Origin of the sequence: Bacillus sp. BK450, assembly GCF_004364885.1 — a bacterium.
Lineage (GTDB): Bacteria > Bacillota > Bacilli > Bacillales > Bacillaceae > Bacillus > Bacillus safensis.
Genome location: NZ_SOBQ01000002.1, coordinates 173,015 through 634,387, shown reverse-complemented (window position 1 = coordinate 634,387; position 461,373 = coordinate 173,015). Strand labels below are relative to the sequence as shown.

510 protein-coding genes, 1 tRNA gene, 2 other RNA genes, 5 pseudogenes, 6 riboswitches and 5 other annotated features (1 of these 529 running past the window's edge) are annotated in these 461,373 nt (G+C 41.6%); of the genes and pseudogenes, 435 read left to right on the top strand and 83 right to left on the bottom strand.

Annotated features, from left to right (window positions below; all coding sequences use genetic code 11):
* From EV579_RS08500 to pheA, 21 genes are all read left to right on the top strand, one after another.
* A protein-coding gene (locus EV579_RS08500; protein ID WP_103131879.1) for a valine--tRNA ligase crosses the window boundary here: on the top strand, window positions 1-771 show its end. The gene continues 1,872 nt to the left of window position 1, outside the view; 771 of the gene's 2,643 nt are visible here — the last part of the coding sequence; its start codon lies beyond the left edge, outside the window; the stop codon is at window positions 769-771.
* Window positions 772-836: 65 nt separating this feature from the next.
* Complete coding sequence (locus EV579_RS08495; protein WP_133744259.1) at window positions 837-2,141, top strand: bifunctional folylpolyglutamate synthase/dihydrofolate synthase; 1,305 nt, start codon at window positions 837-839, stop codon at window positions 2,139-2,141.
* Between the two features lie 396 nt (window positions 2,142-2,537).
* Window positions 2,538-2,729, top strand: a complete 192-nt coding sequence (locus EV579_RS08490) for a DUF3951 domain-containing protein (protein WP_133744258.1) — start codon at window positions 2,538-2,540, stop codon at window positions 2,727-2,729.
* Between the two features lie 288 nt (window positions 2,730-3,017).
* Window positions 3,018-3,749 (top strand): prepilin peptidase, encoded by a 732-nt coding sequence (locus tag EV579_RS08485; protein WP_133744257.1) that lies wholly within the window; start codon window positions 3,018-3,020, stop codon window positions 3,747-3,749.
* 157 nt (window positions 3,750-3,906) lie between these two features.
* The gene (locus EV579_RS08480; RefSeq protein ID WP_243837398.1) at window positions 3,907-4,923 is read left to right on the top strand and encodes an SPOR domain-containing protein; all 1,017 of its coding nucleotides are present in this window, start codon (window positions 3,907-3,909) and stop codon (window positions 4,921-4,923) included.
* Window positions 4,924-5,100: 177 nt separating this feature from the next.
* Window positions 5,101-5,670 (top strand): Maf family protein, encoded by a 570-nt coding sequence (locus EV579_RS08475; RefSeq protein ID WP_024423165.1) that lies wholly within the window; start codon window positions 5,101-5,103, stop codon window positions 5,668-5,670.
* A gap of 47 nt (window positions 5,671-5,717) precedes the next feature.
* Window positions 5,718-6,392, top strand: a complete 675-nt coding sequence (gene radC, locus EV579_RS08470) for a RadC family protein (RefSeq protein ID WP_029706175.1) — start codon at window positions 5,718-5,720, stop codon at window positions 6,390-6,392.
* Between the two features lie 89 nt (window positions 6,393-6,481).
* The gene (locus EV579_RS08465; RefSeq protein ID WP_007501538.1) at window positions 6,482-7,501 is read left to right on the top strand and encodes a rod shape-determining protein; all 1,020 of its coding nucleotides are present in this window, start codon (window positions 6,482-6,484) and stop codon (window positions 7,499-7,501) included.
* A 27-nt stretch (window positions 7,502-7,528) separates the two neighbouring features.
* Window positions 7,529-8,428: a rod shape-determining protein MreC gene (gene mreC / locus EV579_RS08460; protein WP_024423163.1), complete on the top strand. Its 900-nt coding sequence runs from the start codon at window positions 7,529-7,531 to the stop codon at window positions 8,426-8,428.
* Window positions 8,425-8,943: a rod shape-determining protein MreD gene (gene mreD, locus EV579_RS08455; RefSeq protein WP_024423162.1), complete on the top strand. Its 519-nt coding sequence runs from the start codon at window positions 8,425-8,427 to the stop codon at window positions 8,941-8,943. The genes mreC and mreD overlap by 4 nt, the downstream gene beginning before the upstream one ends.
* Window positions 8,944-8,997: 54 nt before the next feature.
* A complete protein-coding gene (gene minC, locus EV579_RS08450) occupies window positions 8,998-9,681 on the top strand; it encodes a septum site-determining protein MinC (RefSeq protein WP_024423161.1) in 684 nt (227 codons plus the stop codon).
* 2 nt (window positions 9,682-9,683) lie between these two features.
* A complete protein-coding gene (minD, locus tag EV579_RS08445; protein ID WP_017358134.1) occupies window positions 9,684-10,487 on the top strand; it encodes a septum site-determining protein MinD in 804 nt (267 codons plus the stop codon).
* Between the two features lie 219 nt (window positions 10,488-10,706).
* Window positions 10,707-11,498: a M23 family metallopeptidase gene (locus tag EV579_RS08440; RefSeq protein ID WP_024423160.1), complete on the top strand. Its 792-nt coding sequence runs from the start codon at window positions 10,707-10,709 to the stop codon at window positions 11,496-11,498.
* Window positions 11,491-12,360: a M50 family metallopeptidase gene (locus EV579_RS08435; RefSeq protein ID WP_024423159.1), complete on the top strand. Its 870-nt coding sequence runs from the start codon at window positions 11,491-11,493 to the stop codon at window positions 12,358-12,360. Before EV579_RS08440 ends, EV579_RS08435 begins: the two co-directional genes overlap by 8 nt.
* 66 nt (window positions 12,361-12,426) lie before the next feature.
* Window positions 12,427-12,500, top strand: a sequence feature (ribosomal protein L21 leader region).
* Window positions 12,501-12,512: 12 nt separating this feature from the next.
* Window positions 12,513-12,821 (top strand): 50S ribosomal protein L21, encoded by a 309-nt coding sequence (gene rplU / locus EV579_RS08430; RefSeq protein WP_003216781.1) that lies wholly within the window; start codon window positions 12,513-12,515, stop codon window positions 12,819-12,821.
* 14 nt (window positions 12,822-12,835) lie between these two features.
* A complete protein-coding gene (locus EV579_RS08425) occupies window positions 12,836-13,174 on the top strand; it encodes a ribosomal-processing cysteine protease Prp (protein WP_024423158.1) in 339 nt (112 codons plus the stop codon).
* A gap of 12 nt (window positions 13,175-13,186) precedes the next feature.
* Window positions 13,187-13,471: a 50S ribosomal protein L27 gene (rpmA, locus tag EV579_RS08420; RefSeq protein WP_003216586.1), complete on the top strand. Its 285-nt coding sequence runs from the start codon at window positions 13,187-13,189 to the stop codon at window positions 13,469-13,471.
* Between the two features lie 258 nt (window positions 13,472-13,729).
* On the top strand, window positions 13,730-14,323 hold the full coding sequence (locus EV579_RS08415) for a sporulation initiation phosphotransferase B (protein WP_024423157.1): 594 nt from the start codon (window positions 13,730-13,732) through the stop codon (window positions 14,321-14,323).
* Window positions 14,324-14,344: 21 nt separating this feature from the next.
* Window positions 14,345-15,631, top strand: coding sequence for a GTPase ObgE (gene obgE, locus EV579_RS08410; protein ID WP_122631812.1), 1,287 nt, complete (start codon window positions 14,345-14,347; stop codon window positions 15,629-15,631).
* A gap of 55 nt (window positions 15,632-15,686) precedes the next feature.
* Window positions 15,687-16,130 carry an ACT domain-containing protein gene (locus tag EV579_RS08405; RefSeq protein ID WP_008342790.1) on the top strand — a complete coding sequence of 148 codons (444 nt, stop codon included), beginning with the start codon at window positions 15,687-15,689 and terminating at the stop codon, window positions 16,128-16,130.
* Window positions 16,131-16,148: 18 nt separating this feature from the next.
* Window positions 16,149-17,027, top strand: a complete 879-nt coding sequence (pheA, locus tag EV579_RS08400) for a prephenate dehydratase (protein ID WP_024423155.1) — start codon at window positions 16,149-16,151, stop codon at window positions 17,025-17,027.
* A 24-nt stretch (window positions 17,028-17,051) separates the two neighbouring features.
* Here the strand turns inward: pheA and EV579_RS08395 are convergent, their stop codons facing one another.
* Entirely contained in the window at window positions 17,052-17,594 is a 543-nt protein-coding gene (locus tag EV579_RS08395; RefSeq protein WP_024423154.1) for a transcription repressor NadR, read from the bottom strand.
* Window positions 17,595-17,597: 3 nt separating this feature from the next.
* On the bottom strand, window positions 17,598-18,740 hold the full coding sequence (locus EV579_RS08390; protein WP_208300733.1) for an IscS subfamily cysteine desulfurase: 1,143 nt from the start codon (window positions 18,738-18,740) through the stop codon (window positions 17,598-17,600).
* 97 nt (window positions 18,741-18,837) lie between these two features.
* Here EV579_RS08390 and nadB point away from each other — a divergent pair, with 97 nt between their 5' ends.
* From nadB to EV579_RS08365, 5 genes are all read left to right on the top strand, one after another.
* Entirely contained in the window at window positions 18,838-20,409 is a 1,572-nt protein-coding gene (nadB, locus tag EV579_RS08385) for an L-aspartate oxidase (protein WP_133744255.1), read from the top strand.
* Window positions 20,391-21,254: a carboxylating nicotinate-nucleotide diphosphorylase gene (gene nadC, locus EV579_RS08380; protein ID WP_133744254.1), complete on the top strand. Its 864-nt coding sequence runs from the start codon at window positions 20,391-20,393 to the stop codon at window positions 21,252-21,254. Before nadB ends, nadC begins: the two co-directional genes overlap by 19 nt.
* The gene (nadA, locus tag EV579_RS08375) at window positions 21,241-22,350 is read left to right on the top strand and encodes a quinolinate synthase NadA (protein WP_044331573.1); all 1,110 of its coding nucleotides are present in this window, start codon (window positions 21,241-21,243) and stop codon (window positions 22,348-22,350) included. The genes nadC and nadA overlap by 14 nt, the downstream gene beginning before the upstream one ends.
* A gap of 136 nt (window positions 22,351-22,486) precedes the next feature.
* A complete protein-coding gene (safA, locus tag EV579_RS19275; protein ID WP_024423150.1) occupies window positions 22,487-23,758 on the top strand; it encodes a SafA/ExsA family spore coat assembly protein in 1,272 nt (423 codons plus the stop codon).
* A 133-nt stretch (window positions 23,759-23,891) separates the two neighbouring features.
* Window positions 23,892-24,509: a YhcN/YlaJ family sporulation lipoprotein gene (locus tag EV579_RS08365; protein ID WP_133744253.1), complete on the top strand. Its 618-nt coding sequence runs from the start codon at window positions 23,892-23,894 to the stop codon at window positions 24,507-24,509.
* Window positions 24,510-24,554: 45 nt separating this feature from the next.
* On the opposite strand, the gene EV579_RS08360 is transcribed toward EV579_RS08365, so the two are convergent.
* A complete protein-coding gene (locus EV579_RS08360; protein ID WP_024423148.1) occupies window positions 24,555-25,187 on the bottom strand; it encodes a LysE family transporter in 633 nt (210 codons plus the stop codon).
* Between the two features lie 235 nt (window positions 25,188-25,422).
* Window positions 25,423-25,529, top strand: a riboswitch (TPP riboswitch).
* A gap of 126 nt (window positions 25,530-25,655) precedes the next feature.
* On the opposite strand from EV579_RS08360, the gene thiC reads away from it, so the two are divergent.
* Both thiC and EV579_RS08350 read left to right on the top strand, forming a co-directional pair.
* Complete coding sequence (thiC, locus tag EV579_RS08355) at window positions 25,656-27,416, top strand: phosphomethylpyrimidine synthase ThiC (RefSeq protein ID WP_044331579.1); 1,761 nt, start codon at window positions 25,656-25,658, stop codon at window positions 27,414-27,416.
* A 363-nt stretch (window positions 27,417-27,779) separates the two neighbouring features.
* Complete coding sequence (locus tag EV579_RS08350; protein ID WP_008342761.1) at window positions 27,780-27,962, top strand: hypothetical protein; 183 nt, start codon at window positions 27,780-27,782, stop codon at window positions 27,960-27,962.
* Window positions 27,963-27,994: 32 nt separating this feature from the next.
* Here EV579_RS08350 and EV579_RS08345 read toward each other — a convergent pair whose 3' ends face one another.
* On the bottom strand, window positions 27,995-28,639 hold the full coding sequence (locus EV579_RS08345; RefSeq protein ID WP_034279877.1) for a serine/threonine protein kinase: 645 nt from the start codon (window positions 28,637-28,639) through the stop codon (window positions 27,995-27,997).
* Window positions 28,640-28,878: 239 nt separating this feature from the next.
* On the opposite strand from EV579_RS08345, the gene EV579_RS08340 reads away from it, so the two are divergent.
* The 7 genes from EV579_RS08340 (at window position 28,879) to yajC (ending at window position 33,896) form a co-directional block, all read left to right on the top strand.
* On the top strand, window positions 28,879-29,379 hold the full coding sequence (locus EV579_RS08340; protein ID WP_073208378.1) for an intercompartmental signaling factor BofC: 501 nt from the start codon (window positions 28,879-28,881) through the stop codon (window positions 29,377-29,379).
* Window positions 29,380-29,527: 148 nt separating this feature from the next.
* Window positions 29,528-30,133 (top strand): Holliday junction branch migration protein RuvA, encoded by a 606-nt coding sequence (ruvA, locus tag EV579_RS08335; protein ID WP_024423144.1) that lies wholly within the window; start codon window positions 29,528-29,530, stop codon window positions 30,131-30,133.
* Window positions 30,134-30,144: 11 nt separating this feature from the next.
* Window positions 30,145-31,149, top strand: coding sequence for a Holliday junction branch migration DNA helicase RuvB (ruvB, locus tag EV579_RS08330; RefSeq protein WP_024423143.1), 1,005 nt, complete (start codon window positions 30,145-30,147; stop codon window positions 31,147-31,149).
* Window positions 31,142-31,342 carry a DUF2905 domain-containing protein gene (locus EV579_RS08325; RefSeq protein ID WP_012010741.1) on the top strand — a complete coding sequence of 67 codons (201 nt, stop codon included), beginning with the start codon at window positions 31,142-31,144 and terminating at the stop codon, window positions 31,340-31,342. Before ruvB ends, EV579_RS08325 begins: the two co-directional genes overlap by 8 nt.
* Before the next feature lie 34 nt (window positions 31,343-31,376).
* Complete coding sequence (gene queA, locus EV579_RS08320) at window positions 31,377-32,405, top strand: tRNA preQ1(34) S-adenosylmethionine ribosyltransferase-isomerase QueA (protein WP_024423142.1); 1,029 nt, start codon at window positions 31,377-31,379, stop codon at window positions 32,403-32,405.
* A gap of 31 nt (window positions 32,406-32,436) precedes the next feature.
* A complete protein-coding gene (tgt, locus tag EV579_RS08315; protein ID WP_025092430.1) occupies window positions 32,437-33,582 on the top strand; it encodes a tRNA guanosine(34) transglycosylase Tgt in 1,146 nt (381 codons plus the stop codon).
* A 47-nt stretch (window positions 33,583-33,629) separates the two neighbouring features.
* Window positions 33,630-33,896: a preprotein translocase subunit YajC gene (yajC, locus tag EV579_RS08310; RefSeq protein ID WP_008360993.1), complete on the top strand. Its 267-nt coding sequence runs from the start codon at window positions 33,630-33,632 to the stop codon at window positions 33,894-33,896.
* Between the two features lie 49 nt (window positions 33,897-33,945).
* On the opposite strand, the gene EV579_RS08305 is transcribed toward yajC, so the two are convergent.
* Window positions 33,946-34,323, bottom strand: coding sequence for a TIGR04086 family membrane protein (locus tag EV579_RS08305; RefSeq protein WP_044331606.1), 378 nt, complete (start codon window positions 34,321-34,323; stop codon window positions 33,946-33,948).
* A gap of 152 nt (window positions 34,324-34,475) precedes the next feature.
* Here EV579_RS08305 and EV579_RS08300 point away from each other — a divergent pair, with 152 nt between their 5' ends.
* Window positions 34,476-35,138 carry a DUF421 domain-containing protein gene (locus tag EV579_RS08300; protein WP_044331608.1) on the top strand — a complete coding sequence of 221 codons (663 nt, stop codon included), beginning with the start codon at window positions 34,476-34,478 and terminating at the stop codon, window positions 35,136-35,138.
* A gap of 1 nt (window position 35,139) precedes the next feature.
* On the opposite strand, the gene spoVB is transcribed toward EV579_RS08300, so the two are convergent.
* Window positions 35,140-36,690 carry a stage V sporulation protein B gene (gene spoVB / locus EV579_RS08295; RefSeq protein WP_044331610.1) on the bottom strand — a complete coding sequence of 517 codons (1,551 nt, stop codon included), beginning with the start codon at window positions 36,688-36,690 and terminating at the stop codon, window positions 35,140-35,142.
* A gap of 116 nt (window positions 36,691-36,806) precedes the next feature.
* Between spoVB and EV579_RS08290 the strand changes: the two genes are divergently transcribed.
* From EV579_RS08290 to dtd, 8 genes are all read left to right on the top strand, one after another.
* Window positions 36,807-37,103, top strand: coding sequence for a post-transcriptional regulator (locus tag EV579_RS08290; protein WP_003216788.1), 297 nt, complete (start codon window positions 36,807-36,809; stop codon window positions 37,101-37,103).
* A gap of 41 nt (window positions 37,104-37,144) precedes the next feature.
* Complete coding sequence (gene secDF, locus EV579_RS08285) at window positions 37,145-39,373, top strand: protein translocase subunit SecDF (protein WP_133744252.1); 2,229 nt, start codon at window positions 37,145-37,147, stop codon at window positions 39,371-39,373.
* Between the two features lie 187 nt (window positions 39,374-39,560).
* A complete protein-coding gene (locus tag EV579_RS08280) occupies window positions 39,561-40,049 on the top strand; it encodes a cation:proton antiporter regulatory subunit (protein ID WP_024423136.1) in 489 nt (162 codons plus the stop codon).
* Between the two features lie 101 nt (window positions 40,050-40,150).
* Window positions 40,151-40,501, top strand: a complete 351-nt coding sequence (locus EV579_RS08275) for a LapA family protein (RefSeq protein WP_103131890.1) — start codon at window positions 40,151-40,153, stop codon at window positions 40,499-40,501.
* An 81-nt stretch (window positions 40,502-40,582) separates the two neighbouring features.
* Complete coding sequence (recJ, locus tag EV579_RS08270; RefSeq protein ID WP_133744251.1) at window positions 40,583-42,907, top strand: single-stranded-DNA-specific exonuclease RecJ; 2,325 nt, start codon at window positions 40,583-40,585, stop codon at window positions 42,905-42,907.
* 23 nt (window positions 42,908-42,930) lie between these two features.
* Entirely contained in the window at window positions 42,931-43,443 is a 513-nt protein-coding gene (locus tag EV579_RS08265; RefSeq protein WP_024423133.1) for an adenine phosphoribosyltransferase, read from the top strand.
* A gap of 142 nt (window positions 43,444-43,585) precedes the next feature.
* The gene (locus EV579_RS08260; RefSeq protein WP_024427858.1) at window positions 43,586-45,796 is read left to right on the top strand and encodes a RelA/SpoT family protein; all 2,211 of its coding nucleotides are present in this window, start codon (window positions 43,586-43,588) and stop codon (window positions 45,794-45,796) included.
* Window positions 45,797-45,814: 18 nt separating this feature from the next.
* Window positions 45,815-46,258, top strand: coding sequence for a D-aminoacyl-tRNA deacylase (gene dtd, locus EV579_RS08255; RefSeq protein WP_024423131.1), 444 nt, complete (start codon window positions 45,815-45,817; stop codon window positions 46,256-46,258).
* Window positions 46,259-46,355: 97 nt separating this feature from the next.
* On the opposite strand, the gene EV579_RS08250 is transcribed toward dtd, so the two are convergent.
* A complete protein-coding gene (locus tag EV579_RS08250) occupies window positions 46,356-47,936 on the bottom strand; it encodes an N-acetylmuramoyl-L-alanine amidase family protein (protein WP_044331620.1) in 1,581 nt (526 codons plus the stop codon).
* Between the two features lie 137 nt (window positions 47,937-48,073).
* On the opposite strand from EV579_RS08250, the gene EV579_RS18980 reads away from it, so the two are divergent.
* The 5 genes from EV579_RS18980 to EV579_RS08230 all read left to right on the top strand — a co-directional run bounded on the left by EV579_RS18980 (window position 48,074) and on the right by EV579_RS08230 (window position 52,797).
* The gene (locus tag EV579_RS18980) at window positions 48,074-48,244 is read left to right on the top strand and encodes a YrzK family protein (protein ID WP_003216250.1); all 171 of its coding nucleotides are present in this window, start codon (window positions 48,074-48,076) and stop codon (window positions 48,242-48,244) included.
* Window positions 48,245-48,302: 58 nt separating this feature from the next.
* Window positions 48,303-48,541, top strand: a binding site (T-box leader).
* A 73-nt stretch (window positions 48,542-48,614) separates the two neighbouring features.
* Window positions 48,615-49,889, top strand: coding sequence for a histidine--tRNA ligase (gene hisS / locus EV579_RS08245; protein WP_044331622.1), 1,275 nt, complete (start codon window positions 48,615-48,617; stop codon window positions 49,887-49,889).
* Between the two features lie 18 nt (window positions 49,890-49,907).
* On the top strand, window positions 49,908-51,686 hold the full coding sequence (gene aspS / locus EV579_RS08240; RefSeq protein WP_133744250.1) for an aspartate--tRNA ligase: 1,779 nt from the start codon (window positions 49,908-49,910) through the stop codon (window positions 51,684-51,686).
* A 73-nt stretch (window positions 51,687-51,759) separates the two neighbouring features.
* Window positions 51,760-51,940: non-coding RNA, 6S RNA (ssrS, locus tag EV579_RS08235), on the top strand.
* 92 nt (window positions 51,941-52,032) lie between these two features.
* Window positions 52,033-52,797, top strand: coding sequence for a tRNA threonylcarbamoyladenosine dehydratase (locus tag EV579_RS08230; protein WP_024423127.1), 765 nt, complete (start codon window positions 52,033-52,035; stop codon window positions 52,795-52,797).
* 33 nt (window positions 52,798-52,830) lie between these two features.
* On the opposite strand, the gene EV579_RS08225 is transcribed toward EV579_RS08230, so the two are convergent.
* Window positions 52,831-54,096 carry a replication-associated recombination protein A gene (locus tag EV579_RS08225; RefSeq protein WP_044331684.1) on the bottom strand — a complete coding sequence of 422 codons (1,266 nt, stop codon included), beginning with the start codon at window positions 54,094-54,096 and terminating at the stop codon, window positions 52,831-52,833.
* 208 nt (window positions 54,097-54,304) lie between these two features.
* Here EV579_RS08225 and cymR point away from each other — a divergent pair, with 208 nt between their 5' ends.
* The 8 genes from cymR to EV579_RS08185 all read left to right on the top strand — a co-directional run bounded on the left by cymR (window position 54,305) and on the right by EV579_RS08185 (window position 61,165).
* On the top strand, window positions 54,305-54,724 hold the full coding sequence (gene cymR, locus EV579_RS08220; protein WP_024423125.1) for a cysteine metabolism transcriptional regulator CymR: 420 nt from the start codon (window positions 54,305-54,307) through the stop codon (window positions 54,722-54,724).
* An 18-nt stretch (window positions 54,725-54,742) separates the two neighbouring features.
* Window positions 54,743-55,885: a cysteine desulfurase family protein gene (locus EV579_RS08215; protein WP_041086402.1), complete on the top strand. Its 1,143-nt coding sequence runs from the start codon at window positions 54,743-54,745 to the stop codon at window positions 55,883-55,885.
* 94 nt (window positions 55,886-55,979) lie between these two features.
* Entirely contained in the window at window positions 55,980-57,098 is a 1,119-nt protein-coding gene (mnmA, locus tag EV579_RS08210; protein WP_073206480.1) for a tRNA 2-thiouridine(34) synthase MnmA, read from the top strand.
* A 60-nt stretch (window positions 57,099-57,158) separates the two neighbouring features.
* Window positions 57,159-57,812, top strand: a complete 654-nt coding sequence (locus EV579_RS08205; protein ID WP_025092425.1) for a tetratricopeptide repeat protein — start codon at window positions 57,159-57,161, stop codon at window positions 57,810-57,812.
* Window positions 57,813-57,831: 19 nt separating this feature from the next.
* Complete coding sequence (gene recD2, locus EV579_RS08200; RefSeq protein ID WP_133744249.1) at window positions 57,832-60,216, top strand: SF1B family DNA helicase RecD2; 2,385 nt, start codon at window positions 57,832-57,834, stop codon at window positions 60,214-60,216.
* A 73-nt stretch (window positions 60,217-60,289) separates the two neighbouring features.
* On the top strand, window positions 60,290-60,808 hold the full coding sequence (locus EV579_RS08195; protein ID WP_133744248.1) for a PRC-barrel domain-containing protein: 519 nt from the start codon (window positions 60,290-60,292) through the stop codon (window positions 60,806-60,808).
* Window positions 60,809-60,821: 13 nt separating this feature from the next.
* The gene (locus EV579_RS08190) at window positions 60,822-61,013 is read left to right on the top strand and encodes a hypothetical protein (RefSeq protein ID WP_003216308.1); all 192 of its coding nucleotides are present in this window, start codon (window positions 60,822-60,824) and stop codon (window positions 61,011-61,013) included.
* 20 nt (window positions 61,014-61,033) lie between these two features.
* A complete protein-coding gene (locus tag EV579_RS08185; protein ID WP_003216198.1) occupies window positions 61,034-61,165 on the top strand; it encodes a YrzQ family protein in 132 nt (43 codons plus the stop codon).
* 101 nt (window positions 61,166-61,266) lie between these two features.
* Here EV579_RS08185 and EV579_RS08180 read toward each other — a convergent pair whose 3' ends face one another.
* From EV579_RS08180 to EV579_RS08165, 4 genes are all read right to left on the bottom strand, one after another.
* Window positions 61,267-61,917: an amino acid ABC transporter permease gene (locus EV579_RS08180; RefSeq protein ID WP_024423119.1), complete on the bottom strand. Its 651-nt coding sequence runs from the start codon at window positions 61,915-61,917 to the stop codon at window positions 61,267-61,269.
* A gap of 15 nt (window positions 61,918-61,932) precedes the next feature.
* Window positions 61,933-62,586 carry an amino acid ABC transporter permease gene (locus tag EV579_RS08175; RefSeq protein WP_024423118.1) on the bottom strand — a complete coding sequence of 218 codons (654 nt, stop codon included), beginning with the start codon at window positions 62,584-62,586 and terminating at the stop codon, window positions 61,933-61,935.
* Window positions 62,587-62,663: 77 nt separating this feature from the next.
* The gene (locus EV579_RS08170) at window positions 62,664-63,473 is read right to left on the bottom strand and encodes a transporter substrate-binding domain-containing protein (protein ID WP_103131897.1); all 810 of its coding nucleotides are present in this window, start codon (window positions 63,471-63,473) and stop codon (window positions 62,664-62,666) included.
* Between the two features lie 13 nt (window positions 63,474-63,486).
* On the bottom strand, window positions 63,487-64,215 hold the full coding sequence (locus EV579_RS08165) for an amino acid ABC transporter ATP-binding protein (RefSeq protein WP_024423116.1): 729 nt from the start codon (window positions 64,213-64,215) through the stop codon (window positions 63,487-63,489).
* A gap of 230 nt (window positions 64,216-64,445) precedes the next feature.
* Between EV579_RS08165 and EV579_RS08160 the strand changes: the two genes are divergently transcribed.
* From EV579_RS08160 to udk, 13 genes are all read left to right on the top strand, one after another.
* The gene (locus tag EV579_RS08160; protein WP_044331701.1) at window positions 64,446-65,510 is read left to right on the top strand and encodes an AI-2E family transporter; all 1,065 of its coding nucleotides are present in this window, start codon (window positions 64,446-64,448) and stop codon (window positions 65,508-65,510) included.
* A gap of 44 nt (window positions 65,511-65,554) precedes the next feature.
* Window positions 65,555-65,762 (top strand) — a binding site (T-box leader).
* A gap of 81 nt (window positions 65,763-65,843) precedes the next feature.
* Window positions 65,844-68,480, top strand: a complete 2,637-nt coding sequence (gene alaS, locus EV579_RS08155; protein WP_025092421.1) for an alanine--tRNA ligase — start codon at window positions 65,844-65,846, stop codon at window positions 68,478-68,480.
* An 89-nt stretch (window positions 68,481-68,569) separates the two neighbouring features.
* Window positions 68,570-68,836, top strand: coding sequence for an IreB family regulatory phosphoprotein (locus EV579_RS08150; RefSeq protein ID WP_008358522.1), 267 nt, complete (start codon window positions 68,570-68,572; stop codon window positions 68,834-68,836).
* Between the two features lie 3 nt (window positions 68,837-68,839).
* Window positions 68,840-69,256 carry a Holliday junction resolvase RuvX gene (ruvX, locus tag EV579_RS08145; RefSeq protein WP_024423113.1) on the top strand — a complete coding sequence of 139 codons (417 nt, stop codon included), beginning with the start codon at window positions 68,840-68,842 and terminating at the stop codon, window positions 69,254-69,256.
* Window positions 69,257-69,271: 15 nt separating this feature from the next.
* Window positions 69,272-69,553: a DUF1292 domain-containing protein gene (locus tag EV579_RS08140; RefSeq protein WP_024423112.1), complete on the top strand. Its 282-nt coding sequence runs from the start codon at window positions 69,272-69,274 to the stop codon at window positions 69,551-69,553.
* Window positions 69,554-69,707: 154 nt separating this feature from the next.
* A complete protein-coding gene (locus EV579_RS08135; RefSeq protein WP_073206472.1) occupies window positions 69,708-70,274 on the top strand; it encodes a biotin transporter BioY in 567 nt (188 codons plus the stop codon).
* The gene (locus EV579_RS08130) at window positions 70,271-71,734 is read left to right on the top strand and encodes an acyl-CoA synthetase (RefSeq protein WP_133744247.1); all 1,464 of its coding nucleotides are present in this window, start codon (window positions 70,271-70,273) and stop codon (window positions 71,732-71,734) included. Before EV579_RS08135 ends, EV579_RS08130 begins: the two co-directional genes overlap by 4 nt.
* Window positions 71,722-72,810, top strand: a complete 1,089-nt coding sequence (locus tag EV579_RS08125; RefSeq protein ID WP_133744246.1) for an acetyl-CoA C-acyltransferase — start codon at window positions 71,722-71,724, stop codon at window positions 72,808-72,810. Before EV579_RS08130 ends, EV579_RS08125 begins: the two co-directional genes overlap by 13 nt.
* Window positions 72,811-72,883: 73 nt before the next feature.
* Window positions 72,884-73,966, top strand: coding sequence for an endolytic transglycosylase MltG (mltG, locus tag EV579_RS08120; protein ID WP_133744245.1), 1,083 nt, complete (start codon window positions 72,884-72,886; stop codon window positions 73,964-73,966).
* Window positions 73,967-74,177: 211 nt separating this feature from the next.
* Window positions 74,178-74,843 (top strand): O-methyltransferase, encoded by a 666-nt coding sequence (locus EV579_RS08115; protein ID WP_133744244.1) that lies wholly within the window; start codon window positions 74,178-74,180, stop codon window positions 74,841-74,843.
* On the top strand, window positions 74,840-75,769 hold the full coding sequence (locus tag EV579_RS08110; RefSeq protein ID WP_034622436.1) for a peptidase U32 family protein: 930 nt from the start codon (window positions 74,840-74,842) through the stop codon (window positions 75,767-75,769). Before EV579_RS08115 ends, EV579_RS08110 begins: the two co-directional genes overlap by 4 nt.
* A 20-nt stretch (window positions 75,770-75,789) precedes the next feature.
* Window positions 75,790-77,058: a peptidase U32 family protein gene (locus tag EV579_RS08105; RefSeq protein WP_133744243.1), complete on the top strand. Its 1,269-nt coding sequence runs from the start codon at window positions 75,790-75,792 to the stop codon at window positions 77,056-77,058.
* Window positions 77,059-77,065: 7 nt separating this feature from the next.
* Entirely contained in the window at window positions 77,066-77,698 is a 633-nt protein-coding gene (gene udk, locus EV579_RS08100) for a uridine kinase (protein WP_024423106.1), read from the top strand.
* 63 nt (window positions 77,699-77,761) lie between these two features.
* Here the strand turns inward: udk and EV579_RS19345 are convergent.
* Window positions 77,762-77,896, bottom strand: a pseudogene (locus EV579_RS19345) (Ig-like domain-containing protein); the annotation flags it as partial.
* Between the two features lie 525 nt (window positions 77,897-78,421).
* Here EV579_RS19345 and greA point away from each other — a divergent pair.
* The 3 genes from greA (at window position 78,422) to EV579_RS08080 (ending at window position 81,421) form a co-directional block, all read left to right on the top strand.
* Window positions 78,422-78,895 carry a transcription elongation factor GreA gene (gene greA, locus EV579_RS08090; protein ID WP_008358505.1) on the top strand — a complete coding sequence of 158 codons (474 nt, stop codon included), beginning with the start codon at window positions 78,422-78,424 and terminating at the stop codon, window positions 78,893-78,895.
* A 50-nt stretch (window positions 78,896-78,945) separates the two neighbouring features.
* Window positions 78,946-80,688 (top strand): peptidoglycan D,D-transpeptidase FtsI family protein, encoded by a 1,743-nt coding sequence (locus EV579_RS08085; protein ID WP_133744242.1) that lies wholly within the window; start codon window positions 78,946-78,948, stop codon window positions 80,686-80,688.
* A gap of 67 nt (window positions 80,689-80,755) precedes the next feature.
* Complete coding sequence (locus EV579_RS08080) at window positions 80,756-81,421, top strand: YrrS family protein (RefSeq protein ID WP_024423104.1); 666 nt, start codon at window positions 80,756-80,758, stop codon at window positions 81,419-81,421.
* Window positions 81,422-81,639: 218 nt separating this feature from the next.
* Here EV579_RS08080 and EV579_RS08075 read toward each other — a convergent pair whose 3' ends face one another.
* Window positions 81,640-81,843, bottom strand: coding sequence for a YrzA family protein (locus tag EV579_RS08075; protein ID WP_024423103.1), 204 nt, complete (start codon window positions 81,841-81,843; stop codon window positions 81,640-81,642).
* 186 nt (window positions 81,844-82,029) lie between these two features.
* Between EV579_RS08075 and EV579_RS08070 the strand changes: the two genes are divergently transcribed.
* The 7 genes from EV579_RS08070 (at window position 82,030) to EV579_RS18975 (ending at window position 86,708) form a co-directional block, all read left to right on the top strand.
* Window positions 82,030-82,671, top strand: coding sequence for a class I SAM-dependent DNA methyltransferase (locus EV579_RS08070; RefSeq protein WP_024427893.1), 642 nt, complete (start codon window positions 82,030-82,032; stop codon window positions 82,669-82,671).
* 15 nt (window positions 82,672-82,686) lie between these two features.
* On the top strand, window positions 82,687-83,382 hold the full coding sequence (mtnN, locus tag EV579_RS08065) for a 5'-methylthioadenosine/S-adenosylhomocysteine nucleosidase (RefSeq protein WP_024423101.1): 696 nt from the start codon (window positions 82,687-82,689) through the stop codon (window positions 83,380-83,382).
* 46 nt (window positions 83,383-83,428) lie between these two features.
* Window positions 83,429-84,352, top strand: a complete 924-nt coding sequence (locus tag EV579_RS08060) for a PLP-dependent cysteine synthase family protein (RefSeq protein WP_133744241.1) — start codon at window positions 83,429-83,431, stop codon at window positions 84,350-84,352.
* A gap of 1 nt (window position 84,353) precedes the next feature.
* Window positions 84,354-85,502, top strand: coding sequence for a bifunctional cystathionine gamma-lyase/homocysteine desulfhydrase (locus tag EV579_RS08055; RefSeq protein WP_024423100.1), 1,149 nt, complete (start codon window positions 84,354-84,356; stop codon window positions 85,500-85,502).
* 72 nt (window positions 85,503-85,574) lie between these two features.
* Window positions 85,575-85,805 (top strand): YrhC family protein, encoded by a 231-nt coding sequence (locus EV579_RS08050; RefSeq protein WP_073206443.1) that lies wholly within the window; start codon window positions 85,575-85,577, stop codon window positions 85,803-85,805.
* 447 nt (window positions 85,806-86,252) lie between these two features.
* Window positions 86,253-86,387 (top strand): YrzI family small protein, encoded by a 135-nt coding sequence (locus EV579_RS08045; protein ID WP_133744240.1) that lies wholly within the window; start codon window positions 86,253-86,255, stop codon window positions 86,385-86,387.
* Window positions 86,388-86,546: 159 nt separating this feature from the next.
* Window positions 86,547-86,708: a hypothetical protein gene (locus EV579_RS18975; RefSeq protein WP_155267112.1), complete on the top strand. Its 162-nt coding sequence runs from the start codon at window positions 86,547-86,549 to the stop codon at window positions 86,706-86,708.
* Window positions 86,709-86,751: 43 nt separating this feature from the next.
* Here the strand turns inward: EV579_RS18975 and EV579_RS19380 are convergent, their stop codons facing one another.
* Window positions 86,752-86,877 (bottom strand): YjcZ family sporulation protein, encoded by a 126-nt coding sequence (locus tag EV579_RS19380; RefSeq protein WP_008342643.1) that lies wholly within the window; start codon window positions 86,875-86,877, stop codon window positions 86,752-86,754.
* 270 nt (window positions 86,878-87,147) lie between these two features.
* Between EV579_RS19380 and EV579_RS08035 the strand changes: the two genes are divergently transcribed.
* From EV579_RS08035 to EV579_RS07995, 9 genes are all read left to right on the top strand, one after another.
* Window positions 87,148-87,750, top strand: coding sequence for a class I SAM-dependent methyltransferase (locus EV579_RS08035; RefSeq protein ID WP_133744348.1), 603 nt, complete (start codon window positions 87,148-87,150; stop codon window positions 87,748-87,750).
* A gap of 401 nt (window positions 87,751-88,151) precedes the next feature.
* Complete coding sequence (gene fdhA / locus EV579_RS08030) at window positions 88,152-89,366, top strand: formaldehyde dehydrogenase, glutathione-independent (protein ID WP_024423097.1); 1,215 nt, start codon at window positions 88,152-88,154, stop codon at window positions 89,364-89,366.
* 98 nt (window positions 89,367-89,464) lie between these two features.
* Window positions 89,465-90,238: a class I SAM-dependent methyltransferase gene (locus tag EV579_RS08025; RefSeq protein WP_133744239.1), complete on the top strand. Its 774-nt coding sequence runs from the start codon at window positions 89,465-89,467 to the stop codon at window positions 90,236-90,238.
* Window positions 90,239-90,963: 725 nt separating this feature from the next.
* On the top strand, window positions 90,964-91,527 hold the full coding sequence (locus EV579_RS08020; protein WP_103131911.1) for a GNAT family N-acetyltransferase: 564 nt from the start codon (window positions 90,964-90,966) through the stop codon (window positions 91,525-91,527).
* On the top strand, window positions 91,527-93,245 hold the full coding sequence (locus EV579_RS08015) for an ABC transporter ATP-binding protein (RefSeq protein ID WP_133744238.1): 1,719 nt from the start codon (window positions 91,527-91,529) through the stop codon (window positions 93,243-93,245). Before EV579_RS08020 ends, EV579_RS08015 begins: the two co-directional genes overlap by 1 nt.
* 290 nt (window positions 93,246-93,535) lie before the next feature.
* Window positions 93,536-94,285 (top strand): SDR family oxidoreductase, encoded by a 750-nt coding sequence (locus tag EV579_RS08010; protein WP_133744347.1) that lies wholly within the window; start codon window positions 93,536-93,538, stop codon window positions 94,283-94,285.
* Between the two features lie 371 nt (window positions 94,286-94,656).
* Window positions 94,657-95,877, top strand: coding sequence for an MFS transporter (locus EV579_RS08005; RefSeq protein WP_024423092.1), 1,221 nt, complete (start codon window positions 94,657-94,659; stop codon window positions 95,875-95,877).
* Window positions 95,878-95,947: 70 nt separating this feature from the next.
* Window positions 95,948-96,988 carry a 2,3-butanediol dehydrogenase gene (locus EV579_RS08000; protein ID WP_017358082.1) on the top strand — a complete coding sequence of 347 codons (1,041 nt, stop codon included), beginning with the start codon at window positions 95,948-95,950 and terminating at the stop codon, window positions 96,986-96,988.
* A gap of 125 nt (window positions 96,989-97,113) precedes the next feature.
* Entirely contained in the window at window positions 97,114-97,944 is an 831-nt protein-coding gene (locus EV579_RS07995) for a manganese catalase (protein WP_024423090.1), read from the top strand.
* A gap of 35 nt (window positions 97,945-97,979) precedes the next feature.
* On the opposite strand, the gene EV579_RS07990 is transcribed toward EV579_RS07995, so the two are convergent.
* The 4 genes from EV579_RS07990 to EV579_RS07975 are packed head-to-tail and all read right to left on the bottom strand — an operon-like array spanning window position 97,980 to window position 101,022.
* Window positions 97,980-98,693, bottom strand: coding sequence for an amino acid ABC transporter permease (locus tag EV579_RS07990; protein WP_034279995.1), 714 nt, complete (start codon window positions 98,691-98,693; stop codon window positions 97,980-97,982).
* Between the two features lie 12 nt (window positions 98,694-98,705).
* Entirely contained in the window at window positions 98,706-99,404 is a 699-nt protein-coding gene (locus EV579_RS07985) for an amino acid ABC transporter permease (RefSeq protein ID WP_044331738.1), read from the bottom strand.
* Complete coding sequence (locus EV579_RS07980) at window positions 99,401-100,261, bottom strand: amino acid ABC transporter substrate-binding protein (protein WP_133744237.1); 861 nt, start codon at window positions 100,259-100,261, stop codon at window positions 99,401-99,403. The genes EV579_RS07985 and EV579_RS07980 overlap by 4 nt, the downstream gene beginning before the upstream one ends.
* On the bottom strand, window positions 100,258-101,022 hold the full coding sequence (locus tag EV579_RS07975) for an amino acid ABC transporter ATP-binding protein (RefSeq protein WP_166644690.1): 765 nt from the start codon (window positions 101,020-101,022) through the stop codon (window positions 100,258-100,260). The genes EV579_RS07980 and EV579_RS07975 overlap by 4 nt, the downstream gene beginning before the upstream one ends.
* A gap of 144 nt (window positions 101,023-101,166) precedes the next feature.
* On the opposite strand from EV579_RS07975, the gene EV579_RS07970 reads away from it, so the two are divergent.
* The 9 genes from EV579_RS07970 (at window position 101,167) to EV579_RS07930 (ending at window position 108,232) form a co-directional block, all read left to right on the top strand.
* Window positions 101,167-102,330, top strand: a complete 1,164-nt coding sequence (locus EV579_RS07970) for an acyl-CoA dehydrogenase family protein (RefSeq protein ID WP_133744235.1) — start codon at window positions 101,167-101,169, stop codon at window positions 102,328-102,330.
* A gap of 125 nt (window positions 102,331-102,455) precedes the next feature.
* Complete coding sequence (gene blaBPU, locus EV579_RS07965; protein ID WP_133744234.1) at window positions 102,456-103,244, top strand: BPU family class D beta-lactamase; 789 nt, start codon at window positions 102,456-102,458, stop codon at window positions 103,242-103,244.
* Between the two features lie 110 nt (window positions 103,245-103,354).
* Window positions 103,355-103,969, top strand: a complete 615-nt coding sequence (locus tag EV579_RS07960; RefSeq protein WP_243837395.1) for a hypothetical protein — start codon at window positions 103,355-103,357, stop codon at window positions 103,967-103,969.
* A gap of 141 nt (window positions 103,970-104,110) precedes the next feature.
* Window positions 104,111-104,431 carry a YxiJ family protein gene (locus tag EV579_RS07955; protein WP_243837394.1) on the top strand — a complete coding sequence of 107 codons (321 nt, stop codon included), beginning with the start codon at window positions 104,111-104,113 and terminating at the stop codon, window positions 104,429-104,431.
* 213 nt (window positions 104,432-104,644) lie between these two features.
* The gene (locus EV579_RS07950) at window positions 104,645-105,514 is read left to right on the top strand and encodes an alpha/beta hydrolase (protein WP_133744232.1); all 870 of its coding nucleotides are present in this window, start codon (window positions 104,645-104,647) and stop codon (window positions 105,512-105,514) included.
* A gap of 72 nt (window positions 105,515-105,586) precedes the next feature.
* Window positions 105,587-105,943 (top strand): transcriptional activator HxlR, encoded by a 357-nt coding sequence (gene hxlR / locus EV579_RS07945; RefSeq protein WP_029708013.1) that lies wholly within the window; start codon window positions 105,587-105,589, stop codon window positions 105,941-105,943.
* 239 nt (window positions 105,944-106,182) lie between these two features.
* Complete coding sequence (hxlA, locus tag EV579_RS07940; RefSeq protein ID WP_133744231.1) at window positions 106,183-106,815, top strand: 3-hexulose-6-phosphate synthase; 633 nt, start codon at window positions 106,183-106,185, stop codon at window positions 106,813-106,815.
* Window positions 106,812-107,369 carry a 6-phospho-3-hexuloisomerase gene (gene hxlB / locus EV579_RS07935; RefSeq protein ID WP_133744230.1) on the top strand — a complete coding sequence of 186 codons (558 nt, stop codon included), beginning with the start codon at window positions 106,812-106,814 and terminating at the stop codon, window positions 107,367-107,369. The genes hxlA and hxlB overlap by 4 nt, the downstream gene beginning before the upstream one ends.
* Before the next feature lie 137 nt (window positions 107,370-107,506).
* Complete coding sequence (locus EV579_RS07930) at window positions 107,507-108,232, top strand: DsbA family oxidoreductase (protein ID WP_133744229.1); 726 nt, start codon at window positions 107,507-107,509, stop codon at window positions 108,230-108,232.
* Between the two features lie 146 nt (window positions 108,233-108,378).
* Here EV579_RS07930 and EV579_RS07925 read toward each other — a convergent pair whose 3' ends face one another.
* A complete protein-coding gene (locus EV579_RS07925) occupies window positions 108,379-109,467 on the bottom strand; it encodes a GntR family transcriptional regulator (RefSeq protein ID WP_133744228.1) in 1,089 nt (362 codons plus the stop codon).
* A 273-nt stretch (window positions 109,468-109,740) separates the two neighbouring features.
* Between EV579_RS07925 and EV579_RS07920 the strand changes: the two genes are divergently transcribed.
* From EV579_RS07920 to EV579_RS07905, 4 genes are all read left to right on the top strand, one after another.
* Window positions 109,741-111,366, top strand: coding sequence for a xylulokinase (locus tag EV579_RS07920; RefSeq protein WP_133744227.1), 1,626 nt, complete (start codon window positions 109,741-109,743; stop codon window positions 111,364-111,366).
* Window positions 111,360-112,064, top strand: a complete 705-nt coding sequence (locus tag EV579_RS07915; protein ID WP_133744226.1) for an L-ribulose-5-phosphate 4-epimerase — start codon at window positions 111,360-111,362, stop codon at window positions 112,062-112,064. Before EV579_RS07920 ends, EV579_RS07915 begins: the two co-directional genes overlap by 7 nt.
* A 17-nt stretch (window positions 112,065-112,081) precedes the next feature.
* Window positions 112,082-113,503 (top strand): L-arabinose isomerase, encoded by a 1,422-nt coding sequence (gene araA, locus EV579_RS07910; RefSeq protein WP_133744225.1) that lies wholly within the window; start codon window positions 112,082-112,084, stop codon window positions 113,501-113,503.
* Between the two features lie 81 nt (window positions 113,504-113,584).
* Window positions 113,585-114,925 carry a sugar porter family MFS transporter gene (locus EV579_RS07905; RefSeq protein ID WP_034622781.1) on the top strand — a complete coding sequence of 447 codons (1,341 nt, stop codon included), beginning with the start codon at window positions 113,585-113,587 and terminating at the stop codon, window positions 114,923-114,925.
* Between the two features lie 40 nt (window positions 114,926-114,965).
* Here the strand turns inward: EV579_RS07905 and EV579_RS07900 are convergent, their stop codons facing one another.
* Window positions 114,966-115,178, bottom strand: a complete 213-nt coding sequence (locus EV579_RS07900; protein ID WP_024427922.1) for a hypothetical protein — start codon at window positions 115,176-115,178, stop codon at window positions 114,966-114,968.
* A 247-nt stretch (window positions 115,179-115,425) separates the two neighbouring features.
* Here EV579_RS07900 and EV579_RS07895 point away from each other — a divergent pair, with 247 nt between their 5' ends.
* The 13 genes from EV579_RS07895 to EV579_RS07835 all read left to right on the top strand — a co-directional run bounded on the left by EV579_RS07895 (window position 115,426) and on the right by EV579_RS07835 (window position 124,648).
* Window positions 115,426-115,719 (top strand): spore coat protein, encoded by a 294-nt coding sequence (locus EV579_RS07895; protein ID WP_024423071.1) that lies wholly within the window; start codon window positions 115,426-115,428, stop codon window positions 115,717-115,719.
* A gap of 51 nt (window positions 115,720-115,770) precedes the next feature.
* On the top strand, window positions 115,771-116,337 hold the full coding sequence (locus EV579_RS07890) for a GNAT family N-acetyltransferase (protein WP_326494374.1): 567 nt from the start codon (window positions 115,771-115,773) through the stop codon (window positions 116,335-116,337).
* A 16-nt stretch (window positions 116,338-116,353) separates the two neighbouring features.
* The gene (locus tag EV579_RS07885; RefSeq protein ID WP_044332172.1) at window positions 116,354-116,908 is read left to right on the top strand and encodes a hypothetical protein; all 555 of its coding nucleotides are present in this window, start codon (window positions 116,354-116,356) and stop codon (window positions 116,906-116,908) included.
* 159 nt (window positions 116,909-117,067) lie between these two features.
* Window positions 117,068-118,471 carry a polysaccharide deacetylase family protein gene (locus tag EV579_RS07880; protein WP_133744224.1) on the top strand — a complete coding sequence of 468 codons (1,404 nt, stop codon included), beginning with the start codon at window positions 117,068-117,070 and terminating at the stop codon, window positions 118,469-118,471.
* Between the two features lie 106 nt (window positions 118,472-118,577).
* Window positions 118,578-118,763 (top strand): hypothetical protein, encoded by a 186-nt coding sequence (locus EV579_RS07875; protein WP_044332168.1) that lies wholly within the window; start codon window positions 118,578-118,580, stop codon window positions 118,761-118,763.
* A gap of 243 nt (window positions 118,764-119,006) precedes the next feature.
* Window positions 119,007-119,432 (top strand): NUDIX hydrolase, encoded by a 426-nt coding sequence (locus tag EV579_RS07870; protein WP_133744223.1) that lies wholly within the window; start codon window positions 119,007-119,009, stop codon window positions 119,430-119,432.
* 35 nt (window positions 119,433-119,467) lie between these two features.
* The gene (locus EV579_RS07865) at window positions 119,468-119,869 is read left to right on the top strand and encodes a hypothetical protein (protein WP_133744222.1); all 402 of its coding nucleotides are present in this window, start codon (window positions 119,468-119,470) and stop codon (window positions 119,867-119,869) included.
* Between the two features lie 29 nt (window positions 119,870-119,898).
* A complete protein-coding gene (locus EV579_RS07860) occupies window positions 119,899-120,192 on the top strand; it encodes a DUF3986 family protein (RefSeq protein ID WP_025092863.1) in 294 nt (97 codons plus the stop codon).
* A 216-nt stretch (window positions 120,193-120,408) separates the two neighbouring features.
* A complete protein-coding gene (locus EV579_RS07855) occupies window positions 120,409-121,245 on the top strand; it encodes a transketolase (protein WP_025092864.1) in 837 nt (278 codons plus the stop codon).
* Window positions 121,242-122,207, top strand: a complete 966-nt coding sequence (locus EV579_RS07850) for a transketolase family protein (protein WP_133744221.1) — start codon at window positions 121,242-121,244, stop codon at window positions 122,205-122,207. Before EV579_RS07855 ends, EV579_RS07850 begins: the two co-directional genes overlap by 4 nt.
* 9 nt (window positions 122,208-122,216) lie before the next feature.
* Window positions 122,217-122,975 carry an SDR family NAD(P)-dependent oxidoreductase gene (locus tag EV579_RS07845; RefSeq protein ID WP_044332162.1) on the top strand — a complete coding sequence of 253 codons (759 nt, stop codon included), beginning with the start codon at window positions 122,217-122,219 and terminating at the stop codon, window positions 122,973-122,975.
* 126 nt (window positions 122,976-123,101) lie between these two features.
* The gene (locus EV579_RS07840; protein ID WP_025092867.1) at window positions 123,102-124,469 is read left to right on the top strand and encodes an MFS transporter; all 1,368 of its coding nucleotides are present in this window, start codon (window positions 123,102-123,104) and stop codon (window positions 124,467-124,469) included.
* A gap of 38 nt (window positions 124,470-124,507) precedes the next feature.
* Window positions 124,508-124,648 carry a GapA-binding peptide SR1P gene (locus tag EV579_RS07835; protein ID WP_117590472.1) on the top strand — a complete coding sequence of 47 codons (141 nt, stop codon included), beginning with the start codon at window positions 124,508-124,510 and terminating at the stop codon, window positions 124,646-124,648.
* Window positions 124,649-124,748: 100 nt separating this feature from the next.
* Here the strand turns inward: EV579_RS07835 and EV579_RS07830 are convergent, their stop codons facing one another.
* Both EV579_RS07830 and sigK read right to left on the bottom strand, forming a co-directional pair.
* Window positions 124,749-125,450: a FadR/GntR family transcriptional regulator gene (locus tag EV579_RS07830; RefSeq protein WP_122631133.1), complete on the bottom strand. Its 702-nt coding sequence runs from the start codon at window positions 125,448-125,450 to the stop codon at window positions 124,749-124,751.
* A gap of 134 nt (window positions 125,451-125,584) precedes the next feature.
* Entirely contained in the window at window positions 125,585-126,319 is a 735-nt protein-coding gene (gene sigK, locus EV579_RS07825; RefSeq protein WP_122631132.1) for an RNA polymerase sporulation sigma factor SigK, read from the bottom strand.
* Window positions 126,320-126,537: 218 nt separating this feature from the next.
* Between sigK and EV579_RS07820 the strand changes: the two genes are divergently transcribed.
* The 4 genes from EV579_RS07820 (at window position 126,538) to EV579_RS18970 (ending at window position 129,609) form a co-directional block, all read left to right on the top strand.
* Window positions 126,538-127,659 (top strand): response regulator aspartate phosphatase, encoded by a 1,122-nt coding sequence (locus tag EV579_RS07820; protein ID WP_133744220.1) that lies wholly within the window; start codon window positions 126,538-126,540, stop codon window positions 127,657-127,659.
* A gap of 168 nt (window positions 127,660-127,827) precedes the next feature.
* On the top strand, window positions 127,828-128,568 hold the full coding sequence (locus EV579_RS07815; RefSeq protein WP_025092934.1) for a polysaccharide deacetylase family protein: 741 nt from the start codon (window positions 127,828-127,830) through the stop codon (window positions 128,566-128,568).
* A gap of 84 nt (window positions 128,569-128,652) precedes the next feature.
* Entirely contained in the window at window positions 128,653-129,381 is a 729-nt protein-coding gene (locus tag EV579_RS07810) for an SGNH/GDSL hydrolase family protein (protein ID WP_024423053.1), read from the top strand.
* A gap of 78 nt (window positions 129,382-129,459) precedes the next feature.
* Window positions 129,460-129,609: a hypothetical protein gene (locus tag EV579_RS18970; RefSeq protein WP_166644688.1), complete on the top strand. Its 150-nt coding sequence runs from the start codon at window positions 129,460-129,462 to the stop codon at window positions 129,607-129,609.
* Between the two features lie 135 nt (window positions 129,610-129,744).
* On the opposite strand, the gene EV579_RS07805 is transcribed toward EV579_RS18970, so the two are convergent.
* A complete protein-coding gene (locus EV579_RS07805) occupies window positions 129,745-129,885 on the bottom strand; it encodes a sporulation histidine kinase inhibitor Sda (protein ID WP_003217327.1) in 141 nt (46 codons plus the stop codon).
* A 361-nt stretch (window positions 129,886-130,246) separates the two neighbouring features.
* Here EV579_RS07805 and EV579_RS07800 point away from each other — a divergent pair, with 361 nt between their 5' ends.
* From EV579_RS07800 to EV579_RS07765, 8 genes are read left to right on the top strand one after another with little or no spacing between them, the layout of a single operon-like run.
* Entirely contained in the window at window positions 130,247-130,768 is a 522-nt protein-coding gene (locus EV579_RS07800; RefSeq protein WP_008356191.1) for a YqeG family HAD IIIA-type phosphatase, read from the top strand.
* Between the two features lie 2 nt (window positions 130,769-130,770).
* Window positions 130,771-131,871, top strand: a complete 1,101-nt coding sequence (gene yqeH / locus EV579_RS07795) for a ribosome biogenesis GTPase YqeH (protein ID WP_056767402.1) — start codon at window positions 130,771-130,773, stop codon at window positions 131,869-131,871.
* 21 nt (window positions 131,872-131,892) lie between these two features.
* Complete coding sequence (gene aroE, locus EV579_RS07790; protein ID WP_122631111.1) at window positions 131,893-132,735, top strand: shikimate dehydrogenase; 843 nt, start codon at window positions 131,893-131,895, stop codon at window positions 132,733-132,735.
* A complete protein-coding gene (gene yhbY / locus EV579_RS07785) occupies window positions 132,729-133,019 on the top strand; it encodes a ribosome assembly RNA-binding protein YhbY (RefSeq protein WP_044332155.1) in 291 nt (96 codons plus the stop codon). The genes aroE and yhbY overlap by 7 nt, the downstream gene beginning before the upstream one ends.
* A gap of 13 nt (window positions 133,020-133,032) precedes the next feature.
* On the top strand, window positions 133,033-133,602 hold the full coding sequence (locus tag EV579_RS07780) for a nicotinate-nucleotide adenylyltransferase (protein WP_034622820.1): 570 nt from the start codon (window positions 133,033-133,035) through the stop codon (window positions 133,600-133,602).
* A complete protein-coding gene (yqeK, locus tag EV579_RS07775; protein ID WP_122631110.1) occupies window positions 133,592-134,155 on the top strand; it encodes a bis(5'-nucleosyl)-tetraphosphatase (symmetrical) YqeK in 564 nt (187 codons plus the stop codon). Before EV579_RS07780 ends, yqeK begins: the two co-directional genes overlap by 11 nt.
* A 13-nt stretch (window positions 134,156-134,168) precedes the next feature.
* The gene (rsfS, locus tag EV579_RS07770; RefSeq protein WP_003217467.1) at window positions 134,169-134,525 is read left to right on the top strand and encodes a ribosome silencing factor; all 357 of its coding nucleotides are present in this window, start codon (window positions 134,169-134,171) and stop codon (window positions 134,523-134,525) included.
* Window positions 134,522-135,265: a class I SAM-dependent DNA methyltransferase gene (locus tag EV579_RS07765; protein ID WP_122631109.1), complete on the top strand. Its 744-nt coding sequence runs from the start codon at window positions 134,522-134,524 to the stop codon at window positions 135,263-135,265. Before rsfS ends, EV579_RS07765 begins: the two co-directional genes overlap by 4 nt.
* Window positions 135,266-135,313: 48 nt before the next feature.
* Here EV579_RS07765 and comER read toward each other — a convergent pair whose 3' ends face one another.
* Window positions 135,314-136,162 carry a late competence protein ComER gene (gene comER / locus EV579_RS07760; protein ID WP_024423047.1) on the bottom strand — a complete coding sequence of 283 codons (849 nt, stop codon included), beginning with the start codon at window positions 136,160-136,162 and terminating at the stop codon, window positions 135,314-135,316.
* Window positions 136,163-136,252: 90 nt separating this feature from the next.
* Here comER and EV579_RS07755 point away from each other — a divergent pair, with 90 nt between their 5' ends.
* The 3 genes from EV579_RS07755 (at window position 136,253) to EV579_RS07745 (ending at window position 139,837) form a co-directional block, all read left to right on the top strand.
* A complete protein-coding gene (locus EV579_RS07755) occupies window positions 136,253-136,882 on the top strand; it encodes a helix-hairpin-helix domain-containing protein (protein ID WP_024423046.1) in 630 nt (209 codons plus the stop codon).
* Window positions 136,883-136,947: 65 nt separating this feature from the next.
* Entirely contained in the window at window positions 136,948-137,517 is a 570-nt protein-coding gene (locus EV579_RS07750) for a ComE operon protein 2 (protein ID WP_133744219.1), read from the top strand.
* Entirely contained in the window at window positions 137,510-139,837 is a 2,328-nt protein-coding gene (locus tag EV579_RS07745) for a DNA internalization-related competence protein ComEC/Rec2 (protein WP_133744346.1), read from the top strand. The genes EV579_RS07750 and EV579_RS07745 overlap by 8 nt, the downstream gene beginning before the upstream one ends.
* Window positions 139,838-139,876: 39 nt before the next feature.
* On the opposite strand, the gene EV579_RS07740 is transcribed toward EV579_RS07745, so the two are convergent.
* Window positions 139,877-140,011 carry a YqzM family protein gene (locus EV579_RS07740; RefSeq protein WP_012010638.1) on the bottom strand — a complete coding sequence of 45 codons (135 nt, stop codon included), beginning with the start codon at window positions 140,009-140,011 and terminating at the stop codon, window positions 139,877-139,879.
* A 236-nt stretch (window positions 140,012-140,247) separates the two neighbouring features.
* Between EV579_RS07740 and holA the strand changes: the two genes are divergently transcribed.
* Window positions 140,248-141,267 (top strand): DNA polymerase III subunit delta, encoded by a 1,020-nt coding sequence (holA, locus tag EV579_RS07735; protein ID WP_024423043.1) that lies wholly within the window; start codon window positions 140,248-140,250, stop codon window positions 141,265-141,267.
* Window positions 141,268-141,401: 134 nt separating this feature from the next.
* Here holA and rpsT read toward each other — a convergent pair whose 3' ends face one another.
* Window positions 141,402-141,668, bottom strand: a complete 267-nt coding sequence (gene rpsT, locus EV579_RS07730; RefSeq protein WP_024423042.1) for a 30S ribosomal protein S20 — start codon at window positions 141,666-141,668, stop codon at window positions 141,402-141,404.
* A 198-nt stretch (window positions 141,669-141,866) separates the two neighbouring features.
* On the opposite strand from rpsT, the gene gpr reads away from it, so the two are divergent.
* From gpr to mtaB, 12 genes are all read left to right on the top strand, one after another.
* Window positions 141,867-142,982 carry a GPR endopeptidase gene (gpr, locus tag EV579_RS07725; protein WP_024423041.1) on the top strand — a complete coding sequence of 372 codons (1,116 nt, stop codon included), beginning with the start codon at window positions 141,867-141,869 and terminating at the stop codon, window positions 142,980-142,982.
* Between the two features lie 66 nt (window positions 142,983-143,048).
* On the top strand, window positions 143,049-144,257 hold the full coding sequence (locus EV579_RS07720; protein WP_133744218.1) for a stage II sporulation protein P: 1,209 nt from the start codon (window positions 143,049-143,051) through the stop codon (window positions 144,255-144,257).
* A 13-nt stretch (window positions 144,258-144,270) separates the two neighbouring features.
* Entirely contained in the window at window positions 144,271-144,603 is a 333-nt protein-coding gene (locus tag EV579_RS07715) for a YqxA family protein (protein WP_133744217.1), read from the top strand.
* 141 nt (window positions 144,604-144,744) lie between these two features.
* A complete protein-coding gene (lepA, locus tag EV579_RS07710; protein ID WP_024423038.1) occupies window positions 144,745-146,583 on the top strand; it encodes a translation elongation factor 4 in 1,839 nt (612 codons plus the stop codon).
* Between the two features lie 114 nt (window positions 146,584-146,697).
* Complete coding sequence (gene hemW, locus EV579_RS07705) at window positions 146,698-147,837, top strand: radical SAM family heme chaperone HemW (protein WP_024423037.1); 1,140 nt, start codon at window positions 146,698-146,700, stop codon at window positions 147,835-147,837.
* 81 nt (window positions 147,838-147,918) lie between these two features.
* A complete protein-coding gene (gene hrcA, locus EV579_RS07700; RefSeq protein ID WP_003217350.1) occupies window positions 147,919-148,950 on the top strand; it encodes a heat-inducible transcriptional repressor HrcA in 1,032 nt (343 codons plus the stop codon).
* 63 nt (window positions 148,951-149,013) lie between these two features.
* Entirely contained in the window at window positions 149,014-149,571 is a 558-nt protein-coding gene (gene grpE, locus EV579_RS07695) for a nucleotide exchange factor GrpE (protein WP_133744216.1), read from the top strand.
* 24 nt (window positions 149,572-149,595) lie between these two features.
* On the top strand, window positions 149,596-151,434 hold the full coding sequence (gene dnaK / locus EV579_RS07690) for a molecular chaperone DnaK (RefSeq protein WP_024423034.1): 1,839 nt from the start codon (window positions 149,596-149,598) through the stop codon (window positions 151,432-151,434).
* Window positions 151,435-151,599: 165 nt separating this feature from the next.
* On the top strand, window positions 151,600-152,733 hold the full coding sequence (gene dnaJ / locus EV579_RS07685) for a molecular chaperone DnaJ (protein ID WP_024427952.1): 1,134 nt from the start codon (window positions 151,600-151,602) through the stop codon (window positions 152,731-152,733).
* Between the two features lie 22 nt (window positions 152,734-152,755).
* On the top strand, window positions 152,756-153,691 hold the full coding sequence (prmA, locus tag EV579_RS07680) for a 50S ribosomal protein L11 methyltransferase (protein WP_024423032.1): 936 nt from the start codon (window positions 152,756-152,758) through the stop codon (window positions 153,689-153,691).
* Between the two features lie 23 nt (window positions 153,692-153,714).
* Window positions 153,715-154,485 (top strand): 16S rRNA (uracil(1498)-N(3))-methyltransferase, encoded by a 771-nt coding sequence (locus EV579_RS07675; protein ID WP_133744215.1) that lies wholly within the window; start codon window positions 153,715-153,717, stop codon window positions 154,483-154,485.
* On the top strand, window positions 154,485-155,843 hold the full coding sequence (gene mtaB / locus EV579_RS07670) for a tRNA (N(6)-L-threonylcarbamoyladenosine(37)-C(2))-methylthiotransferase MtaB (RefSeq protein ID WP_073206350.1): 1,359 nt from the start codon (window positions 154,485-154,487) through the stop codon (window positions 155,841-155,843). The genes EV579_RS07675 and mtaB overlap by 1 nt, the downstream gene beginning before the upstream one ends.
* A 41-nt stretch (window positions 155,844-155,884) precedes the next feature.
* On the opposite strand, the gene EV579_RS07665 is transcribed toward mtaB, so the two are convergent.
* Window positions 155,885-156,814, bottom strand: a complete 930-nt coding sequence (locus EV579_RS07665; protein ID WP_076840451.1) for a Na/Pi symporter — start codon at window positions 156,812-156,814, stop codon at window positions 155,885-155,887.
* A 182-nt stretch (window positions 156,815-156,996) separates the two neighbouring features.
* Here EV579_RS07665 and rpsU point away from each other — a divergent pair, with 182 nt between their 5' ends.
* The 25 genes from rpsU to EV579_RS07540 all read left to right on the top strand — a co-directional run bounded on the left by rpsU (window position 156,997) and on the right by EV579_RS07540 (window position 180,340).
* The gene (gene rpsU / locus EV579_RS07660) at window positions 156,997-157,170 is read left to right on the top strand and encodes a 30S ribosomal protein S21 (protein WP_003152957.1); all 174 of its coding nucleotides are present in this window, start codon (window positions 156,997-156,999) and stop codon (window positions 157,168-157,170) included.
* A 14-nt stretch (window positions 157,171-157,184) separates the two neighbouring features.
* Complete coding sequence (locus EV579_RS07655; RefSeq protein WP_024423028.1) at window positions 157,185-157,634, top strand: GatB/YqeY domain-containing protein; 450 nt, start codon at window positions 157,185-157,187, stop codon at window positions 157,632-157,634.
* Window positions 157,635-157,775: 141 nt separating this feature from the next.
* Window positions 157,776-159,089 (top strand): NfeD family protein, encoded by a 1,314-nt coding sequence (locus tag EV579_RS07650; RefSeq protein WP_039180060.1) that lies wholly within the window; start codon window positions 157,776-157,778, stop codon window positions 159,087-159,089.
* A 27-nt stretch (window positions 159,090-159,116) separates the two neighbouring features.
* The gene (gene floA / locus EV579_RS07645) at window positions 159,117-160,109 is read left to right on the top strand and encodes a flotillin-like protein FloA (protein ID WP_024423026.1); all 993 of its coding nucleotides are present in this window, start codon (window positions 159,117-159,119) and stop codon (window positions 160,107-160,109) included.
* Window positions 160,110-160,140: 31 nt separating this feature from the next.
* Window positions 160,141-160,629, top strand: a complete 489-nt coding sequence (locus EV579_RS07640) for a hypothetical protein (RefSeq protein WP_122631104.1) — start codon at window positions 160,141-160,143, stop codon at window positions 160,627-160,629.
* Between the two features lie 205 nt (window positions 160,630-160,834).
* Window positions 160,835-161,116, top strand: a complete 282-nt coding sequence (gene yqfC / locus EV579_RS07635) for a sporulation protein YqfC (RefSeq protein WP_012010618.1) — start codon at window positions 160,835-160,837, stop codon at window positions 161,114-161,116.
* Window positions 161,117-161,134: 18 nt separating this feature from the next.
* Window positions 161,135-162,325 (top strand): sporulation protein YqfD, encoded by a 1,191-nt coding sequence (gene yqfD / locus EV579_RS07630; protein WP_024427959.1) that lies wholly within the window; start codon window positions 161,135-161,137, stop codon window positions 162,323-162,325.
* A 3-nt stretch (window positions 162,326-162,328) separates the two neighbouring features.
* Entirely contained in the window at window positions 162,329-163,288 is a 960-nt protein-coding gene (locus tag EV579_RS07625) for a PhoH family protein (RefSeq protein ID WP_024423023.1), read from the top strand.
* A 114-nt stretch (window positions 163,289-163,402) separates the two neighbouring features.
* Complete coding sequence (locus EV579_RS07620) at window positions 163,403-165,514, top strand: HD family phosphohydrolase (RefSeq protein ID WP_370880885.1); 2,112 nt, start codon at window positions 163,403-163,405, stop codon at window positions 165,512-165,514.
* Entirely contained in the window at window positions 165,515-165,994 is a 480-nt protein-coding gene (gene ybeY, locus EV579_RS07615; protein WP_133744214.1) for an rRNA maturation RNase YbeY, read from the top strand. It abuts the gene before it with no gap.
* A complete protein-coding gene (locus EV579_RS07610; RefSeq protein WP_024423020.1) occupies window positions 165,972-166,358 on the top strand; it encodes a diacylglycerol kinase family protein in 387 nt (128 codons plus the stop codon). Before ybeY ends, EV579_RS07610 begins: the two co-directional genes overlap by 23 nt.
* A 113-nt stretch (window positions 166,359-166,471) precedes the next feature.
* Complete coding sequence (locus EV579_RS07605; protein ID WP_008356263.1) at window positions 166,472-166,870, top strand: cytidine deaminase; 399 nt, start codon at window positions 166,472-166,474, stop codon at window positions 166,868-166,870.
* A complete protein-coding gene (era, locus tag EV579_RS07600; RefSeq protein ID WP_007501305.1) occupies window positions 166,863-167,768 on the top strand; it encodes a GTPase Era in 906 nt (301 codons plus the stop codon). Before EV579_RS07605 ends, era begins: the two co-directional genes overlap by 8 nt.
* Before the next feature lie 148 nt (window positions 167,769-167,916).
* On the top strand, window positions 167,917-168,060 hold the full coding sequence (locus EV579_RS07595) for a YqzL family protein (protein WP_003217288.1): 144 nt from the start codon (window positions 167,917-167,919) through the stop codon (window positions 168,058-168,060).
* A 35-nt stretch (window positions 168,061-168,095) separates the two neighbouring features.
* A complete protein-coding gene (gene recO / locus EV579_RS07590; RefSeq protein WP_024423019.1) occupies window positions 168,096-168,866 on the top strand; it encodes a DNA repair protein RecO in 771 nt (256 codons plus the stop codon).
* Window positions 168,867-168,905: 39 nt separating this feature from the next.
* Window positions 168,906-169,085 (top strand) — a binding site (T-box leader).
* Between the two features lie 111 nt (window positions 169,086-169,196).
* Window positions 169,197-170,084, top strand: a complete 888-nt coding sequence (gene glyQ / locus EV579_RS07585; protein ID WP_012010611.1) for a glycine--tRNA ligase subunit alpha — start codon at window positions 169,197-169,199, stop codon at window positions 170,082-170,084.
* Window positions 170,077-172,122: a glycine--tRNA ligase subunit beta gene (glyS, locus tag EV579_RS07580; protein ID WP_133744213.1), complete on the top strand. Its 2,046-nt coding sequence runs from the start codon at window positions 170,077-170,079 to the stop codon at window positions 172,120-172,122. Before glyQ ends, glyS begins: the two co-directional genes overlap by 8 nt.
* 167 nt (window positions 172,123-172,289) lie before the next feature.
* Entirely contained in the window at window positions 172,290-172,928 is a 639-nt protein-coding gene (gene ccpN, locus EV579_RS07575) for a transcriptional regulator CcpN (RefSeq protein ID WP_024423017.1), read from the top strand.
* Between the two features lie 25 nt (window positions 172,929-172,953).
* Window positions 172,954-173,775, top strand: a complete 822-nt coding sequence (locus tag EV579_RS07570) for a pyruvate, water dikinase regulatory protein (protein ID WP_008342399.1) — start codon at window positions 172,954-172,956, stop codon at window positions 173,773-173,775.
* Window positions 173,776-174,036: 261 nt separating this feature from the next.
* The gene (locus EV579_RS07565; RefSeq protein WP_024423016.1) at window positions 174,037-174,537 is read left to right on the top strand and encodes a YaiI/YqxD family protein; all 501 of its coding nucleotides are present in this window, start codon (window positions 174,037-174,039) and stop codon (window positions 174,535-174,537) included.
* 33 nt (window positions 174,538-174,570) lie between these two features.
* Window positions 174,571-176,400 carry a DNA primase gene (gene dnaG, locus EV579_RS07560; RefSeq protein ID WP_024423015.1) on the top strand — a complete coding sequence of 610 codons (1,830 nt, stop codon included), beginning with the start codon at window positions 174,571-174,573 and terminating at the stop codon, window positions 176,398-176,400.
* A 206-nt stretch (window positions 176,401-176,606) separates the two neighbouring features.
* Window positions 176,607-177,728: an RNA polymerase sigma factor RpoD gene (gene rpoD / locus EV579_RS07555; protein ID WP_008342392.1), complete on the top strand. Its 1,122-nt coding sequence runs from the start codon at window positions 176,607-176,609 to the stop codon at window positions 177,726-177,728.
* A gap of 301 nt (window positions 177,729-178,029) precedes the next feature.
* Window positions 178,030-178,389: a cytochrome c550 gene (gene cccA / locus EV579_RS07550; protein WP_024423014.1), complete on the top strand. Its 360-nt coding sequence runs from the start codon at window positions 178,030-178,032 to the stop codon at window positions 178,387-178,389.
* Window positions 178,390-178,509: 120 nt separating this feature from the next.
* Entirely contained in the window at window positions 178,510-179,226 is a 717-nt protein-coding gene (locus tag EV579_RS07545) for a tRNA (adenine(22)-N(1))-methyltransferase (protein WP_133744212.1), read from the top strand.
* Window positions 179,219-180,340 (top strand): Nif3-like dinuclear metal center hexameric protein, encoded by a 1,122-nt coding sequence (locus tag EV579_RS07540; protein WP_133744211.1) that lies wholly within the window; start codon window positions 179,219-179,221, stop codon window positions 180,338-180,340. The genes EV579_RS07545 and EV579_RS07540 overlap by 8 nt, the downstream gene beginning before the upstream one ends.
* A 37-nt stretch (window positions 180,341-180,377) precedes the next feature.
* Here the strand turns inward: EV579_RS07540 and EV579_RS07535 are convergent, their stop codons facing one another.
* Together EV579_RS07535 and vrrA are read right to left on the bottom strand one after the other, a co-directional pair.
* Complete coding sequence (locus EV579_RS07535; RefSeq protein WP_024423011.1) at window positions 180,378-181,322, bottom strand: 4-hydroxy-3-methylbut-2-enyl diphosphate reductase; 945 nt, start codon at window positions 181,320-181,322, stop codon at window positions 180,378-180,380.
* Window positions 181,323-181,479: 157 nt separating this feature from the next.
* A complete protein-coding gene (vrrA, locus tag EV579_RS07530) occupies window positions 181,480-182,184 on the bottom strand; it encodes a VrrA/YqfQ family protein (RefSeq protein ID WP_133744210.1) in 705 nt (234 codons plus the stop codon).
* 155 nt (window positions 182,185-182,339) lie between these two features.
* On the opposite strand from vrrA, the gene EV579_RS07525 reads away from it, so the two are divergent.
* Both EV579_RS07525 and EV579_RS07520 read left to right on the top strand, forming a co-directional pair.
* Window positions 182,340-183,659 (top strand): DEAD/DEAH box helicase, encoded by a 1,320-nt coding sequence (locus EV579_RS07525; RefSeq protein WP_133744209.1) that lies wholly within the window; start codon window positions 182,340-182,342, stop codon window positions 183,657-183,659.
* 9 nt (window positions 183,660-183,668) lie between these two features.
* Complete coding sequence (locus EV579_RS07520) at window positions 183,669-184,562, top strand: deoxyribonuclease IV (RefSeq protein WP_024427965.1); 894 nt, start codon at window positions 183,669-183,671, stop codon at window positions 184,560-184,562.
* A gap of 48 nt (window positions 184,563-184,610) precedes the next feature.
* Here the strand turns inward: EV579_RS07520 and EV579_RS07515 are convergent, their stop codons facing one another.
* Entirely contained in the window at window positions 184,611-184,865 is a 255-nt protein-coding gene (locus EV579_RS07515) for a DUF2624 domain-containing protein (RefSeq protein ID WP_024423008.1), read from the bottom strand.
* Between the two features lie 140 nt (window positions 184,866-185,005).
* On the opposite strand from EV579_RS07515, the gene EV579_RS07510 reads away from it, so the two are divergent.
* From EV579_RS07510 to EV579_RS07490, 5 genes are all read left to right on the top strand, one after another.
* Entirely contained in the window at window positions 185,006-185,887 is an 882-nt protein-coding gene (locus EV579_RS07510; protein ID WP_024427967.1) for a YitT family protein, read from the top strand.
* A 135-nt stretch (window positions 185,888-186,022) separates the two neighbouring features.
* A complete protein-coding gene (locus EV579_RS07505) occupies window positions 186,023-186,799 on the top strand; it encodes a metal ABC transporter ATP-binding protein (protein WP_024423006.1) in 777 nt (258 codons plus the stop codon).
* Window positions 186,799-187,659: a metal ABC transporter permease gene (locus EV579_RS07500; RefSeq protein ID WP_024423005.1), complete on the top strand. Its 861-nt coding sequence runs from the start codon at window positions 186,799-186,801 to the stop codon at window positions 187,657-187,659. The genes EV579_RS07505 and EV579_RS07500 overlap by 1 nt, the downstream gene beginning before the upstream one ends.
* Window positions 187,637-188,065: a zinc uptake transcriptional repressor Zur gene (gene zur / locus EV579_RS07495; protein ID WP_003217433.1), complete on the top strand. Its 429-nt coding sequence runs from the start codon at window positions 187,637-187,639 to the stop codon at window positions 188,063-188,065. Before EV579_RS07500 ends, zur begins: the two co-directional genes overlap by 23 nt.
* A 119-nt stretch (window positions 188,066-188,184) precedes the next feature.
* Complete coding sequence (locus tag EV579_RS07490) at window positions 188,185-189,102, top strand: ROK family protein (RefSeq protein ID WP_133744208.1); 918 nt, start codon at window positions 188,185-188,187, stop codon at window positions 189,100-189,102.
* Window positions 189,103-189,162: 60 nt separating this feature from the next.
* Here EV579_RS07490 and EV579_RS07485 read toward each other — a convergent pair whose 3' ends face one another.
* On the bottom strand, window positions 189,163-189,741 hold the full coding sequence (locus EV579_RS07485; protein WP_133744207.1) for a 5' nucleotidase, NT5C type: 579 nt from the start codon (window positions 189,739-189,741) through the stop codon (window positions 189,163-189,165).
* A 139-nt stretch (window positions 189,742-189,880) separates the two neighbouring features.
* Between EV579_RS07485 and EV579_RS07480 the strand changes: the two genes are divergently transcribed.
* Window positions 189,881-190,243, top strand: a complete 363-nt coding sequence (locus tag EV579_RS07480; RefSeq protein WP_133744206.1) for a DUF308 domain-containing protein — start codon at window positions 189,881-189,883, stop codon at window positions 190,241-190,243.
* A gap of 43 nt (window positions 190,244-190,286) precedes the next feature.
* Here the strand turns inward: EV579_RS07480 and ispG are convergent, their stop codons facing one another.
* Window positions 190,287-191,402 (bottom strand): flavodoxin-dependent (E)-4-hydroxy-3-methylbut-2-enyl-diphosphate synthase, encoded by a 1,116-nt coding sequence (gene ispG, locus EV579_RS07475; protein ID WP_024423001.1) that lies wholly within the window; start codon window positions 191,400-191,402, stop codon window positions 190,287-190,289.
* 105 nt (window positions 191,403-191,507) lie between these two features.
* Entirely contained in the window at window positions 191,508-191,810 is a 303-nt protein-coding gene (locus tag EV579_RS07470) for a hypothetical protein (RefSeq protein ID WP_024423000.1), read from the bottom strand.
* Window positions 191,811-192,009: 199 nt separating this feature from the next.
* Between EV579_RS07470 and EV579_RS07465 the strand changes: the two genes are divergently transcribed.
* On the top strand, window positions 192,010-192,555 hold the full coding sequence (locus EV579_RS07465) for a GNAT family N-acetyltransferase (RefSeq protein WP_133744205.1): 546 nt from the start codon (window positions 192,010-192,012) through the stop codon (window positions 192,553-192,555).
* 72 nt (window positions 192,556-192,627) lie between these two features.
* On the opposite strand, the gene EV579_RS07460 is transcribed toward EV579_RS07465, so the two are convergent.
* A complete protein-coding gene (locus EV579_RS07460) occupies window positions 192,628-193,386 on the bottom strand; it encodes a DUF1189 domain-containing protein (protein ID WP_133744204.1) in 759 nt (252 codons plus the stop codon).
* A 145-nt stretch (window positions 193,387-193,531) separates the two neighbouring features.
* Here EV579_RS07460 and EV579_RS07455 point away from each other — a divergent pair, with 145 nt between their 5' ends.
* The 9 genes from EV579_RS07455 (at window position 193,532) to pstB (EV579_RS07415) (ending at window position 203,129) form a co-directional block, all read left to right on the top strand.
* Window positions 193,532-194,017, top strand: coding sequence for a DUF456 domain-containing protein (locus EV579_RS07455; RefSeq protein WP_024427974.1), 486 nt, complete (start codon window positions 193,532-193,534; stop codon window positions 194,015-194,017).
* 181 nt (window positions 194,018-194,198) lie between these two features.
* Entirely contained in the window at window positions 194,199-194,807 is a 609-nt protein-coding gene (gene sodA, locus EV579_RS07450; protein ID WP_007501264.1) for a superoxide dismutase SodA, read from the top strand.
* A gap of 121 nt (window positions 194,808-194,928) precedes the next feature.
* Window positions 194,929-196,215, top strand: coding sequence for an MFS transporter (locus tag EV579_RS07445; protein ID WP_024422996.1), 1,287 nt, complete (start codon window positions 194,929-194,931; stop codon window positions 196,213-196,215).
* Between the two features lie 122 nt (window positions 196,216-196,337).
* Window positions 196,338-198,473, top strand: a complete 2,136-nt coding sequence (locus EV579_RS07440; protein ID WP_041106887.1) for a peptidoglycan D,D-transpeptidase FtsI family protein — start codon at window positions 196,338-196,340, stop codon at window positions 198,471-198,473.
* A 214-nt stretch (window positions 198,474-198,687) separates the two neighbouring features.
* Window positions 198,688-199,605, top strand: a complete 918-nt coding sequence (locus EV579_RS07435) for a phosphate ABC transporter substrate-binding protein (RefSeq protein WP_039179996.1) — start codon at window positions 198,688-198,690, stop codon at window positions 199,603-199,605.
* A 79-nt stretch (window positions 199,606-199,684) separates the two neighbouring features.
* Window positions 199,685-200,611, top strand: a complete 927-nt coding sequence (pstC, locus tag EV579_RS07430; RefSeq protein WP_024422994.1) for a phosphate ABC transporter permease subunit PstC — start codon at window positions 199,685-199,687, stop codon at window positions 200,609-200,611.
* Complete coding sequence (gene pstA, locus EV579_RS07425) at window positions 200,611-201,495, top strand: phosphate ABC transporter permease PstA (RefSeq protein ID WP_024422993.1); 885 nt, start codon at window positions 200,611-200,613, stop codon at window positions 201,493-201,495. Before pstC ends, pstA begins: the two co-directional genes overlap by 1 nt.
* 23 nt (window positions 201,496-201,518) lie before the next feature.
* A complete protein-coding gene (gene pstB / locus EV579_RS07420) occupies window positions 201,519-202,331 on the top strand; it encodes a phosphate ABC transporter ATP-binding protein PstB (protein WP_024422992.1) in 813 nt (270 codons plus the stop codon).
* A 15-nt stretch (window positions 202,332-202,346) separates the two neighbouring features.
* Window positions 202,347-203,129 carry a phosphate ABC transporter ATP-binding protein PstB gene (gene pstB / locus EV579_RS07415; protein WP_024422991.1) on the top strand — a complete coding sequence of 261 codons (783 nt, stop codon included), beginning with the start codon at window positions 202,347-202,349 and terminating at the stop codon, window positions 203,127-203,129.
* A 41-nt stretch (window positions 203,130-203,170) separates the two neighbouring features.
* Here the strand turns inward: pstB (EV579_RS07415) and EV579_RS07410 are convergent, their stop codons facing one another.
* Both EV579_RS07410 and EV579_RS07405 read right to left on the bottom strand, forming a co-directional pair.
* Window positions 203,171-203,671: an endolytic transglycosylase MltG gene (locus EV579_RS07410; protein WP_024422990.1), complete on the bottom strand. Its 501-nt coding sequence runs from the start codon at window positions 203,669-203,671 to the stop codon at window positions 203,171-203,173.
* Complete coding sequence (locus tag EV579_RS07405; protein ID WP_024422989.1) at window positions 203,668-204,015, bottom strand: hypothetical protein; 348 nt, start codon at window positions 204,013-204,015, stop codon at window positions 203,668-203,670. Before EV579_RS07405 ends, EV579_RS07410 begins: the two co-directional genes overlap by 4 nt.
* Window positions 204,016-204,428: 413 nt before the next feature.
* Here EV579_RS07405 and rpmG point away from each other — a divergent pair, with 413 nt between their 5' ends.
* The 11 genes and pseudogenes from rpmG (at window position 204,429) to EV579_RS07355 (ending at window position 214,062) form a co-directional block, all read left to right on the top strand.
* Window positions 204,429-204,578 carry a 50S ribosomal protein L33 gene (gene rpmG / locus EV579_RS07400; RefSeq protein ID WP_008360061.1) on the top strand — a complete coding sequence of 50 codons (150 nt, stop codon included), beginning with the start codon at window positions 204,429-204,431 and terminating at the stop codon, window positions 204,576-204,578.
* Window positions 204,579-204,626: 48 nt separating this feature from the next.
* Window positions 204,627-205,187: a 5-formyltetrahydrofolate cyclo-ligase gene (locus EV579_RS07395; RefSeq protein WP_133744203.1), complete on the top strand. Its 561-nt coding sequence runs from the start codon at window positions 204,627-204,629 to the stop codon at window positions 205,185-205,187.
* A 131-nt stretch (window positions 205,188-205,318) separates the two neighbouring features.
* Window positions 205,319-205,782, top strand: a pseudogene (locus tag EV579_RS19375) (hypothetical protein).
* Between the two features lie 99 nt (window positions 205,783-205,881).
* Window positions 205,882-206,055 (top strand): hypothetical protein, encoded by a 174-nt coding sequence (locus EV579_RS18965; RefSeq protein ID WP_162176177.1) that lies wholly within the window; start codon window positions 205,882-205,884, stop codon window positions 206,053-206,055.
* A gap of 86 nt (window positions 206,056-206,141) precedes the next feature.
* Complete coding sequence (locus EV579_RS07385; protein WP_133744202.1) at window positions 206,142-207,680, top strand: rhomboid family intramembrane serine protease; 1,539 nt, start codon at window positions 206,142-206,144, stop codon at window positions 207,678-207,680.
* Between the two features lie 70 nt (window positions 207,681-207,750).
* Window positions 207,751-207,954, top strand: coding sequence for a YqgQ family protein (locus EV579_RS07380; protein WP_025092967.1), 204 nt, complete (start codon window positions 207,751-207,753; stop codon window positions 207,952-207,954).
* 13 nt (window positions 207,955-207,967) lie between these two features.
* Window positions 207,968-208,921 carry an ROK family glucokinase gene (locus EV579_RS07375; protein WP_025092968.1) on the top strand — a complete coding sequence of 318 codons (954 nt, stop codon included), beginning with the start codon at window positions 207,968-207,970 and terminating at the stop codon, window positions 208,919-208,921.
* A 213-nt stretch (window positions 208,922-209,134) separates the two neighbouring features.
* Window positions 209,135-211,054: an LTA synthase family protein gene (locus tag EV579_RS07370; protein WP_024427981.1), complete on the top strand. Its 1,920-nt coding sequence runs from the start codon at window positions 209,135-209,137 to the stop codon at window positions 211,052-211,054.
* An 84-nt stretch (window positions 211,055-211,138) separates the two neighbouring features.
* A complete protein-coding gene (locus EV579_RS07365) occupies window positions 211,139-212,263 on the top strand; it encodes a M14 family metallopeptidase (protein WP_133744201.1) in 1,125 nt (374 codons plus the stop codon).
* A gap of 154 nt (window positions 212,264-212,417) precedes the next feature.
* Window positions 212,418-213,671, top strand: a complete 1,254-nt coding sequence (locus EV579_RS07360; RefSeq protein WP_133744200.1) for an MFS transporter — start codon at window positions 212,418-212,420, stop codon at window positions 213,669-213,671.
* Window positions 213,672-213,747: 76 nt separating this feature from the next.
* Window positions 213,748-214,062: an MTH1187 family thiamine-binding protein gene (locus tag EV579_RS07355; RefSeq protein WP_024427984.1), complete on the top strand. Its 315-nt coding sequence runs from the start codon at window positions 213,748-213,750 to the stop codon at window positions 214,060-214,062.
* Window positions 214,063-214,253: 191 nt separating this feature from the next.
* Here EV579_RS07355 and EV579_RS07350 read toward each other — a convergent pair whose 3' ends face one another.
* Window positions 214,254-214,427: a DUF2759 domain-containing protein gene (locus tag EV579_RS07350; RefSeq protein WP_003217333.1), complete on the bottom strand. Its 174-nt coding sequence runs from the start codon at window positions 214,425-214,427 to the stop codon at window positions 214,254-214,256.
* A gap of 157 nt (window positions 214,428-214,584) precedes the next feature.
* On the opposite strand from EV579_RS07350, the gene EV579_RS07345 reads away from it, so the two are divergent.
* Complete coding sequence (locus tag EV579_RS07345; protein ID WP_024422981.1) at window positions 214,585-215,223, top strand: MBL fold metallo-hydrolase; 639 nt, start codon at window positions 214,585-214,587, stop codon at window positions 215,221-215,223.
* A gap of 47 nt (window positions 215,224-215,270) precedes the next feature.
* Here the strand turns inward: EV579_RS07345 and EV579_RS07340 are convergent, their stop codons facing one another.
* Entirely contained in the window at window positions 215,271-215,513 is a 243-nt protein-coding gene (locus tag EV579_RS07340; RefSeq protein WP_003217440.1) for a DUF2626 domain-containing protein, read from the bottom strand.
* A gap of 212 nt (window positions 215,514-215,725) precedes the next feature.
* On the opposite strand from EV579_RS07340, the gene EV579_RS07335 reads away from it, so the two are divergent.
* Window positions 215,726-216,106: a Spx/MgsR family RNA polymerase-binding regulatory protein gene (locus tag EV579_RS07335; RefSeq protein ID WP_007501232.1), complete on the top strand. Its 381-nt coding sequence runs from the start codon at window positions 215,726-215,728 to the stop codon at window positions 216,104-216,106.
* A gap of 55 nt (window positions 216,107-216,161) precedes the next feature.
* Here EV579_RS07335 and EV579_RS07330 read toward each other — a convergent pair.
* Window positions 216,162-216,232: transfer RNA gene (locus EV579_RS07330), tRNA-Gln, on the bottom strand.
* A 97-nt stretch (window positions 216,233-216,329) separates the two neighbouring features.
* Between EV579_RS07330 and EV579_RS07325 the strand changes: the two genes are divergently transcribed.
* The 9 genes from EV579_RS07325 (at window position 216,330) to EV579_RS07285 (ending at window position 221,594) form a co-directional block, all read left to right on the top strand.
* Window positions 216,330-217,205 carry an STAS domain-containing protein gene (locus EV579_RS07325; protein WP_056767330.1) on the top strand — a complete coding sequence of 292 codons (876 nt, stop codon included), beginning with the start codon at window positions 216,330-216,332 and terminating at the stop codon, window positions 217,203-217,205.
* A gap of 177 nt (window positions 217,206-217,382) precedes the next feature.
* Entirely contained in the window at window positions 217,383-218,453 is a 1,071-nt protein-coding gene (comGA, locus tag EV579_RS07320; RefSeq protein WP_041117979.1) for a competence type IV pilus ATPase ComGA, read from the top strand.
* Complete coding sequence (gene comGB, locus EV579_RS07315; RefSeq protein WP_133744199.1) at window positions 218,434-219,474, top strand: competence type IV pilus assembly protein ComGB; 1,041 nt, start codon at window positions 218,434-218,436, stop codon at window positions 219,472-219,474. Before comGA ends, comGB begins: the two co-directional genes overlap by 20 nt.
* A gap of 16 nt (window positions 219,475-219,490) precedes the next feature.
* On the top strand, window positions 219,491-219,784 hold the full coding sequence (gene comGC / locus EV579_RS07310) for a competence type IV pilus major pilin ComGC (RefSeq protein WP_024422977.1): 294 nt from the start codon (window positions 219,491-219,493) through the stop codon (window positions 219,782-219,784).
* Window positions 219,777-220,223 (top strand): competence type IV pilus minor pilin ComGD, encoded by a 447-nt coding sequence (gene comGD, locus EV579_RS07305; RefSeq protein WP_133744198.1) that lies wholly within the window; start codon window positions 219,777-219,779, stop codon window positions 220,221-220,223. The genes comGC and comGD overlap by 8 nt, the downstream gene beginning before the upstream one ends.
* Window positions 220,207-220,521 (top strand): competence type IV pilus minor pilin ComGE, encoded by a 315-nt coding sequence (gene comGE, locus EV579_RS19270; RefSeq protein ID WP_133744197.1) that lies wholly within the window; start codon window positions 220,207-220,209, stop codon window positions 220,519-220,521. The genes comGD and comGE overlap by 17 nt, the downstream gene beginning before the upstream one ends.
* Window positions 220,433-220,960 carry a competence type IV pilus minor pilin ComGF gene (gene comGF / locus EV579_RS07295; RefSeq protein ID WP_257802613.1) on the top strand — a complete coding sequence of 176 codons (528 nt, stop codon included), beginning with the start codon at window positions 220,433-220,435 and terminating at the stop codon, window positions 220,958-220,960. Before comGE ends, comGF begins: the two co-directional genes overlap by 89 nt.
* Complete coding sequence (locus tag EV579_RS07290; protein ID WP_133744195.1) at window positions 220,957-221,340, top strand: competence type IV pilus minor pilin ComGG; 384 nt, start codon at window positions 220,957-220,959, stop codon at window positions 221,338-221,340. Before comGF ends, EV579_RS07290 begins: the two co-directional genes overlap by 4 nt.
* A 59-nt stretch (window positions 221,341-221,399) precedes the next feature.
* On the top strand, window positions 221,400-221,594 hold the full coding sequence (locus EV579_RS07285) for a YqzE family protein (RefSeq protein ID WP_024422974.1): 195 nt from the start codon (window positions 221,400-221,402) through the stop codon (window positions 221,592-221,594).
* A gap of 34 nt (window positions 221,595-221,628) precedes the next feature.
* On the opposite strand, the gene EV579_RS07280 is transcribed toward EV579_RS07285, so the two are convergent.
* The gene (locus tag EV579_RS07280; protein WP_171464609.1) at window positions 221,629-221,907 is read right to left on the bottom strand and encodes a DUF3889 domain-containing protein; all 279 of its coding nucleotides are present in this window, start codon (window positions 221,905-221,907) and stop codon (window positions 221,629-221,631) included.
* A 299-nt stretch (window positions 221,908-222,206) separates the two neighbouring features.
* Here EV579_RS07280 and tapA point away from each other — a divergent pair, with 299 nt between their 5' ends.
* Genes tapA through tasA form a run of 3 tightly spaced genes read left to right on the top strand, consistent with a single transcriptional unit; the run spans window position 222,207 to window position 224,214 of the window.
* On the top strand, window positions 222,207-222,734 hold the full coding sequence (gene tapA / locus EV579_RS07275) for an amyloid fiber anchoring/assembly protein TapA (protein ID WP_133744194.1): 528 nt from the start codon (window positions 222,207-222,209) through the stop codon (window positions 222,732-222,734).
* A 52-nt stretch (window positions 222,735-222,786) separates the two neighbouring features.
* Window positions 222,787-223,359: a signal peptidase I SipW gene (gene sipW, locus EV579_RS07270; protein WP_024422971.1), complete on the top strand. Its 573-nt coding sequence runs from the start codon at window positions 222,787-222,789 to the stop codon at window positions 223,357-223,359.
* Window positions 223,360-223,413: 54 nt separating this feature from the next.
* Complete coding sequence (gene tasA, locus EV579_RS07265; protein ID WP_024422970.1) at window positions 223,414-224,214, top strand: biofilm matrix protein TasA; 801 nt, start codon at window positions 223,414-223,416, stop codon at window positions 224,212-224,214.
* 67 nt (window positions 224,215-224,281) lie between these two features.
* Here tasA and sinR read toward each other — a convergent pair whose 3' ends face one another.
* The 4 genes from sinR to EV579_RS07245 form a co-directional block, all read right to left on the bottom strand.
* A complete protein-coding gene (gene sinR, locus EV579_RS07260; RefSeq protein ID WP_024422969.1) occupies window positions 224,282-224,617 on the bottom strand; it encodes a transcriptional regulator SinR in 336 nt (111 codons plus the stop codon).
* 33 nt (window positions 224,618-224,650) lie between these two features.
* On the bottom strand, window positions 224,651-224,815 hold the full coding sequence (locus EV579_RS07255) for an anti-repressor SinI family protein (protein ID WP_073206269.1): 165 nt from the start codon (window positions 224,813-224,815) through the stop codon (window positions 224,651-224,653).
* A gap of 182 nt (window positions 224,816-224,997) precedes the next feature.
* Complete coding sequence (locus EV579_RS07250) at window positions 224,998-225,795, bottom strand: YqhG family protein (RefSeq protein ID WP_133744193.1); 798 nt, start codon at window positions 225,793-225,795, stop codon at window positions 224,998-225,000.
* Window positions 225,796-225,809: 14 nt separating this feature from the next.
* Window positions 225,810-227,480 carry a DEAD/DEAH box helicase gene (locus EV579_RS07245; RefSeq protein WP_133744192.1) on the bottom strand — a complete coding sequence of 557 codons (1,671 nt, stop codon included), beginning with the start codon at window positions 227,478-227,480 and terminating at the stop codon, window positions 225,810-225,812.
* Window positions 227,481-227,733: 253 nt separating this feature from the next.
* Window positions 227,734-227,840: riboswitch (glycine riboswitch) on the top strand.
* A gap of 3 nt (window positions 227,841-227,843) precedes the next feature.
* A riboswitch (glycine riboswitch) is annotated at window positions 227,844-227,938 on the top strand.
* 102 nt (window positions 227,939-228,040) lie between these two features.
* Here EV579_RS07245 and gcvT point away from each other — a divergent pair.
* From gcvT to gcvPB, 3 genes are read left to right on the top strand one after another with little or no spacing between them, the layout of a single operon-like run.
* A complete protein-coding gene (gene gcvT / locus EV579_RS07240) occupies window positions 228,041-229,138 on the top strand; it encodes a glycine cleavage system aminomethyltransferase GcvT (protein WP_024427995.1) in 1,098 nt (365 codons plus the stop codon).
* A 16-nt stretch (window positions 229,139-229,154) separates the two neighbouring features.
* Window positions 229,155-230,501, top strand: a complete 1,347-nt coding sequence (gcvPA, locus tag EV579_RS07235; protein WP_133744191.1) for an aminomethyl-transferring glycine dehydrogenase subunit GcvPA — start codon at window positions 229,155-229,157, stop codon at window positions 230,499-230,501.
* Window positions 230,494-231,954: an aminomethyl-transferring glycine dehydrogenase subunit GcvPB gene (gcvPB, locus tag EV579_RS07230; RefSeq protein ID WP_133744190.1), complete on the top strand. Its 1,461-nt coding sequence runs from the start codon at window positions 230,494-230,496 to the stop codon at window positions 231,952-231,954. The genes gcvPA and gcvPB overlap by 8 nt, the downstream gene beginning before the upstream one ends.
* Window positions 231,955-231,998: 44 nt before the next feature.
* Here the strand turns inward: gcvPB and EV579_RS07225 are convergent, their stop codons facing one another.
* Window positions 231,999-232,379, bottom strand: coding sequence for a rhodanese-like domain-containing protein (locus EV579_RS07225; RefSeq protein WP_024422963.1), 381 nt, complete (start codon window positions 232,377-232,379; stop codon window positions 231,999-232,001).
* A gap of 219 nt (window positions 232,380-232,598) precedes the next feature.
* Between EV579_RS07225 and EV579_RS07220 the strand changes: the two genes are divergently transcribed.
* The 3 genes from EV579_RS07220 to EV579_RS07210 all read left to right on the top strand — a co-directional run bounded on the left by EV579_RS07220 (window position 232,599) and on the right by EV579_RS07210 (window position 234,935).
* Window positions 232,599-233,435: a lipoate--protein ligase family protein gene (locus EV579_RS07220; RefSeq protein ID WP_024422962.1), complete on the top strand. Its 837-nt coding sequence runs from the start codon at window positions 232,599-232,601 to the stop codon at window positions 233,433-233,435.
* Window positions 233,436-233,520: 85 nt separating this feature from the next.
* Complete coding sequence (mntR, locus tag EV579_RS07215; protein ID WP_024422961.1) at window positions 233,521-233,955, top strand: transcriptional regulator MntR; 435 nt, start codon at window positions 233,521-233,523, stop codon at window positions 233,953-233,955.
* A gap of 104 nt (window positions 233,956-234,059) precedes the next feature.
* Window positions 234,060-234,935 carry a patatin-like phospholipase family protein gene (locus EV579_RS07210; RefSeq protein ID WP_133744189.1) on the top strand — a complete coding sequence of 292 codons (876 nt, stop codon included), beginning with the start codon at window positions 234,060-234,062 and terminating at the stop codon, window positions 234,933-234,935.
* Here the strand turns inward: EV579_RS07210 and EV579_RS07205 are convergent.
* Window positions 234,932-235,327, bottom strand: coding sequence for an SA1362 family protein (locus EV579_RS07205; RefSeq protein ID WP_024422959.1), 396 nt, complete (start codon window positions 235,325-235,327; stop codon window positions 234,932-234,934). The genes EV579_RS07210 and EV579_RS07205 overlap by 4 nt on opposite strands.
* Before the next feature lie 38 nt (window positions 235,328-235,365).
* Window positions 235,366-236,322: a DUF1385 domain-containing protein gene (locus tag EV579_RS07200; protein ID WP_024422958.1), complete on the bottom strand. Its 957-nt coding sequence runs from the start codon at window positions 236,320-236,322 to the stop codon at window positions 235,366-235,368.
* Window positions 236,323-236,544: 222 nt separating this feature from the next.
* On the opposite strand from EV579_RS07200, the gene EV579_RS07195 reads away from it, so the two are divergent.
* From EV579_RS07195 to EV579_RS07050, 30 genes are all read left to right on the top strand, one after another.
* Complete coding sequence (locus EV579_RS07195; RefSeq protein WP_073206260.1) at window positions 236,545-237,072, top strand: YqhR family membrane protein; 528 nt, start codon at window positions 236,545-236,547, stop codon at window positions 237,070-237,072.
* Window positions 237,073-237,180: 108 nt separating this feature from the next.
* The gene (gene aroQ, locus EV579_RS07190; protein ID WP_024422956.1) at window positions 237,181-237,624 is read left to right on the top strand and encodes a type II 3-dehydroquinate dehydratase; all 444 of its coding nucleotides are present in this window, start codon (window positions 237,181-237,183) and stop codon (window positions 237,622-237,624) included.
* Window positions 237,621-238,682, top strand: coding sequence for a M24 family metallopeptidase (locus EV579_RS07185; RefSeq protein ID WP_103131955.1), 1,062 nt, complete (start codon window positions 237,621-237,623; stop codon window positions 238,680-238,682). Before aroQ ends, EV579_RS07185 begins: the two co-directional genes overlap by 4 nt.
* Before the next feature lie 25 nt (window positions 238,683-238,707).
* The gene (efp, locus tag EV579_RS07180) at window positions 238,708-239,265 is read left to right on the top strand and encodes an elongation factor P (protein ID WP_024422954.1); all 558 of its coding nucleotides are present in this window, start codon (window positions 238,708-238,710) and stop codon (window positions 239,263-239,265) included.
* 170 nt (window positions 239,266-239,435) lie between these two features.
* Entirely contained in the window at window positions 239,436-239,717 is a 282-nt protein-coding gene (locus tag EV579_RS07175; protein WP_024422953.1) for a YqhV family protein, read from the top strand.
* Between the two features lie 66 nt (window positions 239,718-239,783).
* Window positions 239,784-240,707: a stage III sporulation protein AA gene (spoIIIAA, locus tag EV579_RS07170; protein WP_025092985.1), complete on the top strand. Its 924-nt coding sequence runs from the start codon at window positions 239,784-239,786 to the stop codon at window positions 240,705-240,707.
* The gene (spoIIIAB, locus tag EV579_RS07165; protein ID WP_024428003.1) at window positions 240,701-241,216 is read left to right on the top strand and encodes a stage III sporulation protein SpoIIIAB; all 516 of its coding nucleotides are present in this window, start codon (window positions 240,701-240,703) and stop codon (window positions 241,214-241,216) included. The genes spoIIIAA and spoIIIAB overlap by 7 nt, the downstream gene beginning before the upstream one ends.
* Window positions 241,217-241,235: 19 nt before the next feature.
* Window positions 241,236-241,442: a stage III sporulation protein AC gene (spoIIIAC, locus tag EV579_RS07160; RefSeq protein ID WP_003153142.1), complete on the top strand. Its 207-nt coding sequence runs from the start codon at window positions 241,236-241,238 to the stop codon at window positions 241,440-241,442.
* Window positions 241,439-241,852 (top strand): stage III sporulation protein AD, encoded by a 414-nt coding sequence (spoIIIAD, locus tag EV579_RS07155; protein ID WP_087978339.1) that lies wholly within the window; start codon window positions 241,439-241,441, stop codon window positions 241,850-241,852. The genes spoIIIAC and spoIIIAD overlap by 4 nt, the downstream gene beginning before the upstream one ends.
* A 19-nt stretch (window positions 241,853-241,871) precedes the next feature.
* On the top strand, window positions 241,872-243,065 hold the full coding sequence (gene spoIIIAE / locus EV579_RS07150; protein WP_024422950.1) for a stage III sporulation protein AE: 1,194 nt from the start codon (window positions 241,872-241,874) through the stop codon (window positions 243,063-243,065).
* A 14-nt stretch (window positions 243,066-243,079) separates the two neighbouring features.
* The gene (spoIIIAF, locus tag EV579_RS07145) at window positions 243,080-243,712 is read left to right on the top strand and encodes a stage III sporulation protein AF (protein ID WP_024422949.1); all 633 of its coding nucleotides are present in this window, start codon (window positions 243,080-243,082) and stop codon (window positions 243,710-243,712) included.
* Entirely contained in the window at window positions 243,705-244,376 is a 672-nt protein-coding gene (spoIIIAG, locus tag EV579_RS07140; RefSeq protein WP_024422948.1) for a stage III sporulation protein AG, read from the top strand. Before spoIIIAF ends, spoIIIAG begins: the two co-directional genes overlap by 8 nt.
* Window positions 244,376-245,008, top strand: a complete 633-nt coding sequence (locus tag EV579_RS07135; RefSeq protein ID WP_024428006.1) for a SpoIIIAH-like family protein — start codon at window positions 244,376-244,378, stop codon at window positions 245,006-245,008. Before spoIIIAG ends, EV579_RS07135 begins: the two co-directional genes overlap by 1 nt.
* A 195-nt stretch (window positions 245,009-245,203) precedes the next feature.
* Window positions 245,204-245,686: an acetyl-CoA carboxylase biotin carboxyl carrier protein gene (gene accB, locus EV579_RS07130; protein WP_061109343.1), complete on the top strand. Its 483-nt coding sequence runs from the start codon at window positions 245,204-245,206 to the stop codon at window positions 245,684-245,686.
* 11 nt (window positions 245,687-245,697) lie between these two features.
* Window positions 245,698-247,047, top strand: a complete 1,350-nt coding sequence (accC, locus tag EV579_RS07125) for an acetyl-CoA carboxylase biotin carboxylase subunit (RefSeq protein WP_024422945.1) — start codon at window positions 245,698-245,700, stop codon at window positions 247,045-247,047.
* A gap of 25 nt (window positions 247,048-247,072) precedes the next feature.
* A complete protein-coding gene (locus EV579_RS07120) occupies window positions 247,073-247,480 on the top strand; it encodes an Asp23/Gls24 family envelope stress response protein (RefSeq protein ID WP_024422944.1) in 408 nt (135 codons plus the stop codon).
* A 210-nt stretch (window positions 247,481-247,690) separates the two neighbouring features.
* Window positions 247,691-248,086 carry a transcription antitermination factor NusB gene (gene nusB, locus EV579_RS07115; RefSeq protein WP_012010530.1) on the top strand — a complete coding sequence of 132 codons (396 nt, stop codon included), beginning with the start codon at window positions 247,691-247,693 and terminating at the stop codon, window positions 248,084-248,086.
* An 11-nt stretch (window positions 248,087-248,097) separates the two neighbouring features.
* A complete protein-coding gene (folD, locus tag EV579_RS07110) occupies window positions 248,098-248,949 on the top strand; it encodes a bifunctional methylenetetrahydrofolate dehydrogenase/methenyltetrahydrofolate cyclohydrolase FolD (RefSeq protein WP_024422943.1) in 852 nt (283 codons plus the stop codon).
* 70 nt (window positions 248,950-249,019) lie between these two features.
* The gene (gene xseA, locus EV579_RS07105) at window positions 249,020-250,366 is read left to right on the top strand and encodes an exodeoxyribonuclease VII large subunit (protein ID WP_122631086.1); all 1,347 of its coding nucleotides are present in this window, start codon (window positions 249,020-249,022) and stop codon (window positions 250,364-250,366) included.
* Complete coding sequence (locus tag EV579_RS07100; protein WP_003215880.1) at window positions 250,363-250,623, top strand: exodeoxyribonuclease VII small subunit; 261 nt, start codon at window positions 250,363-250,365, stop codon at window positions 250,621-250,623. The genes xseA and EV579_RS07100 overlap by 4 nt, the downstream gene beginning before the upstream one ends.
* Window positions 250,607-251,503: a polyprenyl synthetase family protein gene (locus EV579_RS07095; protein ID WP_198422863.1), complete on the top strand. Its 897-nt coding sequence runs from the start codon at window positions 250,607-250,609 to the stop codon at window positions 251,501-251,503. Before EV579_RS07100 ends, EV579_RS07095 begins: the two co-directional genes overlap by 17 nt.
* Before the next feature lie 150 nt (window positions 251,504-251,653).
* Window positions 251,654-253,555: a 1-deoxy-D-xylulose-5-phosphate synthase gene (gene dxs / locus EV579_RS07090; protein ID WP_073206247.1), complete on the top strand. Its 1,902-nt coding sequence runs from the start codon at window positions 251,654-251,656 to the stop codon at window positions 253,553-253,555.
* Window positions 253,552-254,406, top strand: a complete 855-nt coding sequence (locus tag EV579_RS07085) for a TlyA family RNA methyltransferase (RefSeq protein WP_073206245.1) — start codon at window positions 253,552-253,554, stop codon at window positions 254,404-254,406. The genes dxs and EV579_RS07085 overlap by 4 nt, the downstream gene beginning before the upstream one ends.
* Window positions 254,407-254,569: 163 nt before the next feature.
* Window positions 254,570-255,019, top strand: coding sequence for a transcriptional regulator AhrC/ArgR (gene ahrC / locus EV579_RS07080; RefSeq protein WP_024422938.1), 450 nt, complete (start codon window positions 254,570-254,572; stop codon window positions 255,017-255,019).
* A 33-nt stretch (window positions 255,020-255,052) separates the two neighbouring features.
* Entirely contained in the window at window positions 255,053-256,786 is a 1,734-nt protein-coding gene (gene recN / locus EV579_RS07075; RefSeq protein WP_133744188.1) for a DNA repair protein RecN, read from the top strand.
* A gap of 198 nt (window positions 256,787-256,984) precedes the next feature.
* Entirely contained in the window at window positions 256,985-258,262 is a 1,278-nt protein-coding gene (gene spoIVB, locus EV579_RS07070; protein WP_025092993.1) for a SpoIVB peptidase, read from the top strand.
* Window positions 258,263-258,547: 285 nt separating this feature from the next.
* A complete protein-coding gene (spo0A, locus tag EV579_RS07065; RefSeq protein WP_024422935.1) occupies window positions 258,548-259,351 on the top strand; it encodes a sporulation transcription factor Spo0A in 804 nt (267 codons plus the stop codon).
* A gap of 271 nt (window positions 259,352-259,622) precedes the next feature.
* Window positions 259,623-259,820 (top strand): hypothetical protein, encoded by a 198-nt coding sequence (locus tag EV579_RS07060; protein WP_024422934.1) that lies wholly within the window; start codon window positions 259,623-259,625, stop codon window positions 259,818-259,820.
* Window positions 259,808-260,908: a Rap family tetratricopeptide repeat protein gene (locus EV579_RS07055; protein WP_073206243.1), complete on the top strand. Its 1,101-nt coding sequence runs from the start codon at window positions 259,808-259,810 to the stop codon at window positions 260,906-260,908. The genes EV579_RS07060 and EV579_RS07055 overlap by 13 nt, the downstream gene beginning before the upstream one ends.
* 227 nt (window positions 260,909-261,135) lie before the next feature.
* A complete protein-coding gene (locus tag EV579_RS07050) occupies window positions 261,136-261,873 on the top strand; it encodes a glycerophosphodiester phosphodiesterase (protein WP_133744187.1) in 738 nt (245 codons plus the stop codon).
* 36 nt (window positions 261,874-261,909) lie between these two features.
* On the opposite strand, the gene EV579_RS07045 is transcribed toward EV579_RS07050, so the two are convergent.
* Window positions 261,910-262,146, bottom strand: a complete 237-nt coding sequence (locus EV579_RS07045) for a DUF2627 domain-containing protein (RefSeq protein ID WP_024422931.1) — start codon at window positions 262,144-262,146, stop codon at window positions 261,910-261,912.
* 149 nt (window positions 262,147-262,295) lie between these two features.
* Between EV579_RS07045 and EV579_RS07040 the strand changes: the two genes are divergently transcribed.
* From EV579_RS07040 to EV579_RS07000, 9 genes are all read left to right on the top strand, one after another.
* A complete protein-coding gene (locus EV579_RS07040) occupies window positions 262,296-264,368 on the top strand; it encodes a sigma-54 interaction domain-containing protein (RefSeq protein WP_133744186.1) in 2,073 nt (690 codons plus the stop codon).
* 124 nt (window positions 264,369-264,492) lie between these two features.
* A complete protein-coding gene (gene yqiS, locus EV579_RS07035; RefSeq protein WP_024422929.1) occupies window positions 264,493-265,386 on the top strand; it encodes a phosphate butyryltransferase in 894 nt (297 codons plus the stop codon).
* Between the two features lie 26 nt (window positions 265,387-265,412).
* Window positions 265,413-266,507, top strand: a complete 1,095-nt coding sequence (bcd, locus tag EV579_RS07030) for a branched-chain amino acid dehydrogenase (RefSeq protein WP_003215658.1) — start codon at window positions 265,413-265,415, stop codon at window positions 266,505-266,507.
* 33 nt (window positions 266,508-266,540) lie between these two features.
* Window positions 266,541-267,662: a butyrate kinase gene (gene buk, locus EV579_RS07025; protein WP_024428016.1), complete on the top strand. Its 1,122-nt coding sequence runs from the start codon at window positions 266,541-266,543 to the stop codon at window positions 267,660-267,662.
* Window positions 267,652-269,076, top strand: coding sequence for a dihydrolipoyl dehydrogenase (gene lpdA, locus EV579_RS07020; protein WP_133744185.1), 1,425 nt, complete (start codon window positions 267,652-267,654; stop codon window positions 269,074-269,076). Before buk ends, lpdA begins: the two co-directional genes overlap by 11 nt.
* A 17-nt stretch (window positions 269,077-269,093) precedes the next feature.
* Window positions 269,094-270,086 (top strand): thiamine pyrophosphate-dependent dehydrogenase E1 component subunit alpha, encoded by a 993-nt coding sequence (locus tag EV579_RS07015; RefSeq protein WP_122631085.1) that lies wholly within the window; start codon window positions 269,094-269,096, stop codon window positions 270,084-270,086.
* Between the two features lie 12 nt (window positions 270,087-270,098).
* Window positions 270,099-271,082, top strand: a complete 984-nt coding sequence (locus tag EV579_RS07010) for an alpha-ketoacid dehydrogenase subunit beta (RefSeq protein ID WP_122631084.1) — start codon at window positions 270,099-270,101, stop codon at window positions 271,080-271,082.
* Between the two features lie 19 nt (window positions 271,083-271,101).
* Window positions 271,102-272,358, top strand: a complete 1,257-nt coding sequence (locus EV579_RS07005; RefSeq protein ID WP_133744184.1) for a dihydrolipoamide acetyltransferase family protein — start codon at window positions 271,102-271,104, stop codon at window positions 272,356-272,358.
* A 65-nt stretch (window positions 272,359-272,423) separates the two neighbouring features.
* The gene (locus EV579_RS07000) at window positions 272,424-272,717 is read left to right on the top strand and encodes a YesK family protein (RefSeq protein WP_024428019.1); all 294 of its coding nucleotides are present in this window, start codon (window positions 272,424-272,426) and stop codon (window positions 272,715-272,717) included.
* Window positions 272,718-272,731: 14 nt separating this feature from the next.
* Here the strand turns inward: EV579_RS07000 and EV579_RS06995 are convergent, their stop codons facing one another.
* Entirely contained in the window at window positions 272,732-273,625 is an 894-nt protein-coding gene (locus tag EV579_RS06995) for a YegS/Rv2252/BmrU family lipid kinase (RefSeq protein WP_133744183.1), read from the bottom strand.
* A gap of 170 nt (window positions 273,626-273,795) precedes the next feature.
* Between EV579_RS06995 and EV579_RS06990 the strand changes: the two genes are divergently transcribed.
* The 6 genes from EV579_RS06990 (at window position 273,796) to EV579_RS06965 (ending at window position 278,315) form a co-directional block, all read left to right on the top strand.
* On the top strand, window positions 273,796-274,233 hold the full coding sequence (locus tag EV579_RS06990; RefSeq protein ID WP_024428021.1) for a BrxA/BrxB family bacilliredoxin: 438 nt from the start codon (window positions 273,796-273,798) through the stop codon (window positions 274,231-274,233).
* 195 nt (window positions 274,234-274,428) lie between these two features.
* Window positions 274,429-275,193 (top strand): transporter substrate-binding domain-containing protein, encoded by a 765-nt coding sequence (locus EV579_RS06985; protein WP_024422920.1) that lies wholly within the window; start codon window positions 274,429-274,431, stop codon window positions 275,191-275,193.
* 114 nt (window positions 275,194-275,307) lie between these two features.
* Window positions 275,308-275,964 (top strand): arginine ABC transporter permease ArtQ, encoded by a 657-nt coding sequence (artQ, locus tag EV579_RS06980; RefSeq protein ID WP_133744182.1) that lies wholly within the window; start codon window positions 275,308-275,310, stop codon window positions 275,962-275,964.
* Complete coding sequence (gene artM, locus EV579_RS06975; RefSeq protein WP_024422918.1) at window positions 275,957-276,679, top strand: arginine ABC transporter ATP-binding protein ArtM; 723 nt, start codon at window positions 275,957-275,959, stop codon at window positions 276,677-276,679. Before artQ ends, artM begins: the two co-directional genes overlap by 8 nt.
* 120 nt (window positions 276,680-276,799) lie before the next feature.
* The gene (locus EV579_RS06970) at window positions 276,800-277,753 is read left to right on the top strand and encodes an aromatic acid exporter family protein (protein WP_024422917.1); all 954 of its coding nucleotides are present in this window, start codon (window positions 276,800-276,802) and stop codon (window positions 277,751-277,753) included.
* Window positions 277,754-277,805: 52 nt separating this feature from the next.
* Window positions 277,806-278,315, top strand: coding sequence for a L,D-transpeptidase (locus EV579_RS06965; RefSeq protein ID WP_133744181.1), 510 nt, complete (start codon window positions 277,806-277,808; stop codon window positions 278,313-278,315).
* 38 nt (window positions 278,316-278,353) lie between these two features.
* On the opposite strand, the gene prli42 is transcribed toward EV579_RS06965, so the two are convergent.
* Window positions 278,354-278,446 carry a stressosome-associated protein Prli42 gene (gene prli42 / locus EV579_RS19265; protein ID WP_149126490.1) on the bottom strand — a complete coding sequence of 31 codons (93 nt, stop codon included), beginning with the start codon at window positions 278,444-278,446 and terminating at the stop codon, window positions 278,354-278,356.
* A 101-nt stretch (window positions 278,447-278,547) separates the two neighbouring features.
* Between prli42 and mce the strand changes: the two genes are divergently transcribed.
* From mce to EV579_RS06945, 4 genes are read left to right on the top strand one after another with little or no spacing between them, the layout of a single operon-like run.
* Window positions 278,548-278,970: a methylmalonyl-CoA epimerase gene (gene mce, locus EV579_RS06960; RefSeq protein ID WP_122631081.1), complete on the top strand. Its 423-nt coding sequence runs from the start codon at window positions 278,548-278,550 to the stop codon at window positions 278,968-278,970.
* Complete coding sequence (locus EV579_RS06955; protein ID WP_122631080.1) at window positions 278,963-280,426, top strand: acyl-CoA carboxylase subunit beta; 1,464 nt, start codon at window positions 278,963-278,965, stop codon at window positions 280,424-280,426. The genes mce and EV579_RS06955 overlap by 8 nt, the downstream gene beginning before the upstream one ends.
* Before the next feature lie 16 nt (window positions 280,427-280,442).
* Complete coding sequence (locus EV579_RS06950) at window positions 280,443-281,564, top strand: tripeptidase T (RefSeq protein WP_111292258.1); 1,122 nt, start codon at window positions 280,443-280,445, stop codon at window positions 281,562-281,564.
* A gap of 14 nt (window positions 281,565-281,578) precedes the next feature.
* Window positions 281,579-282,043 (top strand): chemotaxis protein CheW, encoded by a 465-nt coding sequence (locus EV579_RS06945; protein WP_024422912.1) that lies wholly within the window; start codon window positions 281,579-281,581, stop codon window positions 282,041-282,043.
* A gap of 36 nt (window positions 282,044-282,079) precedes the next feature.
* Here EV579_RS06945 and EV579_RS06940 read toward each other — a convergent pair whose 3' ends face one another.
* Window positions 282,080-282,898 (bottom strand): membrane protein insertase YidC, encoded by an 819-nt coding sequence (locus EV579_RS06940; protein ID WP_024422911.1) that lies wholly within the window; start codon window positions 282,896-282,898, stop codon window positions 282,080-282,082.
* Window positions 282,899-282,926: 28 nt separating this feature from the next.
* Window positions 282,927-283,208 (bottom strand): hypothetical protein, encoded by a 282-nt coding sequence (locus EV579_RS06935; RefSeq protein WP_024422910.1) that lies wholly within the window; start codon window positions 283,206-283,208, stop codon window positions 282,927-282,929.
* Between the two features lie 180 nt (window positions 283,209-283,388).
* Between EV579_RS06935 and EV579_RS06930 the strand changes: the two genes are divergently transcribed.
* The 10 genes from EV579_RS06930 (at window position 283,389) to EV579_RS06885 (ending at window position 293,472) form a co-directional block, all read left to right on the top strand.
* Window positions 283,389-284,381 (top strand): carbon-nitrogen hydrolase family protein, encoded by a 993-nt coding sequence (locus tag EV579_RS06930; protein ID WP_024422909.1) that lies wholly within the window; start codon window positions 283,389-283,391, stop codon window positions 284,379-284,381.
* 113 nt (window positions 284,382-284,494) lie between these two features.
* A complete protein-coding gene (locus tag EV579_RS06925; RefSeq protein ID WP_034280775.1) occupies window positions 284,495-285,739 on the top strand; it encodes a DNA polymerase IV in 1,245 nt (414 codons plus the stop codon).
* 98 nt (window positions 285,740-285,837) lie between these two features.
* On the top strand, window positions 285,838-287,247 hold the full coding sequence (gene gndA / locus EV579_RS06920) for an NADP-dependent phosphogluconate dehydrogenase (RefSeq protein WP_024428028.1): 1,410 nt from the start codon (window positions 285,838-285,840) through the stop codon (window positions 287,245-287,247).
* A gap of 116 nt (window positions 287,248-287,363) precedes the next feature.
* Entirely contained in the window at window positions 287,364-288,212 is an 849-nt protein-coding gene (locus EV579_RS06915; RefSeq protein WP_025093008.1) for a GRP family sugar transporter, read from the top strand.
* 12 nt (window positions 288,213-288,224) lie between these two features.
* On the top strand, window positions 288,225-289,010 hold the full coding sequence (locus tag EV579_RS06910; protein ID WP_034622353.1) for a glucose 1-dehydrogenase: 786 nt from the start codon (window positions 288,225-288,227) through the stop codon (window positions 289,008-289,010).
* A gap of 140 nt (window positions 289,011-289,150) precedes the next feature.
* Window positions 289,151-289,462 carry a PTS sugar transporter subunit IIB gene (locus tag EV579_RS06905; RefSeq protein ID WP_024422905.1) on the top strand — a complete coding sequence of 104 codons (312 nt, stop codon included), beginning with the start codon at window positions 289,151-289,153 and terminating at the stop codon, window positions 289,460-289,462.
* Between the two features lie 3 nt (window positions 289,463-289,465).
* On the top strand, window positions 289,466-289,798 hold the full coding sequence (locus EV579_RS06900; RefSeq protein ID WP_024422904.1) for a PTS sugar transporter subunit IIA: 333 nt from the start codon (window positions 289,466-289,468) through the stop codon (window positions 289,796-289,798).
* A gap of 25 nt (window positions 289,799-289,823) precedes the next feature.
* On the top strand, window positions 289,824-291,170 hold the full coding sequence (gene celB / locus EV579_RS06895; RefSeq protein ID WP_087977120.1) for a PTS cellobiose transporter subunit IIC: 1,347 nt from the start codon (window positions 289,824-289,826) through the stop codon (window positions 291,168-291,170).
* A complete protein-coding gene (locus tag EV579_RS06890; protein WP_133744180.1) occupies window positions 291,154-292,560 on the top strand; it encodes a glycoside hydrolase family 1 protein in 1,407 nt (468 codons plus the stop codon). Before celB ends, EV579_RS06890 begins: the two co-directional genes overlap by 17 nt.
* Window positions 292,561-292,749: 189 nt before the next feature.
* On the top strand, window positions 292,750-293,472 hold the full coding sequence (locus EV579_RS06885) for a GntR family transcriptional regulator (RefSeq protein ID WP_024422902.1): 723 nt from the start codon (window positions 292,750-292,752) through the stop codon (window positions 293,470-293,472).
* 47 nt (window positions 293,473-293,519) lie between these two features.
* Here EV579_RS06885 and zwf read toward each other — a convergent pair whose 3' ends face one another.
* Window positions 293,520-294,995 (bottom strand): glucose-6-phosphate dehydrogenase, encoded by a 1,476-nt coding sequence (gene zwf, locus EV579_RS06880; RefSeq protein ID WP_095408951.1) that lies wholly within the window; start codon window positions 294,993-294,995, stop codon window positions 293,520-293,522.
* A gap of 221 nt (window positions 294,996-295,216) precedes the next feature.
* On the opposite strand from zwf, the gene rnz reads away from it, so the two are divergent.
* Entirely contained in the window at window positions 295,217-296,146 is a 930-nt protein-coding gene (gene rnz, locus EV579_RS06875) for a ribonuclease Z (protein WP_133744179.1), read from the top strand.
* Window positions 296,147-296,284: 138 nt separating this feature from the next.
* Complete coding sequence (locus EV579_RS06870) at window positions 296,285-297,592, top strand: aspartate aminotransferase type Ic (protein ID WP_133744178.1); 1,308 nt, start codon at window positions 296,285-296,287, stop codon at window positions 297,590-297,592.
* Between the two features lie 46 nt (window positions 297,593-297,638).
* Here EV579_RS06870 and EV579_RS06865 read toward each other — a convergent pair whose 3' ends face one another.
* Both EV579_RS06865 and namA read right to left on the bottom strand, forming a co-directional pair.
* On the bottom strand, window positions 297,639-298,403 hold the full coding sequence (locus EV579_RS06865) for an alpha/beta fold hydrolase (protein WP_024422899.1): 765 nt from the start codon (window positions 298,401-298,403) through the stop codon (window positions 297,639-297,641).
* A gap of 120 nt (window positions 298,404-298,523) precedes the next feature.
* Window positions 298,524-299,540: an NADPH dehydrogenase NamA gene (namA, locus tag EV579_RS06860; RefSeq protein ID WP_133744177.1), complete on the bottom strand. Its 1,017-nt coding sequence runs from the start codon at window positions 299,538-299,540 to the stop codon at window positions 298,524-298,526.
* Between the two features lie 140 nt (window positions 299,541-299,680).
* On the opposite strand from namA, the pseudogene EV579_RS06855 reads away from it, so the two are divergent.
* A pseudogene (locus EV579_RS06855) lies at window positions 299,681-301,294 on the top strand (M20/M25/M40 family metallo-hydrolase).
* A gap of 106 nt (window positions 301,295-301,400) precedes the next feature.
* Entirely contained in the window at window positions 301,401-301,880 is a 480-nt protein-coding gene (locus EV579_RS06850) for a DinB family protein (RefSeq protein ID WP_133744176.1), read from the top strand.
* A gap of 36 nt (window positions 301,881-301,916) precedes the next feature.
* On the opposite strand, the gene proC is transcribed toward EV579_RS06850, so the two are convergent.
* A complete protein-coding gene (gene proC, locus EV579_RS06845; protein ID WP_024428040.1) occupies window positions 301,917-302,744 on the bottom strand; it encodes a pyrroline-5-carboxylate reductase in 828 nt (275 codons plus the stop codon).
* Window positions 302,745-302,785: 41 nt separating this feature from the next.
* Window positions 302,786-302,997 (bottom strand) — a binding site (T-box leader).
* Between the two features lie 169 nt (window positions 302,998-303,166).
* Between proC and EV579_RS06840 the strand changes: the two genes are divergently transcribed.
* Both EV579_RS06840 and EV579_RS06835 read left to right on the top strand, forming a co-directional pair.
* A complete protein-coding gene (locus tag EV579_RS06840) occupies window positions 303,167-304,117 on the top strand; it encodes an MBL fold metallo-hydrolase (RefSeq protein WP_044332765.1) in 951 nt (316 codons plus the stop codon).
* A 12-nt stretch (window positions 304,118-304,129) separates the two neighbouring features.
* Complete coding sequence (locus tag EV579_RS06835) at window positions 304,130-304,906, top strand: SDR family NAD(P)-dependent oxidoreductase (protein ID WP_133744175.1); 777 nt, start codon at window positions 304,130-304,132, stop codon at window positions 304,904-304,906.
* Window positions 304,907-304,969: 63 nt separating this feature from the next.
* On the opposite strand, the gene EV579_RS06830 is transcribed toward EV579_RS06835, so the two are convergent.
* Window positions 304,970-306,298, bottom strand: coding sequence for a CoA-disulfide reductase (locus EV579_RS06830; RefSeq protein WP_133744174.1), 1,329 nt, complete (start codon window positions 306,296-306,298; stop codon window positions 304,970-304,972).
* A 188-nt stretch (window positions 306,299-306,486) separates the two neighbouring features.
* On the opposite strand from EV579_RS06830, the gene coaA reads away from it, so the two are divergent.
* Window positions 306,487-307,446: a type I pantothenate kinase gene (gene coaA / locus EV579_RS06825; protein ID WP_024428044.1), complete on the top strand. Its 960-nt coding sequence runs from the start codon at window positions 306,487-306,489 to the stop codon at window positions 307,444-307,446.
* A gap of 32 nt (window positions 307,447-307,478) precedes the next feature.
* On the opposite strand, the gene EV579_RS06820 is transcribed toward coaA, so the two are convergent.
* From EV579_RS06820 to EV579_RS06805, 4 genes are all read right to left on the bottom strand, one after another.
* Entirely contained in the window at window positions 307,479-308,714 is a 1,236-nt protein-coding gene (locus EV579_RS06820) for an MDR family MFS transporter (protein WP_133744173.1), read from the bottom strand.
* 198 nt (window positions 308,715-308,912) lie between these two features.
* The gene (locus tag EV579_RS06815) at window positions 308,913-309,257 is read right to left on the bottom strand and encodes a YolD-like family protein (RefSeq protein ID WP_024422890.1); all 345 of its coding nucleotides are present in this window, start codon (window positions 309,255-309,257) and stop codon (window positions 308,913-308,915) included.
* Between the two features lie 15 nt (window positions 309,258-309,272).
* Window positions 309,273-310,505, bottom strand: a complete 1,233-nt coding sequence (locus EV579_RS06810; RefSeq protein WP_073206206.1) for a DNA polymerase IV — start codon at window positions 310,503-310,505, stop codon at window positions 309,273-309,275.
* Between the two features lie 152 nt (window positions 310,506-310,657).
* Window positions 310,658-311,107 carry a YfmQ family protein gene (locus EV579_RS06805; protein WP_024422888.1) on the bottom strand — a complete coding sequence of 150 codons (450 nt, stop codon included), beginning with the start codon at window positions 311,105-311,107 and terminating at the stop codon, window positions 310,658-310,660.
* A gap of 279 nt (window positions 311,108-311,386) precedes the next feature.
* On the opposite strand from EV579_RS06805, the gene EV579_RS06800 reads away from it, so the two are divergent.
* The 6 genes from EV579_RS06800 to EV579_RS06780 all read left to right on the top strand — a co-directional run bounded on the left by EV579_RS06800 (window position 311,387) and on the right by EV579_RS06780 (window position 315,060).
* Entirely contained in the window at window positions 311,387-311,866 is a 480-nt protein-coding gene (locus EV579_RS06800; protein ID WP_024422887.1) for a GNAT family N-acetyltransferase, read from the top strand.
* Complete coding sequence (locus tag EV579_RS06795) at window positions 311,863-312,837, top strand: GNAT family N-acetyltransferase (protein WP_024422886.1); 975 nt, start codon at window positions 311,863-311,865, stop codon at window positions 312,835-312,837. Before EV579_RS06800 ends, EV579_RS06795 begins: the two co-directional genes overlap by 4 nt.
* Before the next feature lie 79 nt (window positions 312,838-312,916).
* Entirely contained in the window at window positions 312,917-313,243 is a 327-nt protein-coding gene (locus tag EV579_RS06790) for an iron-sulfur cluster biosynthesis family protein (RefSeq protein WP_024422885.1), read from the top strand.
* A gap of 12 nt (window positions 313,244-313,255) precedes the next feature.
* Window positions 313,256-313,495, top strand: a complete 240-nt coding sequence (locus EV579_RS06785) for a YqkC family protein (protein WP_024422884.1) — start codon at window positions 313,256-313,258, stop codon at window positions 313,493-313,495.
* A gap of 27 nt (window positions 313,496-313,522) precedes the next feature.
* Complete coding sequence (locus EV579_RS18955) at window positions 313,523-313,669, top strand: hypothetical protein (RefSeq protein ID WP_155762198.1); 147 nt, start codon at window positions 313,523-313,525, stop codon at window positions 313,667-313,669.
* A gap of 128 nt (window positions 313,670-313,797) precedes the next feature.
* The gene (locus tag EV579_RS06780; protein ID WP_024422883.1) at window positions 313,798-315,060 is read left to right on the top strand and encodes a response regulator aspartate phosphatase; all 1,263 of its coding nucleotides are present in this window, start codon (window positions 313,798-313,800) and stop codon (window positions 315,058-315,060) included.
* A 26-nt stretch (window positions 315,061-315,086) separates the two neighbouring features.
* Here EV579_RS06780 and EV579_RS06775 read toward each other — a convergent pair whose 3' ends face one another.
* Window positions 315,087-316,013: an alpha/beta hydrolase gene (locus EV579_RS06775; protein WP_133744172.1), complete on the bottom strand. Its 927-nt coding sequence runs from the start codon at window positions 316,011-316,013 to the stop codon at window positions 315,087-315,089.
* Window positions 316,014-316,136: 123 nt separating this feature from the next.
* Here EV579_RS06775 and EV579_RS06770 point away from each other — a divergent pair, with 123 nt between their 5' ends.
* Window positions 316,137-316,361: a YqkE family protein gene (locus EV579_RS06770; protein WP_025093024.1), complete on the top strand. Its 225-nt coding sequence runs from the start codon at window positions 316,137-316,139 to the stop codon at window positions 316,359-316,361.
* Between the two features lie 308 nt (window positions 316,362-316,669).
* On the opposite strand, the gene EV579_RS06765 is transcribed toward EV579_RS06770, so the two are convergent.
* Window positions 316,670-317,593, bottom strand: a complete 924-nt coding sequence (locus EV579_RS06765) for an aldo/keto reductase (RefSeq protein ID WP_133744345.1) — start codon at window positions 317,591-317,593, stop codon at window positions 316,670-316,672.
* 168 nt (window positions 317,594-317,761) lie between these two features.
* Between EV579_RS06765 and EV579_RS06760 the strand changes: the two genes are divergently transcribed.
* The 23 genes from EV579_RS06760 to lysA all read left to right on the top strand — a co-directional run bounded on the left by EV579_RS06760 (window position 317,762) and on the right by lysA (window position 335,716).
* The gene (locus tag EV579_RS06760) at window positions 317,762-318,319 is read left to right on the top strand and encodes an NUDIX hydrolase (protein ID WP_133744171.1); all 558 of its coding nucleotides are present in this window, start codon (window positions 317,762-317,764) and stop codon (window positions 318,317-318,319) included.
* The gene (locus EV579_RS06755; RefSeq protein ID WP_133744170.1) at window positions 318,316-319,497 is read left to right on the top strand and encodes a TIGR00375 family protein; all 1,182 of its coding nucleotides are present in this window, start codon (window positions 318,316-318,318) and stop codon (window positions 319,495-319,497) included. Before EV579_RS06760 ends, EV579_RS06755 begins: the two co-directional genes overlap by 4 nt.
* Complete coding sequence (locus EV579_RS06750) at window positions 319,484-319,936, top strand: GNAT family N-acetyltransferase (RefSeq protein WP_133744169.1); 453 nt, start codon at window positions 319,484-319,486, stop codon at window positions 319,934-319,936. The genes EV579_RS06755 and EV579_RS06750 overlap by 14 nt, the downstream gene beginning before the upstream one ends.
* Before the next feature lie 67 nt (window positions 319,937-320,003).
* Complete coding sequence (locus EV579_RS06745; RefSeq protein WP_024428056.1) at window positions 320,004-320,225, top strand: hypothetical protein; 222 nt, start codon at window positions 320,004-320,006, stop codon at window positions 320,223-320,225.
* Between the two features lie 110 nt (window positions 320,226-320,335).
* Window positions 320,336-321,466: a S8 family peptidase gene (locus EV579_RS06740; protein ID WP_133744168.1), complete on the top strand. Its 1,131-nt coding sequence runs from the start codon at window positions 320,336-320,338 to the stop codon at window positions 321,464-321,466.
* 116 nt (window positions 321,467-321,582) lie between these two features.
* Complete coding sequence (gene spoIIM, locus EV579_RS06735; RefSeq protein WP_024422873.1) at window positions 321,583-322,227, top strand: stage II sporulation protein M; 645 nt, start codon at window positions 321,583-321,585, stop codon at window positions 322,225-322,227.
* Window positions 322,228-322,337: 110 nt separating this feature from the next.
* Complete coding sequence (gene fur / locus EV579_RS06730) at window positions 322,338-322,790, top strand: ferric iron uptake transcriptional regulator (protein ID WP_024422872.1); 453 nt, start codon at window positions 322,338-322,340, stop codon at window positions 322,788-322,790.
* A gap of 117 nt (window positions 322,791-322,907) precedes the next feature.
* Window positions 322,908-323,135, top strand: coding sequence for a YqzK family protein (locus EV579_RS06725; protein ID WP_024428058.1), 228 nt, complete (start codon window positions 322,908-322,910; stop codon window positions 323,133-323,135).
* Between the two features lie 6 nt (window positions 323,136-323,141).
* Window positions 323,142-324,032, top strand: a complete 891-nt coding sequence (gene xerD / locus EV579_RS06720) for a site-specific tyrosine recombinase XerD (protein ID WP_056767212.1) — start codon at window positions 323,142-323,144, stop codon at window positions 324,030-324,032.
* A 153-nt stretch (window positions 324,033-324,185) separates the two neighbouring features.
* Window positions 324,186-325,370 carry a phosphopentomutase gene (deoB, locus tag EV579_RS06715; protein WP_058837987.1) on the top strand — a complete coding sequence of 395 codons (1,185 nt, stop codon included), beginning with the start codon at window positions 324,186-324,188 and terminating at the stop codon, window positions 325,368-325,370.
* 11 nt (window positions 325,371-325,381) lie between these two features.
* The gene (locus EV579_RS06710) at window positions 325,382-326,194 is read left to right on the top strand and encodes a purine-nucleoside phosphorylase (protein WP_056767204.1); all 813 of its coding nucleotides are present in this window, start codon (window positions 325,382-325,384) and stop codon (window positions 326,192-326,194) included.
* Between the two features lie 159 nt (window positions 326,195-326,353).
* The gene (locus tag EV579_RS06705) at window positions 326,354-327,508 is read left to right on the top strand and encodes a D-alanyl-D-alanine carboxypeptidase family protein (protein WP_481747242.1); all 1,155 of its coding nucleotides are present in this window, start codon (window positions 326,354-326,356) and stop codon (window positions 327,506-327,508) included.
* Window positions 327,509-327,669: 161 nt separating this feature from the next.
* A complete protein-coding gene (gene spoIIAA / locus EV579_RS06700; RefSeq protein ID WP_024422866.1) occupies window positions 327,670-328,023 on the top strand; it encodes an anti-sigma F factor antagonist in 354 nt (117 codons plus the stop codon).
* Entirely contained in the window at window positions 328,020-328,460 is a 441-nt protein-coding gene (gene spoIIAB, locus EV579_RS06695) for an anti-sigma F factor (RefSeq protein ID WP_024422865.1), read from the top strand. The genes spoIIAA and spoIIAB overlap by 4 nt, the downstream gene beginning before the upstream one ends.
* 13 nt (window positions 328,461-328,473) lie before the next feature.
* Entirely contained in the window at window positions 328,474-329,241 is a 768-nt protein-coding gene (gene sigF / locus EV579_RS06690; RefSeq protein WP_024422864.1) for an RNA polymerase sporulation sigma factor SigF, read from the top strand.
* A 114-nt stretch (window positions 329,242-329,355) separates the two neighbouring features.
* The gene (locus EV579_RS06685; protein WP_024422863.1) at window positions 329,356-329,976 is read left to right on the top strand and encodes a stage V sporulation protein AA; all 621 of its coding nucleotides are present in this window, start codon (window positions 329,356-329,358) and stop codon (window positions 329,974-329,976) included.
* Window positions 329,966-330,382: a stage V sporulation protein AB gene (locus EV579_RS06680; RefSeq protein WP_133744166.1), complete on the top strand. Its 417-nt coding sequence runs from the start codon at window positions 329,966-329,968 to the stop codon at window positions 330,380-330,382. The genes EV579_RS06685 and EV579_RS06680 overlap by 11 nt, the downstream gene beginning before the upstream one ends.
* Before the next feature lie 20 nt (window positions 330,383-330,402).
* Window positions 330,403-330,855 carry a stage V sporulation protein AC gene (gene spoVAC / locus EV579_RS06675; protein WP_024422861.1) on the top strand — a complete coding sequence of 151 codons (453 nt, stop codon included), beginning with the start codon at window positions 330,403-330,405 and terminating at the stop codon, window positions 330,853-330,855.
* 12 nt (window positions 330,856-330,867) lie between these two features.
* A complete protein-coding gene (gene spoVAD / locus EV579_RS06670) occupies window positions 330,868-331,884 on the top strand; it encodes a stage V sporulation protein AD (protein WP_024428061.1) in 1,017 nt (338 codons plus the stop codon).
* Complete coding sequence (gene spoVAE, locus EV579_RS06665; protein WP_007501045.1) at window positions 331,884-332,234, top strand: stage V sporulation protein AE; 351 nt, start codon at window positions 331,884-331,886, stop codon at window positions 332,232-332,234. Before spoVAD ends, spoVAE begins: the two co-directional genes overlap by 1 nt.
* Window positions 332,235-332,240: 6 nt before the next feature.
* Window positions 332,241-332,849 (top strand): stage V sporulation protein SpoVABEA, encoded by a 609-nt coding sequence (gene spoVAEA, locus EV579_RS06660; protein WP_044332804.1) that lies wholly within the window; start codon window positions 332,241-332,243, stop codon window positions 332,847-332,849.
* Entirely contained in the window at window positions 332,803-334,275 is a 1,473-nt protein-coding gene (locus tag EV579_RS06655; protein WP_029708045.1) for a spore germination protein, read from the top strand. Before spoVAEA ends, EV579_RS06655 begins: the two co-directional genes overlap by 47 nt.
* A gap of 115 nt (window positions 334,276-334,390) precedes the next feature.
* On the top strand, window positions 334,391-335,716 hold the full coding sequence (gene lysA, locus EV579_RS06650) for a diaminopimelate decarboxylase (RefSeq protein ID WP_103131984.1): 1,326 nt from the start codon (window positions 334,391-334,393) through the stop codon (window positions 335,714-335,716).
* Between the two features lie 39 nt (window positions 335,717-335,755).
* Here lysA and EV579_RS06645 read toward each other — a convergent pair whose 3' ends face one another.
* The gene (locus EV579_RS06645; RefSeq protein WP_024428065.1) at window positions 335,756-336,640 is read right to left on the bottom strand and encodes a DUF1002 domain-containing protein; all 885 of its coding nucleotides are present in this window, start codon (window positions 336,638-336,640) and stop codon (window positions 335,756-335,758) included.
* Window positions 336,641-336,962: 322 nt separating this feature from the next.
* Here EV579_RS06645 and EV579_RS06640 point away from each other — a divergent pair, with 322 nt between their 5' ends.
* Window positions 336,963-337,400, top strand: coding sequence for a peptidylprolyl isomerase (locus tag EV579_RS06640; RefSeq protein ID WP_008359679.1), 438 nt, complete (start codon window positions 336,963-336,965; stop codon window positions 337,398-337,400).
* Between the two features lie 30 nt (window positions 337,401-337,430).
* On the opposite strand, the gene EV579_RS06635 is transcribed toward EV579_RS06640, so the two are convergent.
* Window positions 337,431-338,654, bottom strand: a complete 1,224-nt coding sequence (locus EV579_RS06635) for an MFS transporter (protein ID WP_342674152.1) — start codon at window positions 338,652-338,654, stop codon at window positions 337,431-337,433.
* A gap of 311 nt (window positions 338,655-338,965) precedes the next feature.
* On the opposite strand from EV579_RS06635, the gene EV579_RS06630 reads away from it, so the two are divergent.
* The 7 genes and pseudogenes from EV579_RS06630 to EV579_RS06600 all read left to right on the top strand — a co-directional run bounded on the left by EV579_RS06630 (window position 338,966) and on the right by EV579_RS06600 (window position 343,317).
* Window positions 338,966-339,547 carry a TetR/AcrR family transcriptional regulator gene (locus tag EV579_RS06630; RefSeq protein ID WP_133744164.1) on the top strand — a complete coding sequence of 194 codons (582 nt, stop codon included), beginning with the start codon at window positions 338,966-338,968 and terminating at the stop codon, window positions 339,545-339,547.
* A 211-nt stretch (window positions 339,548-339,758) separates the two neighbouring features.
* Entirely contained in the window at window positions 339,759-339,998 is a 240-nt protein-coding gene (locus tag EV579_RS06625) for a DUF2164 domain-containing protein (protein ID WP_133744163.1), read from the top strand.
* Window positions 339,999-340,224: 226 nt separating this feature from the next.
* Window positions 340,225-340,569 (top strand): hypothetical protein, encoded by a 345-nt coding sequence (locus EV579_RS06620; protein WP_034623431.1) that lies wholly within the window; start codon window positions 340,225-340,227, stop codon window positions 340,567-340,569.
* 106 nt (window positions 340,570-340,675) lie between these two features.
* A riboswitch (FMN riboswitch) is annotated at window positions 340,676-340,817 on the top strand.
* 253 nt (window positions 340,818-341,070) lie between these two features.
* A complete protein-coding gene (gene ribE, locus EV579_RS06615) occupies window positions 341,071-341,721 on the top strand; it encodes a riboflavin synthase (RefSeq protein WP_133744162.1) in 651 nt (216 codons plus the stop codon).
* 11 nt (window positions 341,722-341,732) lie between these two features.
* Window positions 341,733-342,338, top strand: a pseudogene (gene ribB, locus EV579_RS06610) (3,4-dihydroxy-2-butanone-4-phosphate synthase); the annotation flags it as partial.
* 47 nt (window positions 342,339-342,385) lie between these two features.
* The gene (gene ribH / locus EV579_RS06605; RefSeq protein WP_029706184.1) at window positions 342,386-342,850 is read left to right on the top strand and encodes a 6,7-dimethyl-8-ribityllumazine synthase; all 465 of its coding nucleotides are present in this window, start codon (window positions 342,386-342,388) and stop codon (window positions 342,848-342,850) included.
* A 113-nt stretch (window positions 342,851-342,963) separates the two neighbouring features.
* Complete coding sequence (locus EV579_RS06600; protein ID WP_024422850.1) at window positions 342,964-343,317, top strand: GNAT family N-acetyltransferase; 354 nt, start codon at window positions 342,964-342,966, stop codon at window positions 343,315-343,317.
* Between the two features lie 24 nt (window positions 343,318-343,341).
* Here the strand turns inward: EV579_RS06600 and EV579_RS06595 are convergent, their stop codons facing one another.
* Both EV579_RS06595 and EV579_RS06590 read right to left on the bottom strand, forming a co-directional pair.
* The gene (locus tag EV579_RS06595; protein ID WP_133744160.1) at window positions 343,342-343,866 is read right to left on the bottom strand and encodes a DUF309 domain-containing protein; all 525 of its coding nucleotides are present in this window, start codon (window positions 343,864-343,866) and stop codon (window positions 343,342-343,344) included.
* A gap of 90 nt (window positions 343,867-343,956) precedes the next feature.
* The gene (locus tag EV579_RS06590; RefSeq protein WP_012010430.1) at window positions 343,957-344,049 is read right to left on the bottom strand and encodes a YjcZ family sporulation protein; all 93 of its coding nucleotides are present in this window, start codon (window positions 344,047-344,049) and stop codon (window positions 343,957-343,959) included.
* Between the two features lie 209 nt (window positions 344,050-344,258).
* Between EV579_RS06590 and EV579_RS06585 the strand changes: the two genes are divergently transcribed.
* From EV579_RS06585 to EV579_RS06515, 15 genes are all read left to right on the top strand, one after another.
* On the top strand, window positions 344,259-345,017 hold the full coding sequence (locus EV579_RS06585) for a segregation/condensation protein A (protein ID WP_024422848.1): 759 nt from the start codon (window positions 344,259-344,261) through the stop codon (window positions 345,015-345,017).
* Window positions 345,007-345,600 (top strand): SMC-Scp complex subunit ScpB, encoded by a 594-nt coding sequence (gene scpB / locus EV579_RS06580; protein ID WP_024422847.1) that lies wholly within the window; start codon window positions 345,007-345,009, stop codon window positions 345,598-345,600. Before EV579_RS06585 ends, scpB begins: the two co-directional genes overlap by 11 nt.
* Before the next feature lie 113 nt (window positions 345,601-345,713).
* The gene (locus tag EV579_RS06575; protein ID WP_073206152.1) at window positions 345,714-346,193 is read left to right on the top strand and encodes a YpuI family protein; all 480 of its coding nucleotides are present in this window, start codon (window positions 345,714-345,716) and stop codon (window positions 346,191-346,193) included.
* 112 nt (window positions 346,194-346,305) lie between these two features.
* Entirely contained in the window at window positions 346,306-347,457 is a 1,152-nt protein-coding gene (locus EV579_RS06570) for a D-alanyl-D-alanine carboxypeptidase family protein (RefSeq protein ID WP_041085973.1), read from the top strand.
* Entirely contained in the window at window positions 347,445-348,032 is a 588-nt protein-coding gene (locus EV579_RS06565) for a nucleoside recognition domain-containing protein (RefSeq protein ID WP_024422844.1), read from the top strand. The genes EV579_RS06570 and EV579_RS06565 overlap by 13 nt, the downstream gene beginning before the upstream one ends.
* Window positions 348,033-348,036: 4 nt before the next feature.
* Window positions 348,037-348,573 carry a spore maturation protein gene (locus tag EV579_RS06560; RefSeq protein WP_024422843.1) on the top strand — a complete coding sequence of 179 codons (537 nt, stop codon included), beginning with the start codon at window positions 348,037-348,039 and terminating at the stop codon, window positions 348,571-348,573.
* Window positions 348,574-348,708: 135 nt separating this feature from the next.
* On the top strand, window positions 348,709-349,443 hold the full coding sequence (gene rluB / locus EV579_RS06555) for a 23S rRNA pseudouridine(2605) synthase RluB (protein ID WP_024422842.1): 735 nt from the start codon (window positions 348,709-348,711) through the stop codon (window positions 349,441-349,443).
* Between the two features lie 90 nt (window positions 349,444-349,533).
* Complete coding sequence (gene resA, locus EV579_RS06550) at window positions 349,534-350,064, top strand: thiol-disulfide oxidoreductase ResA (protein WP_047204114.1); 531 nt, start codon at window positions 349,534-349,536, stop codon at window positions 350,062-350,064.
* Window position 350,065: 1 nt separating this feature from the next.
* Window positions 350,066-351,745 carry a cytochrome c biogenesis protein ResB gene (gene resB / locus EV579_RS06545; protein ID WP_133744159.1) on the top strand — a complete coding sequence of 560 codons (1,680 nt, stop codon included), beginning with the start codon at window positions 350,066-350,068 and terminating at the stop codon, window positions 351,743-351,745.
* Window positions 351,729-352,907 (top strand): c-type cytochrome biogenesis protein CcsB, encoded by a 1,179-nt coding sequence (gene ccsB / locus EV579_RS06540; RefSeq protein WP_087975846.1) that lies wholly within the window; start codon window positions 351,729-351,731, stop codon window positions 352,905-352,907. The genes resB and ccsB overlap by 17 nt, the downstream gene beginning before the upstream one ends.
* Window positions 352,908-352,991: 84 nt before the next feature.
* Entirely contained in the window at window positions 352,992-353,714 is a 723-nt protein-coding gene (locus EV579_RS06535) for a response regulator transcription factor (RefSeq protein WP_003215596.1), read from the top strand.
* Window positions 353,711-355,492 (top strand): ATP-binding protein, encoded by a 1,782-nt coding sequence (locus EV579_RS06530; RefSeq protein ID WP_034623436.1) that lies wholly within the window; start codon window positions 353,711-353,713, stop codon window positions 355,490-355,492. Before EV579_RS06535 ends, EV579_RS06530 begins: the two co-directional genes overlap by 4 nt.
* Before the next feature lie 203 nt (window positions 355,493-355,695).
* Window positions 355,696-356,304 (top strand): RNA polymerase sigma factor SigX, encoded by a 609-nt coding sequence (gene sigX / locus EV579_RS06525; protein WP_024422837.1) that lies wholly within the window; start codon window positions 355,696-355,698, stop codon window positions 356,302-356,304.
* Window positions 356,216-357,322, top strand: coding sequence for a sigma X negative regulator (locus tag EV579_RS06520; protein WP_122631055.1), 1,107 nt, complete (start codon window positions 356,216-356,218; stop codon window positions 357,320-357,322). The genes sigX and EV579_RS06520 overlap by 89 nt, the downstream gene beginning before the upstream one ends.
* Window positions 357,323-357,426: 104 nt before the next feature.
* The gene (locus tag EV579_RS06515) at window positions 357,427-358,074 is read left to right on the top strand and encodes a M23 family metallopeptidase (RefSeq protein ID WP_133744158.1); all 648 of its coding nucleotides are present in this window, start codon (window positions 357,427-357,429) and stop codon (window positions 358,072-358,074) included.
* A 34-nt stretch (window positions 358,075-358,108) separates the two neighbouring features.
* On the opposite strand, the gene serA is transcribed toward EV579_RS06515, so the two are convergent.
* The gene (serA, locus tag EV579_RS06510) at window positions 358,109-359,683 is read right to left on the bottom strand and encodes a phosphoglycerate dehydrogenase (protein WP_024422834.1); all 1,575 of its coding nucleotides are present in this window, start codon (window positions 359,681-359,683) and stop codon (window positions 358,109-358,111) included.
* A 287-nt stretch (window positions 359,684-359,970) separates the two neighbouring features.
* Window positions 359,971-360,101: riboswitch (FMN riboswitch) on the top strand.
* Between the two features lie 144 nt (window positions 360,102-360,245).
* Between serA and EV579_RS06505 the strand changes: the two genes are divergently transcribed.
* Window positions 360,246-360,827, top strand: a complete 582-nt coding sequence (locus EV579_RS06505; RefSeq protein WP_041109656.1) for an ECF transporter S component — start codon at window positions 360,246-360,248, stop codon at window positions 360,825-360,827.
* A 34-nt stretch (window positions 360,828-360,861) separates the two neighbouring features.
* On the opposite strand, the gene EV579_RS06500 is transcribed toward EV579_RS06505, so the two are convergent.
* Window positions 360,862-361,110 carry a ferredoxin gene (locus EV579_RS06500; protein WP_008361239.1) on the bottom strand — a complete coding sequence of 83 codons (249 nt, stop codon included), beginning with the start codon at window positions 361,108-361,110 and terminating at the stop codon, window positions 360,862-360,864.
* A 267-nt stretch (window positions 361,111-361,377) separates the two neighbouring features.
* Here EV579_RS06500 and EV579_RS06495 point away from each other — a divergent pair, with 267 nt between their 5' ends.
* The 17 genes from EV579_RS06495 to fni all read left to right on the top strand — a co-directional run bounded on the left by EV579_RS06495 (window position 361,378) and on the right by fni (window position 377,417).
* Entirely contained in the window at window positions 361,378-362,430 is a 1,053-nt protein-coding gene (locus EV579_RS06495; protein WP_044332843.1) for a YpbB family protein, read from the top strand.
* Window positions 362,423-363,931 carry a RecQ family ATP-dependent DNA helicase gene (locus EV579_RS06490; protein WP_133744157.1) on the top strand — a complete coding sequence of 503 codons (1,509 nt, stop codon included), beginning with the start codon at window positions 362,423-362,425 and terminating at the stop codon, window positions 363,929-363,931. Before EV579_RS06495 ends, EV579_RS06490 begins: the two co-directional genes overlap by 8 nt.
* Complete coding sequence (locus EV579_RS06485) at window positions 363,928-364,569, top strand: CPBP family intramembrane glutamic endopeptidase (RefSeq protein ID WP_024422830.1); 642 nt, start codon at window positions 363,928-363,930, stop codon at window positions 364,567-364,569. Before EV579_RS06490 ends, EV579_RS06485 begins: the two co-directional genes overlap by 4 nt.
* Entirely contained in the window at window positions 364,514-365,296 is a 783-nt protein-coding gene (locus EV579_RS06480) for a LysM peptidoglycan-binding domain-containing protein (protein ID WP_103131990.1), read from the top strand. Before EV579_RS06485 ends, EV579_RS06480 begins: the two co-directional genes overlap by 56 nt.
* Window positions 365,297-365,360: 64 nt before the next feature.
* Window positions 365,361-365,816, top strand: a complete 456-nt coding sequence (locus tag EV579_RS06475) for a DUF2663 family protein (protein WP_133744156.1) — start codon at window positions 365,361-365,363, stop codon at window positions 365,814-365,816.
* An 87-nt stretch (window positions 365,817-365,903) separates the two neighbouring features.
* Complete coding sequence (locus EV579_RS06470; protein ID WP_024422827.1) at window positions 365,904-366,692, top strand: metallophosphoesterase; 789 nt, start codon at window positions 365,904-365,906, stop codon at window positions 366,690-366,692.
* Window positions 366,693-366,857: 165 nt separating this feature from the next.
* Entirely contained in the window at window positions 366,858-367,436 is a 579-nt protein-coding gene (locus tag EV579_RS06465) for a genetic competence negative regulator (RefSeq protein WP_024422826.1), read from the top strand.
* A 196-nt stretch (window positions 367,437-367,632) separates the two neighbouring features.
* On the top strand, window positions 367,633-368,907 hold the full coding sequence (locus EV579_RS06460) for a Glu/Leu/Phe/Val family dehydrogenase (protein ID WP_007500982.1): 1,275 nt from the start codon (window positions 367,633-367,635) through the stop codon (window positions 368,905-368,907).
* A 124-nt stretch (window positions 368,908-369,031) separates the two neighbouring features.
* Window positions 369,032-370,003, top strand: a complete 972-nt coding sequence (locus tag EV579_RS06455; RefSeq protein WP_024422825.1) for a YpdA family putative bacillithiol disulfide reductase — start codon at window positions 369,032-369,034, stop codon at window positions 370,001-370,003.
* Window positions 370,004-370,158: 155 nt separating this feature from the next.
* Entirely contained in the window at window positions 370,159-370,815 is a 657-nt protein-coding gene (gene prsW / locus EV579_RS06450) for a glutamic-type intramembrane protease PrsW (protein ID WP_024422824.1), read from the top strand.
* A gap of 134 nt (window positions 370,816-370,949) precedes the next feature.
* Window positions 370,950-371,861 (top strand): spore cortex-lytic enzyme, encoded by a 912-nt coding sequence (gene sleB, locus EV579_RS06445; RefSeq protein WP_133744155.1) that lies wholly within the window; start codon window positions 370,950-370,952, stop codon window positions 371,859-371,861.
* Between the two features lie 16 nt (window positions 371,862-371,877).
* The gene (gene ypeB / locus EV579_RS06440) at window positions 371,878-373,227 is read left to right on the top strand and encodes a germination protein YpeB (protein WP_133744154.1); all 1,350 of its coding nucleotides are present in this window, start codon (window positions 371,878-371,880) and stop codon (window positions 373,225-373,227) included.
* Window positions 373,228-373,329: 102 nt separating this feature from the next.
* On the top strand, window positions 373,330-373,977 hold the full coding sequence (locus EV579_RS06435; RefSeq protein ID WP_133744153.1) for a flagellar brake protein: 648 nt from the start codon (window positions 373,330-373,332) through the stop codon (window positions 373,975-373,977).
* Between the two features lie 63 nt (window positions 373,978-374,040).
* Window positions 374,041-374,223, top strand: a complete 183-nt coding sequence (locus EV579_RS06430; protein WP_024422820.1) for a DUF5359 family protein — start codon at window positions 374,041-374,043, stop codon at window positions 374,221-374,223.
* A 71-nt stretch (window positions 374,224-374,294) separates the two neighbouring features.
* Window positions 374,295-374,972: a (d)CMP kinase gene (gene cmk / locus EV579_RS06425; RefSeq protein ID WP_095408896.1), complete on the top strand. Its 678-nt coding sequence runs from the start codon at window positions 374,295-374,297 to the stop codon at window positions 374,970-374,972.
* Between the two features lie 223 nt (window positions 374,973-375,195).
* Window positions 375,196-376,347 carry a 30S ribosomal protein S1 gene (gene rpsA, locus EV579_RS06420; RefSeq protein WP_041085926.1) on the top strand — a complete coding sequence of 384 codons (1,152 nt, stop codon included), beginning with the start codon at window positions 375,196-375,198 and terminating at the stop codon, window positions 376,345-376,347.
* A 14-nt stretch (window positions 376,348-376,361) separates the two neighbouring features.
* The gene (gene fni, locus EV579_RS06415; protein WP_064497541.1) at window positions 376,362-377,417 is read left to right on the top strand and encodes a type 2 isopentenyl-diphosphate Delta-isomerase; all 1,056 of its coding nucleotides are present in this window, start codon (window positions 376,362-376,364) and stop codon (window positions 377,415-377,417) included.
* A gap of 216 nt (window positions 377,418-377,633) precedes the next feature.
* On the opposite strand, the gene EV579_RS06405 is transcribed toward fni, so the two are convergent.
* Window positions 377,634-377,765: a YpzI family protein gene (locus EV579_RS06405; protein WP_073206119.1), complete on the bottom strand. Its 132-nt coding sequence runs from the start codon at window positions 377,763-377,765 to the stop codon at window positions 377,634-377,636.
* Between the two features lie 120 nt (window positions 377,766-377,885).
* Here EV579_RS06405 and EV579_RS06400 point away from each other — a divergent pair, with 120 nt between their 5' ends.
* The 36 genes from EV579_RS06400 (at window position 377,886) to ypjB (ending at window position 409,626) form a co-directional block, all read left to right on the top strand.
* A complete protein-coding gene (locus EV579_RS06400; RefSeq protein WP_422388278.1) occupies window positions 377,886-378,488 on the top strand; it encodes a YphA family membrane protein in 603 nt (200 codons plus the stop codon).
* Entirely contained in the window at window positions 378,485-379,369 is an 885-nt protein-coding gene (locus tag EV579_RS06395; RefSeq protein ID WP_024422816.1) for a YIEGIA family protein, read from the top strand. The genes EV579_RS06400 and EV579_RS06395 overlap by 4 nt, the downstream gene beginning before the upstream one ends.
* A gap of 6 nt (window positions 379,370-379,375) precedes the next feature.
* On the top strand, window positions 379,376-379,570 hold the full coding sequence (locus EV579_RS06390; protein WP_008344527.1) for a capping complex subunit for YIEGIA: 195 nt from the start codon (window positions 379,376-379,378) through the stop codon (window positions 379,568-379,570).
* Window positions 379,571-379,729: 159 nt separating this feature from the next.
* Window positions 379,730-381,040, top strand: a complete 1,311-nt coding sequence (gene der, locus EV579_RS06385) for a ribosome biogenesis GTPase Der (protein WP_024422815.1) — start codon at window positions 379,730-379,732, stop codon at window positions 381,038-381,040.
* Between the two features lie 14 nt (window positions 381,041-381,054).
* Window positions 381,055-382,092: an NAD(P)H-dependent glycerol-3-phosphate dehydrogenase gene (locus EV579_RS06380; protein WP_024428086.1), complete on the top strand. Its 1,038-nt coding sequence runs from the start codon at window positions 381,055-381,057 to the stop codon at window positions 382,090-382,092.
* A 266-nt stretch (window positions 382,093-382,358) separates the two neighbouring features.
* Complete coding sequence (locus EV579_RS06375; protein WP_024422813.1) at window positions 382,359-382,562, top strand: DUF2768 domain-containing protein; 204 nt, start codon at window positions 382,359-382,361, stop codon at window positions 382,560-382,562.
* Between the two features lie 18 nt (window positions 382,563-382,580).
* The gene (locus tag EV579_RS06370) at window positions 382,581-383,306 is read left to right on the top strand and encodes a hypothetical protein (protein WP_024428087.1); all 726 of its coding nucleotides are present in this window, start codon (window positions 382,581-382,583) and stop codon (window positions 383,304-383,306) included.
* A 204-nt stretch (window positions 383,307-383,510) separates the two neighbouring features.
* A complete protein-coding gene (gene spoIVA / locus EV579_RS06365; protein ID WP_008344534.1) occupies window positions 383,511-384,989 on the top strand; it encodes a stage IV sporulation protein A in 1,479 nt (492 codons plus the stop codon).
* A 374-nt stretch (window positions 384,990-385,363) separates the two neighbouring features.
* Entirely contained in the window at window positions 385,364-385,642 is a 279-nt protein-coding gene (hbs, locus tag EV579_RS06360; RefSeq protein WP_003215863.1) for a non-specific DNA-binding protein Hbs, read from the top strand.
* A gap of 190 nt (window positions 385,643-385,832) precedes the next feature.
* Window positions 385,833-386,402, top strand: a complete 570-nt coding sequence (gene folE, locus EV579_RS06355) for a GTP cyclohydrolase I FolE (RefSeq protein ID WP_003215789.1) — start codon at window positions 385,833-385,835, stop codon at window positions 386,400-386,402.
* 24 nt (window positions 386,403-386,426) lie between these two features.
* Window positions 386,427-386,657, top strand: a complete 231-nt coding sequence (gene mtrB / locus EV579_RS06350; RefSeq protein WP_008344541.1) for a trp RNA-binding attenuation protein MtrB — start codon at window positions 386,427-386,429, stop codon at window positions 386,655-386,657.
* Window positions 386,658-386,771: 114 nt separating this feature from the next.
* Complete coding sequence (locus EV579_RS06345; RefSeq protein WP_024422811.1) at window positions 386,772-387,539, top strand: heptaprenyl diphosphate synthase component 1; 768 nt, start codon at window positions 386,772-386,774, stop codon at window positions 387,537-387,539.
* Window positions 387,540-387,542: 3 nt separating this feature from the next.
* Window positions 387,543-388,247 carry a demethylmenaquinone methyltransferase gene (locus EV579_RS06340; protein WP_024422810.1) on the top strand — a complete coding sequence of 235 codons (705 nt, stop codon included), beginning with the start codon at window positions 387,543-387,545 and terminating at the stop codon, window positions 388,245-388,247.
* Window positions 388,248-388,271: 24 nt separating this feature from the next.
* Complete coding sequence (hepT, locus tag EV579_RS06335) at window positions 388,272-389,234, top strand: heptaprenyl diphosphate synthase component II (RefSeq protein ID WP_044333210.1); 963 nt, start codon at window positions 388,272-388,274, stop codon at window positions 389,232-389,234.
* Between the two features lie 129 nt (window positions 389,235-389,363).
* Window positions 389,364-389,810: a nucleoside-diphosphate kinase gene (ndk, locus tag EV579_RS06330; RefSeq protein ID WP_133744151.1), complete on the top strand. Its 447-nt coding sequence runs from the start codon at window positions 389,364-389,366 to the stop codon at window positions 389,808-389,810.
* A 145-nt stretch (window positions 389,811-389,955) separates the two neighbouring features.
* Entirely contained in the window at window positions 389,956-390,735 is a 780-nt protein-coding gene (locus EV579_RS06325; protein WP_024428089.1) for a CheR family methyltransferase, read from the top strand.
* Between the two features lie 73 nt (window positions 390,736-390,808).
* Window positions 390,809-391,981: a chorismate synthase gene (gene aroC / locus EV579_RS06320; protein WP_024422806.1), complete on the top strand. Its 1,173-nt coding sequence runs from the start codon at window positions 390,809-390,811 to the stop codon at window positions 391,979-391,981.
* On the top strand, window positions 391,981-393,072 hold the full coding sequence (gene aroB / locus EV579_RS06315) for a 3-dehydroquinate synthase (protein WP_133744150.1): 1,092 nt from the start codon (window positions 391,981-391,983) through the stop codon (window positions 393,070-393,072). Before aroC ends, aroB begins: the two co-directional genes overlap by 1 nt.
* Complete coding sequence (gene aroH / locus EV579_RS06310) at window positions 393,069-393,452, top strand: chorismate mutase (RefSeq protein WP_024422804.1); 384 nt, start codon at window positions 393,069-393,071, stop codon at window positions 393,450-393,452. Before aroB ends, aroH begins: the two co-directional genes overlap by 4 nt.
* 231 nt (window positions 393,453-393,683) lie before the next feature.
* Window positions 393,684-395,231 (top strand): anthranilate synthase component I, encoded by a 1,548-nt coding sequence (gene trpE / locus EV579_RS06305; protein ID WP_133744149.1) that lies wholly within the window; start codon window positions 393,684-393,686, stop codon window positions 395,229-395,231.
* The gene (gene trpD / locus EV579_RS06300; RefSeq protein ID WP_133744148.1) at window positions 395,203-396,225 is read left to right on the top strand and encodes an anthranilate phosphoribosyltransferase; all 1,023 of its coding nucleotides are present in this window, start codon (window positions 395,203-395,205) and stop codon (window positions 396,223-396,225) included. The genes trpE and trpD overlap by 29 nt, the downstream gene beginning before the upstream one ends.
* Complete coding sequence (gene trpC, locus EV579_RS06295) at window positions 396,218-396,970, top strand: indole-3-glycerol phosphate synthase TrpC (RefSeq protein WP_073206099.1); 753 nt, start codon at window positions 396,218-396,220, stop codon at window positions 396,968-396,970. Before trpD ends, trpC begins: the two co-directional genes overlap by 8 nt.
* Window positions 396,967-397,635: a phosphoribosylanthranilate isomerase gene (locus tag EV579_RS06290; RefSeq protein ID WP_133744147.1), complete on the top strand. Its 669-nt coding sequence runs from the start codon at window positions 396,967-396,969 to the stop codon at window positions 397,633-397,635. The genes trpC and EV579_RS06290 overlap by 4 nt, the downstream gene beginning before the upstream one ends.
* Window positions 397,616-398,815, top strand: a complete 1,200-nt coding sequence (gene trpB / locus EV579_RS06285) for a tryptophan synthase subunit beta (protein WP_122631040.1) — start codon at window positions 397,616-397,618, stop codon at window positions 398,813-398,815. Before EV579_RS06290 ends, trpB begins: the two co-directional genes overlap by 20 nt.
* Window positions 398,812-399,615 carry a tryptophan synthase subunit alpha gene (gene trpA, locus EV579_RS06280; protein ID WP_041109616.1) on the top strand — a complete coding sequence of 268 codons (804 nt, stop codon included), beginning with the start codon at window positions 398,812-398,814 and terminating at the stop codon, window positions 399,613-399,615. Before trpB ends, trpA begins: the two co-directional genes overlap by 4 nt.
* An 11-nt stretch (window positions 399,616-399,626) precedes the next feature.
* The gene (gene hisC, locus EV579_RS06275) at window positions 399,627-400,724 is read left to right on the top strand and encodes a histidinol-phosphate transaminase (RefSeq protein WP_024422797.1); all 1,098 of its coding nucleotides are present in this window, start codon (window positions 399,627-399,629) and stop codon (window positions 400,722-400,724) included.
* Between the two features lie 114 nt (window positions 400,725-400,838).
* Window positions 400,839-401,954, top strand: coding sequence for a prephenate dehydrogenase (locus tag EV579_RS06270; protein ID WP_024422796.1), 1,116 nt, complete (start codon window positions 400,839-400,841; stop codon window positions 401,952-401,954).
* A gap of 10 nt (window positions 401,955-401,964) precedes the next feature.
* Window positions 401,965-403,251 carry a 3-phosphoshikimate 1-carboxyvinyltransferase gene (gene aroA, locus EV579_RS06265; protein ID WP_073206090.1) on the top strand — a complete coding sequence of 429 codons (1,287 nt, stop codon included), beginning with the start codon at window positions 401,965-401,967 and terminating at the stop codon, window positions 403,249-403,251.
* 280 nt (window positions 403,252-403,531) lie between these two features.
* Window positions 403,532-404,803 (top strand): tetratricopeptide repeat protein, encoded by a 1,272-nt coding sequence (locus EV579_RS06260; protein ID WP_024422794.1) that lies wholly within the window; start codon window positions 403,532-403,534, stop codon window positions 404,801-404,803.
* A 75-nt stretch (window positions 404,804-404,878) separates the two neighbouring features.
* Complete coding sequence (locus tag EV579_RS06255) at window positions 404,879-405,418, top strand: ReoY family proteolytic degradation factor (RefSeq protein WP_008344562.1); 540 nt, start codon at window positions 404,879-404,881, stop codon at window positions 405,416-405,418.
* Window positions 405,419-405,479: 61 nt separating this feature from the next.
* On the top strand, window positions 405,480-405,926 hold the full coding sequence (locus EV579_RS06250; RefSeq protein WP_133744146.1) for a YpiF family protein: 447 nt from the start codon (window positions 405,480-405,482) through the stop codon (window positions 405,924-405,926).
* Window positions 405,927-406,070: 144 nt separating this feature from the next.
* Window positions 406,071-406,577, top strand: coding sequence for a ubiquinol-cytochrome c reductase iron-sulfur subunit (locus EV579_RS06245; protein ID WP_007500911.1), 507 nt, complete (start codon window positions 406,071-406,073; stop codon window positions 406,575-406,577).
* A gap of 2 nt (window positions 406,578-406,579) precedes the next feature.
* A complete protein-coding gene (gene qcrB, locus EV579_RS06240) occupies window positions 406,580-407,254 on the top strand; it encodes a menaquinol-cytochrome c reductase cytochrome b subunit (protein ID WP_003215804.1) in 675 nt (224 codons plus the stop codon).
* 41 nt (window positions 407,255-407,295) lie between these two features.
* A complete protein-coding gene (locus tag EV579_RS06235; RefSeq protein WP_073206084.1) occupies window positions 407,296-408,063 on the top strand; it encodes a menaquinol-cytochrome c reductase cytochrome b/c subunit in 768 nt (255 codons plus the stop codon).
* 100 nt (window positions 408,064-408,163) lie between these two features.
* Window positions 408,164-408,757, top strand: a complete 594-nt coding sequence (gene lhaT, locus EV579_RS06230) for a lipoprotein heptaprenylglyceryl N-acetyltransferase LhaT (RefSeq protein WP_133744145.1) — start codon at window positions 408,164-408,166, stop codon at window positions 408,755-408,757.
* A gap of 65 nt (window positions 408,758-408,822) precedes the next feature.
* On the top strand, window positions 408,823-409,626 hold the full coding sequence (gene ypjB, locus EV579_RS06225) for a sporulation protein YpjB (RefSeq protein ID WP_024422790.1): 804 nt from the start codon (window positions 408,823-408,825) through the stop codon (window positions 409,624-409,626).
* A 30-nt stretch (window positions 409,627-409,656) separates the two neighbouring features.
* Here the strand turns inward: ypjB and EV579_RS06220 are convergent, their stop codons facing one another.
* Entirely contained in the window at window positions 409,657-410,529 is an 873-nt protein-coding gene (locus EV579_RS06220; protein WP_024422789.1) for a YitT family protein, read from the bottom strand.
* Between the two features lie 137 nt (window positions 410,530-410,666).
* On the opposite strand from EV579_RS06220, the gene EV579_RS06215 reads away from it, so the two are divergent.
* From EV579_RS06215 to EV579_RS06135, 17 genes are all read left to right on the top strand, one after another.
* A complete protein-coding gene (locus EV579_RS06215; RefSeq protein WP_024422788.1) occupies window positions 410,667-411,002 on the top strand; it encodes a nucleotide pyrophosphohydrolase in 336 nt (111 codons plus the stop codon).
* A gap of 5 nt (window positions 411,003-411,007) precedes the next feature.
* The gene (gene dapB, locus EV579_RS06210; RefSeq protein WP_041109607.1) at window positions 411,008-411,811 is read left to right on the top strand and encodes a 4-hydroxy-tetrahydrodipicolinate reductase; all 804 of its coding nucleotides are present in this window, start codon (window positions 411,008-411,010) and stop codon (window positions 411,809-411,811) included.
* A 17-nt stretch (window positions 411,812-411,828) separates the two neighbouring features.
* Entirely contained in the window at window positions 411,829-412,248 is a 420-nt protein-coding gene (gene mgsA / locus EV579_RS06205) for a methylglyoxal synthase (RefSeq protein WP_024422786.1), read from the top strand.
* Window positions 412,235-412,939 carry a bacillithiol biosynthesis deacetylase BshB1 gene (gene bshB1 / locus EV579_RS06200; RefSeq protein ID WP_133744144.1) on the top strand — a complete coding sequence of 235 codons (705 nt, stop codon included), beginning with the start codon at window positions 412,235-412,237 and terminating at the stop codon, window positions 412,937-412,939. The genes mgsA and bshB1 overlap by 14 nt, the downstream gene beginning before the upstream one ends.
* 2 nt (window positions 412,940-412,941) lie before the next feature.
* The gene (bshA, locus tag EV579_RS06195) at window positions 412,942-414,087 is read left to right on the top strand and encodes an N-acetyl-alpha-D-glucosaminyl L-malate synthase BshA (RefSeq protein WP_133744143.1); all 1,146 of its coding nucleotides are present in this window, start codon (window positions 412,942-412,944) and stop codon (window positions 414,085-414,087) included.
* Entirely contained in the window at window positions 414,080-415,282 is a 1,203-nt protein-coding gene (locus EV579_RS06190) for a CCA tRNA nucleotidyltransferase (RefSeq protein ID WP_024428104.1), read from the top strand. Before bshA ends, EV579_RS06190 begins: the two co-directional genes overlap by 8 nt.
* Window positions 415,255-416,238, top strand: coding sequence for a biotin--[acetyl-CoA-carboxylase] ligase (locus EV579_RS06185; RefSeq protein ID WP_133744142.1), 984 nt, complete (start codon window positions 415,255-415,257; stop codon window positions 416,236-416,238). Before EV579_RS06190 ends, EV579_RS06185 begins: the two co-directional genes overlap by 28 nt.
* A gap of 197 nt (window positions 416,239-416,435) precedes the next feature.
* Complete coding sequence (gene panB, locus EV579_RS06180; RefSeq protein ID WP_024422781.1) at window positions 416,436-417,275, top strand: 3-methyl-2-oxobutanoate hydroxymethyltransferase; 840 nt, start codon at window positions 416,436-416,438, stop codon at window positions 417,273-417,275.
* The gene (gene panC, locus EV579_RS06175) at window positions 417,272-418,138 is read left to right on the top strand and encodes a pantoate--beta-alanine ligase (protein WP_133744141.1); all 867 of its coding nucleotides are present in this window, start codon (window positions 417,272-417,274) and stop codon (window positions 418,136-418,138) included. Before panB ends, panC begins: the two co-directional genes overlap by 4 nt.
* Window positions 418,131-418,514, top strand: coding sequence for an aspartate 1-decarboxylase (panD, locus tag EV579_RS06170; RefSeq protein ID WP_024422780.1), 384 nt, complete (start codon window positions 418,131-418,133; stop codon window positions 418,512-418,514). The genes panC and panD overlap by 8 nt, the downstream gene beginning before the upstream one ends.
* Window positions 418,515-418,627: 113 nt before the next feature.
* Window positions 418,628-421,420, top strand: coding sequence for an ATP-dependent DNA helicase DinG (gene dinG, locus EV579_RS06165; RefSeq protein ID WP_133744140.1), 2,793 nt, complete (start codon window positions 418,628-418,630; stop codon window positions 421,418-421,420).
* A 132-nt stretch (window positions 421,421-421,552) separates the two neighbouring features.
* Window positions 421,553-421,723 carry a YpmA family protein gene (locus tag EV579_RS06160; protein ID WP_065214698.1) on the top strand — a complete coding sequence of 57 codons (171 nt, stop codon included), beginning with the start codon at window positions 421,553-421,555 and terminating at the stop codon, window positions 421,721-421,723.
* A gap of 12 nt (window positions 421,724-421,735) precedes the next feature.
* On the top strand, window positions 421,736-422,221 hold the full coding sequence (gene tseB / locus EV579_RS06155) for a cell wall elongation/penicillin-binding protein regulator TseB (protein WP_024422779.1): 486 nt from the start codon (window positions 421,736-421,738) through the stop codon (window positions 422,219-422,221).
* A gap of 114 nt (window positions 422,222-422,335) precedes the next feature.
* Window positions 422,336-423,628 (top strand): asparagine--tRNA ligase, encoded by a 1,293-nt coding sequence (asnS, locus tag EV579_RS06150; RefSeq protein WP_024422778.1) that lies wholly within the window; start codon window positions 422,336-422,338, stop codon window positions 423,626-423,628.
* 99 nt (window positions 423,629-423,727) lie between these two features.
* Window positions 423,728-424,432: a DnaD domain-containing protein gene (locus EV579_RS06145; RefSeq protein WP_024422777.1), complete on the top strand. Its 705-nt coding sequence runs from the start codon at window positions 423,728-423,730 to the stop codon at window positions 424,430-424,432.
* A gap of 17 nt (window positions 424,433-424,449) precedes the next feature.
* Window positions 424,450-425,112, top strand: coding sequence for an endonuclease III (gene nth / locus EV579_RS06140; RefSeq protein ID WP_024422776.1), 663 nt, complete (start codon window positions 424,450-424,452; stop codon window positions 425,110-425,112).
* Entirely contained in the window at window positions 425,109-425,618 is a 510-nt protein-coding gene (locus tag EV579_RS06135; protein WP_133744139.1) for a YpoC family protein, read from the top strand. The genes nth and EV579_RS06135 overlap by 4 nt, the downstream gene beginning before the upstream one ends.
* A 240-nt stretch (window positions 425,619-425,858) precedes the next feature.
* On the opposite strand, the gene EV579_RS06130 is transcribed toward EV579_RS06135, so the two are convergent.
* Entirely contained in the window at window positions 425,859-428,573 is a 2,715-nt protein-coding gene (locus EV579_RS06130; RefSeq protein ID WP_133744138.1) for a PBP1A family penicillin-binding protein, read from the bottom strand.
* Window positions 428,574-428,592: 19 nt separating this feature from the next.
* Window positions 428,593-429,228, bottom strand: coding sequence for a Holliday junction resolvase RecU (gene recU / locus EV579_RS06125; protein WP_024428112.1), 636 nt, complete (start codon window positions 429,226-429,228; stop codon window positions 428,593-428,595).
* Window positions 429,229-429,274: 46 nt separating this feature from the next.
* On the opposite strand from recU, the gene EV579_RS06120 reads away from it, so the two are divergent.
* A complete protein-coding gene (locus tag EV579_RS06120; RefSeq protein ID WP_044333251.1) occupies window positions 429,275-430,231 on the top strand; it encodes a DUF2515 domain-containing protein in 957 nt (318 codons plus the stop codon).
* A gap of 23 nt (window positions 430,232-430,254) precedes the next feature.
* On the opposite strand, the gene sspM is transcribed toward EV579_RS06120, so the two are convergent.
* Entirely contained in the window at window positions 430,255-430,359 is a 105-nt protein-coding gene (gene sspM / locus EV579_RS06115) for an acid-soluble spore protein SspM (protein ID WP_024422772.1), read from the bottom strand.
* A gap of 197 nt (window positions 430,360-430,556) precedes the next feature.
* Between sspM and EV579_RS06110 the strand changes: the two genes are divergently transcribed.
* The 3 genes from EV579_RS06110 (at window position 430,557) to EV579_RS06100 (ending at window position 431,790) form a co-directional block, all read left to right on the top strand.
* Window positions 430,557-430,790, top strand: a complete 234-nt coding sequence (locus tag EV579_RS06110) for a DUF5446 family protein (RefSeq protein WP_224426684.1) — start codon at window positions 430,557-430,559, stop codon at window positions 430,788-430,790.
* Window positions 430,791-430,839: 49 nt separating this feature from the next.
* On the top strand, window positions 430,840-431,220 hold the full coding sequence (locus EV579_RS06105; protein WP_226340828.1) for a YppE family protein: 381 nt from the start codon (window positions 430,840-430,842) through the stop codon (window positions 431,218-431,220).
* A gap of 108 nt (window positions 431,221-431,328) precedes the next feature.
* Window positions 431,329-431,790 carry a YppG family protein gene (locus EV579_RS06100; protein ID WP_024422769.1) on the top strand — a complete coding sequence of 154 codons (462 nt, stop codon included), beginning with the start codon at window positions 431,329-431,331 and terminating at the stop codon, window positions 431,788-431,790.
* Between the two features lie 19 nt (window positions 431,791-431,809).
* Here the strand turns inward: EV579_RS06100 and EV579_RS06095 are convergent, their stop codons facing one another.
* Window positions 431,810-432,229 carry an Hsp20/alpha crystallin family protein gene (locus tag EV579_RS06095; RefSeq protein WP_024422768.1) on the bottom strand — a complete coding sequence of 140 codons (420 nt, stop codon included), beginning with the start codon at window positions 432,227-432,229 and terminating at the stop codon, window positions 431,810-431,812.
* 170 nt (window positions 432,230-432,399) lie between these two features.
* Between EV579_RS06095 and EV579_RS06090 the strand changes: the two genes are divergently transcribed.
* Entirely contained in the window at window positions 432,400-432,906 is a 507-nt protein-coding gene (locus EV579_RS06090; protein ID WP_024422767.1) for a PTS sugar transporter subunit IIA, read from the top strand.
* Between the two features lie 53 nt (window positions 432,907-432,959).
* On the opposite strand, the gene EV579_RS06085 is transcribed toward EV579_RS06090, so the two are convergent.
* Window positions 432,960-434,078, bottom strand: a complete 1,119-nt coding sequence (locus tag EV579_RS06085; protein WP_240503388.1) for an NADH-dependent flavin oxidoreductase — start codon at window positions 434,076-434,078, stop codon at window positions 432,960-432,962.
* A gap of 159 nt (window positions 434,079-434,237) precedes the next feature.
* Between EV579_RS06085 and EV579_RS06080 the strand changes: the two genes are divergently transcribed.
* From EV579_RS06080 to pbuX, 12 genes are all read left to right on the top strand, one after another.
* Window positions 434,238-436,484, top strand: a complete 2,247-nt coding sequence (locus tag EV579_RS06080; protein WP_073206055.1) for a DEAD/DEAH box helicase — start codon at window positions 434,238-434,240, stop codon at window positions 436,482-436,484.
* A 24-nt stretch (window positions 436,485-436,508) separates the two neighbouring features.
* Window positions 436,509-437,756 (top strand): ribonuclease H-like domain-containing protein, encoded by a 1,248-nt coding sequence (locus EV579_RS06075; RefSeq protein WP_133744137.1) that lies wholly within the window; start codon window positions 436,509-436,511, stop codon window positions 437,754-437,756.
* A 316-nt stretch (window positions 437,757-438,072) separates the two neighbouring features.
* Window positions 438,073-438,312 carry a CotD family spore coat protein gene (locus EV579_RS06070; RefSeq protein ID WP_073206049.1) on the top strand — a complete coding sequence of 80 codons (240 nt, stop codon included), beginning with the start codon at window positions 438,073-438,075 and terminating at the stop codon, window positions 438,310-438,312.
* 48 nt (window positions 438,313-438,360) lie between these two features.
* On the top strand, window positions 438,361-438,903 hold the full coding sequence (locus EV579_RS06065) for an SLOG family protein (RefSeq protein ID WP_166644687.1): 543 nt from the start codon (window positions 438,361-438,363) through the stop codon (window positions 438,901-438,903).
* Between the two features lie 75 nt (window positions 438,904-438,978).
* Window positions 438,979-439,284: a cell division regulator GpsB gene (gene gpsB / locus EV579_RS06060; RefSeq protein ID WP_012010336.1), complete on the top strand. Its 306-nt coding sequence runs from the start codon at window positions 438,979-438,981 to the stop codon at window positions 439,282-439,284.
* Window positions 439,285-439,344: 60 nt separating this feature from the next.
* An RNA gene (gene rnpB, locus EV579_RS06055) (RNase P RNA component class B) lies at window positions 439,345-439,731 on the top strand.
* Between the two features lie 108 nt (window positions 439,732-439,839).
* Window positions 439,840-440,994: a THUMP domain-containing class I SAM-dependent RNA methyltransferase gene (locus EV579_RS06050; RefSeq protein WP_133744136.1), complete on the top strand. Its 1,155-nt coding sequence runs from the start codon at window positions 439,840-439,842 to the stop codon at window positions 440,992-440,994.
* A gap of 105 nt (window positions 440,995-441,099) precedes the next feature.
* Entirely contained in the window at window positions 441,100-441,297 is a 198-nt protein-coding gene (locus EV579_RS06045) for a hypothetical protein (RefSeq protein ID WP_024422762.1), read from the top strand.
* Window positions 441,298-441,372: 75 nt separating this feature from the next.
* Entirely contained in the window at window positions 441,373-443,310 is a 1,938-nt protein-coding gene (locus tag EV579_RS06040; RefSeq protein WP_024422761.1) for an ATP-dependent DNA helicase, read from the top strand.
* Window positions 443,311-443,435: 125 nt separating this feature from the next.
* Window positions 443,436-444,941 carry a carboxypeptidase M32 gene (locus EV579_RS06035; protein ID WP_025093083.1) on the top strand — a complete coding sequence of 502 codons (1,506 nt, stop codon included), beginning with the start codon at window positions 443,436-443,438 and terminating at the stop codon, window positions 444,939-444,941.
* A gap of 136 nt (window positions 444,942-445,077) precedes the next feature.
* Window positions 445,078-445,177: riboswitch (purine riboswitch) on the top strand.
* Between the two features lie 117 nt (window positions 445,178-445,294).
* Window positions 445,295-445,879: a xanthine phosphoribosyltransferase gene (xpt, locus tag EV579_RS06030; protein ID WP_024422759.1), complete on the top strand. Its 585-nt coding sequence runs from the start codon at window positions 445,295-445,297 to the stop codon at window positions 445,877-445,879.
* A complete protein-coding gene (gene pbuX / locus EV579_RS06025; protein WP_133744135.1) occupies window positions 445,876-447,195 on the top strand; it encodes a xanthine permease PbuX in 1,320 nt (439 codons plus the stop codon). The genes xpt and pbuX overlap by 4 nt, the downstream gene beginning before the upstream one ends.
* A gap of 192 nt (window positions 447,196-447,387) precedes the next feature.
* Here pbuX and EV579_RS06020 read toward each other — a convergent pair whose 3' ends face one another.
* On the bottom strand, window positions 447,388-448,242 hold the full coding sequence (locus tag EV579_RS06020; protein WP_133744134.1) for a polysaccharide deacetylase family protein: 855 nt from the start codon (window positions 448,240-448,242) through the stop codon (window positions 447,388-447,390).
* Between the two features lie 266 nt (window positions 448,243-448,508).
* On the opposite strand from EV579_RS06020, the pseudogene EV579_RS19060 reads away from it, so the two are divergent.
* From EV579_RS19060 to EV579_RS05985, 7 genes and pseudogenes are all read left to right on the top strand, one after another.
* A pseudogene (locus EV579_RS19060) lies at window positions 448,509-448,851 on the top strand (hypothetical protein); the annotation flags it as partial.
* 371 nt (window positions 448,852-449,222) lie between these two features.
* Window positions 449,223-450,323 (top strand): type III polyketide synthase, encoded by a 1,101-nt coding sequence (locus tag EV579_RS06010; protein ID WP_133744132.1) that lies wholly within the window; start codon window positions 449,223-449,225, stop codon window positions 450,321-450,323.
* Window positions 450,320-450,829, top strand: coding sequence for an isoprenylcysteine carboxyl methyltransferase family protein (locus EV579_RS06005; protein WP_133744131.1), 510 nt, complete (start codon window positions 450,320-450,322; stop codon window positions 450,827-450,829). The genes EV579_RS06010 and EV579_RS06005 overlap by 4 nt, the downstream gene beginning before the upstream one ends.
* 64 nt (window positions 450,830-450,893) lie before the next feature.
* A complete protein-coding gene (gene fbpC, locus EV579_RS19260; protein ID WP_306299200.1) occupies window positions 450,894-451,001 on the top strand; it encodes a Fur-regulated basic protein FbpC in 108 nt (35 codons plus the stop codon).
* 133 nt (window positions 451,002-451,134) lie between these two features.
* On the top strand, window positions 451,135-454,731 hold the full coding sequence (dynA, locus tag EV579_RS05995) for a dynamin GTPase (protein WP_133744130.1): 3,597 nt from the start codon (window positions 451,135-451,137) through the stop codon (window positions 454,729-454,731).
* Window positions 454,732-454,772: 41 nt separating this feature from the next.
* Complete coding sequence (locus tag EV579_RS05990; protein ID WP_024422753.1) at window positions 454,773-455,036, top strand: YpbS family protein; 264 nt, start codon at window positions 454,773-454,775, stop codon at window positions 455,034-455,036.
* A 278-nt stretch (window positions 455,037-455,314) separates the two neighbouring features.
* Window positions 455,315-456,202, top strand: a complete 888-nt coding sequence (locus EV579_RS05985) for a 5'-3' exonuclease (protein ID WP_133744129.1) — start codon at window positions 455,315-455,317, stop codon at window positions 456,200-456,202.
* A gap of 194 nt (window positions 456,203-456,396) precedes the next feature.
* Here EV579_RS05985 and EV579_RS05980 read toward each other — a convergent pair whose 3' ends face one another.
* Genes EV579_RS05980 through EV579_RS05970 form a run of 3 tightly spaced genes read right to left on the bottom strand, consistent with a single transcriptional unit; the run spans window position 456,397 to window position 457,651 of the window.
* Window positions 456,397-456,522 carry a small, acid-soluble spore protein L gene (locus EV579_RS05980; RefSeq protein WP_122631021.1) on the bottom strand — a complete coding sequence of 42 codons (126 nt, stop codon included), beginning with the start codon at window positions 456,520-456,522 and terminating at the stop codon, window positions 456,397-456,399.
* 42 nt (window positions 456,523-456,564) lie between these two features.
* Window positions 456,565-456,960, bottom strand: a complete 396-nt coding sequence (locus EV579_RS05975) for a reverse transcriptase-like protein (protein ID WP_044333282.1) — start codon at window positions 456,958-456,960, stop codon at window positions 456,565-456,567.
* Window position 456,961: 1 nt separating this feature from the next.
* A complete protein-coding gene (locus EV579_RS05970; RefSeq protein ID WP_041085802.1) occupies window positions 456,962-457,651 on the bottom strand; it encodes a queuosine precursor transporter in 690 nt (229 codons plus the stop codon).
* A 94-nt stretch (window positions 457,652-457,745) separates the two neighbouring features.
* On the opposite strand from EV579_RS05970, the gene EV579_RS05965 reads away from it, so the two are divergent.
* From EV579_RS05965 to EV579_RS05955, 3 genes are all read left to right on the top strand, one after another.
* A complete protein-coding gene (locus tag EV579_RS05965; protein WP_073206013.1) occupies window positions 457,746-458,417 on the top strand; it encodes a ribonuclease H family protein in 672 nt (223 codons plus the stop codon).
* A gap of 1 nt (window position 458,418) precedes the next feature.
* On the top strand, window positions 458,419-458,601 hold the full coding sequence (locus EV579_RS05960; RefSeq protein WP_024422748.1) for a zinc-finger domain-containing protein: 183 nt from the start codon (window positions 458,419-458,421) through the stop codon (window positions 458,599-458,601).
* A 172-nt stretch (window positions 458,602-458,773) separates the two neighbouring features.
* Window positions 458,774-458,956 carry a hypothetical protein gene (locus EV579_RS05955; protein WP_008346368.1) on the top strand — a complete coding sequence of 61 codons (183 nt, stop codon included), beginning with the start codon at window positions 458,774-458,776 and terminating at the stop codon, window positions 458,954-458,956.
* 51 nt (window positions 458,957-459,007) lie between these two features.
* Here the strand turns inward: EV579_RS05955 and cspD are convergent, their stop codons facing one another.
* Window positions 459,008-459,208, bottom strand: coding sequence for a cold-shock protein CspD (cspD, locus tag EV579_RS05950; RefSeq protein WP_024422747.1), 201 nt, complete (start codon window positions 459,206-459,208; stop codon window positions 459,008-459,010).
* A gap of 262 nt (window positions 459,209-459,470) precedes the next feature.
* On the opposite strand from cspD, the gene EV579_RS05945 reads away from it, so the two are divergent.
* Window positions 459,471-460,172, top strand: a complete 702-nt coding sequence (locus EV579_RS05945; RefSeq protein WP_034280509.1) for an AIM24 family protein — start codon at window positions 459,471-459,473, stop codon at window positions 460,170-460,172.
* A gap of 32 nt (window positions 460,173-460,204) precedes the next feature.
* Here EV579_RS05945 and EV579_RS05940 read toward each other — a convergent pair whose 3' ends face one another.
* A complete protein-coding gene (locus EV579_RS05940; RefSeq protein WP_133744128.1) occupies window positions 460,205-461,356 on the bottom strand; it encodes a diglucosyl diacylglycerol synthase in 1,152 nt (383 codons plus the stop codon).
* Between the last annotated feature and the right edge of the window lie 17 nt (window positions 461,357-461,373).

The window sequence follows — 461,373 nt, the reverse complement described above, 5'->3', positions numbered from 1 at the left end:
CTTGCTGACAAGTATGAATTCGGTGAAGTGGGCAGACATTTATACAACTTCATTTGGGATGATTTCTGTGATTGGTACATTGAAATGGCGAAGCTTCCGCTTTATGGTGAAGACGAAGCAGCAAAGAAAACGACTCGTTCGATCCTTGCGTATGTATTAGATCAAACAATGAGACTTTTACATCCGTTTATGCCGTTCTTAACAGAAGAAATCTGGCAGCATCTACCGCATGAAGGTGAGTCTATTACTGTAGCGGCATGGCCTGAAGTGAAGCCGGAGCTTTCCAACGAACAAGCTTCTGCTGATATGAAGCTGCTTGTTGAACTCATTCGTTCTGTTCGTAACATTCGCAGTGAAGTGAACACGCCAATGAGCAAACAAGTTGAGCTTTACATTAAAGCATCTACGTCTGATGTTCAGGAACGTTTAGAGAAAAATCGTTCATATATTGAGCGATTCACGAACCCAAGTGTTCTTGAAATTGGCACAGATGTCCCAGCTAGTGATAAAGCGATGACGGCTGTTATTTCTGGAGCAGAACTCATTCTGCCGCTTGAAGGCTTAATCAACTTAGATGAAGAAATTGCTCGTCTGCAAAAAGAGCTTGATAAACTGACAAAAGAAGTGGAACGAGTTCAGAAAAAGCTTGGCAATGAAGGCTTTATGAAAAAAGCGCCTGAAAGTGTCGTAGAAGAAGAGCGTGCGAAAGAACGTGATTATGTCGCAAAACGCGAAGCTGTTCAAAAGCGTATTGAAGAGCTGAAAGCATAAGAGTGAAAAGACGGCTCCTAATGAAATGGAGTCGTCTTTTTTGAAAATTTCGTATGAAATGAGAGATGACATTGTTTACAACCTACCATGAAGCGATTGAGTGGATTCACAGCAGACTGGCCTTTGGCGTAAAACCGGGTCTTGAACGAATGAAATGGCTGATGAACAGACTAGGAAATCCGGAACAAAGCATAAAAGCAGTACATGTTGCAGGTACAAATGGCAAAGGATCAACCATTGCGTTTACGCGTTCTGTTTTACAGGCAGCCGGCTATTCAGTCGGAACTTTCACCTCCCCATTTATACTAACGTTCAATGAAAGAATCAGCGTGAACGGAGCGCCTATAGAGGATGAAGAATGGCTGAGTTTGGTGAATGAAATCAAGCCTCTTGTTGATGAATTAGATCAAACAGAGCTTGGCGCAGCAACAGAATTTGAAATCATTACAGCATGTGCATTTGCTTATTTTGCTCATGTGCACCAAGTAGACTTTGTCCTCTTGGAAACAGGGCTTGGCGGAAGGCTTGATTCTACAAATATTGCTGTGCCTATCTTAACAGCGATTACGTCGATTGGTCATGATCATATGGCCATTTTAGGTGACACACTTGAACAGATTGCAGCTGAAAAAGCGGGCATTATCAAAAAGGGTATTCCGATGATCACGGCAGTTCATCAGCCTGAAGCTCTTGCTGTCATTCAAAACACAGCAAAAGAAAAGAATGCCGAATGTATTTCCTTACATGATACTTGCAGCTTTGATGAGCAGCAGCCGACAGAAACAGGTGAACGTTTCACATTACGCACATCAAAAAGGCAGTATCCTCAGCTTGAAACAGGATTAATTGGAACGCATCAAAGGCAAAATGCTTCCCTTGCTGTTTTACTCATTGAATGGCTGGAGCAAGAAGGCTATATTAGCGTGACAGAAGAGCAAATATATGAAGGCATTCGGCAGGCAGTTTGGGCTGGGAGATTTGAAAAGATTAAAGATCAGCCTCCAGTGTATTTAGACGGCGCTCATAATGAAGAAGGGATCGACCGTTTAATTGAAACCGTACAAGCTCATTTTTCTAGTAAAGAGGTGCATATATGTTTTAGTGCTTTAAAAGATAAGCCGTACAAGCAAATGATTCAAAAGCTTGATGCTGTAAGTTCTTCTATTCATTTTGTTTCATTTGATTTTCCAAGAGCCGAATCAGCTGAAAAGCTTTATGTATGCAGTCAATTAGACGGAAAGTCGTATGATGATGACCCTCGTACAGTGCTTGAGTTCATTCAGAAAAAAAGTGATGATCCTTCAGTGGTGATTCTTGTGACTGGCTCTCTTTATTTTATTTCAGATATCCGAAATCGTATTTTAAGGTAAGCAAAAGACGCAATTGCTTTTATGCAATGTGCGTCTTTTTCTTTTGAAATGTAAAAGAGCGGGTTTACTAGGTACTCAAGTTGCAGCGTTGATGACGGGAATGAATTCTATATGGAGTGAACATATTTTATTCGATGCCCATCCTTTCTTATTCCCTCTATGATGATATATGAGATATTTTTAATCAAATTTCACTTCAAGTAATGACTGCTACTTTTTATGATGGATTATTTTGGGTTTAATGTAACTGTATAGTACAATGGATAAAAAGGTGCATCGCGTAGTATTAATTTATAAATTAACAGATTGTAATTTAATTTTTAAAACGCTTTCCCTCAATTTTCACCTGAAAGGAGGAATAACTTGTTTATTATCAGTTGAGTACTTCTTTCTTTTATGTTATTAATAGTTGTTTTAATAGTTGTCATCCTTTTTAAACGAATTATTTTAAGGAAAAGCATAGGTGTTTACTATACTCCCTTTGACAATATTACTGGAAACACCAGTATTGAATTTCATGAAGAGCAAAATGAAGAAGAGAATGAAGACGATCAAGGTAATGATAAAAATAATGGAAAAAAAATCTAGAAACTATTAAATAAATTATTATTTAATAGTGATGGAAGTGTTGTTGAGATAATATATGGTGTTAATTTTAGTGCTCTTCTTACAAAATGAGCGTAAAAATAATTGCTTATACAAGATATCCGAAATCGTATTTTAAGGTAAGCAAAAGACGCAATTTCTTCTATGCAATGTGCGTCTTTTTTCTTTTGAAATGTAAATGAGAGGGGAAATCACATTTTCATTAGGTGTTCAAGGTGAATCGCTATGGTAAAATCCGGTCTATCTTATTCTCGGAAGGGGTCACGATATATGATAGGCATTTTTGTGTTTCTTGCGGGCGTCACCATGGGGTCATTCTTTCATCTAGTCGGTGAAAGGCTGCCACTGAAGCGGTCTATTCTTTTTCCTCGTTCTCACTGCACAGCCTGTAAACAGCCGCTTTCCTTGCGCGAGATGATTCCGCTAGTTTCGTATGCATTATTGAGGGGAACTTGTAAACATTGCGGCACTCGGCTGCCAATGCTATCTCCACTGATTGAGCTGCTGTCAGGCAGTCTTTTTTTGCTCATGTATAGAATCGCTGGTATTTCGTTTGAAGGTCTTTTTCTTGTGATTCTTTGTAGTTTATTTGTGATTGCTGTCGTGAGCGATCTCCTTTATATGAGGGTGCCAAACGAGCTGTTTCTCTTCTTTTTCCCTCTTTTCGTCATATACCGCACGCTTGAACCTCTTCTTATTTGGTGGGAAGGAGCGGCTTCGCTTCTTTTTTGCTTTCTCTTGTTTTATAGTTTAGATCGTTTCAAGCCAAATAGCATGGGCGGAGCTGATATGAAGCTGTTCGGTGTGCTTGCATTTTGCTTTGGATTCAAGCCATTCCTTCTCATTCTTTTCCTCTCGTGTATCACTGGAATCGTCTATGCGAAGGTTTTTTCTTTTCGATTAGATGAGCCATTTCCCTTTGTTCCTGCGATCTCTTTTTCTTTTTGGCTGTATCTCTATGGAGTTCATGTCATGCTCCCGTTCGTCGGGTCGATCGGTTGAAAAAATTGGCGAACACTTTTTTTCCCTGCCGACAAAAGTCTTGTTCTTTTTTTTATCCGCTATGTTAAAGTGTGAAACAGAAAGAAGGACGGGTTACATTCGCGCTGATTCATTGGACAAAAAGGTCTTTCTTACAAACAATGTCAGAAAGCGGGGAATGACAGTGAAAAAAAGGCAGGCAAAAAAACAAGGATTAAAAGTCAATATTAATGGCAAAGAAGAAATGCTTCATGAAGATGACCACCAGCCGCCAAAACAGCAAGAGGATGATCAAGTGACGTTTTCGAATTGGGAGGAAAAAAGGCAGTCAGAACAGGAGACAGCTGCTTCCGAGGAAGAACCGGCTAAACCAAAAGAAGAAGACTTCCAGTGGGATGACGCAGCTGATCATATTTATCATTCTGACCCAAAGGTCGTCACACCTTATCAAAAGAAAAAAGGCTCCTTTGAACAGAAGTTCGGTAAAAACCGCGGCCCGTTTAAGAGAGTGATGACAACGATTGTGTTTGCAGTGGTTCTTGGGACAGGCCTTGGTGTGTTTGCACTTAGCTTAAGTCAAGATGGTACTGAGAATCCATCAGGGGGAGATATCAGCGTTTCAGCGTCCGGAAATCAATCATCAATGAAAGCGGGCGGGGATGCGCCGCCAGCAGATACTGCTGATGAATCAAAAGAGAATAAGGATGAAAAAAGCGCCTCTGGCAGTTTTTCAACTTATGTCGTACAGGCTGGAAAGTTTTCCTCTGAAAAAGGAGCAGATGAATTAGTTGGCAGTTTAAAAGAAGCAGGATATGCGGGGAAAAAGGTCTCGATGGATGATGGCTATTATGTCATTGCCGGGCTTGCGACAGAACAGGGCATGACAAGTGCTGTTGGGAAGAAGCTGATTGATCAGCACTTTGAGGCGTGGGGAGGCAAGGAGCTCTCATTTCAAGTACCGGAGGAGCTGACTAGTTTAATAGAAAAGGCATCTGTTTTATCCTCTAAGGTCATTGCAGGGGATGATGTGGATCAAAAGGACGTTGCGCAGCTAATCTCTGAGCTTGAAAGTGCTAAAACAACGGACGCACCAGCTAAAAGCAGTTTGCTAAAAGCGGTGCAGCTGTTAAATGAACCTACTGCTGAAAACGGGTGGAAATCTCAGCAGGCATTGCTTGATCAATTAAATACGTAAAATCATATTTTAAGAAACCAAACTAGTCAAAAAATGACTAGTTTTTTTCTTTTGCATCCAACATAATGATGAAGGAACATGAAAAATGAATTTTCGTAAATTGTCGGTAAGATGTACATTTGATAGGATGAATGGGTATCTTACTTCTTAGGCTAAACCCTGAAAGGATGAACAAACATGAACCAATTGATTCTCGCATCTCAATCCCCTAGAAGAAAAGAATTGCTTGATCTAGCAGGGTTTTCTTATGACATTCAAGCAAGTCAATTAAAAGAAGAAATAAATCGAAACTTTTCTCCTGCAGAGAACGTCCAATGGTTGGCAGAACAAAAAGCAAGTGATATTCAAAGATTATATCCCGAAGCTGTGATTATTGGTGCAGATACGATTGTTGCAATTGACGGCAAATGTCTTGGGAAACCAAAAGACAAGGAAGAAGCGGCCTCAATGCTTCAATTATTGTCAGGAAAGACACATCAAGTCTTGACGGGTGTCACGATTCAGTCAGAGAATAGAAAAGAAACATTTTATGAACAGACAGAAGTGACGTTTTGGACACTTACGCAAAATGAAATAGACCGCTATATCGAAACGGGAGAACCGCTTGATAAAGCGGGAAGCTATGGCATTCAAGGAAAAGGCGCACTGTTTGTTCAAAAAATAGATGGTGATTATTTTTCAGTTGTAGGTCTCCCTATTGCCAAAACAGTTAGAGTGCTCGAAACATTTGGAATCACCCCTTTTTGATGACAGGAAGGAATCTAAAAGGAGTGGGCATCATGAACGATTTCCCTATGTTGTTAAAGCATTTTCCTCAAGATGAAAAGCCGAGAGAACGATTGATCAAATATGGTCCCGGCAGTCTGTCAAACCATGAACTTGTTGCGATTCTTTTAAGGACAGGCACAAAAAAGGAATCAGTTCTTCAAATTTCTGCAAGACTTCTGCAAACATTTGGCGGTCTTCGCACTATAAGAGAAGCCTCAATTGAAGAAATGTCGAAGATTCGAGGAGTTGGAAAGGCGAAGGCGGTCTCTCTTTTAGCTGCTTTAGAACTCGGCACTAGATTACATCATCAAACGACGGACAACCGCTATGTGATCCGCACACCAGAGGATGGGGCAAACTTTGTGATGGAAGATATGAGGTTTTTACAACAGGAAAATTTCGTTTGTCTTTATCTCAATACTAAAAATCAAGTCCTTCATAAACATACCGTGTTTATTGGAAGTTTGAACTCATCCATCGTTCACCCGCGTGAAATTTTCAAAGAGGCCTTTAAACGGTCCGCTGCTTCATTTATATGTGTGCACAACCATCCATCTGGAGATCCGACGCCGAGCAGGGAAGATATTGAAGTCACACAGCGACTTTTTGAATGTGGAAAGCTGATTGGAATACAGCTGCTTGATCATCTTGTCATAGGTGATCAAAAATTTGTGAGTTTGAAGGAAAAAGGGTATTTGTAACACTTTTTTTTTCAATGTTTTACGATATAATAGAGTTTATGAGTTTTTCCCTAAGGGAATTTTGGTTTAAGAAAGGAAGATACATACATATGTTTGGAATTGGTACAAAAGACCTTGGAATAGATCTTGGCACAGCGAATACGCTTGTTTTTATTAAAGGAAAAGGCATTGTTGTAAGAGAACCTTCGGTCGTAGCCTTGGAAACTGATACGAAGTCTATAGTGGCAGTCGGAAATGATGCTAGAAACATGATTGGCCGTACACCTGGTAATGTTGTGGCACTACGCCCAATGAAAGACGGTGTCATTGCAGATTACGAGACGACAGCAACAATGATGAAATATTACATTAATCAAGCATTAAAAGGCAAAGGGCTTTTTGCTCGTAAACCTTACGTCATGGTATGTGTACCATCTGGTATTACAGCTGTAGAAGAGCGTGCAGTCATTGATGCAACAAGACAAGCTGGTGCACGTGACGCATACCCTATTGAAGAACCATTTGCTGCGGCAATCGGTGCTAACCTTCCTGTATGGGAACCAACAGGAAGTATGGTTGTGGATATTGGCGGCGGTACAACAGAAGTAGCGATTATTTCTCTTGGCGGCATTGTGACATCACAATCAATCCGTGTGGCAGGAGATGAGATGGATGATGCGATCAGCAGCTACATCCGTAAAACGTATAATCTAATGATCGGTGATCGTACATCAGAAGCGATTAAAATGGAAATCGGTTCTGCGCAGCCTGACGTACATGATGAGATGGACATTCGCGGACGTGACCTTTTAACAGGTCTGCCAAAAACAATCTCTATTACGGCAGAAGAGATTGCAAAAGCGCTTCGCGATACGGTGGAAACAATTGTCGATGCAGTGAAAATGACTCTTGAAAAAACCCCGCCTGAGCTCGCAGCAGATATTATGGACCGCGGAATTGTTTTAACAGGAGGCGGTGCACTGCTGCGTAATCTTGACAAAGTCATTAGCGATGAAACGAAAATGCCAGTCATTATTGCAGAAGACCCGCTTGACTGTGTGGCAATCGGGACAGGGAAAGCACTAGAACATATTCATTTGTTCAAAGGAAAATCAAAAGATAATCGATAATCGGGCGTAATTAAAGAGGTGTAAGACATGCCGCAGTTTTTTATGAATAAAAGATTAATGTTGCTCCTTGTCTGTGTCATCGTACTGGTGGCCATGATTGGTTTTTCAGTGAAAAGCGGCAGAGGTGCTTCATGGCCGGAAAAATTAGTGGGGGATACGACAGGCTTTTTTCAAGGTGTCTTTCATAAACCATCACAATTTATTGCCGGTATTTATGGGAACGTACAAGATTTAAAGAACACATATGATGAAAACGAGCGTCTTCGAAAAAAACTTGATGGACAAACTCAATATGAGGCGAAACTTCAAGAACTAGAAGATGAGAACAAAAAGCTTCGCAAACAGCTTGGCTATGTGAACTCTATTCGTGACTACACGCCAATTCTATCAACTGTTATCGCAAGAAACCCTTCTCTTTGGGATAGCTTTGTGATGATTGATAAAGGGAAAAAACAAGGCGTGGAAAAAGATATGGCAGTCACTAATGAGAGTGGCGCATTAATTGGGAAGATTGAAAGTGATAAGCTTAACAATTTTACTTCGACTGTAAGATTGCTAAGCTCTACTGACCAAAATAATAGAATTTCAACGAAAATTTTTGCGAAAAAGGGCAAAGAAGAACTCAATGGAATCATTAACGGTTATGACAGCAAGAAAAAAATGCTGACTATGAATATTCTGAAATCCGATGCAGATGGGGATGTCAAAAAAGGAGATCTTGTTGAAACATCTGGAGCAGGGGGCGTATTCCCGCAAGGCTTAACGATTGGTAAGGTAAGTGAAATCGAGCCAGACCATTACGGCCTGACAAAGATCATTTACGTAGAACCAGCGGCTGAACTCAACAATTTAGACCGTGTGATTGTGGTGAATCGCAGCACAAGTACAGCAGATGCATCTGAATTGACGAAGGAGGAAGGCTCGTGAAACGTGTCCTTCTTGCTTTCGTCATGTTGTTTATCTTCGTATTTGACAGCATTTTTGTTGATTTAGTGAAGCTCCCATTTGTTTCAGAGAATCAAATTTTAGCTCCTCATTTCATTTTACTCGCACTTGTATTTATGACTGCTTTTGTGAATCAAAAATATGGTGTGATTTACGGATTTATCTTTGGACTTTTATATGATATTTCATATACAGGCATACTTGGTGTTCATATGTTTGGCTTTGGGGCGCTTTGCTATTTGTTAGCAAAAGCCTTTAAAGTTCTGCAAACGAATATGTTAGTCGTTGTCTTTCTGTCGATTATTGCTGTTTCCGTGATGGAGTTTTATGTATACGGCGTTCAAGCGACAATTCAACCAGGGATTATGCCGTTTAATACGTATGTCATCGAACGCTTTATTCCAACGATTCTTTTAAATACTGCTGCGTCTCTCATACTTGTTGTGCCGTTTAGGCTCTTTTTCACCCACGTGAAACAAGGACTGATCGACGAATAAAAGCAGGAGTTTGTCCAATTACGGCGAAATGAGTATGTTGTTGAGGTGAGCATCTTGAAAACTCAAAAACAGCAATATGTGACGATAAAAGGTACAAAAAACGGATTAACATTACAGTTAAATGATGACTGTTCGTTTGATGACCTTCTTTCCGGCTTGCGAGAGGTTCTATTACTTGAGCAATATACAGATGGAAGAGAAGGACATAAGGTCAATGTGCATATTAAGCTTGGTTTTCGGTATTTAACAGAGGATCAGGAGACGCGTTTGACTGAAGCGGTGTCTGAAAATGAACATCTCGTCATCCACTCCATTGAAAGTGAAGTCATGTCAACTGAAGAGGCGAGACGATTAAAAGCAGAGGCTGAAATTACTTCTGTAGCAAAAATTGTGCGCTCTGGACAGGTGCTGCATGTCGAAGGAGATCTTTTATTAATAGGAGATGTCAATCCTGGCGGAACGATTCGCGCAGGAGGAAATATTTTTGTGCTTGGCGCATTAAAAGGTGTGGCGCATGCTGGATGTAATGGCAACAAACAGGCTGTTATTGCGGCATCTCATATGATTCCAACACAGCTTCGCATCGCACAAGTTTTTAACCGCGCGCCAGACCAAAAAGAAGATGGAAATGAAATGGAATGTGCTTATTTAGATATAGATGGCAATATGATCATTGAACGCCTGCAGCAATTGGCTCATATAAGACCTAATCTGACAAGGCTTGAGGGAGGAATGTGAAATTGGGCGAGGCTATTGTGATTACCTCAGGAAAAGGCGGCGTTGGCAAAACAACAACATCTGCAAACTTAGGCACAGCACTAGCAATTCAAGGGAAAAAAGTGTGTCTAGTTGATACCGATATCGGCCTTCGGAATCTGGATGTCGTGATGGGGCTAGAAAACCGCATTATTTATGATCTAGTCGATGTAGTAGAAGGAAGATGCAAAATTCATCAAGCGCTTGTAAAAGATAAGCGTTTCGAGGATCTTTTGTATCTTTTACCTGCTGCTCAAACAAGTGATAAAACGGCTGTAGAGCCGGAACAGATCAAAGAATTAATTCAATCATTGAAACAAGACTTTGATTATGTTGTCATTGACTGCCCTGCTGGAATTGAGCAAGGCTTTAAAAATGCTGTATCCGGTGCAGACAAGGCCATTGTCGTGACGACGCCTGAAATCTCAGCTGTAAGAGATGCGGACCGAATCATCGGTTTGTTAGAACAAGAAGATATCGAACCGCCTCGTTTGATTGTCAACCGTATTCGTACACACATGGCGAAAAATGGCGATTCAATGGATGTAGATGAAGTGGTACATCATTTATCAATTGATCTACTTGGCATCGTAGCAGATGATGATGATGTGATTAAGGCTTCAAACAATGGTGAACCGATTGTGATGGATGCTAAAAACAAAGTATCGATTGCCTATCGCAATATTGCCCGCCGCGTACTAGGCGAATCTGTTCCGCTTCAATCTTTTGAAGAAGAAAACAAGGGAATGTTTGCAAAGCTCAAAGCATTTTTTGGTGTAAGAGCATAATCACTTAAGCGTGATAGAAAACCTTTGCAGTCTAGGAAAGACGGCTGCCTTTGCGAAGCGAATTTGACATTCGTGAGTACCGGAGCGCAGACCTGACACTGAATGCAAGGGTTTGTCTGCACGCTGAGACCGATTCGATGAGAATCGGTCTTTTTGTTGCATATCAGATGGGGTTGTCACATAAAATGTACAAACTGTTTGTATGTAAAGGGTGATCTCATGAAAAGAGTGGACGAGTACCGAAAGAAAATCGCGCAGCGCCGCAAAATGATGCAGCCAGCCGCTCCTCCTAAGAAGACGGCTTTCAAGAAAAAAGAAGATATCCCGCCATGGGTTATGCTGACAGAGGAAGAAAAGCATTCTGGCTCGACCTCCTATGAACCGGCGACTCATCAGACAAAGAAATACCGTCATCCCTTATTTAACCCGAATACCTTTGTGCTTAAATGCTTATTATCAGCGTCCCTTGTTTTGATTGCAGCCATTTCATTTAAAGGTCAGACAGGTCCGTTTCAGCAGCTGAAGCCGATGATTACTCAGACTTTTGAGCAAGATTTTCAATTTGCTGCTGCTAACCGCTGGTTTGAAAAAACAGTTGGACATCCGCTGGCCTTTTTAACAGAGAAAAAAGATGCCCAAAAGGACGTGCAAGCGAATCAAGAACTAGCTGTTCCTGCCTCTGGTAAAGTGCAGGAATCCTTTACGCAAAATGGAGCAGGTGTCAAAGTGGAGACATCCGCTGAAGCCATTGATAGTATGAAGGAAGGCTACGTGGTCGAGGTGAAAAAGCAAAGCGATACAGGGCTTACTGTTGTAGTGCAGCATGCAGATAACAGCTATAGCTGGTACGGTCAATTAAAGAAAGCCGATGTGGCCTTATACGATTTTGTCGATAAGGGTGAAAAAATTGGCCAGATTTCGCTTGATGATCAAGGGAAGGGCACGTATTACTTTGCTATTAAGCAAAATGAACAATTTATCGATCCTATTCAGGTGATGACCTTTGAATAGATGGCTGCTCATGCTGACGAAAATTCACATCCATCCGCTGCTGTGGATTGTGATGGCGTTTGCGATTCTGTCAGGTCAAATCAAGCCGCTGCTTTGTCTGCTCGTGATCGTCTGTGTCCATGAACTTGGACATGCAGCGGCTGCCTGCTATTATCATTGGCGCATTCGGCGGATTTTTTTACTGCCATTTGGCGGAACGGTGGAAGTAGAGGAACATGGGAACCGTCCGTTAAAAGAAGAGCTGGCGGTCATTTTGTGCGGGCCGCTTCAGCATGTACCGCTCCAGCTTATGGCATGGCTTTTCATGGAGGCTTCTCTTATCTCGCACGACGTCTTTACGATGTTTACCTTTTATAATATGGCGATTTTCCTTGTGAATCTTTTGCCCGTTTGGCCGCTTGATGGCGGAAAATTATTCTTTTTGCTCTTATCTGTTTTTTACCCTTTCCAACGTGCACATGCCCTAGCAATAAAAGGCTCACTTGTCTTTTTCGGTCTATTGACAGGAGGGTTACTTTTGTTTGCACCACTGCAATTCAATGGCTGGGTGCTGCTCACTTTTTTAGCTTATTCACTCGTGATGGAGCACAGGCAGCGGCATTACGTCAGGGTGCGCTTTTTACTAGAACGGTATTACGGTAAAAAAGAGCAAAAGGTAGAAAAACTGATTCCGCTGAGAGCAAGTGCAGAGGAAAAAGTATACGAAGTAATGGCACGATTTCAAAGAGGCTGCAAGCATCCGATTATTATTGAAAGAGATGGCGTGAAGATGAGCCAGCTTGATGAAAATGAACTGCTCCATGCGTATTTTTCAGATCGCAGAACCACCTCCTCAATGGAAGAGCTTCTTTTACCGTACTAATGGTGAAAATACATTGACATTCTGCGTCTAGTTTGATATATTTTTTAATGTTATGGATATGTAGCACCCGTGCTACAACCGCGCGGAGCAGGTGCAAAGAGCCTATTGGCCCCCTGTATTCGGCGAGTCTGAGTTTATTAGGAGGTGCAGAGATGTACGCAATTATCGAAACTGGTGGTAAACAAGTAAAAGTTGAAGAAGGTCAAACTGTTTATGTTGAAAAACTAGCTGCTGAAGCAGGTGAAACAGTAACTTTCGAAAACGTATTGTTTGTCGGCGGAGACACTGTCAAAGTGGGTAACCCTTCAGTTGCTGGAGCAACAGTAACGGCTAAAGTTGAAAAACAAGGTCGCGGTAAGAAAATTACTGTGTTCAAGTACAAACCGAAGAAAAACAACCACAAGAAACAAGGTCATCGTCAACCTTACACTAAAGTTGTTATCGAAAAAATCAACGCTTAAGGCGTGTGAGTGATATGATCAAAGCAACCATTACTCGGTCTTCAGCAGATGAAAGCATTACGTCTTTTCAGATGACTGGACATGCCGAGTTTGCTGAAAAAGGTCAGGATCTCGTTTGTGCAGGTGTATCTGCTGTTGTTTTCGGCTCAGTCAATTCAATTATTGCACTGACAGGATTGGACCCACTGCTCGATATTGGTGAAGAAGGCGGCTATTTCTCTTTTGAGGTGCCAGCTGATACAGACCCAGTATCCTTTGAAAAAGCCCAGCTGCTTTTAGAAGGCATGGTCGTTTCCTTAGAGACAATTGAACGAGATTATCACGATTATGTGAGAATATCAACAAAAAAATAGGAGGTGAACTTCATGCTTAGATTAGATCTTCAATTTTTCGCATCTAAAAAAGGGGTAGGTTCTACAAAGAACGGACGTGACTCTGAGTCTAAACGTTTAGGCGCTAAACGTGCTGATGGTCAATTCGTAACTGGTGGTTCTATCCTTTATCGTCAACGTGGAACGAAAATCTATCCAGGTGAAAACGTTGGACGCGGAGGCGACGACACTCTTTTCGCTAAAATCGACGGAACAGTTAAATTCGAACGTTTCGGTCGTGACCGTAAAAAAGTGAGCGTATATCCTGCGGCACAATAATTGCTAAAAACTCCGGTCATTGACTGGAGTTTTTTTCACTTTTTACAAGCAGTACCCGAAGATGATAAAAGAAAATGCACTCCATAAATATCAAAGAACGTTTGCTGACTTTGCCTCATTTTCTCCTATACGATCAGAAAAAACAACCTTTCCTCACATAACTAGTGTTTTTCTATGCTGTCTTCTCTGTTATAATTCAGGGAGACATATTGATGATAAGACTCCTAAAAGAGAGACCAAACGATTGGGAGTGCGATAATGGAAGAGATACCAAGTAAAGAAAATGAAAAATTAACTCACGTTGCATTAACAAATGAATTGATCTATCTGCTCAGTCGTTCCAGACACGACTGGATGAATAAATTACAGCTGATCAAAGGCAACTTGACATTAGAAAAATATGACCGCGTGTTTGAAATTATAGAAGAAATGGTCATTGAAGCACAGCATGAATCCAAACTCTCAAATTTAAAAATTCCCCAATTGGCCTATTACTTTCTAACATTTAATTGGGAGTCGCATTTTATCACCTTAGAATATGAAGTGCTTGGTGAAACCCGAGACTTATCAGCATATGAATCGCAGCTGCTAACGGTATCACAGGAGTTGTTTTCGATATTCGATCAATCAGTTTGCCAAAAAACTGAAAATCATTTAACGGTCACTTTCCAAACAGATCATGAAGAAAATGATGTGATCTTATATTTTGATTTCAAAGGAAAATTAACAAGTTTGGATGCGTTAAATGCGTTTCATGACGCAAACTATCCATGTATGAGTATAACGCAATTTCATGTGACGCCTCATGAGTCCATGATTGAGCTTTGTTTGAGGCAAGAACGAGATATGTGATGCAGAGAAACGGAGGAAGTTATGTTTGTAGATCAGGTTAAAGTGTATGTTAAAGGCGGTGACGGCGGAAACGGTATGGTGGCGTTCCGTCGTGAAAAATATGTACCAAAGGGCGGCCCAGCAGGCGGCGACGGCGGAAATGGTGCAGATGTTGTATTTGAAGTAGACGAAGGACTTAGAACGTTAATGGACTTTCGTTATAAGCGCCATTTCAAGGCTGACCGCGGCGAGCACGGAATGAGTAAAAACCAGCATGGCCGAAATGCGGAAGAAATGATAGTCAAAGTTCCGCCGGGTACGGTTGTGACAGATGCAGAGACGGAACAAGTACTAGCTGACTTGACAGAGCATGGGCAGCGGGCTGTCATTGCCAAAGGCGGACGTGGCGGACGTGGGAATTCACGCTTCGCAACACCAGCAAACCCTGCACCACAGCTGTCTGAAAACGGTGAGCCAGGTAAAGAACGTGACGTCATCTTAGAATTAAAAGTACTTGCAGATGTTGGACTTGTTGGTTTCCCAAGTGTCGGGAAGTCAACGCTGCTCTCGATTGTCTCTTCTGCGAAACCAAAAATTGCGGATTATCATTTTACAACGCTTGTACCGAACCTCGGGGTTGTTGAAACAGACGATAACCGAAGCTTTGTTATGGCGGATCTGCCAGGACTGATCGAAGGAGCGCACGAAGGCGTTGGCTTAGGTCATCAATTTTTACGTCATATTGAGCGTACACGTGTCATTGTCCATGTCATTGATATGTCTGGACTTGAAGGGCGTGACCCATACGAAGACTACGTGACGATTAATGAAGAGCTTGAGCAGTACAATATGAGATTGACAGAGCGTCCGCAAATCATTGTTGCGAACAAAATGGACATGCCAGATGCAGCTGACAATCTAGAGGCATTTAAAGAAAAATTAACGGATGATCATAAAGTGTTCCCGATTAGTGCGATCACAAGAGAAGGGCTTCGTGAGCTCTTATTTGAAATCGCCAATCAGCTTGAAACAACACCGGAATTCCCGCTCTATAATGAAGAGGAGCTGTCGGATAACCGCGTGATGTACAGGTTTGATGAAGGCGATGCACCATTTGAGATCTCTAGAGATCCTGATGGCACATTTGTCTTAACGGGTAAAGCACTTGAGCGTCTGTTTAAGATGACAGACTTCTCAAGAGATGAATCTGTTAAACGATTCTCTAGACAGCTGCGCGGAATGGGTGTCGATGATGCCTTGCGTGAGCGCGGTGCAAAAGATGGCGACATCATTCGTCTGCTTGAATTTGAATTCGAATTTATTGATTGATCAAAAGGAGGGTCCAGACCATGGGCTCTCCCGTTTTTAAAAGGGGAGAAAACAGGTGAAAGAAGAAACGTTCTATTTAGTAAGAGAGGATGTACTTCCAGATGCGATGCGAAAAACGCTTGAAGTCAAAAAGCTTCTCGATCGCAAAAAAGCGGATTCAGTTGCCGATGCTGTTCAAAAAGCGGATTTAAGCCGCAGTGCTTTTTATAAATACCGAGATGCTGTTTTTCCATTTTATACAATGGTGAAAGAGCAGATCATCACATTGTTTTTCCACCTTGAAGACCGGTCTGGGGCTCTGTCAAGACTGCTTCAAATTGTGGCTGACTCTGGCTGTAATGTGTTATCCATTCACCAAACGATTCCACTGCAAGGAAGAGCGAATGTCACCTTATCAATTAGTACGGCAGGTATGGCAGATGATATCAACACCGTCATGAATCAATTAAGAAAGCTTGAATTTGTCGAAAAAGTCGAAATTCTCGGTTCTGGGGCGTAAAAGGAGAGATCATAGCAGATGAAGCAATTAACTGTAGGTTATTTTGGACCAGAGGCAACATTTACTCATTTGGCCGTATGCTCTTGTTTTCCAAAAGATGCGGTGCAGCGTGCCTATGCAACAATTCCACAATGTATGGATGCTGTGTCAAAGGGCGAAGTCGATTTGGCGGTCGTTCCACTTGAAAATGCACTCGAAGGATCTGTGAACTTAACGATTGATTATTTAATTCATGAAGAAGCGCTGTCCATTGTGGGGGAGATGACAGCACCAATTCGGCAGCATTTGCTTGTCCACCCATCAAGAGCGGAGAGCTGGGAGACGTTAGATGTCATTCAGTCGCATCCTCACGCGATTGCCCAGTGTCATCAATTTCTGAAAAAGCAGTACCCTCACATTCCTCATCGGCCAGTGGAGTCAACTGGCTATGCAGCAAAATACATCAGTGAGCATCCAGATGAAGCTGTCGGGGCTATTGCCAATGAAATTGCCGCAAAAACGTATGGTTTGACGATTGCAAAAAAAGACATTCATGATTATCCGCACAACCATACACGCTTTGTGATTTTACATAAAGATCCTAACGCATCGTTCCCAATGAATTCTGGTTTCTCATCAAAGCCAAAAACGACCATTGTGGTCAGTCTGCCAAAGGATGACCAATCAGGCGCATTGCACCGCGTGCTGTCTGCTTTTTCTTGGCGGAATCTCAACTTGTCAAAAATTGAATCTCGTCCGACAAAAACAGGTCTTGGACATTATTTATTTATTATTGACATTGAAAAAGAAATGGATGATGTCCTCGTCCCTGGTGCGATTCAAGAATTAGAAGCGATTGGCTGTGAGGTCAAACTGCTCGGCAGCTATCAAACATATGAATTAACGAATGAAAAATAGTGTCCCGTGCAGGACACTATTTTTTTAGTCTTTTATTAAAAACCCAGCATCATCCAGCGCTTGAATGGCTTGGTCAAGCTGCTTTTGGCTGTAAGAAGTGAGAGTATGCAGATGCACGCCGTCTGTTAGTTCTGACAAGTAGGACGCGCCGGTGTTAGAAATATGATGGACAAAATCAGCGACTTGTTTCCGTGTGCTGACGCGAATAGAGGCCGTCAGTTCACCATAAACAGGGTGCTCAATGATCACATCTTTCACCGTCACTCCAAAGTCTACAATCAAGGTCAGTTCCTCTTCTGTACGAGCAGGATCATGTTTGCAGGCGATGATTTGTTCAATTTCTCTTTCTGGCGCATGCTGCGCTGCCATATACACATAGCCTTGGCTTGTGGCAATAATGGGTTCGTTTTTTGCTTTTAATAATGAAATATCTTGTACAATGACTTGCCGAGAGACAGCCGCCTTTTTAGCTAAAAAGCTTCCAGTAAGCGGTGTGTCTGTTTCTTTCAGCCACTCTAAAATGGCGTTTCTTCTTTCTTCGCCAATGAGTTTCCTCTCTTGCTCCACGTCCTAAGCTCCCTTCTTCTCCTTTTGCAAATGCTCAAATGTATGCAAAAGCTGATCGATGTCATCTTTTGATGACTGATATCCAAATGATAGTCGAATAAATTGTAGGGCATCGCGATCTGATACACGCAATGCCTTCACAGCAGGGGAAGGATGGTGATAACCGGAAGCACATGCGCTTCCAGTAGATAGACAAATCCCATGCCGGTTACATGCTAACATTACATATTGTCCTTCAAACCCTTCAAAAAAACAACCAATAATATGAGGAAGCGTGCGGCGATTGTCATTGTCCTGAAGCGCACGAACTGGCAGCTGTCTTATTTTTAACTGCTGAAGAAAATAATCACGCAGCTGCTTATCTAATTTTTGCTGTTTATCCAGCCTAAGCATCGCTTGTTCACTTGCGGCAGCAAAAGCACCGATACATGGAACGTTTACTGTCCCTGGACGTAAGCCATTTTCCTGAACTGCACCTCTATATAAAGGTTTCCAAGGAACATGTGCGCCCATATAAACGGCACCAGCACCTTTAGGAGCATATACTTTATGACTTGAGATGGACACGGCATCGACTCCAAGTTCTTTGATGGACACACGAATCTTTCCAAATGTTTGCACAGCATCTGTATGAAAAAGAATGTTTCTTTCTTTTAAAAGAGGCGCTAATTCAGCAAGCGGCTGGATAATCCCTGTTTCTGAATTAGCGTGCTGAATAGATACTAGTCCTGTTTCAGGCAATAATGCTTCTTTAAGAATGTCCTGTGTAATGATTCCATCCTGATTCGGTTCAATGAACGTGACTTTTACGCCAAGACGCTCTAAGCTGCTAACTGCATGATGAACAGAAGGATGCTCAACTGAAGTTGTAATGACATGCTGTTGATGTGCTGGCAGTCCATTGATGATCGATTGAATCGCAAGGAGATTGGATTCAGTTCCACCGCTTGTAAAGTAGACCCCATCTGGTTCACCCTCGATTATGGCAGCGAGTGATTGTCTGCTGTAAGTCAATATGTCATTTGCTTTTCCCCCAGCATCATGAAGACTGCTTGCATTTCCGTAGAAATTTTTACTTAGCTGCTCAAAAACATGCAATGCTTCCTCTGAAACAGGTGTAGAAGCTGCGTAATCTAAATAAACCAACCCATCCATCTCCCGTGTAAAAATTTTTTCTTGTATTTATTTTAGTGTTGTGTAATGATATGTGTCAAGACAGGTGTAAATGACAGGAGGGGCGACGGTGTCATCAATCAAAAAAGTCATTGTGGTGGGATCAGGCATTGCAGCGCTTTCCTTTGCAAAAACCATTTCGAAAAGCTGCCAGGTCATCATGATGACAAAAAAACAATGTTCATCTAGTAATTCCATGCTGGCACAAGGAGGAATCGCTGCTGCCTTTTCAGTACATGATTCAGCTGAGCAGCATGTGCAAGATACACTAGCTGCCGGCTGTGATCACAATGATGAAAGAACCGTACAAGAAATCGTGAGACTTGGAAAACACCTTGTGGACCAGCTCGTAGCAGAAGGCTGTCCATTTGATCAAGATGAAGCGGGAGAGCCGCAATTAGGCAAAGAGGGAGCACATACCACTCATCGCATCTTGCATGCAGGAGGAGATCAAACAGGGAAAACCCTTGTACAGTATCTGAAAAGTCAGCTCGGCTCACATATTCATTTATACGAGTATCATCATGTCGTTGATCTATTGGTTCATGAAGGGGCATGCAAGGGTGTTGTATGGAAAGACGAGACAGGACACGTACAAACAATGACCGCAGATGCCGTTGTTATATCAACTGGCGGCTGCGGCTCCCTGTATGAGACAAATACAAATGATCCTTCTATCACAGGAGACGGACTGATGATGGCCTATCGAGCCGGGGCACAATTAGTGGATCTCGAATTTGTTCAATTCCATCCAACTCTTTTAACAATAGCTGGAAAAGCAGTTGGCCTCATTTCAGAGGCAGTACGGGGAGAGGGAGCTTATTTAGAAGATGAAACAGGCAGGCGGATCATGAAAGGTATTCACCCACAAGCTGATTTAGCACCTAGAGATGTGGTCGCTAGAGCTATTTTTCATGAGCAGCAATTAGGTCATCAATTGTATCTTAACATCCATGATATTCCGCATTTTTCAGCTCGTTTTCCAGCCATTGCTCAGATGTGCCAGCGTGCAGGCGTCGATATGGAAAGCGGCAGGCTGCCAATTTCCCCCGGTATGCACTTTTTAATGGGCGGCATCAGCGTCAATGAATATGGAGAAACGACTGTTCCAGCGCTATTTGCCATTGGAGAAGCGGCCTGTACTGGCTTACACGGTGCGAATCGATTGGCGAGTAATTCTCTTCTGGAAGGTCTCGTGTTAGGCAGCAAAGCGGCACAGAGAATTGAACAACTGCCTAAACAGAAAGAAACAAGTCCACCTTTTTCAATTCAAGAAATATGGATGGTTCCAATGATTTCAACAACTCAGCTGAGACAATGGATGACTACATTTGCGGCCATTGTGAGAGATGAAAAAGGCTTGCAGACTTTACTTAATTCGTTACAACGTGTCAATTTTCAGCAAATTAATGTGAAGGATATCACAAATGAACAGATCGAATTAAGCAATCAATGGGCATTAGCGGTTTGCCTTGCCAAATCTGCATTACTCCGTACAGAAAGCAGAGGCGGCCATTATCGAATGGATTATCCAGAGCGGAGCGATGCGTTGTGGCGGGGCAGGCAGATTGTTCATGAAAAAGGTCACATTCATATCATGAAAAATGAAAGGATCGGTGCCAAATGGAACGTTTACAGTTAAAACAAATGCTCACTCATTTTTTCACAGAAGATATTGGCTTTGGAGATGTATCAGCAGATGCCATCTTTGGAGACAAGAAGGGAACAGCTTTTATCATTGCGAAACAATCTGGTGTATTGGCAGGATCACAAGTGATTGATCTAGGGTACCGCCTGTTGAATGAACAGATTCAAACTGAGCTGTATTTTCAAGAAGGTGATTGGATTCATTCAGGCGCTGTACTGGCGAAAATAAAGGGCCCAGTCAACGACTTATTAAAGGGAGAGAGGGTCATTTTAAATCTTTTGCAGCGAATGACAGGTATCGCTACCTTAACACATGAGGCGGTCCGCAGATTAGCTGACCCGTCTATTACGATTTGTGATACGAGAAAAACGACACCCGGCCTGCGTATGTTAGAGAAATACGCAGTGAAAACAGGTGGTGGAAAGAATCATCGCTTTGGCTTATCGGATGGGGTGATGATTAAAGATAATCATATTGCGGCATGCGGTTCTATCCGTGAAGCTGTAGAGAAAGCAAGAGCATATGCCGGTCATATGGTGAAAATTGAAGTGGAAATTGAATCAGAAACGCAGCTTATAGAAGCCATTGATGCAAAAGCGGATGTCATCATGTTTGATAACTGCTCTCCGGACGAGGTAAAACGTTTTAAACAAATGACACCAGAGTCCATTCTGACAGAGGCTTCAGGAGGCATCACGCTAGAGACATTGCCAAGCTACAGGGGGACAGGAGTCGATTTTATTTCACTTGGCTTTCTGACACATTCTGCTCCAGCATTTGATTTTAGTATGAATATGGAATTCAGTCATAAAGGGGGAACAACTCATGTCCATGCTTAATGTATTAGCCAATCAACATGCAGTCATGATGCCAGATGAATATAAACACCGCTCTGTTGATGAGATGAAGCAGCGAGTGTTAGACATTAAGCGGGCTTTTGGCTCAAAGCTTTTTATACCAGGCCACCATTATCAAAAGGATGAGGTCATTGAATTTGCAGATACAACAGGAGATTCATTGCAGCTGGCACAAATAGCTGCTGACAATCATGAGGCTGAATACATTGTGTTCTGCGGTGTTCATTTTATGGCGGAAACGGCAGATATGCTGTCAAACAAGAATCAGAGCGTTGTATTGCCAGATATGAGGGCAGGCTGTTCCATGGCAGATATGGCAAATATGAAACAAACAGACAGAGCATGGGAGCAGCTCACTGATTTGTTTGGCGATACAATACTTCCGCTTACGTATGTCAATTCAACAGCAGACATTAAAGCATTTGTTGGCAAACATGGCGGGGCAACAGTTACTTCATCAAATGCTAAAAAAGTACTCGAGTGGGCGCTGACACAAAAAGAGCGGATTCTGTTTCTCCCTGATCAGCACCTAGGGCGTAATACAGCATTTGATTTAGGTATTCCGCTAGAAGAAATGGCTGTCTGGGATCAGATAGAAGAAAAGCTCATCACCGATCAGCCGCTTTCCCGTATTAAGATGATTTTATGGAAAGGCCATTGCTCCGTACATGAGAAGTTTACCGTTCGAAATATAGAAGACATGAGAAAAAAAGACCGTGACATTCAAATTCTTGTTCATCCTGAATGCACGCATGAGGTCGTAAGGGCTTCTGACCTAGCAGGTTCAACGAAATTTATTATTGATACGATTAAACAGGCGCCAGCAGGAAGCAAATGGGCGATTGGAACAGAGATGAATTTAGTCAAACGGATCATAGCGCAGCACCCAGATAAACAAATTGAATCCCTTAACCCAGATATGTGTCCATGTTTGACTATGAACCGGATTGATCTGCCTCATTTGCTATGGTCACTGGAAAGCATTGAGAAGGGTCAGCCGGTCGGGTTGATACAGGTCAATGAAGACATCACGAAAGACGCTTTGCTTGCACTCGAGAAAATGCTCGCCATTAAATAATGAATCAGCCCCTCCTATCAGAAAACAAGTTTTTATCATATCGGCTTGTAAATAGGCATAAATTTATGTTGAAACATATTGTACTTCTGACATAACCGTTACGTTACGTTCACGTTTTGCATAGGAGGGGAAAACGTTGAAAATTCATATTGTGCAAAAAGGAGACTCCCTTTGGAAAATTTCAAAGAAATACGGAGTCGACTTTCAAGAATTGAAAAAACTAAATTCACAGCTCAGTAATCCTGATTTAATCATGCCGGGTATGAAGATTAAAATTCCATCTAGTGGTGTTCCTGTAAAAACAGATCATCACAAAGCAAAAGAAATGCCAAAAACGAAAGAACATCCGTATGTGAAAGAAAAGCCAAAAGATGTCGTGCAAGTGCAAGATACGAAACCGAAGGAAAAGCCAAATGAACCGGTACCATATGTACCGCCAGTACCAAAAATCGAGCAGCCAGTGTTTCCGCAAGTGGATGTGAACTATTATCAGACCAATCTCTACCAGCCATTCACACCTCCTCCCAAAAAAGATCATCACGAGAAAAAAGATCACGTTCATGAGAAGAAAGATCATGTTCATGACAAAAAGGATCACAAGGATCATTTTCATCATGAAAATAAAGACCACAAAGATAACAAGGGTCATGTCCATCATGAAAATAAGGAACATAAAGATCACAAGGACCATTTTCATCATGAAAATAAAGGTCATCTAAAAGATGAAGTGGCAAAGGGGTATGATCCGTTTATTCATATTCCGCATCAAAAAGAGGAGGGAAAAGACATGGAGCATGGCAATTATCCGAACCTTCCTAACTTCCCGCAAATGCCAAATGTGGGAGGGGCAGCGGTAGGGGGAGTGGCTGAAAATAACGAGCATCATCACCAGCATCATCATCATGAACCATATGATCCTTATTTTGGTTATGGTCATGGTCATTACATGCCGGCGATGTATTCATATCCACAGCAAATGGTGCCGGCATCGCCAATTTTACCGGGATCAGGCTTATGTTATCCTATCCATCCATATTATCATCATCATATGATGCCATATCCATACCCGGCTCATCCGTATTATCCTGCGTATCAAGCGCCTGCTTACTACGGAGAAAATTATGAGCACCATGCAAACGACGGACATCACTGGCATCACCATACGCATCCAAACGCCAATGCAAATGCCAACGCAAATCAAGGCTTTTATCCAAACGTTCCAAATGCAGCATATGGCAAGGAAGATTGCGGATGCGATGATGGCATGAAGCATCATCAGCCTTGGCCAGGACATTATCCGAATCCTGTTCCTTATGGCCAAATGGGGGCTTATCCAGCTCAGCCTTACATGCAGCCATATCCAGGTCAATCCGTTTTTGCAAGGCCGGAGGAAGAAGAAGAAGATTAATGACAGAAGGAACGATCTCAATCGTTCCTTTTTTTGTTTATAACTGACAGCTTGATTTTTTTCCTAACTGTACATGCTAAAACAGAGCCTGTTTCGCGCTCATGAGATTGAATTTGTACAGGGGGTTTTTCGTTTGAGACAAAAATGGCAAAAAACAATCGTATTAGTGCTTCTTCCTATTGGTTTAACAGCATGTGGTGCAAATAATAACGCAGGTGTCGATACACGTCATAATCAATCAGGTCAGCCGGTTGGTTATCATTCGAATCAACGAGCGGAAGGCAACAACCAAGATCATCAAGGACCAGTTTCTGAACTCATGGAGGGAATGAACGGGAGAAATACAACAAATGTTGATTACCGTACACGTCCTCAAGCTGATGATCGAATGCCTCTCACAGGTGGAGATGGACGCTACAGTCATGGAGATATGAACTATCATAACCAAATGTCGTTCTCAGGCTACGATAAACAAGAGAACATCCAGCGTTCAAGAAAAATTGCCAACCGCATCAATAAAATGAATCACGTGGCAGACTCTCAAGTCATGGTGACGGATGAGAATGTGTATATTGCCATTAAATCAGATGGCCGCCTGACGTCAGAAGGTGTATCACAAGTAGAAGAAGCAGCGACTCGTTATGCGGATGGAAGAGCAGTCCAAGTCATAAAAGATGAAGGTGCATTCACACGCTTTAGAGATATGAGAAGAACGCAATTTGAAACAGGCCAAACAGGCATGACCCGATAGTTAGACACAAAAAGGCTAAAGTTCATTACGAACTTTAGCCTTTTTTTAAAAATAAACCTTGATGCCTATATAAAATTCGTAAAAGAAATAACAGCCAAACCCTAGTAATAAAATACCAGCAATAATGGATGTCCACTTGATCATCGTTCGATTCATCACTTTTCTTGTTAACGATACAAGTGTGAGAAGACCAATGTCATGAAGGAGAATCCCTGCCAAAATACCGCCGGCAGCCAGCATAAATTCAGATGAATCTGTTTTTGTATACGCATCCGCAAGTACAGCCCCAAAAACAGAAACCCAGAACACAAGATTTCCAGGAGATACCGCCACGAGCAAGCCGTTTCGATATGTTTTTGCGAATGATTTATTGACCTTTTCTCCTGCTAAATGGATATCTTGATCCGCATTTTTAATGGAATCGTATGCGAGAATCATTAAAAATACAGCTCCGATCAGCCAGAGCGGGATTTGAACAAACGGCAAAGATAAAAACTGAGCAAATCCAGCATATAAAGCCAAAATAAGTAATAAGTCTATGGTCATACCGCCTGCTCCGACAGTTAAACCATGAAAGAATCCGTTTTTGAGTCCCTGTTTTGTCATTTCAACCGTGATTGCTCCAACAGGCAGAGCAATTGAGAATCCTACGACGATAAATGTGAGAAATGTTTGCAATCGACTAGAACTTCCTTTGAACAAATTGTATAAAAATTCTCCGTTTAGATTAATTATACATAATAGGAGAAAAGGATCAATGTTTATTTCAGATTTTATTGAAATGATAGAGATAGATGATGTATAGAAGACTGTATATCAACATGATCCATAACGCTTGTAGGGGAAAGGAACTATTTTCCTGAATCTTCTTTTCTTCATGATGTCTCTATGCTACACTGATGTGGAAATCAATAAAAGTGACTAGGGGTGCCCGTAAATGGGCTGAGAGAGAAGCAAGCTTCTTAACCCTTTGGACCTGATCTGGCTCGTACCAGCGTGGGGAAGTTGAAGATGATGCATGTATCCTATCAATGATATGCATGTTTATTTCTGACGACGAAACCAGGTTCTTTAAATAGAGCCTGGTTTTTTGCTGGTGCTGATTCCATCCTGTCCGGTGACAAGAAGAAAAGGAGAGAACAGCAAATGAAGGAAAAGAAAAGTGTCCCATCCAACCAATCATTATTATCCAGCTTTGACGGCAGCCGAAAGGTGTATGAGAAAGGATCAAGGCCCGATATCTTAGTGCCGAAAAGAGAGATTGCACTCTCACATACTGTGACAGAGGCGGGCGACATAAAAAATGAACCAGTCCGTGTATACGATACGAGTGGACCGTACACTGATGAGAACGTTCATATTGACGTCACAAAAGGATTAAAGCGTCTTAGAGCAGCATGGATAGAAGAAAGAGGAGATACAGAAAGCTATGAAGGGCGTCATGTAAAACCGGAAGATAACGGATATCGGTCAAGGGAGAAGGAGTCCTTCCATTCTGTCCAAACTGATTTTCATCATAAGCCGCTCCGCGCGAAACAAGGAGCGTGCGTGACGCAAATGCATTATGCCAAAAAAGGCATCATTACGCCTGAAATGGAGTTTATCGCAATAAGAGAAGAGCTAAGCCCTGAGTTCGTTAGAGAGGAAGTAGCGAGCGGAAGAGCCGTTATTCCTTCGAATATTAACCATCCAGAAAGTGAACCAATGATTATCGGAAGGAATTTTCATGTCAAAATCAATGCGAATATTGGCAATTCAGCTGTCACGTCATCCATTAATGAAGAGGTAGAAAAGATGACGTGGGCGATCAGATGGGGGGCAGACACAATGATGGATCTGTCTACTGGAAAGGATATTCATACAACGAGAGAATGGATCATTCGGAATTGCCCAGTTCCAGTAGGAACCGTTCCTATCTATCAGGCCCTTGAAAAAGTGAATGGAGTCGCAGAAGATTTGACGTGGGACGTGTACAGGGACACATTAATTGAACAAGCAGAACAAGGAGTAGATTATTTTACAATTCATGCGGGCGTGCTGTTAAGATATATTCCGCTCACAGTTGATCGGGTGACCGGAATTGTTTCAAGAGGCGGTGCAATTATGGCAAGATGGTGTCTTGCTCATCATCAAGAGAATTTCCTCTACACGCACTTCGAAGACATTTGTGAAATTATGAAAACGTATGATATTGCCTTTTCACTTGGAGATGGACTTAGACCAGGTTCGATTGCTGATGCCAATGATGAGGCGCAGTTTGCAGAGCTGGAAACGTTAGGTGAGTTAACAGAGATCGCTTGGAAACATGATGTGCAGGTGATGATTGAAGGACCCGGCCATGTCCCAATGGATAAAATTAAAGAGAATGTGGACAAGCAAATGGACATTTGCAAGGAAGCCCCATTTTATACATTAGGGCCTCTTACAACAGATATTGCGCCGGGGTATGATCACATTACATCCGCCATCGGTGCGGCCATGATCGGCTGGTACGGAACAGCCATGCTATGCTATGTAACGCCAAAAGAGCATTTAGGTCTGCCGAATAAAGAAGATGTGAGAGAAGGCGTGATCGCCTATAAAATTGCCGCACATGCGGCTGATCTAGCAAAAGGACATCCTGCGGCTCAAAAGCGCGATGATGCTTTATCGAAAGCGAGATTTGAATTTAGGTGGCGGGACCAATTTAACCTGTCACTTGATCCAGAAAGAGCCTTGGCGTTCCATGATGAAACATTGCCTGCCGAAGGTGCTAAGACCGCTCACTTTTGCTCGATGTGCGGACCGAAGTTTTGCAGTATGAAAATTTCTCATGATATCCGCAATCAATCTGAAGAAGTGAAAAGAGAGATGGAAAAGAAGGCGAAGGAGTTTGTCAGCCAGGGAAGTCAAATTTATCAGCCCTAAAAAAAGAACCTCGCACGATGCTGTGCGGGGGTTTATCAAACAACTGAGAAGGCTTTTCTTAAAAGGTGAAAAAATGCCTTTACTGCATATACCATCATGTCCACACTCGGAATGAGGGCATCTGTTAAATGAAAAAAGACTGTTTTTCTTTCTGGAGATGTTCGTTTCTTTTTCTGCTTCATCAAGGACTTTAACTAATATACTTCTTTGCAGTCTAATAGATAGATGTGTTGTGTGAATTTAAACAAAATTTAAACTTCTTGGGTTTGAATGGAAACAAGGAGGGGAAACGAGTTGAATAGAGAATGAATGAAAAGAGCTGATCTATTTGATCAGCGAACAAGAAGAGTGGAAGGTGATCTTATGATGAAAGTATTTAAGGTAACATTTCATATGAACAATGGGGAAGTGCTTGATTTCGAGCTCAAACGTCCAGCTACCTATGATGTGTATAAAAAAATTGAAGAAGCCAATCATTGGTTTAAGCTGAATAATGAAATCATTAACCTATTAAACGTCAATAGTATCCATGTAGAAACAGAATAACGCAGAAAGCCGCTCAGATAGAGCGGCTTTCGTTATGCAGAAAAATCATTTCGATTATTAAGCTGCCCGCGGGACAGCCAGTTCTTTTTATACAAATAAGCAATGACTTCAAGCCACAGACGCGGTGCTTTTTTAGGGAAAAAAGGTTTTTGGTAATAGGCATAAGCGGCTTTTAAATCATCCCATTGATGACATGCTTTCGTTTGCGTGAATCTGGCAACGTCAATGACTCTGATCCGTCCTTCTTTTGTTAAGATCAGATTGCGCAGATGGATGTCAGAAGGATTCAATCCTTTCTCACGCGCTTCCTCCAGCGCATCATCGACTTGTTCAATCATTTGTTTTTTAATAGGAATTCCTTTTGTAAGGCATTCATAGAATGTGTAGCCTTTAATATATTCCATTAAAATATACTGATCCCCAGACTCATAAATCTCAGGGTAGTAAGACGAACCAGAAAGTTTTTCGTAAATGGCAGCCTCTTTGCGGGCAATATGCTGATAAGAAGGGAAAAAGACTTTTAGTGCCATTTTCTTGCCGTCTTTTTTGTATAAAAAGACATAGGCACTTCTTCCTTTGCCGCACAGTTCAAGCTCTGCCGGTTTATAGGCAAGCTTATGAAAACGTTTCTCTTCATGATACTGAATCGATTCGGCTAATCTTTTGACATCTGACATTGACTTCACCTTCTTTGGTTTCAGTTTATGCGGCTGAAAAACGAATGATGAAAAAACCGTGTCATTCGATAAAGCAATGGATTGTATAAAACATAACATTTACGAATGAAGGATACAACGAAAGACTCTTAACATACATTTGAATCATCGATTTGGTTAATGTTTAGAAAAATGGGTCAAACTACATATGTCATGCATCGATCTCATGTTCTAAAGAGGTGTAAATAGTGAAAGTGAAGATGAAATGTTTCGTTACAGGACTTATCATGACAAGTGTGCTTTTTTTTGCTGCGGATATGGAAGGGAAAGAACACTTGCAAAAGCAGTCAGACTCTATTACCATCCAGCTTGAAAAAGTCTATCTAGACGGCGATGTGAGTATTGAAAGGCACCGGGCATCATTAGAAGACAAAGACACATTCTGGGCGCAGTATAAAGGCTGGACGCTGGTAGAACAAAAAGAGGATTTTGCCCTTTTTAGAAAGCAAATTGATGATATCTCTCCATTAAGTAAAGCAAATGGATATATCGGATTATCAGAGGACGGTGTGATTTCTACGTTTCATGGAAGGCCTGACGGCTGGGCGGAGCCTATTCATCTCTTTTTTCAAATTGATACGTCCCGTTTAGAAAGTCATGTGGAGAAGCAACTTGAGCAAGGTATTCCTTTTCGAACAAAGGATGAATTTGAGCATGTGCTTGAAGTCATGAAGCCTTACCGAAATGAAATATCGTTTTAAAGTGTGTAACAGCTTGCTGGTGTGAAGACCGCAAGCTGTTTTTCGTGGTTTCATCATAAAAATGTACTGAGCGAACGTATGTTAACTTTTATTGCGGTTTTCTCTTCGATTTATGTTACAATGAAGAACAGTCAAAGAGGTGAAAACGGTGATAGAGTTTGTAAAAGGGACCATTGATTATGTGTGCCCGCAATATGTTGTCATTGAAAACGGCGGAGTGGGATATCAAGTCTATACCCCAAACCCGTTTATCTATCGAGTAAATAAACAAGAAACGATTTATACGTATCATTACATAAAGGAAGACGCCTTTTCGTTATACGGTTTTCAAACACGAGAAGAAAAAGCGCTGTTCACAAAACTGTTAAATGTCACAGGAATTGGGCCAAAGGGCGCACTCGCGATTCTTGCTTCCGGTGATCCTGGCGCTGTCATTTCAGCAATAGAGCGTGAAGATGAAGCGTTCCTGATTAAATTCCCTGGTGTGGGCAAAAAAACAGCACGTCAAATCATTCTGGATCTAAAAGGCAAACTTGCAGATGTAGTGCCAGAAATGATTGGCAACTTATTTAATCACGAGGACCACATTCAGGTCGAAACGCAGCAAACTGCATTAGATGAAGCGCTTGAAGCCTTAAGTGTCCTTGGATACGGTGATCGTGAAATCAAAAAGGTTCTTCCATTATTAAAAGAAGAAAAGAATCTCACAACCGATCAATATGTGAAAAAAGCATTACAAAAAATGTTGAAATAGGGTGATGTCTCATGGATGAACGGCTCGTCTCAACTGAAGCAGACAACCATGAATCAGCCATTGAGCAAAGTCTGCGGCCACAGACACTTAGCCAATATATCGGTCAGCAAAAAGTAAAGGATAACCTCAGCGTATTTATTGAAGCTGCCCGCATGCGGCAGGAAACGCTTGATCACGTCCTTTTATATGGACCTCCTGGACTTGGGAAAACAACGCTTGCGTCGATCATTGCCAATGAAATGAATGTTCAGCTGCGTACAACGTCAGGACCAGCGATTGAGCGTCCTGGTGATTTGGCGGCCATCTTAACATCTCTTGAGCCAGGTGATGTATTGTTTATTGATGAAATTCACCGCTTGCAGCGCTCAATAGAAGAAGTGCTGTACCCAGCAATGGAGGATTTTTGTTTAGATATTGTTATTGGAAAAGGAGATACAGCACGCTCTGTACGGCTTGATTTACCGCCATTTACGCTTGTAGGTGCAACGACCCGTGTCGGGCTATTAACAGCGCCGCTTCGTGATAGGTTTGGGGTACATGCAAGATTGGAATACTATGAGCAAAGAGATTTGGCTCACATTGTGGCAAGAACAGCCGAGCTGTTTGAGATTGGGATCGACATTCGCTCTGCCGAAGAGATTGCGAGACGTTCCCGCGGAACACCGAGGGTTGCCAATCGTTTGCTCAGAAGAGTAAGAGATTTTGCGCAGGTGCTTGGGAATCATGCCATTACGCAGGACATTGCGGAAGATGCTCTTGAGCGTCTTCAAGTCGACAGGCTAGGCCTCGATCATATAGACCATAAGCTCCTTTTAAGTATGATCGAAAAATTTAGAGGCGGTCCTGTTGGGCTTGATACGATCTCAGCGACAATAGGAGAAGAATCACATACGATTGAAGATGTGTACGAACCGTACTTACTGCAAATTGGTTTCCTGCAAAGAACGCCAAGAGGACGGGTCGTCACAAGAGAAGCGTATGAACATTTTCAAATGGAGGTTCCGATTCGTGACTGAATTCCCTAAAATATTAATGATTTTAGGTGGTGTCCTTTTTGCCGCAGGATTAGTGTTTCAATTGGTTGGTAAGCTTCCAGGTGATATTTTTGTGAAAAAAGGGAATGTAACGTTCTTTTTTCCTGTCATTACATGCATTGTCATTAGTATCGTACTGACCATATTACTGAATATCTTTGGACGGATGAAATAACGTTAACTAGTTAACTACAGAATAGGTGAAGGAAATGAAGCTAGAACTATTTGATTTTGATTTACCAGAAAGATTAATTGCACAAGTGCCGCTTGAAAAAAGAGATGCATCAAGACTGATGGTCTTAAACAAACAAACGGGTGCGATTACACATGATACATTCTCACAAATCATCGATTATTTTCAAAAGGGTGATTGTCTCGTTCTAAACAACACGCGCGTTCTGCCTGCACGTCTGTTTGGGATGAAAGAAGATACAGGTGCCAAAGTTGAACTTCTTCTATTGAAACAAGAAGAAGGAGATAACTGGGAAACACTTGTCAAACCAGCCAAACGGGTGAAAAAAGGGACGGTTATCACGTTTGGTGATGGACGGCTCCAAGCTGTATGTACAGAGGAAATGGAACATGGCGGAAGAAAAGTCGAGTTTCAATATACAGGCATTTTTTATGAAGTGCTTGAATCCCTTGGTGAAATGCCGCTGCCTCCATATATTAAAGAGCAGCTTGACGACCGTGAACGCTATCAAACCGTTTATTCAAAAGAGGTTGGCTCCGCTGCTGCGCCAACTGCCGGTCTCCACTTTACAACCGAGCTGCTGGATGCGCTGAAAGCGAAAGGTGTACACATTGCTTTCATTACGCTGCACGTAGGGCTTGGCACGTTTCGTCCGGTAAGTGCAGAACGTATTGAAGAACACGAAATGCATGCAGAGTTTTATGAAATGAATGAAGAAACAGCGGATGAGCTTAATCGCGTTCGCAAGGAAGGCGGACGGATTATTTCAGTCGGCACAACGTCAACTAGAACGCTTGAAACCATTGCAAGTGCACACGATGGTGAGTTCAAAGCCTCAAGCGGCTGGACGTCGATCTTTATTTACCCTGGCTACACATTCAAGGCAATTGATGGCATGATCACGAATTTCCATCTGCCAAAATCCTCGTTAATTATGCTTGTCAGCGCATTAGCTGGACGAGAGCACGTACTAAAAGCGTACAATGAGGCTGTGAAAGAGGAATACCGATTCTTCAGCTTTGGCGATGCCATGCTGATTCAATAACATTATACAACGAAGACAGGAGGGCTCATTTTTGTCGCAATCACCGATACGTTATGAGTTCATTAAATCATGCAAACAAACAGGTGCACGTCTTGGCCGCGTTCATACACCGCACGGCTCCTTTGAAACACCTGTATTTATGCCAGTAGGTACACTGGCTACAGTCAAGACAATGGCGCCTGAAGAATTAAAGGCTATGGATGCAGGCATCATCTTAAGCAATACGTACCACTTATGGCTCCGTCCAGGTCACGATATCGTAAAAGAAGCAGGCGGTCTGCACAAATTTATGAACTGGGACCGAGCCATTCTAACTGATTCAGGCGGATTCCAAGTTTTTTCATTGAGTGAATTTAGAAAAATTGAAGAAGAAGGCGTTCACTTCCGTAATCATTTAAACGGAGACAAGCTGTTCCTATCTCCTGAAAAAGCGATGGACATTCAAAATGCACTTGGCTCTGATATTATGATGGCATTTGATGAATGCCCGCCGTATCCTGCAGAGTACGATTACATGAAACGTTCTGTTGAGCGGACAAGCAGATGGGCAGAGCGCTGTCTAACAGCGCACCAGCGTCCAGAGGATCAAGGGCTGTTTGGGATTGTCCAAGGCGGAGAATACGAAGAGCTTCGAAAACAAAGTGCAAAAGACCTTGTTTCACTTGATTTCCCAGGTTACGCCATCGGAGGCTTATCTGTAGGGGAACCAAAAGATGTGATGAATCGTGTACTTGAATTTACAACACCATTCTTACCAGCAGACAAACCGAGGTACTTAATGGGTGTCGGCTCGCCAGATTCCTTAATTGACGGTGCCATTCGCGGAGTAGATATGTTTGATTGCGTACTGCCAACTCGAATTGCAAGAAACGGTACCTTGATGACAAGTGAAGGCCGTCTTGTTGTGAAAAATGCAAAATATGAGCGTGACTTTAGACCAATCGATGAAAACTGTGACTGCTATACATGTAAAAACTATACACGCGCCTATATTAGACATTTAATTCGAACAAATGAAACGTTCGGAATTCGATTAACAACTTATCATAATCTTCATTTTCTGTTAAAATTAATGGAGCAAGTGAGAGAAGCTATCCGTGAGGATCGTTTAGGTGATTTTAAAGAAGAGTTTTTTGAGCGTTACGGCTTTAACAAACCGAATGCGAAAAACTTTTAACGCATAAACGAAAGGCTTTACAATGCTTTAGAAAGGGGTGAAATAGAATGGATGGTGGTATGGGTTCAATCATTATGATTGTTGTCATGTTTGCTGTGCTTTACTTCTTGTTAATCCGTCCACAGCAAAAGCAACAGAAAGCTGTGCGTCAGATGCAGCAATCTTTATCAAAAGGCGATAAAATCGTCACAATCGGTGGTTTACACGGTGAAATCGACTCAATTGATGAATCAAAAGTGGTCATCAAAACAAGCGAAAACAACCGTTTAACTTTCGATCGTCGTGCTATTAGAGAATTAGCTGACAAAGGCTAATCCTCTGATACATAGCCATAAAAAAAGAGCGATATGAACCGCTCTTTTTTTATTTGCCTCGAAGATTGACGCCAATCATTCCCCCCAGCATACAAATGCCTAAAAATGCTCCATGATAGATAAACTGCTCTGGTGAGAACGTTTTTCCAAACCCCAAATATTGAAATAAAAAGACAGTGAGAGAAAAAATGATAGATGTGACCGCACCAATCAGCCAGCCGCGCTCCTTTGCTTTCCCGCCAGAAATGATGCCTCCTAATAAAAGGGCAGCAAAGGACAAAATCATAATCATCCATTTAAATGATGATTCCTGCATACTTGTGAATGTAAGCATGAGCGACACAAGTAAACTTGTGACAACCATCACGAAAAAAATGGCAATTAAGCCGGATAAAATGCCTTTTCCAATTTGTTTCGTTTCCTGCATGTAGATTCGTCTCCTCTCCAATTGAACGAAGCTTGTCTTTTACTAAAATGTATTCACAGTGAAGAAAAAATAGACATGTTTCGGACGTTTCTTTTCTACATAAATAAAGTGTTTTGACACAAGCTATGTTGGAGAAGGAGGGTTTACATCACATGCAGGACATCTTGATCATTTCCATGAGAACCATCATCTTATATTTTCTTATTTGGTTTATATTTCGCTTAATGGGCAAAAGGGAAATTGGCGAGCTGAGCATTTTAGATCTAGTCATTTTTATGATGATCGCAGAAATTGCGGTTCTCGCCATAGAAGAAGTAGAGGATAACATGTTACATACGGTATGGCCAATCCTGCTGTTAACCTTCATTCAAATCACACTTGCCTACCTCTCATTAAAATTTCAAGGTGTTCGGCGCTTTCTTGACGGAAAACCGGCCCTGCTTATCATCAATGGGAAAATAGACGAAGGTGCAATGAGAAAACAGCGATACAATTTTGATGACCTGCTCATTCAATTAAGAGAAAATAACATCGACAGCATTCAGGATGTCTCTTACGCCATTTTAGAGCCGTCTGGAAAGCTCGCCGTCGTCGAAAAAGAAAACAAGCGCAAACATGCAGCGCTTGAGCTTCCACTTGTTGCGGATGGTGTAGTGCAGCATGACAACCTAAAGCAAATCAATCAAAATGAACAGTGGCTGAAAGATGAGCTTGCTAAAAGAGGCTATCATGATATCGAACAAATCTCTTACTGCAGCTTTAATCAAAAAACATTTTATATTGATTTGAAGGATGAAGTGATCAAAAAGAGATGAGCTAAAACAGCTTCCCAATGAACGGGATGCGGCGCAGCTCTTCTCGTTTCACTAGACCTAGGCAGATTAATAGAATGACATACAGCGTGCACGTAACAAAGATGAGTGTTACAAGTTCAATAGGAGCAGAAAAGAGTTCATTTACTTGAGATTTCAGCCAAAGGCTGACAGCACCTGTACTGATAATCACAAGGACGCATAGTCCATATTCCTTTAATGGTAAATGAATAGGCAGCACCTTTCCAACAGTTGCCGCATGGAGCAGTGTGACAAGGATAATGCCGATTAATATCGCCAGTGCAGCGCCCATAATGCCAAAGCCTGGCTGAGAAGCAAGAACAAAAATCATCCCTGTTTTTACAATAGCGCCAATCAGGCTGTTGGTCATCGCCGCACCAGCTAAATTGAGTGCTTGAAGCACGGCTTGAAGGGGCCCCTGAAAATAATATAGAAGGAAAAATGGCGCCATGAATTTCACATAAATGGCCGCGTGTGATGAACCATACATAAAGAGCGTTAAATCTTCGGCGTAAACGAAAAGAATAATACATGAAATGCCTCCGCTGAGTAAACATAGGCGCATCGCCTGCTTCAGACGGTATTCGACCGTTTTACGTTTGTTCTGCTCCATTCCTTCACTGATCGCCGGAACTAATGCAGTGGAGAGTGAATACGTAATAAAACTAGGCAGTGTCAAAAGGGTCAGAGCAAGCCCAGTCAACTCCCCGTACTGTCTTGTCGCCTCTACAGCCGCATAACCAGCAATAGCAAGACTTTGCGCGACAACAATCGGTTCTAAAAACCACGAAATATTCCCGATAAAACGGCTGCCTGTTGTTGGCAGGGCAATGCTCATTAGCTGCTTAAATGTGTCCTTCCCGTCATGAATCGCCTTAAAAAATCGTTTTCGAATACGAATGGTCTTTTTATAGCGAAAGGCGATCAGTAAGTAAGCAAGGGAAATCATCTCTCCAATCACAGATGACACCATCGCACCTGCTGCCGCAAATTCAATCCCGTAAGGAAGGAAAGCCGTTGTACATACCGCCACTAGCGAAATTCTTGCGACCTGCTCCAGAACTTGAGACATCGCAAGCGGACTCATTTGCTGTCTGCCCTGGAAATAGCCTCTTAACACACTGGAAATGGCGATGACTGGTACGACAGGTGTAATGGCAAGCAGTGGATAGACCGTTCGAGGATCAGTCAGCATATTTTCTGCCATGATGGGCGCAAACCATAAAAAAAGCGGCGTGAATATCAGGCTGAGTGTTCCTGTTATCGCAAGGGACATGACCAGAATACGTTTTGTTTTCTGTTTGTCACCCCGGGCTTCTGCTTCTGCAACAAGCTTACTAATAGCGACAGGCAGTCCGAATTGCGTGAGCGTCACGGCGAGAAAAAAGGTAGGTGCAGCCATCATATAAAGCCCGACCCCTTCTTCGCCAATGAACCTCGCAATGACAATTCGATTGACAAAACCCAATATTCTCGTGATAAAACCTGCTAAAATTAAAATGATGGTCCCCTTTAAAAACGTTTGCTTCGTCAAATCACAGATCACCTGCCTTCTCAAACGACATAGAATCATATACAATAAGATATGCGTGTATATCGTCCAAGCATGACAAGTCTCTCGATAAAAAACTGAAAAGGGGGAGCTACGCAATGACACAACACCCAGCAGCTATATACAAAGACCATTTAAAGCCTTTTCTGTTCAGTAAGCTTGAAGAATTCATCGTTTTGGGCTATAAAGATGTAGATTTAGAGGAATTATGGTCATACTTAGAGAATAAGAAGTGGAAGAAAAAACAAGAGTATCCGATTCATGAAATGGTTGCAGATATTTTATCTGTGAAAATAGGCGAATTTATGAACTATGCAACCGTTCAGTCGTTTAAAACGTCTGCTTTTTTGGACAGTGAAGATGGCAAGAATATGCTTGATGAACTGTTGAAATAAGCCATCTTAATGGATTTAGGTGTTTAAGGAGGAAATACATAATGAAAAAAGGGCGCATTCTTGCGTTTTTCTTAGTGGTTCTGTTAATCGGAACTGGCGTAGGCTTACTGACAAAGCCTGTTGCGAAAGATATGACGCTAGGGCTGGATTTACAGGGTGGATTTGAAGTCCTGTATGATGTACATCCAGTGAAAAAAGAGGACAAGATCACAAATAGTGTTCTCGTTAGTACTGTGGAGGCTCTTAACCGAAGAGCGAACGTGCTTGGTGTAAGTGAGCCGAACATCTCGATTGAAGGCAACAACCGTATCCGCGTGCAGCTTGCGGGGGTAAAAGATCAAAACAGAGCTAGGGAGATTCTTTCCACTGAAGCCCAGCTATCCTTCAGAGATACGAATGATAAAGAACTCCTTAACGGGGCTGATCTAGTCGAAAACAGTGCAAAACAAACATTCAGTCAAACGAATGAGCCAATTGTGACGGTTAAACTAAAAGATGCGAAAAAATTTGGTGACGTCACAAGAAAAGTAGCAGCGATGGTACCAAATAATCAGCTTGTCATTTGGCTTGATTACCAAAAAGGAGATTCCTTCAAAAAAGAAGTCTCAAAATCAAACCACAAGTATGTATCTGCACCAAATGTGAATCAAGAGATTAACAGCAGTGACGTACAAATTGAAGGGAAATTTACTGTCCAAGAGGCAAAAGACCTTGCAAGTATTTTAAATGCTGGTGCATTGCCAGTGAAATTAACTGAAAAATATTCCACATCTGTAAGTGCACAGTTTGGTGAACAAGCACTGAATGAAACAGTGTTCGCAGGAATAGTAGGAATCGCATTTATCTTCTTATTCATGCTGTTTTATTACCGATTACCTGGTCTTATAGCTGTCATCACACTTTCAGCTTATATCTACATTACGCTGCAAGTGTTTGACTGGATGGGCGCGGTTATGACACTGCCTGGAATTGCCGCACTCATTTTAGGGGTAGGAATGGCTGTCGATGCCAACATTATTACTTATGAACGGATCAAAGAAGAACTGAAGCTCGGCAAATCTGTTCGTTCTGCTTTCAGATCAGGGAACCGCAGATCATTTGCAACCATCTTTGATGCAAACTTAACAAGTATTATTGCCGGCGGAGTGCTGTTCTTCTTCGGGACTAGCTCTGTAAAAGGATTTGCAACAATGCTCATCCTCTCGATTTTAACAAGCTTTATCACGGCTGTATTCCTATCGAGATTCCTTCTTGGACTGCTTGTAGAGAGCCGCGCGCTCGACCGCAAAAAAGGCTGGTTTGGTGTCCGCAAAAAAGACATCATGAGTATTCATGAAACTACAGAAAATACCGAACCGAAAACGCCATTTGATAAATGGGATTTCGTCAGCAAACGTAAAGGCTTTATGATTTTCTCCATAGCTGTTACTATTGCGGGAATCATCGTCCTTTCGATCTTCAAGCTCAATGCTGGTATTGACTTTGCTAGTGGAACGAGAATTGATGTTCAAAGCGATCACAAGCTGACCACTGCACAAGTAGAGCAAGACTTTAAAAAGCTTGGTCTTGAGACGGACAGTGTCGTGTTATCGGGTCAAAAAGAAAATCAGGCAGCCGCACGATTTGTCGGTGTGCCAAACAAAGAAAAGATTGCTGAAGTAAAAGATTACTTCAAAGATAAATATGGCACTGAGCCGAACGTAAGTACAGTGTCTCCGACTGTCGGAAAAGAGCTTGCCCGTAATGCATTATATGCCGTTATTATTGCTTCAATTGGGATCATTATATATGTATCCATCCGCTTTGAATATAAAATGGCGATTGCGGCGATTGCCTCATTGCTGTACGATGCATTCTTTATTGTCGCCTTCTTTAGTATTACGCGCTTAGAGGTGGATGTCACCTTCATTGCCGCGATCCTCACAGTCATTGGATACTCGATCAACGACACGATCGTTACCTTCGACAGGGTTCGTGAACAAATGAAGAAACGTAAACCGAAAACCATTGAAGATCTATCGTACATTGTGAACTTAAGCTTACAGCAAACCTTTACGCGATCTGTCAACACGGTGCTGACTGTAGTTGTCGTTGTGATCGCACTGCTTATCTTCGGATCAGCGTCGATTACAAACTTCTCCATCGCCTTACTTGTCGGCTTATTAACAGGGGTATACTCATCCCTTTACATCGCGGCACAAATTTGGCTGATGTGGAAAGGCCGTGAGCTGAAAAAACCAGCTAAGATAGATACAGATCAAGATATTTAATCTAGAAAGACTGCCTTTTTCGGCAGTCTTTTTCTATCGTTTTTCCCGAAAAGTAGACGCTTTGAAAAAACATTTTGGGTTTCATTGATCTTGAAATGGTCTTTTGCTATAATGACTTACGTTTAGACCAGTATAGAAAGCAAGTGTCTGTTTAGGGCATTTGGCTTTATTCATTGGAGGGGCTGTTATGAAGGTTCGGGAAACTGAACTGCCAGGTATCGGTCATAAAGCCGAAATGATCACAAGAAATAATGAGAAGCTTGCCATCATTACACATGATGACGGCAGAAGAGAAATGTATCATTTTCAGGAGGACGACCACGAAGAAACGATTTCTGGCATCCTGCTAAACGATGAAGAAGCAAGACAAATCGCGGCTATTTTAGGCGGCATGGTCTATAAGCCGAAAGCGCTTGAAACCGTAGAGGTAGCCATTGATGAACTGGTGATTGAATGGTTTAAAATTGAAAAGAATGCACCAGCTGTTCAGAAAAGCATCGGTGACCTCAATGTTCGCCAAAACTATCAAGTAACAGTCATCGCCATTGTGAGAAAATCACATGAGAAGATTTTAAATCCAGGACCAGATACCATCATCGAAGAAGGGGATACCCTTGTCATTTCTGGAGAAAGAAAAGAATTAAAGAATCTGATTAAAGAAAAACTCAGCAGCTGATCATGCCCATGCTGATAGGTTTTCTTCCACTGCTTTCTATCGGTGTTTAAAAAAGGCAGTGAAAAGGGAAGAATAAAAGAAAAAGCTTGGGGGATTTGTAGATGAACAAACAACAATGGACCATCATACTCGCATTTATTTTCGTATTAATTGTCTCAGTATTTGCCGTGATTAATGTACGGCCTGTCGAGGTACACTACTTATTTGGAACGGCTGAATGGCCGCTGATCCTTGTCATTATCGGTTCAGTTTTAATGGGCGGACTGATTGTGGCATTTGCAGGGATCTTCCAAATTGTGAAACTGAAACGTGAACTAAAAGCATTAAAATCTGAGCGTGCAGCCGCTGCACCTGCTGCTTCGACGAAAAAGGCAGACAAAGACCTTCAAAAAAAATCTCATGTCACGCCTTTAAAAGAACAGCCAGCATCATTTGACCGGAAGGAAAAATAATCTTCCAGCACAATTTCATAAAATAAAAATTGAAACCCCTCAGGCTACTCTAGTATAATAGTGTGGTTGAGGGGTGAATTTATGTTATTATCCAAAATGCGCTGGGAATATGAACATCCAAGCGAAGAAAAAGTGAAATCACTCTCTGAAAATCTGAATATTTCAGCGCTGACTGCATCGCTTCTCGTAAAAAGAGGACTTGAAGAAGTAGAAGAGGCGAGGTCTTTTTTATTTGATCAAAAAGCCGAATTTCATGATCCATTCCTATTAAAAGGAATGAAAGAAGCAGTAGAGCGCATCAACAAAGCGATCGAAGAGCAGGAATCGATTGTGATCTTCGGAGACTATGATGCAGATGGTGTGACAAGTACGTCTGTACTTTTACATACATTAAAAGAGCGGTCTGCGATAGTAGACTTTTATATTCCAGATCGATTTAAAGAAGGCTATGGGCCTAATGAACAGGCATTTCGATATATCAAGGAGCAAGGAGCATCGCTTGTCATCACGGTCGATACAGGCATTGCTGCTGTCAATGAAGCACGTATTGCAAAAGAAATAGGGTTAGACCTAATCATTACAGATCACCATGAACCAAGTGAGGAGCTTCCTGAGGCACTTGCCATTGTCCATCCTAAGCAGCCGGGCTGTGAGTATCCCTTTAAAGAACTTGCTGGTGTAGGTGTCGCGTTTAAAGTGGCGCATGCACTTCTTGGGAAGCTGCCAGTTCAGCTGTTAGATCTTGCAGCCATCGGGACAATCGCGGATCTCGTACCGCTTCACGATGAGAATAGATGGCTCGCCAAAAAAGGTCTTGTGCAGCTTCGGCAGTCGAATAGACCGGGACTGAAAGCGTTATTGAAAGAAGCGGGAGCCACTTTAGAAGAAGCGAACGAGGAAACGGTCGGCTTTCAAATTGCGCCAAGGCTGAATGCTGTTGGGCGAATTGAACAGGCAGATCCAGCCGTTCATCTTCTGATGACTGAGGATAAGGATGAAGCAGAAGAGCTCGCTCGTTTTGTCCAGGAACTGAATAAAGAACGACAAAAGATTGTCAGTACGATCACAGAAGAAGCCATTCAAATGGTGGAAGAGGCAGGTGATGACCAGTCTGCGATTGTTGTAGCGAAAGCTGGCTGGAATCCGGGCGTTGTCGGAATTGTTGCCTCTAAATTGTCGGATACTTTTTCTCGTCCGGCGATTGTGCTTGGAATAGATGAAGAGACGCAAATGGCAAAAGGATCAGCCCGGAGTATTCCTGGTTTCGATCTATTTTTTCATCTAAGCAAATGCCGCGACATCCTGCCGCATTTCGGCGGGCATCCGATGGCAGCAGGGATGACACTTCGGGCGGATGATGTATCTTTACTAAGGGAAAGATTAAATCAATATGCAAATGAAACATTGACGGAAGAAGATTTTATTCCAATTCAGCGGGTCGATGCCGTGTGCAAGGTAGACGAATTGACGGTTCAAGCGATTGAAGAAGCGGGGATGCTGTCACCATTTGGTATGTCAAACCCAAAACCGTTCATTATGATTGAAGATGCGAAGCTTGAAGATATCCGAACGATTGGGGCAAATCACAACCATATTAAAATGTCTCTGAAAGACGAAGACACGCTGCTTGACTGTGTCGGCTTTCACCAAGGGAAATTAAAAGAGGAAATTGTTCCAGGAAGCCGCATTTCTGTGATTGGAGAAATGTCTGTCAATGAATGGAATAACCGGAAGAAGCCCCAGCTGATGTTAAAAGATGCACGAGTTGATGAATGGCAGCTGTTTGATCTGCGCGGGAAAAAGGATTGGGAGAAGAAAGTTTCGACACTTGATTCAGAAAAATCATTGGTTGTCTGTTTTGATGAAGCAACAAAACAGGACGTCGATCTCCCCATTCATCATGTTCGTGCAGAAAATGTATCAACATTTGATGTACAAGGAAAGTATGTGGTCTTTGCAGATGTTCCCGCAGATGAGCAATTGCTGAAGCAGCTTTTAGAAAATCAAAAGCCTGCGAGAATTTATACGGTTTTTCAAAGAAAAGAAGATCATTTTATGTCCTCTTTCCCAAGCCGTGACCAATTCAAATGGTTTTATGGGTTCTTGTTTAAACGGGGAAGTTTTCCTATCAAAGAACAAGGAATGGAGCTTGCCAAACATAGAGGCTGGACAAAAGATACAATCATTTTTATGACAAAGGTGTTTTTTGAACTCGGTTTTGTTAAAATAGAGAATGGTGTGCTGTCAATAGTACTTGATGCCCCTAAAAAAGATTTAACGGCGTCTGCGTCCTATACAGCAAAACAACGATTGATGGAACTCGATCAAACACTAACATATTCCTCAGCTAAAGAGCTGAAGGAATGGCTGAATAGCATGATGAGCGAAGTCTCACCTGTGCTTTGACGTACGAGGAGGAAAAGGAAAAGATGGATTTAAAACAATATGTGACAGTTGTACCTGACTACCCAAAGGAAGGTGTACAATTTAAAGATATTACAACGTTAATGGATAAAGGCGAAGTGTACCGTTATGCAACGGATCAAATCGTTGAATACGCGAAGGAAAGAGACATTGATCTCATTGTTGGACCTGAAGCGCGTGGATTCATTATTGGCTGCCCTGTAGCATACGCACTTGGTGTAGGTTTTGCACCGGTTCGTAAAGAAGGAAAGCTTCCTCGTGAAGTCATTAAAGTCGATTACGGCTTGGAATATGGTAAAGATGTATTAACGATTCATAAAGATGCGATTCGTCCTGGTCAGCGTGTCCTGATTACAGATGACTTACTGGCAACTGGTGGAACAATTGAAGCGTCCATCAAGCTTGTAGAGGAATTAGGCGGCGTTGTGGCAGGGATTGCATTTTTGATTGAGCTGACGTATCTGGACGGCAGAAAGAAGCTTGACGGCTACGACATCATGACGTTAATGCAATACTAATGGAGTTTTTCGTAAAAAGCACTCAGTAAGAAGGGTGCTTTTTTCCTATCAAAAATCTTTTAGCGGACTTCTTCTCTTTACATCTATCGAATTTTTCTTGATAATAAACTACAATACAGTTTTCATTTAAAAAGGTGATTCCATGGCGAACGAACAAGTTTTAACGGCGCAGCAGGTCATTGACAAGGCAAGAGAATACCTGTCCGCTGAACATATTCAATTTATAGAGCGAGCATATGAATATGCTGAAAATGCACACAAGGAGCAATACCGGAAATCTGGTGAGCCCTATATTATCCATCCAATTCAAGTGGCGGGTATTCTTGTTGATCTTGAAATGGACCCATCAACCATTGCAGGCGGTTTCCTGCACGATGTAGTTGAGGATACAGATGTGACATTACAGGATTTAAAAGAGCATTTTAACGAGGAAGTAGCAATGCTTGTTGATGGTGTCACAAAGCTCGGGAAGATTAAATATAAATCACAAGAAGAACAGCAGGCCGAAAACCATCGAAAAATGTTTGTTGCAATGGCGCAGGATATTCGCGTGATCTTGATTAAGCTGGCAGACCGTCTTCATAATATGAGAACGCTCAAACACCTTCCGCAGGAAAAGCAGCGGAGAATTTCAAATGAAACACTTGAAATCTTTGCACCGCTTGCGCACAGATTAGGGATTTCAAAGATTAAGTGGGAGCTTGAAGATACAGCACTCCGCTATTTAAATCCGCAGCAATATTACCGGATTGTGAATCTGATGAAGCGCAAACGAGCGGAACGTGAGGAATACTTGGACGAGGTTGTCAATGAAGTAAAAGACCGCGTGTCTGAGGTGAACATCAAGGCTGAATTTTCTGGCAGACCAAAACATATTTATAGCATTTATCGCAAAATGGTCTTGCAAAATAAGCAATTTAATGAAATTTATGATTTGCTTGCCGTTCGTATTTTGGTCGACAGCATTAAAGACTGTTATGCGGTGCTCGGAATTATCCATACATGCTGGAAGCCGATGCCAGGCAGGTTTAAGGATTATATTGCGATGCCAAAGCCGAACATGTACCAGTCTCTTCATACAACGGTGATTGGGCCAAAAGGTGATCCGCTTGAAGTTCAAATCCGTACAGTGGAAATGCATGAAATTGCAGAATACGGAATTGCGGCACACTGGGCATACAAAGAAGGCAAAGAGTCAGCAGAATCAACGGAAGAAGCGGTCTTCCAGAAGAAGCTCTCTTGGTTTAGAGAAATTCTTGAATTCCAAAATGAATCCACAGATGCAGAAGAATTTATGGAGTCGTTAAAGATCGATCTCTTCTCTGATATGGTGTTTGTGTTTACGCCAAAAGGAGACGTCATTGAACTGCCGTCGGGCTCAGTTCCGATTGATTTCTCTTACCGGATTCACTCGGAAATTGGGAATAAAACGATCGGTGCCAAGGTCAATGGCAAGATGGTCACACTCGATCACAAACTAAAAACAGGTGACATTATTGAAATTCTGACATCAAAGCACAGCTACGGGCCAAGTCAGGATTGGGTCAAACTTGCCCAAACCTCCCAAGCGAAGCACAAGATCAGACAGTTTTTCAAAAAACAGCGCCGTGAAGAAAATGTCGAAAAAGGCCGAGAGCTCGTGGAAAAAGAAATCAAAAACCTTGAGTTTGATGTGAAAGACATTCTGACCGCTGAAAACCTGCAAAAAGTGGCTGACAAATTTAATTTTTCAAACGAAGAGGACATGTATGCAGCTGTTGGATATAACGGCATTACTGCACTGCAGGTCGCCAATCGTTTAACGGAAAAAGAAAGAAAACAAAGAGACCAAGAAGAGCAAGAGAAAACCGTTCAAGAAGTGACGGTGGAACCAAAGACGTATCACGGGAAAAAACGGGAAGCTGGCGTAAGGGTCAAAGGGATTGATAACCTGCTTGTCCGCTTATCTAAGTGCTGTAATCCTGTTCCTGGTGATAGCATTGTCGGTTTTATTACGAAGGGCCGAGGTGTATCTGTTCACCGCGAGGACTGTCCGAACGTAAAGACAGGAGAAGCGCAGGAGCGGTTAATTCCGGTCGAGTGGGAGCATGAGCAGCCTGCTCAAAACCGTAAAGAATACAATGTGGAAATTGAAATATTAGGATATGATAGACGCGGCTTACTCAATGAGGTGCTTCAAGCAGTCAACGAAACCAAAACGAACATCTCCTCTGTTTCTGGGAAGTCTGATCGTAACAAAGTGGCGACGATCCATATGGCGATCTTTATCCAAAATATTAACCATTTGCACAAAGTGGTCGAACGCATAAAACAAATCAAAGACATTTACTCTGTTCGCCGATTCATGAATTAGAAAGGAAGTATATCGTCTATGAGGCTTGTGGTGCAGCGTGTGACAAATGCATCTGTGAAGGTAGAAGAAGAGATCACAGGTGCCATAAGCGAAGGTTATATGGTGCTTGTTGGTGTCACACACGAAGATACAGAAGAAGATGTGCTTTACTTAGCTGAAAAGCTTGCACATTTACGTATTTTTGAAGATGAAAACGGGAAAATGAATCGTTCATTATTGGACATAAAAGGAAGCGTTCTGTCTGTATCTCAATTTACCCTTTATGGTGATACGAGAAAGGGCAGACGGCCGAATTTTATGAAAGCCGCCAAGCCGGATGCAGCCAATTCGCTTTACGAATGTTTCAATAAAACCCTTAGAGAAAAAGGCATCCATGTCGAAACTGGCCGTTTTGGTGCGATGATGGACGTGTCATTGACCAATTCAGGACCGGTCACGATCTTGATGGACAGCAAAGAATAGATTCTTTTTAGACTGTAGATGAACTCATGCGGGAGTTTGTTTAGAGTCTTTTTCTTTTGCGGTCAAACAAAAAAGAGGCGCAGAGGCCTCTTTCTTTTTAACGGAAATATTGTTTTAATCCTTCAGTCATTCCTTCTGTGACTCGTTCTTGGTAAGAGGCGCTATAAATGATCGCTTCCTCCTGAGGGTTGCTTAAGTACCCGAGTTCATATAAAAGGGAAGGGCGTTTGTTTTCTCTTAAAACAAAGTAATCTCCGAATTTGACACCCTTATCAGGGATTTGAGAGCGTTTTGCGACTTCGGAATGAACGCTTGACGCTAACTGCTGATCTTTTGCTGCGTGATAATAATACGCAGTACTTCCTCTAACACTTTGGTCCATAAAACTATCATAATGAAGACTAATAAATGCATCTGCATTTCGATAATGAGAGGTGGCCACCCTTGATTGAAGGCTGATAAAGGTATCATCACTTCTTGTTAAATATACATTTGCACCAGAAGCCCTTAATTTGCCTGCCAGTAAATTGGCGGTTTTGATGGTGATGTTCTTTTCAAATGCACCATCTGCGCCAATCGTGCCGCTGTCTTTTCCGCCATGACCAGGATCAAGAACAATCGTTTTTCCTTTTAAAGAACCAGTTCCAGACGATGAATCCTGCTGAGGTCTTGGCGCTTCGCTGCTATTTTTCTTCGTTTGAACGACCCAGCTCGCCACGTAGCCAGTTCCGCCGTTTGATAGTGTCACCTCGTACCAGTCACCTTGCGTCCGAACGATTTGATAGGCAGCTCCTTTGGTGGCTCTTTCTGCAATCCCAGCAGAGGTAGAAGCGCTTTTTCGAATGTTGGTGCCGTCATAGACAATGTACGCTTTTTGCTCAGAAGCCGAAGAGGATGAACTCTTTTCAGGTGCAGAGCCTGCTCCTTTGCCTGTGACAATGTAATAGCTTGCAACCCAGCCTTTTACGCCTTTCCCCTCAATTTCATACCAGCCGTTCTGCTCTCGCAAAATGGTGATCTGTGTGTTGCGGGCAAGTGAAGCGATGACTTGTGCATTTGGTGCGGCCGATTGCCTCACATTCAAGCTCGATACGCCAACTGTGCCTGTCTGGTTAGAGCGAGAGGACTCGCCGGAACTTGATTGAGAAGTTTTCTGCCCCCCTGAAACATAATCAGAGTGAACCCAGCCTTCTGCTTGTTTATACGAAATTTTCGTCCATTCGCCGCTTGTCTCGAGCTTTTTAGCGGTAGCGCCTTGCGGGAAAGTACCGATCACTTGATAGGAAGTCCCAGGGCCTGTCCGGATGCGAAGATCGGAAGCTGTTGATGTAATTGTACTGCCTCCAGCCGTGCTTTGACCTTGCGCCTTTGGCTTCGTGGATTTTTGAGCGCCGGATGATGTGGTAATCAGCCATGAGACGACCCAGCCTTTTTGTCCGTTTGATAATTGGATCTGCACCCATTCTCCTTGTTCAGTGAGAATAGGATAACTTTCGCCGCGTTTCACAACAGCTGCAATTCCATAGCTTAAACCAGGGCCCGTTCTCACATTGATTTCATCTGTTGCGACAATAGCTTGATCTGTTTGTGCTGTAGCATGTGTCATAGGCAAAGAACTCGCGATGAGAACAAAACAAGTAAGCAGCATCATCATTTGATTGTGTTTTTTCAGATTCAAAACGGTGTTTTCCCCTCCCTTGTAAAACCGATGAATGTTAATTCGTTATGTAGTGGATGAATTCCTTGCAGTTTCCCTAATAAAAATGAATCAATCTGTTTATACTAAATAAAAATGTGATAAAAGGATGTACAAACATGAGATTAAGCAGAAAATTAGGACGAGTGCAATATAATGGACATCGTGATATCGACCGCTGGCAGCACGACGAAATGGATCAGCCAGGCTTCCTTGAAGAGACCGCATCTGAATACGGATGTACGTCAAAAGAAGAGCTGGAAAAGAAAAAGAGGCACGGCAAGGGTTGACAGAGTGGCAGCACCGACCTTATTATAATATAAATCAACACACTTGAAAATTTAAAATGTGGAACTGATGATAGAGAATAGTAGGGTAAATTGCGTGAGCAGAGAGGACTCGCCTTAGGCTGAAAGCGAATCCGCATGGCATTTATCACGAAAGAACACTCTGTAGGTTTCCTGCTGAACGCTCTGAAAATGAGTCAATAGGCGGAGAACGTGAATCTGCGTTAAGGATTTGAGCGGGAACATGCTTATTCATGTTCCAACTAGGGTGGCACCACGGGTATAACTCTCGTCCCTACTATACACATAGTAGAGGCGGGGGTTTTTTATATGTCCACATAAAAAATGAATGATGGTCGTAGGAGGACGAAAAATGAGTTTTAATATTCCAAGAGGCACACAGGATATTTTACCTGGAGAGTCAGAACGCTGGCAGTATGTTGAACAAATTGCGAGAGATACATGTGCAGCCTTTCAATACAAAGAAATCCGCACACCGATTTTTGAGCATACTGAGCTGTTTGCACGGGGAGTAGGCGAATCAACTGATATCGTTCAAAAAGAGATGTACACATTTGAAGACAAAAAAGGACGCAGCATCACACTTCGTCCAGAGGGAACAGCTTCAACCGTCCGTTCTTATGTTGAAAATAAATTGTTTGCACAGCCGGCTCAGCCAACAAAGCTTTATTACATCGGACCAATGTTCCGCTATGAACGTCCGCAAACAGGAAGATATCGTCAATTTTATCAATTTGGGATTGAAGCGATTGGTTCCAAGGATCCTGCTATTGATGCAGAGGTCATTTCGCTTGCGATGAGTGTGTATGAGAAAGCAGGTCTTTCTAACTTAAAGCTCGTCATTAACAGCCTTGGTGACAAAGAGAGCCGTGCAGACTACCGCACAGCACTGGTCAAGCACTTTGAGCCAAGAATTGAGGAATTCTGTCACGACTGTCAAACGCGTTTACATCAAAATCCACTGCGCATTCTTGATTGTAAAAAGGATCGTGATCATGAACTGATGACAACAGCTCCATCCATTCAAGATTTCTTAAATGAAGAATCGCGGACGTATTTTGAAAAGGTCAAACAATACTTATCAGATATAGGCATTGAGTATGTCGTCGATCCAAATTTAGTACGCGGTCTTGATTACTACAATCACACAGCATTTGAGATCATGAGCAATGCAGAAGGCTTTGGTGCGATTACAACATTAGCTGGCGGCGGCCGTTATGATGGACTCGTTGAAGGAATTGGCGGTCCTGAATCCCCAGGGATCGGATTTGCGATGAGTATTGAGCGTTTCCTATCAGCGATCGATGCTGAAGGAATTGAGCTTCCTCTCCAGGATGGTATTGATCTATACATTGCTGCTCTCGGAGATGAAGCGAAGGATTATTCTGTTTCATTATTAAACCGTCTGAGAAAAGAAGGTATCTCAAGTGAAATGGACTATACAGGGAAGAAATTAAAAGGACAATTTAAAGCGGCTGATCGATTAAAAGCCAAATTTATTGCAGTTCTTGGTGAAGATGAGCTAGCGCAGCAAATTGTGAATGTGAAAGATACAACAACGGGTGAACAAATTGAAGTGAAGCTTGATGAGCTGATTCAAATGTTGAAGGCCCACCAGAAAGCGTAAAGAAGGAGTGGAATGTTTGTGTTTGGTAGAACTTTTTATTGTGGAGAAGTAACAGAAGACCAAATTGGTCAGTCAGTTGTATTAAAAGGATGGGTTCAAAAAAGGCGTGACCTAGGCGGATTAATCTTTATTGATTTGCGCGACCGTACAGGGATTGTACAAGTTGTCTTCAATCCAGACTTATCAAAAGAGGCGCTTGAGACAGCAGAATCAATTCGTAATGAATATGTCCTTGATATTAAAGGAACGGTTGTCGCAAGAGAAGAAGCAACGATCAATCCAAATTTAAAAACGGGCAAAATTGAAATTCACGTCGAAACGGTCACCGTTTTAAATGAAGCGAAGACTCCTCCATTTGTGATTTCAGATCAAGCAGACGAGGTATCAGAAGATGTTCGTTTAAAATATCGTTACCTGGATCTTCGCCGCCCTGCAATGTTTGAAACAATGAAAATGCGACATGAAGTCACAAAAGCATTCCGCCATTTCTTAGACGACAACGGCTTTCTAGACATTGAAACACCAATTTTAACAAAAAGTACGCCAGAAGGTGCGCGTGACTATCTTGTTCCAAGCCGTGTACACGAGGGAGAATTTTATGCACTGCCTCAGTCTCCGCAATTATTTAAACAATTGCTGATGGTTTCTGGGATGGACCGTTATTATCAAATTGCCCGCTGCTTTAGAGATGAAGACTTGCGTGCTGACCGTCAGCCGGAATTTACACAAGTCGATATTGAAATGTCCTTCATGAGTCAAGAGGACATCATGACGCTTGCTGAAGAGATGATGGCGAAGGTGATGAAAGATGTCAAAGGCGTAGACCTTACATTGCCATTACCTCGTATGACATATGATGAAGCGATGAATTCCTATGGATCTGATAAGCCGGATACACGTTTTGAGATGAAGCTAGTGAACATTTCAGACACAGTAAAAGACTCCGATTTCAAAGTGTTTAGCGGAGCTGTGAAAAATGGTGGAGCTGTGAAAGCCATCAATGTAAAAGGGGCTGCAGCGAACTACTCAAGAAAAGACATTGATGCACTTGGTGCATTTGCAGCGAACTACGGTGCAAAAGGTCTAGCTTGGCTAAAAGCAGAAGGAACTGAATTAAAAGGTCCGATCGCTAAATTCTTTGATGAAGCAAAGCAAGCTGAATTAAAGGAACAGCTGCAAGTTGAAGAAGGCGACCTTTTACTCTTTGTTGCAGATAAGACGTCTGTTGTCCATGATGCGCTTGGTGCACTTCGCTTAAAACTTGGTAAAGAGCTTGAACTGATTGATGAGTCTGTATTTAATTTCTTATGGGTTGTCGATTGGCCGCTGCTTGAAAAGGATGAAGAAGAAGGCCGCTTCTATGCTGCCCATCATCCATTCACAATGCCGGTTCGCGATGATCTTGAATTAATTGAAACAAGCCCAGAAGACATGAAGGCCCAGGCTTACGATCTTGTGCTGAATGGCTACGAGCTTGGCGGAGGTTCTATTCGTATTTTCGAAAAGGACATTCAAGAAAAGATGTTTGGCTTACTTGGTTTTTCAAAAGAAGAGGCTTACGAACAATTTGGCTTCCTGCTGGATGCGTTTGAGCATGGTGTTCCTCCGCATGGCGGAATCGCGCTTGGGCTTGACCGTTTAGTGATGCTGCTTGCAGGCCGCTCTAACTTAAGAGATACGATTGCATTCCCTAAAACGGCAAGTGCGAGCTGCGTTCTTACAGATGCCCCTGGCCATGTAAGCGAGGCGCAGCTTGATGAGCTGAGTTTAGCGATTAAAACAAAAGTAAAACAGTAAAATAGGCGCATGTTTATAGGTATGTAAACGCTTGAAAAAGAAATATGCCTATGATATGCTTTCATCAATAAATAAAGTCCTGATACGTACGGTGGTTACCTAGTTTTGACCGAACATTTTTTTATACGGGAGCTTGCCTTTCCTTTCTGCATAAATGCCTCTTTAGAGGACTTATAAAGTCAGGAAGAAAGCACCCACCTGCATGGTGCGGGGTTCAAAACGAAGGAAATGCTGGCGGCGTCATCGGGACTTTTTTGTGTTTTTTTCTTTTAGAGAAGGATGACGGAGAAGTCTGAATATGATATGATTCTTTCGATTCATTTTAAATAAAGGTGGAGTGAGGCACTTGTTACATCAGTTTTCAAGAAACGAGCTTGCCATTGGCAAGGAAGGCTTAAATATACTAAAAAACAGTACAGTTGCAGTGCTTGGTGTGGGCGGCGTTGGTTCATTCGCAGTAGAGGCACTCGCGCGTTCAGGCGTTGGCCGTATTGTTCTTGTTGATAAAGATGATATTGATATTACAAATGTAAACCGTCAGCTTCCAGCATTGCTATCAACAGTTGGCCAGCCAAAGGTTGACTTAATGCAGGCGAGAATCGCTGATATTAATCCAGAATGTGAAGTTGTTGCCCTGAAGATGTTTTATACAGAGGAAACATACGAGCAATTTTTTGAGTATCCGCTTGATTATGTCATTGATGCCTCAGATACCATTCACTATAAAATTCATTTAATGAAAGAGTGTCTGAAACGAGGTGTGAACATCATTTCAAGTATGGGAGCTGCGAACAAAACAGATCCGACACGCTTCAAAATTGATGATATTTCAAAAACACATACTGATCCTATTGCAAAAGTTGTGAGAACACGTTTGCGTAAGGAAGGGATTCGTAAAGGAATTGAAGTCATTTTCTCTGATGAAAGTCCAATTGTCATTCGCGAAGATGTCAGAAAAGAAGTTGGAAATGATGAAGCGAAGATTCGCAAGGCGCAAATGCCGCCATCATCTAATGCGTTCGTTCCGTCTGTTGCCGGACTGATCATGGGTGGTCATGTCATTATGAAGCTTTTAAAAGATATTCCGATTACACGTGTGAAGGATAAATAAACAGCCCGCCTGCTAACATGCAGGGGGCTTTTTTTATTTCTGGCGTTTTAAATTTTCATAGACCTGTTTCAATGCACCTTCAAATTTTCCGGTTTGTTTCGGTACATAGTATTGCTTGTTTTTCAGCGGATCAGGTAAATATTGCTGCTTCACCCAGCCGTTTTCGTAATCATGTGGGTATAAGTAATCGACGCCTCTTCCGAGTGCTGTGGCGCCTTTGTAGTGAGCATCTTTTAAATGAACTGGAACTTCTCCAATTTTCCCTGTACGAATGTCACCAAGTGCTGCATCAATCGCTTTATATGCCGAATTAGACTTAGGAGAAAGACACAGCTCAATCACTGCGTTCGCCAGCGGAATTCGTGCTTCTGGGAAACCGATTCTTTCTGCTGTTTGCACTGCGCTTAACACGCGGGGGCCTGCCTGCGGACTGGCTAAGCCAATGTCCTCGTAAGCCATCACGAGTAATCTTCTGGAAATGCTTTCAAGGTCTCCTGCTTCGATCAGTCTAGCAAGGTAATGCAGCGCCGCATCTGTATCAGATCCCCTAATGGATTTTTGAAAAGCCGAGAGGACATCATAATGAGCATCACCATTCTTGTCATGTGAGAAGCTCTTTTTTTGTAAGCATTCTTCTGCTGCGGCAAGAGTGATTGTGATATGCCCTGTCTCATCAGCTTTTGTCGATAAGACAGCGAGCTCGAGTGCATTTAAAGCAGAACGCACGTCTCCTCCGCACCCATTGGCAAAATGATTCATCGCTTCATCGTCCACTGTCACCTCATAGCCGCCAAGCCCGCGATGCTCATCCTGTAAGGCTCTTGTTAACGCAGCTTTGATTTGCTCTGTTTCAAGCGGCTTCAGCTCGAATATTTGTGTCCGGCTTCGAATGGCAGGATTGATCGCATGATAGGGATTAGCCGTCGTTGCCCCAATTAAAATGATCATGCCATTTTCTAAATAAGGAAGAAGAAAATCCTGCTTTCCTTTATCAAGCCGGTGGACTTCGTCTAAAATAAGGATCACCTGGCCGCTCATTTTCGCTTCAGCGGCAACAGCTTCCATATCCTTTTTGTTATGAATGACCGCATTCAGCGTTCGAAAAGCAATGCTTGTACTGCCAGCAATCGCGGTTGCAATCGATGTTTTGCCGATGCCCGGCGGTCCATATAAAATCATCGAGGATAAATGTTTTGCCTCGACCATTCGCCTAATAATTTGACCTTCTCCAACAAGATGCTCCTGCCCAATAATGTCTTCAATATGACTTGGGCGCATCCGGTACGCTAAAGGTTTCATAATTATCTCTCCTATAGCAATGTCTTGTTTGTATAGAGTACCGAAAATTCTTCAAATAGAAAAGGGATTCGTCTTTCTATCATGCTCAGAACCCGTAAATGAAAGTTGGCTGAAAGTATGATATAATTGCTTTTGGTCTATATATCAGCGTATATGAAATCAGAAAAATAATTGATGACATAGAATAGAAAACGCAGAGGTGTTTAACTTGAAAATATCAACTAAAGGCAGATATGGTCTGACGATCATGATCGAATTAGCCAAAAAACATGGCGAAGGCCCTACATCATTAAAATCAATCGCTCAAAACAATGATTTGTCTGAGCATTATTTAGAGCAGCTTGTATCACCACTCCGCAATGCCCGTCTTGTAAAAAGTATCCGAGGAGCGTATGGCGGCTATGTTCTTGCACATGAACCAAACGAGATCACAGCAGGTGATATTATTCGTGTATTAGAAGGACCCATTAGTCCTGTTGAAGTCATCGAAAACGAAGAACCAGCAAAGCGTGAACTATGGATTCGTATTCGTGATGCAGTAAAAGACGTACTAGACAATACAACTCTTGAAGACTTGGCAAGCTACACAGATGACGGGGATCAAGACTCGTATATGTTCTATATTTAGATCAGAGGTGTACCGGAAATGGAACGAATCTATTTAGATCATGCGGCCACAACGCCGATGGATCAGCGTATTGTGGACAAGATGATGCCGTACTTTACAGAGATATTTGGCAATCCCTCTAGTATTCATTCATATGGGCGCGAGGCAAGAAAGTGGCTCGATGAAGCAAGAGAAGTCATTGCAGGAGAATTACACTGTAAACCGCAGGAGATCATCCTCACAAGCGGTGGAACCGAGGCGGACAATCTTGCAATTACAGGTGTTGCCATGGCAAGACAGCATGAAGGAAAACATATCATCACAGTGAAAACAGAGCATCATGCGGTGCTGCATACATGTGAACGCCTAGAAAAACTAGGATTTGAAGTGACATATTTAGATGTGGACGAAACAGGATTGATTCATCTTGATCAATTAAAACAAGCATTGAGAGATGATACGATTCTTGTGACCGTCATGTACGGCAATAATGAAACAGGTGTGATTCAGCCAATCAAAGCCATTGGCGAACTTCTGCGTGATCACACGGCTCATTTTCATACAGACGCAGTGCAGGCGTTTGGCACAGTGCCCATTGATGCAGCAGATCTCCATATTGATCTTTTATCTGCTTCTGGCCATAAGCTGAATGGTCCGATGGGAACAGGTTTTTTATATGTAAACGAAGGCGTGAAACTTTCTCCGCAAATATTCGGAGGCGAACAAGAAAGAAAGCGCCGTGCTGGCACTGAAAATGTGGCAGGAATTGTTGGGCTTGCAGAAGCTGTTCAATTAACGAAGCAAAATAGAAGAGAAAAAGCGATGCATTATGGTAAGCTCAAAGAAACCATGCTGCAAGTATTTGAAGAGGAATCTCTCAATTTCTCTATCAATGGACATCCGAAAGAGACATTGCCGCACATTTTAAATGTTCATTTCCCGGGCGTCTCCATTGAATCGCTGCTTGTGAATTTAGATATGGAAGGGATTGCTGTTTCAAGCGGATCGGCATGTACGGCTGGATCTGTCCTTCCTTCGCACGTGTTAAGCGCCATGTATGGCGAAGAAGCAAAAGAGCTGACGTCCTCAGTCAGAATAAGCTTCGGTCTTGGGAATGAAGAGGATCATGTGAAGCAGGCGGCACGTAAGATAGCGGCTGTTGTCAAACGCCTAGCCAAATAAATGCTTCCTTTTGTTCGTGTGTGAAAAATGAAACAGCGAAGCACCTGAAGAACGAAACGCGCATGTTGTTTCATTGAAATTGGAGTTGATGAAGATGACAAAAAGACCAGAAGATACAAGAGTTGTGGTCGGTATGTCCGGAGGAGTCGATTCATCAGTTGCCGCTCTTATGTTAAAGGAGCAAGGCTATGATGTCATCGGCATATTTATGAAAAACTGGGATGACACTGATGAAAATGGTGTTTGCACAGCAACGGAAGACTATGAGGATGTCATCCGCGTATGTAACCAAATTGGAATCCCTTATTATGCAGTGAATTTCGAGAAGCAATATTGGGACAAAGTGTTTCAATATTTTCTTGATGAATATAAAGCGGGCAGAACGCCAAACCCAGATGTCATGTGTAACAAAGAAATTAAGTTCAAGGCATTCCTTGAGCATGCACTTTCACTTGGAGCGGATTACTTGGCAACAGGACACTATGCCCGTGTTGACAGAACAGGCGATGAAGTCAAAATGCTGCGAGGTCTTGATGCAAACAAAGACCAAACGTATTTCTTAAATCAGCTGACACAGGAACAACTTGATAAAGTCATGTTCCCAATCGGTGATTTAGAGAAAAAAAGGGTTCGTGAATTAGCTAAAGAAGCAGAGCTCGCAACAGCAGAGAAAAAAGATTCAACTGGTATCTGCTTTATCGGAGAAAGAAACTTTAAAACGTTCCTTAGTCAATATTTGCCTGCACAGCCTGGTGTGATGCAGACAATGGACGGAGAAGTAAAAGGGGAGCACGATGGACTGATGTATTACACGATCGGTCAGCGCCAAGGACTTGGCATTGGCGGCAGCGGTGATCCTTGGTTTGTCGTTGGAAAAGACTTGGAGAAAAACATCTTGTTTGTTGAACAAGGCTTCCACAATCCACTTTTATACTCTGAAAGCATTTCAGCCGTTAATATCAGCTGGACTCGTCCTCATATTGTCGGAGAAAACGGTGAATTAACGTGTACAGCAAAATTCAGATACCGTCAAGAAGATCACCATGTGAAGGTCAAAATGACAGGTGAGCAAGAAGCGATGGTTATTTTTGATGAGCCTGTTCGTGCTGTTACTCCGGGACAAGCGGTTGTTTTTTATGATGGTGACGAATGTCTTGGCGGCGGTACAATTGACGATGTCTTCAAAGATGGTCAAAAGCTGTCGTATGTGTAGCATGTTTTCAAAACCTCAACGTCGCTGTTGAGGTTTTTTAATGAAAGGATGAGAGAGCGAATGAATCATAACGAAATCGGCATAGAAGCCTTGAATCAAGGGAATATCGAAAAAGCAGCTGAAGCTTTTACAAAAGCGATCGAAGAAAGCCCGAAGGACCCGGTTCCATATATTAACTTTGCGAACTTACTTTCAAGTATCAATGAATTTGAACGTGCTTTAAACTTTTTTCAAAAAGCAATTGAACTTGATCATACCGCAGCTGCAGCCTATTACGGGGCAGGAAATGTGTATACATTAAAAGAAGACTTTATGAAAGCGAAAGACTACTTTGAACAAGCACTAAAAGCGGGCATGGAAAATAGTGATTTGTTTTATATGCTTGGGCAGACGCTCATCAAATTAGAGCAGCCAAAGCTTGCGATGCCATATCTTCAGCGTGCCGTTGAACTAAACGAAGAGGATAATGAAGCAAGATTCCAATTTGGCATGTGTTTAGCCAATGAACACATGCTGGAGGAAGCGGTGACAACTTTTACTGAAGTCATCACGCGTGATCCGCAGCATGCAGATGCCTTTTATAATTTAGGGGTTGCGTATGCGTACTTAGAGAAAAAAGACGAAGCACTTGAGATGCTGGGTAAAGCCATTGACGTGCAGCCTGACCATATGCTGGCACTACATGCGCAAAAGCTGATTCAAGAGGCAGAATAGATGGAAGGAGGGAAGACCTGTGCAGGAACATCCAGATCAAATGAAGCTTGAGGACGAACCATTTTTAAAGGGGACCATTCAAGCCGTTATTTTCCATAATGAAAGTAATTTATACTCGGTGTTAAAGGTAAAAGTCATTGAAACATCGGAAAACTTAGAGGAAAAAACAGCATCTGTCACAGGCTACTTCCCAGCACTTCATGAGGAGGAAACCTACACCTTTTATGGCAAAGTCACGAGCCATCCGAAATTTGGTGAACAGTTTCAGGCCACTCATTTTCAAAAGGAAGTACCGACAACGAAGCAAGGCATCATACATTATCTCTCAAGTGATTTATTTGAAGGGATAGGGAAAAAGACGGCGGAAGAAATCGTGGGGCAGCTTGGCAATCAGACGCTTCATAAAATTATGCGTGACCCAGCTGTTTTGTATGATGTACCGCGCTTATCAAAAAAGAAGGCGGATAAGCTGGCCGCAGCGCTTCAGGAGCATCAAGGGCTGGAACAAATCATGATCAGCCTGAATCAGTATGGCTTTGGTCCGCAGCTCAGCATGAAGATTTACCAAGTATACGAGAGTGAAACGCTGCAGAAAATCGAGGAAAATCCCTATCAGCTCGTTAAGGATGTTGAGGGGATCGGATTTATTAAGGCGGATGAGCTTGGCGCTAGAACAGGCATCTCAGGAAATGACCCAGAACGGATTCGCGCCGCCTTGCTATATACAGTGGAGACAGCCAGTCTACAGGACGGTCATACGTACATACAAACGAAAGATTTGATCGTCGAAACCCGCAAGCTGCTCAACCAAACCGGCAATGATTACAAAGTGACTGAAATGGATGTTGCCAATCAGATCATTGCACTTGGCGAAGGAAAAGAAATGATCATTGAAGATGACCGCTGCTATCATCCATCCTTATTTTATGCGGAGCAAAGTGTCGCCAAACGCATTCAAAAAATCGTCTCCCAAACAGAATATGCAGATCAATTTCCTGAATCAGAATTCCTGCTAGCACTTGGCGAGCTGGAGGAGCGGTTAGGCGTCCAATATGCACCGACGCAAAAGGAAGCGATTCAAAAGGCACTCATGTCCCCGATGCTGCTTTTAACAGGCGGGCCTGGAACAGGGAAGACGACGGTCATTAAAGGAATTGTCGAGCTTTACAGTGATCTTCACGGTGTTTCTCTTGATCCGAGTGATTATAAAAAAGATGAATCCTTCCCATTTGTGCTTGCGGCACCAACTGGACGGGCGGCTAAACGGATGACAGAATCAACAGGGCTTCCAGCTGTCACCATTCACCGGCTGCTAGGCTGGAATGGTTCGGAGGGCTTCTCTCATGATGAGGAACAGCCGATTGAAGGAAAGCTTGTCATCATTGATGAATCAAGTATGCTGGATATTTGGCTGGCGAATCATTTGTTTAAAGCGATTCCTGATCATATCCAAGTGATTATGGTAGGGGATGAACATCAGCTGCCATCTGTCGGACCAGGCCAAGTTTTACGGGATTTACTTGCCTCAAAAGCCGTGCCGGCTGTTACCTTGACAGATATTTACCGGCAGGCAGACGGCTCAACCATTGTTGAACTTGCACATGATATGAAAAATGGTGTGCTGCCAAAGGATATCACTGCACGCTCAAAGGATCGGTCCTTCATTCAGTGTTCAGCCGATCAAATGAAAGAAGTCATTGAGAAAGTTGTCAGCAATGCTGCTCAAAAAGGGTTTTCGGCAAAGGATATTCAAGTGCTGGCACCGATGTATAAAGGAAAAGCAGGCATCAATGAGCTCAACAAAATGCTGCAGCACATTTTGAATCCTAAAAAACCAAAGGGCAGGGAAATCCCGTTTGGTGATGTGGTGTACCGGACAGGTGATAAGGTGCTTCAGCTTGTGAATCAGCCGGAGAACAACATTTTTAACGGCGATATCGGTGAAATTGTCTCGATTTTTTATGCAAAAGAAAATACAGAAAAAGAAGACATGGCTGTGATCTCCTTTGATGGAAATGAAATCACCTTTACAAAAAAAGATTTTCATCAATTTACACATGCTTATTGCTGCTCCATTCACAAATCACAAGGAAGTGAATTCCCGATTGTTGTGCTGCCAGTCGTGAGGAGCTACTACCGAATGCTTCGGCGGAATCTGCTGTACACAGCCATTACACGCAGTAAAAAGTTTTTAATACTGTGCGGCGAGGAATCAGCGCTGGAGTGGGGCGTGAAAAACAATGAGGATTCCCTCAGACAAACGTCCTTAACGATGCGGCTAGTGCAAACCGAACAAATCATGGATGCAGAACTTGAAGCGCTCCAAAAACAGCTTCCGTTTAGCGTACATGACGCAAATATTGGCATGGAGGGAATCACTCCGTTCGATTTTATGCATGAGTAGAAGGCTTCCATATGGAAGCCTTTTAGCGTGAAAAGAGTTTCTCCCATTCCGTTCATGGAAGCCATTTCTTCGTATGAGTCATGAAGCAAACGCACACGCTAAGACTGTTCCGCAAAAGGTGGTTGAGCACATTTTGAGAACATGCCGAGAACTTGAAGGAATGACGATCTATACAGATGAGCTGTCCCAATCGCTTGGTTCCATAAAAGATATTTGCTTTTTAGCCGGAGGTAGCTGCGGAGGATATGTGTTAGAGGGGAAAAAGAAAGACTGTGCACTCGTTCCATTTTCTGCTTTTGATCAGCTGACAGACAAAGGTTTGTATGTGAGCTGCCAGGAGGGAGTGGGCATGGATTCCTCTGCTCCATTCTTGTTATTTTCGAAATTAAAAAAGAAAATGTTGCAGTCGCCTGATGGTGAAAATTTAGGCATTTTGGAAGATGTATACTTTTGCTCAAATTCGGGCACAATCGTAGCATATGAACTCTCGGACGGCTTCTTTACAGAGCTATCAGGGATTCGGAAACAGCTGCAGGCTGCCGGAACCTTGATGAACGTTCAAAAGGAAGCACTGGTTCTAAACCGAACGTAAAGAGGTGCTGATTATGCTCATTTGCCCAAATTGCAAATGTAAAGACATCGGAAAAATTGGGGTCAATCAATATTATTGCTGGGGCTGTTTTATTGAATTGACGCTGTCAAAAGGCAAAATATCTACACACCAAGTGGAGGAAGATGGGACACTAAGCAGCTTAGATGATCTGTTTAGTGACGATGAACGTTCAATTCAACTATAAGTGTTAAGGGGGAATTTCGAATGGGCAAAATGACTTCTTCACTATTAACGCTTGGTGCAGGTGCACTCGCATATCATTTTGCAAGCCGATATGATATGCCATCAAAGCGGGATATGAAAAAGCTAAGAAAACGTGTTATGAGAATGATGTAAACAAAAAGGGCTAAAATGATCTTCATTTTAGCCCTTTGTTTTTTTCAGCGTGATAGCCAACCGGTCTATACGCTGGCATTCGCCAAGAGCGGATGTTCTTTTTATGCCTGCCTGTATTCTAATCGTCTTGCAAGAATGGATAAGCTGAAATTGACGACAAAATACATCATAGCTGCCAATAGGAAAATCGGCAGTAAATAGGATTGGCTTTGACCGTTTAATATTTGAGCGTGATGCAATAATTCTGGAAGCGCAATGACAACGGCAAGCGACGTATCTTTTAAAAGAGATATGAATTGACTGACAATTGGCGGCACCATTCTGCGCAGGGCCTGCGGCATAATAATCATTTTCAATGTTTGAATATAGGTTAAACCAGAAGACCTGGCTGCTTCGATCTGGCCCTTATCAATTGATTTAAGGCCGCTCCGAATAATTTCTGACAGCATCGCGGATTCAAACACAGTTAAAGCCGCAATGGCAGAGGCTGTGATGCTTAGCTTGATGCCGATTTCAGGCAATGCAAAATACGTGAAAAAGATGATCAGTAAAAGTGGCAGGTTCCGAATGGTTTCTACAACTACCGCAAGCACCTTCGATAAAATCGGTATTTGAGCGAACCGTAATGTGCCAACGACTAATCCAATGATAAAGCTCAAAATGATGGAGATAAAAGCCACTTTTAAGGTGACAGCAAATCCTTCAAGTAAAAAGGCGAGATGATCAGGTTGGTAGGCACCTATAAAATCCATGATGTTTCCTCCTTTCTAGTGGCTTCTTGCTAATCTTCTTTCTAAATAACCAACACCTAAACTGAGCGGAATGGTTAATAGCAGATAGAACATCGCAACAAAGATGTAGACATCAAACGTCACAAATGTTCTAGACGCAATAAGGTCTCCTTGATACATGAGATCAAACCCTGCAATGACACCTAAAATCGAGGAGTTTTTGACAAGGTTAATAAATTGATTCCCAAGAGGGGGAATGACGATTTTAATCGCCTGCGGCAAAATGATATACCGCATCGTCCCGCCATATGACAGACCTGAGGCGCGGGCTGCTTCCATTTGTCCGAGCGGTACAGCTTGTATCCCTGCACGAATGGCTTCAGCAATAAAGGCAGACGTATAAATGGCAAGAGCAATCGTACCAGCAGTAAAGCCATCTGCTACAATACCCAGCACCGGTAAACCAAAGAAGAAAACAAAGGTGATCAATAATAACGGAATATTCCGAATAAATTCAACATAAGCCGTTCCGAACCAGTTGAGCGGCCTAAATGGCGCAATTCTCATAATGGCAATGAGTGTACCGATCAAAAAGCTTCCAATCAGAGCAATGACACTTGCACCAATGGTATATTTAAAGCCTTCTAAATAAAGATGAACATTTTCAGTGAGAATGGAAAACCGCAGCAATCAGTTCACTTCCTTCCTGATTAACAGGGGAGCCTTTGAGCGGCTCACCTGAGGCATTGATCTTGACGAAACAAATGTTATTCTTTGATCCATTTTTTAAGAATTTTGTCATACTCTCCATTGTCTTTTAACGTTTTTAAAGCTTTATTGATCGCATCTGTTAATTCTTGATCCCCTTTCTTCACAGCAATGCCATAAGGCTCATCTGTAAAGGTGCCGCCGACGACTTCGTAATTTGAATCCTCATCTGCCATACCAAATAAGATCGCATTATCAGTTGTCAGCACTTGCCCTTGATTTGATTTTAAAGCTGTAAAAGCCTCTTGATAGTTCTCAAATTCTAATACGGATACTTCAGGTGCTTTCTCACGGATATTTTGAGAAGAAGTAGATCCTTTCACGGCCAGCACCTTCGTTCCTTTTTTAAGATCATCAATGGATTGAATGTCGCTTCCTTTTTTCACAAGCAGTGATTGTCCTGCTTCAAAGTAAACATCTGAGAAATTGACTTCTTTTTTACGCTCTTCTGTAATTGTCATGGTCGCAACAATCGCATGGATATCCCCTTTTTGAAGCAAAGGAATTCTTGTTTTAGATGTCACTTCCTTAAATTCTGCTTTTCCTTCATCGCCGAGTATTTCCTTTGTGATGGCTTTTGCAATGTCAATATCAAATCCTTCAATATCACCGCTGCTCGGATTTTTTAGACCGAATAAACGTGTGTCATTTTTTACACCGAAAATGATTTTTTTGTCTTTCTTAATGGCTTCTAAAGAACTTCCTTGTTTCGCATCAGTTGAGCCTTTTTCAGTAGATCCACAAGCAGCCAAAGCGGCGATGCAGCAAGTCATAAAGAGCAGCAGGCCAAAGCGTTTCATTTTTTTCATCAAACCATTCCCCCTAGTGATTTAATATACGGCTTAAAAATAATTGAGCACGTTTCTCTTGCGGTTTTTCATAAAATGCAGCCGGTGTTGATTCTTCAAGAATTCTGCCTTCATCAATAAAGACAATGCGGTCAGCCACTTCGCGGGCAAAGCCCATTTCATGTGTGACGACAACCATGGTCATGCCTTCACGAGCCAGCTGCTTCATCACATCTAATACCTCGCCGATCATCTCTGGATCAAGTGCAGATGTCGGTTCGTCGAAAAGCATCACCTCCGGCTTCATCGCAAGCCCTCTTGCAATGGCAACGCGCTGCTGCTGTCCGCCCGAGAGTCGTGAAGGGTAGGTGTCTGCCTTTTCAGGAATGCCGACTTTATTTAAATAAAATTCAGCTGTTTCCTTTGCTTCTTCCTTGCTCACTTTTTTGACCTTCATCGGCGCAAGCATAATGTTTTCAAGCACCGTCTTATGCGGATAGAGGTGAAAATGCTGAAAGACCATTCCGATATTTTGCCTAACAAGATTGATGTTGGTCTTCGGATGCTGAACAGACACTTGGTTGACGAGAACTTTTCCCGCATCAATGCTTTCAAGACGATTGATACACCTGAGCATCGTGCTTTTACCAGACCCTGAAGGACCGATGATCACAACAACCTCCCCTTTTTGAATATGTAGGTTAATGTCCTTAAGTACATGGAACTGGCCATAATGCTTGTTGACTTCTTCGAATGTGATCATGAAGAACCTCCTCTTGTGTTTCATTGGCTAAAGCTAAAGTGGATTCTAGCACAACTTGTGTAAAAAGAAGTAAATGATGGAATATTTTCTGACGAGATTTTACAGCAAACAGTGACTTTGGATGGAGCTGTATGTTTCATGTGTATTCATTTTTAACAAAGTTAGGACAAATTTTATTTACGTGGATAATTGCAGAAAATGGTTAAACAATAAGAAAAGAGGTGAAAAAGGTGAAGAAACGTCCGATCCAATTTCTGATATATGCTGCAGGGGTTCTGCTTGTCCTTGCATCCTTGCTCATTTTACTGCAGCTCGACGAGTTATGGATGCCTGTTTTTTTATTGCTGAAGGCGGTTCTCATTCCGCTTCTCATCGCTATTTTTATTTCTTATCTGCTTTATCCGATTGTGGAAAGACTGCATGCACGAGGGCTGCCGAGAACAGTCAGTCTCTTACTCATCTATGTCCTGTTTTTTGGCGGGATTGGTTTTGCGGTATATAAAGGAGCGCCTGTTATGATCGCACAGTTAAATGAGCTGTCAGAACAAATTCCTGTCATCGCTGAAACGTATAATGGCGCTTTATCACATATTCATCATCATACGAGCCACTGGCCTGACGGACTTCATGACCGCTTGGACCGCTTCATTGTTCAATCGGAGACATATGCAGCCAATAGCGCTGAACGGATGATTCTTAGCTGTAAAGTTTTATTTGATTACGCATTAGTCGCTGCACTCATCCCTTTTCTTGTTTTTTATATGGTAAAAGACATGAGTACGATGAAACGGGCGGCATGGTATTTAACGCCGCCGTCATTTAGGAAGAGGGGGCATGCCTTTGTGAAAGCAGTGGATGAATCGCTTGGTGATTATATTCGAGGGCAGCTGCTTGTCTGTTCTTTAATCGGGGGTGCAGCAGCCATTGTGCTTTGGCTTTTTCATATCCCGTATCCGCTCGTTCTTGGCATGCTGATAGGAGCAACGAACGTGATTCCGTATTTTGGACCGATAATTGGCGCAGTTCCTGCCATCTTTATTGCGTTTACCATCTCAGTGAAATCGGTCATCATCGTATTGATCACAGTAGCGGTGCTGCAATTTTTAGAGAGCAATGTCCTCAGCCCGATCATTGTAGGACGAAGTCTTCATATGCATCCTGTCGTCATTATGCTTGTCTTGCTTGCAGGAGGGGAGCTGTTTGGCTTAATTGGGATGATTTTAGCCGTTCCAGCAGCTGCGATTATCAGGGTGATCATTGTGCAATATATCCTGATGAGACGAAGCGTTCATTGACAAGACGAGCCGAGTTGTCTATAATAATTTCGATTCATACATATTGAAATTCAATGACGGACCCGAGTACGTTAAAAAGCTGTTGCAGAGAGAGGCTTTATTTGCTGAGAAAAGCCTTATCAGACCTTTAACGGAAGCTAGTCCCGAGTGCAGATAAACACTGCCGCTCTCTTCCGGCGTTATCGGATGTGAAGGTGATAGACGAATGTGTCTATAATCAGGGTGGTACCGCGAGAACATCTCGTCCCTGTGTAAGTCGTTTTGTGCTTGCATAGGGCGGGATGTTTTTTTCGTTTGTGTGGAGATTGATGAATGATAAGGGAGGATTTTTGAATGAAAACTTTAACTTCAGCTCAAGTACGTCAAATGTTTTTAGACTTTTTTAAAGAAAAAGGACATGCTGTAGAACCGAGTGCGTCACTTGTACCGCATGACGATCCGACACTTTTATGGATCAACAGTGGGGTGGCAACATTAAAAAAATACTTTGATGGCCGCGTCGTACCTGACAATCCGCGTATTTGCAACGCACAAAAATCGATTCGTACGAATGATATTGAAAATGTAGGGAAGACAGCACGTCATCACACGTTCTTTGAAATGCTTGGCAACTTTTCTATTGGTGATTATTTTAAAGAAGAGGCCATTGAATGGGCGTGGGAATTCCTCACTAGTGAAGAGTGGATTGGCTTTGATCCGAATTTGTTATCTGTGACAGTCCACCCAGAGGACGAAGAAGCATATATCCTTTGGAGAGATAAAATTGGTGTGCCTGAAGAACGTATTATCCGTCTTGAAGGCAACTTCTGGGATATTGGCGAGGGCCCAAGCGGACCGAATACAGAAATTTTCTATGACCGCGGTGAATCATACGGTGACGACATGAACGATCCAGAATTATATCCAGGCGGAGAAAACGAGCGTTATCTAGAAGTATGGAATCTCGTGTTCTCTGAATTCAACCATAATCCAGATGGATCATACACCCCACTACCGAAGAAAAACATTGATACAGGGATGGGCCTTGAACGAATGGTATCTGTCATTCAAAATGTGCCAACGAACTTCGATACAGACCTTTTCATGCCGATTATTCGTGCAGTCGAAACCATTTCTGGAGAAAGCTATGGTTTGGCGAAGGAAAAAGATACAGCATTTAAAGTCATTGCTGACCATATCCGGACAGTTGCCTTTGCTGTAAGTGACGGTGCGCTTCCTTCCAATGAAGGCCGCGGATATGTATTAAGACGTTTGCTGCGCCGCGCTGTGCGTTATGCAAAAACGATCCATATCCACCGTCCGTTTATGTATGATCTAGTGCCAGTTGTTGCTGAGATCATGAAGGATTTCTACCCAGATGTACAAGCAAAAGAAGAATTTATTGCGAAAGTCATCAAAAACGAAGAAGAACGTTTCCACGAAACACTGAACGAAGGGTTAGCTATTTTGTCAGAAGTGATCAAAAAAGAAAGAGACAAAGGCAGCTCACAGATTTCAGGTGAAGATGTATTTAAGCTGTATGACACGTATGGATTCCCTGTCGAGCTGACAGAAGAATATGCAGAAGATGAGAACATGACAGTTGATCGAGAAGGCTTTCAAGCGGAAATGGAGAAGCAGCGTGAACGGGCAAGAAATGCGAGACAAGATGTCGGCAGTATGCAGGTTCAAGGCGGCGCATTAGGCGATATTAAAGTGGAAAGTACCTTTGTTGGCTACGAAAATTTAACTGCGGATACTCGCATTATCGAATTGCTTCAAAATGGTGAAATTGTCTCGGAAGCACATGAAGGAGACACGGTGCAAATCTTGTTAGATGAAACACCTTTCTATGCGGAAAGCGGCGGACAAGTAGCGGATAAAGGAACACTAAAAAGTGCAGAAGCCATCATTGAGATCAAAGATGTGAAAAAAGCGCCAAACGGTCAGCATGTCCATGAAGGAGTCGTTGTAAGCGGTACGGCTCAAAAAGGTCTCGAGGTCACTGCTGAAGTGGAATCAGCTCTTCGAAAAGGGATTGTCAAAAACCATACAGCGACACACCTTCTGCATCAGGCGCTCAAAGATGTATTAGGAAGCCACGTAAACCAAGCAGGTTCATTGGTAAATGAAAACAGACTTCGCTTTGATTTCTCTCACTTTGGACAAGTGACGAAAGAAGAATTGTCTCAAATTGAAAAAATCGTCAACGAAAAAATTTGGGAAGGCATCTCTGTTGCCATTGACCTGAAACCAATTGCTGAAGCAAAAGAAATGGGTGCAATGGCGCTCTTTGGCGAGAAGTATGGCGATATTGTCCGTGTTGTCCAAGTGGGCGATTACAGCATCGAGCTATGCGGCGGCTGTCACGTGCAAAACACTGCGGAAATCGGTTTGTTTAAAATTGCATCTGAGTCGGGTATTGGTGCTGGAACACGCCGTATTGAAGCTGTGACTGGTAAAGGCGCTTATGAAGAATTAAATGACCAGCTGGCGATTTTAGAACAGGCAGCAAGTGAGCTGAAGTCAAATACGAAGGATGTACCAAAACGGATTGCTTCATTACAGGCAGATTTAAAAGAGGCTCAAAGAGAAAACGAATCTCTCCTTGCGAAATTAAGCCAAGCAGAAGCAGGCTCTATTTTAGAGAAGGTGACAGAAGTTGGCGGAGTGAAAGTATTAACTGAAAAAGTAAATGCTAAAGACATGAACCATTTAAGAACAATGGTTGATGACTTAAAAGCTAAATTAGGATCAGCTGTCATCGTCCTGGGAGCCGTTCAAAACGGAAAAGTAAACATTTCAGCAGGAGTAACAAAAGACGTGATCGAAAAAGGTCTGCATGCAGGGAAGCTTGTGAAGCAGGCAGCTGAAATCTGCGGCGGAGGCGGAGGCGGACGTCCAGACATGGCACAAGCAGGCGGAAAACAACCAGAAAAGCTTGAAGAAGCACTGGCAACTGTCGAAGAATCTGTCAAATCCGTTTTATAATCAGGCAATGTAGTGTAGAATAATGGTATTAGATGAGCGGTTAGAAAAAAGCTTGCTAGTAGAATGTTGGAAGAGAGGTGCAAGAAGCAGTGAGTTCATTTGATAAGACAATGAAGTTTAACTTCTCTGATGATTCAGCTGAAACCAATGTGAATGAAGTGCTCATTACAGTTCATGACGCACTCCAAGAAAAAGGATACAACCCGATCAATCAAATTGTCGGATACTTGCTGTCAGGCGACCCTGCTTATATTCCAAGACATCAGGATGCACGCAACCTAATTCGTAAACTAGAACGAGACGAATTAATTGAGGAATTGGTTAAATCGTACTTAGAGACACATAAAGAGGCGTAAAACATGAGAATTTTGGGCTTAGATTTAGGCACGAAAACCCTTGGTGTTGCGATCAGTGATGAAATGGGATGGACAGCGCAAGGGATTGAAACAATTAAAATTGATGAAGCAGGCGGAGACTTTGGTCTCAGCCGCCTGTCTGAGATCATAGCGGAATACGGAGCGGATAAAATTGTACTTGGCTTTCCAAAAAATATGAACGGTACGGTCGGTCCTAGAGGCGAAGCCAGCCAATCATTTGCGAAAGTGCTAGAAAACACGTACAATGTTCCTGTTGTGCTTTGGGACGAGCGTCTGTCAACAATGGCAGCGGAAAAAATGCTCATCTCTGCAGATGTGAGCAGACAAAAGCGTAAAAAAGTCATTGATAAAATGGCGGCTGTCATGATCCTGCAAGGATATTTAGACAGCTTAAATTAAAATGAGGTGAATCAAATGGAACACGGAGAAAAGCAAATTACAATCGTTGATGATAATGGAAATGAACAGCTTTGCGAAGTACTATTTACTTTTGAAAGCGACCATTTTAACAAATCTTATGTTCTTTACTACCCAATTTCTGAACAAGACAATGAGGAAATTGAAATTCATGCATCAAGCTTTACACCGAACGAAGACGGTGAAGATGGCGAGCTAGAGCCGATTGAAACGGATGAAGAATGGGACATGATTGAAGAAACGTTAAATACGTTCTTAGATCAAGAAGACGAAGAATAGAACAAATAAAAGGCCTGTGAACAGATCTTCTTGATCTTTCTTCACAGGTCTTTTTTTACGATCACTATGTTAACTTAATTTTATTTTATGTTGACATAATGAATTGTACCTTTTACTCTGTTTTTAACAATAAATTGAGTGAGGGGCATTGAGATTGAAAATACAAGATATGATGCAAATAGCGTTAATGACAGCGGTCATCGGGATGTTAGGCTTGATCCCGCCGATTTTACTTACATTTACACCTGTACCGATTACATTGCAAACCGCAGGTCTTTTGCTTGCTGGGGGGCTGTTAAAGCCAAAACAAGCACTGATCAGTTTATGTCTTTTTCTTTTGGTTGTGGCAGCAGGCGCACCTCTTTTGTCAGGCGGGAGAGGCGGGATAGGGGTCTTCTTTGGGCCAAGCGGTGGTTTTCTTCTTGCTTATCCTGTTGCTGCCTTCATGATCAGCTTATGGGTGAACCGGCTGAAAAAAGTAACCGCACTGCGTCTTTTTGTGATCTATGCGGTTTGCAGTATTGTGATTTTGTATATATGCGGCATCCCCTTTCAAGCCATGATGATGCATATTAAGGTCTCGCAGGCCGCTTTCCTTAGTTTGATTTATCTTCCAGGTGATCTCATCAAAGCGGGAATGTGTGCTGTCTTTACGGTCAAAATCATACAGGCCATGTCATATCGAAAAAGGGATCTGCATAAAGGGAGGCGTGCAGTTTGAACAGAATAACGGAAAGCTATGCAGTACATGCAGAAATGAAACCAGATCAGATTGCCATCATAGATGAGCAAGAAAGCATTACATATCAAGATTGGTACGAACGTGTACAGAGATCAGCGCAGTGGTTACAAGAAACGGCTCATCAGCAAAAAAGAATCGCTTTTTTATTATCAAATGGTGCTTCTTTCTTGCAAATATTTGCGGGCGCTGCTTGTGCAGGGTGGACAGCCGTTCCGCTTGATCCGAGATGGAGTCATGAAGAATGTGTCGAAAAGCTCTTGTTAAGTGAGGCGGATCTCGCCATTATAGAGGATCGATTGATAAAGAGATTTGAACAGGGAAGCGTGGACATGCCGCTTCTTTCTTTATCTGAATGGAAGGAAAGAATGAGCCTTCTCACAGACAGTCCATATAACAGCTGCGATACCGAGAAGGATCCTGTCTTTTATATGGGATTTACGTCAGGATCAACAGGCTCACCGAAAGCCTTTATTAGGCGTCAGCAGTCATGGATCGAGAGCTTTCGAATGACCACCGCTTCATTTGGAATCACTCATCAAGATCATGCTCTTATATTAGGTACACTCTTATCCTCTCACTTTTTATATGGTGCCATCAGTACATTATACTTTGGCGGCACAGTGACGCTTTTAGAAAAATTTGTGCCAGTAAAAGCGAAGAAAGCCTTAGAGACAGGTGATATCACCGTGATGTATACTGTCCCAACAATGACAGAAACGTTACTGCAAATCGATGCTTTTAGAGGAGACAATCCGCTTCTTGTCATGTCATCGGGAGCAGATTGGAGCAGCTCTTCAAAAGAACAGCTCGTCACCAACTATCAATATGTCACTTTTTTTGATTTTTATGGCACATCAGAGTTAAGTTTTGTCTCTTATTTGTCTTCAAATGACTTTATGCAAAAACCTTCTTCTGTTGGACGGCCTTTCTCCTCCATTCAAGTAGAAGTAAGGCGGCCCGATCAATCTGTCTGTCAGCCAAATGAAACAGGGAGGATTTATGTAAAGAGCCCAATGACGTTTTCAGGTTACTTACATGAGCAGAAACCGCCGGAGGAGTGGCTGACAGTTTACGATATGGGATGGCTGGATGAAGACGGTTATCTGTATATGAGCGGTCGTGAGAATGGCATGATTGTCTATGGAGGACTGAATATTTTCCCAGAGGAAATTGAGCGTGTGCTAAATGAACAGCCAGAGGTGAAGCGGTCGCTTGTGGTTGGCGTTCCTGACCCATATTGGGGTGAAATCCCTGTTGCCATACTGGAGCAAGTGCCGCAAATAAAGGCGGTTCGACAAGCTGTTAAAGAAAAGCTGGCCGCCTACAAGGTACCAAAAAAATGGCTTGTGATTGATCAAATGATTGAAACATCCGGCGGAAAAATAGCCCGCGCGAGCATGAAAAAGTGGGCGGAGGAGCAATTGTCATGCAAGCAGTGATCGTAGAAGCAAAACGAACACCCTTCGGTGACAAAAATGGGATGCTGAAAAATTATCGCCCAGAGCAATTAGCCGCTCCACTTATTCGGCATTTGTCTCAGATCATGACACCGGATGACGTCATATTAGGCAATGTCGTCGGAGGCGGTGGAAATATGGCCCGTCTGTCCTCATTAGAAGCAGGTCTTCCTTTACACGTTCCTGGTATGACAATTGACAGGCAGTGTGCCTCTGGTCTTGAAGCGATCCGAACAGCTTGCGTCATGGTTCAATCGGGGGAGGGCACGATGTATATTGCTGGCGGGACTGAGAGCATTTCCAGCTCACCAATGAAAGAGAGAGCACGCTTTTCACCGGAGCGGATAGGAGATCCGCATATGGGAGAAGCAGCAGAGCTGACCGCGTCGGCATTTTCTGTCACGAGAAAAGAACAAGATGACTATGCCCTTTTAAGCTGGGAAAGAAGTTTAGCGGCATTCACACATGGTACATATTCAGAAGAAATCGTTTCGATTGACGGGATGAACATAGATGAAGCGGCTGCTAAAATAAGACCGATGGCAAAGCTGATCAAGCGGGCAAAGCCTGTATTTTTACCGGGAAAAGGAACTGTGACCGCCGCCAATAGCTGTAAGGAAGCAGACGGAGCAGCTGCTGTCGCTGTGATGGAAAGATCGCTAGCGGAAGCAAGTGGATATAAGGTGATGCTACGGTATGCCGGAAGTGCTGTGACAGCGATACATCCTCATTTTCCAGCTGCTTCACCAATTGATGCGATCAAGAAGCTTTTACATCAAGAGAACATCAAGGCAGAGGAAGTGGCGCTATTTGAAATCAATGAAGCGTTTGCGCTGAAAGCTGCACTTATTGCCCGGACGCTGGGTATACCATATGACCGGATCAATAGAAGAGGCGGTGCACTTTGCCTTGGGCATCCTTACAGCGCGTCAGGAGCTGCTATGATGGTGAGATTATTTTATGAAGGGCGCGCCTTACCGAATGGAAGCTATGTCATGGCTGCTATTGGAAGTGGTGGCGGCATTGGTTTAGCCGTGTTATGTCAAGTTCTGTCATGACATGCATAAGCAAGGAATTGCCGAACTCCGTCGAATCATGTACTATAAAAGCTAGATGTGAGGAGGGCCATGCATGTTTTCAGAACAAAAGAAACGACCATTCTTCAAGAGAAAAATGGGGATCGTCCTGTTATCTGTCCTTGCTGTCATCATCATTGCAGCATTATCAGGCTTTTTATATGTTAAATCAGCACTCGGACCGGTCGATCAAAAAAGCAAACAAACCATTAATATTCATATTCCAAATGGGACATCTGTCCGCGAAATTGCGGGCATTTTAAAAGAAAATGGGCTCATTTCGAATGACACGATTTTTACTTATTATGCTAAATACAAAAAGGCGTCCGGCTTTAAAGCGGGATATTTTCATTTGAAACAAACGATGGACGCAGACACGCTGATCAAAAAGCTGACATCTGGCGGGACAGATTTCGCCTTTCAGCTTGTGATTCCAGAGGGAAGACAGCTGTCTGATATTGCAGCCATTATTGCAAATCAGACGAATTTTTCAGCGAAGGAAGTTGAAGCGAAGCTGGATGATCCTGCTTTTATTCAAACGTTAATGAAAAAGTATCCGAAAACCGTGACATCACAGGTGAATGGGAAACAGGTGAAACATCCGTTGGAGGGTTATTTATTCCCTGCTACGTATCCATTTTATCGTGAGGATGAGTCACTCGAAACGATCATTGAAACGATGATTAAACAAACAGATCAATACGTGAAAACGTATGAAAAAGACATGAAAAAGAGAAACATGTCCATACATGATGTGTTAACGATGGCATCACTGATTGAAATGGAAGCAACAGAAAAGACAGATCGGGCAAAAATCTCAAGTGTATTCTATAACCGGTTGAAAAAGGACATGCCGCTTCAAACTGATCCAACCGTTCTTTATGCACTTGGTGAGCATAAATCCCGCGTGTATTACAAAGACCTAAAAGTGAAATCTCCTTATAACACGTATAACAACAAAGGGCTGCCGCCTGGACCTATTGCAAATGCGGGTGAATCCTCTTGGAAAGCCGCACTGCATCCAGAGAAAACGGATTACGTTTACTTCCTTGCGAAGAAAAATGGAGAAGTCGTATTTACGAAAACGTTAAATGAGCATAATAAAGCAAAAGCGAAATACATCACAGGCAGCAATTAATGGACAAGTGAATCGAAAAAGACTGTAGACAATACGAGATTGCCTGCAGTTTTTTTCGTTGGAATCTCCATTTTATAGGTTCGCAATTGCTACTTCTTTGTGGTAAAATATATCGGGTTGTTTTTACTTAGATGAACGAAAGATTGACGAGAAAGAGAGCTGCAATAGGCAGGACTCTTCTTTTTCAGGTCATGAAGGAGCTAGACAGATAATGACTATCGAAGATGATCGAATAAATGATTATATTGAACATTTAATTCACCCAAGTTCTGATGCAATCGCTCAATTAGAGATCTATGCAAAAGAGCATCATGTACCAATTATGGAAAAGGTGAGCATCGAGCTTTTATTGCAGCTGCTTTCGATGAAACAGCCGAAGAAAATTCTGGAGGTTGGGACAGCGATTGGCTATTCCGCTATTCGAATGGCAACAGCTCTTCCAGATGCTGAGATTTATACGATTGAGCGAAATGCAAAGCGCTATGAAGAAGCAACACGGAACATTGAGGAATTAAAGTTAAAAGAAAGAATACACGTGTTTTTTGGTGATGCGATGGAATCGGCTAAAACGGTCCAAACGATGGCGCCCTATGATGTGATCTTTATTGATGCCGCAAAAGGGCAGTACAAGCGTTTCTTTGAATTGTTTGAACCGATGCTCGCTCACGACGGAATGATTATCACAGACAATGTATTATTTAAAGGCTTAGTGGCAACGAATTATGAAGAAGAAATTGAAGATAAACGGAAAAAACAATTAATTGGAAAAATTGATCGATACAATCAATGGCTCATGTCAAACCCTGATTTCCAAACGTGCATTATTCCAGTTGGAGACGGGATCGCCATTAGTACAAAAAGAGGTGACCAATCATGAAGAAACCAGAATTGCTTGTGACGCCAAGCAGCGTGTCAGACGTACTGCCATTAATTGAGGCAGGAGCTGATGCATTCTTAATAGGCGAACAAACATACGGTATTCGTCTTGCAGGTGAGTTTTCAAGAGAAGATGTGAAACAAACGGCTCTGCTTGCACATGCCCATCACAAAAAAGTGTATGTAGCGATGAATGCGATTTTTCATAATGACCGCGTGCAGCTGCTTGGAGATTATTTAACCTTTCTCGATTCATTAAGCGTGGACGGCGTCGTCTTTGGAGACCCAGCCGTGATCATGGCAGCAAAGGAAACAGGAGTGAACCTGAATCTTCACTGGAGTACAGAAACGACTGGGACAAACTATTACACTTGTAACTACTGGGGCAGAAAAGGCGCATCGCGTGCTGTTCTTGCAAAAGAGCTGAATATGGACAGTGTGATCGACATCAAAGAAAATGCTGAAGTGGAGATTGAAATTCAAGTCCATGGCATGACATGTATGTTTCAATCGAAACGTACGCTCATCGGCAACTACTTTGAATACCAGGGCAAACAAATGGATGTCGTAGGCAGAAACATGGAGGAAGGGCTATTCCTGCATGACCAAGAGCGTCAAAACAAATATCCTATTTTCGAGGATGCAAACGGAACACATATTATGAGTCCAAATGATGTGTGTATGATTGACGAATTAGAAGAGTTTGTTGACGCAGGCATTGACTCATTTAAAATTGACGGAATTTTAAAGTCACTTTCTTATATGACAGAGGTGACATCACTTTATAGAAAAGCAATTGATTTACTAACGACTGACAAAGACGCGTATGAAGATCAGAAAGAGGACTGGGTGAAGCGGATTGAAGAGATTCAGCCAGTGAATCGTTCGATTGATACAGGGTTCTTCTTTAAAGAAACGGTTTATTAAGATAAGAGGAGGCAGAGGAAATGGCATTATTGAAAGATGGTATTTCTGAAATGATTGATGGGAAACGTGTCATTACAAAAAAACCAGAACTGCTTGCACCCGCAGGAAACTTGGAAAAACTGAAAATTGCTGTACATTACGGAGCTGACGCTGTTTTTATTGGCGGGAAAGAATTTGGACTTCGCTCAAATGCAGATAACTTTTCAATTGAAGAAATGGCAGAAGGTGTCGCATTTGCAAACAAATATGGCGCACGCACTTATGTGACAACAAATATCTTTGCCCACAATGAAAACATGGACGGGCTGGAGGAATACCTTCAAGGGATCGAGGGCGCTGGAGTAGCAGGCATTATCGTAGCTGATCCACTGATCATTGAAACATGTAAACGTGTTGCACCAAAACTTGAAGTCCATTTAAGCACACAGCAATCTCTTTCAAATTGGAAAGCTGTTCAGTTTTGGAAGGAAGAAGGGCTTGAGCGTGTGGTGCTTGCACGTGAAACAAGTGCGCTAGAAATTAGAGAAATGAAAGAAAAGGTCGATATTGAAATCGAAACATTCATTCACGGTGCGATGTGTATCGCATACTCTGGCCGCTGCGTGCTCAGTAACCATATGACGGCAAGAGATTCTAACCGCGGAGGCTGCTGCCAGTCCTGCCGCTGGGATTATGATCTTTATAAACTAGAAGGTTCTGAGGAAGCGCCTTTATTTGGTGAGGAAGATGCGCCATTTGCAATGAGTCCAAAAGATTTGAAGCTTGTTGAATCCATTCCTCAAATGATCGAAATGGGAATTGACAGCTTAAAAATCGAAGGACGGATGAAATCCATTCATTATGTTGCCACTGTTGTAAGTGTATATCGCAAAGTCATTGATGCGTATTGTGCTGACCCAGACAATTTTGTCATTCAGCAGGAATGGTTAGATGAATTAGATAAATGCGCAAACCGTGACACAGCACCAGCCTTTTTCGAAGGCGTACCAGGAACGGATGAACAAATGTTTGGCATCCATGGGAAGAAAACGACATTTGATTTCGCAGGTCTTGTTCTTCATTATGATGAAAAAGAACAAATCGTGACATTGCAGCAGCGTAACTTCTTTAAGCAAGGCGACGAAGTCGAATTCTTCGGACCAGAGATTGAGAATTTCACATGCAAAATTGAAACGATTTGGGATGAAAAAGGAAATGAACTAGATGCCGCTCGTCATCCGCTGCAAATCGTCAAATTCAAGCTTGATCAAAAAGTATACCCTAGCAACATGATGAGAAAGGGGAAATAACAGCCACATGAGGAGTAAACCAGTTGTCATTGGTATTGCTGGCGGCTCGGGTTCAGGTAAAACGAGCGTCACCAATTCAATCTATGAAAAATTTAAAGGACATTCCATCCTCATGCTTCAGCAAGACTTATATTACAAAAATCAAAGTCATATGCCATTTGAAGAGCGCCTGCTCACGAACTATGATCATCCGCTTGCATTCGACAATGACCTGATGTTTGAGCATTTGGAACAGCTCTTAAGGTACGAATCCATTGAAAAACCAATATATGATTTTAAACTAAACACACGTTCAGAAGAGACGGTTCATGTTGAGCCGAAGGATGTCATTATCGTTGAAGGTATCTTTGCGCTCGAAGACGAACGTTTGAGAGACTTAATGGATATTAAACTGTATGTCGATACAGATGCAGACCTTCGCATCATCCGCCGCATTTTACGCGATACGAAGGAAAGAGGCCGGTCGATCGATTCGGTGATTGAACAATATGTATCTGTGGTCAGACCGATGCATAATCAATTCATTGAACCGACGAAACGATACGCCGATATCATCATCCCAGAAGGCGGCCAAAACCATGTGGCGATCGACTTAATGGTCACAAAAATTCAAACCATTCTTCAAAATCGAGCAGAGTAAATGGTGGAGAAGAAAAAGACCTTTACATAGTAAAGGTCTTTTCAGCATCATCTTACCAAACTCTCACAAAAACTTGTTTTTATAAAGAGTGATAGTGGCATCGCCACGAGAATGAGCGGTCACTAGCCCATTAGAGCTAACAGAAGCAACACTCTGGTTATCTGTCCAATAACGTGTTGCTGCAGCATTATAGACTGTTATTAGAGCAGCATTCTCGGAAAAAATCTTAAGGGTTTGATATGATAAGAAAACAATGAAGAAAAGAAGAGATGGAGAAATCACTACCACATAGCGAAAGAATGAAATTGAAAAAGTATATTAAAAAAACGACAAACAAATCATCACAAATTTTCAAACAATTCTTGATCAAAATGCAATTTTGTAATAATATAGCATAGACATATCGTACACTGACCATATTATGTATTGGAAGATGGAGAATGGATAAGCTATTCTTCTACATATGATCGAAATGGCCGAACGAGGTACAGGAGCTTCCTGTGCCTTTCCACAGTTTGTGCGATTTTAGACCGCTGCGAGTGGTCCTGTCTAATAAAAGGCATAATAGTTGCATCTAAAAGGGACGCCATGTAAGATGGACTTTTACGAATATGGTACAGAAGGAATGAGGGCCTGAACATGTCCTCATTCTTGTATATTTCAGTCGTCACTCACGTGCAGAAAGTTTGTATGATGAGGATTAATAGAAGGAGTGAATGATTCATGGCACAAGAGAAAGTATTTCCAATGACAGAAGAAGGAAAACGTAAATTAGAAGAAGAGCTTGAATATTTGAAAACGGTTAAACGTAAAGAGGTTGTAGAGCGTATTAAAATCGCTAGAAGTTTTGGAGACCTCTCTGAAAACTCGGAGTATGATTCTGCTAAAGAAGAGCAGGCGTTTGTAGAAGGCCGTATTACAACGCTTGATAATATGATTCGTAATGCTAAAATTATCGAAGATGAAGGAAATTCAAATGTGGTTTCACTTGGTAAAACGGTGACATTCGTTGAATTACCAGACGGGGAAGAAGAGTCTTACACAATTGTTGGAAGTGCAGAAGCTGACCCGTTCGAAGGCAAGATTTCAAACGATTCACCTATTGCAAAAAGCCTTTTAGGTAAACAAGTAGACGACAAAGTAACCGTTCAAACACCTGGCGGAGAAATGTTCGTCCAAATTGTAAAAATTTCATAATCACGTTTATCAGGTAAACACCTCGTCCACAATAGGGACGAGGTGTTTTTATGCGCAAAAAAAGAAGAATTCAATGGACAGGTGCGATTATTTTTATACTAATGCTCGGTCTTCTGATGAGACTGGCAGAAATTCAGCTGTTTTTCACAGAATCGTTTTCAAAGCTTGATATCAATTTAATACAAGAAAGTGTCAAACAGCGAACAGAAGAAGTCGTTATTTCAGACGGGCGCGGTGAGTTTTTAGATCGAAACGGCCAAGCACTTCTTACAAAAGAACAGCCTGCGGTTATCTTATTTCCTTTCCTGCAATATGATCTTCCACGCTTACAGCAAACCGCCTCTATTCTTGAGATGGAAGAGGATGAACTCAAAAAACAGTTAACAGAAACGAAAAAACCTCTCATTTTAAAAGATGACATTACGAAAAAAAAGCTGAAAGACATCAATGATATGAAATATTCAGGTGTGTACGGCGTATATATGAAAGAGAAGGACAAAAAAAGACTTGCCCTCCACACATTAGGTTTCACAAGCGAGAATCCAGAACTATTGAGAAAGCGTTATCCTGACAAAAAAGAGCTTTCTATTCGTACTGAAATCGGCACATTTGGGCTGGAAAGCACCTTTGACGAATTTCTATTACCCGAGCAAGACACAAAATTGTTATATCATGTGGACGGAAGGGGAAACCCTTTGTTCGGTATGGACGTCAAATATACAGCAGAAGCTCATTCCTTTTATCCACTTCAGGTACAGACAACAATAGATGAAGACATGCAGGCTGAAATGGAGAAGGTGCTCAAAGAACAAGGCGTTGAAAAAGGCGGTGCCGTTCTGCTCGACATTGAAAGCAGCAGTGTACTCGCGATGGCGAGTACCCCAAATGTCACAAGTAAAAACCGGCATGAGGCAAGAAATTATATGCTGACAGCGATTGCTCCAGGCTCAGTCTTTAAAACGGCTGTGCTTGCCGCAGCAATCGAAAAAAACCTTGACCAGCCACAAACCATGTATGACTGTCGAAAGAATTTATATGGAGAGCCTGAAGGAAAACAGGCAGTGCTGAATCTGACGGACAGTTTCTCTGAGAGCTGCAATTATACCTTTGCGACACTTGCTGAAAGGCTCATTCAAACAGATGATCAAATCATCGAAAAGACGGCTGCAAAGCTTGGACTCTTAGATCGAGCTGGCTGGGAAGGGGATGTCTATCATAAGCAGCACTTCAAACAGTTTGATCGTGAAGAAACAGGCAGTGTGTGGGGAGATAAAAGAGACAAGCATGTCAAAAAAGCCATTGCACAAACCGCAATAGGACAAAAAAATGTGAAAACGACGCCTCTGCAAATCGCGAATATGATGGCTACGATCGCAAGAGGAGGAGAACGAAAAGAAGTGAAAATCGCAGAAAAAGTGCTGTATCAAAACGGAACAACGATGCTGTCCTTTCAAAACAAACGGCCTGAAGGGGGCAGCATAGACCGCTATACAGCCCAAAAGCTGCAAAAATTCTTAAGACAGGTGGTGACCTCTGACAAGGGAACGGGAAGAAGGTTTCAAGATTTGCCATACGATGTAGCGGGAAAATCAGGTACTGCCCAAACCGGCAGTCAAGACAAAAAGGGGAATCCGCTTTATCATAAGTGGTTTGCTGGATACTTTCCGGTAGAAAAACCAAAATACGCCCTTGTCGTTGTTCACCTAGATGAGACAAGTGGCCGGGCTAAGACAAATGATGCGTTTTATGATATTGTAAAAAAGGTCAATGAAATTGAAAAGAAACAGACATAGAACATCCCTTCATGACATGTTAGAATAGTAACGACTTAGGGAACAGAGGCAAAGGAGTGCAGAGATTTTGAGTAGAAATTCTCGATTTGAACATCGTGATAAGCGCAGAAAGGCAAATATGGTGCTTAACATATTAATTGGTATCGTTGTGGTGCTTATTTTGGTTGTCGCATCGAGTTTGTTAATTTTTAATAAGCCGAAAGAAACAGATGTAGCAAAAGAGCCATCAAAAACGGCACCTGCAACGAGTGAAAATAAACAAAACTCACAAGAAGATGTGAAAGATCCAAAGAAAGACACATCCGATGATTCAGATGCAAAAAAAGATGATTCATCTGATCAAGACGACGAAACGAAGAAGACAGATGATGAAGAAAAACCTAATAAAGATGCGTTAAAAGACGCCAAAGAAACAGATGGCGGCAAAACGAGTGATGTAGACAAAACATACGAAAATGATGACTGGGAGCCTGTAGGAACAGAGCAATCCGGTTCACATACAGCAACCTATGATTCCAGCTCAAAAGACTGGAAAGAAATGATCAAAGCCATGTCCTATGCGACAGGAATTTCAGAAGATCAAATGACCGTTCTTTGGTTAGGAAATAACGGAGGTCCTCAAGATGCAAAAGGAACCATCCGTGATAAATCAACAGGTGAACGCTACCGCGTGGAAATTACGTGGGTAGATGAAAAAGGCTGGAAACCTGTGAAGGTTGAAAAATTAAGATAAACACGAAAAAAGATAGCAGATTGTTGACAAAGGGCTAAAATGATGTTTATTTTAGCCCTTTGTCTTCTTTTCAGCGTGATAGAAAACCTTTGCAGTCTAGGAAGGACGAGTACCGGAGCGGAGCGAATTTGACATTCGTGAGCACCGGCACGCAGAACTGACAACGAATGCGAGGGTTTGTCTACACGCTGAGATAGCAGATATGCTATCTTTTTTGTTTAAACATTTGCTTTAAAATGAACAACTGCTGTATACAAAATCCGCTCATCGATCACAGTCGTTTGATGACTGACAGAATGAACAGTCAGCAGAATCGCCTGATTATGTTCAATTTGTTTTTGGATCTTTTGTTCAAGTTCTTTTAAAGATGTTGCTTCAAAAAATTCTATTTTATCCTTTAAAAAATCCAGTTGAAAATCCATTTGATTCACCTCTCTATACTCTTCATTCATCTTAATCTCTCTCCCTCAGAAGGGCAAATGTTTTTCTGTCTCTCCCAGTATTTTTTAGTAGGAAAGAAACAGAAGTTGTGGTAGGATAGGAACTGTTCGACGGAATAAAACATACTATACGCATAGGAATAAATAGATAAAGTGGAGGGAAAGAAAATGGGACGTGAATTTCTTTCTTTATTTGATCATTGGGCTGACTCTTATGACGACACGGTAAGTGGTCATGACGAGCAGTATAAGGAAGTGTTTCGCCGGTATCCGGCTATTTTAAAAGAGATTGTCCGTCTTTCAGGCCAAGATGTTCTTGAGTTTGGAAGCGGTACGGGGAATCTAACAGCGCTGCTTCTTGCAGCTGATAAAAACGTGTTTGGTGTTGAACCATCAGATGCCATGAAGAAAGCGGCTCTTCAAAAAGGACTGCCAGATCTATTTCATGATGGGGATTTTTTATCATTTCCAGCGCCGCCTTTTGAGCCAGATACGATCGTCAGCTCATATGCATTCCACCATTTAACGGATGAAGAAAAAAAACAAGCCATTCACACCTATAGCAACATCCTTCACTCAGATGGTAAAATAGTTTTTGCTGATACAATGTTTCAAAATCAAGCAGCACATCAAGCTCAGATCGACAAAGCGAGAGCCGCAGGGTTCGATCAGCTTGCAGAGGATTTAGAAACGGAATATTATCCATCCATTGATGTGCTAAAGCAAATCTTTGAAGAAGAAGGTTTTAGCACGTCCTTTCATCAAATGAATGATTTTGTTTGGATCGTAGAAGCGAAGAAAAGGGAATGAAAGGATGTTTTTGATTTGAAAATCGCAGTTATAGGTGCAATGGAAGAAGAAGTGACGATTTTAAGAGATCAACTAAAAAATGCTACACAAGAAAACATCGCTGGGTGTGAATTTACAACAGGTGTTTATGAAGATAAAGAAGTGATTTTATTAAAATCAGGGATTGGAAAAGTAAATGCAGCGGTCAGCACGACATTACTGCTTGACCGCTTTCAGCCAGATTATGTGATCAATACAGGATCTGCTGGCGGTTTCCATCACTCATTAAATGTAGGTGATATTGTCATCTCTACTGATGTGAGACATCATGATGTAGATGTGACCATCTTTGATTACGAATATGGACAAGTGCCGGGACTTCCAGCTGCTTTCATTGCAGATGAAAAGCTTGTGAAGCTGGCAGAAGAATCTGCTTTAGAAATTGATCATATTCAAGTGGCAAAAGGAACGATTGCAACAGGAGATTCGTTTATGAATGATCCGGATCGTGTAGCGTTTGTGAGAGAGAAGTTTCCAGAGCTATATGCGGTGGAAATGGAAGCCGCAGCCGTTGCACAGGTCTGCCAGCTCTTTGGTACGCCATTTGTTGTCGTTCGAGCGCTATCAGATATTGCAGGGAAAGAATCCAATATCTCCTTTGATCAATTCCTTGAGCAAGCAGCGATTCACTCAACCGACCTTGTCTTGCGTATGATAAAGCAAACACAATAAAAGAAGGGGTTCCCCCCTTCTTTTCCATACAAAGGAAGGGAATCATATGGCTGTCATAAAGGATATTACTGAATTAATTGGCCGCACACCGCTTTTAAAGCTGTCAGGGATTGGCGTCCCAGAAGGCGTTGAGGTGTATGCAAAGCTTGAGATGATGAATCCAGGTGGAAGTATTAAGGATCGTTTAGGTGACATGCTCATCAGAGAAGCATTAGCATCTGGCAAACTGCGTCCAGGCGGAACTATTATTGAAGCAACTGCTGGAAACACAGGAATTGGGCTTGCCCTAAGTGCAAGAAAGCATCAATTGCAAACCATTTTTTGTGTACCAGAACATTTTAGTCAAGAAAAACAACAACTGATGAAGGCGCTCGGTGCAGAGATTATTCATACGCCGAGAAAAGAAGGCATGAAGGGTGCGATTGATCGAGCCATTGAATTAGAGGAAAGCCTTGACAATGCCTATTGTGTTTTACAATTTAAAAACCAAGTAAATCCATTGACTTACTACAGAACGCTCGGTCCCGAATTATGGTCCGACTTAAAAGGGAATATCGATGTATTCGTGGCGGGAGCAGGATCTGGCGGAACTTTTCAAGGTTGTGCCGCCTATTTAAAAGAGCAGAATCAGTCGTTAAAAACAGTGGTTGTGGAGCCTGAAGGATCAATTTTAAATGGAGGGGACCCGGGTCCGCATAGAACGGAAGGAATTGGCCTTGAATTTATCCCAGATTATATGGAGCAGGCTTTATTTGATGAGATTTACACTGTCAGTGATGATGATGCGTTTCAAATGGTGAAAGAAGCAGCTGAAAAAGAAGGTATTCTCATCGGCAGCTCTTCTGGTTCCGCTTTATATGCCGCTTTAGAGGAAGCAAAGAAAGCAGCACCTGGGACAGTCATTGTCACCATTTTTCCTGACAGCAGTGAGCGATATTTAAGTAAAGGAATTTATGAGGGAGGAAAATAGCATGAAACCAAAAACAATGATGATTCACAGCGGAACAACGGGTGATGAAAGAACAGGCGCCGTGTCTGTGCCGATTTACCAAGTAAGTACTTATAAGCAGCCGAAAGCAGGCGAACATACGGGGTATGAATACTCCAGAACAGCAAATCCAACAAGAACTGCCCTGGAAACAGTCATTCGTGATCTTGAAGGAGGAGCAAGCGGCTACGCATTTGGTTCAGGGATGGCAGCCATTACGGCTGTGATGATGCTGTTTAACAGCGGAGATCATATTGTGCTGACAGATGACGTGTACGGCGGAACCTACCGCGTCATCACAAAGGTGCTAAACCGCATTGGCATTACTGCAACCTTTGTTGACACAAGTGATCCTGAAGCAGTGAAAAAAGCCATTTTACCTGAAACAAAAGCCGTTTACATTGAATCGCCAACCAATCCTTTACTCAAAATGACAGATCTAAAAGCCATCGGCGAATTGACAAAGGAAGCCAACATCTTGATGATTGTCGACAATACATTTTTCACACCGTATTTCCAAAAGCCGATTGAATATGGCGCAGACATTGTCTTGCACAGTGCGACTAAGTATTTAGGCGGCCATAGTGATGTTGTAGGCGGGCTTGTCGTCACAGCGACGAAAGAGCTTGGAGAAGAACTGCACTTTGTTCAAAACTCGACAGGCGGAATTCTTGGACCGCAGGATTCATGGCTTCTCATGAGAGGGATGAAAACGCTTGGACTACGAATGGAAGCACATCAACAAAATGCACAGAAAATCGCTGAGTTTTTAAAGCAACATGCAGCCGTCACACGTGTTTATTATCCAGGTCTCGATACTCACCCTGGACATGAACTTGCGAAAACACAAGCATCCGGCTTCGGCGGCATGATCTCTTTTGATATTGGAAAAGAAGAACATGTCGATGTATTTTTAAGCCAGCTTAAGCTGTTTACAATCGCAGAAAGCCTTGGAGCGGTTGAAAGCTTAATTTCTGTCCCTGCCCGGATGACCCATGCGTCCATTCCAAAAGACCGCCGGGAGGAGCTTGGCATCACAGATGGTTTAATTCGTATTTCCGTCGGAATTGAAGATGTGGATGATTTACTACATGATATCAAGCAAGGACTAAGCGCACTGGCGAATGGATAGATTTACATGCTCCTCGCTTTCTCTCACTATGTTAAGCTATGAATAGACATTGATAACTGGAAGGTGAAACAAGTGAAGAAAAAGTGGAGTGATTTAGTGACAGATTACAAGCAGTACGCTTTTATTTTGCTTGCTGTCAGCACCTTTTTATATATTGGTACGATCTTACCGAACCAGCACATCGAAGCATCTCCAAAAATGCTGATGATCGGAATAGATTGTGTTTTCTTATTAGCAGCTTTTGTTTGTGTTAAACGAGCGATTTTCTTTCAAAAGAAACTGCAAGAATTAGATGAAGATTAATTCGAAAGCCTCCTCATTTGCCTGAGGAGGCTTTTTTATTGTATTGGATAATCGGACAAGAATAACTGTAGAAATTTAGTCAAAAACACAAAATTCATCTATATTACTAAAAACAGGTTTACAAAATGGTGCTTGCTGGATATACTTACAAAGTAATTAAAAAAACGTAAAGGAGGCTGAAGAATATGTTATTCGTATCTACTTGTGATCAATTCAACCAACAATTTCATCATGTCATCAGCCTGTGGAAGAGTTCGTGTCCTTCCTTTGCCTTATACGGTGCACGCTTCAAAACTGTTTAAGTAAACGAGGATTTCACACGTATCATCCATTGCAGGTTGGAAGACACTGTCTTTTGATCTGCATTTTTGTGTGCCCGCAGGTCAACTGATAAAGAAGATCTGCGGGCTATTTCGCGTGCTGCGAACTGAAGGGAGGTGAGCGTATATGACAATCCATTTATTTTTTATTACTTTGACAATTAAGCGGAAATACAAGGACATTGAGACCGTTCTTTACGAACATGAAGTCGAAACAATTTATGAAGAAATGAAACAGAAACAACTAAAGTATATGAACTAGAACAGGAAATGAAAAATGTGAAAAGGAGGAGATTGACATGTTTATGATGCTTGCCATGCTTGATTGTTATACGATGGAGAAGGACCAGGTTTAGACACGCTCCACATTGATCACCTGCACATATGATACCGTAAAAGGTGATTGTGAGGTGATCAATGAATGTCGATGTCACCATATATGAGATTTCCGTCTGTGGGGCACGGGTATGCATCTATTCCGCATTCCTTAAAGCACGGATACGGCAATCCATACCGCATGCAAAGAGAGCAAGAGGAAATGCTCAGACGTTATATGTATCAGTACCGGACTTATTGGTATTAAAGAAAAGGAGCAGGAAACCATGACGTTTCCTGCTCCTTTTACGTTAGCAAATCCAGCTTGCACCAATGATGATCAACAAAATGAACAGTACAACAAGCAATGCGAATCCGCCTGCAAAACCGCCACCGTAGCCACCGCAGTAGCCTCCAGAATAACCGCCAAAGCCCATAATCTAGCACCACCTTTATCTAATCAAGATACATTTATAAATTATGCAGCTCATGCAGAAAACGAAATCAATCTGAGCACAAATAATGAAAACGCCTATTCAGGTTAAAAAAATATTTTCACTTTCTGCGAAACATTTTCTGAAAAGGAGCGTCTTATAAAAGACAAATAAATTAGGACTAGGTCTTAATTTTTGTTAGGTGAGAGCCGATATGAAAAGTAAGAAAATTTGTAAATAGTTTTATTTACTGGTGAAAAGCAGGTGTTAACATTGATTCAAAGCTGGATTGGAAAACAAATGAGGGAACCAAAAGGCTTGTTCTCAAAATGGGTTGCCCGCTATATGGAAAAAAATCATCATAATATCAATGAATGGACGATTCAACTCTTAAATATACAAGAAAATGACCGAATTTTAGAAATTGGAACTGGAAGAGGCATCACCTTATCAAAGGTAGCTGAAAAACTTGACCGCGGAAAAGTATATGGAGTGGATGCCTCTCGCCATATGATTAAATATGCAAAAAGAAAACATAAGAAGCTTACGGAACAGGACAAAGCCGTCATTACGCTTGGTAAGGCTGAGCAATTACCTTTTGAAGACAGATCATTCAATAAATTATTTACGGTGCAGACGATCTATTACTTGAAGGATATTGAGCAAGTCATGAAGGAAGTGTACCGCGTCCTTCAAGTGGATGGAGAAGTATTTTTATCTTTCCAAAAGCAGGAGCTGATCAACGAACAAAAACGGTCAACATCTTTTTCATCGTACAGTGAAGAAGAGATCAGCCGCCTGTTTTCAGCATATCACTTTAGAGAAGTTTCGGTTTATCACTATGATACATACATCTGTATCAAAGCCTTAAAATGATGAAAATATTTCCCAGGTAATGAACAAGCACTCAAAAAAGAGGCTCTTTGTCAGAGGAGCCTCTTTGCCTGCAATAAAAAAAGGCTCTTCATCAGAAGAGCCTTTTGTATGTGATATAGGCGCCAGCCAGGTGTGTAAGGAATGATAGTATATATAAGGAATTTGTTTGTCGATTAAGGATACCTGTCTGGCTTATTTCTTATATCGACACCGTTCTGCAAAAGTTTAGCTTTTTTTTCAATATTTTCTTTTTTATTTCGCTGAAAGACACATTTTTCTTTCTCACATAGACATGTGCCTCCCTCTTTTTCACATAATGTGCTGTTTGAAGAAGGAAATTGCTTAAGAAATAGAGAAAATTGTAGAGACTTCATTTTTAAACAAAAGGGAGGAATGAAATCATGTCGGGAAACAAAGGTGTCGTTTATAAAGGAGCAGGAAAAGTAGCAGTTGAGGATATTGGATACCCTGATTTGGTCTTAAAAGACGGCCCGGGTGTACCTAAAGCCAATGTGGGGCGCAAATGTGAGCATGGCGTCATTTTAAAAGTAGTGACGACGAATATTTGCGGAAGTGATCAGCACATGGTGAGAGGGCGTACGACTGCACCTGAAGGACTTGTCCTTGGTCATGAAATTACAGGTGAAGTCGTGGAAGTTGGGCGAGATGTAGAGTTTATTCAAAAAGGAGATCTCGTGTCCGTTCCGTTTAATATTGCATGCGGACGCTGCGTCATGTGTAAGGAACAAAAAACCCATGTGTGCTTAAATGTAAACCCGGACCGCCCAGGCTCTGCCTATGGATATGTAGATATGGGCGGATGGGTTGGCGGCCAATCCGAGTATGTCATGGTTCCATATGCAGATTTTCAACTGCTCAAATTTCCAGACAAAGATCAAGCGATGGAAAAAATACTTGATCTCACGATGCTTTCCGATATTTTCCCGACAGGTTTTCATGGTGCTTATACGGCTGGAGTAAAGCCTGGTTCGACCGTATATATTGCAGGTGCTGGGCCAGTAGGTCTTGCAGCAGCACATTCGGCTCAACTTCTTGGCGCATCTGCTGTGATTGTTGGAGATCTGAATGAGCAAAGACTGGAACAGGCAAGAAGCTTCGGCTGTGAGACGATCAATCTACGAAAACATGATCGAATCGGCGAACAAATTACGAATATTTTAGGGGAGCCAGAAGTTGATTGTGCCGTCGATTGTGTCGGCTTTGAAGCTTCGGGTCATGGAGACCAGGGAGAAGCACCAGCAACTGTTTTAAATACGATTATGGATATTACCAAAGTTGGCGGCAAGCTTGGAATTCCAGGGCTTTATGTCACAGAAGATCCAGGAGCAGTGGATGCCGATGCAAAAGTCGGTTCTCTGAAAGTGCGAATTGGACTTGGCTGGGCGAAAGCTCATACCTTTGTGACAGGTCAAACCCCTGTTATGCAATATCATCGCAGTCTAATGAAATCCATTTTAAGCGGCAGAGCACAGATCGCTAAAGCCGTCAATGCGACCGTCATTGACCTTGATCAAGCCCCTAAAGGATATAGTGACTTTGATTCGGGTGTGGCGAAGAAATTTGTCATTGACCCGCACGGGATGCTTTCTCGATAATTTTTAACATGAAAGGAGCCGCTCAATAAAATGGGACGGCTCTTTATTGTGGAAAATCACATAGAATATACAAATCCATTTCAAGGGGGAGGAATGAGATGAATTCAGATCAAGCCAAAAGAAGGGTTGTAGAACAATTTGGGAGAAATGCAGAAAAGTATGTGACGAGTCAAACTCATGCAAAGGGAGCAGACCTGGATATAATCGTTGAATGGACAGCTCCAAAAGAAAGCTGGATCGTCCTCGATATAGCAACTGGTGGCGGGCATACCACAAAAGCATTGGCTCCATATGTGAATCAAGTATTTGCGACGGATTTAACGAAAGAGATGCTTTCACATACATCACTTCATTTAAAAGCGTATCCACAAATTTTTTATGTAGTAGCGGATGCAGAAAGCCTTCCTTTTTTAGATGGCACATTTGATATGGTCACATGCCGAATTGCAGCACACCATTTCCCGCACCCTGAACAGTTTGCCAAAGAGGCATCTCGCGTATTAAAGTCAAATGGTCTGTTTTTCTTTATTGATAATGTTTCACCAAATGATGAAGAGCTTGCACTATTTATCAATGAGCTGGAAAGATTGAGAGACCCAAGTCATGTGTCCTGTCTATCTACAGAACAATGGCGGGAATTGTTTTATAAAGAGGGAATAAAAGAAGTAAGATCAATGGAACGAAAAAAACGTTACCCTTTTCAAGAATGGGTCAAGCGAACAACGAAAACTTTAAAGGAAGAAGAGATCGTTACAAAATACATGTTAGATGCTAACGAGAAAATAAAGCAATATTATAGATTGAACATGACAGAGGATCAAATAGAATCAATAGAGGTGGATGACTGGATTGCTCTTTTCAGGAAAGGGTAAAAGTAAATCATTCATACGAGTCATTGAAAGGAATTAATCATATGCTACATTTTAAAGGGAAAACCGTCATCATCATAGGCGCAGCCAATGGTATTGGTTTCTCGATAAATGTTTAACAATAAAGAGCCGCTCCATAAATGGGACGGCTCTTTATTGTGGAATTCACATTGAATATACAATACATATCAACGAAAAAGATATCTTCTAAGGTTTCTTCATAAAATCCTTGATGATAAATAATCTCATAGAACCCAGCTGGTTTCATTCTTGCTGACGGTCATATAGGCGACAAATAGGCAGCTCACATCTCCAGACTCCTCATTTAAGTCATCTCTTTTTGCATACACAATACCGTATTTTAATCCCAAGTTTTTTAAAAAAATGGCGTAGATTGCTCGTAAAGTTTCTCCGTTGGTACCGACCAACCTATCTTCTCGTCGCTTTACATAAGAGGTTTAGCTGATAATGATTTCTTCGAATATATTTTTCATTTCTTTCTTTACTCTAGAGTTACTCCATACTTTACACTATTTCTTGTGAACTTAACATGACCTAACATTCGACCACTACGAACTTGGCTTGGTAAATGGTTGGGTTTCTCAATGAAATGGAGTAATAAGGCGGAAGGTTGGATTCGAAAATACGGAGTCTAGGCCATTATAGTCAGCTATTTTTAACAGTCGGTCGAATATTTTAATCAGTTTAAAAGAAAGGGTTTTTTAGAAATGACAAAACTAAATCAACAAATGACATTAGCACCTGTACCGCAGGACGAGCTAGCAGCATTTAAGGCAGAATTACAAGAGGCATTTATGAAAGGGTTACAAGATCGTTTTACAGATGCGGAAGATCCGGCAGAAATGGGACCAATCCCGTCTGAGGAAGATTTCAATCATTCACTTACTGCTAAAGAATCGGTTGTACGTCAACTTTTACTAAACGCCGAAAGAATTGGTGGTGTCGTATTGAAAATGAATAACGAAACCCAGCGAAACGAAGTGGATTTCCTGTATACAAGGGCAAATGCACATGGCAAAGGTCTTGGCACTAAAATGTGGAAAGCGATAGAAGCAGCGTTCCCAGAGACGAAGGTTTGGGAGCTGCACACACCATATTTTGAAAAGCGTAATATTCATTTTTACGTGAATAAATGCGGCTTTAAAATTGTTGAGTTTTATCACCAAGGCAACCCAGGACCTAATGTTGAAGGCAAAGAGCCGGAATCGGATGAAGAGTATGAGTTTTTCCGTTTTGAAAAGGTCATGACGAAAGTGAGCAGTGAATCATAATGCAAGGGAAAATCTCACAGCTTTGGATTTTGATGAAGCGCAGTCAAATGGCGAATAGTCAATTAGTTCTTTTATTTTTTATAAGTATCGTAGAGGTGGCAGCTGGACTTGCTGTGCCACTACTCACAATGAAGCTTATTAACCAAATTTCAGATACTGGTTTTGCATTAACGTCACTCTTACCAGTCATTGGCGTTTTAATTGTACAGGCGATGCTTAGTGCCGTTACATTTTATATGATGCGTCGTTTAGGTGAAGGGGTTGTCGCGAATTTACGAACAGAAGTATGGGAGCATATGCTGCATTTACGATTAACATATTACGATGCACATGAATCTGGCGAAACGATGAGTCGAATTACACAGGATACAAACGTCGTAAAGGAGTTTGTAACGGAAAAGCTCGTATCGTTTGTATCAGGGCTTTTTGCGATACTTGGTGCAATCGTTGTTTTATTGTGGATTGACTGGAAAATGACGCTGCTGCTACTGATCGCCGTACCACTCACAATTTTTGTGACGTATCCGCTAGGGGAAAAAATGTACGCGATTTCGAAAGCCAATCAAGATGAGTTGGCAGGATTTGGCGGACGATTAGGGAGAATTTTAACAAACATTCGCCTTGTGAAAGCTTCACAAACAGAGCAGCAAGAGCTAGCAGGCGGAGAAAAGCAAATTCAGCAGCTGTACAAGTATGGATTAAAAGAAGCAAAAATTGTTGCGATTCTTTCACCACTTATGACGCTGCTCATGATGGTTGTGATCATTGCGATTTTTGGGTATGGCGGTTCACAGGTTGCTTCAGGTGCCATTAGTTCTGGCGAGCTTGTGGCAATCATGATTTATTTAGTACAAATTATTATGCCATTTACACAAATGGCGACATTCTTTACTGATTTACAAAAAACACTTGGCGCAACAGAGCGTATTGTCGAGGCTTTAGATGAGAAGCGTGAAGTCCAAGACGGTAAACCGGTAACTGCTGCGTCACAGCCGATTCATTTTGAAAATGTGTCGTTTAAGTACAACGAAAAGTACGTGTTAAAAGGTATGACGTTTACGTTAAAGCCAAATGAAACAACGGCCTTTGTCAGCCGAAGTGGTGGCGGGAAAACGACCATGTTCTCCCTTATTGAACGTTTTTATGACGTGTCATCAGGTGCGATACTGTATGGCAAAGAAAACATTGAGCATTTTAATTTAACAGAGTGGCGTGGGCTGTTTGGCTATGTAAGTCAAAATGCACCATTATTAAACGGAACGATTCGTGACAACGTCATGTACGGGACGAATGGAGCAAGTGAACAAGAGGTACTTGCCGCATTAAAAGCAGCCTATGCCTATGATTTTGTCATGCAGCTGGATAAACGCCTCGATACAGAGGTTGGTGAAGGAGGTATTAAGCTTTCAGGTGGTCAAAAACAGCGTATTGCGATTGCTCGTGCGATTTTACGAAATCCGAGAATCTTATTACTTGATGAGGCGACATCGAACTTAGATAACGAATCAGAGCGTGAAGTGCAGCTTGCTCTTCAAGCGTTAACGAAAAACCGGATGACGATCATCATCGCCCATCGGTTATCCACGATTACAAGTGCAGACCAAATCCTTGTCTTTGAAGATGGACGCTTGTCAGGTCAAGGCACACATGAAGAATTACAAAAAACACATCCGTATTATCAACAGCTTTGGCAAAATGGTCGTTTAACTGAAGATTAGACGATGAAATACAAAAATGTTTCGAGTCAGTTGCTTTCATGTATTCTTTATAAGTAAAGACGTTAAAAAAACGAATGAAATGGAAATGGGACAGAACAACATCCTACTTCCTAAATCTTAATTATTTTATATATTCAATGATAAATGAAAAATCAATTACTGCTCAATTTTACGAAACAGGTGATCCTCTTTGACCAGTTGATCTAGTCATACAAATTCCCTTTGTGCCGAGATTCCTCAAAATGATATGATAGACGACAACATCTCATGGAGAAAGGATTGGATGAATGATGAATTTTCAACATAAAACTGTCATTATCACAGGCGCAGCCAATGGTATTGGTGAAGCGGTCGCCTGCGGTTATGCAAAAGAAGGGGCGCGTGTGGTGCTTGCGGATATAGATGAAGAGAAGGGGAAGCGTTTGGAGGAGCAGCTGAGAAAGGAGTCCTTTGAAGTTTATTTCATTAAAACAGATGTGAAACAGGAGAAGGATATTCAGCGCTTAATGTCGTTTGCGGTGGAGCACTGCAAAACAATTGATATTCTCATTAATAATGCCGGCGTCATGTGCACTGCATCGCCTTATGAGTTAACGGTCGATGAGTGGGATCATGTGCTGCATACAAATGTAAGAGGGACTTTTTTATGCGCTAGAGAAGCAGCACGTTATATCAAAGAGAATCCAAACGGCGGTTCCATTGTGAATATTTCATCTACCCGTGCGGCCATGTCAGAGCCCTATACAGAAGCATATGCTGCATCAAAAGGCGGCATTTCCGCGCTTACTCATGCCTTGGCAGTTTCTTTTAGTCAGGATCACATTACGGTAAATAGCATTTCCCCTGGATGGATTGAAACGAAAGATGAGACAAGTCTTCGAGAAATTGACCATCAGCAGCATCCTTCCAATCGAGTCGGCACGCCAAAGGATATTGTGAAAGCCTGTTTTTATTTAACAGATGAAGACAATCAATTTGTGAACGGCACAGATTTGGTTATTGATGGCGGTATGACTAGGAAAATGATTTATGCGGATTAACATGAAAAAAACATTGACGCTTTGATCGAGGCGCAGTACAATATGTAACAATTCCGCTGAAGATCGTGATGAAAAAAAGACAAAGCGCAAATAGAGAAGAGTACATCATAGCTGCCCCACACAGAGAACTCCGTGAAGCTGAGAAGGAGCTGGGAAGCATGATGGAACCAAGCCTCTTAGCTCTGCACCGGATTCCCTCGGATGGTGGTGCAGCGAACTTCTCCCGTTACAGAGAAGGGTGAATGATCACCCGCTAAGGTTCATCTGGCAACAGATGAATGAACTGAGGTGGCAACGCGGAGTAAATCCCGTCCTCAAGACAGACATGTCTTGGGGGCGGGATTTTTTTATGACAAATAGGGGGGACAATGATGAAAAAACATTGGCGGGATATGAGTATTTTACTTGGAGCCATCGGGATTGCGAACATAGGAGAATGGATTTATATGATTGCCCTCCATCTGCTTATTTTTCAAGAAACGGGCTCTGTACTTGCTGTAACAGCAGTTTATTTGCTAAGACCGGCTGCTGCTCTTTTGACCAATAGCTGGTCCGGCAGTTTGATTGACAGGCTGAATCAGCGGAAAGTGATGATCAGTTTAGATATTACCCGTGCTCTGCTCATTGCATGCATCCCTTTTGCCTTATTTTCAGGACATCTGCTCATTCTGTATGTCATGGTGTTTTTCATACAGATGGCACAAGCGATGTTTCATCCAGCGTCGATGGTGTATATGACAGGACTCATCCCGGCGGATAACCGAAAACGGTTTAATGCCATTCGCTCTTTATTACAATCCGGTGGATTTTTACTTGGGCCCGCAGCAGCAGGTGTGCTCTTTCTCATTGGGACTCCTGTTCTTTCAATTTATGTAAATGCCATCTGCCTGTTGATATCTGCACTGTTAACGATGTGTTTACCGAATTTGCTCAAAACAGATGCTGCTCAAAAGCGGTTTTCCCTTTCAATGTTAAAAGAGGATGCAAAGCTTGTTCTGCGATTTAGTCTGACGTCACGCCAGATCATGACGGTATATTTATTATTTAGTGCGGCGATAACGGTCCTTCCTACGGCCATAGACTCACTTGAAACAGCCTTTGCAAAAGAAGTATTGATGCTGACTGATACACAATATGGCCTTCTTGTCAGTATAGCTGGAGCGGGTATCATTGCAGGGGCAAGTCTTAATTCGGTCATTGTTGAAAGGCTGTCAGTTTCGCTGATGCTTGGAATCGGCAGTTTGTTTGTGGCGTTTGGCTATCTTATTTATGCATTTTCCAGCAGCCTAGTTGCAGCTGCCGGTGGATTTTTTATATTAGCCTTCTTTTTAGCATTTGCGAACACAGGATTTATGACGTACTATCAAACGAATATTCCTGTGGAGGTGATGGGGAGGGTAGCCAGTTTTTATGCTTTGGTTGAAGCTATTCTAACGATGACCATGACAGGAATATTTGGCGGACTCGCTCATATTTTATCGATCAGAATCTCCGTCATCATTGGGTGTATATGTATGCTTCTTATCTGTCTATTGTTATGTTTTGTCATCTTTCGTCCATTGACTGTCAAAAAAATAGTGCATCCTACTTAGAAAATTAAAAAAATTATGTTATCATTATTTAAGTAAGTTAATTAAATTGATGAGAAAAGGAGTCTTACAAATGAAAGCACTACGCTGGCACGATCAAAAGGACATTCGACTAGAGGAAATTGATGAACCAACAGTTGCTCCAGGAAAAGTGAAACTGAAAGTAAAATGGTGCGGCATTTGCGGTAGTGATTTACATGAATATTTAGGCGGACCGATCTTCATTCCTGTGAATGAACCTCATCCACTTACAAAAGAAAAAGCACCAATTACACTGGGACACGAGTTCTCTGGTGAAGTTGTTGAAGTAGGAGAAGGCGTGAGCAATTATAAAGTAGGCGACCGAGTGGTTGTTGAACCTATTTTTGCAACTCACGGACATCAAGGTGCTTATAACTTAGATGAAAACATGGGCTTTTTAGGACTTGCCGGAGGCGGCGGTGGATTCTCTGAATATGTATCAGTCGATGAAGAATTACTTCATTTATTACCAGACGAAATCTCATATGAGCAAGGCGCGCTTGTCGAGCCTTCTGCGGTTGCTTTATATGCGGTTCGTTCTAGTAAAGTACAAGCTGGGGATACAGCGGCTGTGTTTGGCTGCGGACCAATTGGTTTACTTGTCATTGAAGCATTAAAAGCAGCTGGTGCTACTGATATTTATGCAGTTGAATTATCAAAAGAACGTCAAGAGAAAGCAAAAGAGCTTGGAGCGATCATTGTTGATCCTTCTCAGTATGAAGATGTTGTTCAAGAAATTGCACGCCGCACAAACGGTGGCGTCGATGTTTCTTTTGAAGTGACAGGTGTACCTGTTGTATTGAAGCAAGCAATCCAATCAACTAGAATTTCAGGCGAAACAGTCATTGTAAGCATTTGGGAAAAAGGCGCTGAAATTATGCCGAATGACATTGTCATTAAAGAACGTACAGTAAAAGGAATTATCGGCTACAGAGACGTATTCCCATCTGTATTAAACTTAATGAGAAAAGGCTATTTCTCTGCAGACACACTCGTCACGAAAAAAATCAAGTTGGACGATGTGATTGAGGATGGCTTCCATGCATTAATCAATGAAAAAGATCAAGTGAAAATTTTAGTCAGTGCTGAATAAGTAAGATAACAAAGAGGATGGCATAAGCCATTCTCTTTTTTTATGTGATCAGGTCATTTTCATAATGAGAGCTGCGGTTGAATAGTGATAAGTGAAAAGATGTTTTTGATAAGGGAGATGACATCATGTTTTATCACATCAAAGAATTGCAATATGAAGCAAAGCCCTCAAAACCTGATCCGCTTTACGCGAAAAAGCTGCAAGAAGTATTAGGCGGTCAATATGGTGAAATCAGTGTGATGATGCAATATTTATTTCAAGGGTTTAATTGCCGGGCAGACCAAAAATATAGGGATTTATTATTTGATATTGGGACAGAGGAAATTGGTCATGTCGAAATGCTGGCGACAATGATCGCACGTCTACTTGATAAAGCACCGGTAAAAGAACAGGAACAGGCGTATCAAAGTGATCCAGCACTTGCAGCTGTTATGGGCGGAATGAATCCGCAGCATGCAATTGTTGCCGGTTTAGGGGCGATGGCAGCGGATAGTCAAGGGTATCCTTGGAATGCCAAGTATATCATTGCAAGCGGAAATTTAATGGCTGATTTCAGGGCCAATTTAAATGCAGAATCACAGGGCCGTCTTCAGGTGACAAGACTTTACGAAATGACAGATGACCGCGGCGTCAAAGATATGCTCTCCTTCCTCATTGCTCGTGATACATATCATCAAAATATGTGGCTTGCTGCAATTAAAGAATTAGAAGAGCGAGAAGGGGATGTCGTCGTACCAACCACCTTCCCTCGTTCATTAGAAAAACAGCAAGTATCCTATGACTTGTTTAACTTCTCAAGAGGGGAAGAAAGTAAGCAAGGCAGATGGGCACATGGCCGCAGCATGGATGGAAAAGGAGAGTTCAGATATATTTCTGCTCCTGTCGTTTTCGGCTCTGCACCAAAGCTCAAACCCGCACCAAAAGAACTGTTTAACACACCAAAAAAGGGTGAATAAAAAAGTCGATCAGGTTTTTGTGCCTGATCGACTTTTTAACGTCCGAGAGTTCTTCCGTATACGCTGACACGTTTCTCTAATAATGCAAAGGCTAATTCAAAGACAATGCTCAGCAGCCAATAGATCAAAGCAGAGACGAGATAAGTTTCTAAAAACTGATAGCCGTCATTTGCAATGATCCGGGAAATACCCATGATTTCGAGTACCCCAATTGTAAACGCAAGAGATGTCGCTTTTAATAACTGAACGAGCTGATTGCCTAGGTTTGGTAAGGCCACAACAAATGCCTGCGGTAAAATAATGCGTATCATCGCCTGACGTGTGGTCATGCCTACAATTTTTGCCGCTTCAAGCTGCCCTTTGTCTACTGCCAGAAGTGCACTTCGGACCACCTCTGTTAAATGAGCGGCTGAATGCAGGCTGAAGGTAATGAGGGCAACGGCTAATGGGGAGACCATATCCGGATGAAAGGTCAGTCCGAATGTGCCGCTCATACTGGTTAGAAGAAAAGGGAGCCCATAAAAGAAAGCGAACAGTTGAACAATAAGCGGCGTTCCTCTAAAAAAGGAGACGTAGAGCGTAACGAGCTGTCTGAGTACAGGGATGCGAAAGAGACGAATGAAAGCAAAAACAGATCCGATCACAAGACTCACAGCCATGGAAACTAGTGCAATTAATAAGGTGAAAGGAACACCTTTTAAAATATGTGGTACTTGGTCAATCGCAAATGGAATATCAATGGTTTGCATCAAATCGCCTCCTTAACGTGACAGGCTGGTGCGGCCTTTTACAAATTTCTTTTCAAGCAACATGGTGACTAGTTCAATGCTCATACAAATGAGCCAGTACACAATCGCGATGATCACATACACTTCAAACATGCCGATTCCATAGTTATTTCCTAAGATGATCTTCACCTGTCCCATCATATCGATGAGCCCAATCGTAAAGGCAACCGCCGTGTCTTTCACAAGATCAATGGTGTAATTTCCGAGGTTTGGCAGGGCAATGAGAAAGGCCTGCGGGATAATGATCCTGATCAAGGCCTGTGTATCTGTCATCCCAACAATGTAGGCGGCTTCCAGCTGATCTTTTCCAACTGATGAATACGCACTGCGAAAGACTTCAGATAAATAAGCGCCCGTATGTAAAGAGAACGTCATCATCACAAATAACACGCGATCCCAATGATTGATTTGAATTCCTGCCACAAGTAAAAGCTGAGGAAGTCCAAAATAAATTAAGAATAACTGAACAATTAATGGCGTACTTCGTGTAAAAGATAAATAGACAACAGCCAATTGCTTCAGTACTGGGATTTGCTTAATACGAATGCATGCAAATAAGAGCCCTATGATGATGGCGAAAAACAATGACACCGCAATAATGAGAAAAGTGAGTGGCAGGCGTTCAAGCACCTGTAAAAAGATCCGCAGCCAATCTCCAGCTGTAAACGTCATGACGCTTCCTTCCTTTCTTCATATTGATAGCCTTGCTCTGAGATGTAGTCAATATCTTGAAAGAAATCAACTCCAAACCACTTTTTGGCAAGCTTAGGCAATGTTCCATCATCAATCATCTCTTGTGTAACCCGGTCCAAATCTGCTGCAAGCTGCTTCTCACTTGGCTGTAAGACAAGATAGATCGGCTCCTTTGACACGATTCCGCCCACTTTGACCTTCAGGTTCAGATGCTTTTGAATGGTATCAAAGGTCGAAATATTCATAAAGGCCGCATCGGACCGTCCGCTTTCAACACGCTTTAAGTTGAGTTCATTTGAAGGGCTTTCAATGGTTGTCAGCGGAATATCTGGATCATGTTCTTCATTATATTGATTTAAAATGGAACGTAATCCACCGCTAGGACTGACAGGAGCGAGCTTTTTAGATGTCATATCGTCAAGCGATTGAATATCCCGGTTTGATTCATTCACAATTAATCCTGTCATCGAATAGCCATACGGAACTTTAGGGTAAAGAAACCGTTTTTCACGTTCAGGGTTACTGAAAAACCAATTAGCTGCCATTTCAAATTTCCCAGCGCCAACACCAATAAGGTTGGATTCTTCTTCGCCAAAGATGTAATCAAAATGTATGTGCGGAAGTCTTTTTTCCACTTCATTTAAATAATCAATGTTATAGCCAATCGGTTCGTTTCGGTCATTTGTGGCTAAAAAGGGTGGATTGACCTCTGCACTCAGTGCGACTTTTACAATTTGTTTTCCATCATCTGTTGTTGTTTTCACACTGCTGCAGCCAATCAGAGAGAGGAGAATCAGAAGGACACCAGCTGTCATGAATGCTGTCTTTTGCTTCATATGTCTTCCTCCGATCCTTGCCACATTCCGCGATGAATCCTGGATAAAAATTGTTTTGTTCGTTCATGCTGAGGCTTCAAGAGGACGTCTTCTGGTGAGCCTTTTTCAACAATTTCTCCATCTGCCATAAAGATCACCGTATCCGCTACGTCTTTTGCAAACGAAATTTCATGCGTCACAATGACCATCGTCATCCCTTGGCTCGCAATATCTTTGATCATTTCAAGTATTTCTCCGACCATCTCTGGGTCCAGTGCGGACGTTGGTTCATCAAACAAAAGCACCGCAGGATTCATCGCAAGAGCGCGGGCAATTCCAATCCGCTGCTGCTGACCGCCAGATAATTCACTCGGAAATGCATCCTTTTTATGTAGCAGTCCAATCCGCGATAAAAATTGCTCTCCAACCTTTTCTGCTTCTTTCTTAGACATGTTTTGGGACACAATCAATCCCTCTGTAATATTTTCAAGTGCGCGTTTATTTTGAAACAAGTGATAATGCTGAAATACCATGGAAGATTGCTGCCTTAGTTTTAAAAGATCTTTTTTATGATATCGTTCAAATTGAATCGTGGCTTCTCCAACAGTCAGCTCTCCTTTGTCTGGAATATCGAGGCTGTTTAAACTGCGGAGAAGTGTTGTTTTTCCTGATCCGCTCGGTCCAATAATTGCGACCACTTCACCTTCTTGTACGGTGATATCAATGCCTTTTAACACATGGGTCTGCCCATAAGATTTATGTAGATTAGTAGCTGAGATCATAAAAGCATCACGTTCCTTTGACAGATGTACTTAATATTGATAAAATTTAACACATTAAATCCTATAAGTAAAGTGTGTTTTATTTATTCCGATTGGAAAAATGAGATATCATAGATTGTGAGAAACAGAGGAGTTGGATACGTTTTGTCTAAAGCATTATTTGTCGATACCGATTTTCAAAAAACATGGCTCAATCAGCTGGAATCTCTTCGTGAAACGATCGAACAAAACGCAAAAAAACATGATGAAGGCGCTTATTTTCCTAAACAGAATATCGAATCATTAGTAAACATGGGATATACAACCCTGTCTCTTCCCGCTGAATATGGAGGCGGGGGTCAATCTGTAACGGATATGGTTCTATTTCAAGAAACGCTTGGCAGCATGGACGGAGCGACTGCCTTATCAATTGGCTGGCACCAAGGAGTTGTTGGTGAAATTTATGAAAAGAAACTATGGAATGAGAAGCAGCTGCAATTCTTTGCGGAAGAAGTGAGGAAGGGTGCCCTTGTCAACCGCGCTGTAAGTGAGGCGCAGACAGGCAGTCCAACAAGAGGCGGCAAGCCTGGGACAACAGCGATGAAATCAGGTGATCGCTGGGTGATCAATGGACGTAAAATTTTCACTACGATGTCACCAGCTCTCACATACTTTTTAGTCGGCGTATGGATTGAAGAAAAAGAGGCGATGGGATTTTTCTTAATTCACCGTGATACAGAAGGTGTTTCTATAGAAGAAACATGGGATGTTGTTGGCATGAGAGGAACAGAAAGCCATGATTTAATCTTAGATCAAGTTGTGGTTTCAGATGACATGCTTGTTGAAGTGCAAAAAGGACCTCGGGGCGGTACGTTAAACCCTTGGATCGCACATATTCCTTCCTGCTATTTGGGGATTGCGCAAGCGGCAAGAGATTATGCAGTTCAGTATGCCATCACCCATTCACCAAACAGTATCAGCGGAACGATTAGTGACCTGCCGAATGTCCAAACATTGATTGGCGAAATTGATTTACTATTAAAGCAAGCACGCCACGTCATGTATTCAACGACAACATTGTATGAAAAGCCTGAGAAAAGAGAGCTGTTACTCAATGAATTCGGTGCTGTGAAGTATACAGTCGTAAATCATAGTCTGCAAGTGGTTGATAAAGCCATGCGTTTAGTCGGTGCAAAAAGCTTGAGCCTAGACTGTCCGCTGCAGCGTTACTATCGAGATATTCGTGCTGGGCTCCATAACCCGCCAATGGATGATATGACGATTTCAAAAATCGCGAGGCAGGCCATAGAAGAGAAAAAAGAAAGCTAATATGATCAGAAAGCCGGATGAAACCGGCTTTTTTTATTTGGCAGAAAAGAGGACAAGCGTACCTTATGTCTCATCACTCAGGCATGCTACAATCGATACAAATCATAGGAAAAGGAGCGGTTTTTTTGAAGAAAAAGCATATGAAATGGCTGTTTTCAGGCTTCATGCTGATGGCACTTTGTATCGGCCAGCCTTCATCAAGTGAGGGAACATCACCAGCGTGGTCAGTAGATGAATTCATGAAAGACCGGGAAGGCACATTTGTCATCCAAGAAGTAAAAGAAAAATCGCCATGGGTGTATAACAAAAAAAGAGCGAACAAACGCTTTGCCCCACAATCAACATTCAAAGTGGCAAATGCCCTCATCGGACTCCAAACAGGCGCAGTGAGAGATGAATATGACATCAAATATTGGGACGGAGTAAAAAGAGAAATTGATAACTGGAATAAGGATCATACACTGGGCTCAGGCATGAGAGATTCAGTTGTCTGGTACTATCAAGCCATGGCGCGTGACATCGGAGAAGAACGCATGAGTCATTGGGTGAAAGCCATTCATTATGGGAATGAAGACATATCAGGCGGAATCGATCAATTTTGGTTAAGCAGTTCGTTGCGCATTTCTCCAGTAGAACAAGTCCATTTTCTTAAACAACTATATGAAGAAAGTCTTCCATTTGACCTGTCTGTCATGAGAACCGTCAAACGAATGATGATCCAAGAAGAAGAGAAACATGCCACCCTATACGGAAAAACAGGCTCCGGCTCAGGCATCGGCTGGTACGCAGGCTTCATCAAACATGAAAACAAAACCTACATCTTCGCCACAAATATCGAAGGCACCGGGCTAGAAGCAAAAGAAATCACCTATCGTATTTTGAAAAAATATCATTTGATTGAAGCATCCGTTTAGGATGCTTTTTATATATAAAAGGTGATATTTTGATAAGATGATGATATATGGGTTAGTTTTAGGAAAATAATAGTGAAGTCACTTGAGTGTTGTAGAAAGGGGGCTTTTGCTTGAACCAGCCTGAGCACTTATTTGTTCGTTCAGAAAAAGAATTCAGGTTCTATCAGAATCTAGTGGATCATGTATTTGATCAAAATAAAAGGCTGCCGCAACAAGTCTTCCGTAAGAATTTTGATTGTTTTTTGTTTCAAGAGTTTGAGTGGGCATTAAGTGATGATATATTACCTACAATCAAGGATTTATTAAATTCAACAAGTGATAGAGAATTTTTGACCGCAGTCCTTAAGCCAGATCCAGTTGATTATTATTTTAAGGAGTTTGGTTATTACAATTGGCTGAAAGCGAGTGTGAACATTTCCGGTGAGGATTATGTAAATGCACTATGGACGCACCCAAAAGGTTCTATAGCGGATAATATAATTACGAACTCAAACATAGTGGTTTGGTTATCCCGTTCTTTGCAGTGGGCGATTCTAGCAGATAGGGATTTGGAAATTTGTATAATTAGGTATGGTATCAAAAAAAGATTGTCCCCAAAATATTTTATTAGAAAAAGGATGGAAACCCAGGATCATTCCGTTTTAGCAAATTGGTTAGAACTGTTATTGAAGGATCAAAAAACATTCAATGAATATTTCAGTCAATTGCTATCAAATTATTCGTAATGTTACTTGTGGTTTAAATTGGGAAGTATCAATTACTAATGATAGACAAAGAAATGATTATCAGTAATGTCTATATATATAAGGAGCATAAGGCCATGAACATCAGCCAAGAGCCAAGATAAAACAGCATTAATCAATGATTTGAAGCAGCGCTATCAATATTGTTTTCATTCAGATTCCCCTGAAGAGATCCTATCTTTTGAGGAGGAAGCTGGTCTGTGGTCCGATGATTTTTATGAATTTTTCACCCTTGTGACAGGCAGCTTAAGTTATGTGATCGATCATAAACGAATTCCAAAAAAACAGTTAAACGTGCTGCGTCAGTCATTTGAAGAGCAATATCCTCAAATCAAATCGTTTCAACACATCCTTGAATCGTATTCTTTATTACATTCCTATATTCAGTACCATGAAGAAACAAGAAAAATCATTGCATTTATAAGCTATGACATTGATTTTTAGATGGAAAAATCCAGAATCTAATTCCCGATTTCGATGTCAACCCTCTAGAGCAAATCAATGAATTTCACCACTTTAAGGAGTATAATAAATATTACGACTTGACCAATTGTTTTGCACGTGCACATCCCATATGAATTTAGTATTGATTGAATCGTGCTAGTTTCTCTACATATCTGCTACTCATGCTTCCCCATCCCAACACAGAAAGGTGCAATGACATTGAATCGAATCATGAAATGGCTCTTATTTGCGGCGGTCATCGCTGGTTTATTGGTATGCGCATTCTTTGTGTTCCGTTTCAACCAGCCTAAGCCCACAACCAATATCCATTATGCAGACACACAAAATAAACAGCAAACACTCGATATGTATATGCCAAAGGGCAAAGATGAAGACAAAAAGAAGAAGCATCCTGTGATGATCTATCTCCATGGCGGAGGCTGGACAGGCGGCGATAAGAATAGAGTCGCTTCAAAGGCTGATTATTTTACAGGTCAAGGGTATGTGTTTGTTTCGATGAATTATAGGCTTCACCCTGATGCTAATTACGAGCAGATGGCAGATGATACAGCAAACGCCATTAAATGGGTGAAGGATCATGCGGATGAATATCAAATTGATTCATCAAAAATCAATGTCATGGGTCACTCAGCGGGCGGTCATTTGACGGCGCTGGTTGCCACAGATTCGACCTACTTAAAACGTGTGGGGCTGTCGCCAAAAGCGATCAATTCCATCGTGATTTTAGATGGACCGTTAAACCTCAATCAATTTATACAAGCTATCCCATCGTACAAAAAAGTCTTTGGCAAACAAGAGAAGAACTGGACAAAGGCATCACCTGTCACTTATATGAATGAAAAGAATGTACCGCCTGTCTATTTGGTGACGGGCTGGGAAAATCCTGAGGTGTACCGATTTGCAGAAAAACTAAATCATGATAAAGGCTCTCGGTTTGTTTTTCGGGTGCATACGCTGAGCCACAGTGACTTGAACAAATGGTTTGGATCAGACAGAGCGCCAAAAGAAGCACAAAAAATGACAGAGGCTGTGATGGCTTTTGTCAAAAAACAAAATCAATAACGAAGACCGTATGCTCGGGCAATTCTTTTTGCCGCAGTATAATGATAAAGTGGTTTGAAATTAAAGGAGTGTATGTTGTTGTCATCACGAATGGAAAATAAAGTGTTCAACTGCGAAAAAGAGCTGACGCTGAATATTATCGGCGGTAAGTGGAAAATGCTGATTTTATGGCATCTAGGCAGAGAAGGGACAAAACGTTTTGGTGAGTTAAAGTCGTTAATGCCTGGGATTACGCAAAGAATGCTTGTCAATCAGCTAAGAGAATTAGAGGAAGATCACATTGTGCACCGGGAGGTTTATCCTGTCGTCCCGCCAAAGGTTGAGTATTCTCTCACAGAACTAGGAGAAAGCTTAATGCCGATTTTAGAGGCGATGTATGATTGGGGAAAACAATATCTCGACAGCAATTTCTTAAAAGATGATAAATAGAAAGATGACCGATTGTAGACAAAGGGCTAAAATAACTTTATTGTAGCCCTTTGTCTTTACTCTGAGATACTGGCCAAAAGACAGTATCTTTTTTGTAACCATATGCGGAAAAGTATAGTATGTAAAAAAAAAGTGCGTACTTGGATTGCGTTATTCCTGTTGTTATACTCATTTCATCGTTCAAGATGCATCATCCGCGGAGCTCTTGAAGATGAGATGAAAAACGGGAGTGAAAGTTGATGAAATTACAATTAGCATTAGATTTAGTGAATATACCAGAGGCGATTGAGCTGATCAAAGAAGTAGAGGCATCCATTGATGTGGTCGAAATTGGGACACCTGTTGTGATTAACGAAGGGCTTCGTGCTGTAAAAGAAGTCAAGCAGGCTTTTCCGAATTTACGTGTACTCGCTGATCTGAAAATTATGGATGCTGCCGGCTATGAAGTGCAGCAGGCCTCCGAAGCAGGAGCAGATATCGTCACCATTCTTGCAGCGGCAGAAGATATGTCTATTCAAGGAGCGGTGAAAGAAGCAAAAGCAAGAGGAAAACAAATTTTAGTTGATATGATTGGCATCAAAGATATCGCAGGCCGTGCAAAAGAGCTGGATGCGCTTGGAGTCGATTATATTTGTGTGCATACAGGCTATGACCTGCAAGCAGTTGGTCAAAATTCATTTGCTGATCTTATGACGATTAAACAAGTTGTCAAGCAGGCGAAAACAGCGGTTGCAGGTGGAATTAAGCTTGATACGTTACCTGAAGTCGTGAAATTAAACCCTGATTTAATCATTGTCGGCGGCGGTATCGCAAGTCAGGACAATAAAGCAGAAGTAGCGGCACAAATGAAGCAGCTGATCGCACAATCATGAAGACCAGCGACTATGTGAAAGTCATTTTAAATGAACTTTCTGAGCATTTGTCAGCCATTCAAGATGAACAAGCAGAGCACCTGGTTACAAGTATTTTATCCGCACAAAAAGTCTTTGTGGCAGGTGCGGGCAGGTCTGGCTTGATGGGAAAATCGTTTGCGATGAGACTTACGCATATTGGCGTCAAGGCTTATGTGATTGGTGAAACGAATACGCCTTCCTTTACAGAAGAGGATCTTTTGATTGTGGGGAGCGGATCTGGCCGTACAGAGTCTTTGCTTGTCCTTGCAAAAAAGGCAAAAGCAATTGGCGGAAAAGTGGCAGCGTTCACGCTTTCTGCTGAGTCACCTTTAGCTGATCTATCGGATGAAGTCATCTTATTGCCAGGTGCACCGAAGGATCAACAGGATGGAAACCATCATACCATTCAGCCAATGGGCTCACTATTTGAGCAGTCGCTTCTTCTGATATACGATGCGGTCATTTTAAGGTTAATGGAAATAAAAGAGCTCGACACACATACAATGTACGGTCACCATGCAAATTTAGAGTAGATATTTTCAAAGCCTTTCCTTTCATAAAAGGAAAGGTTTTTTCATTTATCAAGAACAGAATCTTGACATCATCTATTTGATGTAACTATAATTGTTACATCGTTAAAGAAAAAGTGCAGCACGGAAGGAAGATGAACATGAAAGTACAAATTTGGTCAGATATCGCCTGTCCTTTTTGTTATATAGGAAAAAAACAGCTGGAAACAGCGCTAGAACAATTCCCAGAGAAGGATCAGGTAGAGATAGAGTTTAAAAGCTTTGAGCTTGATCCCCACGCACCTGTTGATGTCGATCATGACGTTCATGATATGCTCGTCAAAAAATATGGCATGAGCCGCAGCCAGGCCATGGCGATGAATGAGCAGGTGAAGCAGGCCGGCAAAGAGAAAGGGATCGATTTTCAATTTGATCCGCTCGTGTTGACCAACACCTTTGATGCCCATCGATTGGCGCAATATGCTGGTCAAATGGGGAAAGGCGATTTCGTTATGGGAGAGCTGTTTCAAGCATATTTTACAGATGGAAAGCATGTTGGTGATCGTCAAACCCTTTTACAAATTGCAGAAAAAGCAGGTCTTGATGAGAAGGAAGTACAGCAAGTTTTGGGCAGCGAAGCATTTGCCGATCATGTCCGAAAAGATGAACAAGAAGCGAGACAGCTTGGGATCAATGCTGTTCCGTTTTTCTTGATCAATGACAAGTATTCAGTTGCAGGTGCGCAGCCAGCCGATACGTTCCTGGGTGCACTTAAAACAGCTTGGAAAGAGGAAGCAGCTCAGGCAGAGAAAGCTGCTGACAATGCGTTTGAAGCGGCATGTGCAGATGGCGTATGTGCGGTGCCTTCCCCTAAAGAAGAGGCGTAATAGATATGTTCCCTATCTTTTTATAAGATGGGGATTTTTTATTGTTAAAGGATGAGGGGAAACCCATGTCTTTCATTTCAGGGATCCGACCTATTCACGCCTTATGCTGGAATTCTAAAATAAAATGAGCCACTTGGAGTAAGGGCTCATTTTATTCGTTTGATCGTTTCACCTGGAACCAATTCAGGCTCGTAAAACGTTTGATCAGGGAGATTCTTTTTTCCTTGTACTTTTTTAATCATCCAGTCTGCTGCATCACGGCCCATTTGCTCCTGAGGATGGGTCAGTGTTGTCAGCTTCACATGGGCATTTTTCTGAGCGATATACGAATTATCCTGTCCAATAATCGAGAGATCATCTGGAATGGACAGCCCGATTTCGCTGCATACATTGACTACTTCTAAACCCACCTCATCGTTATAGCAAACAAGGGCAGTCAGCTCATGCTGGTGCGCCATCAGGAATGTGTTAATTTGCTCCCCCAAATGCTGCTTCGATTCTGTATCGAAAAAGAGCACATGCTCAGGCAGGAAATTAAGCTTAGCTTCACCTAGCGCTTGAATATAGCCCTTCATCCGATATTTTCCTTGTAAATCATCTGTTTTTGAAATAAGCCCAATTTGCTGATGGCCTGAGGTGATCAGCTCTTTTGTGGCTAAATAGCTGGATTTTACATCATCTAAACAAAGAAAAGGAACCTCTAGCTGCTCATAATAGGCATTGATCATAATGAGCGGTACATCCTGTTCTTTAAAGGATAAGTAGTACGAAATGTTTGGGTTATATAAATTGCTTTTCGTCGGCTCGACAATAAGTCCGTCCACCCCAAACGACAGCATCATTTCCAGCGCTTTTTTCTCCTGCTCAACATCGTTATTTGTACTTGCCAGTAACAAGGAATAGTTCTCTTCGTTTAAACGGCTTTCAATGCCTCGAATGATAGAAGGGAAAATGTAATCGGATATGTATGTTGTAATCACCCCAATCGTTTTCATATGTGCATGTCCCGCAGGTTTTGTTTGATATTGATTGGTCACAAATGTGCCTGAACCTTTTTCGCTGCGCAAAAATCCTTCGCTGGACAATTCCAAGATGGCTTTTCGAACTGTATGTCTGCTTACTTGATACATGTCTTGCAGGCTTGATTCGGTTGGAATACGCTCCCCGATCCGATAATCCCCTGTGAGTATTTTGCTTTTTATATCATCAATAATGATCTGGTACTTCTTTTTCATCGTTTCACTTCTTTCTCAGTTGATCATCTACTCGGATTGAGAAGAAATTGTATGGACATATTTTAACATGGTTGTCGGATCAAAAACAGGCGCTTCCCTTTTCTGTTATGACCCCTTCAGAAAAAATGAAAGTTTTTGTCGCATTATGTATGTACAACTATATTTATTATTGACATATGTACGTACAAATATTATATTGTGATTGTACCAGAGAATCAATGAATCTCGAAAAAGAAAATTGAAACCGCTATCAAAAATGGGGGTGAACGTAGAGTGGATCACAAAGAGACGGCCAAAGCCTTGAAAGAAGGACGGACATCTTTAGGCATTGAATTTGGTTCAACACGAATTAAAGCAATTTTAATAGATGAGGAATTTCAGCCAATTGCACAAGGTGCATATGAATGGGAAAGTTTTCTCCAGGATGGAATATGGACGTATAACTTAATTGATATCATTACAGGTCTGCAAGTGGCGTATCGAGAGATGAAAGAACAGGCCGAGCAAAAGTATGGTGTGACCATTCAAACCATTGGCTCAATCGGGGTATCAGCGATGATGCATGGCTATGTGGCATGTGATCATACAGGAGAGGTTCTCGTTCCGTTCCGAACATGGCGGAATGCAACGACCATCGAGGCGAGTCAAAAGCTGACAGACGTATTTCAATTTCATATTCCAGAAAGATGGAGCATTGCCCATTTGTATCAAGCGGTATTAGAAGATGAAAAACATCTATCCCGATTAGAATATATGACCACTTTGTCAGGATATATTCACTGGCTGTTAACCGGAAAGCAGGCCATTGGTATTGGCGATGCGTCAGGGATGTTTCCGATTGATGAACAAACGAAGGACTACAATGAAGAAATGCTCCAGCAATTTGAAGCATTGATTGCAGAAAAAGGCTATCCGTGGAAGCTTCGCCACCTTCTGCCGCGTGTCTATTTGGCAGGCGAAGAGGCTGGCGTGTTAACGGCAGCAGGGGCAGCCATTTTGGATCAAGGAAAACATTTGCAGCCAGGCATTCCATTTTGCCCGCCGGAAGGTGACGCTGGAACGGGCATGGTGGCGACAAACAGTGTAGAAAGACGGACCGGGAATATTTCTGTTGGGACGTCGGTTTTTGCCATGATTGTGCTGGATCAGGATCTAAAAGGTGTGTATCCAGAAGTAGACATGGTTACGACGCCGGATGGACTGCCAGTTGCGATGGTTCATGCGAATAACTGTACAAGTGACCTAAACGCTTGGATGAATTTATTCAAAGAGGCATTTGAAGCACTTGGCCTGCAAGTGGAGTCAGAAAGGTTATACGAATCCTTATTGCAGCAAGCTTTAGAAGCAGATCGAGATGGCGGCGGACTCTTAAGCTATGGCTATTACTCTGGTGAAAATATTACGAGACTGCCAGAAGGAAGACCTCTTTTTGTCAGGTCTCCTGAAAGCCGCTTTAACCTTGCTAATTTCATGCGTACCCATTTGTTCTCTGCTTTTGGTGCTATGAAAATAGGCATGGACCGATTAAAGGAACAGGAACATGTAGTGATTGACCGCTTACTAGGGCATGGGGGATTATTTAAAACACCGCTCGTTGGACAAAAAATGGTTGCCGCAGCGCTGAATACACCTGTATCAGTTGTTTCAACAGCTGGAGAAGGCGGTGCGTTTGGGATGGCTGTCCTTGCTTCATATATGGTCCATCATCAGCAGCAAACATTGGCTGAATTTCTCACCCATCGCGTATTTGCCCATACATCAGAAGAGCTCATGGAGCCCGATCCACTCGATGTCAAAGGCTTTGACGAATTTTTAAAGCGCTATCAAAATGGGCTTGCGATTGAAGAAGCGGCGGTAGCACATCTGATGCCAACGAAAGGAGTGACGACGGTATGCTAGATCGCTTAAAAGAAGAAGTGTATCAAGCAAATTTAGATTTGCCAAAATACGGACTTGTGAAATTTACATGGGGTAATGTCAGTGCATGTGATCGTGACAGTGGTTTGTTTGTAATTAAGCCGAGCGGCATAGCGTATGACCAACTATCAGCAAAAGATATGGTCGTGGTGAATTTTGATGGTGAAGTGGTGGAAGGAGAATTGAGTCCTTCGTCAGATACAGCTACACATGCAGTTCTTTACAAACACTTTGAGGAAATTGGCGGCATTTCACATAGCCATTCCATGTGGGCAACCATTTGGGCGCAGGCAGGACTTGATTTACCAGCAATGGGCACAACACATGCCGATACATTTTACGGCGCCGTTCCGTGCGCTCGTTTTCTAACAGAAGAAGAAGTCAATCGCGGCTATGAGGTAGAAACGGGCAAGCTGATCATCGAAACGTTTGAGAAAAGAAACCTAGATGTGATGGCGGTGCCGGGTGTATTGCTTCAAGGTCATGGTCCATTTACATGGGGGAAGGATGCAAAAAGTGCGGTCACAAACAGTGTGATTTTAGATGAAGTCGCCAAGATGAATCTTTTTGCCAAGCAATTGAACGAATTTGCTGAGCCATTGCCGCAGCGAATTTTAGATAAACATTACTTAAGAAAACATGGAAAGCATGCGTATTACGGACAAAAACCTTCAACATAAAGAAACGAGGGATATCTATGTTAACAAGCCTGAAAAAAGAGTTTTGGTTTATTGTTGGGTCACAACATTTATATGGTGATCAAGCACTGCAAAAAGTAAAAGCAGATGCACAAAAGATGACGGATGCTTTAAATGAGAGCGGTTTACTTCCTTATCCAGTGATCTTGCAGGAACTGGCTGTCAGTGCCGATCAAATCACAAAGCTTATGAAAGAGGTCAATTATCGCGATGAAGTTGTCGGTGTGATGACGTGGATGCATACATTTTCTCCAGCAAAAATGTGGATACGCGGCACTAGTCTTTTGCAAAAGCCTCTTTTGCATCTTGTTACACAATATTATGAAAAGATTCCGTGGGACACGATCGACATGGACTATATGAATCTCCATCAATCCGCACATGGAGACAGAGAATATGGCTATATCAATGCACGTTTAAATAAACAAAACCAAATTGTGACCGGTCATTGGTCTAAGCCGGAAGTGCAGCAGCAAATTGCTGATTGGATGGACGTTGCGGCAGCCTATCATGAGAGCTTTCACATCAAAGTAGCCCGGTTTGGTGACAACATGCGGCATGTGGCTGTGACAGAAGGCGATAAAATCGAAGCGCAGATTCAATTAGGATGGACCGTTGACTACTTTGGAATAGGCGATCTCGTCGAATATGTAAATGCAGTAGAAGACGAAGAGGTAGATGCATTATTTGCTGAGTATTTAACGCAATATGATGTGAATTATGGAACGTATTCAGTTGAAGAATGGGAAAAAAGTGTCAAGGTGCAGGCGCGATATGAGATCGCCATCAAACGTTTCTTAGACGAAGGCGGCTATAATGCCTTTACAACAAACTTTGAAGACTTACATGGGATGAAGCAGCTGCCTGGACTTGCGGTACAGCGGCTGATGGCAAAGGGATACGGCTTTGCTGGGGAAGGTGATTGGAAAACAGCCGCACTGGACCGCTTATTAAAGGTGATGAGTCATCATCAATCCACTGGATTTATGGAGGACTACACGTATGAAATGACGTCTGGAGAGGAAGCAGTGCTGCAATCTCATATGCTGGAAGTAGATCCAGCGCTCGCTCATACAAAACCTGTCATTGTCGTGTCTCCACTTGGGATCGGAAACCGGGAAGATCCAGCACGTCTTGTGTTTGATGGAAAAGCAGGCGATGGTGTCGTTGTCTCCATTGCGGATTTTGGAACACATTTTAAATGGCTCATACAAGAAGTCGAAGCCTTTGAGCCAGAGGAAGCAGCACCTCATTTACCAGTTGCGCGTGTATTGTGGAAAATCAAACCGAATTTTCAGGATGGCGTCAAAGCATGGATTAAAGAAGGCGGAGGCCACCATACAGTCGTGTCTCTCAATTTAACGGTTGATCAAATTGTTCATTTTGCAAAGCTTGTCGATGCAGAATATGTGGTTTTATAGAAGGGGGAAAGGTCTTCTGCTGGTTACAGTAGAAGCACTGGGTGAAATGAAAGCGGTTAATTAAGTGAGGGGGTCATCCACTTGGAGAAAAAAGTGTCAAGCAAATTTATCTTCTTTTTCGGGTCCTTTGCAGGCATCTTATTTGGATATGATATTGGTATTATTGCAGGGGCGGAAGGACATATTCAGCAAGAATTTCAGCTCAGCCCATTATGGCTTGGAATCGTTGTCTCTTCATTAATGGGCGGGGCCATCATTGGCTCCATCTTAAGCGGTCTTTTAGGGGATAAATTTGGCCGCAGAAAACTCATTTTGGTCTCATCCGTGATCTTTTTTGTCGGGGCGATCGGATCAGCTGTCGCACCAGAAGAGATTTCACTCACCATCGCTCGAATCTTTTTAGGGACAGCAGTAGGAACAGCTTCATCTTTGGTTCCGGCTTACATGTCTGAAATCGCTCCTGCTAAAATCCGCGGGAAATTATCTGGGCTCAATCAGCTCATGATTGTAACTGGACTATTACTCAGCTATATTGTTGCATTTGTGTTTGAGCCCATCCCAGACAGCTGGCGCTGGATGCTGGGAAGTGCCGCTTTATTTGCGATCGTGCTTTATATTGGTATGCTGAAGCTTCCTGAATCTCCGAGATATTTGATTAAACACGGAATGGCTCATAAAGCACGGGAAGTATTAGGATCACTGCGTTCTTCTCGTGAAGAAATCGAATCAGAAATGCAGGAAATTTTAGAAGTCGCAAAAGAAGAACGCTCGGGGATTCGTGAATTGTTTCAAAAGAAATTCAGAATGGCTCTTTTCATTGGGGTTGGAATGGCAACCCTTCAGCAAATTCAAGGCGCGAACTCCATTGTCTATTATGCAACGAGTATCGCTCGGAATGTAGGGCTTGCACCTCAAGTTGCCGCAGGTTTTACAGTCATTGTCGGTGTTATTTTTGTCGTCACGACCGTGATCTTTTTACAATTTGTTGACCGCTTCGACCGCCGAACGATTCTCACCGTAGGAGGGTCGGGCATGGCTCTTTCTTTCTTTGCTCCAGCCGCATTAGGGGCACTTGGCGTTAGTGAAGGAATTTTAAACTGGGTAACATTGATTTCACTTTGCTGCTTTATTTTGTGCTATGCCTTCTCGTGGGCACCGATCACCTGGATCATCATCGGCGAAATCTTCCCGCTTTCTGTCAGAGGCATCGGAGCAGGTATCTCTTCTGCCTTTAACTGGACCGGATCGTTAGCAGTTGGACTCGTTTTCCCTATTCTGGCTGATCAATTCAGCTTTGGGGTCATTTTCTCCTCATTCGGGGTCATCTGCTTAATCGGGCTGTTATTCACCCGATTTGTGCTAGTCGAGACAAAGGGAAGAAGCTTAGAGCAAATCGAAACCGATATGGCTGCACGTGTATAAATAAAGAAAACCATCTATCCCATGTGGGTAGATGGTTTTTTTACTCAAGCGTCTGTTTGAGCTCATTTGGCAGTAAATCAATCAATTGATCATAGGAAGACAAATCCAGCACTTCAAGCAGCGCGTAATATTTCGCATAGATTTCACTCAGCTGATCAGGATGGTTTGTTTGATATTGATTCAGATGTAATTGAGTTAGTTCAAGTGCAATGTCTAGCTTGTTTCGTTCGAATGGCTGTGTCGTGTTGATCATATCGTTCACCTCTTATTTGATAATGAGTGGAAAAAATGCATTGAATAAAAAGAGCTGATATTTTGTTTTCATGGATGACCTGTCTTCGTAAGATATCATTTGTATAATATGTTAAAATTGTCCTTTTGTAAAGAAAGAGAAAACTAGATAGAAAGTTTTTTTAAAAAATAGACATGCATCTAATCACGAAAGGTGCCTCTGACATACGATAGAGTGTAAGTGAAAGACAACTTGAAGGGGTGTTAAGATGAGCCGAAATCGATTAGATGATTTCTTCTTTGGACCTCGCAGAGGAAACCAAGGAGGAGACGAAACGGTTGTTTTCCCCACACGTCAAATTGTCAACACAAGAACGAATGAACAAACGATCAGAAAAATTCACCCAACGCATATCACAAACGTCAATAAAAACATCAAAAGAATCGAAAACTACTATCCGGTCACTGAATCGACTCACAACGAGTATATTGTAGAAGAATACGATTGCGGCAGTGATATCAAAAACCCTTGCTGCCGTCCGGTGAAGCGCTGTAAGTGGTAATGAAGGGGGCATCCTTTTATGGGATGCCTTTTTATATTTAGGAATAAAATTTTGATCCAAAGTTCTTTTCAAGATAAAATTAGAAGTATCCATCATTCTTTTGGAGGCGATTTTCTGAATATTCGATTGTTAACACCAGATGATGCTGAAGAATATGCAGCACTCAGACTAGAAGCACTGCGATTAAATCCAGAGGGCTTTGCGATGAGCTATGAGGAAGAGCAAATCAATACAAAGGATAAATATAAAGCGCGTTTTGCTTCGGCGAAATCTATGTGGTCTTTTGGTGCTTTTCATCAAGGGCAGCTTGTGGGGGCAGTCACGCTCATCCAAGAAACCTTGCAGAAGTTAAAGCACCGAGCGAATCTGACAGCGATGTATGTAACACCTAGTGCCCGCGGAGAAGGGGCAGGCCAAGCCTTGATGACAAAAGCGCTTTCCTTTGCGCGAGAACAGGGGGATATCGAGCAAATGTATTTATCAGTGGTGACTACTAATCACTCAGCCAAGCGCCTCTATCGCTCTGTTGGATTTGAGTCGTACGCTGTCGAAGAAAAAGCGCTAAAATGGACTGATACATATGCAGATGAGGAAAAAATGGTTTTATTTTTATCATAGTCTGGAGGAGATAGAAGTGGATCAACAGGCCATGCGTATCATATTAGCAGCAGGACCCAATAGTGAACTGGAATCTTTTGCCCTGCGTGCAGCACTTGAAAACTTCGGCGTGAAAGTCGATATGCATTGGATTGGAAGACCGAATGATCTGATTCATGTGTTATCTGGTAGAGTTAGAGGAGAAATAGATTACCTTCTTTTATCGTTTCACGGTGAAGAAGGAGCATTTATCATGCCTGAATTAGGGGAAGATGTATACGAAGATGAGGAGCCTAGAGATACTGCCTTTGGAGCGGAAGAAATCAAGCGGTATGCCTCATTAGAAGGAGTTCATGTCATCTCTACAGGCTGCACACTAGGAGAGAAAAATCTAGCAGATGCTTTCTTAGAGGCAGGGGCTGCATCTTATTCGGCACCGGACGATTACATCGATGGGAATGCAGCATTTATCTTTGTACTGACCATGCTGTACGAGCTTATTAACAATACAAAGACAGTCAGAGCGGCATTTGATCGAGCGCGTTCCATTGATGAAGAAACGAAATTATTTCAACTATATATGCAAAAGTAATTAAAGGACTGAGAAATCAAGTCCTTTTTTTATTCCTCTCCAAAAATGTGTCGAAAATGTGACAATTGTGTGATTTGCAAACTAAAAAGAGGGCATGCAAAGTCTATCCTACAAACACACGTCATTCAGGCATGACGGCATCACGAGAGGAGAATCATTGTGTCAATTAAATGGAAAGTCAGTCTCGTCCTATGCGGACTTGCGATGATCATCGGAATCGCTGCGTTTTATCATAATCAGCAGGCAAGCGGGACAGAGAAGAAGAAGGTAGAACCAGATGCGAGCTATAAAGAAGTTGAAATTGTGACCCTCGTGAATGACGGGAGATACTTGAGATATGCTGTGAACTATCCTGTGTTTCATCAAAAAAAGCTAGATCAAGAGATGAAAAGATTTGCAGAAACAGCGCTGGACAAATTCAAAACATCGTTTAGTGAAGCAAGCGATGTCGATGAAGATCATCGATACGAATTAAACATAGATTATGAGATTACTCATTATGCAAAACAAACTGCTGCGATCAAATTCAATACATATGAATGGAAAGGCGGAGTAAAAGGCGCACATGAAACGAAGATATTCAATTTTGATTTCAAGAAACAGCAGTTTTTATCAATAGATGATCTATTTTTATCAAAGAAAAAAAGTCTGCAAAAACTGTCTCAAATGACATTTGAGGAGTTAAAAAAAGATCGCTCTCTTGCGGAAAACGAGCATTTGCTTAAACAAGGAACATCTCCTGAGGCAGAGCATTATCAGTATTTTGCCATCAAAGATCGTTTTATTGAATTCTACTTCCCAGCAGGGCAAATTGCACCAGACAAGAAAGGTCCTCAAGTGCTGGCGATTAAGAAAACACTGCTTAAAGGAATGTTAAAGCCAGAATACATCAATAAAGAAAAGAACAAAAACGAGAAAAAAGAACCGATCGCAAAAAGAAAGATCGTAAAACTGCCAAAACAGGGAGTATTCAACCCAAATCAAAAAGCCATTGCCCTTACATTTGATGATGGACCAAATCCATCAACAACTTCAAAAATCTTAACAGCTTTAAAAGAAAACAAAGGCCACGCGACATTTTTTGTATTAGGAAGCAGGGTTCAATATTATCCCGATATGCTAGGTGAAATCAGAAAAGGTGGAAATGAAATCGGAAATCATTCCTATAACCACCCTTTACTCACAAGACTGCCATTAAAACAAGCCATCAAACAAGTAGAAGATACGCAGCAAATCATTGAAAAAGCAGGCGGGTTCACACCGACTCACTTTAGACCGCCATATGGTGGAACAAACGGGCAGATTAACGCGGCTGTCAACATGAAAGTCACACTTTGGGATGTAGATCCCGAAGACTGGAAATATCGCAACAGCCAATACGTTGCCAACTACATTCTTACCCATGCGTCTAGCGGAGAAACCGTCTTAATGCACGACATCTATGACACCTCTGCCAACGCGGCTGTCACGATCATTAAGGAATTGACCAAACAAGGATATCAATTACTAACAGTCTCGGAGCTTGAGCAGTGGAAGGAAGCACGGGCGAAAAAGGTGAATTGAATACGTAAAAAGATGCGAGTCTTAATGGATTCGCATCTTTTTTAAAGCCAATTATGAGAATGAAGGGAAAATATGTTAAAGTGATTGTAGAAAGGGAGGGCTTCGAATGGTATTGATGAGGTTGATCAGCATATATATGCTGACAGCGTTTAGTTTGGGATTTGTCGTAAACTATGTACCTGGTTTGATGCTGCCCATCTATATTCTTGCGATGATTGGGCTCATTTTATGTCTTGCTCATATTGCGCTTCATTATATTCGGCGAATCAGAAATATGTTATTTGATGAGTAACGGGAAAATTTCTCCTATGGCAAAAACCTCCTGCTAGATGCGTGAGGTTTTATTTTTTCGGTTTTTGCTGTTCTAACAGTTGGATGATTTTCTCGTTGGACGCTTTGATTTGTCTCAAAAGAGAAACGATATTTCCTGTAAATCCCACGAGCACAACCAGTATAATAAGAATGATAAAATGAACAGTTCGTGTCATATATAGAGGGCAATTGATGTGAATGGAGAATGTTGAGGGGGATTTATTTGAAACGAGTAGACGTAGTTTCAGCTATTATTTATGACGAGGAAGAAAATCTTTTAACGGTCAAGAATGTAAAGGGATATTGGGAACTTCCAGGCGGTGCTGTGGAAAAAGGTGAACACCTGCAGCAGGCTGTCATCCGCGAAGTGAAAGAAGAGACAGGGTATGTTGTCAAAGTAAATGAACTTCATTCGGTTCGAGAAGCGTTCTTTCAAGATAAAAAACATCATGCGCTTATCATTACGTTCTTTGCGGAAATGATCGGGGGAGAGATGAACATTCTAGATCCGGATCATGATATTGATGAAGTAAAATGGGTCAGCACTCAAACCTTTCAAAAGCTAAACCCAAAGCTATATCACATGCTAAAATTAAACCAACAAACACAAGCTTTTTATGATTTTGAGGGAAATAGAACAATTGGTTAAATCCAAATTGATAGAGGCATGAGGGAGCGATATTGATGTTTTTATACTACGGGCTTACAGGAGCTCCAGTAGAAAATCCGGGAGAAGAATTCATGAAAAGGATCTTCTTTCAGGAGGGTGAAGAGTATTGGAAACAAGGAAACGGAGAATCTTCCATTGAGATAGAGGAAGAGTGGGAAAGTGAAAGTCTAGTTTTCTTTTATACTGAACCGTATGGATTCTTTATCATCAGATATCCAGATTTTTTAGTCCCTTTTCAAAAGGTAGAAAAGATCGAAACGATCGAGCATTTGATCGCAGGATCACCATTGTATGTGCCATCATGTAGCTATGTTGATCGTAATCAGGCGTATGAAATCGTTCAACATTTTGTGACGACAAAAAAGGTACCGGACTCTGTTGAATGGGTCGAGTTGAGGAATATTGATTATCAGTAAGATATGAGAAGCTAAGGGAGCAAGATAAAGTGTGTACATATGAAAGAATACATAGTTTAGATGAGAGTATGCATTTACATGTAGGATATTATGAGCAAGGTTTTGATTATGAAGGCGTGTTTTTTAAGAGTTTAGAAACAGGAAGATGGTTATTGTTTTTTGATCAAAAAAGTTACGGGATAACGCTTTTAAAAGAATATGAGAAGTGGAAGGATCTTGGGTTATTGATTGGAGAATATTTGATTGAAGATGAACTGATTGAAGAGGAAGGCCATAAGCTTTTTGAGCGTTTTCTAAAAGAGAATAGCATAGTTGAAATGTAAAACATCACCAGATGATAGGGTGGTGTTTTTATTTCATTTAAAATAGAGTGCTGAATCTAAGTATCGAGAAAAGCAATATTTTATTTAAAAATTCAAAAAATAGATAGACAAACGCTTTCAAGAATTGTATAGTGATCTCATAAACCGCTTGTCATACAAGTGAACAAGTAACTAAGAATTCAAGTTATAACTTAAAAAATAATCGAGGTGATCGGAATGAAAGACAGAAGTGTGGCAGAACTCAAAGCAAAAGCCATCGAGCTCAGAAAAACGGCGATAACGATGATTTACGAAGCGCAATCGGGTCATCCAGGAGGTTCCTTATCAGCTGCTGATATCATTACCGCCCTTTATTTTAAAGAAATGAATATCAATCCCCAAAAACCAAATTGGGAAGATCGAGATCGCTTTGTTTTATCGAAAGGACATGTGGCACCTATTCAATATGCAGCTCTAGCTATAAAAGGTTATGTCTCTTTTGAAAACGTATACAAATTACGGCGGTACGGTTCACCTTTTCAAGGTCATCCTGATATGAAGAAATGTCCGGGAATTGATATCTCCACAGGCTCATTAGGTCAAGGACTTTCTTGCGGCGTTGGTATGGCACTTGCAGGCAAAAGGGATGAAAAAGATTACCGGGTATTTGTCATGGTGGGAGATGGAGAATGTCAGGAAGGGCAAATATGGGAAGCCGTCCAAACCGCAGTAAAATATCACTTGGATAACTTAATTGTGTTTGTAGACAATAACCGCCTGCAAATTGATGGCTTCTGCGAAGAAATTATGCCGCTTCAAGACATCGAAAAGAAGTTTGAAGTATTCGGATTTGAAACAAAACGAATTGACGGACACTCAATGGAAGACATTGTAGAAACACTGAATGAAGTAACAAAAACGAAAAATGGAAAGCCAAAATGTATTGTTGCCGATACCATTAAGGGCAAAGGCGTTTCCTATATGGAAGATATCTGCTCATGGCACGGTGTTGCGCCAAATGAAGAAGAATATGAGCAGGCATTAGAGGAACTAGCAGGAGGTTTAAAATCATGAGTCAAACTGAAAAAGCAGTAACTAAGAAAAAAGCGACACGTGAAGCTTTCGGTGATGAAATAGTTACATTAGGAAAAGAGAATCAACAAATTTATGTCATAGATATTGATATCGGCAAGTCATGCAAAACAGGAGAATTTATAAAGCAGCTTCCTAATCAGCATGTGAACGTCGGAATTGCTGAACAAAATGGTGCCGGCCTGGCAGCTGGTCTTGCAACAACTGGCAAAATCCCATTTGTCAGCACCTATGCAGTTTTCGGGTCGCTGCGTATGGCAGAACAAATTCGGCAAGAAGTATGTTATCCCAATTTGAATGTAAAGATCGCCTGCTCCCACGGTGGATTAACACCAGGAAATGATGGAGGGAGTCATCAAGCGATAGAAGATATGGGCGTTTTAAGATCATTTCCCAATATGACAGTGATCATGGGAGCTGACTACTACTCAACAAGAAAATTGATCAAACAGGCAGCAGAAACATATGGTCCAATGTATTTGCGTTTCACCCGAGATGCTGTGCCGATGATATATGATGAAAATGAAGAATTTATCATCGGCAAAGCAAAGAAAGTAAAGTCTGGTAAAGATATCGCGATTATAGCGAATGGAGATACAGTACATCTTGCCTTAGAAGCAGTCAAGGAATTAGAAAAACAAGGTATTTATGCAACCCTCTTAGATATGCATACGATCAAGCCTTTAGATCGAGAAGCTGTCATGGAGTGTCTGAATATTGGACCTATTATTACTATAGAGGATCACAATATTCTAAACGGATTAGGCAGTGCTGTATGTGAGATAGTGGCAGAGGAAGGCCGGGGGAGAGTCAAACGAATCGGTGTGCAAGATCGTTTTGGAGAATCCGCACCTTATGAAAAGCTTTTGGAGATCAATGGCATTACCATCGAAAATATAATCAAAACAGCTAAAGAAATGCTGAATAATTTCATAGGAAAGTAGGAATTAGCCATGTTTACCCTAAAAAATCAAGTTGCGATCGTAACAGGCAGCGGTTCTGAAAAGGGAATTGGGAGAACCATCGCATTCACTCTAGCCGAGCAGGGCGCTTCAGTCGTTGTAGCAGATATCAATCAAGAGGGAATTCAGTGTACTGTAGAAGCGATTAAAAATGCCGGTGGTAAAGCAATCGGTATAGAAGTAAATGTCACAAATAAAGAATCGATTGACCAGATGGTGAAAGAAACACTTGTGTCATTCGGCAGAATTGACATATTAGTGAATAACGCAGGTATTTCTCAAAAAGTAACAGTTCAGGACATGACACTAGAGGATATGACAAGAATATTCAGTGTGAATATGTTCGGTTTGTTCTTGTGTACACAAGCAGTTCTAGAAACGATGAAAAAACAAAGATATGGCCGTATTATCAACCTGTCTTCTGTATCAGCCAAAAGAGGAGGCGGTGTATTTGGCGGTGCGCATTACTCTGCTTCCAAAGCCGCCGTCCTAGGCTTTTCCAAAAACCTTGCCCGTGAAGTAGGAAAGGATGGAATCACTGTCAATTGTGTAGCTCCAGGTCTAGTGAATACTGATATCTGGAAGTCGCTTTCTAATGGCGAAGCAAAAAAGGTGATTGACAGTATACCGATTGGCCGCCCAGGTGAAACGAAAGAAATTGCGGCTGCTATTGCGTTCCTAGCGGCGAAAGAAGCCTCCTATATCACAGGGGAAGAGATAGATATTAATGGTGGTTCGCATATGGACTAGTGATATGAATGGAGTTGGGCATAGACTATGCCTCACTCTTTTCTATCAGTTGCATATTTGTAAGCGCTTTATAACGTGAGAGCTCACAAGTATAGTCAGACAAAGCTATGTTAAGGGGGAATCAGCTTGAATCAACAAGCATTGGAGAGATCTACGACTCGTAAGGTTACACTTCGACTAATCCCGTTTTTGTCATTATGTTTTGTTATCGCCATTTTAGATCGTGTGAACATCGGATTTGCTGCTCTGCAAATGAATGAAGATTTAGGATTTTCAAATGCTGTATTTGGACTCGGGGCGGGAATTTTCTTTTTAGGTTATTTTTTACTAGAGGTTCCGGGCAGTGCGATTATGTCGAAGATAGGTGCTAGAAAATGGATCAGCAGAATTATGGTGACTTGGGCAATTATTGCGATTTTAATGGCTTTTGTACAAGAACCATGGCAGTTCTACACGGCGCGTTTCTTATTAGGCGCAGCAGAGGCCAGTTTTTATCCATGTATGGTGTTTTATTTGAGCGGTTTCTATCAAACAAAACACCACGCCAAAGCCATCGCTGGATTTATGCTGGCAATCCCAGGGGCAAATGCAGTTGGCGCTCCGCTCTCAACCTTCCTCTTAGGGGTGAATTGGCTGGATATGTCCGGCTGGCAGTGGTTATTTATTTTAGAAGCCATCCCAGCTCTTATTCTTGGTGTCATTGCCTTTTTTTATCTAGATGACAAAATTGAAGAAGTAAAGTGGTTGAATAATGATGAGAAAGAGTGGCTTATTCATGTCACAACAAAAGAAAGACTTGAAAAAGAACAAGTCAAGCGGTATACCTTCGTTCAAGCTTTAAAAGATCGAGATGTACTCATTTTATCGGCAGGCTATTTCTGCTGGATGGTTGGGTTCTACGGTATTAACATGTTCTTACCGACGATCTCAAAGGGGTTATCTGACACAATTTCTTTGAGTACTCAAGGGATGGGGTGGCTTTTGGGTCTTATGTACACCTTTGCCATTTTGGTCATGGTGCTAGTTGGGAATCATTCTGACAAGAAAAATGAAAGACGCTGGCATGTATCTGCCTGTTTAACTGTTAGTGCGATTGCTATGATCATAAGTAGTTTTATTGCTAGCACAAGTGTGATCTTGTCATTTGTATTTTTAACAATCGCATTGTGTGGAGCTTTTGGCGCTTATTCTCCATTTTGGGCAATCCCCCCATCTTTTTTAACAGGCGCAGCAGCGGGTGGGGCCATCGCATTGATTAATAGTATTGGAAATCTTGGTGGATTTTTTGGACCTTATATAGTCGGATATATTAAAGATGTAACAGGTTCTTTTCACATAAGTATGATTTTCTTAGGTATCAGCATGATATTTGCTTCTCTTATTATTGTACTCTTAGTGAAACAGTCAGGAAAAGCACTGGTCGTCAAAGCAAACAACAAATCCAGCATCGAAGAGTCCATTTCATTCACAAAGAACAATGGTAAAAGTGTTTAAGCGAAAAACAATATCAAAACGAAGGAGCTGATATGAGGATGGAAAAGAAATCAAATGTGCCGCAAAACACGATTGTGTGCAAAGAATGTGAGGAAATGATTGATACAGCTCATGGATGTGAAGGTGTTAAGGTTTTATACGGAATATGCGAAAAATGCTTAGAATCAAAAAAACGTTGAAATGAAAAACAAAGGCGCATAACTCACAAGTTCGACTTGCGGTTAGACGCCTTTATTTGTTTTAAAAGAACTTTTTTTAAAATGTGTATAAGCGGAGAGATTAGCTTTTCCAGTAGCGATCATATAAATTTTGCATATGGTCAGTCATCCGTGTTACGGCTTCTGATGCGTTCCGCTCTTCTAGTGCTTTTATAATCATTTTGTGCTCTTGAAAGTTGATCTCTCGATAATCTGAACGAGTAACAGTCCGATCACGAATAAATCTCCACATTTCCTGTTGTTTCATAGCATTCGTAATAGAAGACATAAAGGTAATAAATAAATCGTTATGTGACGCTCTTGCAATGCCCATATGTAGTTGTTCGTCGGTTTCAGGAACATATACACCCGACCGTGTTTCTTCTTCCATTTTTTTTATCGTCTGTTTAAGCTCCTCAATCTCTTGATCGGTCGCTCTCAAAGCCGCAAAATGGATAATTAAAGGTTCAATGTGCATTCGGGCTTCCACAATATCTTCAGGAGATGCTGATTTCATAGAAAGAGTCCCTTCAGTGGTGATGGTCGTATTTTTAACGAACACACCTTCTCCTTGACGGGAGTAAATGACACCATTCATTTCTAATGCACTAAGAGCTTGCCTGACGGGTGCACGGCTGACGCCAAATTGTTCACATAGTTCTCTTTCAGAAGGAAGTTTATCTCCTACTTTAAAAGAGCCTAACTGTATTTCTGAAAGGATTTGATTATAAATCTGTATATATAATTTTTTATTAGAAACAGGATTGAATTTCATAAAAATCACTCCTTTCAATAGGTATTGTTATTTGTCATACAAGTATATTAATTATATACTTTTCAGATTTGAAGGGCAAAATAAAAACAGACCTTATGAGGGCCTGTTTTTATTGAAAAGTAGTCCTCTTTGAAGTTTTCCGCTCACTTCCCCTTCCCCTTCTCCCGCTTCCGTTTCTCCTTCTCCGCCCGGTAAAACTCATGAAACATTTTCATCAGCGCGCGCTTCTCAATACGTGACACATAGCTCCGCGATATCCCGAGCTCTTTGGCTATTTCCCGCTGCGTTTTTTCTTTCTTTAAATCAAGTCCGAACCGGCCGACGATCACTTCTTTTTCTCGGCCGTCGAGAATGTCGATATACTCCTTTACTTTTTCAAGCTCCATGTTGAGCTGAATGGTATCAATTACATCTTCATTTTCAGATTTTAAGACATCAATTAATGATATTTCGTTGCCTTCTTTATCCTGACCGATGGGGTCATGTAAGGAGACGTCTTTTTTTGTTTTTTTGAGTGCGCGTAAGTGCATGAGAATTTCATTCTCAATACACCGCGCCGCATACGTTGCCAGCTTTGTTCCTTTTCCAGAGGAATAGCTTTCGATGGCTTTAATGAGTCCGATCGTCCCGATGGAGATGAGGTCTTCAGCGTCTTCCCCGGTATTTTCAAATTTCTTTACAATATGGGCGACGAGCCGAAGGTTATGTTCAATCAGCATGTTTCTTGCGTGTTCATCGCCCTGTGCCATGAGGGCTAAGTATTTTTTTTCATCATCTCCCGAAAGGGGCTGTGGAAAGGCATTGTTTTTGACATAGGACACTAAAAACACCAATTCTTTGACCATCAATCCCATCGCTGTAAATACTCCTGCCACGATTTTCACCTCCACCATGTTTAGGCCGCTGCCTATATCCTCAAATGTATGTGAAGGAGGGATTGTCTGTGTCTGTACGATGAAAAATTCATCTTTATCAAAAAAATCGTGCTTCTGTTCGTCTCTTTTTTATGTTTGCGGTTTCTTTGCGGTGCTTGGCGGTCAAGAAGCGTGCTAAAATATGTAATATTAGACCGAAAAGGAAGGGGTAATTTCGGAACATGGGGAAGGTTCTATCTTCACATGTAGGTATGAAAATTAATGAATGGTATCGAATGATACGGCAGTTCAGTGTTCCAGATGCGGAAATCTTGAAAGCGGAAGTTGAAGTGGAAATTGAACAGATGGAAGAGGACCAGCATTTACTGATTTATTATCAGCTCATGTGTTTTCGGCACCAAATCATGCTTGACTATATACACCCTTCAAAATATCAACCTTTCTCAGTATCTAATCTAGTCGATAAAATCGAAAACTCCAATCATGAGTTATCTGATATGCTGCATTATTACCATGCATTTTTTCGTGGCATGCATGAATTTAGTCAAAAAGAATATTTAGAAGCCGTCAAATATTATCGAGTCGCAGAAAAGCAGCTGTCCATGGTATTTGATGATATTGAGCAGGCAGAGTTTCATTTTAAAGTGGCAGAAGCCTACTATATAATGAAACAAACACATGTCTCCATGCACCATATTTTAAAGGCGCTGGAAATATACGATCAGCATGATGCGTATACGATTCGCATCATTCAATGTCTCTTTGTCATTTCGGGAAACTATCAAGATTTAAAACGAAAAGACCGGGCACTGCCTCATTTAAAAAAGGCAAAACAGCTCGCATCTCAAATTGATCACCCGCGCATATACAGTTCAGCACTCTATAATTTAGGAAAATGTTATGGCGAGCTGGGCTATAGAGAGGAAGCGGAACGATACTTAACGGAATCTGCTGATCTTGCCCGCAAAGAGCTGCTCCCAACGCTTCCGCATACGCTCTATACGCTGGCGAAGCTGCTTTTTAGACAGAATGAACAGGCGGATGCTCTGCGCATATTAGAAGATGGGAAATTAGCTGCAAAGAAGCATGAAGACCAGCTGTTCTGTCATATGTTTGAGTATCTGGATGCTTTATATGTTCAGGAAATCAATGAAGACCAACTGCAAAAAACCATTGATTATTTGGAAAAACTTAGCCTATACTCTTATATAGAGGATATCTCACTAGAAATTGCGACAGCCTTAGAAGCCTCTCAACAATACAAAAAGTCCAACCAGTATTATCAGAAATTATTATGGGCTCAAAATCAAATCCAAGAAGGAGAGTGTCTGTATGAATTCTAAGCAACGTTCGACAGTTGAAGAGAGAAACCAAACGTGAAACAAAGAGCGGGCCAATATGGCCGGCTTTTTTTGTTTGAAAAAGAAGCAGATATCACCATGAAGCTTGCATGAATTGATGCGAAAGCGGGCAATTTATCGGTAATGATGTTCGGTGGAGGAGGCGGTCGAATGAGAGGGCTGCATATCTTGATGTGTATATGGCTGCTATGTGCTTTTGTTCCTAATGAAGTAGAGGCACATACATTAAAACGAGTCGATCTTGAAAAAACGGGACGTGCCTTTTGGGACATGAGAGCGGAACGGAAAAAGATTGCGATCACCTTTGATGATGGACCTCATCCAGTGTATACAAATCAAATATTGGATGTGCTGAAGGAGCATCAAGTGAATGCAAGCTTTTTTGTGATAGGGAGCAGAATCCATGCTTATCCAATGATCGCAGAACGGATTGTGGACGAAGGGAATGAACTCGGCAATCATACGATGAATCATACGTATTTTGACCTTTTGTCGTCAAAGGAGATCAAGCGGGAATTAAAAGAATCAGCGGCTCATATCGCTTCACTCCAGCCTGGCGGTCCCTTATTATTTCGCCCTCCTGGTGGACGCTTAACAATGAAATCATTCCGCATTCTGTCAAAGCAAGGGTACGATGTGGTCATGTGGTCCTTTACGCAAGATCCGAAGGACTGGTCAAGACCAGGCGCACGTAAAATTGCAAGCCGAATTATTGATCATATTCAAGGCGGCGATATTATCCTTTTACATGATGGCGGGGGAAATCGCAAGCAAACGGTAGAAGCATTGAAACAAGTGATTCCTGAGTTGAAGAAGAGGGGCTATGAATTTGTAAAAGTAAGTGAACTGCTGCACCACGACAAAGCATATATGCCTGTTCAGATGCAATAGGCAGCATTCGTCAAAAACATTCATTCATTGAAACCAAAAGTCTTGTCGTTTACTATATGAAGAGGGCTTTTGGAGGTGAATGTTGTGAAGAAATATGTTTTCCTTTTCATCCTATTATGTGTTGCTGCTGGATGCTCTAAGCCAGTACAAGAAAGCGTCATTGCATTTGGTGACAGCAATACAAGAGGATCAAACTGGGACTTTCGAGATTATCCAACATCTGAAAAATGGGTGAATCTCATGAAAAACGTCGAGCGCGGCCAAATTCAAGTGAAGAATGCAGGCATTGGCGGGCAGACGACTGAAGACGCGAAACTGCGCTTTGAGCAGGATATTTTAAAACAGAAACCAACTTACGTCCTCATCATGTTCGGTACGAATGATGCGGCGATTTTAGACGGGAAACATCCCCGAGTGACGAAAAAACGGTTTAAAGAAAATTTAACCTACTTCATTTCTGAAAGTAGAAAAGAAGGCATTACCCCGATTCTCATGACCTGTGTGCCTGTTGTAGAAGGCGGGAAAAAGGGCTTGTATTATTACTCCAGATATAAGTCATCTTATTTTGCCGGGAGAGGCGGGGCAAGAGCTTGGCAAAACTCTTATAATGACATCACAAGAGAAGTAGCGAAGGATGAGCAGGTACCGCTTGTCGACAACTGGAAAGCTTTCATCCGAGAAGCTGGAGAAGATAGTGATCATGCCCTGATTCAGTCAGGATTGATCGACCCTTCTGGCAATCATATGACACCAAAAGGGGCGAGAATTATTTATAACGAAATCAAAGAGCGTGATGTCATCAAACATTTTTAAATGATGGCCATCTGCCTAAACAAGACCATCCATCCAGCATAGTCTAACAGTATATCTTCCTAGAAGGAGGTAACTGATATGTGGGGATGTCCTTATCCTTACCCTGCGTGTTCGCCTTATCCAGCACAAGGAGCAGGAGTCGGTTACGCTTTTCTTGTTGTGTTCCTTGTGGTCATTTTAGTCGTAGGCGGAGGGTTATGGTTTTGGAATGAACAGCCTTGCAATTAAGACACCTCTTCTTTCATCAGAAGGGGTGTTTTTTACGGAAAATAGTAGTAAGCCTATAGCGCAAGTGATATAATATCAGTCACCTGAGTTTAAAAAAGGAGAGTGCTCGGGAGGCATGGTTCCTGTGATATGGAATTAAGAGGAAACAGAGAGCATATGCCCGAGCGAACGTCTTTTCATTTCTGTCTCAATTAATTCAATGAAGTCGCGATTTAAGTTCATTTCATTTGCTTTATAATACGATTCTATAAGTAAATCATCTGACAGCTTTTTCATACTAGAAACCCATATGATGGGAAAAACACCTCCCCTGAAAAAGTTGGCATAAAATTTGAGAAAAAGACATATCATCATAGGTTGATCGACTGTCTTTGAAGTACCTTTAATCTACCATGAATGGGAAACAAGAACAATCGTTCTGTTATCCACATGGTTAAGTGGATAACTTGTGGGTAGAGTGTTTATAATTGAATGAAAGCATGATGAAATATAGGTGGATAATGTGTGTAAAATTATCCACACCTGTTGAAGGTCCTCATCATATGTCGAAAACTTTTTCATTGTATTCGATAGACAGACAAATTGTGATTTGATTCGACACAATCGCTGAAAACCAATGGAAGAAAGGGTGCAAATTGTGCTAAAGAAGTATTTCTTACCGGATGAATTTGTGAAAAGTATTTTCCACATTTCGCCGCAAAAATTAAAAGAACGAAATGTAAAAGGAATTATTACCGATCTAGATAACACACTAGTAGAATGGGACCGTCCAAGTGCGACACCGCGCTTAATTGAATGGTTTCAAGAAATGAAAGATCACGGGATACAAGTGACGATTGTATCGAACAATAATGAAAAAAGGGTCAAGCTTTTTTCTGAACCGGTTCATATCCCGTTTATTTATAAAGCGCGAAAGCCTATGGGAAGAGCCTTTAATAAGGCAGTCGCTGATATGCAGTTGAAAAAAGAAGATGTGGTTGTCATTGGGGATCAGCTCATGACAGATGTTCTTGGCGGGAATCGTCATGGCTTCCATACGATTTTGGTCGTTCCTGTTGCTGCCTCGGACGGATTTTTCACAAAGTTTAACAGGCAGATTGAACGCAGAATTTTAGGAGCCTTAAAGCGTAAGGGCCACATTCAGTGGGAGGAAGAGTAATAATGGAAAAGGTTGTTTGTATTGGCTGCGGTGTAGCCATTCAGACGGAAGATAAAGATCAATTAGGATATGCGCCGGCAGCATCTCTATTGAAAGAAGATGTGATCTGTCAGCGCTGTTTTAGGTTAAAGAACTACAATGAGATTCAAGATGTTTCTTTAACAGAAGACGACTTTTTAAATATATTGCACAGCATTGGAGAGACAGATTCTCTCATTGTGAAGGTCGTTGATATTTTTGACTTTAACGGAAGCTGGATCAATGGGCTGAACCGTATTGTCGGCGGTAATCCGATTTTACTTGTCGGCAACAAAGTGGATATTTTACCGAAATCCGTGAAAAAAGATCGTCTGATTCATTGGATGAAACGGGAAGCAAAGGAAAACGGATTAAACCCTATCGATGTTTTCTTGATCAGTGCAAGCAGAGGCCAGGGTGTGCCTGAGGTGATGGAAGCGATCGATCATTACCGCGAGGGAAGAAATGTCTATGTCGTCGGCTGTACGAATGTTGGGAAATCAACATTTATCAATCGAATCATCAAAGAAGTATCTGGCGAAGAGAACGTCATTACTACATCCCAATATCCAGGTACTACACTTGATGCGATTGAAATCCCGCTTGATGACGGGTCTGCTTTATTCGATACGCCGGGCATCATCAACCGCCATCAAATGGCGCACTATGTCAGCAAAAATGACTTAAAGATTTTAACGCCGAAAAAAGAATTGAAACCGAGAACGTTCCAATTAAACGAAGCACAAACGCTTTATTTTGGCGGACTGGCTCGATTTGATTATGTAAAAGGCGGCAGAACATCATTTGTCTGCTATATGCCAAATGAGCTGAACATTCACCGGACAAAGCTCGAGAACGCAGATGATTTATATGAAAAACATGCAGGGGAACTGCTGTCACCGCCATCAAAAGAGGGAATGGAAGATTTCCCGCCGCTCGTTCCGCATAACTTTACCATTGATCAGCCAAAAATGGACATCGTCTTTTCAGGTTTAGGCTGGGTTACTGCAAATGATGCGGGCAAGCAAATCAAAGTTTATGCGCCAAAAGGCGTTCATGTGTTTATGAGACGTTCGTTAATTTAAATGTTCAAAGGGGGAGAGACCTTGAAACCTTTATACGGAGTAATCGGTAACCCTGTTGGCCACTCAATGTCTCCGGATATTCATAATGCAGCACTAAAGGACGCTGGAATTGATGGACATTATCATGGCTTTCAAGTAGAAAATGATGACCTGAAAGATGCGATTAGCGGCATGAAGGCGTTAGGAATCAGCGGCATTAACGTCACTGTTCCGCACAAGGTAGAAATCATGAAGTACCTTGACAAAATTGATGTGACAGCTGAACGGCTCGGTGCCGTCAATACGGTGCGGCTCGAAGGGGATCAGCTCGTTGGGTATAATACAGATGGAGAAGGCTTTCTTCATTCATTGCTTGAAGCCTTGGATCAGCCGTTATCAGAGCTGTCATTTCTCTTGATTGGTGCTGGCGGAGCCGCAAGAGCGATTTATACGACAATTGCTCAGTATGCACCGAAGAGCTTTGATATTACGAACCGCACCATTGAAAAAGCTGAAGCTTTAATTGAAAGTGCAGAGGGAAAAATCACATCTCAAGCAATCACATTAAATGCAGCAGAAGAGCGGCTTGGGGAATATGATGTCATCATCCATACGACCTCGATCGGCATGTATCCGAATGTTGAAGAAACCCCGATTTCTTTAGCGAACGCAAAAAAAACAGCGGTCGTTTGTGATATTGTGTATAATCCAATAGAAACAAAACTGCTTAGGGAAGCAGCAGGTTTAGGCTTGAAAACAGTGGATGGGGTTGGCATGTTTGTCGGACAAGCAGTAAGAGCCTTTGAACTGTGGACAGGCATTACGCCTGACGCCGGAAAAATGAAGTCAATTGTCATAGAGAAATTAGGAGGAACACCATGTTAAAAGGTAAGCAAAAACGTTTTTTACGTGCACAAGCACATCATTTATCACCTATTTTTCAAGTTGGAAAAGGCGGGGTAAATGAAAATATGGTCAAGCAAATTTCCGAGGCGCTTGAAGCAAGAGAACTGTTAAAGGTCAGCGTATTGCAAAATTGTGACGAGGACAAAACGGAAGTTGCGAAAGCACTTGTAAAAGGTGCAAAGGCTGAGCTCGTTCAAACGATCGGAAATGTGATTGTCCTTTACAAAGAATCTAAGGAAAATAAACAAATTAAGCTGCCGTAAAGGTGGATGCGATATGAAAAAAATAGGGTTGTTCGGCGGTACGTTTGATCCTCCCCATAACGGGCATTTGCTGATGGCAAGTGAGGTGCGGATTCAAGTTGGGCTTGATGAAATTTGGTTTATCCCAAACCATATGCCTCCTCATAAAACAGGACGGAAACGAGCAGATAGTCATCACCGCATAAAAATGGTGGAGGCGGCGATTCAATCAAATCCATATTTTCGGCTCGAGCTTATTGAAATGGAGCGGGAGGGTCCGTCTTATACGGTAGATACAGTGAATCTGTTAAAGAAGCGTCATCCAGAAGATCAGTTCTTTTTTATGATAGGAGCGGACATGGTCGAGTATTTGCCAAAATGGCATCGGATCGATGATTTGCTTCAAATGATCACCTTTATTGGGATGAAAAGGCCGGGTTACGTTGGAAGTACGGCATATCCTCTTTTATTTGCAGATGTTCCAGCTTTTGATGTATCATCGACATTGATTAGGCAGCGAATAGAGCAGGGGAACCCTGTCGATTATTTGATTCCGAAAGCTGTTGAGCGTTATATAAAGGAGCATCATTTATATGAATCGTGAAGAAGCATTGAACTGTGTCAAAGAGCAGTTAACAGAGCATAGATATACACATACACTTGGAGTCATGGAGACAGCCATTTCATTAGCGGAACGGTTCGGTGCAGATGTGAAAAAAGCAGAGATCGCCGCTATTTTTCATGATTATGCGAAATTTAGACCAAAAGAAGAAATGAAGGGGATTATCCAAAAAGAACAGATGAACCCTTTATTGCTTGAATATTCGCCCGAGCTTTGGCACGCCCCGGTTGGTGCGTATTTGGTCAAAAAAGAAGCTGGAATTGACGATCAAGATGTGTTAACAGCTATTGAATTTCATACTTCCGGCAGACCAGGCATGACCTTACTTGAAAAAGTCATTTATGTCGCAGATTATATTGAACCAGGACGTCATTTCCCTGGTGTCGAAGAAGTAAGGAAATTAGCAGAAAATGATCTAGATCGTGCACTGATCCAATCATTAAAAAACACCATCAGTTTTCTAATGAAAAAGAATCAGCCAGTCTTTCCAGATACGCTTGCTACTTACAACTCGCTTGTGCATAAGAACAACTAAGGAGGAATTTTGGATGGATTCATCATCAATTTTAAACGTCGCAGCAGGAGCATGCGATGATAAACGGGCTGAGGATATTATTGCCCTTAATATGCAAGGAATCTCACTTGTTGCAGATTATTTTCTCATTTGTCACGGGAATTCTGATAAACAAGTGCAAGCCATTGCAAGAGAAGTAAAACATCTTGCAGAGGAAAGCGGAATCGAAGTGAAAAAGATGGAAGGCTTTGATGAAGCAAGATGGGTATTGATTGACCTAGGTGATGTCATTGCCCATGTGTTCCACAAAGAAGAAAGAGGATACTACAATCTAGAAAAGCTATGGGGAGATGCGCCGAGAGAAACGCTTTCACTTGGCATTAACTCATGATTTATCAAGGGTTTGCAGGTGTGTATGACGAGCTCATGACACATGCACCTTATGATGAATGGGTTCAGTGGATCCAGCAGTATATGAAGCCGAATGCTGCCATCATCGATGTAGGCTGTGGAACTGGAGAGATTTCTCTTCGGTTAGCTGAAAAGGGACACAAGGTCACAGGAATTGACCTCAGTGAAGAAATGCTGGCTTTTGCGCAGCAAAAAGCGCAGGCGAAAAAGCAGTCGATTCAATTTTTACATCAAGATATGAGAGAGGTTACGGGCTTTGAGCAAGCCTTCCAAGCAGCCGTTATTTGCTGTGATTCCTTGAATTACTTAAAAAACGAAAATGACGTCAAAAAAACCTTTAAAAACATGTTTCAGCTTTTAGAGGCAGATGGGGTTTTACTTTTTGATGTTCATACGCCTTATAAAATGGAAGAGGTATTCCCAGGTTCGACTTATGCAGATCAAGATGAAGAGATCAGCTATATTTGGCAGAGTGATAAAGGGGATGACATGTATTCGATCATACATGATTTAAGCTTTTTTGTAAAAGACGGAGACATGTATCAGCGTTATGATGAGACACATGAACAGCGCACATTTCCATTTGAAACATATGCAGCGTTCCTTGAGTCCGCTGGCTTTGAACAAATAGAGGTGACTGCTGATTTTACAAATGAAGCCCCCGGTGAATTCGCCGAAAGATATTTCATCTCAGCTAAGAAACCAAAAACCATCGTTTAATAGAACGATGGTTTTTTAAAACCCTTTTTTCGCTTGTTGCAAAGATGATTAATTTCTGCGATCATCAGTGAACACACTTGGCGGATATTGATGCGCAACTGCTTCTAGATCTTCATCGAATTTTTCATGGGTGTTTTGAAAGAGACGGTGAAACATATCTTGCACACCTGCTTCAAGTGCTTTAATGCCTTCACCAGTGACGCCGCCTTTCACACATACTTTGTCTTGCAGTGTCGGGAGGGTATAGACTCTTTTTTCAATCAAACGGCCAAGTCCAACAAGCATATCCTCTGATAAGGTGGTGGCTTCTTCTTTAGAGATATCCGTTTCTTCTACGGCCGCTTCAATCATTTTCTGAACGAGAAAACTGATAAAAGCAGGTCCGCAGCTGACAATATCGGAAGCCGCTCTTGTAATTGAATGATGGATCTCAATTGGTGTTGAAATGCACGAAGCTAACTGTCTTAATGCTGTTTTTGTCGCGGCATTGCATGATGAACCAAAAGTTAAAAGTGATGCGCCTGATAAAGCGCGGTTTGTAATGCTTGGAATCAACCTGGCTGTTTGACAAGGAACGATATCCTGAAGCTGTTCAGGATGAACCGGACTTGTAATGATGACAATGGTTTGCTGCTCCGTTAAAAGAGGGCTCAGCTCTTTTAAAAGTGGATAAATATCAAGTGGTTTGACACAAACAAAAATGAAATCTTTATTCGTGACAGCCCCTGAAAGCTGTTTCGTTACTTCAAGCTCTGGATGGTTCTTTTTTATATTGAACGCTTTTTCAATGGTTCGGTTTGTAATGGTAATCGATGAGGGATTGACTGCCTTTGATTCAATAAATGCCTCAGTAAGTATGGTACCCATGTTTCCTGTACCGATTAACCCTATATTCAAACGTTCTCCCTCCTTAGACGCATAGGATCTGTTATCTTCTAAACAGTATGTTGAGCAGTAGAAAAATATGATTGAAAGAAGCGTGAATAAGTGAAACGACTCATTTCATTAAAAAAATACAGTCTTTATATCGCCGCTGGACTCATAGTCGTGATCATCTTCAGTTTCTTCTTTTTCACTGGAAAAGGAGAGGGCAGCAGAGAGCCAAGTGTATTGAAGGAAAATAAAGACATACAAGTCACATTAGAAGACAAACAAGAAAAGACAGAAAAAGAGCCATCGACGATTTTTGTAGAGGTCAAAGGAGCTGTAAGGAAGCCAGGTGTTTATACGTTTCAATCTGATGCTCGGGTAGAGGAAGCGATTCAAAGGGCAGGAGGCTTTACCAGCAAAGCAGACTCGATTGAAATCAACCAAGCAGCTAAATTAGAGGATAGTATGATGATTTATGTTCGGAAGCAGGGGGAAGCGGAAAGAGAGACGCAAACAGCATCAGCTGACGCATCAACAGGCGTTGAAAAGAGTGAGGGTGTGAATGTCAATCAGGCCGATGCAGCCGAATTACAAACCATTAACGGCATAGGACCAGCTAAAGCCGAAGCCATCATTTCGTATAGAGAGGAACACGGAGAATTTCAACAAATTGAAGACTTGCGAAACATTTCAGGTTTTGGGGAAAAGACGATTGAACGACTGAAAAGTCAATTGACCGTGAAGTAGAATTGACGGTAGAGAAGAAAGGCATGTACACTTAATATCAACCATCATTCTGGAGGGATCAGCTCGTGGAAAGAATTTCATGGAATCAATATTTTATGGCACAAAGCCATTTGCTTGCTTTACGAAGCACCTGTGAGCGGTTAGCTGTTGGGGCGACCATCGTAAGGGACAAGCGCATCATTGCAGGGGGGTATAATGGCTCCATTGCCGGTGATGTTCATTGTGCGGATGTAGGGTGCTATGTCATTGATCATCACTGTGTTCGCACCATCCATGCGGAAATGAATGCTATTTTACAATGTGCCAAATTTGGTGCACCTACAGCTGATGCTGAAATATATGTCACACATTTTCCTTGTTTACAGTGCTGTAAAGCCATCATTCAAGCGGGCATACGAACAGTGTACTATGCAAAGGATTATAAAAATCATCCATATGCGATTGATTTATTCGAGCAGGCGGGTGTTCAAACAGAGCAAGTTGAATTAGATGAAATGATCATCGACTTAAAAAATCAAGAAAAATTGGCCTTTGTTGCAGATTTAATTGGGAAGCTGAGTAAATCAGGACTTAGCGAAACAGAAATTCGCGATATGCATGAGAAGGCGAATCAATTATTTACTTCCTATGTTTAAATATTTGCCGTTTGGGGCAATTTCAGCAGCTGTTGGAATTGCTCTGGCTGCATATCATCTTCATATGTATTTCCTTCTCTTTCTTCTCATCATATTACTTCTCAGCCTACTGAAAAAAATGCCTCAGCTCTTTTTAATGGTCAGCCTATGCGGTGCTGTCTATATACTCATTTTTATGATTCATGAGTCTCTTGAAACGGATCAACCCGTACTAGAAAAATTCCTATCTGGTTCCGTTGTGATTGAAAGTATTCCGAAAACAGATGGCAATCGTTTTTCAGCGACTGTTTCAACAGACCATGAACAACTAGCCACTTTTTATACAATTCAAACAGAGAGTGAAAAAGAGGCATTAAAAGGGGTAGAACCTGGTATGAGCTGTCACATGACAGGTGATGTTCGTCCAGCAAAGCACGCAACCATTCCTAACGGGTTTCAATATGATCAATTTTTAAAATCAAAAGGCATTGACGCCATTTTTCTGCCACAGTCGATCAAAAACTGTACAAAAACAGACAGTTCTTCCTATTATCTTCAAGTGATAAGGCAAAAGGGGTTGAAATTTTTAGAAGATCATGTGCCTAAACACTCTGTTGGCATTGTACAGGCACTTATTTTTGGCGATCGTGAGTTGATAGACCCTGACACATTAAGAGATTATCAAATGCTTGGGATTATTCATTTACTAGCGATCTCAGGTTTGCATGTACAAACGCTTCTTGCATGTTTATTTTGGTGTCTCCTTCGTGCGGGCGTGACAAGAGAGACAGCACGTATTCTTCTATTATGCTTTCTTCCTATTTATGCTTGTTTGACAGGTGCTGCACCATCTGTTTTAAGAGCTTGCCTCATGGCAGGAATCTATTTAGTGATGACTAGTCTGCCAAAAGAAATGAAACAGCCTTCTGCTGTAGTATTAAGTGCAACGTTTTTACTCTTATTAGCAATTCATCCTCTTTATTTATTTGATATTGGATTTCAGCTTTCATTCGCGGTCACGTTTTTTATTTTGTTATCGACTAGGATTTTATCAAAAGCAAAAAGTTCAGTCATGCAATTATTCCTGATTTCCTTTATTGCACAGCTTGCTTCACTTCCTGTTCTTTTATATCATTTTCACCAATTTTCTTTACTGAGCGTACCTTTGAACATGATATTTGTTCCTTTATATACGACGGTCGTTATGCCGCTATCCTTACTCTTTTTTATTCTCACTACCATTTATCTTCCGCTTGGACAAACATTGTTTCAGCTGCTTGATTCGGTGATTCAGCTTAGTCATCAATTATCAGCCTATATGGCTGTTTTTGATGAATTCAACTTGATTTTTATGAAGTCTGCTTGGTGGCATATCCTTCTTGAGGTGAGCGCGTTAATTGTTCTGTTATTTGTGATGGAGTGCAAAACTTCTGTGAAATCCTATGCACTGCCGATCCTTTTTCTTATTGGTGTCTTGAGTGCACACTATTTCACCCCGAATTTTTTCGAAAAAGGGGAAGTGACGATGCTGGATGTAGGACAGGGGGATAGTTTGTTTATTCAGCTGCCCTATCGAAAGGGGCACCTGCTTGTGGATACAGGAGGCAGACTTTCTTTTGAAGAAGAATCGTGGAAAAAAAGGCGTAAAGTGTCTTCGATCGGTGATCAAACGCTGATCCCATTTCTGCATTCTAAAGGTATAGCAAAACTTGATGTTCTTATTCTTACACATGCGGATCAAGACCATATGGGAGAAGCAGCTCGTTTAATCAAACGAAATAAAGTAAAGCGGCTGGCTATTCCGAAAGGCTTTGCACGGAGTCCAGAGGATGCGGAGCTGTTAAAAGAAGCAGCTGATCAAGGGATCATGATTGATGAATTAGAGAGAGGAGATCAGCTTCAGATTGGAGAGCAAATATTTGAAGTTCTTCATCCATCGCGTGATCGGGTAACAACTAAGAATAATGATTCACTCGTTTTGACATTTACTCTAGGCGGGAAGCGGTTTATGCTCACTGGAGATCTTGAACAAGAAGGGGAGCGAGACATTATAGAAGCCTTTCCTCATCTGCGGGCAGATATCTTAAAGGTTGGACATCACGGGAGTAAAGGGTCAACAAGCGAAGAATGGCTTCAACATCTCAAGCCCTCACATGCACTCATTTCAGCAGGTGAACGCAATCGTTATCAGCATCCACATCAGGAAGTTTTGAAGAAATTAAAGGACCAGCAAATGAAAGTGTATCGTACAGATACCGACGGAAGCGTGACGTATGAATTTCTCGATGAGGAAGGAACGTTTTACACACATCCTCCATATGATATCTTACAAACTCAATAAAAAAACTGCCAAAACGGCAGTCATGTAACCTTCATGAAGTTAAGATCCAACGAGGTGTATAATGGTTGCCAAAATAAACATTGAGGCGAAAAATCCGAATGTGACGATAAAACCAACGGCTGAGTCGGTCACATCATTCCGCTTGCTTTGAACATTTTTTTCAAATTCATTCATTTTCATCCCTCCTGGCTAATTTTAGTATACTTGAACTCATTTGGAATTGCTAGAAGGTAAAGTAACCGTTTTCCATTTTATGATCATTTTATGAATATCGTCTGACAGCAGGCTGACCCGGGAGCTTGCGCCGGACGTTTACTATAAATGAGGAGGCGGCACTTTCAGCTTCCTCTTTACTAATGTCTTCACACACTTTAGGATAGAGGAGGAAGTGAAAGAGAGGGATTCAATTGATGGTCTTTGATGTATGGAACAATTTAAAACGAGGGGATATCCATCCCGTTTATTGCTTATATGGGAAAGAAACATATTTACTGCAAGAAACCGCTGCTAAATTGAGACAAGCTGTAGTAGACGAAGAAACGAAGGATTTTAATTACTCCGTCTTCGATATGGAAGAAGTGCCGCTTGAACAGGCTGTGACGGATGCAGAAACATTTCCGTTTATGGGAGAAAGACGTCTCGTCGTGATCAAGAATCCTTATTTTCTTACAGCTGAAAAGAAAAAGGAAAAGATTGAGCATGAGCTTTCTGTATTAGAAGCTTATTTAGAAAAGCCAGCGCCCTATACCATTCTCGTGTTATTGGCACCATATGAAAAGCTGGATGAGCGTAAAAAAATCACCAAATTGCTAAAAAAGAAAGCTGCTGTCGTTGAGGCGAAAGAGTTAAACCCAAAAGAAACAACTGATTTCACCATCACACTGGTGAAGACAGAAGGAAAGGCGATTACATCTGAAGCGGCTGAGCAGCTTGTGATGCTATGCGGCGGGAGTCTCTCCTCTCTATTCCAAGAGGTTCGGAAGCTAAGTACATATATTGGAGAGCGGGAAGAAATTGAGTTAGCGGATGTCAATCAGCTCGTTGCAAGAAGCTTAGAGCAAAATATTTTCGAGCTGATTAATCAAATTGTAAACAGACGCCGCTCTGAGGCCATGCAGATGTTTTATGACCTGCTGAAGCAAAATGAGGAACCCATTAAAATATTAGCACTCATTTCAACTCAATTTCGATTGATTTTGCAGACGAAGTACTTCGCTCAGCAAGGCTATGGACAAAAACAAATTGCTTCAAATCTAAAAGTCCATCCATTCCGGGTCAAACTTGCGATGGATCAGGCAAGACTGTTTTCAGAAGAAGAACTCAAGCAGATCGTCAAAGAGCTTTCAACGATTGATTACGAAATGAAAACGGGTAAAAAGGACAAGCAGCTGCTGTTAGAATTGTTCCTGCTTCGTTTGTTAGGCGCATGAATATAAAAAAACGACCTTCTAAAAAGAGGGTCGTTTTTGTTTAGATGTATAATTGCCAGTCTGTCCTTAAGGCTCGGCCGGTCAGGACGGACGTACAGTTAAACAGGTGCCTCATCACTGAGGCGTTGCGAGCATTATGCAGAAAGTCCGTTTACTTGTTTAGCAAGTCTTGATTTGTAACGCGCAGCTGCGTTTTTGTGTACAAGACCAGTTTTAACGGCTTTGTCAATGCGTTTTGCAGCAGAAGCAAGAGCAGCTTTTGCTTGCTCAGCATCGTTGTTAGCTACAGAAACTTCAACTTGTTTAATCGCAGTACGCATCGCAGACTTGATTGTTACGTTATGTGCACGGCGTTCGTTATTCGTTTTTGTACGTTTGATCGCTGATTTAATATTTGGCATGTGTTTCACCTCCTAAGATACAACCTAAACACAATTGTCTTAAGGTTAAATCTTCACAATAGAACAAATTGTATTCTATCAAACACACCTTTAGAATGCAATATAAATGTAAAGTATTTTTCATTGATGACGTGCTCGAATGTTTCTTTCAAGAGATGGAAAGACTACTGTTAATTACTTGTTGGAAGGAGTCTTTTTATGGAGAAACAGAAACTCGATTTAAGCGTTTATCAAATCCGGACAGACCTCGCTGTTGAAACAAAAGAGATACTAGAACAAGAGAACGATCCGAATGTCGTCAAAAAGGACGGGATCCAAGGGATTGTCGAAAAGGAAAAAGAAGAGCAAGGCATCCGCATACGTACTGTGGAAATCACGAAAGAAGGGGAGGAGCTGACAGGCAAAAAGGCAGGGACATACTTGACGTTTGAGGCACAAGGCATTCGGGAGAAAGACTCTGAGATGCAAGAAAAAGTCGTTGAAGTCTTTGCCCATCATTTTGCTCAGTTTCTAAAAGACAGAGGCATTCAGGCTGATGCAAGCTGCCTTGTAGTAGGGCTGGGAAATTGGAATGTTACGCCAGATGCACTAGGTCCTCTCACGGTTGAAAATCTGCTTGTGACCCGCCATCTCTTTGAATTGCAGCCGGAAAATGTTCAGGAAGGCTATCGCCCGGTTTCCTCTTTGTCACCAGGGGTGATGGGACTGACCGGTATTGAAACAAGTGACATTATCCAAGGCGTGATTGAGCGGTCTAAGCCTGATTTTGTCATTGCGGTCGATGCCCTTGCTGCTCGAGCGGTAGAACGAGTGAATACAACCATTCAAATTTCTGATACAGGTATCCATCCCGGCTCTGGTGTAGGGAATAAGCGCAAAGAATTAAGCAAAGAAACATTGGGCATTCCAGTGATTGCGATTGGCGTTCCGACAGTGGTGGATGCAGTAACGATTGCTAGTGACACAATTGATTATGTCTTAAAGCATTTTGGTAGAGAACTAAAAGATGATAGACCATCCCGCTCTCTTGTGCCGGCTGGTTTGACTTTCGGGAAGAAAAAAGTACTTAACGAAGAAGACTTGCCAGATGAAGAAACGCGTCAGTCATTCTTAGGCATTGTAGGAACCCTTCCTGAAGAAGAAAAAAGGCAGCTGATCCACGAAGTGCTTGCGCCCCTGGGGCAAAATTTAATGGTCACGCCTAAGGAAGTCGATACATTCATTGATGACATGGCAAACGTACTTGCCAACGGATTAAACACAGCGCTTCATCAAAAAATCACGCAAGATAATATGGGTTCATATAATCATTAATCTGTTCTACTTTCTCTAGCTCGCTCATAGTGTAATTACTAGAAAGCGTGCTGGAGGGAGTAAATCATGAAAAAAAGACCCCGCCGTCCTCGACAGTTGGTCGTTGCGATTAATGGAACGAAAGTAGTCAAAAGCATCTTCTTATTTATTGCCTCTCTTGTTGTGGTGTTTGTGATGTCAGGGGCTTTGACCTCTTTAAAACCCGAGCTGAGGCCGCAAGCCTCGTTATATGGTGTAGCAGATGAGCTCTCTGGCGCATTTTTTGCCACATTAATGGGCATGGAAAACCAATATTTCGCCTCAGCAGTTCCAGAAGCTCAAAAAGGATTTCATTTCTCTGGGCTGTCACTGAAGCTTGCAACCAGTATTAATTTAGAAGACCCGCGCAGTTTCCTAGGAAGAGAGCTCCCAGGCTTTGAACATTTTGATACAAAAATCATCTTAGCGGGTGAAGGAACAGACTATACCAATATGCCAATGGAATCGCCGCCGCCTAGTGAAGTGATCCAAGATGAAAAAGAAGCAAATTTGGCTGAGCTGGACAAGCTCGATGATGATGCGCCGAAAAAGCCTACCAAAGAACCGGACCGGTCAACAGGAAAACGAAAAGCTGTGTACATTTATCACACACATAATACGGAATCATATTTACCATTTTTAAAAGGAGAAACGAATCCAAATAATGCACGGCACTCAAAAGTGAATGTCACCCTTGTCGGCGACATGTTTGGAAAGGCGCTTGATCAGCAAGGAATCGGCAATACAGTCGACAAAACGGAAATTGAAAAAAGACTGGTGAAAAAAGGATTAAAATATCCGCAGTCTTATAATGAATCAAGATTGGTCGTGAAAGAAGCCTTAGCGAAAAATGATGACCTCGATTATTTAATTGATATTCACCGGGACTCAAGAAGAAAGAAAGATACGACTGTCGAAATCAAAGGGAAGAAATATGCGAGAATTGCGTTTGTTGTTGGGAAGAAGAATCAAAGCTATGAGAAAAACTTAAAGCTTGCGACAGAGTTCCACCATTTGATGGAGAAAAAATATAAAGGTCTTAGTGTCGGTGTGTTTGCCAAAGGAGAAATTGGCGATAATGGAATCTATAATCAAGATTTATCCGACAAAGCCCTTCTTTTAGAATTTGGTGGAGTAGATAATAATATGGAAGAATTAAGAAATGCATCCAATGCGGCAGCTGATGTATTCAGCGACATTTTCTGGGACGCGGAAAAGGTGGACGGCAAAGCAAAGGATGAGAAAAAACGCTCTTAAGGTGGTGACGGGGATGGGCTCATTTATTGGAAAAACCATTATTTTAGGATTGGTCTTGCTGTTTGGTGTCTTTTTAGGAATGCAGCAAGCGAATAATGGCATGCTGCAAATGAAGGGCTACCATGATCCGCAATTAAAAGGAGCTTTCTCCATTCAAATGAACGACAATGAAGAGAAGGAAGCTTCTATCTTAGGAACGGCTGTTACAGAAAAGGATCTTGCCGAAAAACAAAAACAGCTGGAGGAAATAGAGGGCTTTAATGCCTTTTCCAAGGCAGGAAAAGTCCTGTCTGATGGCATGACACATGCAGCCCGTTCTCTTTATGATTGGGTGAATGGGAAATAAACGAATTTCATGAGATATCACCCTTTTGATCAAAGCCGCTGACCAATAAGCGGCTTTTCTTGATTTCGATTGAATCTTTACAGCCCTATTGATATAATCTAACCTAGCGCAACCCGCGTTTTATAGTAGGAGTGATAGATTGTGACAGATAAAGAAAAACGATTAGAGCGGCAATCAAGAATTCGAAATTTCTCCATTATCGCCCATATTGATCATGGGAAATCCACATTGGCAGACCGTATTTTGGAAAAAACAGCGGCGATTACTCAACGGGAAATGAAAGAACAATTGCTTGATTCCATGGATTTAGAGCGTGAACGCGGCATAACGATTAAATTAAACTCTGTCCAGCTGAAGTATAAGGCGAAGGATGGGGAAGAATATATCATGCACCTGATTGATACACCAGGGCATGTCGACTTCACCTATGAGGTATCTCGAAGCCTAGCTGCCTGTGAGGGTGCGATTCTTGTAGTAGATGCAGCACAAGGAATTGAAGCACAGACACTTGCGAACGTTTATTTAGCTCTTGATAACAACTTAGAAATTCTTCCGATTATCAACAAAATCGATCTGCCAAGTGCAGAGCCTGAGCGTGTAAGAGAAGAAATTGAAGATGTCATCGGGTTGGATGCGTCTGAAGCTGTTCTCACCTCTGCTAAGGCGGGTATTGGAATCGAGGATATTTTAGAACAAATCGTTGAAAAGGTGCCGGCTCCCGCTGGAGATCCAGAAGCACCACTTCAAGCCCTTATTTTTGATTCTCTTTACGATGCGTATCGCGGCGTTATTGCGTACATACGAATTGTCGAAGGAACCGTCAGACCTGGTCAGAAAATTAAAATGATGGCGACGGGGAAAGAATTTGAAGTACTTGAAGTTGGCGTTTTCACACCAAAAGCCATGCCAACAGACGAACTCACCGTTGGAGATGTTGGCTACTTAACCGCTGCGATTAAAAATGTCGGTGATACACGTGTAGGGGATACGATCACAAGCGCGGAAAACCCTGCGAAAGAAGCACTTCCAGGATACAGAAAGCTAAACCCAATGGTATACTGCGGACTTTATCCAATTGATACAGCGAAATACAACGACTTACGTGAAGCGTTAGAAAAGCTTGAATTAAATGATTCTTCACTTCAATATGAGGCAGAGACATCCCAAGCACTTGGCTTCGGTTTCCGCTGCGGCTTCCTTGGAATGCTTCATATGGAAATCATCCAGGAACGGATTGAACGTGAATTTAAAATTGATCTGATTACAACAGCGCCAAGTGTTATTTATGATGTATATATGACAGATGGAGAAAAAATCGTCGTAGATAACCCGTCCAATCTGCCTGATCCGCAAAAGATTGAGCGAATTGAAGAACCGTATGTAAAAGCAACAATGATGGTGCCGAATGACTATGTAGGCTCTGTGATGGAGCTTTGCCAAGGAAAGCGCGGGAATTTCATTGATATGCAGTATCTTGATGCGAACCGGGTGAGCATTGTGTACGAAATTCCTTTGGCAGAGATCGTATACGAATTCTTTGATCAGCTAAAGTCCAACACAAAAGGCTATGCGTCCTTTGATTATGAGCTGATTGGCTATCGTCCTTCGACGCTGGTGAAGATGGATATCATGCTGAATGGCGAAAAAATCGATGCCCTTTCCTTTATTGTTCACCGCGATTATGCATATGAACGAGGCAAGATCATCGTAGAAAAGCTAAAAGAATTGATTCCACGCCAGCACTTTGAAGTGCCGGTTCAAGCAGCGATCGGTCAAAAAATCGTTGCTCGTTCCACCATTAAGGCGATGCGTAAAAACGTACTTGCTAAATGTTATGGTGGAGACATTTCCCGGAAAAGAAAGCTTCTTGAGAAGCAAAAAGAAGGGAAAAAGCGCATGAAGCAAGTGGGCTCTGTTGAAGTCCCGCAAGAAGCATTTATGGCTGTGCTGAAGATGGACGACAGCACACCAAAAAAATAACATCCTCAAGGCTACCTGCTTTACAATGTCTGCCTTGACGTTTATAGTCGATAACAAACAAAGACGCCGCAGCGACAAACTGCGGCTCTTTACCTGTAAAGAAGGTGTCATCAAATGAAAGCAGCATACATTCACATTCCATTTTGTGAGCATATTTGCCACTATTGTGATTTCAATAAATTCTTCATCAAAACGCAGCCAGTCGACGAATACTTAGCGGCTCTTGAGAAAGAGATGCAGCACACGATCGAGCAAAAAGGCGAGCAGGAACTAAAGACAATTTTTATTGGCGGGGGAACCCCGACATCACTGACTGTCAGTCAGCTAGACAAGCTCATGAACAGCATTCACAGCGTATTAAAGCCGACAAAAAATCTGATTGAATTTGCAGTAGAAGCAAACCCAGATGAATTATCACTTGAGAAGTTGCATGTGCTTAAAGCAGCCGGCGTGAATCGGCTGAGCTTTGGCGTTCAAACTTTTGAAGACGATTTGCTCAAGAAAATTGGACGAGTTCATCAAAAGAAGGATGTCCTTACCTCCTTTGAGCGAGCTAGAGCGGTTGGATTTGACAATATTAGCCTCGATCTCATGTTTGGCTTGCCGCATCAAGAAAAGCATCATGTGATGAATTCACTTGAGACGGCTTTCTCGCTAGGGGCAGAGCATTATTCGGTTTACTCACTCATCGTCGAGCCGAAAACCGTTTTTTACAACTTAATGCAAAAAGGAAAACTTCATTTACCGCCGCAAGAACGTGAGGCTGAAATGTATGAGCTTGTGATGGATGAAATGGAGCGCCATGGGTTAAAGCAGTACGAAATTAGCAACTACGCCAAACCTGGCTTTGAAAGCCAGCATAACCTGACCTATTGGAGCAATGAAGATTACTTCGGTTTTGGTGCAGGCGCACACGGGTATGTAGATGGCATCCGAAATGTGAACGCAGGGCCGGTGAAACATTATTTGGAGCTGATTGACCAAACAGGTTTCCCGTATAAGGAAACACATCAGGTCACAAAAGCAGAGCAAATAGAAGAAGAAATGTTTTTAGGTCTTCGAAAAATCGAAGGGGTGAAAAGCGCTGATTTCCAAGCAAAATATGGTGCTGCACCAGAAGCACTTTTTTCCACTGTTCTTGAAGATTTAGAAGAAAAAGGCCTCATTGTAAAAGATGACAAGGGGATACGTTTAACAAGAAAAGGCAAATTGTTAGGCAATGAAGTATTTCAAGCGTTTCTCGGTGAGTTATAATTGACATTTTAATTTGAGTTTGGTAATTTTGTTTATACAATTAGCACTCGTTGAAAGAGAGTGCTAACAGGGGTGATGATGATGTTAACAAATCGTCAGCTTTTGATTCTGCAAGTCATCATTAATGACTTTATTCGTTCGGCGCAGCCAGTTGGATCAAGGACTCTTTCTAAAAAAGAAGACATTACATTCAGCTCTGCGACGATTAGAAACGAAATGGCTGATTTGGAGGAACTTGGTTTTATTGAAAAGACCCATTCTTCATCAGGAAGAATTCCTTCCGAAAAAGGATATCGTTATTATGTAGATCATTTGCTCTCTCCGCGAAAACTGTCGTCTAAAGAGCTTGTGCTCATCCAGTCGGCCTTTCAGGAGAAAATTTTTGAGCTGGAAAAGACAGTTCAAAAATCGGCGGAAATTTTATCAGATCTCACAAACTATACATCGATTGTGCTTGGTCCGAAGCTAAGTGAAAATCGATTAAAGCAAATTCAACTTGTCCCTGTTCAGCCAAACAAAGCAGTGGCGATCATGATTACAGACAGCGGACATGTTGAAAACAAAACCATTACCTTCTCTGAGCATCTCGATGTCTCCGATATTGAGAAGCTGATGAATATTTTAAACAGCCGCCTAGCCGGAGTCCCGATGGATCAGCTGAAGGACAGAATGTATAAAGAAGTTGTGATGCTTCTTCGTACGCATTTAAAAGATTATGATCATATTTTAGATGCGCTCGGCAATACATTTACATCGACTCAAAATGAATCAAAACTTTTCTTTGGCGGGAAGATTAATATGTTGAATCAGCCGGAGTTTCATGACATTGACCGCATCCGTTCACTCATGATGCTTATTGAGCAAAAGAATGATGTCATGCAGCTGTTTCATCCAAATCAGCAAGGAATCACCATTAAAATCGGTTCAGAAAACAATTTGGAAGCGATGGAGAACTGCAGCTTAATCACAGCTACTTATTCGATTGATCAAAAATCACTCGGCTCCATTGCCGTCATTGGTCCAACCCGTATGGATTATGGCAGGGTTGTCAGTCTCTTGCATCATGTATCAAAAGACTTGTCAAACGCACTTTCCAATTTGTATGATGAGTAGGGTGATAAAAGATAGGGGCACAGCCCCTTCGTATTTTTGAATCTTTTGAGGGAGGTGAACACAATGTCAGAAGAAAAACAGACACCTGAGCAAGAAGCAGAGGTTGAAGCACAAGAAGAAGCAGTTCAAGCAGATACTGAGGAAGTAACACATGATGAACAGTCTGCCTTCCAAGAAAAAATCGATGAATTGCAGCAGCTTCTAGATGAAAAAGAAAACAAAATTCTGCGTGTTCAAGCAGATTTTGAAAACTATAAACGCCGTGCTCGAACTGAAGTGGAGACCGTGCAAAAATATCGTTCTCAACATGTTGTCAGTGATCTTCTCCCAGCTCTTGATAACTTTGAAAGAGCGCTTGGAATTGATCCAGACAATGAGCAGACGAAAAGTTTGTTAGAAGGAATGCAAATGGTTTACCGCCAGCTGATAGAAGCGTTGAAAAATGAAGGCGTTGAACCAATTGAAGCTGTCGGCAAAGAGTTCGATCCAAACCTTCATCAAGCCGTCATGCAAGTTGAAGATGAAAACTACGATTCAAATATCGTTGTAGAAGAATTGCAAAAGGGCTATAAACTCAAAGACCGAGTTATTCGTCCATCAATGGTAAAAGTAAATCAATAACTACATAATGGGAGGTCATCGAATATGAGTAAAATCATTGGGATTGACTTAGGAACAACAAACTCATGTGTTGCAGTACTTGAAGGCGGCGAGCCAAAAGTCATTGCTAACGCTGAAGGAGCACGTACAACACCATCTGTTGTCGCTTTTAAAAACGGAGAGCGCCAAGTGGGTGAAGTAGCAAAACGTCAATCAATTACAAACCCGAACACGATCATGTCTGTTAAAAGACATATGGGTACTGATTATAAAGTAGAAGTTGAAGGCAAGAACTATACACCGCAGGAAATCTCTGCGATTATTCTTCAGCACCTTAAATCTTACGCTGAAGGCTATCTTGGCGAAGAAGTAACAAAAGCTGTTATCACAGTTCCTGCTTACTTCAACGATGCAGAACGTCAAGCAACGAAAGATGCTGGTAAAATTGCTGGTCTTGAAGTAGAACGTATCATCAACGAACCAACAGCAGCTGCACTTGCGTATGGTTTAGATAAAACAGAAGAAGATCAAACGATTCTTGTATACGACCTTGGCGGCGGTACATTTGACGTATCGATCCTTGAGCTTGGAGACGGCGTCTTTGAAGTGCGCTCAACTGCTGGGGACAACCGTCTAGGTGGAGACGATTTTGACCAAGTCATTATTGATCACCTAGTGGCTGAATTCAAAAAAGAAAATGGCATTGATCTTTCTAAAGATAAAATGGCGCTTCAGCGTTTAAAAGATGCTGCTGAAAAAGCGAAAAAAGATCTTTCTGGTGTATCTTCTACACAAATCTCACTGCCATTTATCACAGCTGGAGAAGCAGGACCTCTTCACCTTGAATTAACGTTAACGCGTGCTAAATTCGAAGAGCTTTCTGCAGATCTTGTAGAGCGTACAATGACACCTGTACGTCAAGCACTGAAAGATGCTGGTTTATCTGCTAGCGAGATTGATAAAGTCATCCTTGTAGGTGGATCAACTCGTATTCCTGCAGTACAAGAAGCAATCAAAAAAGAAACAGGCAAAGAGCCTCATAAAGGTGTAAACCCTGATGAAGTAGTTGCACTTGGTGCAGCGATCCAAGGTGGAGTGATCACAGGGGATGTCAAAGACGTTGTTCTTCTTGACGTAACACCACTTTCTTTAGGAATTGAAACAATGGGCGGCGTATTCACGAAGCTGATTGAACGCAATACAACAATTCCAACAAGTAAATCTCAAGTATTCTCAACAGCTGCTGACAACCAAACAGCTGTAGATATCCATGTCCTGCAAGGTGAGCGCCCAATGGCTGCAGATAACAAAACATTAGGCCGCTTCCAATTGACTGATATCCCGCCAGCACCACGCGGCGTACCGCAAATCGAAGTATCTTTTGATATCGATAAAAACGGTATTGTCAACGTACGTGCGAAAGATATGGGTACAGGCAAAGAGCAAAACATCACAATCAAATCTTCTTCAGGTCTTTCTGATGATGAGATCGAAAAAATGGTCAAAGAAGCAGAAGAAAATGCTGAAGCAGATGCGAAGAAAAAAGAAGAAATCGAAGTGCGCAACGAAGCAGATCAATTAGTGTTTACAACTGAAAAAACATTAAAAGATCTAGAAGGCAAAATCGATGAAGAGCAAGTGAAAAAAGCAAACGACGCGAAAGATGCGCTAAAAGCTGCGATCGAAAAAGGCGAGTTTGAAGACATCAAAGCGAAAAAAGATGAGCTGCAAACAATCGTTCAAGAATTAACGACAAAGCTCTATGAAGAAGCTGCAAAACAAGCACAAGCTCAGCAAGAAGGCGCTGAAGGTGCTCAAAAAGCAGATGACAATGTAGTGGATGCAGAATACGAAGAAGTAAACGACGATCAAGAGAAAAAATAATCACCTTTACTTTTGAAAAAGACTGCTGAAACGTACTCGTCAGAAAGTCAAAGTCAGGATCTCTTGGCTTTGACTTTTTTTCTTTTCAACGATGAAAGGAATTGAAAAAGGTTAAATCAAAATGATACAATCGTATTTATGTGAGAAAATCGGGAGTGTGAAGAGATGAGTAAGCGTGATTACTATGAAGTGCTTGGCGTAAGTAAGAGCGCCTCAAAGGACGAAATCAAAAAGGCATACCGCAAGCTTTCAAAAAAGTATCACCCTGATATTAATAAAGAAGCTGGCTCAGATGAGAAATTCAAAGAAGTAAAAGAAGCCTATGAAACCCTTTCTGATGATCAAAAACGTTCGCATTATGACCAGTTCGGTCATACCGATCCAAACCAAGGCTTTGGCGGCGGCGGTTTTGGCGGAGGAGGAGACTTTGGCGGCTTCGGCGGCTTTGATGACATCTTCTCTAGTATTTTTGGCGGCGGAGCCAGAAGAAGAGATCCAAATGCACCGCGCCAAGGAGCGGACCTGCAATATACAATGACGCTTTCGTTTGAAGAAGCGGCATTTGGAAAAGAAGCAACCATTGAAATCCCTCGTGAAGAATCTTGTGAAACATGTCATGGATCAGGTGCAAAGCCTGGTACGCAGGCAAAAACCTGTTCACATTGCGGCGGTTCTGGTCAATTAAATGTTGAGCAATCCACTCCGTTTGGTAAAGTGGTCAACCGCAGAGTATGTAACTACTGCAGCGGAACAGGGAAACAAATTGACCATAAATGTTCAACATGCGGCGGATCTGGCAAAGTGCGTAAGCGTAAGAAAATTAACGTGACGATCCCTGCAGGTGTTGATGATGGCCAGCAGCTCAGAGTGTCTGGTCAAGGAGAACCAGGTGTAAATGGAGGCCCTCCAGGCGATCTATTCGTTGTGTTCCATGTGCGTGCGCATGAATTCTTCGAACGTGATGGAGATGACATTTACTGCGAGATGCCGCTCACTTTTGCCCAAGCTGCATTAGGTGACGAAATTGAAGTGCCGACATTACACGGAAAAGTAAAATTAAAAGTTCCTGCTGGCACTCAAACTGGCACGAAGTTTAGACTTAAAGGTAAAGGCGTGAAAAATGTACGCGGCTACGGCCAAGGCGATCAGCATATCGTTGTACGTGTTGTCACACCGACAAATTTAACAGACAATCAAAAAGATATCATTAGAAAATTTGCTGAAGTGAGCGGAAATAAACCAGACGAACAAGAAATGAGCTTTTTCGATAAGGTAAAACGCGCATTTAAAGGCGAGTAAGACGGATAAGGAGTTGGTAGTATTGAAGTGGTCAGAAATTAGCGTCCATACAACAAATGAAGCGGTGGAACCGATCACCAATATTTTGCATGAAGCAGGTGCAAGTGGTGTCGTGATTGAGGACCCGCTTGATTTAGTCAAGGAACGTGAAAATGTATACGGTGAGATCTACCAGCTCGATCCGAATGACTATCCGGATGAAGGTGTCATTGTGAAAGCCTATCTTCCAATGAACAGCTTTTTGATGGAAACGGTAGATGAGATCAAAGAAGCCATCAACAATCTTCTTCTATACGATATTGACCTTGGACGCAATACACTGTCAATTTGTGAAGTAAATGAAGAAGAATGGGCCACCGCCTGGAAGAAATACTATCATCCTGTGAAAATCTCTGAAAAATTCACCATCGTTCCAACGTGGGAAGAATATACACCGGTTCATTCTGATGAACTGATTATTGAAATGGATCCTGGAATGGCATTTGGAACAGGTACGCATCCAACAACCGTCCTTTGCATTCAGGCGCTTGAGCGCTACGTGAAGGAAAACGATACGGTGATTGATGTTGGAACAGGCTCTGGAATTTTAAGTGTGGCAGCAGCGATGCTTGGTGCAAAGGACATTCAAGCCTTTGATCTCGACACCGTTGCGGTAGAAAGTGCGAAGCAAAACATCGAACTAAATGGTGTAAGTGACCAAGTGACGGTCAAACAAAACAATTTGCTTGATGGAATTTCAGGTGAGCGTGATGTGATTGTCGCCAACATTCTGGCAGAAGTGATTTTGCGCTTTACAGATCAAGCCTATGACCTATTGAAGAAAGATGGCTATTTCATTACATCAGGCATCATTGGACAAAAGAAATTACAGGTCAAAACAGCATTAGAAGAAGCAGGTTTTGACATTGTTGAAGTGCTGTCAATGGAAGATTGGGTCAGCATTATAGCGAAAAAATAAAGCGAGTAGGTGTCAGGACACGTATGCAACGATATTTTATCGACCTCACGAAAGAAGAAGTGACGTTAAAGGGAGCCATCGTTATAAAAGGTGAAGATGTACATCATCTTTCCAATGTCATGCGGATGAAAGTAGGGCAGGAAATCCTTTGTTTAACGACAGACGGCTTTGAAGCGCTCAGTAAAATTGATACAATAACAAAGGAAGAAGTGATTTGTCACCTTGAAAGCTGGACAAATCAGGACAGAGAACTTCCGATTAAGGTGACGATTGCAAGCGGTCTTCCAAAAGGAGATAAGCTTGAGCTCATTATCCAAAAAGGCACAGAGCTTGGCGCAAGTGCTTTTATCCCGTTTCAAGCGGCTCGTTCTATTACAAAGCTTGACCAAAAAAAGTCACATAAAAAACGAGAGCGCTGGGAGAAAATCGCGAAAGAAGCAGCCGAGCAGTCCTACCGGAATATCATTCCCCGTGTTTATTCAGTATCAACGTTTAAAGAGCTGACGCAATTAGCTGGTGAATTCGATAAATGTGTCGTTGCATACGAAGAATCATCGAAAGAAGGAGAGCAAAGCCGCTTTCAAACTGTGCTTCAACAGATGAAAGGCGGACAAACCTTGCTAGTGGTTTTTGGCCCTGAAGGCGGTTTGGCAGAAAAGGAGATTGAAGAGCTTGAAACGCTTGGTGCAGTCATTTGCGGGCTTGGACCACGCATTTTAAGAACAGAAACTGCTCCTTTATATGCGCTTTCTGCTATATCTTATCAAACAGAGTTATTAAGAGGTGAATCATGATGGGAACAGTAGCGTTCCATACACTTGGCTGTAAGGTCAACCACTATGAAACAGAGGCGATCTGGCAGCTGTTTAAAGAAGCTGGCTATGAAAGAAAAGAGTATGAATCAAAAGCAGACGTATATGTCATTAATACATGTACGGTCACGAATACAGGCGATAAGAAAAGCCGTCAAGTCATTAGAAGAGCCATTCGTCATAACCCGGATGGTGTCATTTGTGTAACAGGCTGCTATGCGCAAACATCACCAGCAGAAATCATGGCGATTCCTGGTGTTGATATTGTGGTTGGAACACAGGACAGACATAAATTACTAGGCTATATTGAAGAATACCGCAGAGAAAGACAGCCGATCAACGGGGTTGGCAATATCATGAAAGCACGTGTGTTTGAAGAACTTGATGTTCCTGCCTTCACAGACAGAACGCGCGCTTCATTAAAAATCCAAGAAGGCTGTAACAATTTCTGTACATTCTGCATTATTCCTTGGGCGCGCGGCCTTCTTCGTTCTCGTGATCCAGAAGAGGTCATCAATCAAGCGCAGCAGCTTGTTGATGCGGGCTATAAAGAAATTGTGCTTACAGGTATTCACACAGGCGGATACGGAGAAGACTTAAAGGATTATAACTTTGCAAAGCTTTTAAAAGAATTAGATAAACGTGTTATTGGCTTGAAACGAATCCGTATTTCATCTATTGAAGCAAGTCAAATTACAGATGAAGTGATTGAAGTGCTTGATCAGTCAGATAAAATCGTCAGACACTTACACATCCCGCTTCAATCTGGCTCAAATACTGTGCTAAAAAGAATGCGCCGTAAATATACGATGGAATTCTTTGCAGAGCGTTTAACAAAGCTGAAAAAAGCATTGCCAGGACTTGCTGTCACCTCTGATGTAATCGTTGGATTCCCTGGGGAAACAGAAGAAGAGTTCTTGGAAACGTACAATTTTGTCAAAGACCATCAATTCTCTGAGCTGCACGTATTCCCTTACAGCAAACGTACAGGTACCCCGGCTGCAAGAATGGAAGATCAAGTGGATGAGAATGTGAAAAACGAACGTGTCCACCGTTTGATCGCTCTTTCTGACCAGCTTGCGAAAGAGTATGCATCAGCATACGAAGGTGATGTGCTAGAGATTATTCCGGAAGAATCCTTCAAAGAACAAGAAGGAAACCACAATCTTTATGTTGGTTATACAGATAACTACATGAAAGTTGTTTTTGAAGGGACAGAGGACATGATCGGCCGTCTGGTCAAAGTGAAAATTACGAAAGCGGGCTATCCTTATAACGAAGGACAATTCGTTCGCATCAGCGATGATGTGCAGCCAGACAAAGTGAGAATGACCTCATAATAGATAAAAAACCGGCAGCCAAAAGGGCAAGCCGGTTTCTTTTATTTTGACTGATTCGGCATGAGACACAAGATCAATGCGTGAAAAGGGCGAATGAACGGAAAGAAGAGGAGAGAGCTTGCCACATTAAACAGCAGGCTGAAATGCGCAATCTGCTGGGCGGGAGAGCTTGCGAGAAGGGCGACAACCTCTGTGATCAGGGCGAGAAACGGCAGGCATAAAAGAACCCCAAGCACATTAAACACGACGTGTGCATAAGCCGTTTGACGTGCTGCGTAGCCGCCAGATATCGCAGCCATCACAGCCGTAATACATGTCCCAATATTGGACCCCAACACAAAGCTGATACCTTCCTGAAGTGCCACAGTTCCCTCATTCATAAATCCCATTAAAATACCGATACAGACGGAGCTCGAATGAACAATTGCTGTGAAAATGGTACCCGAAAGCAGCGCTGTCCAGTCTGAATGCTGCATCATTTCAAGAAAACGCAATGTCTCAGGCTGGCTTGTCATCATCCCTGCAATTTTTGAAAAGCCTTGTATGCAAAAAAAGATCATCCCGAGCCCAAATAAACTTTTTCCTGCATGTCTAAAAGATGTCCTGCCAAAAAGGATAAATACAAGACCGGCTATGATCAAAACCCACATGAACACGTCCATTTTAATGGCGATAAATTCTGTCGTAAACGTGGAGCCGATATTGGTTCCAAGGATCATTGGGATCGATTTTTTAAAAGAGAGAATGCCAGTACTGACAAAGCCAATGACGATAACCATAAAAGCAGAACTGCTTTGTAGAACCCCTGTAAACACAATGCTGACCAAGAATGCTTTGACCGGGTGATCTGTAAAGAGAAGAAGTGATTTCTCAATACGAGACGACGCAAGCGCCATTAATCCTTTTCTCAGCAAGCCCATTGACCATAAAAAAATGAAAATAAGTGCACAAAAATAAATGATCGCCATCATAGAAAAGTCCTCCTCTTACCAATGAATATATGGACTTGTCTACCTGCTCATGACGAAAATATATTTCCAAATCACTTAGTTGACCTCACACTGGGCTTATATTATAATGTCTAGGTACATGTTTTGCATGTATATCTTTTTTTAATGCAGTCGATTGGTGTATTCGGAGGGAGGGAAAGAGAATGTCAAAAACGGTCGTTAGAAAAAACGAATCGCTTGAAGATGCTCTTCGTCGCTTTAAACGCAGTGTATCCAAAACTGGAACATTGCAAGAAGCAAGAAAGCGTGAATTTTATGAAAAGCCTAGCGTAAAGCGCAAGAAAAAGTCTGAAGCTGCTAGAAAACGTAAATTCTAAAGAGGGTGGATTTTATGAGTCTTCTTGAGCAATTAAATTCTGATATGAAGCTTATGATGAAAAACCGTGAGAAAGACAAGCTTGTTGTCATTCGTATGGTAAAGGCTTCGCTGCAAAATGAAGCAATTAAGCTTAAGAAAGACAGTTTGACCGGCGATGAGGAACTAACCGTCCTTTCCCGCGAGATTAAGCAACGTAAAGACTCCCTCCATGAATTTTCGAAAGCTAATCGCTTAGATTTAGTAGATAAAGTTCAAAAAGAGATTGACATATTAGACGTTTATTTACCTGAACAGCTTTCTGAAGAAGAACTGCAAACGATCGTGAAAGAAACGATTACTGAAACAGGTGCTTCCTCGAAGGCTGATATGGGTAAAGTCATGAGCGCTATTATGCCAAAAGTAAAAGGTAAAGCTGATGGAGCTGTCATTAACAGACTTGTCAGCGAGCAGCTGTCTCAATAAAAAAGTATCCTTCTATTGTTAGAAGGGTACTTTTTTTATGCCCTCGTGATTCTGTCATATAAAAATGAAACCTATGATACATTTGTAACGTATGTAAAGGAACAGTAAAATGGAAGAAAGAGAGGAGGGATCACCAAATAGATGAAAAAAATAAAAATTTCTATTGCTCTCTTCAGTTGTTTTATAATATGCTTGTTATTAGGGGTTCAATTGACCGCGAAATCAGCAGATCAGAAAGTTCATGTTATCCCAATTGAAGATACAGTAGAAAAAGGACTTTCTAAATTCATTGAACGATCGTTTGAGCAGGCAAAGTCGGAGCGGGCGAAGCATATTATTCTCGACATCAATACACCGGGTGGTGCAGTCGATGCAGCGCTTGAGATCGCAGATACGATTCGTGCTTCCGATATCCCAGTGACAGCGTTTGTCAATCATAGAGCGCTTTCAGCCGGGGCCTTCATCGCGCTAAATGCCGATCAAATTTATATGACCCCGAATGGAAAGATGGGGGCTGCTGCGATCATCGATGGAGAAGGCAATGCTGCCGATCAAAAATCTGAATCTCTATGGCTTGCTGAAATGAGTGATGCTGCCGAAAAGCAGGGGCGTGATCCAAAGTATGCTCTTGCCATGGCGGATATAGATATAGACGCAAAAGAAGCCGGTGCACCAAAAGGAGAATTGCTCACCTTCAACACAGACCGGGCGCTTAAATTCGGTTATGCAGAAGGAGAAGCAAAAAATATGGATGACTTGCTTCAGAAGCTGAAATTAAAAGATGCTTCTGTTCAATACGATGAAGTGAGCTTTGCTGAAAAGGTTGCGCGTTTTCTTACGCACCCAATTGTCATTCCAATCCTTTTATCCATTGCAAGTTTAGGGTTAGTTGTTGAGCTCTATTCTCCTGGCTTTGGGGTCCCGGGCACCATGGGAGTGACAGCGCTTCTTCTATTCTTTTATGGTCATCTCGTGGCAGGTTTTGCAGGATATGAGACGTTATTCCTGTTTTTAGCAGGGATTGCACTCATTATTCTGGAATTGTTTTTGCCAGGGGGAATCGTAGGTGTCATTGGACTGATCTGTGTCGTTGTCAGCTTATTTTTAGCAGCTGGAAGCTTTACAGAAATGGCGATTTCCATCTTGATTGCCACTGCTGTTTCAATCATAGCAGTTATTTTATTGACAAAGGTGTTGGGGAAACGTATGAAATTCTTTAAAAAGTTCATTTTAACCGATTCAACCAATAAGGAAAGCGGTTATGTCTCAAATGAAACAAGAGAGGATCTTGTTGGGCAAATCGCAGTGACAGCCACTGCACTTCGTCCATCTGGTACGATCGTACTCGGAGATGAGCGCATTGATGTGGTGTCAGAAGGTGCATTTATCGATAAAGATGAACAAGTAAAAATTGTGAAAGCGGAAGGCTCACGCATTGTCGTGAGGAAAGTATAGATATACTGATTTTAGAGGAGGAATAAAATGGATCCATCTACTTTACTATTATTTGTGATTATCGCAGCAGGTTTGATTGTTCTATCGATCTTTTTCACCTTTGTACCGGTGATGCTGTGGATTTCTGCCCTAGCGGCTGGCGTAAAAGTGAGCATTTTTACACTTGTAGGAATGAGACTGCGCCGAGTGATTCCAAACCGAGTGGTCAACCCGCTCATCAAAGCACATAAAGCAGGTCTTGATGTGACGATTAACCAGCTGGAGAGCCACTATCTTGCAGGTGGTAACGTGGACCGAGTGGTGAACGCATTAATTGCAGCTCAACGCGCGAATATCGAATTGAACTTTGCCCGCTGTGCAGCCATCGACCTAGCAGGCCGTGACGTACTAGAAGCAGTTCAAATGAGTGTAAATCCTAAAGTCATTGAAACACCATTTATCTCTGGTGTTGCGATGGACGGGATTGAAGTCAAAGCAAAAGCACGTATTACCGTTCGTGCAAACATCGACCGACTTGTCGGTGGTGCAGGGGAAGAAACAATTATTGCCCGTGTAGGTGAAGGGATTGTCTCTACAATCGGTTCATCAGATAATCATAAAAAGGTTCTTGAGAATCCTGATATGATTTCTCAAACGGTTCTTGGTAAAGGATTAGATTCAGGTACTGCATTTGAAATTCTCTCGATTGATATCGCAGATGTTGATATCGGTAAGAACATCGGGGCAATTCTGCAAACAGACCAAGCAGAAGCAGACAAAAACATTGCACAGGCGAAAGCAGAAGAACGCCGCGCAATGGCTGTTGCACAAGAACAAGAGATGCGTGCGAAAGTTGAAGAAATGCGCGCGAAAGTCGTAGAAGCAGAGGCTGAAGTACCACTTGCAATGGCTGAAGCATTACGTGAAGGCAATATTGGTGTCATGGACTACATGAACATTAAGAATATCGATGCTGATACGGATATGAGAGATTCATTTGGCAAAATGACAAAAGGTCCATCTGATAATGAAAACAAATAAGCATCCTCTCACGCTTTAAGGAGGGAGCCCATTGGACATTCTATTTGAAAATCCGCTACTAATTGCGATTATCATCGGTATCATCTCTGCCGTCTTTGGGAAGATCGGTAAACAAGAGGAGAACGAAGAGCAGAATCAGCAAAAGAAGCCCGCTCCTCAGCGTAAGCAGGTGCCCCAAAAGCAAACAAGTCCAGATCCAGTCGTGACTGATCAGCTGGACGATTTCGGCGATGTACATGATCATGGCGGGATGAAGAAAAAAATTTCTCAGTCCTTACAAGATCGCTATACGGCTACACTTGCCGAAATGGAAGAAAGAAAAAACGAGCTGAACAAAGAGTTCCAATCGCTTGAAAGAGAGCTGACAAGGCCAAAGGCTGCATCTGCTGAAATGAGGCCAAAATTCATTGAGAAGGTGAACCAAGATACAATTGTTCAAGGAATGATCCTTGGAGAAGTATTTGGAGAGCCGCGCGCGAAAAAGCCGCACAGAACGATGAAACGGCCATATAAAAGATAAAGAAGAAAGCCCCCTTTTTCATAAAGGGGGCTTTTTTTGCCTGAGGACGATTTTACTTAAGGAAAATCCTTAAAAGGCTATTTTACGGGATTCATTAGCATGATATGAACCCCTGAGGAATAGGATGATACAGAGGCTTTCTCATCAGTCTCACCATCTTTCAGTTTGATCTCATACACATGAGGTGGGAAGGGGTTCTTATTGAATGGGAAAAAGAAAAAATCGACTTAAAGCATGGCTGACAAGAACACTTGAAATCCCTCCAGACGTGATGATGGATCTTCCCCGTATTACGATGGTTGGCAGACTCCACATTTACATAGAGAACCATAAAGGGCTTTTGCTTTTCAGTGATCAAGAGGTAAGGCTGATGCTCAAACAGGGACAATGCATTATTTCAGGGAAAGATTTTGTGATTAAAACGATTTTGCCAGAAGAGATTTTATTGGAAGGGAAAATCGATGAGGTCCGTTATATTGATTCTTAACTGACGGAGGGGAGAAGCGTGAAGAATAAATGGTTCGCCTATTTTATTGGCAGAGTGGAAGTGGAGATCAAAGGAAATGGCATTGAGCGGCTTATTAATGAGTGCACGAGGCAGGGGATCACAATGTTTCAAGTGAGCCGCCGTCAAGACAGCGTGCGCTTATTTATTCGCTTATCAGATGTACATGCCTTCAGAAAGGTACGTAGACATCATGACGTGACATGTTCATTTCATCAAAAAAAGGGCTTTCCATTTCTACTCCTATGGTCAAGGAAGAATATCGGATTTACCCTTGGGATTGTATGCTTTCTAGTGACGATATTGGCGCTTTCAAACATGGTATGGAAAATTGATATTAAAGGAGCCAATCCAGAAACTGAACATCAAATGAGAAAGCATTTAGACGACATCGGGGTGCAAAAAGGACGTTTTCAGTTTCTAATGGGAACACCTGAAAAAATTCAAAAATCCCTGACAACCAATATTCCAAGCATCACATGGGTCGGTGTAGAACTAAACGGCACAACCTTTCAAATGAAAGTTGTGGAAAAAAATGAACCCGAAAAAGAAAAATACACGAGTCCTCAGCATATCGTTGCCAAGAAAAAGGCTGTCATCACGAGAATGTATGTAGAAAAAGGAGAGCCGCTCGCCGCGGTTGATGAACATGTAAAGAAAGGACAGATGCTTGTCTCTGGACTTATTGGCAGCGAAGATCAGCAAAAAACGGTAGGAGCCAAAGCGAAAATCTATGGTGAAACGTGGTATCGGTCTGAAGTTTCTGTCCCTCTTCGAACATCTTTTGACGTCTTTACGGGTAAAATGAAGACAAAGCACAAGCTCTCCGCATTTGGAGGCTCACTGCCATTTTGGGGCTTTTCTTTTAAAAAGGATGATTTTAAGCAGCCAAAAACAGAAACAGAAGTTCATCCGCTTCATTTCTTAAACATGCAGCTCCCGTTCTCTTATGAAAAGGAAATCACACGCGAAAGTGAGAAAATAAATCGAGAATACACAAATAAAGAAGCGGTTCAAGCAGGGATTAAAATGGGTAAAAAAGAATTAGAAGAGAAGCTAGGTCAAACAGGAGAGGTGAAAAGTGAAAAAGTTTTGCACGAGACAACAGGGAATGGTAAAGTTAAGTTAATCATCCTTTACCAAGTAATAGAAGATATTGTTCAACCAACACCTATTGTTCAGGGAGACTAGAGAATGACAGAACATTTACTTGAGATTCAACAAAAATTGGATAGCCCAAACGAAGCGATTGCTTTATTTGGCAATCAAGATGCTTATCTGAAACTAATGGAAAACGAGCTGAACGTCTCCATTATTACGCGTGGAGAAAAAGTGTATGTTTCTGGTGAGGAAGCATCAAGAGATACAGTAAGCCGTTTGATCACATCTCTTTTACATCTCATCCGTAAAGGAATCGAGATATCTGAACGGGATGTCGTTTATGCCATTAAAATGGCGCAAAAAAACAAGCTGAATTATTTTGAAAATATGTATGAAGATGAAATTACGAAAAATGCCAAAGGAAAATCGATCAGGGTGAAAACAATCGGCCAGCGGGAATATGCTGCGGCGATGAAAAAAGATGACCTGGTCTTTGGAATTGGACCCGCTGGTACAGGGAAGACGTATTTGGCAGTTGTCAATGCGGTCCATTCACTGAAAAATGGACATGTAAAACGGATTATCCTGACAAGACCAGCTGTTGAAGCAGGAGAGAGTCTTGGTTTTTTACCAGGTGATCTAAAGGAAAAAGTAGATCCTTATTTAAGACCACTATATGATGCCCTGCATGATGTGCTTGGCAGTGATCATACGGAACGTTTAATCGAGCGCGGCGTGATTGAAATAGCGCCCCTTGCCTATATGAGAGGCCGGACGCTTGATGATGCATTTGTGATTTTAGATGAAGCGCAGAATACAACACCTGCCCAAATGAAAATGTTTTTGACGAGACTTGGGTTTGGCTCTAAAATGGTCATTACAGGAGATATTACACAGATCGATCTGCCAAAGGGCATGCAGTCAGGTCTTGCGGCTGCAAAGGACATGCTTGCAGAGATCAAGGGCATCTCATTTATTGAATTAGACCAGACAGATGTGGTCAGACACCCGCTTGTGGCGAAGATCATTGGCGCATACGAAAAGCAAAAATGAACTGAGTGACCCGATCGTCTTCATCGGGTCATTTTGTTTCGATCGTGGTTTAAAGTAAAAAAGGAGGTACTTTCCTTGAGAAAGAATCAAAAAGGCAGTAAGCGCAAAAGAATGCTGTCTAAAAAAGAACCTCAGAAAATGGAGCGCTCACGTTATTTAAATGTTTTGCTGTACGCTGGTTTAGCAGCCATTTTATTCGTGGTGCTCTTCTTCCATGTAAAGCCTGAATCGCTCGACTTAGATTTATTTTCAGTGAGCGAACAGACCATCTATTCTCCGTCAACCGTTGATGATCAAGAAGCGACAGAAGAAAAGAAACAAGAAGCAACAGATCAGGTAGAAGATCAATATACGCTCAAAAAAGCGTATTCTGATAATCGCGTAGACCTCATCTCATCCCTCTTTGAAGCCATTAAAGAAGAGAAGAAAGCAGCTGATGATAAAGAGAACGCGCCATCAGATCAAGAAATGGTCAAGCGTGTCAAAGAAAAGCTCACAACAGATATGCAGGAGGCTGTTTCGGATCAATCCATCAAAGCACTGCTCCAGGCAAGTGATGAAAATCTCTCATTTACTAAGGATTCCATCATCACAGTGGTGAATTCACTGATGAGTAAAGAAATCACAGCAGCGAAATTACAAGATGAGAAAAAACAAGTCAAAACAGAGCTTAAAAACAATTCAATTCCATCAAAATACTTAAATGCAGCGACAGAAATCGGTGAATTTGCGATCATTCCAAACTATGTATTTGACCCAGTGGCAACAGAAAAGAAAAGACAGGAAGCGGCTGACAATATTCAGCCTGTGCAAATTAAGCAGGGGCAAATCTTAGTTGAAGAAGGAGAGCTCATCGACCGGGAAGTTTATCGCAAATTAGAACTGACGGGTCTGTTAAACAGCTCAAATTTATTTAAGCCTGTAAGTGGTCTTCTCATATTAATTGGACTTTTCTTAGCAGCGATTATTCATTCCCTTGAATCGAGGAAAAAATCGCTTGTCCATAAGAATAAGTCATTACTGCTTTACTCGCTTATTTTCACGATTATATTAATTATCATGGAAGTGTTCAGCCTCTTCCAGGAAACGAAGTATACGACGATAGGCTATGTCGTGCCAGTGGCACTTGGCACGATGCTGATCAAGCTGCTCATTAATGAGCGGTTAGCGATCTTCTCCGGTCTTGTATTTGCTCTTTGCGGCAGTATGATGTTTAATCAAGGAGTAACCGGCGTCTTTAACTATGTGATCTGCGCTTATTATCTTGTGAGCGGGATGGCTGGTATTTTATTTTTAAGAAAACATAATGCAAGATCAAAAATATTGCAGGCCGGGCTTTTGGTGGCTTTGGTGAATGTACTTGTAGTTTTATCTATTACACTGATCCAAAACTCTTCACCATCAGGGCTTGAAATTGGTGTGAACCTCATGATGGCGATTGTGTCAGGGTTTGCATCATCTATCTTGGTCATTGGGTTAATGCCTGTTTTTGAGAGCATGTTTGGTATTCTTTCCACAATGAAACTGATTGAATTATCCAATCCAAATCATCCGCTGCTCAAAAAGATTTTAACCGAGACACCAGGTACATATCATCATAGTGTCATGGTGGCGAATTTAGCGGATGCCGCATGTGAAGCAGTCGGCGCAAATGGTCTTTTAGCAAGGGTCGGCGCTTATTATCATGACATTGGGAAAACGAAAAGACCGCAATACTTTATCGAAAACCAAATGAACATTGATAATCCGCATGACAAGCTTTCTCCTCAGCTGAGTAAAAATATTATTATTGCCCATACGACAGATGGCGCTGATATGCTGAGAGAAAAGAAGTTTCCTGAAGAACTTGTCGACATTGCCGAACAGCATCACGGGAAGTCTCTTTTAAAGTTCTTTTACTATAAGGCGAAAGAGCGTGATGATCAGGTGACAGAAGAAGAATTCCGTTACCCTGGTCCAAAGCCGCAGTCAAAAGAAGCAGCGATTATTTCTGTGGCTGACAGCGTTGAAGCGGCGGTTCGTTCCATGCATAATCCAAATCCAGAGCGGATTGAAAAGCTTGTCAAAGGCATTATTTCAGATAAAATGCAGGACGGGCAATTTAGTGAATGTGACCTCACATTTAAAGAATTAAATATTATCAGCCAAACGATTTGTACAACATTAAAGGGGATTTTCCATTCTCGGATTGAATATCCAGATGCCCCGAAGCAGAAGGTGAAGTAAATGACATTGTTAATCGATTTAATAGATGAAACAGGACAAGTATCGAAAGAGCAGCTTGAAGAAGTGGAAAAGTTTCTTCAGTTTGCTGCAGACGAACTTGAGGTCAAGGAGCAAGCGGAAGTGTCAGTGACGATCGTTTCGAATGAAGAGATTCATCAAATCAATAAAGAATACCGCGGAAAAGACGCACCAACGGATGTGATCTCCTTTGCACTTGAGGAAGAAGGAGAAGGGGAGATTGAAATCATAGGAGCGGATGATATCCCGCCTGTACTTGGTGACATTATCATTAGTGTGGATCGAACGAAAGAGCAGGCAGAGGAATATGGACATTCCTTTATGAGAGAGCTTGGATTCTTAACGATTCATGGCTTCCTCCATTTGCTCGGGTACGATCATATGACAGAGGAAGATGAAAAAGAAATGTTCGCCAAACAGACAAAAATTTTGGATGATTATGGCCTTTCGAGATCATCGTAAGAAAAGAAGGCCGCTCGCCCGTTTTTTTCGGAGTTTTTACTATGCATTTAGAGGAATATGGCGAACTTTCTTGAATGAACGGAATTTTCGATTTCACACAGTCGCAGCCATCATCGTGGTGATCTGCGGCTTTTGGTTCCGCATTGACCCATTTGAATGGCTGATCGTTCTTCTTCTTTGCGGGGGGATGTTTGCGCTTGAACTTGTCAATACAGCCATTGAACATACAGTGGATCTGATGACAGAAGAAAGACACCCGCTTGCAGAGAGAGCGAAGGACGCTGCGGCAGGCGCTGTTTGCGTTTACGCCGCGATTTCGGTTATGATTGGGTTGATCATCTTCTTACCGAAGATCATGCAATAGAACAATATTACTATTTATTAACATTTTTAGAAATGGGCGTGAAAATGTCACGTGAATTATGTAAAATATAAATGTGACAGTGGTACCATTTCTTCTGAAAGTGGGAACTAGGAATGAACAAACAAGAGTTGATTTCAGAAGCAATCAAAGCAAGAGATTTTGCATATGTACCCTATTCTAAATTCAAAGTCGGTGCAGCATTACTGTCGAATGATGGAAAAGTGTATGGCGGCTGCAACATTGAAAATGCAGCATATGGTATGTGTAATTGTGCGGAAAGAACAGCACTTTTTAAAGCCTATTCAGAAGGCATTACATCTTTTCAAATGTTAGCAGTGGTGGCTGATACAGACCGGCCTGTTTCGCCGTGCGGCGCATGCAGACAGGTCATTTCAGAGCTATGTGCACCTGATATGCCAGTGATTCTAACGAACTTAAAAGGACATATATACGAAACAACAGTAAACGAACTATTGCCAGGCGCATTTTCACCGGAGGATTTAAATGACTAACGAAAGCTTCAAATCAGGATTTGTATCAATTATTGGAAGACCAAATGTAGGGAAATCAACTTTTCTTAATCGTGTCATTGGACAAAAGATCGCCATCATGAGCGATAAGCCCCAAACGACGAGAAACAAAGTGCAAGGTGTTCTGACAACAAACACATCACAAACGATCTTTATCGATACACCGGGGATTCATAAACCTAAGCATAAGCTTGGTGATTTTATGATGAGGGTGGCTCAAAATACACTGAAGGAAGTCGACCTGATCTTGTTTATGATCAACGCACAGGAAGGCTATGGCAAAGGGGATGAATTCATCATTGAACGACTAAAGCAAACATCTACACCGGTGTTCCTAGTCGTCAATAAAATTGACCAAATTCATCCAGATGAACTGTTCCTTTTAATTGATGAATACCGCACACGTTATCCATTCAAGGAAATTGTGCCCATTTCAGCTCTTGAAGGAAACAATATCGACACGCTTCTTCAGCAGATTGAAGGTTATCTTCCAGAGGGCCCTCAATTTTATCCGGCAGATCAAGTAACAGATCATCCAGAACGGTTTATTATTTCTGAATTAATTCGTGAAAAAGTGCTGCATTTAACGAGAGAAGAGATTCCGCATAGTATTGCGGTTGCGATTGAATCGATTAAGCCAGATGAAAATGGCAAGATCCATGTCGCGGCGACCATTGTCGTAGAACGAGATTCGCAAAAAGGGATCGTCATTGGTAAACGAGGCAGCTTGTTAAAAGAAGTGGGACAAAAAGCGCGCAGAGATATTGAAGCACTTCTAGGCTCAAAAGTGTATTTAGAGCTTTGGGTCAAAGTTCAGAAGGACTGGCGTAATAAATCCACTCACCTGCGTGACTTCGGATTTAGAGAAGACGAATATTAAAAAATCGCTGCATTTGTCAGCAATTCTGACAATGGTGCGGTTCGATTAGTAAAAATTGTTTATCATGAAATGGAGGTAGCCTGGTCAAGATAAAATTAATATGTTGGATGTAGCGTTGCTGCTTCTAATAAAGAAAGGTGGGGTTTTTATGTTGAATTTTACATGGAACGTATTTTCACAAACAGGAAGCGTTGACACGTATCTGCTTTTCAAAGAGTTAGAAAAGGAGAACCTGGAAAGACCCGATGTACTTGAAGAAGAAATAGCACGATTTGATTTTCCAATCTTATAATTCTTGACCCCCTCCAGCGCTCGGAGTGTAGACAAATGCTCATTAAAAGTGAAGGAATCGTCCTTAGAACAACAGATTATGGCGAAACAAACAAAATTGTCACGCTGCTCACTAGAGAACATGGAAAAATTGGCGTGATGGCCAGAGGCGCTAAAAAATCAAACAGCCGCCTGTCAGCCATAAGCCAGCCGTTTTTATACGGCACCTTTCTCATCCAATCATCAACAGGACTTGGAACGCTCCAGCAAGGCGAAATGATTGAAAGTATGCGGGCCATTCGGGAAGACTTATTTCTGACCGCATATGCCGCATATATGACGGAATTAATGGATAAAGGGACAGAAGAAAAAAAGCCAAACCCTTATTTGTTTGAGCTTCTGCTTCAATCTCTGCGTCATCTCAACGAAGGCACAGATGCTGATATTATTTTATTTATCGTAGAGGTCAAAATGTTATCAGTGATGGGGATGAAGCCTGAACTTGATCAATGTGTCCACTGTGGTCAAAAAGAAGGGCAGTTCCATTTCTCGATAAGAGATAACGGCTTCATTTGCCAAAATTGTTTTTCGAAAGATCCATATAAACTGCCCTTATCCCCCGCAGCTGCAAGGCTGCTCCGTTTGTTTCATTATTTTGATTTATCAAGGCTTGGTCAGGTTGATGTGAAACAGCAGACGAAACAAGAAATTCGTCAAGTGCTTGATCACTACTATGACGAATATTCCGGCCTCTATTTAAAATCAAAAAAATTCATGAATCAGATGGAATCCATGAAAAAGCTAATGGGTGACGAAAACAAAAGTTGACATCTCCCATGACTTTTTGTAAGATCATCTAAGATAAAATATGTTGCATTGACAGAAAGAAGTACTTACGTAAAATCCATAAAAGCGACCTTAGGGCGGTGTGAGCTAAGGATGGAGGCGTAACGAAAGGCATTCTTGAGCAACGTAAAACAAAGCGGCTGGGTGCTAAGACACCAGCAAATAGGGTGGAACCGCGGGAAAAAAACTCTCGTCCCTATGTTTGCAAGAACCTTGCGAGCATAGAGACGGGAGTTTTTGTGTTCTCTTACAAGGTTCTAATCCCACCCGCCATACATAGCGGTTGGTCTAGAAAAGATGGAGGTGCGATCATTGAATATTCAAGACATGATTTTGACGCTGCAAAAGCATTGGTCAAACGAAGGCTGCGTATTAATGCAGGCGTATGACACAGAAAAAGGTGCCGGAACGATGAGTCCATACACGTTCCTCAGAAGCATTGGCCCAGAGCCGTGGAAGGTAGCATATGTAGAGCCTTCAAGACGCCCGGCTGATGGCAGATATGGAGAAAACCCAAATAGATTGTATCAGCATCACCAATTTCAAGTGATCATTAAGCCATCACCTGACAATATTCAAGAGCTATATCTTGAATCATTGAAGGCACTTGGCATTGACCCGCTGAAACATGATATTCGTTTTGTGGAAGACAACTGGGAAAATCCATCTCTTGGCTGTGCAGGACTTGGCTGGGAAGTATGGCTTGATGGGATGGAAATTACGCAGTTCACTTATTTCCAACAAGTCGGCGGCTTAGAATGTAAGCCCGTTTCTGTTGAAATCACATACGGTATTGAACGTCTTGCTTCTTACATCCAGGACAAAGAAAATGTCTTCGATCTTGAATGGACAGACGGATTTACGGTCAGAGATTTATTCTTAATGGCTGAATACGAGCACTCTGTTTATACATTTGAAACATCTAATACTGACATGCTGTTCGAGCTATTTACAACCTATGAGAAAGAAGCACATAGCCAAATGGACAAAGGGCTTGTTCACCCGGCATACGATTATGTCCTCAAATGCTCTCATACGTTTAACCTGCTCGATGCAAAGGGTGCTATTTCTGTGACTGAGCGAACTGGTTATATCGGAAGAGTGCGTCAGTTAGCAAGAAAAGTAGCCAAAACCTATTATGAAGAACGCGAAAAACTGGGATTCCCTATGCTAAAAGAGGAGGCGGCTTCTCATGAATAAACAAGATGTATTACTTGAAATCGGCTTAGAAGAGATGCCGGCTCGTTTCATGCCAGAGAGCACAAAACAGCTAGGTGAGAAAGTAAAAGCATGGTTTGAAACGCAAAATATTTCATTCGAAGAAACTGCTTTATTTAACTCACCTAGACGTCTTGCTGTACTTGTGAAAGGTGTCGCAGAAAAACAAGAAGACATCAAAGAAGAAGCAAAAGGCCCGGCTAAAAAAATTGCCCAAGATGCTGAAGGCAATTGGACAAAAGCAGCTGAGGGCTTTGCCAGAGGACAAGGTGCTTCAACAGATGATCTCTATTTCAAAGAGATTAAAGGAGTGGATTATGTCCATGTCCAAAAATTTCAAGAAGGAAAGCAAGTCAAAGACCTTCTGCCAGCGTTAGGTGAAATCGCTGCTTCATTAAGCTTTCCAAAGAACATGAGATGGGGAAGCGAGGATTTACGTTATATCCGCCCGATTAAATGGATTGTTTGTTTATTTGGAAAAGAGATTGTACCTGTTGAAATTGCTGGGGTGAAAAGCGGTCGTGAGACTAGAGGACACCGTTTTCTTGGAACGACAGCCAGCATTGACACACCCGCTTCCTATGAACAAACATTGCGCGATCAATTTGTGATTGCAGACTCAGAGAAAAGAAAACAAATCATTACTGAACAGCTAGATGCGCTATCTACAGAAAAAGGCTGGGTCATTCCTGTTGATCCTGAACTTTTAGAAGAAGTGAACGACCTTGTAGAATATCCAACTGTGCTGTCTGGTTCCTTTGAAGAAGAGTTTCTTGCATTACCGGAAGAAGTATTGGTGACGACAATGAAAGAGCATCAGCGCTACTTCCCTGTGAAAAATGAGCAAGGGGAATTATTGCCGCACTTTATTACAGTCAGAAATGGAAACAGTGAGGCGCTGGAAAATGTCGCAAGAGGGAATGAAAAAGTACTTCGTGCGCGTTTATCAGATGCTGCATTCTTCTATAAAGAAGACGAAAAACTAGTGATTGAAGACAATATTAAAAAGCTTGATAAAGTGGTATTCCATGAGAAACTTGGAACAATCGGCGACAAGCTGAAGAGAGTGACAGACATTGCAACTCGTCTAGCGGTGCATGTCGGAGCAGATGACGAAACCACTAAACGTGTGGCGAGAGCAGCAAGTATTTCGAAGTTTGACCTTGTGACTCAAATGGTCTATGAATTCCCAGAATTACAAGGAATCATGGGTGAGAAATATGCAAGAGCTCTTGGTGAACATGAAGAAGTAGCAAGAAGCATCAACGAGCACTATATGCCGCGCTTTGCTGGTGACGAGGCGCCATCCACTTTGATTGGTGCGATTGTGGCAGTAGCAGATAAGCTTGATTCTATTTGTTCATTCTTCTCAATTGATGTGATCCCAACGGGTTCTCAAGACCCTTATGGACTTAGAAGACAAGCGAGCGGTATCGTTCAAATCCTGCTCGACCGTCATTGGAATATTTCATTTAAAGAGCTGTTAGCACTTGCTCAAGTAAAGGCAGAACATGAAGCTGCTCTGATTGAATTTTTAACGCATCGTTTAAAATATGTTCTTCAAGCAGAGCATATCCGCCATGATGTTGTTGATGCAGTGCTGGATGTTGAAAATATTGAGCCATATGCAGTCGTCAAAAAAGCAGCTGTTCTTGAAGAGAGTGTGAAACAAGAAAGCTTCAAAGAAACGGCTGAAGCATTGGGTCGCGTCATTTCAATCAGTAAAAAAGGGGAAGACGCAGAGATTCAGCCTGAACTGTTTGAAAATGAACATGAGCAAAAGCTGTTTGAGGCGTATCAGCAAGTAGAGAAAGCTGTAAAGGAACATGTAGCAGCAGGACAATACAGCTTGGCTCTTGAGGCGCTGGATACGTTAAAAACACCGATTGTTCATTATTTCGATCATACAATGGTTCATGCGGATGATGAAAAACTGAAGCGAAATCGTTTGGCACAAATGGTCAAACTAGCCAAAGTCATTCAATCATTTGCGAATATGAACAATTTAATTGTAAAATAAATACCTAAGAACGGTTGCCTTTTCCGAAGGGCAATCGTTTTTTACTCATTTAATTCACGGTTTTTGAGTGGATTTTTGTTTCATTCGGACAAAGATGCGCTATAATATGATGAGTTATGAAAATGATATACATAAAATAAAGATTTCGCTCTCTCTATTTAAAGGTGGTGAGTACAATCGAGTTAAATAAACGGCAAGAGCAGATTTTACAGATTGTCAAAGAGAATGGTCCGATCACTGGAGAGCATATCGCCGATCGGCTGAACTTAACAAGGGCGACCCTCAGACCGGATTTAGCCATTTTAACAATGTCAGGCTTTTTAGAAGCAAGACCAAGGGTCGGCTACTTTTTCACAGGAAAAACAGGCACGCAGCTTCTCGCAGATAAGCTGAAAAAACTTCAAGTGAAAGACTTTCAATCCATTCCAGTGGTGATACATGAGAATGTTTCGGTTTATGATGCGATTTGTACAATGTTTTTAGAGGATGTGGGCACATTATTCGTTGTGGACGATCACTCTATTTTAACAGGCGTGTTATCAAGAAAAGACCTCCTTCGTGCAAGTATAGGGAAACAGGAGCTTCCATCTATCCCTGTCCATATTATTATGACAAGAATGCCGAACATCACCGTTTGCCGCAAGGAAGATTTCATTATGGATGTGGCGAAGCACTTGATTGAAAAGCAAATAGATGCACTTCCTGTGATAAAAGATACGGATAAAGGTTTTGAAGTGGTCGGAAGAATTACGAAAACAAACATGACGAAAATACTTGTCAGCTTATCGGAGAACGAAATAATCTAATGACAGAAGACTGCGAGGGGATGTTATGAGTAATCGCGTAATTTTTGTGGTATCAGATTCAGTTGGAGAAACGGCAGAGCTCGTGGTCAAAGCGGCACTTAGCCAATTTGATGGCGGCTCATCAGACCATTCAAATATTAGAAGAATCCCGTATGTAGAGGATGTTGGTACGATTAAAGAAGTCATTTCACTGGCGAAAGCAGATAATGGGATCGTCTGCTTTACTCTTGTTGTGCCAGAAATGCGCCAATTCTTAATCGAGGAAGCAGAAGCAAACGGTGTCGTTTATTATGACATCATCGGTCCGCTCATTGATAAAATGGAGACGGCATATGGAAATGAAGCGAAACATGAGCCGGGTCGTGTACGTCAATTAGATGAGGACTATTTTAAAAAGGTAGAAGCCATCGAGTTCGCTGTGAAATACGATGACGGCAGAGACCCTAGAGGTATTCTAAAGGCTGATATTGTACTCATTGGTGTATCGCGCACGTCTAAGACACCATTATCTCAATATTTGGCACATAAACGGCTGAAGGTAGCGAACGTGCCAATTGTACCTGAAGTTGATCCGCCAGAAGAGTTATTTTCAGTTGATCCGAAGAAATGTATCGGTTTGAAAATTAGTCCAGACAAACTAAATCATATTCGCAAAGAGCGTTTAAAATCTCTTGGTTTAAATGATCGCGCTATTTATGCGAACATTGAGCGGATTAAAGAGGAACTAGAGTATTTTGAAAAAGTGGTTGACCGCATTAACTGTCAAGTCGTTGATGTATCGAATAAAGCAGTTGAGGAAACGGCAAATGTCATTCATCAAATGCTGACCAAAAGAGGTTCCGAATAAACTCAGGATGCTCCTCCTGGGTTTTTCCTATGGTGGGAAACGGGTAAACAAAAACAATGGCATATTTGCTGCATTTGTATTATAATAAAAAATTGTGATAAAATGATTGATTTTAGGTTTAAGTTAAGTCAAGAACGAATAAACTAATATTGGCAGAAGTCAAGTGATTCTGAACATAACTTTTCGACAAAATGAGTTTTACTGTTGATTGCTTTATAGGGGAAAAGTATGGTCTTTTTGCTTCTCTAAAGCAGGAATAAGGTGGAGGGATGGAGAATTAGTCACCTGAATGAACGTAAAAAAGAGAGGACGATTTATGTCGATGCAGATGCTTGTCCTGTAAAAGACGAAATCCTTTCTGTCGCATCTCAATTTCAAGTACCAGTGACGTTCATTGCTTCATATGAGCATTTTCAAACCAAAAGATCTCCACTAGAAGATTGGCGGTTTGTAGATACACATAAGGAAGCAGCGGATTTAGTCATTGCAAACTCAGCTGCCGCACATGATATTGTCGTCACCCAAGATATTGGTCTTGCCTCCTTACTGCTTCCGAGACAGGTCATTGTTCTGTCTGAAAGAGGACGAATGTACACAAACGAAACAATTGATTTTGATTTGGAACGCAGGCATGTTTCCAGCAAACAGCGAAGAAAAGGTGTATACGGAAAAGGTCCCAAAAAGCTTTTAGAAGAGGATAAGAAGCGATTTATGGCGCAACTACAAAAAATCCTGTCGAATCATGAAGGATTTTTAAATTAAAAGGCGAATAATGTACGACGGAGTGTTATTAGGATGAGCAAACGTATACCAGATGAACTTTTGGAGCAGATCCAAAAAAACGCAGACATTGTCGAAGTGATTGGAGAATACGTACAGCTTAGAAAGCAAGGTCGAAATTACTTCGGTCTTTGTCCATTCCATGGTGAAAATACTCCTTCATTCTCTGTTTCAGCAGATAAGCAAATCTTCCATTGTTTTGGCTGTGGTGCAGGAGGCAATGTGTTTTCGTTCCTCAGACAAATGGAAGGCTACTCATTTATTGAAGCCGTTTCACATGTGGCTGATAAGTACCATATTGATCTGCCTGATCAGGTGGCGAATGCTCAGATGAGTTCCTCTCAGCAAGAGGACACTGCAGATCATAAAATGATTGAGGCCCATGAGCTTCTTAAGAAATTTTACCACCATTTGCTGGTAAATACAAAGGAAGGTCAAAACGCACTCGATTATTTACGGTCCAGGGGCTTTACGGATGAAACAATTGCCAAGTTTGAGATCGGGTATGCTCTTGATTCTTGGGATTTCGTGACCAAGTTTTTAGAAAAACGAGGATTTGATCCTGTGATGATGGAGAAGGCTGGTCTTTTGATTCAACGTGAAAACGGCACAGGCTTTTTTGACCGCTTTAGAGATCGTGTCATGTTTCCCATTCATGATCATCATGGAACGGTCATCGCTTTTTCCGGAAGATCGCTTGGTGATCAGCAGCCTAAATATATGAATAGTCCTGAAACGCCGCTTTTTCATAAAAGTAAGCTGCTTTATCACTTTCATGACGCACGTATGCATATTCGCAAACGCGAACGGGCGGTTCTTTTTGAAGGATTTGCAGACGTCATCTCAGCTGTTACATCAGGTGTCGGTGAAAGTGTTGCAACAATGGGTACGTCTCTTACAGAAGAGCACGTAAAGCTTCTCAGGCGGAACGTAGAAGAGATCATCCTTTGCTATGACTCTGATACGGCCGGATACGAAGCGACCATGAAAGCATCAGATTTGCTTGGAAAAAGAGGATGTAAAGTTCGCGTTGCCATGATACCAGATGGACTTGATCCAGATGATTACATTCGTAAATATGGCGGCGAGAAATTTAGGAATGACATCATAGATGCAAGTGTGACATTAATGACGTTTAAGATGAATTTTTTCCGAAGAGGAAAAAACTTATCAGACGAAGGAGACCGTCTTACTTATATGAAGCAGGTTCTCCGAGAAATCAGCCGGTTAAACGGCTCTTTGGAGCAAGAGATTTACATGAAACAGCTTGCTGGGGAGTTTTCGATCTCACTTGATTCATTAAAAGAACAACTGGAGCTGTTTGAAAAACAGCAGCGGCAAGAAACCAAAAGCACGCAGGAAGAAAACGGGCTTGAAAAACGTCGTGCACATCTGTCAACACAAGTGAGAAGAAAGCGTCTGCGGCCGGCATATGAAAATGCAGAGCGAATGCTGCTTGCTCATATGTTAAAAAGCGATGACGTGATCCGCAAAGTACTTGACAGAATCGGGATTGAATTTAATATAGATTCGCACAGGGCGCTGGCAACGTACATTTATGCCTTGTATGAAGAAGGCAAAGAACCAACGCCGCAGCACCTGATGAACCGGATAGAAGATGATGTCATGAATCAGCTGTTGACGGATATATTGATGATTCAAGTCGGAGACGAACTCAGTGAAGCTGAATTAAGTGATTATGTAAAAAAAGTGTTGAATCATCGGAATTTGTCAATGATAAAGGAAAAAGAACTAGAACGTGCAGAAGCGGAGAGGCAAAAAGATTTCTTCAAAGCGGCAACACTTGCAAAAGAAATTATTCAGTTGAACCGTTCGCTGAAGTAATACGTCTATTATTAATGACAGGACTTACGGCTGGCAATGAATCCTTTACGGGAGGAGCATAAGACCGCAAGCATCTTGCCTTCATCATTATTTATTTTATTTCCTATTTGCTTCGTCATCTGTTTGATAGAGAGAGAAAAGCAGGGCGGAAGTAAATCGCAAGTTACTTTAGAATTCGTTGCAAGCTTTGGAAGGAGGGATCCATAATGGCTGATAAACAAGCCCACGAAACCGAAACTGAATTAACCTTTGAACAGGTGAGAGATAAGCTCACTGAAACGGGTAAAAAACGGGGCGTTTTAACATACGAAGAAATTGCAGAGCGTATGTCTAGCTTTGAAATTGAATCAGACCAAATGGATGAATACTATGAATACTTAGGCGAACAGGGTGTAGAGCTCATTAGTGAAAACGAAGAGACAGAAGACCCAAATGTTCAGCAGCTGGCTAAAGCAGAAGAAGAATTTGACCTGAATGATTTAAGCGTACCACCAGGTGTCAAAATCAATGATCCTGTTCGTATGTACTTAAAAGAAATCGGACGCGTCAATTTGTTATCTGCTAAAGAAGAAATTACGTATGCTCAAAAGATCGAAGAGGGCGATGAGGAATCAAAAAGAAGATTAGCGGAAGCGAACCTTCGTCTCGTTGTCAGCATTGCGAAACGCTATGTCGGTCGTGGTATGCTGTTCCTTGACTTGATTCAAGAAGGAAACATGGGTCTGATGAAGGCGGTTGAGAAGTTTGATTACCGCAAAGGATATAAATTCTCAACATATGCGACTTGGTGGATTAGACAGGCGATCACACGTGCGATTGCCGATCAGGCGAGAACAATCCGGATCCCGGTTCATATGGTGGAAACGATTAATAAATTGATCCGTGTTCAAAGACAGCTTCTGCAAGACCTAGGCAGAGAACCAACGCCTGAGGAAATTGCTGAAGACATGGATTTAACTCCAGAAAAGGTAAGAGAGATTCTTAAAATTGCGCAAGAGCCTGTATCTTTAGAAACACCTATTGGTGAAGAAGATGACTCGCATCTTGGTGATTTTATCGAAGACCAAGAGGCGACATCTCCATCTGACCACGCTGCGTACGAACTCTTAAAAGAGCAGCTTGAAGATGTATTAGACACGCTGACGGACCGTGAAGAAAATGTGCTAAGACTACGTTTCGGACTAGACGACGGAAGAACTCGCACGTTAGAAGAGGTTGGAAAGGTGTTCGGCGTAACAAGAGAGCGTATCAGACAAATTGAAGCGAAAGCTCTTCGTAAATTAAGACACCCAAGCAGAAGTAAACGATTAAAAGACTTCTTAGAGTAGAAACCGGACGGATCTTGAAAGAGATCCGTTCTTTCTTATCAAAAATGAAAACGCTTTTTTCAATCTGATTATATTTTACTGAATAACAAATGAATTTGCAACGTTCTTAGAGAAAAGATGTATAAAAAATACATCTAAATGTGCTGAAGGCTTCATTTCTCATCTAGAATCATTTTTGTCTAATCTGTGAACTTGACCAAAGTTTTGTATCATAATTCGTTTACTTTTTGTAAAATTAAAGTAGAATTAGAATTGTTTGCATAGTCTCAAAGGGGTTTTCACAAAGGGGAGGATGAAAGAAATGAAACGGAATCCACTTATACCATTTTTATTGATTGCCATTTTAGGTATTGGACTCACTTTTTTCTTATCAATGAAGGGGCTGAAAGATGAAGAAAAAATTGCCTCTGGGGGCAAAGAGCAAAAGCAAGAAGAGACAGCAAATGCAACGCCGGAAGAATTGTATAAGCAGAACTGCATAAGCTGTCACGGGGAAAACTATGAAGGCGGCGCAGGTCCTGCATTAAAAGGTGTTGGAGACAAGCTTGAAGTAGCTGACATCAAGAAGAAAATTCAAGAAGGCGGCAACGGGATGCCAGGCGGGCTGATTCCAAATGAAAAGCTCGATGAAATGGCGGAATGGGTGTCTAAAATTAAATAATCTTATACAAAAAGCTCTTTTTCAAAAGAAGAGCTTTTTTCATTTGAAAACGACTTTTAAAAAGTCCATAATTTATATAAGATAGACAAGTATGAACATTAAAGAAAAGTAGTGATACGTATGAATGAAATGAATTTATCGAAACGATTAAAAAAAGTCGCGGACTTTTTACCAGATGAGGCAGTATTCGCTGATATCGGCTCAGACCATGCCTATTTGCCATGCTATGCGATTTTGCATCAAAAAGCAGTGAAAGCCATTGCTGGTGAAATTACTGATGGACCGCTTCAATCGGCGCAGCAGCAAGTACATAGACTTGAATTAGATGAACAGATATCGGTCAGAAAAGGAAATGGCCTTGAAGTCATTGAAAAAGGCGAAGTGAATGCAGTGACGATTGCAGGTATGGGCGGGGCACTCATCGCAAGCATTCTAAATGAAGGAAGGCATAAGCTCGCCGGCCATGAGCGGCTCATTCTTCAGCCGAATATCCATGCCCACCATATTCGTTTATGGCTTTATCAAGAGGGGTATGAATTGATAGATGAAGTCATTTTAGAAGAGGACGGCAAAATATACGAAATCATCATCGCAGAAAAAGGCGATAAAGATAAAGCCTATAAAGGAATGTCACTTGAAGCAGGCATGCTGGTTGGTCCGTTTCTTGCGAAAGAGCAAAATGACGTTTTCCAGCGCAAGTGGATGCAAGAGCTTCAGCATATGGAGAAGATAGAAAGTCAAATTCAGCAGGCGGCGCGGACAGAAGAAAATAAAGAACGCCTTGAAGAGCTGAATGAGAAAATAAAGATGCTAAAGGAGGTTTTGACTGTTGGCTAAAACAGTAAATGGGCATGAAATCATCCAATTGTTTGAACAATTTTCACCAAAGGTATACGCCATGGAAGGGGATAAAATTGGTCTTCAGATTGGGACTTTAAATAAAAAAGTAACCAATGTGATGATCACCTTGGATGTATTAGAGAATGTAGTAGATGAGGCGATCGAGCGAAAAGTGGATCTTATTATTGCTCACCATCCGCCGATTTTTCGACCATTAAAACATGTAGCGACGGATCAGCCGGCTGGACGGATCATTGAAAAATGCATCAAACATGATATTGCGGTATATGTGGCACATACGAATTTAGACGTAGCTGATGGCGGAGTCAACGACCTGCTTGCTGAGGCCTTAGAGCTTGAAGAAACAAGAGTGTTAGTGCCGACATACGAAGATCCAATCAAACAGCTTGCTCTGTATGTCCCAGAGGAATTTGAAGAGGCCATCCGGACAGCTTTAGGAAATGCGGGCGCCGGCCATATTGGCAACTACAGCCATTGTGCGTTTTCAAATGAAGGGACAGGCAGCTTTTTGCCATCAGAAGAAGCTGAGCCGTTTATTGGTGAATCGGGTCAATTAGAATTTGTGAAAGAAGTGCGGATTGAAACCATTTTCCCAGCAAGTATAGAAAAACAAGTGATTCGCGAAATGATCAAAGCACATCCTTATGAAGAAGTCGCCTATAGTGTACACACGACAGACCTTCCTCCTATTCAAAAAGGTCTTGGCCGTATTGGAGAGCTAAATGAGCCAATGACACTGATAGATTTCACACAATTTGTGAAAACGAAGCTAGATGTGAATGGTGCTCGTTTTGTAGGAGACCAAAACGCTGTTGTGAAAAAAGTGGCGGTGCTTGGCGGAGACGGAAATAAATATATCCATCAAGCGAAAAGAATGGGTGCAGATGTGTATGTGACAGGAGACCTTTATTTCCATGTGGCGCACGATGCCATGATGCTAGGGCTGAACGTTGTGGACCCAGGACATTATGCTGAAAAGATTATGAAAGAGGGCGTAAAGGCGAAGCTTCAATCGCTATGTGCGGATAAAAAATATGACGTACAGCTCTTTGTTTCTGAATCAAACACAAACCCATTTCAATTTATGTAAACAAAAAACGTCAGAGCATATCCGCTCTGACGTTTCTTTATTTCTTTGTTTTGACGCGAGGTAAAATTTTAGAAAGAGGAACGGTTCGTTCAATCTTCCAAGTTGTTTCATCATCTGGTTCATAGTTTTCTAAGAAACGAATGACTTCCTTTGTAATAGGTGTTGGTGTTGAAGCACCAGCAGTAACGGCAACGGTTTTGACGCCCTGCAGCCACTCCAGCTTGAGTTCACTTAAGTCGCCAATACGGTAAGCCTGCGTTCCGGCGATCTCCATTGACACTTGTGCGAGACGGTTAGAGTTATTACTTTTTGGATCGCCGACAACAATGGTTAAATCGGCTTGGCCAGCTTGCTGCGATACAGCTTCCTGACGCACCTGTGTCGCAAGGCAAATTTCTTGATGATACTCGACGTGAGGGTATTTCTCTTTAATCAGCTCCATCAGGTCGTGGACATCCCATTGAGACATCGTCGTTTGGTTCGTGATGAGCAGTTTTTCTGATGTTAAATCGAGTGCCTCAATGTCAGCTTCTGTTTCGACAAGATGTACCTTGTCAGGGGCTACTCCGACAGCTCCTTCTGGCTCAGGATGACCCTTTTTCCCAATATAAATAATGTCATAGCCATCGGCTGTTTTCTCTGAAATGAGTTCGTGTGTTTTCGTTACATCGGGACAGGTCGCATCAATGGCGACAAGGCCTTTTTCTTCTGCGATTTGACGAACCTCAGGAGAAACGCCGTGAGCTGTGAAAATGACTGTTCCACTTTCAACCTGCTTTAAAATGTCTAAGCGGTTTGGTCCGTCCAGTGTGTAAATGCCATCTTCTTCGAAGGCATCAGTGACATGTTTGTTGTGCACAATCATACCTAATATATAAATTGGGCGTGGCAAGTTCTTATCAAGTGCGGCATTTTTAGCAATGACCATTGCATCTACAACGCCATAGCAATAGCCACGCGGCGATATTTTAATTACATTCATTTATTCGTCCTCCTGTAGGGAAGTGCTGCTAGAGAAGAACAATATAAAAAGCCGTAAAAAACGGCTTTTTATCATTCTCTTGCTTCCATTATAGCCAAAGTAAGCGTATATATCAAAGATTGTTATACGCAGTGAACACTTCGCCGTTAAAAGATCACTAGACATATAGTTTTGGAACAGAGCTGCCAGATCTTTTTTTCGGTTTTGCTTCAGGAGCAGGTGATGTGTGAGGTGCTGTTTTTTTGACGAGGATGTCTTCTGGTTCTTTATTTTTTTCTATTTCGTCAGTTTGTGCTTCTTCCTCGTGCACTTCTGTTTCCGCGCTAGTCTCCGTTGATTCTGCATCAGCATCTTTTGCACTTTCTTCATCATCATCCGCACTGCCAAGCTGGCTGTACAGTTTAATCATCGCCGGCAAATTTCTCACTAAAGGACCGTATTGCTGAATCATTGGCGTAAATTGCTGCGCCATCCCGAGCACTTTTTGAACATTTCCTAACATGCTTGAGAGGGTCGCAGGATTTGTGAAGCTCTGGATTCCTTGTAATCCCGCACCACCTCCAGAGACTCCAGCTCCTCCTGCGCCAGGAAGAAATTTAGAGAGCATGCCTTTAATTCCTGCTCCGCCGCCTAGTGCACGGCTCTCACCTCCTGGAATTCCGCCCATCCCGGGTAAACCGCCTCCCTGTACAGATGGGGAGCGAGGCATCATTTGCTGAAATGGATTGCCTTGCCTTTGAAAAGGCTGTTGGATAGGAGGCTGCTGCCCTCTTTGAAATATTCCGGGCTGTCCGCCATTTCCAAGGTGCCGGCGTGAGGGACGGCGCGGCTGAAAATCGCCCATAGGCCTTTGCCCTAACATACTTGTACCTCCCTTACTGCATTCTCTTTCTCTTCATAGGTTATGCAAGGAAGCACCAATTGGTTTCCTGTAGGAAAAGCGGACATGGTTTTTTTACTGAAAATCAGCTATAATGAGGAGATGAGCAAAAAGGCATTGCCTTAAGGAGTGAAAACATGAAAGAAACGAAATTTACGACATATGAATTAAAGCCTTTTATTATAGATGCTATTCATGAACTAGGCTTTTATGAGCCGACTGATATTCAAAAAAGAATCATCCCTGCTGTTTTAAAAGGAGAAAGCGTGATTGGCCAGTCACAAACTGGAACAGGAAAAACTCATGCCTACTTACTGCCACTGATTCATTCAATTGATCCAAGCAAAGAGCAGGTACAAGTGGTGATTACTGCACCTACAAGAGAATTAGCCAATCAAATTTTCAAAGAAGCTCAAACGATTTTAAAGAATGCTTCTCCAGAAAAAGAGATCAAAGCAAAGCTTTACATTGGCGGAACGGACAAGCAGAAATCAATTCAAAAGCTAAAAAACCAGCCGCATTTGGTTGTCGGTACACCTGGACGTATTGCTGACCTCATTCATGAGCAGGCGCTGAATGTTTACAAAGCGACCTCTCTTGTTATTGATGAAGCTGATTTAATGTTGGATATGGGATTTTTAGAAGATGTGGACCGTATCGGTGCACAAATGCCAGAACAGCTGCAAATGCTTGTGTTCTCTGCAACCATCCCAGAAAAACTAAAGCCTTTCCTGAAAAAATATATGGACAATCCAAAGTATGCACATGTTGAACCAAGACGGATTACAGCTGAAAACATTCAGCATATTTTAGTTCCGTCTAAACAGCGTGATAAATTAAAATTGCTCCATGAAATGGTGACGAATGTACAGCCATATTTAGGGATCATTTTTGCCAATACAAAAACAACTGTTGATGAAATCGCATCGTTCCTACAAGAAAAAGGAATGAAAATCGGTGTGCTCCATGGCGGATTGACGCCGCGCGAACGTAAAAAAGTCATGAAACAAATTGAAGATTTGGAGTTCACTTATATTGTGGCATCTGATCTTGCAGCTCGCGGGATTGACATTAAAGGCGTCAGCCACGTGATTAACTATGAACTTCCATCTGATCTTGATTTTTATGTGCACCGCGTTGGAAGAACAGCTCGTGCGGGTTCATCTGGAATTGCCATGACCATTTATGAGCTGGCTGATGAGGATGCACTCATTCAAATTGAGAAAATGGGCGTTGTGTTTGAAAACAAAACCATTGTTCATGGTGAATGGCGAGATGCAGATGACCGTCTGAAGCGTCAAAGACGTAAAAAAGCCCCAAATGAAATTGAAGAAAAAGCAAAACGTCTTGTGAGAAAACCGAAAGCCGTCAAACCTGGATATAAAAAGAAAATGACACGTGAGATGGATAAAATCAAAAGACAGGAACGTAGAAAGTCAAAGCGTAATGGAAAGTAGGGGGAAACATTGTTAAAGATTGGTTCACATGTATCCATGAGCGGAAAACATATGCTTCTTGCAGCGAGTGAGGAAGCTGCCTCTTATGGTTCGAATACGTTTATGATTTATACAGGTGCACCGCAAAATACGCGCCGTAAAAAAATTGAAGACCTCAATATTGAAGCAGGACAAGCGCATATGAAAGAGCATGGCATGACGGATATCGTCGTGCATGCTCCGTATATTATCAATATTGGAAATACAGTGAATCCAGCGACATTTGAGCTTGGCGTAGACTTCCTTCGCTCTGAGATTGAGCGTACGGAAGCGCTGGGAGCAAGACAAATTGTTCTCCACCCGGGTGCGCATGTCGGAGCAGGGGCAGAGGCAGGGATTCAAAAAATCATTGAAGGTTTAAACGAAGTCATTGTGAAAGGTCAAGAGGTTCAAATTGCACTTGAAACAATGGCGGGAAAAGGATCAGAGTGCGGAAGAAGCTTTGAAGAGCTTGCCCAAATTATCGACGGAGTGACACATAACGAAGCTCTTTCTGTCTGCTTTGATACGTGTCACACGCACGATGCTGGTTATCCGATTGTGAGTGACTTTGATGGTGTATTAGAAGAATTTGATCGAATTGTTGGTATTGACCGAATCAAAGTTCTTCATATTAATGACAGTAAAAACGTGCAAGGCGCAAGAAAAGACCGACATGAAAATATCGGTTTTGGTGAAATTGGTTTCGATGCACTGAGCTATATTGTGCATCATCCGCAGCTTCAAGATGTGCCGAAAATTCTAGAAACGCCTTATGTAGGTGAAGATAAAAAGAACAAAAAACCACCTTACAAATTCGAAATTGCCATGCTGAAAGAAAAGCAATTTGATGAAGGCTTACTAGATAAAATTACGGGTCAGTAAAAAAGGATGCAACATGTTGAGGTGCCGCTAAATGCGGCCCTTTTTTGCTTAACTTGTAAACTGGTTAAACAAATCATTCACAGTCTGTGCTGTCTGTTTAGAAGTAATCGCTTCCACTTGCTTAAGAAGCCGGTTGCGCTCTGAGTCATTAAAAATATTGATGTTTTTCCCGTTCATGAGTTTGGCCACCTCAGCAGCTTGATGAGACGTTAAACTGACGCCATACTGTTTCGCATACCTTAACAGATCATTTGCTGTGATCTGATTGAGCCGCTGCAGGACAATTTTTTGAATTAAAATCAATTCCATTCCTCCCCTCTGTAACAATGTATGGGCGAAAACGGAAAATGTGCAAAAAATTTTATTTTATTCTGTGAAATGATAAAATAGTAAAGTGGATAAAATGTTCATTGAAAATTTAACTTGTGTAGAAGGGAGAACGTATGGCAAATAGTAAACAGCATAGAAAGGAATCAGTGCCTCATTTTATTTTGAGAATTTTTCTGATTCTAGTAGGAGCTGCATGTGCAGCAGTCAGCATTGAATTATTTTTAGTGCCAAACAATATTATTGATGGGGGCATCATCGGCATTTCGCTTATTTTGGATTATCTCTTTACAGATAACCCGTTTATTAATTTTGCGACGATTGTTGTCATTTTAAATATTCCATTTATGATATCAGGATACAAGCATATTGGGAAAACCTTTCTGATTTCCACTGTGATTGGGATTGTCAGCTTAGCCGTGATTGAATCTTCACTTCATCATGTGGAGGCATTTACAACACAGCCGATCTTAGCCACTGTATTTGGCGGACTATTACTTGGATTTGGTGTTGGACTTGTCATCCGTAATGGAGGTTCAATGGATGGAACAGAGATCTTGGGAATTCTTCTGACGAAAAAAATTCCTTTCTCCGTCGGTGAGTTTGTCATGATCGTCAATGTGTTCATTTTTATTTGGGCTGGCTTTGTTTTCGGACCAGAGCAGGCTATGTATTCTGTCATGACATATTATTTGGCAATGAAAACAATTGATGCTGTTATTCAAGGGCTTGATGAAACAAAAGCTGTCATTATCGTCTCAGACTATTATGATGAAATTTCAGATGCGATTCTGCATCGACTCGGCAGGGGAACGACAAAGCTGAGAGGAAAAGGCGGCTATACAGATGAAGAAAAAGATGTCATCTACGCCGTTGTCACAAGGCTTGAAATTACAAAGCTGAAATCTATTGTATTTGAAATTGATGACCAAGCATTTATCACGATTATGGATACGCATGAAACAAAAGGCGGTAAGTTCAAAACAGCCATTCATTAGCTTTTATTTTACTTTTTTATCTTTCTTTTATATAATGAAATGTATGTATGGACAGAGAAAATGGCAAAAGCCATTTTCTTTTTGTTGTATAAATCGTAATCATTCTTTTTATATTGATTAAAGGTGGAAAGATTCATGGCAAAGCCAATTATTGAAATGAAGGACATTTCGTACTCGTATGGACAGCGAAATGTCATTGATCACATTCATTTAACAGTAGAGGAAGGAAACTTTCTAGCACTTGTTGGACCGAATGGTTCTGGTAAAACAACTTTATTAAAATGCCTGCTTGGGCTCATTAAACCACAGCAGGGTGAATTAAAGCTATTTGGCACGCCTGTCTCAAAATTTAGAGACTGGGATCAAATTGGATTTGTTTCTCAAAAGGCGAATAGCTTTAATACAGGTTTCCCTGCTTCTGTATATGAGGTCGTCGCAAGCGGACTGACCGCAAAAATTGGTTTGTTTAAACGAATGAGCAAACAGGATAAATGGCAAGTGGAAGATGCCATTCGCTCAGTTGGCATACAAGATTTAAAGCATCAAAACATCGGTGAGCTTTCTGGCGGCCAGCAGCAGCGTGCATTTATTGCCCGTGCGCTTGTCAGTCAGCCGAAGCTGCTCATTTTGGATGAGCCCACGGTTGGAGTGGACCAGCGGACAGTAGAAGGCTTTTATCAGCTACTCGAAACATTGAACAAAGAAAAAGGAATGTCTTTAATTCTCGTCACACACGACGTTGGCACCGTTTCTGATAAAGTCACCCATGTGGCTTGTTTAAATCAGACACTGCATTTCCACGGGGATGCAGAAGCGTTTGATTCAATGGATGATCAGGCGCTATCCCAATTTTACGGGCATGACATTCAAGTGATTCATCACGACCATCACCATCATGGGGGACATGAATAATGCTATTTCCATTTTTTCATTATGAATTTTTGCAAAATGCGTTTATCGCAGGGTTACTGATTGGTTTTATTGCGCCCTTACTTGGTGTATTTATTGTCGTAAGAAGGCTTTCGCTTATTGCAGATGCCCTCAGTCACGTGTCCCTTGCCGGTATTGCCGCAAGTTTATTTCTTGATAAAAAGTTTGGCCTTTTGACAGGGGTAAGCCCGCTCTACTTAGGAATGGCTTTTTCTGTGGCAGGTTCATTGTTTATTGAACGCCTGCGCTCCGTGTATAAGCATTATCAGGAGCTTGCCATTCCCATCATCTTATCAGGTGGTATTGGGATTTCCGTCATCTTCATTTCACTAGCGAATGGCTTTAATACAGATTTGTTTAGTTATTTATTCGGAAGTGTCAGTGCGGTTTCAAGACTTGATCTTTGGATTATTGTAGGGATCTCACTCGTTGTTGTGTTAGTTGTTGTGCTTTTATATAAAGAATTGTTTCTGCTTTCTTTTGATGAAGAGCATGCAAAGGCTTCTGGTATTTCAGCAAAATGGATTCATTTTATTTTTATCTTAGTTGTTGCACTTGTCATTGCGGCATCGATGCGTATCGTCGGTACACTGCTTGTGTCGGCGCTCATGACGCTTCCTGTTGCAGCAAGTATCCGCATTGCCAAAGGATTCAAACAGGCGATTTTCCTTTCGATCTTGTTTGGTGAATTGTCTGTATTGGCCGGATTGATTTTAAGCTATTATCTTGATTTAGCGCCAGGCGGAACCATTGTGATGCTGTCTATCTTGATTTTAATCGGGTGTATTAGTATTGGGAAATTCAGAAGGGGGAATCAACATGAACGTACAAGAAGCGCTTGATTTATTAAAGGAAAAAGGCTACAAATATACAAGCAAACGTGAAGACATGCTTCAATTGTTTTCTGATTCTGATAAATACTTGACCGCTAAAAATGTGCTGACGGCACTAAGTGAAGACTACCCGGGTCTCAGCTTTGATACGATTTATCGAAACTTGTCACTATATGAAGACCTTGGAATATTAGAAACAACGGAATTGTCAGGGGAGAAACTTTTCCGTTTTAAATGTTCATTTTCCCATCATCACCATCACTTTATTTGTCTTACATGCGGGAAAACAAAAGAGATCGATGCCTGCCCTATGGACAAGCTCGACGCTGATTTAGAGGATTATCATATTAGTGGACATAAATTTGAAATATATGGAACATGTCCTTCTTGCGAACCGAAGGAAGTTCACTCATGAAAAAGCCAGCCATGGAGCTGGCTTTTTTGTTTTGTCTTTTGAAAACGTTTTACAAAGGGAGGCTGTTTCATTAAAATGAGATCAAGGTACTACTTTTTAAAGTAAAGGGAGGGGTAAAAGTGGCCTATTACGTCGTGTTTGATGTAGGCGGGACGAGAACAAAACATGGATTAATGGATCAGGATGGGGAGCTTGTCACAAGTGGTGACTATGAAACGAACTGCCGGCAGCTTGAACCGTTTTTAGAAGCCATGGCGGATGTGGTCAGGCAATATCAAAGGATGCAGGATGTCAGCGGTATCGCCATCAGTCTTCCAGGTTTTGTGGACAGTGAATCAGGTTATACAGAATTTGCAGGCGCCATCATCGCCTTAAATGGTCAAAATGTAAAAACACTTTTAGAAGAGAAAACGTCTCTTCGTGTAGAAGTGGAAAATGATGCGAACTGTGCAGCTCTCGCAGAAAAATACAGCGGTCATGCGAAGGATTGTGATAGCTTTATTTGTATGACAATTGGCACGGGTGTCGGCGGGGGTATTTTTGCTAATGGTCAGCTTGTGCGCGGTGCATCCTTCCGCGGTGGTGAATTTGGCATGATGCTGACAGAGACGGAAAATGGCCAGTTTACAACTCTTAACAGCAGCGCTTCAACGGCTGGATTAATTCGGAGCTATAAAGAAAAGCAAGGAATTCCGCAAAGTGCTCAAATAGACGGTCAAGAAATTTTTGAAAAGGCGAAGCATGATCCGGCCATTGAGAAGCTGTTGGATCAATGGTACAAGCGAATAGCCATTGGCGTTTACAATGTAGCGACTGTTCTTAACCCAGAGAAAATCCTCATTGGCGGAGGCGTAAGTACAAGAGCAGATTTATTACAAAACATTGAAAAACATTTACATACACTGCATGCGTGGAAGAACATTCAGGTGAAGCTGGAAACTTGCTACTACTTGAATCAGGCAGGCATGAAGGGGGCACTGTACCATTTTCTCATGAAAGAAGGGCAGCTTGCTCCATCAAAAAAGCCGATACATTAAATGTATCGGCTTCAGCGTGTAGACTCGCGAATAATCCGCTTCGGTGCTCGCTCAGTTACATTAATAAGCAGTTTGCAGACACTGTTCGTATTGTTTGATCCATTGAGACGCTTCCTGCCAGTTGTTCACGCGAATAATTCTGTCGTCAATTGGCATTTGATTATAAGGGGAGTTAAAAAGAATAACCGGAATGTCAGCTTCTTTTGCAATCATTGTGGCATTGCCATGATGGTCTTCAAAAAATACATCAATCTTGTGCTTTTGAACGGCTTCCAGCTTATGATGACCGCCAACCAGCTCAATAGCATCATAGTGCACATCATGTTCTTGAAACCACTTGTAGGTGATATCCGAATGCTGCTGCCTTCTTGCGGTAATATAAATCAGTCTGTGCTGCAGCTTCATTTCGTCGAGGATCTCTTTTGCACCCTCAGCAGGCTTTGCCTGTTTATAAATAAGAGGCTCGTGTTGATCCATCCAGCCCCAAAATTCTTCTTGAGAAATCTTTAAAAGCTTCGTCAAATCATACTCTGTCATATCATCTAGTGTCATGGCACATTGGAACGACTCATTTAAGTAGGGGACAAAGGTGTCCTGTGCCGTCACTGTACCATCAATATCAATTCCTAAACGTAACATGCCCACACTCCTCATTTTTATACTCTTAAAGTGTAACATAATCAATTCACAATTCCAGCAAGTTTTAGCAATCATGAAACAGACATTTTTGCTCATACTAAAAAAGCTCCTTTCTATTAACCAAAAGGGGGAATTGATCATGGAAAGAGACGAGGATTTCAGAAGAAATGATCGTGAAATCGACACACATTTTAGTAATGATGATGGCTATTTAGAGGAAACAGCTGCTGAAATTGCAGAGCCATATCAAGCTTCAAGAGATCGAGAAGATAGACGAGGACATGACCAAGCAGGTGACGATTCAGGCAGTAAAGGGATAGGCTATACAGCACTCGCGATTGCGATTATCTCATTATTTGTCTTGCCGGTGCTATTAGGGGTAGCGGCAATCGTCGTTGGTTATATTGCAAGAAGAAAAGGAGCACATGCGCTTGGCGCGTGGTCAATTGGGATCGGAATTGTTTCCGTTATCCTAGGCATATTTATCACCCCGTTCTTTTAACAAGAACAGAAAAACGCCTGACTATGACGTCAGGCGTTTTTTGTTAGGCATTCGCTTGTTTTTCTTTTTCAGCTTCCATTTTCGCATAATGTTCTTCAGCGATTTTATCGATTTCTTTTTTCAGTTCTTCGACCATTGTTTCTTCCGGTACTTTACGAACAATTTCACCTTTACGGAACAATAAGCCTTCGCCTCTAGCGCCTGCGATTCCGATGTCCGCTTCACGTGCTTCACCAGGACCGTTAACAGCGCAGCCGAGAACAGCTACTTTAATCGGTGCTTTGATTTTAGAAATATATTCTTCGACTTCATTTGCAATGCTGATGAGGTCAATTTCAATTCGTCCACAAGTTGGGCAGGAGATCAGTGTTGCTGCATTTGATGCAAGACCAAATGATTTCAACAATTCACGTGCTACTTTTACTTCCTCAACTGGGTCAGCACTTAATGAAATACGGAGGGTGTTCCCAATCCCCATATTCAAAATAGCGCCAAGTCCAGCTGCACTTTTGACTGTACCTGCAAATAGCGTACCTGATTCTGTAATCCCAAGGTGAAGAGGATAATCAAAGGCTTTAGCCGCTTTTTCGTATGCTTCAATTGCAAGGTTTACATCAGATGCTTTCATACTGACGATGATGTCATGAAAGTCTAGGTCTTCTAGAATTTTAATGTGATGCAGTGCACTTTCGACCATACCATCTGCTGTTGGATAGCCGTATTTATCAAGAATCTTTTTCTCTAATGAACCAGCGTTTACGCCAATACGGATTGGAATGCCTTTTTCTTTTGCTGCTTTGACAACCGCTTCGACTTTTTCTCTTCTTCCGATGTTTCCTGGATTGATTCGGATTTTGTCTGCGCCTGCTTCGATCGCTTTCAGTGCAAGCTTGTAGTCAAAATGAATATCCACAACAAGCGGGATGTTAATTTGTTTTTTAATGTCCGCAATTGCATTTGCTGCACGCTCATCCGGACATGCGACACGCACGATTTGACAGCCTGCCTCTTCTAAACGTTTAATTTCAGCGACTGTCGCTTCGACATCATGTGTTTTGGTTGTTGCCATACTTTGAATGACAACCTCATTATTTCCACCTATAGTTAAAGGTCCCACTTTGACGGGACGCGTTTTAGTACGATGTGTGACTTCACTCACTTGTCAATCGCTCCTTAGTGTACAAGCAATCCTTTGCCGTGTACGTCGTGTTTTACAGTTCATATTGTAACAGTCTCTTTGTATGAATGACAAGGAATTAACGTTTTATCTCTTATAGACAGGAAACTTATATGTGCTGCCTGCCCTGATTTCGTTCGCTTTCACACCTTGATTCAGCTCCTCGAAATCTTTAATGACGTCATCAAGCGGTTTGCTTGTATGTACGATGGAGAGGACCGTTTCACCTTGTTTTACAGTGACGTTCTTATATGTCTTTTTCTCAGCTGTTTGAAGGGCACTTGCTGGGACAGCTTGGTTTTCCTCAACAGGAATGGTTCCATTTTTCAAATCAAAAAAGATAATAAAGAGGACAAACAAACTGATTAGTAAAAAAAGAATTCGCCGCATTTTACTCACCGCTTTTAAGAGTTTACTTCAGTCTATGCATGTCCTGAAATGATAGAACCAAAAAGAGGAGAAAAGCGGAAAAGGGTGGTTCTAGTTCGTTCTAGTATGTCTCTTGTAATAAAACTGCTTGGGTCGTTGGTGTAAATAGGAGGGCAAGCTCATATGACGATTATGATAAAATAAGAAAGGGGGAGATTTAATGAAGAAGGTTAGTCAGCATATATATGTGAGAACACTAACAGAAAATGATGCCGAATCACTGTTAACATTAGAGCTTGAGAATCGCTCATATTTTCAGGAATTTACACCTTTGGTCAAAGATGATTTCTTCACGTTACCTCGTCAAATCGAACGGATTCAGCGCGGTGTGCAAAGAAGTGCACAAGATGAATCTTACATGCATGGTATTTTCTTAAATGAAACAGGTGCCTTAATTGGGACGATCTCATTAGGTTCTGTCGTAAGAGGTCCGATAGAAGGAGCTTGGCTCGGGTATGTACTCGATCAAAGGCAGGGCGGAAATGGATATATGACAGAAGCCATTCGTTTAATCATTGACTATGCCTTTTTTGAGTTGAATCTCCATCGTATTGAGGCTGGAGTAAAGCCGAGTAATAAGGGTTCCATTCGTGTACTTGAAAAGACAGGTTTTGAAAATGAGGGACTAAATCGTAAAAAAGTAAAGATTAATGGAGTGTGGGAGGATCACTATTTGTTTGCGATCATCCATCCAGATGAGTCCTAGCATGAATAGACATAAAAAGCTCCTCCGATCCGGGGGAGCTTTCATTGTGTAGACAAATCCTTGTTGGATGGATCATTTGCTTTTTTTTGCAGGAATTTCTTTCACAACAAGATATAAAAAGATAAAGTTAATGACCCAATTTAATAAAAATGAGTTTGCAACAGGCGTGTTTAATGCACTCATAATGGCGAAAAAGACCGTTGTTAATGTGAGTGAATAAGCGGAGAGCTTCCAAAGCATTTGGAAGGACAGCTCTTTTTGCTGCATTCGTTTAATAAATGTACCAAGCATCGCAAGGAATGTTGCGCTGATAAACATGAGAGCCGCAGTTGATAGATATAGCAGTACACAGATGACAGGGATGATAATCGCTTGGTTCTGATTTGTGACGCGGGCGAGTTCATCTTTTGTCAGCGTTCCACCAAGGAGCTGGTATGGAATATCTGTCATTTGTCCATCAATAGCAATCACTGCTTTTTCCTTTAACAAAGCGATGGCCGTTTGCTTTGATTCAAGCTCACTTGCTTTTATTTTTTCAGCAGGATCAAAGATAATCGTGATGCCGTTTTCTTCTTTTTCTATTGGTTCACTTTGATCCGCTTGAAGCTTTCCTTTTTCGATTGAAAAGTCGGGTAAATCTTTTTTGATCACATGCTGAAATCCTGACATCGCATTCGAGATTTCTTTGCTCATATGATACCCCTGAGGAACTGCTGCGATAATTGAGAGGATAAAAATGAATAAAATCGCTTTACCGATCCCTGTAAACCGTGCTTTAGCAATATCTTTTGGTGAATAAATTCCTTTTAACAATAGATTAAATACGTTCAATACCCATTCACTTCCTACATTCTTTTCTATTTCTCATATTGTATCAATGTCTATCCATCAAGTACAAGTATGGCCTTCACCACTGGTTAAGATAGAGGGAATGAGGCATAATGTATACAGCATATAAAAAGGAGGCGGCACGGTCTTGGACATTCTGTATTGGATACTGATTGGCTGTGCATTTATCATTGCGTTTGTTGGACTGGTTTATCCAATTATTCCGAGTGTGGTCTTTATGGTTCTCGGATTTATTCTATATGGCTTCTTCTTTAGCTTCGAGCCGCTTACCCTGACGTTCTGGCTCATTCAAGCCATGTTTACTGCCGTCTTATTTGCGGCAGATTATGTCTCAAACCTTATTGGGGTAAAGCGCTTTGGCGGCAGCAAGGCAGCTATTTGGGGAAGCACCATTGGGTTATTAGCTGGTCCTTTTGTGATACCCATTGCAGGAATTATTATTGGTCCATTTCTTGGGAGTGTCATTGCAGAGCTCCTTGTTCATCAAAAAGATCTGAAGACGAGTGTGAAAGTCGGATTAGGCTCATTAATTGGATTTGTATCAGGTGTTTTTGCAAAAGGATTGATTCAAGCGCTGATGCTAGGGATCTTTTTATTTTATGTCCTTCGCTAAGTAAAAAAGGGTGTTTAAAACTTTTTCAAAAGGGCTAAATACAAAATAAACACTGAAATGTTTCAGAACATGAGCAATAACGTTGAAACAAGCTGTTTCTTTTGATACTCTTTGAGTAGGGTGAATTGCTGACTTACAGAGGAAGCATTTCAGTACATATATTTTAAGGAGGAATTTAACCATGGCTTTTAAACTTCCAGAATTACCATATGCTTACGATGCATTAGAACCACATATCGACAAGGAAACAATGACGATTCACCACACAAAACACCACAACACATATGTAACAAACTTAAACAAAGCAATCGAAGGTGTATCAGCTCTTGAAGATCAATCAATTGAAGAGCTAGTGGCTAACTTAAACTCAGTGCCTGAAAACATTCGTACAGCTGTACGTAACAATGGCGGAGGACATGCGAACCACTCATTATTCTGGACGCTTCTTTCACCAAACGGTGGCGGCGCACCAACTGGTGAACTTGCAGATGCGATCGAAAAAGAACTAGGTGGATTTGAAAAATTCAAATCTGATTTCGCTGCAGCAGCTGCAGGACGCTTTGGTTCTGGTTGGGCATGGCTTGTTGTGAACAATGGAAAACTTGAAATCACAAGCACGCCAAACCAAGATTCTCCTTTAACTGAAGGAAAAACGCCAATTCTAGGACTAGACGTTTGGGAGCATGCTTACTACCTAAACTACCAAAACCGTCGTCCTGATTACATTTCAGCATTCTGGAATGTTGTGAACTGGGATGAAGTAGCTCGCCTTTACAGCGAAGCAAAATAATGATTTGATTTGAAAAGACCTGCTTTCAAGAGAAGCAGGTCTTTTTATATTTTCCCTCCTTTTTTTACATATCTGCCTTTTGATGAGACAGACTATTGTGTAGAAAAGGAGAATGAATGGTATGAGCAGATTAAAGAAAATGTTCGGGGACATGGATGTTACAAAAGATTTATTGCTCCTCCTCACGATTGGCGGGTTATACGCACTTGCCATTGCGCTTTCGAATACGTTTGTAAATGTGTACTTATGGAAACAGTCTGGGAAATTCACGGATCTTGCGATTTATAACTTGGCCATTGTGGTACTTCAGCCCATTACGTTTTTATTCGCTGGCCGGCTCGCAAAAAAAATAGACCGGGCGTTTGTCCTTCGTTTCGGTGTCATCTTTTTAGCCGCTTTTTATTTAATTGTCTTAATGGCAGGAGAACAAGCGGCCGCACGGCTAGTTTTATTGGGAAGTGTCCTTGGGATCGGCTATGGTTTTTACTGGCTTGCTTTTAATGTACTCACCTTTGAGATCACCGAGCCTGAAACAAGAGACTTCTTTAATGGATTTCTCGGGGTGCTTTCCTCAACTGCCGGCATGATCGGTCCTCTCATTGCGGGGATTGTCATTTCTCAGTTAACGGATGATACAGGCTACACAGTCATTTTCACATTATCGCTTTTTTTGTTTTCACTAGCGGTTGTGATGAGCTTTTTCCTCAAAAGAAGGCAGTCTAAAGGCAAATTTATGATCAAACAAATTTGGAAAGAACGTCATGCAGACGAGAATTGGCGTAGGATTACAACAGCTCATTTTTTTCAAGGGCTTCGTGAAGGGGTCTTTGTCTTCTTAATCAGTGTCTTTGTGTTTATTGCAACAAACAGTGAGCTTGCTCTAGGGACGTTTGGTTTAGTGAATTCAGGTGTTGCCTTTTTTGCTTATTTCTTCGCTACACGTTTGATTAAGAAAAAGTGGCGTAAGAAGGCCATCATGCTTGGCGGGCTGATTTTATACGGCGCCTTGTTTTTAATCGTTTTCCACTTGTCCTATGTATCACTTCTGATGTATGCGGTAGCCATTGCAATAGGATATCCGCTCCTGCTTGTTCCTTATGTATCCTTAACATATGATGTCATTGGCCATGCAAGGTACGCCAGAAAGGCCCGAATTGAATATATTGTGGTCAGAGAGCTATTTTTAAATGCCGGCCGTATTTGTTCGATTGTTTTGTTCCTGCTGTCTGTCACCTTACTAGGTGATGAGCTCGGAATCCCGGCATCACTTGTTGTGCTCGGAGCGGGGCACACCCTCATTTATTACTTTGTAAAAGATATTCATTTGAAAGAAAAAACAGCTGATATGAAAGAGGCTGACGGTCAAAAGCCAGTTTCTCAAACGAACCTTATTAAGGGAGAAAGGTAAAATTTCTTACCTATGGAACATCAAATTTCTAGATAAATGATAGAAAAACCGCTAAAATGATGATGGCACCTTTTATACACAAAAAGGGGTGCCATTTCTTTCTTGATAGAAAAGGTGATGTGATGAGAAACAAGAAAAACAAAAAAGACGCGAAGGAAGGGCGCAAAACACTTCCGATCCGGCTGAATTTATTATTTTTAGCTGCCTTTATTATTTTTACCGGCGTTGTCGTTAGACTCGGATTTGTGCAAATTGTCAATGGAGAAGATTATAAAAAGCAGGCAGAAAAACAAGAGGATGTGAATGTCAGCTCATCTGCTCCGCGCGGAAAAATTTATGATCGAAACTACAATACGATTGTCAGCAATAAAGCGCTGAATGCCATTACATATACGAGAACCTCGACGACTTCACAAGAAGAGCGGCTCAAAGTGGCATCAAAATTAGCGGATATGATTCATGTGAGTACGAAAAAAATCACAGATCGTGACAAAAAAGATTTCTGGATCTTAACGCATCCGAATGAAGCGAAAAAGCTTGTTCAAAAGGAATCAGAATTAAAGGGTGACGATAAGGTCTCTGATGATAAACTATATGAGCTTCAGCTAAAACGCATCACAGACAAGGAATTAAATCAACTGACGAAAAAAGATTTACAAGTGCTTGCCATTAAAAGGCAGATGGATGGAGGCTATGCACTTACGCCTCAATTTATTAAAAATGAAGATGTAAAGCCAAGCGAAATTGCTTACGTCTCTGAGCATTTGGACGAGCTGCCAGGTGTTGATGTGACGACAGACTGGTCACGCAGCTATCCGTATAAAGGACTGCTCCGCAGTATGCTCGGCAGTGTGTCTTCGAGTGATGAAGGTCTTCCGCAGTCACTTCTTGAGCATTATCTATCACTCGGCTACAGCCGAAATGACCGTGTAGGAAAAAGCTATCTCGAATATCAATATGAAGATGTCCTGCAGGGCCAAAAGGAAAAAGAACAGAGTACAACTGATAAACAGGGCAATGTCACAAGCTCTAAAGTGTTAACAGAAGGTAAGAGCGGGAAAGACCTTGTGCTTACCATTGATATTCAGCTGCAAAAAGCGGTTGAAAAAATTATTGAAAAGAACTTGAAAAGTGCGAAACAAAGAGGGGGAACTGAGCTTCTTGACCGCGCATTTGTTGTCATGATGGACCCGAGAAATGGAGAGGTTCTCTCTGTTGCGGGTAAGCAGATTTCAAACAAAAACGGAAAATACAAATTCGATGACTACGCATTAGGAACGATGACCTCCTCATATGCGATGGGATCAGCCGTAAAAGGGGCAACGGTACTGACTGGATATAAAACAGGCGCTATTCATATTGGAAGTACCCAATACGATGAACCTCTCTATATCGCCAATTCACCGCCGAAGAAATCCTATCAAAATATGGGACTTATTAATGATTTAACAGCACTAGAGCGTTCATCAAACGTATATATGTTCAAAACAGCGATCGCCATTGGGAAAAGCGAATATCGTAAAAAGCAGCCGCTCCCAATTGATCCGAAAGCATTTGATACGTTCCGCTACAATTTCAGTAAATTTGGCCTTGGCGTCAAAACCGGTATTGACCTGCCAAACGAAGCAACGGGCTACAGAGGAACGTCTACACAATCGGGTCTCTTACTTGACTATGCGATTGGACAGTATGATACGTTTACACCGCTGCAAATGGCGCAATACGTTTCAACCATTGCAAATGGCGGGTATCGTTTACGTCCGCAGCTTGTCAAAGAAGTGAGAGAGTCAGACCCGCAGCGAGGCATTGGAGCTGTGACGGAATCCGTCAAACCGGATGTATTGAATAAGCTAGACATGACAAGTGATGAGATCAAACGCGTTCAGCAAGGCTTCAAGCTTGTCATGCAGAACCCAAGAGGGACAGCCTATTCAAACTTTGGCAACAAAAAGTATAATCCAGCCGGCAAAACAGGAACCGCTCAATCATTCTATGACGGTCCAATTAAAAGCAAGCGCGGTACATCGACGTATAACACAACTCTTGTAGCGTATGCGCCAGCTGATAATCCAGAAGTGGCTATTTCCGTTGTCGTGCCATGGGTGTATCAAGACTACAACCAGCGCTATCCAATTACAAATGATATTGGTGAACAAGTATTAGATAAGTATTTTGAACTGAAATCAAAACAGGAAAGCAATGATACACAGGCGAAAAACAAAAACAAAATTGAAAATGAAGCAGAAACAAATAACTAGACCTTTCATAGGTAAAAACGCTCACTTTTTGTGGGCGTTTTTTTACGTTTTCTTCAAAAATTCCGATATAAATTGACAAAATTCATAAAAAACGCCGCAATTTCTCTACAAAACTTCGACATTTACAAAACCTTAACACTCCATTTAAACGAAATTAATAAAGAACCTTTAATGTATTACTCGTAGGACAAATTATTCAGGGGGTATTCTTGAAATGAAAAAGAACAAATTATGGCTGCTTACTTTCCTTACTATCGCATTGTTAGCATTCGTGACAGCATGCGGAAACAGCAGCTCAAGCGGAGATTCAAAAGACAGTAAAGGAAATGCTTCAAACAAAGATGAGGCATCAGGTTCCATTACCATCTCAGGATCATCTGCGATGCAGCCTTTAGTTCTTGCGGCAGCAGAAAAATTCATGGATAAACATCCAAAAGCCGATATTCAAGTACAAGCCGGCGGTTCAGGAACAGGACTTTCTCAAGTTTCAGAAGGATCTGTACAAATTGGTAACTCAGATGTATTCGCTGAAGAGAAAGACGGAGTCGACGCAAAAGCTTTAAAAGACCACAAAGTAGCAGTTGTTGGAATGGCCGCAGCTGTAAACCCTGAAGTGGGTGTCAAAGACATCACAAAGGACGAATTGAAAAAAATCTTCACTGGTAAAATCAAAAACTGGAAAGAGCTTGGCGGGAAAGACCAAAAAATCACGCTTGTTAACAGACCTGATTCTTCAGGAACACGTGCAACATTTGTGAAATATGCACTTGATGGTGCAACACCTGCAGAAGGAATCACAGAAGATTCTTCAAACACAGTGAAAAAGCTGATTGCAGAAACACCAGGTGCGATTGGATACCTAGCATTCTCTTATTTAACAGATGACAAAATTACACCGCTTAGCATTGATGGTGTGAAACCAGAAGAAAGCAATGTAGAAAGCGGTAAATATACAATTTGGGCATACGAGCACTCTTATACAAAAGGTGAGCCGGAAGGTCTAGCAAAACAATTCTTAGATTACCTTATGAGTGACGAAGTACAAAAAGAAATCGTCAAAGACCAAGGCTACATCTCAGTCTCTAATATGAAAGTAGAAAGAGACGCAGCAGGCAAACAATCGGATAAGTAAGAGGTCTTGAATTGCTGATGAAGGAAAAGTGGAGCATTTCACTTTTCCTTTTATGACATTCATAGGAGTGTAGAAAAAGATGAAGCAGATAGAACATACAGAAGCGAGCGATCGGCTGATCAGCTCGAAGAAAAATAGGCAAATGGATGAAGTAAGAGGAAGTATTTTGGTGAAATTCTGCGCATTCTTAATGATTGCAGTATCCATCGCCATCACCATCTTCCTTGGCATTAAGGGTTTACAATCTTTCATCGTAAATGGTGTAAGCCCAATTGAGTTCTTAACCAGTATCAATTGGAACCCAACAGCAGAAAACCCGGAGTACGGCGCATTTCCTTTTATCTTTGGATCGATCGCCGTCACGCTTCTATCGGCACTTATTGCAGCGCCGCTAGGCATCGCAGGAGCGATCTTTATGACAGAAATTGCACCTGCATGGGGCCGGAAAATTCTCCAGCCAGTCATTGAATTGCTTGTAGGGATTCCATCCGTTGTTTACGGATTCATAGGTCTTACAGTATTGGTGCCGTTTATCGGACATTTCAAGTCAAGCGGCTCAGGGCATAGCGTGTTAGCAGGAACGATTGTCCTGTCTATTATGATTCTGCCAACCGTTACATCTATTGCAACTGATGCAATGGCTTCCCTTCCAAAAAGCTTACGTGAGGGATCCTATGCACTTGGCGCTACAAGATGGCAAACGATTAGACGTGTGCTTGTACCGGCAGCTCTTCCAACATTAATGACAGCAGTCGTTCTTGGAATGGCAAGAGCATTTGGTGAAGCCCTTGCCGTTCAGATGGTCATTGGAAACACGCGTAATTTACCAGAGAGCATTATGGATACAGCTGGTACATTAACAACCATTATTACGTTAAACATGGGTCACACAACGTATGGAAGTGTTGAAAACAATACACTTTGGTCAATGGGTCTTGTCCTTCTAGTTGTATCGTTTATGTTCATACTCATTATCAGATACTTGTCGTCTAGGAGGAAGATTTAATGAATAGCAAAATGACCGATCGTTTTGCCACGTTTGTTTTTGGATTATGTGCCGCCATTATTACGGCGATCCTAATTGGTTTGTTTTCTTATATCATCTTCAACGGTGCAAAAGAATTAAATTTTGACTTTTTGACAACCCGCTCAAGTGCAATTGGCTCTGGCGGCGGTATTAGGGATCAGCTGTTTAACTCGTTTTACATTTTGTTTATAACAATGTTGATCACAGTACCACTTGGTGTCGGCGGTGGAGTGTACATGGCTGAATATGCGCCTCAAAACAAAGTCACTGATTTTATTCGCACATGTATTGAAGTGTTGTCTTCACTTCCTTCTATTGTCATTGGTATGTTTGGTTTACTCATGTTTGTCAATTTAACAGGCTGGGGCTATACGATCATCGGAGGAGCTCTTGCGCTCACGGTGTTTAACTTGCCAGTGATGGTCAGGGTGACAGAAGACGCGCTTCGCTCTGTACCGAAGGATCAAAAGGAAGCATCACTAGCGCTCGGTGTAACGAAATGGCATACAGTGAAGACGGTCCTGATTCCAGGTGCGATTCCTTCTATTATTACCGGTGCGATTTTAGCATCAGGAAGAGTTTTCGGGGAGGCAGCAGCGCTTCTTTTCACAGCAGGTCTCACCACACCGCGTCTAGATTTTACAAACTGGAGTCCATTTTCTGATACGTCACCGCTGAATATTTTTAGACCGGCAGAAACATTAGCCGTTCATATATGGAACGTCAATACACAAGGAATCATTCCAGATGCAGAGGCCATTGCAAATGGTGCATCAGCCGTACTTGTGCTTTCAGTTTTAGTATTCAACTTAGCAGCTAGATGGCTTGGTTCATTTATTCATAAGAAGCTTACGTCAAAATAATGTGAGAGAGGTGTGAAGGGGATATGGTTCAAATGCTAGCAGAAAAAAAAGAGATTGCAGCAAAAAAGGCTCCACTTCAAGCGGAACAGATTTTACAGGTGCAGGATTTAAGCATTTATTATGGTGAAAAAAGAGCGGTCAATCACATTTCATTTGAAATTGAGAAGAACGCAATTACCGCATTAATCGGCCCATCTGGCTGCGGGAAATCAACCTTTTTACGCAGCATTAACCGCATGAACGACTTGATCCCAGGTGCGAGAAGTGAAGGTGCGATCATGTACGAAGGACTCAATATTTTGGATGACCGCATTAATGTGGTGAATTTAAGAAGAGAAATCGGCATGGTTTTCCAAAAGCCAAACCCATTTCCTAAATCGATCTACAATAACATTACCCATGCATTAAAGTATGCGGGAGAAAAAAGAAAATCAGTGCTTGATGATGCGGTAGAGGAAAGCTTAACAAAAGCGGCGCTTTGGGATGAGGTCAAAGATCGTCTGCACCGCTCAGCTTTGTCATTATCCGGCGGTCAGCAGCAGCGCCTTTGTATTGCCCGTACACTTGCGATGAAGCCCAGCGTTCTTTTATTAGATGAACCTGCTTCTGCCCTAGACCCGATCTCAAATGCAAAAATTGAAGAGCTATTATCAGATTTGAAAAATGATTATTCGATCGTCATTGTGACTCACAACATGCAGCAAGCGTTACGTGTATCTGATCATACGGCCTTTTTCCTAAACGGTGATCTAGTAGAATATGATGCCACTGAACGTATCTTTACACGTCCTGCGCAGCAAAAAACAGAAGACTATATCAATGGTCGATTTGGATAAGGCGGGTGGATTTTGATGAATGCAGTAGCAACTGAAACAGCAAAAAAAGAAGTGTTTCGTGTGAATGATATGAACCTTTGGTACGGACAGCATCACGCACTGAAGCATATTGATTTAGACATTAAAGAGCATGAAGTCACAGCAATTATCGGTCCGTCAGGCTGCGGAAAGTCAACGTTTATCAAGACCTTAAATCTTATGGTCAAAACAGTGCCAGGTGTGAAAATCACCGGAGATATGATGTATAACGGCGACAATATTTTAAAAGGCCGCGTTGATCTAGTGGAACTGCGTAAAAACGTCGGGATGGTCTTTCAAAAAGGAAACCCATTCCCTCAGTCTATCTTTGATAATGTCGTCTACGGACCAAGAATTCATGGCGTGAAGAGCAAGCAGCAATTGAAAGAAATCGCTGAAAAAGCGCTTCGTGATGTTGCCCTTTGGGATGAAGTGAAAGATCGATTAAATGCACCAGCATTAGGTCTTTCCGGCGGTCAGCAGCAGCGTCTTTGTATCGCAAGAGCTATTGCTACGAGCCCAGACATTTTACTAATGGATGAACCAACATCAGCGCTTGATCCTGTCTCAACATTAAAGATTGAAGAATTAATTATGAAATTAAAAGAGAAATACACGATTGCCATTGTGACGCATAACATGCAGCAAGCGGCGAGGGTATCAGATAGAACAGCCTTCTTTTTAATGGGAGAGCTTGTTGAGGTCAATGATACGAATGTGATGTTCTCAGAGCCAAATGATCAAAGAACAAATGATTATATATCTGGTCGATTTGGATAATAAAACCCCCTGGAGGTCAGCGCCGCCAGGGGGTTTTGCTGTTATTTTGTTAAGGCTTTGACGATTTGTTTGAACGTCATCCCTGTTTTTAAATTGAACTTGCCTGCACGAATTTCTTTATGGTAGCCGGCGTCAATCACGTAATCATTAAAATCTTTAGACGAGTTGATAATTCCGTCTTTTTCAAGCATGTCTGAAACGTCACTTGTGCTCATCCCGTTTTTAATAACAAATTTGACCGATTTGCCTTTAGGCTTGTCCGATGTTTCTTTATCATTTTTAGAATCGCCGTCTTCATTTGCTTTCAGTGCTTTTTCTTTATAATCAAGAAGCTGCTGATATGTTTCACGGCTGACAGAGACTTCTTTTTTAGAGTCTAAATAGTTTTTCACATCGGTGTCTGTTACTTTCGCTGCGAGCGTTTCTTTTGTGGTTGTATCAGCCGCCGCTTCATCTTTTCCAGTGAGGAAAAAAACGATCGCCAGAACACCAGTTGCAAGAATCATACCTGCCGCAAACGTTTGGATGCTTTTTTTCGTCATACAAGCACCTTCTCATTGTCTTTAATGATCATGTTGACCTCATCTACAGATACATGCTCAGCGCGCGCAATGGCCTCAGGAGACATGCCATTTTGATGCTTTGAAATGATTTGTCTTGCGATAGATGGATCAATTTCTGAATGTTTGCGGACGACAATGTTTGTTTCAAGCAATTCTTCTTCAAGAACCTTCATTTTCTTTTTCAGTTTATAGATTTCTTGCATTGCAGATAGTTGAAGTGTTTCAAGTTCCTGCTCGACTTCTTTAATCGGCTCTCTTTGAAAATATGAGAATGCGATCAGTACGATACTGACAACAAGCAATCCGATAATTGCAATTTCCATGTTTCATCACCTTTTATTCATATTTTAATGCTGAAAGCCATAAAAGGCTTTCATGATTGTTTCAGACAGTTTTCGACCCTTCTTTTTTATACCATAAAAAAGCTAGTTTCAAAAGGAATTGCTGAAAAAATCACCTTTTTTTCATCTTTTTTCTTTTTATATGAAAAACGAGTATGAAAATCTTGCTCGCTGTCAAAATAAAAGAGGGTTTCTCATGTATACAGTACGACAAAGATTGAGGTTTTATAGGGGAGCAGGCTATTTTTCATGAATTGACCGTGCGATATGGATCAGAACATGGAGGGATTGCACTGAAATTCAAATTGGTGAAAAAACATTCTAGCATTCCTAAGCTAGAAGTGGTATTATAGTTAGGTCTGAATGTGAATTGATTTTAGTTTGGAGGGAAAAACATGCGCGTAAATATTACTCTAGCTTGCACTGAATGCGGTGAGCGTAACTATATTACTAAAAAGAATAAGCGAAACAATCCAGATCGCGTTGAATTCAAAAAGTATTGCTCACGTGATAAAAAACAAACTTTACATCGTGAAACAAAGTAAGCAGCAGGGAATTTTCCTGCTGTTTTTTTATGATGGGAGATGATCTGTGTGAAAAAGGAACTTCGCCTTCAAACATTAGCCAAGCTGGACCAGATGAGTGCCGAAGAATTCAAGCGAAGCACCGCTTTACTTCATGAGCGCTTGTTTCAACTGCCAGCATGGAAACAAGCGAATACGGTTGCACTTACCATGTCTAGAGGAAAAGAGGTACCGACAATGCCTCTCATTGAAAAAGCATGGCGGGAGGGGAAAACAGTATGTGTACCCACCTGTTTTCCGGAAACAAAAGAGATGACGTTTTATAAATATACACCAGAAACGAAAATGATCTCCCGCTACTTTGGGCTATTGGAGCCAGATCCTCTGACGTCGGCCACTGCATCTAAAGAATCAATCGATTTGATCATTGTGCCTGGTGTGTGCTTCGATCGAAAAGGCTACCGTATCGGATATGGGGGCGGCTATTATGACCGCTACTTAGCTGACTATCACGGCGAAACGCTTGCCCTTTGTTTAACAGTACAGCAAACCGAGCATATTCCGGCTGAAACGCACGACATCCCGGTCTCAATCATGGTCAGTGAGAAAGGTACCATATATCTAAAATAAAGTCCGCTGCATATACATATGAACGGGCTTTTTTTGTTGAGCGAAGGTGCTTGCTTATGATCAAAAGTCACATGCACGATAGCGATCAACATTCTTCATTAAAAGGCATTTTAGCTGACGGGGGATATGTTTTGAAAAAATTTCGTGGAAAGAAAAGATACTTCCGTAATATGTGGGAGGAAGTGAATACTTGTGACTTAAAACTTGATCGTGATTTATGGTTTTATTTTAGGCATACGCACCTTGATTTTTTTGGAGTCGGGGAAAATAGCTATAAAATAAGAAGAGAGCATATCAAAGCTCATATCGCTTTATATCATAGGCGTGTAAAACAGCTTGAAAGCTTTAAAAGCCATACCAAACTTGGATTTGTATTCACGAACATGACCCTGGTTTAGACGCTGTATATGTTCATACACCAAATCCATACGACAGTTACTTCCCGCACAAGGTGGAGGAGTTAGAGCAGAATTGTAAGCTGCCTCATACTTTCAAGGATTTAATCGAACTTCATCCATTTGATGTTTCTTATGATCAATCAGAGTGCGGAGAGGTCTATTATATTCAATCAAAAGAACAAGGGATTAGATTGTGAAGGCCTGCTTATGAAAGGAACCTTTTAAGCGATAAAAACGATGGTTCATGCATAAACAAATCCTATTTAAGCCACGATACGAACATAGGAGGGAATATGATGAATAAAATGATTTGGAGCATTGTGTTCACACTGTTTGCATTCGTTCTCGTGCAAAATCGTTATCGGCTCATGAATTTGGTTTTAGGGCAAAATCAAGTCCGGCACTTTTTGATTAAATGGCTGATGAAAATCCCATATTTTCGGACGAAATTTATTCGCCAAGCATTCTAATCCCGCAAAAGCCGGGATTTTTTTGTTTAGAAATGCGGATAAGAACGATTCTTGCTATAATAATGTAAAAAATGGAGCGCGAATGTATGAATGTCATAGATAGTTTATTTTGGCGAGTTGTTGATGAACTTAGACAAAAAGGATACGAGATGATTCAAAGTCCGTACCCAGAAGATGAAATATTTTTTGAAGCACCACGAAACTCAGGTTATGATCTCATCCGTCTATATAGAAAAGATGTGAATTTCAGGCAGGAGATCGTTCGAGATATCGAAGAGCAAACATATCGGATCAATCAGCTGAGAGAAGCTATGCGTAAACGATCTCTTCATCTCCTGCAGCTGCAATTTACAACTGATGTTCCAGTAGATGATTGGGAAGACCTAAACGGTCAGCCGCAAAAAGAGAATAAGGTGACAGTTACTCCTGTATTACTCAATGCAGACACGCTTCAAAACGATGTAAACGAACTGCAAAAATGGCTGAATACATCGCTTGCAGTTGATGTAGAAGAGGCGAAGAAAGATACAGCTGAGGATGCAATGCAGCTGAAAAGAAACGTGCTTCAGGCATTTGATGATCAGGAAAAGCAGCGTGAACGAGAATTGGCCGTTTTTCAAAATGGCAGACCCATTTTCACCTACTTGCTGATCGCTGTCCAAGTGGTGATGTTTCTTTTACTTGAGCTGTCAGGCGGAAGTACCAATACCGCAACTTTAACAGCATTTGGTGCTAAAAATAATGTGCTGATTTTAGAGGGTGAATGGTGGCGCCTGATGACACCAATGTTTTTACATATTGGCTTGACGCACTTACTCTTTAATACTTTTGCTCTTTGGTCCGTTGGAGCGGCTGTTGAGAGAATTTATGGGTCGGGAAGATTTTTGCTCATCTATTTGATTTCCGGCATTTTTGGCTCTATAGCGAGCTTTGTGTTTAATATGGCAATTGCTGCCGGCGCATCTGGCGCGATCTTTGGCTGCTTAGGCGCACTGTTATATTTAGCCATCTCAAACCGAAAGCTTTTCTTTCGGACGATGGGGACAAATATTATTGTCATTATCCTCATCAACCTAGGAATAGGCTTCACTGTATCAGGTATTGATAACGCAGGGCATCTTGGCGGCCTGGTTGGCGGTTTTTTCACGGCATTAGCTGTCCGTCTGCCTAAACAGATCCAGCCTGTCAAAATGCTTCTTGCGAGTGCTGCTTTGCTCTTTATTGGTGGTTTTGGATTGTATACAGGGTTTCATTCTGACAATCAAAAGGAAGCAGCGGCAACAAGTGAGGCAGCAAGTTTATTTGATGAGAAAAAGTATAGCGAAGCAAGTGAACGACTAGAGGAATATGTGCACGATAAAGATGCATCAGCTGAGGCACTTCATATCTATGCACTATCGGAAGCGCAGCAGGGCCAACTTGATAAGGCTATTCAATTTTTACAAAAGTCGCTTGAAAAAGATCCAGATGATCCAAATAAACTGTATCATTTATCGCTTTTATACGTAGAAAAAGGAGAGACAGCGAAAGCAGAGGATCTATTAGCGAAAGCGTTAAAACAAGATCCTCAAAATGATCAATTTTTAAAGCTGAAACAATATATCGAAAATAGTCAAACACGTTGAATGACTTGACTGAAAGCGCATTTATGAATACGCTTATCCTATCTGTTGATGAAAAGAAATGGTGGAAACAATGAAAACGTTATATGATGTACAGCAGCTGCTCATGAGATTTGGAAATTATGTGTATTTCGGAGATCGTGAAGTAGAATTAGAATTTATGGCAGACGAATTGAAGGAAATGTATACAGCGGGCATCATTGACCGGACCGAATGGTCAAACGCAATGACGATTCTTCAAATGGAGCTAGCCAAATTAAATCGAAAAACAATGTGAAGGTGGAGGGCATATGACAGGGGATTGGTTTGTAGGTATTGATCTTGGCGGTACGACAATTAAGCTTGCGTTCATTAATCTATATGGTGAAATTCAGCATAAGTGGGAGATTCCTACGGATAAATCCGGGCAGACGATCACAGTCGATATTGCCAAATCAATTGACCATAAACTGGTTGAGATCAGTATGCCGAAATCAGCACTTATTGGGATCGGAATGGGTGCACCTGGACCTGTAGATAAAGTATCTGGCATCGTCTATAAAACAACGAATCTGGGCTGGACAAACTACCCCTTGAAAGATCACCTAGAGGCAGAGACGGGACTTCCATCTGTCATTGAAAATGATGCGAATATTGCTGCACTCGGTGAAATGTGGAAGGGTGCAGGCGATGGCGCAAAAAATATCCTGATGGTCACACTTGGAACAGGGGTTGGCGGCGGCATCATCGTCAACGGTGAAGTTGTTCAAGGGGAGACAGGTGCTGGCGGAGAAATTGGCCATATTTGTGCCGTTCCATTTCAAGGAGCACCGTGTAACTGCGGAAGAACCGGCTGTATTGAAACGATCGCATCTGCAACTGGCATCGTCCGGATTGCAAAGGATAAATTAGAAACCGAGCAGCATACATCTTCACTTGGCAAGCTCGCTTCGCTATCGGCAAAGAATGTATTTGAAGCGGCAGAAAACGGAGATGATCTTGCAATGCGTGTCGTAGAAGAAGTGACGACACATCTTGGACTTGTCCTAGCGAATCTTGCTAGTGCTTTAAACCCAACAAAAATTGTAATTGGCGGCGGTGTTTCAAAAGCAGGTGAGCTTCTTCGCAGTAAAGTAGAGCGCATTGTGAAACAACATGCTTTCCCGCCTTGCGCTGACGATGTTGAAGTGGTAATTGCATCACTCGGAAACGATGCGGGTGTTATCGGCGGTGCATGGATGGCAAAAACCAAATGGCTGTCTTGAACAAAAAAGTCATAATGATGTCATTTTTATGAAAAAAAGCGATAGATAGGCATGAAATTGGATGTTTAGCATATTCATAAGTTTGTCATGAGGAAAAAGACATTGATTTTCCATCATATACAGGATAAGATATACTTTAGTTATTTTTCTAGAAGCACCAATAATTAGGGTATATCTAGAGCCTGGGTGCGCGCTTAGCATAAGGAGGTTACAATGCGAAAGAATAGATTAAAGGCGATTTCATTTTTACTGATTGCGACATTGCTGATGTGGGTCAAAACCTATGTTATCTATAAATCTAGCTTCAATATTAAAATTGAAAATTTCATGCAGGAGTTTATCCTGTTTATAAATCCGCTTAGCTTTCTCTTGTTTATCTTCGGTATCGGTTTATTTTTCAAAGAAAAAAATCGCAATCGATACATCATCGTGACAAGCTTTATCCTAACATTCGTTTTGTTAGCCAACATTGTGTTTTATCGATTCTATAGTGATTTTCTAACCATCCCCGTCCTATTTCAAACAAACAATATGGGTGACCTCGGGTCCAGTATTACCTCTTTAATTGAACCAGTCGATTTACTGATGTTTGTTGATATCATCATTTTAATTTGGCTCTATAAAAAACAGCCTTCCTTTAGAACAGATGTCACCGTTTCACGAAAAGAACGAGCAGCATATTACTTATTTGTGGCAGCTACATTTTTCTTTAACCTTGGTTTAGCTGAAACAGAAAGACCAGAACTGCTTACTCGCTCATTTGACCGTGAGATGCTGGTGAAAAATATCAGCTTATATAACTTCCATATTTATGATGGGGTATTGCAATCGAAGCAGTCCGCCCAACGAGCTCTTGCTGACAGCAATAGCTTAACTGAAATTGAAAACTATGTAAGCGCAAATCAAACGGACCGTAATGAAAAGACATTTGGTCAAGCAAAAGGACGAAATGTCATTCTTGTATCACTTGAATCTACACAGAGTTTCGTGATCAATGAAAAATTAAACGGGAAAGAAATTACTCCGTTTTTAAACAAATTGATCAAGAAGAGCTATAACTTTACTAATTTTTATCATCAAACAGGTCAAGGGAAAACATCTGATTCAGAGTTTATTGTAGATAATTCTCTTTATCCACTTGGAAGAGGGGCTGTGTTCTTCACAAATCCAAGTAATGAGTTTACAGCGACACCTGAGCTGTTAAAGGATGAGGGCTACCACTCTTCTGTTATTCATGCGAATAACAAAAGCTTCTGGAACCGTGACCTTATCTACGATAGCTTTGGCTACGATAAGTTCTTTGATATTAAATCATTTGATGTGAATGAAGAAAACTCAGTTGGCTGGGGACTGAAAGATGGTCCGTTTTTTGAGCAGTCCGCTGAATTAATGAAATCGATCCCGCAGCCTTTCTATACGAGATTGATTACATTAACGAACCATTTCCCTTTTGATTTAGATGAAGAAGATAAGCTCATTGATGAATATGATTCAAAGAGCAAAACACTGAACAAGTACTTCCCTACAGTGCGTTATCAAGATGAAGCCCTTAAGCTTTTCTTTAAAAAGATGAAGGAAGCTGGGTTATACGATAACTCCATTTTTGTTTTGTATGGGGATCACTACGGAATTTCTGAAAACCATAACGAAGCCATGGGACAATTCTTAAATAAAGAGATTACGCCATTTGAAGAAGTGCAGCTTCAAAAAGTCCCGTTTGTTGTACACATTCCAGGGGTAACGGATCAACATCCAAAAGAAATTGATACGGTAGGCGGTCAGGTCGATATCCGTCCAACTGTACTCAATCTTCTAGGGATTGATACAAGTAAACAAATTCAATTTGGTCATGACCTTTTATCAAAAGATACGAATGACTTTACAGTACTCCGTGATGGAAGCTTTATTACGAAGGACAGCATTTTTACAGATGGTGTTTGCTACAATAAAGAGACAGGCGAGCCAGCAGATGATAAAAATGTGTGTCAGTCTTATGAAGAGAAAGCGAAGCAGGAGCTTCAATTCTCTGATCAAATCATCTACGGAGATCTCCTTAGATTTTATGATCGAAACAGCCCGGACCATTCACCATCCAAAAAAGAAGGTGAAACGGAGCTGAAAAAGGCGTCCTAATAGATGAAAAACCTCTGCTATTTTAGAAGCAGAGGTTTTCTTTTTTTGTCTGACGGCTCATATAGTATGAGAGGAGGGATGTAAATGAAGACAACGTCGTTTGGAAAAATTGAATGGCAGCTGGATGAAGCAGGGAGGGATGCTGTGGCAAAGCAGCTTGGTATTGGTAAAGCTGCTTTTCATTTATCTAATCAATCAAGCACTGATAACCTTCTTTTACCGGGATATAGACTTCCAGAAGGAGTCCATGTATTTGATTCGATAGGTGATGTGCAGAGATTTATTGCACCTTACAGACTGCAGCAATCCGATGATTGGATTAATGGAACATTTGAATATGATAGCGCTCGATTAGAAGAAGAGCTGAGCCGCTTGAAAGCCGTATTTCCTTTTCTTCATATCAGCGTTATTGGCCATTCAGTGCTTGATACACCTATTTATGAGATCCGAACAGAGCCTGTTCAGCATTTACATTCTATTCATCTCAATGCCTCATTTCATGCAAATGAATGGATCACGACGTCTGTTTTATTAAAATGGTTGAAATCGCTTTGCTTAGCAGCGTCAGATCCGGTTCAGGCAAGACATTATGAAGCGGTTCATATCCTGCAGACCACCGCTTTATCCATCGTGCCAATGGTCAATCCAGATGGAGTGGATTTGGTTCGTAATGGACCGGAGTCACTAGGTCTTCATCATGAAGAATTCACACTGCTAAACGAGGGATATTCCGATTACCGGGAATGGAAAGCAAATATTCGAGGGGTGGATTTAAACAATCAATTCCCTGCTTATTGGGAGATCGAGTACTATCGTCATCAGTCGAAGGCACCGTCCTACCGGGATTATCCTGGGCGCGAGCCATTAACAGAACCAGAAGCGAAAGCGATGGCCAATCTTGCGTTGCGAAAACGATTTGACCGGCTGATCGCCCTTCATACACAAGGAGAAGAGATCTATTGGGGGTTTCTTGGCCATGAGCCAGCCATCTCAAAAGAAACGGTCAAACGATTCGAACGAGTGAGCGGCTACAAACCGATTCAATATCTCGACAGCTATGCAGGCTATCGCGATTGGTTTATTTATCAATTTCATAGTGAGGGCTATACAGTCGAGCTTGGTCTAGGGAAAAATCCTCTTTCCATGAATCAATTTGATTCAATCTATGAAAAAACAAAGCGGCTTTTGTGGGAAGCGTGTAAGTGTTAAAAGCACCTGTCTGGTGCTTTTTCATATTTTGAGAAAATCAATTGCTTATGGTCAATAAAAACAATGTTGAAGCAATTGACGAAGGCCTCCTAGTAAGCTATTGTGAAAGATATGGATGTAAAAAAAAGGATATGATTTAGGGAGATGTCGACTATTGAGTGCTCAAAGCCTGTGGAAAAGAAATTTTACTTATTTATTTGTTTCTAAAATGTGCAAAATTACGGCTGATAGTTTATCTTTCAACACCATCTTGTGGCTTTTAGTACTAGGAGGGAAAGGGGCCATAGGGACAGCTTTTTTTATTGCAGTCAGCTTTGTTCCTCAAGCGATTGTTGGACCATTTATTACGCCTATGATGAAGCCGCATCAATTGAAATTTTGGATGTGTTTTGCTGATTTAACACGAGGAGCGATTATCCTTGTGATCGTGGTTAGTTACTTTTATGGTTTCACACCATTAGTCCTCATCATTGGCTGTATGCTGCTGCATTCGGCGACAGGAGGCTCCTATGAACCGGCATCTGTATCGATTATCCCAAAGCTTGTTCATGAGGACCTCATACAAAAAGCGAATGCAACGATCCAATCAGCAAGTCATGTAGTAAGACTTGTGACGGTCACGATTTGTGGTGTCATGATTGCGTTTGTAGGCGTAGGTTATACAATGCTTGTGATCATTCCTCTTTACCTTTTGTCCGCTTTATTGGTGTTCATGATTTCATATCAAACAGAATTCATCATCGATAAAGCCAAAAAAGGGTTATCTTACGGCAAAAGATTAATTCGGGGTTTTTCACTTGTTAAAAGCCATCATATTTTGTTTCCATTAGCGATTTTTTGTGTCTGCTCAAACTTTGCTGCGGCACCATGGGAAGCATTGTCTGTTATTTATTTAACGGAAGACTTACATAGTGGACCGGTCGTCTATTCGTTCATCAAAGTCACTACCGCACTAGGGGCATTTTTGATGGGATTTGTTTTGACAAAGATAAAAGTGAATCGGTATGGATTGCTGTTTATAGGTGCTGGGATTGTTGATGGAATTGCCTTCTTTATCACAGGTATGAACGCATTGTTACCACTTGTGTTTATATCAGCTTTTGCTTTAGGAGCAGCCATTAGTGCAGTTAACGTACCCGAACATACGATGATTCAATTGTCAGTTAAGGCAGAGGATCAGCCGCAAGTGTATGCGATCATTAACATGATTTCCTACTTGATGATTCCGTTAGGCGCCCTCATTGGCGGTTATATGGCAACCCTATTTGGATCTGGGTATGTCATTGCGGCTGGCGGTATCATTGAAGCTGTTTCAGGTATATGCCTGCTTCTGTTTACAAAGATCGGGAAGGTAGAGAGAGCGGATTTGACGATAGAACGAGACAAACCTGCCGTAAACGCAACGTAAGCATGGCATGATTGAATGAGGATAGGTTACAATGAGGACGAGAAAACATGAGAATTTAATGGAAAGGGGAAAAATTATGGCTATAGCAGACGTCACCATCATTCCAATAGGCACTGAAACACCAAGTGTCAGTGCTTACGTAGCAGATGTACAAAGAATTTTAGAAGGCTTTCAACAAGAAGGAAAAATCAAATATCAATTAACACCGATGAATACGTTAATTGAAGGCGAATTATCCGTTTTATTTGAGGTCATTCAGCGCATTCATGAAGCCCCTTTTGAAAAGGGATTGCACCGAGTAGCGACCAATATTCGCATCGATGACAGACGGGATCAAACCACAACACTTACAAGCAAATTAGAAAGCGTGAATAAGCATTTAAATCAATAAAAAAAAGCCTGCTATAAGCAGGCTTTCAGCGTGTAGACAAACCCTCGCATTCTTTGTCAGGTCTGCGCTCCGGTGCTCGTCCTTCCTAGACTGCAAAGGTTTTCTATCACGCTGAAAAGAAGACAAAGGGCTAAAATCAAGACCATTTTAGCCCTTTGTCAACAATCTGAAGCCTGCTAAATGCAGGCTTTTTAATGTGCAGTTGGATAACCGCTATAGATGATGGTCATGACAGTGAACCATCCAAAAACCAAAAATGTAGCGCCTGCAAAAGCGATGGCAAGTACGTTCACTTTTTTTAGTGAGCGATAGATACCGAGCGCAGCTAAAATCGTGACTAGACCAAAAATAATGACGAGCATCATGTGAAAGTCCCCCTTTGTCATCAATCCCCTTGATTTCCTTTCTTTTCATTTTAACCGTTTTCATATAGCTTGTCGAGTAGATTCCAGTTGACGATTGTTTGAATTTTTATTGAATAGCCTTCATAATAAAAAAGAATGAATAAAGTAGGTGATGAAAATGAATTGGAGAAGAATGCCACTAGGCTATGTACAAGCGAACGCATATATTTGGAAAAATGAGCAGGGAGAGTGCTTAATTTTTGATCCAGGCGGTGAAGCGCAAAAGCTGATTTCCTATGTAAAAGAAAAACAGCTTACACCGCTTGCTGTCTTATTGACACATGCTCATTTTGATCATATTGGCGCGGCAGATGAGGTGCGCGAAGAGTGGGGAGTGCCGCTGTATGTACACGAAAATGAAAAAGAATGGCTCACGAACGCTGAATTAAACGGTTCAGCTCGATTGATTGGGAATGGAATTACGGTCAAAGAAGCTGAAAAATTGATTACGTCAGAAGGAACGCTTCAAATTGGATCGTTTACATTAGAAATGTTCCATACACCAGGGCATTCACCAGGCAGTGTGTCTTACTATTCGGCGGAAGAGGGCTTTGTTATTTCTGGTGACACGCTATTTGAAGGCGGCATCGGGAGAACAGATTTAGTAGGCGGCAGTCAGGAAGTGCTGCTACAATCAATCCATCAAAAATTATTGTCATTGCCAGAATCAACTCTTGTTTTAAGCGGACATGGCGGGGAAACGACTGTGCTGACAGAGCAGGAGCAAAATCCGTTTATTAATGGTTTTTCTCTTTAATTGCAGGCATGAAAAAAGCATCTCTTTAAAAGAGATGCTTTTTTCAATTAATGTCCGGTACCGGGAACCATGATGAAAATCGAATAATATGTAAATCCGGCAAAGAAAATCGTCAAATACGCTCCGAAAATGTAAATATACATTCTTTCGGATAAATTCAAGTAGGATAAAAATACAAAAAGAACGGTTTGACCGAAGAACAGCAGCGATGCATCTTTCATATGTCCTAAATAGAACATGACAGCAAAAATACCCGTCCAAAAGCCAAGCACGCGGAACATGCGATTCATTTCTTTCCCTCCCCTTAAAAACCCCTTTGATTCATATTATAGCTGATCATCACTTGTTATGTAAACATTTACATTTTTGACATCATGTGAACAATTTATTTTGAATGTAGAAAAAATTTTTTTGAAAAAATGATGAAAAAGTGTTTATGCTGAAAAACATGAGGGTACTTACTCCATAAGAGAAAAGGTTAACGACCTAAGGAGGAAGACTAATGAGTGACATTACTTTTTATTCATACCCGAGCTGCACGTCTTGCCGCAAAACAAAACATTGGTTAAAGGCGAATCAAATTGATTTTAAAGAGCGTCACCTTTTCAGAGAAACGCCAACACTAGATGAATTAAAAAAGATTCTTTCTTTAACAACTGAAGGAATGGATGAAATTTTAGCCACACGAAGTCAGGCTTTTAAAAGCTTAAATTTAAATATTAATGACTTAAAAGTAAACGAGGTCTTACAGCTTCTCATTGAAAAACCAAAGCTGCTACGGAGACCAATCATTATTGATGGAAATAAACTGGTAGTAGGTTATAATCCAGGAGAACTCATGAAAATATCAAAAAAGAAAGCGATTCATCAATCAGTTTCCTAATAAAAAACGAAGATCAGCTGAAACATGCTTCAGCCGTCTTCGTTTTTGTGCTGAACTGGGCTAGCTGGGTTCGAACCAACGATCACGGAGTCAAAGTCCATTGCCTTACCACTTGGCTATAGCCCAATATCAAACGTGTAATGATATTGTTCACCATCTGCGGTCATTTATACATAAAAGTTGTATGTCACGAGTTTTAGTGAAAAAGGAGCGAAAGAAGTAAATGAAAAATGAAAAATCTAAGCAATTATATGAATTTATCCTAAAAGAAGCCCCTGTCATGACCGAAGAATGGCTAAAAACAAGAACAGAAGAAGGCTCATTATATTCTAAACATGCTTCAGAGGAAACGGAAAAGAAGCTGAAGGAACAGAACACAGCGTTTATTCAAACCATTGCAGCCACGCTTGTGACACTGTCTGACAAAGTAGAAAACCATTTGAAAAAGTGGTCTGTTGATATTGCACGTGATCGAGCAGTGCACGAGGTGCCGCTATATGAAATCATTGGACAGTTTAAGATTTTCCGCCACATTTTCTGTTCGAGAATTGAGACATTCACCCAAGAAACAGAGCTTGAAGTGACGCTGCAAGATGTGTGTCAGTGGAATCAGCACTTTCACGCCACATTTGATGATATGATTGAGCGCTTATCAGAAGAATATGACCGCGTGACAATCAGTCAGTTGAATGCACAAAGAGAGATGATTCAAGAACTGAGTGCACCTGTTATTCCAGTATCAAAGGAAATCGGGATTTTGCCGCTGATCGGAGAAATCGATACGTACCGGGCCAAAATCATTCTGGAATCCGTACTAGAACAGGCTTCAAGATTGCGTCTAACGCACTTATTTATTGATATTTCTGGTGTTCCCGTTGTTGATACGATGGTGGCCTATCAGCTGTTTAAAGTGGTCGATAGTGCGAAGCTGCTAGGAATTGAGACGATTATTTCAGGCATCCGCCCAGAGATCGCTCAAACTGTAGTGAAACTGGGCATTGATTTCTCAAAAGTAAATACTGAGCATAGCCTTGCAAAAGCGTTAGAAAAAAGAGGATTTCGTATCTTTGAAGAGCAGCCGCAAGAAGCCACATCTTGACCAAAAAACCTGTACTTGTAAAAGTCAGGTTTTTTTATATGCTCTTTTCTAAAAAATGATGTACTGCATCGTGAGTTGAGGGTTTTCATCATTTGTTAGTCATGAAAATCATAAATTGCTCTTTTGTCATTCACGTTCCGCCATTCTACAATGTGATCAGAGAAAGGAGTGATCCACTTGTATGGGATTGAATATTTAAGGCAAGAGCTGCTAGAAGAAGCATGCCGCATGAGGGCTTCTGATGTGCATATTGTGCCAAAAGAAAAGGAAGCTTCTGTGTCATTTCGTGTTGACTCAGATTTAATCCAGCAGCGAACGATTGATAAAAAAAGCGGAGAGAGGCTTATTGCACATTTTAAATTTTTATCTTCTATGGATATCGGGGAAAAAAGGAGACCGCAAAATGGCTCACTAGCTGTGATGCTAAGAAACGGTCAAGTGTTTATTCGGATGTCTACTTTGCCGACAGTAAATGATGAGAGCTTAGTGATTAGAATATTGCCGCAGGATCATGTTCCGAAAATAAAACATCTATCATTATTTCCGAAAGCCTCAGCCAGATTATTATCCTTTTTAAACCACTCGCATGGACTCATTTTATTTACTGGGCCAACAAATTCAGGGAAAACGACAACACTATATTCATTGATCCAGTTTGCAAAAAAGAATTTTAACCGAAATATTATTACCCTTGAAGATCCTGTCGAAACAAGGAATGAAGAAGTGCTGCAGGTTCAAGTGAATGAAAAAGCCGGCATCACATATGCCGCAGGATTACGCGCTATTTTAAGACATGATCCAGATGTGATTGTGCTAGGAGAAATAAGAGATGCTGAAACGGCTAGAACGGCGATTAGAGCAGCACTGACAGGCCATTTAGTATTGAGTACGCTCCATGCAAAAAACGCAAAAGGAGCCCTTTATCGTATGCTTGAATTTGGTGTCACGATGAATGAACTTGAGCAAACGATGGTTGCGATTGCTGCGCAGCGATTAATCGAGCTCACCTGTCCTTTTTGCGGAGAAAGATGTCAGCTTTACTGTAAATTAAATCGACCGATCAGACGAACAAATGTATTTGAACTGCTGTTCGGAAAAGAGCTTGGTGAGTGTATCAAGGAGGCTAAAGGAGAATATGCTCACTCGTCATATGAAACACTGCAAAGATTAATTCGTAAAGGAGTGGCACTCGGCTATTTATCAAAAAACACTTACCATCGCTGGGTTTATGAAGAAGCGAGCCTCTAAAGTATGGTCTAAAAAGGATCAAGCTGAATGCCTATCAAAACTGGCTCAATTAATTCAGGCTGGATATACATTGATTGAGGCATTAGTGATGGTGAATATCCAGTTATCAAAACAACAGCGGAAGCAATTAAAACTAGGTATTCAGTGGCTTCACGAAGGCGAGCCTTTTTATGTAGTGCTGGAGAGACTCCATTTTCAGCGGGAAGTCATCGCTATACTATGTTTTTCTGAGAAGCATGGCAGTCTAGCCCGTGCTTTAGAACAAAGCGCCCGTTTTTTAGAGAAAAAAATCAAACAGTTAGACACGTTTAAACGTATGTTACGTTACCCGCTTTTCCTCATCTTCACGGTTTTGGTCGTGCTGGTACTCGTTCAGCAAATGATCATTCCTCAATTTTCTGTTTTGTACTCATCGATGGATACCCGCATGTCTTGGCTGATTCAAGGGATGTTTGGACTATTTCAATTCCTTCATGCTTTTCTGTTCATCACTAGTTGTCTGTGTATCGGTCTTATTGGATATTATGCTGTTTTTTTTAGGAAAAAGTCGACCCTTGAGAAATTGAGGGTGATGAGTAAGCTGCCTTTTTTATATAAAGGGATGCAGCTGATGCATACGTACCTTTTTTCTCTTCAGCTCAGCGGACTGCTTCAAGCTGGATTATCGATGTACGAAGGTTTGCAAGCTTTTAAACAGCAAAGCTACCTGCCTTTTCTTCAAGAAATAGGTGAACAAATGATGGAAGAGTTAAGAAAAGGAGAAAGCATGGCCCATCAAGTAAGCGTGTCTCCTTTTTTCGAAAAACATTTTGCAGCCATTATCAAGCATGGTGAAGCCAGCGGAATGCTTGCGAGAGAAATGTACACGTACAGCCAATTTCTATTAGAGAATGCAGAGCTAAAAATTGAAAAATGGATGTCTTGGCTGCAGCCAGTTATTTATGGGGTAACAGCACTTCTTATACTCATCGTGTATTTATCTATTCTTTTACCAATGTATCAACTAATGGAGCAAGTGTAAGAAGGAGGACAGAGACATGAATGATAAAGGATTTACCCTGTTAGAAATGTTAATAGTTATGCTCGTAATATCCATTCTTTTACTCATTACCATACCGAATATCACACGTCATCACCAAGCTATTCAGGCAAAGGGCTGTGAAGGGCTTAAATCAATGGTCAGCACACAAGTGATGGCATATGAATTGGAGCATGATGGGAAGACGCCATCTTTAGCTGAATTAGAAAAAGAAGGTTATGTCAAAAAGGGGTTAACTTGTCCTAATGGAAAAGCGATTGTCATTCAAAACGGCAACGTGAAGCATGAATAAATTATTTTTACATGAGAAGGGTTTTACCCTGATTGAACAGCTGATGATCTTACTTGTTTTATCGATTTTATTGTCGATCATGGGAGGGAAAATCCCAAATATAATAGAGAGCGCTGAAGCCAAAAGACAAGTAAACATCATGAAACAAGATCTTCAATTGGCATCATATACTGCATTTATCAAAAAAACACGTGTACATGTTGGGATCCATCCGCCGCATGTATCTTATCAGGTAATAGATCAAAAGAGTAACGAAGTCATTGCTTCTTATCAACATAAAAAGGGCAGCATCAAAACTTCTACATTCTCGCAAGGTATCTATTTTAATGCAAACGGACATCCAAGCAGCGGTGGATCTCTCATTGTCGAATTTGGTAGTCAAACGTATAAACTGACGATTTATTTAGGAAGCGGGCGAATCCATGTTCAAAAACAATAGAGGATTTAGTACGTTTGAGACACTTTTTGCCTGTCATCTCTTTCTATTTGCTGCCCTAGTGCTCATGCCAGCCTATGAAAAACTCATGATGGGGAAAGAGGAAGTGAGAGCCAAGCTTGAAGCTTATCAGGTTTTACATGAACAGATGAATGAAGCGTTCATAAATGGGACAACATCTTCCATTAAAAAGAAGAGAGGCGAGATCACGTATGTTTTCAATTGGCGTAAACAGAAGGGATGTGTTTCATACAAAGTACAAAAAAAAGAGACCATATGCTTTCAGCATGTGGAGCGATGACAAAGCTTTTGCCCTTTTACAAGCTTTGTGGCAGTTGCAGCTCTTTCTATTTCTTTCTTTTGGCTGTGGGCTGATTTTTTCAGCAGCGGAGAAAGCTCGTCCATTTGAAGACATCAACGGATTTTCCCAAATGGAGTGGAAACAGACTGTCCTGCAATTAGATGAGGAATTAAGTCGTGCCGATGCTGTGAAATCAGTGAAAGGTGGAAAAGCGTTAGAGTATATTTCTGATCAAGGGAGAGTGGTAACGATTGAGCCATATCAAGAGATGCTTCGAAAACGAACGGATCAAGCTGGACATCTTCCTTTATTGCATAAGGTGAAACAATTTCAAGTGAGAACGAGTCAGCATAGAGCCATCCTGAAAGTCACAGATGGATCTGGTAAGGTTCATGAAGCCGTTATTTTCACATATAAAGGGGTGGTTCCTAAATCGTGAAAAGAGAGGAAGGGTTTATCTATCCGCATGTGCTTGCGGCGATTTTATTTTTTCTCTTGATCCTAGGGGCGATAACGATGGGGTTTCAAAAAGAGCTGAGAAGTGCAGAGCTGACGATTTCTTTTTATAAAAAACAGCAGCTTTTTAGGGTGGGTGTGAGTGAAGCTGCCAGCACAGTAGAACGTATTTGTGCGAAACAGAAAACCCATATTGATACTGAAGAAGGCCGTGTGACACTGAAGCGGATGAAATGCGATCTTAAGAAAAAACTTGTCCTTGTTTTGGTGAAGGTGAAAACAAAGGATGGTTTATCTGATGAGCGGGAACTAATGCTGGATGGGCAGACCGGTGAAATCATGAGATGGGCAAATCCTGATTAGCCAGTGTATAAAATCATCCTCTTCCTGGTAAGACTTGAAGGAAGAAGAGGTGAAAGTGCTTGAAAACAAATGACTATGTAAAATATATGACGCAGGAAATCATTAAATATATGAATACACCACGTGACGAACGGAAGGAACACAAACAAGAAAAAATAGAAACGAAACCGCCGTTTTCACAGCGTTTATTTGGGGTTCTGCCGTTTGGCTTATCCATGATGCTTAAAAAACGTCAGCGCCATCGACGAAAGTAAAAAGCCGCCCAGCAGGCGGTTTTTTTATGCCACTTTAGCTGTATTCCTCCACAACAATCACTTTATTCACCTTGTTTGAGTAAGGGTTATAGGAAATGGTGACGAATACCCCAAATTCCTTTGTATGGTCTTTTAACGTAATATGATACTGTTTCACAGATTCCTTATCGCGGTGGCGGTCCCATACTTTTTGTTTAAATAATACTTGCGTTAGCGGGTATCTTTTTTTTGCTTCTTTGACTGCCCGCGTTTCCCATTGATCTGCGGCGGCAGTCAAACCTCTCGCATCAACGGGTTTGACCTCTAGAATCATAGAACTCAGCAGTAAACTGAGCATGATTATGATTTTTCCATATTTCACTTAACATCACCTCACCTCTTCATATCCTGACCAAATCCTACATTTTTATGTAAGTTTTAAGAAGTACAAATGTCACACAAAAAAATATTGAATATGGTGAAAAAATGAGAAAATGGGAGAATTTTCTCGTAATGGTTCTTGTTTAAGAACAAAATGGACTAATTTGACGTTTTGGGTTTTATAGGTATTTCCTTATACTGTATATAATCGTTCTTTTTAAAGAACAGTTGTTCAAGGAGTTGAAGGAATGAATGAAACAGTCGCTCTTTGTACTCTTTTGTGCCATTTGTTTGATTTTGACGTCTTCCATCATGACACCAACGAATGCTTCTTTTAACGATGTTGAGCACAAAAACTTTGTCATGAAAACATGTGAAAATTTTGAACAGACAGATCAGCATTGTCAGCCGAAAAAATGGGATGAAAGTCAATTGGAGCTTATCGATCAAACGATGATCGAAGGAACAGTCTGCGCACCTCAAAAGCTGAGCATGACACTAAAAAATAGTGGACAGCCTATTGCGTACTCTGAATGGAAGTGGGAATTACATAAAATAGGAAATGGTCAGAAGCCATTACAAGATGGTCATATTCTTGAAAAGGGCTCCATAAAGTCCCTGTTATCGCAAGAAACAGCGACTGTCACGACAGATAAAGCAAAAACAAATGGAAGCTATGCATTTAAAATCTATTATCCTAAAGGGTTTAGCGCATCTGATCAGGCGTACTTTTGGTCTAAACCGATGGTGCTCTCAAAGTGTCAAGAAAAGGCGTCCTAAATGGAGCTGTCGTTTAAAGTGAAAAAATGATAGGCGAAGGGGAGAAGGGGTTATGAAAAAATGGATGAAGATGTCTGGGAGTATTCTTTATGTGATGGTGTTCACGGTGATGATAGCCTCTATTATTGTCGTGTTGTCATCAAGAACAACAGGAGGAGAACCTCAGATCTTCGGTTATCAATTGAAGCAAGTATTATCAGGTTCGATGGAACCAGAATTTTCAGCTGGGTCACTGATTGTCGTAAAACAGGTTGCCTCACCTGAGACGCTCAAAAAAGGAGATATTATTACGTTTCAAACAAAGCAGGATCAGTCCTTTGTGACCCACCGAATTGTTGGGGTGAAGGGAAAGGGTGCAAATAAAGCGTTTGAGACGAAGGGTGACAATAATATGTATCAAGACGGTACGCTGGTAAAAGCGGATCAGGTAACTGCGCAGTATATGGGAGTGAACATTCCTTATGCAGGAAAGCTTCTTTCGTATGCAGGGACATCAGCTGGAACTGCTTTGCTCCTTATTATACCAGGTGTCATGCTGCTCGTTTATTCAACCATTCATTTTGTGGGCGCAGCAAAACATCGTAGACACACGGCTGATGTACATATCTCAGAGGAACAAGCTTAAATCGTTTGTAACCTAATCAGGTTTCAATAAAACAATATATTAGGGGGTTTATTCATGGCAATGAAGAAATCAATTCGTTTAGGTGTATTATCAGGGGCTTTAGGTCTTGCATTAATTGGCGGGGGAACATGGGCGGCGTTTAATGATATTGAAAAGGCAAACGCGGTCTACTCGACAGGAGAGCTGGATTTATCTGCTAAAGAGAACTCCGGCGCCATCAACCTTTCGAACTTAAAACCTGGTGATCGGATCAAGAAAGAATTTCATTTTGATAATAAGGGATCACTAGCAATTAACCAAGTGCTGATGAGTCTTGATTATAGCCAGTTTACAGATGGATCTTCCGCGAAGAATGGCGGTAAAAATACAGCTGAAGAATTTCTCAGCCAGTTTCAGGTGAGTGTTCTTACGGTTGGAGCCGAAGGTGGAAATGGTTATCCGAAAAATATTATTTTAGACCATGCAAACCTGCTTGACTTGCATCAATTAACGTCAAAACAGGATCAGACCGCATTTGAAAAGCTTCGTCATGCCGTCGATGAGAAGTTTTTACATGAAAGTGGGAAAATTAATGTAGCAACTGTTGATGGAACAGTGGCTCCAGAGTATGACGGCATTCCAAAGAATCCGTTTGATTACGATAAAATGGAAATGATCATTGAATTTATCAATGACCAGACGAAGGATAAAGCTGGTCACTATATCCAAAATAAATACCAAGGCGATGCGATTCAAATTGATCTTTCCTTCGAAGCGACTCAGTGGAATGGTTTAACGATCAATCCAAAAAAGCATACGGATGAAAAAGGCTACGTGAAAGAAAACGAAAAAGCACACAGCGAAGATAAAAAATAAAGCCAGTCTTTAGGCTGATATCAAGGTCTGCATAGCAATTGGAGGAGTATGCGCTAAAACGTGCGCTTTACTCCTCTTCTTGCTTTTTTCTCCAGATTTGATAATCTAAAAATTCACGAAATTGCTTTTTCGAAACCCCTGATGTCATTGCATCTCGAACTAGTTTTTCCCATTCACTATCTAATTGACCATCGTATTCGGTTTCATCTTTTTCGTTTAAAAGTGTATGAACCGAGACGTCCAGAACAGCGGAGACTTTTTCAAGAAATTGAATGGAGGGGTTTGTTTGCAAGTTTCTTTCTATTGAGCTTAAATAAGACTTCGCTACCCCAGCCTTTTCGGCCAGTTCTGATAGTGAGTAGCCTTTTTCATTGCGGTATTGTTTAATACGCTGGCCAATCAATGTCATCACCTTCCTTTCGATATTATAGCACATTCAGAAAGGTTTGATAGAATGACTTCTTACCAGAGGGGGAGACTCAGAGGACTTTTCATTTGATTTGAGGAAATGACGGACTTCTTCAACTGTTAGTCCTGCCTTGCGAGCTTCGCGTAATAATTGAACCCATTCACTGTCTAATTTGTTCGTTTTCTTTTCCATACAAATACCCTCCTAAAATACTGAATCATGTATTTCAGGCACTTAACGCATGAAATGGAAAGACATAGGTGGTAAGACCTCATAGTTTGCTTGCGTCATGTTTCCGCCCAATACAAACAGACAAACTTAGCTTTAGACTGATCGAAAATCGTATGTCACATAAAAGGGGAGGGGACCATGAGTCAACCTCCTCTTTTTTGCTGTAAGTAAAAAAGTCCGCCATTTTCAATCGTAAGACTGATTTTTGGTTCGTATAAAGTTTTGAGTGCTTGTCTTTCTATTTCATATTCTACAGATGTGTCTGAAGTCCCTTCATAAAATTGGTTTAAAAGTTCGAAGTCTTCCTTCCATTTTTGAACGGCGCGCACTGCCCAGTCGTCCGGCTCCTCATGGGCATAATGCTCCATAAGGCTGTAGAGCCGTTTGATTCCGCTCTCTGGCTTAATCATTGTGCTCATCGTAAAGCAATAATCGGGAATTTGAGACGACAGCTCACGAACTTCCAGCTTCTCTTGAAATTGTTCAATGACTTCTCCGCGAATGAGATGAAGGCCTAATGATAAAAGCTTATCCTTCTTCCGGTCTGCAAGGTAAGAAATTTTTACATTGAGACCAAGCCATGGCTCAAGGGCGATCTGGTTGTTCGTGAGCGGGCTGACTCGTTCATAAAGCCTGATAAAACGGCCCTGCTCTTTGACCGCCTCAAATATTTGAAATAACCGGGGGGAGCCGAAATGGATAAATTCACCACTGATCGTATCACCCGCTTTTTTTTGATCTGTGATCAAAGTCAATTGCCGCGGTTCAGGTACACCGCCAGTTTTTTCAAGCCAGTGCCAATAAAAAGGACGGTTCATAATCAATTTATCCATTTCAATTGTCAGCTGTACGGTCATATGTCCTGCACTTTCTTCTAATATGCTGCATTGATTCGTCTTGAAAAAACGGAGAAGAAAGGTGTGAATGTCATGCTGCTCCATTGATCAACTCTCCTTTATGAGCCTTGCTGTCTTTTTTCTAAAAGTGGTGTTTGTGCTTCAGTTAAATAAGAAGCAAACTGGGTTAATTTCTTTTTCATGTCTCCGCCTGGTTCATGCTGGAAGAGGATTTGATGCAATTCTGTTTCGACATCTTTAATATCAATTCTTGTTAAAATATCATCTAAATCGCCTATGACGTTTTCAAACAGCTGAATTTTTTCATATAAAAGCTTTAAAATATGCTCTTCAACTGTTCCGCTCGTTGCCATATTGTAAATGTGGACATCTCGCTCTTGGCCAAGGCGGTGGATACGTCCAATTCTCTGTTCTAAACGCATCGGGTTCCAAGGGAGGTCGTAGTTAATGATTTGGTTACAAAACTGAAGGTTGATCCCTTCGCCGCCAGCTTCTGTCGCAATTAACACTTGCGCCCGTTCTCTGAATAAATCTTTCATCCAATCTTTTTTGCCCCGCTTAAAGCCGCCCCGAAATGGCACAGAGCTGATACCATTTTGCTGTAGAAACCATTGTAAATAAATTTGTGTGGCGCGGTATTCGGTGAAAATAATGACCTTCTCATTTAACTGCTGAATGAGTTTAACCACTTCAAGCGCCTTTGAGTTTTGCTCCACTTGATTGATTTTCTCCATGATTTGCGCTATAGCAGAAGATCCGAGAATATGCTTTTCTTCTTCCTGCATTTTTTTAATCGTCATATAAACTGCTTCACGGCTTGAACAGCATTCTCGTTCCAAGGTCATAATGGAAAACATATGCTTTGTATAAGAAGGATTCTCTTTCAGCTTGCAGATTTCATCATACAATGCTTGTTCTGTCGGAGAGAAATCAATGGAAATCGTTTTGACATGCCGTTTTGTCCACTCGATGCCTGTGTCTTGTCTTCGGTTTCGAATCATCACTTTATTGACGAGCTGTTTTAATCGGTCATGGTCTTCAAGCTGCAAGTCCTTTTTGGCAAAGATATCTTTAAATTGATGTTCATTTCCTAGGTGGCCTGGCTTCAGAAGGGAAACAAGATTAAATATTTCTCCGATCCGGTTTTGAATAGGTGTGGCTGTCAGCAGCAGGCAGAACTTCTTATTCAGGTTTCTCACAAATTCATAGTTTTTCGTTTTATTGTTTTTCAGTTTGTGTGCTTCATCGATAATGACCATATCGTAGGCAATCGATAAAATCGTGTCTCGATGCGGCTGTCTTTTGGCTGTGTCAATAGAGGAAACGACTACGTCACACTGTTCCCACACATAGCTCTTTTTTTGTTCAACAGCATCAATATAAAATTTCGTCCGCAGCTCCTGTACCCACTGAGACACAAGGGAGGCGGGGACGAGAATGAGAATCTTTTTGGCAAGTCCACGAATCATGTATTCTTTGATAATGAGTCCTGCTTCTACGGTTTTTCCAAGTCCCACTTCATCTGCTAGAATGGCTTTCCCATTCATTTCTTCTACGACTCTTCTGGCTACTTCAAGCTGGTGCTTTAAAGGTGTGAATGCAGGCAGGTGCGCGGGAGCTTGCAGTCCCTCGAATGAATCAATGGCTGTGACTTTTTGAACCTGCGTCGCTAAACGATACATATCCCAGTTCGCCCAGGGGCCGTCTGCTGAAAGCCGCTGCTGAAATTCATTTGCCCATTCCTGATCAAAAATCGTTTGAATATTCAATGTGGTCGCCTGCCTTTCTTTCTAGTAGGATCTGATAAAATTGTTCTGTTTTTAAACGCTTCATTTTTTTGGAGGTCTCTAAAAGACTAGATATATGAATAAAAGCGAACGATATCGAAGGGTTATTTTAAAAATGTTAATGATTTTTCTGTTGCTCTTCATCCATTTCTAATGGTAGGATGTTGATAAGTGATCTAGAAAATAAGTCACCCATTTTGATAGTATGTCCAATAAATGTGAAAAATATGAGCGGATGATGGTATGGGGAGAGACTTGGCGGTTATTTTGCACTGGCAGGCGCCGAAGGAGCAAGCTGAATGATTCAGTGAATCTCTCAGGCAAAAGTACTCTTACCGGACGCAACTCTGGAGAGTGTTTGCTTAAGGGTTTTAGCAAACCACCAAAGGGGAAAACGCACAATGATATTGTGCTGTAAACTTTCAGGTGCAAGGACAGAGACTTCTTTTTGATAAAAGGGAGCGCTCTGTCCTTTTTTGCTGTGATTTTTTCTGAAAATTCAGCTTGCATTTGCACTGTGAGAAAAAAGGGGGAAACGATTGATGTTGAAACGAACACCGCTTTTTCATGCGTATGAAACGTTTGGCGCAAAAACCATTGACTTCGGGGGCTGGGAATTACCTGTCCAATTTTCTTCCATTAAAGAAGAACATGAAGCTGTTCGAACAAAAGCAGGGCTTTTTGATGTGTCTCACATGGGTGAGGTGGACGTCAAAGGTCAAGATGCCCTTCCATTTTTACAAAGGTTATTAACCAATGATGTGTCTAAGCTGACAGACGGTAAGGCACTATATACAGCCATGTGTTATGAAGATGGCGGAACGGTAGATGACCTGCTCGTCTACCAAAAAGAAAAGAATCACTATTTGCTTGTCATCAATGCATCAAATATCGATAAAGACGTGGATTGGCTTTTGAAGCACCAAGAGAAGGATGATGTATTGATCAAAAATATGTCTGATCAAACCGCCTTGCTAGCGCTTCAAGGACCTCTTGCAGCTGACATCATCAAAGAGGTGGCGGGTGAAGAGGTGACATCGCTTAAGCCATTTACGTTTTTATCAAAAGCTGAGGTCGCAAATAAAGAAGTGCTCGTTTCCAGAACAGGCTACACAGGGGAAGATGGCTTTGAAATTTACTGCCAGTCAGAAGATGCGGTCCACCTTTGGTCCGCTTTATTAGAAGCGGGGCAGCCAAAAGGACTCATTCCATGCGGACTCGGTGCACGTGACACCTTGAGATTTGAAGCGAGACTCCCGCTTTACGGCCAGGAGCTGACAAAGGATATCTCTCCATTAGAAGGCGGCATTGGTTTTGCTGTCAAAACGGATAAAGAAGCTGATTTTATCGGAAAAGCTGCACTTAAAAAACAAAAAGAAGAGGGACTGAAGCGAAAGCTTGTCGGCATTGAAATGATTGATAAAGGGATTCCGCGTACAGATTATCCAGTCTTTTCAGGAGAAAAGCAGGTTGGGATTGTCACAACGGGCACTCAATCCCCAACATTAAAGAAAAATGTCGGGCTTGCTTTGATCGAAACCTCAGAGGCGGAGCTTGGATCAGAGGTGGAAGTACAAGTTCGCAAAAAACGTCTAAAAGCCAAAATCGTCGCAACACCATTTTATAAAAGAGCCAAATAACGAGGGGGAATAGAGGATGAAGCACAGGTATTTGCCGCAAACAGAGCAAGATCAAAAAGAAATGCTGGATGTCATCGGCGTACAGTCGATTGATGAGCTTTTTTCAGATATCCCAGAGAAAGTTAGATTCAAAGGAGCATACAACATCAAAGAAGCCGCATCTGAAACAGCGCTTGTCAGGGAATTATCCCGACTAGCTGCAAAGAATAAGGATACAGTTTCCTATGCATCGTTTCTTGGTGCAGGTGTATATGATCATTACCAGCCTGTCATTGTCGATCATGTGATCTCACGCTCTGAATTTTATACAGCGTATACACCTTATCAGCCGGAGATTTCGCAAGGTGAATTGCAAGCGATCTTTGAATTTCAAACAATGATTGCTGAGCTGACTGGTATGGATCTTGCCAACTCCTCGATGTATGATGGCGGGACGGCACTGGCTGAAGCGGCAATGCTCGCTGCGGGACACACAAAGAAGAAAAAAGTGGTTGTTTCTGAAACGGTTCACCCTGAATCAAGAGCGGTGCTGAAAACATACGCCAAAGGACAAAACATTGAAGTTATTGAAGTGCCTGCGAAAAAAGGGCAGACAGATCTAGCTGCATTGGAAAAAGCAATCTGCGATGATACAGCAGCAGTTCTCGTGCAATATCCAAACTTTTTTGGTGTAGTCGAGCCGTTAAAAGACATTGAACCCATTGCACATAAAGGAAAAAGCCTGTTCACTGTCTCTAGCAATCCTCTCGCACTCGGACTATTGACGCCGCCTGGAAAACTCGGGGCAGATATTGTCGTTGGTGATGCGCAGCCGTTCGGCATCCCGGCTGCATTTGGCGGACCTCACTGCGGATATTTTGCTGTGACGAAAAAGTTGATGAGAAAAGTGCCAGGTCGTTTAGTCGGGCAGACAGAAGATGAAAATGGTGTTCGTGGATTTGTTCTGACCCTTCAAGCGCGTGAGCAGCACATTCGAAGAGATAAAGCGACGTCAAATATTTGCTCAAACCAAGCATTAAATGCATTAGCTGCTTCTGTTGCCATGACGGCACTAGGAAAAACAGGCATAAAAGATATCGCCTATCAAAACGTGCAAAAAGCCCATTATGCCAAGACGCAGGCAGAAAAATATGGACTGCAGGCGGATGTAGAAGGGGCGCATTTTAATGAATTTGTGATCAAGTTACAGGAGCCTGTGAAAGAAGCCAATAAACGATTGCTTGAAAAAGGAATCATCGGCGGCTACGACTTGGGGCTAGACTACCCAGAGCTTCAGCAGCACATGCTTGTAGCCGTGACAGAGCTAAGAACAAAAGAAGAAATTGATACGTTTATCAAGGAATTGGGGGATCGCCATGAATAAACAAGATCAGCCGCTTATTTTTGAATTATCTAAAGAAGGAAGAATAGGGTACAGTCTGCCTGATTTAGATGTACCTGAACAGGAGATCCCGTCTTTATTTGATGAGACGTATATCCGTGATGAAGATGCTGAGCTTCCTGAAGTATCTGAGCTTGATATTATGCGCCATTATACAGCATTATCAAGACGCAATCATGGGGTCGATTCTGGATTTTATCCTCTTGGCTCATGCACGATGAAATATAATCCAAAGATTAATGAAAAGGTTGCACGCCTTGCAGGGTTCTCGCAGGTTCATCCGCTACAAGAGGCAGAAACTGTGCAAGGTGCATTAGAATTACTATACGATCTAGGTGAACATCTTGAAGAAATTACGGGAATGGACGCTGTGACATTACAGCCTGCGGCAGGAGCACATGGCGAATGGACGGGACTTATGATGATCCGTGCGTATCATGAAGCAAGGGGAGATCATCAGCGTACAAAAGTCATTGTGCCTGATTCTGCTCATGGAACGAACCCGGCATCTGCGACAGTCGCTGGATTTGAAACCATTACCGTCGCATCTGACGAAAACGGGCTTGTTGATTTAGAAGATTTACGCCGCGTTGTTAATGAAGAAACAGCTGCTTTAATGCTTACAAACCCGAATACACTAGGCCTCTTTGAAGAAAACATTTTAGAAATGGCTGAAATCGTTCATGAAGCTGGCGGTAAGCTTTATTATGACGGAGCCAACTTGAACGCTGTTTTAAGCAGAGCAAGACCAGGAGATATGGGATTTGATGTTGTCCACTTAAATCTTCATAAAACCTTTACAGGCCCGCACGGAGGCGGAGGTCCTGGCTCAGGTCCTGTTGGCGTTAAAAAGGAATTAATTCCTTATTTGCCAAAGCCAGTGCTTGTGAAGAAGGAAGGCCGTTTTTACTTTGATCATGACCGTCCAGAATCAATTGGGCGCGTGAAGCCATTCTATGGCAACTTTGGCATTAACGTCAGAGCTTATGCGTACATCCGCTCTATGGGGCCAGACGGTTTAAAGGCTGTAACCGATAATGCCGTGTTAAATGCGAACTATATGATGCGCCGCTTAAGTGCTCATTATGATTTGCCGTTTGATCGTCACTGTAAGCATGAATTTGTCCTTTCAGGTAAACGTCAGAAAAAATTAGGTGTGCGGACACTGGATATTGCCAAACGATTACTTGATTTCGGCTACCATCCGCCAACGATCTACTTCCCGCTCAATGTAGAGGAATGTATCATGATTGAACCGACTGAAACAGAATCAAAAGAAACACTTGATGCATTCATCGAAGCAATGATTCAGATAGCGAAAGAAGCAGAAGAGAATCCTGAAGTGGTGCAGGAAGCGCCGCATACAACGGTTGTCAAACGTATGGATGAAACAAAGGCCGCACGGAATCCAGTTCTCGTTTTTGAAAGAAAATAAAGAAAAAAGACTCAGGGGGAATCATGCTCCCAGAGTCTTTTTAGTTAGTTCTTCGTTTTAATGCGGCCGCCCCATTTTTTAAAGCCGCCTTTTAAATTATAAATCTCACGGCAGCCGTTTTTACGTAAAGTTTGGGCTGCTTTTCCGCTTCTAAAATTATTTTGACAATAGAGATAAACAGGCTTGTCAGGACGTATTTCATTTTTGCGCTGCTTTAGTTGGGAAAGGGGGATATTTCTTGCCCCTAAAATATGTCCGCCTTCAAACTCATTTGGCTCTCTCACATCAATGAGCTGGGCTTTGCGGTAACCTTTAATAAATTCTTCTTCCGTCAGCGTTTTCATAATGCGCTGCTGATAAATGTAGCTGCCGATGGAATAAAGAACGAAAAGTCCACAAAGTGAGAGGACGATATAGTTGAATATTGACAATACAACTCGACTCCTTCTTGAGCATCAGCACAGTAGCCTGTCTGATGGTACGTTTTAGACAAATACTATTATAGTAAAGCATAAGAAACTTGTCATCATAAATGGTAAGAATTATTTTCAATTCCGTCCCTATTTGATAGACTGATGAAGAGAGAAAACCGGTGGTCACCACCATCATCTAACATTGACTACGTAAAAGAGAAGGGATTTTATATGCAAAAAGAGAAATGGTGTTTCATTGATTCAGGAAACCAAGACCCTGCCTTTAACATGGCAATGGACGAAGCCTTGCTTTATTGGCATAGCGAGAAGCTCATCCCGCCTGTTATCCGCTTTTATGGATGGAATCCGGCGACATTATCTGTTGGGTATTTTCAGAACGTTGAAAAAGAAATCAACCTAGAAGCCGTCAAGCGATATGGTCTTGGATTTGTCCGCAGACCAACCGGAGGACGGGGAGTACTTCATGACCAGGAGCTGACCTACAGCGTGATTGTGTCAGAGGAACATCCAGAAATGCCAGCGACGGTGACAGAGGCGTACCGCGTTATTTCAGAAGGCATTTTAGAGGGCTTTAAAGAGCTGGGACTCGATGCGTATTTTGCCATTCCTCGTACAGATAAAGAAAAGGAAAGCTTAAAGAACCCAAGATCATCTGTATGCTTTGATGCCCCTTCTTGGTACGAGCTTGTTGTAGAAGGCAGAAAGGTAGCGGGCAGTGCTCAGACGAGACAAAAAGGTGTCATTCTCCAGCATGGATCTATTTTAATTGACCTTGATGAGGACAAATTGTTCGATTTGTTCCTTTATCCAAACGACCGGGTGAGAGAGCGGATGCAGCGAAGCTTTAAAAACAAAGCGGTTGCCATCAATGAAATCTCAGACCGAACATGTACAATAGACGATGCGCGTGCTGCGTTTAAAAGAGGGTTTGAAAAAGGATTAAATATTGAGCTTGAACCTTATGAGCTGACAGATGAAGAATTAGCGTTTGTCCATCATCTCGCAAAAACGAAATATGCCTCAGATGATTGGAATTACAAGCGTTAAGCCGAAGGACACTCCTTGTTTTTTAATGAACGATGGTGTAGAATTGGGTTGATTATTAAGTAAAGGTGCATTATGGAGGGGTTTTATGACTACACCTAGTATGGAAGATTACATTGAACAAATTTATATGCTGATAGAAGATAAAGGATATGCCAGAGTCTCTGATATTGCAGAAGCACTCGCTGTCCATCCCTCCTCTGTAACAAAAATGGTTCAGAAGCTAGATAAAGATGAATACCTCATTTATGAGAAGTATCGTGGTCTAATTTTAACCCCGAAAGGCAAAAAAATTGGAAAACGTCTCGTATACAGACATGAACTGCTAGAGCAATTTTTAAGAATCATTGGTGTAGATGAAGAGAAAATTTATGATGATGTAGAAGGCATTGAACATCATCTCAGCTGGAACAGCATTGACCGCATCGGCGATCTCGTTCAATTTTTTGAAGAAAACGATGAGCGATCTGTTCAGCTGAAAGCGATTCAAAAGAAAAACGAACAAACAAATCAAGAATCTTAATCAAAAAGGACACCCTCAGCATGGGTGTCCTTTTTGATTAAAGTTCTAATTGAAAGCAAAAGCTCCTACACTATTATTAGCGTGAAATCAAAGGGGGCTCCTTGATGAAGATAGATGGTGTGTTCTCAGGTGGAGGCATTAAGGGGGCAGCGCTTGCAGGTGCCTATGAAGCGCTTGAAGCGAGAGGATTTCAATTTGTCCGTCTTGCTGGTACAAGTGCTGGAGCAATCATTGCTTCACTCATCGCAGCAGGTTTTACAAGCCAGGAAATTCGAACGCTTTTAGATGAAATGGATGAGCATCAATTGCTTGATAGGAGATGTCAATTCATCCCGTTTAAAATGCTCAGGTGGGTATCCATTTACTGGCGTCTCGGTCTTTATAAAGGAGACCGGCTGGAAAAATGGCTGACCGATGTGTTAAAACGAAAAGGGGTCACCGTGTTTGGAGACCTCAAAAAAGATTCACTGAAAATCGTTGCGTCCGATTTAACGAATGGAAAAATCCTTGTTCTGCCAGACGACCTTCCTTCATATGGCTTAAATCCAGAGCGGTTTTCCGTGGCGAGGGCTATTCGAATGAGCTGCAGCCTGCCGTATTTTTTCGAACCTGTCAAACTGAAGTCATCAAAAGGCATTTGTACCATTGTAGATGGAGGAGTGCTGAGCAATTTTCCAATTTGGCTGTTTGCTGAAGAGAAAAAAAGACCGTTCGTCGGTGTTACATTAACGCCAAACGAAAAAGAACGCCCTCAACACTCCATCCGCAATGCGTTTGAACTGTTTGGCGCTCTTTTTGAAACGATGCGTGGTGCTCATGACGAAAGACATATCGCCACAAAACACGAACATCATATTATTTTTATTCCTGTAGAACACGTCATTGCCACTGATTTTCAACTCATGACAGAAAAGAAAAAGGCGCTCGTCGATCTAGGCAGACAGAAGGCCGAGCAATTTTTAAAAAGCTGGACATTTTAAAATAAGGCGCGATTCTTCTTTTTGTTTTTCTTGCCTTCAATCACAGTCAAATGTGTTTGGCTTTTCTTTTTGAGAAGGACGGGCTTAGACTTGTGGTCAGTCGGCACGCTTCGCAAATGAGTGACCCGATTTTTCATCTGGCTTTTCGTTTTTGGTTTAGGCTGCTGGTAGCGACGTTTTGATTGTTTGACTGCTTTACGATAAAGATTGCCCTCTGTTCCAGTTCTTCGATTCATCAGCCATCTAAATAGGAAAAACAAAACCGCTCCAATGATCACAACAGACAGCAGCATGGTAAAAAGTCTGCCTGGGTTCGTTGTGAGTAAGTACACAAATCCCAAAACACCTAAAGCGAAAATAATGGTAAAAGCAGGATGTACTCGGCGATTCATAACTGTCCACCTCCGAAGGAATTTACCGGATTTATAAGTTAGATCACTTGATGAGCAGAATCTGACGCTTGTTTCAGAGATACTTCCTCTAAACGAAGAAGTTCATTAAAACTTGCAATGGCTACCTCGACTTGATCGTCAGAAGGTTCTTTTGTTGTGAGCAATTGCAGCCAAAGGCCAGGATAGCCAAGCGCTTTAAGCACAGGCACTTCTCGGAGTTTGTTCGTGAATTGAAGCACTTCAAATGAAATGCCCAGAACAACCGGAATAAGTGCCAAGCGGTTCAGAACTCTCACCCATAAAGGATCTGTCGGTACGAGTAAATAGACGAACATCCCGACAATGACAGTGAATAAAATAAAGCTGCTGCCGCATCGATAATGCAGACGGGATTGCTTTTGGACATTTTCCACTGTGATGTCAAGGTTCTGTTCATAGCAGTTTATGACTTTATGTTCTGCCCCATGATATTGAAATACTCTTTTAATTAAAGGGGTCATGGAAATAAAGTAAATATAGCCTAATAAAAGGACCAATTTGAAGAATGTTTCCACTGCGATTTGTGCAAAATTCCCTGAAAAGATGGGACGCACAAGCTCTGCTAAAAAGACAGGTACCAAGGTAAAGACAAATTTACTAAAGAGTAGAGAGAGAACTCCGATCACAGCAATGCCGAAGATCATGGATAATTTCGAGCCTTTTTGTTCCTTTTCAAGAGTATGATCTTCAGAAGGATCTAAGTCATATCGCTCACTGGAGAAGTTTAAGTGCTTACTGCCGTTTGCGCTTGCTTCAACAAGTGCAGCAACACCCCTGACAAAGGGGATTTTCTTGAGAAAGGCGGTTCGTTTATTGGAGGTCCGGGGAAGCTTCAAAAACTCAATGGACTGGTCCTTTCGCCGAATCGCTGTCACATAGTTCTTCTTACCTCCGAACATGACACCTTCGACAACTGCCTGTCCTCCATAAGCTGGAGGTTTTGTTTGATTGGACATATTTCATCAACCTGCCTGTTTCCTGTAATTTACATGCATTTCCTTATACCTTTATTGTACAGGAAATGAGGGGAAATCACTAGCTCACAGGTCGATTATCTACTAGAATTCTATCTACCTCTTTTTAGCCAGTATACCCTGTTTTAAAAATTTTACACTCATGCATGGAAATCCTTTTTTTTATGACATTTTGGACATACTACTTGCTGGAGGTGTTCACAAATGAAACGTGATGAAAAGAAAAACCAAGAAGAAAAAAATCAGTCCGTGCAAACGACATCACTTGTGGCAAGAGCAGCTGCTACAGGTTTTGTCGGCGGTGTTTTTTGGGGCTTTATCGGGTTTCTGGCCTATGTGTTTCATTTTTCAGAGGTGAGTCCCAATATGCTGCTTCAGCCATTTGTGCTTGGAGAATGGAAAAAGGGAGGACTTGGTACTTTTATCAGTATTGTGCTGTTAGGAGTTTTATCGATTGGAGCCGCCTTTATTTATTTTGGGCTTTTAAAAAGGATTAAAGGCTTTTGGATGGGTTTAGTATATGGCGGGCTTTTATGGCTGCTCGTTTTTTACGTATTTAATCCCATTTTCCCAGATGTAAAGCAAGTACAAGAGTTGCAGCAAAGCACCATTGTTACGACATTTTGCCTATATATTTTATATGGCATGTTTGTCGGGTACAGCATTTCGTTTGAATATAATGAATTGACGAGTCAGAAGCTTGCGAGGGCACTCGGGAAAAAGCCAGAATAAAGTGTAAATCACCTATTCATATGATAAAATATTTTTGGAAACGAAAGGTTTCTAAGGAAAAAGAAACAGATCTCGATATAGATTGAATTAGGGTGAAGGAGTGGTCATATGCCTCATTTTCTTGTACTGAATGGACCCAATTTAAATAGGCTTGGCAAAAGAGAGCCTGCTGTTTATGGAAGTAAGACGCTGACAGATTTAGAGACGGATTTGTTCCAGTTCGCAGAACGAGCAAACATCCAACTAACGTTCTTTCAATCAAATCACGAAGGGGATTTGATTGATGCGCTCCATGAAGCAGAAGATCAATACGATGGTGTCGTGTTTAACCCGGGTGCATTTACCCACTACAGCTATGCGCTGAGAGATGCCATTGCAAGTATTTCTTTATCAGTCATTGAAGTACATATCACAAATGTTCATAAGAGAGAGGAATTCCGCCATCATTCTGTACTTGCGCCAGTATGCCAAGGACAAATCGTTGGGCTTGGCTTAGAAGGGTATAAATTGGCGATTCGTTATTTAGTCAGTGAAGGGGGAGCAGTATCATGAAACTTGAAAAACTAAGAGCACTTTTAAGTGAATTAGAGATCGATGGTCTTGTCATTACGAGCAGTTTTAATTTACAGTATATGACCAGCTTTACCGGATCAGCCGGTCTTGCTGTCGTTTCAAAGGACCGGGCAGCTTTTATCACGGACTTCCGCTATACAGAGCAAGCGAAGGATCAAGTCAAAGGCTATGACATCATTGAACATAAAGGAAACATTGTGGAAACGGCTGCTCAAACGGCAAAGGAATTTGGAGTGAAACGCCTTGGGTTCGAACAAAACCATATGACATTTGCCACGTATCAGCAATACGCAGCCAAAGCAGACGGTATAGAGCTTGTTCCAGTCTCTGAATCAGTTGAAAAGTTGCGCTTGATTAAGTCTAGTGAAGAGATTAAGATATTAGAGGAAGCTGCGAAGATTGCAGATCACGCCTTTGATCATATTCTCACTTACATCAAGCCGGGCCTGACGGAAATTGCTGTCATGAACGAGCTTGAATTTTTCATGAGAAAAGAAGGGGCTGAAGGATCTTCATTCGATACGATTATTGCCTCAGGTGTTCGTTCAAGCCTGCCGCACGGAAGAGCGAGTGAAAAGGTGATCGAATCTGGAGATTTAGTGACACTCGATTTCGGTGCTTACTATAAAGGCTATTGTTCTGATATGACAAGAACGATTGCTGTCGGAACACCAAGCGACAAGCTAAAGGAAATTTATCATATCGTATTAGAAGCAGAGAACGCTGGTGTGGATAGAATCAAGCCAGGCTTAACAGGAAAAGAAGCTGATCGCATCACACGAGACATCATTGAAAAGTATGGCTATGGTCAATACTTTGGGCATTCAACCGGGCACGGGCTAGGTATGGAAGTACATGAAGCGCCAGGCCTTTCCTTACGATCAGAGGTCGTTTTAGAAGAGGGAATGGTCGTCACAGTTGAGCCGGGGATTTACTTGCCAGATGTCGGCGGCGTGAGAATTGAGGATGATCTTGTCCTGACAGCTGACGGCAATAAACGATTGACCCACTCACCGAAAGAACTTATCATATTATGATGGTGAAATGTAGGAGGATGACAAAATGATTTCAGTAAACGATTTTCGTACTGGCCTGACAATTGAAGTGGACGGCGGTATTTGGCGAGTAGTAGATTTCCAGCACGTAAAACCAGGGAAAGGCGCAGCGTTTGTTCGTTCGAAACTGCGTAACCTGCGTACAGGTGCCATTCAAGAAAAAACATTCCGCGCAGGCGAAAAAGTAGCGAAAGCACAAATCGAAACAAAAACAATGCAATACTTGTATGCAAATGGCGATCAGCATGTCTTCATGGATACAAGTTCTTATGAGCAGCTTGAACTAAGTGAAGCACAAATTAAAGATGAGCTGAAATATTTGCTTGAAAATATGTCTGTTCAAATCGTGATGTACGGTGCTGAAACTCTTGGAGTAGAACTTCCAAACACAGTAGAACTAGAAGTAGTAGAAACAGAGCCTGGTATTAAAGGTGACACAACATCAGGCGGCTCAAAACCTGCAAAAACTGAAACTGGTTTAATCGTCAACGTTCCTTTCTTTGTGAACCAAGGAGATAAACTAGTGATTAATACATCTGACGGCTCATACGTTTCAAGAGCGTAATGAACGAAAAAAGACTGTAAACCTCGTGTTTACAGTCTTTTTTTATTGGAAAAATGACTCCTCAAGGCAGGCCTTCTCTCAATTCTCTCATTCATCTCTCTTTCTTCTTGAAAAACAAGACTACTTCCAGCTGGTCAAGCATATAGTGTAAAAAAAGCTGGAGGTTCTATATGAAACAATTTCTCCCAGGTCTACACCCGTCAGTCGCTGCAATGGCAGGCATGAGGTTCTTATCTGCCGCCATTGAACTGACGGCAGCCATCCTTATTTTAATCACCAATGATGTACGGAAAGCGGTAGTCATCAATAGTATATTGGCAATCATCGGGCCGCTCATTTTTATTATCACGATGACGATTGGAATCTATCAAATTGCCGGGCAGCTATCCTATGCAAAGCTCGTGTTCATTTTCATTGGTGTCGTGTTTATTCTTGTTGGGATCTATAAGTGAAACGGCTTGGCATAATTAACGGCTCACATCATACATTTTAGAGAAGAAAAAAAGGAGGGGAATTCGTTGCGGAGTTTGCTGGATATTCTCCCGCACTCGATTGGACAAGAACTCAGGCTGCTAAAAGAGGCAGAATGGGCGCAAATAGAAGAAATCCGCATTCGCACGGATCGTCCTATTGAATTAATGCAGGGAGGAAAACCACGTTTCCTTTCTTATCGCACCACCTGGGAAGATGCGTCTCAGCTATTAGGCAGACTGAGCAATTACAGCATGTACACACTTGAGGAAGAGCTAAAACAGGGCTATATCACGATATCTGGCGGACACCGGGTAGGACTTGCTGGAAAGGTGATCGTTGAAAACGGATTTGTCAAAGGGTTAAGAGATATCTCTTCATTTAATATCCGCATTGCCAAAGAAAAAATCGGGATTGCGCTTCCTTTTCTTCCTTATTTATATGAAGAGCACTGGCACAATACACTCATCATCGGCCCCCCGCAAACGGGGAAAACCACATTGCTCCGGGATATAGCACGTCTTGCTAGTACAGGCACAAAAACCATTCCTCCTAGAAAAACAGGCATTATTGATGAGCGTTCTGAAATCGCCGGATGTATCAGAGGGGTGCCGCAGCATCATTTTGGCCACCGGATTGATGTACTCGATGCGTGTCCAAAGGCTGAAGGATTGATGATGATGATTCGGTCTATGAGCCCAGAAGTCATGATTGTCGATGAAATCGGAAAAAGTGAGGATGTCGAGGCACTTTTAGAAGCGATTCATGCCGGAGTCAACATCATCGTCTCAGCTCATGGCTATTCACTTGAAGATGTATATAAACGACCTTCTTTTAAACCGTTATGGGAGCTTCGTGTGTTTGAACGATATGTTGAATTAAATCGAAACAATGGGCCTGGCACGATCGGGCGAATGTACGGCGGGGACGGCCAAGAGATGAAATGGAGGCGGGGAGTGGACGTATGTTAAAGCTCATTGGCGCTATTTTCATTGTCGCGGCCACGACTTGGGGAGGCTTCGAGTTTGCCAAACGATATAGCGACAGACCTAAACAAATTCGGCAGCTGCGGTTTGCTCTCCAGTCTCTTGAAGCTGAAATTATGTATGGTCAAACCCCTTTAGCACGGGCGGCAGAGCAAATTGCAGCGCAGGTAGGTCCACCTGTGAATCAGCTGTTTGAACAATTTGCAGAAAAGCTGAAAGTGGGGACCTTTTCTGCACGCCATGCATGGAACGAAAGTCTTGAAGATGTTTGGAAAAAAACCGTATTGAAAAAAGGCGAATATGAGGCGTTGAAGCACTTTGGAGAAACACTTGGCCAGCATGATGTCACTTCTCAGCAAAAGTATATCAAGCTTGCTTTAGGCCATTTGGAATCAGAGGAGAAAGAAGCTGAAATCGCCCAAGCGAAAAATGAAAAAATGGTCAGAAGCCTCGGATTTTTAAGCGGATTACTACTGATTCTTTTATTGATGTGAGAGGAAGGGAGTCGAGAGCATGGGCGTTGATGTAAACGTCATTTTTCAAATTGCCGGAGTAGGCATCGTCGTGGCCTTTCTCCATACGATTTTAGACCAAATGGGGAAGAAAGAGTACGCTCAGTGGGTGACGCTGCTTGGGTTTATCTACATTTTGTTTATGGTGGCAACCATTGTAGACGATTTGTTTAAAAAGATTAAAGCCGTATTTCTATTTCAAGGATAGGGGAGGGCTTACAAATCGAAATCATACAAATTGTTGGACTTGGTTTAATCGCTACTTTTTTAGCATTAATTGTCAAAGAACAAAAGCCAACCTTCGCCTTTATGCTTGTTGTTTTTACCGGATGTGTCATTTTTCTTTATTTAATTGATCAAATCTATGCCATTATCTCGATGATTGAAAAAATTGCAGCAAGTGCCGGCGTCAATATGAAGTATGTTGAAACCATATTGAAGATTATTGGCATTGCCTATATTGCGGAATTTGGCGCTCAGCTGACGAAGGATGCTGGACAAGGCGCCATTGCATCCAAAATAGAGCTAGGCGGCAAGATTCTCATCTTGGTGATGGCAGTCCCGATTTTAACAGTCATCATTGAGACGATCTTAGGAATGATCCCGTCCATGACGTAAATGAAAAGAGGTGATGACAATGAAACGGGTGACCGCTGTAATGGGATTGATGCTTTTCTTTTGGCTGATTGCTCCGCATGCAGGGGCAGAAGAAAAAGAACCTTTATCTAATGAACAGCCAGCAGCACAGGAAGTGGCGAATGGACAGGCTGATGCACTTGAGCTTCATTCCATCAGTGACTTTTGGGAAACCATTTTGGACGAGTATGGCGGCTTTTTGCCAGAAAGCCAAAAGGGCACAGTGAAGGAAATGATTGACGGCGATAAAGAGCTGTCTCCCCAAACATGGCTGAAAGCCTTTGTACATTATCTGTTTCACGAGGTCATTGCAAACGGAAAGCTTCTAGGTACTCTGATTTTACTCACCATCTTTTGTTCGCTTTTGCAGCTTTTACAAAATGCCTTTGAACAAAGCACCGTCAGCAAAGTCGCATATGCTCTTGTTTATATGGTGCTGATTATTATTGCACTTAACAGCTTTCATGTGGCGATTTCCTATGCTACAGAAGCCATTCAAACGATGACCAGTTTTATTCTTGCTCTTATTCCTCTTTTACTAGCGCTTATTGCTTCATCAGGCGGGCTTGTCTCAGCCGGATTCTTTCATCCCGTTATTATATTTTTAATGAACACGAGCGGTGTTTTCATTCAGTATGTCGTTCTCCCGCTCATCTTTTTATCTGCAATATTGAGCATTATCAGTACGCTGACCGAACAATACAAGGTCACCCAGCTAGCCCAGCTGTTAAGAAATGTGGCAATTGGCGGGCTTGCCGTTTTTTTAACCGTTTTTCTCGGCGTCATTTCCGTTCAGGGTGCATCTGCGGCGGTTACTGATGGAATTGCCCTTCGTACAGCCAAATTCATTACCGGAAACTTCATCCCTGTCCTAGGCAGAATGTTTACAGATGCGACCGATACCGTGATCAGCGCCTCTGTTTTACTCAAAAATACAGTCGGACTAGTTGGGGTCGCCATTTTGATTTCAATTGCCGCTTTCCCGGCGATTAAAGTGCTTTCGTTAGCGCTTATCTATAAGCTTGCTGCTGCCATCCTTCAGCCGTTAGGGGGCGGACCCATCATCAGCTGTCTTGATGTCATTTCAAAAAGTGTGCTGTATATATTTGCCGCACTTGCTGTTGTGTCGCTCATGTTCTTTTTAAGCATTACCGTCATCATCACTGCGGGTAACCTGACCATGATGATGAAGTAAGGAGGGGACACCTTTTGAGTTTTCTCACGGAATGGATCACAAGTATTATTCTTTTTATCTTATTTGCGATTGTTATTGATCTTCTGCTTCCCAATTCGAGCATGCAAAAGTATGCAAAAATGGTCGTCAGCCTGCTGCTCATCGTGGTCATGCTCAATCCGATTTTTGCTTTATTTCGAGCAGATCCTGATCAAATTTTTTCAGAATTGATGAAAGGGAAGGAAGAAGCGCAGTCAGAAGAAATAAAAAATCAGATGAATTTAGAAAAAAAAGAAATACAAGCTTCTCAGCGTGCATATATTTTAAAGCAAATGGCTGTCCAACTAGAAAAAAGCGCAAAGGAGCCACTGGAGAAGGAGAGCTATGTAATGAAACACGTAGAAGTGCTGGCTGATGAGGAGCATCTGGATCAGAATATGGAGGCGGATCAATTTCGCATCAAAGCAGTTCTTTCCCCGCTCACAGGTGATGCTGTAGAAACGGTGGCGAAGGTGGACATTGATCTCTCCAAGCAAAAGGAGGAAAGCGCTGGATCTTCTAGCAAAGAGATCACGAGGGTAAAAGAGACACTTGCTGATGTTTGGAATACGAGTCCTGAGCACATCGCGCTGAACATTGAGGGAGGTGACGCAGCAGATCATGAATAACAAGGACTGGAAACAAAAGCTGAAATCATTCTTCCAGCCGCCTGAAAAAGGTGAAGGGAAACCCAAATTAACGAAGCACCATTACTTGCTGCTTGTATTCATTATCGGCGTATCTTTCATGTTAGTCAGTCAGATCTTGTCACCGCCATCAAGCAAACAACAAGCTGCGGTTCCTGCTTCTAAAAAAACATCCTCAGAAGAGCAGGAGGTATTCAAACCGGCATCCTCAGGTAAACCAAAAAATTCAATTGAGGACGTGGAGCAAGAATACGAAAATCAGCTGAAAGAAATTTTAGAGACCATCATCGGCGTTGAGGATGTATCAATTGTGGTCAATGTAGATGCAACGTCTTTAAAAGTGTTTGAAAAAAACAAATCCAATAAAAGTACAACGACCGAGGAAACAGATAAAGAAGGCGGCGTACGAAGTGTCACCGATCAAACAAAAGAAGAAGAAATCGTCATCATCAAAAATGGCAATGAAGAAACACCAGTCGTTGTTCAAACGAAAAAACCAGAAATCCGAGGTGTCCTCGTTGTTGCTCAAGGAGTAGACAACGTTCAAATAAAGAAAACCATCATTGAAGCGGTTACACGAGTGCTTGATGTACCGAGCCATAGAGTGGCTGTTGCCCCTAAAAAAATCAAGGAGGATTCGGAATGATGTTAAAAAAACAAACGGTTTGGCTATTAACGATGCTAAGTTTAGTTGTCGTATTAAGTGTGTACTATATCATGTCTCCACAGGGTGAAAATGCAGTGACAGTAGAAGATACGAAATCAAAAGGCACTGAAGAGAAAAAGGTTGAAACAGAAAAAGGGACGGACAAAGGCATGGAAAAAGGCGCTGATAAGAAATCCACTGACAAAGAAACAAACGGCAAACAAGAGGATATCGAAACAAGCGGTGAAGAAGGAAAGGCTGTGTCAGAGCAAACAGACGATGAGCTTTTTACAACATACAGACTAGAGCTTGAAGATAAACGAAGCAAGCAGCGCGAAGAATACAACGAAATTGTCTCCAGTGACGATGCAACAGCACAAGAAAAAAGTGAAGCATACGATCAAATGACAGCGCTCAGTGAAGCAGAAGGAACTGAGCGTCAGCTTGAGACCTTGATCAAAACAAAAGGCTATAAAGATGCGCTCGTAAGTGCTGAAGGGGATAAAGTGAGCATTACGGTTCGTTCTGATAAAAAATCAAAATCTCAAGCGGCCGATATTATTGATATGGTCACAAAAGAAATGAGAGGTCTTGATAACGTAGCTGTCACTTTTGAGCCCACTAATCAATAAAAAATGAACTGGCGCCCTTTGCGGAAAAGGGCGTTTTTTGATGCGGCTTGACGCCCTCTCCAAGGTGCTTACGCGAGGCGCTTCACCACAATAGTAGTTGAATTCATCGAAATCCTCCTGTAAGATGGTTATAGTATGTACTTTTAGTACTAGCCTATAATAAAAAGATAAATCCATACATAGGGGTGCAAATCCATGTTAAAAATCGAAGAAATTCATGAACTGATTAAATTAATTGACGACTCTACTATCGATGAGTTTACGTACGAAAACGAAGGTGCAAAAATCAAACTGAAGAAAAATAAAGAAGTCGTTCAGCAAGTTGCGGCACAAGCACCAGTGGCTCCAGTCCAAGCAGCTCCAGCTCAACAAGCTCCTACAGCACAAGCTCCAGCTCAGACCGAAGCCCCTGCACAAGAGGCAGCTGCGTCTGAAAATCTGCATAAAATCACATCCCCAATGGTTGGCACATTTTATGCTTCATCTTCACCAGAAGCAGATCCATACGTGACAACAGGCTCTAAGGTGAAGGAAAATTCAGTTGTATGTATCGTGGAAGCGATGAAACTGTTTAATGAAATCGAAGCAGAAGTAAAAGGTGAAATCGTCGAAGTATTAGCTGAAAACGGTCAGCTTGTAGAATTCGGACAACCCCTCTTTCTAGTGAAAGCAGAGTAAGGAGTACGATCATGATTAAAAAGCTATTAATTGCAAACAGAGGAGAAATCGCAGTTAGAATTATTCGCGCTTGTAAAGAGCTTGGAATTGAAACTGTTGCGGTATTTTCTGAAGCGGATCGCGATGCGCTGCATGTACAAATGGCTGATGAAGCATATTGCATCGGACCGACTGCTTCTAAAGATAGTTATTTAAATGTCACGAATATTGTCAGCGTAGCAAAATTAACAGGGACAGATGCCATCCATCCAGGATACGGCTTTTTAGCAGAAAATGCAGACTTTGCAGAGCTTTGCGAGGAATGTAATGTGATCTTTGTTGGACCAACTGCGTCAGCGATTTCCAAAATGGGAACGAAAGATGTCGCGCGAGAAACTATGAAGAATGCAGGCGTCCCGATCGTTCCTGGTTCTCAAGGAATTGTAAAAGATCTTGATGATGCTGTTTCAACAGCAGCTAGTATTGGGTATCCTGTGATTATTAAAGCAACTGCAGGCGGAGGCGGTAAAGGGATCCGTGTGGCTCGTACAGAAGAAGAGCTTATTAACGGAGTCACCATCACGCAGCAGGAAGCAGCGCAAAACTTTGGGAACCCTGGTGTCTATTTAGAAAAGTTCATTGAAGACTTTAGACATGTGGAAATTCAAGTGCTTGCAGATCAGCATGGCAATACGATTCATTTAGGAGAGCGTGATTGCTCGATCCAAAGAAGAATGCAAAAGCTTCTTGAAGAAACGCCATCACCAGCACTGAATGCAGACATTCGTGAGCAAATGGGTGAAGCAGCTGTAAAAGCAGCAGAAGCTGTTGAATACACAGGTGCTGGAACAGTCGAATTCATTTATGATTATAATGAAGAGAAGTTCTACTTCATGGAAATGAATACTCGTATTCAAGTAGAGCATCCTGTGACAGAAATGGTCACAGGTGTAGACCTGATCAAAGAACAGATCAAGGTTGCATCAGGTGAGAAGCTTTCTCTTACACAAGAGGATGTCGTATATGAAGGCTGGGCGATCGAATGCCGCATCAATGCAGAGAACCCAGAGAAAAACTTCATGCCTTCAGCTGGTGAAATTAAAATGTATCTTCCGCCAGGCGGTTTAGGTGTACGTGTTGATTCTGCCGCTTATCCGGGCTATGTGATTCCGCCATATTATGACAGCATGATTGCAAAAGTGATCACATATGGTAAGACGAGAGAAGAAGCGATTGCGAAAATGAAACGTGCGCTTCAAGAATTCGTCATTGAAGGAGTCTACACAACGATTCCATTCCACCTTAGATTGCTCGAGCATGAAACATTTGTGAGTGGTAACTTTAATACGAAGTTTTTAGAAACATACCAAATCATGAAATAATCACAGCTTTCGGAGGTGAATGATCGTGTCAGAAAACAATTTGCTTGAAATGAACCTTGATGAGGATCAATTGGGAAAAGTGCAAATTGCACCAGAAGTGATTGAAGTCATTGCTGGGATCGCCGCTTCAGAAGTCGAAGGCATTGCCGAAATGCGCGGCAATTTCGCTGCTGATGTAGCAGAACGCTTTGGTAAGAAAAATCACCGTAAAGGTGTAAAAGTAGATGTCTCTGATGAAGGCATCACAATCGATGTGTATTGTGTGGTTGAATTTGGCCTATCCATTCCAAAGGTATCCACTGCTGTACAAGAAAATATCCGTCAAACCCTTCTGAACATGACTGCCTTAACGATTAATGAAATTAACATTCATGTCGTTGGCATTCAATTTGAAACAAAAGCACCTGAGGCTGAAGTAGATCAAGAAATGTAAAAAAGGGTTCAAGTGAAACCAAGGAGGCATTGCCTCTTTGGTTTTTTAAAGCCCATTTTTGAGTAATTTCCGAATATTGATAACTTGACGCGTGGATTGATTCGTTTTTCGTCACAGCTCGCATGGATCTTGGTGCGACCACGGTCAAAATATGTTATGATCTCTGTATGGCTTAACGACAAGCGGATAAAGTGGTTAAAGGAGTAAATAATGAAAAGAAGAACTGCAAGAGAAAAGGCGCTACAAACATTATTTCAAATTGATGTGAGCAATATTGATCCGAAAGAGGCCATTACACATGCGCTGGATGAACAAGAATCAGATCCTTTTTTCGAGGAACTGGTTTTCGGTGTGCTTGAACAAAAGGACAAGCTTGATGACATGATCTCACAGCATCTAGTGAATTGGAAACTCGATCGTATTGCAAACGTAGACAGAGCCATTTTAAGGCTGTCTGTGTACGAGATGGTGTATCAAGAAGACATCCCAGTTAGTGTCTCAATGAATGAAGCGATTGAACTCGCCAAATTATTCGGCGATGATAAAGCACCGAAATTTGTAAATGGTGTACTTTCGAACATTAAAAACGACCTAAAGCAGCAATAGGAGGATTCGACATGACAGCAACAATCATCGATGGGAAAGAAACAGCAAAAGAAAAACGTGAACAATTAGCAAAAGAAGTAGAAGAGCTCAAACAAAAAGGAGTCACACCTGGTCTTGCCGTTATTCTAATCGGTGATGATCCGGCTTCACTTTCTTACGTACGCGGGAAGAAAAAAGCAGCAGAAGCAATGGGCATGCACTTTCAGCTTGATCATTTAGATGCTTCTTTAACAGAAGAAGAATTGCTTCAGCTGATTGATCAGTACAATGCGAACGATCAATTCCACGGGATTCTTGTTCAACTTCCACTGCCAAAACATATTTCTGAAAAAGCCGTCATTGAACGTATTTCACCTGAGAAAGATGTAGATGGTTTCCATCCATTAAATATCGGGAAAATGCTGCTTGGAGAGGATACATTCCTACCTTGTACACCAGCAGGCATTGTTGAATTACTGAATAAAACGGGTGTCAGTCTTTCTGGAAAAGAAGTGGTTGTTGTAGGGCGCAGCAATATTGTCGGCAAACCAGTGGGACAATTGCTGTTAAACGAAAACGCAACGGTTACTTACTGCCATTCAAGAACGGCGAATATTTCAGAACATACGTTAAAAGCGGACATTTTAGTTGTTGCCGTCGGTCGAGCAAACTTTATAAAAGCTGACCAAATCAAAGAAGGCGCAATTGTCATCGATGTAGGAGTCAATCGTTTGGATACTGGGAAGCTTGTTGGGGATGTTGATTTTGAAGAAGCGAAAGAAAAAGCTTCTTACATCACACCAGTCCCTGGCGGAGTCGGTCCAATGACGATTACGATGCTTGCACACAATACGGTTAAATCAGCAAAACGTACATTAGCATAAGCTTTATCCATTCATCCACCTGCATGCTGCCGGTGGATGAATGTGCGTTTTTGAAGAGGAGGAATACGTCATGAGTGAAAAAGCCTTTGTGACGGTCACAGCCCTTACAAAATACATAAAAAGAAAATTTGATGTTGATCCGCATTTAGAAGATATTTGGATCAAAGGTGAGTTATCCAATGTGAAGATTCATTCAAGAGGTCATGTGTACTTCACCTTAAAAGACGAAAACGCACGCATGCAAGCTGTCATGTTCCAGCGTTCCGCATCAAAGCTGCCTTTTTCACCAAAGAGCGGAATGAAAGTGTTTGTACGCGGCGGGATTCAAGTATATGAACCAAGCGGCAACTATCAATTATATGCAAAAGAAATGCAGCCTGATGGTGTTGGTGCTCTTCATCTCGCTTATGAAGAGCTGAAGAAAAAGCTGGCAAGTGAAGGCTTATTTGATGCGCGCTATAAAAAAACAATTCCTGAATACCCAGAGGTTGTTGGTGTCATTACATCTCCAACAGGAGCGGCTGTTCGAGATGTCATCACAACGATTAACCGGCGTTATCAGCAGGCGAAAATCATTGTGCTTCCGGCGCTTGTCCAAGGTGAAAATGCCATCCGTTCAATCGTAGAGCGGATCAAAGAAGCAAATGAAAAACAGCTCTGTGATGTCTTGATTGTCGGAAGAGGAGGCGGTTCGATCGAAGAACTTTGGGCCTTTAATGAAGAAGCTGTCGCAAGAGCGATCTTCGCATCAGACATTCCAATCATTTCTGCAGTGGGGCACGAAACGGACTTTACGATCAGTGATTTCACTGCAGACATGAGAGCACCCACACCAACAGGAGCAGCCGAGCTCGCTGTTCCAAGCACAGCCGATTTAATAGAACGAATCAAATCCATCGACATTCGGCTTACAAGGGCCGTGAAGAATCGAACATCACAAGCGAAAGACCGTCTTGTGGCGCTGCAATCCTCTTATGCCTTCCGTTTTCCAAAACGATTGCAGGAGCAAAAAGAGCAGCAATTCGATTTGGTATTTGACCGTTTTCAAAAACAGCTGACGAGACAAATAGAACAAAAACGCAGTCAACTAGACCGCCAGACATACAGGCTGAAGCCGCTTCATCCCAAAGAGCAGCTGCTTCAGGCGAAAAAACGCCATGCCAATGAAACAGAACAGCTCATCCGCAGCATGAATGTGCAAATGAAAACAATTCATTCGCAGTTCCAATCTGTTCTTGGTAAACTAAATGCATTAAATCCACTTCAAGTGATGGAAAGAGGCTACAGTTTAGCCTATAAAGACGATGAACTGATTAAAAGTGTGAACCAAGTCGATACGAAGGATCAATTGGCTATCACCATGAAGGATGGACGTCTGATTTGTGAGGTTATTGAGAAGGAGGGGCAATCATCATGACAGAATCAAATAAACAAAAAGAAGAACAAATGACATTTGAAGAAGCGATGAAAGGTCTTGAGGAGATCGTTGGGAAGCTCGAAGAAGGAGATGTACCACTTGAGCAAGCCATTCATTATTTCCAAGAAGGCATGACACTTTCAAAGCTTTGCCATGAAAAATTACAGCACGTTGAAAAGCAGATGGATTTCATTTTAAAAGAGGACGGTGAGCTGGCTCCTTTCTCAGTGAAGGAGGCAGATGCTGGTGACAAGTAATTTGCAGGATTTTTTAACAACACGAAAACAGGCCATTGAAGAGTATTTATTTACATATGTTCAGGAATTGAAGATTCCAGAAGAACTAAAATCTTCGATGCTTTACTCTCTTGAAGCTGGAGGGAAAAGACTTCGCCCTGTTCTCGTTCTTGCTTTATTACATGCTTACGGAAAAAACGAAGAAGATGGCATACCGGTTGGCTGTGCTGTAGAAATGATTCATACGTATTCATTGATACATGACGACCTTCCTTGTATGGACGATGATGACCTTCGCAGAGGAAAGCCGACCAACCATAAAGTATACGGGGAAGCAACAGCGGTTCTCGCTGGTGATGCACTTTTAACGGAAAGCTTTCGCCTGATTACATCGCAGCTATCTAGCAGCGTCTCTCCTGACCAAAAGCTTAGAATCGTAGATGAGCTTGTGCGGTCAGCAGGTGCACTAGGAATGGTTGGCGGTCAATTTGATGACATGGAAGCAGAGCAAAAACAAGTCCCGCTTGCTGAACTAGAATCCATTCATGCCCGGAAAACAGGAAAGCTTCTCACATTCAGCGTCACAGCAGGTGCAATGCTGGCAGGAGCATCAGATGACGATATCGAAAAACTAAGAGAATTCAGCTATCATATTGGCATTGCTTTTCAAATTCGTGATGACATTTTAGACCTCGAAGGAAGCGAAGAAAAAATAGGAAAACGGGTCGGCTCTGATACAGCGAATGAAAAGTCGACATATCCTTCTTTATTAACGCTTTCAGGAGCAAAAGAAAAGCTGCACGAGCACATCACACGTGCAAAAGAAATTGTCTCAAATCTTGAATTAGAGCAGCAATTGCTGCATGAGTTATGTGATCTGATCGCCTCAAGAGATCATTAAAAACAGCCTAGATTTGAGGGTCTTCGAGCAATTGTGGTAAACTGTAAACAGTTTATCATGATGAGACAACTCTTATTCCCGCTTGGTTTTCATAGGAATAAGGCATTATATATGTAGATAGAAATTTTGTTGAAAGCGAGTTGATCCTGATTGGATCTTTTATCAATAAAAAATCCAACGTTTCTAAAAGGAATGTCAAATGCAGAATTAGAGGAGCTTAGTGCTGACATTCGCATGTTTTTAATTGAGTCCTTGGCTAACTCTGGCGGGCATATCGGTCCGAACCTGGGTGTCGTTGAACTCACGGTTGCCCTTCATAAAGTATTTGACAGCCCGAAAGACAAATTCCTGTGGGATGTTGGACATCAGTCTTACGTTCACAAGCTGTTAACTGGAAGAGGGGCGGAGTTTGATACACTTCGTCAATATAAAGGACTTTGCGGTTTTCCTAAACGAAATGAAAGTGAGCATGATGTTTGGGAAACAGGCCACAGCTCAACGTCATTATCTGGCGCGATGGGTATGGCGGCCGCGCGGGATATTAAAGGGACAGATGAATATATCCTGCCGATTATCGGAGATGGTGCATTAACCGGAGGTATGGCGCTTGAAGCTCTGAATCATATCGGTGATGAAAAGAAAGACATGATCGTTATCTTAAACGATAATGAAATGAGTATTGCACCAAACGTCGGTGCAATTCACACCATGCTTGGCAGACTGCGCACAGCAGGCAAGTACCAATGGGTAAAGGACGAGCTCGAATATTTATTCAAGCGGATCCCAGCTGTAGGCGGAAAGCTTGCTGCCACAGCAGAGCGTATTAAAGACAGCCTCAAGTATTTACTAGTGTCTGGCATGTTCTTTGAGGAAATGGGATTCACTTACTTAGGTCCTGTTGATGGACATTCTTATGAAGATCTTTTTGAAAACCTTGAATATGCAAAGAAAACAAAAGGTCCTGTCCTGCTGCATGTCATCACGAAAAAAGGAAAAGGCTATCAGCCGGCAGAATCCGATAAAATCGGGACTTGGCACGGCACAGGTCCATACAAAATTGATACAGGTGATTTTGTAAAACCAGCAGCTGCTGCACCGTCATGGAGTGGTCTTGTCAGTGAAACAGTCAGAAAGCTTGCGCGGAAAGATGAGCGAATTGTGGCCATCACGCCTGCGATGCCTGTTGGCTCAAAACTTGAAGGCTTTGCAAAGGAATTTCCAGAGCGAATGTTTGATGTAGGAATTGCTGAGCAGCATGCAGCCACAATGGCAGCTGGGCTTGCGACGCAGGAAATGAAGCCATTTTTAGCGATCTATTCAACATTCCTGCAAAGAGCTTATGATCAAGTGCTGCATGATATTTGCCGCCAGAACCTCAATGTATTTATCGGAATTGACCGTGCGGGTCTTGTCGGTGCAGATGGAGAAACGCATCAAGGTGTGTTTGATATTGCCTTCATGCGTCATATGCCGAATATGGTGCTCATGATGCCGAAGGATGAAAATGAAGGCCAGCACATGGTCAATACAGCCATTCAGTATGATGACGGTCCTATTGCCATGCGTTTCCCGCGCGGAAATGGTCTTGGCGTGAAAATGGATGAACAGCTGAAAACAATTCCGATTGGGTCCTGGGAGGTTCTTCGTCCAGGGAAGGATGCCGTCATCTTAACATTCGGTACGACGATTAAAATGGCGCTGCAAGCAGCTGAGGAGCTTCAAAAAGAAGGGAAATCAATTCGTGTCGTCAACGCTCGGTTTATTAAGCCGCTTGATGAAGCGATGCTACATGATATTCTTTCTGAAGGGATTCCGATTTTAACGATTGAAGAAGCTGTGCTTCAAGGCGGGTTTGGCAGCAGCGTATTAGAATATCTACACGACAAGAAAGCATCACATATCAAAGTAGAACGTATGGGTATCCCAGATCAATTTATTGAGCATGGAAGTGTTGATGCCCTGCTTGAAGAAATTGGACTGACGAAAGCACAGGTTGCTGAGACTTTACGTGACCTGCTTCCAGCAGCACCAAGAAAAGGAATTGGATCATGACATCAAAGAAAGAAAGACTTGACGTTTTATTAGTCGAACAAGGACTAATGGAAACAAGAGAGAAAGCAAAGCGTGCCATCATGGCAGGGATCGTTTACTCAAATGAAACCCGTTTGGATAAACCAGGCGAGAAAATTGCTCGTGATACGCCGCTTACAGTGAAGGGGAACCCTCTCAAATACGTAAGCCGCGGCGGGTTAAAGCTTGAAAAAGCGCTTAAAGAATTTGATCTGACAGTTGAAGGGAAATTGCTGATTGATATTGGCTCATCAACAGGCGGATTTACAGATTGTGCTCTTCAAAATGGAGCAGTCAAATCATATGCTGTAGACGTTGGCTACAATCAGCTTGCGTGGAAATTAAGGCAGGATGACAGGGTCATCGTTATGGAGCGCACCAATTTCCGCCATTCCGTTCCAGCTGATTTTACTGAAGGATTACCAGAAGTGGCATCGATTGATGTATCTTTTATCTCACTCAAACTCATTCTGCCGGCTTTAAAGCATATTCTTGTTCCGGGTGGTGACTGTATTGCACTCGTCAAGCCTCAATTTGAAGCAGGCAGAGAGCTTGTTGGGAAAAAAGGCATCGTGCGTGAGCCGTCTGTCCACCTTGGTGTACTAGAAGAGATGAATCAATTTGCTGCAAAAGAAGGCTATGATGTAAAGGATGTATCATTTTCGCCTATCACTGGTGGAGATGGAAATATTGAATTTCTGCTTCATTTAGTGCTTCATCCTGATCAACAAGAAAATGCGGCACTTCCTGCTTCAGAACTTGAGAAGGTCGTGAAGGAAGCCCATTCCGTATTGAAAGAAAAGAAAAACAGCCCTGAGCCGGCTGACACATGAGATGATTGATACAAAAGGAATAATAGCTCGCTATTATTCCTTTTTACATGGTCAAAAGACAAGAATTGATCGTATCTCACGTAATGCTTGTTTTTTGAGATGTGCATCATATAACATAGAACGTAAAGACAAACTGAGAATGAAACGCCTAGGGGGGTCAAATATGAATAAAGGTCAAAGGCATATTAAAATAAGAGAAATCATTGCAAGCCAAGAAATTGAAACACAAGATGAATTGGTCGATATTTTGAAAGCCGATGGATATAACATCACACAAGCGACCGTTTCTAGGGATATTAAAGAATTACATTTAGTGAAAGTTCCGACGAACAATGGAACATATAAATACAGTCTTCCTGCAGATCAGCGGTTTAATCCGCTTTCAAAGCTGAAGCGGTCTCTAATGGATGCATTTATTAAAATGGATGCTGCCAGTCATTTAATTGTTCTTAAAACAATGCCGGGTAATGCTCAGGCGATTGGTGCTTTAATGGATAATTTAGATTGGGAAGAAATTATGGGAACGATTTGCGGGGATGATACGATTTTAATCATTTGCCGCACCCCAGATGATACAGAGACAGTTTCGAGCAAAATTTTAGAGCTTCTATAAAGAATCAGGTTTACTAAAAGAGGTGTCAAATGAGTGTTAGCAGAACTAACCATTAAAAACTTTGCAATCATTGAAGAGTTAACGGTTTCATTTGAAAAAGGACTCACGGTTCTAACGGGGGAAACAGGTGCCGGAAAATCCATCATGATTGACGCTGTCTCACTTCTCGTGGGAGGAAGAGGATCCTCTGAATTTGTCCGCTACGGTGAAAAAAAGGCAGAGCTGGAAGGGCTTTTTCTTGTACCAGCCGATCACCCTGTATTTGCTCTATGCGAAGAGCAGGGAATTGACGCATCAGATGAAATGATGATCCTCCGCCGTGATATTAATAACAGCGGGAAAAGCATTTGCCGGATTAATGGAAAGCTTGTCACCATCTCACTTTTACGGGAAGTAGGACGGCTTTTGCTTGATATACATGGACAGCACGATAACCAGCTGCTCATGGAAGATGAAAATCATCTGCATTTGCTCGATCAATTTGGAGCAGAAGACATTGCACCGGCTCTCATGCAGTATCAAGAAGCATATGATCAATATATGAAGACGGCTCAAAAGCTAAGGCAGCTGTCTGAGAATGAGCAGGAAATGGTGCACCGCTTAGATTTACTGCAATTTCAGATAGAGGAGATTGAGGCGGCACAATTAGAGCCGGGAGAAGATGAGAAGCTTCAGGAAGAGCGACATCAAATCAGTAACTACGAAAAAATCTATTCCTCACTCCAAAACGCGTATAACGCCTTGCGTAATGAGCAAGGAGGACTAGATTGGGTTGGTATGTCCTCAAGCGAGCTTGAGCAGGTGTCTGAGATCAACGATGATTTGAAAAAGCTATCTGAACAAGTGTCGAACTCTTACTACTTATTAGAGGATTCAACCTTCCAAATGCGAAGCATGCTGGATCAATTAGAATTCGATCCGGCTCGTCTTGATTTTATTGAATCTAGGCTGAATGAAATGAAGCAGCTAAAACGAAAATACGGCACAACCGTTGAGGAAATTTTGGAGTATGCGGCGAAGATTGAAGAAGAAATAGATCAAATCCAAAATCGAGACAGCCATCTGCAGACGCTCAAAAATAAATTAGATGCGATGAGCCGTGATGCCCTGCTCGAAGCACTTAACGTTTCGGAGCTGCGTAAAAAATGGGCTAAAAAGCTAGCGAAGCAAATTCAAACAGAGCTCAAGGATTTGTATATGGAGAAGTCATCATTTGACACAGCTTTTTCTGTTCGATATGCGCCATTTGGCAGCACCGATTGTCCGCTATTAGACGGAAAACCTGTGCAGCTCGGGAAAAATGGAATCGATCAAGCACAATTTGTCATTTCTACAAATACAGGCGAACCGATGAAATCTTTATCGAAAGTAGCCTCAGGTGGAGAAATTTCACGTGTCATGCTCGCTGTGAAGAGTATTTTCTCAGCTAAACAAGACGTCACATCCATTATTTTCGATGAAGTTGATACAGGCGTCAGCGGCAGAGTCGCACAAGCCATTGCTGAGAAAATTTACAAAGTTGCGTCTGGATCACAAGTGCTCTGTATTACACACCTGCCTCAAGTAGCCGCAATGGCTGACACACATCTCTTCATTTCGAAACGCTCGAAAGCGGGCAGAACACTGACGAGTGTCAAACCATTAAGTCATGAAGAAAAAGTAAGTGAAATTGGCCGGATGATTGCCGGTGTGGAAGTGACTGAGCTGACAAAACAGCATGCAAAAGAACTATTGCACCAAGCAAATGATGTCAAAACAACAGGGTAGCTGAATCATCAGCTGCCTTTTTTATGTTGTGTAAAAGTCGGCGTATATACCCGTAAAATCGTCTTTTTCTTTTATCAATTTATCCAATCATTTTCTAAAGCTGCCGGTTATAAATCCTCTCGAAGAAGGCAAAAGTAAAGATGTAGCCAAAACATGAGTGTTCTGGTGTGGGTAAGGAGCGAGGAGAGTGAAAAATGAATGCCCGAAAAGATGAGAAAAGCCATTGGTGTGATTCTCCTTGTTTCTTTAATAAGTACAGGGTTTATGAGCATAGTGAAGGAATACATCAGCATTCCAACAAATGTTGCTGTATTTGAAAAACAGAAGCACTCAATTGACACATCGATTGAAGCGTCAGCCAATGCTTCTTCACCAGCCTTTAGCCTTTCAGAGAAAAAGAATCAGCTGGATATTACAGGACAAAAGGCGGGAAAAGCCGAAATTGTTTATGATTTTAAAGGATTTCCTATTAAGAAAACAAAAGTTGACGTTCTCCCTGAATTAAAAGTCATTCCTGGAGGTCAATCCATTGGCGTCAAGCTCCACTCTGTAGGAGTTCTCGTTGTAGGTTTTCATCAAATCACAACAGCAGACGGCAAAAAATCACCAGGTGAAGCCGCAGGCATTCAATCAGGGGATATGATCATTGAAATCAATGGTCAAAAAATGGAGAAAATGAATGACCTCACCCCATTTATTCAGAAAGCAGGGAAAACGGGTGAAACGCTTCGTTTGCTCATAAAGAGAGATCATAAAACCTTTCAAACAACATTAACACCCGCAAAAGATGCAAGTGAAGGCATCTATCGAATTGGTCTTTACATTCGTGATTCTGCAGCAGGAATCGGCACGATGACCTTTTTTGAACCTTCATCTAAAAAATATGGTGCCCTTGGGCATGTCATTTCTGACATGGATACAAAAAAACCAATTGTTGTCGACAATGGTGAAATTGTTAGATCAACCGTGACATCGATTGAAAAAGGCACAGGAGGCAATCCTGGAGAAAAATTGGCGAGATTCTCTTCCGAAAGAAAAACAATAGGAGATATCTCCCGCAACAGCCCTTTTGGTATCTTTGGTACGTTAACCGAAAAGCTTGAAAATCATGTAGCAGATAAACCACTTCCAGTCGCTTTATCAAATGAAGTAAAAGAAGGCCCAGCAGAAATTTTAACCGTTGTGGATCATGATAAAGTGGAGAAGTTTGATATTAAAATCGTCAGCACAACACCGCAGAAATTCCCAGCAACTAAAGGAATGGTATTGAAGGTAACAGATGAGCGGCTCTTAAGCAAAACGGGCGGAATCGTCCAAGGAATGAGCGGAAGCCCCATCATCCAAAATGGCAAAGTCATTGGAGCTGTCACACACGTATTTGTCAATGATCCGACAAGTGGGTACGGTGTACACATTGAATGGATGCTGTCAGAAGCAGGAATCGACCTTTATCAAAAAAACAAAAAAGCAAGCTAATCATCAAACTGCCGTGAATCTTCCGGCAGTTTTTTTCTACCCTTTCTTTCTCTTCCATCATGTTATAAAATAAGGAAAAAGAGATTTTTCGACAAAATGGAAAAAAGCATGTTGTCAAATTGCAATAATCGTCGATTCGTTAAGAAAAACGTAGAAAAAGCTAGATAATGCTCTATTATTCGGAAAATTAAAGTTTTTTAAAGGGGATAGCATGGTTTTGTCGAATTGAACACTCAGAAGAGAAATGCAAAAGACTAAAGGAATCGACATTGGGGAGGAAAGAACGTGGAGAAAATTAAAGTGTGTGTAGCTGATGACAATCGAGAGCTTGTTGGCCTTTTGACAGAGTATATTGAGGGACAGGAAGATATGGAAGTACTTGGCGTGGCGTATAATGGTCAGGAATGCCTGACATTATTTAAAGATAAAGAGCCCGACGTTCTCCTCTTAGACATTATTATGCCTCATTTAGACGGTCTTGCTGTACTAGAACGCCTCCGTGAAAACAATGAAATGACAAAACAGCCAAGTGTGATTATGCTAACGGCATTTGGACAAGAAGATGTCACGAAAAAAGCAGTTGATTTGGGCGCATCCTATTTCATTTTAAAGCCATTTGATATGGAAAACCTAGTAGGTCATATTCGTCAAGTCAGTGGAAACGGCACACAAGTTACCCATCGCTCTTCATCAATCCAAAACAGTGTTCTTCGTAACAAACCTGAACCGAAACGTAAAAACTTAGATGCGAGCATTACGACCATTATTCATGAAATTGGCGTGCCCGCCCATATTAAAGGCTATTTATACTTAAGAGAAGCAATTTCTATGGTGTACAATGACATTGAGCTTCTGGGAAGCATCACTAAAGTGTTGTACCCAGACATTGCAAAGAAATTTAACACGACTGCCAGCAGGGTAGAACGAGCGATTCGTCATGCCATTGAAGTCGCTTGGAGCAGAGGAAACATTGATTCCATTTCCTCACTCTTTGGTTATACTGTCAGCATGTCAAAAGCGAAACCAACCAATTCAGAATTTATTGCCATGGTAGCTGATCGTTTGCGATTAGAGCATAGAGCAAGCTAGTATCTTTTTCATGAAAAAACGTTTCTTCATTGAGACGTTTTTTTATTTTGAAGCATGTTGTCAAAAATTGGTTAGGTTGATAAAATCATCTTAATGTTTAAATTGGACAAACGGGCTGCTTTATTTTCAGAATAAAATGAAAAATAAAGCATGAAAAAAATAAAAAAGACATAAAGTAGTGGTAATCAGCTGCGCCAATCGATCATGAAGTCTTCAAAATAGAAGAAGAAAACGCTCATTCGTAAGAAAAAGGATGAGAGGAAAAGGTCTCATGGATTTGGTAATTAAAGCAAACGAGATCGAAAGTTCTATTTCTATTGACCTGATTGGTTGGCGTTTTAAAGTCACTGGCTTCTTAGAGATTGTGCCATTTGAACTGAATATTCCCATTGTCGAATTTAATAATTTTCACATTCTTTTACTATGCTATAATAATGAAAAGAAGAGGGTGAGGTTATGGGAAAGCTGAAAATCCACTCTGCTGAGGTAGCGAACGAAATTAGCAAGTGGACGAGGGTCATTTCTCAGAATGACTTAGAAAAATCTGCTGTCTATAAAGAGAAAATTCAGAATTTGCTAAAAAATACAGATGAAGACCGTGAAGTTCTCCTTTATTATCAGCTTGTTGACGGCAGACATGAAATGTTACTTGGAAATATCGAAAAAGCCAATCAAATTATGAAAAGTGTCGGAACGCTCGATGAGAAGGCAGATGACATTATTAATTTTTATTTTTACTTTTACAAAGGCCAATATGCTGCATATGTGAAAAAGTATGATGAAGCCATTAGCTTTTACAAAATTGCAGAACAGCGGCTAAAACGTGTGAATGAAGACCTGGAAGTAGGAACTTTTCACCATAAGGTTGCTTCGATCTATTACGAACTGAAACAAAATTTCATATCCATTAATCATATTAAAAAAGCCATCGATACATTCAAAGCGCATGAAGAGTACACAGCGCAGGCGATTGACAGCTTAATTTTACATGCAAGTAATTGCATTGATTTGTTTCAATTCGATGAAGCAGAGAAAAAGTATAAAGAAGCACTTGAGAAAAGTAAGCGCATTAACAATGAAGTGCTGATTGGGAAATGCTATCACAATTTAGCGGTTCTTTATTATGCAAAGCATGATTATGAAAAAAGCGCACATTATGCCAAAAAAGGAATGGGCATTCAAATTCATCGTGACAATAGCCATTATTACATCCAATCTTTATATGTTCTGGCCAATGCCTTGGTTCATTTAGGAGATCAAGAGGCGAGGGAATATATTAAAGAGGGTATTTTGTATAGTTGCAATATCCAAAATAATGAATATATAGTAAAATTTGAAATTTTGGATTTGATGTGCGAGAATAGTGGGGCAGCAGACGTATTCTCAGAAAAATTAGACTACATAGAAAAAAATAGATTATATGTGGAGCTTGAGGATTTGTCTGAACAAATATCGAAATACTTCAAGGAACGAAATGATTATCAAAATGCCATTCGTTTTCTTGAAAAGAAATTCGATGCACAAATACTTCAAAAGAAAGTGGAGGTTATCTTATGAAAAAGTTGTTGTTAGGTGTAACCGTTGTTACAGCAGTCGCAGTTGTTTCTTCCCTTTTTGCTCTTGACGCAGAGACGACAGAGCAAGCCATCAGAGCGATTACGTGATCGAATTTATCTGTCAACCTCTTCGCATGAATCAGAAGAGGTTTTTTTATGCGCTCAAAACTGGAAAAACGAAAAAAGACACGTCATAATGTAAGGAAGCATCATATTTAGAGGTGACCTATGACGAAAATTTTTGCACACAGAGGCTTTAAAGGCATTTATCCTGAAAACACCATGATAGCCTTCGAGCATGCACTCCATTCGGGAGCTGACGGAATTGAGCTGGATGTTCAGCTGACGAAAGACGGCAGACTTGCTGTCATTCACGATGAGAAACTGAACAGAACAACGAACATGAAAGGTTTAGTGAAAGACCATACATATGAAGAATTAAAAGCGGGAGATGCGAGTCATTCTTTCTACGAAGAAACCGGTGCTGTATCCATTCCTCTTTTGGAGGAAGTATTAGAGCTAGTGACGCAGCAATCATCAATGATCATCAATATTGAACTAAAAAACTCCATTTATCGATATCCGGGGATCGAAGAGAAAGTAAAAAAACAAATCGAGCATTTTCAAATAGAAGACCGTGTACTTGTTTCATCGTTTCATCACGGCAGTTTAGCTCTTTTTCACAAACTGATGCCGCATGTTGAACTTGCGGTTCTCACAATGGATGTGATTCATCAGCCGGAGATGTATATAAAAACAGTACCAGCAAGGGGCTACCATCCAAATATCAAGGGTGCCGGCGTGACCAAAGAGGTTGTGGCAGCTCTTCATGCATCTCAGCAAGTGATCAGGCCGTTTACAGTAAATAGTGAAAAGCAAATGAAAAACATGTTTTCCTTAGGTGTCGATGGCATTTTTACTGATTTTCCTGACCGAGCCGTAAAAATAAGAGAAGAAATGAAATAAAGACCTGCTCTAAATCAGCGGGTCTTTTTTCACGTTTTATCTCTGCTTAAAGCGAGCAGTCACTTTATTTCGTTTACGGTCTCTATATAAAATAAAGCCAGCCACTACATAAAGACCTCCCCCTAAAAATAACAACCCTGCAATTCCTTGCAGCCATAAATATGGAAATGGTGCAATGATGATGCCGAAAACAGTGTCGCGCAGCAGCTTAATCCCAAGTGCTGCAAGCGCGCCAGGTATTAAAATAATCACTAGTGCAAGTATTCTCCCCATCAAATGTCCCCTTAAACGTCATTTACTTCCATTGTCTAATTCAAAAAATATTTTGTCAAGAAAGGAAAACGTGGTAATATAAGAGTTGTGCAATTTTTTGCAACGGAAAAATATGGTGTGCAAATTTTTTCATATAAAGGGGTAACGGGATGCAGAGAGTCTTGATTGTCGGTGCAGGACAGGGTGGATCAGCATTGCTTGAAACATTGCTGAAAACAAATACGATTCAAATCATTGCGATTGCCGACCTTGATCTTGAGGCACCGGGGATGGTAGAAGCGAAAAAAAATGGAATTGATACGACAACGGATTGGAAAGAATACATAAAAGATGACATTGATATCATCATCGAAACAACAGGCAGTTCAGCAGTGCTGAAAGAACTAATTGAAAAAAAGCCAGAGCACGCAGTCATTGTTCCAAGTTCAATGGCTTACGTGATATCAGAATTAATGTCAGAAAAACAGCAGCTAATCCAAATGTTAAAGGAACAAACCTATAAGCATGACCGCATTTTTAATGCAACGAACGACGGGATGATTTTTATAAACATGAATGAAGAAGTCGTCCTGTTTAATCGATCAGCGGCCAAAATGGTTGGATGTTCGCAAAAAGATGCGATTGGCCGTCATATACGAGAAGTGATCCCAAATACAAAGCTTCCCGACATTTTAAGATCGAGAGAGCCAGAATTTAATCAAAAACAATTTCTGAATCAGCAAATACAAATTGTTACAACGCGTTTGCCAATTATTGATGACGCGGGGAGAATGCTAGGTGCTTTATCCATCTTTAAAGATATTACAGATGCCGTTGAGCTTGCGGAGGAAGTAACCAATCTTAAAGAAGTGCGAACGATGCTGGAGGCGATCATTCAATCGTCGGATGAAGCCATATCAGTTGTTGATGAGCAGGGAAAAGGGATCTTAATCAACCGGGCTTATACGAAAATGACTGGATTAACAGATAAAGAAGTTGTGGGGAAGCCAGCAGGTGCAGATATTTCTGAAGGGGAAAGCATGCATTTGAAGGTACTTGAAACAAGAAGACCCGTTCGAGGCGTCAGAATGAAAGTCGGACCGAATAAAAAAGATGTGATTGTCAACGTAGCGCCAGTCATTGTTGATGGCATTTTAAAAGGCAGTGTCGGGGTCATTCATGACGTATCAGAAATTCAATCACTCACAAATGAATTAAATAAAGCAAGGCAGCTCATCCGTACACTTGAAGCAAAGTACACATTTGAAGACATCATTGGAGAGAGTGAGCAAATGCTTGTGGCGCTAGAGCAGGCGAAGCTAGGCGCGAAAACGCCAGCCACCATTTTACTCCGGGGAGAATCAGGCACTGGAAAAGAGCTGTTTGCGCACGCTATTCATAATGAAAGTGACCGGAAATATAATCGCTTTGTACGGGTCAACTGTGCAGCCTTATCTGAGACCCTTTTAGAGTCAGAGCTTTTTGGCTATGAAGAAGGAGCGTTTTCTGGTGCAAGGCGAGGCGGGAAAAAAGGGCTGTTTGAAGAGGCGAATCAAGGCAGCATTTTTTTAGATGAAATTGGCGAAATGACGCCAAGTACACAGGCGAAGCTGCTTCGTGTGATGCAGGAGAAAGAAATAGTAAGGGTAGGCGGAACAAAGGCTATACCGGTCGATGTTCGTGTGATCACGGCGACAAATGTCAATATTGAAAAAGCGATGGCGGAAGGAAAGTTCAGAGAAGATTTATATTATCGAATGAACAGATACCCGATCTCCATCCCGCCGCTAAGGCAGCGCCTTGAGGATATTGACTCGTTAAGCAAACGTCTCATCCAAAAGATCAATTTAGACTATGGACGGAACGTGAGCGGGTTAACGGAACAGGCACTTAATAGACTGCGATCATATAAGTGGCCAGGAAACGTAAGAGAGCTTGAAAATGTACTTGGACGAGCCATGATCTTTTTGAACCCGCAAGAAGAATGGATTGATGAAGGGCATATTTCTTTCATGGAGTCAGAAGATCAGGAAGAAAAAGAGCAGCAGGAACTGACTGTCAGTCAATTTGAGGGAGAGACGCTTTCGGATGCTGTTGAGGCATTTGAAGCGCAGCTGATTAAACAAACCCTTGAAAAGCATCAATTCAATCGCACGAAAACAGCGAAAACGTTAGGGATCAGTATTCGGAACCTTTACTATAAAATGGACAAATATCAACTTGCAAAAGATAGCATGCAATAAAATGCATGTAACCTGCAAAAGATTGCACGAATGTCATGCGAATTGCCTCATATTCACTGCATTTCAAACTGGCACGGAACTTGCATATAAAACATGAACCGAGCACAAGGAAAGGTGGGCATATATGAAGCTTGACGATCTGATTATGAAAGCCGCCCAGCTGCAGAACAAAACGGCGGCTGTGGCTCATGCAGAAGACGAAGAAGTGCTTCATGCCATCAAGATGGCAATTAAGCGAAAGGTCGCTCGCTTTCTCCTGGTTGGGAACAAACGCAACCTGAAGGAGCTAGTGAAGCAGCATGAAATCAATGAGGACTGGATCGATATTATTCATTCAGATTCTCCCGAAGAATCTGCCAAAATTGCCGTTCAGGCAGTGAGTGAGAAGCATGCAGATATTTTGATGAAGGGGCATGTCCCGACAGCCGTTCTTTTAAAAGCGGTACTGAATAAAGAATATGGGCTCAGGACGACAAGTGTCCTATCGCATGTTGCGGCATTTGAAGTACCGGGCTTTGACCGCTTTATTTATGTCACGGATTCTGCGATGAACATCGCGCCCGATTTAAATATGCTGAAAGAGATTACGATCAACTCTGTTCAAGTAGCACAAGCTGTCGGAAACGACATGCCAAAGGTTGCAGTGCTCTCTGCGGTGGAGGTCGTGAATCCGGCAATGGATTCAACTTTGACTGCGGCAAGTCTTGCGCAAATGAACCGGCGGGGGCAAATTTCTGGATGCCTGATTGATGGGCCTCTTGCTTTAGATAATGCCATTTCTCAAACGGCAGCTTCTCATAAAAATATTACAAGTGATGTAGCCGGCCATGCAGATATTTTGCTTGTGCCAACAATTGAGGCAGGAAACATTCTTTATAAATCTCTCATCTACTTTGCACATGCGAAGGTGGGAGCTGTGGTGGCAGGAGCGAAGGCGCCGATTGCTTTAACAAGCCGGTCTGATTCAGCTGAAAGTAAGCTTTATTCAATTGCGCTTGCCATCTGTACATCAAATTAAGCGGAAGCAATAGGAGGAATAACACAATGGAACTTTTTAAATATATGGAACGATACGATTATGAACAGCTTGTATTTTGTCAGGATGAGCAGTCTGGTTTAAAAGCCATTATTGCGATTCATGATACAACACTTGGGCCGGCACTAGGCGGAACGAGAATGTGGACGTATGAAAACGAAGAAGCAGCCATTGAGGATGCACTGCGTCTAGCAAGAGGAATGACTTATAAAAACGCAGCAGCAGGACTTAATCTTGGCGGCGGAAAAACGGTCATCATCGGTGATCCGAGAAAAGACAAAAATGAAGAAATGTTCCGTGCATTTGGACGTTATATTCAAGGGCTGAATGGCCGCTATATTACAGCAGAAGATGTCGGTACAACGGTAGAAGACATGGATCTCATTCATGAAGAAACCGATTTTGTCACAGGGATCTCTCCTGCATTTGGTTCTTCTGGAAATCCGTCTCCCGTCACTGCTTACGGTGTATACAAAGGGATGAAAGCCGCTGCCAAAGCTGCATTTGGGACCGATTCATTAGAAGGAAAAACAATTGCCGTCCAAGGCGTAGGAAATGTCGCTTACAACTTGTGTAAACATCTGCATGAAGAAGGCGCGCAACTCATTGTCACAGATATCAACAAAGACTCTGTCAAACGTGCTGTTGAAGACTTTGGCGCAAAAGCAGTCGACCCTGACGATATTTACGATCAAGCATGTGATATTTATGCACCGTGCGCACTTGGTGCAACCATTAACGATGTGACCATTCCTAAGTTAAAAGCAAAGGTGATTGCAGGTGCTGCAAATAACCAGCTAAGAGAAACGCATCACGGAGACCTTATCCATGAGATGGGTATTGTATATGCTCCTGACTATGTGATCAATGCAGGCGGTGTGATTAACGTGGCTGATGAGCTTTATGGCTATAATGCAGATCGTGCGATGAAAAAAGTCGAAGGCATTTATCAAAATATTGAACGTGTGATTGAAATTTCAAACCGTGATGCCATTCCAACTTATAAAGCGGCAGACCGATTGGCTGAAGAGCGAATTGAAAGAATGCGCAAATCAAGAAGTCAATTCTTGCAAAATGGTCAACATATTTTAAGCCGTCGCTAATTTGAAGAATGAGTTGAAACGGAGGTTTTGTTTTTGCTGACAAAAGAATGGCGTATTCTCACGATTAATCCTGGCTCTACTTCAACAAAAATCGGTGTGTTTCATAATGAACGGTCTATTTTTGAAACGACACTTAGACATACAGATGAGGAATTAAAGCAGTTTCCTCATATCATTGATCAATTTTCTTTCCGCAAAGAAACCATTTTGAAAACACTGCATGAACAGGGGATGAATATCTCAAAGTTTGATGCAGTCTGTGCGCGCGGCGGTCTCCTTCGTCCGATTGAAGGAGGCACATATGAAGTCAATGAGCAAATGGTGGAAGACCTAAAAGAAGGATATGCCGGCCAGCACGCATCCAATCTCGGTGGAATCATCGCGAGAGAAATTGCACTTGGCCTGAATATCCCAGCTTTTATTGTCGATCCAGTTGTAGTGGATGAACTAAAACCAATTGCTCGTATTTCAGGGCTGCCAACGATCGAAAGAAAAAGCATTTTTCATGCATTAAATCAAAAAGCGGTCGCAAGAAAAACAGCGGCTTCTTTTGGAAAAAGTTATGAAGATTTGAACATGATTATTACTCATATGGGCGGCGGTATTACCATTGGTGTTCATGAAAAAGGAAAAGTCATCGATGTGAATAACGGTCTGCATGGCGAAGGTCCTTTCAGCCCAGAGCGTGCGGGAACCCTGCCGACAGGTGATCTTGTGAATCTTTGTTTTTCGGGGGAGTATACCCAAGAAGAAATGCTCAAACGCATTATTGGTGAAGGCGGGCTTGCTGGCTATCTTGGCACGACAGACGCTGTGAAAGTGGAACGCATGATTGAAGCGGGTGATGAGCGGGCGGCGCTCATTTATGAAGCGATGTGCTATCAGATTGCCAAGGAAATTGGTGCGGCTAGCGCTGTCTTAAAAGGAGCAGTTGACGTCATTGTATTAACAGGCGGACTTGCGTATAGCAAACAAATTACGTCAAGTATTCGCGGCTATATTGACTGGATTTCAGATGTTGTTGTGTTTCCAGGTGAAAATGAGCTGCAATCGTTAGCAGAAGGTGCGCTTCGTATTTTAAAAGAAGAAGAATCACCGAAAGAATACCCAAATGATCAACAGGAAAAGAAAGGAGTGACAAGTCATGGCAACTGAATATGACCTCGTCATTCTTGGTGGAGGCACAGGCGGCTATGTAGCGGCCATCCGTGCCTCACAGCTTGGATTGAAAACAGCAGTTGTAGAAAAAGAAAAGCTCGGCGGAACATGTCTTCATAAAGGCTGCATCCCGTCTAAAGCGCTGCTCAGAAGTGCAGAAGTTTATCAAACCGTCAAACGCGCAGCTGATTTTGGTGTTGAGGCAGGAGGCGTTGCCTTGCAATTTGCCAATGTGCAGAAAAGAAAAACAGAGATGGTCGAAAAACTAGCAGGCGGCGTCAAACATTTAATGAAACAAGGAAAAATTGATGTATATGAAGGGATCGGCCGTATTCTTGGCCCATCTATCTTTTCGCCAATGCCAGGAACGATCTCCGTAGAAATGGCAAATGGAGAGGAAAATGAAATGCTCATTCCAAAGCAGGTCATCATCGCGACAGGATCAAGACCGCGTGTGCTGCCAGGGCTTGAAGCAGATGGAACACACATCCTCACTTCAGATGATGCACTTGAACTGCCAGAGCTTCCGCAGTCAATGCTGATTGTGGGGGGCGGAGTGATCGGAATCGAGTGGGCTTCCATGCTCAATGATTTTGGTGTGAACGTCACTGTGCTTGAGTTTGCAGACCGCATTTTGCCAACAGAGGATCATGACATTTCTAAAGAAATGGAAAAGCTATTATCTAAAAAAGGCATCACTTTTGTGACTAATGCGAAGGTACTGCCAGATAGCGTAGAAAAGCAGGAAAATCTCGTGACAATTCAAGCGGAAAAGGATGGAGACATTCAGACGTTTGAAGCGGAAAAACTCCTTCTTTCAGTCGGCAGAGTACCTAATATCGAAGGCATAGGTCTTGAAAACACGGACATCCAAACCGAAAAACAAGGCATTGTCGTGAATGAACATTATCAAACGAAAGAATCGCATATTTACGCAATAGGAGATGTCATTGGCGGGCTTCAGCTGGCACACGTCGCTTCACACGAAGGTATGATTGCTGTAGAACATATGGCTGGAAAAGATCCAAAGCCGCTCGATGAAACGCTCGTATCTAAATGTGTTTACTCTCACCCAGAAACTGCAAGTGTTGGACTCACTGAACAGGCCGCAAAAGAGCAGGGCTTTGAAGTCAAAATAGGGAAATTTCCATTTATGGCGATTGGAAAAGCGCTTGTGTACGGGGAGTCTGATGGATTCGTCAAAATCATTGCCGATCAAAAGACAGATGATATTTTAGGAATTCATATGATTGGTCCTCATGTAACAGATATGATATCTGAAGCTGGATTAGCCAAAGTACTTGATGCAACCCCGTGGGAAGTGGGGCAGACGATACACCCGCATCCGACCTTATCAGAGGCGATTGGTGAGGCAGCCCTTGCTGTTGACGGGAAGGCGATCCATTTTTAATCAAGGAGGGAAACATGATGAGTAACATGCGTCATCAGGAATTAGGATTATCAGATGAACAAGCAATTGATATATACAGAACAATGCTTCTAGCGAGAAAAATCGATGAACGGATGTGGCTTTTAAACCGTTCCGGGAAAATTCCATTCGTCATTTCTTGTCAAGGGCAGGAAGCGCAGCAAGTCGGCGCTGCATTTGCTCTTAATAGAGAAGAAGATTACGTCTTACCTTACTATCGTGATATGGGGGTTGTCCTTGCTTTTGGGATGACAGCAAAAGATTTAATGATGTCTGGTTTCGCAAAACAAGACGATCCAAACTCAGGCGGAAGACAAATGCCAGGGCATTTTGGGCAAAGAGCAAATCGAATTGTGACCGGATCTTCACCTGTAACAACGCAGGTTCCTCACGCGGTGGGAATTGCCCTTGCTGGACGATTAGAGCAGAAAAACTTTGTCAGCTTTGTCACGTTCGGTGAAGGCTCATCAAACCAAGGTGATTTCCATGAAGGCGCAAACTTTGCTGCTGTGCATAAACTGCCTGTTATTTTCATGTGTGAAAACAATAAGTATGCGATTTCCGTGCCATATGACAAACAAGTAGCCTGTGAACGCATTTCAGATCGTGCGATTGGATATGGGATGCCTGGTGTCACTGTAGATGGAAATGATCCGCTTGAAGTATATGCTGCTGTCAAAGAGGCGAGAGACCGTGCGGCTAGAGGCGAAGGCCCGACATTGATTGAAACAATCTCTTACCGTTTAACTGCGCATTCAAGTGATGACGATGATTCAAGCTATCGAGAAAAAGAAGAAGTGCTCGAAGCAAGAAAGAAAGATCCGCTCATCCAATATGAAACGTATTTAATCGAAGGAAACGTCATGACTTCTGAAATGAAAGAAGAGATGACAAAAGAAATCATGCAAATCGTAAACGAAGCTACTGATGAAGCGGAAAACGCGGCTTATGCTGAGGCAGAAAGCGCACTTCGTTACGTGTATGCGGAGTAAGGGGGAAGAAAAATGCCTGTTATATCATATATAGACGCTATTACACTGGCGATGAAAGAAGAAATGGAGCGAGATCCGAAAGTGTTTGTGCTCGGAGAGGATGTCGGGAAAAAAGGCGGCGTATTTAAAGCGACAGCGGGTCTTTACGAGCAATTTGGAGAAGCGCGCGTCATGGATACACCTCTTGCAGAATCAGCCATTGCAGGTGTAGGTATTGGGGCAGCGATGTATGGAATGCGCCCAATTGCAGAAATGCAATTTGCGGATTTCATTATGCCTGCAATCAACCAAATCATTTCAGAGGCTGCAAAAATTAGATACCGTTCAAATAATGATTGGAGCTGTCCAATGGTCATCCGCGCACCTTACGGGGGTGGAGTACACGGGGCACTTTATCATTCACAATCGGTCGAAGCTATTTTTGCTAACCAGCCTGGTTTGAAGATTGTGATGCCTTCTACACCTTATGATGTCAAAGGTCTTTTAAAGGCTGCAGTGCGTGATCCAGATCCTGTATTGTTCTTTGAACATAAACGTGCATACCGTCTGATTAAAGGAGAAGTGCCTGAAGAGGATTACACTCTTCCGATTGGAAAAGCAGATGTGAAGCGTGAAGGCGATGATATCACGGTCATTACATATGGCCTTTGTGTCCATTTTGCGCTGCAAGCAGCAGACCGCCTTGCAAAAGACGGCATTTCCGCTCATATTCTCGATTTGAGAACAGTGTACCCGCTTGATCAGGAAGCGATTATAGAAGCGGCTTCTAAAACAGGTAAAGTGCTTCTGTTAACAGAAGATACAAAAGAAGGCAGCATTATGAGTGAGGTTGCGGCGATCATTTCGGAGCATTGCTTATTTGATTTAGACGCACCAATCAAACGTCTTGCTGGACCAGATATTCCGGCAATGCCTTATGCGCCGACAATGGAGAAATTCTTCATGGTCAACCCGGATAAGGTAGAAGCTGAAATGAGAGAGCTGGCGGCGTTTTAAGAAAGAGGAGGGTTTCAAAGTGGCAATTGAACAAATGAAAATGCCTCAGCTAGGTGAAAGTGTAACAGAAGGAACCATTAGCAAATGGCTCGTTTCACCTGGCGATCATGTGAATAAATACGATCCGATTGCGGAAGTCATGACGGATAAAGTGAACGCAGAAGTCCCGTCATCTTTTACAGGAACGATTACAAAGCTATCGGCTGAGGAAGGCGAAACGCTGCAAGTAGGAGAAGTGTTCTGTGAAATTGAGATAGAAGGAAGCGAGCAGCAGAGTGTGAAAGAAGAAGCAGCACCTGAGCAAAGCGAAGCGCCTGAAGCAGATCAAACAAATGAGAATCAAAGTCAAAAGAAACGTTATTCTCCAGCCGTTCTTCGTTTAGCAGATGAGCATAGCATCGATTTAGCGGCTGTTCAAGGTACGGGAGCAGGCGGCCGAATCACTAGAAAAGATTTGCTGCAGCTCATTGAAAACGGCGGCGTTAAAGAGAAGACAGCACCTGTCAATGAACGTGCCGTTCAACCGGAGCCTGTGCAGTCTTCTCAAGCAAAAGCGGCACCTGCCGTCCCTTCTATGCCTGGTGATGTTGAGCTGCCAGTCACGCCGATCCGTCAGGCAATTGCGGCCAATATGCTGAGAAGCAAACATGAAATTCCGCATGCTTGGACGATGATGGAAGTCGATGTGACAAATCTAGTGACAAGAAGAAATCAGCTGAAGGATCAGTTTAAAGCAAAAGAAGGCTTTAACTTAACGTTCTTTGCGTTCTTTGTCAAAGCAGTGGCTCAGGCTTTAAAGGAATTCCCTGAAATGAACAGCATGTGGGCCGGAGATAAAATTGTGCAAAAGAAAGCAATCAATGTTTCGATTGCTGTCGCTACAGATGACGCGCTTTTTGTTCCAGTCATTAAGGATGCGGATGAAAAGACCATTAAGGGCATCGCCAAAGAAATTCATGAGCTGGCGTCTAAGGTGAGACAAGGAACGCTCAAGCAAAGTGATATGGAAGGCGGTACATTCACTGTCAACAACACAGGATCATTTGGTTCAGTACAATCTATGGGAATCATTAATTATCCGCAAGCGGCGATTTTACAAGTAGAATCGATCGTGAAGCGTCCAATGATAGTAAACGGAATGATTGCGGCAAGGGACATGGTCAATCTTTGTCTTTCATTAGATCACAGAGTACTAGATGGTCTTGTATGCGGCAGATTCCTTCAGCGAATTAAACAAATCCTTGAAGGCATCGACGAGCAGACATCTGTTTATTAAAACAATATTTTCCCCCTCCCGGCATGAGAGGGGGATTTCCACATCTAGGAGAAAGGAGCGATGATATGTCTGGACTAGATTTTTTTGCTTTTCTAACGATTGGTCTCATGTTTATCACAGCGATTGCCTTCGCTTTTCTGCGGTACATTTCTAAATCACGCAATCATCCTGAACGATTACTGCTTATCATATCGATCGTTTCAATCATTCAAATCGTGTACTGTCTGCTGATTGTCGGCGGATTTAAAGGAGCAGCCAATAGCTTTTTAGGAATATCACTTCTCGCCGGGACGCTTCTCGGATATGCACTTGAATATTTATACAGACGATATATCAAAAAAACGCCCGAATCAAAATGATGTCGGGCGTTTTTTTATTCCTCTGGAACAATAAAGGTCAAATGCTGTTTTAACACTTCTAAAGAAGAAGGGGCTGTCATATAAACCTCACCATCTGTATCAGCATCCATTTCCTCTTTTGTGTGGATATGAATACTGGACGCTTGAATGAGAGACAGATCGCCGGTGAAATCCTCCAGCTCCTCCCGGTTCATTGAGAAGATTTCTTTTAAAGCAGAGAAACTCGTATTTCTGCAAATTAAGATTTCTGCTTTTCCATCATCAATGGCTGAATGAGGCAAATCAATTTTATTTGTACCGATAAAATGTCCATTCATGACAAGAACGATGACGGCTTCCTCTTCCCAGCTTTCCTCTTCTGTCTCAATACGTACGTGAAAAGGATCTGTTTGCTGCAAGGTGCGCAGCGCACTTGTGAAGTAGCTGATTTTGCCGAGTACGGCTTTTTCCTTGTCGTTAATATTGTTGGACGTATCTGCGATCAGCCCAATTCCCCAAAAGTTTAACACGTATCGATCTTCTGCTTTGATTAAGTCGACCTTTTTCTCTTTGCCGTCTACAATCATTTGAGCGGCTTTCTGCATTTGTTGAGGAATACCTAGTGTTCTAGAAAAATCATTGCATGTCCCGCCTGGTAATATCGCTACAGTGGGCCTTTTTTCTAAACCGCCAATGCCGTTCATGCATTCATGCACGGTACCATCTCCGCCTAATATAATGAGCAATTCCACCGTCTCATCAATTTGACGGCAGAAATTATAAGCATCATTTGGCTGCTTTGTTGGTTTCAAAATGAGTTCATCAATATGTATAGAAAGAAGAGGCACTGTTTGACCGAGTGTTTTTTCCATGTTTTTTTGTCCAGCATTTCCATTATAAATGAGCATCGCTTTTTTGAATTGTGCCATCACGCAGTTCTCCCTTTCATCTCTTTATCATCACTTTTCCCCAATTTGACAGCTCATAAACGATGTTCGGAAAAAGAGGCGGGAGGAAAAGACAACACATTTGCCCGCAGGCGTTTTCCTTGATATGATGGAGTTAAAATGGTTATGGTACGCAAAAGGAGTGGACGGACATGAATATTGATTTTAATTTATTTATGAATGATATTGTGAAACAAGCGAGAGAAGAAATTAAGCAGGCAGGCTACACTGAGCTCACGTCAGCTGAAGAAGTAGACGAAGCACTGACTAAAAAAGGAACGGCACTTGTCATGGTGAATTCAGTATGCGGTTGTGCAGGTGGTATTGCAAGACCAGCTGCCGGCTATTCTGTTCATTACGATAAGCGTCCAGATCAATTGCTGACAGTGTTTGCTGGGCAGGACAAAGAGGCAACAGCAAGAGCCCGTGAATACTTTGAAGGCTTCCCGCCATCTTCACCATCTTTTGCCTTATTAAAAGATGGAAAAATCATCAAAATGGTCGAGCGTCATGAAATTGAAGGGCACGAGCCAATGGAAGTCGTGTCAAAACTACAAGCGGCTTTTGATGAGCATTGCGAAGAAATCTAACATATGACTTTTGGTTGAATAAATATAAAGCAGTCCGGTCTTTAGATCGGTCTGCTTTTTGTTTTATAAGACAATAGAATCAAAATAATTTTAGCAAAATACTATTGCATCTTAAAAAGAAAGTGTTTAAAATACATTATAGTGAATAAATATTCAAATCAATACATGATTTTAAATACTGGGAGGCATCATCATATGAAAAAGTGGTTATTATTACTTATGACAGCTGGTCTTGCAGCTGCACTCGCAGCATGCGGAACTTCTTCTAATAATTCAAACGCATCAGGAGATGACAAGACACTCGTTATGGCGACATCAGCAGATTATCCGCCATTTGAATCAAAAGACGGAGATAAAATTGTCGGTTTTGATGTAGATCTTGCAACAGCACTAGCGAAAAAGAACGGCTACAAGCTAGAAATTCAAGATATGGACTTTGCTAGCCTTGTATCAGCCCTCAAAACAAACAAAGCTGATATTGTCCTTGCAGGAATGACACCTACAGAAAAACGTAAAAAGCAAGTTGATTTCTCTGATGTTTATTACAATGCTAAAAACTTGGTTGTATCAAAGAAATCTAGCGGTATTAAGGCAGAGAAAGATTTAAAAGACAAAACAGTCGGCGTTCAATTAGGTTCTATTCAACAGGATGAAGCGAATGGACTGCAAAAGAAATATAACCTAACAGTTGAAGACCGTAATAAAATTTCTGATATCATTCAAGAGATTAAAGCAGGCCGTTTTGATGCAGCAATTATTGAAGATAAAGTAGCTGCTGGTTACTTAAAAAAGGAAAAAGACTTCCAAGCATTTGGATTGAACAGCTCAAACGAAGGTTCAGCCATTGCATTCAAGAAAAACAGCGACTTAACAGCGAAATTCAATAAATCATTAAAAGAAATGAAAGATAATGGCGAACTTGATAAATTAATTAAAAAATGGTTTGCTGATGAAAAGTAAGTCAGGAAAAGGATCAGCGTCATTCCAGAAAATCAAGTAGAAAAGCGCTGAAAAGTTCAACTCATGTTGAACTTTTTTCCTGTTTTGTATGAAGGCAGAAAAAAGGAGAATGTCATGTTTGATTTTAAAGATGTAATACCTCAGATGCCCTTTATTCTAGAAGGACTTAAGGTCACGCTTTCTATAGTAGTGGTATCCCTTTTACTTGGATTTATCTTAGGAATTTTATTAACGCTTTGTAAAATTAGTGTGTTTAAACCGCTCATTTGGCTTGCAGATTTTTATACGTCAATTTTCCGAGGCACACCGCTTGTGCTTCAATTGCTCATTATTTATTTTGGTCTGCCTCAGCTTCTTGGGTTTCAAATCGACCAATACTGGGCTGCTGTAGCGGCATTTTCACTCAACTCGGCGGCATACGTATCTGAAATTATTCGTGCGGGTATTAATGCCATTGATAAAGGTCAAAAAGAAGCAGCCGTTGCTTTAGGCATCCCTTATGCTAAAATGATGAAGGACTTATTGCTTCCGCAGGCGTTTAAAAATATTTCACCTGCACTTGTGAATGAGACGATTACACTGACAAAAGAATCAGCGATTGTAACAGTCATCGGACTGGGTGATGTCATGAGACGAGCCTATCAAGCAGGGGCCGTCACGTATAATTATCTTGAACCGCTTATTTTTGCGGGTCTTATCTATTATGTCATCGTGCTTATTCTCACCTTTGTCGGCAAATCGGTGGAAAGGAAGTTAAAATCAAATGATTAAAATAGAGAAACTCACAAAATCTTTTGGTAAAAACGAAGTTTTAAAGGGGATCGACACCACCATTAAAGAAGGGGAAGTTGTTGCGGTTATTGGACCATCTGGTTCAGGAAAATCGACGTTCCTCCGCTGCATGAATTTACTTGAAAAGCCGACTTCTGGTGTCATTACGATTAAGGACACCGAAATCACCAATCCAAAAACGAATGCACTAAAAGTGCGTGAGAACATCGGAATGGTGTTTCAGCATTTCCATCTGTTCCCGCATAAAACGGTGCTGGAAAATATCACGTATGCGCCAATGAATGTGAAGAATCAATCGAAGGAAGACAGCATCAAGCAAGCTGAAGACCTGCTCAAAAAGGTAGGGCTTTTAGAGAAGAAAGATGATTTCCCGAACCGTCTGTCAGGCGGTCAAAAGCAGCGTGTAGCGATTGCGCGTGCGCTTGCGATGACACCAGACATTATGCTGTTTGACGAACCAACGTCTGCTCTAGATCCAGAAATGGTCAAGGAAGTATTAGAAGTCATGAAAGAGCTGGCTCAATCTGGAATGACACTCGTCATCGTCACACATGAAATGGGCTTTGCAAAAGAAGTGGCTGACCGCGTGATCTTTATGGATGATGGGAAAATTGTAGAGGATGCAAACCCTGTGCAATTTTTTGAATCACCGTCTTCACAGCGCGCAAAAGACTTTTTACAAAAAATATTATAAAGAAATAAGAGAAGGAGACTTAACATCTCCTTCTTTTTTTGATTATAATGGGGAAAGTAAAAAAAGTTCATCATTTCACAAAAGTGAATGGAAACAAGACAGAAAAGAGTGAATCACATCATGTTTAAAATCGGCTACCGAACGCTGAAAACAGCATTAGGAACAGCGATCGCTATTTATATTGCACAATTGCTTGGCTTGCAAAATTATTCAGCTGCCGGGATTATTACGATCCTGTGTATTCAGGTGACAAAGAAAAGATCCCTCTTAGCATCGGGAGCCCGCTTTGCAGCATGCAGTCTTGCTATTTTATTTTCTTATTTATTTTTCGATCTGATTGGGTATCATCCTTTTGTGATCGGTTTGATGCTGCTTGTCTTTATTCCGACAACGGTTTTGCTTCGAATTAAAGAAGGGATTGTCACAAGTTCAGTCATCATTCTCCATTTATACATGTCTGGCGGGATTACCCTGCATCTCATCTGGAATGAACTGCTGCTGATTACCATTGGTGTTGGGGTAGCGCTGATTATGAACCTCTATATGCCAAGTGTTGATAAAAAACTTAAACGCTACAGCGAACAGATTGAAGCCAACTTTGCTAAAATCTTTGAGGAAATCGAGCAATACTTAATGACAGGGAAACAAGACTGGACAGGAAAAGAAATACCAGAGACACATCAATTGATCAAAGAAGCGAAAGCTCTTGCATATCGTGATGTTGAAAACCATGTATTAAGACATGAAAACCTGTATTACCATTATTTCAACATGAGACAAAAGCAATTTGAAATCATTGAGCGTGTGCTGCCCAAAATTACGTCGATCTCCGTCACAACGGAGCATGGACAAATCATTGCAGAATACATTAGAGACTTACGCGAACATATTCACCCGGGGAACACAGCGCATAAGTTTTTAAGACGTCTCATTGATATGAAAGAAGAGTTCGATGCACTTCCGCTACCGCAAACAAGAGAAGAATTTGAGGCAAGAGCGGCACTCTTTCATTTCCTCGGTGAAATGGAACAATATTTAGTACTGAAAAGCTATTTTAAAGGGATGAAAGAATAGAGACGCATGAGTTCCTCCTTCATTGGTCAATCTAATGAAAAAGGAGGAGCCTATGCGTCTTTTATTTTATACCGTACTGACCATGTCCCTTTCACCTATCTGGCCGCTTGGACAAAACCCGCTTCCAGGTGACCCGTATGTCATTATTAATAAACAAACGAATGAACTTGCCTTCATTGATCAAGGAAAAATCCAAAAAGTATATCCTGCTTCAACAGGAAAAACAGCGGATTTAACGCCAGAAGGTGAATTTACGATTATGATCAAAGCGAAAGATCCCTATTATAGAAGAAAGAATATTGAAGGGGGTGCAAAGAATAACCCTCTTGGGCGAAGATGGATTGGATTTGATGCACGAGGAACAGATGGCAGAACCTACGGAATTCATGGAACGAGTGACGAAACATCGATTGGGAAATTTATCACAGCAGGCTGTGTAAGGCTTCATAATCAAGATGTAGAGCTTTTGTTTGATCAGCTTCCAATTGGCACCAAGGTATGGATTACAACATCAAGCGATTCCTTTGAAAAGCTTGCCAAAGACAAACAGGCCATTCGTTGATATCGCGAATCACCTGCTTGTCTGCCTTTATTCAAACCTTATAAAAAGGCTGCTGCTCCTGCTAAAAGTGAAGAAACTAACAGCAGGCTAATCATAAGCAATACCATAAATTTCATGAATTTTTGAGACATATCGCACCCCTATAACCGAAGATTTTTGCGACAAGCGCACTTGCCTTTATTTTATCTGGTTTTTTCATATGCGACAAGTGATCAGCAAAGGAAGTGAACGGATGAACCAAATCGATCATATTGCCATTGCCGTCTTTTCTATTAAAGAAACATCTCAAACGCTTCATCAGCTATTTAACTGGCATTTTTCAGATATACAAGAGATTCCTGAGCAGGAGATTAAAGCGTCCTTCGCTTCACTTGATGATCTGCACATTGAATTAATTGAGCCCATCTCAGCCCGCAGTAAACTACATAATTTCTTAACAAAAAGAGGAGAGGGGCTACATCATATTGCGCTAAAGTCGGGTGACATTCAGGCTGATCTTAGCCGTCTCGATCACCTTGGCGTGCAGCTTCTCCAAAAAACAGCACAGATGGGCGCCAGCGGAAAGCAGATTGCCTTTATTTCACCTAAAGAAACGTCAGGTGTGTTATTTGAATTGTGCGGGTCCTTGAAAGGAGAGAAATATTGCGATGAATGAATCGTTCAATGACTTGTCTGAATGGCGGAAGAAAGCGTTAATGGGCGGCGGCGAAAAACGAGCAGCAGCTCACAGAAGCAAAGGAAAGCTGACGGTTCGAGAGCGGCTGCATGAACTTCTTGACGAGGGCAGCTTGATGGAAATTCAGTCATTTGCAACAGGCGGTCTGTCAGAGCATGTTGGTGACGGCGTCGTCATTGGAACGGGACTCATTCACGGTAAGCCTGTCTGTGTTTATGCACAAGATGCAACCGTATATGGGGGCTCATTAGGCGAAATGCATGCAAAAAAAATTGTCTCTTTAATGGATCTGGCAGCTAAAAATCAGATGCCGGTCATCGGTCTAAAAGACTCAGGTGGTGCGAGAATTCAAGAGGGTGTGGTATCATTAGAAGGATACGGACAGATTTTCAAACGGAATGTGCTGTACTCTGGTCGAATCCCGCAAATATCAGTTATTTTAGGTTCATGTGCTGGAGGTGCAGTTTATTCTCCTGCATTGACTGATTTTGTCTTTATGACAGAGCAAACAGCTCACATGTTTTTAACTGGTCCGAAAGTAATAGAAAAGGCAACAGGAGAAACGGTCTGTCCTGACCGTCTTGGCGGTGCAAGTGTTCAGCATCAGACGAGCGGGAATGTGCACTATACTGGGAAAGATGAGAAGGACGTGTTAGAAGCGGTTCGAACTCTTTTAACGTACATACAAACGAAACAGCAGGCTGTCACACGCGCTGGGGCACGAAAGCATGATACCGCCGATCCAGGCAGCATCTTGCCAAAGGATCCATCACGAACTTATGATGTCAAACAAGTGGTGACAGCGATAACCGATCCAGACTCATTCTTTGAAACGCAGCCTTGTTTCTCAAAAAATATTGTCACAGGTTTTGCCAGATTACAAGGAGCCTCCATCGGTGTTGTTGCCAATCAGCCAAAGGTGCTGGCAGGCAGCCTTGATCTTGACGCTGCCGATAAAGCGGCCAGGTTTATTCGATTTTGCGATGCGTTTCATATTCCGATCTTAACCCTTGTGGACGTTCCTGGTTTTTTACCAGGAGAAAAAGCCGAGCATGCCGGAATTATCCGCCATGGGGCAAAGCTTTTATATGCGTACGCTGAAGCAACCGTTCCAAAAATCACTGTGATTTTAAGAAAGGCGTTTGGCGGTGCATATGTCGCGATGAATAGCAAGGGCTTAGGAGCTGACTTTGTTTATGCATGGCCAGACGCCGAAATTGATGTCATGGGGAAAACGTTCGCAGACGAAATCGTTCATCCTGCTTCGCGCAAGTCTGAAAACAAACCAAGTGTATGGAAAGCGGCTCAGGCAGGTCTGATAGATGATATTTTCATGCCAGCTGAAACGAGAGAGCGATTGATCCGCTCATTTGATGTGCTTCGCAGTAAGGAAGAAGATAGACCGTTAAAAAAGCATGGCAACATGCCGCTATAAGAGGAGGAGCATCATCATGATCAATGAAAAACGCTTACTAGACGAATTTTTAGAATTAGTTCAGATTGATTCAGAAACAAAACACGAAGAGAAAATTGTTGAAGTATTAAAAGAAAAATTCTCGCAGCTTGGTCTAAAAGTGGTTGAAGACGATTCAAAAGCGGTAACAGGCCACGGTGCAGGCAATCTTGTCTGTACTTTAGAAGGGAATCAAGAGGCAGATACAATTTATTTCACTTCCCATATGGATACAGTTGTACCAGGGAATGGCGTAAAACCAGTCATTGAGGACGGCTATGTGAAAACAGATGGAACAACGATTCTTGGTGCTGACGATAAAACAGGACTTGCTGCTATGTTTGAAGCGGTCCGTGTGCTGAAAGAGAAAAATTTACCGCATGGAACAATTGAATTTGTGATCACAGCAGGCGAGGAATCAGGACTTGTTGGAGCAAAAGCGTTAGATCCGAATTTGATGACAGCGAAATACGGCTATGCCCTTGATTCAGATGGCAAGGTTGGCACGATTATTGTAGCTGCACCAACACAGGCAAAAGTACGCGCAACGATTTACGGAAAAACCGCTCACGCAGGTGTCGCGCCAGAAAAAGGTGTGTCTGCGATTACCATTGCATCAAAAGCAATTGCCAGCATGCCGCTTGGCCGGATTGATGAAGAAACAACGGCGAATATCGGCCGTTTTGAAGGCGGAACACAAACGAATATTGTGTGCGATCAAGTCGATATTTTGGCGGAAGCACGCTCTTTAGAACCAGCAAAAATGGAAGCTCAAGTAGCGAAGATGAAAGAAGCCTTTGAAAAAACCGCTAAAGAAATGGGCGGAAGTGCCGATGTACAAATTGACATCATGTATCCAGGCTTCAAATTCTCACACGGCGATCAAGTCGTAGAAGTGGCGAAAAAAGCGGCAGCAAAAATTGGCCGTCCTTCAGAACTGCAGACGAGCGGCGGAGGCAGTGATGCAAACGTCATTGCAGGCAACGGCGTCCCAACTGTCAACCTAGCTGTTGGATATGAAGATATTCATACGAAAAATGAGAAAATGCCGATTGAAGAATTAGTCAAAACAGCTGAAATGGTTCTCGCCATTATCGAAGAAACGACAAATCCATCGTAAAGGCAGGAGACTCTGTGAGCACGCAAAAGATTATTATTTTTCAGGTGGGGCAAGAGGAGTTTGGCATCAGTGTAGAGCATATTCGTTCGATAGAGAAGGTCCCTTACTTACAAGAAGTATCGAACCTTCCAAAAGAAATTAAAGGGCTGATGTCATTAAGAGGAGAGGTCATTCCTGTCAGTGACACAGGCGTGATGCTTCACGGAAAGCCTCTTGATGTGAACGAGCAGTCCAAGGTGCTGCTATTTGAAGTAAACGATCAAATGATTGGCTGTCTTGTCTCAGATGCAAAAGATATCATCGATATCGAGCAAAGCGAGATCAAGCCATTTCATATGAACACGAAGGCATCTGAATATTTCTTCGGCGTTGTGGAGAGAGAAAACAAAATGATTTTACAAGTGGACCCAAATAAGTTCCTTGGAAAAATTGAGGACCTCGATCAATTGCCAGACCGGTTGAAAGAAGAATTGGCATAATGAAAAACCCCTTATCTAAAGATAAGGGGTTTATTTTTATTCAGCAGCTGGTTTGGCTTGTTCGTTAGCCGCAGCTTTCGTTTTTGATTTTTGGTACATGACATTTAAAATAATCGTTTGAATCGTGAGTAATAGTCCGCTTGTCATCCAGTATAAAGGAAGAGCAGCGGGTGCATTGATTGAAAGAAACAGCATCATGATTGGGAAAATCATGCCCATTACTTTCGCTTGCTTCAGCGCAGCCTCTGTCTGGGTGCCCGATTGCTTCGCATATTTTTGAGTGACATAAAATTGCAAGAAATACATAGCCCCTGCAAAGACTGCCACCAATAAATCGGTTTGTCCCAAGTTAAACCATAAGAACGTATGAGTTGCGATCTCAGGTGTTGAGCGGATCGCCGAGTAAAAGCCAAGAACAATTGGAATTTGAATCAGCATAGGCAGACAGCCCATTGCCAGCGGGTTCACATTGTTCTCTTTATATACTTTCATCATTTCCATTTGCAGTTCTTTTTGTTTTTCAGGATCTTTTGTTTTCTTCAGTTTGCTTTGTATTTGGTCAATCTGAGGTTTCACCAGTGCCATTTTTTCCTGCATGACTCGTTGCTTCTTAAATTGGTTCGCAAAAAGCGGGAAAATCAGCAGGCGGACAATCAAGGTGACGAACATAATAGATAAACCATAATCATCATGGAAAAAGTTCGCAAGCCAAATGATCAGCTCAGAAAAAGGCTGAACAAAATAATGATGGAAAAACCCATCAGAGCTCGTATTCGTTTGCGCACTCGCTGCAAATGCAGGTGACGCAATCATCATCAAACAAAAAGTCGTAAAAACAGTCAATAAACGTTTCAATTCGTTTCCTCCTCATGATTAAAAAAATTTAATTAGTGAGAGGAAGCGAATGGTCTTCATCATCATTAGATGATCGTTTCATTCGAATGACTTTACTAATCCAAGTTGTAATGCGATCATATATGATAAACAGAAAGTCTGTTCGATTCAAGCAAGATGCGTCCAACTCTTCCAAACGATGTCCACCAAGATGTTCGTTCATACGGCAGTCTTTTAGCAAAAACGCAATGCCGATGGCCGTCAGCGCTGGAAGAATAATCGTAAAGAATTCAACAAGGAAAAAGACTTCATTGAATGTATCAATAATCATGATTATCACATCCATTTCATTACTCACAGTGTACTATACACATGGTTAAATGTCTAACAGAACCGTGTGTATTCTCCATTAAATAAAATTCCTTATTTTGTATAAAATAGTAATCGTCATCCAAACTTCATATTTCCTATCCTATAATGAGGGAGATGAAAAGAAATGGAGGTTTTGAATATGACAAGTATTTATCCAAAGTTTCGAGCAGCGGCGGTACAAGCAGCACCTGTCTACTTAAATTTGGAAGCAACCGTTGAGAAATCATGTGAACTGATCGACGAGGCAGCTTCAAATGGTGCAAAGCTTGTGGCATTCCCAGAAGCATTTTTACCTGGTTATCCTTGGTTTGCTTTTATTGGTCATCCAGAATATACGAGAAAGTTCTATCATGAATTATATAAAAATGCCGTTGAAATCCCTAGCTTAGCCATTCAAAAAATCAGTGAGGCTGCAAAAAGAAATGAAACGTACGTTTGTATATCATGCAGTGAAAAAGATGGCGGCTCCCTCTATTTAGCTCAGCTTTGGTTTAATCCAAATGGGGATTTAATAGGAAAACATCGGAAAATGAGAGCTTCTGTAGCAGAAAGACTCATTTGGGGGGATGGAAGTGGAAGTATGATGCCAGTCTTTCAAACTGACATTGGAAACCTTGGCGGATTGATGTGCTGGGAGCATCAAGTCCCGCTTGATCTTATGGCGATGAATGCTCAAAATGAGCAGGTACATGTAGCCTCTTGGCCAGGTTATTTTGACGATGAAATTTCAAGCAGATATTATGCCATCGCGACACAGACATTTGTGCTGATGACATCATCTATATATACGGAAGAAATGAAAGAGATGATTTGTTTAACGCAGGAGCAAAGAGATTACTTTGAAACATTTAAAAGCGGGCATACGTGCATTTACGGGCCGGACGGAGAACCGATCAGTGATATGGTTCCTGCTGAAACGGAAGGAATTGCTTACGCTGAAATTGATGTAGAAAGAGTCATTGATTACAAGTATTATATTGATCCGGCTGGACACTACTCCAATCAAAGTTTGAGTATGAATTTTCATCAGCAGCCCAATCCGGTTGTGAAACATTTACATCATCAAAAAAATGAAGTATTCACATATGAGGACATTCAATATCAACATGGTATACTTGAAGAAAAAGTGTAAATGAACGTGAAACCTTCTCTTTTTTAGAGAAGGTTTTTTGAGGAAAGATGAAATAAATCAATGTATAATCAAAAACAGCTGATCAAAATACAGGTAGACAAGAAAATGGGGTTATGCCAATGTCAAATATTATTTTTCATATAGACATGAATGCTTTTTATGCCAATGTAGAAATGGCGTATGATCCTTCTTTGCGAGGGAAACCTTTAGCCATCAGCGGAAATGCAAAAGAGCGTAAAGGGATTGTTGTGACGTGTAGCTACGAGGCAAGAGCACTAGGTGTGAAGCCCCCGATGCCCTTGTGGGAGGCGAAGCGGCTATGTCCGGGACTCATTGTCCGCACACCGAACTTTGACCGGTACCGCAGCTCCTCACAAGAGATGTTTACAATACTAAGAGAATACAGTGATTTAGTCGAACCTGTATCGATTGATGAGGGCTATATTGATTTAACGCATACGCCATATGCCGAGCATGCGGTAAAAACGGCTCATGATATTCAAACAAGGCTTGTAGAGGAACTGATGCTTCCTTCAAGTATCGGCATTGCACCGAATAAATTTTTAGCGAAAATGGCGTCAAATTGGAAAAAGCCAATGGGCATCACCATATTGCGTAAACGAGATGTTCCGAACATGCTCTGGCCGCTCCCTGCTGGTGACATGCACGGGGTTGGCCAAAAAACGGCAGATAAATTGAAAAAAATCGGAATTCATACCATTGAAGACTTAGCGAAAGCGAATGAGTATACGCTAAAAGAATTGCTTGGCATTAATGGACCGAGATTAAAGCAAAAGGCGAATGGTGAACATGACGGCATTGTGGATCCAGAAAGAATATACGAATTTAAATCCGTCGGCAATTCATCCACCCTGCCTCATGATTCTGATGATTCAGATGAACTTGTCACGTTAATTGATAAGCTATCACAATCTGTAAGTGCAAGGTTAAGGAGAAAAGAAGTAATGGCGAACCGGCTGCTCATCATGATTCGGTATGCAAGCTGGAAAAATATCACGCGAAGTGTCATGCTCACAAATCCAACGGATCGAAAGGAAGACATATTTGAAGCGGCAAAGCAGTTATTCCTTAAACATTGGAATGACCAGCCAGTGAGGCTCTTAGGTGTGACGGGGACAGACCTTGTCGAACGAAAAGCAGCTGTTAAACAGCTTGATTTATTTTCATATACAGAAGATGCAAAAGAAGAGCCTCTCCAAACCATTTTAGATGGACTGAAAGAAAAATATGGAAAGTCATTGGTGCAAAGAGGAATCACTATTAAGGAAAAAGAGAGCAAAACAAGCGGGACAAGTTTTAATAAAGATTTTTTTCAGGACGAAAGAGGAAATGACTAGCCTGAAAACTTGATAAAAGAGGTGATGTTGTGGTAATTTCAAAGGGTACATCATTTCAGCAGTAATCAATATAGTGTGTTAGAAGGGACGTCAGAATTATGTCAAAACAACAAATCGGTGTGGTTGGACTAGCCGTTATGGGGAAAAACCTTGCCCTCAATATTGAAAGCCGCGGTTTCTCCGTATCCGTTTATAACAGATCTAGCAGCAAAACAGAAGAGTTTCTTCAAGAAGCAGAAGGAAAAAACGTTGTTGGCACATACAGCATCGAAGAATTTGTTCAGTCGCTTGAAACACCGCGTAAAATTCTTTTAATGGTAAAAGCTGGTGCAGCAACAGATGCAACCATTCAATCATTACTTCCTCACCTAGAGAAAGGTGACATTTTAATTGATGGTGGAAATACATATTACAAGGATACACAAAGACGTAACCAAGAGCTTGCAGAAAGTGGTATCCACTTCATTGGTACAGGTGTTTCCGGCGGTGAAGAAGGCGCGCTAAAAGGTCCTTCCATCATGCCAGGCGGTCAAAAAGAAGCGCATGAGCTAGTGAAACCAATTTTAGAAGCAATCTCTGCGAAAGTAGACGGTGAGCCTTGTACAACGTATATCGGCCCAGATGGAGCAGGACATTATGTCAAAATGGTTCATAACGGTATCGAGTACGGAGATATGCAATTGATCTCTGAATCATACTTTATCTTGAAGCATGTTGCTGGATTGTCAGCAGGGGAGCTTCATGAAGTATTCTCAGAGTGGAATAAAGGCGAGCTTGACAGCTATTTAATCGAAATTACAGCTGACATTTTCACAAAAGTGGATGAGGAAACAAACCAGCCGCTTGTGGATGTGATCTTAGATAAAGCTGGTCAAAAAGGAACTGGAAAATGGACAAGCAAAAGCTCACTTGATCTAGGTGTCCCGCTTCCAATCATTACTGAGTCTGTTTTTGCGCGCTACATTTCAGCAATGAAAGATGAACGTGTGGAAGCAAGTCAATTGATCGAAGGTCCAGAGCCGGCGCAATCAGCTGAGAATAAACAAGAGCTGATCGAAGCAGTTAGAAAAGCCCTATTCATGAGTAAAATCTGCTCTTACGCACAAGGCTTTGCTCAAATGAAAGCAGCGTCTGATGAATATAACTGGGATTTGAAATACGGTGAAATTGCGATGATCTTCCGCGGCGGATGTATCATTCGTGCAGCCTTCTTACAACAAATTAAAGAAGCATATGACCGTAATCCTGAACTGAAAAACCTATTGCTTGATCCATACTTTAAGGATATTGCTCAAAACTATCAATCATCACTTCGTAAAGTCATTTCGCTTGCAGTGGAACAAGGAGTTCCTGTTCCTTCATTCTCAAGTGCACTTGCTTACTTTGATAGCTATCGCACAGCTGTCCTTCCAGCGAATTTAATTCAAGCACAGCGTGACTATTTCGGTGCACATACGTATGAGCGCACAGATAAAGAAGGCGTATTCCATACTGAATGGATGAAATAAATAGAGAACGACTGAAAAACCTTACCTTTGGTAAGGTTTTTTTGTTTGCATCTTTTCGGCTAAAAATGTGAAAAAGAGGGATGCTATGTAAAAAAGACAAGAAAGTAGGGATAGAAGTGGGCATCTTATATGCACTTCTCCCAGCGATATTTTGGGGAAGTATTGTTCTCATCAGTGTCAAACTAGGCGGGAATGCGTATCAGCAAACCCTTGGCATTACGCTCGGCGCGTTTTTATTTTCGATTGCTGCCTTTTTCATCAAAATGCCAGAGCTGACACCGCTTATTTTTGCGGTTTCCGTCATTTCAGGCATCTTCTGGAGTATTGGACAAATGAATCAGCTTTCAAGTGTTGCTTTTCTCGGTGTGTCTAAAGCGGTTCCTTTATCAACGGGCATGCAGCTAGTGAGCACAACGCTATTTGGCGTCATGGTCTTCAAAGAATGGCAGACGATGACGGTCATACTCATTGGTTCCTGCGCCATTTTACTGATCATTGCAGGGGTTGTCATGACATCGCTCGGTCAAAAAAAGAATGGCGGCGGGAATGGCAGAGGCAATTTTAAAAAAGGGATCATTATTCTGCTTATCTCAACCGTTGGCTACGTCGGATATGTCGTCATTTTAAGATGGTTTGATATTGATGGCTGGTCTGCACTTGTCCCGCAATCCGTCGGTATGCTGCTTTCATCCTTAGCGATTAGTTTAAAGCAGGACCCATTTAGTAAATATACGTTTAGAAATATCATTGCCGGTCTTGTTTGGTCAACAGGAAATCTTGGTCTGCTTTTGGCCATTCCATTAATCGGCGTAGCCGTAAGCTTTTCGATGTCACAAACAGGGATTGTCATCTCAACACTAGGCGGCATTTACTTATTAAAAGAGAAAGCATCTAGAACAAGCTTTGTCATTGCAGGCTGCTTGATGATTATTGCAGGCGGTGTGCTGCTAGGCTTTACAAAATAGGAGGTTACACGAATGTATCCAGATTTAGAAGGAAAAACAGTTCTGATTACAGGTGCAGGTACAGGGATTGGTCAAGCGATGGCCCGCCGATTTGGACAAGAAAAAGCCAATGTGGTGATTAATTACTTCTCTGATAAAGAAAATCCGGATGATACCATTGCAGAAATTCAAAAACATGGCGGACAGGCTGTGAAAATCAAGGGAGACGTATCAAAGGAAGAGGATATGCAGGCGATGATTGATAAAGCCGTTGATACATTCGGCAGTCTTGATGTGATGATCAATAACGCAGGCATTGAAAATGAAGTACCCTCTACAGAAATGACGCTGGATAATTGGAACAAAGTAATGTCTACCAATTTAACAGGCATGTTTCTAGGGTGCCGTGATGCACTGAAGTATATGACGGATCATGGAATAGAAGGCTCGATCATTAATATGTCGTCGGTTCATCAGCAAATTCCTTGGCCTCATTTCGTGCATTATGCAGCTAGTAAAGGAGGCGCAAAGCTTTTGACAGAAACATTGGCGCTTGAATATGCCCCTAAAAAAATCCGTGTAAACAGCATTGCACCAGGCGCTATTGATACCCCGATTAATGCGGAGAAATTCGATGATCCAGCATTGAAAAAAGGCGTGATTGAGCTGATTCCAATCGGCTATATTGGAAAGCCAGAAGAAGTGGCAGCATGCGCTGTCTGGCTGGCATCAAAAGAGGCGAGCTATGTCACAGGCCTGACGTTATATGTAGACGGCGGCATGACAAAGTATCCTGGGTTCCAGGCAGGAAAAGGATAAGATAATTAAGAAAAAGAGCGTATTGTACGCTCTTTTTTATATTAAATACAGACAAATAAAATTAAATGTCTAGACATTTAAAAATAAAAATATATAATATTAATTGGAAGCGCTTTTATTACAACAATGGGGTGAGAGAAATGAAACGTATTTTATTAGCATGCAGTTCGGGAATGTCTACGAGTTTACTAGTGACAAAGATGAAAGCACATGCCGATTCAATTGGGGACGAAGCAGAAATTTGGGCAGTTGGTCAAGATCAAGCAAAAAAAGAAATGGCGAATGCAGATGTTGTGTTAATCGGACCGCAAATGAGCTTTTTAAAAGGAGACCTTCAAAAAGAAGCAACAAAATACGGGATTGAGGTAGAGGTCATTGATATGCAGGCATACGGGCTTGCCGATGGACAAAAAGCATATGAACAGGCACTTACATTGATGGGGGAATCTTAAAGGATGGAAAAGAAAACACTCGAAGGGCTCACGGAGGAACAAGTGAGCTTTCAATTGATCTTACACAGCGGGAATGCACGCAGCAAATTGCTTCAGGCTCTGAAACAATATCGAGAAGGTCTAGAAGAAGAAGCTTTTAGTCATATGAAAGAAGCGGAAGAAGATTTACGGCTTGCACATGACATCCATTTTCAACTCGTGCAGAAAGAGGCAGGAGGAGAAACAACATCCTTTTCCTTATTGCTCATGCACGCTGAAGATCATTTAATGTCGACCATTACCATCAAGGAGCTTGTGGGAGAGCTTCTGCCGATATTCCAATCGCTTAAACAATAAAGGGTGTAAACAAGGGGGGAAACCAATGTTTGATAAAATAAGTGCCATTTTGGTTCCGATTGCTGGGAGATTGAACAACAACCGCTATTTAGGCGTATTACGTGATGCCTTTATGCTTGCGTTCCCGCTCACCATCTTTGGTTCCATTATGGTTGTGCTGATGAATTTGCCATTTTTAGATAAAATCATGAGTAAAAACGTACTGGAAGGCGTCCAGTCTGCACTGAATATCGCACCAAGTGCGACCATCAGCATTATGAGTGTGTTTGTTGTATTTGGGATTGGCTACTATTTATCAAAAAGCTATGATGTAGAAGCTGTCTTTGGCGGCGTGATTGCTTTAGCCTCTTTCTTGCTTCTAACTCCGTTTTTACTAGAACAAGAAGGCGGTGCAACGATTGCAGGCGTTATCCCAGTTGATCGTTTAGGTGCAAAGGGGATGTTCCTAGGAATGATCACAGGCTTTTTGTCTGCTGAAATTTATCGTTATTTTGTCCAAAAGAAATTTGTGATCAATATGCCGCAAGGGGTTCCGCCAGCTGTTTCCAAGTCTTTTGCTGCACTGATCCCGGCTACTTTGACACTTACAACCTTTTTGCTCATTAATATCATCATTACACAAGGCTTCAAAACAAATATGCATGATTTGATTTATCATGCCATTCAGGCGCCGCTTGTCGGTCTTGGAAGCGGTATTATTCCGACGTTGATCGCTGTTTTCTTTATACAAATTCTTTGGTTCTTTGGGCTTCATGGCCAAATTATTATCAACTCTGTCATGGATCCGATTTGGAATACATTGTCCATTCAAAACCTAGAGAGCTACACAAAAACAGGTGAGGTTCCTAATATCATCAGCAAGCAGTTTATTGAAATCTATACGGTTGGAATGGGTGGAACCGGTATGACGCTTGCTGTTGTGTTTACGATTTTAATTTTCCTGAAAAGTAAGCAATTAAAACAAGTAGCCAAGCTTGGCTTAGGACCAGGATTATTTAACGTCAATGAACCGATTATCTTCGGTTTACCGATTGTCATGAATCCGCTTATTCTCATTCCGTGGATTTTGGCGCCAATGGTCATTACATGTATTACTTATTTTGCGATGGCATCAGGCATTGTACCGCCGCCGACAGGCGTGAATATCCCATGGACAGTGCCGATCTTTATTAGCGGAATGATGGCAACAAATTCACTAGCGGGCGGTCTGCTTCAGTTGTTTAACCTGATGATTGTGTTTGTCATTTGGTTCCCGTTCCTGAAATTTATTGACCGTATGAATGTGAAAAATGAAAAAATAACGACAACAGAAAAAACGAAGGCAGCAAACATCAAAGGTGAAGGAGACTCAATACATGTCGATGGAAACTAATAAGCAATCATATACATTTCCAGAAGGTTTCTGGTGGGGATCTTCTGCTTCTGCGACGCAAACAGAAGGGAGCGTCCCCGGCGATGGAAAGGGACCGAACATTTGGGATCATTGGTTTGAACAAGAGCCGACTCGTTTTTTTGATGGCGTAGGGCCGGACGTGACATCTCAATTTTATCGAAAATATAAAGAGGATATCCGTCTCATGAAAGAAATTGGCCACAATTCATTTCGGCTGTCGATTTCATGGTCACGCCTTTTACCAGAAGGAACAGGTGCTGTGAATGAAGAAGCGGTGTCTTTTTATAATGATGTGATCAATGAACTGATTGCACATGATATCGAGCCATTTGTGAACCTGTACCATTTCGATATGCCAATGGCGCTGCAGGAGAAAGGCGGCTGGGTGAACAGACAGGTGGTTGAAGACTATGTGAGCTATGCAACATTATGCTTCCAACTATTTGGCGACCGGGTGAAAAAATGGTTTACCCATAACGAACCGATTGTTCCTGTAGAAGGCGGATATATGTATAGCTTTCATTATCCAAACGAAGTCGATTTCCAAAAGGCTGTACAGGTCGGTTTTCATGAACTTTTATCAAATGCGAAGGCGATTGCGGCTTATAAAAAGCTGCAGCAAGGCGGTAAGATTGGCATCATCCTAAACCTGACTCCTTCGTACCCGCGAAGCCAGCATCCGCGCGATGTAGAAGCAGCAGAGATGGCCGATGCTTTCTTTAACCGTTCCTTCTTAGATCCTGCGGTGAAGGGTCATTTCCCGGAAAAGCTAGTAGAAGTCTTAAAGAAAGAAGGCTTTATGCCAAGTATGGAAGAAGGGGACCTTGAGCTCATTCGAGAGAATACGATTGATCTTCTTGGCATCAACTATTATCAGCCAAGAAGAGTGAAAGCGAAAGAGCATATGCCGCATCCTCAAGCACCATTTATGCCGAATCATTATTTTGATTCTTTTGAGATGCCGGGAAGAAAAATGAATGTGTATCGAGGCTGGGAAATCTATGAAAAGGGCATTTACGATATATTGAAAAAAGTCCAAACAGACTATGATAATATTGAATGCTTTATTTCTGAAAATGGAATGGGCGTCGAAGGAGAAGAGCGGTTTAAGGATGAAGAAGGAATGATTCATGACGATTACCGCATTGACTTTATTTCTGAGCATCTCAAATGGGTGCATCAAGCCATTCAAGAAGGAAGCAATGTGAAAGGCTATCATCTATGGACCTTTATGGACAACTGGTCCTGGTCGAATGCATATAAAAATCGTTATGGATTTGTCTCAGTTGATCTTCAAAAAGACGGGAAACGAACGATTAAGAAAAGCGGATACTGGTTTCAATCCGTTTCAAAGAATAACGGTTTTTAATCAAAATACTTGCTCTTTCCTTGAAAAGAGCAAGTATTTTTCTTATGTGATGGTAAGTGGATGAAACAAAAATGGCTGGCACCTTTTAAGCTCACATCCCTTAGTGTAAAATGAGAGGAAGGCTAAAAAACGCCATATTTCCTTCTAGAATAAAGCGCTATGAAAAAACAAGTCAGTTGGTGGTGTGAGATGAAGAAGTACGAACTCATTTCAGAAGAAATCAGAAAACGAATAGGAACAGCCTATTATCCAGAAGATCAACCCATTCCAGATGAAAACTCGCTTGCCGCCGAATTTCAATGCAGCAGAATGACAATGAAACGTGCGCTTGATCTTCTCGTTGCAGAAGGTCTGCTCTTTAGAAAAAGAGGCCACGGTACATTTATTGTAAAAGCAGCGCTCAATCAAGGGGCAATCAATGTATCGGGCCATGAAAATAAAGGGTTCACAAAAGTCATGGCGGATAAAAACGTCACGACTCAAATCATTCATTTTGATGTCCATTTTCCAAGCGAAGAGGTGGCAGCCCATCTATCTATTGACTCAACCACACCTGTTTATGATATCATCCGGCTCCGTCTTGTGGATGAAGAGCCTTACGTATTAGAAAAAACGTTTATGCCTGTCAATCTCATTAAGGGCATAGATGAAGAAGTTCTACTGGGTTCTATCTATGGCTACATTTCAAATCAGCTTCATTTAAAAATAGCAGGTGCGCACAAAAAAATTAGAGCGGCTAAATCAGATCAGCTGGATCAGCAGTATTTAGGGTGTGACCCAACAGATCCTGTGCTTGAAGTCGAGCAGGTTGCTTATTTAAACGCAGGGCAGCCGTTTGAATACTCATTTAGCCATCATCGCTATGATAAATTTGACTTTTCAACGGTTGAAATCACGAAAACAGGACGTTAAAAAAAGAGCAGAACCCCCAAGGGAGACTGCTCTTTTTTCATATGATTTTATATATTCCACCAATGGTATCCATCTTTTTCTAGAAGCTCATCAGCTTCTTTCGGCCCCATAGAACCAGCAGGATAGTTTGGTTTTAATGTTTTGCTTTCTGCCCATTTCTCAGAAATCGGATCAACGAAGTTCCAAGAAAGTGCCACCTCGTCCCAGTGAGCAAAGTTTGTTGCATCGCCTAGCAGGCAGTCATGAATCAGCTTTTCATATGCTTCTGGTGTATTCATGATGTCGTTATAGTTTGTTTGGTAGTCAAGCTTAATCGGTTTCGCATACGTGCCGCCATCCAGCTTGCGGGCATTCAGGTGAAGGGTGATGCCTTCATCTGGCTGAATGTGAATGACAAGTAAGTTTGGATGCATGGCATTTCCGTTTCCATAGTACAGGTTCATTGGAATGTCTTTAAATTGAACTACGATTTGAGTAGATTTCTTTTCTAACCGTTTTCCTGTCCGAATGTAAAATGGCACCCCGGCCCATCTAAAGTTATCAATCAGCAGTTTCCCTGCCACAAACGTTTCTGTGTTTGAGTTCGGATCAACATTTTGCTCTTCCAGATAAGAAGGAACGACATTACCATCCATCGTACCAGCATCATACTGTCCGCGGACAAAGAATTGATCGACCTCATCTTTAGAAAAAGGACGAAGTGCGCGCAATGCTTTCCGTTTTTCGCTGCGGATTTCCTCTGTATTGAGTTTAATTGGCGGCTCCATTGCTAAAAGGGCAACCATTTGAAGCATATGGTTTTGGACCATATCTCTTAGTGCACCAGAATTTTCGTAATAACGAGCCCGGTCTTCAACCCCTAATGATTCACTGGATGTAATTTGAATGTTTGAGATATAGCGGTTTGTCCAAAGTGGTTCAAAGATAGCATTCGCAAAGCGGATGACCTCAATGTTTTGAACCATTTGTTTACCAAGATAGTGGTCAATACGATAAATTTGATCTTCTGTGAATGCATCACGAATTTCTTCATTTAATGTTTTGGCACTTGGCAGATCATGCCCAAATGGCTTTTCAATGACAAGTCGTGACCAGCCGGTTGTTTCTGATACGCCCTCACTCTTTAGGAACTTCGCAATCGTTCCGAAGAATTCCGGTGCCATGGCTAAATAGAACATGCGGTTATTTGGAATACTGTACGTATCTTCAAGGCCTGTTAAAAGCGTGTTAAGCGCTTGATAGGAAGCAGGGCTTGATACGTCAAAATCGTGATAATAGAAATGTGAAATGAATTCCTCTGTTTTCGCTTCTGCATCATCAGAAGAAACAGATTCCTTTACCACAGCTCTGAGGTCCTCATGAGACCACGGACGGCGTCCAACTCCGACAACAGCGAATTGATCACCTAGCTTACCGCTATGATAAAGTCTATGTATAGAAGGGTAGAGCTTGCGTTTGGCAAGGTCTCCTGTTGCGCCAAAAATGACAATGACTGCTTTAGGGTTGTTAGTTTCTGTATTCACGAGAAGTACCTCACTTTATTCGTAGCATTGTTGTAAAAACCGAGAATGTATGTACATTTTCTTTATTTTAAAGCTTCATTGTTCGTAAAGCAAACATTTGATTCGACTTTTTCTGCTCTCGTTTCACTTTTTTCAAAAATTCCGCTGAATTCACATTTACCTTGTCTTCATGTATTCTATATGAATGAAGATATTGTATACCGGCTTTAGGAGGAAAAGTAATGGAACTGCTCTTTTTAGGAACAGGTGCAGGCATACCTGCAAAAACAAGAAACGTCACTTGCACAGCGCTAAAGCTTTTAGAAGAAAGAAATGCAGTGTGGCTTTTTGATTGCGGAGAAGCAACGCAGCACCAAATCTTACATACAACGATTAAACCGAGAAAGATCGAGAAAATATTTATCACACATATGCACGGTGATCATGTATATGGCCTTCCGGGACTCCTTGGCAGTAGATCCTTTCAAGGCGGGGAGGATGAATTGACGATCTATGGACCAAAGGGCATTAAGGCCTTTGTGAACGCAGCACTTTCAGCCTCGCAAACGCATTTGACATATCCGCTGCATATCATAGAAATAGATGAAGGGGTCGTGTTTGAAGATGATACCTTTCAAGTAGAAGCAAGAAGAGTCTCTCACGGGATTCCAGCTTACGGTTATCGGGTTGTGGAAAAAGATATGCCTGGTTCATTAAAAGCTGAAGACCTAAAAGAAATCGGTGTAAAACCTGGACCTTTGTATCAGAAGTTGAAAAATGGGGAAACCGTGACACTCGAAGATGGAAGAATCATTGATGGAACCGATTATTTGGAACCCCCTAAAAAAGGGAGAATCGTTGCATTTTCAGGAGATACCCGTTTGTGCGAGAATATAACAAGGCTTGCCAAAAATGCGGATGTGTTAGTCCATGAAGCAACATTCGGTAAAGAAGATGCAGATTTAGCCTACAATTATTATCACAGTACAACAGAACAAGCAGCGAAAACAGCAGAGGAAGCAGGCGCAAAAAGGCTCATTTTGACCCATATAAGTGCACGGTACCAAGGAGAAGAGGCACTGAAACAACTGTTGAAAGAAGCCCGCGATATATTCCCGCTGACAGAAGCTGCACATGATTTCTCTTCTTTCCCCATTGAACGCACCCTGTAAAAATTGGATGAATCGTCAAAAAAAGTTGTGTGATTTTTTTGATATTTATGATGACGCTCTTTTTCAGGTAGTGGTAAAATGGTGAAGAAAAACAAATGACGAATTAAACTATGAAGAATACGGGAGGCACAATCAAAGATGAGCGGTTTTACAGCATTAAGTGAAGCAGAATTGAATGACCTATATGTGGCACTACAAAATGAGTATGAAACTTACAAAAGTAAAAACTTGCACTTAGACATGTCTAGAGGGAAGCCTTCACCAAAACAGCTCGACTTGTCTATGGGCATGCTCGATGTTGTGACATCAAAGGATGCAATGACAGCTGAAGATGGCACAGATGTGCGAAACTATGGCGGCTTGACAGGCCTTCCTGAAACGAAGAAATTTTTTGCAGAAGTACTCAATTTAAAACCAGAACAAATCATCATCGGCGGTAATTCAAGCCTGAATATGATGCATGATACCATTGCACGTGCGATGACTCACGGCGTATGTGACAGCAAAACACCTTGGGGAGAGCTGCCAAAGGTAAAATTCCTTGCACCAAGCCCAGGGTATGATCGTCATTTTGCCATTTGTGAGCTATTTAACATAGAGATGATCACTATCGATATGAAGGCTGATGGACCTGATATGGATCAGGTAGAAAAATTGGTCGCAGAAGATGAAGCGATTAAGGGCATTTGGTGTGTACCTAAATATAGCAATCCAGACGGCATTACGTATTCAGATGAAGTCGTTGACCGCCTAGCTTCAATGAAAACAAAAGCAGACGACTTCCGCATTTTTTGGGATGATGCATATGCAGTCCACCATCTAACGGATACACCTGATACGTTAAAAGATATTTTTCAAGCAATTGAAGAGGCAGGATACCCGAACCGTGTATTTATGTTTGCGTCTACGTCTAAAATTACATTCCCAGGCTCAGGTGTTGCACTGATGGCGTCTAGCCCTGACAATGTAAGCTTCACTCAAAAGCAATTATCGATTCAAACGATCGGACCAGACAAAATTAATCAGCTAAGACATCTTCGTTTCTTTAAGAATCCAGAAGGCTTGAAGGAACATATGAAAAAGCATGCAGCGATCATTAAGCCGAAATTTGACCTCGTTCTTTCCATTCTTGATGAAAAACTTGGCGGGAAAGACATTGCTGAATGGCACAAGCCAAATGGCGGATATTTCATTAGTTTAAATACACTTGATCATTGTGCAAAAGCTGTTGTGCAAAAAGCAAAAGAAGCAGGTGTCACAATGACAGGTGCAGGTGCAACATACCCATATGGAAAAGATCCGCTTGATCGTAACATTCGCATTGCACCAACATTTCCGGCTCTTGAAGAACTAGAGCAAGCGATCGACATCTTTACATTATGTGTTCAGCTTGTCAGCATTGAAAAGCTGCTTTCAGAAAAAAGTCAATCTGCTCCAACGGCATAAATAAAAGAAACTCCTTGACTCATAACGGGTCAAGGAGTTTTTTATTTTAATTAGCCGTTTGATAATAGGAGACAGGTTGTTTGGCTGCGCACCATACATCATAGATAGCAAGCTGTACAATATGCGGTTCATCATGATGAATATAGTGCGAGCTGTTTTGCGCCTGAATCCATCCGCTTTGGGATGACAAAGACAGCATGCGTTTATGAAGTCTGAGCCAAGCTTCATGAGCTGGGTGAAACAATCGGCTCTTACCTGATGAAATGACAAGAAGCGGCATCATTCCATAATGGGTTTGCTCCTCTTTGATTGTGCTTAGCATTTGCTGAAAGTCCTCATGCGTACATTCTGCTGTAAACTGCGCCATATATGAAGTGCGTTCTTCCTTTGATAAAAGCGGCAGGATCACCTGCTCTTGCTCCTCACTTGCCGGGTCTAACAGCACCATACCAATGACATCATCTCCTCTGCGGCTTGCCCATAACCGGCTGACAAGAGAGCCAAATGAGTGAGCGACAATAAGAAATGGCGGCTGAATATTGGCTTCTTTCAGCAGTGCATCTAAATCATCAGCGAGGTCATGCAAGGTTCTTCCTTCACCGCTCTCACTGCTCTTTCCATTTCCTAAACGGTCGTATAAGAAAACCCCAAGCTCTGGGTCAATATCACGTGCCATATTCGACCACGTATCACTAGAAATGCCATAGCCTGCTTCAAAGATAATCGTGGCTTGCCTTTTACCTTGACGATGTTTTGTATAAAAGTGGTGTCCATCTATATGATACATTTTTTCAATCATTGCCGAATTCATTCTTCCATCTCCTCTAAGTGGTTCTTTAGCTAAAAGACGGCACAAAAGGCAGATATGTTTCTCTTAAAAACAAAAAAGATGCCTATTTCGAAAAATAGACACCTTTTTTCCTAAGAGCTTTTACCAAGCGCGATCATATTGACGCGGGCTTTCGAGGGATGTACGGAGCTCTTGAGCAGCTGTTTTCGGGAAGTATGGATCCCGTAAAAATTCTCTGCCAATAAAGATCAAATCCGCACGCTGATTTTGTAAAATCTCCTCTGCCTGTACACCAGATGTAATCAGACCGACAGCTGCTGTTTGAATGCCGGCTCCTTCTTTTATTTTCTCTGCAAATGTTACTTGGTAGCCGGGGAATGCGTTGATTTTCGCCTGCACGACAGCACCTGAGCTGACATCAATTAAGTCGACACCTTGCTCTTTGAGCCAAGTGGCAATCCCAATATAATCTGCAATATCAAGTCCTTTTGTCGTGTAATCAGAAGCCGACACACGGACAAATAACGGTCCGTCCCATACGGCGTTGACTGCGTCTACGACTTCTCTTAAGAAACGGTAACGGTTCTCTGGTGAACCGCCATAATCGTCTGTTCGGTGGTTCGCCAGCGGTGAAAGAAATTCATTGATCAAATAGCCATGTGCACCATGAATTTCAATGATGTCAAAACCCGCTTTTTTTGCCCGTACAGCTGCATCCTGAAACGCCTGAACGGTATCTTTGATTTGATCAACAGACATCTCGACAGGGGTTTTAGATGTTTCATCAAATGGGATGCTTGATGGTGCAAGAATGTCTCCATCAAGTTCAGCTTTACGTCCTGCATGGGCTAGCTGGATGGCTGTCTTCGTTCCGTATGCTTTGATTTGTTCGTTTAATGAAGCGAATCCTTCAATGTGCTCATCGCTCCAAATACCGAGGTCTTGATCACTAATTCTTCCCTCAGGAGATACAGCACTTGCTTCCACCATGATGAGACCAGCCTGACCTTGTGCACGGGAAATATAATGTGTGAAGTGGAAAGGCTGTAATTTCCCATCACGGTCATAGGATGAATACATACACATCGGGGACATCACGATGCGGTTTTTCAGTGTAACACCTTTTAATGTCCAAGGTGAAAAGAGTTTTGTTTCCAAATACCTTCGCCTCCTCATGGAATTGTATAGCCGATTATAACAGCCATTCAAACTTTCGTCATAAAAGGTGCTCAAAGAATATAGCTTTTATACACGTTTTTGTATAATGGAGAGATAGAGACATCAAAGGGGGAGAACGGATGAAATGGCAAACAGAGAGTGAACTAAGGGAGCTCCTGACAGCTCTTATGCAGTATGAAAGCATATCAGGTACAACAGGAGAAGTCGCGTTAGCGGAATATTTATATTATTTGCTAAGGGAGCGGCCTTATTTTGAGCAGAACCCTCATCATTTGGCTTTGCATCCGATGAAAGATGGCCGGTATTATTTAACGGCACTTGTGAAGCGCAGTACGCTGCGGCGTACCGTGCTGCTTCTTAGTCACTTTGATGTAGTCGATACAGAAGATTACGGCGAATTTCAAAACATGGCATGCAAGCCTGAAGAGTTAATGGCTTCCTTTTCGCAAAAAAGTGAGCTTCTTCCAAAGAGGGCAAGAGAGGACCTTGCTTCAGGCGACTGGCTGTTTGGAAGAGGGGCCATGGATATGAAAGCAGGTCTCACCGTGCAGCTTTCTATGCTGGAAAGAGCGATGACAGGAACATTTGATGGAAATGTCCTGCTCGTCACAGTTCCTGATGAAGAAGTGAATTCACAAGGAATGCTTGAGGCTGTGCCGAAACTAAAGGAGCTCAAAGAAAAGCATGATCTTGACTATACCGCTTGTTTAAACAGTGAGCCCATGTTTGAAAAGTATCCAGGGGATGAACATCATTATATGTATACAGGCAGTATAGGAAAGGTATTAGCCGGATTTTTCTGTAAAGGGATTGAAACACATGTAGGAGAGCCTTTCTCAGGCTTAAATGCGAATTTTATGGTATCTGAACTAAACAGGCTGTTAGAGCTCAATAGTGATTATTGTGAGGAAGTAGATGGTGAAGTAACACCGCCTCCAACGAACTTAATGCAAAAGGACTTGAAAGAAGCCTATTCCGTTCAAACACCTCACACAGCCGTATCTTTATTTAATGTGCTCATGATGAAACGTTCAAGTGAAGAACTGCACGGACTTCTCTATGAAACTGCGAAACAAGCAGCAGACCAAATCGAGGCCAATCTTCAGCAAAAAACAGCGGACTTTCAGCGCTTTAAACACTTTACTCCAATTGACACTCAGGTGACGGTTCTTACGTATCACGAGCTGTATCAAAAAGCCGCAGAACGCTCTGGTGAACAGGAAGTCGAGCGCATTGTCAACTATGCATTCGCCAACCGAGGTGAACTTGGAGATCGTGATTTTTCAACGAAAATTGTCTCGGAGCTGACGACGCTATGTAAGGAAGAAGGACCGCTGATTGTTCTATTTTATAGTCCGCCATTTTACCCTTCGGTGTCCTCAACAGAAGATCCGCATATTCAGAAGACATTCAAGAAGATTCAAAAAGAGGCAAAAGAGGTATATGGTCTTGAAGTAGAGGAAGTGAAATATTTCCCGGGATTGTCTGATTTAAGTTACTTACAGCTCGAAAAGTAGGAGGTAGGTCATTATACAACCAATATGCCGCTTTACCAAAAAGGCTATTCTTTACCACAAGGAGAAAAGGAAGCCCTTTACGTTCCAGTCATCAACGTAGGTCCACTAGGAAAGGACCCGCACAAATGGACAGAACGGCTGCACGTCCCGTTCTCTTTTGGCATTTTGCCAGAATTGCTAGAATCAACGATTCATGCTTTATTAGAGAAAAAATAAGTAGATGTAATGAAGAGCTCTATCTTGATGATAGGGCTTCTATTTAATAAATAGAAGATGATATTAAAGAAGACTTACATTTATTTGAAGGGAGGGAGAAAATTAAATGGAAACTGGGAAATTAACAAAATCAGACATCATCACATCGCTTCAGGAAAGTATGCGTGAACTAGAGAAGCTAGTGGAGGCTTGTGATGATAACGCATTGGATCAATCTTTGGGGGAGGGGAAGTGGTCAATCAAGCAGCTTGCCGGGCATTTGTATGACACAGAAGAAGTCTGGTCAGAGCGGATAGAGCAGGCGATATCAGATCATTACACGCCCTTTCAATCATATGATCCTGAAATGTATGTGAAAGAAAGAGCTTATGAATGGTATAACGCAGAGGAGATCAAAGCATTGATCAAACGGATGAAAGAGAGAAGAAACAACACGCTTCGGCTATTAGAAAAAGATATATGGGAACAATCAGGTCTGCATCCGGAAGAAGGAGTGATGACCGTCAAAGTATTAGCTGAAACCATCGCTTTACATGAACAACATCATCTGGATCAAATCAAAGCCATCATGTCAATGAGGCAGTGAAAAAGCACCTGTCATCAAAACAGGTGCTTTTTAAATTCATTTATACGTGCTTGCTGAAAACATTTCGTTTAATTCTGCTGCGCGTTTAGTGGCTGTTTTGACACAATCGACAACGGCCTCTTCAAATTGATAGGCAGCCAGTGTGTTCAGGCCGGCTTCTGTTGTTCCGCCTTCACTTGTGATTTCTTTGCGCAGTTCGGCCGGCTCTTTTCCGCTGTCTTGAAGCATATTAGCGGCGCCCGCAATCATTTGGCAAATGAGTAATTTCGCAGTTGCTTGGTCCATTCCAAGTTCTGAAGCACCTCGCTCCATTCCTTCAATCAAATGATAAATGAAGGCAGGGCCGCTGCCTGCGATGGCTGTCACAGCATTTAGCTGCGATTCATCTAATACTGTGACATGCCCGATCGTTTCAAACAGCTCGACGGCCTTTTTCTTTTGCTCCTCTGTCACTTCATGACTTACGGCAATACCTGTTGCTGACTGCTGAATCGCCGCTGATGTATTTGGCATCGCACGAACGACTGCACTCTTTCCGCCAGCATAGTGTTGAATCGTTTCAATAGAAATACCCGCTAAAATAGAAATGATCAGCTGTCCATGTAAATGAGGACGGACTTCAGAAATTCCGCTTTCTGCATCCTTCGGTTTTAAGGCAAAAACGAGAATATCCGCTTCTTCATAAATAAAGGACCGAGCGAAATCCGTTTTGACCCCATAACGCGCCTGTAATTCCTCTAATCGTTTTTCATTCGTTTTGTTTGTCACAATGATATCTTCATTCGACATCATGCCGCTTTTTAATAAACCTTTGATCATAGACTCTGCCATTGAGCCTGCACCGATAAATCCAATTTTACTCATAAGCTGCTCCTCCTTGTAGAAAATAAAAAAACCTCTCGCCTGAAAAGGACGAAAGGTTTTTCGCGGTACCACCCTCAATTAGCATGCAAACATGCATACTCAGCTCTAGTCCCTTAACGCGGGAAACGTTTAGGTTTGCCTAACAGCTCAAAGGGCAGGTTCAGCAAATAAGAGGATGGTGAAGTCTTTCAGCCGGCGGACCTCACTCTCTTGCATCATTATTTTGCTTACTAATCCTTGTCATCGCGCATCATATATTTGTTGTTCATTATGCAACGATGGACAAGTTTATGTCAATAGGGGCAGTTAAAAAAATTGCCCGTCTAAACCGCATGACAGTCTGCCTTTTGCAAGATACAATGAAGTAAGAAGGCTTAAGTACCCACAATCATGAGTCAAAAAGCAGGAGATGACGTATAAAAGTGAAAGAAGAGATCATTCAATTATCCATCCCGACGCCGTTTGCTGTTGGGGATGTGTATGCATATGTATTAAAAGGAGAGGCCGTAACCTTAGTAGATTGCGGGCCGATGACAGAAGAGGCAGAGCATGCTTTTGTCACGCAATTAAAGGAACATCGTTTATCGATAGACGATATTGATCAGGTGGTGCTGACCCATCATCATGCAGATCATGTCGGTCTGTTAAATCTGATGAAACCTCATGTCCGTGTGATCGGACACCAGCTAAATGAGCCGTATATTAGTCAGGATCCAGTGTTTAAGCAGCGCCAAGTGGACTTTATGATTCCTTTTTTTCAGCAGTTAGGTGTCCCGCTTCGGCAAAATGAGTGTGAAAAAATGGTGAAGCAATCTTATACATATTCTTGTACTTCACATGTAGATGAGATCATAAAAGAAGGTGATCGTTTAAGCGGGCATGAACACTTCTTTGTGATGGAAACACCCGGACACGCACAGTCTCATCTTTCCTTTCTAGATGAAACAACGGGGAATTTTATTGGCGGCGACCTGCTTTTGACGACCATTTCTTCAAATCCGTTAATGGAAGCACCGTATGAGGGCGAGGAACGTCAAAAATCACTGCTTCAATATAAAGCATCACTCAATCGGTTATTGCGTCTGCCAATCAAGACGATTTATCCAGGACACGGTCAGCTCATCACGTCCCATCATGAATTGATTGAAGAAAGATTTAAAAAACAAGAGAAACGAGCAAATACGATGTATCAGCTGCTTAAACAAAAAGAAATGACGGCCTTTCATCTTTGCCGCAAGCTATTTCCTGTGATGTATGAAGAGGCCTTGTTTTTAACGATGTCTGAGACAGTCGGGCAGCTGGATGTGCTCTTAGAGGCTGGGCGAATTGAAGAAATGCAAAAAGACGGAATCGTCTATTACAGAGCAAACTAAGGAGTGAGACACATGGGGCGATTGACAGGAAAAAGGATTTGGATTACTGGCGCATCTGGGGGCATTGGTGAAAAAATGGCTTGCTTGGCAGCAGAAGAAGGCGCAGAGGTCATTATTTCAGCAAGACGAGTGGAAAGGCTTACTAGTGTGAAAGAAAAAATTATGAGTGCTGGCGGGGTGTGTCACATCGCTCAGCTTGATGTCAGCCAGCTTGAGGACATTGATCGGGCGTATGAAGAAGTGGGGCCGGTCGATATTTTGGTCAACAATGCCGGCTTTGGCGTATTCGATCTCGTCGAAGATGCCTCCATAGAGGAAATGGTGTCAATGTTTGAGGTGAATGTGTTTGGCTTAATTGCCTGCACGAAAAAGGTCATCCCTGAGATGAAGCAAAGAGGGCAGGGACATATTATCAATATCGCATCCCAGGCAGGAAAGATTGCGACTCCCAAATCAGCTATTTATTCCGCATCAAAGCATGCCGTTCTTGGATTTTCAAACAGCCTCAGAATGGAGCTGGCAGACTCAGGCATTCACGTGACGACGGTCAACCCAGGACCAATTGCCACAGACTTCTTTACCATTGCTGACCGCAGCGGTGAATATGTGAAGAACGTTGATTTTATGATGCTGAGTGCGGACAAGGTGGCAGGGAAGGTCGTATCTGCCATGATGACGAAAAAGAGAGAGATTAATCTGCCCGGCTGGATGAATGCTGGCAGCAAATTGTATCAGTTATTCCCATTTTTATTTGAAAAAGCAGCACGAAAAGCGATGATGAAAAAGTAACAAAAAAGAAACCGGTTTTGAACTGGTTTCTTTTTTTGAGGTGAGGCTTCATTGTGACACTTTCTATATCCGTCTTGCCGCTTGCTGAAGCGGGTCCCATACACTGTTAAACGGCGGTGCATAGCTAATATCTAAATCTTCAAGATCTGTTATGGTCAGCTCTTGGTAAAGGGCAGCCGCCACGATATCGATCCGTTTATCTACACCGTTTCTGCCGATGATTTGGGCACCAAGCAAGGTATGGTCATCGCTTCTGTAAATCAGTTTCACTTTCATTTTCTGCGCTTCTGGGTAATACTTCGCGTGATCTGTACTATCAATGGTGATGACGGAGAAAGGAATGTCCGCCTCTTTTGCTTCTTTTTCTGATAAGCCTGTTCGTCCCGCTGTCACGTCCATAAATTTCATGACGGCTGTTCCAGTCACGCCTTGAAACGCCCGGTTTGTCCCTGTCATATGAAAGCCTGCGATTCTCCCTTGTTTATTCGCAGTTGTGCCGAGCGGAATATAATCCAGTGATTTTTTGATGCGGTGATAGGTTGCCGCGCAATCACCGGCAGCATAAATGTCTTTTATATTGGTTTGCATGTATTCATTTACTGCAATAGCGCCATTTTGAAGACGCTTGATTCCGGTATGATGTAAAAAGGAGGTTTGCGGAGTGACACCGATGGCCATGATGACCATATCTGTTTGTATGGTTTGTTTGTCTGTGATAACAGCTGTGACATGTGACTTGCCTTCTAATTGCTGTACCGTTTCTCCAAGCGATACGTGAATGCCCTTGGCGTCAGCCTCTTCTTTAAGATATTTTGCCATATCGGAGTCAAAGCCCGGGCCGAGTGCTGCTCCCCGCTGAATGATATGTACGTTTTTTCCAAGCGCTTTTAAATTTTCAGCCATTTCAAGGCCGATATATCCACCGCCAATAATCGTGACATGTGTGATGTCCTTTTTTAAATGGTCTAAAATGGACAGCGCATGCGGGATGGTTTTTAATACGTGTACGCCTTCTAATGGCTGGCTGTCTAAATCCAGTGTGACAGGGCTTGCTCCTGTCGCAATTAAGAGGCGGTCGTAGCTTTCTGTAAAGGGTTCTTTTGTTTTCGTATGATGACCCGACACTGTTTTTTGCTCTGGGTCAATGGAGGTCACTTCGTGTAAGCATCTGGCGTCAATTCGATATTTCTCACGAAAGGTTTCAGCACTGCGTGCGATCAGCTTTCTGTGATCATCAATGAGACCGCCGATCAAGTAGGGGAGTCCGCACTGTCCATATGAGAAAATCTCTCCTTTTTCAAAAGCAACAATGTATGCATTTGGATCCTCTCTATATATTTGCATAGCGCAGCTCATTCCAGCTGCATCTCCGCCAATCATCACATATTTCATTTAGTGTGCTCCCTTCTATCTATCGTACTGAATACTCTTATTTACCCTCATATTCCTTTTTTTAATGCTTTTTTTCGCAAAACAAACAAACTTTCGTTGAAAAATAAAGACAGCGCCTTCATTTTAAGCTACAATCGGATTATCGTCTTTTTGGGTTACGAGTTTAGTGAAGATTGGTGGGAAAGACTTTGAGTGACACGCGACTAGATTTTAATACGCTATACACGCGCCATACGAGAGAGGCCTGGGCAGCTCTTGGAGAATATATGCCGGTATCTGTTTCTGAAGAAGAAGCGAGAGCGCTGCAAGGATTAAATGACTATTTATCGCTTGAAGAAGTTCGAGATATTTACATACCGCTTATTCGTTTTCTGACATTACATGTCTTTGCAGAAAAACAAAAAAACCAGCATGTGAATGCCTTTTTAAACTACCCGCATCATGCCAAAATTCCCTTTTTAATTGGGATTGCTGGAAGTGTAGCTGTTGGGAAAAGCACAACGGCTCGTATCATTGAAACGCTTTTATCGAGACTTGGAGATGGGCTGAAGGTGAGTCTTGTGACAACAGATGGCTTTTTATATCCTCAAAAAGAATTAAAGGATCGAGGGCTGATGGAAAAGAAAGGCTTCCCGGAAAGCTATGATGTCAAAGCCCTGCTGTCTTTTTTGAATGAATTAAAATCAGGTAAACAAACTGTGCATGCCCCGGTATATTCTCATCTGACCTATGACCGGCTAGAAGGGGTGTATGAAACAGTAGAGGATGCGGATATTGTCATTATTGAAGGAATCAATGTGCTCCAATCACCAGCGCTGGATGATTTGAAGGATGAACCGCGTGTGTTTGTATCAGATTTCTTTGATTTTTCGATTTATGTTGACGCCGCTGAAACGCAAATTCAATCATGGTATAAAGAACGGTTTCGTTTGCTCAGAGAAACAGCCTTCCAAGATCCTGAATCCTTTTTTCATCAATATAAAGATTTGACGGATGAAGAGGCAGATCAGATGGCAAGCACGATTTGGAATACCGTAAATCGCCCTAATTTATATCAAAATATTTTACCGACAAAATATCGAGCTGACCTCATTTTGAAAAAAGGGGATCAGCACAAGGTGGAAGAGATCGCCATCCGCCGGGTATAAAGAAAAACCGCTCAAACGAGAGAGCGGTTTTTTTAATGACCTCCACTTACTTTAACAGCTATGGCTGCTGCCGATCGCTTTTTTAGACGGTAATATCCAATGAGTAAGAATGGAACGCCTGCGATGGTGATCATTGACAAGACCGTAAAAATGGAGAGGGGATGGGCTGCGCCAAAATAGTCAATGCACAGTCCGCCGACAAATGGTCCGACCACGCTGCCGAGCTGAGAAAATCCCATCGCACCAAAGTACGATCCCTTCACTTCTGGCTTTGCAATATTGTCTATAAAAAGATCCATCATCGCAAACAGCAGAACTTCCCCAATTGTAAACACGACAATGATGAAAGCAAGCATGCCGAGACTTTGTGAAAAAGCAATGGCAAACAAACTGCCGGCAAGAAGAATATTCCCGGTGGTCAGCGACAAAATGGTGGAGTAGCGCTTTGCAATCATGATGAGCGGGTATTGTATGACAATGACAACCACTGCATTTAAAGATAAAAGATATCCAAACAGTTTAGGACCATCCTCAATCATAGGTGACGCTGATAAGTATTGAGGCAGCGTTGAGCTTAAATGTGAATACCCGAACGAACATAAGGTAACGCCGATGAGAATGATGCTAAAGACTGTATCTTTTTGGATAATGGAAAGGGCTTTTTTGACGCTGATTTGTTTCGTGTTTTCTGGAGCAGCAACTGGATGCTTCTGAAATTGCCAGGCCAGTGTTAATCCATATAACAAATAAATGAAGGCAGCGACAAGAAATGGAAATGTTGTTTTCGATGATCCTAGATATAAGCCAAGCAGCGGGCCGAAGATCACCCCGATATTAATGGCCGTATACCGTAAATTAAAAACAAACAACCGAATACTTGATGGGGTGACATCAGATAAGAGCGCCTTAGACGTTGGTTCAAACAGTGCCCGGCACAGTCCGTTTAAAGCGTTCATGAGAAAGAAGACCCAAATGGCATCTGCAAACGCAAAGCCAACAAAGACAAGTGTCCAGCCGAAGATGGATAGAAGCATGACCTTTTTCCTGCCGATTCGGTCAGAAACATAGCCGCCGTAAAAACTCGCTACGATCCCAATAAGGGAGCTGACGGCAATGATTAACCCAGCTGAAGAAGCTGAAGCCCCTTTGACTTGTGTCAAATAAACGGCCAAAAAAGGAATGCTCATGGACGTCGCCATTCGGCCGAATATGGTGCCGATGATGATCGTCCAACTAAGTGGATGTAAAGTACGTAAGTTATTTTTCATGATGTTTCTCCCCTGAGTGTTAAGATGTTCCAATCATACATGAAAAATTGTGCAAATTAAATACACAATTTGATGGAGGAGACATCCGTCATATGACAGAGGAGGCCCGAATAGCTCGCAAATTTGGAGAGCATGTTTTTTTCTGTCGATGCTTCTAGTCTTTTAGTATGCTGATTCGTACGGTCACTTAAAGACAATTTAATCAAGATCAATCGCGACAATTTGCTGCAAGGACAGGTGGAGAACATCTTCATCATTGACGATTTTTATGCGCTGCGTTTCATAATGAATGGCTTTCACCCAGCCCCAAAACTGCTGTTTCATACCTGCTGCAGCATATGTTACGCAAATCGCTTGGTCCTCTGTAATCGACTGTGTGATCAAAAAATTCATTTCCTCTAACTGATCAGTACTCAGCGAAGGAGGCGTGTATTCTTTTTTCTTCCGTTTTTGAGCAAGCAGCTGTTCACGGTGCTCTGGGAGCATCATTCGGCTTGATTCCCACATGATGTTGTATCCAGGTGTTAATTTATTGGGATTCATGGCTGTTCGCCTCCGTTATTTGTAATGTCCACCAATTTTTTCGGCGCGGTGATACGCCTGCCCTGCGCTTGTTAGTGACGAAGCGTGCAAGAGTGCAGCAGGTCCATACTTCATATGGATCGCATCAAATACTTTGCTGAGTCTGTCTTTTTTGAAATGGTGATCAAATAAACTCAGCTGATAGTGGCTGTCAGGCTGCAGCTGTGAGAGAGTAATACCTACACTGCGAATGGGCTGGCCGTCCCAGTGCTGCTGACATAGCTGAATAGCTGCGTCTGCAATATCTGTCCCGTATTGTGTGGGGGAATGGAGCTTGATTTGTCTATGAAATCCAGTCGGATGAGAAAAATCAGCGCCTCTTACGCCAACCGACACCGTTTGCCCAACATAATGCTTAAAGCGCGCACGTCTTGCGACTTCTTCACTCAATTCAAGAAGGGCGACTTTGATGTCCTCAAAGGACGCATAATCATGGGGAAGGGTCATATGATGCCCAACCGCTTTTTGCTGATCATGTGTGTGAAGAGTGACCGGGGAGGGATCGTGTCCTAAAGCTGTTCGCTGCAGAAGCTCTCCGTTGATTCCCCAGCGTTTTTTTAGCCGGTCTAACGGATAAGCAGCAAGCGTCCCGATGGTACTGATACCCATTCGTTTTAAATGGTGCTCCATCCGTTTGCCGACACCAAATAATTTTCCAATCGGAAGCGGCCATAAATCAGCCGCCACCCGGTCTGCACGAAGTTCATAGATGCCAGATTTGTTTTTTTTAGCAAAATGATCACAGGCCATTTTAGCAAGCACTTTATTAGGACCAATGCCAACACGTGCGTAAATGCCTGTCTGGTTCATAATGGTCGTTTGTATATTTTGAGCGATCTCGCGCGGCGAACCGAGTAGTGTCACACTTCCCGTAATATCGAGAAACTGTTCATCAATTGAATAGGGTTCGACAAGATCCGTGTATTGTTCAAGCAGTTCTGTCATCATGACAGAAACATCAAGGTAGCGCTGCATACGTGGACGTACGACGACGGCTTCAGGGCATTTCTCCTTTGCTTCCCATAATCTTGATGCATTTTGTACGCCCCGTTTTTTAGCGAGCGGGCAGGCCGCAAGTACGACCCCGCTCCGCCGCTCGGGATCTCCTGAGACGATGAGCGGCACATCCTTCAAATGGGGAGCCTCCACTTTTTCGACTGACGCATAAAACGACTGCATATCCACAAGCAGAATGGCTCGTTCATTCATGATTTTCACCTCTTAGAACGTATGTTCTGTATACATTTTAACCGCCAGAAGGTGAAATTGATACTGGTAAATCATTCAAAGAGAAGAGTGTAAATCCATACAAAAAAGACGAAGTGTCTCCACTTCGTCTCATCTGGGTAAAATGAGTCATTTTAAGCATGTGCTAAGTTATTGGATGTTTGGAGCGGCTCAGAACGCAAACGATAGGCCGTTAGTTTTTTCTTAGGCTTATGGGTAAACTGCCGCACCACATCCACGTGGTCATCGTAATGATACAGATAAAGGGTTACATCATGCTTGCCAAGCTTTGTTTGCATGGTAAGCGGCGCTGGCCCTTCCTGTGGATGAAGAAAACGCTCTTCGTCACCAGGATAAATATAATAGCGTTCAATAAAGATCGCATCATTAAAATGTTGAATAATTTCGGATGTTTGCTGATCATCGAGTGGACGTCCTTGAAACGTCATCGTTGTTTGATCACTTGTTACTTTTGCATGCACCGCATAACGACTAAAAAGGCGTTCAACAACACCCGAAGGCAGCGAAGTGACAAGCAGCTTTAAAAGACTAAACACAACAAGTGAAGTAACAATCCAAACCAATATCATCATCTCCAATAAACGTTTGTTCCATTTCCTATATGAACCATCTTAACATAACAAAAGAATGGATCTTTCGCATAAAAAGTGAACTTTTTGAAATAAGTGTGAAGATTTAAAAGGAGATGATAGCAAAAGAACGAAGAACCAACAAAGCTGAAAGGAAAAAAGGCTGATACATCACCTTTACAAACAATTGATCAGACAGGTAGACTATTGAAACAGTTGATTTTTTGTGAAAAAAGAGCGGTACAGCTAAAAATGAAAAGGGGCGAGGCCATCATGATACGTCAAGTGAAGCCGTCAGATTTTTATGCGGTCACATCCGTCATTCAAAGCTGGTGGGGAGGCAGAGATTTACGAGCGAAATTGCCAAAGCTATTTTTCGAACATTTTCAGCAAACAAGTTTTGTCGTTGTTGAAAAAGGTGAACTGATCGGCTTTTTAGTCGGTTTTTTATCGCAATCGCATTCAGATGAAGCGTATATTCACTTTGTTGGGGTACATCCAGACCACCGGAAATTGAAGATTGGCAAAATTCTCTATCAAGCGTTTTATGAAGCGGCTGAAAAGGAAGGAAGAACAACGATTAAGGCTATTACAGCTCCTGTCAATAAAGTCTCGATTGCTTACCATACAAAGCTCGGTTTTCAGATAGAAAAGGGAGATAAAACAGTGGATGGCATTTCAGTTTTTTCAGATTACGACGGCATTCATGAAGACCGGGTGCTATTTGTAAAAAAGCTGGAGGCGAAAACATGATCATCAGACTGGATCAAAAAAATGAAGAACAAGCGAAAGAGCTGTTACATATCCAATTGGCTGCATATCAGCGGGAGGCAGAACAAATTGGCTATCAAGATTTACCGCCCTTAAAAGAAACGGTTCAAGACATAATAGAAACAGATGAGATTTTCATAGGCTTTGAAAAAGAGGGGCATTTGTTAGGAATCGCTTCATATGAACTGCATGATGATCGGATCATCCTCAGCCGGTTAGCTGTGCACCCACAACATGTCAATCAAGGAATCGGGACAGCGCTCCTGCAATCCATTATCCAGTATCAAAAAACAATCGAGCTCACAACAGCAGAGGCAAATACACCAGCAATCAAGCTTTATGAAAAACTAGGGTTTAAACAGAAGGCCCGTTTGCAGGTGGAAAACAATCTGATGTTAACAAAGATGGAACGTTTGATGCTTCGAAAGGTGGAAGTGATTGAATACCAATCGAGCTGGCCAAAACAATTTCAAGATGAGCATGACAAGCTGAAAAAGATAGTTGGCGACAACTGGGTATATGGCCACCATATTGGCAGTACGTCAGTCATAGGAATGGCGGCTAAGCCAATTATTGATATCTTGCTAGAGGTGAAGCATATCAGCACGTTAGATGAGTGTAACCACCTGTTTCGCCAGCTTGGATATGAACCGCTCGGAGAAAATGGACTCAAGGGAAGACGTTTTTTTAGAAAAGGAGGCTTGAACCGAACACATCACGTTCACGCCTATGAAGCCGGACATGATGATGTAAAAAGGCATTTGGTGTTCCGAGATTATTTAAAAGCTGCACCTGATCGTGCCAAAGCCTATGCAGATAAAAAGCGTCAATTGGCAAAAGCCTATCCTGAAGATATGGCAAGTTATATCAAAGGAAAAGATGAGCTCATTAAAGAAATTGAACAAGAAGCGTACAATTGGTCAGACCAATTAAAGACAAATGATCAGACATAAGAGCTAACAGGGCGTGAACATGTTTAATTGATGACTGATATGTTACAATGTAACAATCAACGAAAAAAGGATGTTCGGCATGTATATTCATATAACAGAACAAGCAGCAGCGTTCCTTACAAAACAACAAGCAGGGCATGAATCAAAAGAACTGCTCCTTCGATATGATTCAGATGGGTGCGGCTGTGCGGTAAGCGGTGTCCCAATGATTTGGCTCACAGGTGAAAGAACAGGCGAATGGGAAGAACTCAAGCATAATCAGCTCTTTAAGCTGTACATACACACAGTACAAAAGGTCTTTTTTGACGAGGAAATGACGATTGATTTTAACGAAAAAGCCAACACACTCATGTTGAAAAGTCCTCAACAAATACTCAGCCCGAGAATGGGTATACTTGTAAAGTAAGGTGGAAATGTAGTGGATCAAAAGCTAAAAGTGATACAAAATACGGCACAAAATAAAACATGGGTGTCGTTTTTAAATAACAATCATCCCTATAGCCTTTTGCACTGGTCAATAGGTGGAATGGATTCGGTGAAAAAGGACGTTTGGCTTCTTCAAGATGAAGTCACATTTGAAACAGAAGAATTTCCAACGCTCGAATTAGCTGTCAATTGGATCAAAGAGAATATGGACCAAGTAACAGATGTATTATAAAAGCCCTTTTTCGAAAGGGTTTTTTTCGTGCGTTCATCATCTCATCAAACCGCATGGCTGTCTAATCCGGAAAATGATCTTTTGGGAACGGAAAAAGCCGTTTTTCAACAAACAATTCGACAAAATGAGCAAGCTGGAAATAAAAAAATAATGGCTGTAAATGCCGAAAAATAGGCATTTGCAGCGTTAATTGCGGGATACCGAAAACTTTGCGAAAAATGACATTTCATATTTCTTCCATTCGAGGAAATGTGATAGAATACAACATGTATCGTATATGAGAAGGGAGGTGCTAAAGTGAATTGAAGCTCAAGCTGTCATCGCCTCAGGTTGGAATCAAAATAAACGAATGGTATAGGCAGATTTGCGGATTTCATGTGATGAAAGCAGAGAAGCTGAAGGCGGAGATCGAGCAGGAAATCCTGGAGATGGAGCAGGATCAAAACTTGTTATTGTTTTACCAGCTGATGGATTTTCGTCACAAGGTGATGCTTGAATATTTTGAACCGGCAAAGAAAGCCTCGAATGATGAAGAGATTAAGAATTTGCTAGAAACGATTGAACATTCACAAACGAAATTAACGGATATGCTTGAATACTATGTTCATTTTTTCACAGGAATGTTTGAATTTGAACAGAGAAACTATTTAAGTGCCATTGCTTATTACCGCTCAGCAGAAAAAAAGCTCAATCTCATATCAGATGATATAGAAAGAGCAGAATTTTACTTTAAATTAGCAGAAATTTACTACCACATGAAACAAACCCACTTTTCGATGCACTATGCCTTGCAAGCGTTAGATACGTATTCTGCCTACAGAACGTACACGCTGAGAATCATCCACTGTGAATTTGTCATTGGTGCAAACTATGATGATTTGAAATGCTATGAACATGCATTGCCCTACTTTAAAAATGCTCTAAAGCGAGCACGCTCAATTGGAAACCCTCGAGTCATAGGTTCGGCCCTTTTCAACTTAGGTAACTGTTATTATCAAATGAACGATCTTGCGGAAGCAAGCCGTTATCTAAAAGACTCTATTGAAGTGTTTGAAAAGGAGAATTTAACCCATCTTAATCGCTCTCTAGACCCACTATTTATGCTGACACAAATCCTGTTTAAACAAAAACAAATAAAAGAGTCGTTAACCCTCTATCAACAAGGTATTATGAAGGCCTGTGAATTAGAAGATGAAATTTACATCTGCAAATTTCAGTTCTTAAAAGCATTATACGTTGATGCAGACATAACAATCATAGACGATACATTAGACCTGCTCGAGGACAAGCGCTTATACCCAGATATTGAGGAATTGGCACTTGATGCGGCTCATTATTACAATGAGCTTGGACTGTTTGAAGTATCTACCCGGTTTTACGAAAGGAAAATTCAAGCCATATCAAAAATCCAAAATGGGGGTCATTTATATGAAAACGAGTTTGATAGTTCTTTTATTGGCAGCAACTGCAGGATTATCGGTCATGAGTCAGCAGCAATCGGAAGAGAGCCATATGGAGCTTGCGGGCAGACACCATACAACAGTGGTGACTATCGTATAAGTTAGCTCAAAAAGAGGGGACGAACTGCTGTTCATTCTCCTCTTTTATTTTTATTCAATTCAAATCTTTGAAGAAATGCTTGAATTTCTTGCTCATAAGCTTCCTTATTTTCGCTAAAAGACATTGCATGCGCACCGTGTGGCGCAATAAATAACTGTTTGTCACCCTTTTTTCGTGTATATAACTGCTGACTTTGCTCACAGGGGATATAGTCGTCATGGCGGCTATGAATAAAAAGTACAGGTTCTTTCACCTGGCCGATCACATCAAGAGGGGAAACTTGCCGGATGCGGTATCCATCCCGCCATTTTAACACTTGATCACTTAGTGGAAGAATCCATTGCCCTGAAAGGCGAAAATCTGTTTTTAATCGATAAAGAAGCTGGTCCTCAAAAGAAGCAAAAGGGCAGTCTGCTATGTAAAAATTGGCGTTTGCTTCCGGCTTTGCAGCATATAACAAGGTCGTGACTGCACCCATTGATTCTCCGTGTATCCCAATGATGGCACTTTCTCCGAGTTTTTGTCTGAGCCACTTTACGATCTTTGCTAGATCTTCTTTTTCATAATATCCATAACTTGTGGTTTTCCCGCCGCTCATTCCATGTCTTCTATGATCATAAAGCATCACATTCCATCCGAGCTTTTGGAATAATTTCATATACTTAACGGAGTTAATCAAACTGACTGTAACACCGTGGCAAAGGACGATTGTGCGTGTTGTATGTGGATACGGCACAAAATAGCCATGGAGATCATAACCAAATGCTGAAGGAATACACACTTTCTCTTTTTTAAGCTGTTGAAATTCCTCATGATGATAATGGCCTCCATCTGATTCTCGTTTGATGAGCTCTTCATCCGTTAATTTTCGAATATACATCATTTTATTGGTGAAAAAAATGCCGATTGCAGCGAGTGGACATAATATGAGGGCAAATATAGCGATCCATTTCTTCATCTAGCCGATTCTTCCTTTCCGGAGTTTTTTCTATGACGATCATACCACATCTTGGGAGATTGGCGTGCCTCTTGCTCAGAAAATAAAACGGATGATACACTAAGTCAAAAGGAGAGAGGCACAATGAAAAAGACCAAACAAGATCAAGTGAAATTAAAGGACGGCATAAACGATGATGTCAAACAGCAGCTTCTTCAAATGAAGCAGAACCTTGCCGTCGAGACAGAAAAAAGAGAAGAACAAAAACGACAAGACCTCCTTCGGCAGCAGAAAGAAAAAGAAAAAAACAAAAGCTTTTCAGAGCTGCTAGATGAAAGCCATTTAGACTGGAGAAAGTATAAAAGCTAAAAAAGAGGGCGATGATGCTCTCTTTTTTTCATAACATCATTTTAAGATAGATCCACAGCAGGAACATAGAAGTGCTTAAAAGAAAAACACTTCTGCCCTCTTCTCTTTTTATGAGAGAAAAATCCACTTTATCAGATGAACTGATCAAATAAGCTACAATCAGCTCCAGAAAAAAGGTGCATAAACGGAGCTGTGCAATAGAGGCTTCTCCACAGCCTGTTGAGCATCATACATACGCTAAAATAAAAAAATGTAGAAAAACGTAAGTTTTTCTACAATCTCAGAGATCACAGATGTGATCTTTTTTCTTATTTGAACCGGTGCGTTTCATACACAGATGGTTTTGTATAGTATGTCAATGCTTTGAATTCTTGGTCACTTAATGAACGTGCATTTGCTGCTGCTATATTTTCTTTTAACTGATCCACTGAGCTTGCACCAAATACAACGGAACTGACCGCAGAATGTTTCAGTATATACTGAATGGACAATTCAGTGAGTGATAGGTCATAAGCGACTTTCTTTAAAGAAGGAATGATCTGCTGAAGCTCTTCAAATGAATATTGAAGATAGCCGTTTTTTTGAATCGCTGCACTTGCTTGAGAAAGTGGCTTTTCAGTTAATAATCCTTTCGCTAAAGGACCTCTTGCGACGACACTAATGCTTTGTTCTTCAAGTAGAGAGAACCATTCTTCTGGGCGGCGGTCGAGTAAACTATATTGCATCATCACGCTTACGATATTGGACTTTTTGGCATATTCTTTAATGACATTTGGACGGATAGATGAAATGCCATAATAGCGAATTACGCCTTCCTCTACTAATTCTTCAAAAGCCTCAATCGTTTCATCAATGGGGTCATCAATCGTGCCTCCGTGTAATTGATATAAATCAATATAATCTGTTTGAAGCCGCTTGAGGCTTTGTTTTACTGCTTCCTTTATGTACGCTTTTGAAGGATCCCAGTCCCAGCCTGGTTTGCCTTTTTCAAAGCGGTTGCCGCCTTTTGTCGCCAAAATCAAATCCTGCCGTCTGTTTTTAATGGCTTCCCCGACAATTTCCTCATTTGTCCCAAAATCATATAAATCGGCTGTATCCAAATAGTTAATTCCGAGATCAATGGCCTCATCTAATAAAGAGAGCGCTTTTTCTTTTTCCGTCCCAAGAGACATGCATCCTAGTGCCGCCTCGCTCACTAAGAGATCTGAGGTGCCAATTCGTCTTTTTTTCAATTCCATCACACTCCTATCCTTTCACATTAAGTGAAAAAAATCAGGAATTCAAGCTAGGTGATTTCAAATGGCGCATTGAAGCAAGCGTTTCGCTTTTCGCTTCTCTTAAATCATCTATGTTAAAATAAATGAAGTAAAAAGTGAAAGTAGAACGAGGAGCTGACAAAATTGAAGGACTTTGAAGAAAAAACATTATCGTCGAAAGAATTATACAACGGAAAAATCATTGATTTGGTTCTTGAAGATGTAGAATTGCCTAATGGAAAACAAGGCAAACGCGAAATCATTAAACATCCTGGTGCAGTAGCCGTCATTGCACGTACAGACGAAAATAAAATCATCTTGGTCAAACAATACCGTAAAGCACTAGAGAGAGCCATCGTTGAAATTCCGGCCGGAAAACTAGAAAAAGGGGAAGAGCCGGCACATACAGCATTAAGAGAATTAGAAGAAGAAACAGGATATACAACTCAGAAGCTTCAAAAGCTGACGGCCTTTTATACATCACCTGGTTTTGCAGATGAAATTGTTCACATCTATCTAGCAGATCAGCTAGTTCCGCTTGAAGAAAAAAGAGAGCTGGATGAAGATGAATTTGTCGAAGTAATGGAAGTTTCATTAGAAGAAGCCTTGCACCTCATTGAAGAGCAGCATATTTATGATGCAAAAACAGCCTATGCCATTCAGTACTTACAACTGCAAGAGGTACTTGAGTCAACAAAATGAAGGAATTTTTTGCAGACATCCATATCCATATTGGCAGAACAAGAACAGGCAGAGCTGTCAAAATTACAGGTGCAAGGTCACTGACAATTGATCAAATTCTTATTGAAGCAGCAGAAAGTAAAGGGATGGGGATGATTGGTGTGATTGATGCACAATCTCCAGAAGTCCTAGAAGAATTAATAGAAGGTGTAGAGGAAGGCAGGTACACTGAACTAAATGACGGCGGTCTATCATTTGGAGAGACAGTGTTGCTTTTGGGCAGTGAATTAGAAATCAATGATGACTATTCAAAGGGTCCAATTCATGTGCTGGCATTTATGCCCACACTACACAAAATGTCTGAGTTTTCCGCATGGCTTTCGCTTCATATGAAAAATGTGCATTTGAGTTCACAGCGCCTCTATGTTGATGGGAAAACACTTCAGCGCAAGGTTAAGGAGCTGGGAGGATTGTTTATTCCTGCTCATATTTTCACGCCGCATAAAAGTCTATACGGCAAAGGGGTCAACACTTCTTTAACGGAAGTATTTGATCCTGACCTTATTGATGCTGTTGAGCTTGGTCTTAGCTGTGATACGTCAATGGCGTCTCAGCTGAGTGAGCTGAACCGGTATCCCTTTTTAACGAATTCAGATGCTCATTCTTTAGGGAAAATCGCGCGAGAATATACAAAAATCAAAATGGATCATGCCTCTTTTGCCGAATTCAAGCTAGCCCTTGAAGAAAAAGATGGTAGAGCTGTCACAGGAAATTATGGGCTTGCTCCGCGGCTTGGGAAGTATTATCATACGACCTGCGAAAAATGCGGGGTTAGACCTCACGCACCAGATCAAAAAGAGTGCCATGTATGCGGACATACACGGATGACAAAAGGAGTAAGTGAACGTTTAGAAGAGCTTGCTGACCAAGAAAGTGAAAAAAGAACGAGACCTCCTTATGTTCATCAGCTTCCGCTTCAGTTTATTCCGGGAGTTGGACCTAAAACACTGGAGAAGCTAAAAGCCGTGTTTCACACAGAGATGAATATTTTACATCAAGCAACAGAACAAGAACTAAAAGCCGTTCTGCCAGAAAAGACAGCGGGCTACATCATCAAAGCAAGGAAGGGCGAAGTCGGACTCATCGCTGGTGGAGGCGGAGTGTACGGTAAGGTGGATATCAATCATGAGTCACATTAAATGGACATGTCACACATTTGAACAATTGTCAAAAGAGGATCTTTACTTGATTCTCATGGAAAGAGTCAACGTGTTTGTTGTAGAACAAACATGCCCTTACCCTGAAATTGATCACAGGGACAAAGAAGCGCTTCATCTCATCGCAAAAGAGAACGGCGTCATTGTGGCGTATTGCCGAATTTTCCAAAACGGGATCATGTACAAAGAGGCGTCCATCGGCCGCGTTCTTGTGACGCAGGCCGGCCGGAAAAAAGGCTATGGAAAGCTGCTGCTCATCAAGGCTTTAGAAAAGCTTAGTGAATTAGGTGAAACAAGTGTCAAAATACAGGCGCAAGCCTACCTGAAGTCATTTTACGAATCATTTGGTTTCAAGGCCGTCTCAGATGTTTATGATGAAGATGGGATTCCGCATCTTGATATGGTGAAAACAGAAAGATAGACGATATACGTCTATCTTTTTTATGGAACATCGTGTATCATAACGTCAACGAAAGGGGTTTTGCCAAATGGGAAAAAGCAAAGCAAAGAAAAAACGAGAGCATATCCAAAGGCAGCACAGCCGAAATCCAGAACTGTCGAGAGGAAACATGCCGCATTTTAGCACACACGAAAGGAAGACAAAAACAAAACAAGAAGCCTTGCAGCATATGATGAAAAAACATAAAGGACGAAATGCTTATGATCACTATCAAGAGGATCATAAGCATTTTTATTTTGCTTTTTTGTGACAACTAGATCAAATAAATGGAAAATTTTAAAAAATAGGACAAACGGTCGTTTCTTTTTGTCTAAAAATGTAGTTAAATGACAAAAAGAAACGAAAGGGAGAGTGAGTATCGTGAACGTCAAGTCATTTGGAGCAGGGCTTTGTATGACAAGTGTGCTTGTGGCATCGGTCATGTTTGGCGCGTCAGATATTTCTGCAAAGGAGCAAGCAAAAAAAGAGTACATGATCGGCTTTTCTTCTTCCGTTCAAGACAAAACACAAAAACAGCTTGTAGAAGAAGCTGGCGGGCATGTGAAAGAATCCATAGAGCAAATAGATATGATGAAAGTGTCAATGAATGAGACTTCGAAAAAGAAACTGAATGAAGCAAAAGAAGTGACCTTCATCGAGGAAGACCAAAAAGCAAAAACTAGCGGTCAAACTGTTCCATACGGCATCAAAAGCATCAAAGCACAAAAGGTACATAAACAAGGATACGCTGGACAGAATGTCAAAGTAGCCGTTCTTGACAGCGGCATCGACGGTAAACATGAGGATTTACATGTCACCGGCGGGGTGAGCTTTGTACCGGCAGAGTCTGATCCGCTTGTTGATCCGCATGAACATGGAACGCATGTGGCAGGCACAATTGCTGCATTAGATAATAAGGTAGGTGTCGTTGGTGTTGCGCCAAAAGCTTCTATCTATGCTGTCAAGGTGGCAGATGAAAATGGTGACGGCTACTATAGCTGGATCATAAAAGGGATTGAATGGGCCATTGAGAATGACATGGATGTCATCAATATTAGTATGGGGGGAGCAAGTGAATCTGAGGCGCTGAAAGAAGCGGTAGATCGAGCGTATGATAAAGGGATTCTCATTGTGGCTTCTGCAGGGAATGAAGGAAGCTATGGTTCTCTCAATACGATTGACTATCCGGCTAAATACAGCTCAGTGATGGCGGTTGCTTCTGTTGACCAAAAAAAGCAAAGAGCCTTTGATTCATCAGTTGGCGAGGAAATCGAAGTCTCAGCACCAGGCGTTTCAACGCTGAGCACCATTCCTCATAACGAATACGGCTACATGAGCGGAACGTCAATGGCATCACCGCATGTAGCGGGCGCTGCGGCTGTCATTCTATCAAAACATCCGAATCTGACAAACGATGAAGTACGCGAGAGATTGTCAAAAACGGCGACAAAGCTTGGAGAACCTTTTTATTATGGTGCCGGGCTTGTGAACGTACAAAAAGCCGCACGATAAATGAAAAAGAGAAAGCAGTGAGCAGGCTGCTTTCTCTTTTTTCTTTCAATAAAACTGTCATGTTTCGTAATCTCTCTCATAGAATCTAGTAACCTTACTATTTGGGAGGAAGACACATGCGGAAAAAGTCTTGGAAGGAGCATCTTCTTCAGCACGTAAAAGATCATCTCTCGATTTATTTATTTGTCTCTGTACTCTTTTTAATGGGTGTGATCTTCGGGGCCATCATTGTCAATAGCATGACATTCAGCCAGAAAGAGGATTTATTCTATTATTTAAATCAATTTTTTGGTCAGCTGACAAATGAGAAAGCGGCAGAATCAAAAGAAATGTTTTTACAAAGCTTCCTGCATCATATGAAATATTTAGGCCTTATGTGGATTCTGGGAATCTCCATCGTTGGTCTGCCGCTTATCTTTCTTATGATCTTTTTAAAAGGAATTGTTGTGGGGTTTACTGTTGGTTTTCTCGTGAATCAAATGGGGCTGAGTGGATTTTTTCTCTCGTTCGTATCGGTGCTTCCGCAAAACATTTTGCTCATTCCAGCCTATTTAGTAATTGGCACTTGTGCGATTGCGTTTTCCATCCGTCTCATTGGACAGCTCTTCATGAAAAAAACCATCAGTCAAGCACCCGTCCAGTGGTTTGGCCGGTATGCATCTGTTCTGCTGATGATTTTAGCGCTTGCTGCACTTTCGTCTTTTTTTGAATCGTACATATCATTCATGCTGATGAAAAAGCTGGCAGGTGTTCTTTTATAATTGTTCTTAATTAATAATCAATTTATTTATCAATTTAAAATGATTATAGTTGGCTCTCAGCACATCATTTGATATAATGATCAAGTAATGTGGCGTAGGAGGGAAAGTCAATGGAAAATAGGATTGATCGAATTAAGAAACAGCTTCATTCTTCCAGCTACAAGCTCACGCCACAGCGTGAAGCAACAGTAAGAGTACTGCTTGAGAATGAAGAAGACCATTTAAGTGCAGAAGATGTATACCTCCTCGTAAAAGAGAAGTCTCCTGAAATTGGTCTTGCTACTGTTTATCGGACGTTAGAATTGCTCACTGAACTGAAAGTTGTTGATAAAATTAACTTTGGAGACGGCGTTTCGCGATATGATCTTCGCAAAGAAGGAGCCGCTCACTTCCATCATCATCTTGTCTGCATGGAATGCGGAACAGTCGATGAGATAGAAGAAGATTTATTAGAAGATGTCGAAGAGATTATTGAACGTGACTGGAAATTTAAAATTAAGGATCATAGATTGACATTCCACGGCATTTGCCACCGGTGTCATGATGATGAATCCGGCAAATAATCCGAATTGGAACCTTTTCATTTAAGATGAAGAGGTTTTTTGCATTTTCGCTGTATATTCCTTGTCCCACCTGGCATATGCTGAAGTAATGAGAAGGTGAGAAAGGACTTGAAGATCATGCGAAAATGGCTCAAAACAACAGGTGAAGTGATCAAAGTATTTATCTTGTTCACTGGTTTTACCGTCCTGTTCTATTATGCTATGATATGGATAAATTCAGAATATGAAAGCTACCATCGTTATGATAAACCAGAGGGTGCAGCAATTAAAGTGATGGAAATGGATCAGCCGAATCAAGACAATTGGCAAGATCGATTGATTTATTTTTATCAAAACGGGGAGTAGAAATCATTGAACGATCAATTATCCGACTTTATTCATTTTATGACCGTAGAGAGAGGACTCTCTGAAAATACCATTGTTTCTTATAAAAGAGATTTACAAAACTACTTGTCTTTTTTAATGACACATGAACAGCTGACGGATATCAATGATGTCACGCGCCTGCATATCATTCATTATTTAAAGCAGCTAAAAGAGGAAGGGAAATCGAGTAAAACGTCTGTACGGCATCTATCATCGATCCGTTCCTTTCATCAATTTCTGCTTCGGGAAAAAGTGACAACGGATGACCCGTCCTGGAATATTGAAACGCAAAAAACAGAGCGGACTTTACCGAAAGTTTTATCATTAGGGGAGGTCGAAAAGCTGCTTGATACACCAAATCAGCACACTCCCTTTGACTACCGAGACAAAGCGATGCTTGAGCTCTTATATGCAACAGGCATTCGCGTCAGTGAAATGCTGGATCTGACCCTTGCCGATGTACACCTCACAATGGGCTTTGTCCGCTGTTTTGGAAAAGGAAGAAAAGAGCGTATTGTGCCAATCGGTGAAGCTGCTGCAAGCGCGATTGAAGAATATCTCGAAAAGGGAAGAAGCAAGCTGTTAAAAAAACAGCCGTCCGATGCCCTATTTCTCAATCATCACGGGAAAAAAATGTCGCGCCAGGGCTTCTGGAAGAACTTAAAAAAACGAGCCATCGAAGCAGGGATTCAAAAGGAACTGACGCCTCATACGCTCAGACATTCATTTGCTACACACCTGCTTGAAAACGGTGCGGACTTAAGAGCCGTACAAGAGATGCTCGGACATGCCGATATCTCAACAACACAAATTTACACACATGTGACGAAAACAAGACTGAAAGATGTGTATCACAAATTCCATCCAAGGGCATAAGTAAAGCATGACACAGTGAACGGGTGTCATGCTTTTTCATGTTTACACCGTTTATGGTTGTCAACTGGCTTGTAAACGGTTTATACTTGAGATGTCTGACCTCTCACTGTTTGTAAGGTCAAAAGACAAGAATATTGAAGGAGGCGCTTTTTAATGCCTGATTATCAGTATAAACGTATTTTCCTCGTCGTCATGGATTCAGTAGGAATTGGGGAAGCACCAGATGCTGCTGATTTTAATGATGTAGGTGCAGATACACTTGGACATATTGCTGAAAAAATGAACGGGCTTCATATGCCGAATATGGCGAAGCTTGGGCTGAGTCATATTAAAGAAATCAAAGGAATTCCAGCGGATGAAAAACCGCTTGCGTATTATGGAAAAATGCAAGAAGCATCAAATGGTAAAGACACAATGACAGGACACTGGGAAATCATGGGTCTTTACATAGACACACCGTTCAAAGTTTTTCCAGACGGATTCCCAGATGAACTATTAAATGAACTAAAAGAAAAAACAGGCCGAGGTATTATTGGAAATAAACCTGCGTCTGGTACGGAAATTTTAGATGAGCTTGGCGAAGAGCACATGAAAACAGGTGATTTAATCGTTTATACATCTGCGGATTCTGTGCTGCAAATTGCTGCGCACGAAGAAGTTGTGCCATTAGATGAGCTTTACCGTATTTGTGAAATTGCCCGTGAACTTACATTAGATGAAAAATATATGGTTGGACGGATTATCGCTCGTCCGTTTGTCGGAGAGCCTGGCGCATTTGTTAGAACGCCAAACCGTCATGACTATGCGTTAAAACCATTTGACCGTACAGTCATGAATGAACTGAAAGATGATGGACTCGATGTCATTGCGATCGGAAAAATCTCTGATATTTATGACGGCGAGGGGATCACATCATCTCTTAGAACAAAATCAAACATGGATGGAATGGACAAGCTGGTCGATACACTTAAAACAGACTTTACAGGACTCAGCTTTTTAAACCTTGTTGATTTTGACGCTCTTTACGGACATAGAAGAGATCCAGAGGGTTATGGAAAAGCACTAGAGGAATTTGACGCACGTCTTCCTGAAGTGTTTGACCTGTTGAAAGAGGATGATCTTCTTGTGATCACAGCAGATCATGGAAATGACCCTGTTCATCACGGAACAGATCATACAAGAGAATATGTTCCGCTCATTGCTTACAGCAAAAAGCATCAGGAAGCAAATGAACTGCCAACAGCAAAAACGTTTGCTGATCTTGGGGCAACCGTTGCAGATAATTTCAAGATAGCGATGCCAAAATACGGAACAAGCTTTTTATCTAAACTCAAATAGGGGGAAATCTCGTGGGAGCACAGTTTTCAGAAGCGGCGGCATACATTAAACAAGCATCGACATATGTACCAACAGTTGGATTGATTTTAGGATCAGGGCTTGGCATTTTAGCAGATGAGATTGAAAATCCAATCAAAATAAAATATGAAGATATTCCTGGATTCCCTGTTTCAACAGTAGAGGGACATGCAGGGCAGCTCGTGATCGGAACGCTGAAAGGCACTGTCGTTTGCGCGATGCAAGGACGTTTTCATTTCTATGAAGGATATGATATGAAGCAAGTGACGTTTCCTGTCCGTGTGATGAAAGAAATTGGCATTGACACATGCATTGTCACAAATGCAGCCGGCGGAGTGAATACGTCATTCCGTCCAGGAGATCTCATGCTGATCACAGATCATATCAATATGATGGGGACCAATCCATTAATTGGCCCAAATGACAGTCAAGGCGTTCGTTTCCCTGATATGTCTGCACCGTACGATAAAGAATTGCTGGCACTTGCAGAAGAAACAGCCCAGCGTTTAGGCATATCTGTACAGCAAGGGGTTTATGCAGGGATGACAGGTCCTTCTTATGAAACACCTGCTGAAGTTCGTTTCTTAAGAACACTTGGAGCAGATGCTGTTGGAATGTCGACTGTTCCAGAAGTTATTGTTGCGCGTCATGCAGGAATGAAAGTGCTTGGCATTTCATGCATTTCCAATGCGGCATCTGGTATTTTGGATCAGCCGCTGTCTCATGATGAAGTGATCGAAGTAACGGAAAAAGTGAAAGCAAGTTTTCTTGATTTAGTAAAAGACATTGTCAAACAACTTTCATAGCATGTGTCCAGAAGCCTTCTGCTACCCAAGCAGAAGGCTTTTTTTAATTGCAATCATACGATCTCTGAATAAAACAGCCTGTATGAGGAAAAAATAGAAAGGATTACGATAATGGAGGTCTGCCACTTGAAACGTCATATATGTGCATTGTTTATTTTAATGATCCTTATCTCAATGGTTTCACCATCAGCGATAGCAAAAGAAAAGATTGAAAAACCAGGAGAAAAGCAAACATCAGAATTGGCACACGAAGCCAAATCAGCGCTCTTAATAGAACGAGACACGGGAAAGGTGCTTTACAACAAAAACAGCGATGAAAAGCTTGCACCCGCAAGTATGACCAAAATCATGACGATGCTTCTCATCATGGAAGCCATTGATCAGGGTAAACTGAAAATGACAGACAAGGTCAGAACGAGCGACTATGCAGCGTCCATGGGAGGGTCACAAATTTTCCTTGAACCAGGAGAAGAAATGACCGTGAAAGAAATGCTGAAAGGCATTGCGATTGCTTCAGGAAATGATGCTTCAGTTGCCATGGCAGAGCATATTGCAGGATCTGAAGAACAGTTCGTAGAGCAGATGAACAAAAGAGCGAAAGAGCTTGGCCTCACCTCAACAGTCTTTCAAAACCCAACAGGACTTCCTGAAAAAGACCATTACAGCACAGCTCACGATATGGCAATAATGGCAAAAGAGCTGTTGAAATATGAACAAATCACCAAATTCACAGGTGTCTACGAAGACTATCTACGGCAAAACACAGATAAAAAATTCTGGCTTGTCAACACAAACCGTCTAATTAAATTTTATCCAGGGGTCGATGGGGTGAAAACAGGTTTTACAGGTGAAGCGAAATACTGTTTAACTGCATCTGCTAAAAAAGGTAACATGCGCGTCATTGCAGTTGTCTTCGGCGCAAGCACGCCGAAAGACAGAAACGCTCAGGTAGTCAAAATGTTAGATTACGCATTTAGTCAATATACGACTCATCCGCTTTACAAACGAGGGCAAGATGTGGCGGAGGTCAAAGTGAGCAAAGGGAAAAAGAAAAACATTCAGCTCGTTACTTCTGAACCGATCTCCCTTTTAACGAAAAAAGGCGAAAATGTGGATCAGATCAAAAAAGAAATCAAATTGTCTCATGATGTTAAGGCTCCATTTTCAAAAGGAACGGAACTTGGTACGATCGTCTTGAAAAAAGATGGAAAAGTGCTGCATGAAAGTCCTGTAGAAGCAAAAGAAGGAATGGAAAAGGCAAGCGTTTGGACTTTCTTCAAACGGGCGATGGCTGATTTTGTAAAATGGAAATAAAAGGCGAAAGGCTGCTGTAATTGGCAGTCTTTTTGCTATGAGGAAAAAGAAAAGAACATCTAAATGTGACGAATGGTCACTAGTTTTGTCATGGTGAAGGATTTACTTCATATAAAAGAGAAACATTCATTATCCGAAATTAGAGCAAGGAGGAATAAAAAATGAGCCTTGGTATTGATTTTCAAGTAAAAGAGAGCGTACTTTGCATTCGGTTAACAGGAGAGCTCGATCATCACTCCGCAGAAACATTGAGACAAAAGGTGACGAATTATTTGGAAACAGAGGACATTCGCCACATTGTGCTGAATCTGGCTGATTTATCGTTTATGGACAGCTCTGGACTCGGAGTGATTTTAGGAAGATATAAGGAAATTAAGCAGCTTGGCGGGGAAATGGTTGTCTGTGCCATCTCGCCAGCAGTGAACCGGTTATTTGATATGTCTGGCTTGTTTAAAATTATTCGGATGGAGCCTTCTGAGCAAACGGCTTTGCAAACATTGGGGGTGGCATCATGAGAAATGAAATGAACCTGACTTTTTCGGCATTAAGCCAAAATGAATCGTTTGCGAGGGTGACAGTCGCGGCATTTATCGCTCAGCTTGATCCGACTTTAGATGAATTAACAGAAATCAAGACCGTCGTATCTGAGGCAGTGACAAACTCCATCATTCATGGCTATGATGGGAATCCAGATGGCAAGGTGCACATCCATGTCACATTAGATGATCATGTCGTTTACCTCACCATCCGTGACGAAGGTATGGGTATTACAGATCTTGAGGAAGCAAGACAGCCGCTTTTCACCACAAAACCAGACTTAGAGCGCTCTGGAATGGGCTTTACCATCATGGAGAATTTTATGGATGATGTCATGGTGGACTCATCTCCAGAAATGGGCACGACCATCCGTTTAACAAAGCATCTATCAAAAAGCAAAGCGCTTTGTAATTAAAGGAGCTGCTCATATGGATGTGGAGGTAAAAAAGCAAGCTAAAAAAGCCCAGCTGTCAAATGATGAAGTCAAAGAGCTCATCAAAAAAAGCCAAGACGGTGATCAGCAAGCAAGAGACCTCCTCGTAGAAAAAAACATGCGTCTTGTTTGGTCCGTTGTTCAGCGCTTTTTAAATAGGGGATATGAACCAGATGATTTGTTTCAGATTGGCTGTATTGGACTGCTGAAATCTGTTGATAAATTTGATTTGTCATATGATGTAAAGTTTTCAACGTACGCCGTCCCCATGATCATTGGCGAGATTCAGCGATTTATTCGGGATGATGGAACGGTCAAAGTCAGCCGGTCATTAAAGGAACTCGGAAATAAAATTCGTCGGGCAAGGGATGAATTGTCTAAGTCTCATGGAAGAATGCCGACTGTTCAGGAAATTGCCGAATATCTTGATATCACACCAGAGGATGTCGTCCTCGCCCAAGAAGCGGTGCGCTCCCCTTCATCCATTCATGAAACGGTATATGAAAATGATGGGGATCCGATTACATTGCTTGATCAAATTGCCGATCATTCTGAGGAAAGATGGTTTGACAAAATCGCATTGAAAGAAGCGATCAAGGAATTAGAAGAACGGGAAAAACTCATTGTGTATTTAAGGTATTATAAAGACCAGACACAATCTGAGGTTGCAGAGAGACTTGGCATTTCACAGGTGCAAGTCTCACGGCTTGAAAAGAAAATTTTAAAACAAATCCAAATGCAAATGGATCAAAAAGACAGCTAGCCGATTCGGCTGGCTTTTTTTGTGTGGTAATTACCGGTAAATCAAGTTCTATCAGTATGAGAACCATTTTTCACCACATACTATTTTTAACCCATCGTATAGGAAGTGACTTGGATGGACGGACAAATCTTTATTCGGCTGCGCCATCGAATCAAGACCGGTATTGATCAGCTCATTTATTTAGAGGATATCGCCCAAATCACTGGTGATGAGTTTGCTGTGCAAAAGCTTAGCAAAATGCCGGTGTATCATGTCAGCAAAAAGGATCGTCACATCGCCGTTCTTGATATCATGCATGTCGTCAAAACGATCAAAAAAACGTGGCCAGATATCGACATTCAAACCGTTGGCGGCTCTGAGGCCATTGTTGAAATTGATACAGGCAAACGCCAGCTTTCTCCCGTTTTATTTGTGTTTGTATGGCTCCTATTATTTGTTGGAGCGGCGCTTGCCATTATGAATTTCCACGAGGATGTCAGTATGCGGCTCGTTCATATCCGCCTATATGAAATGATCACAGGGAAAACGGTTGAGCATCCGTATTTATTACAAATTCCATATAGCTTTGGACTCGGTTTTGGCATGATTTTGTTTTTCAATCATGTATTTAAAAAGCGTTTAAATGAAGAACCAAGTCCGCTCGAAGTGGAAATGTTTAAATATCAGCTCGATCTCGATCATTATGTCGCACTCAATGAAAATAAAGAAACATTGAAGGATATCCATGATCGGTAAGTGGCTTTTTGTCGTACTCGTTGGACTTGGCGGCGGTTTAACGGTCGGAGCAGGATTTGTGGCTTTTCTTACAGTGCTTGGCATCATTCCCCGCTTAATGCAATTAACCAAAACGCAGCGCTTCATACAAGGATACGAGGCGGCTGTTATTAGCGGGGCGGTTGTTGGGGGCTGGGCCACCTTAAGTCAAATACATCTTCATTTAACCAAATGGCTGGCGATGCCGGTCGGTCTTTTATCAGGCATCTTCATCGGCATGCTTGCAGCTGCACTCACTGAAGTATTAAATGTACTTCCTATATTAACGAAAAGAATTGGAATGGACGGGAAAATTGTTTTGCTGCTCATGGCCATCGTCTTAGGAAAGGTATTTGGTTCACTATTTCATTGGCTTATTTATATTTAATCAATTGGAGGGAACAACACGTGTCGAGTTTAAAAGAGAACTATCCATCTAAGGTGAAAACATATCAGCCCAAACCTCCTTATGTCCTCAACTGCATTAAGGCGTTTTTAGTTGGCGGTTTAATCTGTCTGATAGGTGAGGGGCTGCAACATTTCTATATCCACTTTTTTGATTTTAACGAAAAGACAGCAGGGAACCCGACAGTGGCGACCCTCATTTTAATTTCTTCTCTATTAACGGGTATCGGTATTTACGATAGAATCGGCCAGTTTGCTGGAGCCGGATCAGCTGTACCAGTGACAGGCTTTGCTAACAGTATGACAAGTGCTGCCCTTGAGCATAAAAGTGAAGGGCTTGTTTTAGGTGTTGCCACAAATATGTTTAAACTCGCTGGGAACGTTATTGTATTTGGTGTCGTTTCGGCATATGTCGTAGGGATCATTCGATACGTCTTGGAAAAGATGTTTTCGTAGGAGGAATGAAAGGTGAAACTAACAGGTAAACAATCTTGGGTATTTGAGCACAAGCTTTATGTCAATGCAGAAGGAACTGCTGCAGGACCGAAAGAAAAAGAAGGCCCGATTGGTCATTTAATTGATAAAACGTACGATGAAATGCACTGTGATCAAAAGAACTGGGAAATGGCTGAAAGGAAGCTCATGGATGATGCGATATCAACCGCTTTATCAAAAGCAAATTTGCAAAAAAGCGATATTGATCTTTTGCTGGCTGGAGATTTACTCAACCAGAACGTCACAGCAAACTATGTGGCAAGAGAGCTGAAGATCCCGTTTCTCTGCTTGTTTGGGGCATGCTCGACTTCAATGGAATCAGTCGCCATTGCGTCAGCACTCATTGATGGCGGCTTTGCAAATAGAGCCATCGCAGCAACAAGCAGTCACAATGCGACTGCAGAACGCCAATTTCGTAATCCGACAGAATACGGGGGACAAAAGCCAGATACAGCAACAAGTACAGTAACTGGTGGCGGAGCCGTTATTATCAGCCAAGAACCCTCTCAAATTCAAATTACGAGCGCAACGGTAGGCAGGGTCATGGATCTTGGCATTACAGATCCATTTGATATGGGATCGGCCATGGCACCAGCAGCGGCAGACACCATCAAGCAGCATTTAGAAGACTTAGGCAGAACAGTAGATGATTACGATTTGATTTTAACTGGAGATTTATCAGGCATTGGTTCACCGATCTTAAAGGATCTCTTGAAAGAAGAAGGCATTCAGCTTGGGCGAAAGCACGATGATTGCGGTTTAATCATCTATACACCCGACCAAAACGTATTCGCTGGAGGCAGCGGCTGTGCTTGTTCAGCGGTTGTGACATTTAGTCATATTTTTCAAGAAATGAAAGCAGGGAATCTGCAAAGAGTACTCGTTGTGGCAACCGGGGCGTTACTCAGCCCAATGATGGTTCAGCAAAAAGAGACCATTCCAACCATTGCGCACGGTGTCGTATTTGAGCGTGCAGGAGGAGAGAGCTAATGGATTATCTTATCGCTTTTGTGGCAGGCGGACTTATTTGCGTCATTGGCCAGCTTTTGCTAGATGTACTCAAACTCACGCCTGCACATGTCATGACTACTTTTGTTGTGGCAGGTACCATTTTAGACGGATTCGGTATTTATGATAAATTTATTGAATTTGCAGGTGCGGGCGCAACCGTACCAATTGTCAGCTTTGGTCATAGCTTGCTTCATGGGGCCATGCATCAGGCAGATGTGCACGGATTCATCGGCATCGGTATCGGTATTTTTGAATTAACCTCTGCTGGAATATCAGCTGCGATTTTATTTTCATTTATTATCGCACTTATCTTTAAACCGAAAGGATAACCGAATATGGGGCAAAAACGGAAAGTCATTTTAGTGACAGACGGAGATATATATGCTGCCAAAACCATTGAGCTTGCCGCTAAAAACGTTGGCGGACGATGTATTTCCAGCTCAAAAGGAAATCCAAGCAAACGGACAGGACCTGAACTTGTTCAGATGATTTTAAAAACGCCGTATGATCCAGTCTTTGTGATGTTCGATGATTCTGGTTTGACAGGTGAAGGAACAGGCGAGACAGCGATGAAACATGTGGCGCGCCACCCTGAAATCGAAGTCATTGGAGCGATCGCAGTTGCATCCAAAACGCACCAAGCCGAATGGACAAAGGTCCATGTCTCCATTGACAGGGAAGGTGAACTGACAGAATACGGTGTCGACAAACACGGTCTTCCCGAAATGGAGCCCCATAAAATGAGCGGTGATACAGTGTATTGTCTTGACTCCCTCAATCTTCCGTTAGTTGTCGGTATTGGAGATATTGGCAAGATGGGACGGAAAGATGATCTGAGCAAGGGATCTCCAATCACGATGAAAGCAGTGGAATTAATATTAGAAAGGAGTGGTTTCCATGAAGAAAGACAAGGTAAACGTGTACCGAGACCCGAAGAAAAATGAAGATTACTTCAAGGAAAATGTCGGAATGGGTCTCAGCTTTGACCTTGGTGTTCGGAAAATTTATATACACGATCAGGAAATCCAGCTTTACTATGTAAACGGATTGTGTGATACACAGTATATTATCTACTTATTAAAAGAGCTAATCGAAATCAATGACAACGAACCTGAATCCGATGATCTTGCACATGTAGTCGAGAACCGCCTTGTCAATCAGCAGGTCTCCAAGGTAGAAACGCTGGATGAAGCAGTGGATCAAGTACTGTCTGGGCTTGTAGCAGTCGTTGTAGAAGGTGAAAACTACGCCTTTATCATTGATGTTAGAAGCTATCCTGGCAGAATGCCTGAAGAGCCGGATACAGAAAAGGTGGTCCGGGGAGCAAGGGACGGCTTTGTTGAGAATATTATTGTGAATACAGCGCTTATTCGAAGAAGAGTGCGGGATGAAAAGCTGAGATACAAAATGCTCAAAGTAGGCGAACGTTCAAAAGCGGATGTTTGTGTTTGCTATATTGAAGATATTGCAGACCCTGACTTAGTAGATATTATAGAAAAAGAAGTATCAGGAATCAAAGTCGATGGGCTGACGATGTCTGATAAAACGATTGAAGAATTTATAATTAAGCAAGGATATAATCCCTTTCCGCTAGTGCGTTACACCGAGCGTCCGGATGTCGCCGCTAACCACATATTAGAAGGGCATGTCATCATCATTACAGATACATCCCCTAGTGTCATCATTACACCAACCACTATTTTTCACCACGTTCAGCATGCAGAAGAATACCGCCAGGCGCCTGCCGTTGGTACGTTCCTAAGATGGGTACGCTTTTTAGGCATTTTATGTTCTACCTTTCTTTTGCCGATTTGGTTTCTTTTTATTCTCGAACCAAATCTCCTGCCTGACAATTTAAGCTATATTGGGTTTAACAAACCTTCTCATATTCCTGTGATTCTTCAAGTATTTCTTGCTGATTTTGGGGTGGAATTTTTAAGGATGGCAGCCATTCATACGCCAACCGCGTTGTCGACTGCCATGGGGTTGATCGCGGCTGTTTTAATTGGACAAATCGCTATTGATGTGGGTTTGTTTACACCAGAGGTCATCTTATACGTCTCGCTGGCAGCGATCGGTACCTTTACAACGCCAAGCTATGAGCTGAGTGTCGCCAATAAGATTGTAAGGCTCATCATCCTAGCACTAGTGGCAATCTTTAAGCTGAATGGACTCATCATTGGTTTTACGTTGTTAATCATTTATTTAACATCCATTCGTTCATTGCAGACACCTTATATGTGGCCGTTCATTCCTTTCAATGGAAAGGCTTTGTGGCAAGTGCTGATTCGGACGTCTGTTCCTGGCTCAAAAGTAAGGCCGAGCATTGTTCACCCTCAAAACAGATCAAAAATACCGCCAAATTCTTAACGCTCATTGAAAGTGGCTGAAGATTGTGATATTGTATTTTTAACTTTGAGACACGGCAAAAGGCAGCTCACGCAGCTGCCTTTTTTCAGCCGAAGCGGAGAAAGAGGGAATGACATTGTATTTACACGGCACTTGCAGACAAAATGAACTCGGTCATTTAGAAATTGGTGGTGTTGATGCTGTTTCTTTAGCTGAAACGTATGGGACACCACTTTATGTATATGATGTGGCTTTAATACGGGAGCGCGCAAAAAGCTTTCAAAAAGCATTTATAGAAGAAGAATTAACGGCGCAGGTAGCATATGCGAGTAAAGCATTTTCCTCCATCGCCATGTTTCAGCTTGCCAAAGAAGAAGGATTATCTCTTGATGTCGTATCAGGCGGTGAGCTTCACACAGCTATTTGCGCTGGATTCCCAGTAGAAAAAATTCATTTCCATGGCAATAATAAAAGCAGAGAAGAATTAAAAATGGCTTTAGAGCATGGGATCGGCTGTATTGTTGTGGATAATTTCTATGAAATGAAGCTCATTGAACAGCTTGGTCAAGAGCTGTCAAAAAAAGTGAAAGTATTGCTCCGCATCACGCCTGGTGTCGAAGCGCATACGCATGATTACATTACGACAGGTCAAGAGGATTCAAAATTTGGCTTTGATCTTCACAATGGACAAGCAGATGAAGCGGTGAAACAAGTGCTTGGTTCAGAAGTGATCGAGCTTTTAGGTGTTCATTGTCATATCGGTTCACAAATTTTTGATACGGCTGGTTTTGTCCTTGCAGCAGATAAAATCTTTTTGAAGCTGGATGAATGGAGAGAATCATTTGGTTTTATTTCTACGGTATTAAACTTAGGCGGCGGATTTGGGATTCGTTATACAGAAGAGGATGAACCACTTCCTGCGACAGAATATGTCGAAAAAATTATCCAAGCTGTGAAAGAGAACGTGGCCTGCTACGAGTTTGATATGCCAGAGATTTGGATAGAACCAGGCCGTTCTCTTGTTGGAGATGCAGGGACGACTCTTTATACGGTCGGATCATCAAAACATGTACCTGGCATCCGTGATTATGTTGCAGTAGATGGTGGAATGAGTGACAACATTCGTCCAGCTTTATATCAAGCGAAATATGAAGCGGCAAGTGCCAACAAAATGAGCCAAACGCATGATCAAACGGTTTCAATTGCCGGTAAATGCTGTGAAAGTGGAGATATGCTCATTTGGGATATCGATCTGCCAGAATTATCACAAGGGGATTTATTAGCTGTCTTTTGTACCGGAGCTTATGGCTATAGTATGTCAAACAACTATAACCGTATCCCGCGCCCAGCTGTTGTGTTTGTAGAAGACGGGGAAGCGCAGCTTGTGGTTGAGCGTGAAACATATGAGGACATTGTGAAACTTGATTTACCGTATCAATCAAAAGTGAAATCATCTACTTAAAAAAAGCCGCCTGGTGTTCAGGCAGCTTTTTTTCATGAATTATTTTCCTCCAGTGAATACAGAAACGATCGCATTCCAAATGGAGACAAAGAAATCCCAAATCTTTTGAAGAAGGTTTTTCCCTTCATCCGATTCTATGAATTTAGTAATCTTGTCTTTTGCTTTATCAATTTGAGATCCTACTTGATTCCAATCGATATTGATGTTTTTCATTTTATCAAATAGCGAGACAAGCTGATCTTTTTGATCCTGCGTCAGATTTAAGTTCAAATCAGAAGCAGCCTGATCCACTTTTTCTTCTACTTCTTTTGTGGTTTTAGGGACACCGTTTTTTGCAATGTCATCTTTGATTTTTGCAATAAGGGCAGAAGCGTTATCTTTCCCGATAGAGTCACCCAATTTAGAAGTTGTCACAAGCTCTTCGTTTGCCACCTGCTTCACATCTTCTGGAATGGCTTTGTCGCTTGACACCTCATACGCTTTTAGTAAGCCCGTCAGAGCGGCTGTACCAGATACTTCAAATGGAGCAGTCACGACAACCTTGGCATCCTTGACACCTGCTGTCATTAAAGCATTTAAATACATCTCATCTGTAATGGTCTTGATGTTGTGTGTATCCACAGTGAGACCAGTACCTGATTTTTCAATGGTGATCGATGAAGATGATAATGCTCTCGTCCCGATTTGAGAACGAGGGATATACTTTCCTAAATATTCGTGCTCTTCTTTATTGGTTACTTCAATTTTTGTCGCATTTTCAGGTGGATTCAACTCGTCAAGCACCTTCTGGCGATCAGCCGGTGTTAGGTCTTGCCCGAGTGTGACGATGACATCGCCGACAGCTGCATCCGCTAAGCTGACTTTTGGCGCACCAATTAGGAAAAGGAGCGCTGCCATCATACCAAGCATCATTTTTTTAAACATGTTGACCTCCTTCAAGTCGAAAGCGTTCCCCTTTCAAGAGAAACTTTAGCTTTTGAGTACACGTAAAGTAGTGCACTCCATCATATAGACGTAACAAATTGGCTTGACGTTTCAATTTTCTTTTTAAGATGTGTTCCTGTTCCGATAAATGAAGACATGTCATTTAGTCAAATATCATTTTATTAGGAAAAAAGAATCAAGCAACCCTATTTTATCAATCATCAATTAAGAGGTAAATGACAATCGAAGAGCAGGGGATGTTTAACATCACCGAAAATGTGCTATAATGAGCGTTGTTTAACCTGAAAGGAGAATGTGAAAAATGGCGAAAAAAGGATACATACAATTAACGAATGGAAAGAAAATTGAGTTTGAACTTTACCCAGAGGCTGCTCCAGGTACAGTAGCAAACTTTGAAAAATTAGCGAATGAAGGCTTCTACGATGGATTAAAATTCCACCGCGTGATCCCAGGCTTCGTCAGCCAAGGCGGCGACCCAAACGGTAATGGAACGGGTGGTCCTGGTTACACAATTAAATGTGAAACAGAAGGAAATCCTCATCAGCACGAAAGAGGTTCATTATCAATGGCACATGCTGGTAAAGACACAGGCGGCAGCCAATTCTTTATCGTACATGACCCGCAGCCGCACTTAAACGGTGTTCACACTGTTTTTGGCAAGGTAACATCTGGTATCGAGGCTGTACTTGATATGGAGCAAGGCCAAGGCATGGAAAAAGTTGAAGTTGTAGATGCTTAATCTAAAACACCGCTTAATCGCGGTGTTTTTTTATTTTGTTTGTGAGACGACTGTGATTTGTTTCGTTAGGCGGTAGGTGATGAACCAATACAAAATGGCTAAAGCGCTGATAGAGGAACCAAAGAGACATACTCCGCCCCAGCCATAGGTCGCGTATATACTGGTTGAAACAATTGAACCGGTCGCACTGCCGATGGAGTAAAAAATCATGTAAGCCGCAGTAAGCCGGCTTCTCGCCTCAGCCCGTACTGTAAAAATCATACTCTGGTTGGTCACATGAACTGCCTGCACAGATAGGTCAAGAATGATAATGCCAATGACTAATGCAATAAGTGAATGTTCAGTCAAACTGATGAAAAACCATGAAATGAATAATAGGACAAGAGCTATACCAGTTGTGAACTGTCCAAAACCTCGATCAGCAAGGCTGCCAGCCCGAGCAGCCCCTAACGCTCCGGCTGCTCCAGCAAGACCAAATGCGCCAATTGCAGTATGTGAAAGAGAGTATGGCGGAGTACTGAGAGGCAGTACGAGTGAAGTCCATAACGTACCAAAGACGATAAAAATCAGAAGAGCCAAAATCCCACGGATGCGCAGGATTCGTTCTTGTATGAACAATATAAACATTGAACGAAGCAGATGAACATAGGATAATGACTCTCTTTTGCTGTCATCACGCGGGAGCACTCGGAACAATACGCCAGTTAGGATAAGCATGATGACGGCAGAAACAAGATAAACAGACCTCCAGCCAGCAAAATCGGTTAATACACCAGCAAAGGTTCGAGCGAGAAGAATGCCGGTTACGATTCCACTTTGCACCAAGCCGACTATACGGCCGCGTTCTTCTGGAGCAGCCCAACTTGCTGCAAACGCAACGAGTACCTGAGTGACTACAGCGAGCAGTCCGACCACTGCTAATCCTAGAAATAGGACGGTGACGATAGGAGCGATGCCGACTAGAATGAGGGCAAGCACAGATAAAAGCATCTGACTGATAATGAGCCGTCGTCGATTCAACAGATCACCAAGCGGTACGATCAGTAGCAGCCCCGCCGCATAACAAAGCTGAGTAATCGTAATGACAATACCAATGGATGAATACGTGATACCGAACTCGTCTGCCAGTGAATCTAGTAACGGTTGTGCGAAGTATATGTTTGCCACAGCCATCCCGCACGCTGCTGCAAAAAGTAGTGCCATATAGTGACTCATCTTTGATTCAGGTTTTATTCGAAAATGAGCCGTTTTCATATCAGGATGATCTCTTGGAGTCATTTTATCTTTAACCATTCATTGCATCCTCTCCTTTTTATACTAAAAAGTATAATATATCGATCGGTATAAAATGATTCCTGTTAAGGATAACGAACAAAATGTTTTAAAGTCAAGAGTTTAATCCAGTTATTCTAAGTTGATCTTAAAAACAGAAAGACAGTTTGACAATTTTACATGAATAAAATAAAATTATAATGTACTGATTGGTAATAAAAAATGATATCCTTACAAATAAATGAATAATTGTTTTGGTGAAATGATTTTATTGTTGAAAAGAGGAATTGAGGATGGTTCGACAGCGTGAGTTTGATGAGGAAAAAGCGTTGGATGATGCAATGGTGCTTTTTTGGGAAAAGGGGTATAGAGCTACAACGTTAAGCGATTTGACTGCAAAAATGGGAATACAGCGGCCAAGCTTATACTCAGCCTTTGGAGATAAAGAGGAGTTATTTGAGGCTGCATTACGTAAATATACAAAGCAGCATGCAGCCCGTATTCGAACAAAACTTCAAAACAATCAATCTATAAAGGAAGCATTTCATACATTATTTACAGATGTAGTGGAAGAGGAATATAGAGATGGCCCGAGTAAAGGCTGTTTTTGCATTAATACGATAGTGGAGCTTGCTCCACACGAAGAGAAATTTGAAATTCTGACAAGAGAGCATCAGATGTATCTTTCGGTCATATTTGAAGAAAAGATTGTGCAAGGTATTCGCTCGGGTGAGCTTGAAAACAGCTTGAATGCTAAAGCCTTAGCACAGACACTGGTCGTTTCTTTCATCGGGCTTACCGTCCTCATGAAGTCACGTCCAGAGCGTTCATTTGTAGATCATTCTGTAGCGACGATCCTATCCATTTTAAAATAAAATGGATAACACGCCATGACTGCTTCCGTGAAAAAATCATTAGCATTGTGAAAGCGTATTTGATCCATTACATCAAAATACGCTTTTTCTTATAGGGCAGTCATGCGCAGAATGTATTTTTATGATATGATAGGAGAACAAACATTCGTATTTGCGGGGTGCCAGCACATCAGATGCAAATGAAGAAATCCGAAAGAAAGAAGGGGATACTTTGAAACCACTCACAAAAGAAGAGAAAAATCAAATGACGATGGCCATTCAGCGTTATTTTGCTGAAGAACGAGAAGAAGAGATTGGTGAATTAGCAGCCATTAATATACTAGAATTTATCACAAAAAACCTTGGAAGCTACTACTATAATCAAGGGGTTCGCGACAGCCGCAGCATCGCTGTTCAGCGGTCACAATTGTTAGAGGAAGACTTATTTGCACTCGAAAAAAGAATACAATGAAAAGCTTGCAGTATGGTGTGTGACGAACTAATAAACAGGAAAAAGACCCCCTTAATAAAGAACGCATATTCGTATCATATGTAATGATTAAGAGGTGGAACCAAAGGGCCATCTGAATCGTTATATAAGTAACCATTAATGAAAATCAGCTTTTTTGGTTTTATTTCAATAAAAGAAGGAATAAAACATACAAATAGGCGAAGTGCAGATGATGGAGGTTCTAAATATGGGGAAAATTAAATTAAAAATGGCGATCTTATTTGTTTTACTGCTTTGTTTAGGCGCAGGTTATTTATACATGAATGGCATGAAAATTGAAGATGTGCCAACAGCCATTGGCGAAAGCTTAACAAATAATGATAAAGATTATACCATCTATGAATATACCATTACGAAAATTGATGGAGATGAATATTACGGTCAAGCGAAGAATGGCACAAAAATCATTTTTAATGGTAAGAAATTTGAAGATGATGTGGCCGATCTGAAAAAAGGCGATCGTATTAAAGCCTACTTTAGTAATGAAAAAAGAATAGATGGACTGATAAAAGTAGTAAAAGTCGTAAATTAACATGTCTCCTTTCCTATAAGGAGACTTTTTTTGTGAAGAAATCTTGATTGTTGCATTTGACAACAAGGATCGCTATAATAGCCCCTAAGGACAGCTAAATATCGATTGTATCCTTCGGGGCAGGGTGAAAATCCCGACCGACGGTAATAAAGCAAATGCTTTACAGCCCGTGACCCGTTAATTTATTAACGGTTGATTCAGTGAAAAGCTGAAGCCGACAGTGAAAGTCTGGATGGGAGAAGGATAAAGAAAGCTATGAACGAAAAATATTTGTTGATCATAGTCTTATTTCTGATGCAAAAAAACCACAGCCCCGGAATTTTTTCCGGGGCTTTCTGTATGATTTTGTCGTTAATAGACTGCATGCAGTGTTTATTAGGTGATCCCTCATCTACCTTGTATGGACCATAAAAAGCGACGAAGGTGCTCAATCGATCACATGTCCCTAACATCGCTTTTTTAAAAAGTGAGAAATACAAATGAAACGAAAGGGAGGATCACATGTTTACGGGGATAATTGAAGAAATTGGCACCGTTCAGTCATTAAGTAAAAAGTCAGCAGATGCTATGGAAATTGTCATTACATGCAGCCGTGTGCTGGAAGATGTTCAACTCGGAGACAGTATCGCCATTAATGGAGTATGTCTCACAGTCACTAGCTTCACAAAAGAACAGTTTGCGGCAGATGTGATGCCAGAGACGGTCAAAGCGACATCGCTGGATCAGCTGACAAAAGGCAGTCCAGTGAATTTAGAGCGAGCCATGTCCTCAAATGGACGATTTGGCGGCCATTTTGTCTCAGGCCATGTTGATGGAACGGCTGTCATTACCCGGATAGAAAAGAAGAGTAATGCCATTTACTATGATTTAAAAATGAACAAGACCCTCACAGATATGCTCACCCAAAAGGGTTCGATCGCAATAGATGGTGTCAGCTTGACCATTTTCGATTTGGGAGATTCACATGTCACAGTCTCTATTATTCCTCACACGCTTGAAGGAACTATTTTCCCGACTAAATCTATGGGGGATATCGTGAATATAGAGTGTGACATGATCGGTAAATACATTTATCGCTTTTTAACAAAAGAGCAGAGCGAAAAACAGCCATCTCGATTGACCCCATCATTTCTAAAAGAGCACGGATTCTAGGAGGCGATTGTATGTATCATTCCGTTGATGAGGCAGTAAATGCCCTTAAACAAGGAGAAATCATTATCGTAGTGGATGATGAAAACAGAGAAAATGAAGGAGACTTTGTGGCACTTGCTGAACATGCCACGCCTGAGGTGATTAACTTCATGGCATTACATGGAAGAGGCCTCATTTGTACGCCAGTCCATGCGTCGATCGCCAAACACCTGAATCTGCATCCAATGGTTGAACATAATACGGATGCACACCATACAGCATTTACAGTAAGCATCGACCATGTGACAACGACGACTGGTATTAGTGCTTTTGAGCGCTCCACGACCATGCTTTCCATGTTAAATAAAGACGCAAAACCAGAAGAGTTTGCCCGACCAGGACATGTTTTTCCGCTTATTGCAAAAGAGGGCGGCGTACTAGAAAGACCAGGTCATACAGAGGCGGCGGTTGATCTTGCTAAACTGGCAGGCTCAGAGCCAGCGGGTGTCATATGTGAAATTATGAATGCAGATGGATCAATGGCGCGCGTCCCTGAACTAAAGGAGATCCAAAAACAGCATGATTTAAAGATGCTGACAATCGAAGCATTACAGACATATTTAAACAACAATCGAACAGCCGCTATTGAAACAAAATAAAAATCACAAAAAAGGATGATCAACATATGAATACAATACAAGGTCATGTAGTAGCAGAAGGACTAAAATTTGCAATCGTTGTAGCGAGATTCAATGATTTTATTACAAGTAAACTGTTAGATGGAGCAGAAGATACATTACTCAGACACGGAGCAAATGGTGATGATATCGATGTTGTGTGGGTACCAGGCGCTTTTGAAATCCCGTACATGGCAAAAAAATTAGCAGAAACCAAAAAATATGATGCAGTCATCACACTTGGAACCGTGATCAGAGGCGCCACGACTCACTATGATTACGTTTGTAATGAAGCTGCTAAAGGAATTGCTCAGAGTGCTATGTCAACAGGGGTACCGATTATCTTTGGTGTACTCACAACAGAATCTATTGAACAAGCCATTGAAAGAGCTGGTACAAAAGCAGGAAATAAAGGCAGCGAATCGGCTGCAGCTGCTATTGAAATGGCGAATCTCAATCGAACGTTCTCTTAATTTAGTGAAAAAGAGTTTAAAAACGGTATAAAAATGTTTATAATGTGTGATGAGCAAATGAATCATAAGACATTTGCTGGAAATTAGGATAATTTGAATATTGAGGGGTATATATGTTAATTCGTTACAAGAGGTCTTTTGAAAAAATTGCCATGGGACTTCTGTCCTTTATGCCGGGTGAGAAAGACGTCAAACAGCTTCAGCAGACGATGAAGTCATATGAAATGGATGAAGATCGGCAGCTGTTCCTATGGAAAGATGGCGAGGATATTGTAGGTGCTATTGGTGTGTTGAAAACAGACGACCAAGTACAAATTGAGCATATTAGTGTGAATCCATCCCATCGTGATCAAGGAATCGGCAAGGAAATGGTTTTAGCCGTGGAAGAAATATTTAAAACCAAAACACTCATTCCAAATGAATTAACGCAAGGCTTCTTTCATAAGTGTCACAGCGAATCAAATTAAATATCACACATGTAAAAGCAGAGGCTACAGTCCTCTGCTTTTTTTACGTTCAATCTGCTTTTTTCGTTCCAGCAAAACTTCTGTCCGGTCACGGAGTCTATGTTTTTCGATTAAAAATGTATGGGATAAGTTGCTTTCCTGTCCAAAGAGCAGTCCTTCTTTTTGGGCCATTTCTTGGCATAAAGAAAGAAGTGCTTCATCTTTGATTGGCAGCATCACACTTTCATAGGGCATATCTTCATCCATTTTCTTTTTCAGCGTTCTCAGAAGCACCAGAAATGCCTCATCATCCAGACCGAGATTCGATAATACTGAACGGTTTGCTTCTAACAAATGAAGACTGTTAGAAATGAGCCGTTTTGCTCCTTTTCCATTTCCCCGCCTTTGATGATACAAGGCAACAGCGAGCTGAATGAGCCCGACCCAATATTCTTTGCGCTGCTCAGGGGGATCTTCTTTCCAATATTCCTCTAAAATTTCATGACATTCAAAATAATCTCTTGTCGTATGAAATTCGTGTAAAAAAGCCACGTACGCTTCAGGATACACAGCGGTCATCTCCTTTTCCACTCTCAGTCTAACATATCGAAAAGAAAAGAAGAAAGAGCGTCCCTTTAGTGAAAAGGACGCTCTGTTTCTTTAATAAACCCAAGCCGCGCCAACGATGATCAGCAAGATGAAAAGCACGACAATAAGCGCGAATCCTCCGCCGAAGTTATAGCCATCTCCCATAATGATACGGCCTCCTTTTTCATCAGTTCTGATTACAATGGTATTCTATGTATAAATGCCCTTATTGGTATGGGCGGATCCACTGTTTTTCTTGATTTGCCTAAGGCATCATGGCCGAAATTATATTGGACGAGAGCTTTATCCTGTCTTATACTAAAGGTTAGCCGGTGAAACGGTACTTAGAAGACAGTAGAAATGGTGAGAAAAAGATGCTGGAATATCAGGTGAAAATAGATTCGTTCGAGGGTCCTTTGGACTTGCTTTTACATTTAATTAACCGGTTGGAAATTGATATTTATGATATTCCCGTCGCTAAAATTACGGAGCAGTATTTATTATATGTCCACACGATGAGGGAGCTTGAGCTCGATGTTGCGAGTGAATATTTGGTCATGGCTGCAACCCTCCTGAGTATTAAAAGCAGAATGCTTCTTCCGAAACAAGAGGAAGAGCTGTTTGATGAAGACCTGCTCGAAGAGGAAGAAGACCCTCGAGAAGAGCTGATTGGCAAATTGATTGAATACCGCAAGTATAAAAATGCAGCACAAGAACTAAAGGAACGCGAAGAAGAAAGGCAAAATGCCTTTACAAAACCACCGAGTGATTTAAGCGAATTTGCAAAAGAATCAGAAGCGAAGGACACAAATTTACACGTAACGGTGTATGATATGTTAGGTGCGTTCCAAAAGGTATTAAATCGAAAGAAAATAACGAAACCAGCACCATCAAAGATTACAAGACAAGAAATCCCGATTGAAGACAAAATGAATGAGATTATGAACCATTTAAGAAAAACAAAAAAGCGGACCAATTTCATGACTCTATTTCAACATGATCAAAAGGAACACCTTGTCGTGACGTTTCTTGCTGTTCTCGAATTGATGAAAAGTCATCAAATCATGCTAGAGCAGGAAGGGAACTTTGAAGACATTTATATCATAGGGAGTGAAACGATTCATGACGCTTGATATCGTGAATTGGAAAGCCATCTTAGAAGCGCTGCTGTATGCAGCAGGTGACGAAGGCTTAACAAGAAAACAGCTCATGTCTGTTCTTGAAGTAGATGAGTCGGTATTACTCGACATTATGTCTTCCGTAAAGGAAGAATATCAAAAACAAGAACGAGGGATTGAGCTCATTGAATATGCAGATTCATATATGCTGCTGACGAAAAAAGAATACAGCATGTATTTAAAAAAATTAGTCGAGACACCATCCAAGGGTTTGTCGCAGGCAGCGCTGGAGGTGCTTGCCATTGTTTCTTATAAACAGCCGATTACACGCAGTGAGGTAGAGGAGATTAGAGGAGTCAAATCAGAGCGGGTACTTCATAGCTTAGTAGCCAAAGCACTGCTCTGTGAAGTAGGACGTGCCGATGGTCCGGGACGAGCGATTCTTTATGGGACAACCCCTACCTTTTTAGAGCAATTTGGCTTAAAAGCTTTAGATGAATTACCGCCGCTTCCAGAGAATGTAGAAGCAGATGGAGTACAAGAAGAGGCCGATCTATTTTTTGAAAACTTCAATCAAACATTTGAAGACATAAAATAGTTCAAAAGAATGAAAAATGTATGATAAAATATAAAAAAGATTTTAGGTCTAAAATCTTTTGATGACAGATAAAATGGTGACAAAGCCATGAGGGGAAGGTAAACACGAAACAAATGGCACATATGAATGTAAAGGCTCAAGTTGATCAAGCAGGCGTCTTTTTATCAAAGGTTGCAATTGAAATGAATGGTTTTCTGAACGAAACCACCTTATCAAGCTTGAAACGATTAAACCCCGAAGCGGAAGCCTATTATTGTGACATATTGAGTACATTACGGAAGCTTGCAGTGTACAGCGAGGATGCAGCAGCAGTTTGCAGGAAAATAGGCCAGCAGCAGACATTCCCGCAGCAAGCCGCACAGCAGATGCTCCACCGTATTTATCATCAATGTATTGAAGAATTTTTCACGCCTAAAAAGGATACATGGTATGAAGACAGCCGTTCGGCCTATACAGGAAAAAGCAGCATTGTTTTTCACCATGAAGTATCCGCTGATATGAAACGATTATTTTCTTCATTAGAAAAAGACTTTTTAGCGATGAGAGAAGAGCTGGAATATACGACTTCTCATCAGCAAGTGAAAATGGTATAAGCAATTTGAAGAAGCGCCTCTATATGTAGAGGCGCTTTTTTTATGGACGAGGCATCATAACTTTTTCAGCTGAGCATACACTTGTACAAAACGGACAAGGACGTGAATGAACATGCCCTATTTAAAAATTGGAACAGCAGTCCTTCTTCTATTTACACTCTTACTGCCTTTTTCCTCACATGCCAAAGCAGACATTTCATTATCAGTGAGTGCAAGAAGCGCCATTTTAATAGATGGACAGTCAGGCAGAGTCCTATTTGGAAAGGACGAGCACGAAAAAAGAAGAATCGCCAGTATTACAAAAATCATGACGGCTGTATTAGCCATTGAATCAGGAAAAATGAAAGATACCGTCAAAGTATCAAAACGTGCGATTCAAGCGGAGGGCTCATCCATTTATTTAAAGGAAGGGCAGAAGGTGAGCTTAGAAGATTTGACGTACGGGCTCATGCTGCGTTCTGGAAATGATGCAGCTGTTGCCATTGCAGAGCATGTTGGCGGCAGCTTAGAAGGATTTATCTTTATGATGAATCAAAAGGCAGCTGAACTAGGAATGGAGAATACGAATTTTCAAAATCCGCACGGACTCGATGACCATAAAAATCATTATTCATCAGCCTATGACATGGCGATCCTAACAAAATACGCGATGAAACATAAACAATATCAAAAAATTGCCGGTACAACTTTCTATAAAGCGAAGACAATGGAAGGCTATTGGAAAAATAAAAACAAGCTGCTCACCGGTTTATACGAATATTCCACTGGAGGGAAAACAGGATATACAAAGCTTGCAAAACGAACACTTGTCTCCACCGCTGCAAAGGGTGATGCTGAGCTGATCGCTGTGACCATTAATGCACCTGACGACTGGAAGGATCATATTTCTATGTTTGAATATGCATTTGATCACTATAAAACGTATGTGCTTGCTGAAAAAGGAAGGCTTGCTTCGTTAAAAGGGACCTTTTACGAAAAAAAAGCGTTTATCAAGCGTGATGTGGACTATTTTTTAAATGAAGATGAGAAAAAACTTGTCAAAATTGAAACGGAAATGCTCACCCCTAAAAAGAAATGGAAAAAAAACGCCGAAGCCATACCAGATGTTGTTGGAAAAATGACGATTTTATTAGATGGACAGGTGATCGAGCAATTACCGATTTTTTATGAAAATAAACGAAACCGCATGCCTCAAAAAAGCTTTCAAGAAATGTTTAAGTCTGTCTTTCAGACATCTATAGGCGGATCTTCATGGTCAATCTAATTTGGGTATTTCTCACTGTCATCGGTCTTGTCTATGCGATGTTTAATGGAACGATGCAGGAAGTGAACGAGGCTGTATTTAAAGGCTCAAAAGAAGCGGTTACCATTTCAATTGGTTTGATTAGTGTCCTCGTTTTTTGGCTCGGGCTCATGAAGATTGCCGAAGAGGCAGGGCTGTTAAATTTCTTTAGTAAATTATGCCGGCCCTTTATTTCAAAGCTATTCCCGGATATTCCGCCTAATCATCCTGCGATGGGATATATTTTGTCCAATCTCATGGCGAATTTCTTTGGTCTCGGGAATGCCGCTACACCTCTTGGAATTAAGGCGATGGAGCAGATGAAAGCATTAAACGGCGGAAAAAATGAGGCAAGCCGGTCTATGATTACATTTCTAGCGGTCAACACATCCTCTATCACACTTGTCCCAACAACCGTCATTGCAATAAGAATGACCTATGGGGCAGATCAGCCAACAGACATTGTAGGGCCAACCATTTTAGCAACACTCATTTCAGGAATCGGTGCAATTATCATCGATCGTTATTTCCACTATCGCAGAAGCAGGCGGGGGTGATCTTGTGGCATTTATTAACTGGCTGTCACTTGCTTTGATTCCACTGATCATCGCAGGAATTTTGATTGCTGGAACCATTAAAAAGGTACCAACCTATGAAACATTTGTTGAGGGAGGAAAAGAGGGCATTCAAATTGCCTTTTCAATCATTCCCTATTTAGTCGGTATGCTTGTAGCCATTACGATATTCCGTGCATCAGGTGCGCTTGATTTTGTCATGGGACTATTAAAACCAGTCTTTACAGCGATTGGTTTCCCGCCAGAAGTCGTGCCGCTTGCTTTTATTCGCCCGATATCAGGAACGGCTGCACTTGGAATGACATCTGACTTAATAGCGACGTATGGCCCAGATTCTTTTATTGGCCAGCTTGCAGCTGTCATGCAAGGGTCAACAGACACCACCCTTTACATTTTAACGGTCTATTTTGGAGCAGTTGGGATTAAAAAAATGGGAGATGCGCTGAAAGTAGGTTTGCTAGCAGATCTCATTGGTGTCATTGCCTCTGTGATTATCGTCAGTTTGTTATTTAGCGGCGCCTAATCAGGCGCTTTTTTGTATTTCATGGATGGAAAATCGCTTTTTAGCTGAAATTAGACAGACGAAACGCTTAATTTTCCACGAATGCTTGTTTGTTTTAAGTCAAGCAAGTAAGATAGTACATGAGGTGAAAGACAAATGGAACGTTTACAGAAAGTAATTGCACATGCTGGCGTCGCTTCAAGACGAAAGGCTGAAGAATTAATTAAAGAAGGACGAGTTACCGTTAATGGTCAAACAGTGACAGAGCTCGGAGTGAAGGTGGGCTCTTCAGATAAAATTGAAGTCAATGGATTAAAGCTTGAAAGAGAAGAACCGGTTTACTTTATGCTTTATAAACCGCGCGGCGTCATTTCGGCTGCCGAGGATGATAAAGGACGCAAGGTCGTCACAGATTTCTTTGATGATGTCCCGCAGCGCCTTTATCCAATCGGGCGGTTAGATTATGATACGAGCGGTTTGATTTTGATTACAAATGATGGGGAATTTGCCCATAAGCTCATGCACCCGAAATACGAAATAGATAAAACGTATGCAGCGAAGCTAAAAGGCATTCCATCAAAGGAACTGCTTAGAAAGCTAGAAAAAGGGATCATGTTAGATCATAAAAAAACAGCACCTGCTCGTGCGAAAATGCTTTCTATTGATAAACGAAAACAAACTTGTATTGTTCAATTAACCATTCACGAAGGCAGAAACAGACAGGTGCGCCGCATGTTTGAAGCGATTGGACATGATGTGTTAAAGCTAAAAAGGGAGCAATATTCGTTCCTTCATATTGAAGGTATGAGACCAGGAGACCGCAGAGAATTGTCTCCGCATGAAGTAAAGCGCCTGAGAGCAATTGCCGATCATGGGAAAAGCGCTTTTTAATTTTCACATAAACTTCAAAAAATGAAGAAGCATCAAAAGAAGGAGAATGCTATAATTTACCTGAATGTCTATGGGGAAGGGGTACTTCAGATGAAAAAAAGACGGTTTTTCATACGGACGGGCATTCTCCTCGTGATGCTTGCTGCACTATGTTATACAATGTATAACTCAGTATTTGCCAAACAGGATCGAGTCAAAGAAGGATCTATTGCGCCAAACTTTGTTCTTCAATCTGTCGATGGGGATCGGATTGAATTAAAGGACTTAAAAGGCAAAGGTGTCTTTCTTAATTTTTGGGGTACATGGTGTGGTCCATGTAAACAAGAATTTCCTTATATGGCGAATCAATATGAAGTGTTCAAGGATCGCGGTGTGGAAATTGTTGCAGTCAATGTTGCGGAATCCAAGATTGCCGTGAAAAATTTTATGGAGTCCTATGGCGTGAATTTTCCTGTTGCCATGGACAAAGATCGTCAAGTGACAGAGGCATATGATATTGGGCAGTTGCCAACTACGCTTTTACTTAATCCTGAAGGCAAGGTAATCAAAGTCATAAAGGGAACAATGACAGAACGTCAAATCTATGAGTATATGAATTTGATTAAACCAAAGGGGTCATAGAATGAAAGAGGTAAAGTGCGAGTGTGGACATATTAATCCAATCGGTACTGTTCTATGTGAATCATGCGGGAATCCTATTGAGGCTGAAGAGAAGAACTCTTCAAAGCTGCTTGATATGAGATATGACGGCAGTGCAAGACGCTCGCAAACATACAACAAAACGATTGTTGATAAAGTATGGAATTTTTTTTCTTCCGTTAAAGTGGGTGTGTGGCTGATTGTCATTACACTGCTCGCTTCTTCGCTTGGAACGATTTTTCCGCAGGAGCGATTTATTCCGCCAGGTGCATCTGCTTCCACGTATTATGAAGAGCAATATGGATCGTTTGGCAAGCTGTATTACACACTTGGATTCCATGATCTTTATAATTCTTGGTGGTTTTTAGCTCTTGTCGCATCAATCGGAATCTCCCTTGTCATTTGCAGTCTCGACCGCGTTATTCCTCTTTATCGAGCACTCAAAAACCAAGGGGTTATCAAAAAAGAAGGCTTTATGAGAAGACAGCGTTTGTTTAGCGAGACAGACAAAACATTAGATCAGCATACATATGAAGGCATCATAAGAGCAATGAAACAAAAGCGTTACCGCGTGCGAGAAGAAAATGGGTATATTTTAGCCGAAAAAGGACGTTTTTCACGCTGGGGACCTTACGTCAATCACATTGGACTAATCATCTTTCTCATTGGAGCGATGCTCCGGTTTGTCCCGGGCATGTACGTGGATGAAACGCTTTGGGTCAGAGAAGGGGAAACTGCACCAATTCCAGGTACGGATGGTCAATACTTCTTGAAAAATAATGCGTTTTCAATTGATCGCTATGAAACTGGAAATGAAAAAGAAGTGTTTGAGAATGCCATTGAAAAAGCTGGCGACGGTCAAGTGGTGAAAAGCTATAAAACGGATGCCATTTTATACAAACGTGAAGGAGAAGTTGTATTTGGTGAAAAGCCCAAGCTGAAGCAGGTAACAGAACACGATATCAAAGTGAATGAACCGCTCAAGTTTGACAATTTCTCATTATATCAAGTAGATTTTAAGCAAAATGAACTCGATCAAATGGTCTTTCAGCTGATTCGTAAAGATACAGAAAAATCTTTCGGTACAGTGAAGATTAATCTGCTGGAGCCTAAGTCAGAATATGATCTTGGTAGCGGTTACAAAGTCAAGGTGATGAGCTATCTGCCTGATTTTTATTTTGACGATGATGGAACGCCGAGTACGAAAACAAGGAATCCGAATAATCCTGCTTTCGTGTTTGAAATGATTTCTCCTGAAAAACCTAAAGGTGAAAAAAGCTTTGTCGCCATTCAAGAGACAGTAGAGGGTTCTGATAATAATTTATATAAAATGAAGTTTGATCGGGTTGAAACGAAAAACGTCACAGGGTTAACAGTTAGAAAGGATTTAACACTTGGCGTGCTTATAGTAGGCGGAATCATCTTCATGATTGGTGTCGTGCAGGGGATGTATTGGCAGCATAGAAGAATCTGGCTGTCGGCAAAGGATGGAAAAGTATTGGTGGCAGGACATACAAACAAAAACTGGTTCGGGTTAAAGTCCGATCTTGGTGTGTTACTAAGCGGCAGTGGCATCAAACAGCCAGTTGATCAAAAAGAACTGCCTGATACAACAAGTATCAGCAAAAGCAAGGGGGAAGGATTAGATGGCGGCAGTCAGTGAAAATCTGTTATTTGCAGCTTTTCTATTTTATTTAGCGGCAGTTCCTTTTTTTGGTGGTGCCATTAAGGGAAAAAAGAAAGAAGAAGGACCGCGCAGGAATAAGGCGGCACTCATTGGCATTACGCTTACCATCATTGGTTTTTTGAGCCAGTTGGGCTATTTTATTTCAAGATGGATCGCATCTGGCCATGCACCAGTCAGTAATTTGTTTGAGTTCACAACGGCTTTTGGCATGATGCTGGTGCTTGCATTCATCATTTTATATTTTGTGTATCAAGTATCTGTACTTGGTTTATTCACACTTCCAATCGCTTTATTGATTATTGCCTATGCAAGTATGTTCCCATCAGATATTTCACCGCTGATTCCTTCACTTCAAAGTAATTGGCTTTATATTCACGTGACAACAGCAGCACTTGGCCAAGCCATTTTAGCCATCAGCTTTGTGGCAGGTGTCATCTTTCTATTAAAACATGTGGATCAAACAAAGCCAGGGAAGAAGACGTTTGGTTTAGAGCTTGTCATGTTTATGATTGTGGTCACACTTGCATTTATCGCTGTCACGTCTATCTTTAGAATGACAGGATATGAAGCGACATTTAATTGGATCGATAAAAATAAAGAAAAAAGTGAGATGGTCTATGAGTTGCCAGCTCTTGTCGGACCTCATAAAGGGGAGCTAATGACGGAAGATCGTTTGGAACCGTTTGTTGAGCTGCCGCCTGTTTTTTCAGGTAGAAAGGTCAATACGGTGTTATGGTCATTTGGCGTAGGGCTGATCATATACGGACTTATTCGATTGATCATTCGTAAACGACTGAGCGCACTGCTTCAACCGCTAGTGAAACAGGTGAACCTAGACTTAGTTGATGAAATTGGGTATAGGGCTGTTTCGATTGGTTTCCCTGTATTTGCGTTAGGCGGGCTGATTTTTGCCATGATCTGGGCGCAAATTGCATGGACTAGGTTTTGGGGCTGGGACCCGAAGGAAGTATGGGCATTGATTACGTTTCTCTTTTATGCTGCCTATCTTCATCTTCGCTTGTCGCGAGGCTGGCATGGTGAAAAGTCTGCATGGCTTGCTGTGATCGGCTTTGCCATTATTATGTTTAATCTCATCTTTGTCAACCTTGTCATTGCGGGGCTTCATTCTTACGCATAATACAAGGAAAAGCCAACTTTTATGATTCAATTCGGCTTTTTGTTAAAATGAATGTAACAACGGAGAAAGCAGGAGGACTGTCTAATGGAACACACAACTCAAACGAAAATATTAGTCGTAGATGATGAGGCAAGAATTCGCCGCCTTTTAAAAATGTATTTAGAACGTGAAAATTATGAAATCGATGAAGCGGAAAATGGAGATGAGGCGATTCAAAAAGGGCTTCAAACCGATTACGACCTCATTTTGCTCGATTTAATGATGCCTGGTACAGATGGAATCGAAGTTTGTAATCAAATTCGAGACAAAAAAGCGACTCCAATCATTATGCTGACGGCAAAAGGAGAAGAAGCCAACCGCGTTCAAGGATTTGAGGCAGGAACGGATGACTACATCGTCAAACCTTTCAGCCCGCGTGAAGTGGTTTTACGTGTAAAGGCATTGCTTAGAAGATCGTCTCAAACGTCTTATTTGAATACTGGGACAACAACAAAGGATGTTCTTGTGTTTTCTCATCTTTCTATTGACCATGATGCACATAGAGTGACGGCTGATGGCAAAGAAGTCAGCCTCACGCCGAAGGAATATGAGCTTTTATATTTCCTTGCAAAAACACCAGATAAGGTCTATGACAGAGAAAAGCTGCTAAAAGAAGTATGGCAATATGAATTCTTTGGAGACTTACGAACAGTTGATACTCATGTCAAGCGACTTCGTGAAAAACTGAATAAAGTGTCACCAGAAGCAGCGAAAAAAATCGTAACTGTATGGGGTGTCGGGTACAAATTTGAGGTCGGCGCTGAATGAAACTGTGGAAAAGTGTTGTAGGAAAGCTATGGTTAACCATTCTTTTCCTCGTCTTGATCGTTTTATCTATTTTAACTGTGCTTCTTTTAGAGTTCATTGAGAATTATCATGTAGAAGAAGCAAAATCTGATTTAACACAAATGGCAAACAAAGTAGCGGTCATTTTAGAAAGCCATGAGGATCAATCGCTTGCAAGGTCGATTACATCAGAGCTCGCTGACAAATTGACGAGTATTGCGATCATCCAAGAGGACGGGCTAGAGTGGTATTCGTCTGAAAAAGACGGGAAGCTTCCTGCGATTACAAAGAAACAAATTGAAGCAGACAGCGATTTAAATCAAGCACTGAAAGATCGTAAAAAAATCAGTAAACGTGCAGAACCTGATGCAGGCAATCAAAAAGATGAACGGATTGTAGTCGGTGTTCCATATGAGGCGAACGGAAAAAAAGGCATGGTCTTTCTTTCTCAGTCACTCCTCGCTGTAGAACAAACAACGAAACATACGACACGCTACATCTTCTTAGCAGCCGGAATTGCCATTGTACTGACCACTATATTCGCTTTCTTCTTGTCAACACGTGTCACCTATCCTCTCAGAAAGATGAGAGAGGGTGCACAAGATTTGGCGAAAGGGAAATTTGATACAAAGATTCCTATTTTAACGCAAGATGAAATTGGAGAACTGGCGATCGCCTTTAATCAAATGGGGAAGCAGCTTAAATTCCATATCACAGCCTTAAATCAAGAAAAAGAACATTTATCTAATATTTTAAGCAGTATGGCTGATGGCGTCATCACCATCAATATTGATGGAACGATCTTGATGACAAATCCTCCAGCAGAACGATTTTTGCAGGCATGGTATTACGAGCAAAATATGAAGATCAAAGATGGAGATGAACTGCCGCCAGAAGCGCGCGAGCTATTTCATACAGCTGTCAGCACAGAAAAAGAGCAAATGATCGAAGTTACGCTGCAAGGGCGCACCTGGGTTCTTCTTATGTCTCCGCTGTATAATCAGCAGGATGTCAGGGGAGCAGTTGCAGTCCTTCGTGATATGACGGAGGAACGAAGACTTGATAAGCTGAGAAAAGACTTCATTGCCAATGTCAGTCATGAACTTCGTACACCAATTGCCATGCTGCAAGGGTACAGTGAGGCAATTGTAGATGATATTGCAGGATCAGAAGAAGAAAAGAAAGAGATTGCGCAAATTATCTATGATGAATCACTTCGAATGGGACGTCTTGTGAATGACCTTCTAGATCTAGCGAGAATGGAAGCAGGTCATATTACACTGAATCTTGAATCAACAGATACAGAAGAGCTGACTGAGAAGATCTACCGCAAGTTTCTCGGGATTGCGAAAGAAAAACAAATCGACCTTACGTATGATATTCAAGTGGATGAACCGAACTTTGTATTCGATCCAGATAAGATTGAGCAAGTGTTTACGAATCTCATTGATAATGCCATTCGTCATACACCAGAGGGCGGCGAGGTTCACTTCTCGGTTCAATCGGTTGAGAACGGACTGAAAATGGATGTAAAAGATTCGGGAAGCGGAATTCCGGAAGAGGATCTGCCCTTTATTTTCGAACGCTTCTATAAAGCCGATAAAGCAAGGACAAGAGGACGTTCCGGTACTGGACTTGGCCTTGCGATTGTGAAGAACATCGTCGAGGCACATCAAGGCTCTATACATGCTCACAGCAAAGCGGGTGCAGGTACACACTTCACATTCTATATTCCGAGAAAAAAGCAAGAACTCGTCTAATCTTGACGAAGAATCTTGTTACATGAGAAACACTTCTTTTCGTAAAGAAAATGAAGTGTTTTTTCTATTTTCAAATTTTTAAGGAGAAGTTAAACAAAAAGCCCTTTCCAAACTGTCGAACTTGTAATATATTTGTCATAAAGTTGTAATGTAACGTTTTATAAGAGTCACTCGACAAAAATAAGTGAACGGAGGGGTTTCCTATGCATGAAACCTTTCAAAAAATATATGATTCGTACCATCAAGATTTGTACCAGTTTTTATTTTATATGGTTAAAGATAAAAATCAGGCAGAGGATCTCGTACAGGAGGTTTACATTCGGGTACTTCACTCATATAAAACTTTTGAAGGAAGAAGCAGCGAGAAAACATGGCTGTTTTCAATTGCAAGGCATGTGGCGATTGACTGGTTTCGCAAGCAGCAAACCATTAGACAACGGGTACTCGGCACGTTTGATTGGGATAAGCAGGATGTAAAAGACCCAGACTTGCTCCCAGACGAACTGGCTGTACAGGATGAAAATACTAAAGAAATTTATGCCGCGCTTGATCACTGCACGATTGATCAAAGAGCTGTCATCATTTTAAGGTTTATCCAGGGCTACTCAATCATGGAGACGGCAAAGGCGCTAAAGTTCTCGGAAAGCAAAGTCAAAACAACGCAGCACCGAGGCCTGAAAGTGCTCCGAAAACATATGGAGCTTTTGAAGGAGGAGCTAGTGAATGAAAACGAACAGGTCCGATTGGAGCGAAGAACGAATCAAGGTGTTACTAAGTCAGCTTCCAAAGGTGGAGGACAACCGTTCATCTAAGCAGATATACCAGCAGGTGCTGATGGCAAGCGGGAAGAAAAAGAAAAGTGTCAAATGGATCGGTCCAGCGGTGGCAACCGTTGTGGTTTTATTTATGGCGTTTTTAATTTCTCCTCATTTATTTCAGCCGGCTGCTCAAGAACAGCATCAACAGATGAAAATGGAATCAAGTGCTGACAAAGGACAGGCAAATGCCACATTAGAGCCGGTCAAACAGGCAAATGGTACCACACACGTTGTTTCTCATGAAGACAAGCAAAAGTATATGACGGTTGCATACATAGATGAATCGACATCTCAAGTGGTTCCCATAAGTATTGAAAAAGAGAATGAACATGGCCATTTGCAGGAAATGATGAACACATATGAACAGGTGCAGCTGCCTGAAATGACAAAGCCTCTTCAATCTTATCTTGAGATGGTGGACCTTCGTGAAAATGGGAATACACTTGTTTTTCAGTTAAAAAATGATTTGTCCCTTGATACGATAAAGGAAGCCAACCGATTTAAAGATATGGTAAAAGAAACGCTCAAATGGAGCAGGTATAAACAAGTGGAGGTCAGGTCAGTCAAAGGTTCTCATCTTCAATTAGGGACTAGCAGCTTTGGCACGATATCAATTGATAAACAAACGAAAAAAGCTTATTACGTGTTAGAAAATAAGAGCGGGACTTTTTTGGTGCCCTCAAAAACACATTATTCTACTTATGAAGATGCGGTAGAGGCCATGAAACGCACGAGTGATTCTGGACTTGAACCATTAATTAAAGAAGAACCCATTAAAGAAGTGACATCAAAAGGTAAGCATGTAACCATCACGTTTGGAGCATCAGCGCAATTATCGGACTCAATTGATCATACTCTACTCATTGAAGGTCTGCTGCTCACAGCGAAAGATTTTGGTTTTACAGATGTCACCATTCAATATGGAGGAACAGATCAAGTAGGACCATATGAATTAAATGAACCAATAGAGGTACCGGCTCTGCCGAATCCAGTTGTCATCAAAGAACGTTAAAGGACGCAAGCATTTCATTGCGTTCTTTTTTGATGTATAGAAAAGGGTCTTCTTGCTGTATACTAAGCTGTCATGAAAAGAACCTCAAAGAAGGGGAGTCACTGATGAAAAGGTATTGCTTCATAGGTGCCATCTGTTTTTTGCTCTTGATCTTAGCGCCATTTGCCCATGCGCAGAAGACAACCGAATGGGTGGAACCAGTGAAAGGAGAAGTCACTGACTTGTTTGGGACAAGGGGCGGCTCGCATAAGGGATTAGATATAGCTGCGCCAGAAGGAGAATCCATTTTTGCTGCAAGTGAAGGTGTGGTCACGCGTTCGTATGTATCGGCTACATATGGAGAAGTTGTATTTATTCAGCATCCGAATGGATACGAAACTGTCTATGCTCATTTACACGAGCGTTTTGTGAAAAAGGGTGACCATGTTCAAGCGGGACAGCCGATTGGCATCATTGGCAACACAGGGGCCTCCAGAGGCACTCATTTGCATTTTGAAGTACATCGTGGCAATTGGTCAGTCAGCAAAGAGGATGCAATAGATCCGCTCAAAATGATTGCTGTGGAACGCTTCCGAGAGCCGGCTCTTCATGTAAATGGACATGAAAAAAATACATATGTCATTAAACAAGGGGATACCCTTTGGTCGATAGCAAAGGCGCATGAAATGACTGTGGAACAGTTGAAAATGATCAATGAGCTGACCACTCACCTCATTCGAACAGGAGACCGTTTAATGGTTTCAACTAAATAAACCTCATGCAAAGCATGAGGTTTATCACTGTTTTTTATAGGTCAATCAGGCGGACAGAAAGAATATCCTGCACTTCAGTTAATTTTTTCACAATTTCGTCCTCTAGATGCTTGTCGAAAGAAAGCATCATAATGGCTTCGCCGCCTTTTTCTTTACGTCCCACCTGCATTGTTGCGATGTTGACATCATGGTCGCCTAAAATCTGTCCAACCTTTCCAATCACACCAGGTGCATCTGTATGCTGGATATAGACAAGGTGTCCATCTGGGTAAAAATCAATATTAAAGCCATTAATAGAAACGACGCGTTCCCCTAAATGCGGAATGTAAGTCGCTTTAAGAGTAAAGGTTGAAAGATCACCTTTGACTTCAATAGAAATACTGTTTTCGTAACCAGATTCGCTGGAAGAAATTTTTTCACTAAAGCTAATGCCTCGTTCTTTTGCGACCATTCCAGCATTTACTTCATTCACAGTCGAATCAACACGCTCTTTTAAAAACCCTGACAGGAGACTCTTTGTGATAAAGGATGTTTCGAGTTTTGAAATAGAGCCTTCGTAAGAAATGCCTACTTCTTTTACAGGTTCTCTCATGGATTGAGAGACAAGACGTCCAAGTTTTCCTGCAAATTGATGATAAGGCTGAATCTTTTTGAACTCGTCTTTTGTCATCGCTGGTAGATTAATAGATGACATGACAGGAAGGCCTTTTGCAAATTGAAGGACTTCTTCAGATACTTGCGCCGCTACATTTAATTGTGCTTCTTTTGTAGAGGCACCAAGATGCGGAGTTGCAATGACGTGTGGATGATCCACAAGCGGATTATCAGTTGGAGGTTCTACCTCGAATACATCGAGTGCAGCTCCTGCGACATGGCCGCTTTCAAGTGCCTCGAGAAGGTCAGCTTCGTCAATAATGCCGCCGCGCGCACAGTTTACAAGGCGAACACCTTTTTTCGTTTTTGCAATCGTTTCTTTATTGAGAAGTCCTCTTGTCTCTTTTGTTAATGGCGTATGTACCGTAATAATATCTGATACTTCGAGTACTTCATCAAGTGATTTCGCATTGACGCCAATTTTTTCTGCACGTTCTTTTGTGAGGAATGGGTCAAACACGTTGACTGTCATGCCAAATGCTCTTGCACGCTGGGCGATTTCACTTCCAATTCTGCCTAAACCGACAATCCCAAGAGATTTTCCGTAAAGCTCAGCACCAACATATGCTCCTCTGTTCCATTCTTTTGATTTGACAGAAATATTGGCTTGCGGAATATGACGCATAAGTGATGAAATCATGGCGAACGTATGCTCAGCTGTTGAGATCGTATTACCGTTTGGTGCATTGATCACAATGACGCCGTGTTTTGTCGCTTCATCAATGTCAATATTGTCTACTCCCACACCGGCACGGCCGACAATTTTTAATGAAGTCATTTTTTCATAAAGCTCTTTCGTTACTTTTGTGGCACTTCTGACAAGTAAGGCATCAAACGTGTGTAATTCATCTTCTGCTTCTGCTACATTTTTTTGGACAATTTCAACAAAATCTGATTCTAAAAGTGGTAGAAGACCATCATTGCTCATCTTATCTGAGACTAATACTCGAAACATCGTTAGATTTCCTCCTAAAATAAACGTCATAAATATCTGATAATTTACCATATTCCTTTTCACTGTGTCAATCAAATTAAAGCAGTAAAGTGAAAAAGGAAACACGAACATTTCTTTGTGTCTTTATAAAGAATGAACACCTTTAAACAAAAGATAACCAATTTTTGCGCATTTGTCATTAGAATTTTTGTGTTTTTTACGATTTCTTAAAACTGATGAATTTGCTCAGGATTTTTATCTGTACAAATGCTCATATATCATATATAATGATGTCGAATTGAATAATGATCAATCTTCGGGGCAGGGTGCAATTCCCTACCGGCGGTGATGAGCATAGTCTCTAAGCCCGCGAGCCTTTTTGGCAGGATTCGGTGTGATTCCGAAGCCGACAGTATAGTCTGGATGGGAGAAGATGGAGGTTCATAAACGTTGAAAACATTGATGTTCACACGTTTATTTGTCTAGCCCAATTTCCCCGCTCCTGTTTTCAAGGGCGGTTTTTTTGTGGCTAAAATGGAACAATCCTCTTTTCGAAAGATTTGATCGAAAAGGAGAGAGAATATTGAATCAAAGTAAAGTAAAGCGTTTAGTTGTTACCAGTATGCTCAGCAGTATTTCGTTTGTGTTAATTTTATTGGATTTTCCTTTCCCGGGTCTTCCAGCGTATTTGAAAATTGATTTTAGTGATATCCCGGCAATTATTGCAATTTTAATTTATGGACCGGGTGCAGGGATTGCAGTTGAGGCATTAAAAAATGTACTGCATTACCTCATTCAAGGCAGTATGTCCGGCGTTCCAGTTGGGCAAGTCGCGAACTTCATTGCAGGCACACTATTTATCTTGCCAGTCGCCTTTATGTTTAAAAAAATCAAATCAGCAAAAGGGATGGCATGGTCTATGATCGCGGGTACATTGCTTATGACTGTGATGATGAGTATTTTAAATTACTTCTTATTCCTGCCAGCTTACACATGGTTCTTAAACGCGCCAGAACTATCTGATCATGCGCTCAAGACGACCATTACAGCAGGGATCTTACCATTTAACTTTATTAAAGGAATCATCATTACCATCGTGTTTAGCCTCATTTTTGTGAAAATGCGTCCATGGTTTGAAAATAAACGCCGACTTCAAAATAGTTAATATAAAAAAAGCCCCTGCATAAGGGGCTTTTATACTATTCATGCTTAAGCGGGTCACCATCGAAAGATTCGTCCGCAACTTTGATAGAATCTGTTGGACATCCTTCAAATGCATCAAGCATATCTTCTTCAAGTACTTCTGGAACTTCTACAGTCCCTTGGTTGTCATCAAGCGTAACAAATGCAATGCCTTCATCATCATAATCATAAATGTCTGGAGCAGCTGCACCGCATGCGCCGCAAGCAATACATGTGTCTTTGTCTACAATTGTATATTTTGCCATGTTAAAAAAATACCTCCCAGATTGTTCGATGGAACAAATGGTCTAACCTTTTTAGTTTCACCGATAAAAAACAATTTCCTCAAACCTTATTGTAATGATTTTAATTTCACATTTCAACTGTAAAGTGATTGAGAATGCTTATCACATAAGGGTTTGTTCATAACTTTCCCCCACAAATTGAGTTTAAACATTTCTTCTTCTATGAAATCTGTTAAAATAAAGGGAGAAAATATTCGAATTTTGTCAGGAAGACAGGTGCTTTGGCGAATGACTCTTCATTACTTGGATGTCATGTTAATGGACAGCGTATATAAATTGAACGGCGAACGCTCCATAAGTGCTGTCTACCATCTTTTTAAAGGAAAAAAATCATCACAAACCATACAGGATGCCAGTTTATTTCAGCTTTCAAAGTATTTCGGCTGTTACCCGGGGTTTACGAGGGATCAGCTGAATCGCTCTACTATAAAGCTTGACGAAAAGCACTACATCAAAAAAACAGGGGAGACATTCATTGTTACAGATGCAGGACAGCAAATGCTAAACCAGCATTTCTCAGAAAAACCGATGCCCGCTTATTTTCATGGTGCCAAATATCATGATAAAGCAAAGGTGTTATGGATGAGGCTCTCGTTACTTGTACAAGTGCTGTCTCACCATCTGGCTGGATCGCATCAATATGTCCCAATACAAAGAGATGTATCTGTACAAAGCTGGACGAAATCCTTCTTAAAACAGCATCACGAGAAGAATAAGCTATCGGAAGAGCTGCATCATGAACTCGAAAAGCTCCTTAGCCGTATAAGTGATCAAGAGGCGTTGATATTTGTTTATTCATTGACCTCAAATGAAAGAATTGGGCGTACGTATCAGCAAATGGCAGAGTGGCTAAAAGAAGATGTATGGTATGTGTACCTGCTTTTTTGGAATGTCCTCCATTATTTTATTCATGCTGCCCAAAAAGGTGAGGCGCAGCTCATGCAAAAGCTCGTAGGTGACCTTGAATTCAAACGCGTGCTAACAACCTCTACGCACAAAACGCTCGAGCTTGTGCAAAAAGGCTTTGATATTGATCAAATTGCTCACATTCGCTCTTTAAAAAAGGCAACGATCGAAGACCATATTGTCGAGCTTTCCATACATGAACCGAGCTTCTCAATAGAGCCGTATGTGAGCGAAGAACAGCAGCAGGCCATTCATGCAGTAGCCAGAGAGCTTCAAACAAATAAGATGAAGCTGATTAAAGAAAAACTCGAACATCCATTTACTTATTTTCAAATACGATTGGCTCTGACAAGGATGGTGAAAGCAAATGGATAAGCTTCATCAGACGCTCATGCGATATTTTGGTTACGATTCATTTAAAACGGGTCAAGAGGACATTATTCAAAGTGTACTGAATCAAAAGGATACGGTGGCCATGCTGCCTACTGGCGGCGGGAAATCCATCTGCTATCAAATTCCCGGCTATATGACAGATGGATTAGTTCTCATTATTTCGCCGCTGTTATCGCTTATGGAGGATCAAGTCGAACGAATGAAAATGCGCGGAGAAAAACGCGTGGCGGCACTGAACAGCACATTGTCTTTTCAGGAGAGACGACATATCATTCGGCATTTGCCATCATATAAATTTTTATTCGTCGCCCCTGAGGCATTAATGTCAGAGGTGCTGCTAGAACAGCTCAAATCGATGCATATTGGTCTGTTCGTCGTTGATGAAGCCCATTGTATATCCGAATGGGGGCATGATTTCCGTCCGGAATATTCCAAGCTGGGAGAATGGAGAGAAGCGTTAGGTCATCCTGTCGCCTTAGCACTGACGGCAACTGCAACAAAACAAACGCTAAAAGATACCGTACAAACGTTAAGATTGCAGCATCCAGACTTTCATATCCATTCTGTCAACCGGCCAAACATCGCATTAGTCAAAGAAGCGCACGAAACGAAAGAAGCAAAAGAAAAACGGGCCATTGAGCTTGTTGAATATCTGCAAGGCCCCGGTCTGATTTATTGCCCAACCCGGCAAATGACAGAAGATATGGCGCTCATTATGAAACAAAAAACCCATCAGCGTGTAGAGTATTACCATGGCGGGATGGATCCAGGAGACCGTATGCTTATTCAGCAGCAATTTATCAGCGGACAGCTTGATCTTATTTGTTGTACAAGTGCTTTTGGAATGGGAATTGATAAAGCCGATATACGATTTGTTATTCATATGAGCCCGCCGCAGTCAATTGAAGCATTTATGCAGGAAATTGGAAGAGCAGGACGGGACGGGAAAAAGAGTGTCAGCATTCTTTTATATACAGAAGAGGATGCGGACATTCAACAGCATTTAATACAAGCAGAAGGCTTTGATGAGCCAGAAATTGATTTCTTCTTAGCCAGGCTGACACAAATGCAGACAAATGATGAAAAGAAATTACGTGAACAATTAATGGAATCAGGGCTTCAGGAGACACGTGCAAGAATGCTGATCCATTATTACAGGATGTATCAGTCTGACGAGCCGCGTGTGCTGCTGATGAAACTGAAAGAGAAATTGCAGGACAGACAAACAGAAAAACTGAGAAAAGTGTGGCAATTTAAGGAGCGGATCACAGATCATGGCTGCTTTAGACAATCTCTGTTATCATACTTTTACGAACAGCTTGATCAAACAGAGAGCGAACCCTCTGGCAGCTGCTGCTCTTCTTGCGGACTTGACCTGTCTGATTATGAAAAAAAAGATCAACCATTGGAGCTGAATGAAATGAAACACTGGAAGACCGTGCTGAATCGTATGTTTCATCTGACAAAAGAGGCGCAGCATTGATTGAACAACATCGCCGGATCATCGAAAAATTAACCGATCGACAAGTAGTAGAACAGCTGTATTTCACGCAGCTGCTGATGCTGGTCATTTCCTTTTTACTAGGTATATTTATGTTTGATCATTGGACAGATTTCACATCTCTTTGGGAGATCCAAGATGCGCGGATACTGACTTATGGAATTGGCGGCGCTGCGGTTGTGATCATTGTGGATGCGATTGTCATGAAGGTGTTTCCTGCTCATATGTATGATGATGGCGGATTAAATGAAAAAATGTTCAAAAACCGCAGCATCCCGCATATTGTTTGGTTAACACTGCTCATCGCCTTTTCAGAGGAAATTCTATTCCGAGGGATCGTCCAGCAGCAATTTGGACTGGAGATTGCCAGTATTGTGTTTGCGCTCCTTCACTTTCGCTACTTATCAAAAATACTCTTGTTTATCCTTGTGGTTTCTATTAGTATTTTTTTAGGACTTTTATACGAGTGGACGGGGAATTTATTTGTTCCTGTCATGACCCATTTTGTCATTGACTTAGTCTTTGCTTGTCAAATTCGTTTGAAATATAGGGGGAGGGATGAACATGGAAGAAATGTCGAGAATGAAGAGAAAGAAGGAGCAGCTGACAAACATCCATGATGATGTAGAGGAAATTTTTGAAGAAGAAGTTCAGCCTTCAGATGACTCTCACTTTCCTACACGAGAAGATTTTCATGAATATAAAAAACAGCGCACGAAAAAGGTACGCAATCCATTGTTTACAACACTGGCTATTATCTTTCCTATTATCGTTGTCACAGTGTTCTTCCTTTTGATCTACTACACATCAAAGGAAATCAACCATAATAATAATCAAGATGTATATAATATTGATTCTACATCAAGTGCTGACACAGACCCAGTCCCGTCAGCACTTGCCGAAACGAAAAATGATTCAAGCGCTAATAAAGCGGATGCGTCTGATGATGAGAAGCAAAAGAAAGAGGAAGAAAAACAGCGATTGAAAGAAAAAGCTGAACAGAAGAAAAAAGAAAAAGCTGCTAAAGAGAAAGAAGAGCGTGAACAAGCAGCGAAAGAAAAAGAACGCGAGAGAGCTGAAGCTGCCAAAAAGCGTGAACAGCAGCAGCTAGCCTTGCAAAAGCAACAGGAAGAGAAAAAAAGAAAAGAAGCCGAAGAGAAAAAGAAGCAGGAAGAAAAGCCAGTCCGTGTCGTGCAGCACACTGTTGGTCCAGAGGAAAACCTGTATCGAATTTCAATGAAATATTACAAAAACCGTTCGGGTGAAGAGAAAATTAGAGCCTATAATCATTTAAAAGGTAACAGCGTGTACAGTGGTCAAGTGCTGAATATTCCACTAGAAAACTAATCACCTGACATGAATGAAGAAGCATGCACATACATATGTAGAAAAAAGGGACAGGGTGTATGTGATGACATTGCACACAATCAGCCGATATATGGATCAGCCGACACAGAAGATGATGGAAACATTGATCAAAAGAAAGCATAAATATGAGGGTTTTGCCAAGCAGTGCAAAAGATGGCAATGGACAGCCCTTCTATCGCTGGCCATTCTTTTGTTTTATTTTGTGATCACGGCAAATGCGGGAGGCGGCTCGCTTCAGCCGGAAGCCATGATTGCCACACTGCTTGGTCATGACGTATTTCTGTTTTGGATCATGGCCGAGGTCTTTGCTTTTTACGCATCTTATTACTATAAGAAAAAAGAAGAAAAGGCTGAAGATGAATATCATCGGCTTCGATGTGAAATTATACAAAAGAGCACAGACTTATGGCCGCAATCAAATCAGTGGAAAGAGCGCGAGGCGGTTTTTCACTATATGCAGAAGCAATTTGACATTAATCTCTATTATGAAAGTAAATAAATGAGAAAAAAAGACGTTTAACAGTTGAAACGTCTTTTTTCATTCAAGCGTCTTATGAAAGAAAGATATGTAAGGGAGCCATTTGTGATGAAATATGCCATCGGATTTACTGCCGCCATTGCGGCTGTTACAACAGGTGTGTGTGTAACGGCAAAAATGGTGAAAACGGCAAAACAAAACAACATCAAAAAGCATTACTTTACAATAGAAGCACTTCAATCAGACCGGCCTGCTGTCATTTTCTTTATTTCTGATACACACAGACGTCTCATCAGTGACACTTTATTAGCAGAAATCAGACAGGAAGAGCCAGATGTGATTATGATTGGCGGAGATTTAGCAGAAAAAGGTGTGCCCTACGCAAGGATTGAAGAAAATGTGAAACGTTTATCAAGAATTGCGCCGGTTTATTTTGTTTGGGGAAATAATGATCATGAGCTGCATCAGCAAAGGTTTAAAGAGATTCTTCATGCATACGATGTCACGACTTTGCAAAATGAAACGGCTGTATGGAATTTCAATGGCCAGCGAATTAAAATCGGAGGAATTGATGATATTCGGCTTGAAAAAGCAGATTATGAAGCGATACGGCCAGAGTTTGTGAAAGAAGATGTCAATATTCTCTTATCACACAATCCAGATGTACATCATTTGATGAGTGAAGAAGAGGGAATCGATCTTGTCCTGAGCGGTCATACGCATGGGGGACAGATCCGAATTGGGAAATTTGGTCCATATGAAAAAGGAAGAACAGGCCAGGTCAAAGGTGCGTTCTTTCTCATTAGTAATGGCTACGGGACAACAAAAATTCCCATGCGTCTCGGAGCAGAACCAGAAACCCATCTGATCTATTTAATGCCTCTAAAAACGCGTTAACTTGCGGCACCCTCAATATTTTCCATAAAAGTCACCGTAAGCATAGCTTCATGCTTGTCTTCCGTCTTGACACAGTGTAAACTGAATACAAAATTAAGAACCTATGACTCATCATCTCATATACTACAGTATGATGTGTGTTTAGAAGAGGCAGGAGGGAACGTTATGCGACTGGAGCGTCTGAATTATAATAAAATCAAAATTTTTCTCACACTAGATGACCTGACAGACCGAGGTCTTACGAAAGAAGACCTTTGGAAAGATTCGTTCAAAGTCCATCAGCTGTTTAAAGATATGATGAACGAAGCGAATCAGGAGCTCGGTTTTGAAGCGAATGGACCGATTGCAGTTGAAGTATTTTCTCTTCAGGCGCAGGGGATGGTCGTCATTGTCACAAAGAGTCAGCAGGAAGATGCTGATGATGAGTTTGATGAAGATTACATTGAGATGCAAGTCAAGCTCGACGAGAGTAAGCATGTGCTCTATCAATTTGCCTCGTTTGAAGATGTGATTCAACTGTCCCATAGTTTAAGTCGTATTGGACTTTTAGGGGGTACAGTTTACCATTATGAAGGTCAATATTATCTCAGCCTAGATGATGTTGGAGAACTATCTGCTGATACAGTCATTTCGATTTTAGCAGAGTTTGGTTCACCTACGACACTCACCATTCACCGGCTAAAAGAATATGGAAAAGTGATCATGCAAGACGATGCTGTGAAAACGATTCAAATGTATTTTTAATCACTTTTTTCTATTATATTTAATACTGTTGTGATGAAACAACAGTATTTTTTTATATCCTTTTTTATATTTATAAACGCTGATATTTTATTTTGATAAAAAACGCTTTTTACCTTTGCTTTACCAGTACGAAGGTGTATACTATTGCTTGAAAGGGAGCAGTAGATCATGAAAGATTTCTAGGGGGTTTATTTTAATGGCAGCCGATCAAAACGCCGCTCATAACGCAGAAGATAAGCTAGATGTTTTAAAGTCAACTCAAACCGTCATACATAAAGCGCTAGACAAATTAGGGTATCCGCAGGAAGTGTATGAATTGCTGAAGGAGCCAATTCGTCTATTAACGGTCAAAATTCCAGTACGTATGGACGATGGATCGGTGAAAATTTTCACTGGTTACCGTGCACAGCACAATGATGCTGTCGGTCCAACAAAAGGCGGAATCCGTTTTCACCCGAACGTTACGGAAAAAGAAGTAAAAGCGCTTTCAATTTGGATGAGTTTAAAATGTGGAATTGTGGATCTTCCTTATGGCGGAGGAAAAGGCGGTATTATCTGTGATCCAAGAGAAATGTCATTCAGAGAGCTTGAAAAACTAAGCCGCGGCTATGTTCGCGCCATCAGTCAAATTGTTGGACCAACAAAAGATGTTCCAGCACCAGACGTGTTTACGAACTCTCAAATTATGGCATGGATGATGGATGAATATTCTAGAATTGATGAATTTAACTCGCCAGGATTTATTACAGGAAAACCAATTGTTCTTGGAGGATCACACGGACGTGATACTGCAACAGCAAAAGGTGTGACGATCTGCATCAAAGAAGCGGCGAAGAAAAAAGGAATTGACATTAACGGAGCTCGTGTTGTCGTACAGGGATTCGGAAATGCAGGAAGCTACTTAGCTAAATTCATGTATGATGCTGGAGCAAAAATCGTAGGGATTTCAGATGCATACGGCGGATTATACGATGAAGATGGTCTAGACATTGACTACTTGCTTGACCGACGTGACAGCTTTGGAACCGTCACTAAACTATTTAACGATACAATTACAAACCAAGAGCTGCTTGAGCTGGATTGTGATATCTTAGTACCTGCAGCCATTGAAAACCAAATCACAGAAGATAATGCGGCAAACATTAAAGCCAAAATTGTCGTAGAAGCAGCAAACGGTCCAACGACACTGGAAGGAACCAAAATTCTTTCAGATCGTGGTGTACTGCTTGTTCCAGACGTGCTTGCGAGCGCGGGTGGTGTAACTGTTTCTTACTTTGAATGGGTTCAGAATAACCAAGGGTTTTACTGGACTGAAGAAGAAGTTGAAACTCGTTTAGAAGATATGATGGTGAAATCATTTAATAATATTTATGAAATGGCGCAAAACCGCCGAATTGATATGCGTCTTGCTGCATATATGGTCGGTGTACGTAAAATGGCTGAAGCTTCTCGATTCAGAGGCTGGATTTAAGCGGCTGATTTGCATCGCGCCTTAAAATCTCCTATCCTTAAATAGGAGATTTTTTTATGGAATGGAACAAAGAATCAAACAGCCCAGCAATTGTTATTGCAGTGAAATGACAGGAGTGGAACAAATGAAACAAGAAAAAGCGATCATAATAGGAGGCGGCCCATGCGGGTTATCAGCTGCCATCGCATTCAAGCAAATTGGGATTGATGCACTTGTGATTGAAAAGGGGAATGTCGTGAACAGTATTTATCATTACCCAACACATCAAACCTTTTTTAGTACAAGTGAAAAGCTTGAAATCGGTGATGTCGCTTTTATTACTGAGAACCGTAAGCCCGTTCGTATTCAGGCACTTTCTTATTACCGAGAGGTCGTCAGACGAAAAAAACTGCGTGTACATGCTTTTGAAAAAGTAAACGCCGTGACGAAACAAGATGGCCGTTTTACGGTGAATACATCAAAAGACAACTATTCATGTGATTACGTCGTCATTGCGACTGGCTACTATGATCATCCAAACTATATGAACGTCAAAGGAGAAGACCTTCCTCACGTATATCACTATTTTAAAGAAGGACATCCATATTTTGATAAAGATGTGACGGTGATCGGCGGAAAGAACTCCAGTGTGGATGCTGCGCTAGAACTTGTGAAATGCGGAAGCAGAGTCACTGTGCTGTATAGAGGAACTGAATATTCATCCAGCATCAAGCCTTGGATACTACCAGAGTTTGAAGCGCTTGTCCGTAATGGAACCATTCGAATGGAGTTTGGTGCGCAGGTGAAAGAAATCACAGAAGAAGATGTGATCTTTACAAACCAGCAAAATCAAACGGATCGAGTGAAAAGTGACTATGTATTTGCTATGACTGGCTATCACCCAGATCATTCTTTCTTAGAAAAAATGGGTGTCACGATTGATCCAGAATCAGGCCGTCCAGCATTTGATGAACAGACGATGGAAACGAATGTTGAAGGTATTTTCATTGCGGGAGTCATTGCTGCTGGAAATAATGCCAATGAAATTTTCATTGAAAATGGAAGATTTCATGGCGGCCTCATTGCAGAAGAAATCAACAAAAGAATCAACGGATAAAAAAAGAACTGAATCCTTCAAAGGGGTTCGGTTCTTTTTTATATAAATTGGGATTATATAGAAAGATATTTTTAGAAAAATGGGCTCGAGTCATATAAAAAAAGGGTAAATCATGGTACGATAATGAAGGATAATGTAGGGAAAGAGGTCTGGTTATGATCGCAATCATCTCAGCAGGTTTAGCTCCCGGCATCGCACTTTTAAGTTATTTTTATTTGAAAGATCAGTACGACAATGAGCCGGTTCACATGGTCATCAGATCTTTTATGCTAGGTGTCATACTTGTGTTTCCAACCATGTTTATTCAATATGTCCTTCAAGAGGAAAATATCGCAACAAATCCTATCTTGATTTCATTTGTGACGTCGGGCTTTTTAGAGGAATCATTAAAATGGTTTATTTTAATGGTCAGCGTTTATGCACATGCCCAGTTTGACGAACACTATGACGGAATTGTGTATGGAACGAGTGTCTCACTTGGTTTTGCAACACTTGAAAATATCCTTTACTTAGTCGGTCACGGGGTCGAATATGCGTTTACCCGTGCTTTATTACCTGTATCAAGTCACGCATTATTTGGTGTTGTGATGGGTTTTTATATCGGAAAAGCCCGCTTCTCTGATAAAAAAGAGCAGCGCAAATGGCTGATCCTTTCTTTAACGCTCCCTGTGCTGTTTCACGGCCTGTATGATTTCATTCTATTAGGGATGAAAAACTGGGGATATATCATGGTGCCGTTCATGATTTTTTTATGGTGGTTTGGTTTAAGGAAAGCAAAAAAAGCCCGTGCGGTAAAAATGGTGCAAATTTAATTTTGGAAAACGTCCTATTTGTTTATAGGGCGTTTTTTTGTCTTTTCCATCCAATTCTCTCCTGTGTTGAATGTATAAAAATAGGGATCGGAAGAAACATATATTCAAACATCAAAAGTACAGGAGGATCAAATATGGATAAAGCTCGTTTCATGAAACAAATTGTTCTTATCTTCTCAATCGTTCTTCTTGTGTCTTCACTTTTGACAGCCAGTAAAAGTGAAGCCTTCACCGCCCAAGTCATCCAGCGCGGGGCAACAGGAGAAGATGTAGTCGAGCTGCAAGCGCGGCTCCAATACAATGGTTTTTACAATGGCAAAATCGATGGCGTCTATGGCTGGGGAACGTACTGGGCCGTTCGCAACTTTCAAAGCCAATTTGGCATGAAGAAGGTCGATGGACTTGTAGGTGAGAAAACAAAAAGCTTATTAGTTCAAAAGACGAAATACTACAAAGAGTTTGTTCAAAAGCAGCTGCAGGAAGGGAACCAGTTTACCCATTATGGCGGGAAGCCTCTTGATCAGCAAACAAAGGCTCCTGCGCAAAGAAGCTCGCAAAAAAAGACAGCCCAAGGTACAAACGAAAATCAAAAAAGTCAAAGTGGATCATCTGGGAAGTCTGGCAATCAGTCAGGCAGCCAGCAGGGAAATCAAACACCAAAACAAACAGCAGCCAACATGCCTGGTGGTTTTTCTAGTAATGACATTCAGCTCTTGTCGCAAGCTGTGTACAGTGAAGCAAGAGGTGAGCCGTATGAAGGACAGGTGGCCATCGCGGCCGTTATCTTAAACCGTTTGAACAATCCGACCTTTCCAAATACGATCGCAGGAGTCATTTTTGAACCGCTTGCGTTTACTGCTGTAGCAGATGGGCAATTTTATATGACGCCAGATGAAACGGCAAAAAAAGCTGTATTTGATGCAATCAATGGCTGGGATCCATCTGAGAGCGCCATCTATTACTTTAATCCTGATACAGCAACAAGTCCATGGATTTGGGGAAGACCACAAATTAAACGAATCGGGAAACATATATTCTGCGAATAAAAAGAGGTGTAAATAAATGATCAGAGGAATATTGATTGCTATTTTAGGAATTGCTGTCATCTCAACAGGTTACTGGGGCTATAAAGAACATCAGGAAAAAGACGCCGTACTGCTTCATGCTGAGAACAACTACCAAAGAGCATTCCATGATTTAACGTATCAGGTGGATCAGCTGCATGACAAACTGGGCGCAACACTTGCGATGAACAGCCAAACATCCATCTCACCAGCACTTGCAGATGTATGGAGAATGTCATCAGAAGCGCATAACAATGTCAGCCAGCTCCCGCTTACATTGATGCCTTTTAATAAAACGGAAGAATTCCTGGCGAATGTCGGAGATTTTAGCTACAAATCATCAGTCAAATCTTTATCAGATGAACCATTAAATAAAGATACGCACAAAACCATTACAGCTCTATATAATCAAGCGTCAGATATCCAAAACGAGCTTAGACAAGTGCAGCACCTCGTACTTAATAAAAACTTAAAATGGATGGATGTTGAAATGGCGCTCGCTGACGGCGATCGAAAGAACGACAACACCATCATTGACGGGCTGAAAACAGTCGAGAGAAATGCAGATGCATTTGCAGATGTCGATCTTGGGCCTACAAATGTGTCCACAGAAAAAGAAACACAAGGCTACAATCATTTAAAAGGCGATAAGATTTCAAAAAAAGAAGCGATCCGCATTGCACAGCAATTCACACCAGACCATAATCAACATTTTAAAGTGAGAAAAAGCGGCAGCAAAACCAATCGCGACGTGTACAGCTTATCGATGTCTGATCCAGACAGCCATGCAAACTTTTATCTAGATTTAACTGAAAAAGGAGGACACCCAGTCTACCTACTTCAGAATCGTGACGTGAAAAAACAGAAAATCAGTTTAAATGAGGCATCAGAAAAAGCACTCAGCTTCCTAAAGAAGCAAGGGTTTGACACAGAATCTTTCCATTTAGATGAAAGTGCACAATTTGATAATATCGGTGTATTTACCTATGTTCCTCTTCAGAAAAATGTATTGCTTTATCCTGATAGTATACGCATGAAAGTCGCATTAGATGATGGCGAGGTTGTTGGGTTTTCAGCGAAGGACTACTTAACGAATCATAAAACTCGAGACATCAAAGCACCGAAAATCTCTCAAAAAGAAGCACAGAAAACATTGAATCAGCATGTAAAGATCGAAGATACTCATTTAGCGATTGTGCAAAATGATATGTCAGAGGAAGTTCTGTGCTATGAGTTCCTCGGAACGATAAAAAACGATACGTATCGCATGTTCATTAATGCAGATACTGGAAAAGAAGAACGAGTAGATAAACTAAAAAACGCAGAACCTATATATAAAGACCTATAGAAAAGGAAACGAGGAAAAGGCTAATAAGTCTTTTCCTTTTGTTTTAGACATGGTTTAATATAGGAGAGGATACGATTTCACAGATGAAAAGAGTGATGAGGAATGTTACAAATAGGGGATGCAATCACAATCGAATATGTCAATGAGAACAAAGAAGTGAAAACAGCAAAATCGAAGGTTTTGGAAAATAATAACGATGATATTTGCATTAATTATCCAGCAGATAAAGAAACGGGACGCACCATCTACTTAAACCAGCAAACAGAAATCACCGTGTTCTTTTTTGACGAAAGTCAAATTCCATACAAATGTACAAGCGAAGTCATCGGAAAAAGAAAAGAAGATATCCCGATGATTGTTATTTCCATTCCGCCAAAAGAAGAAATGATCCGGCTTCAGCGAAGAGAATACTTGAGAGTGGATACGATGATCAAAGCCACCATCATGCAAACGGATGAAGAGCCCTTTGAAACGTTTATTGTGAATATGAGTGCTGGCGGCGTGGCGATTGCTGTTCCTGAAGGCGTGTCATTGAAAGAATATGGAGAAGTGGTCACAGAATTTGAACTTCCTCTGAAAGAGCCCGTGAAAATAAAAGCGGTTGCAGAGATGAGTCGAGTATATCAAGATGAACAGTCTGGCAAAACAAGAGCGATCATGGAGTTTTCTGAGATCACAAATGACCACCAGCAGCACATCATGAAATACTGCTTCCAGCAGCAGCTTTTAACACGTGTAAAAAAAGCATAAGAATAAAGGGTGTAAAAAGCTTCCATACTAGAGAGGAAAGAATCTAGCGTGGAGGCTTTTTGTATGAAGACAATGGAAAGATGGTTATTGAAAGTGGTACTCATTCAGCTTGTTTTATTGTTAACCGTTCAGATCACACTTCATTTGACGAAAGGAGAACTCTTTTTGTCAAAAGTCGTGCAGTATGAGGGTGTAAATAACATGAGCATTGAAGAATGGATTGAGACGTTTAAGCAGAAGGATTGATAGAAAATTCCCCCGTTTGAGCGGTGATCGTGTTACAATTCATAAGGGAGATTCAATCAAGGAGAGGTATTATGAAAAAGAAATTATCTATTGCAATTGATGGTCCTGCAGCAGCAGGAAAAAGCACTGTGGCAAAAATTGTCGCAGCAAAAAAATCATATATTTATATTGATACAGGCGCTATGTACCGCGCGATTACACTTGCGGCACTCAATCAAGGTGTAGATCTTGAAGACGAACAGGCACTTGATTCATTACTGAAAAAAACGGTCATTGAACTCGTAACAACAGGAGAGGGTCAAAAAGTCCATCTAGACAATACGGATGTCACAGAGGATATTCGCACAGACCGCGTAAGCAACCAAGTATCGGTTGTTGCAAAGCATAGGGCTGTTCGGGAAGAAATGGTCCGCAGGCAGCAAGAGCTGGGCAAACGAGGCGGCGTCGTTATGGATGGAAGAGACATAGGCACTCACGTACTTCCAGATGCCGAAGTGAAAATTTTCTTGCTTGCATCAGTAGAAGAAAGAGCAAAACGCCGCTTTGAAGAAAATCAGAAAAAAGGCTACGATGTCAATTACGATCAGCTGATCGAAGAGATTGCAAGACGCGACAAGCTTGATTCTGAGCGCGAAGTTTCACCTTTGAAGAAAGCGGATGACGCCATTGAAATTGACACAACTTCTCTTTCGATTGAAGAGGTGGCAGGGAAAATTTTAGATGCAGCAGACCGCGTGGAGAAACAGTAAGAAATTTTAGAAAACTTTTATAAGTTAGAGGTTTATCTCTTGACAAACAAGGTCTTTTATTAGAAGTTTATACTAATACTATTTTTATTGATCATTCAAGCAATTATATTGATTTGAATGTTTCTATAATACATATTCGGCTGGCAATCATCATGCTTAAGACACATATTCGCCCAGTCGTTTTAACTAAGCTGTGTAGGTTTGGACCAAGGAGGTTATCGAAATGACAGAGGAAATGAATCAAATCGATGTTCAGGTACCAGAGGTTGGAGATGTAGTGAAAGGGATTGTTTCTAAAGTTGAGGACAAGCATGTCAATGTAGATATCGTCAATGTGAAACAACCTGGTATCATCCCAATCAGTGAATTATCAAGTCTTCACGTTGAAAAAGCATCAGATGTCGTGAAAGATGGCGACGAGTTAGAGCTTAAAGTAACAAAGGTCGAAGACGATGCTTTGATTTTATCGAAACGTGCTGTTGATGCAGACCGCGCTTGGGAAGACCTAGAGAAAAAGTTTGAAACAAAAGAAGTATTTGAAGCTGAAGTAAAAGACGTTGTAAAAGGTGGTCTTGTCGTTGACATTGGTGTGCGTGGGTTTATTCCTGCATCTCTTGTAGAAGCACACTATGTAGAAGACTTCACAGATTACAAAGGGAAGACACTCTCACTTGTCGTGGTAGAACTTGACCGCGAAAAAAATCGCGTGATTCTCTCGCACCGTGCAGTCGTTGAGCAAGAGCAGTTAGACAAAAAGCAAGACTTTCTGCAAAAGCTTGAAGTAGGCAGTGTGATTGATGGTAAAGTGCAGAGGCTTACTGATTTTGGTGCATTTGTTGACATTGGCGGCATTGATGGATTAGTTCACATTTCTCAACTATCCCATGCGCATGTTGAAAAGCCATCTGACGTAGTAGAAGAAGGACAGGAAGTCCAGGTCAAAGTACTTGCTGTTGATCGTGATAACGAACGTATCTCACTATCTATTAAAGAAACATTACCAGGACCTTGGAGCCAAATTGGTGAAAAGGTAAAACAAGGTGATGTGCTTGAAGGAACTGTTCAACGTCTTGTGAGCTTTGGTGCATTTGTTGAAATTCTGCCAGGTGTAGAAGGGCTTGTGCATATTTCCCAAATCTCTCATAAACATATCGGCACGCCGCAAGAAGTCCTTGAAGAAGGGCAGACTGTCAAAGTGAAAGTGCTTGATGTGAATGAAGACGAAGAGCGCATCTCACTAAGCATTCGTGATTTAGAAGAAAATCCTGAAAAACAAATCGAAGAGGATTATCGTCAATATCAGGCGAAAGAAGAAAACACAAGCGGATTCCAGCTTGGTGACCTGATCGGCGATAAACTCAATAAACTAAAATAATTTGGTGATCAAAATTGACGCGAGCAGAAAGAAAGAAACAGCATATTGAGCATGCGTTGTCCACTGGCCAGCATGCAGCAACAGGTTTAGAAGATGTTTCCTTCGTTCACGCCAGTTTACCAGATCTTGCAACATCACAAATTGATACACATACGACAATTGGCGGACTGACTTTCGGTTCGCCAATTTTTATCAATGCAATGACTGGCGGGGGCGGAGAATCTACCTATGAGATCAACCGCTCTTTATCGATCGCAGCGAAGGAGACCAATATCCCAGTAGCAGTTGGATCACAAATGGCTGCACTGAAAGATAAAGAAGAAAGACGAACATATGAAATCGTTCGTAAAGTCAATCCGGATGGAATTGTATTTGCGAATTTAGGCAGTGAAGCGACGATTAAGCAAGCTCAAGAAGCAGTCAGCATGCTCGAGGCAAATATGCTCCAGATTCACCTGAATGTCATCCAAGAGATTGTCATGCCTGAAGGGGATCGCGATTTCAGGGGGGCGCTTGAGCGGATTGCAGCTATCGCTCAATCTGTTGGTGTGCCTGTTGTCGTGAAGGAAGTCGGATTTGGCATGAGCAAGGAGACGGCAAGAAAGTTATTCCATGCTGGGGTTGCAGCCGTTGATGTAGGCGGATTTGGTGGGACGAACTTTTCTAAGATTGAAAATCTCCGCCGCCAAAAAGCCCTTCGTTATTTTGATCAATGGGGGATTCCAACTGCAGCGAGTCTTGCTGAAGTACATACAGCCTTTCAGAATCAAACGATTTTAGCCTCCGGAGGTATCAAAGATGCTCTTGATGTAACCAAATCATTAGCTCTTGGCGCATCTGCTGCTGGTCTTGCTGGATTTTTCTTAAAATCATTGACCAGTGGAGGAGAAAGCGGCCTCATCGCAGATATCATGGATCTTCAAGAAGATATCAAGATGATGATGACAGTGCTTGGTGTGAAGACGATTGAAGAACTGAGACAAGCTCCAGTTGTGATCTCAGGGGAAACAAGTCATTGGCTCAAAGAAAGAGGCGTTGACACAACGTACTATAGTAAGAGAGGCATGTGATATCACATGCCTCAGCGCGTAGACAAACCCACGCATTCGGCGTCAGTCCTGCGTGCCGGTGCTCACGAATGTACAATTCGCTCCGCTCCGGTACTCGTCCTTCCTAGGGCTGCAAAGGTTTTCTATCACGCTGAAAAGAAGACAAAGGGCTAAAATAAACATCATTTTAGCCCTTTGTCAACAAATCTAAGGCATGTGATGATCACATGCCTTTTTTTATTGATTTCTTTTTCGAGCGCTTTCTGGACCTTCTAATGCTGTTGCACCCTTATGATGAATGGATTGATCGCGGTCAGATTCCACTCTTCTTGACGCCTTTAAACGCTTTTCCTGTCTATCTTTTCCCATCATGTATCCCTCCTCAGGTTATTAGGGTGTCACCTCTTGTTTATTTCATACAGAGCCGGTAACGATCCGCATGTTTAAAAAATGGAGATTTTCCCATAATGTAATTGAGGTGATGAGGCGTTGGAGGCTTTGTACTATTATTGGTCTATATGGTTCGTTTGGATTATGGTGACATTTATCATGGAAAAAAGTTTGTGGCGCACCGTGCTGGGCATCTGTGTACTTGTCCATATTATATTCAGTCATGTCATGATATCCGTTTTAGATATAAGCATCAATGCGGGTTTCTTGATGACTTTTTTATATGCATGTGCTGCTTTCGTCATATTCAGGCCTAGTTACCGAATGATGAGAATCATGCAATTGGGCTCGATGGTGAGCGCGTATGCCTTTTTTATGATATTTGCATTATATGACCCTGTTTGGTTCACGATAATAAAGGTGGATTGGGTCGTATTTGCCCTGCTGATCTTAATGTGTATGACATATGGACAGCCGTTAACGGAAAGAATCACCTTATGGATGATGTCAGTATGTCTCGGCGAAGCCCTTTATGCGCTGACGATTCACCGCCTCACATCATCAATTGTCATAGGGGATCTCTCTTTTCTTTCCTTCGTTGTACAAGGAGCCGTCTTCCTATTAGGTGTCGATCAGTTTGAAAAGCTCTTGAACGCCCGTTCATCAAGAAAATCAGTAAAAGGGGCTGCAAAATCAACATGACAGATTATACGTTTCCTGTGATTATTGGTGTCATCTTTGGGATGGCGGCCAGACTTTACATGTTAAGAACGGATTACCGGCAATACCCTACGTATATTCATGGACAAGTGATTCACATTGCACTTGGTTTTATTGCGTCAGGATTAGGTGCGATCATTATGCCTGCACTAATTCAGGAGGAATTTACAGCGATTACCTTTCTCACTTTGGCAGCCACGCAATTTCGAGATGTCCGAAATATGGAAAGAAATACGTTAACCCAAATGGATTCGTATGAGCTTGTCTCACGAGGCAGTACATATATAGAGGGCATTGCCATTGCCTTTGAAAGTCGAAATTATATTGCGATTCTCACTGCACTTATTACAACGACAGCCTGTATTTTCTTCTCGCTTGTTGTTGGAACAGTAGTCGGTATTCTTTGTTTTTTCATGGCAAAGCTATTAATGTCAGGCAGTCAATTAAAGGATATCGTCAGCATTCAAAAAGGGGAACTTCGCTTTGATGGGGCAGGGCTTTATGTGAATGATATATACATTATGAATATCGGGCTGCCTGAAAAGCAAAAGCTCATTTTAGAGCATGGTATGGGTTTTATTTTGACACCGAAAAATTTCAACTCTGCTACAACGATTGCTAACCTTGGACAGCGGCAAGCCATTTTATTTGATTTATCGAACGTGCTTGGCGTGTACCGCGATTCTGGTGAACCATCGCTCTGTCCGCTCGCAAAACGTGATCTGAATACCGGTACACTTGGTGTGTTCATTTTACCGCAATGGCAGCGTGAAGATTTGGCTGTCCGTGTATTAGAAGAGGTGCCTATTTTAGAAAATGCCATAAGAATGCCGACAGATTTCATTAAAAAGAAAGTGAGGTAATAGGGCATGGCGAACACTATTGAACAATTTATATTGGCTGTGGCAACAACTAATAAAGAGCGGGTCATTGGCGGAACAGCGGTTTTTTTCTGTGAAAATAAAGAAGAGCTCGACATGTATGCCATGAATTTAGAGGCCATTTTAGATGGAATTGCACACGGCATTGGAGAAGATCTTTACTTGATTGTCAAACATTTTTAAGTTATTCATTGTGGTCTGATTAAAAATTGATATAATATATAAGTTGAACCCTTCATGTTTGAAGGGTTTATTTCATAAAACTGAATGAAAATTATAAATCCCGGTTGAAACATGATGATGAACATATTGAATCGCGGCTGGATTGAAAGGAAGGGTACTATGGGTAAACCTGTCGTAGCCATTGTTGGAAGGCCCAACGTTGGAAAATCTACAATTTTTAATCGAATCGCAGGCGAAAGAATATCGATTGTAGAAGACACACCTGGTGTAACAAGAGATCGAATCTATAGCTCTGCTGAATGGTTAAATTATGACTTTAATTTAATAGATACTGGTGGAATTGATATTGGAGATGAGCCATTCTTGGCGCAAATTCGCCATCAGGCAGAAATCGCAATGGACGAAGCGGATGTCATTATCTTTATGGTGAATGGCCGAGATGGCGTGACATCTGCGGATGAAGAAGTCGCAAAAATTTTATATCGCACGAAAAAGCCAGTTGTACTTGCTGTCAATAAACTGGACAACCCTGAAATGAGAAGCGACGTGTATGACTTTTATGCACTCGGATTTGGCGAGCCGTATCCGATTTCTGGAACACACGGATTAGGTCTTGGTGACCTGCTTGATGCAGTGGCAGAACATTTTAAGAATTTGCCGGATACGCAATATGATGAAGAAGTTGTCCAGTTCTGCTTAATTGGCCGTCCGAATGTAGGGAAATCTTCTTTAGTGAATGCGATGCTCGGAGAAGACCGCGTCATTGTCAGCAACATCGCTGGTACAACAAGAGATGCTGTCGATACGATGTTTACGTACAATCAGCGTGACTTTGTCATTGTTGATACAGCAGGTATGAGGAAAAAAGGGAAAGTATATGAAACAACAGAGAAATACAGTGTACTTCGTGCATTAAAAGCCATTGACCGCTCTGATGTTGTCGCTGTTGTACTTGACGGCGAGGAAGGCATTATTGAGCAGGATAAACGAATTGCTGGCTATGCACACGAAGCTGGTAAAGCTGTTGTCATCATTGTGAACAAATGGGATGCTGTTGAAAAAGATGAGCGTACGATGAAGGAATTTGAGCAAAACATCCGCGAGCATTTTCAATTCCTTGATTATGCACCTGTCTTGTTTATGTCTGCTCTTACGAAAAAGAGAATTCATACATTAATGCCGTCCATTATCACAGCAAGCGAAAACCATGCAATGCGCGTTCAAACCAATATTTTAAATGATATCATCATGGATGCGGTGGCGATGAATCCAACGCCGACCCATAACGGACAGCGCCTAAAGATTTACTATGCAACACAGGTGGCCATTAAGCCTCCGTCCTTCGTTGTGTTTGTCAACGATCCAGAGCTTATGCACTTTTCTTATGAGCGTTTCCTAGAAAACCGCATTCGAGATGCATTTGGTTTTGAAGGAACACCAATTAAAATATTTGCGAGAGCGAGAAAATAAAAAGGGTGAGCAGGATGAAGAAAATTTCAGTACTTGGAGCAGGCAGCTGGGGAACAGCTCTTGCGCTTGTATTAGCTGATAATCATCATGATGTACACATGTGGGGACATAGACAAGAGCTCATTGATCAAATCAATGAGAAACATGAAAATCATGATTACTTGCCAAATGTCGAACTGCCAGCGTCTATTCAGGCGACAACCGATATGAAGCAGGCTTTAGAGGGGACAGAGGCGGTTATTGTCGCTGTGCCAACAAAAGCCATTCGTGAGGTATTGAAGCAGGCAAATGAGCTGATCTCATCGAAGGTGCCATTTGTCCATGTCAGTAAGGGAATTGAACCAGATACACTTCTTAGAATTTCTCAAATGATTGAACAAGAAGTCCCATCTGAGAAAAGAGAGGCTGTCGTGGTCCTATCAGGGCCGAGTCATGCAGAAGAAGTAGGTCTGCGTCATCCGACAACTGTCACTGTCTCGTCAGAAAACATTGAAGCAGCTCAATTTGTTCAAGATTTGTTCATGAACAATCATTTTAGAGTGTACACAAACCCTGATGTGATTGGGGTGGAAATTGGCGGCGCATTGAAAAATATCATTGCTCTTGCGGCTGGTATCACAGACGGACTTGGATATGGTGACAATGCAAAAGCGGCGCTTATCACAAGAGGACTTGCTGAAATCGCACGTCTTGGCACAAAAATGGGAGGGAATCCCCTTACATTTGCTGGATTGACAGGCGTTGGCGATTTGATCGTGACATGTACAAGTGTTCATTCGCGTAACTGGCGCTGCGGGAATTTACTCGGTAAAGGATATAAGCTCGAAGAAGTGCTTGAAAAAATGGGCATGGTTGTCGAAGGTGTCCGCACAACAAAAGGCGCTTATCAGCTCTCCAAAGAATACAAGGTCAGCATGCCGATTACAGAGGCTCTTTACGGCGTCCTGTTTGAAGGGAAAAAGGTGGACGATGCTGTAGAATCATTGATGGCACGTGTGAAAACACATGAGATGGAAGACCTTGTGAACATGTTTGAAAACCAAACAAAATAAAAGGAAAGACTGAACTTAGGCATGTAGAGGATGCAAGAAGGGGAAGACTTGCATAACATAGCAATGAAGTTTGAATAGAGCTTTGCCTCTACAGAATGAGGAAAATAGTCGATCCAATGACTGAAGCAGAGTCCCCCTCTTTGCTTCAGTTTTTTTATGCGCTTTTTTCTGAATGATTGGAAAAATGATTGATATTTACCTTATTTTTGGTTTAAAATGAAATATAAACGCTTACAATTCGTTCGTTTTGAAGGGGGACAGGCACGATGAGTTTTGCTTTAATCAAGATGTGGTTTGCGCTTGGTTCAATGGGGCTCATGTTTTTAGCCGTAGTAACCATTTATCTCAGCAGGTTTAAGCTGAAAAGCAAATTTCTTAAAATAACGGCCTCGACCGTTGCATACAGCTTGATGCTGATATCAGGTATCATTGTGTTTTTAGTTGTCTTTAGCGGACCGGTCAATGAATAAAGAAAAAGGAAGAATGTGATGATCAAAGCAAAAGTCAGTGTCACACTGTTAGCACTTATTTTATTAACAGGATGTCTGTATCCAGAAAATCGCAAAGCTGAGAACCGGGTGCCATATGAAGAGCAGCTGCAAAGTGTACAGACAGCGATTGAGGAATTTCAAAAAGCAACAAATGGTCTTTTGCCTATAGAAACGAAAGAAGCAGACACGCCGGTTTATCAGAAATATGTCATCGACTTTAAGCGCTTGTCACCAAGATATTTACACGATGTACCGTCTACATCTTATGAAGGCGGGGGCGAATATATTTATGTCCTCACAGACGTCGAAAAGAAACCCACTGTGAAACTGCTTGATGTCAAAATGACGCAGACCATCAATGAATTACGGCTTAGAATCAAGATGTATCAAGATGAACATACATATCCGCCATACGGCAAAGTCGTATCAGCCAATTTATATACGTTAAATGAAAAAAAATTAGGATTAAAATCGCCGCCTGCGGTGATAAGTCCTGTGACAGGGAATTCCCTCCCATTACTGATTTCATCAAACGGTGACATCTATGTGGACTACCGCAGTGATTTTGCTCACATTTTGAAGAATACGAAGCAAAAGCTGAAACCAGGTGAAAACATTCAAGATGTATATTGGCAGGAAACCCCGTTTGTACCCGCGTTTTCTGTCCCATATACCATCAACAAAAAAGGTGAGCCTGCTTTTTTAGAAAAAAAGACGTCATAAACAAGAATGAACCTTTTTCCTCTGCATATAAATGAGGAGAAAGGTTTTTTTATGGCTAAACTTACTCTCAAAACAAAAAGGTGTCATATTCAAATAGGACAACGTCATACACATATATTGTCCAGACACCTTTCAAGCACAGTTTGATTGAAGAATAGAGTATTTAATTTGAAAACGAGGATAGCAAGTCCGGGAGGGGATCACTTGGAAAAAGTCGATATTTTCAAGGATATCGCTGAACGAACAGGAGGCGATATATATTTAGGAGTCGTTGGCGCTGTTCGTACAGGGAAATCTACGTTTATTAAAAAGTTTATGGAGCTCGTGGTGCTCCCGAATATCAATAATGAGGCAGATCGTGCAAGAGCACAGGATGAATTGCCGCAAAGCGCAGCAGGAAAAACCATTATGACCACAGAGCCAAAATTTGTACCGAATCAAGCAGCATCAATTCACGTGAGTGACGGCCTTGATGTCAACATCAGACTTGTCGATTGTGTGGGATACACTGTCCCTGGTGCGCGCGGGTATGAAGATGAAAATGGCCCAAGAATGATCAATACGCCGTGGTATGAAGAGCCAATCCCGTTTCATGAAGCAGCGGAAATTGGTACACGCAAGGTCATTCAAGAGCATTCAACAATAGGTGTAGTGATTACAACAGATGGTTCCATTGGAGAAATTCCAAGACATGATTATATTGAATCTGAAGAACGTGTAATTGATGAACTCAAAGAGGTTGGAAAGCCGTTTATTATGGTCATCAACTCTGTGAGGCCATATCATCCTGAAACAGAAGCGCTCCGGCAGGAACTTAGCCAAAAGTATGATATTCCAGTACTCGCCATGAGCGTAGAAAGTATGAGAGAGCAAGACGTACTCAGCGTTCTTCGTGAAGCATTATATGAATTCCCAGTTCTAGAGGTGAATGTGAACCTGCCAAGCTGGGTGATGGTGCTAAAAGAAGATCACTGGCTGAGAGAGAGCTATCAGGATTCAGTAAAGGAAACTGTAAAGGATATTAAAAGATTAAGAGATGTCGACCGTGTCGTTGGTCAATTCAGTGAATTTGATTTTATCGAAAGAGCGGGTTTAGCAGGAATTGAAATGGGTCAGGGGATTGCGGAGATTGACCTGTATGCGCCAGATGATCTATATGATCATATTTTAAAAGAAGTGGTTGGTGTAGAAATTAGAGGAAAAGACCATCTTCTAGAGCTGATGCAAGACTTTGCTCATGCTAAGACAGAATATGATCAAGTATCAGACGCATTAAAAATGGTGAAGCAAACTGGTTACGGGATTGCAGCGCCAGCGTTATCAGATATGAGTTTAGATGAGCCAGAAATCATTAGGCAGGGATCAAGATTCGGCGTGAGATTAAAAGCGGTCGCTCCATCTATTCATATGATCAAAGTAGATGTAGAGAGCGAATTTGCACCGATTATCGGAACAGAAAAACAAAGTGAAGAGCTTGTCCGCTACTTAATGCAAGACTTTGAAGATGATCCGCTTTCGATCTGGAATTCAGATATATTTGGCCGTTCCCTCAGCTCCCTTGTCAGAGAAGGCATTCAAGCAAAGCTGTCTCTCATGCCGGAAAACGCCAGATATAAGCTGAAGGAAACGCTTGAAAGAATCATTAACGAAGGATCAGGCGGTTTGATCGCGATTATTTTATAGCAAGTGAGACCTCTCATTGATGGGGTCTTTTTTTTGCGTGTAGAATGAGTCATAAAAAGACAATTGTATAAAGATTAGTCAGATTCAGGCTGAAATTAGGAATATTCGTTCGCAAAAGTGCCCTTAATCCTTGACGAATAAGGATTCTTCCCTTTAAAATGCTTGATATGGTATTTCATATGTGTTAATCTACTTACAGAAAATCTTCACTTTGTTGGACAAACATTCCTTCAAAGAGATGTTTTCTAATGAAAAGCCATGTATAACGCTTTCTAGACGCTCTTTTTTTCTGAAAAAGGGTATAGAAAGAAGATGAATTGTGAAGAAATGATAACAATCTACTGAATGCATATTTTTGGGAGGAGGTGAAAGGCATGAACAAGACAGAACTTATTAACGCGGTTGCTGAAGCAAGCGAGTTATCTAAAAAAGACGCGACAAAAGCAGTTGATTCTGTTTTTGATACAATTTTAGATGCACTTAAAAATGGTGACAAAATCCAACTTATTGGTTTTGGTAACTTTGAAGTACGTGAGCGTTCAGCTCGTAAAGGACGTAACCCACAAACTGGTGCAGAGATCGAAATCCCTGCAAGCAAAGTACCTGCTTTCAAACCAGGTAAAGCACTTAAAGACGCGGTGGCAGGTAAATAATCGTTATGTGTAATGATCCTGTTGAAGGAGTTATACATATACAGTTTCACACTGGTCTAGAAAAGCCCCTTTCATAAGGGGCTTTTCCTTTTGAATCAAAAGGTTCGTTTAGAACGCTCTCCTTTGCTTTTAGGATCTGAAGTGTGCTAGAATCTGAATGAAATGTAATCGCCTTTGGAGGATATAATACATGAGTGAAATAAATAAAGAATTAATTGAACACGCGGTACGCGATATATTAAAAGCAATCGGAGAAGATCCGGATCGTGAAGGACTTCTTGATACCCCAAAACGAGTCGCAAAAATGTATGAAGAAGTGTTCTCGGGATTAAATGAAGATCCAAAAGAACATTTTAAAACCATTTTTGGCGAAGACCACGAAGAACTCGTCCTTGTAAAAGATATTGCTTTCCATTCAATGTGTGAACACCACCTTGTACCTTTCTACGGGAAAGCCCATGTTGCTTATATTCCGCGCGGAGGAAAAGTAACGGGACTTAGTAAGCTGGCAAGAGCTGTAGAAGCCGTGGCTAAACGCCCGCAGCTTCAGGAACGCATTACATCAACCATTGCAGATAGTATGGTGGAAACACTTAATCCGCATGGCGTGATGATTGTCGTTGAAGCAGAGCATATGTGTATGACGATGCGCGGAGTGAAAAAGCCAGGCGCTAAAACAGTCACATCAGCCGTCCGCGGCACATTTGCAAATGATGCAGCCGCAAGAGCAGAAGTGCTTTCCTTTATTAAAAACGACTAATTCAATAGATGGAAGGTGAACAAAATGAGTGAAAATAAAGCATCTGATTTTGTGGTGATTAAAGCCATTGATAATGGTGTAAACGTCATCGGCCTAACAAGAGGCTCTGATACAAGATTTCACCATTCCGAGAAACTCGATAAAGGTGAAGTGATCATTGCACAATTTACTGAGCATACGTCAGCGATCAAAGTAAGAGGCGATGCTGTCATTCAAACAAGCTTCGGCGAAATTCAAAGCGAAGCAAAGAAATAAAGAACTTGTAGCACTTGATAGCATAAAAGTGAGAGCTGATATGGTATAATAAATCTCTATACAATGTGCAGGTCTACATATGAAACTGTAATTTTTGGGACAAGGGTGATATCTTTGCAAGACATCTACGGAATTTTATCTAATCTAAATATAAAATTAAATAAAAAGCTTTCTCATCCTTATTTGGCGAAGCATTTACGCGCACCACTCATCGATGAAGATAAGCTCCTTCTTTTTCATGCAATGTTTGAAGAAGCTCAAATTGATGCAGAGAAAAAAGAAAATTATATTTTAACGGCGATGCTTGTGCAAATTGCCCTTGATACCCATGACGAAGTCACAACTGCTGCAGCCATCAAGCAAGACGAATTCAAAAATCGTCAGCTGACCATCCTGGCAGGAGACTATTTCAGCGGTCTCTATTATTCTCTTCTCTCTGACATGAAAGACATTTATATGATCCGCACGCTCGCTACGGCGATCAAAGAGATCAATGAACATAAAATTAGACTGTATGACCGGTCCATTCAAGATGCAGCGCACTTTTACAAAAGTGTAGCTACAGTTGAATCTGCGCTTTTCCAAAGGATTTCTGAGCATTTTCAATTAACGCATTGGAATGAGATTGCAAGTCGTTTTCTTGTTTATAAACGCTTCATGAAACAAGCAGAAAATGACAAACATTTAAAACTTTTTTTGAACGATCGTTATACGGACGCCTATTCGTGCTTTGACAATTTTGAGAATGAAGGCTATGAAAAGGCCAAACGAACGATCAAGGAGCACCTTGTTTCATCTCCGGTCGTTCAAAAAGAGCTATTAAATCGCTTGGATCATATGAAAAATGAGCCTGCGTACCATCAGAAAGTGGAAGAAGGGTAAGTCATGCAGCAATCAAAAGAACAGCGAGTACACGGTGTATTTGAAAAAATTTATAAAAACTATGATCAAATGAACTCTGTCATCAGCTTTAAACAGCATAAAAAATGGCGCGATAAAACAATGAAACTTATGAATGTGCAAAAAGGGTCTAAAGCATTAGATGTATGCTGCGGGACAGCCGATTGGACAATTGCGCTTGCAGATGCTGTTGGAGAAAAAGGCGAGGTCAAAGGCCTTGATTTCAGTAAAAACATGCTGAGTGTTGGAGAAACGAAGGTGAAGACTGGGGGCTACAAACAAATTGAATTGCTTCATGGCAATGCGATGGAGCTCCCTTTTGAGGACAACTCATTTGATTATGTCACCATCGGTTTTGGACTTAGAAACGTTCCTGATTATTTAACGGTGCTCAAGGAAATGACAAGAGTAGTGAAGCCTGGCGGAATGGTTGTCTGTCTGGAGACTTCACAGCCTGAGATGATCGGCTTTAAACAGGGCTACTACATCTATTTCAAATACATTATGCCGCTCTTTGGTAAACTGTTTGCCAAAAGCTATCAGGAGTATTCATGGCTTCAAGAATCAGCCAAAACGTTCCCTGGCATGAAAGAGCTGGCGGCTCTGTTCGAAGAGGCCGGGTTGTCTGATGTCTCGTATCATCCATTTACAGGCGGTGTAGCAGCAACACATATCGGAAAGAAGCTTTGAATAAACGATATTTGGGTGAAGATAATGAAACTAAAAGCAATGATCTCTTTTTTAAATCATGATATCGATATAATTGAAAAAGAGCTTGAACAAACAGTTCGCTCTGATTATGCATTATTAAGTGAAGCAGGTCTTCATTTGCTGCAAGCGGGCGGAAAACGAATCCGCCCCGTTTTTGTTCTCCTTTCAGGCATGTTTGGTGACTATGACATTAATAAAATTAAATATGTTGCCGTTGCCCTCGAGCTGATTCATATGGCATCACTTGTTCACGATGATGTCATTGATGATGCAGAGCTGAGAAGAGGCAAACCAACGATAAAGGCAAAATGGGATAACAGAATTGCCATGTACACAGGGGATTATATGTTTGCGAGATCACTTGAATACATGACAAAAATCAATCACCCAATGGCACATGAAATTTTGTCAAAAATGGTCGTCGAGCTTTGTCTTGGTGAGATAGAGCAAGTGAAAGATAAATATAATATGGATCAAAACCTCCGTACATATTTAAGAAGAATCAAACGAAAAACAGCCTTGCTCATTGCAGGCAGCTGTCAATTAGGCGCTATTGCAGCAGGTACAGATGAAAAAACACATAAAGCCCTCTATTGGTTTGGATACTATGTCGGCATGTCCTATCAAATCATTGATGATGTCCTTGATTTCACATCAACTGAAGAGGAGCTGGGCAAGCCTGTCGGAGGAGACCTTTTACAAGGGAATGTCACACTCCCAGTCTTATATGCACTGAAAAATCCGACGCTACAAGGTCAATTGAAGCTGATCAATAGTGAAACGACGGAGAAGCAGCTGGAGCCTGTCATTGAAAGCCTCAAACAAACAGATGCGATCGACCGCTCGATTCGAGTGAGTGAAATGTATTTGAAAAAAGCTTTTGAACAGCTCGACAAACTTCCTCGAGGACGTGCGAGAACGTCACTCGCCTCCATTGCAAAATATATTGGGAAACGAAAATTCTAATCAACGTGATGTTGATTGGTTTTTTTGTGAAATTTTTTGTCAAAAATTGATTATTATAAAAAAAAATGATACGATCACTTTGTAACAATGTAAGCCTATACATACATAACGACGGGGTGGAAAACGTATATGGACAAAACATTTCTTATGGTCAAACCTGATGGTGTGGAAAGACAATTAATCGGTGACATTGTGTCAAGATTCGAAAAAAAGGGGCTTCAGCTTGTTGGTGCAAAACTAATGAGTATTACAAAGGAAGTAGCAGAAACCCATTACGGAGAGCATAAAGAAAAACCGTTTTTCGGGGAATTGGTTGACTTTATTACGTCAGGACCTGTATTTGCAATGGTATGGCAAGGTGAACAGGTAGTAGACGTGACAAGACAGATTATCGGCAAAACAAATCCGAAGGAAGCGCTTCCAGGCACAATAAGAGGAGACTATGGATTGACTGTTGGGAAAAACATTATCCATGGGTCAGACTCACCAGAAAGTGCTGAAAGAGAAATTAACTTATTCTTCAAACAAGAAGAACTCACAAGCTGGGATCAAACCATCTCAAGCTGGATTTATTAAGATTCAAGCCAAGGTGTTCATCTAATGAGCACTTTGGCTTTTTTTATATTGAACTTTCTACACGAAATTTCTCATGAGAAGATACAAATTTTCGATAAAAACAGCTATACTAGGACAAAGATAGATGAGACAGGAGAGGACATTGATGGATCCATATCAAGTATTTGTTGGAAAATGGAAAAAACTAACCGGGGTTGATCTGAATTTATATAAAGAAGCACAAATGAAACGAAGATTAACCTCACTTTATGATAAAAAAGGATATAAAGATTTTGAAGCATTCGCGGCCGCGCTTGAAAAGGACAAAGCATTATTAGATGAGACGATGGACCGCATGACGATAAATGTGTCAGAATTTTACCGAAACTATCAGCGCTGGGAAGTACTTGATCAAAAAATCCTGCCGCTGCTTTCGAAAAATGGCGGCACCTTAAAGATTTGGAGTGCAGCATGTTCGACAGGAGAGGAGCCATATACACTCTCCATGCTGCTGTCAAGCCATCCTCTTGTGAAAGACTTCCAAATTATTGCAACTGATATTGATGATAAAGTTCTGCAGTCAGCTCAAAAAGGCAGATATCATGAACGCTCTCTGCAAGAGGTGCCAGATCATATCAAGCAAAAATATTTCACAAAAGAAGATTCTTCATTTTACACTGTGAAGGATGAGGTTCGAAAGCATATTCAATTTAAGAAGCACAACCTTTTAGCAGATCCATATGAAAAACAGCTTGACCTCATCGTCTGCCGAAATGTACTGATTTACTTTACTGAAGAGGCAAAAGAAGAAATTTACTTAAAAATGAGCAGCAGTTTAAAACAAAATGGCGTATTATTTGTTGGTTCTACAGAGCAAATTTTTCACCCAGAAAAGTTTGGACTGACATCTGCTGATACTTTCTTTTATCAAAAGAAGGGTATGTAGCTGACTTTTTAGTAGCAAGTGTGTTATTATATTTTTACTTAAAAGCGTTAATGCGATGAAGGGAGATTGAGTCATGAGGTACTTAACAGCAGGTGAATCACATGGTCCACAACTGACCACAATTATTGAAGGAGTTCCAGCGGGACTTTACATAGAGCAGGATGACATCAATTATGAATTGGCTAGAAGACAAAAAGGTCATGGCCGCGGAAGAAGAATGCAGATTGAAAAAGACCAGGCGAAAGTGTTAAGTGGTGTTCGCCACGGGAGAACATTAGGTTCCCCAATCGCACTTGTTGTTGAAAACAACGACTGGAAGCATTGGACAAAGGTGATGGGGGCAGAGCCGATCACGGAAGAAGAAGAAAGTGAAATGAAGCGTCAAATCTCCCGTCCAAGACCAGGACATGCGGATTTAAATGGGGCGATCAAATATGGACACCGTGATATGAGAAACGTATTAGAGCGCTCATCAGCCCGCGAGACAACTGTTCGCGTAGCAGCAGGCGCAGTTGCCAAACAAATCTTGGCGCATCTAGGGATTAAAGTAGCTGGCCATGTTCTTGAAATTGGCGGAGTGAAAGCAGCTCATACAGCATATGAGTCTATTGAAGATTTGCAGAAGGTAACAGAAGAATCACCTGTTCGCTGCTATGACAGTGAAGCGGGTCAGAAAATGATGGATGCAATTGATGAAGCGAAGAAAAACGGCGATTCAATTGGCGGAATTGTTGAAGTCATCGTTGAAGGGATGCCGGTTGGGGTTGGCAGCTATGTTCATTACGACCGTAAATTGGACAGCAAGCTTGCTGGCGCTGTACTTAGTATCAACGCTTTTAAAGGGGTTGAATTCGGTATTGGCTTCGAGGCAGCCTCTAAAAATGGCAGTGAGGTCCATGATGAAATTATCTGGGATGAAGAAAAGGGCTATACGAGAAAAACAAATCGCCTAGGTGGTCTTGAAGGCGGAATGTCAACGGGTATGCCAATTGTCGTAAGAGGGGTTATGAAACCAATCCCAACGCTTTATAAGCCGCTTCAAAGCGTTGACATTGAAACAAAAGAACCTTTCTCTGCAAGTATTGAACGATCTGACAGCTGTGCTGTTCCTGCTGCAAGTGTTGTTGCAGAAGCAGTCGTTGCATGGGAAATTGCCAATGCAGTAGTAGAGCAGTTTGGCCTTGACCAAATCGACCGCATTAAAGAAAATGTTGAGAAAATGCGCCAGCTTCAGAGGGAATTTTAATGAAAACACTGGAAGTTAAGACGTCTTCAGCCACTTATCCTGTATTTATCGGTGATGGGATTAAACGCAATATCGTCGACTTGATAACTTCCACTGGGCATTCCTATACGAAGCTCTTAATCGTCACAGATGCAGCTGTTGATGCCATTTATGGTGATGAGATGGTTCGCTTACTTCAGCAGAAGTGGCCTGTGAACAAAGTGGTTGTGCCAAGCGGAGAGCAGTCAAAATCCTTTGCCGAATTTGAGCATATTCATACGAAAGCCATTCAATTTCAGCTTGATCGTTCCTCCTGCATCATTGCACTGGGAGGCGGCGTAATTGGAGATTTGGCTGGCTTTGCTGCTGCCACTTATATGAGAGGCATTGATTTTATCCAAGTGCCGACGACGCTGCTGGCACATGATAGTGCAGTTGGCGGGAAAACAGGGATCAACCATCCGCTCGGTAAAAATTTAATCGGTGCGTTTCATCAGCCGAAAGCTGTGATCTATGATACTAGTATGCTTGAGACACTATCGCAAATTGAACGAAGATCAGGTTTTGCAGAAGTCATCAAACATGCACTGATTTCAAGTGAAGCATTTTTATCAGAACTCATGGCCATTCGTTCTTTGACGGATTTATCAAAAAGCGAGCTGGCACATATGCTGTATCAAGGCATTCAAGTCAAAGCGTCAATCGTTCAAGAAGATGAAAAAGAACAAGGAGTGCGTGCATTTTTGAATTTAGGCCATACACTCGGGCATGCCATTGAAGCAGAGTATGGATATGGCGCCATCACGCACGGAGATGCCATTGCAATCGGCATGCAGTTTGCGCTGTATGTGAGCGAAAAGCAGTTGGGGCTCAGCCTTAATCGTTTGGAACTAAAAGAGTGGATGAAAGAGCTCGGGTTCCCTGTACAAGTCACACAAGATATTTCCACAAAAACTTTTGTTGACCGGATGATTGGAGATAAAAAGGCAAGGGGCGGTAGTGTTCAATTTGTTTTATTAAAACAGGTTGGAGACGTCACCTTGCAGTCTTTCACAAAAGATGAGCTGCACTACTGGCTCGAAGAATGGAAACGGGAGGAGGGATGTCTATGATGTTTCGCGGGATACGTGGGGCTACAACTGTAATAGAAGATACAGAAACAGAAGTGTTAAACAAAACGAAACAGCTGTTAGAAGCGATCATTTCAAGAAACCAAGTAGATCCAGAACGTGTCGTGCAGATCTTGATTTCAGCTACACAAGATATTCACTCCGTTTTTCCGGCAAAAGCACTTCGTCAGTTTGAAGGATGGACATATGTACCAGTTACTTGCATGCAGGAACTGGACATTGATGGCGGTTTAAAGCAATGTATTCGTGTCTTAATGACTGTCCAGACGGATACAAAGCAGGAAGACATACAGCATGTATACTTGGAAGAAGCTGTGACGCTTCGCCCTGATTTACAGTTGACAAAAAACAAGGAATTATAATACGATATGAACAGCCGAAGTTTACACACAGGTGTAAACGGCATTGCAAGCTTAGAGAAGATGAGAATGAGACTAGGGTAGTTGAGATGAGTAGAGTTGAGCAGAGATACGATACTTCTATTTAATCATACTGCCTAAAAGAGCAACCCTCTTTTAGGCTTATTTCGTATACTCATACAAACCCTCTATATGTCCCCTCATTCTCCTTAATCCCATTTAAGGAGTGTGCTTATGAATTCCCAATCAAACCTGACCCAATTTTTAAAGGACAGTGAGTCCTACAAAACGATCCCAATTGTTGAAACCATTACAGTCGATACGCTCTCACCGATTCAAATTGTTGAAAAACTCAAACAAGATATTGTGTATTTGCTAGAAAGCAAAGATGAGTCTTCCAGCTGGTCGAGATATTCCTTTATTGGATTACACCCGTTTTTAACCTTACATGATGACCAAAACAAATACGTTGCACGTAACGCTGCGGGGCAGGAAGTCATGCAAAAGCAAGAGCTGAAAGAACTGCTGGATTGGATGAAAGAGCAATATCAAATCAAAACGCCAGATATTGATATCCCATTTACAGGCGGGGCTGTTGGGTACTTAAGCTACGATCTGATCCCAAACATTGAACCTTCTGTCAGGCCTCACCGCAGCGCATCGCTGGTAGAAAATTGCACATTATTTGTCTGCCAAACGATGATTGCCTTTGATCATGAAACAAATCATGTTCATTTTATCCAATACACTCAGCTGGCCGGACATGAAAGAGAAGACGAAAAAATTCGAGCTTACAAAGAAAATCAAAAACAGCTTGAACAGATGATTCACAAGCTCCATTCAAAGGTTGATATGAAAGAACTGATTTTATCAGGGAATATGAATGAGCCGCCATCCTTTGAACATGTGACGTCAACTTATGAAAAAGCGCAATTTTTAAAAGACGTAGAAAAAATCAAAGAATACATTCGAGCGGGTGACATTTTTCAAGGCGTACTCTCGCAACGATTTGATATCCCTGTATCAGTGAGTTCATTTGAGTTATACCGCGTGCTTCGGATTGTGAATCCATCTCCTTATATGTATTTTATGAAATTAAAAGATCGTGATTTAGTCGGTAGCTCGCCAGAACGATTAATCCATGCCAAAAATGGGCATTTAGAAATTCATCCTATTGCTGGCACAAGAAAACGAGGAACAACAAGAGAAGAGGATGCTGAACTAGCAAGAGAGCTGCTTGAAGATGAAAAGGAAAAAGCCGAGCATTACATGTTAGTGGATCTTGCCAGAAATGATGTAGGCCGTGTGGCAGAATACGGCAGTGTGTCCGTACCAACCTTTACAAAAGTAGTGAACTTCTCTCATGTCATGCACATCATCTCCATTGTGACAGGAAAGCTAAAGCGGGATACACATCCAGTTGATGCGCTCATGTCCGCTTTCCCAGCAGGCACATTAACAGGTGCCCCGAAAATAAGAGCGATGCAATTATTAAATGAAATGGAGCCTGAGCCTAGGGAAACGTATGGCGGCTGTATTGCTTATATTGGATTCGACGGCAATATCGACTCTTGTATTACGATTCGTACGATGAGCGTCAAAAATCATACCGCTTCTATACAAGCAGGCGCCGGCATTGTGGCTGATTCTGTCCCAGAAAATGAATGGGAAGAGACTTGTAACAAGGCAGGAGCACTTCTGAAAGCCATTCAGCTTGCGGAACATATTTTCTCAGAAAAGGAGAGTGTGCAGGATGAATCACCGACTATCAGCTCTTGTTAATGGAGGCTTTCTATCAGAAAATGAAGCAAATAAACTCATGCATGATATGATGAGCGGCTTTTTAACAGATGCTGAAGTCGCTGCGAGTCTCTCGATTTTAGCGCATAGAGGAGAAACCGCTGAAGAAATGACGGGTTTTGTGAAAGCCATGCGGCAAAATGCAGCACCAATGGAACAAGCGCTTGATGTTGTAGATACTTGCGGCACAGGAGGCGATGGACTCTCCACCTTTAATATATCAACTGCCGCTGCCATTGTCGCTTCCGCTGCTGGAGCCAAAATCGCCAAACACGGAAATCGATCAGTTTCTTCTAAAAGCGGGAGTGCCGATGTACTAGAATGTCTTGGGATTCATATTCAATCCACACCAGAAGAAACAAGAAGACAAATACAAGAGAAAAACATGGGCTTTTTATTTGCACCATTGTATCATTCATCTATGAAACAAGTAGCCGCAGTCCGCAAGCAGCTCGGCTTCCGGACGGTATTTAATCTCTTAGGCCCGCTTTGCCACCCAATGCAAGCCAAAAAGCAAATCATCGGTGTCTACTCAAAGGAAAAGGCAAAATTAATGGCAGAAGCCCTTGCACCGTTAGAGCCAGAACATGTGCTGTTTGTTTGCGGAGAAGATGGACTGGATGAATTAACGATTACAGCAAATTCATATGTGATTGAACTCAAAAAAGATGTCATGACAGAATATACACTCAATCCAGAAGACTTTGGGCTGCAAAAAGGATATTTATCAGAAATTCAGGTCCAATCACCGGAAGAGAGTGCTAAATTGATTCAGAATATATTGAATCATCAAACAGAAGGGGCGCCGCTTCATATTACAGCCCTGAATGCTGGAGCGGCTTTATATGTCGCAGGGAAGTCAGAAAGCCTCATGGCCGGGACATTAAAAGCGATTGAAACGATTAAAAACGGCGCAGCCAAAGAACAATTGGCTCGTTTAAAACAAAAAACGAGAGAGGAAGAGATCTATGCTTAATCAAATCATTGCCCGCAAAAAAGAACATATTCAAACATTGCAGTTACCAGTAGATGGACACTTTGAAAGACGATCATTTAAAGAAGCACTCATGAATCCTCATCGCTCAATTGGTCTCATTGCGGAGGTGAAAAAAGCGTCTCCTTCCAAAGGAATCATTCAACCGAATTTTGATCCTTTACAAACAGCAAAAGCTTACGAAAAATCAAACGCTGATTGCTTATCTGTTTTAACGGATGAACCGTTCTTTCAAGGGAAAAACGAATACTTATCCCTCATTAAAAAACACGTAGATCGTCCAATTCTAAGAAAAGATTTCATCATTGACTCCATACAGGTAGAAGAGTCAAGACGTATAGGGGCAGATGCCATTTTATTAATTGGAGAAGTACTTGAGCCGCAAAAGCTGCAAGAGCTCTATGCTGAAGCGAAAGAGAAAGGCCTTGATGTCCTTGTCGAAGTACATGCAGCAGATACACTGGAAAATATTTTAAAGTTGTTCACTCCTGAAATCATTGGAGTGAACAACCGGAATTTAAATACATTTACAACAACAGTCGAACAAACAAAAGAGATCGCACCCCTTGTTCCAAACGATGTTTTACTAGTGAGTGAGAGCGGTATTCAAACATTTGATGATCTGGCCTTTGTGAAGAAACATGGAGCGGGTGCAGTTCTTGTAGGAGAATCATTAATGAGAGAACAATCACAAGAAAAAGCCGTTCAGACATTGTTTGGAGAATGAACAGGGTGAAGCCTTATGTAAAATATTGCGGGGCAGTATCACAAGATGATGTGGAATGTATTGCGCAATCTCACGCAGATGCCATTGGATTTATTTTTGCTCCAAGTAAAAGACAAGTCCAGCCAGATCAAGTGAAACAATGGCTCATCCAAACAAAGTGTGAGAAAAAAATTGCTGGTGTATTTGTAAATGAAAAGATCGAAAAAGTGTGTGAGATCACAAAACATATACCTTTAGATATCGTACAGCTTCATGGAGATGAAACGCAGGATGACGCTAAAGAAATCAAACAACAAACAGGGGCTGTCGTTTGGAAAGTGTTCCACCACGAATCCAATATCACAAACACGCTTGAAAAAATGACGGTATTTGCGCCTGTTGTCGATGGCTTCCTCATTGATGCGAAAGTAAAAGGGATGAGAGGCGGCTCTGGAACAGCTTTTGCTTGGGAGGCGGTGCCTGCATACGTTCAGCATGCAAAACGGCTGGAGAAAACTTGCATAATTGCAGGCGGCATCACACCAGAAACGATAGCAGAGCTCCTTGCCTATGGTCCAGAAGCGATCGATCTTTCAAGCGGAATAGAAGAAAACGGAAAGAAAAGCAGCGCTAAGATCGAAGCGCTCGAAGAAAGGATGTTAAATGATGTACGCATATCCAAATGAGATTGGCAGATACGGAGAATTCGGAGGGAAATTTGTCCCGGAAACGCTCATGCAGCCACTTGCAGAAATCGAGCAGGCATTTCGTGAATTAAAAGAAGACCCTGCTTTTCAAGCAGAATATGTATCACTACTTCGAAACTATTCAGGCAGACCAACTGCGCTTACATATGCTGACCAATTATCAGCATACCTCGGCGGCGCAAAAATCTATTTAAAAAGAGAAGATTTAAATCACACAGGTGCTCATAAAATTAACAATGCGCTTGGGCAGGCCCTGCTTGCGAAAAAAATGGGGAAATCAAACATCATCGCAGAAACAGGCGCAGGCCAGCACGGAGTAGCTGCTGCAACGGTGGCCGCTAAGTTCGGGTTATCCTGCACGGTATTTATGGGAAAAGAAGATGTGGAAAGACAATCACTCAATGTCTTCCGAATGAAACTGCTTGGCGCTGAAGTCATACCTGTCACAAGCGGAAATGGCACACTAAAAGATGCAACTAACGAAGCCATCCGCTATTGGGTTCAGCACTGCAGTGATCATTTTTATATGATTGGCTCCGTTGTAGGCCCTCATCCGTATCCTCAAATCGTCAGCGAGTTCCAGCGCATGATTGGTGATGAAGCAAAAGAGCAGCTGCTTGAAAAAGAAGGAAGGCTTCCTCATAAAGTCATTGCCTGTGTTGGCGGCGGAAGTAATGCCATTGGAATGTACCGGGCATTTTTAGATGAAGAAGTAGATATCATTGGTGTAGAGGCAGCTGGAAAAGGAATCGATACGCCGCTCCATGCTGCAACCATCACGAAAGGAACCAAAGGTGTGATCCACGGGTCTTTGACCTATTTAATCCAAGACGAATTTGGCCAAATTATTGAGCCATATTCTATCTCCGCTGGTTTAGATTATCCGGGAATTGGACCAGAACACGCATATTTACATGCGAGCGGGAGGGTTCAATATGTGAGTGCGACAGATCAAGAAGCACTAGATGCACTAAAGCTGCTGACTGAAAAAGAAGGAATTCTGCCAGCAATTGAATCTGCACATGCGCTAGCCAAAGCATTTGAGGTAAGCAAGACGATGAATGAAGACGAAATCGTCCTTGTCTGCCTTTCAGGAAGAGGCGATAAGGATGTGCATACATTAATGAACGTGCTCGAAAGTGAGGGGAAAACAAAATGATTAGATTTCAATTAGAGCAAGGCGAAAAATTATTTATCCCATTTATCACAGCTGGAGATCCGTCAGAAGACATTACGATTGATTTAGCTATCTCCCTTCAAGCAGCCGGTGCACATGCGATTGAACTCGGTGTTCCTTATTCCGATCCATTAGCAGACGGTCCTGTCATTCAAAGAGCCTCCAAAAGAGCTCTAAATCATGGCATGAATATCGTAAAAGCGATAGAATTAGCAGGGAAGATGAAAAAAAACGGTGTAAAAATTCCTGTAATTCTATTTACGTATTATAATCCTGTGTTACAATTAGACACAGAATACTTTTTCGCTTTACTGCGCAAAAATCATATTTCGGGACTCTTAACACCCGACTTGCCGTTTGAAGAGAGCAGCGAGCTGCAAAAGAACTGTCAAACACATGACATTTCATATATTTCACTCGTTGCACCAACAAGCAAGGAACGATTAGTAAACATTGTAGAGCAGGCAGAAGGTTTTGTGTATTGTGTTTCATCTCTTGGTGTAACAGGTGTCAGACAATCCTTTGACGCGTCAATTACAGATTTTATTCAACAAGTGAAACAGCTGAGTCACATACCGGTTGCGGTCGGTTTTGGAATCTCAACAAGAGAGCAGGTAGATTCAATGAATAAACTGAGTGACGGTGTTGTTGTCGGAAGTGCACTTGTGAAAAAAATTGAAGAGCTTCAAGAACAATTGCTGGCAAGTGATACACGTCAAGAGGCTTTAAGAGAATTTGAAACATATGCAAAAACATTTAGTCCCCTCTATTCATTCAAATGAGGTGAAACATTTTGCAAATCAAAGATCAATTAAAACAGCTAAAACCGTATCAACCTGGGAAACCAATTGAAGAGGTCAAAAAAGAATATCAATTAGACAAAATTGTGAAATTGGCTTCAAATGAAAACCCTTTTGGATGTTCTGTACATGCAAGAGAGGCAATACAAGCTGAGCTCGAACATTTAGCGATTTATCCTGATGGATACAGCGCAAGTTTAAGAACGGAGCTTGCTGAGTTTCTTCAAGTAAGTGAAAAGCAATTAATTTTCGGGAATGGCTCAGATGAACTTGTGCAAATTATTGCGAGAGCTTTCCTTGACCAACATACAAATACCGTCATCCCATCTCCATCTTTTCCGCAATACCGTCACAATGCAGTGATTGAACATGCTGAAATTCGAGAAGTGCCTCTTTTAGAAGGAGGAGCTCACGATCTGAAGGGCATGCTGGATGCGATCGATGAAAACACGAAGGTTGTCTGGGTATGTAATCCAAATAACCCGACAGGAAATCATTTGTCAGAATCTGAGATTGTGGCGTTTTTAGACGAAGTGCCAGCTCACGTGCTTGTTGTTCTAGATGAAGCGTATTTTGAATACGTTCGTGCGGAAGATTTTCCAAACAGTTTATCTTTATTACACAATTATCAAAATGTCATTGTACTTCGAACGTTTTCTAAAGCATATGGACTTGCAGCGCTTCGAGTAGGCTACGGAATTGCATCAGAAGAGCTGATTACTGCCATTGAACCAGCGAGAGAGCCGTTTAATACCAGCCGTATCGCTCAGGCAGCTGCTCGTGCAGCGATCAAAGATCAAGATTTCATACAATCATGCAGACAGAAAAACGAAGCAGGTCTCAAGCAATATCAAGATTTTGCAGACCGTTTTGGACTATATATCTATCCATCTCAAACAAACTTTGTGCTGATTGATTTTAAAAGAGATGCAGATGAATTGTTCAATGCATTATTGAAAAAAGGTTACATTGTTCGTTCCGGGAAAGCACTTGGTTTTCCGACTTCTTTACGTATTACCGTCGGAACAAAAGAGCAAAATGAAGACATTCTAAGTACACTTGCCGATTTACTGCAAGGCATTCGTGCGTAGCATAACCATAAAGTCATATCCTAAGGCAGGATATGGCTTTCATTGTACCAACCTCAATACATATAAGCTGTTGAAATAAGTTGTTTAATTTTCGCGAAAAATCAGGTGATGAATATGAATGATGCAAACGAAACAATATTAATCGCTGGACTCGGTTTAATTGGGGGATCCATTGCACTCTCGATTAAAAAAGAGTATCCTCATAAAAAAATTGTAGGATTTGATGTTTCCAAAGAGCAAATGGTTGCTGCAACAAAGCTGGGAATTATTGATGCAACAGCTGATTCGTTTCTGGCTGGTTTAGAAGAATCTTCGACCATTATTTTGGCAACACCTGTCCAGCAAACAGTAAAGATGCTTAGTGATATTGCAGACTCTGGAATTGAAAGAGAGCTCACAATTACTGATGTCGGCAGCACAAAGCAAAAGGTTGTCCATTTTGCTGAAAAAGCGCTACCTGAGCAGTACCAATTTATTGGTGGACATCCAATGGCAGGATCTCATAAGTCAGGTGTTATTGCAGCAAAAGACTTTTTATTTGAAAATGCGTTCTACATTTTAACGCCTGCAAAGGAAACAAACCGCCAAGCTGTTGATCGGTTGATGGATTTGCTAAAGGGGACAAATGCTCATTTCATAGAGATGACACCAGAAGAACATGATGCTGTGACGAGTGTAATTAGCCATTTTCCTCATATTGTTGCAGCCAGCCTTGTGCATCAAGCACATCATTTTGAAGAACAATTCCCACTTGTTAAACGGTTTGCTGCTGGAGGCTTTCGTGATATCACACGAATTGCTTCAAGCAATCCTGCAATGTGGCGGGATATCCTGCTGCACAATAAACACAAGATTTTAGACCGTTTTCATGAATGGAAAAAAGAGATTAACCGCATTGAAACCTTCGTAGAGCAAGAAGATGCTGAAGGATTGTTCTCTTATTTTCAAGATGCAAAGGAATATCGTGATGGACTGCCTCTAAGGAAAAAAGGTGCCATTCCTGCTTTTTATGATCTGTATGTCGATGTTCCGGATCACCCTGGGGTCATATCGGAGATTACAGGGCATCTAGCAAGTGAAAACATTAGTATTACAAATATCCGTATTATTGAGACGCGGGAAGACATTAATGGGATTTTACGCATTAGTTTTCAAACAGACGACGACCGCAAGCGTGCAGAAATCTGTATAAAAAATAGAGCGAATTACGATACATTTTATGCTGACTGAGGTGACAAACATGAAAATTCATAAAAATGCTCCTATGAATGGAGAAATTCATATCCCAGGTGATAAATCTATTTCACATAGATCAGTGATGTTTGGTGCAATTGCTGAAGGGACCACAGTAGTGAAAAACTTTCTTCCTGGAGCTGACTGTTTAAGTACGATTGATTGCTTTAGAAAGATGGGCGTTGAAATTGAACAAAAAGGGACAGATGTTGTCATTCATGGTAAAGGACTGAAAGAGCTCAAGGAGCCGTCTGACATTCTTGATGTTGGCAATTCTGGTACAACCATTCGATTAATGATGGGAATATTAGCTGGTTGTGAGTTTCACAGTACACTAATTGGTGATGAGAGTATTGCCAAAAGACCAATGAAACGTGTGACGGGTCCGCTGAAACAACTAGGAGCCAAAATAGACGGCAGAGCAAATGGCGAGTATACACCACTGTCTATTCGTGGCGGTCATTTAAAAGGCATAACTTATGAGTCTCCGGTGGCAAGTGCACAAATTAAGTCGGCTGTCCTTTTAGCTGGGCTGCAAGCAGAGGGTACAACAACATTAACTGAACCACATAAATCAAGAGATCATACAGAAAGAATGCTCTCTATGTTTGGTGTAAAACTAGATGAAGATGAACAAAGTGTTTCCATTGAAGGCGGCCAGACATTAACAGCAACCGATATATTTGTTCCTGGAGACATCTCTTCAGCTGCATTTTTCCTTGTAGCTGGATCAATCGTTCCTAACAGCCGGATTGTCTTAAAAAATGTCGGGCTAAACAAAACAAGAACAGGTATTATTGATGTGCTGAAACTTATGGGTGCAAACCTTGAGATCAATGAAGTAGAAGCCAAAGGCGGAGAACCGTATGGTGATTTAACGATTTCTACTTCATCATTAAAAGGGATTGAAATTTCTGGTGACATGATTTCAAGACTCATCGATGAAATTCCGATTATTGCGCTTCTTGCGACCCAAGCAGAAGGAACAACGATCATTAAAGATGCTGCTGAGTTAAAAGTTAAAGAAACCAATCGAATTGATACAGTCGTATCAGAACTTAAAAAACTCGGTGCTGATATTGAAGCAACAGATGATGGTATGAAGATTCATGGTAAAACTACGCTTCAAGGCGGCGCAGTCGTCTCAAGCTACGGAGATCACCGTATCGGTATGATGCTGGGAATTGCCGCATGTGTGACAAAGCAAGCAATTGAGATTGAAGATACAGATGCTGTTCGTGTCTCATACCCGAATTTCTTTGAACACATTGAATATTTAACGAAAACAGTCTGAGGAGGTCCTCAGGCTTTTTCTTTCCTTTTGCATATTTGTCAGAAATATAGCATAGCTTGTCTCAAGGTGAAACCTTGAAAAAAAACATTTTGTCCTATAAAAATAGTGTCTGCAGTTTACAAATCATCAGTTTCGTATAGGATGAAATGAAAAACAGTCTTTAAAACACAAAAATGGGTTCATTTTAAAAGAGCAACATATTTGCTGGATGTGTACCTGTCGATTATGATATGAAGTAACAATAGTTTAGGTTTTTGGAAACAGAAAGGAACGGTTTGATTTGAATAGTTCATTACAAGAAGCCATAAAATTAGTTGAGGCGGGTGAGACTGAAAAAGGACTCCAAACACTTGCTCAAGCAGAGAAGCATTTGCATGATGAAGAAAAGGCGCAAGCGGCTCAATTATATTATGATTGGGGAGATATCGATAAAGCACGGAATCTCATCAGTGATTTACATGATTTATATCCAGAGGAAACAGGTTTAACGTGTTTTTATGCAGAGCTGTTGATTGACTCTGATGAAGAAGAGAAGGCGATAGCAGTATTAGAAACGATTCCTGAAGATGATGATGCGTACCCAGAGAGTTTATTGTTAATGGCAGATTTGTATCAAATGCAAGGACTATTTGAAGTCAGTGAACAAAAGCTTTTAAAAGCGAAAGAACTACTTCCGAATGAAGCCATCATCGATTTTGCATTAGGTGAGTTGTATTTTTCTCAAGGCCTTTCAAAAAAAGCGGCCGATTATTTCTACAAAGTGGCAGATCAACAGCATGAGGTTGGCGGTGTCAATGTGTATCAGAGGCTCGCTGAATCGCTCAGCACAGCTGGAGAATTTGAGGATGCACTTGAATGGTACGAAAAGGCAGTAAAAGATCAAGCAGACCCGAATACTCTTTTTGGCTACGGATTTACAGCAATGAGGGCTGGCAGAACAAAAACAGCCATTCAGCAGCTTACAGAACTGAAAGATATTGATCCGTCCTATTCGTCACTTTATATGCCTTTAGCGAAAAGTTATGAGGAAGAAGGACTATATCACGAGGCTTTAGAGGTAGTAAAAGAGGGTATTAAAGTTGATGAATATAACAAAGAATTATATTTATATGGTGCCAAGATTGATTTGAAAAATGGGGATTCAGAAGATGCGAAAAAACTTCTTCAAGAAGCACTTGCTCTCGATCCGGGTTATATTGAAGCAGTTCAAACATTGCTGGCGATCTATTTAAATGAAGAGCTGTTTGATGAAATTCTGGATGTTATTAAAGAGGTAAAAAGCTTTGGGGAAGATGATCCAAAATGGAATTGGTATGCTGCATCTGCTTCTGTCGGGCGAGAAGAATACAAAGAAGCTGCCGAGTATTTCAAGCTTGCCCTGCCTGATTTTGATGAGGAGCGTGACTTTTTATATGAATACGCTTCGTTCCTTTTAGAAGAGGGCAGACAAAAAGAAGCATTGCCGTTATTACGCAAAGTTCTAGAGAAAGATGGCACGAATGAAGAAATTGAAGAAACGATTTTAAGAATTGAAGACGAAATTTCCTTATAGTTTGCAGGAATGAAGAACTGGTTTGTTGAATAATTCATGTATAGCAATTTAATTTACGATAGAGGAGGGAATAACATGCAGACCCCTGTTTCTGTCAATGAAAAAAAGGAATTTATCCGGTGGTTCTTAAACCATTATCAGCTAAAGCGAAGAGAGTGTGTTTGGATATTAAATTATTTAATGAGTCACGACTCTTTGATGGAAAAGGTTCATTTTGTAGAGCAAGCAGAATTTTGCCCAAGGGGAATCATCATGTCAACACACTGTGTGGATGAAGTTCCCTTTAGATTTTATAAAGAAAACATCATGACGACAGATGCTGAAAAGTCATTTCATGATATTCGTTTGAATAAACAGCAGGACTTGTTTATTCAATTGAATTTCCGTTCTGCTTATCGTTCGCCGGAATATGCAGCTGTTCTTGAAACAAATCCTCATATTCCAAAGGATCTTTATGAGAACGAAAAAGATAAGGATCTTGCTGAGAAAGTGCTTGAGCACTCAATCGCAACTTTCCAAAAAGAACGGCTCATGAAAGAGATAGATGAAGCACTTGACCGTCATGATCAAGAAACATTTAATAAGCTGGCAAAAGAATTAAGCCTATTGTCATAAACTGAACGAATAAGCCTTGCCCTATACAGGCAGGGCTTATGTCATGAAAGAGGGGAAATTGATGAAGTTTCAAGCAGAGGACGCGGATCGCTTTTTGCAATCTAAAGCTTACATTGATACCGCTATCATTCCATTAGTTGGGATTGATGCGGATCAAATGAAACAAACCGTGTCTTTAGGAGAGTTTACTATTCTTGTAGCAGATGAACTTGAAAGACAGTTAAAAGGGCGGGTTTTTCTTTTTCCGCCACATACATATTTGGAAGTGAGTGACCGGAAACAAGAAGATATACTCATAATGAAGCAGTCACTAAAAGATCATTTTCAGCATGTCGTATTAATTACATCTGATCACCAGTGGAAAGAGCATACTGAGATCAGTGAATCGCTATTTTTGCTCAAGCCGGTTCCGCTGGAGCATTTGAAGGTTGAATTAAAGCAAAAAGTCATTCAAGACAGTGTAGAACAAATTTTGAACTTTTTGTTACAAAAATGGAACCCGTCATAAAAACCCTTACATTTGCATTGTACATAGCTTTTTAGGATGTTGACCTTGTGAATAGATTGATATATTATGAGGGTGTCCTAGTTTTATGAAATTTTTTCTAATTCAGTTATAAAGTAGCTGACGACCTGAGGGGGGGAGAAAAAAATGAGCGAGAAGAGACATGGAGTGTCCAGGCGTCAATTTTTGAATTACACGTTGACCGGCGTGGGGGGATTTATGGCCGCTGGAATGCTCATGCCTATGGTTCGCTTTGCGCTTGACCCTGTGCTAAAAGGAACAGAGGATCAGGATATGGTTCAAGTTGTCAGTGTAGATGAACTGACAAAGGAACCGAAGCGCTTTGACTTTAAAATTGATCAAGTAGATGCATGGTACGAGTCAAAGGAATCTAGGTCAGCATGGGTGTACAAAGAAGGGGATGAAATTGTCGCTTTATCGCCAATCTGTAAACATTTAGGATGTACAGTGAACTGGAACAGTGATCCGAAAAATCCAAACAAATTTTTCTGCCCGTGCCATTATGGGCTGTACGACAAGGATGGTACAAACGTACCCGGAACTCCACCGCTTGCACCGCTTGACCATTATAAGCAGCAAGTGAAGGACGGATACCTCTATCTTGGAAAAGCTGTGCCGAAAGGGGAAGGGTAACGATGCTTAACAAGATTTACGATTGGGTAGATGAGCGGCTGGACATTACACCAATATGGAGAGATATTGCGGATCACGAGGTGCCAGAGCACGTCAACCCAGCACATCATTTCTCCGCTTTTGTGTATTGTTTTGGCGGTTTAACGTTTTTTGTGACAGTCATTCAAGTCCTTTCGGGCATGTTTTTAACGATGTATTACGTGCCGGATATTAAAAATGCCTGGGAATCTGTCTATTATTTGCAAAATGAAGTGGCATTTGGCCAGATTGTCAGAGGGATGCACCACTGGGGTGCGAGTTTAGTCATTGTGATGATGTTTTTACATACGCTAAGGGTCTTTTTCCAAGGGGCGTATAAAAAGCCTAGAGAGCTGAACTGGATTGTTGGTGTGCTCATTTTCTTTGTGATGCTTGGACTTGGTTTTACAGGTTATCTTTTACCATGGGATATGAAGGCGTTGTTTGCGACGAAGGTTGGTCTTCAAATTGCAGAAGCAACACCTTTCATTGGTAAAGAGATCAAAACGCTGCTTGCAGGTCATCCTGACATTGTAGGGGCACAAACGCTGACGAGATTTTTCGCTATCCATGTCTTTTTCTTGCCAGCGGCATTATTTGGGCTGATGGCTGCCCACTTTATTATGATTCGTAAGCAAGGAATTTCTGGACCGCTATAAAATGCTGCGTTTGATGAATGTTCAATGAGGAGGGGATGACTTTGCATAGGGGAAAAGGGATGAAGTTTGTCGGAGATTCCAGAATACCGGCAGAAAGAAAACCTAACATACCTAAAGACTATTCCGAATATCCGGGAAAAACAGAAGCCTTTTGGCCGAACTTTCTTTTAAAGGAATGGCTTGTAGGTGCCGTTTTTTTAATTGGATTTCTTGTCCTAACTGTTGTTCATGCGCCTCCGCTTGAGCGGATGGCTGATCCAACAGATACTGGCTATATTCCGCTGCCAGACTGGTATTTCCTATTTTTGTACCAGTTATTAAAATATGAATTTGCTGCAGGAAACTTCACTGTCGTCGGCGCGATGATTATGCCTGGAATTGCGTTTGGTGCACTTTTGCTCGCACCATTTCTTGATTCAGGTCCAGAACGCAGACCGTATAGAAGACCAATTGCAGTCGGGATGATGATTCTTGCAGTCGGCGCAGCAACATATTTAACGTGGGAGTCTGTTGCAACTCATGATTGGGAAGCAGCGGCAAAACAAGGTGAGATTAAGAAAGAAGCAGAGATTGATACTTCAGCTGAAGAGTATAAAATTTATCAAGAGCAGACATGTATCTCCTGCCACGGGGATAACATGCAGGGCGGAGCAGCCGGACCGTCACTCGTTGACAACGGTCTTGCGCCTGAGGAGATCGCTAAAATCGCTGTAGAAGGAAAAGGCAACATGCCGAAGGGTGTCTTTAAAGGCAGTGATGAAGAACTTGAGAAGCTCTCTAAATATTTATCTGAGGTCAAATCAAAATAATTCAGTTGTTTAAATGCAAGTACAAGGATATACTCAAAAGAGAAAAAGCTGGCGCTGTCAGCTTTTTTCTGATTTTAACAGATCGTGAGTGAAGAGACATATGAGATGGATTCAATATTTGCTAGCGACGCGCTACATGCTTGTGCTGGTGCTTATGATCAATTTCCTTGGCACTGTGTACGGCTACTATTGGTATATTCCGCAGCTCGTAGAGACGCCGGCTGTCTTTTTAGCTTTTGTACCAGATAGTCCAACGGCCAGCTTTTTCTTTTTATTTGTATTACTTGCGTTTTTGATGAAACGAAACGCTCCTTATTTTGAAGCACTTGCTCTTGTGACCTTGATTAAATATGGGTTATGGGCGGTAGGAATGAATATCTTTGTGCTTTTATCTGTTAATGATTTTCCGTGGGAAGGATACATGCTGATTGGGTCTCACTTTGCGATGGCGGTTCAGGCTGTATTGTTTGCGCCATATTATCGTTTTCAAATGCGTCATCTCGTGGTAGCAGGCATTTGGATCTTACATAATGATGTAATTGATTATGTATTTGGTATGATGCCCCGTTATTCTATGCTGTCTGCTTACTCAAACGAGATCGGCTACGTGACGTTTTGGCTAAGTATTGCGGTTCTTCTTGTTTCGTATTATCTCGTTCTATCGAAAAAATCGGTCAAGCTTGAACTCCCTTAACAATGTTGGTCTAACCTTGTCCTTTTCTTCATACGCTGTAAGGAGAAGGGCTAGGAGGGACTTGCATGAAACGAAAGCCAATCGCGATGATTCTATTATTTTTTCTCGTATTACAGCCAGCAGTTGTCAAAGGTGAGGAAACAGCTGCTAACACGCTGCAAGAATTAACGGAACTATCAGATTCCATCTTTCAATTAACGAGACAAGCTAAATATGATGAGGCGTTACAAGTCGCATTGTATGTTGAAAAGACATTTAAAGCTGAGAATTGGCGTGGAACTTTGACGAATACGCAGATTCGGCAAATTACACTTGGCTATCAAGATATGATAAAAGGGCTGCCGCAGGAAGAATTGAATGAGCGCGAAAAGCTTCGTTATGCCTCTCAATTTAGAATGCTGCTTGATGCGATCCAGTCGGATTCTGAGCCTCTTTGGGGTTCGCTGGAGAAGCCTATTATGGGCTCTTTTCCTACTTTGAAAAAAGAAGTAAAAGATCCAGAATCGACGACATTTTATGAAACTTGGAATGAGCTGGTTTCTTTATACGATATGATCTATCCAAGTTTAACCATTGATATTTCGCCTGAAAAGCTGCAGACGATTAAGCAGCACATGGAAGTGATTGAGCAAGGTGAATTTTTAAAAGCATCAAGTGGGACAAAGCTTGAACGTCTCACGAAGCTGGAAGAGGATTTATCGAGTGTGTTTGCTCACGTCGATGAAGATGAAGCGGATCCATCGCTTTTATGGGTCATCTTAACAACCGGGAGTATCATTTTATTAACGTTAACGTATGTTGGATTTCGGAAATATCGTGCAGAAAAAGAAAAGAAGCAAAAACGTCAGGCTGATTATCCTAAATCATAAAAAAAGAAGCCCAAAACTGGTGCTTCTTTTTTAATGCGGATTGAGCGGCTTTTTGTGTTCATCTAATGTAAAGCCTTCACCGAGTACATCATGCACGTCACTGACAGATACAAATGCATGAGGATCGACTGAGGTCACGACGCTTTTAAGGTGGACAAGCTCGTTTTTCGGAACGACGCAATAAAGAACGTTGCGCTCCTGTTTCGTATAGGAACCGACCCCTTTTAAGATGGTGACACCGCGCTCCATTTCATCTGTGATTTTCTTTTGAATGATGTCGTCTTTTTCAGAGATAATCATGGCGCCTTTGGCAGCGTAAGCGCCTTCTTGCATGAAGTCAATGACCTTCGCAGCCACAAACACTGCGACAAGTGTATACATCGCTTCTTTATAATTTAAGTAGGTCAGAGAGATGGTAATGACGCATGCGTCGAAGATGAACATTGTTCGTCCCATTGCCACCTGATAATGCTTGTTGATCAGTCTTGCAATGATGTCCACACCGCCTGTTGTACCGCCGAATTTAAAGATGATTCCGAGGCCTGTTCCGATAAATACACCTGCAAAGAGGGCGGCTAAGGCTAAATCGTGCTGGAGAGGCATATGTATTTGAAAGCGCTGGAAGATGGCAAGAAAGACAGAAAGACTCACTGTTCCTACAATTGTATAAGTAAACATCGTTCTGCCGAGCATTTTCCAGCCTATAAAAAAGATCGGAATGTTTAAGACAAGGTTTGAAATAGATGGGTCAATGTGAAATAGAAAATATAAAAGCAGTGTAATACCTGTAAATCCGCCTTCCGCCAAATTGTTCTGCATATTAAAATGAACAAGACCGAAAGAAAAAATCGCAGATCCTATTAAAATAAATACGATATTTTTAAGACGAATTTCTTTTAGCAAGAGACCACTCCTTTTTTTGCTTAGACAGCGATAATATTATATGGTATGGGAGAGAAACAAGCAAACTGAGTCTTAAACATTTGTCAAATATTTATGATTTCGCTAACATGTAAGAGATGGATAGGAGGATGAGCATCATGACAAAAGAAAAAACGCTGCGTCACGTGCAGCAAGAAGTAGATGATTACATAGGGCAATTTAAAGAAGGCTATTTCAGCCCGCTTGCCATGATGGCCCGCCTGACAGAAGAATTAGGGGAGCTGGCAAGAGAGGTTAACCATTACTATGGAGAAAAGCCGAAAAAAACAACGGAAACAGAAAAAAGCATGGAAGAAGAAATTGGCGATGTTTTGTTTGTGTTAACATGCCTTGCTAATTCACTTGATATTTCACTAGAAGAAGCACATGATCGTGTGATGCATAAATTCAACACAAGAGATAAAGACCGCTGGACGAAAAAAGAAGGGAAGTAGAGACGATGACGAACGAAACCATCAAAGTAGTAATCGCTGGAGCAAGAGGAAGAATGGGGATAGAGGCTGTGAAGCTGGCGGAAGAAACAGGCCATTTTGAGCTGGTGGCAGCACTTGATCACACGCATGAAGGAAAAAAATTATCTGATGTGATTCATACGACATCTCATGCGCCAATTTATACGGATATTGATGTGTGTCTTTCAGAAACAGCACCAGATGTATTAATTGATTTAACAACACCAGAAATCGGGAAAGTACATACAAAAAAAGCACTTGAACATGGCGTGCGTCCAGTCGTCGGAACAACTGGATTTTCAGAAGATGACCTAAAAGAGCTTCAGCAATTAACAGAAGAAAAGGGCATAGGCTGTATTATTGCACCAAACTTTGCTGTCGGTGCGGTCTTAATGATGAAATTTGCCAAAATGGCAGCGAATTATTTTCCTGATGTTGAAATCATTGAGCTTCACCATGATAAAAAACTAGATGCCCCAAGCGGTACGGGCTTAAAAACGGCTGAAATGATTGCAGAAGTAAGAGAAAGTAAAAAGCAGGGACATCCAGAAGAGAAAGAATTGATCGAAGGGGCACGAGGAGCAGATTATGATGGTATCCGTCTGCACAGCGTGAGACTTCCTGGCATGATTGCACATCAAGAAGTGCTGTTTGGAATGGACGGACAGACGCTCACCATTCGTCATGATTCTTATAACCGTGCATCCTTTATGTCAGGCGTGAAGCTTTCAGTAGAGCAGGTCATGCACATTGATCAGCTCGTTTATGGTTTAGAAAATATCATCGACTAATAAGGAGTGGATTCCTGATGAACATTGCTTTAATCGCTCATGATAAGAAAAAAAGTGACATGATTCAGTTTACCACTGCGTACCGTGATATTTTGGCAGATCATACACTTTACGCAACAGGGACAACAGGTTTGAGAGTGAAAGAAGCGACGGGGCTTCCCATTCATCGTTTCCAATCAGGACCACTTGGGGGAGATCAGCAGATCGGTGCTTTAATTGCTGATAATGCAATGGATCTTGTGCTCTTTTTTAGAGACCCGCTAACTGCGCAGCCGCATGAACCGGATGTATCTGCACTCATCCGGCTTTGCGATGTGTATACCATTCCATTAGCCACCAATATGGGAACTGCTGAAATTTTAGTCAGGAATTTAAATAAAGGTACGTTTGATTTTCGAGATGTAGCAAAAAACGGAGGAACAAATGAAACGACTTGATATCCTTGCATTCGGTGCCCATAGCGATGATGTAGAGATCGGAATGGGCGGAACGATTGCAAAATACGTAAAAAAAGGGGCGCGCGTCGGGATTTGCGACTTGACCCAGGCCGAATTATCTTCAAATGGAACAGTAGAGAGCCGCAAAGAAGAAGCAAAAGCCGCCGCCGCTATTTTAGGTGTCAGAGCGAGAATCCAGCTTACACTGCCAGATAGAGGGCTTTATCTAAACGACGAAGCGATGAAGGAAATTGCGGGCGTGATTCGAACTTACAAACCGAAACTGATTTTCGCTCCGTACCACCAAGATCGGCATCCAGATCATGGCCATGCGGGCTCACTTGTAGAAGAGGCCGCTTTTTCTGCAGGTATACATAAATTTGAAGATTCATACAAGCAGCCAGCGCATAAAATAAGCCAAATGTATTATTACATGATTAATGGGCAACATCGTCCAGATTTTGTGATCGATATTTCTGAGGAAATGCACCAAAAAATTGATAGCCTGCATGCGTATAAAAGCCAATTTGTTAAATCGGCAAACTCAGTAGAGACACCTCTTGTGAACGGTTATATTGATTTTGTCAAAATGAGAGAGTCTATGTATGGAAGAGAAGTCAACAAAGCTTATGCAGAAGGGTTTATCACAAAGAAACCACTTTTGTTGGACGATGACTTACTTGGGGGGTAATTATGAAAAAACTGAAGGTCGGAATTACTTGTTATCCAAGTGTCGGCGGCTCAGGCATTATAGCCACGGAGCTTGGAAAACGTTTAGCTGAAAAAGGGCACGATGTTCATTTCATTACCTCTAGCATTCCGTTTAGGCTTAATAAAGTATATCCGAATATTTATTTTCATGAGGTGGATGTGAATCAATATGCAGTTTTTCAATATCCGCCTTATGACCTTGCGCTGGCAAGTAAATTGGCAGAAGTCGCAAAACGAGAAAAGCTTGATATTATTCACGCGCATTATGCAGTCCCGCACGCTGTCTGTGCGTTCTTAGCCAAACAAATGACTGGACACTCTGTGAAAGTCGTTACGACGCTTCATGGAACGGATATTACGGTTTTAGGCTATGATCCATCATTAAAAGAAGTGATTCGGTTCGCCATCGAATCATCGGATCGCGTAACAGCGGTGTCGCATTCATTAGCTGCGCAGACATACGATCTCATCAAACCAGATAAAAAGATTGATACGATTCATAATTTTGTAGATGAACGGGTGTATTTGCGTGAAGATCACGATTTACTAAAGACACATTATGGTCTTTTACCGAACGAAAAGGTCATCATCCATGTATCAAACTTTCGAAAGGTGAAACGGGTGCATGACGTGATTCATGTGTTTCAAAAGATTGCTGAACAGGTGCAGGCAAAGCTGCTGCTCATTGGTGATGGTCCTGAAAAATCGGTTGTATGTGAACTCGTGAAAAAATTAGGACTGACAGACCGCGTGTTGTTTTTAGGCAAGCAAGAGAAGGTTGAGGAGCTATATTCAATAAGTGATTTGAAGCTGCTTCTTTCAGAGAAGGAGAGCTTTGGGCTTGTGCTTCTTGAAGCAATGGCGTGCGGTGTTCCTTGTATCGGTACGGATGTCGGCGGTATTCCAGAGGTCATTACACATGGAGAAACAGGGTTTCTTGTCCCGCTCGGCGATATAGACGGAGCAGCAAAGCACGCATTGTCTCTGCTGAAAGACGAAGCGCTTCATGAAAAAGTGTCAGCGGCAGCTCAGTCTAGTGTTCAGGCTCATTTCTCCTCTGATAAGATTGTGAGTGAATATGAGAAGCTTTACCTAGAATTGATCGAAGGTGATGATGAAGATGAATGAACCATTCACACATGCGATCCCTATATTACATACACTGCACGAACATGGGCATCAGGCTTACTTTGTCGGCGGAGCGGTGAGAGATGTTCTATTAGGACGGGAAATCGGTGATATCGATATTGCGACAGATGCAACACCTGATAAGGTTGAGTCTTTATTTGAGAAAACAGTAGATGTCGGTAAGGAGCATGGCACTGTCATTGTGTTGCATGATGGTGTTAGCTATGAGGTCACGACGTTTCGAACGGAATCAGAATATGAAGATTTTCGCAGACCGAAAGAAGTGGCGTTTATCACGTCGCTTAAGGAAGATCTTTTAAGAAGAGATTTAACGATTAATGCGATGGCCATGGATATAAATGGGGAAATTATTGATCATGTAGGTGGTAAACAGGATATTAAGCGGAAACGAATTCAAACTGTTGGAGATCCTGCGTGCCGCTTTCAAGAAGATGCGCTTCGCATGATGAGAGCTGTCCGTTTTTTAAGCCAGCTTGGCTTTGAACTCGCTGATGAAACGGCTGAAGCTATGAAAAAGGATAAGCATCTGCTTGCCAACATATCAGTTGAGCGCAAAAAGATTGAAATGGAGAAGCTTTTAAAAGGCCGTCATTGTGAGCAGGCCATTCAAGTACTCATTTCAACCAAATTATATGAAGAATTGCCAGGTCTCAAAGAGGAGCGTCTTCATGAATCCTTTCAAGCCTTTCCATATTACTTACTGGATGGACTAGAAGAGGTATGGGGGGCTTGCATTCATTTACTCGGCCTAGATGAAGCGGAGGCTGCGGCCTTCTTAAAAGAATGGAAGCTGTCAACCAAGCTTTTGAAAGAAGCAGTAGCCATTAGTAAATATGTTGATTGTGACTGGGATGCGGAAAACATGTTTGAAGCTGGTGAACACGTGCTCTTATCTAGTTTGAAGATCACACAGCTAAAACATGAGCGCCGCATTTTCTTTGATGAACTGGAGGCAGCGAAGCGTTCTTATGATGCACTGCCGATTAAAAAGCTCCAAGACCTCGCTGTTTCAGGAAAAGATTTAATGGCCTTTCGGCAAAAGACGTCTGGGAAATGGATTGCAGAGGAGCTCAATTTTGTGAAAAAAGCCGTTTTGCAAAACCGTTTAGAAAACCGAAAAGAAGCCATAGAGGAGTGGCTTAAAGCATGCGATCCGCAATTAGAAAACGATTAATTGAACTATTTACAGCATCCAGTGAGGATTTTGTCTCAAGTCAGCAGATTTGTGATGAACTTGGCTGCTCCCGAACAGCTGTGTGGAAGCATATGGAGGACTTGCGAAAAGAGGGGTATGAGGTAGAAGCAGTCAGAAGAAAAGGATACCGTCTGCTTCGTAAACCGGACAAAATTAGTGAGGACGAAATTCTGTTTGGTCTGGAAACAGAGAGCTTTGGCAGGCATATTTTCTTTCAGAAAGAAGTCGCTTCAACCCAGCTGATTGCCCATGATCTTGTCAATGAAGGTGCGTCCCACGGCACGATCGTTGTCAGCGATCATCAGACAAACGGAAAAGGGCGTCTTCAAAGAACGTGGCATTCACCAAACGGGACAGGCATTTGGATGAGTCTCATTCTCAGGCCTGAAATTCCGCTGCATAAAGCGCCGCAAATGACGCTTTTGGCATCTGTAGCCATCGCAGAAGCGATTGCGCAGCAAACAGGACTCAGTCCATCTATTAAATGGCCAAACGATATTTTGTTGAATGGAAAAAAGGTCGTTGGCATTCTGACTGAATTAAAAGCAGAAGCGGACCAGGTTCATGCGGTCATTATTGGACCGGGCATAAATGTGAACCAAACAGCTGATGACTTCCCGGATGACCTAAAGGATGTCGCCACAAGTCTGCGGATGGAACTGAATGAAAAAGTGGATCGTGCTGCACTTATACAACAGATCATGTCCACTTTTGAAAAAAGATATGATGATTATATGAAGCAAGGATTTGCGCCGATTAAACATTTATGGGAATCGTTTGCGATGACGATCGGTCGACATATTGTGGCCCGCACCGTCAATGGGCAATATACGGGGAAGGCGCTTGGCATCAATGAAGAAGGTGTTTTATTGCTTGAAACGGAGGACGGTATCCAAAAAATCTACTCCGCAGACATTGAGATCAAGTCAACTTGAGTGGAACACCCGGCACATTTTTGATATACTTCGTGTGGGCAGTATCTGCAAAGAACTGTACCTGTTATGAAGAAAAATTCGATAAATTTCTGCCTTGATCCTAAGGGACTTGGACAGAGGGATGATTCGCCGCACATGAGAAATCAAAGCATGTGATGTGAGGCAAGCCATCTCCTCTCCAGAATGAGGAGGAACAAATGAAGACAAAGCTAGATTTTTTCAAAATGAAAGAACAAAACGAACCTATTGTGATGCTGACCGCATACGACTATCCAGCTGCAAAGCAAGCGGAAAAAGCGGAAGTCGACATGATTTTAGTTGGTGATTCACTTGGGATGGTTGTACTTGGACTAGATTCTACAGTTCAAGTCACGATGGATGATATGATCCATCACACAAAAGCAGTGAAAAGAGGCGCAAAAGACACATTTGTTGTGACTGATATGCCATTTATGTCTTACCATTATTCGTTAGAAGAAACAATGAAAAATGCTGCACGCATCATGCAAGAAAGCGGTGCCGATGCCTTAAAGCTAGAAGGCGGAGATGGAGTATTTGAATCCATTCAAGCTCTAACAAGAGGCGGAATTCCTGTCGTCAGTCATTTAGGCCTCACACCTCAATCAGTTGGTGTACTTGGCGGGTATAAAGTACAAGGAAAAGACCACGAAAGTGCTCAAAAATTGATTGAAGACAGCTTGAAATGTGAGGAAGCCGGTGCAATCGCTCTTGTGCTGGAATGCGTACCTGGCGAACTGACAAAACGAATTACCGACATGCTGAAGATTCCTGTGATCGGAATTGGTGCAGGAGCTGAGGCAGACGGACAAGTTCTCGTTTACCATGATGTGGTAGGATACGGGGTGTCTAGAACACCTAAGTTTGTGAAACAATACGCGCAAATTGATACTGTTTTAGAAGAAGCGCTCATTCAATATACAAAAGAAGTAAAAGCACGCACATTTCCAGAGGACATGCACACGTTTCATATCAAAGAAGAAGTCCTTGATGGCTTATATGGGGGAATCAAGAAATGAACATTGTCTCCCATATTCACGAGCTAAAAGAATTAATCAAGCAGCATCAAGAAAACAAGCATTCCATCGGCTTTGTCCCAACGATGGGTTTTCTTCATGAAGGACATCTGACGCTTGCGAAAGAGGCAAGAGGTCAAAATGACATTGTCGTGATGAGTATTTTTGTCAATCCTTTGCAATTTGGACCAAATGAAGACTTTGAATCCTACCCAAGGGATATGGAAAGAGACCAGCGTCTTGCAGAAGCAGCAGGGGTGGATATTTTATTTACACCTGATGTGAAGGAAATGTACCAAAATGAACCATCTATTACGATGACGGTTCAAAAGCGGACAGATGTCTTATGCGGAAAAAAACGTCCAGGACATTTTGACGGTGTTGTCACTGTGCTCACAAAGCTGTTTCATCTTGTGTCACCAACAAATGTCTACTTTGGTCTAAAGGATGCACAGCAAGTCGCTGTGATCGATGCGATGATCAAGGATTTCTTCTTTGATCTTCACCTTGTATCTGTACCGACAGTCAGAGAAGAAGACGGTTTAGCGAAAAGCTCAAGGAATGTGTACTTGTCAGAAAAAGAAAGACAAGAAGCACCCGCTTTATACCGCGCATTAAAAAAAGGCCGGTCAGCTGTTGAAAAAGGTGAACGTGATGTCAGTCGTGTATATCAGCTGATTGAAGAGGAACTTGTTCAGACGTGCGGTGAAATTGATTATATTGAGATCTATTCTTATCCAGAACTTGAGCCGCTTCAGCAGTTAGCAGGTCAAGTCATTATGGCGGTTGCGGTGAAATTCTCACGGGCAAGACTGATTGATAATGTGATTTTCCATGTTCCTGAAAGCGGTGAAAAACATGTATAGAACCTTTATGACATCTAAGCTTCATAAAGCAACGGTAACAGAAGCAAACTTACATTATGTAGGCAGTATTACGATTGACGAAGATTTACTTGATGCGGCAGGTATGATGGCAAATGAGAAAGTACAAATTGTCAATAATCATAATGGCGCAAGACTTGAAACATATATTATTCCCGGCGAAAGAAAGAGCGGTGTCATTTGTCTAAATGGGGCGGCGGCGAGACTCGTTCAGCCTGGGGATGAAGTCATTATTATCGCTTATGGGATGCTGTCAGAAGAAGAAGCTAAGACACATACACCAAAAGTGGTCGTGTTAAATAAACAAAATCAAATTGAACAAATGATTGGGCAAGAGCCTGCGAGAACGATTTTATAACGCAGGCTCCGTGGAAACAGAACAGTTTCAGAAGAGAGGCTGTTCTGTTTCATCTATTTTGTCCAGAGCGTGTTTCACTTCAGGGTGAAACGAGGAATTGAGGTGTCCATTTTATGACCGATCAAAGGTTTGTTGTCGTTGATATTGAAACCACCGGGAATTCACCTAAAAAGGGTGATAAAATCATTCAAATAGCTGCGGTGGTCATTGAAAATGGACAAATTGTCGAACGGTATTCAAAATATGTGAACCCGGGAAAAGCAATCCCAGGATTTATTGAACAGCTGACAGGCATTCAGCAGCACATGGTTGACGATGCGGTGTTTTTTGAGGACATTGCCCAAGAGGTGTATGATCTCATACAGGGTGCTTATTTTGTTGCGCACAATGTTCATTTTGACTTGAATTTTTTAAATGATGAACTAAAAGCATGCGGGAAAAATGAGCTGGATGTGCTAGCAATTGATACAGTTGAGATCTCTAGAATTCTTTATCCTGAGCTTGAAGGTTATAAGCTCACTGAATTAAGTGAAGAGCTCATGCTTCCACATGACCACCCGCATAGGGCGGATAGTGATGCGGAAGTTACTGCCATGTTATTTTTAACTTTATTACATCAATTAAAACATACACCGAAAAATGTGCTGAAGCAGCTGCGCAGATTATCCTCTTATCTCCTAAGTGATATAGGACTTTTAATTAAGCAGCTTGAAACAAGCCATGATAGCCGGGAAGATTCTTTAGTGGAAGTCGGCTCTTTTTCTGTAAAAGATGTCACCAATCCTATCAGTAGGGCGACACATTCAGTAAGTGAAGATGATGAACAGCTGTTTGAGGAAATCAAAAAGAAGCTTCCGCAAACGGTAGAAGGGTATGAGGTAAGAGAAGGCCAGCTTACAATGATGAATAAAGTGAGAGACGTGTTTCATGAAAGAGCCTATGCATTAATTGAAGCGGCACCGGGTATTGGGAAAACGCTCGCTTACCTCATCCCAGCTGCTCTAGAAGCGAGGAAATCAGGAAAACCTGTCATTATTAGTACATATTCCATCCTTTTGCAGCAGCAAATGCTTCAGCGCGATGTGCCGATGTTGAATCAATTGCTCCCGTTTGAGCCTGCTGCCTGTGTATTTAAAGGTCGGGCGCATTACATTTGTTTAGATAAGTTTGAGCATGTTCTTCATGAGGAAGATGATAACTATGATGTCGTCTTAACGAAGGCGCAAATTTTAATGTGGCTCCTTGTAACAGAAACAGGTGATTTATCTGAACTGAATTTACCGTCAGGAGCTGCCAATATAAAAGACCGCATTTCCTGTGTGCATATGCCGTTTACATCGAAAAAGCGCCGTTTTAAAGAGTATTGCTTTTATGAGCGCGCCAAAAAAAGGGCAAAAACAGCTGATTTAATTTTAACGAATCATCGTCTGCTTTTATCACAAACGGAGGCATCGTCTATCTTTCAGCATGCTGACGTATATGTGATAGACGAAGCCCATCAATTTGAGAAAACAGCCAATGAAGCACTAGGGGATAGTGCGTCTTATATCCAGCTTCACGCGAAATTAACGCAGCTTGGCTCCTTGCAAAGCGGACTGTTAAAGAAACTGAAAAAGAGATTTCATCATGCAGGGTTACAGACAGACACCTTTATTGAAATGGATGAGTATCTCAATCAGCTTCAAATGGAAAGTGACGCTTTCTTTAGCACCGTCCATTCATTTGTGAAAAGGACAAAACCAAAAGCCGACATCAATCGTCTCATTCATAGAGTACGTCATCATTCAAAGCATGCTCAGTGGAAACGGATTAAAGAAACGGCAAGTAAGCTTTGTTCCTTGTTAATTGCTTGTGAGAAACTGTATGAACAGCAAAAAAATGAGCTTCTTCAAAAAAGTGATCAGCTGACAGAACACTTTGCCTTTGAAGCAGAGGAATACGACCAAGTCATGTCGTTTATGCATACTTTTTGCAGTACACTGTACCGGTTTATCTTTGAACCGAAAAACGATGAAACGGTTTGGATTGAAATTGATGCAAAAGGTGCCAAAAACGCAGTCTTTATGCATGCACAGCCGTTAGATACTGGGGAGCTTTTGGCTGATCGTTTCTTTATGAACAAAAAGAGTGTTGTCCTCACATCAGGGACACTCACCATCAATCACCGCTTTGATTATTGCTTGGAACGGTTTGGCCTGCAAGATTTTTATCCTCATCTTGTGCAAATTGATTCACCTTTTGAACTTGAAAAACAGCTTAAGGTCATTGTTCCAGCAGACATGCCGCCGATTACAAACCGTGATGAACGAGATTATGTAAAGCAGGCTGCGCAATATATTAAGGTTATGGAAAAGCAGCAGCATGCAAAAATATTGGTTTTGTTTAATTCACATGAGATGTTAAAAGCAGTTTATGAAGAGCTAAAAACAGAAGGGATGCAGTCAGCCCTTTTTGCTCAAGGTTTGACAGGTGGAAGCCCTGTAAAATTAACGAAAATGTTCAAATTAGCAAAACAAGCCATTTTACTTGGTACGGGTAGTTTTTGGGAAGGTGTTGATTTTCCGGGCTCAGAGCTGACAACAGTCATCATGGCACGTCTTCCGTTCAGACCGCCTGATTCTCCTCTCATTGAAGCCAAATGTGATGCAGCTAAAAAACAAGGGAAAAACCCGTTTAAAGCCGTCGCTTTACCAGAAGCTGTGTTAACCTTTAAGCAAGGAGCTGGACGCTTGCTGCGCTCTGAAAAAGACATAGGCACATTGCTGATTTTAGACCGCCGAGTGAAAACAGCTTCATATGGAAAACTATTTTTAGAATCACTCCCTCATGCGCCGGTTCACGAGATGTCAAAAGAGTCACTTGAGGCGTATATAGAAAACCTTAACAACGAAAAGCCGCTGTCATAAGCGGCCTTTAGCTGGTGTGGGTTTGGAGTTAATTTATCGTAACGGCTTTTTGTGTTCCGTTGTAAAAATAGTATCGGTTCCCGTGCAGAAAAGTATGACTAACAATATTTACGTACCGAGGAGGAATTAGAAGTGGAAAGTAAAATAGAGGTACTTTCAACTGTTCAAATTAAGCATTCAGAAGACCTATACAAAATCGTTGATTTATTGAACAGAACGCTTAAAAGAGAAGATCTCATGTTTGGATTAGCATTAGATCAAGAAGACCAAAATCAAGCGGTATTTACGATATATCGCACATAGGGGAAGCTTGACATGAAAAAAATAGTCTGGATTATTTCATCTGTAGTGGCTCTCGTTCTGCTTATTGGCATCATCAGCTTTACGTGGATTTATCAAATTGCCATGGGACAAAGAGAACAAGGGCATGAAGCAGCGATCGAACGAGCAAAAGAACAAGCAAACATCGTACAAGTGGAGCAAGTGGAAACCTTTGTCGGGAAAGAAAAACAATTTATTGTTGAAGGGAAAAACAAACAGAATGAAACGACCTACGTTTGGGTTCCTGCCAGCAAAAAAGAAAAAGTGATCGCAAAAAAAGCAAAAGAAGGCATTACCTCGAATCAAGCAGTACAAGCCGTTCAAAAAGAGAACACGGTCTCTAAGCTAAAAGAAGTCAAATTAGCGAGAGAAGGTGACGTACTTCTTTGGGAAGTGACATATTTAAATGAAAACAATCAATATAGCTTCAGCTATGTCGACTTCTCGACAGGACACGTGGAAAAAAATTTAACACCGTAGTTTCTCCTGTCTTGCGTTGACCATGCTGATTTAGAACGGTTATAATAAAATGTATGAAAAAAGATTCACACCTGTCTAAAGGTGAGTTTCTTTCTGGCTTTGGAGGGAATTATGTTGAAAACAACGATTAATCAAGTGTTCAAACACGTCGATCAAGAAGTAACCATCGGCGCATGGATTGCCAATAAACGTTCAAGCGGAAAAATTGCATTTTTGCAGCTGCGTGACGGGACAGGCTTTATTCAAGGAGTCGTAGTAAAAGCAGAAGTGGAAGAGGAAGTCTTTAAGCTTGCGAAATCAGTCACTCAAGAAACATCTGTCTATGTGACAGGTCAAGTGACAAAAGATGAGCGTTCACCGCTAGGTTTTGAATTGCAAGTGAAATCCATTGAAGTGATTCATGAAGCGACAGATTATCCAATTACACCAAAAGAGCATGGAACAGAATTCTTAATGGATCACCGTCATTTATGGCTTCGTTCTAAAAAACAGCATGCCATTATGAAAATCCGTAACGAAATTATTCGTGCTACATATGAATACTTCCATCAAGAAGGTTTCGTGAAAGTAGATCCGCCAATTTTAACTGGAAGTGCACCTGAAGGCACAACGGAACTGTTTGCTACGAAATATTTTGATGAAGATGCATACCTTTCTCAAAGTGGCCAGCTTTACATGGAAGCTGCAGCAATGGCACTCGGAAAAGTATTCTCATTTGGCCCAACATTTAGAGCTGAAAAATCTAAAACAAAACGTCATTTAATTGAGTTTTGGATGATCGAGCCGGAGATGGCTTTTGTCGAATTCAATGAAAACCTTGAGTATCAAGAAAATTATGTGACTCATGTTGTGCAAAGTGTACTTGAAAACTGTAAAGTGGAGCTGCAAACATTAGGCCGTGATACAGCAAAATTAGAAAATATCAAAGCACCATTCCCGCGCATCACTTACGATGAAGCGATTAAATTCTTGCAGGAAAAAGGCTTTGATGATATCGAATGGGGAGATGACTTCGGAGCGCCTCACGAAACTGCGATCGCCGAAAGCTATGATAAACCAGTGTTTATCACTCATTACCCAACATCATTAAAACCGTTTTATATGCAGCCAGCACCGGATCGTGAAGATGTTGTCCTTTGTGCAGACTTGATTGCACCAGAAGGCTACGGAGAGATTATTGGCGGTTCTGAGCGTGTTCATGATTTAGAGCTTCTTGAAGCAAGATTGAAAGAACATGGGCTTGATCAGGAAACTTACAAATGGTATACAGAATTAAGACAATACGGTTCTGTACCGCATTCAGGTTTTGGTCTTGGACTTGAACGTACAGTTGCTTGGATTAGCGGAGCGCCGCATGTGCGTGAAACCATTCCTTTCCCAAGATTATTAAACCGTTTATACCCTTAAGACGTGAAAGCCTCCAACAAATGGAGGCTTTTTCAAACGTCTTTTTAGAGAGGCACGTGAAATAAAACGTGATATACTTAAAGTGAAGAGGTGTATCCGATGAATAGGCAGCAATTTATTAATATGCAGCAAATGGGGTCGACAAGTTTGCCTAATTTGCTGATTGCTCATTATGAGCAGTTAGGACTGAATGAATCACAGATGATGGTGATGCTCAAGATTAAAATGAATGAAGAACAAGGCGTTTTCTTTCAAACATTTGAAGAGCTTTCTCAAGGCATGACCATTTCAGCGGAAGAGTGCGCGTATATGGTTCAGCATCTGATTCAAAAAGGATTTATCTCGATTCAGCCATTTGAAGACAGGTCTGGTATTCAGCATGACCGTTACTCGGTAGAACCTTTATGGGGCGTGCTGTATGACTTTTTAGAAACAAAACAGGCGAAAGAAGTTCAAAAACAACAGGTGCAGGCTGAAAAATCTTTATATGCTTTATTTGAAGATGAATTCGGCAGACCGCTGTCACCCCTTGAAGGAGAAACGCTTTCGATCTGGATGGATCAAGACCATCATGATGCTGAGATGATTCGGCTAGCACTAAGAGAAGCCGTTTTATCAGGAAAATTAAATTTCCGTTATATTGATCGAATTTTATTTGAGTGGAAAAAGAAAGGGCTGAAAACAGCGAAGGAAGCAAAAGAACATAGCCAGCACTTCCGTTCTCAGCAGAAAACGCCACCTTCAAACGAAGAGACGTCCACTTATAAACGACAAGTTCCTTTTTATAATTGGCTGGAACAATAACCAATAAAGGAGAAGGCATGTTATCAAAAAAACAAATCAATGAGTGTTTAGATATTATAGGAGATATGTTTCCAGAGGCTGAGTGTGAGCTTGTTCATGCCAATCCATTTGAGCTTGTGATTGCTGTTGCGCTCTCAGCTCAATGTACGGACGTGCTTGTAAACAAGGTCACCAAAACGTTATTTCAAAAATATAAAACACCAGAAGACTATTTAAGTGTACCGCTTGAAGAACTGCAGCAAGATATTCGCTCGATTGGTCTTTATCGAAATAAGGCTAAAAACATTCAAAAGTTGAGCAAAATGCTGATTGAAGAATATGGCGGTGAAGTACCAAAGGACCGGGACGAGCTTGTTAAGCTTCCTGGGGTTGGCCGGAAAACAGCAAATGTCGTCGTTTCAGTCGCTTTTGGGGTACCGGCAATAGCAGTAGATACACATGTAGAACGAGTCAGCAAGCGTCTAGGCATCTGCCGCTGGAAGGATTCTGTGCTTGAAGTAGAGCAAACCTTGATGAAAAAGGTGCCAAAAGAAGATTGGTCTGTGACGCATCACCGTCTGATCTTTTTTGGGAGATATCATTGTAAGGCGCAGCGGCCGCAGTGCGAATCGTGTCCACTTCTTGATATGTGCAGAGAAGGGCAGAAGAGGCTGAAAAAAGGATTGGTGAAGCTGGCATGAGCGGGGCAGCTGTTTTCACCTCATATGTCGAAAAGCTAAAAGAAAAAAAGGTAGAGATTAAAGGTGATCGAGTAGATATACTGAGAGCCAATCCGCTCGCATATGATCTATCTCCAGAAGTTTTAACAGACGAGTTTCCGTGGCAGGAAACGGAAGAATTTGTTCCTGTGATGTTTGAGCTGTGGGACGAATTAAAAGAAAAAATGCTTCCTCGTTTCCAAACAAGAAAATCCCGCTGTGAAGAAGATGATATGCTGCAAGGAATCGTCAGTATGATTGCGATGTTTTACTGGATCAAAGGGGAGAGTGTCCAAACGTTTGAATGGGAACATATCAAGCAAGAGACATTTCCTGTTGCTCCGATTAATTGGACGGAACGTTTAGAGTTCATTTTGCTAAAACCAACTCAATATCACTGCTTTATTCAATTGGACGAGCTATACACGGAATTAAAAAAGCAGTATGGAAAATATGAAGCACTAAAAAAAATCAGACAGCAGCGTTAAAAAAAGCACTTGCCAAGGAGGCAAGTGCTTTCAAGCGTGTAGACAAACCCTCGCATTCGTTGTCAGTCCTGCGCTCCGGTGCTCACGAATGTCAAATTCGCTCCGCTCCGCTGCTCGTCCTTCCTAGACTGCAAAGGTTTTCTATCACGCTGAAAAGAAGACAAAGGGCTAAAATCAAGATCATTTTAGCCCTTTGTCAACAATCTTAAAGCACTTGCCAAGGAGGCAAGTGCTTTTTCATTATTCATCTTCTTTTCGAGAAGTAGCATTTGATTGCGAATTGGAACTTTGCGAGTTGGCTTTCTCATCATCTTTCTTTTTATCTTTATTATCAGTTTGCGAGTTGCTGTTCCCATTTGTACTGTCTGAGCCATTTTCTGAAGAACCATTATTTCCGTTTTCTGTATTTCCACCTTGGTCCTGATCCTTATCCTTATCTTGATCTTTTTTGTCATCAGGCTTTTGCTCATCAGTGCCAGGGGGCTGATTTTTGTTATCGTCTGTTTGGTCTGTCTGTTCGTCGTCAGGCTGCTGCGGTTCTTCTTCTTCTTTATTCTCATCATCCGCTTTTTCTTCCTCATCTGCGTCATCCTTAATGGTGAGGAAGGTAGAAGCCGCTTTACTCGTGACATCATCTACAGTGGCTGTCACTTGGAATTTATAAGTGGAGCCAGGCTTCACATCAGAGATAACCGCTTCTTTAGCAGAGCTGTTTTGAATCTCTTTATAGCCGCCATTATCAACTGCTTGCTTGACATTAAATGTAGCATCAGCGTCGTCAGAATAGCCCCAAGTCAGTGTGATGGATTTTTTCTCTTCATCATACACCGCTTTTAAATCAGAAGGCTTATCGGCTTCTTTTTTCTCGTATGTGTCAGAGACTTTTGTTGGTACCGTTCCTTTAACAAAGTATTCTGTTGTCTTCTTGTCACTTGGTGTATTCGGTCCGGCTAATTTTGCAGGATCGGATCCTTTTTCAACCGTAGCTTCAACGACACTGTCTGGTTTTTCAAATGAGCCGCTTCCATCGTCAATTTGAGAAATCAATCGCTGGAAGACGATTTTGGCCACACGCTGCTCGTAATCATTCAGCCATATTTTGCCGTCTGCATCTTTTGAATTACCGATTCCAGTCCAAACGGCTGCTGTATATTGCGGCGTATAACCGACAAACCACGAATCTTTCGCACCGCCAGAAGGGATATTGTGTTTATTAATATCGTCTTGTGTGAAGTTCGTTGTACCTGTTTTACCAGCTACTTGAACGTTCGGTACTTGTGCAAGTGTACCAGTACCAGATTGGACAGCAGTTTTCAGCATATCTGTAATCATAAATGCTGTGTAATCACTCATTGCTGCTTTTGAGTCCGGCGTAAGGTCAAGCTTTGTCCCGTCATTAAATTCAACAGATGTGACAGCGTGCGGTTCATTATAGTATCCGTTATTACCGAATGCACTAAATGCACCTGCCATTTTTAATGAAGACACACCATCTCCAAATCCACCGATGGAATAAGATTCTGGAATATCAGAAGGTAAGTCCATGCCTAAATTATTAGCAAATTGAGCGGCATTGGCTGAACCAGCTTCTTGGAATGCTTTAAGTGCAGGGATGTTACGCGATTGTGCCAAAGCACTTCTCATCGACATTTTACCTAAATGTCTTCTGTCAAAGTTGTTAATCGGTGTACCATCTGAGTACGTATACGGCGCATCATCAATTTGCTGATATGTTGACCATTTTTTGTTTTCAATGACTGGGCCGTAATCTAAGATCGGTTTGATTGTGGACCCTGGCTGGCGTTTTGCATCCGTCGCATAGTTAAAGCCGCCGGCTGGTACATCACGTCCACCGCCAATGGCGCGTATTTCACCATTTTTCGTATCAAGCAGGGTCACACCCGCCTGCATCCCTTTCGTAAATCCAACTGAATCTCCATTGATGATATCATTTAGATGATCCTGTGCATTTCGATCAAGGGAAGTATAGATTTTTAATCCGTCAGTTGATGCATCCACTTTGGCTTTTTTCTGTACTTCTTCCATTACTTCTTCAATGTAGGCAGAGTACTTACTAGAGTTTTGGCTCTTATATTTACTAGCTGAAACAACTGTCTTGCTGACAGGGGTTGCTTTTGCAACGTCATATTCTTTTTCTGAAATGTAGCCTTGTTTTTTCATAAGGCTTAAAACGATATTACGGCGTTTTTCCGCTGCCTCGGGATGTTTCACTGGGTTATAGGCAGAAGGACTCTGCGGCATACCTGCAAGTGTAGCAGCTTGTGCAACGGTTAGTTTATTTAAATCTGTGACTCCGAAAAATTGTTCAGCTGCTTTCCCAACTCCATAAGCATAAGGAGAGAAGAAAATCCGGTTTAAATACATTTCCAAAATTTCATCTTTAGAGTATTTTTGCTCAAGCTGAATCGAGAGCCATACTTCCTGTACTTTCCGTTTTAACGTCTTTTGATTGGTTAGGAGGGAGTTTTTCACAACCTGCTGTGTAATGGTACTTCCGCCTTCAGCACCAAAGCCGTCCTCAACGTTTGCGACAAGGGCACCGCCGATACGGATTGGATCAATCCCGTGGTGCTTATAAAAACGTGCATCTTCAGTCGCAATAAATGCGTCTTTTACCACATCGGGTATATCTTTTATCGAGACATACGTTCTTTTTTCTGCACCAACTTCTGCAAACACTTTCTTGTCTTTATCATAAAGCTTTGAAGAGTATGGTGTTTTAAGCTTACTATCATCAATAGAAGGAGCGCTTGATGCAAAAACGGCAAAAGTTGTGATTCCGGCAACTAAACAAAGTAGACCGATCACGAGTAAAGATAAAAATATTTTTTTAAATAGACCTGCTTTCTTTTTGCCTTTTTTGTTCTTTTGCTTCTTATTGTTAACTTGACTTGCTTTACGTCGCTGTTCACGACTTGTAAATTGATCAGACATCACATCTCAACCTTTCGTGTTAAACCTTTTTCGAACGTAATTGCTGATTGCTTTCATCCGAAAAATGAAGTGTCTCCACTACTTTAATATAATCAATTCTTGGCGAATATCCAAGTGTCATTATGTGGCCAGCTTCCATTAATTCGTCTTTGCTAATGGATTTACGGCCGTTTTTCTTCTGCCGCTCCCAGAAGTAAAAGAGATCTGAAGCGGGCAAATAATAAACGGAGCCAAAAGCGGATATAATAACGAAACAAATGCCGCCTTGCTTTTCAACCTGTTTCATATGCTCAATTTGATGGTCGTGGAAATTTTTGAGCGGAAACGAGGTAGTGCTTTTGGTTTCCTTTGCTTCAAAATCGATATAGCGGCCTTTGTACACCCCGTTATAGTCTGTTGTGGATGATTGTTTAAAATAGGCTTCTTTAATGACAGCAGCACTTCTTTTTGGGTAATCCACATTCACAATTTGAACTGGGGTAGGCTTTTTATGAATGACTGCGATCCCGTTGACCAAATAATATTGGTTCGTTTCATTTAAATCAGCCTCAAGCGTCATCCCGCGGTTACTATAAGAGGATTCGCCGCTGATTCTTTTTTTTGTCCCAATTTGTTGAATGGGCTGATACGATTTTCCGTTTGGATACCGAATCATCAAGTTTCAGCCTCCTTTTAATGCATTTTGTATTGGAGAGATCACCATGTTGTCCCAAGAAGAGCACATCATCACTCAGCAAATTTTGCGTGAAACGAAAGCAAAAAATAAAGACAACCTGACGAGGACAAATGCTTACAAGCGCTTTTATGACCGGCATCCAGAGATGAAATGGTCGCTGCTCGCTTCCTTTGTCTCGAGAAATGCTGGGTGGTCCATGACGGATTTAAAGGGCGAGCTCTTCCATCCGGGTTTAACGGATCAGCAGGGGCACCTTTTTTTCACAGCATATGAAAGAGCGAATTGGCTGATCTTTTCGGATGCTTACCCTCAGCTTCTTTTGTATGAATGGTCTAAAAGGTGCAGTAAACCTTTGTTTCATCTGCTGCCTTATTTCTCCGTGTCTCGGTTTATGAGCGCTGAGTGGGAACGTTTCTGGCTAAAGCGTGACACAGAGCGTCTGCTATATGCACTCATCATAAATGAACAATATACTATACAATCTCCTATTATACAAAATCCTCTTCTGAAAAAGAATGTTTTTCACTCGATTCAATATCTTTTCAGCGAGTGGGGACATTTCCAAACCGTTGTTTTTCCAACGGTGGACGGGCATTTGTACGGCTTAACCATACGGAAGTTTTCCAATGTAAAGGAACGTATTACATTAGGTAAAAAACTAGCGAAACTATTATTTCGAGCCGATTTGTTTTCGGATTTTTATCATTTTTTGCATACCGTTCCGCATACGGGGTCTCGGTTTGATTTTGAGCCGTTTTTAGGGATCGCTAGAAGGTCAACACCTTTTCTTCGGACGGTTTATCCGGTGATGACACATTCATTAGACGATCAAAGGGAAGATTGGTTTCAAAAGAAATTGAGTCCATCTTTATTTGAGGCAGAGCCGCTGCCAAAGCAGATTGATCTGACCGACTGGTATTTCCATAAAAAAAGACAGCTTCGTTTTCTTTTCTCATTAGAGCACTATTTTTTGCATAAATAAAAAGCAGGGGGTGCCTGCTTTTTTTACGTAGATGGACGATTAGGACCGCCGAGCTTTTTATCAAGCTGATCTGGACTGTTTTCTTTCCCTTTTGGCTTTTGCTCTTTTGGTGCTGGCTGCTTTTTCATGAAATCTACCTCCTTTTGTCCTTAGAATTTACACAATCGGACGCAATCATACAAAGAAGGACAAGCATCTGTCGAAAAGGAAGAAATAGCGCTCATCTACACTTAGAATGGCGATTTGCTTCTAGTTTTGTCATGTGTGAAGGAGGGGGAGAAAGAAAAGAGAATGTAACGAGAGACAATAAAGGAGGAATCTGATGATGAGCGAATTTGTATCAAAAGAATCCATTATGCAGTTGTTAGAGGAAATCGAGCGAAAAATTGATGCGGTGGAGGAAGAGCTGTCTCTTGCTGTGAAGCAGACGAAACGTGCAGCGATAGAAGAGCAAGAACAAATGATTGACCGGCTTGAATCAGAAGTAAAGGACTGTGAAGTGAAGCTTCATGCAGCCGAGTATAAACTGGCAGCAAGACCGGCATATCACGCCGGATAGCTTTTCTATTTGAGCAATAGGTAAACGTTTGATAGGATGGTTCATAGAGGTGAACACTTTGGATAATCAAACATTACTTGAACATACACAAAACTTGAGAATATGGATCGAAGAAGCGTATAAGCAGTACCAAAAGGGAAAGGCTGAAGAGGAATACCCATCGTATGATTTTTATACGGATATTCAGCCGGCCGTTGTTACATTTGATCAGAAAATGGAGGAGTGGCTCACCGCTGCGATCTCGTTTATTGAGCAGGCCAAACCTAGATATTTACACCAAGAACAGCTTGAAGCCGTAAAAGAAAATGGTAAAGAGGTTGTCCTGCAATCTTATTTTGGTAAACAGCACGCACCCCGTGTAAAAAATTTAGTTGAGTCAGTGGTTTACACTCTGAACCTTTTAATAGAAGAAATCAAAAAGCGCAGCTAAAGACATGATGCTGCGTTTTTCTTATGGCTTCTTTAGGCACATCTTCTGCTCTTGGTCATAATATATGAGTGACATCAATATGTGTTGAGAGCGAGAGGAGCGAGATAGATGTTCCCTTATTCAAACCAGCAGCCTTATGAATTCAATCAATTCAAGCAAAGGCCTTTTCCGTATCCAGAGATGCAGCAGCAGCCTCCGCAGCCTCCAGACTATTTCATGCCGCCGTATCAAGGTGGAGGGGGAATGAATCAGGCACCATCTACTGTTTATCAGCCGCCTTATGGATACCAAGAAAACGTGCCGCTTATGCAGCCGCCTGAAGCGATGAATCCACCCCAAATGCAGCCGCCTCCAGGCATGATGCCCATGCAGCCGCCTATGAACCCTTATCCATTGCCAAGGCCGCAAAAACAGCAGCCATCTCAATTTAAAAGTGTGCTGTCACAATTCAAAAAGACGAATGGGCAATACGATTTTAACAAAATGTTTGATACAGCTGGCCAAATGATGAGTACAATGAATCAAGTAGGCTCATTGGCGAAAGGATTTACAAGCATTTTTAAAGCATAGCTAAACCCAATAGATTGAACTATTGGGTTGTTTGCTTTGGCGCAGACACATGAAGCGATTGATCTTTCCACACACTCTTCATTTTTGTCTCATCTATTTTTGCCGGCATTAAAATCGTTTTAGTAAAACTTGAATACGAGGTAGTCGTATTCGTTTTGATTTTTTCCTGTACTGATAAGTGTAAATATTGGGCTTTTACTTCTAGCGCAATGTCTCCTTCGACAAAATGGTCTGGAAATTGAATCTCGATATACACATTCTGTTCATCCTCTGTCACATCGGTCGTAATGGATGCAAGTGAATGCGATGTGGTCATGAGTGCCTCTGCGCTATTTAATATCTCGTGAAACGGGGAGGATGCAAAAAATTGTTCAATCGCTTCATATAGCATATCTTCATTTGCCAGCATTTCATGTTTTTTTTCGCCTTCATGTTTCATCTGAATCACCTCTCATCTACAGCCTATGCAGAGGGGGCTCAGGCGGTTATCAATTGATGAGAGGAAAAAATTATGATTAAATAGTGTTGAATGAAAGCAAGGTGTATGGGCGTAAAGTTTCATACACGAAATAGATTTAGGAAGCAAAGCTTGAAGGGAGCAAATTGACATTGCTGAAAAAATTATTCGGTTTCGGAAAAAACCAAGATGATGTAAAGGAAGAAGTCATTTATTCTCCAGTTGATGGAGAGTTAATGGATATGACTGATGTACCAGATCCCGTCTTTTCTCAAAAAATGATGGGAGACGGCGTAGCAGTAAAACCAAAAAGTGGGACGATTGTGTCACCAGTAGAGGGTGAAATCATTCAGCTCTTCCATACAAAACATGCAATTGGCATTCGAACACTCTCGGGGCTTGAGCTTCTGATTCATATCGGACTTGAAACAGTTGGGTTAAATGGTGAAGGATTTGAAGCGCACATGAAAGAAGGGGATAAGGTGAAAATCGGGGATCCTCTTATTACGTGTGATTTAGAACTGATTGAAGAGAAAGCGTCAAGTACAGTGACACCGATTGTGATTATGAACGGTGACCTTATCGAACGACTTGATAAAGAACCAAAAGGCTCTGTAGAAAAGCAGACGTCCAAGCTCTTTACAGTGAAAATGAAATAGTTCATGAAAAAAACTACCCATTGATAGGGTAGTTTTTTATTGAGGTGAGAACATTAATCCTCCATTGGAACCCAGCCTTGACTCGCTTCCATGACAGACCACAATCCTTCTGGAATAAGATACTTGTCTTTTTGGCTGCGTTTAATGACGGTTTCAATCTCTTGTTCTCTGCCTTCTTTAATTTTCTTTGCCCAATCTGGGTCGACGATTAGCTCTCGTGCGACAGCGATGAGAGGAATTCCTTGATTGTAAGCATGGAGTGCATCTTCAGCTGTAATGACGCTGCCTACTCCAATAAGCGGAAGAGCATCGCCGCAGCGTTCTTTTAGCAGTTCCATACGTGTCTTATTAGAATCTGCGCCTCGTCTTGCTTTAGAGCCAATCTCCATTAAAGAGATATGCAAATAATCGAGGCTTTTTGTTTTGAGAACATCCACTAATGTAAACGTCTCTGTCATTGTTAAACCAGGTGTTTCTGGTTCTTCAGGAGATAACCGGTATCCAAAGATAAACGGTTTAGCCGCATGCTCTTTGATGGCCTCTTTAACTGCATCTACAACAGCAATAGGGAAAGCTAGACGTTTTTCTTCGTTTCCTCCCCATTGATCTGTACGCTGATTGCTATGCGGTGAGTAAAATTGCTGTAATAAATAACCGTTTGCCCCGTGAATTTCCACGCCGTCAAACCCTGCTTGAACCGCTCTTCTTGCCGCTTCTTTAAAGGAGTCGATAATATGAGTAATTTCCTCTTCTTTCAAAGCGCGTGCAATTTGTTTTCCATCTTTAAACATATCACTTGGCGCAACCACATCACCGTTTGGAACTAAATGAGGGAGAGCCTGAGAGCCACCGTGATGAATTTGAATGATGGCTTTTGTTCCTTTTGCCTGGATAGCTGAAGCCAGTTTTTTCAGGCCAGGGATATCTTCATCTCTTGCGATAGAAGGCTGTCCTTCAAATGCCTTCCCATCTGGAGTCACATTCGCACATGCTGTAATCACCATGCCCATTTCACTTGATCTAGCTGTAATGAAGTCAATTTCGTCTTTTGAAATGGTGCCATCGTCATGAGAACCAAAGTGTGTCATTGGAGCAACCACTAACCGGCCATCAATAGAGGCGCCTCCTGGAAACGTAAATGGTTCAAATAAAGGCTTAAATTCGTTTTTCAATCTGATCATCTTCTTCCTTGATAAAATCATTTCACTATAGAAGTGTAATCGATACTGTTACAACAGTTCAAAGTATTTGCTCATAAGTCCGCATCAAAAAATTGCCGCCTAGTCATGCAAACAAATATTCGGTACACTAGAATGAGAGGTGGACGCAATATGAAAAAGAAAACAATGAACGAACTGATAGAAGAATTAAAGAAAGACGAACAGATAGAACATTGGCATGAAATTGAAGCAAAGCCTGCACAGACCTCACCCGTTCCTGAAAGAGTGGACGACAGGCTAAAAAAGGCGCTTGAAAAACGAGGCGTGAAAGAGCTGTATATTCATCAAAAAGAAGCCTTTGAACGAGTAATGGATGGTGAGCATGTAGTAACGGTTACACCAACAGCTTCAGGTAAAACGCTTTGCTACAATCTGCCTGTTCTTCAGTCGATTGCAGAAGACCAGACAAACCGCTCTCTTTATTTATTCCCAACAAAAGCGCTCGCACAGGATCAAAAGAGTGAACTTAACGAGATCATCCACGAGATGGATGTTCCGATTCATAGTGAAACATATGACGGGGATACCTCCCCGGCCATTCGGCAGCGAGTCAGACAAGCAGGACATATTGTCATCACAAACCCAGATATGCTGCATTCAGCTATTTTGCCTCATCATACGAAATGGGTCAGTTTATTTGAGAATTTGAAGTATATTGTCATTGATGAGCTTCATACATATCGAGGCGTATTTGGCAGTCATGTGGCTAATGTGATTCGCAGGTTAAAACGAATTTGTGCATTTTATGGAAGTGATCCGATTTTCATTTGTACTTCCGCAACGATTGCAAATCCAAAAGAGCTGGCGCAGCAGCTCACAGGTAGCAAAGTGCATCTTATTGAACGAAACGGAGCGCCTAGCGGTAAAAAGAATTTTGTGTTTTATAACCCGCCAGTGGTGAATAAACCATTAAATATTAGACAAAGCGCTGCCACTGTCGTCAACCAATTGGCTAAAACATTTTTAAAAGAAAAAATTCAAACGATCGTTTTTGCTAGAAGCAGAGTACGAGTAGAAGTGATTTTAAGTCATATTCAAGAGCTTGTGAAAAAAGAAATCGGTCCAAAATCGATTCGCGGGTATCGCGGAGGCTATTTGCCAAAAGAGCGGCGCGTGATTGAAAAGGGGTTAAGAGAAGGAGACATTCTAGGTGTCGTGAGCACGAACGCACTAGAATTAGGGGTAGATATAGGTCAGCTAAAGGTATGCATTATGACGGGGTATCCTGGCAGTGTAGCGAGTACATGGCAGCAGGCAGGACGTGCTGGAAGGCGTCATGGGGAGGCGCTCATTATCATGGTGGCGAGTTCCTCACCCCTTGATCAATATATTGTCAGACACCCTGAATATTTCTTTAATAGACCGCCTGAAGCAGCCAGAATCAATCCTGAAAATCTCATTATTTTAGTGGATCATCTAAAATGTGCTTCCTACGAGCTGCCATTTCGGACGGATGAACAGTTTGGCGGCATGGAAGTAGAAGACATTTTGCAATACTTACATGAGGAAGGGGTTCTTCATTTTAGCGGGAACCGGTATTATTGGTCAGATCAATCGTTCCCAGCGCATGGCATCAGCCTGCGGTCTGCAAGCCAAGAAAATGTGGTAATTGTGGATCAATCCGACGTAGCGAATGTTCGGATTATTGGAGAGATGGATCGATTCAGTGCAATGACACTGCTTCATGATGAGGCGATTTATTTACATGAAGGGGTTCAGTATCAAGTAGAAAAGCTAGATTATGAGCATTTGAAGGCTTATGTGAAACAAGTGGATGTAGAATACTATACAGATGCGAATTTAGCTGTTCAGCTCAAGGTACTGGAAATCGATCAGACAACAGAGAAAGAAGCAGTATCTGTTCACTACGGTGATGTGACTGTCAACGCAATGCCAACAATTTTCAAAAAAATCCGGCTCAGTACTGGTGAAAATATCGGCTCTGGTCCAATTCACCTACCTGAAGAAGAAATTCATACGAGTGCTGCTTGGTTTGAATTACATGAAGCAGAGCGGAGATTTGAAGAGAAAACACTTGAACAGCTCCTGCTTGGCATCGCAAATGTTCTTCAGCACATTGTACCTGCTTTTGTGATGTGTGACCGCTCAGATATTCATGTTGTTTCACAAATTAAAGCGGCACATACCGGTAAACCGACAGTCTTTTTATATGACCACTATCCTGGCGGAATCGGTTTAAGCAAAGAAGTCCAAGCTCGTTTCGATGAAATAGCAGGTGCAGCCATTCAGCTGATAGAGCGGTGCCGCTGTGAGAACGGCTGTCCATCCTGCATTGGCATGGAAATGAGAGAGGTGAGCGGAAAAAGCAGCATTGTTGAATTGATGTCTGTATTTTAAGGGGAAGGAGGAAGATACTTACTCATGTCTTTAAAAGGGAAATTAAATCGAATGAAGAAGCACCTATCGCACAACCAGCCAAACGAAAAACGGCCAAAACCAGTGGAAGGGCAACCTCTGCCTGTGACGGCCGAAAACATTCCATTTTTAAAGGAATGGGAGAAATTGGGTGCAGCTCCTTATCACTTTGAGGATTCTTTTTGTCTCATTCGAGAAGTCACCTATTCATTAGATGATAAGCATGGACTCTACTCGTTTGCGGAACTGCCAAAGATCATCGAGGCATGGAACAAAAGCAGCATCCAGCATTCTCTATCGGCTAAAGGTTACAAGCCGCATGAACTGTTTTTCTTTGATACAGAAACAACTGGATTATCTGGTGGAACGGGAAATATGATCTTCTTGCTAGGACATGCGCGGGTCTTTGCTGACAAAGTAGTGGTGAAACAGCACCTGCTCACAAATCCGGGAAATGAAGCGGCTCTTTATAAAAGCTTTCTCGATGAAGTGAACGTAGAATCGCTCGTTACATATAATGGAAAATCATTCGATTGGCCGCAAGTGAAAACGAGACATACTTTGCTACGAGATCAAATCCCTGCGCTTCCAGAGTTTGGCCACTTTGATCTTCTGCATGGGTCAAGACGGTTGTGGAAGCATAAATATGAACGAATGGCGCTGTCTGTGGTTGAAAAAGAAGAGCTGCACGTTCACCGGGAAGGAGACACACCGGGTTTTTTGGCACCGATGATCTATTTTCACTTTTTAAAGGAACAAAATCCGAAGCTCATTGAAGGGATTTTGACTCATAATGAATTAGACGTCCTTTCGTTAATTAGCCTCTACATTCATCTATCCAAAAAAATTCTATCTATGGATGCGGTAAAGGAGCATGATGAGAAATACGCGCTGGCTAGGTGGCATCTTGCGCATCGTGATGTACAGGAAGCTACGAAGCATTTGCGGGAATTAACAGGTGCTAATTTTGAACATGCCAATCAGGCGGCTTTTGATCTCTCCTTACAATATAAACGTCTAAACGAGTGGGATGAAGCAGTTCGAATTTGGGAAACATTATTTGAATCAAGTGATGTCCATTTAGCATTAAAAGCGGGTATAGAGCTTGCGAAGTGTAAAGAGCATCGCCAAAAAGATGCAAGGTCAGCTCTTTCCATCACGGAATCTTTATTATCTTTCTCATCGTTAAGCGAGCGAGACACAAAAGAGCTTGAGAAGCGAAAAAAACGGCTATTGAGAAAAGTTGGGCAATGAAATATTATTACCCGGGAAAGCGCAAAAAATGACAACGTTCGGCTCTCGGCCGAAAATAAAAATTGTTTAGCACTTTTATTGTAGAAAGTCCGCGAATCCTGTAAAATAACGTTAGATATTGAATGAGGAGCGTATAGCATGTATAAGGGTCTTTTCTACTTGTTTTTTCTTGTGGTCATTTTGGTCGCTTTTGTGTTTTCAAACTATAAAGATATTTTTCTTGCCAACTTTTAAAATAGGTTAATGCATTAGTACATGTACACCTCTTAATTCATACATTGTTAATGTAAGAAAATAAAGGAGAGGGGAATGCTACATGTACCATCATCACCATCATTGCCATCCGAATGTTACACAGCCAATTGTTCATCCGACGAATCATTGCTGTACACACAGCGAGTCAACAACAATTGTGCCGCATATCCACCCGCAGCATGTGACAAATGTTCACCACCATAATTTCAAACATGTTCACTACTTCCCGCATACGTTTTCTCAGGTGGACCCGACAACACATCAACACTTTAACTGCGGTGGACCTTGCTGTAACAGATAAAGTGAATGGGACTTTTATAAGTCCCATTTTTTAAAAGCAGGTGAAAAAATGGAAATTATTGCTGTCACAGGGTACAAGCCGTTTGAGCTTGGGATATTCAAACAAGACGAGCCTGCACTTCAATACATAAAAGCGGAGCTTCAAAAAAGGCTGACAGCCCTTATCGAAGAAGGTCTGGAATGGGTTCTCATCTCAGGCCAGCTTGGGGCAGAAATTTGGACAGCCGAAGTGGTGTTTGAGCTTCAGGAGGAATATCCAGCGTTAAAACTTGCAGTCATTACGCCATTTTATGAACAGGAAGAGCGCTGGAATGAACAAAACAAAGAGTTGTATGAAGGAATTCTTGCACAGGCCGATTTTGTAGAAAGTGTCACGCATAGACCGTACGAAAGTCCGGCACAATTTAAACAAAAGAACCGCTTTTTTATTGAAAAAACAGATGGTCTTCTCGTCTTATATGATCCCGAGCATGAGGGATCGCCGAAGTATATGATCAGGGAGGCGGAAGCCTATACCGATTACCCGATTATGTACATCACGATGGATGATCTAAGAGCGCAGGTTGAGGCGGAAGATCCGTTTTTTGATTAAAAGCAAGAGAAAATTTGACAACGTCACGTATTTCTGAAAAAATATACTATGAATTCACGATATGAGGTGAAAAAGATGCTTGCTGATAAAGTAAAGCTTTCTGCGAAAGAAATTTTAGAAAAAGAATTTAAAACAGGTGTCAGAGGGTACAAACAAGAAGAAGTCGATAAATTTTTAGATATGGTCATTAAAGACTATGAGACATTCAACCAAGAAATCGAAAAACTTCAACAAGAAAACCTCCACTTGTCAAAACAGCTTGAAGAAGCTGTTGAACAAGGGAAAAGACAGCCTGCACAGTCTAATACAACAAACTTTGATATTTTAAAAAGACTATCGAACCTTGAGAAACACGTATTCGGCAGCAAACTTTATGATTGAGTGTTGCTGAAAAAGCTTGTGTCAGATGTCATTGTCGTTTATAATAACGCTTATTGATTAACGTTCGGGTAATCGCTGTAATGCTATTTAAAGCATTGCAGAGGAAAGTCCATGCTCGCACGGTGCTGAGATGCCCGTAGTGTTCGTGCCTGGCGAAAAAATAAGCCAGGGCAGCCTGGGAAAGGCTGACGGCAGGAAAAATGCCTACGTCCTTTTTAGGATATGGCAAAGTATCCTTGAAAGTGCCACAGTGACGAAGTCTCACTAGAAATGGTGAGAGTGGAACGCGGTAAACCCCTCGAGCGAGAAACCCAAACTTGGTAGGGGAACTTTCTCAAAGGAACCAAACGGAGAGAAGGACAGAGAATTCTGTAGATAGATGATTACCACCTGAGTACGAGGCATTTGCCGTTTGCAGTACGATGGAACAAAACATGGCTTACAGAACGTTATATCCGTTATAATAAACATGATGAAACAAAGCTCTCCTATTTCAACATATGGAGAGCTTTTATCTTGAATACATAAAAGGACGAGAAAACAGGTGATAAATCAATGAAAACCTATACACTCATCGCAACAGCTCCAATGGGAATTGAAGCAATTGTTGCAAAAGAAGTAAGAGACCTTGGCTATGAGTGCACAGTCGACAACGGAAAAGTGATTTTCAAGGGGGATGCTCTTGCGATTTGCCGTGCAAACCTTTGGCTGCGTACAGCAGACCGGATCAAGGTACAAGTTGCTGAATTTTCGGCAAAAACATTTGATGAGCTTTTTGAACGGACGAAAGCGATTGACTGGGCCGCTTTTTTACCAAAAAACAGTACGTTTCCTGTCATCGGGAAATCTGTTAAATCTCAGCTTGCCAGTGTGCCGGACTGCCAGCGCATCGTCAAAAAAGCCATTGCGCAAAAGCTTAAATCCTCCTACAACATTCAGTCTGAATGGCTTGAAGAGACGGGACCTGAATATAAAATCGAGATCGCTCTTTTAAAAGATAAAGCGGTTCTTACGCTTGATACATCTGGTGTAGGTCTTCATAAACGCGGATACCGCATGGATCAAGGCGGAGCACCTATTAAAGAAACGCTTGCTGCTGCGCTCGTCTTATTAACGAACTGGACACCTGACCGTCCGTTTGTTGATCCTTTCTGCGGATCAGGAACAATCGCCATTGAAGCAGCGATGATAGGACAAAACATTGCCCCAGGATTTAACCGGGATTTTGCGTCTGAATCATGGGAATGGATCGGTGAAGACGTATGGAACAAAGCGCGTGTGGAAGTAGAAGAAAAAGCAAACTATGATCAGCCGCTCCGCATTATTGCAAGTGACATCGACCATCGTATGGTAGATATCGCAAAAATGAATGCAGAAGAAGCAGGACTGAGTGAACTGATTGAGTTTAAACAAATGCAAGTAAAAGACTTTCAAACAAGAGAAGAGTACGGTGTGATTGTCGGAAATCCTCCTTACGGTGAACGACTGAGTGATAAACCAGCAGTTGAAAAAATGTATCAAGGAATGGGTGAAGCGTTTAAGAACCTAGATACATGGTCCATTTACATCTTAACGTCACACGAAAAATTCGAAGAGTGCTTCGGAAGAAAAGCGACGAAAAAGAGAAAACTGTTTAATGGATTTATTAAAACAGACTATTATCAATATTGGGGAAAACGCCCGCCTAGAAAGCAACCAACCGAATCGTAAGAAATGGCCGCACCGAAAGAGGGTGCGGCTTTTTTATGCAGAAAAGGTATAACTCTCAGCAAGGCGGAATAAACTGAACTTGATTTTAAAAAAAGAGGTGTCTTCATGATTCATTATGATCAAATTCAGTTAATCCAAAAAGCACTCGCTTCGACTGCTCAAGAAATTGAAGGGCATGAAGGTGGACAATCTGCTCAGCTTACGGCAGCCATTGAAGATTTGGCGCTGGCTCAGGCATACATAGAACGTTCTGAGCATGCATTTTTAATGAAGGAAAGCTATCAACATCGCCTGCGCTCATAAAAAAAGATTGTTTTTCCCCAGCGTAAATGGTACTATTGAATGTCTGAATGATTCAAAAGTTGGGGGTTGAAGCAGGTGACAGCATCTCGTTTGCCTTTTTCATTATCAAAAGAACACAATTTTTACGAAGAACTGGGCAACTGGATTGGTGATGTGTTTTATGACATTTTGCCAGAAAAGGGCTTTGATCTTCGAGATGAACAAATATTTATGGCTTTTCAACTAGAAAGAGCCTTTAAAGAAAAAAGTGTGATGTTTGCCGAAGCTGGGGTAGGCACAGGCAAAACCATCGTCTATCTATTATTTGCCGTCACATATGCAAGGTATACAGGGAAGCCTGCGATTATTGCATGTGCAGACGAAACGTTAATTGAACAGCTCGTTAAACAAGAAGGTGATATCTATAAAATTGCCAATCACCTTGATATTCAAATAGATGCGAGATTAAGTAAATCGCATGATCAATATTTATGCTTAAAAAAGCTGGAGAAAACGATGCAGCGTGAAGATGATGAAAAGTGGCTCGATATTTATGAATCACTGCCTTCATTTGTTCATGAATCACATGGCATGCAAACCTTTTATCCGTATGGCGATCGAAAAGAGTATCCAGAGTTATCAAATGATGAATGGTCACGAATTGGCTATGACTCGTTTCAGGACTGCCTGACGTGCGATATGCGTCATCGCTGCGGTCTGAATTTATCAAGAGATCATTACCGGAAAGCGACAGATCTCATCATCTGTTCACATGATTTTTACATGGAGCATGTGTGGACGAAGGAATCCCGGAAACGTGAGGGTCAGCTTCCGCTGCTTCCTGAGCATAGCTCCGTCGTATTTGATGAGGGACATCTTCTCGAGTTTGCCGCACAAAAAGCGTTAACGTACCGAGTGAAGCAATCAACGCTCGAAACATTTTTGGAACGTCTTTTGCAAAACGACATACGCGAAGAATTTGCAGAGCTTGTTGAAGATGCACTTGCAACAAACGATGAGTTCTTTTATCTCTTAAAAACGCATGCCAAAGAAGTCAAAGGCTCGCACCGGCTTGAAATTGGGCGTGTCGATGAGGTGAAGCGTTCTGCAAGTGAATTGTGTGACTTGCTTGAAAAAATCGGAGAAGCGCTCGTGTTTGAATCTGAGATGTATACGATCGATCAATACGAATTATCTGTTGTGGAAGAATACATTGAACAAATGGCGTATTCTTTATCGCTTTATCAAAAAAATGCCATTAGCTGGCTGGAAAAACAGGAATTAGATACAACATTTGTTGTGATGCCGAAGACGGTCGCAGAGGTACTTGGCGAAAAAGTATTCTCGCAAAAAAGACCATATATTTTCTCTTCCGCTACATTGTCTGAGAATCAATCCTTTGATTATTTAGCTGAAAGTCTTGGGATTAAAGATTACTTATCAATGAGTGTCGCTTCGCCGTATGATTACGATGAACAAATGAAGATTTATTTCCATGGAATTCAGCAGCTCGCTGAGCAAGAGGCAAAAGCACAGCAAGTGATGACTCAGCTGAAAGAAAATGGAGGACGATCTCTGATTCTCTTCCCTTCATTTGATGAACTTCATTTCTTTAGAAAACAACTTGAAGCAGCAAATGAATCACTTCCGTTTGACGTATATTTTGAGGGAGACGAGGAAATCAGCACGATAGTTCAAAAGTTCCAAGCTGATGAAACATCCGTGTTATGCTCAGTTCATCTGTGGGAAGGGCTTGATATTCCAGGTGAATCATTAACGAATGTGATCATCTGGGGACTTCCTTATCCGCCGCATGATCCAGTATTTGAAGCGAAACGGAATGAAGCAAAGGATGCACATGCTGAAGTTGACCTTCCGTATATGCTGCTTCGCTTACGCCAAGGGATCGGAAGACTGATCCGGACAAGCCAAGACGCAGGAAGCATTCATATTTACTTTGATCGTCAGGAAGATACTAAGCTTCAAAGTAAAATTGAATCCGTCCTGCCAGTGAAGCCCATCATCACATCTTAAATAGGTGAAAGCTTGCAAATGAGGAGGATACCACGGTGTATCCTCCTTTTTCATTGACAAAAGAACATTCATTGAAGTAGCCTTGAAACGTACATACATATTTTATTGATTGGGGGAACAAACGCATGAGTCTTGAAGCAACTGAGAAAGCGTTTTATCAATTACTAGGGAAAATCGCCCATTATACAGAGGCGCTCCATTTACTTTATTGGGACTCTAGAACACAAGCACCTAAAAAAAGTGCGGATTTTAGAGCTGAAACGATCGGTCAATTATCAAGTGATATTTTTAATATGAAGACTTCTGATGAAATGAGAGATCTTCTTCTCGCATTAAACAAACATCGAGATGAGCTGTCAAAAGATACACAGAAGGCGCTCGAATTATCACAAAAAGAGTATGATGAAAACAGTAAAATTCCGAAAGAAGAATTTAAAGAATACTCGATTTTGCAATCAAAAGCGGAGCATGTATGGGTAGAAGCAAGGGAGAAATCAGACTTTTCACTCTTTGCACCATACTTAAAACAGCTTATTGACTTTAACAAGCGTTTCATCCAATATTGGGGCGTGAAAAAAACGCCTTATGATGTGCTGCTCAATAACTATGAGCCAGATATGACGGTTGAACAGCTTGATCAAAAATTTGGTGCACTTCGTGACGCTATTGTTCCTCTTGTGAAAAAAATCGAAGCCTCACCTAATAAGCCGGATACTTCATTTTTATCGAAAAGCTTCCCAATCGATAAACAAAAGGAATTGAGTCTCTTTTTCTTAAAAGAATTAGGATATGATTTTGACGCAGGCCGCCTTGATACAACAGTCCATCCATTTGCTGTAACGTTAAGCAGAGGTGACGTACGTGTGACGACCCGTTATGATGAGCATGATTTTCGAATGGCGATCTTTGGCACAATTCATGAATGTGGTCATGCGATCTATGAGCAAAACATTGATGAAGCACTGAGCGGAACACTTTTATGTGATGGGACTTCGATGGGTATCCATGAATCACAGTCACTTTTCTTTGAAAACTTTATCGGCAGACACGAAGATTTCTGGAAAACGTATTATCAAAAGCTGCAAGAAGCTTCACCTGAGCAATTTAAAGATGTTTCTTTAGAAGACTTTGTGCATGCAGTGAATGAATCGAAGCCGACTTACATTCGAATTGAAGCCGATGAACTGACATATCCGCTTCACATTATCATCCGCTATGAAATTGAGAAAGCGATTTTCAATGAAGAAGTAGCAGTTGAAGATCTGCCTGCACTTTGGAATGAAAAATATCAAGCGTATCTTGGTATTACGCCTCCTAATGATGCACTCGGTATCTTGCAGGATGTTCACTGGTCTGATGGAAGCTTTGGCTATTTCCCTTCATATGCCCTTGGTTATATGTATGCAGCGCAATTAAAGCAGCAAATGATCAAAGATTTACCAAATTTTGATGAGCTCATTCAAACTGGGTCTTTTGCACCGATAAAAGAATGGCTGACGGAACATGTTCACCAGCATGGAAAACGGAAAAAGCCATCTGAAATCATTCAAGATGCAACAGGCGAAGAATTAAATGTTCAATATTTAATCGACTACTTAACGGATAAATATACGAAATTGTATTTATCATAAAAGAAGGGCACCCTTTCATGAGAGGGGTGCTTTTTTGATGCTTGAATATTCTAAAAACGAACATTTTGTTCTGATCTATTATTTAAGTTCGGTATTTTTCTAGAAAAGTGCTTTCCAAGTGTCTGAAATCTTGTTATAATTTGAACACTATAACACTCATATAATCGCGTGATGATGGCACGCAAGTTTCTACCGGACACCGATACGATCCGACTATGAGTGAGCAAAATGAAACAGCTCTTGTTTGAGCTGAAGATCCGTTGATCGTTTTCGCATTGCTTGCTCCTCATGGACAGCAATGCTTTTTTTATGCAAAAAATCGAATGTTTGCCAAAATGCTAGGGGGAAGAATGATGGAATTGTTACGTCAAAAAATTGAGAACGAAGGAATCGTTCTGTCAAATCAAGTATTAAAGGTAGATGCTTTTTTAAATCATCAAATTGATCCTGTGTTAATGCATGAGATCGGGCAAGAGTTTGCTAGATTATTTAAGCATGATGGCATTACAAAAATCATCACAATCGAATCTTCAGGCATCGCACCTGCTGTGATGGCTGGGCTTGCTCTTCAAGTCCCTGTTGTGTTTGCAAGAAAACGTCAATCACTCACATTAACGGATAACCTATTAACAGCCAGTGTGTACTCTTTTACGAAAAAAGTAGAAAGCACGATTGCTGTCTCAAATACGCATCTTAGTGAAAATGATTGTGTGTTAATCATCGATGACTTTTTAGCGAATGGTGAAGCTGCGAAAGGACTTGCTGCGATTGCAAAGCAGGCGAAGGCAAAAGTAGCCGGATTTGGCATTGTCATTGAAAAATCATTCCAGCCTGGAAGAAATGCGCTTGTGCAAATGGGCTACCGCGTTGAGTCGCTCGCACGTATTGAATCACTTGAGGAAGGGAAAGTCACGTTTGTACGGGAGGTACAATCATGAGTGCCGCTAAAAAAGTCAAAACGCTCTCACTGGGTATTCAGCATGTGCTGGCGATGTATGCCGGTGCTGTTCTTGTGCCGCTCATTGTTGGAGATGCGCTCGGGCTCACGCCTGCACAGCTGACTTACTTAATCTCGGCGGATATTTTCATGTGCGGGGCTGCCACATTGCTTCAAGTATGGAAAAACCGCTTCTTTGGGATCGGTCTGCCTGTTGTATTAGGCTGTACATTTACTGCGGTTTCGCCTATGATTGCGATTGGCTCTAAGTATGGAATTTCGTCTATCTATGGAAGTATTATCGCTTCAGGTTGTATTATCATTCTTCTTTCATTTTTCTTTGGAAAGCTTGTGAAATTTTTCCCGCCTGTTGTCACAGGTTCTGTCGTCACCATTATTGGTATCACCCTCATTCCAGTAGCGATGAACAATATGGCAGGAGGAGAAGGAAGTGCAGACTATGGTTCTTTTGAAAATCTAGGACTCGCTTTCCTTGTACTGTTTATCATTGTACTGCTCTATCGATTCACGAAAGGATTTATGAAGGCGATCGCCATTTTAATCGGTATTCTTCTTGGGACAGCTGTTGCTGCGTTTATGGGGAAAGTGGAAACAGCTGAGGTGGCAAACGCTCAGGTTTTCCGTATGATTGAGCCATTTTATTTTGGGATGCCGACCTTTGAATTTGCACCAATCATGACCATGACGTTAGTTGCGATTGTGTCATTAGTTGAATCAACAGGCGTTTATTTCGCATTAGGTGATTTAACAAACCGGTCATTAAAAGAGAAGGATTTGGCTAAAGGCTATCGGGCAGAGGGGATTGCTGTGTTATTAGGCGGAATCTTCAATGCTTTTCCGTACACAGCCTACTCGCAAAACGTTGGATTGATCCAATTAACAGGCGTCAAGAAAAACCAAGTCATTGTCGTAACAGGGGCATTGCTCATGTTATTTGGTCTTTTTCCTAAAATCGCTGCCTTTACGACGATTATTCCAAAGTCAGTTCTTGGCGGTGCAATGGTTGCCATGTTTGGTATGGTCATCGCATACGGTATTAAAATGCTCTCGCGCGTGGACTTTGCAAAGCAGGAGAACTTGCTCATTGTCGCTTGCTCCGTGGGAATCGGCTTAGGTGTTACCGTCGTACCGCAAATGTTTGAGCATCTGCCAGAATCGATTAAATTATTAACAAGTAACGGCATTGTGGCCGGAAGCTTTACCGCAATTTTGCTTCATATTATTTATCACATGATTCCATTTAAAAAAGAAACAGAGCAGGAGCTTATGGAGGAGCCTAAGCAATCTGTTATGTAAACCCCTCTCTTGGAGAGGGGTTCAGATGATGGACAAAGAGCTAAAATAACCTTTTATTTTAACTCTTTGTCTTCTTTTTAGCTTGATAAAAAACCTTTGAAGTCCTAGGATCCTAGGAAGGAGCGTGTGAGGGTTTGTCTACAAGCTGAAAGCCCGCATCTTTTGGATACGGGCTTTTTGTGATTAGCACTATTAATGTTGTACCGGCGGCATTGTTTCGTTAATGACTGCAAATGTATAGCCCCTTGCTTTTAGCTGTATAATCAGGCTATCTAAATAGTTTGTGGTAGAGGGTTGATCATGCATTAAAATAACCTTTGGTTCCCATGGTTTATTTTTCTCAAACATTTGCAATTGATTCAATACCTCTGGAACATATTGTGAGTTTTTATATCTCCAGTCAAGGCTATCAATCGTCCAGTCCCAGTAAATAAAGCCATTTTGGTTTAAACGTACTTTTTGATGATATGTTAAATTTGGAACACTGCCAAAGGGGGTTCTTACAATACGGCTGTAGACGCCAGTAACAGAGGCAAGAATACGCTGAGCTTCTCTCATTTCATTTGCGGGAGACTCGCTGTTCTGATAAAAGAGGTTTATATCATGCGTCATGCCATGAAGACCTAATTGATGTCCTTCTTGATAAAGTCTTTTCACAGTTGATTGGTGTGCTTGGATTTGCGGTCCAAGCATGAAGAACGTCGCCTTCACGTGATGTGCTTTTAATACATTTAACAGCTGATTTGATGTAGCAGAAGGACCATCATCAAATGTTAAAAAGACCGTTTTATTCGTTGCCTGTTGGTTTGGATTGGTCTTAAAATGTGTATCCAATGTTCTTGTAGACTGATCTTTTGCTTTCAGACTGATGCTTGTGTCACGGAAGTCACTGCTGGCAACATTTTTTGCTTGCCCATTTGTCGCCTGCAAATGGGGTTTAGACATATCCCAGATAAAAAAGAGAAACAGTGTAAGAAGCACTAAACCAATTACCTTTGAGAGAAGTATCGTGTTGTAGGGTGTCTTTTTTGGGGAAACCTTTTTCATTACAATCACTCCAGTCAATTAAATTTAGAGCCGAACCATGTTGTAGATCCTTTCTTTTTTCACTGTTTTTCTTGGTACTCATATTGATTAAGTATATAGTGGAAAAAATCCTTTTTATATGGTTGTTACTTTGTGTTGATCAGCAAAAAAAGTGATCCATTCATGTTTAAATAAAATCATTCTGAATAATGATCGAAACGTTAATATTTATACGCTAAGATAGCAGCAGATTTGACCATTAATTCAAAGCGAAAGGGAGATTCCTTATGAAAGTGTTGTATAATGACGATTTCATTGAAAAAAGGGTGCTCATGTGGAAAGTGGAGACAGAGGCGATTAATCTCAAAAATCATAGAGAAAAGTTCTTACCACTACAAAATAAAGAAGAAACAAAAGAAATCAAAGTCAGTACAACTGAATCAGAGCTAAGTTTTTATGGATCAAGGGATAAAACCTGTCAAGCCTTACATTCGTCCGAGAATAGTAGCAGATTATTTTAAAAAGAATGAATGCGTGTATGGACGCATATTGTGCCCATATCGGCAAATTCTCGCTTACCGTACAACAACTAGAGAAGGATTTAAACAATATGTGTCCGGTTCAGAGGTTTAAACTTGTTCTTTTCTAGATAACTGTACACAAAGTCAAAATCATACATGGAAAACACTATGTCCAGCGTAAACCCTTTATAATTAAAGTGAAAACCCCACTTTTATTTAAAGTAAAGGGGGGGTCTACGTTCTGAACACTTCTCTTTTAGAAGTGTTTTTTTGCATAAAAAAAGCAGGTTCGCTTGGCTTAGAACGAACCTGTGAAGGAGGAAAACTACATCATGTTTTCACCTATATTATCCAATATTTATCAATTGTCGTCAAGACAAAAAGTTAGCCGGAGGAAAATATTTTGACTGAATTGTGACGTTTTGGCATGTATATCCTTTTTTCGATAGGGGATATTAATCGAAAAAAGGGGTGAAGCCAATGGCGTACATTCTTTCTGTTGGAACGAGTCTGCCAAAACATCATGTGGATCAGAAAAAGGCGGCTGATTTTGCTAGATCCCAATTTAAACGATCGTTTAAAGATATCGACCGGCTGCTGAGAGCTTTTCAAAACGGAGAAATCGAGAGCAGACAGTTTGTGCAGCCAATTGAATGGTATCAGACGCACCACTCTTTTGAGGAGAAAAACAATCTCTATTTGGAAAAAGCATTGGCACATGCAAAAGAAGCGATCATACACTGTCTTCATGAGAAGGCGTTCCTGAAAAAGCCGATTCCGTTTGAAGAGATCGATGCATTGTTTTTTATTTCAAGCACCGGACTTTCGACACCAAGTCTTGATGCAAAACTGATGAATGTTCTTCCTTTTTCGCCTTATACGAAACGAGTACCGATCTGGGGATTAGGGTGCGGGGGCGGAGCGGCAGGGTTGTCCCGGGCTTACGAATACATAAGGGCATTTCCAGAAGCAAAGGTGCTGGTTGTCGCCTGTGAACTGTGCAGTTTAACTTTCCAGCCACAAGATCAATCAAAAAGCAATTTAATCGGGACCTCTTTGTTCGGAGACGGGACAGCCGCGGTACTCTTAACTGGAGAAAAAAGTGTATCGGAATATACCCATCTAAAAACAGTCCCTAAAGTGATTGGTACACAATCCGTCACAATGAAACAGTCTGAGGATGTGATGGGCTGGGAATTTACAAGTGACGGCTTTCGGGTTATTTTCTCCCGTGACATCCCTTCCATTATTTCAGGCTGGTTAAAGGAGCAAGTCGATCAATTTTTAGAGCAGCAAGGGTTTTCCGCAGAAGATCTATCGGTTTTTCTTGCTCATCCTGGAGGAAAAAAAGTGATTGACGCCTATATTGAAAGTCTATCCTTACAAGAGGATCAACTTTTTTCATCAAAAGAAGTACTTAAACAACACGGAAATATGTCCTCTGCCACAGTTTTGTATGTGATCAAACATTACCTTGAACGTCAATCCGCTGAAGCGGGAGATATGGGTATTTGCGGAGCGCTTGGTCCGGGCTTTTCCTCAGAGCTGTTGCTCATGAAATGGGAGGAGGCCTTATCATGATCATTTGGATCGTCACTGGTTTCTTCGTTTGTCAGCGGCTTATTGAAATGCTTGTGGCTAAAAGAAATGAAAAGAAAGTAAAAGCGATCGGTGCCATTGAATTTGGTGCAAGTCATTATCCTTATATGGTCGCTATGCATGCGGGCTTTTTTCTCTCACTTATGGTGGAGGTATGGGGGTTAAACAGGCCGCCGTCGCGCTATTTTCTTGTGTTTCTCGTTTTCCTGCTGGCCACACAGGTGATTCGATACTGGGCATTATGTTCTCTTGGGACGTATTGGAATACAAAGATTTTAGTTGTACCAAATGCGATGATGGTGAAAAAAGGACCTTATCGCTGGTTAAAGCATCCTAACTATGTAGTGGTGGCGATTGAGCTTATGCTGATCCCGCTTTTGTTTAATGCTTATTTTACCGCCATTTTGTTCACATGTTTAAATGCATGGATGATGGCTGTGAGAATTCAAACAGAAGAGAAAGCGCTCAATCAGTATTTGTTAAATTAGTATTGAAAATCATTATCAATTGTGATACACTTTCATTAATGATAAGCATTCTCAATCACGAAGGATGGACGGTGATCACATGACAATGGTTTTCTTACTCGGTACGGTCTGTGTATACAGCCTATTAATTGGCTTCGTATTAAAAGGTGTTTCTAAAAAATCTGCTTCCTGATCGCAGTCAATTGCGACTGATCGGGCAGCAGATTTTTTTTATTTCCTCAGATCAGAAGAAAAATCTCTTCATTTTGTGTAAAATGGTATCACATACATAACTGACTTTTCTAAAAACAAAGGGGTTTATCGTCATGGAAGACTTGTCTATTCGAGATTCGCTCGTTCAAACTACAGGTGTTTTATATCAAAGCCTTCTCAAAAGGGATGATCATGAACGCGCAGCCAAACTTGCATCGATTATCAAAAAGGAAGCAGAAGAAGAAGTGTATATCGCATTTACCGGCCACTATTCAGCTGGAAAGTCATCACTTGTGAATCATCTGCTTCATGATCACATCCTGCCAACGAGTCCAATTCCAACAAGTGCAAACTTGGTCGTCGTGAGGAAAGGGGAGAGTGAAGTAAAGCTTCACACCTCAGATGGCCGTTTTGCAAAAATGAGCGGTTCTTATGATAAAGAAGCAGTTCAGCGTTTTTGTAAGGATGGAGAACAGATTGAAATGGTGGAAATTAGCGGGGACTATAGAGGACTGGAAGAAAAGGTGGCAGTGATTGATACACCCGGAATTGATTCAACGGATCATGCTCACTTTTTATCTGCTGCGTCTATACTTCATCAAGCAGATGCTCTTTTTTATGTCGTTCATTACAACCATGTTCATTCGGAGGAAAACATTCGTTTCATTCGCTCCATTAAAGAGAAAGTGCCAAATCTTTATTTCATCGTAAATCAAGTCGATCGACATGATGAGCATGAGACAGCGTTTGAAGACTACAAAAATCAAGTAGTTGATATGCTTCAAAAAGAAGGCATTGAAGAAGAACACCTATACTTTACATCTGTAACCGATGAGGCGCATCCAAGAAACGAAATGATTCGTTTAATCGAGAAACTGCAAGAATTACAAACATTGCCGAAAGCATCGCTTCGAGCCTATACCGAGCAGAAAATAGAGCATGTTTTAAAAGAACATATTGACTCATTAAAAGAAGAGCTGAAGGAAGAGGATCTTGATTTACAGCTTCAAGAAAAAAGAAAAGAAGTGAAGGAACTTGAAGAGAAAAGCAGCTTCATTGAAAATGGAGCAAAACAGTTAGAAGATGAAGTGTCTTCTGAAGTCGAGAACATTTTAAAAAATGCAAATCTAACCCCATTTAAAATGAGGGAGCTCGCAAGTGATTATATTGAATCAAAAGCACCTGGCTTTAAGGTAGGTCTGCTGTTCGCGAAAAATAAAACCGAGCAGGAAAAAGAAAAGCGGGCGAACGAGTTCTTAGCAGATGTCAAAGCAAGAATGAAAGCAGAAGTAGACTGGCATATTGCTGAACTGCTCAAAAAAGAAGTCAAGAAGCATCAGCTTGGTGAAGAATTATTAAATCAAGTGATGGCGTTTGAAACGCCTGTAGAAGAATCACTGCTTGAAAACGTGATCCATCACGGTGCGACATTTTCAAATGAATACGTTTTGCAATATGCAAAAGATGCTGGTGAAGCACTGAAAAGACAGACGAAACAGAAAGCAATACCATTGATTGAACAAATGACCGAGATGCTGAAAACCCAGCTCCTGAATGAAAAGGGAAAGCAGCAAGATAAATGGTTCCAGGCAGCACAGGAGCTCCAAGCGCTGGAGCAATGCATGGAAAAAAATGATCAAATCAGAAAAGATATTGACCATGTATGGGATATATGGCAAAACGGAACAAATGAGCAGATCGAAGAAGATTGGTTTTATGTGAAAAAACACCGGATGCAGCATGACGAGCTAAATCAGAATCAAGCATCAACTCATACGGAAGAAAGCGAAAATGAAAATCAGCAGCAGATAAAGCTTGATCAAATGCGACAATCACAGCATATCCCGACAGCGCAGTCGATTGACCAGTTTGAGCAGCTTTCTCAAATTTTAATGCCATTAAACGCGCTTCAATCTCAAAGAAAGTCCTTTGAAAAACGAACAAAGCGGCTGCAAGCGAAGGAATTTACACTCGCCTTATTCGGTGCTTTTAGTTCGGGGAAATCTTCGTTTGCCAATGCCCTTGTTGGGAGAAAGGTGCTGCCATCATCTCCTACACCAACGACGGCCACGATCAATAAGCTGACCCGGCCGACAGAAGACCATCCGCATGAAAGTGTGAAAGTGGTGTTTAAAACCGAACAGGAAATATTAGAAGAGCTCGATCAAATTCTCGGTTATTCTATAACAGAAGAAAAGGGAGATACGTTTCAAGCGAAACTCGAGCGATCGCTGAAAAAAAGAGAGCTTGAACAGGATCACCGCATCATTGTTGACCATTTTTTAAACGCTCATGAAAAGTTCCGTGATTCGATTCAAAAACAAACGCCGCTCAATGTCACCCTTCAAGAATTAAAGCCATATGTGGCAGAAGAGGCTGTTTCTTGTGTGGTGAAGGAAGTGACGGTCTATTTAAGTACACCTTTAACAGATAAAGGCCTGACGATTGTTGATACACCAGGCGCCAGCAGTATGAATAAACGTCACACAGAGATTGCCTTTCAATATATGAAGGATGCTGATGCCCTTCTTTATTTAACTTACTACCAGCATTCTTTCTCAAAAGCAGACCGGTCATTTTTACGTAAACTCGGGCTTGTAAAAGATTCTTTTAGCATGGATAAAATGTTTTTTATTATCAATGCAGCTGACCTCGCAAAGGATCAAACAGAGCTTGAAACCGTCTTTGACTATGTGAAAAATGAGCTCACAAAAGAAGGCATCCGGCATCCAAACCTTCATCACGTATCCAGCAAGGAAGAGATCGAAGGAAAGGGACAGTCGCCTTATAACCAGTATGCACAGCTTAGAACACAGCTTGACTATTTTATTGAGGAAGAATTAACGAAAGATGCGATTGAGCTGCTGTATTTTGAAGCGAGTACATTATGTAGAACAGTCGACAAGCTGCATGAGACGCTGCATCAGTCGGAAGATGAAAAGCAAGCAGAAAAGAAAAAGATAAACACATCCTATGAAGCGATCGTTGATCAAATGAGCCATATTAAACGATCTAAGCTAGTGACAGAAAGTGTAAAAAAGGACTTGCACGAACAGCTTTACCACATTGTTCAGCGCTTGTCACTTTATGCAAATGATCTGTTAAAGACAGCCTTTTATCCTGGAATATCTCAAGGGGACTTCAGGCAGGAGTTGAAAAAAGCGCTTGAACAGGCGCTAAAGGATTATGAATTTGAATTTGTACAAGAGATAAAGGCGCTTGATATTCGAATGGAATCGTTTATCACTCAATACTTCAAAGAGGAGTGGGAGAAAGGATTACAGGCTGCGTGTGCAGAAGATCCTTACTTTTCTCTCCGTTTGTCGCCGCCAGATGAGAAAAATGCAGAGCTGAAACAAATTGAAGTGGAAGCGGACCTGACGCCGTTTGAGCCGCTCTTAAAGAAGCAAAAATCAGCGAAAGCTTTCTTTGAACAGAACGGAAAGGCAGCGTTTATTGAAGCGATTCGAGATGTCCTTTTCCAGTTAACGACGAAATGGGCAGATAAAGAAAAAGAAGAATTACAGAGCAGATACGATATGATGGTGAAGACCTTTACTGAAAGATATGAAACAGAAGCGCTCAAGCAGCTGAGTGAACAAAAACAAACATTTATCATGAGCTTGACGACAGATGCGAAAGAGCAAGCGATGATAGAACAAGTATACAAGCAAACAAATGAATGGAAGAACCAGTTGAAAACCATTTGATTCATGATAGACTATATAAAAAAGAAAGCAGTTGATAAAAAATGACGAGCGTACACGAAGAGATTTCCGCACATTCACAAAAACAGAATGCTCATATCAAGTCTTTTCTTGCGCTTGAGCAGAAAAGAGAGCAGGCAATAGAGACTGCTGTTTTGAAGTGTGAGCAAAACGAACCATTTACAACTGACGAGATCAATGAAATTACGTCGAAGATGAATGAGCTTGCACGAGGCGGAATTGTTCCGCTGCGTAAGCATGTCACGATTGATATGGTCAGGGAGTATGTCGAACGAAAACAGAAGTAAAGAGTAACTTTCTCTTTTTTGGTCATCTTAACAAGTGAACCGAGAAAGGGGAATGATGATGGAAAAAAAGCAGCATGCAAAAAAGCAGGATGAGCGTCACCCTAAACAAAAAGAGATGCCGTCCTACGCAGAAGCAGAATCGAAAAAAATGCAATACGGTCAAAAGTAATCCCCCGGGTGCCACTTCTTTTCCAAAAGAAGAAGGCGCCTTTTTTATGTCGAATTCGATGTTCTATGATAGAATAGGAGTATTGTTTTGAAAAAGGGAGTTTATAAGAATGAATAAACACGTACTGCTTGTTGATGGCATGGCGCTTCTTTTCAGATCGTTCTATGCAACGGCTGTCCATCGCAATTTTATGATAAATGATCACGGCGTCCCGACGAATGGAGTAAATGGTTATTTGAAGCATTTATTAACCGCTGTTCAGACATTTGAGCCAACTCATATTGTTTGCTGCTGGGATATGGGAAGCCAAACATACCGAAATGAATTGTTTCAAGATTATAAAGCAAATCGAGGAGATGCACCTGTCGAGCTCATTCCGCAATTCGATTTAGCAAAGGAAGCGACAGAAGAATTAGGAATTGTAAACGTTGGTTTAAAGGGCTTTGAGGCAGATGATTGTATCGGCACGCTGGCGGCACTCTATCAGAATGAAGCACGTGTGACTGTTCTAACTGGAGACAAAGATTTGCTTCAGATTTTGAATGAGCAAGTGACTGTTGCTCTAATGCAAAAAGGAATTGGGAACTATAAGCATTATACAAAAGCCTTATTTGAAGAGGAAATGGGCATCTCTCCAAAGGCGCTGATCGATATGAAAGCACTTATGGGGGATTCAAGTGATAATTACCCAGGCGTCAAAGGAATCGGAGAAAAAACAGCATTAAAATTTATTCAAACATATCAAACCATTGATGGGTTATTAGAAAATGTTCATGAACTAACGGCCGCACAGCAAAAGAAAATGCAAGCAGGATTAGAAGATTTGAAGCTCTCCCGTCTATTGGCAGAGATCAAATGTGATGTCCCGCTGAGCTGTCCAATTGATGAGACGAAAATGAACATCAATCAAGAACGAGCTGCTTCCATGCTGCGATACCATCAAATCAAAGGGATTGAACCGATGGTAAATCGGATAAGTAAAATAGAGATCAGCTAAGCCGATCTCTCAGCGTATAGACAAACCCTCGCATTCGCCCGCAGGTCTGCGCTCCGGTGCTCACGAATGTCAAATTCGCTCCGCTCCGGTACTCGTCCTTCCTAGGGCTGCAAAGGTTTTCTATCACGCTGAAAAGAAGACAAAGGGCTAAAATAAAAATCATTTTAGCCCTTCAGCTAAGCTGATCTCTAAGGTCATCTTTTTGTATTGCTTTTCTTCGCTCTATTTTCGAGCTCAGATAGTGGTTGTTTATCTTTTGTTTGCGCATCACCTTGAGGGGTTGTCCCATTTGTGACACGACCTTTATTTTCTTTATCCAATCAGTATCACCTCATACATTAGCATAACCGAAAAAAAGCGATTCATCCTTTAGAAAGGTGAATCGCTTTTCTAGCGAGCTGATCTGCTACTTGATTTTCCTTGCTTGGAATCCACTTAATGAAAAATAAATCAAACTGGCTTTGAAGCTCGATCATCTCTTTGATAAAATGCTGAAAGGCTGGATTTTTTGCAAATCCTGCATTGGCCGCACGGTCAACTACCTGTGAATCTGTTCGGAACGAAACGGAACGCAGTCCTTTTTTTACGCAGATTTTCATCCCTTCAATGAGAGCGGTAAATTCTGCTTCGTGATTGCTCATGGATCCGAGAGGAATAGAGAAAGATTCTGCCTTTCCATCATATTTAATGAAAATGCCGATGCCAGAAGGACCTGGATTTCCTGCGCTAGCACCATCAATGTATATTTCAGCTGGCAATTTATTTCACCCTTTCATCAAGCGGAACCATTCTTTTCGCTGCATACGCATATGGTGTCCCAATCGCGGCGACGATAAATTTAATCACATAAGTCGTGATGAAGATTTCGATCCATACATGAAATGGATAGGTGCCAAGAAAGGCAATGGTTGTGAAGATCAGTGTATCAAGCAGCTGGCTGATCATCGTACTTCCAGCGTTGCGCACCCAGAGCGCACCATCAGAAGGAAATATCCGGCGAATAAACGAATATACATAAACATCTAACATTTGACTGATGATATAAGCAGCAAGACTGCCAAGTGCGACCCTTGGCATAAAGCCAAATATGGTTTCCAGCGATGTTTGAGAAATGTCAGATGGAGCGGGATGGAAAAGTAAAGCCTCTTGCATGACAACGGTTAGCGTTAAAAGGGTGGCAAAGCCAATCCAGACAGCTTTTCTCGCTTCATTTTGTCCATATTTTTCATTCAATACGTCCGTTGCAAAGAATACACTGCCGTATAAAATGTTTCCAAGTGTTGCCGTTAAGCCAAACAATTCAACGGTTTTGACCACTTGTAAATTTGCAGCAACCGTCGCAAAGCCAATCCAGACGAAAAGGCCCATCTTGCCAAATCCTTTATAAAATAGAAGAACAATGATAAAATTAATGATTGCAAATAAGATCCAAATACCTTCATTAAACAAGTGACATGAACTTCCTTTCTCATTGTAAAATGTAACTTTTTGATTATAGCATAACGTATGTTTACCTTAAAAGCACGGGAAGGCGATGTGATCAATGAAATTAAGAGCACACTATACAATGAAAGTGAAATCGATTGGGTCCATTGCTTTTTTCCAAGAAGATTGGATGGAGCTAAAAGAGGCCTTGATTTTAGCCAAACATATCGATAAAAAAGAACCACAGTCCCTCCTATCATTTGAAGATGAAAAAGGGGCGATGTGGTCTATTAAAGAACTTGAAAAGCTAAATGAAGAACTAAAGCTTGAACCTGATCAGCTTCAGGTCTATTTTGATGCAAGTTTTCACAAAGAAACAGGCGACTCTGGTCTTGGGGTTGTCGTCTACTATAAGCTCGGAGAAGATGCTTATCGTTTGAGAAAAAATCAGCCCTTCAAAGGAACCACCAATAATGAAGCAGAGTATGCGGCTTTATTTGAGGCAGTCAAAGCATTAAAAGACCTTGGAGCAAGCAGAAATTCTGTCACGATTAGAGGCGATTCACTTGTTGTCATGAATCAATTAAAAGGAGAATGGCCTTGTTATGATGATATACATAACAAATGGCTCGACCGGATTGAATCGGCTTTAAAAGAGCTGAGGCTTACGCCAACCTATGAAGTCATCGATCGTAAACAAAATGCAGAAGCGGATCAGCTTGCAAGGCAGATGCTTGCAGACGTTCCAATTGAAAGTAAATTGAAATTAGAAGCAGACGGAGCTGAATAATGTGGATAAAAAAACAGCAGTACAAGAATTGACGGATCTCCAAGACACGTATTGTTCAGATTGTTTGATTAAGAAGCACTTCCGAAAGGAATATGGCAAAAAATACGCCCATTCCTTTTGTATTCAGCAATGCACAGTAGGAGAGAAAATAAAAGAATACGGACAGACACTGCTTAAAAAGTAAGCACCTGTGACCCGGTTTTCCCTGCTCAAACATCCGTTCATGAAAAAAACACGAAGAGAATGTGTGAAAAAAGAACATATTCTAAAAAATGAGCCGATATAACTATAGAAAGTTTTGGTTGAGTTACTTTTTGACTAAGTGACGGATAATAGAGGAAAAGGGGAAGGCCGGCATGGATAATAAGGATTTCGAAACGGTATTACATCGAACATTTCAAGAGGTATACAGCGATCTAGAGCAGCTAGTAGATGTAGCAAAGAAGGGAAGACCTTTTCTCGAAAAAGATATTTCTGAAATTGAACAACGACTGAAGCAAAATATTTTAGCCATTGAAATTCAGCTGAAAATCAAATAAGAGAGGCATAAGCCTCTCTTTATTTTGTCGTTTCATCATTGATTTAGTTGATTAAAGTTTTGTTACGTTTGCAGCTTGAGGTCCACGATTACCTTCAACGATTTCAAAAGAAACTTCTTGTCCTTCTTCTAAAGACTTGTAGCCGTCACCTTCGATAGCTGTGAAGTGAACGAATACATCGTCTCCGCCTTCAACTTCAATGAAGCCGAAACCTTTTTCATTATTGAACCATTTTACTTTACCGTTTTGCATATTGCTTTTTCCTCCTAGTACTGTAGCACACCTTTTGGCATACTAAAAAAAATTTTCATCACCTAACGGCTTTGCAGTTGTTAAATGATGGTTCCACTATACACCATCAAAAGTAAAGCGTCAAGCAGGCGAGCCAAATTTTGAGCAGAATGTTTGATTTTTTTGTTTTTTTGGTGAATAACAATGAAATATAGAACGTTCTTTTCGGAACCTCACGTGCAGCTTGTCCGTATATAAAAAAAATACAGAAAGAGGTGCAATCATGAATCGTTATACACTTGAAGAATTTGTTCAGAATACGCAGCAAGAAGATAAAGGAGAAGGGGTCTTCGAACTTGAAACACCAAGACTTTTAGAAATTAATTTGACTGACACGATTTGGGCAAAAACGGGTTCCATGGTTTCCTATCGAGGGAAAATCAAATTTGAACGTGAGGGTGTTTTTGAGCACGGCGTTTCAAAGATGTTCAAAAAAATGCTCTCAGGAGAAGGCACCTCACTCATGAAGGCGACAGGTGATGGGAAATTATATGTGGCAGATCAAGGTAAAAAAATCTCGATTCTTCGTTTGGCTCAAGGAGAATCCATTTTTGTGAATGGAAACGATCTGCTCGCGTTTGAACCATCTGTCCGCTGGGATATCAAATTGATGAAAAAAGTGTCTGGCATGCTTGCAGGTGGATTATTTAATGTCAAATTAGAAGGGCCAGGCTTAGTAGCAATCACAAGTCATTATGAGCCGCTGACACTCATTGTTCAGCCGGGTGACTCTGTTTATACAGATCCGAATGCGACTGTTGCGTGGTCAGGGGATTTAAAAACTGAATTTGTGACAGATGTTTCCTTTAAAACTTTTATTGGCAGGGGAAGCGGAGAGTCCATTCAAATGAAGTTTACCGGAAGCGGCTTTGTTGTCGTTCAGCCGTTTGAAGAAGTATACACAACAAATGGAAATCAAGGATGAAGAAAAGGTGTCCGTCAATGACGGACACCTTTTTATGATAATGCGCGAGCATAAGTTTTGTTATTCATGATGAGATCTGACTGCTCGACGATATCTTCCAAAATGGTTTGAGAAGATTGTTTTAAGTGCAGTTTTTTCATGTTTTGTTTCATTGTTTCTAATTTTTCTTCATCCTGAAGCAAGTTGGTCACAGATTCTAAAATGTCTTCATGTCTGTTAATGACAATGGCAGCGCCATAATCCTCAAAGAAATGAGCATTTTCCTTTTCTTGACCAGGGACAGGCTTATAAAGAATGACCGGGACACCGATTGCAGTTGCTTCTGTTAAAGTAATGCCGCCTGGTTTTGTAATCATACAATCTGTTACTCTGAACAATTCATCAATTTGTTCCACATATCCAAGCGCCTTCAATTGATCTGGGTGTGCTTGTTCAAGAACGCTAAGCGATTGTTTCAGCGCGGCGTTCTTTCCGCATACAACAACAATTTGTACTTCACTGTCGAGAAGCAGCGCCTCACATAATTCCTTCACATTTTTTAGTACACCGTGAGCACCGGCCATGATGAGAAGAACTTTTTTACCTGATGATAATCCATATTTCTTATAGATCATCGATTTTGGCACGTCTGCTTCAAACTGTGGTCTAATAGGAATACCTGTCACCTTGACATCGCTTGGATGTGTGCCGATTTCCACTAATTTTTGTTTCACATAATCGGTTGCAACATAGTATCGGTCGATGTTTTCATGTACCCAAATCTTATGGAGACAAAAATCTGTCATGACATTAAAAGTCGGAATCACTTTACCTGTTTTGTTTCGGTATTCTGGTACCACAATCATTGGGAATGTAATAATGATGATGTCCGGATTGTGTAACTGAATTAATTCATCGAGACGCTTATTTCCCATTTTTAAATAAATGTTAAATTTACGTTTATTGTAAATTTTATCTACACCGTAATAAAACAAGCGATAAAATTGTTTCCCAATGGAAAAGCTCTTCAAGTATAAATATTGAGTCACTTCTGACACAATGGGATTCGATTCTTGATACAAATTAGAAACTACAACATGTTCAAACCCTTGGGATTTGCATTCATCATACAGTGTTTTTGCTACCTGCATATGTCCATTTCCATAATTTGCGGTCAAGATTAATATTTTTTTATTGGTATTCAAGAATATTCACCTCAAAT

Bases quoted from the DNA above. Each gene is read 5' to 3' on its own strand.
- EV579_RS08075 (WP_024423103.1), bottom strand. From the start codon at position 81,843: ATGGATTTTCAACTGGATTTTTTAAAGGATAAAATAGAATTTTTTGAA.
- trpC (WP_073206099.1), top strand. From the start codon at position 396,218: ATGCTTAATCAAATCATTGCCCGCAAAAAAGAACATATTCAAACATTG.
- EV579_RS06095 (WP_024422768.1), bottom strand. From the start codon at position 432,229: ATGAAACATGAAGGCGAAAAAAAACATGAAATGCTGGCAAATGAAGAT.
- EV579_RS06130 (WP_133744138.1), bottom strand. From the start codon at position 428,573: ATGTCTGATCAATTTACAAGTCGTGAACAGCGACGTAAAGCAAGTCAA.
- EV579_RS08205 (WP_025092425.1), top strand. From the start codon at position 57,159: ATGAATCATAACGAAATCGGCATAGAAGCCTTGAATCAAGGGAATATC.
- holA (WP_024423043.1), top strand. From the start codon at position 140,248: ATGGTCTTTGATGTATGGAACAATTTAAAACGAGGGGATATCCATCCC.
- dinG (WP_133744140.1), top strand. From the start codon at position 418,628: ATGACCGATCAAAGGTTTGTTGTCGTTGATATTGAAACCACCGGGAAT.
- xseA (WP_122631086.1), top strand. From the start codon at position 249,020: ATGAGTGAAAAAGCCTTTGTGACGGTCACAGCCCTTACAAAATACATA.
- sodA (WP_007501264.1), top strand. From the start codon at position 194,199: ATGGCTTTTAAACTTCCAGAATTACCATATGCTTACGATGCATTAGAA.
- EV579_RS08025 (WP_133744239.1), top strand. From the start codon at position 89,465: ATGAATTCAGATCAAGCCAAAAGAAGGGTTGTAGAACAATTTGGGAGA.
- EV579_RS06925 (WP_034280775.1), top strand. From the start codon at position 284,495: ATGCCAATGTCAAATATTATTTTTCATATAGACATGAATGCTTTTTAT.
- EV579_RS06755 (WP_133744170.1), top strand. From the start codon at position 318,316: ATGAAGGAATTTTTTGCAGACATCCATATCCATATTGGCAGAACAAGA.
- EV579_RS06480 (WP_103131990.1), top strand. From the start codon at position 364,514: ATGGAAGAAATGTCGAGAATGAAGAGAAAGAAGGAGCAGCTGACAAAC.
- folE (WP_003215789.1), top strand. From the start codon at position 385,833: ATGAGTGAAATAAATAAAGAATTAATTGAACACGCGGTACGCGATATA.
- EV579_RS05945 (WP_034280509.1), top strand. From the start codon at position 459,471: ATGAATCGTTATACACTTGAAGAATTTGTTCAGAATACGCAGCAAGAA.
- efp (WP_024422954.1), top strand. From the start codon at position 238,708: ATGATTTCAGTAAACGATTTTCGTACTGGCCTGACAATTGAAGTGGAC.
- dtd (WP_024423131.1), top strand. From the start codon at position 45,815: ATGAGGCTTGTGGTGCAGCGTGTGACAAATGCATCTGTGAAGGTAGAA.
- ribE (WP_133744162.1), top strand. From the start codon at position 341,071: ATGTTTACGGGGATAATTGAAGAAATTGGCACCGTTCAGTCATTAAGT.
- EV579_RS07280 (WP_171464609.1), bottom strand. From the start codon at position 221,907: ATGATTCTAGAGGTCAAACCCGTTGATGCGAGAGGTTTGACTGCCGCC.
- EV579_RS08105 (WP_133744243.1), top strand. From the start codon at position 75,790: ATGGCATTATTGAAAGATGGTATTTCTGAAATGATTGATGGGAAACGT.
- spoIIM (WP_024422873.1), top strand. From the start codon at position 321,583: ATGCGGAAAAAGTCTTGGAAGGAGCATCTTCTTCAGCACGTAAAAGAT.
- EV579_RS06380 (WP_024428086.1), top strand. From the start codon at position 381,055: ATGAAGAAAATTTCAGTACTTGGAGCAGGCAGCTGGGGAACAGCTCTT.
- prsW (WP_024422824.1), top strand. From the start codon at position 370,159: ATGATCGCAATCATCTCAGCAGGTTTAGCTCCCGGCATCGCACTTTTA.
- aroH (WP_024422804.1), top strand. From the start codon at position 393,069: ATGATGTTTCGCGGGATACGTGGGGCTACAACTGTAATAGAAGATACA.
- vrrA (WP_133744210.1), bottom strand. From the start codon at position 182,184: ATGTTAGGGCAAAGGCCTATGGGCGATTTTCAGCCGCGCCGTCCCTCA.
- EV579_RS06290 (WP_133744147.1), top strand. From the start codon at position 396,967: ATGAACAGGGTGAAGCCTTATGTAAAATATTGCGGGGCAGTATCACAA.
- radC (WP_029706175.1), top strand. From the start codon at position 5,718: ATGTTGTTAAAGCATTTTCCTCAAGATGAAAAGCCGAGAGAACGATTG.
- comGE (WP_133744197.1), top strand. From the start codon at position 220,207: ATGTTCAAAAACAATAGAGGATTTAGTACGTTTGAGACACTTTTTGCC.
- EV579_RS08340 (WP_073208378.1), top strand. From the start codon at position 28,879: ATGAAATGTTTCGTTACAGGACTTATCATGACAAGTGTGCTTTTTTTT.
- rluB (WP_024422842.1), top strand. From the start codon at position 348,709: ATGGAACGTTTACAGAAAGTAATTGCACATGCTGGCGTCGCTTCAAGA.
- EV579_RS07535 (WP_024423011.1), bottom strand. From the start codon at position 181,322: ATGAATGTAATTAAAATATCGCCGCGTGGCTATTGCTATGGCGTTGTA.
- EV579_RS18975 (WP_155267112.1), top strand. From the start codon at position 86,547: ATGTCGATGTCACCATATATGAGATTTCCGTCTGTGGGGCACGGGTAT.
- nadA (WP_044331573.1), top strand. From the start codon at position 21,241: ATGTCCATGCTTAATGTATTAGCCAATCAACATGCAGTCATGATGCCA.
- rpmA (WP_003216586.1), top strand. From the start codon at position 13,187: ATGCTTAGATTAGATCTTCAATTTTTCGCATCTAAAAAAGGGGTAGGT.
- EV579_RS05985 (WP_133744129.1), top strand. From the start codon at position 455,315: ATGAATAAACACGTACTGCTTGTTGATGGCATGGCGCTTCTTTTCAGA.
- EV579_RS07595 (WP_003217288.1), top strand. From the start codon at position 167,917: ATGTTGAATTTTACATGGAACGTATTTTCACAAACAGGAAGCGTTGAC.
- EV579_RS08015 (WP_133744238.1), top strand. From the start codon at position 91,527: ATGCAAGGGAAAATCTCACAGCTTTGGATTTTGATGAAGCGCAGTCAA.
- spoIVB (WP_025092993.1), top strand. From the start codon at position 256,985: ATGCCCGAAAAGATGAGAAAAGCCATTGGTGTGATTCTCCTTGTTTCT.
- EV579_RS06250 (WP_133744146.1), top strand. From the start codon at position 405,480: ATGAAGTTTCAAGCAGAGGACGCGGATCGCTTTTTGCAATCTAAAGCT.
- EV579_RS06985 (WP_024422920.1), top strand. From the start codon at position 274,429: ATGAAAAAGTGGTTATTATTACTTATGACAGCTGGTCTTGCAGCTGCA.
- EV579_RS07895 (WP_024423071.1), top strand. From the start codon at position 115,426: ATGAGCCGAAATCGATTAGATGATTTCTTCTTTGGACCTCGCAGAGGA.
- EV579_RS06815 (WP_024422890.1), bottom strand. From the start codon at position 309,257: ATGAATCCCAATAAATTAACACCTGGATACAACATCATGTGGGAATCA.
- EV579_RS06185 (WP_133744142.1), top strand. From the start codon at position 415,255: ATGCGATCCGCAATTAGAAAACGATTAATTGAACTATTTACAGCATCC.
- sspM (WP_024422772.1), bottom strand. From the start codon at position 430,359: ATGAAAAAGCAGCCAGCACCAAAAGAGCAAAAGCCAAAAGGGAAAGAA.
- EV579_RS08265 (WP_024423133.1), top strand. From the start codon at position 42,931: ATGGATTTAAAACAATATGTGACAGTTGTACCTGACTACCCAAAGGAA.
- thiC (WP_044331579.1), top strand. From the start codon at position 25,656: ATGAAGGAAAAGAAAAGTGTCCCATCCAACCAATCATTATTATCCAGC.
- tseB (WP_024422779.1), top strand. From the start codon at position 421,736: ATGAAAAAAATAGTCTGGATTATTTCATCTGTAGTGGCTCTCGTTCTG.
- sigX (WP_024422837.1), top strand. From the start codon at position 355,696: ATGCATGAAACCTTTCAAAAAATATATGATTCGTACCATCAAGATTTG.
- EV579_RS06470 (WP_024422827.1), top strand. From the start codon at position 365,904: ATGAAATATGCCATCGGATTTACTGCCGCCATTGCGGCTGTTACAACA.
- EV579_RS06270 (WP_024422796.1), top strand. From the start codon at position 400,839: ATGAATGATGCAAACGAAACAATATTAATCGCTGGACTCGGTTTAATT.
- EV579_RS07980 (WP_133744237.1), bottom strand. From the start codon at position 100,261: ATGAAGCAAAAGACAGCATTCATGACAGCTGGTGTCCTTCTGATTCTC.
- EV579_RS06950 (WP_111292258.1), top strand. From the start codon at position 280,443: ATGATCAATGAAAAACGCTTACTAGACGAATTTTTAGAATTAGTTCAG.
- EV579_RS08185 (WP_003216198.1), top strand. From the start codon at position 61,034: ATGGGCAAAATGACTTCTTCACTATTAACGCTTGGTGCAGGTGCACTC.
- EV579_RS08275 (WP_103131890.1), top strand. From the start codon at position 40,151: ATGAACAAACAACAATGGACCATCATACTCGCATTTATTTTCGTATTA.
- EV579_RS06010 (WP_133744132.1), top strand. From the start codon at position 449,223: ATGGCGTACATTCTTTCTGTTGGAACGAGTCTGCCAAAACATCATGTG.
- EV579_RS06865 (WP_024422899.1), bottom strand. From the start codon at position 298,403: ATGAATTCGGCAATGATTGAAAAAATGTATCATATAGATGGACACCAC.
- EV579_RS08000 (WP_017358082.1), top strand. From the start codon at position 95,948: ATGAAAGCACTACGCTGGCACGATCAAAAGGACATTCGACTAGAGGAA.
- EV579_RS06655 (WP_029708045.1), top strand. From the start codon at position 332,803: ATGAAGAAAGACAAGGTAAACGTGTACCGAGACCCGAAGAAAAATGAA.
- EV579_RS08170 (WP_103131897.1), bottom strand. From the start codon at position 63,473: ATGAAAAAAATGAAACGCTTTGGCCTGCTGCTCTTTATGACTTGCTGC.
- EV579_RS07995 (WP_024423090.1), top strand. From the start codon at position 97,114: ATGTTTTATCACATCAAAGAATTGCAATATGAAGCAAAGCCCTCAAAA.
- EV579_RS06390 (WP_008344527.1), top strand. From the start codon at position 379,376: ATGGCGAACACTATTGAACAATTTATATTGGCTGTGGCAACAACTAAT.
- gcvPA (WP_133744191.1), top strand. From the start codon at position 229,155: ATGAAGCACAGGTATTTGCCGCAAACAGAGCAAGATCAAAAAGAAATG.
- EV579_RS08070 (WP_024427893.1), top strand. From the start codon at position 82,030: ATGGGACGTGAATTTCTTTCTTTATTTGATCATTGGGCTGACTCTTAT.
- EV579_RS07805 (WP_003217327.1), bottom strand. From the start codon at position 129,885: ATGAAAAAGCTGTCAGATGATTTACTTATAGAATCGTATTATAAAGCA.
- pstB (WP_024422991.1), top strand. From the start codon at position 202,347: ATGAATGCAGTAGCAACTGAAACAGCAAAAAAAGAAGTGTTTCGTGTG.
- trpE (WP_133744149.1), top strand. From the start codon at position 393,684: ATGAATTCCCAATCAAACCTGACCCAATTTTTAAAGGACAGTGAGTCC.
- EV579_RS06005 (WP_133744131.1), top strand. From the start codon at position 450,320: ATGATCATTTGGATCGTCACTGGTTTCTTCGTTTGTCAGCGGCTTATT.
- lhaT (WP_133744145.1), top strand. From the start codon at position 408,164: ATGAGATGGATTCAATATTTGCTAGCGACGCGCTACATGCTTGTGCTG.
- EV579_RS07095 (WP_198422863.1), top strand. From the start codon at position 250,607: ATGCTGGTGACAAGTAATTTGCAGGATTTTTTAACAACACGAAAACAG.
- EV579_RS07350 (WP_003217333.1), bottom strand. From the start codon at position 214,427: ATGATGCTCGTCATTATTTTTGGTCTAGTCACGATTTTAGCTGCGCTC.
- EV579_RS07985 (WP_044331738.1), bottom strand. From the start codon at position 99,404: ATGACGTTTACAGCTGGAGATTGGCTGCGGATCTTTTTACAGGTGCTT.
- nusB (WP_012010530.1), top strand. From the start codon at position 247,691: ATGAAAAGAAGAACTGCAAGAGAAAAGGCGCTACAAACATTATTTCAA.
- ruvB (WP_024423143.1), top strand. From the start codon at position 30,145: ATGGATGAACGGCTCGTCTCAACTGAAGCAGACAACCATGAATCAGCC.
- spoIIAA (WP_024422866.1), top strand. From the start codon at position 327,670: ATGAGCCTTGGTATTGATTTTCAAGTAAAAGAGAGCGTACTTTGCATT.
- dnaJ (WP_024427952.1), top strand. From the start codon at position 151,600: ATGAGTAAGCGTGATTACTATGAAGTGCTTGGCGTAAGTAAGAGCGCC.
- hisS (WP_044331622.1), top strand. From the start codon at position 48,615: ATGAGTTTTAATATTCCAAGAGGCACACAGGATATTTTACCTGGAGAG.
- rpsU (WP_003152957.1), top strand. From the start codon at position 156,997: ATGTCAAAAACGGTCGTTAGAAAAAACGAATCGCTTGAAGATGCTCTT.
- grpE (WP_133744216.1), top strand. From the start codon at position 149,014: ATGTCAGAAGAAAAACAGACACCTGAGCAAGAAGCAGAGGTTGAAGCA.
- udk (WP_024423106.1), top strand. From the start codon at position 77,066: ATGAGGAGTAAACCAGTTGTCATTGGTATTGCTGGCGGCTCGGGTTCA.
- EV579_RS08345 (WP_034279877.1), bottom strand. From the start codon at position 28,639: ATGTCAGATGTCAAAAGATTAGCCGAATCGATTCAGTATCATGAAGAG.
- EV579_RS07405 (WP_024422989.1), bottom strand. From the start codon at position 204,015: ATGGAAATTGCAATTATCGGATTGCTTGTTGTCAGTATCGTACTGATC.
- dnaK (WP_024423034.1), top strand. From the start codon at position 149,596: ATGAGTAAAATCATTGGGATTGACTTAGGAACAACAAACTCATGTGTT.
- lpdA (WP_133744185.1), top strand. From the start codon at position 267,652: ATGGCAACTGAATATGACCTCGTCATTCTTGGTGGAGGCACAGGCGGC.
- yqiS (WP_024422929.1), top strand. From the start codon at position 264,493: ATGAAGCTTGACGATCTGATTATGAAAGCCGCCCAGCTGCAGAACAAA.
- mtrB (WP_008344541.1), top strand. From the start codon at position 386,427: ATGAGTGAAAATAAAGCATCTGATTTTGTGGTGATTAAAGCCATTGAT.
- comGB (WP_133744199.1), top strand. From the start codon at position 218,434: ATGAAGAAGCGAGCCTCTAAAGTATGGTCTAAAAAGGATCAAGCTGAA.
- EV579_RS06745 (WP_024428056.1), top strand. From the start codon at position 320,004: ATGGGAAAAAGCAAAGCAAAGAAAAAACGAGAGCATATCCAAAGGCAG.
- EV579_RS06120 (WP_044333251.1), top strand. From the start codon at position 429,275: ATGTTGTCCCAAGAAGAGCACATCATCACTCAGCAAATTTTGCGTGAA.
- EV579_RS06565 (WP_024422844.1), top strand. From the start codon at position 347,445: ATGGTCAATCTAATTTGGGTATTTCTCACTGTCATCGGTCTTGTCTAT.
- bshB1 (WP_133744144.1), top strand. From the start codon at position 412,235: ATGAAACGACTTGATATCCTTGCATTCGGTGCCCATAGCGATGATGTA.
- mce (WP_122631081.1), top strand. From the start codon at position 278,548: ATGAACCAAATCGATCATATTGCCATTGCCGTCTTTTCTATTAAAGAA.
- spoIIIAC (WP_003153142.1), top strand. From the start codon at position 241,236: ATGGGCGTTGATGTAAACGTCATTTTTCAAATTGCCGGAGTAGGCATC.
- spoIIIAG (WP_024422948.1), top strand. From the start codon at position 243,705: ATGAATAACAAGGACTGGAAACAAAAGCTGAAATCATTCTTCCAGCCG.
- EV579_RS07765 (WP_122631109.1), top strand. From the start codon at position 134,522: ATGATTTATCAAGGGTTTGCAGGTGTGTATGACGAGCTCATGACACAT.
- EV579_RS05955 (WP_008346368.1), top strand. From the start codon at position 458,774: ATGGATAATAAGGATTTCGAAACGGTATTACATCGAACATTTCAAGAG.
- EV579_RS06885 (WP_024422902.1), top strand. From the start codon at position 292,750: ATGAAGAAGTACGAACTCATTTCAGAAGAAATCAGAAAACGAATAGGA.
- scpB (WP_024422847.1), top strand. From the start codon at position 345,007: ATGACGCTTGATATCGTGAATTGGAAAGCCATCTTAGAAGCGCTGCTG.
- EV579_RS06680 (WP_133744166.1), top strand. From the start codon at position 329,966: ATGATCGGTAAGTGGCTTTTTGTCGTACTCGTTGGACTTGGCGGCGGT.
- aroA (WP_073206090.1), top strand. From the start codon at position 401,965: ATGAAAATTCATAAAAATGCTCCTATGAATGGAGAAATTCATATCCCA.
- EV579_RS06145 (WP_024422777.1), top strand. From the start codon at position 423,728: ATGAATAGGCAGCAATTTATTAATATGCAGCAAATGGGGTCGACAAGT.
- yqeH (WP_056767402.1), top strand. From the start codon at position 130,771: ATGGAAAAGGTTGTTTGTATTGGCTGCGGTGTAGCCATTCAGACGGAA.
- recJ (WP_133744251.1), top strand. From the start codon at position 40,583: ATGTTATTATCCAAAATGCGCTGGGAATATGAACATCCAAGCGAAGAA.
- EV579_RS07525 (WP_133744209.1), top strand. From the start codon at position 182,340: ATGAAAGAAACGAAATTTACGACATATGAATTAAAGCCTTTTATTATA.
- EV579_RS08085 (WP_133744242.1), top strand. From the start codon at position 78,946: ATGCGCAAAAAAAGAAGAATTCAATGGACAGGTGCGATTATTTTTATA.
- yhbY (WP_044332155.1), top strand. From the start codon at position 132,729: ATGTTAAAAGGTAAGCAAAAACGTTTTTTACGTGCACAAGCACATCAT.
- EV579_RS06325 (WP_024428089.1), top strand. From the start codon at position 389,956: ATGGATCCATATCAAGTATTTGTTGGAAAATGGAAAAAACTAACCGGG.
- EV579_RS07250 (WP_133744193.1), bottom strand. From the start codon at position 225,795: ATGGAGCAGCATGACATTCACACCTTTCTTCTCCGTTTTTTCAAGACG.
- EV579_RS06065 (WP_166644687.1), top strand. From the start codon at position 438,361: ATGGAAATTATTGCTGTCACAGGGTACAAGCCGTTTGAGCTTGGGATA.
- pstB (WP_024422992.1), top strand. From the start codon at position 201,519: ATGGTTCAAATGCTAGCAGAAAAAAAAGAGATTGCAGCAAAAAAGGCT.
- mltG (WP_133744245.1), top strand. From the start codon at position 72,884: ATGTTTTCAGAACAAAAGAAACGACCATTCTTCAAGAGAAAAATGGGG.
- EV579_RS08110 (WP_034622436.1), top strand. From the start codon at position 74,840: ATGAAGAAACCAGAATTGCTTGTGACGCCAAGCAGCGTGTCAGACGTA.
- EV579_RS06955 (WP_122631080.1), top strand. From the start codon at position 278,963: ATGAATGAATCGTTCAATGACTTGTCTGAATGGCGGAAGAAAGCGTTA.
- EV579_RS06970 (WP_024422917.1), top strand. From the start codon at position 276,800: ATGTTTAAAATCGGCTACCGAACGCTGAAAACAGCATTAGGAACAGCG.
- pbuX (WP_133744135.1), top strand. From the start codon at position 445,876: ATGAGTGCCGCTAAAAAAGTCAAAACGCTCTCACTGGGTATTCAGCAT.
- EV579_RS07510 (WP_024427967.1), top strand. From the start codon at position 185,006: ATGGCAAATAGTAAACAGCATAGAAAGGAATCAGTGCCTCATTTTATT.
- rpsT (WP_024423042.1), bottom strand. From the start codon at position 141,668: ATGCCAAATATTAAATCAGCGATCAAACGTACAAAAACGAATAACGAA.
- mgsA (WP_024422786.1), top strand. From the start codon at position 411,829: ATGAACATTGCTTTAATCGCTCATGATAAGAAAAAAAGTGACATGATT.
- EV579_RS08045 (WP_133744240.1), top strand. From the start codon at position 86,253: ATGACAATCCATTTATTTTTTATTACTTTGACAATTAAGCGGAAATAC.
- EV579_RS07485 (WP_133744207.1), bottom strand. From the start codon at position 189,741: ATGTTACGTTTAGGAATTGATATTGATGGTACAGTGACGGCACAGGAC.
- EV579_RS08485 (WP_133744257.1), top strand. From the start codon at position 3,018: ATGATAGGCATTTTTGTGTTTCTTGCGGGCGTCACCATGGGGTCATTC.
- nth (WP_024422776.1), top strand. From the start codon at position 424,450: ATGTTATCAAAAAAACAAATCAATGAGTGTTTAGATATTATAGGAGAT.
- EV579_RS07345 (WP_024422981.1), top strand. From the start codon at position 214,585: ATGAATTGGAGAAGAATGCCACTAGGCTATGTACAAGCGAACGCATAT.
- gndA (WP_024428028.1), top strand. From the start codon at position 285,838: ATGTCAAAACAACAAATCGGTGTGGTTGGACTAGCCGTTATGGGGAAA.
- EV579_RS08180 (WP_024423119.1), bottom strand. From the start codon at position 61,917: ATGGATTTTATAGGTGCCTACCAACCTGATCATCTCGCCTTTTTACTT.
- EV579_RS06460 (WP_007500982.1), top strand. From the start codon at position 367,633: ATGGCAGCCGATCAAAACGCCGCTCATAACGCAGAAGATAAGCTAGAT.
- EV579_RS07380 (WP_025092967.1), top strand. From the start codon at position 207,751: ATGAAAACGTTATATGATGTACAGCAGCTGCTCATGAGATTTGGAAAT.
- rpmG (WP_008360061.1), top strand. From the start codon at position 204,429: ATGCGCGTAAATATTACTCTAGCTTGCACTGAATGCGGTGAGCGTAAC.
- EV579_RS06820 (WP_133744173.1), bottom strand. From the start codon at position 308,714: ATGAAAAATAACTTACGTACTTTACATCCACTTAGTTGGACGATCATC.
- ahrC (WP_024422938.1), top strand. From the start codon at position 254,570: ATGAATAAAGGTCAAAGGCATATTAAAATAAGAGAAATCATTGCAAGC.
- tapA (WP_133744194.1), top strand. From the start codon at position 222,207: ATGAAACAGTCGCTCTTTGTACTCTTTTGTGCCATTTGTTTGATTTTG.
- spoVAEA (WP_044332804.1), top strand. From the start codon at position 332,241: ATGGGGCAAAAACGGAAAGTCATTTTAGTGACAGACGGAGATATATAT.
- EV579_RS07085 (WP_073206245.1), top strand. From the start codon at position 253,552: ATGACATCAAAGAAAGAAAGACTTGACGTTTTATTAGTCGAACAAGGA.
- EV579_RS07925 (WP_133744228.1), bottom strand. From the start codon at position 109,467: ATGAAAAAGAAGTACCAGATCATTATTGATGATATAAAAAGCAAAATA.
- EV579_RS07375 (WP_025092968.1), top strand. From the start codon at position 207,968: ATGACAGGGGATTGGTTTGTAGGTATTGATCTTGGCGGTACGACAATT.
- EV579_RS06830 (WP_133744174.1), bottom strand. From the start codon at position 306,298: ATGAAATATGTGATGATTGGCGGAGATGCAGCTGGAATGAGCTGCGCT.
- EV579_RS06965 (WP_133744181.1), top strand. From the start codon at position 277,806: ATGCGTCTTTTATTTTATACCGTACTGACCATGTCCCTTTCACCTATC.
- gpsB (WP_012010336.1), top strand. From the start codon at position 438,979: ATGCTTGCTGATAAAGTAAAGCTTTCTGCGAAAGAAATTTTAGAAAAA.
- EV579_RS06930 (WP_024422909.1), top strand. From the start codon at position 283,389: ATGACAAGTATTTATCCAAAGTTTCGAGCAGCGGCGGTACAAGCAGCA.
- EV579_RS08350 (WP_008342761.1), top strand. From the start codon at position 27,780: ATGATGAAAGTATTTAAGGTAACATTTCATATGAACAATGGGGAAGTG.
- EV579_RS08190 (WP_003216308.1), top strand. From the start codon at position 60,822: ATGCTCATTTGCCCAAATTGCAAATGTAAAGACATCGGAAAAATTGGG.
- EV579_RS07865 (WP_133744222.1), top strand. From the start codon at position 119,468: ATGTTTTTATACTACGGGCTTACAGGAGCTCCAGTAGAAAATCCGGGA.
- xpt (WP_024422759.1), top strand. From the start codon at position 445,295: ATGGAATTGTTACGTCAAAAAATTGAGAACGAAGGAATCGTTCTGTCA.
- EV579_RS18965 (WP_162176177.1), top strand. From the start codon at position 205,882: ATGAATAAAATGATTTGGAGCATTGTGTTCACACTGTTTGCATTCGTT.
- sipW (WP_024422971.1), top strand. From the start codon at position 222,787: ATGAAAAAATGGATGAAGATGTCTGGGAGTATTCTTTATGTGATGGTG.
- EV579_RS06910 (WP_034622353.1), top strand. From the start codon at position 288,225: ATGTATCCAGATTTAGAAGGAAAAACAGTTCTGATTACAGGTGCAGGT.
- ybeY (WP_133744214.1), top strand. From the start codon at position 165,515: ATGACATTGTTAATCGATTTAATAGATGAAACAGGACAAGTATCGAAA.
- EV579_RS06575 (WP_073206152.1), top strand. From the start codon at position 345,714: ATGGCACATATGAATGTAAAGGCTCAAGTTGATCAAGCAGGCGTCTTT.
- EV579_RS18970 (WP_166644688.1), top strand. From the start codon at position 129,460: ATGTGGGGATGTCCTTATCCTTACCCTGCGTGTTCGCCTTATCCAGCA.
- EV579_RS06870 (WP_133744178.1), top strand. From the start codon at position 296,285: ATGAGCGGTTTTACAGCATTAAGTGAAGCAGAATTGAATGACCTATAT.
- accC (WP_024422945.1), top strand. From the start codon at position 245,698: ATGATTAAAAAGCTATTAATTGCAAACAGAGGAGAAATCGCAGTTAGA.
- EV579_RS07040 (WP_133744186.1), top strand. From the start codon at position 262,296: ATGCAGAGAGTCTTGATTGTCGGTGCAGGACAGGGTGGATCAGCATTG.
- EV579_RS06890 (WP_133744180.1), top strand. From the start codon at position 291,154: ATGTCGATGGAAACTAATAAGCAATCATATACATTTCCAGAAGGTTTC.
- hxlB (WP_133744230.1), top strand. From the start codon at position 106,812: ATGAAGACCAGCGACTATGTGAAAGTCATTTTAAATGAACTTTCTGAG.
- EV579_RS07655 (WP_024423028.1), top strand. From the start codon at position 157,185: ATGAGTCTTCTTGAGCAATTAAATTCTGATATGAAGCTTATGATGAAA.
- EV579_RS06495 (WP_044332843.1), top strand. From the start codon at position 361,378: ATGACTCTTCATTACTTGGATGTCATGTTAATGGACAGCGTATATAAA.
- EV579_RS08440 (WP_024423160.1), top strand. From the start codon at position 10,707: ATGAAAAGAGTGGACGAGTACCGAAAGAAAATCGCGCAGCGCCGCAAA.
- EV579_RS06375 (WP_024422813.1), top strand. From the start codon at position 382,359: ATGAGTTTTGCTTTAATCAAGATGTGGTTTGCGCTTGGTTCAATGGGG.
- mreC (WP_024423163.1), top strand. From the start codon at position 7,529: ATGCCGCAGTTTTTTATGAATAAAAGATTAATGTTGCTCCTTGTCTGT.
- EV579_RS07135 (WP_024428006.1), top strand. From the start codon at position 244,376: ATGTTAAAAAAACAAACGGTTTGGCTATTAACGATGCTAAGTTTAGTT.
- EV579_RS07715 (WP_133744217.1), top strand. From the start codon at position 144,271: ATGGGCTCATTTATTGGAAAAACCATTATTTTAGGATTGGTCTTGCTG.
- artQ (WP_133744182.1), top strand. From the start codon at position 275,308: ATGTTTGATTTTAAAGATGTAATACCTCAGATGCCCTTTATTCTAGAA.
- EV579_RS06570 (WP_041085973.1), top strand. From the start codon at position 346,306: ATGCCCTATTTAAAAATTGGAACAGCAGTCCTTCTTCTATTTACACTC.
- comGD (WP_133744198.1), top strand. From the start codon at position 219,777: ATGAATAAATTATTTTTACATGAGAAGGGTTTTACCCTGATTGAACAG.
- EV579_RS06255 (WP_008344562.1), top strand. From the start codon at position 404,879: ATGCAGACCCCTGTTTCTGTCAATGAAAAAAAGGAATTTATCCGGTGG.
- EV579_RS07055 (WP_073206243.1), top strand. From the start codon at position 259,808: ATGGGAAAGCTGAAAATCCACTCTGCTGAGGTAGCGAACGAAATTAGC.
- EV579_RS06110 (WP_224426684.1), top strand. From the start codon at position 430,557: ATGAGCGAATTTGTATCAAAAGAATCCATTATGCAGTTGTTAGAGGAA.
- ribH (WP_029706184.1), top strand. From the start codon at position 342,386: ATGAATACAATACAAGGTCATGTAGTAGCAGAAGGACTAAAATTTGCA.
- qcrB (WP_003215804.1), top strand. From the start codon at position 406,580: ATGCTTAACAAGATTTACGATTGGGTAGATGAGCGGCTGGACATTACA.
- hemW (WP_024423037.1), top strand. From the start codon at position 146,698: ATGAAAGCAGCATACATTCACATTCCATTTTGTGAGCATATTTGCCAC.
- EV579_RS06455 (WP_024422825.1), top strand. From the start codon at position 369,032: ATGAAACAAGAAAAAGCGATCATAATAGGAGGCGGCCCATGCGGGTTA.
- EV579_RS06190 (WP_024428104.1), top strand. From the start codon at position 414,080: ATGAATGAACCATTCACACATGCGATCCCTATATTACATACACTGCAC.
- EV579_RS06775 (WP_133744172.1), bottom strand. From the start codon at position 316,013: ATGAAGAAATGGATCGCTATATTTGCCCTCATATTATGTCCACTCGCT.
- EV579_RS06535 (WP_003215596.1), top strand. From the start codon at position 352,992: ATGGAACACACAACTCAAACGAAAATATTAGTCGTAGATGATGAGGCA.
- tasA (WP_024422970.1), top strand. From the start codon at position 223,414: ATGGCAATGAAGAAATCAATTCGTTTAGGTGTATTATCAGGGGCTTTA.
- EV579_RS06725 (WP_024428058.1), top strand. From the start codon at position 322,908: ATGCGAAAATGGCTCAAAACAACAGGTGAAGTGATCAAAGTATTTATC.
- EV579_RS07975 (WP_166644690.1), bottom strand. From the start codon at position 101,022: ATGATCTCAGCTACTAATCTACATAAATCTTATGGGCAGACCCATGTG.
- spoIIAB (WP_024422865.1), top strand. From the start codon at position 328,020: ATGAGAAATGAAATGAACCTGACTTTTTCGGCATTAAGCCAAAATGAA.
- EV579_RS06520 (WP_122631055.1), top strand. From the start codon at position 356,216: ATGAAAACGAACAGGTCCGATTGGAGCGAAGAACGAATCAAGGTGTTA.
- deoB (WP_058837987.1), top strand. From the start codon at position 324,186: ATGCCTGATTATCAGTATAAACGTATTTTCCTCGTCGTCATGGATTCA.
- EV579_RS08305 (WP_044331606.1), bottom strand. From the start codon at position 34,323: ATGCAGGAAACGAAACAAATTGGAAAAGGCATTTTATCCGGCTTAATT.
- EV579_RS07610 (WP_024423020.1), top strand. From the start codon at position 165,972: ATGGCCTTTCGAGATCATCGTAAGAAAAGAAGGCCGCTCGCCCGTTTT.
- dapB (WP_041109607.1), top strand. From the start codon at position 411,008: ATGACGAACGAAACCATCAAAGTAGTAATCGCTGGAGCAAGAGGAAGA.
- rnz (WP_133744179.1), top strand. From the start codon at position 295,217: ATGGAACTGCTCTTTTTAGGAACAGGTGCAGGCATACCTGCAAAAACA.
- fur (WP_024422872.1), top strand. From the start codon at position 322,338: ATGGAAAATAGGATTGATCGAATTAAGAAACAGCTTCATTCTTCCAGC.
- EV579_RS08195 (WP_133744248.1), top strand. From the start codon at position 60,290: ATGAGTCATGAAGCAAACGCACACGCTAAGACTGTTCCGCAAAAGGTG.
- EV579_RS07605 (WP_008356263.1), top strand. From the start codon at position 166,472: ATGAACAAACAAGAGTTGATTTCAGAAGCAATCAAAGCAAGAGATTTT.
- EV579_RS06630 (WP_133744164.1), top strand. From the start codon at position 338,966: ATGGTTCGACAGCGTGAGTTTGATGAGGAAAAAGCGTTGGATGATGCA.
- EV579_RS08425 (WP_024423158.1), top strand. From the start codon at position 12,836: ATGATCAAAGCAACCATTACTCGGTCTTCAGCAGATGAAAGCATTACG.
- recU (WP_024428112.1), bottom strand. From the start codon at position 429,228: ATGATTCGGTATCCAAACGGAAAATCGTATCAGCCCATTCAACAAATT.
- accB (WP_061109343.1), top strand. From the start codon at position 245,204: ATGTTAAAAATCGAAGAAATTCATGAACTGATTAAATTAATTGACGAC.
- EV579_RS06435 (WP_133744153.1), top strand. From the start codon at position 373,330: ATGTTACAAATAGGGGATGCAATCACAATCGAATATGTCAATGAGAAC.
- hxlR (WP_029708013.1), top strand. From the start codon at position 105,587: ATGTTGTTGTCATCACGAATGGAAAATAAAGTGTTCAACTGCGAAAAA.
- EV579_RS07050 (WP_133744187.1), top strand. From the start codon at position 261,136: ATGACGAAAATTTTTGCACACAGAGGCTTTAAAGGCATTTATCCTGAA.
- EV579_RS06500 (WP_008361239.1), bottom strand. From the start codon at position 361,110: ATGGCAAAATATACAATTGTAGACAAAGACACATGTATTGCTTGCGGC.
- cspD (WP_024422747.1), bottom strand. From the start codon at position 459,208: ATGCAAAACGGTAAAGTAAAATGGTTCAATAATGAAAAAGGTTTCGGC.
- gcvT (WP_024427995.1), top strand. From the start codon at position 228,041: ATGTTGAAACGAACACCGCTTTTTCATGCGTATGAAACGTTTGGCGCA.
- EV579_RS06600 (WP_024422850.1), top strand. From the start codon at position 342,964: ATGTTAATTCGTTACAAGAGGTCTTTTGAAAAAATTGCCATGGGACTT.
- EV579_RS06465 (WP_024422826.1), top strand. From the start codon at position 366,858: ATGCGACTGGAGCGTCTGAATTATAATAAAATCAAAATTTTTCTCACA.
- trpB (WP_122631040.1), top strand. From the start codon at position 397,616: ATGTACGCATATCCAAATGAGATTGGCAGATACGGAGAATTCGGAGGG.
- EV579_RS07340 (WP_003217440.1), bottom strand. From the start codon at position 215,513: ATGAATCGCATGTTCCGCGTGCTTGGCTTTTGGACGGGTATTTTTGCT.
- prli42 (WP_149126490.1), bottom strand. From the start codon at position 278,446: ATGTCTCAAAAATTCATGAAATTTATGGTATTGCTTATGATTAGCCTG.
- EV579_RS08290 (WP_003216788.1), top strand. From the start codon at position 36,807: ATGACACAACACCCAGCAGCTATATACAAAGACCATTTAAAGCCTTTT.
- yqeK (WP_122631110.1), top strand. From the start codon at position 133,592: ATGAATCGTGAAGAAGCATTGAACTGTGTCAAAGAGCAGTTAACAGAG.
- EV579_RS06515 (WP_133744158.1), top strand. From the start codon at position 357,427: ATGAAAAGGTATTGCTTCATAGGTGCCATCTGTTTTTTGCTCTTGATC.
- serA (WP_024422834.1), bottom strand. From the start codon at position 359,683: ATGTTTCGAGTATTAGTCTCAGATAAGATGAGCAATGATGGTCTTCTA.
- EV579_RS07740 (WP_012010638.1), bottom strand. From the start codon at position 140,011: ATGAATGAATTTGAAAAAAATGTTCAAAGCAAGCGGAATGATGTGACC.
- bshA (WP_133744143.1), top strand. From the start codon at position 412,942: ATGAAAAAACTGAAGGTCGGAATTACTTGTTATCCAAGTGTCGGCGGC.
- EV579_RS06585 (WP_024422848.1), top strand. From the start codon at position 344,259: ATGCTGGAATATCAGGTGAAAATAGATTCGTTCGAGGGTCCTTTGGAC.
- EV579_RS07625 (WP_024423023.1), top strand. From the start codon at position 162,329: ATGACAGAACATTTACTTGAGATTCAACAAAAATTGGATAGCCCAAAC.
- EV579_RS07505 (WP_024423006.1), top strand. From the start codon at position 186,023: ATGGCAAAGCCAATTATTGAAATGAAGGACATTTCGTACTCGTATGGA.
- EV579_RS08005 (WP_024423092.1), top strand. From the start codon at position 94,657: ATGAAAAAACATTGGCGGGATATGAGTATTTTACTTGGAGCCATCGGG.
- queA (WP_024423142.1), top strand. From the start codon at position 31,377: ATGAAGCTAGAACTATTTGATTTTGATTTACCAGAAAGATTAATTGCA.
- EV579_RS06080 (WP_073206055.1), top strand. From the start codon at position 434,238: ATGAAAAAGAAAACAATGAACGAACTGATAGAAGAATTAAAGAAAGAC.
- spoVAE (WP_007501045.1), top strand. From the start codon at position 331,884: ATGGATTATCTTATCGCTTTTGTGGCAGGCGGACTTATTTGCGTCATT.
- EV579_RS06020 (WP_133744134.1), bottom strand. From the start codon at position 448,242: ATGAAAAAGGTTTCCCCAAAAAAGACACCCTACAACACGATACTTCTC.
- hbs (WP_003215863.1), top strand. From the start codon at position 385,364: ATGAACAAGACAGAACTTATTAACGCGGTTGCTGAAGCAAGCGAGTTA.
- EV579_RS06750 (WP_133744169.1), top strand. From the start codon at position 319,484: ATGAGTCACATTAAATGGACATGTCACACATTTGAACAATTGTCAAAA.
- hxlA (WP_133744231.1), top strand. From the start codon at position 106,183: ATGAAATTACAATTAGCATTAGATTTAGTGAATATACCAGAGGCGATT.
- EV579_RS07195 (WP_073206260.1), top strand. From the start codon at position 236,545: ATGAAACGTGATGAAAAGAAAAACCAAGAAGAAAAAAATCAGTCCGTG.
- secDF (WP_133744252.1), top strand. From the start codon at position 37,145: ATGAAAAAAGGGCGCATTCTTGCGTTTTTCTTAGTGGTTCTGTTAATC.
- dnaG (WP_024423015.1), top strand. From the start codon at position 174,571: ATGAGCAAACGTATACCAGATGAACTTTTGGAGCAGATCCAAAAAAAC.
- era (WP_007501305.1), top strand. From the start codon at position 166,863: ATGACTAACGAAAGCTTCAAATCAGGATTTGTATCAATTATTGGAAGA.
- spoIIIAB (WP_024428003.1), top strand. From the start codon at position 240,701: ATGTTAAAGCTCATTGGCGCTATTTTCATTGTCGCGGCCACGACTTGG.
- recO (WP_024423019.1), top strand. From the start codon at position 168,096: ATGCTCATTAAAAGTGAAGGAATCGTCCTTAGAACAACAGATTATGGC.
- pstC (WP_024422994.1), top strand. From the start codon at position 199,685: ATGAAGCAGATAGAACATACAGAAGCGAGCGATCGGCTGATCAGCTCG.
- EV579_RS07000 (WP_024428019.1), top strand. From the start codon at position 272,424: ATGTCTGGACTAGATTTTTTTGCTTTTCTAACGATTGGTCTCATGTTT.
- glyS (WP_133744213.1), top strand. From the start codon at position 170,077: ATGAATAAACAAGATGTATTACTTGAAATCGGCTTAGAAGAGATGCCG.
- EV579_RS06490 (WP_133744157.1), top strand. From the start codon at position 362,423: ATGGATAAGCTTCATCAGACGCTCATGCGATATTTTGGTTACGATTCA.
- EV579_RS07440 (WP_041106887.1), top strand. From the start codon at position 196,338: ATGAGAAACAAGAAAAACAAAAAAGACGCGAAGGAAGGGCGCAAAACA.
- greA (WP_008358505.1), top strand. From the start codon at position 78,422: ATGGCACAAGAGAAAGTATTTCCAATGACAGAAGAAGGAAAACGTAAA.
- EV579_RS06370 (WP_024428087.1), top strand. From the start codon at position 382,581: ATGATCAAAGCAAAAGTCAGTGTCACACTGTTAGCACTTATTTTATTA.
- pheA (WP_024423155.1), top strand. From the start codon at position 16,149: ATGAAGCAATTAACTGTAGGTTATTTTGGACCAGAGGCAACATTTACT.
- ypjB (WP_024422790.1), top strand. From the start codon at position 408,823: ATGAAACGAAAGCCAATCGCGATGATTCTATTATTTTTTCTCGTATTA.
- EV579_RS07835 (WP_117590472.1), top strand. From the start codon at position 124,508: ATGGAAAAGAAATCAAATGTGCCGCAAAACACGATTGTGTGCAAAGAA.
- EV579_RS08415 (WP_024423157.1), top strand. From the start codon at position 13,730: ATGGAAGAGATACCAAGTAAAGAAAATGAAAAATTAACTCACGTTGCA.
- EV579_RS07500 (WP_024423005.1), top strand. From the start codon at position 186,799: ATGCTATTTCCATTTTTTCATTATGAATTTTTGCAAAATGCGTTTATC.
- EV579_RS07185 (WP_103131955.1), top strand. From the start codon at position 237,621: ATGAAACTTGAAAAACTAAGAGCACTTTTAAGTGAATTAGAGATCGAT.
- EV579_RS07220 (WP_024422962.1), top strand. From the start codon at position 232,599: ATGCAAAAAGAGAAATGGTGTTTCATTGATTCAGGAAACCAAGACCCT.
- EV579_RS06215 (WP_024422788.1), top strand. From the start codon at position 410,667: ATGACAAAAGAAAAAACGCTGCGTCACGTGCAGCAAGAAGTAGATGAT.
- EV579_RS06905 (WP_024422905.1), top strand. From the start codon at position 289,151: ATGAAACGTATTTTATTAGCATGCAGTTCGGGAATGTCTACGAGTTTA.
- EV579_RS08495 (WP_133744259.1), top strand. From the start codon at position 837: ATGACATTGTTTACAACCTACCATGAAGCGATTGAGTGGATTCACAGC.
- EV579_RS06990 (WP_024428021.1), top strand. From the start codon at position 273,796: ATGAATATTGATTTTAATTTATTTATGAATGATATTGTGAAACAAGCG.
- EV579_RS07930 (WP_133744229.1), top strand. From the start codon at position 107,507: ATGAAAGTACAAATTTGGTCAGATATCGCCTGTCCTTTTTGTTATATA.
- pstA (WP_024422993.1), top strand. From the start codon at position 200,611: ATGAATAGCAAAATGACCGATCGTTTTGCCACGTTTGTTTTTGGATTA.
- cmk (WP_095408896.1), top strand. From the start codon at position 374,295: ATGAAAAAGAAATTATCTATTGCAATTGATGGTCCTGCAGCAGCAGGA.
- rpsA (WP_041085926.1), top strand. From the start codon at position 375,196: ATGACAGAGGAAATGAATCAAATCGATGTTCAGGTACCAGAGGTTGGA.
- EV579_RS07855 (WP_025092864.1), top strand. From the start codon at position 120,409: ATGAAAGACAGAAGTGTGGCAGAACTCAAAGCAAAAGCCATCGAGCTC.
- EV579_RS06635 (WP_342674152.1), bottom strand. From the start codon at position 338,654: ATGAAAACGGCTCATTTTCGAATAAAACCTGAATCAAAGATGAGTCAC.
- EV579_RS08010 (WP_133744347.1), top strand. From the start codon at position 93,536: ATGAATTTTCAACATAAAACTGTCATTATCACAGGCGCAGCCAATGGT.
- EV579_RS07365 (WP_133744201.1), top strand. From the start codon at position 211,139: ATGAAGACAACGTCGTTTGGAAAAATTGAATGGCAGCTGGATGAAGCA.
- EV579_RS07665 (WP_076840451.1), bottom strand. From the start codon at position 156,814: ATGATGGCGATCATTTATTTTTGTGCACTTATTTTCATTTTTTTATGG.
- mntR (WP_024422961.1), top strand. From the start codon at position 233,521: ATGACTACACCTAGTATGGAAGATTACATTGAACAAATTTATATGCTG.
- EV579_RS06070 (WP_073206049.1), top strand. From the start codon at position 438,073: ATGTACCATCATCACCATCATTGCCATCCGAATGTTACACAGCCAATT.
- rplU (WP_003216781.1), top strand. From the start codon at position 12,513: ATGTACGCAATTATCGAAACTGGTGGTAAACAAGTAAAAGTTGAAGAA.
- hepT (WP_044333210.1), top strand. From the start codon at position 388,272: ATGAAACTAAAAGCAATGATCTCTTTTTTAAATCATGATATCGATATA.
- der (WP_024422815.1), top strand. From the start codon at position 379,730: ATGGGTAAACCTGTCGTAGCCATTGTTGGAAGGCCCAACGTTGGAAAA.
- EV579_RS06475 (WP_133744156.1), top strand. From the start codon at position 365,361: ATGACATTGCACACAATCAGCCGATATATGGATCAGCCGACACAGAAG.
- EV579_RS07445 (WP_024422996.1), top strand. From the start codon at position 194,929: ATGAGCAGATTAAAGAAAATGTTCGGGGACATGGATGTTACAAAAGAT.
- resA (WP_047204114.1), top strand. From the start codon at position 349,534: ATGAAAAAAAGACGGTTTTTCATACGGACGGGCATTCTCCTCGTGATG.
- EV579_RS08125 (WP_133744246.1), top strand. From the start codon at position 71,722: ATGCAAGCAGTGATCGTAGAAGCAAAACGAACACCCTTCGGTGACAAA.
- aroC (WP_024422806.1), top strand. From the start codon at position 390,809: ATGAGGTACTTAACAGCAGGTGAATCACATGGTCCACAACTGACCACA.
- gcvPB (WP_133744190.1), top strand. From the start codon at position 230,494: ATGAATAAACAAGATCAGCCGCTTATTTTTGAATTATCTAAAGAAGGA.
- EV579_RS08480 (WP_243837398.1), top strand. From the start codon at position 3,907: ATGACAGTGAAAAAAAGGCAGGCAAAAAAACAAGGATTAAAAGTCAAT.
- fdhA (WP_024423097.1), top strand. From the start codon at position 88,152: ATGTCGGGAAACAAAGGTGTCGTTTATAAAGGAGCAGGAAAAGTAGCA.
- EV579_RS07355 (WP_024427984.1), top strand. From the start codon at position 213,748: ATGGCTATAGCAGACGTCACCATCATTCCAATAGGCACTGAAACACCA.
- resB (WP_133744159.1), top strand. From the start codon at position 350,066: ATGAAAGAGGTAAAGTGCGAGTGTGGACATATTAATCCAATCGGTACT.
- proC (WP_024428040.1), bottom strand. From the start codon at position 302,744: ATGAGTAAAATTGGATTTATCGGTGCAGGCTCAATGGCAGAGTCTATG.
- ypeB (WP_133744154.1), top strand. From the start codon at position 371,878: ATGATCAGAGGAATATTGATTGCTATTTTAGGAATTGCTGTCATCTCA.
- EV579_RS07060 (WP_024422934.1), top strand. From the start codon at position 259,623: ATGGATTTGGTAATTAAAGCAAACGAGATCGAAAGTTCTATTTCTATT.
- EV579_RS07465 (WP_133744205.1), top strand. From the start codon at position 192,010: ATGAAGAAGGTTAGTCAGCATATATATGTGAGAACACTAACAGAAAAT.
- trpD (WP_133744148.1), top strand. From the start codon at position 395,203: ATGAATCACCGACTATCAGCTCTTGTTAATGGAGGCTTTCTATCAGAA.
- EV579_RS08020 (WP_103131911.1), top strand. From the start codon at position 90,964: ATGACAAAACTAAATCAACAAATGACATTAGCACCTGTACCGCAGGAC.
- EV579_RS08260 (WP_024427858.1), top strand. From the start codon at position 43,586: ATGGCGAACGAACAAGTTTTAACGGCGCAGCAGGTCATTGACAAGGCA.
- spoIIIAE (WP_024422950.1), top strand. From the start codon at position 241,872: ATGAAACGGGTGACCGCTGTAATGGGATTGATGCTTTTCTTTTGGCTG.
- gpr (WP_024423041.1), top strand. From the start codon at position 141,867: ATGGAGAAACAGAAACTCGATTTAAGCGTTTATCAAATCCGGACAGAC.
- folD (WP_024422943.1), top strand. From the start codon at position 248,098: ATGACAGCAACAATCATCGATGGGAAAGAAACAGCAAAAGAAAAACGT.
- EV579_RS06995 (WP_133744183.1), bottom strand. From the start codon at position 273,625: ATGGCACAATTCAAAAAAGCGATGCTCATTTATAATGGAAATGCTGGA.
- EV579_RS08225 (WP_044331684.1), bottom strand. From the start codon at position 54,096: ATGAAACCTTTAGCGTACCGGATGCGCCCAAGTCATATTGAAGACATT.
- comGF (WP_257802613.1), top strand. From the start codon at position 220,433: ATGTTTTCAATTGGCGTAAACAGAAGGGATGTGTTTCATACAAAGTAC.
- trpA (WP_041109616.1), top strand. From the start codon at position 398,812: ATGATTAGATTTCAATTAGAGCAAGGCGAAAAATTATTTATCCCATTT.
- EV579_RS06050 (WP_133744136.1), top strand. From the start codon at position 439,840: ATGAAAACCTATACACTCATCGCAACAGCTCCAATGGGAATTGAAGCA.
- EV579_RS19380 (WP_008342643.1), bottom strand. From the start codon at position 86,877: ATGGGCTTTGGCGGTTATTCTGGAGGCTACTGCGGTGGCTACGGTGGC.
- EV579_RS08060 (WP_133744241.1), top strand. From the start codon at position 83,429: ATGGCTGTCATAAAGGATATTACTGAATTAATTGGCCGCACACCGCTT.
- mnmA (WP_073206480.1), top strand. From the start codon at position 55,980: ATGACAAAAAGACCAGAAGATACAAGAGTTGTGGTCGGTATGTCCGGA.
- ccsB (WP_087975846.1), top strand. From the start codon at position 351,729: ATGGCGGCAGTCAGTGAAAATCTGTTATTTGCAGCTTTTCTATTTTAT.
- yajC (WP_008360993.1), top strand. From the start codon at position 33,630: ATGGATGGTGGTATGGGTTCAATCATTATGATTGTTGTCATGTTTGCT.
- EV579_RS07335 (WP_007501232.1), top strand. From the start codon at position 215,726: ATGAGTGACATTACTTTTTATTCATACCCGAGCTGCACGTCTTGCCGC.
- EV579_RS06790 (WP_024422885.1), top strand. From the start codon at position 312,917: ATGTATATTCATATAACAGAACAAGCAGCAGCGTTCCTTACAAAACAA.
- EV579_RS07875 (WP_044332168.1), top strand. From the start codon at position 118,578: ATGGTATTGATGAGGTTGATCAGCATATATATGCTGACAGCGTTTAGT.
- EV579_RS07015 (WP_122631085.1), top strand. From the start codon at position 269,094: ATGAGTAACATGCGTCATCAGGAATTAGGATTATCAGATGAACAAGCA.
- EV579_RS07100 (WP_003215880.1), top strand. From the start codon at position 250,363: ATGACAGAATCAAATAAACAAAAAGAAGAACAAATGACATTTGAAGAA.
- aroB (WP_133744150.1), top strand. From the start codon at position 391,981: ATGAAAACACTGGAAGTTAAGACGTCTTCAGCCACTTATCCTGTATTT.
- EV579_RS06100 (WP_024422769.1), top strand. From the start codon at position 431,329: ATGTTCCCTTATTCAAACCAGCAGCCTTATGAATTCAATCAATTCAAG.
- EV579_RS06800 (WP_024422887.1), top strand. From the start codon at position 311,387: ATGATACGTCAAGTGAAGCCGTCAGATTTTTATGCGGTCACATCCGTC.
- celB (WP_087977120.1), top strand. From the start codon at position 289,824: ATGTTTGATAAAATAAGTGCCATTTTGGTTCCGATTGCTGGGAGATTG.
- EV579_RS08465 (WP_007501538.1), top strand. From the start codon at position 6,482: ATGTTTGGAATTGGTACAAAAGACCTTGGAATAGATCTTGGCACAGCG.
- EV579_RS07820 (WP_133744220.1), top strand. From the start codon at position 126,538: ATGGGGAAGGTTCTATCTTCACATGTAGGTATGAAAATTAATGAATGG.
- EV579_RS07780 (WP_034622820.1), top strand. From the start codon at position 133,033: ATGAAAAAAATAGGGTTGTTCGGCGGTACGTTTGATCCTCCCCATAAC.
- EV579_RS06770 (WP_025093024.1), top strand. From the start codon at position 316,137: ATGAAAAAGACCAAACAAGATCAAGTGAAATTAAAGGACGGCATAAAC.
- bcd (WP_003215658.1), top strand. From the start codon at position 265,413: ATGGAACTTTTTAAATATATGGAACGATACGATTATGAACAGCTTGTA.
- araA (WP_133744225.1), top strand. From the start codon at position 112,082: ATGTTAACAAGCCTGAAAAAAGAGTTTTGGTTTATTGTTGGGTCACAA.
- EV579_RS06395 (WP_024422816.1), top strand. From the start codon at position 378,485: ATGACAGATTATACGTTTCCTGTGATTATTGGTGTCATCTTTGGGATG.
- ndk (WP_133744151.1), top strand. From the start codon at position 389,364: ATGGACAAAACATTTCTTATGGTCAAACCTGATGGTGTGGAAAGACAA.
- EV579_RS07370 (WP_024427981.1), top strand. From the start codon at position 209,135: ATGCGAAAGAATAGATTAAAGGCGATTTCATTTTTACTGATTGCGACA.
- panB (WP_024422781.1), top strand. From the start codon at position 416,436: ATGAAGACAAAGCTAGATTTTTTCAAAATGAAAGAACAAAACGAACCT.
- EV579_RS06075 (WP_133744137.1), top strand. From the start codon at position 436,509: ATGTCTTTAAAAGGGAAATTAAATCGAATGAAGAAGCACCTATCGCAC.
- EV579_RS18980 (WP_003216250.1), top strand. From the start codon at position 48,074: ATGAGATTAAGCAGAAAATTAGGACGAGTGCAATATAATGGACATCGT.
- EV579_RS07990 (WP_034279995.1), bottom strand. From the start codon at position 98,693: ATGCAAACCATTGATATTCCATTTGCGATTGACCAAGTACCACATATT.
- EV579_RS08475 (WP_024423165.1), top strand. From the start codon at position 5,101: ATGAACCAATTGATTCTCGCATCTCAATCCCCTAGAAGAAAAGAATTG.
- obgE (WP_122631812.1), top strand. From the start codon at position 14,345: ATGTTTGTAGATCAGGTTAAAGTGTATGTTAAAGGCGGTGACGGCGGA.
- EV579_RS07200 (WP_024422958.1), bottom strand. From the start codon at position 236,322: ATGTCCAATCAAACAAAACCTCCAGCTTATGGAGGACAGGCAGTTGTC.
- sigF (WP_024422864.1), top strand. From the start codon at position 328,474: ATGGATGTGGAGGTAAAAAAGCAAGCTAAAAAAGCCCAGCTGTCAAAT.
- rsfS (WP_003217467.1), top strand. From the start codon at position 134,169: ATGGATTCATCATCAATTTTAAACGTCGCAGCAGGAGCATGCGATGAT.
- EV579_RS06245 (WP_007500911.1), top strand. From the start codon at position 406,071: ATGAGCGAGAAGAGACATGGAGTGTCCAGGCGTCAATTTTTGAATTAC.
- EV579_RS06835 (WP_133744175.1), top strand. From the start codon at position 304,130: ATGGGGCGATTGACAGGAAAAAGGATTTGGATTACTGGCGCATCTGGG.
- EV579_RS07210 (WP_133744189.1), top strand. From the start codon at position 234,060: ATGAAGATAGATGGTGTGTTCTCAGGTGGAGGCATTAAGGGGGCAGCG.
- EV579_RS06645 (WP_024428065.1), bottom strand. From the start codon at position 336,640: ATGTTTAAAAAAATGATGCTTGGTATGATGGCAGCGCTCCTTTTCCTA.
- EV579_RS07385 (WP_133744202.1), top strand. From the start codon at position 206,142: ATGAATGTCATAGATAGTTTATTTTGGCGAGTTGTTGATGAACTTAGA.
- fbpC (WP_306299200.1), top strand. From the start codon at position 450,894: ATGGACGGTGATCACATGACAATGGTTTTCTTACTCGGTACGGTCTGT.
- EV579_RS07410 (WP_024422990.1), bottom strand. From the start codon at position 203,671: ATGACGAAAAAAAGCATCCAAACGTTTGCGGCAGGTATGATTCTTGCA.
- EV579_RS07255 (WP_073206269.1), bottom strand. From the start codon at position 224,815: ATGGAAAAGAAAACGAACAAATTAGACAGTGAATGGGTTCAATTATTA.
- EV579_RS08490 (WP_133744258.1), top strand. From the start codon at position 2,538: ATGTTATTAATAGTTGTTTTAATAGTTGTCATCCTTTTTAAACGAATT.
- EV579_RS07900 (WP_024427922.1), bottom strand. From the start codon at position 115,178: ATGATCAACACGACACAGCCATTCGAACGAAACAAGCTAGACATTGCA.
- EV579_RS05965 (WP_073206013.1), top strand. From the start codon at position 457,746: ATGAAATTAAGAGCACACTATACAATGAAAGTGAAATCGATTGGGTCC.
- panD (WP_024422780.1), top strand. From the start codon at position 418,131: ATGTATAGAACCTTTATGACATCTAAGCTTCATAAAGCAACGGTAACA.
- panC (WP_133744141.1), top strand. From the start codon at position 417,272: ATGAACATTGTCTCCCATATTCACGAGCTAAAAGAATTAATCAAGCAG.
- EV579_RS07205 (WP_024422959.1), bottom strand. From the start codon at position 235,327: ATGAATCGCCGAGTACATCCTGCTTTTACCATTATTTTCGCTTTAGGT.
- EV579_RS06590 (WP_012010430.1), bottom strand. From the start codon at position 344,049: ATGGGAGATGGCTATAACTTCGGCGGAGGATTCGCGCTTATTGTCGTG.
- EV579_RS08055 (WP_024423100.1), top strand. From the start codon at position 84,354: ATGAAACCAAAAACAATGATGATTCACAGCGGAACAACGGGTGATGAA.
- EV579_RS08115 (WP_133744244.1), top strand. From the start codon at position 74,178: ATGACTATCGAAGATGATCGAATAAATGATTATATTGAACATTTAATT.
- EV579_RS06795 (WP_024422886.1), top strand. From the start codon at position 311,863: ATGATCATCAGACTGGATCAAAAAAATGAAGAACAAGCGAAAGAGCTG.
- EV579_RS07470 (WP_024423000.1), bottom strand. From the start codon at position 191,810: ATGCGGCGAATTCTTTTTTTACTAATCAGTTTGTTTGTCCTCTTTATT.
- EV579_RS08215 (WP_041086402.1), top strand. From the start codon at position 54,743: ATGGAACGAATCTATTTAGATCATGCGGCCACAACGCCGATGGATCAG.
- alaS (WP_025092421.1), top strand. From the start codon at position 65,844: ATGAAAACTTTAACTTCAGCTCAAGTACGTCAAATGTTTTTAGACTTT.
- EV579_RS07745 (WP_133744346.1), top strand. From the start codon at position 137,510: ATGTTTAAATATTTGCCGTTTGGGGCAATTTCAGCAGCTGTTGGAATT.
- sleB (WP_133744155.1), top strand. From the start codon at position 370,950: ATGGATAAAGCTCGTTTCATGAAACAAATTGTTCTTATCTTCTCAATC.
- EV579_RS06405 (WP_073206119.1), bottom strand. From the start codon at position 377,765: ATGGGAAAAGATAGACAGGAAAAGCGTTTAAAGGCGTCAAGAAGAGTG.
- EV579_RS07045 (WP_024422931.1), bottom strand. From the start codon at position 262,146: ATGGGGAGAATACTTGCACTAGTGATTATTTTAATACCTGGCGCGCTT.
- EV579_RS06620 (WP_034623431.1), top strand. From the start codon at position 340,225: ATGGGGAAAATTAAATTAAAAATGGCGATCTTATTTGTTTTACTGCTT.
- rpoD (WP_008342392.1), top strand. From the start codon at position 176,607: ATGGCTGATAAACAAGCCCACGAAACCGAAACTGAATTAACCTTTGAA.
- EV579_RS07815 (WP_025092934.1), top strand. From the start codon at position 127,828: ATGAGAGGGCTGCATATCTTGATGTGTATATGGCTGCTATGTGCTTTT.
- dynA (WP_133744130.1), top strand. From the start codon at position 451,135: ATGGAAGACTTGTCTATTCGAGATTCGCTCGTTCAAACTACAGGTGTT.
- EV579_RS08280 (WP_024423136.1), top strand. From the start codon at position 39,561: ATGAAGGTTCGGGAAACTGAACTGCCAGGTATCGGTCATAAAGCCGAA.
- yqfC (WP_012010618.1), top strand. From the start codon at position 160,835: ATGGGAAAAAGAAAAAATCGACTTAAAGCATGGCTGACAAGAACACTT.
- EV579_RS06340 (WP_024422810.1), top strand. From the start codon at position 387,543: ATGCAGCAATCAAAAGAACAGCGAGTACACGGTGTATTTGAAAAAATT.
- EV579_RS07010 (WP_122631084.1), top strand. From the start codon at position 270,099: ATGCCTGTTATATCATATATAGACGCTATTACACTGGCGATGAAAGAA.
- artM (WP_024422918.1), top strand. From the start codon at position 275,957: ATGATTAAAATAGAGAAACTCACAAAATCTTTTGGTAAAAACGAAGTT.
- EV579_RS06135 (WP_133744139.1), top strand. From the start codon at position 425,109: ATGAGCGGGGCAGCTGTTTTCACCTCATATGTCGAAAAGCTAAAAGAA.
- EV579_RS07175 (WP_024422953.1), top strand. From the start codon at position 239,436: ATGAAACAATTTCTCCCAGGTCTACACCCGTCAGTCGCTGCAATGGCA.
- EV579_RS06900 (WP_024422904.1), top strand. From the start codon at position 289,466: ATGGAAAAGAAAACACTCGAAGGGCTCACGGAGGAACAAGTGAGCTTT.
- floA (WP_024423026.1), top strand. From the start codon at position 159,117: ATGGATCCATCTACTTTACTATTATTTGTGATTATCGCAGCAGGTTTG.
- EV579_RS07850 (WP_133744221.1), top strand. From the start codon at position 121,242: ATGAGTCAAACTGAAAAAGCAGTAACTAAGAAAAAAGCGACACGTGAA.
- EV579_RS06045 (WP_024422762.1), top strand. From the start codon at position 441,100: ATGATTCATTATGATCAAATTCAGTTAATCCAAAAAGCACTCGCTTCG.
- hrcA (WP_003217350.1), top strand. From the start codon at position 147,919: ATGTTAACAAATCGTCAGCTTTTGATTCTGCAAGTCATCATTAATGAC.
- cccA (WP_024423014.1), top strand. From the start codon at position 178,030: ATGAAACGGAATCCACTTATACCATTTTTATTGATTGCCATTTTAGGT.
- EV579_RS07915 (WP_133744226.1), top strand. From the start codon at position 111,360: ATGCTAGATCGCTTAAAAGAAGAAGTGTATCAAGCAAATTTAGATTTG.
- EV579_RS05990 (WP_024422753.1), top strand. From the start codon at position 454,773: ATGACGAGCGTACACGAAGAGATTTCCGCACATTCACAAAAACAGAAT.
- EV579_RS07650 (WP_039180060.1), top strand. From the start codon at position 157,776: ATGAAAAAAATAAAAATTTCTATTGCTCTCTTCAGTTGTTTTATAATA.
- mtaB (WP_073206350.1), top strand. From the start codon at position 154,485: ATGGGAACAGTAGCGTTCCATACACTTGGCTGTAAGGTCAACCACTAT.
- EV579_RS08165 (WP_024423116.1), bottom strand. From the start codon at position 64,215: ATGATCACATTCGAAGAAGTCAACAAGCATTATGGCCAGTTCCATGTA.
- ruvX (WP_024423113.1), top strand. From the start codon at position 68,840: ATGAGAATTTTGGGCTTAGATTTAGGCACGAAAACCCTTGGTGTTGCG.
- EV579_RS07325 (WP_056767330.1), top strand. From the start codon at position 216,330: ATGAAAAATGAAAAATCTAAGCAATTATATGAATTTATCCTAAAAGAA.
- comGC (WP_024422977.1), top strand. From the start codon at position 219,491: ATGAATGATAAAGGATTTACCCTGTTAGAAATGTTAATAGTTATGCTC.
- EV579_RS06705 (WP_481747242.1), top strand. From the start codon at position 326,354: ATGATCCTTATCTCAATGGTTTCACCATCAGCGATAGCAAAAGAAAAG.
- EV579_RS07675 (WP_133744215.1), top strand. From the start codon at position 153,715: ATGCAACGATATTTTATCGACCTCACGAAAGAAGAAGTGACGTTAAAG.
- aroQ (WP_024422956.1), top strand. From the start codon at position 237,181: ATGCCTCATTTTCTTGTACTGAATGGACCCAATTTAAATAGGCTTGGC.
- EV579_RS06430 (WP_024422820.1), top strand. From the start codon at position 374,041: ATGAAGACAATGGAAAGATGGTTATTGAAAGTGGTACTCATTCAGCTT.
- EV579_RS06810 (WP_073206206.1), bottom strand. From the start codon at position 310,505: ATGAATGAACGAGCCATTCTGCTTGTGGATATGCAGTCGTTTTATGCG.
- EV579_RS06640 (WP_008359679.1), top strand. From the start codon at position 336,963: ATGGCGAAAAAAGGATACATACAATTAACGAATGGAAAGAAAATTGAG.
- EV579_RS07845 (WP_044332162.1), top strand. From the start codon at position 122,217: ATGTTTACCCTAAAAAATCAAGTTGCGATCGTAACAGGCAGCGGTTCT.
- EV579_RS07435 (WP_039179996.1), top strand. From the start codon at position 198,688: ATGAAAAAGAACAAATTATGGCTGCTTACTTTCCTTACTATCGCATTG.
- EV579_RS07950 (WP_133744232.1), top strand. From the start codon at position 104,645: ATGACATTGAATCGAATCATGAAATGGCTCTTATTTGCGGCGGTCATC.
- zur (WP_003217433.1), top strand. From the start codon at position 187,637: ATGAACGTACAAGAAGCGCTTGATTTATTAAAGGAAAAAGGCTACAAA.
- EV579_RS07480 (WP_133744206.1), top strand. From the start codon at position 189,881: ATGGAAAGAGACGAGGATTTCAGAAGAAATGATCGTGAAATCGACACA.
- EV579_RS08300 (WP_044331608.1), top strand. From the start codon at position 34,476: ATGCAGGACATCTTGATCATTTCCATGAGAACCATCATCTTATATTTT.
- EV579_RS08140 (WP_024423112.1), top strand. From the start codon at position 69,272: ATGGAACACGGAGAAAAGCAAATTACAATCGTTGATGATAATGGAAAT.
- EV579_RS06530 (WP_034623436.1), top strand. From the start codon at position 353,711: ATGAAACTGTGGAAAAGTGTTGTAGGAAAGCTATGGTTAACCATTCTT.
- EV579_RS06685 (WP_024422863.1), top strand. From the start codon at position 329,356: ATGGACGGACAAATCTTTATTCGGCTGCGCCATCGAATCAAGACCGGT.
- EV579_RS06935 (WP_024422910.1), bottom strand. From the start codon at position 283,208: ATGATTATTGATACATTCAATGAAGTCTTTTTCCTTGTTGAATTCTTT.
- nadC (WP_133744254.1), top strand. From the start codon at position 20,391: ATGGAACGTTTACAGTTAAAACAAATGCTCACTCATTTTTTCACAGAA.
- EV579_RS07545 (WP_133744212.1), top strand. From the start codon at position 178,510: ATGAATGAAATGAATTTATCGAAACGATTAAAAAAAGTCGCGGACTTT.
- EV579_RS07570 (WP_008342399.1), top strand. From the start codon at position 172,954: ATGAGTAATCGCGTAATTTTTGTGGTATCAGATTCAGTTGGAGAAACG.
- EV579_RS07720 (WP_133744218.1), top strand. From the start codon at position 143,049: ATGAAAAAAAGACCCCGCCGTCCTCGACAGTTGGTCGTTGCGATTAAT.
- EV579_RS06850 (WP_133744176.1), top strand. From the start codon at position 301,401: ATGGAAACTGGGAAATTAACAAAATCAGACATCATCACATCGCTTCAG.
- EV579_RS06035 (WP_025093083.1), top strand. From the start codon at position 443,436: ATGAGTCTTGAAGCAACTGAGAAAGCGTTTTATCAATTACTAGGGAAA.